Below are 443,449 nucleotides of genomic sequence, written 5' to 3'. Positions count from 1 at the left end.
CCCTCGCTCACCTCGCGTGGACGATCGGGCTGCTGGCGACCTTCGCGCTGAGCTTCGCCGGCCTGTCGCGGCTGCTGAAGGGGCAGGTGGATGCCTCGCTCGCGGTGCCGGCGTGGATCATCCCCGGCGTGGCCACGCTCGACATTCCCGTGACCGGTGCGCACATGCCGATGGCCTGGGCGGCCGAGGCCAACCTGGCTGCCAGCGCCATCGGCGTGGTGCTGGCGCTCGTTCTCTTCACCATGATCATCGGCCGGCTGGTGCATCGCGACCCGCTCGCTCCCGCGATGGAGCCGTCGCTGATGATCCTGGTGGCGCCCTTCGCGGTGGGCTTCCTGGCCTACACCAACATCGTCGGCGAGATCGATCGCTTTGCCTCGCTGCTCTTCTACTTCGGCCTCTTCATGTTCGCGGTGGTCGCGCCGAAGGTGTTCCGCCGTGGCGCCAGTTTCGCACCGGGCTGGTGGGCGATCGGCTTCCCGATGGCCGCGCTCGCCAACGCCGCGCTGAAGTACGCCGAGTCGCATCCGAGCGAGCCGCTCTGGGCGATCGCCATCGTGCTGCTGGCTGCGCTGAATGTGGCGCTGGCGGTGCTCACGGTGAAGACGGTGCGGATCGCGCTCAACGGGAAGCTCTTCGCCTGAGCTTTGCTCAGGCCAGGGCCCGGCCGGTCGCGTAGAGCCCGAGCCCGAAGACCGCGTGCGTGACCAGGCTGTGCAGCCGCGCGATGGCCGGCCGTGGCGTGCGGCTGGCGGCGATGCCGGCGCCCATGGCCGGCTGCATCACGAAGAAGGGAGCGGCCACGCTGCCGATGCCGATGAGCATTGCGGGGCCGAGCGTGGGAGCAAGCAGCCAGCCATGGCCCCAGACGGCGAGCAGCACCGCCGCGAATGCGATGCCGATCGCGTAGTGCGCCACCCAGCCGAGCAATCGTTCTCCACGCACGGGCGGCGTGGTGGCAATCGGCATGTGGAAGAAGCGCCCGCGCGGCAGCCAGGCGAGCCAGCGGCCGACCAGCGCGTAGTCGAGCGATGGAACGCCGAGCAGGCGTTTGCGGGCGACGCCCCAGAGATCGATGAGCGCGGTGGCGCCGGTGCCGATCAACACCGCGCCGGCAAGCAGCTTCGTCGTGTCAGGCATCGGCACGCCCCTTGACCAGCCAGCAGGCGGCGGTCAGCCGGACCTCGTCGCCATGCACGCAGGGCTCGAAGGCGGCGCGCACCGTGTCGATGACCCGGGCGCGCGTTTCCTCATCCGCCTGCAGCAGCGCAATGCCGACCGGACCGAGGCGGCTCAGATAGCCGATCAGATCCTTCTCGGGCATCGTGCAGTGCAGGTCGACGGGCCGGATGTCGATGCAGTGCCAGCCGCTTTCCTCGAGGACGGCCTGCACCCGCTCGCGGTCCGCGAAGGCGAACTGGCCCGGTGCGCCCGGAACCCGGGGCGGCAGGTTCGGCAGCAGCGGCGCGGCTGCGCGTTCGGCGGTCGTCATGAACGGGTTCTCGGCCGCGCTTCGCCATGCGACGAAGCTCAGCCCCGCGCCGTCCTTCGCGGCGTGCCGCAGGTTGGCGAAGGCGCGCACGGGGTCGTCGAAGAACATCACGCCAAGGCGCGAGACGATGCTGTCGAAGCCCGCGGGCTCGAATGCGTGGGTCTGCGCGTTCGCGCAGATGAAGCGCGCGGGGATTCCTTCGCGCCCGGCACGGACGCGGGCGGCGGCGATCATCGGCTGCGAGATGTCGATGCCGGTGCATTCCGCGCCGCCGCCCACTGCTCGCGCGATGGCCAGCGTGGTGCCGCCGGTGCCGCAGCCGACGTCGAGCACGCGGCTCCCGGGAGCGGCGCAGGCCGTCTCGACGAGCAGTTTCTCCAGCGGGCCGAAAAGCTGGTCCAGCGTTTGCTGCGCATCGACCCAGGCGTGGCCGGCCGGGCCGTTCCAGAGCCGGGCCTGTGCGTCGCCGGCCGCTTGCGTGGCGGGGTGCATGGTTTTCTCCATGATCGTTTCCTCTTGCTTGCCTTCACGAGGCGGAAGCCGCACTATGCAAATTCAAGCCGGCTTGAAGTCAAGAGGAGGAGGAAGCACATGGATATCGCCGAAGTGGCCAAACGCTCCGGCCTGCCCGCGTCCACGCTGCGCTACTACGACGAGAAGGGGCTGATCGCCTCCACCGGCCGGCAGGGCCTGCGGCGCACATTCGATGAAGGCGTGCTGGAGCGGCTGGCGCTGATCGCGCTGGGCCGCGCCGCCGGTTTCTTGCTCGACGAGATCGCGCGCATGTTCGGCCCCAACGGGCAGCCGCGCATCGACCGGGTGATGCTCAATGCCAAGGCGGACGAGCTCGACCGCACGATCCGCAACTTGAGCGCGATGCGCGATGGCCTGCGCCATGCGGCCGTCTGCCGCGCACCCAGCCACATGGAGTGCCCGACCTTCCGGCGCATTCTTGGCGCCGCGGCGTCGGGGGCGATCGGCGGCCGCAGAGAGAAAAAGAAGAAGCAGCAGCCTCCGCCGGCAGGCTGATCAGGCGTTCGCCAGCAGCGAGAGATCGCGCGCGGCCTGCAGCATGAGTTCTCGCGCGCGGTCCAGCGACGGAATCGCGTGCCGGTCGATGCGCCGGATGTACGGCGTGGTGAGCACCGCCAGCGCATGCCCGTGCGGCCCGAGGATGGGGCAGGAGATGTCGATCACGCCGAAGTACTGCATGCTCTCGCGCTGCCGGTAACCGGTGGCGCGCACGGCCTCGAGCATGTGCTCCAGCTCGTCGGGTGGAATCTGTACCTCGCCGTCGAGCGCGACGTGCTCCGCCAGCATCTGCCGGCGCCGCTCTTCCGACTCGCAGGCCAGCAGCACCTGGCCCGAGCCGGTGTCCAGCAGGTTCACGCGCGTGCCGGGCCGCACCGTCATGCTGCTCGCCGCGGGGCTGTTGACCTGCGCCACGATCTGCACGTTGCCCCGGTCGTACACGCCCAGGTGGCAGGACTGCTCGGCCTCCTTCACGTAGCGGTCCATCACCGGCAGCGCCTGCGTCACCAGCCGGTGGTTCGGCGGATAGCGGTGCGCCAGGTCGAACATCTTCAGGCTCAGGCTGTAGCGGTCGCCCGCCAGCGAGCGCAGCACGTACTGGCGCGCCACCAGCCGTTCGAGCATGCGGTAGATCTCGCTGGGGCCGCGGTCGAGCGCCTTCACGATCTCGCCGCGCGTCAGGCCTTCGGGCTGGTCGGCAAGCAGTTCGAGGATGTCCAGGCCCTTGTCGAGCGCGGGAGCGCGGTAGCGGTCCTGCTGCTCCTGCTCTTCGGCGGGCTTGCCGAGGATGTCCGGTTGAATCGATTTGTTCACCAATGAATTTCAACAGCAAGGATCGTCGTTTGCAAGTTTCGTTTTACGGGAAAGCACCCATGAAGCGCGCTTGACGCTGAAAGTTCGTATGTAAATACTATATTCACAAATGGACTAGAGAGGCAAGGCGTTCGGCAGCCAGGCGCTGCCCGCGACCCGAAATGATCCAGCGAATCGACTCGCATCAGCACTTCTGGCGGCCCGCGCGCGGCGACTACACGTGGCTGCGCGCCGACGTGCCCGCGCTGGCGCCGCTCCTGCGCGACTTCATGCCCGAAGACCTGCAGCCGCTGCTGCATGCCCACGGCGTGAGCCGGACCGTGCTCGTGCAGGCCGCCGATTCCCACGCCGAGACCGACTTCATGCTCGATCTCGCGGGCAGCCGCGACGAGATCGGCGGCGTGGTCGGCTGGGTCGACCTGAGCCGGCCCGACGCCGCCGCCTCGCTGGAGCGGATGGCGCGGCATCCCAAATTCAAGGGCGTGCGGCCGATGCTGCAGGATCTGCCCGACGACGACTGGATCGCGCGCCGCCCGCATCCCGATGCGGTGAACGCCATGCTGAAGCTCGGCCTGCGCTTCGACGCGCTCGCGAACCCGCGTCACCTTCCGTGGGTTCTGCAGTTCGCGAAGCGTTGGCCGCAGTTGCCGATGGTGATCGACCATGCGGCCAAGCCGCCGGTGGGCGCGCACGGCAGCGAAGAATTCGCCCGCTGGCGCGAAGACATGGCGGCCATGGCCGCGCTGCCCCAGGTCTGCTGCAAGTTCTCGGGCCTGTGGACCGAGGCGCGGCCCGCGATGCAGCGCGATGCGGATGCCTTCGCACAGGCGGTGCGCCCTGTGTGGGAGCACCTGCTCGAAGTCTTCGGCCCGGCGCGCCTGATGTGGGGCAGCGACTGGCCCGTGCTCACGCTGGCCGGCGACTACGCGGGCTGGGTCGCGGTGAGCGAAGCCTGCATCGGCGGCCTTTCTCCCAACGAGCAGGCCGAGGTGTGGCACGGCACCGCCCAGCGCTTCTACGGCCTGGCGTCGATTCAGGACCCCTCATGACGCAACCCATCGTCACCATTCGCGACCTGAGCAAGTCCTTCGCCGGCGTGCGCGCGCTCGACAGGGCGCAGTTCGAGCTGCTGCCCGGCGAGGTGCATGCGCTCATGGGCGAGAACGGCGCGGGCAAGTCCACGCTGATGAAGGTGCTGGCGGGCGTCTACCGCAAGGATTCGGGCGAGGTGCTGCTCGACGGCCGGCCCGTGGACATCGAGAGCCCGCGCGCCGCGCAGGCATTGGGCATCGGCATCATCCATCAGGAGCTCAACCTGATGAATCACCTGAGCGCCGCGCAAAACATCTTCATCGGCCGCGAGCCGCGCGGTCGCTTCGGCCTCTTCATCGACGAGGAGGCCATGTGCGGCGAGGCGCAGCGCATCTTCGAGCGCATGAACCTCAAGCTCGACCCGCGCACGCCGGTGGGCGAACTCACGGTGGCACGGCAGCAGATGGTGGAGATCGCCAAGGCGCTGTCGTTCGACTCGCGCGTGCTCATCATGGACGAGCCCACCGCCGCCTTGAACAACGAGGAGGTGGCAGACCTGTTCCGCATCATCGGGCGCCTGCGTTCGCGCGGCGTGGCCATCGTCTACATCTCGCACAAGATGGACGAGCTCAAGCGCATCGCCGACCGTGTGACCGTGATGCGCGATGGCCAGTACATCGCCACCGTGCCGATGGCGACGACGCCGATGGACGCGCTCATCGCCATGATGGTGGGCCGCCAGCTCGCCGAAGCCGGGCACGAGATGCCCGACACCTCGGGCAACGAGGTGGTGCTGGAGGCCAGGGGCATCTGCCGGGGCGCGATGGTGCGCGACGCCAGCTTCGTGCTGCGGCGCGGCGAGATACTCGGCTTCGCGGGGCTGATGGGCGCGGGCCGCACCGAGCTGGCGCGCGCCGTGTTCGGGGCCGACCGCATCGACGCGGGCGAAATCCTCGTGCAGGGGCGGAAGGTGTCGATCCGCTCCCCCGAGGATGCGGTGGCCCACGGCATCGGCTACCTGTCGGAGGACCGCAAGCACTTCGGCCTGGCCACCGGCATGGACGTGGAAACCAACATCGCGCTCGCGAGCATGAAGCGCTTCCTGTCGGCGGGCTTCCTCATCGATCAGGCGGCTGTCGAATCGGCCGGTGAGCGCTATGTGCGGCAGCTCGGCATCAAGACGCCGTCGGTGCGCCAGCAGGTGCGGCTGTTGTCGGGCGGCAACCAGCAGAAGATCGTCATCGCGAAGTGGTTGCTGCGCGACTGCAATGTGCTCTTCTTCGACGAGCCCACGCGCGGCATCGACGTGGGCGCCAAGGCGGAGATATACCGCCTGCTCAACGAGCTGGCCGCGCAGGGCAAGGCCATCGTCATCATTTCCTCGGAGCTGCCCGAGGTGCTGCGCATGAGCCACCGCGTGCTCGTGATGTGCGAGGGCCGCATCACCGGCGAGCTGGTCGCGCGCGAGGCTTCGCAGGAAAGGATCATGCAGCTCGCCACCCGGCGCGAGACCGCGCACGCCGCCCCTTGACCACGCACGACACGACTGGAGACTCCCCTTGACGACCCCCACCGTGACCACCGCAGCCACCGCAGCGGGCTTCTCGCCGAAGACGCTGAAGGACAGGCTCCTGCGCCCCGCCACGCGGCAGAAGCTGCTGGCCTTCGCCAGCCTCGTCGCGCTGATGGTGTTCTTCAGCTTCGCGTCGCCGCAGTTCCTGCAGGCCGACAACCTCGTGGGCATACTGCAGTCGACCGCGGTGAACGGCGTGCTCGCCATCGCCTGCACCTTCGTCATCATCACCTCGGGCATCGACCTCTCGGTGGGCACGCTGATGACCTTCTGCGCCGTCATGACCGGCGTGGTGCTCACCTACATGGGCATGCCGCTGTGGCTGGGCGTCTGCGCGGCCATCTTCTTCGGCGCGCTCAGCGGCTTCGTCTCGGGGCTGCTGATCGCCAAGCTGAAGATCCCGCCCTTCATCGCGACGCTGGGCATGATGATGCTGCTCAAGGGCCTGTCGCTGGTGATCTCGGGCACCAAGCCGATCTACTTCAACGACACGCCGGGTTTCACCGCCATCTCGCAGGACTCGCTGATCGGCGACATCGTGCCCTCGTTGCCCATTCCCAACGCGGTGCTGATCCTGTTCCTAGTGGCGGTGGCCGCGAGCATCGTGCTCAACAGGACCATCCTCGGGCGCTACACCTTCGCGCTCGGCAGCAACGAGGAGGCGGTGCGCCTATCGGGCGTGAACACCGACTTCTGGAAGATCGTGGTCTACACGGTGAGCGGCAGCATCTGCGGCATCGCGGGCCTGCTGATCGCATCGCGGCTGAACTCGGCGCAGCCGGCGCTCGGGCAGGGCTACGAGCTCGACGCCATCGCGGCGGTGGTCATCGGCGGCACCTCGCTCAGCGGCGGCACCGGCACCATCGTGGGCACCATCATCGGTGCCTTCATCATGAGCGTGCTCACCAACGGCCTGCGCATTCTTTCGGTGGCGCAGGAGTGGCAGACGGTGGTCACGGGCGTGATCATCATCCTGGCCGTGTACGCCGACATCCTGCGCCGCCGCAGCGGCAGCAAGGCGCGCTGAACTCCCGCCCGTTTCCGATCCCGATCCGTTCGTTCCCCACAACCACAGGAGACATCGCATGATCCAGAGAAGAACAGTCGTCGCTTGCGCGCTGGGCGCGGCCCTTGCCGGTGTGTCGGCACTCGCGCAGGCACAGCAGGCGCAGGAGATCTACATCCCGCTCGTGTCCAAGGGCTTCCAGCACCAGTTCTGGCAGGCTGTGAAGTCGGGCGCCGAGCAGGCCGCCAGGGACCTGAAGGTGAAGGTGAGCTTCGAAGGCCCCGAGACCGAGGCCATGGTCGACAAGCAGATCGACATGCTCTCGGCCGCGCTCGCCAAGAAGCCGCAGGCCATCGGCTTCGCCGCGCTCGACAGCCAGGCCGCGATTCCGCTGCTGAAGAAGGCGCAGGCCGCGAAGATCCCGGTGGTGGCCTTCGACTCGGGCGTGGACAGCGACATCCCGGTGACCACGACCACCACCGACAACAAGGCCGCCGCCGCGCTGGCCGCCGACAAGATGGCCGAGCTCATCGGCAAGAGCGGCGAGGTGGCGCTGGTAGTGCACGACCAGACCAGCCGCACCGGCGTGGACCGGCGCGACGGCTTCGTCAACCGCATCAAGTCGGCTTACCCGAACATCAAGATCGTGAGCGTGCAGTACGGCGGCGGCGACCAGCTGAAGTCGACCGAGATCACCAAGTCGATATTGCAGGCGTCGCCCAACCTCAAGGGCATCTTCGGCGCCAACGAGGGCTCGGCCATCGGCGTGGTCAACGGCGTGAAGGAGATGAAGCGCACCGGCAAGGTGGTGATCATCGGCTACGACTCCGGCAAGCAGCAGAAGAACGCGATCATGGACGGCAGCATGGCCGGGGCCATCACGCAGAACCCGGTGGGCATGGGCTACAAGACCGTCGAGATGGCGGTGAAGGCCGTCAAGGGCGAGAAGCTGCCGAAGATCGTCGACACCGGTTTCTTCTGGTACGACAAGACCAACATCGCCGATCCCAAGATCGCGGCTGTGCTGTACGACTGATCCGCAGGCGAAGAATGAACCCATAGGAACCCATGACCATCGTCCGCTCCATGCGCGTGCTCGACGTGCGCTTTCCCACTTCGCAGCATCTGGACGGCTCGGATGCGATGAACCCCGATCCGGACTACTCGGCGGCGTACGTCGTGCTCGAGACCGACCAGCCGGGGCTGGAGGGCCATGGGCTCACCTTCACCATCGGACGCGGCAACGAGATCTGCTGCGCGGCGATCGAGGCGATGCGGCATCTGGTCGTGGGGCTCGACCTTGCATGGGTGGCCGAGGACATGGGGCGCTTCTGGCGGCATGTGACTTCCGACAGCCAGCTGCGCTGGATCGGCCCCGACAAGGGCGCGATCCATCTCGCGACCGGCGCGATCGTGAATGCGATGTGGGATCTCTGGGCCAAGTCCGAAGGCAAGCCCGTGTGGCAGCTGGTGGCCGACATGTCGCCCGAGGAACTGGTGCGCTGCATCGACTTCCGCTACATCACCGACTGCATCTCGCCCGACGAGGCGCTCGCACTGCTGCGCGAAGCATCGAAGGGCAAGCAGGAACGCATCGCCACGCTGAAGGCCGAGGGCTACCCCTGCTACACGACCTCCGCCGGCTGGCTGGGCTACCCCGACGAGAAGCTGCGGCGGCTCGCGCAGGAGGCGATCGACGCGGGTTTCAGCCACATCAAGCTCAAGGTGGGGCGCGACCTGCAGGACGACATCCGTCGCCTGAAGGTGGCGCGCGAAGTGCTCGGGCCCGACAGGCATCTGATGATCGACGCCAACCAGGTGTGGGAAGTGGGGCAGGCCATCGACTGGGTGCGGCAGCTCGCCTTCGCGAAGCCGTGGTTCATCGAAGAGCCGACCAGCCCCGACGACGTGGAAGGCCACCGCAGGATCCGCGAGGGCATCGCGCCGGTGAAGGTGGCCACGGGCGAGATGTGCCAGAACCGCATCATGTTCAAGCAGTTCATCATGCGCGGCGGCATCGACGTGGTGCAGATCGACGCCTGCAGGCTGGGGGGCGTGAACGAGATCCTGGCGGTGATGCTGATGGCCGCGAAGTACAGGTTGCCCGTGTGTCCGCACGCGGGCGGCGTGGGGCTGTGCGAGTACGTGCAGCACCTGTCGATGATCGACTACCTCTGCATCTCGGGCACGCGCGAGGGCCGGGTGGCCGAGTACGTCGATCATCTGCACGAGCATTTCGTGGAGCCCTGCGAGGTTCGCAACGCGGCCTACATGCCGCCCAAGGGCGCGGGCTTCTCGATCACGATGAAGCCGCAGTCGCTGGAGCAGTACCGCTTCAAGGGATAGACAGCAAGGAAAGGCATCGACAGGCATGGACCTGCATCTGAAGGACAAGGTGGTGATCGTCACCGGCGGCGGCAGCGGCATCGGCGCGGCCATCTCGATGACGCTGGCGCAGGAAGGAGCGGTGCCGGTGATCTTCGGCAAGAACCCGCTCGATGCGCCTTTCGAGGAAGCGCTGCGCAAGCTGCAGCCTCGCACGCGCTTCTTCCAGCTCGAACTGATGGAAGAGGCCGCCTGCGTCAAGGCCATTGCCGACACGGCCGCCGAGTTCGGCCGCATCGACGGGCTGGTCAACAACGCGGGCGTGAACGACAGCGTGGGGCTCGAGGCGGGGCGCGATGCCTTCGTTTCATCGCTGGAGCGAAACCTCATTCACTGCTACGTGATGGCGCACCATTGCCTGCCGCACCTGAAGGCCAGCAAGGGCGCCATCGTCAACATCTCGTCGAAGACGGCCGTCACGGGACAGGGCAACACCAGCGGCTACACGGCGGCCAAGGGCGCGCAGCTGTCGCTCACGCGCGAATGGGCCGCTTCGTTGCTGGAAGACGGCGTGCGCGTGAACGCGGTGATCCCGGCCGAGGTGATGACGCCGCTCTACCAGCGCTGGATTTCCGCCTTCGACGAACCCGACCGCAAGCTGGCCGACATCACCGACAAAATCCCGCTGGGCCGCCGCATGACCACGCCCGAGGAGATCGCGGACAACGTCGTGTTCCTGCTCTCGGAGCGCGCCTCGCACACCACGGGGCAATGGGTGTTCGTGGATGGCGGATACACGCATCTGGACCGGGCACTGACCTGATCGTCTCGAAGCTTTTTCCTGGAGCTGTGCATGCGCCATTTCCTGGCCCTCGATTTGAAGGACGACCCGGCGCTGATCGCCGAATACGAGGCTTATCACCGCGATATCTGGCCCGAGGTGCGCGAACACCTGAAGGCGCATGGCGTGACTGCCATGGAAATCCATCGCCTCGGCACGCGCATGGTGATGCTGATGGAAACCGACGATGCGCGCCACGACCCCGAGGCGATGGCGCTTGCCACGCGCAGCGACCCGAAGATCAGGCAATGGGAAGAGCTGATGTGGAAGTTCCAGGCGCCCACGCCATGGACGCCGGAAGGCGAGAAATGGACTGCGATGACGCGGATATTCTGTTTGTAATCAAAAGATTCAAATTTGATCGGGGATCGGTATTTTTGCCATGTGTTTACATTTGCTGGGCAAAATGCCGCCATGCCAAATATTGCATCCATTCTTAAATCGGAGATTTCGCGCGTGGCCCGCAAGGAAGTTCGCGCGGAAATGGAAACCCTCAAGAAGGCATCTGTTCACCATCGCGCGGCCATTGCTGCATTGCGCCGCCAGATAAGCTCGCTGGAAAAGGAACTGCGCAATGTCGCCAAGGGCACGTCGCGCGGCGCACGCGCGAGCGAGCCCGACGAGTCCGGCGAAGACGGACCGAAGCGCAGGTTCAGCGCGGGCAGGCTGGCTTCCCACCGGGCGAAGCTGGGTATCTCCGCTGCTTCCTACGGAAAGCTGGTGGGCGTGTCGGGCCAGACGATCTACCACTGGGAACAGGGCAAGGCCCGGCCCCGGGCCGCGCAGCTCGAAAGCCTCGCCTCCGTGCGCGGACTGGGCAGGCAGCAGGTGGCGCAGCGGCTGGGCGAGGCCGAGTAGCCCGCCTCAGCCCTTCAGCCCTCTTTTCTTCCTGCGTCAGTGATCGTGATGCAGGTAGCTCGCCTGCCTCGGCAGCCTGAGGCTCACGAGGAAGGCGATGACCATCATCGCGCTCACGTACCAGAAGAAGGCCGACTCGTGTCCCAGTGACTTGAGCCCCAGCGCCACGTATTCGGCCGAGCCGCCGAAGATCGCGTTCGCGACCGCGTAGGCCAGCCCCACGCCCAGGGCGCGCACTTCGGGCGGGAACATCTCCGCCTTCACGATGCCGCTGATCGAGGTGTAGAAGCTCACGATGGCCAGCGCCGCGATGATGAGAACGAAGGCCAGCACGGGGCTGGTCGTGTGCTGCAGCGCGGTCAGGATGGGCACCGTCGTCAGCGCGCCGAGGCCGCCGAACAGCAGCATGTTGTTGCGCCGCCCGATGCGGTCGGACAGCGCGCCGAACACCGGCTGCATGCACATGTAGACGAAGAGCGCGCAGGTCATGACGTAGCTTGCCGTCTTGATCGGCAGGTGCACCGTGTTAACGAGGTACTTCTGCATGTACGTGGTGAAGGTGTAGAAGATCAGCGAGCCGCCGGCCGTATAGCCCAGCACCGTGAGGAACGCCGGCGTGTGGTGCCTGAAGAGGCCGCCGATGCTTCCGGCTTCCTTGTTCTTCCTGGCCTCGTCGGTCTGCGTCTCGTGCAGCGTGCGGCGCAGCAGCAGCGCCACCACCGCCGCGATGGCGCCGATCACGAAGGGAATGCGCCAGCCCCAGGCCTTGAGCTCGGCCTCGGTCAGCAACTGTTCGAGCACCACGATCACCAGCACCGCGAGCAGTTGCCCGCCGATCAGCGTGACGTACTGGAAAGAAGAGAAGAAGCCGCGCTGGCCGCGCAGCGCCACCTCGCTCATGTAGGTGGCGGTGGTGCCGTATTCGCCGCCCACCGAGAGCCCCTGGAACAGCCGGCATACCAGCAGCAGGAAAGGCGCCCACGCGCCGATCTGCGCATAGGTGGGCAGGCAGGCGATGACGAGCGAGCCGCCGCACATCATCGTCACCGAGATCAGCATCGAGGTCTTGCGCCCGAGCCGGTCGGCAAGGCGCCCGAAGAGCCAGCCGCCGATGGGCCGCATGAGGAAGCCGGCCGCGAACACGCCGGCGGTGTTCAGCAGCTGCGCGGTGGGATCGGACTTGGGAAAGAAGGCCGGCGCGAAGTACAGCGCCGAGAAGGCGTACACGTAGAAGTCGAACCACTCGACCAGGTTGCCGGAGGAGGCCGCCATGATCGCGAAGACGCGGTGGCGCTTTTCTTCTGCCGTGTAGTGCGGGGGAGATGAAGCAGAGGCCGCTGGGCCTCCCGAGGTAGGCGTGACTGCGCTCATGGTGCCTTCTTGTGCCGTGCAGGCAATGTTGTTGTTTCCAAAACATTCTGCGCCGGCACGAAGGGACCGCGTGTCGGCCGATGCCGCATCGGCCTACCTCCGCAGGGGCCTTCCGGTGAAGCCCTGCAGGCTCAGAAAGTGCCAGGCAGCAGGATGCTCGAATCGACCTCGTCGATGTTCGTGCGGCCGCAGAAGGCCATCGTGATGTCGAGCTCCTTCTGGATGATCTGCAGCGCGCGGGTCACGCCCTCCTGCCCGAAGGCTCCCAGGCCGTAGAGGAAGCTGCGGCCGATGAGCGTGCCGCGGGCGCCCAGCGCGCGGGCCTTGAGCACGTCCTGTCCGCTGCGGATGCCGCCGTCCATCCACACCTCGATCTCGTTGCCCACCGCGTCGACGATGGCGGGCAGCGCCGCGATGGAGGAGGGGGCGCCGTCGAGCTGGCGCCCGCCGTGGTTCGACACGATGAGCGCGTCGGCGCCGCTTGCGGCCGCGAGGCGCGCGTCCTCCACGTCCATGACGCCCTTGAGGATGAGCTTGCCGCCCCAGAGCTTCTTGATCCACTCCACGTCGGCCCAGCTCAGCGCGGGGTCGAACTGCTCGGCCGTCCATGACGACAGCGACGACAGGTCCTTCACCCCCTTGGCGTGGCCCGCGATGTTGCCGAAGGTGCGGCGCTTGGTGCCCAGCATGCCCATGCACCAGCGCGGCTTGGTGGCGAGGTTGATGAGGTTCTTGATGGTGGGCTTGGGCGGCGCGGTCAGGCCGTTCTTGATGTCCTTGTGGCGCTGGCCGAGGATCTGCAGGTCGAGCGTGAGCTGCAGCGCGGTCACGTTGGCGGCCTTGGCGCGCTCGATCAGGCGCTCGATGAAGTCGCGGTCCTTCATCACGTAGAGCTGGAACCAGAAGGGGTGGCGGCCGGTGTTCTCGGCAATGTCCTCGAGCGAGCAGATGCTCATGGTCGACAGCGTGAACGGAATGCCGAAGGCCTTGGCTGCGCGCGCGCCGAGGATCTCGCCGTCGGCGTGCTGCATGCCCGTGAGGCCGGTGGGCGCGATGGCCACGGGCATCGCGGTTTCCTGCCCGACCATGGTGGTGCGCAGCGAGCGGCCCTCCATGTTCACCGCCACGCGCTGGCGCAGCTTGATCTTCTGGAAGTCGCTCTCGTTGGCGCGGTAGGTGCCCTCCGTCCACGCGCCAGAGTCGGCGTAGTCGTAGAACATCTTCGGCACGCGCCGCTTGGCGATCACCCGCAGGTCTTCGATGTTGGTGATCTTGGAAAGGTCGGGCACGGGCGGTCTCCTGGCGGGTTCTCTTGGTGGATCGGCGGAAGCTAACCGGCCATTATCAGCAGGCGCTCCGGGGCCACATCTGAAAAATTCCGACCCTGCTGCTGAAAAAAATTCAGGCCGCCCGCTCGCGCAGCGCCTCGCGCAGCCACTCGACGAAGGTCGCGCACTCCCACCGCTCCATGGCGCCCGGCTTCCAGCACAGGAAGTAGGCGTTGGGCGAGGGCACGCTGCGCTGCGACAGCCGCACCAGCCGGCCGTTGTCGAGCCAGGCGCTGCCCAGGCGCAGGTGCATCAGCACCACGCCGAAGTCCTCGGCGGCGGCGTCGAGCGCCAGCCCGAGGTCGTTGAACTGGTGGCCCGTGGCTGGCTCGGGCAGGCCGATGCTGCAGGCCTTGAACCAGGTTCGCCACGACTCCAGCGGCGTGCGCAGCAGCTGTGCGCGAGACACCTCGGCGTCGGTCTCGAAGCCTTCGAAGGGGCCGTGGCGTTCGAGGTAGGCGGGGCTGCACACCGGCGAGACGTCGTCGGCCAGCAGCTGGACGAACTCGCGGTCATGGAAGGGGCCGGTGCCGAAGCGCAGCTCGATGTCGGCTTCTTCCACCGTGGTGTTGCGCACCGGCATGGTCACCTGCAGCATCAGCTCGATGTTCGGGTACGCATCGCGAAAACGCGCCAGCCGGGGCAGCAGCATCTGGCGCGAGAAGGTCGGCGTGACCGCCACGCGCAGCCGCCGCACCTGCGACTCGGGCTCGCGCCCCGGCACCTGCCGGAGCGCCGCGATGGCCTCGCGAACGCGCGCCAGGTAGGCCATGCCGTCGGTGGTGAGGCTGAAGTCGCTGCCCGTGAAGAACTTGAGCCCGAGCAGCAGCTCGAGCTGGCGGATGCGGTGGCTCACCGCGCTGGGTGTCACGGCGAGCTCCTCGGCCGCGAGGTTCACGCTGCGCAGCCGTGCCACGGCCTCGAAGGCCTGCAGGCCCTGTGTCGAGGGGAGACGCGGAGAAACCATCTTTTGTCGGAAGGGGTAGCGGGGTAGGATGGTAGCGAACGCTCCCGGCCCCTGCGGACGGGGCACCGGCTCAGAAGAATTTCCAACAACAAGGAGACGAGCGCATGGTCTGGCAACAGGTTTACAACCCCTTCGGCAACATGATCGTATCGACGGCGCTGGCCGCGATACCGGTGGTGGTGATGCTGGTGTGCCTGGGGTTGCTTCACGTCAAGGCGCACTACGCGGCGGGGCTGGGCCTGCTGAGCGCCGTGCTCATCGCGGTGTTCGCCTTCGGCATGCCTGCCGACATGGCGGGCAAGGCCGCCTTCCTCGGTGGCATCACCGGCCTGCTGCCCATCGGCTGGATCGTGTTGAACATCATCTTCCTGCAGCAGCTCACGCAGCAGAACGGCAGCTTCCAGATACTGCAGGACTCCATCGCGGGCATCACGGAAGACAGGCGCCTGCAGCTGCTGCTCATCGCATTCGCCTTCGGTGCGTTCTTCGAAGGCGCGGCGGGCTTCGGCACGCCGGTGGCGGTCACCGCGGCCATCCTCATCGGGCTGGGTTTCTCGCCGCTCGCGGCATCGGGGCTCTCGCTCATCGCCAACACCGCGCCGGTGGCCTTCGGCGCACTGGGCACGCCGGTCATCACGCTGGCCAAGGTGCATGGCTACGACCTGATGGCGGTCACCGCGATGATCGGGCGGCAGCTGCCGTTCTTCTCGCTGCTCGTGCCGTTCTGGCTCATCTGGGCCTTCGCGGGGCGCAAGGGAATGATGGAGGTGTGGCCGGCCATCCTGGTCACGGGCGTGTCCTTCGCGATTCCGCAGTTCCTGGTGTCGAACTACATCGGCCCGGAGCTGGTGGACATCATCGCGGCCATCGTCTCGATGGTGTGCCTGGTCGCGTTCCTGCGCGTGTGGAAGCCGAAGAAGGTCTGGACCTCGGTGTCGCTCAAGGGACACGAGGCTGACGGCGGCGAGGCGTCCGCGGCCGTCGCGCCGACGAAGCATTCGAGCGCCGCCGTCATCCGCGCCTGGACGCCGTGGCTCATCCTCACCGTGTTCGTTTTCATCTGGGGCCTGCCCTCGGTGAAGATCTGGCTCAACGGCATCTTCGCGCCGAGCTTTCCCATCGACGGGCTGCACAACATGGTCGAGAAGGTGGCGCCGGTGGTGCCCAAGCCGACGAAGGAGGGCGCGGTCTACCAGCTGCTGCTGCTCTCGGCCACGGGCACCGGCATCCTGGTGTCGGCCATCGTGGGCGGGCTGGTGATGAAGTACAACCCGATCCAGCTCGTGGCCGCCTATGGCCGCACGCTGTGGCTGGTGAAGTTCTCGCTGCTCACCATCGTGCTGATGCTCGCGCTGGGCACGCTCACGCGCTACTCGGGGCTGGACACCACGCTGGGCTTGGCCTTCGCCAACACCGGCGTGCTGTATCCCTTCTTCGGCACGCTGATGGGCTGGCTGGGCGTGGCGCTCACCGGTTCCGACACCGCATCGAACGTGCTCTTCGGCGGCATGCAGAAGGTGGCGGCCGACCAGCTCGGCCTGAGCCCCAACCTGATGGGCGCGGCCAACAGCTCGGGCGGCGTGATGGGCAAGATGATCGACGCGCAGTCGATCGTGGTGGCTTCCACCGCCACGCGCTGGTTCAACCATGAAGGCGAGATCCTGCGCTACGTGTTCTTCCACTCCATCGCGCTGGCCTGCCTCGTGGGCTTCTACGTGACGCTGCAGGCCTACGTGTGGCCGTTCACGCTGATGGTCGTGAAGTAGCGGCTGTCGAGGCGGGCAGCGTGGCCGCCAGCGCCTGAAGCAGCCGGCGCAGGTCGTCGACCGCTTCGCGCGCGAGCGCGGCACCGCCCATCTGCGCCTTGACGATGGCGCCGTCGACGCCCAGCGCGGCGGCCTGCGCAACCGCCATGCGGCGCGGGCTTTCCAGTGATTCGGGCATCAGTCCGGCGATCACCTCGACCATCTCGCGCTTGTGCTCGCGCGAGATGTCGCTCGCGCCGCTCACGCTGCCGCCCACCTCGACCACCGAGTTGATGAAGGCGCAGCCGCGGAAGGTCGGGTCGGCGAACCACTCGGCCATCGCGTCGGCCAGCACCTCCAGCGCCTGGCCGCCGCCGATGCGCTGTTGCGCGCCGAGCCGGCCGAGCGCATCGACGAACCATGCCATCCACAGGCCGTGGCGGTGATCGAGGAAGGCCCGCACCAGGTCGTCCTTCGACGGGTAGTGCCGGTAGAAGGTGACCTTGGTGACGCCCGACGCGGCGATGACGCGGTCGATGCCGGTGGCGCGGATGCCGTCGGCGTAGAAGAGGTCGTGCGCGGTGCGCAGGATGCGCTCGCGCGCCGGCAGTTCGGAGATGGAAGAGATGTCCATGGCGCGATTGTAGGCATGTAGACAGGTCTGTCTACATGTGGCACATTCCGGCGCATTCCCCTTCAACCTCCATCGAAAGAACCACCATGGAATCACGCCCGCCGCTGCCGCCCTTCACCCTCGAATCCGCCACGCAGAAGGTACAGGCCGCCGAAGACGCCTGGAACTCGCGCGACCCCGTTCGCGTGAGCCTGGCCTACACGCCCGACACCGAATGGCGCAACCGCGCCGATTTCGTCAACGGCCGCGAGCAGGTGGTGGAGTTCCTGTCGCGCAAGTGGGTGCGCGAGCTCGACTACCGCCTGAAGAAGCAACTCTGGGCCTTCATGGACAACCGCATCGCGGTGCGCTTCGAGTACGAATGGCACGACGACTCGGGCCAGTGGTATCGCAGCCATGGCAACGAGAACTGGGAGTTCGCGGAGAACGGCCTCATGCAGAGGCGCTTCGCGAGCATCAACGACCAGCCCATCAAGGAATCGGACCGCAAGTTCCACTGGGCGCGCTGACCTCGTGTCGTTCCCTCTCCCCTCGGGGAGAGGGTCAGGGTGAGGGCCGGAGCGCCAATGCCGCCGCGCTCCATCCATCGCCGACGCACCCTCACCCCAACCCTCTCCCCGAGGGGGAGAGGGGGCAAGACCCCGGCATGGCTGTTGCCTGCCTGAGCTCACTCAACAGGAGACCCCATGAACCGCAACGACGTCACCGAGAAAATCATCGCCACCAAGGTCAGCAAGGGCATCCAGTGGGCCGACGTGGCCAGGAAGGTGGGCCTCTCGAAGGAGTGGACCACCGCCGCCTGCCTGGGCCAGATGACGCTCGACGACAGGCAGGCGAAGATCGTCGGCAAGATCTTCGGCCTCACCGCCGAGGAGCAGAAGTGGCTGAAGGTGGTGCCCTACAAGGGCTCGCTGCCCACGCCGGTGCCCACCGATCCGCTCATCTACCGCTGGTACGAAGTGGTGAGCGTGTACGGCACCACCATCAAGGAGCTCATCCATGAAGAATTCGGCGACGGCATCATGAGCGCCATCGACTTCAGCATGGACATCCAGCGCGAGGCCGACCCGAAGGGCGACCGCGTCAACGTGGTGCTGTCGGGCAAGTTCCTGCCCTACAAGACCTACTGAGCCTACTGAGCGTATTCGGCCGGGCGCGGCCGCTGCTGCTGATGTTGCCTGGCGGGCGGGCGCACTGCGCCGGCGGTGATGCCGTAGCCCTCGATGGCCCCCGCGATCGAGCGCGCCACCGCATCCACCGGCACCGCGATGCGCCGGTTGGTGCGCATGCGTTCGCGCGCGTAGCTGGCCGCGATGCGCTCGGCCAGCGGATCGATGGGGCCGTGCACGTCGGGGCTCACTACCGTCACGTGCAGCCGGCCGGCATGCTCCTGCCGCAGGCCCTCGGAGATCGCGTTCACCGCGTACTGCGTGCCGTGGTACACCGCCGAGCCCGGCGACAGCCCGTGCATCGCCACCGGCGCCACGTTCACGATGTGGCCCCAGCCCTGCTCCTGCATCGTCGGCAGCACCGCCGCGATGCCCAGCAGCACGCCGCGCAGGTTCACGTCGATCATGAGTTCCCACTCCTCGATCTTGCGGTTCCACAGCGGCGACATCGGCATCACGCCCGCGGCGTTGACGAGCACGTCGATCTGCTCGTGCGTCTCGAGCGCGAATTCGGCGAACGCTTCCATGTCGGGCCGGTGCGTCACGTCGAGCCTCTGGAAGCTCGCCGTGCCGCCCGTGGCCGTGATCTCGGCCGCGAGCGAGGCGAGCCTGTCGGTGCGGCGCGCACCGAGCACCACCTTGGCGCCGCGCCGCGCAAGCAGCCTGGCGGTCGCTTCGCCGATGCCGCTGCTCGCGCCGGTGATGAGTACGACTTTTTCCTGGATCGTGGTCATGGTGAACTCCTCGTGCTGGTCTGTCTGCCGTGGGGCGCACACTGGAATGAGCGTGGGCCGGGCATGCAGAGAAGTGTGCGTTTTCGCGAGCCCGAAGCGGTAGACGAATCGAACGCGGTTTTTGCCTGATCCTGCAAAACGCGGTGCCGACCGCGGCCGCCGCTTCGCCCGCTCGGCGCCGCGTAGTGCTTTCGCGGTAGAGAAGGCTCAAGCGGAGCGTTTGGCGCTTCGTGCGAGTTTCTTGCCTGATTCCCCGAAGCAGCAGCGGCAGGGGCGGCGGGCCGATGCATCCATCGGTAATTCGCTTTGCACCATGTCGCAAGGATTGAGCAAGAGCCCGAAATCGCCGATGCTGCGCCGATGGACAACCAGCCTCCCCGGAACACGGCCCGCCCGCGCATCTACCTCGCGGGGCCGGACGTCTTTCGCCCCGACGCCAGGGAGCATTTCGTGAGGCTGTCGGCCGCGTGCGAAGCAGCGGGCCTCGCGGCCCTGCTGCCGGCCGATGGCAACGAAGAGCTGATCTCCGAGGCGCCCGAGAAGCAGATCTACGAAGCCAACATGCAGCGCCTTCGCGGCGCGGACGGCGTCGTCGCCAATCTTGCGAGCTTCAGGGGCATGGAGCCCGACTCGGGCACCGTGTTCGAGGTCGGCGCGGCGATCGCGCTGGGCATCCCGGTCGTGGCCTACGGCGTTCCCGAAGGCAGCTATGCAGACCGCGTGCGCGCCGCGCTGCCGTGCGAAGTCGACGCGAACGGCGTGCTGCGCGAAGCCGGCACCAGCATCGCGGTCGAGGACTTCGGGCAGCAGCTGAACCTGATGCTGGCGTGTTCGATTCACATCGAGGCTACGCCGGAGGCGGCGTTGAAAAAGATGTCGCACTTGCTGGCTGTCCACCGCGCGACAAAAGCAGGAAACCCCTGATCGAATCGCCGCGCGCCGGCCCCTAGGATCGGCTCCATCGATCACTGTATGGAGCACTGCATGCCGACCACCGAGACCCACTTCGAGCTCACCGCCAACGACGGCGTCACGGTGGAGGTCCATCGGTGGCTGGGCACGGCGACGGCGCCGCGCGCCATCGTGCAGCTCGCGCATGGCATGGGCGAGCATTCGCTGCGCTACCGGCATCTGGCGGAGTCGCTGGTGCGCGCGGGGTACGTGGTGTATGCGAACGAGCATCGCGGGCATGGCAAGGGTGCGCAGGCGCGCGGTGAGCTGGGCGAGTTCGGGCCGCGCGCGTTCGCCGGGCTGGTGGACGACATGGCGCTGCTGAGCCGCCATGTGCGCGGGGTGCATCCCGGGCTGCCGCTGATCCTGTTGGGCCACAGCATGGGTTCGTTCGCGCTGCAGTACTACCTCGTCGAGCACGGTTCGCTGCTCGCGGGCGCGGCGCTGTCGGGCACCTCGGCGCTCGACCTGCTGGGAACCGCGCTGCAGTCGGGCTTCAAGCTGGAAGACATGAACGCCGCGCTGCCCGACGTGCGCACGCCCTTCGACTGGCTCAGCCGCGATCCGGCGCAGGTCGATGCGTACATCGCCGATCCGCTGTGCGGCTTCACGGTCTCGCCGGAGGGGCTGGGTTCGATGTTCGCGAAGCTGGGCGACCTGACGCCCGAGGCGATGCGCAAGACTATCCGGCCCGAGCTGCCCTTGTACCTGTTCATCGGCGGCGAAGACCCGGTGAGCAACAAGGCCGAGTGGTTCTATCCGCTGGTGGAGCGCTACCGCGAGGCGGGGCTGCGCGACGTGTCGTGCCACGTGTTCGGCGGAGCTCGCCACGAGGCGCTGAACGAGACCAACCGCGACGAGGTCGAGGCGGTGCTGCTCGCGTGGATCGCGCGGGTGGTGGCGAAGGGCTGACGAGCCGGAAGACTCCGGCCGTAACAATGGATGGGGCTGGGCCGGGCGGCAGGCGCCGCCAGCTTGCCGCTACTGCTTTCTGCAATCGCCCATGGTCACGGTGCCGTCCTTGCACTCGGTGATCATGGGTTCGTCCGCGCCCTGGGCCGCAGCCGTAGCAGGAGGCGTCGGGGCAGATGCAGGGATGGATGCAGGAGCAGGAGCCGGTGCGGCCCCCGCGTCCTTCAGATAGACGACCTTCTTCGTGCCGAGCTCGCAGCTGCCTACCACCTGGCCGTTCGCCGATGCGTTCGCATCGATGACGGTGACGGTGAAGCGCGCCACGCCGCTCGCGGCGATCTTCTGTTCGATGCGGGTGCGCAGCGCCTCGCAGTCCTCGGCCGCAAGGGCTGTGCCCGCCGCGCCGGCCAGGGCCAGCACGGCAGGAAGCATCGCGAGCCTGAAGGGCTTCATGGCGACTGCCATCCGCACGATGTCGATCGGCCTTCTTAGGCCGAAGCCAGCGCCGCGTTGAGCGTGGCGCTCGGGCGCATGATGGCCGAGAACTTGACCGGGTCGGCCAGGTAGTAGCCGCCGATGTCCACCGGCTTGCCCTGCACGGCGGCGAGTTCGTCGACGATCTTCTTCTCGTTGGCCGCGAGCGTCTCGGCCAGCTTGCTGAAGGCGGCCTGCAGTTCGAGGTCTTCGGTCTGCGCGGCCAGTTCCTGCGCCCAGTACATCGCCAGGTAAAACTGGCTGCCGCGGTTGTCGAGCTGGCCGGTCTTGGGCGATGGGTTCTTGTTGTTGTCGAGCAGCTTGCCGGTGGCGGTGTCCAGCGTCTTGGCGAGGATGGTCGCCTTCTTGTTGTTCGTCTTCAGGCCCAGATCTTCCAGGCTCACGGCCAGCGCGAGGAATTCGCCCAGCGAGTCCCAGCGCAGGTGGTTCTCTTCCACCAGCTGCTGCACGTGCTTGGGGGCCGAGCCGCCCGCGCCGGTCTCGTACATGCCGCCGCCGGCCATCAGCGGAACGATAGACAGCATCTTGGCCGAGGTGCCCAGCTCCATGATGGGGAACAGGTCGGTCAGGTAGTCGCGCAGGATGTTGCCGGTGGCGCTGATGGTGTCCAGGCCGCGGACCACGCGCTCTAGCGTGTAGCGCATGGCGCGCACCTGGCTCATGATCTGGATGTCCAGGCCCGTGGTGTTGTGCTCGTGCAGGTACATCTTGACCTTGGTGATCAGCTGCGCCTCGTGCGGACGATAGGCGTCGAGCCAGAACACCACCGGCATGCCGGAGTTGCGCGCGCGGTTGACGGCCAGCTTCACCCAGTCGCGGATCGCGGCGTCCTTGACCTGGCACATGCGCCAGATGTCGCCCTGCTCCACTTCCTGGCTCATCAGCACTTCGCCGGTGTCCAGGTCGGTGATGTTGGCGACGCCGTCCTCGGCGATCTCGAAGGTCTTGTCGTGCGAGCCGTATTCCTCGGCCTTCTGCGCCATGAGGCCCACGTTGGGCACGGTGCCCATGGTCTTGGGGTCGAAGGCGCCGTGCCACTTGCAGAAGTTGATCATCTCCTGGTAGATGCGGGCGAAGGTCGATTCGGGCATCACGGCCTTCACGTCCTTCAGGCGGCCGTCGGCGCCCCACATCTTGCCGCCGTTGCGGATCATCGCGGGCATGGAGGCGTCCACGATCACGTCGTTGGGCGAGTGGAAGTTGGTGATGCCCTTGGCCGAGTCGACCATCGCGAGTTCAGGGCGGTGCTCGTGGCAGGCGTGCAGGTCGCGCTTGATCTCGTCCTGCGTGCTCTGCGGCAGCGTGGCGATCTTGTTGTAGAGGTCGACCATGCCGTTGTTGACGTTGATGCCCAGCTCGTCGAACAGCTTGCCGTGCTTCTCGAAGGCTTCCTTGTAGAAGATCTTCACGCAGTGGCCGAACACGATGGGGTGCGAGACCTTCATCATGGTGGCCTTCACGTGCAGCGAGAACATCACGCCGGTCTTGTGCGCGTCCTCGATCTCCTTTTCATAGAAGGCCAGCAGCGCCTTCTTGCTCATGAACATGGAGTCGATGATCTCGCGGTCGAGCAGGGCGACCTTGGGGTTGAGCACGATGGTCTTGCCGCTCTTGGTGATGAGCTCCATCTTGACGTTGCGCGCGCGGTCGAGCGTCATGGACTTCTCGCCGTGGTAGAAGTCGCCGCCGTGCATGTGCGAGACGTGCGAGCGCGAGGCCTGGCTCCAGTCGGCCATGCTGTGCGGGTTCTTGCGCGCGTATTCCTTCACGGCCTTGGGGGCGCGGCGGTCGGAGTTGCCTTCGCGCAGCACGGGGTTCACGGCGCTGCCGGTGCACTTGTTGTAGCGCGCGCGGATGTCCTTGTCCTCATCCGTGGTCGGGTTCTCGGGGTAGTCGGGAATCTTGTAGCCCTTGCCCTGCAGTTCCTTGATGGCCGCCTTGAGCTGGGCCACCGAGGCGCTGATGTTGGGCAGCTTGATGATGTTGGCTTCGGGCTTGAGCGTGAGCTTGCCCAGTTCGGCGAGGTTGTCGGGCACCTTCTGCTCGTCGCTCAGGTAGTCGGGAAACTCGCCCAGGATGCGGGCCGCCACGGAGATGTCGCTGGTCTCGACGTTGATGCCGGCCGGGTTCGTGAAGGCGCGGATGATCGGCAGGAACGCGTAGGTCGCCAGCAGGGGCGCCTCGTCGGTGAGGGTGTAGACGATGGTGGGTTGCTTCGAGCTCATGCGCTTCTTCCGTAGATCCTGGTTGTCGGGGTGGCTGGAACTTCCGGCTTTCCGGGGGTAGCCCGTTTTTTGCCGGAGCCCCCGATTGTCGCCCGCCGGGACCGTGTTTCGCCATGCGGGTTGCGAAGCCCCCGGCGCGAAGCGCGTCTTAACGGGGCTGCGGCTGGCCGGAAACGGACTTTTCGAGCATTTCCCGGGCCAGGTCGACGAAGGCGCGCAGCTTGGGCGCCTGGGCCGCGCGGCGCGGAAAGTACAGGAACAGCCCCGGCTCTCCGAAGGCCGAGCGCGGCAGCAGCTGGCGCAGGCGGCCTTCGCGCAGTTCGGCGCGCACCAGCGGCTCGAAGATGTAGGCGATGCCCACGTCGGCCAGCGCCAGGTCGCAGGCGTAGAGCGCGTCGGTGACCCGCACGGTGCCCGGCACTTCGACCGAGACGTGGGCGCCGGCCTGGTCGCGCAGGTCCCAGGCGTACACGCCGCCCGAGGTCACGAAGCGGAAGCCGATGCAGTTGTGCCGCTGCAGCTCCTCGATGCCGCGCGGCTCGCCCGCAGTGGCCAGGTAGCGCGGGGTGGCCACCAGGATGGCCTCGAAGGGCGGGGTGAGCCGCACCGCCACCATGTCCTGCGCGACGGTGTGGCCCAGCCGCACGCCGGCGTCGTGGCCGCTTGCGACGATGTCGGCCAGGCCGTCGTCGCAGGTGATCTCCATCACCAGGCCCGGGTGGCGGCGCGCCATTTCGGCCACCAGCGGCGTCATGGCCAGCGGCAGCGCCACATGGGGTGCGTTGATGCGCAGCACGCCGCTCACCCGCCCGAGCGACTCACCGAAGCGGTCCACCGCGTCGGCGATCTCGCCCATGGCCGGGGCCAGCATGCCGATGAAGCCGGCGCCGGCCTCGGTCAGCCGCACGCTGCGGGTGGTGCGCGCGAAGATCGGCTGGCCCAGGTGGTCCTCGACGGCGCGCACCGCGTGGCTCACGGCCGAGGCGCTCATGCCCAGCTCGGCGGCCGCGGCGGCGAACCCGCCGCGCCGGTGCACGGCCAGCACGATGGCGAGATGCGGGAGCAGGGTGCGGTCCATTCATGCACTGTATCGCACAGTGCATTCGATTTGAACCGGCTAGTCGTTGAGTGCGATTGCTGGAACAGTCACGCCATGCCTTCACGGCAACCCTCAACCCTTCAAGGAGCCAGCATCATGTCCAACATCGCCATCACCTCTTCGCAGACCCGCCAGACCTGGTTCATCACCGGCGCCGCTTCCGGCTTCGGCCACGCCTTCGCCGAGCACGCGCTGGCCCTGGGCCACAACGTGGTCGCCACCGCCCGCGACGCGAACCGCCTCGCCGACCTCGTGGCGCAGGCACCCGACCGCGTGCTGGCCACGCCGCTGGACGTGGACGCCGCCGGCGCCGCCGAAGCTGCCGTCGAGGCCGCGGTGGCCCGCTTCGGCCGCATCGACGTGCTCGTGAACAACGCCGGCTACGGCGCGGTCGGCGCCCTGGAGGAAACCTCCGACGCCGAGCTGCGCGCGCTGATGAACACCAACTTCTTCGGCGCCATGGCCGTCACCCGCGCCGCGCTGCCGGTGCTGCGCGCGCAGAAGTCGGGCGCCATCGTGAATATCTCCAGCCTCGGCGGGCAGCTGTCGTTCGCGGGTTTCAGCGCGTATTCGGCCTCGAAGTTCGCGCTGGAGGGCGCCTCGGAAGCGCTGGCGCAGGAGGTCGCGCCCTTCGGCATCAAGGTGCTGATCGTCGAGCCGGGCCAGTTCCGCACCCAGCTCGCGGGCAGCGGCATGCGCCACATGCCGGTGATCGAGGCCTACCAGCCGGTGGTGGGCGCCACCCGCGAGTTCGCGCACAGCATGCACAACACGCAGGCCGGCGATCCGCGCAAGGCGGCGGTGGCGATCGCGAAGGCGCTGGAGGCCGAGCACACGCCCCTGCGCCTGCAGCTGGGCGGCGACTCTGTCGACGCGGTGCGCGCCCATGCGCAGGCGCTGCTCAAGGACATGGAGGCCTGGGAAGCCCTGAGCCGCAGCACCGACTTCGACGCTGCAGCCTGAAGGCAGGCCTCAGCGCAGCGGCAGTTCGATGGTGGCCGCCAGCGGCACGGTGTCGATGCGCGCCGCGCTGGCCACGACGACCGCCTGCTTCGACTGCGCAGCAATCTCCGAGAGCGTGGCCCACAGGCAGCGTGTAGAGGGCATGTCCAGGCCGGCGGTCGGCTCGTCGAGCAGTACGAGCGGCCGGCCCGACGCGAGCCCGGCGGCCATCCAGACCTTGCGCTTCGAGCCGGTGGACAGCATGAACATCTTCTTGTCCAGGTGCGGCGCCAGCGAGAAGCCGTCGGCGATGGCCTGCCACTTCGCCTGGTCGAAGCCCGCATCGCCTTCGGCGAGCGAGGCCGTGCATTCGCGCGCGCTGAGCTGGTCGAAACGGTCGGTTTCGGGAGCGACGAAGAACACCTGGCGGCGATAGGCCTCGGGCGCGGCATCGAGGCTCGTCCCGGCCACGGTCAGCCGTCCGGCGGAGGCGGGCAGCGCACCGGCAATCACGTTGAGCAGCGCCGACTTGCCCGTGCCGGTATCGCCGTAGAGCAGCGTGACGCCCGGGCCGATGGATGCATTCCAGCCGGACACCAGCGCGGGTTGGTCGGGGTAGGCGAAGCGCAGCGTGTCGATCCGGAGCAGGGCGGGAGAAGAAGGATTCATGGTCGCGTGCGACTTTATCAACCAGCCGCGCCGCCGGTGGCTACCATCCGGCTCCATGACAAAGCTGCCGCTCCTGCTCGCCCTGCTGCCGTTCGCCACCGCGGTGCTCGCCGGTCCCGATCTTTCCGCGCCATCGGCGCAGGTGTTCGATGCGGTGAAGAAGCCCGATTCGCTCGACGCGCAATGGCGCACGCGCCTGTGCGCTCTGCTGCCGCAGCCCTGCGACGCGCAGCAACTGGGCCTCTATCGTCCGCGCGGCGCCGCGGCGGGCGACTATGTGGTGCTCTCCGCCGAGCCGCTGGCCATGGCGCGGGTCAGGCGGGATGCCGCAGACGCCAAGGGCTGGCAGCTCGCTCGCCTTCATGATTTCTCCGGCTACGCCCAGGCCCTGAAGAAAGACAGCGATGCCAGCCGGTCCGAGGCGCGACTCTCGCTCGCGCCGGCGCTCTACCCGGTGGCCGAGGGCAAGTGGGCCGTGGCCGTGCTGCAGACGGTGTCGGAAGGCTATTCGGGCGGCGGCGCCTCGTTCGACACCGCCGACTTCGTGCCGCTCGAAGGCGGCAAGGCGGTGCAGGAGGGCATTCCGTTCTCGTGCTCCAAGATGATCCGCGCCTGCTTCAGCGAGAAGGAATACAAGACCTCGAAGCACTGCCACGACGAGAGCTTCGGCAGCCTGCGCATCGCCTACGGCGAGACATTCAAGCCCGGCTCGCCCTACGACTGGCAATACACCTGGGTGCAGACCGAATGGCCGCAGAACGAGCCGCGCAGCGCGGCGACCACCACGCGCGTGTTGTTCACCGCCAGGACCACCGAGCGCGCGGGCTTCTGCGGCGGGCCGCAGTAGACAGCGGGCTCGCGCCTCAGTGGCGCGGCACGGTCGTCGTGCCCACGTGCATCGTGCGTCCTGCCCCCAGCCCAGCGATCACGAGCGCCACGCCCAGCCCGATGAAGAGCCACGACGAGGCGCGGAAGCTTCCCGTCCAGCCGTGCAGCAGCCCGGCCACCAGCGGCCCGAAGGCCGCCACCATGTAGCCCACGCCCTGCGCCATGCCCGAGAGGTGCGCGGCGACGTGCGAGTCGGGCGAGCGCAACACGATCATCGTGAGCGCCAGCGCGAAGGTGCCGCCCTGCGCGATGCCCAGCAGCACCGCCCAGGCCCACACGCCGAAGAAGCCGTCCAGCGGCGCGAAGAGCATCGCCAGCATCGCGCCCACCGTGAGCAGCGCCAGCACGACCGCCAGGCCGCGCTGGTTGCGCAGCTTCACCGCCAGCGCCGGCACCACGAGGCAGGTCACCACCTGCGTCATGACCGAAAGAGACACCACGTAGCCGGCCGTCTCGCTGCCCAGGCCGCGCTCGCGCAGGATCGGCGCGAGCCAGCCCATCACGATGTAGGCGAGGGCGGACTGCAGGCCCATGAAGAAGGTGACCTGCCAGGCCAGCCTGTCGCTCCAGAGCCCGCGCACGGTGAAGCCCGATTCGCTCGCCACCGGCTTCAGCGGCAGCGCCTGCGGCGCCCAGATCAGCGTGACCAGCGCGGCCGGCAGCGCCCACATCGCCAGCGCCATGGTCCAGCCGCCGCCCAGCGCGTGCTCGATCGGCACCGTGAGCCCGGCGGCGCTGGCCGCGCCGCCGCACACGGCCATGGTGTAGAGGCCCATCATCAGCGCCGCCTGCGAGGCGAAGTCGCGCTTCACCAGGCCCGACAGCAGCACGTTCGACACCGCGATGCCGCTGCCCGCGATGGCCGAGGCCAAAAAGAGCAGCGGGATGTTGCCGGTGCCGCGCAGCACCGTGCCGACCAGGATCAGCACCATGCAGCCGAGCAGCGTGCGCTCGGTGCCGAAGCGCCGGCCCAGGCCCGGCGCGAGTGGCGCGAACACGCCGAGGCAGACGATCGGCAGCGTGGTCAGCAGGCTTGCGGCGGTGGGCGAGAGGCCGGTGGCCTTGATGATTTCCGGCAGCACCACCGAAAGGCTGGCGAAGACCGGGCGCAGGTTGAAGGCGATCAGCACCACGCTGGCGCCGAGCAGGATGCGGCGCGCGAGGGTGGGGGCGGGCGTGGGGCGCGGCGCGGGCAGGCTGTCGGCCTCGGCGTCGATCAGCAGTTCGTCGCCGCAGCGGTGGGCGGAAGCGGAAGAAGAAGAGGAGGAAGAGGAGGAGGAAGAAGAGGCGCCGGCATTGCCGCGTGCGAGGGTGGCCGAGTTCATCACGACCCCAGCGCCAGTGCGTTGATCATCGGCGCCATGAAGGTGCGCACCGCCGCGGCGGCCACATCGGGGTCGCGGCTGGCGATGCCTTCGATGATGGCGCGGTGCGCGGCATCGTCGGGCTCGGGCAGGGCGCTGCCCATCGAGCTCGCGATGGTCTCCTTGATGTAGCCGGTGATGAAGCGGCAGGTTTCCGCCAGGGCGAGGTTGCCGGAGATGTCGACGATGGCGAGGTGGAAGGCCAGGTCGCGCTCGATGAAGGCCGCGCCGTTGTCGGCGGGATCGAAGCCGCCGCGCTTGTCGAGCAGCACATGCAGGCGGCGCAGGTCGCGCGCCGTGTGGCGCACGGCGGCGAGCCGGGCGGCTTCCACTTCGAGCGCGCGGCGCACCTCGAACTGGTCGCGCAGGCTCGCGAGCCGCATCTTCTGCAGGCTGGACGAAGGATCGAAGCCCGAGCGAACATAGGTGCCCGAGCCCTGGCGCACTTCGAGCAGCCCGCGCGACACCAGCGTCTTGACCGCCTCGCGCACCGTGCCCCGGCTCACGCCCAGCAGCTGGGCGAGCTGCGGTTCGATCGGGATGCGGGAGCCAACGGACCAGCGGCCGGCGGAGATCTCGGCGCGGATGCTGTCCGCGGCGGTGTCTGCAAGTGAAGTACGGGGAGCTTGGGCAAGCATCGGGAGTGAGCCTGGTCGTTCAATGATTGGATGAATTTTGCCTCCAAAAAGAAACCGGACTCCCCGCGCGGCGATTGATCCGGGTAGCACCCCGTAGAAAACCGCAACCCCTGTCCGCAGATCGCGCAAGCCGATTTCGCGGATTTGTCCTCATTAAGTGAATTTTTCCCGGCCTTGGGCAGCTGTTGCCGAAAGTGTTGTTCGTCTGGAGCGTCCTGTCAGAGAATGAAACTAAAGGTAGCTTGTGAATCGGCAAGTTGTTCTGCTCCACGGTCCGGCCCTCCCTTCCCGACCTTCCTGCGGAGCGTTCAGGGGAGCGCAAGAGAAATACGGACCGCGGCGGCGATATGAAGGACTTTTCTTTGTCGGATGTGCGGCTGTTCGCCAAGGCCGCGCAGCTCGGGGGACTGACTCCGGCCGCCGAAGTGCTCAAGGTGCCCAAGGCCTCCGCGTCGCGCCAGCTCCAGAGACTGGAAGCCACCGTCGGCCACCTGCTGCTGCATCGCGGCGCCACCCGCTTCGCGCTGACCGAGGAAGGCCGCGAGTTCCTGGTGGCGGCCCAACATGCGCTCACGATCCTCGACGACGTCATGCTCAACCTGTCCTCCGACGGCAGCGCCGTCACCGGGCGGTTGCGCATCGCCGTGCCGCACTACTATGGCCGCGAGCTGCTGATGAACCACCTGCCCGCCTTCATGACCGCCTACCCGCGGCTGGAGGTCACGGTCGAGACCGGCAAGGACCGCGCCGACCTGCGGCGAGACGCGGCCGACGTGGCCATCGGCTACGGCCGTGAGGGTGGCGACGAACTGGTCGTGCGCCACCTGAAGCAGGAGCCGCTGATGCTGTGCGCCGCGCCGGCGTATCTCGCGCGCCACGCTCCGGTGCAGGACCTGCCCGATCTGTCCGCGCACCGCTTCCTGACCACCGACGCCGAAGGGCGCAAGCGCGAGATCAGCCTCGCGGCCATCGAAAAGACGCACCGCGTGCGCGTGGAAAGCGTGTTCCAGTCGGACGACCCTGAAATGGTTTTGCGGCTCGCGCTGTCGGCGCGCGGCATCGCGCTGGTGCCGCAGTCGCTCGCGCGCCCGCAGATCGACGGCGCCACGCTGGTGCCGGTGCTGCCCTCGCTGGCCCTGAAGCCGCACGACATCCACCTGAGCTACCTGCCCGCGCGCCGCAACACGCCGAAGATCCGGACCTTCGTCGACTACTTCCTCGACGTGTTCAGGGCCCCTTGAATCAGCGCCGCGCGCCGCTGCCGTTGTTCTTCGCGACCACGCCCGCGCCGCGCACCTCGAGCCGGCGCTGGTCGACCACCTTGCCGCCGGCGTCCACCAGCTCGATCAGGTGGCGCCCCGGCCATGGAAACCATTGCACGGTGTTGCCGCGCGCCAGCGGCTTGCCGTCGATGCGCCACTGCACGCCACGGCCCTCGGAATCGAAGCGCACGCGCTGGCGCTGCGGCGGGATGTCGGGGTCCAGCGCGATGATGGTGCCGTCGGCCGGCGCGGTGATGCGCGCCGGGGCGGAAGCATCCGTCGTCATGCCGGTGTCCAGCGCGAAGAGCGGCTGCTCCGTGCCCTGCAGGAACCACTCGCTGCGCGAAGCCTCCAGCGGATTGCCGTCGGCGCCGGGGCCGAAGCTCACCTGCATCTGGACCAGGCCCGGCGGCGGCGAAGGCGCGCGGCTCGGCTCGCGCGCGTGCAGGAAGCGCATCACCTCGGCCCACACCGGCGCGGCGCCGCTGGTGCCGCTCACGTCCCACATCGACTCGCCGCTGGCGTTGCCCACCCACACGCCCACCGTGTAGCGCTGCGACCAGCCCACGGCCCAGTTGTCGCGCATGTCCTTGCTGGTGCCGGTCTTCACGGCGGTCCAGAAGCGGGTGGAAAGAATGCTGTCGAGGCCGAAGGTGCGCGTGCGCGCGTTCGGGTCGGAGAGGATGTCGCCCACGATGAAGGCCGCTCGCGCGTCGATCGGCGTCGGCGGCGAGGCCGGCGCGGTTTTCGATTTCTCCGCGGGCCGCGGCGCCAGCGTCGTCGTTCCGTAGCGTCCGCCGTTGGCCAGCATGCGGTAGGCGTTGGTGAGCGACAGCAGCGACACCTCGGCGCTGCCGAGCGCGAGGCTGTAGCCGTAGTAGTCGCCGCTCTCGCGCAGCGGCAGCCCGGCGGCGCGCAGCTCGCGCGCGAAGGCCTCGGGCGACACCATCACCAGCGTGCGCACGGCCGGCACGTTCAGCGATGCCGCCAGCGCGGTGCGCGCCGACACCGGGCCCTTGAAGCGGCGGTCGTAGTTCTGCGGAATGTAGAGGCCGCTGGCGGTGCTGATCTGCGCCGACGAGTCCTCGATCAGCGATGCCGCCGTGATGCGCTTCTCGGCGATCGCCTGGGCGTAGAGCAGCGGCTTGAGCGTGGAGCCGGGCTGGCGCAGCGCCGTGACGCCGTCGACCTCCGCCGCCTGGCTCAGAGGGCCGGAGGAGCCGACCCAGGCGAGCACCTCGCCGGTCGCGTTGTCGAGCACGACGAGGGCGCCGTCTTCGACGTGCCGCTCGCGCAGTTCGCGCAGGTGGCGCTGCAGCGTGTCGAGCGCGAAGCGCTGCAGCGGCGCGCGCAGAGTGGTGCGCACGCCGGTTTCCCTGTCCTTGCCTTTCGACGCCGCAACGGCTGCGGTTGCAACGGGCGCAGCCGCCGAGTTCGCGTCGCGGATCTCGCGCAGCACGCGCCGCGCGGCGTGCGGCGCGATCCCTTCGTTCGGCTCGAAGGCCCGGCGCTGCACGGCCGCGCTGGTGAACATGTCCAGCGCCTCGCAGTCGGTCTTCTGCTGCGGTTCCATGGTGCGCAGCACCTCGCAGGCGCGCTGCGCCACCATGGCGGGCTTGGCGTTGGGCGCGCGCACCAGTGCCGCCGCCACGCTGGCCTCGCGCGCGTCGAGCCCGCTGGGCGCCTTGCCGAAGAGCGTGCGCGACAGCGCGTCGATGCCCACGATCTCGCCGCGGAACGGCACGGTGTTGAGGTACGCCTCCAGGATCTGGTCCTTGCGCCAGTTGCGCTCCAGCTGCGCGGCCGCCACCGTCTGCCCGATCTTCTGCGTGAAGCTGCGGCCGCCCGGGCTGCGGCGGAGGTCCTCGTCGAGCAGGCCCGACAGCTGCATCGTGATGGTCGATGCGCCGCGCGTGCGCGTGTTCCAGAGATTGCCCCAGGCGGCGGCCGAGACGGCGCGCCAGTCGATGCCGCTGTGCTCGTAGAAGCGCTTGTCCTCGCTCAGCACCATGGCCGTGCGCAGCGCTGGGGACACGTCGGCCAGCGCGGTCCACTGGCCGCGGCGCACCGTGGGGTCGGTGCGCACGCGCTGCAGCAGTTCGCCGTTGCGGTCGAGCACGGCGGTGTCGGACGAGCGGAAGTCGCGCTTCACGTCCTCGAAGCTCACCACGGCCCGGGCCGGGAGCGTCCATGCCGCGGCGATCAGCAGGGCTGCGAGGGTCTTGCGGGAGAAGGCGGAGGGCGCGGGCTGCATCGGAGGAAAGGAGGCGGTATCCAGAAGCGAAAGCATGGGCGCCGCCATTCTCTCTCGCCGGTCCGCCACGGGAATCGCGCCTACTGCGCGACGGGCTGCGCGCTGCCTTGCGGCTTGCGCACCCCGGGGCAAAGTAAATGCCGGGTGCCACATCCCGTAACGAACTTCACGCGAGGGCTTCAATGCGGAAACCCGGCGCGTACCGACGTGGCCTTCAATGCACTACCGGCTCGCAGGAGGCGAACCCCGGTTTCACAAACACTCCAAGGAGAACTCGCATGACGAAGACATTGGCGATCCTTCTGGCCGCATCGGCCATCCTCGCGGGCTGCGTGGTCGCACCCTACGACCGCCCGCCGCCGCCGCGCCCGCACTACGGCGACCGTGACCGCGACGGCGTGCCCAACCGCTACGACCGTGACCGCGACGGTGACGGCGTTCCGAACCGCTACGACCGCAATCCCAACAACCCGTACCGCAACTGATCCACAGCGCTGCGACAAATGAAGAAAAGGCCGCGAAGCTCCGTGCTTCGCGGCCTTTTCTTTTGAGTTGCTTTTGCGTTCAGAAGGGCTGCCCGCTCAGCCCGGCCGGCGCGCCATCAGCGCCCAGATGCCCGCCGCGCCCAGCAGCGAGCCGCCCGCGAGGTTGAAGCGCCGCTGCGCACGCGGCGACGACAGCAGCCTGCGTGCCGATCCCGCGAACACCGCGTAGAGCGTGGCATTGGTCGCGGCCAGCACCACGAAGGTGATGGCCAGCACCCACAGCTGGCGCGTCACGTCGGCGGCCGGGTTGATGAACTGGGGCAGGAAGGCCACGAAGAACACGATGCCCTTGGGGTTCAGCGCGGTCACCAGGTAGGTGTTGGCGAACAGGCGCAGGCGCGAGGCGGGCGCGGCCGGCGTGGCGATCTCGGCGGAGGTGATGCCCGCGCGCAGCAGCCTGATGCCCAGATACAGCAGGTACAGCCCGCCCACCCACTTCACCACCGTGAACCAGAAGGCCGAGGTGGCCAGCAGCGCGCCCAGCCCGAGCAGCGACACCACCAGCGCGGTGGAATCGCCCAGCGCCACGGCCGCCACCAGCGGCAGGTTGGCGCGCCGCCCGTGCGACATCGAATAGCTGATCACCGTGAGGATGGTGGGCCCGGGAATGACCAGCATGAGGGCGGAGGCCGCGACGAAGGCGAGCCAGAGTTCGATGGACATGTGCCTGTCTCCAGTAGTGGCGGGTTGTTGTTGCGGGAAGCGATTGTCTTCGTCAGATGCCGATGGCCGCGCGCGCGGCGTGCCAGGTGCCACGGTGCCCGTCCACGTAGCTGATGGGCGAGCTGGCGAGGTCGTCGAGATCCACGTCGTCCAGGCAGGTCACGTTCACGCCGTAGGCGCTCTCGCCGGTGGCGGGCGAATGGCCCACACCGAAGGCCCGCACGCCGCAATGCCTGCAGACGATGTAGTGGCTGTTGCGGGTGTCGAGCATCTGCTCGCTGAGTTCGGATTCGCCTTCGATCAACCGGAAGGCATCGGTCGCGACGATGGCGGGCCAGAAGCGGGTTTGGGTGCAGATCGAGCAGTTGCAGCGCAGCGTGCCGAGGCCGAGGTCGATGTCGGCCTCGAATCTCACGGCGCCGCAATGGCAGCCGCCTGTGTAGGTCTTTTTCATGTGCTCGGACTTCGCATGGTGGTGCTGGCAAGCACCATATCAAAGGCCGGGCGGCGGCGCTGCGCTGTGGTCATGGGCGCGGCCCTCCCGCCACCGGCTCAGGCGCGGGCGACCCAGCCCCGGAACGTGAAGCCCGTGAAGAAGAGGCGGATGTCCTTGAACCCCGCTTCGCGCAGCACGGCCTCGTCCTGCGAGGGCGAGAGGATCGACAGTTCCTTCTGGACTTTCTCCCGCGCCGCGGCCGCCTGGCGCGGATCGGAGCCCGAGGAGACGAGGAAGGCCGCGTAGCGCGACATCCAGAGGTCGCGTTCGCCTTCGCCGTCTTCCACGCTGAGATGCGCTGCGACGAACGGGGCGCCCGGCTTCAACCGGCGATGGATCTCGCGGGCCGTCGGCAGCCGCTGGTCCGTCGGCACGAAGTGGAAGGTCAGCAGGCAGGTCGCGCCGTCGAAGGGGCCGGCGGGCGCGTCCTGCACATAGCCTTCGTGCAGCGCCACGCGCGACATCAGCGGGCCCAGCCTCTGTGATGCGAGTTCAAGCATCGGGCCACTCGGATCGACCCCGTCGAGGATCCATTCCGGGTTGGCCTGCGCAAGGTCTTCCACTTCCAGGCCGCCGCCCGCGCCGACCACGAGCACCCGGCCATCGCTGGGCACGTGTTCCTCGAGAAGGATGCGCGTCATCGGCAGGAGCCCGCTGTATCCGGGCACGTTGCGCTTCGGGCCCTCGGCGTATTTGGCGACTGCGTCCGAGGTGCTGAAGGCGCTATGGGGTGTGTTGCTCATCCGAAGATGATGGCATGCGGGCGCGCAGCCATCGGCCACAGGGGGCAAGGCACGATCAGGCGGTGGAGCCGCTGCCGAAGCGCATCGCCGAGCGGGCCCTGGCGCGTTCCGCCTCCACAGCACGGTCGCGCGGTTCGGCCGTGGTGACAAGCGAATCGATCAGCCGCGCCGCCGTGGCGGCCACTTCATCGACCGCGCGATTGAATGCCGCCTCGTTGGCCTTGGAGGGCACGTTGAAGCCACTGAGCTTGCGCACGAACTGCAGCGCGGCGGCACGGATCTCCTGCTCTGTGGCGGGCGGCTCGAAGTTGTAGAGGGTCTTGATGCTGCGGCACATGGGCGCTCTCCGTTCGATGGCGAGGTGGCGCCAGTCTAGCGGCCGGAATTCAGGGGAGCCCGCTGACGAAGCCGCCGTACCAGCTCGCGAGCTTGCTCCATGGAATCTCGATCCGGTTCTCGCTGCTGTCGCGGCCCCAGGTGACGAGGTCGAAGATGGCGCCGTTGGCCGTCACATCGACGGAATTCACCAGCATGAAGTGGCCGCCGAATACGCGCATCGTCATGTCGTCGCGCAGGCTGCGGCCCAGCGCCATGTTGGCCAGGCTGCCCGCGGCACACATCATGACGGTGTGGCCAGCGTTGCGCTTGTGGCGCATCTGGTTCAGGTGCGGGCCCACGGTGTTTTGGCCGACGCTGGTACGGTGCGCCTTGATGAGCAGGCCACGCAGGCGCCAGCTGCCCATGTGACTGTGGTCCTCCACATGCTGGTAGCCGGTGTCGCGCATCCACCGGACCATGTCGGCCGGCGAGGTCGCGCCTTCGAGCATCGTGTGAGTGAAGGGCGAGCGGTAGGCCAGGATGTTGCTGCCGTCGCGCAGGCTGGCCAGCGCGATGTAGTCGGCCTCGCAGATCCTCGGCGAGCCGGGGGCGCTGTTGATGCGCTTGCCCAGCAGCGAGGAGCCCGACTTGACCTTCACGGTCATCTGCCCGAGGGGGCCGCGGCGGTTTTCCGCCAGGCCGATCACGTAGGCCGCGTAGGCCTGAGGGGTTCGCTTCGCGATGTCGTGCATGAACGTGACCGGGCCGCACAGCGAATGGTGCTGCTGCTCGATGTACCTGTAGTCCGCGATCCGCACGATCAGTTGCAGCGCGATCCGCTCGCGCGAAAAATGCCGCCAGGGGAGCGCGGCGTTTCCGCGCAGGAAACCGCCCTGGTAGCTGTGCGGCTGGTTCTGCGGGTCGGGGCGCGCGCCGATCACGAGGTCCAGCGCGGCAGCAGCCTCGGCACTGGGAACCCAGCGCCCGTTTCTCAGCAGGCGGCGGCTGTACTGCTCGACTTCGTCCGCGGTCGGTACCGTGTCCACGTCGGCTCCGGCGCGCAGCAAGGTTTCCCGAGCGATCGTCTTGTCTTTCCACAAGGCCTGTTGCAGCACCTGATCGAGCGTCGGCATGGTCCGTCCCCTGGTGTTGAGTCATCGGCTGCCCGGCTTGGGCGGGCGGCAAGATAGCACCCGCGGTGCAGGGCCGTCGATCCCCGAGAACAGGTAGGGCGGCGCACCGTCGCCGCGCGCCGGGGAGGAGGGGGCGAGCGCGGCCTGCACGATCGAGGACATGAGCCGCGCGAAAGCCGACGAAGCCCACCGACGGCTCCGCGCCGGACTGTTCCCACACGCATCCGCACCTCCCTCCCACCAACCGCGGGTTGCGCTCGCACAACATGGGGCGGTGAACAAGCCAGGAGGCCATCCATGACTTCGAAGCAGCAACAGCCAGAAGAGAAAGAAGGGAAATCGCCGGGGAAATTCCACTTTCCCACATCCGGCAACCCTGAGCAGGGCAAGGTCGAGAAGGCTAGGCCCACCGAGCAGCCTGCCAGCGAGGAAGCGCTGGACAGCGGTGTGGAAGAGTCCTTTCCGGCCAGCGATCCGGTGTCCGTCACCGTGACCAAGGTGAAGCTGCCGTCCTCGGAAAAGAAGAAGGACGTCGAAGAGAAGGCGAAGGCCGGCAAGGGCTGAAGTCAGGCACACCGCCGTGCAAGCGCTTTCTTCCGAAGCCAGGGCGGCGGGCACAGTGCCCGGCCCGTGCAGCGTCGTCACGCTCGACGTGGACCCGCGCGGCTACTGCACCGAGCACGAGCATGCCACCCGCGCCAACTACGGGCGGCGGCTGGCGGTGCTGATCGGCTGCGCTTTCGAAGGGGAGTACGTCTCCCCGGCGCCCTCGGGATCGCGGCACTATTTCGTGCCCAGCGATACCCTTTCCGACCCGGCCCGGGTGCACGCCATGGGCATCGCCGGGGTGGACGACCTGTTCGGCGGTGTGGTGCCGCATGCCTTCGTCGCCACCAAGGTCATCAGCCACCCGCTGATCGACGAGAACAGTGCCGCGAGACCGGACGGCTGGTCGACGCGCTTCGCCCGCGAGGTCGGCGACGCAGTCCTGCCGGGCTTCTCGTGCTTCTCGGCCGGCGAGGCGCTGAGGGCAGGGCGCGCGATGCTCGATGCGGGGCCCGTGCGCCTCAAGCCGGTGACGGCTACCGGCGGACGCGGGCAGATCGTCGTCGAGCGCACCGAGGCGCTCGGCAGCTGCATCGCCGAGATGGACCAGGCCGGCCTCGCGCGAAGCGGCCTCGTTCTCGAAGCGAACCTGGAAGACCCCGTCACCTGGAGCGTCGGGCAGCTGCTGGTGGCCGGCATGATCGTCAGCTACTGCGGCGTGCAGCGCACCACCGGCGACAACGCCGGCGAGGAGGTCTACGGCGGCTCCGATCTGGTGATGGTGCGCGGCGACTTCGACGCGCTGATCGCCGGCGTCGCGTCGCCCTCGCTGCGCCGCGCCATCGAGCAGGCGCGCCGCTATCACCAGGCGGTGATCGACTGCTACCCCGGCTTCTTCGCCTCGCGCGTGAACTACGACGTGGCGCAGGGCGTCGACGGCAGAGGCGAATGGCGCTCGGGCGTGCTGGAGCAGTCGTGGCGCGTGGGCGGCGCCACCGGCGCCGAGATCGCAGGGCTCGAAGCGCTGCATGCCGACCCCGGGCGGCGCGAGGTGCGCGCCTCGTGCTTCGAGGTCTACGGCCCCTCGGTGCTCGTGCCCGCCGATGCCATCGTGGCCTACCAGGGGACGGACAGCCGCGTCGGCCCGCTCGCGAAGTACACGATCCTGCCTGGAGACCGCCATGCCGACGCGCCATAGCACCATCGACATTCCGGTCGACGGCCAGCATATCGAGGGCACGCTGTTCGCGGCCTCGACGACCGTGCCGGGGGTGCTGCTGGTGCATGGCTGGGACGGCAGCCAGGAGCAGTACGCCAGGCGCGCGCACGAACTGGCCGCACTTGGCTGCGTGTGCCTGACCTTCGACCTGCGCGGCCACGCGCGCCACGCCGCGCAACGCATGGAGGTGACGCGCGAGGACAACCTGCGCGACGTGCTCGCGGCCTACGACGCGCTGGTCGGCCACCCGGCGGTCGATCCGGCGGCCGTCGCCATCGTCGGCAGCAGCTACGGCGGCTACCTGGCGGCGCTGGTCAGCGCCATGCGGCCGGTGCGCTGGCTGGCGTTGCGCGCGCCCGCGCTCTACCGCGACGGCGAGTGGGACACCCCCAAGGGGCAGCTCAGCCGCTCCGACCTGGTCGCCTACCGCCGATCGCTGGTCGGGCCCAAGGACAACCGCGCGCTCGCGGCCTGCGCGGACTTCGCCGGCGACGTGCTCATCGTCGAATCGGAGCACGACCAGATCGTGCCGCACCCGGTGGTCGAGAACTACCTCGGCGCCTTCAAGCGCGTGAAGTCGGTGACCTACCGCGTGCTCTCCGACGCGGACCACGCGCTCTCGAAGCAGGAGTGGCGCCAGGCCTACGGTGCGCTGCTGGTGTCGTGGATCACCGAGATGACGCTCGGCGCCAAGGCGACGGCCACCCTCACGAAGCCGGTGACCACCGCAACGGCCTGAGGCCGCCGCCCACCGTTCACCGCTGCAGCGCGGCCTCGGCCGCCAGCGCCACCGCCGCCAGCCGTGCGTCGTCGCCGCGTACCGAGGCCAGCATCAGGCCCACCGGCAGATCGCCCGGCGCATGGCAGGGCAGGCTGAAAGCGCAGCCGTCGAGCAGGTTGATCGCGAAGGTGTTGCGCAGCAGCAGGCCGTTGGCCCTGAAGAAGGCGGCGTCTTCCGCCAGCGCCTCGATAGGCGGCGCGACGATGGGCACGGTCGGGCACACGAGCGCGTCGAAGCCTTCGATGGCGCGCTCGACGCGTCCGATCCAGTCGCGGCGGCGGTCCTGCATGGCGATGTAGTCGGCGGCGCGCACCTCGGTGCCCAGCGCGATGCGGGCGGCCACGCGCGCGTCGAATCCGTCGCGCTTCGCGGCGAAGCGCTCGCGGTGCACGGCGGCGGCTTCCACCGGCGAGAAGCCGCCGGGCGCGTTGACGCTGGCGATCTCGGCCAGTTCCGCCAGCGTGATGTCCACGACCTGCGCGCCCGCGGCCGAGAGCGCCTGCAGCGCGCGGTCGAAGGCGCGCGCCACGGCGGGTTCGATGTCGTCGAACACCAGCGTGCGCGGCACGGCCAGGCGCATGCCCTGCAGCGGACGGCGGCGCACCGCGAGCGGCACGTCGGCGATGGCGGCATCGGCGACAAGGCAGTCTTCCACGCTGCGCGCCATGGCGCATACCGTGTCGAGCGAGCGCGCCAGTTCGAAGGCGCCCGTGCGCGGCACGCGCGACTGCGTGCTCTTGAAGCCGACCAGCCCGCACAGCGCGGCGGGAATGCGGATGGAGCCGCCCGTGTCCGAGCCCAGCCCCGCCACCGCGAGCCCGAGCGCCACCGACACCGCCGCGCCGGACGACGAGCCGCCCGGAATGCGCGCCGTCTGCGTGTCGACCGGATTGCGCGGCGTGCCGTAGTGCGGGTTGATGCCCACGCCCGAGAAGGCGAACTCCGTCATGTTGGTCTTGCCGACGATGGCTGCGCCCTGTGCACGCAGCCGCGCCACGGCGGTCGCGTCGTGCGCCGCGGGTGCCTCGCCTTCGCAGACGGCGGAGCCCGCCATGGTGGTTTCGCCGGCCACGTCGTAGAGGTCCTTCACCGACACGGGCAGGCCGGCGAGCGGTGCCGTCTCGATGCCGGCCTTGCGCGCCGCATCGGCATGGCGCGCGGCGGCGCGGGCCGCGTCGGCGTACAGGCGGGTGAAGACATGCTGCGCGGCAGGCTGTCCGGCCGCTTCGAGCACTTCGTCGATCAGCGCCTCGTGCGAGAACTCGCCGCGCGCGATGCGCCCGCGCAGCGCCGCGATGGTGTTGCCGTTCTTCATCGTCATCGTCACGCCACCACCGGCAGTGCTTCCACCGCATAGCGATGCACGATGCGGCGCTGCAGCTTCGCATCGTGCAGCTCGATCTCCATCTGCGTCGCGGGCCGGATGCCTTCGCCCTTGGCATTGGGCAATGCGCCCAGCGTGCCGCAGGTCATGAAAAGGCCCTCGGGCGCGGAGCCTGCGCCGGGCATGCCGTCGCGCAGGCCGGCCAGCGGGCGGATCGATGCGAGCGTGCCGCGCTGGTAGTCGACCCAGCGGCCGTCCTCCAGGATGCGCGAGCGAAGCTCCAGCGTGTCCTGGTGCGCCTGCACGTCGCGCCAGCGCCATGCGGTCTCGGCCACGGGCTTGGCGCACATCTGCTTCGACACGGCCACCGAGTAGCTCTCGACCTGCCGGTCGGTGTGGTCCGAGGCCACACTCAGCCACCACTCGCCTTGCGAGAAGAACAGCACCGGCTCGGCCTCGCCGGAGCTCCGGTCGCCCAGCGCCTCGATGGCGCTCGATTGCGTCAGCAACTGGGCCGCCACGCGGTAGTACAGCGGCACGCTCGAAGGGCGCGGCACGCCGAGTTCGGCCAGTTCCTCGATGTGGTGTTCGATGGCGGCGATGTCGCGCCCGGTCCAGCCCGCCACCACCAGCGCGCGCGGCGCGACCAGGTGCAAGGAGGTGGAGCGCGTGCCGTCCTCGGCGATGCTTTCGCAGGCGAAGCGCAATCGTGAATTCATGTTGTTCGTCGTCGTCATCGATCAGCTCTCCAGCGGGCGCTTGGCGGTTTCGCGCGCAACCAGCAGGGCGATCAGCGTCACGCCCAGCGCGGCCACCACATAGAACGACACGGCCACCGTGCTGCCCCACGACTTGAACAGGCTCGCGATGATCAGCGGCGCGAAGCCGCCGCCCAGGATGCCCGCCAGCGTGTACGCCAGCGAAGCGCCGGCATAGCGCACGCGGCCGGGGAACTGCTCGGTGACGAAGGCGGCCTGCGGGCCGTACATCATCGCGTGGATCAGCAGGCCCACCACCACAGCAGCGCAGATCGCGACCGGGTGCGCGCTGTCCATCAGCACGAAGAACACGAAGGCCCAGACCATGCCCAGCAGCGCGCCGGCGATGTAGACCGGGCGGCGGCCGATGCGGTCCGACAGGCTGCCGAACCACGGCACGGCAATGGCGTTGCCGGCCGCGCCAATCATCGTGGCGGTGAGCGCCAGCGGACGCGACAGGTGCAGCACGGTGGTCACGTAGGTCAGCGTGAACACCACCACCAGCGCATACAGCACGTCGGAGCCGATGCGCGAGCCGCCGGCCACCAGCAGGCGGCGCCAGTGCTGCGTCAGCACTTCCTTGATCGGCGTCTTGGCGGTGGCCTTCTTCTCCTCCATCTCGCGGAAGACGGGCGTTTCGTCCACGCCGCGGCGCAGCCACAGGCCGAACAGCACCAGCGCCACGCTGGAGATGAAGGGAATGCGCCAGCCCCAGTTCTGGAAGTCTTCCGGGCTCAGCCAGGCCGACACGGCGGCGATGAAGCCGGTGCCGATCAGCGTGCCGCACGAGGGGCCCACCTGCGTGAACGAGGCGTTGCGGCCGCGCTCGTCGGGCTTGCCGTGCTCCATCGACAGCAGCACCGCGCCGGCCCATTCGCCGCCGAGCGCCACGCCCTGCACGAAGCGCAGTGCCACCAGCGCGACGGGTGCCCAGATGCCCCAGCTCGCGTAGGTGGGCAGCAGGCCCATCAGGCCGGTGGAGACGCCCATGATGACCAGCGTGGCCACCAGCACGAAGCGCCGGCCCAGCCGGTCGCCGAGGTGGCCGAACACCACGCCGCCCAGCGGGCGCGAAATGTAGCCGACCGCGTAGGTCGAGAACGCGAGGATGGTGCCGGTGAGCGGGTCGAACGAGGGGAAGAACACCGCGTTGAAGACCAGCGCCGCCATGATGTTGTAGACGGTGAAGTCGTACCACTCCAGCGTGGTGCCGATGGAGCTGGCCATGGCCAGCCGGCCCATCTTGGCGGAGGCAGGGGCGGCCTGCCCGGGTGCCGCGGAGCCCGCGGCGGGAAGAACATGTTCGGTCATCGGATGCCTTTGTTCGGTGAGAGATGAGGTGAGAGGGGGCGGATGGCCGCCGCGTCAGGCCAGCTCGGCCGCTGTCAGCTTCCAGCCGAGCGCGAGCAGCCAGCCGCCGGCGGGATCGGCGTCGAATGCGGCGGCGGCCGTGGCGCGCGCCGCGCGGGCGGCGGCTTCGCTGCTGGTCTCGATCACCAGCAGCGGCTGCAGCACGCGGCCTTCGGTGGATTCGCGCGGCAGCGGCGTGCTGAGCGCGGCGTCGGGCACGAGCAGGTACGACTGCACGAAGCCTGCCTGCTCCTTGCGCAGTTGCGCGCCGATGCCGGCGGCGTGCGCCACTTGCGCCTCGGCATCGGCGGCGGCCACGAGCGGAAGCACGGCCACGTGGCTGCCGCTGCCGAAGCCGGTAACGGCGCGCACCGCGCACACGCGGCGCATCGGCTGGCGCATGCGGTCGAGATTGGCGACGGACCACGGCGTCTGCTTCTCGAACGCGCCGCGGTAGCCGGGCGAGCCGAACACCGCCAGCGACTCGGTGCGGTAAAGCCCCAGGTACTTGCGGCCGCCCTCGAGCGAGAAGTAGCGCGCGCCCGAGAGAAAGCCGGGAATGCGCACACGCTCTTCCACGTGCTCCCGGTCGTACCAGCGGTTGAAGTCGGCCTCGTCGGCGGGGTCGACGCCGGAAGCGACGAACAGCAGGCCGTTCACTGCTGTTGCGGAGGAAGAGGAGTCAGGTGTGTTCATGGCGGCGGAAGAAGAGGCGGGCCTTCGAAAAATGAAGGCGCGATCTTCCGTCGCAGGGTCGGGCTGTCACAAACGAGTTTTTCTGGGCGACAGCCACAAGAATTACTGGCCCCTTTTCGGGGCCGAAATGCGCCAAACCGAGGGTTAACCCTCTGAAGCCGTGCTCCAGGTTGGTGCGACAGCCGATGTCGTGAACTGGTCGGAGGCCCGGCAGGCCAGTTCGGCCACGAGCCGGATGGCGTCGGAGTCGGCGGCTTCCAGGTGGCTCACCACGATGCGCTGCGGCGAGATGAGCGCGTCGCACTCGATGATCTTCACGTCGCCGGCCGCCACATATTCATAGCAGGGCGGCAGCGGCACCAGCGCGTTGCCGAAGCCCGCCTTCACCAGCCGCGCCAGCGCCGAGATCGAACTCACGCAATGCACCTTGCCCAGCGGAATGCCCGCCGCGCGGAACAGGTTCTTCAGCGCCTCGTGCGGCTGCGAGCCGGGGCTCATCGTGAGTACGGGTTGTCGCAGCAGCTGCTCGACCGTCTGCACGGGCTCGGCGCCGGGCGGGCCCACCCAGCCCATGGGCATCGGCAGGCAGGGCGTGCTCACGATGCCCGCGCCGGCGATGTGGTCGGTCTGCAGCGCGATGTCGAGCGCGCCCTCGCGCAGGCCGCGGTGCAGCGCCAGCGTGGTCTCGGAGGTGAGCTGCACCTCGATGCCCGGGTAGGTGGAGCGCAGGTTGGTGAGAAAGCCCAGCAGCCAGGTGTGGACCACGGTTTCGATGGCGCCGATGCGCACCAGCCCCAGGATGTCTTCGCGCGGCCGGCCGAGCGAGACGATCTCGCGGCGCAGCTCGAGCAGGCGTTCGCCGTAGTCCATCAGCCGCACGCCCACGGGCGTGAGCCGCAGCTCGCGCGCGTCGCGTTCGAACAGGCGTGCGCCGATGTCTTCTTCGAGGGAGGCGACGCGGTTGGACACCGCCGCCTGCGTGATGTGGAGCCGGTCGCTCGCCGCGCGGAAGCTGCCCAGCCGCGCGGCCCAGAGGAAGGCTTCTACAAATCTTGTGTTCATGGGGGCACCTGCGGGCATTCTGCCCGCGTCGCGCCTGCACGAGAACTTGCCGTCCGCCGGACCCGTACCGGCATTGGCGGGAGCAGCCGCTTGCTAGCCGGCGTCGTAGAAGAACTCTTCCCGCACGATCTTCCCGTCCTTGACGGTGTAGAGCGCCATTTCCTCCATGGTGAAGCGGTGGCCGTTGGCCTTCATCGTCACGTCGAAGCGGAACCCGACGATGAAGCGGTCGTCGTGCGGCCACGGGCCGGCAACCTGCATGGAGTGCACTTCATGATTGGCGGTCCACCACTCGCCCTTGGCCCTAATGGCCGCAAGGCCGACCGCCTCGCGCGCCTGGCCGGGCGGGGCGCTGGCCTCGACGCTCACGGCCTCGGGCGCATAGAGCACCTGGGCGCCTTCGAAATTTCCGTCCTTGCACAGCGCCACGAGCTTGTCGGCGATTTCCTTGGTGTTCATGGGTTTCTCCTGCGAACGTTGAGAGGGAACGAGCGAGCGAATGAATGAACGAACGAAGACCGGGGGGCGCAGTTTAGGCCTGCGGTGGCTGTCTTTCGCCGGCTTTTCTTTCTCAGGAGGAAGCGGGGCCGTTGAGCGCGCGCATGCTGTCTACTGCTTCGGGCGAGGCCCACAGCAAGGTGTTCAGGTAGGTCTCGATGCGGTCCACCAGCGCGCCGCGCGGGCCCTCGCGCCATTCCGGGGAGCCGTAGAACGCGGCCTGCCCGGCTTCGAGCGCTGCGCGGTCGGCATAGGCTCGCACCAGGTGGTAGGTCTCCTCCTCGTGGTCCGACCTGCCGTAGGCGACCACGTCCATGCCCTTGCCGCGCAGCATCGGCACGGCGCGTTCGTGCATGGCCTGGTGGAAGGCATCGAGGGTGCCGGGCTTGAGCCGGTAGGTTCGGATCTCCAGCAGCATCTGCTTCATGGCGGCGGCCTTTCTCCAGCGTCGGACCTGCCCGGCAACACCCAGCCGAGCGACAACACATAGCGGCTGCCGCCCACCACCCGCGTCACGCTGTGCTCGCAGGCATCGGGGCGGAACAGCTTGATGCGCCGCGTCGCGAAGATCGGCGTGGCGCACACGAACTCGCCACCCGAGCGCGGCGATTTCAGCACGACGTTCAGCCGGTAGTGCCGCCCGGCCTGCACCGGGTCGGTGTGCGGCGGAATCTCCGAGCCCTCGGGGTAGCGGATGAGGTAGCTGTCGAACGGCAGCGGCCAGCGCGCCGTGAGCAGCAGCATCTTGTCGTAGCCCGTGCCCTGGCGGCCGCGCTGCCAGCGGAAGGCCAGGGAGAAGTAGCTGCGCAGTGTGGTGGCAAAGCTCATGAGTGAAGTCGTGGAGCCTCCATGCCGCGCATTCTCTGGCGATTCAGCAGAAAACGATCGCCGTCCTGTGCTCGATGCTCAGCCGCGCCGATTCGTACAGCAGCAGCCAGGACACGTATTCGCGGTACAGGCCGTTGTCGTCGTCGATGAGTGCATCGATGCGTTCGGCTTCCTCGTCGGAGAGCTTGCCGTTCTCGAGGCGGATGCCCAGGGCGGGAGCGACGAACACGAGTTCCTCGAGCAGGCGCTGGGAGGAGCCGAGCATGCCGCCGGGCAGGCCGCTCAGTTCTTCGAGGTCCGCGTCGCCTTCGGCCTCGTCCGCTTCTTCCTGTGCGTCGTCTTCTTCTTCATCCTCGTCGCTGCCGTCACCGTCGAACAGCACTTCCTGGAAGTCGATGGGAACGTAGAAGCCTTCGGCATCGGAGTGGCACAGCAGATGGCTTTCCGAGCCGTCCAGCAGCGCCTGGATCTTCGGATCGGCAGTGGGATCGACGTCGTCAGCCAGCGGCGTGGCGACCCAGTCGGGCGCCAGCACGCGGTGGGCGTACGCGCGGCGCAGGTAGTGGATGAAGGAATAGGGAAAACCGTCGATCGAGGCGCGCGAGTCGAGTTCGAGGGGACCGCGCGGTTCGGTGTGCGGGGGCAGCCCCGCGGCGGCCAGCACGCGGTTGACTTCGGCCAGTTCTTCCTCGAAGCCCTCGGCGCTTTCGGGATCGTCCTCGAGCAGTTCGGCGAGCATGCCGACGCAGACAGCCAGGCCCATGGTGTTTTCCTCCAGGTTGTTGGTTCGCCGCGATGGTGACGGCGGCCGGTGAAGGAGCGATGACCGGCCGCCGCTACTCCACCGTACCTGGCGATGCTTACTTCGCCGCTTCCACCTTCACCCGCGCGTTCGGCGCCTCGCCGAACATCTCGGGCGCGTACATCGCCTCGACGCGGCTGGGCGGCAGGGCGAAGTCGCCGACGTTGTTCAGCCGCACGGTGTACTCCATCTTCACCACGCCCTTGGGCAGGTACTCGTAGTAGCTGCGGAAGGCCTCGAAGCTGCGTTCCTCGAAGGCCGGCCAGCCGGCGCCCGACTTCTTCTCGCCCTGGGTGGCGATCTGCGAATCGCGGCCCAGGCCGCCGCCGAGGATGGTGGCGCCGCCCGGAATCGGGTCGCTGATGACGACCCAGGTCATGTCGGCGCTGGCGTTCACCTCCAGCGTCACGCGCAGCACGTCGCCGCGCGTGTACTTGCCGGCGGTGGCCTGCTCGACCGGGGTGATGGTCTTCTTGATGGCGTAGCCGGCGGCGAACGGCGCCTTCAGCTGCACGGCGGCGATCGACTGCAGCGTGAGCCACGGCTTGCCGGTGCCCTGCTGCGTGACCAGCAGCGTGTCGCGCACGGGGGCTCCAGACGGCGACGATGCCCACGGCAGGAACATCGTGTTGTTCTTCAGGTTGCCCGGCGAGGCGGGTGCGCCGAAGAAGGTGCTCTGGTTGGGCGCGCCGGTCGCGTCGCTGGTCTTCACGCGCTCGACCTTGCTCCAGTCGACCTGCGCCTTCACCGCGCCGAGCGTGGCGGCGGTGACGCCGGCCACCGGCGTGCTCTCGAACACCTTGCTGAATTTCTCCAGCGCCAGTCCGCCCCACAGGTTGGCGGTGGTGGTGTGCCAGGCGCCGTTCTGCTGGCGGCCGATGAAGCCGTTGGCGAGCTTGCCGATGTCGTCCTTCCAGGCGGGGTCGTCCATCACGCTGAGCAGCAGGCGGGCGGTGTTGACGTCGCCGTTGGTCATCAGCCACCACCAGTAGTCGTCCTGCTCGGTGCTGAAGATCAGCTTGGTGCCCTGGTACGACAGGCGCGCCTTCAGCACGTTGTTGGCCTCGTCCAGGCGCTGCTGGCGCTGAGGCACGTCGTTCACGCGCTTGAGGATGTTGAGCCAGTCGATCACCGCGCTGGTGGGCCACTGGTTCGGCGCGATGGTGATGCTGCCGAGCATTGCCCCACGGGCCTTGCCGTAGCGCGAGAGCGCTTCGAGCGCGGCCAGCTTGCGCACGTCGAGGTCCTTGCGCGGGCTCCAGAAGTCGCGCGTGATGCGGCCTTCGACGAAGGCGATCAGGCCCGACTCCATCGGCGCGCGCACGTCGTCGGCGAGCGCGAAGGCGGGGTTCAGCTGGGCGGCTTCATTCGTCGCCGCGAGCAGGTACGAGGTGAGGATGTCGCTGCCGCGGTTGGCTTCGCCGTCGCGCGGCGGGAAGTAGTTGGCCAGGCCGTCGCTGTCGAGATAGGTCGGCAGCGTCGCCAGCACGCCCTGCCACATCTTCGCGTCGCGCAGGCCGACCGACTTGCTGGTCTTTTGCTCCAGGCAGATGAAGGGGTAGTTGGCGAACCAGTCGCGCACGCCCGGCAGGCCTTCGGCCAGCTTGGGTTGCAGCGAGAGCTTCAGGCCGCCGCGGCCGGGCAGGGCGTCGGCCGGCGGCGCCACGTCGAGCGTGAACGGGCCGTCGACCTGCACCAGCGTGCCTTGCTGCACCGTGAGCGGCACCGAGGGCACGATGCGCTGGCGCACCTTCAGCGCATCGCGTGCGCCGCCGAGGGTGTCTTTCGCTTCGATCTCCCACAGGATGGCTTCGGCGCGCGTCTGCCCGAGCTGCGCAGGCGCGGTCACTGTCCATGCCACCTCGCGGGCCTCGCCGGCCGGGATGTCGACCGTCTGCGGCTCCAGCGTGAGCAGGGTGGCGCGCGGCGTGGCCTCGACCTTCATCGGCTTCTGCGTGGTGTTGCGCAGGGTGATCTGGGCGCGGAACTGGTCGTCCTCGCGCACCAGCGGCGGCAGGCCGCTGATGATCTGCAAATCTTGCGTGGCCTGGATGCTGGCCTGGCCGGTGCCGAACAGGTTGGTGCCCGAATCGGCCACGGCCACGATCTTGAAGGTGGTGAGCGCGTCGTTCAGCGGCACCGTCACCACGGCCTGGCCGTTGGCGTCGAGCACCACCTTCGGGTTCCACACCAGCAGGGTGTCGAGCAGTTCGCGCGTCTGTCCCTTGCCGCCGCCGCCGCCCGCGGGCACGGCCTTGCGGCCGTAGTGGCGCCGGCCGACGATTTCCATCTGCGCGGTGGAGGTGCTCACGCCCCAGCTGCGCCGCTGCAGCATCGCGTTGAGCAGGTTCCAGCTGTCGTTGGGCATCAGCTCCAGCAGGGCCTGGTCGACCGCCGCGAGCGCCACTTCGGCGCCGGCGGCCGGCTTGCCGTCGGGCAGCTTGGCGCTGATGGTGACCTGCGCCTTGCTGCGAATCGGGTAGCTGGGCTTGTCGCTGGTGACGCTCACGTCGATCTGGTGGGCGCGCGTGCCGACGCGGATCTCAGCCATGCCGAGGCGGTAGGCGGGCTTGCTCAGGTCGACCATGGCGGTCGGCGCCACGTATTCCTTGCCTTCGTACCAGAAGGCCGTCCACCACTCGCGCGGCGACTTGAAGCCCCAGGTGAAGAAGCTGTACCAGGGCACCTCGCGCAGGCGGCCGCGCAGCGCGAGCACGCTCACGTAGGCGTTCGGGCCCCACTCGGGCTTGACCTCGAGGGTGACGGTCGGGTCCTTGCCGTCGAGCTTGACCACGTGCGTCTCGATGATGCCCTCGCGTTCCACCGCGACCAGCGCGGTCGCGAAGCGGAAGGGGCTGCGCACCTGGAACTTGGCGATCTCGCCGGGCTGGTAGCTCTTCTTCTCGGGCAGCACGTCGATCCGGTCGTTGTCCTCGCCGCCGAACCAGAGTTCGCCCTGCTTGGTCACGTAGACCGAGCTCACGGCCCGGGCGTCGCGGCCTTCGCTGTCGGTGGCGCTGGCGATGAGCTCGACCTCGCCGGCTTCCTTCAGCTCCGATTCGCACAGCAGCAGGCCGCGCGCGTCGCTCTTGCCGCTGCAGACGGTGCCGATGTCCTTGGTCTCGGTCTTGTTGTCGTAGGTGTAGAAGCCGCCCACCATGCGCTTGCGGCTGGTGGTGGTGATGCGTGCCACGGCGCGCACGTTGAGCGTGACGTTGGCCTGGGGCTTGCCCGAGAGGTCGAGCGCGAGCGCCTGGAACTTCAGCTTCTGGGCGGTGGAGACCCAGCCCTCGGTCTTGATGCCGGCGATGACGGAGGCCGGCCACAGCGTCTGCGTGCTGCGGATGGTCTGCACCTCGCCGTTCGGGTCGGCGTACGTGGCCTCCAGCAGCAACTCGCGCGCGGCCTTGACCTTCGGCACCTTGTCGATGGTGACCTTGCCGGCGCCGTCCTTGTTCAGCGTGAGCGGCAGCTTGTCGGCGATCACGCGGGTGTCGTTCACGCTGTTGAGGTCTTCCTCGCCCGAGCCGGCCTCGGCCGCGGCGGTGACCGCCGTGGCCGCCTCGCTGCCGTCGCCCTGCGAGGCGCGCGGCGGGTTGAAGCTGAAGGCGTCGTAGTCGGAGAAGCTCAGGCTCTTGCCGCGCACCATGGCCGACACGCGCACCGGCAGGTTGGCTGCGCCGCCGCCGGAGACGTAGTTGATCTGCACGTCGGCGGGCACGCTGGTGGCGGCCACCAGCGGCTTCTTGTCCGTGGGCGCGATGCGGCCCTCGAGCACGGGCAGGCGGAACTCCTCGACGCGGAAGCTGCCGGTGGAGAAGCTGCGGCCGTAGCCGTCGTCGTCCTCACCTTCGCCCTCGCCGTTGGCGTCCTTGCCCTTGCCGCTGCGCAGCATCACCTCGTACACGCCGAGCTTGGCGGCCGGCGGAATGGCGAAGCTGTTCTCCGCGCTCAGGCCGCCGGTGGCGGTCTTGCGCCAGTTCAGCGGCTGGGTGAAGCGCTGGCCGCTGCCCACGTGGGTGATGACCAGCGTGTCGGGGCGGTTCTCGGGCAGGCCGAAGCCCTTGCTGGTCTGCGTGCGGATCAGGCTCTTCATCGACACCGTCTCGCCGGCGCGCAGCAGCGTGCGGTCGAAGATGGTGTGGGCGACGCGGTCGGCCTCGGCCTGCAGGCTGGTGGGCACGTTGAAGCGCCAGGGCTCGATGCCGCGCTGCCAGTCGCTCCAGGTGAAGGCGAGGTCTTCCACGCCCTTCTCGTCCTTGGCGCGGGCGCTGACGAACCATGCGCCGCTGTCGTATTCGTTCGGGCCGTTGCACGAGGGCGCCTGCGGCGAGACGCCGCTGAGCATGACCACGCCGTTGGCGTCGGTGGTGCCGCTGGCCACGGCCTTGCCGTCGCAGCTCGAAACGCGCACCTCGGCGCCGGCCACGACCTTGCCCTTGTCCAGCGTGGTGACCCAGGCCATCGAGTTCTCGCGGCCCAGCTTGAAGTGCACCGCCAGGTTGGTGGCCAGCGCGGTGGTGCGCACGTACATCGTGCGCCCGGCGTTGTAGCGCTCGTCGAGCAGTGCCTCGCCCAGCTTCTGCGAGGCGATCTCGAGCACGTGGAAGCCCGGCGTCAGCGGGATGCCGATGACTTCGAAGGGGCGCGGATCGCCCGAGTCGGCCTTGGGCATGTCGAGCGCCTTCACGCCCGGCTGGCCGGCCAGCAGCGACAGCATGCGGGTCTGCAGCGTGGTGCGGTCGTCCTTGTCGATGACCGGGGGCAGCGGGCCCTTCACGTCCTTGCGCGCCTGTTCGCGCGAGACGGTGAAGTTGTCGTAGCGGCGCACCTTGCGGAACCACGCGATGATTTCCGCGTCGGTCTTCGGGTTCATGTCGCTCACCTTGCCGGGCGTGAGCGCGTTCACCATCAGCTTCGGCTCCACGCGGCGCACGGTGACCGGCATCATCGCCGGCGTGTCCGGCTCGGCCAGTCGCTCGACCACGCCGAAGGGCGAGGCGGCGAACTTGGCCAGCGGCGGCATCGCGCCGGTCGCCACCTTCATCGGAAAGTTGCCGGGCGTGGCCAGCGGGCGGCCCGAGGCGTCCTCGAACTTGGAGGGCAGCTCGATGCTGTATTGCGCGCTCTCGGCCAGCGGCGGCTCGAAGCTCACGCTGTTGACCACGTCGTCGTCGCTCTGCGAACCGCCTTCGTTGTCCAGCTTGGCCTTGATGGTCTTGTCGCCCTTGAGCTGGATCTGCGAGGCCAGCTTGCGCGTGACGGGCGCGTTGAACTGCAGCTGCATCGGGCGCAGCGGCAGGCAGGCGGCCTGCGCGTTCTCGCGCTCGCAGGTGAACGAAGCCGCGAAGGGCTCGCGTACCTGGAATTCGAGGCGGCGTTCCACGTTGTTGGCCACACCCGAGGGCGTGGCCACGCCCTTGCCGTAGACGACCTGCACCTTGGCGCCGGGCGTGAGCGTGCGGTTGCACTGCATCGTGATGAAGCGCAGCGGGTCTTTCTCGGCCGACTTCTCGCGGCCGAAGGCCTTGAGCAGGCCGGCACGCTGCTCGCCATCGAGCAGCTTGACGGGAATGCGCTCGCCCACGCCGTCGGCCGTGCACCAGACGTTCTGGCGCACGCTCTCCAGCGTGGCCGCGCCGTTGAGCTCCAGCATGAACATCTGCTGCTCGTCGATGCGGCTGTAGCTGCCCGGCATGTAGTTGCGCACGAAGGGGCCGCCGGTGTTGAACTGATAGCGCTCGGGGCCGGTGAGCTCGCCCGAGGCGGGCTTGAAGGTGGGAATGCGGGTGACCGTGCAGCGCACGCCGGGCGGCAAGTCGTTCTCGAAGTCGTAGACCCAGGCCTTGGCGTCGGTCCAGCGGCCGGTGCCCTTGGCGGCCTGCGCGTCGTTGCAGCTCACCGCGAGCGGGGCGGGGGCCTTGGGGTCGCCGAAGTTGACGGCCGGCTGGTCGAACTTGGCGACCACCTGCCGAACCCGCGCCACTTCGCCCTGGGGCGAGAGGCTGACGATCTGGAGGGCAAAGCCCGGGCTGGACGCGAGAACGCCGCCGGCCAGGAGCAATGTTGGAAGGAAACGGTTCACTTTTTTATATCTCCACCTGAGAGGCAGCGCGCAGCGTAGCCGATTTGCACGACGGTTCGGGAGTGCCAACAGTCATAGGCCGTCGGCCCGGTTGCGGGTGCGGCGGTCTTTACGCCGCTCTTCTTACAATCGGGGCCGTCGTGCGTGCGCCGCGCGGACCGCCACCAAGACCTCGCCGCCGACCGATGAAACGCTACTGGGAAATTGACGCCTTGCGCGGGCTGATGCTCGTGCTGATGACCGTCACCCATCTGCCCACCCGATTGACCGATCCGCTGGGCCAGCCCTTCGGTTTCGTATCGGCCGCCGAAGGCTTCGTGCTGCTGTCGGCCTTCGTCGCCGGCCTGGTGTACAGCCGCATCGGCCATGTGCGCGGCGTCGACTCGATGCGCCAGGCCTTCTGGCGGCGCGTGCTCAAGGTCTACCTGGCGCAGGCGGCGACCCTGCTGTTTTTGTTCACCGTGATCACGGCGGTGGGCCTGCACATCGACCAGCCGGCGGTGAAGAACCTGGTCTCGTACTACCTGGCGGAGCCGCGCGAGGGCTTCATCTACGGGCTGCTGCTCATCTACGAACCGGCACTGCTCGACATCCTGCCGATGTACATCTTTTTCATGCTCATGAGCCCCTGGGTGCTGGCCTTCGCCATGCGCCACGGCTGGACCTGGGTGATGGTGGCGAGCGCCACCGTGTGGGCGGCGGCGCAGTTCGGCATCAGCGAATGGGTCTACGGGCTGGCGGTGCGCTACCTGGGCGTGCCGGTGCCCTTCCACGAGATGGGCGCCTTCAATACCTATGCGTGGCAGTTCCTGTGGTTCGCGGGGCTGTGCATCGGCGCGACCCGCAATGACCCCGGTGCCCGGCCGCTGCGCTTTCCGGCGTGGCTGCTGGCGCTGGCCGCGGGCATCGCCCTCTACGGCTTCTACTGGCGCCACACAGGCATCAACGGACAGGCGCCGTTCGGCGGCGATGTGGAGCTGAACCTGCTGTTCGACAAATGGCAACTGGGCCCGCTGCGGCTGGTGAACCTGGTGGCGCTGGGCGTCCTGGCGGTGCGCTTTGGGCCCTGGCTGATGCGCCGCATTCCCCGGCTGCGCTGGCTGGAGGCGATGGGCTCGGCCTCGCTGCCGGTGTTCTGCGCGCACCTGATCGCGGTGCTGCTGGTGCTGGCCTTCTACGGCGACAGCCAGACGGCGCGGCCCTGGTGGGGCGACGGCCTGCTGCTGGCGGCGGTGTTCTCGGGGATGTACTTCGTGGCGCGCTTCACGCGCGGGGCGGACGTTCCGCCGCCGGCGGACGATGTACCGTCGGAGCCCGCGCCGGCCTGAGCGGAAGCGCCCGGCTCAGGGCAGCCCGGCCGTCGGCGCCGGCGGAGGGCTCGGCAGGTGCGGCGCGATCACCGAATGCCAGAGCCGGTAGCCCTCGTCCGTGAGGTGCAGCCTGTCGCCACGGAAGAGCTCCATGCGCGGGCGCCCGTCTGCGCCCAGCATCGGCGTGTAGATGTCGATGAATTCGCTGTTCGGCAGCAGGTTCAGGTAGGCCGAAACGACGTGGTTGGTCTCGCGGATCTGCGGCAGCAGCTGCTCGCGCGAGGGGCTGGGCTTGACCGAGATGAAGCTGATGCGGGTGTCCGGCAGTTCGGCGCGCACCGCATTGGCGAAGCGCGCGAAGCTGTCGAGCACCTGCAGCGGGGTGCGGCCCTCGGCCAAGTCGTTGTCGCCCGCGTAGACCATCACCTGGCGCGGCTTGTAGCGCACCACCAGGTCGCGCGCGAAGAGGGCGCAGTCGGCCAGCGTGGAGCCGCCGAAGCCGCGGTTGACCACCCCGCCGGGCACGCGCGCGAAATCCTGCGACAGGCGCGTCCACATGCGCACCGTGGAGCTGCCCACGAACACCACGCCGCCGGGGGCCGGAAAGCGCTCCTGGTCGGCGCGCGCGAAAGCGGCCAGTTCGTTGTGCCAGCGGTCCTTGGCGGCCAGGTAGTCGCGCGCGGCTGCAGCCTCGGCGGCGGCCGTTTCGGACTCCTGGGGGAAGAAGCTGGACTGGGCTTGCGCTCCAAGCGCGGCGGTCAGCAGGGCGACCGCGGCCAGCGCGGTTTTCATCGAAGACATTGGAAGAACGAAAAAAGAGGCGGAGGGCGGGGCAGGCGGGTTTTCTACCACGACGCCCCAGGCCGGGCGGTCGTTGACAGTCGCAGCCGCCGGCTAGATGGTTTTCTCGATGAGCGCGCCCTTGAACAGGATCGGCCCCTTCGGCCCGCTGCCCGCAGGCACGCCGCCCTTGGCCTCGAGCGAAATGGCCAGCGCCGGCACGGCCTGCACGTCGGACTCCGACGCCGTCAGCTTCAGGGCCGGCGCGTTGCCGAGCACGCCCAGCGATCGCGGCGCGCCGCCCGGCGGCAGGGCCCAGAGCTGCAGCGACTTGTCGTCGCCTTCGCGGTAGTCGCCCACGCGCTGCAGCACGAGCTGCTTCTTCTTCGGATCGAAGGTCACCAGCATCGAGGCGGCGGCCTTGTCGTCGCTGAGCACGGCCACGTACTGCACCACGGGCGCGTTCTGCAGCTGGTCGCGCAGGTTCAGCCCGACCGTCACGGCCACCACGGTGGCCAGCGCGCCGGCCACCGCGGCGCCGCGCCACAGCGCGAGGCTGCGCAGCCAGCCGCCCTGGCGGGGCTCGCCGGCGGCACTGGCCGCCGCGCGCTGGCGTTCCAGCGCGAGCGCGGACTGCTCGGCGTCGATCATGTTGCGGATGCGCGTCCACACGGCCGCGTCGGGCACGACGGGCGACTGCAGCTCGGTCATGCTCGCGAGCCGGCCCTGCCAGACCAGCGCCGCGGCGCGCACCGGCGCCTGCTCGCGCGCCATGGCCTCGAAGCGGCGGCGGGCGCCGCCGCGCAGGGTGCCCAGCGCGTGGCTCGCCGCCAGCAGCTCCAGCAATTCGGGGTGTGCGATGAGATTCATGAGGGGACAAACGCCTTTTGAAACGCCTTCTTCGTCGTCACCGCTGTCACGCGAAGCGTCCCATGCAGACGCGCAGCTTTTCGAGCCCGCGCCGTATCCAGCTCTTGACCGTGCCCAGCGGCAGCTCGAGCTGCCGGGCCAGTTCGCCGTGGCTCATGTCGCGCAGGTAGGCCAGGCTCACCACCTCGCGCTGGCGGCCCTCCAGCTGGCTCAGGCACTGGTGCAGTGCCCAGGCCTGCTCGCTGGCATCGGCGTTCTCGGCAGGGCCGGGGGTGTCGGCCTCGATCTGGTCGGCCATCTGCTCGTCGAATTCCTGCGTGAGCCGGGTCCGGTCGGCGGCGCGGCGGCGCAGCAGGTCGAGCGCCCGGCTGCGCACGATGAGCCCGAGCCAGGCCAGCGGCGGGCTGAGCGAGGCGCGGTAGTCGCCGGCCACGCGCCAGACGGTCAGGAAGCTTTCCTGGAGCACGTCTTCCGCCCATTCGCGCTGCCGCACCACGCGCATCGCCAGGCCCATCAGCCGGGGCGCGGTCCGGTCGTAGAGCTGCCGCAGGGCGGCTTCGTCGCGACGGCCGATCCGGTCGATCAGCGCCATCAGTTCGGCGTCGGGGCTGGGTGCTGGCATCCGCGGATTGTGGAGCATCGGTGCGCATGCCCGATGTACGGGTCGATCCGGCAGACGGATTCAGCGCGACGCCCAAACGAAGTCTTTTGGAAACATTTTGTGAACGTATACTGCGCCGCAAAAACCGAGGGACCGCGCACGCGCGGACGGAGAAGATGAAGCAAATTGCGATCGTGATCGCGCTCTGCGTGGGCGCGTGGTACTTCTTTATCGGCGGGCGCAAGCTCGACGAGCCGATGGTGCGCGACTACTACCAGAAGGAGGCCCACGCCATCTACTCGCGCGATGCAGAGGCGCTGTGCAAGCAGCTCAGCCGCAAGGCCCGCATCGAGAGCAGGACCACGATGATGGGCAAGACGGTCGAGCACTCCCACAACCGCGACGAGGCCTGCCAGGCGACGCGCGAAGCCTTCGAGACCTTCAGCAAGGTCGGCGAACGCATGGGCGGCATCCTCACCATCGAGTACGAGTACAACATCGACGGCATCGAGGTGGCCCCCGACCGCAAGAGCGCCACCGTCAAGGGCACCAGCGTGCTGAAGATGGGCGAGTCGCTGCTGCAGTACAAGACCAGTTTCACCCAGCGCCTGGAGCGCGAACTCGGCCAGATGCGCCTCGTTCATGCCGACGAGGCCACGGTGATGCGCATGGGCGGCGCCGGCGCCATGAGCCAGAGCGATTTCTTCCGCAAGTAAGAAGAAAAGAAAAGGAAACGAGGGAGTTGCCATGATCGTCGTCAAGGATGCGCCGCCGCCGCCACCGCCTTTCTGGCGCCGGCTCAACAGCTTCTTCGCTTTTCCGTTCCAGATGCGGCCGCTGGCCTACGGCCTGCTGCTGTCGTTCTGCAGCCTGCTGTTCGACGCGATCTTCTTCCTGCCCGATGCGCTGGCGCTCTTCGTGATCGAGGTCGGCATCATGCTGGCGGCCAGCCGCTACGGCTTCAAGGTCATCGCGCTGGGCGCGCGCGGCATCCGCGACTCGGCCGACTTCGGCCGCGAGTCGAGCGATGAGTGGACCTACCTGCCCTGGAAGCTCTTCGCCATCTCCCTGGTGCAGGCCTTCCTGATCGGCTGGCTCGCCTGGTATGCGCCCATCCTCGGCACCGTGGGCCTTTTCGTCATGTCATTCACCTTCCCGGCTGCGGTGATCGTGCTGGTGCAGTCGGGAAGCTTCTTCCAGGCGATGAACCCCGGCCACGTGATGGACGCGATGCGCACCATCGGCTGGCCGTATGCGCTGCTTTGCTTCTTCCTGTTCCTGCTGAGCACCGGCGCGCAGGTGGCGCTGGCGATGGTGCTGCCGATGTTCGACGGGCGCATCGTGCTGCCGATCGTCAATTTCGCCTTCATCTACTTCGGCTGGGTCATGGCGAGCCTGCTGGGCTACGTGATGTTCCAGCACCATGACGCTTTCGGCTTCGACGCGGTGCCCGGCAGCGAGCTGCCCGACGGCGCGCCGGCCGACCGCCGCACGCCCGCGCAGATCGAGGCGCAGCGCATCGACGCCGAGGTGGCGCAGTTCATCACCGAGGGCGACCTCGCCGCGGCACTGGGCACGGCCTACGAGGCGCAGCGCACCGCCGACTCCAACGACCTCGCGGCGCAGCGCCGCTACCACCGCGTGCTGGCGCTGATGCCCGAGAAAAAAGACACCATGCTCGACCAGGCGAAGCGCTTCATCCCGCTGCTGATGCGGCGCGACCTGGCCTCCGAGGCGCTGAAGGTGTTCAAGGCCTGCAAGGAGCGCGACAAGGCCTTCGCGCTCGACGATCCGGCCATGGTCATCGCCATGGCGCGCGCCGAATGGCGCAACGGCGACGCCCATGCCACGCTGGCGCTGCTGTCGGGCTTCGACAAGCGCTTCCGCGGCAACGAGGCCATCCCGCAGGCCTATGAGCTCGCCGCCCGCGCGCTGGTGCAGGGCCTGGGCCGTTCCGACATGGCGCAGCCCATCCTGACGACGATGGAAGCGCGCTACCCCGACAGCGAGCAGACGCAGGAAGTTCGCTGGCTGCTGCGGCCGGCGGCGCCGCCGGCGCAGACCGCATAGGCGGCGGAGGCCGCAGGCGCCTTCAGGCGTTCTGCAGCGCCCGCGTCACCATGTCGTTCGGCGCAAGGCGCAGCAGGTGCGGCAGCAGGCCGATCGCCTTGTCGCGCAGGCCCGCGTGCAGCAGGCCGTTGGCGCAGGTCGAGAGCGTGTCGGCCAGCTCGGGATGGTCGGGCGCCGTTTTCAGCAGGATGCGGCAGAGCCGGTCGGCGTCGTCGAACTGGCGGATGCGGGCGAAGCGGCGCGCGAGGCGGGCCATGTCCTCGGGCTTGAGCCGCACGCCGGGGCGGGCCTGGTCGAGGTAGGCCTGGAAGCTCGCGTGCTGCAGCGCCAGCGTGTCCTCGTCGGTGGCGGGCAGGCGGAAGATGCGACGCGCGGCCTGGTGGAAGTCGTCGCTCGCGGGCTGCAGGCGCGCGGTGTTGAACCAGGCGCGCAGCGTCTCGGCGTCGCCGGGGCGCAGGGCGGCGGCGGCGCGCCATTCGGCGCAGGCGCGGTCGAACTTCATCGCGGCGCCGTATTTGCGGGCGGCGGCCACGTGCTCGTCGAAGCGGTCGTCGTCGTTCACCATCTCCGACTTGACGGTCTCGGGCGTCTTCACGCGGCCCATCAGCATGGCACCGTACATCAGCGCGGCGCCGGTCAGCAGGCCGCCGAGGTGGGCCATGTAGGCGATGCCCTGGCCGCCCAGCCAGTGCTGCATCAGCTCGTTGGCGATCCAGGCCGGCAGCAGCAGCAGGGCCGGGGCGGTGACGTAGTTGAAATAGAAGAACAGCTGGTAGAAGAAGCGGATGCGCCGCAGGCGGTACATCACCGCGTACATGCCCATCAGCGCCGAGACCGCACCCGAGGCGCCCAGCCCGTAGGTGCCGCCCGCGTAGGCCCAGCCGGCCAGCACCGACGCGCCGACCGCGCCCAGCAGGTAGAACGCCAGGTAGGTGCCGCGCCCCAGCGCCAGCTCCACCGAGAAGCCGAAGAGGAACAGGAACAGCATGTTGCCCAGCAGGTGGCCGGTGCTGCCGTGCAGGAAGGCGTTGGTGATCCAGGTCCAGGGCCTGAATTCGGCATCCGTCGCGTAGCTCTGCGCCCACCGCTCGGTGAAGGGCGCGGGCAGCATCGACTCGTACTGCTGGCGGGCGCGCTTCCACTCGTCGTACTGCGGGTTGTCGGGCTTGATGATCTCGTCGGCGCGCAGCTTCTGCAGGAACTTGCGGTCGTTCTGCAGGCCCTCGAGAAGCTGCGGATAGGCCTCCTCGTGGCGCAGCATGCGGCGCGCGAGCTTGCCGCGCTGAGGGTCGGTCTTCTCGAGCCACTCCACGAAGGCGGGCAGCTCCAGCTGGGGCAGCGCGCTCTTCACGTAATAGGCGGCTGCGCGCTCCTGCCCTTTTTCTTCACTGCGCTGCGGCCCCCAGAACACGATCATGTTCACGAGGATCAGCAGCACCGTCATCCACGGCGGATTGCGCCAGCTCGGTTTGTTCTCGAGCGGGATGGCGTAGAACACGGCGCGGCCGCTGCTGCAGTTGCGGCCGCGCTCAGCCGAGGCGGGCGCGGTGGCGGGCCACTTGCGCCTTCACCTGCGCCGGCGCCGTGCCGCCCAGGATGTTGCGCGCGTTCAGCGAGCCGCGCAGGCTCAGCACGTCGTACACGTCCTTCTCGATGCTCGGGTTGAACTGCTGCAGCACGGCCAGCGGCAGCTCGGCCAGGTCGACCTGATGCGAGGTGGCGGCCTTCACGGCGTGGGCCACCGTTTCGTGCGCGTCGCGGAAGGGCAGGCCCTTCTTCACGAGGTAGTCGGCCAGGTCGGTGGCGGTGGCGTAGCCGCGCAGGGTGGCGGCTTCCATGGCCTCGGGCTTCACGGTGATGCCGCCGATCATCTCGGCGAAGATGCGCAGGGTGTCCTTGAGCGTGTCGACCGTGTCGAACAGCGGCTCCTTGTCTTCCTGGTTGTCCTTGTTGTAGGCCAGCGGCTGGCCCTTCATGAGCGTGATGAGCGCCATCAGGTGGCCCACCACGCGGCCGGTCTTGCCGCGCGCCAGCTCGGGCACGTCGGGGTTCTTCTTCTGCGGCATGATCGATGAGCCGGTGGTGAAGCGGTCGGCGATCTGGATGAAGCCGAAGTTCTGGCTCATCCACAGGATCAGTTCCTCGCTCATGCGGCTCACGTGCACCATGCACAGGCTGGCGGCGGAGGTGAACTCGATGGCGAAGTCGCGGTCGCTCACCGCGTCCAGGCTGTTCTGGCAGACGCCGTCCATGCCCAGCGTCCTGGCGACCAGCTCGCGGTCCAGCGGGTAGCTGGTGCCGGCCAGCGCGGCGGCGCCCAGCGGCAGCCGGTTGACGCGCCTGCGGACCTCGCTCATGCGCTCCGCGTCGCGGCTGAACATTTCCACGTAGGCAAGCATGTGGTGGCCGAAGCTCACCGGCTGCGCCACCTGCAGGTGGGTGAAGCCCGGCAGGATCACGTCGACGTTCTTCTCGGCGATGTCCACCAGCGCCTTCTGCAGCTCGACCAGCAGGTCGCCGATCAGGTCGATCTCGCCGCGCAGCCACAGGCGCACGTCGGTGGCGACCTGGTCGTTGCGGCTGCGGCCGGTGTGCAGGCGCTTGCCGGCGTCGCCGACCAGCTGGGTCAGGCGCGCCTCGATGTTCAGGTGCACGTCTTCCAGGTCGAGCTTCCACTCGAAGGCACCGGATTCGATCTCGGAACGGATCTGCGCCATCCCGCGTTCGATGGCGGCGTGGTCCTGCACGCTGATGATGCCCTGTGCCGCCAGCATGCTGGCATGTGCCAGCGAGCCCTGGATGTCGGCCTGCCACAGGCGCTTGTCGAAGAAGACGCTGGAGGTGTAGCGCTTCACGAGGTCGCTCATCGGTTCGGAGAAAAGTGCCGACCAGGCTTCGGATTTCTTGTCGAGTTGGTTTTGGGTCATGGGAGCCGTCCTGGAGGCAATAATGGGTTGGTTACCCGATGGATCAGATGTCTGCGATGCGCAACCCGGCGATTTTATCGGCCAGCTCTTCACCCACGCCCCCGCCGTCGTCGGAAAGGGCGCGCGCGGCCGCGTCGTCCGCGCGCGGCGGCCCGTCGATCTTCGACGCCTGCCAGATCGGCGTGGTGCTGCGCACGGTGGTGTTCGTCGAGGCGGTGGTGGCCATCGCAGCCCTTTTCGTGGTGTCCACGCCCGGCGAATGGCTGGTGCAGACCGCCACCATCACCGGCGGGGCGCTGCCCGCCACGCTGCTGTGGCTGGTGAGCGCCTGCGGCCTCAAGAAGCCGCTGCGGCGGCTGCCGAAGCACTGGCAGTACACGGCCGGCGCGCTGCTCGGCGCGCTGTCGGCAACCTACGGCTGCGGCCTGCTGCGCCTGACGGGCGTGCTGGCCAGCGCGCCATGGCTCGCCAGCGCGCTCGCGGGTGCCCTGTTCGCGGGGCTGGTGATGGCGGCGATGGTGCTGCGCGCCCGGGGCCAGACGCCGGCAGCCACCACGGCGCGGCTGGAGGAGCTGCAGTCGCGCATCCGCCCGCACTTTCTTTTCAACACCCTCAACAGCGCCATCGCACTGGTGCGCGAGGAGCCGGCCAAGGCCGAGACCATGCTCGAGGACCTGGCCGAGCTGTTCCGCCAGGCGCTGGCCGACCCCGGCGAATCGGGCACGCTGGCCGACGAGATCGCGCTGGCCGAGCGCTACCTCGCCATCGAGCAGGTGCGCTTCGGCGACCGCCTGCGCATCCGCTGGGACCTGGACGCCGCCGCCAGCAACGCGCGCCTGCCGCCGCTGCTGCTGCAGCCGCTGGTCGAGAACGCCATCAAGCACGGCGTGGAGCCCAGCCCGGAGGGCGCCAGGCTGCGCATCCGCACCGAGCGGCGCGGCGGCATGGTGGTGATCGAAGTGGTCAACAGCCTTCCGCCGCTGCGCTGGGCCGACGAGCCGCTGCCGCGCGGCCACGGCATCGCGCTGGCCAATGTGCGCGACCGGCTGCGGCTGTTGCACGACATGCAGATGCAGTTCAGCGCCGGGATGGACCAGAAAAGCTACAGAGTACGCATAGCCATTCCCGCCGAATCATGACCCTCAAGACACTCATCGTCGACGACGAAGCCCTGGCGCGCTCGCGCATGCGCACGCTGCTGCGCGACTGCACCTCGCCCGGCGCCGAAGTGGTGGCCGAAGCCTCGCAGGGCGGCGAGGCGCTGCAGCAGCTGGGCACGCTGGCGCTCGACCTGGTGCTGCTCGACGTGCACATGCCCGGCGTCGACGGCATCGAGGTGGCGCGCGCGCTGCGCAGCCGCTCCAACGCGCCTGCCGTGGTGTTCGTGACCGCCCATGCCGCCCATGCGGTGACGGCCTTCGACCTCGAGGCCGTCGACTACCTCACCAAGCCCGTGCGCGCCGAGCGGCTGCAGCAGGCGCTGCAGAAGGTCGAGCGCTTCCTGAAGGAGCGCCGCGCGCTGCAGCAGGCCCAGGCCGCGCCCGAGACGGTGCTGATCCAGGACCGGGGCCGTGCGGAGCGGGTGCCGCTGTCGGAGGTGCTCTACCTCAAGTCCGAATACAAGTACCTCACGGTGCGCACCGCCACGCGCAGCCACATCCTCGACGGCTCGCTCAACGAGTTCGAGGAGCGCTATCCGCAGCGCTTCCTGCGCGTGCACCGCAACGCGCTGGTCGCGCGCTCGGCGATCCGCGCGCTGGAGAAGTACGACGACGGCGAGGACGCCGAGGGCTGGGCCCTGCGGCTGGATTCCATTCCCGAGCCCGTGGCCGTGTCGCGCCGGCAGCTCGCGGCGGTGCGCGAGGTGCTGAAGGAAACGCGATGAGCGACGACAAGTCCATGGTGGCGGAAGCTCCGCCGCCGACCGAGCCGGTTGCCGAACCTCCGCAGCCGGTGGCGGCCGAGCCGGCCCCCGGGCCGGAACCTGAACCGCCTGCACCCGCCCCCGAGCCGCCCGCCCCGGCGCGCGAGCGCCTGCTGCTGCACATGCCCGTCGACGTGCGCAGCGCCTCGCTGGTGGTGCTCGCGGTACTGGCCAGCGTGTTCGCGCTGCAGTGGGGGCAGGCCGTCTTCATTCCGCTGATGCTGAGCCTGCTGCTGACCTATGCGCTGTCGCCGCTGGTCGAGCTGCTGCATCGCTGGAAGCTGCCACGCTGGATCGGTGCGGGGCTGATCCTCATGGGCCTCTTCGGCGGCCTGGGCTGGACCGGCTATTCGCTCTCGGGCAGCGCCACGCAACTGCTCGACTCGCTGCCCGTGGCCGCGCAGAAGCTGGGCCAGGCCATGCGCCGCGACCGGGGCGCCAGCGCCACGCCGCTGGACAACGTGCAGCAGGCGGCGGCGCAGCTCGAGAAGGCGGCCGAGGAGAACTCGGCCCGCGTCGCTTCGCGCAAGGGCGTGGCGCGCGTCATCATCGAGCGGCCCAGCTTCAACGTGCGCGACTACCTGCTCAGCGGCACCGTCGGACTGCTCAGCGCAATGGGGCAGTTCACGCTGGTGGCCTTCCTGACCTACTTCGCGCTGTGTTCGGGCGACACCTTCAGGCGCAAGCTCATCAAGATCACCGGCTCGAGCCTGCAGAAGAAGAAGGTGACGGTGCACGTGCTGGACGACATCACGCGCAACATCGAGCGCTACCTGCTCGTGCAGATCCTGGTGAGCGCCATCGTCGGCGTGGCCACGGGCCTCGCGTTCTGGGCCGTCGGCATGGAGAACGCGGCCGTGTGGGGAATCATCGCGGCCGTCACCAACCTCATTCCCTATATCGGCTCGGTGATCGTGCTGGCGGCCGCGGGGCTGGTGGCCTTCCTGCAGTTCAACAGCCTGCAGATGGGCATCGTGGTGGCCGGCATGTCGCTGGGCATCCACACCGTCATCGGCAACCTGCTGATGCCCTGGCTCACCAGCCGCACCAGCCGCATGAACCCGGTGGCGGTGTTCGTGGGCGTGATCTTCTGGGGCTGGCTCTGGGGCATCTGGGGCCTGCTGCTGGGCATTCCGATCACGATGGTGATCAAGTCGATCTGCGACCGGGTGGAGGACCTGCAGCCGATCGGGGAGCTGCTGGGCGAGTAGCCCGCGCGCGCCGCGCTATGAGGTCGCGCTTCGCGCCTTCGCAGCCCGGGCGGTCGCGGGAAGCTTCTTCACGAAGGTCGCGGCCGGATCGAGCGGCTTTCCATCGCGCGTTCGCAACTCGATCTTCGGCACCGGCTTGCCGCTGTCGCGCTCGACGAGCACCGAGTGCGGCTCGCCCTTCGCGTACAGGTGCGCCTCGCCCCAGTGCCGCAGGCCGACCACCACGGGGAACAGGCCCTTGCCCTTGGGCGTGAGCACGTATTCCTGGTAGGCAGTTCCGTCGGAGGCGGGCACGAGCTCGAGCACGCCTTCCTGCACCAGGTTCTTCAGCCGGTCCGACAGGATGTTCTTGGCGACGCCCAGGCTCTGCTGGAATTCGCCGAAGCGCTTCATGCCGTCGAAGGCATCGCGGATCACGAGCAGCGACCACTGGTCGCCGACGATGTCGAGCGCGCGTGCCATCGGGCATGCATCGGCCTTGAGGCTTTTTCGTTGGGCCATGAGGAGCGTTTCTTTCCGGATCGAGTCTGGCTGGGCCGGCGATTGCCGGCATCAGTTTTATTTTAAAACCCGAGGTGCAGGACGCGCGTTCAGCGCGCCGCCATGTGCGCCCGATGCAGCCGCGAGAAGCGCGCGATCATCAGCGGCCCCAGCAGCGCGCCCAGCCCGGCCGAACTCCACGCCGCCACCCACGCATGCGTGCTGCCGATGCCGAAGCTGCCTTGCCCCCAGTCCAGCGCGAGGCCGAACACCCAGGGGCTGAGCGCGCCCGCGCCGAAGCCCATCACCGAGCGCACCGAGAAGGCCACGCCCAGCCGGTGCGGCGCCACCACGTCGGCCAGCGCGGTCGAGTAGACCGACGAATCCGCGATGGCCAGCAGGTTGTAGACGGCCGCTGCCGCCGCCAGCAGCCACAGCGGCCATCTCCACATCCAGCCGAAGGCGAAGGACATGCAAAGGCTAGCGACGGTGGCGATCATCATCACCCGCGCGCGACCCAGCCTGTCGGAAGCCGCGCCGCCCGCGACGCTGCCGAACACGCTCACCAGATGGGCCAGCGCCGCCAGTGCGATGCCAGCGCCTTGCCACGACGAGGCCACGCCCGAAGAGGCGACCAGGTACGCCGGCAGCCATGCCCAGAGCGCCATCAGTTCCCAGCAGTGGAAGGCGTAGGCCCAGTTGCCGGCCATCGCGGGCTTGTCGCGCACCGTGGCTGCCAGGGCGTGCAGGGTGCCTTCGCGGATCGCACCGGGCGCGGGGGGCGAGGGCAGCCGCATGCGGCGCAGCGCCTGCGCCGTGAGCACCGCGCCAGCCAGCGTGCAGGCCGCAGCGGCCAGCAGCCCCAGCTGCCACTGATGCAGATGGCTGAACGCCGCCGCCACCGCGAGCGAGAGTGCATAGCCCATCGACGACGATCCGATGAAGAGCCCCATCGCGCGCCCGCGCACGGCGGGCTCGGTGTTGTGCGCCAGCAGCTGCAGGCCCGGCGTGTACGAGGCGCCCGCGCACAGTCCGGCCAGGCCGTAGAGCAGCATGGCCGAGATATGGTCGCGTGCGAAGAGCGCAAAGGCGAGCGCAGCCGCCGCGCTCACCGCGCTGCCCGTGAAGAAGATACGCTGCGGCCCGTAGCGGTCGGCCAGCAGGCCCACGGCGAACAGCGAGCTCATGTAGCCCACGTGCCAGGCGCTCTGGATCGAGCCGGCCTGCGCGGCCGTCATGTGCCAGTCGGCCATCGCGAAGGGCAGCACGCCGGAGTAGGCGGTGACGATCATCGACTGCAGCAGCCGGCTCGCGCACAGCAGCGCCAGCCAGCCGCGCGCGGGGCCGGCGGTGTTGCCCGACATGACGACGCAGCCTCAGCGCAGGGCGCGCTGCATCAGCACGGTGTCCACCCAGCGGCCGAACTTGAAGCCGATGTCGCGCAGCACGCCGACCTGTTCGAAGCCCAGGCTTTCATGCAGCCGCAGCGAGCCCGCGTTGGCGCTGTTGCCCACGCAGGCGACCATCTGCGTGAAGCCGGCTTCGGTGCAGCGCCGGACCACCTCGCGCAGCAGCGCCTTGCCGATGCCGTGGCCGTGCATGCCCTGCGCGACGTAGACCGAGTCTTCCACCGAATGCCGGTAGGCCGAGCGGGCGCGGTAGGCGGTGGCGTAGGCGTAGCCGGCGACCTCGCCGTCGAGCATCGCCACCAGGTAGGGCATGCCGCGCGCGATCACGTCGGCGCGGCGCTGCTGCATCTGGTCGACGCTCGGCACTTCCTCCTCGAAGGAGCACAGGTCGTGCAGCACGTAGTGGCTGTAGATGGACTGCACGGCGGCCATGTGATGTGGCATGGCGTCGAGGATTTCTACGGCGGTGGAAGCGAGGGGAGCGGTGGATGGCGATGACATGGCCCCGATCTTGACGATGCCTCATCGATAAGTGAAGCTTCGCCAGCCTATGCAAGGCATGAGAAAAACTTTGGATAAATCGCTCAACCTCGACCAGCTCCGGTCCTTCGCGCTCGTCATCGAAACCGGCAGCTTCTCGGCCGCCGCCGACAGGCTGGGGCTCTCCCAGCCGGCCGTGAGCCTGCAGATCCGCCAGCTCGAACGCCGGCTGGCGGTGCGCCTGGTGGAGCGTGTCGGCAAGCGCGCGCAGGCCACGCCGGCGGGCATGGAGCTGCTGCGCCACGCGCAGAACATCGAGACCGCGGTGGAAAACGCCATCGACGCGCTCGCCGATCACGCCAGCGGCATCGCGGGCCGCGTACGGCTGGGCACGGGCGCGACGGCCTGCCTGCATTTCCTGCCTTCTGTGCTGCGCGGGCTGCGTGAGCGCTTTCCCGACCTCGGCGTGGTGGTCAGCACCGGCAACACAGAAGACCAGGCGCGCAAGGTGGAAGAAAACAGCCTCGATCTCGCGCTGGTCACGCTGCCCGTGGCCGGGCGCTCGCTGGCGGTGATGCCGGTGCTCGACGACGAGTTCGTCGCCGTCGGCCGGCAGGACCTCGCACCGCTGAAGTCGAAGGTCGCGCCGGGCGATCTGGCCGGCCTGCCGCTGGTGCTGTTCGAGCCCGCGGCCAACACCCGCAAGCTGGTCGACCGCTGGTTCGCCGCCGAGGGCCTGCAGCCGCAGCCGGTGATGGAGCTGGGCAGCGTGGAGGCGATGAAGGAGATGGTGGCCGCGGGGCTGGGCTACGCCATCGTGCCCGGCATGGCGATGACGGGGCGCGGCGCGCACCCGGAGCTCAAGACCAGCCGGCTGAACCCCCGCATGCATCGCGGGCTGGCCATCGTGGTCCGGCGCGACAAGCCTGTCAGCAAGGCCTTGCGCGTAGTGCTGGATGCGATCATGGCGGCCGGGAAGCCCGGCCGCCACTGAACGATTGCGGAGTTGCCGCTTGTGCTTACTCGGGCACGGCGGCCAGCGAGGTACCGCCGCGCGCGCGGCCCAGCGTGCCGACGATCAGCGCCGCGATCAGCACCAGCACGCCGCTGAGCACCATCGCGCTGGAGATGCCGAAGTTGTCGACCGTCACGCCACCGATCAGCGCGCCGGAGGCGATCGCCACCTGGAAGCCGCTCACAAGCAGCGCCTGGCCGGCCTCGGGTGCGTCGGGCACGGCTTCCATCATCCAGCCGGTGAGCGCGACCGGGATCAGGCCGAAGGCCACGCCCCAGATCACGACCACCACCGCGCCAGGCACGAAGCCGGAGCCGATCACCGTCGTCAGCAGCAGGGCGGTGGCCAGCATCAGCGCCGCCAGCAGGGTGGTGCCGCGCACGCTGCGCGCCACCAGGCTGCCGCCGAGGAAGGTGCCGACGAAGCCCACCGCGCCGTACACCAGCAGCAGCGTCGACACCGAGTTCGGCGCGAGGCCGAACACCTGCTGCAGCAGCGGCTTCAGGTAGGTGTAGGCCGCGAAGTGGCCGGCGATGAAGAACAGCACCGCGAGCAGGCCGACCTGCGCCATGCGGCGCGTGAGCGGCGTGAGCAGGTCGCGCGCGCCGATGGCGCGCACCGGCGGGATCGAAGGCAGCAACCACAGCTGCACCACCAACACGGCGGCCGCGAGCGCGCCCGTCACGGCGAACGATGCACGCCAGCCGAACTGCGTGCCGAGGAAGGAGCCGGCCGGCACGCCGAGCACGGTGGCGGCCGACACGCCGGCCAGCACGATCGACATGGCACGAGCCTGCGAGGCATGCGGCACCAGCTGCGTGGCGGCGGCGGGAGCGAAAGTCCAGAAGCCGCCCACGCACAGGCCGAGCAGCAGGCGTGCCACCAGCATGGTGGCGAAGTTGGGCGCGAAGGCCGCGAGCAGGTTCGATGCGATCAGCAAGGTGGTGAGCGCGATCAGCACCGTGCGGCGGTCGAGCTTGCCCGAAGCGACGATGAGCGCCGGCCCGGCGAAGGCGGCGAGCACGCCGGGCATGGTGACCATGAGTCCGGCCGTGCCGTCGGACACGTTGAGGCCGCGCGCGATGTCGGTGAGAAGGCCGATGGGCATGAACTCCGTCGAGACCATCGCGAAGGTGCCGACGGCGATGGAGCCGACGGCGAGCCATGCGGAGCGCGAGGCCGGAACGTGTGCTGCCGCGGCCTGCACCGGTGCTCCGAGTTCGTCGATGCACGGGTTGCTGCTGGGTGAATTCATCATGATGGGGAGCTGTCCTTTGGAGCGTCGGCGGCGGCGCGCGCACCGATGCCGTTGAAGAGGCATGGAGTGTGCGAGCCGTCGCGCTTGCGACAAAGGTGCCGCGCGGCAGCAGACAGTTTCCCGGGGATGAACAATGAGCCCTTTTGATGGCTATCGCCATCCATGGGGCCTCTGCAGCGGCCTAGCTGAGCGCGGGTCGCAATTGCAGTATTTGGCCATCGGCGACGAAGGAGTCGCCGATCAGTACGCGAAAGGTTGTACCGGGCTGGAAGCGGGGCAGCGCGACGGCGGGCGAGAGGAACTCGACTTCGAGCGCGGCGGGCTTGCCGCGCTCCAGCGCATCGCCCGCCGGCACCATCCAGCGCGCCGAGAAGCCTTCCTTGTCGAGCACCAGCGCGCAGCGGTATTCGCCCGGCGCGATGGGCGTGTCCTGCGAGGGCAGGGCGGGCTTGCGGAAGGTGATCTCCGCGAGCGCACCGGGCGTGAACGCACCCAGCGCATCGAAGCCCGGCGGTGCTGCGGCAGGTGCACGGCGCGGCCACTTGCCGATCAGCCATGCGATCACGTTGCCGATGATCGGCACCCACAGCACCATCAGGAGCGTTGCGATATCGCGCGTGGTCGAGCCCGGCGCCGCGTAGTGCCGCACCACCGCGCCGCCCACCGCCACGCACAGCAGGATGGCGACGATGAGCCTGCGGCGAAAGCCGATCTTCGTGCTCATGCGTTCAGGCCTTTGCCGGCGGAGCTTCGGGGAAGGAGGGAATTGCCGTCGTGTGGTCGAGCCACGGCACCTCGTGCGAAGTCCAGATGTGCGAGGCGGGGCGCTGGCCCGGGTCGTCGTCGAGCGAGCCCAGGCGCAGGATGACCTGCGGCTTGTCAACCCACTCGGCCACGAGGTGCGTGCCGCAGCGGGTGCAGAAGTGGCGCAGCTTGCCCGGCGTCGATTCGAAGGAGCCGATGGCTTCCTCGCCCGCGGTCCAGCGGAAGTCTGCGCGGTCGACGCGGCCGGTCGTGGTGAACGCGGCGCTGTGCGCCTTGCGGCAGGTCGCGCAGTGGCAGTGGACGATGGGGCCGGCGAGGCGCGCGGCTTCGTACCGGACGGTGCCGCAGAGGCAGGAGCCTTTCATGGCGTTCTCTTTCGGTGGATAGGGCTGCGAGTCTATGCGCGCTGCAAACGACGACGGGCCCCGAAGGGCCCGTCCTGGCTCGCGCGGTGGCGTCAGCCCGTGTTGCGCAGGCCCGCCGCCACCCCGTTGATCGAGATGTGGATGCCGCGCTGCAGCCGCTCGCCGCCGTCGCCCGCGCGGTAACGCCGCATCAGCTCGACCTGCAGGTGGTGCAGCGGGTCGATGTACGGGAAGCGGTGGCGCACCGAGCGCTGCATCTCGGCGTTGCCCTCGAGCCGCTGCTTCGCGCCGGTGATGAGCGTGAGTGCATCGGAGGTGCGATGCCATTCGGCGTCGATCATCGAGAACACCTTCTGCCGCAGCTTGCGGTCGGTCACCAGCTCGGCGTAGCGCGAGGCCAGCGCGAGGTCGCTCTTGGCGAGCACCATGTCCATGTTCGACAGCAGCGTGCGGAAGAAGGGCCACTGCGCGTACATGCGCTGCAGCAGCGCCTGGCGCTCCTTGCGGCCCGCCGCGTTGCCGGCGGCGGCCAGGAACTGCTCCACGCCCGAGCCGAAGCCGAACCAGCCCGGAATGGTGAGGCGGCACTGGCCCCAGCTGAAGCTCCACGGCACCGCGCGCAGGTCGTCGATCTTGTGGCTGGGGTTGCGCGATGCGGGGCGCGAGCCGATGTTGAGCTCGGCGATCTCGCGGATCGGCGTGGAGCCGAAGAAGTAGTCGCCGAAGCCCGGGGTTTCGTACACCAGCTTGCGGTAGGCCGCCATGCTCGCCGCGGAGAGTTCGCTCGCGGCCGAGAGGAAATTGGCAGGCGCCGACTTGCCCTGCGGCAGCAGCGTGGCTTCGAGCGTGGCGGCCACCAGCGTCTCGAGGTTGCGCCGGCCGATCTCGCGGTTGGCGTACTTGGAGCCGATGACTTCGCCCTGCTCCGTCAGCCGGATCTGCCCGCGCACCGTGCCCGGCGGCTGCGCGAGGATGGCCTGGTAGCTCGGGCCGCCGCCGCGCCCCACCGTGCCGCCTCGGCCGTGGAACATGCGCAGGCGGATGGGGTTGGCCTTCTTCCTGTTGAGCTCGTCGAAGAGCGACACCAGCGCGATGCCCGCGCGGTACAGCTCCCAGTTGCTGGTGAAGATGCCGCCGTCCTTGTTGCTGTCGGAGTAGCCGAGCATCACGTCCTGCTCGGCGCCCGAGCGTTCGATGAGCGCCTGGATGTTCGGCAGCGCATAGAAGGCGCGCACGATGGGCGCGGCGTTGCGCAGGTCCTCGATGGTCTCGAACAGCGGCACCACGATCAGGTCGCAGGTGGCCTTGCCGTCCATCGCGCCGCGCAGCAGGCCCGCTTCCTTCTGCAGCAGCAGGGCTTCGAGCAGGTCGCTCACCGTTTCGGTGTGGCTGATGATGTAGTGGCGGATGGCGGCGGCACCGTAGCGCGCACGCGCGGTGCGCGCGGCCGAGAAGATGGCCAGCTCGCTCCTGGCGAGCGGCGAGTAGTCGGCATCGGGCACGCGCAGCGGCCGCGCGTCGTCGAGCAGTTTCAGCAGCAGCGTCTGCTTGGCCTCCTCGGCCAGCGAGGCATACGAGGGCTCGATGCGCGCGGTGGCCAGCAGCTCGGCGATCACGGCCTCGTGCTTGTCGGAACTCTGGCGCAGGTCGACCGTGGCCAGGTGGAAGCCGAACACCTCCACCGCGCGGATCAGCGGCAGCAGGCGCGGCGCGGCGAGCACGCTGCCGTGCTTTTCCTCCAGCGATTCGGCGATGGTGCGCAGGTCGGCCAGGAACTCCTCGGCGCTCTTGTACGGGTTCTGCGGCGCGACGGCGTGCCGCGCGGCCTCTCCGCCGGTCAGCTCGCGCAGCGTGGCCGCCAGGCGCGCGTACACGCCGGTGAGGGCGCGGCGATAGGGCTCGTCCTTGCGGTGCTCGCTGGTGTCGGGCGAGCGCTCTGCGAGTGCCTGCATTTCCACCGACACGTCGACCAGCGTGGCCGACAGCGACAGCTCGCCGCCGAGGTAGTGCACCTCGGTGAGGTAGTAGCGCAGCGCCAGCTCGCACTGGCGGCTCAGCGCGTATTCGAGCGTCTCGGCCGTGACGTTGGGGTTGCCGTCGCGGTCGCCGCCGATCCACTGGCCCATGCGCAGGAAGGGCGCCACCGACGGCGCCTGGCCGCCCTGGGCCAGCGCCTTTTCCAGGTCGGCGTACACGCGCGGGATCTCGCGCAGGAAGGTGGCTTCGTAGTAGCTCAGCGCGTTCTCGATCTCGTCGGCCACGGTGAGCTTGGAAAAACGCAGGATGCGCGTCTGCCAGATCTGCGTGACGCGGATGCGCATCTGCGTTTCGTTCTCCGCGAACTCGATGGGCGTGAGCGCGTCCTTGGCCGCCGCATAGGCGTTCTGGCGCAGCCTGATCTCGTCGCGCACCGTCAGCAGCTGCGCGATGGCGCGTTCGGCATCGAGGATGCTCTTGCGCTGCACTTCGGTGGGGTGCGCGGTAAGCACCGGCGAGACATAGCTGTGTGCCAGCGAGGCGACGATCTCGTCGGGCTTCACGCCGGCCTTGCGGATGCGCGCGAGCGCGGTCTGCAGGTCGCCCTCGACGCTCTCGCCGGCGCGCTCGGTCTCGGTGCGGCGGCGGATCTGGTGGCGGTCTTCGGCAAGATTGGCCAGGTGGCTGAAGTAGGTGAAGGCGCGGATCACGCGCACCGTTTCGGCGGCGCTCAGCCCCTTGAGCAGGTTCTTCAGCGCCCGGTCGGCCGCCTGGTCCGCATCGCGGCGGAAAGCCACGGAGAGAGTGCGGATCTTCTCGACCAGTGCATATGTCTCTTCTCCCTCCTGCTCCCGGATCACGTCGCCGAGGATCCGGCCCAACAGCCGGATGTCTTCGATCAGAGGCTGGTCTTCGGCCTGGCGGCGCTTGGGCGGAGCAGGTGTCTTGCTGGCTTTCATTCGATGTTTGTCCTGGACTTCTTGAATGGAGTGCCGTCTTCGTTGTTGCGGCGCAACATGCTAGCATTCCCGCGGTTTGGAACACGTACTTTTGAGGCCGGTCTTGAGCAATATCGTGATCGCCACGCGCGAAAGCCGCCTGGCACTGTGGCAAGCCCAACATGTGCAGGCGCTTTTGCAAGAAAGAGGCCACATCGTCAGCCTGCTGGGGCTGACCACCACCGGCGACCAGATCCTGGACCGCACGCTCAGCAAGGTGGGCGGCAAGGGGCTCTTCGTGAAGGAACTCGAACTCGCACTCGAGGAAGGGCGCGCCGACATTGCCGTCCATTCGCTGAAGGACGTGCCGATGGACCTGCCCGAAGGCTTCGTGCTGGCCTGCGTGCTCGAGCGCGAAGACCCGCGCGACGCGCTCGTCTCCCCCCGCTACGAATCGCTCGACGCGCTGCCGCAGGGCGCCGTCGTCGGCACCTCCAGCCTGCGCCGCATGGCGCTGCTGCGCGCGCTGCGGCCCGACCTGCGCATCGAACCGCTGCGCGGCAACCTCGACACCCGCCTGCGCAAGCTCGACGAAGGGCAGTACGACGCCATCGTGCTGGCCGCGGCCGGTCTCAAGCGGCTGGGGCTGGAGGGCCGCATCCGCGTGGCCTTCGACGCCGACACCATGCTGCCTGCCGCGGGGCAGGGTGCGCTCGGCATCGAAGTGCGCGCCGACCGCAAGGATCTCATCGAACTGCTGGGCCCGCTGGCCCACCAGGGCGACTGGCTCTCCACCGCCGCCGAGCGCGCCGTGAGCCGCGCGATGGGCGGCAGCTGCTCGATGCCGCTGGCTGCCCACGCTCGCTGGCAGGCCGACGGCGCGCTGCGCATCGATGCCGCCTGGGGCGACCCCGAAGGCAAGGTGCCGCTGGTGAGGGTGCACGCGCTGGCATCCGTCGGCGACTTCGCCCAGGCCGACGCGCTCGGCGAGCATGCCGCGGCGCTGCTGCGTGCCGGCGGAGCCCACTGACACCGGTGGTCGTCGTATGACCGGCCGTCCCGTCATCGTCACGCGGCCGGCGCGCGAAGCCGCGCGATGGGTCAGCGATCTGCGCGCCGCGGGTATCGACGCGGTGGCGCTGCCGCTCATCGTGATCGAACCCGCCACCGACATCGAGCCGCTGCGCGCGGCATGGCGGCAGCTCTCGGACTATGCCGCGCTGATGTTCGTGAGCGCCACGGCGGTCGAGCATTTCTTCCAATACAGAGGTGCCGCCGATTCGCTGGCAGGTTGCCGCTTCTGGGCCACGGGCCCTGGTACGAAGCGCGCCTTGCTGCGTGCGGGCGTGCCGTCCGATTCCATCGACGCGCCGCCGCCCGAGGCCACGCGCTTCGACTCCGAGGCGCTGTGGGAACGCGTCCACGCGCAGGTGTCGAATGGCGCTCGCGTGCTGATCGTGCGCGGCGGCGACGAAGCCGGACGGCCCGCGGGACGCGACTGGCTGGCCAACGAGATCGATGCGGCGGGCGGCCATCGCGACACCGTGGTGGCCTATCGCAGGCTGCCGCCATCGCTGGACGTCGTACAACACCGCCTCGCCATGGACGGCGCCGAAGGCCGGGCGATCTGGCTCTTCAGCAGCTCGGAGGCGATCGCCAATCTGCAGCGCGCGATGCCGGGCGTGCAGTGGCATGCCGCAAGCGCGGTCGCCACGCATGCGCGCATCGGCGAAGCCGCGCGTGGCGCGGGTTTCGGGGCGTTGCGTGTATGCACGCCCCTGCTGGATGCGCTGGTCGCGTCTATAGAATCCTTGGCATGAGCGCCGCGTCCCCCACAGACGATCTTTCTCCTTCTCCATCCGCTGCCACGGCGCCGGTGCCAGCCCCGCTGGCACCGCATCAGACACCTGTTGCGCAGGCCGCGGGCGCACTGCTTCTCTCCCGCATCGGCTTCGGCTTGGTGGCCCTGGTGGCGCTGGTCGCACTGCTGATGTCCATCGCGCTCTGGCAGAAGGTCGGCGGCATGAAGGAGCAGCTGGCGCGCCAGAGCGCCGACGCCATCGCGCAGTCGATGGAGGCGCGCACGCTGGCCCGCCAGGCCAGCGACACGGTGCGCGATGCCTCGGCCCGCGTGGCGCTGGTCGAGACCCGCGTGGCAGAAGTCGCGCTGCAGCGCTCGCAGCTCGAGGAACTCATCCAGAGCCTCTCGCGTTCGCGCGACGAGAACCTCGTGGTCGACATCGAGTCGGCCGTGCGCCTTGCCCTGCAGCAGGCGCAGGTCACCGGCAGCGTCGAACCGCTGCTGGCCGCGCTGAAGGCCGGCGACACACGCATCGCACGCGCCGCGCAGCCGCGGCTCACTCCGCTGCAGCGCGCCATGCAGCGCGACGCCGACCGCCTGCGCAGCAGCGCCAGCAACGACGGCGCCGAGGCGCTGCAGAAGCTCGACGAGCTGATGCGCAACGTTGACGACCTGCCCACGCTCAACGCGGTGGCCGTGCGCGGCACCGGCACCAATGCATGGCAGCCCGAGCCCATACCCGCCGATGCGCCTTGGTGGCGCCGCGTGCTGCTCACCGTGCGCGGCGAAGCCCGCTCGCTGGTGCGCGTCGGCCGCATCCAGAGCCCGGAGGCGATCCTGCTGGCGCCGGAGCAGTCGTACTTCCTGCGCGAGAACCTCAAGCTGAAGCTGCTCAATGCGCGCCTGTCGCTGCTGTCGCGGCAGATGGAAGCCACGCGCAGCGAGCTGTCGCAGGTGACCGCCTCGCTCAACCGTTACTTCGACCCCGCATCGCGCCGCACCCAGGCCGCCGCCACGCTGCTGCAGCAACTGCAGTCGCTGGTGAAGACGACCGAGCCGGTCCGCATCGACGACACGCTGGCGGCGCTCGCGACTGCCGCAGCAGGGCGCTGATCGGACATCCATGCGCGCAGCAATCTGGCTTCTTGCCCTCTTCGCCGTCGCGGCGGCAGTCGCTCTCTTCGCAGGCAACAACCAGGGCACGATCACCGTGTTCTGGCCGCCGTGGCGTGTCGATCTTTCGCTGAACCTCGTGCTCGTGATCCTGCTGGTGGCCTTCGTGCTGCTGCATGCGGCCTTGCGGGCGCTGGCGGCGCTGTTCTCGCTGCCCACGCAGGCGCGCCAGTGGCGGCTGCAGCAGAAGGAGCGCACGCTGCACGCAGCCCTGCTCGATGCGATGGTGCAACTGATCTCCGGCCGCTTCTCGCGCGCGCGAAAGGCCGCGCAGGCCGCGCTCACGCAGGAGAAAACGCTCGCCGCGCTCGGCGCCAGCCTGCCGCAGGCGCAGCAGGTTCGCGTGCTCTCGCACCTGCTCGCCGCGGAAAGCGCGCAGGCGCTGCAGGACAAGGCGGCGCGCGACGCGCATCTGCAGCAGGCCCTCAACGAAAGTGCGGATCGCACCGTGCTCGCCAGCCCCGAGACGCGCGAAGGCGTGCAGCTGCGCGCTGCGCGCTGGGCCCTCGAAGATCGCGATGCAGCGGCCGCACTGGCGCGGCTCGAAGAACTGCCGCAGGGCGCGCAGCGCCGCACGCTCGCACTGCGGCTGCGCCTGAAGGCCGCGCGTCAGGATCGCCGCACGCTCGAAGCACTCGAAACCGCGCGCCTGCTGGCCAAGCACCGCGCTTTCTCGGATGCGGCCGCACAAAGCATCGTGCGCGGCCTCGCAACCGAGCTGCTGTCGGGCGCGCATGATCCGGCCCAGCTGCTGCGTGCCTGGACCGAACTCGATGCCAGTGAGCGCGAGATGCCCGAGGTGGCGATCCACGCGGCCCAGCGCATGGTCGCGCTGCGCGGCGATCTGGCACTGGCGCGCGGCTGGCTGCTGCCGGCCTGGGAGCGCATGGTGGCCAATCCGCGCGGGCTCGGCGACGGGCTGCGCGTCAAGCTGGCGCGCGCGCTCGAAGCAGGGCTCGACTCGGTGGACGCCGAATGGCTCGCGCGCATCGAGAGCGCGCAGCGCAACAATCCGCGTGACGCGAACCTGCAGTACCTCGCGGGCATGGCCTGCATGAAGCGCCAGCTCTGGGGCAAGGCCCAGCAGCTGCTGATGCAGGCCGGTATGGGCCTGCAGGACACCGAGCTCTATCGCCGCGCCTGGCTCGCACTGGCGCAGCTGGCGGAAGACCGCGACGACGCCGAGCAGGCCGCCGAGGCCTGGAAGCGCGCGGCGCAGGTCGAGAACTCCTGAGGCTACAGGGGCTAGGGGCACGCGGGCCGCACCGATGGCTTCTTGCTGCCGCTACCGAATACCAGCCAGCTGATGCCGGCCAGCAGCCATACGCCGACGCCTCCGTAGAGCATCACCAGTCCGAAGCCGTGCGCCAGCGCGGCATGCACCGTTGCTCCGGACGGATCGAGCTGCGGCAGCGCGGGAAAGCTCTCGCCCAGCGACGCGAAGCTGCCCGCCGCGACTTTCTCCGCCAGCGCGCGCAGCTGCAGCGCATCGAGCGATGCGGACAGCGCGCCGCGCAGGTGCGCATGGACGCCCTCGAGCAGCACGAAGCCCATCAGCGCGATGTTGATGGCCAGCGTGATCAGCCGCGCGCTCATGTCCATGCCCGAAGCCATGCCCGCGCGTGCGCTGGGCACCGAGCCGGTGGTGGTGTTGGTGACGGGCGTGTTGGTCAGCCCGAGCCCGATACCCGCGAGCAGGCAGCCGGGGAGCATCGTCATCCAGCTCGCATGGGCCATGCCGCTGCCGTAGCGCATGGCCATGAAGCCGAGGCCGATGACGAAGAGGCCCGCCGGAATCACCACGCCCGGGCGGTAGCGCAGCGAGAGCCGCTCGGCCAGCGGCGGCAGCACCAGCGTGGGCAGCGTGTAGGCCAGCAGCGCGGAGCCGGCCACGACGGCGTCGTAGCCCAGCGCGCCCTGGAAGAAGATGGGCAGGTAGATCATGAACGGCCAGAAGCTGAAATTCATGCCGATGGAGCCGATGATCGAGCCCGAGAAGTCGCGGATCCTGAAGACCGAGAAGTCGAACATCGGATGCGGGTTGATCTTCTCCACCCACAGGAAGAGCGCGAAGCTCGCGGCCGTCGCGGCGGCGATGCCGATGGCCAGCGGGCTCGAGAAGCCGAGGCCGGGCCCCTGCGTGATGAAGCAGGTCAGCCCCAGCACCGCGAGCGACAGCGTGACGATGCCGGGCAGGTCGAGCCGCTGCGCGTCGGGGTCGCTCGACTCCTCCACGCTGCCGAGCACCAGGGCCAGCGCCACCGCCGCGAGCGGCGCGTGGACCAGGAACACCCATTCCCAGCTCGACAGCGCCACGATCGCGCCGCCGATGACCGGCCCGAAGCCCAGGCCCATGCCGAACACCACACCCCAGGTGGCGAAGGCCCGGCTGCGTTCCTTGCCTTGCTGGAACTGGTGCGACAGCACCGCGAGCTGGCAGATCAGCATCGCGCCGCCGCTGAGGCCCTGCAGGAAGCGCGCGGCGATCAGCACCGGCGCGTTCTGCGCGAGCCCGCAGGCCAGTGAGGTCAGGCCGAACAGCGCCACGCTGACGACGAGGATGCGCTTGCGGCCGTAGCCGTCGGCCAGCGTCCCGGCGGCCATCAGCACCGTGGTGCAGGCGATGGTGTAGGCGTTCATGATCCACTGCATGTCGCTGAAGTCGCCATGCAGCGCCTTTTCGAGCGTGGGAAGGATGACGGGCACGCTGGAGATCTCCAGGCCGAACATCAGGGCAATGAGGCAGATCGCGGCCAGTGCGACGCGGTTCTTGCCGGTGTGGGAAAGGGGCATCGGAATCTTTCGGAAGTCCTTGAAGGCGACAGGTCCGGGCGATTCTGGGTAAAGCCTCTTCATGATGGAAATGATTTAATTTCCTGAGACCCATTAAAAGCCATCATTTATTCATTGCCATGGACTTCGACCCCGCACTGCTGCGCGCCTTCGTGGCCGTCAAGGAAACCGGCGGCTTCACGCGCGCCGCCCAGCGGCTGCACCTGACGCAGTCGGCCGTGAGCCACCAGATCAGGCGGCTGGAAGAGCAGGTGGGCCGGCCGCTGTTGCATCGCACGACGCGCCGCCTCACGGTGACCGAGGACGGCGAAGACTTCCTGCGCTATGCCCAGCAGATCCTCGAGACGCTGGACGCGATGACGCGGCGCTTCCAGCCCTCGCCCATCGCTGGCGTGGTGCGCTTCGGCGCGCCGGATACCTTCATGGGCGAGCGTCTGCCTCCGTTGCTTTCGCAGTTCGCTCGCTCTTTTCCCGCCACGCGCATGGAAGTCAGCGTGAGCATGCACCTCGACTTCCGCGCCATGGTCCGCGCGGGCGAGCTCGATCTTGCGGTGGTGATGTCGCCACCCGGCTGCGAGGAGGGCACGCGCCTGCGGCGCACGCAGCTGGTGTGGGCGGCGGCCGAGACCTTCGAGGCGGCGCCCGGTGCCTCGCTGCCGCTGGCTTTCTTTCCCAAGCCCTGCGTCAACCGCGAGGTGGCGAGCGAGGCGCTGGATGCGATGGCGCTCGACTGGCATGTGGTCTTCACCTCGGCGAGCCAGCACGGCATTCGCGCGGCGGTGCTCGCGGGGCTGGCGGTGACGGTGCTCACGCGCGAGGACGTGGAGCCGGGAATGAAGATCGTCGACGGCCGCTATGGATTGCCGCAGCTGCCGAGCGTGGATTTCTCGCTGATCTGGAGCGAGAACGGCAAGACCGAATGCGCCTGCCGCTTCGGGCAGCTGATCCTGGAGATGCCCGAGCTGCCCCTGCCCGGGAAGGCGATGCAGAAGGCATGAATGAAAACGGCGCCAGTGGCGCCGTTTTCATTTGCTTCCAGCAGGCTTTACTGCTGTTGTTGCTGCTGCTGTTGTTCGAACGGCAGCGACATCGAGCCGAGGTCGCGGCGGGTTTCGACCAGCACCAGCGGGCCCTCGTCGAGCACCACCAGCGGCGGGCGCTCGCGCGGCACGTGCACCGGCTTCGGCTCGGCTTCGATCGCGGCGCGCGCCTGGGCGATGCGTTCGGCGTCCGAGTTGACCCACTGCAGGCCCGAGCTTTCGGCGATCTGCGCGAGTTCTGCCAGCGGCAGTTCGAAGGGCTGGACCTTGGGCAGCGCGCGGCCGTTGGCAGCCGCGGGTGCCTTGGCGGAAGCGCTTTCGATCACGATCTGCTCGGCTGCTGCTTCAGCAACGGCGACGACCGGCGCGGGGCGCTCGGCACGGGGCTGCTGTTGCTGCGGTGCCTCGCGGACTTCCGTTGCGACGGCAACGGTTTCCACTGCTTCGACGCGCTCGGACACCAGCGGCAGTTGCTGCTGGGGCTCCTGTTGCTGCCCCTGCTGTGAGAAGCCTTCGGCGGAAGCCACTGCGGCGCCGGCTTCGGCTTCTTCGCGCGGGCCGCGTTCGCGGCGGTCGCGGCCGTAGCGGTCGCGCGAACGGCCGCGGCGCTCTTCGCCGTCGCGTCGCGGTGCCTGCTCGCCATTGCCGTTGATGGCGGCTTCGCTGCCTTGCTCGGCGTCTGCTGCAGCGGCTTCGGCGCCGTGTGCATCCGCTTCGGCTTGCGCTGCGTCGTTGCCGCGGCGTTCACGGCGGCCGTCGTTGCGGTCGCCACGGGGGCCGCGCTGTTCATCGCGACCGTTGCGGGGCTGGCGCTGCTCGCCTTCGCCGGCCTCGGCTGCGTTGCGTTCGCGGTCGCCATTGCGTTCACCACGCTCGCCACGCTCATTGCGCTCGCCACGTTCGCGGCGCTCGCCACGGGCGCGCGGTGCGCGTTCGGCCGTGCTGCCTTCGTCGCCCGCAACGGCGCCGGCCAGTTGCTGGGCTTCGAGGTCGGTGCTCGCCAGCGCATCGGCCGGCAGCACGCTGCTGCGACCTTCGCGGCCTTCACCTTCGCGGCGCTCGCCGCGTCCGTTGCGGCGCTGTTCGCCGTCGCGCGGTGCGCGTGCCTCACGGGCTTCGCGCGGCTCGCGTTGTTCGCGCGGCTGGTTGTTGGCGCCTTCGTTGCGTTGCTCGTTGCGCTGTTCGCCGTTGCGGCCTTCGCGGCGTTCGCCGCCACGGCCACCGCGGCGCTGTTCGCCGTCGCGGCCGCCCTGGCGTCCGCCGTTCTCGCCACGGCCCTCGCTTCGCTCGCCGCGTTCACCGCGGCCTTCGCCGTTGCGGCCGCCACGGCGCTGTTCGCCGCTGCGAGCTTCGCCGTCACGGCCGGGGCGGCCGTCGCGGCGGGGCTTCGGTGCCTCGACCGGGATCGGCGCCGGCGCGGGAGCCGCGACCGGCTCGGGCTTGCCGCCGAACAGGTTCTTGATCCAGGCGAAGAAGCCGGTCTGCGCCGGAACGGGCGCGCTCACCACGGGCGGAGCGACCGGCGCCGGTGCGGCGGGTGCGCGCACGGCTTCGGGCTTGGGCGGCACAACCGGAGCCGGCGCGTCGGGCAGCACGCCCTTGATAACGGGCGTCTGCTTGTTGGTGGGCTCCTGCGAGCGGCGGGTGACCGAGGTCGGGTCCTCGATCTCGTCGGCCATCTTGTAGCTGGCCTCGATGTGGTCGAGGCGCGGGTCGTCGTGCTTCAGGCGCTCGAGCTTGTAGTTGGGCGTTTCGAGCGTCTTGTTGGGCACCATCAGCACGCTCACGCGCTGCTTGAGTTCGATCTTGGCGATCTCGGTGCGCTTCTCGTTCAGCAGGAAGGAGGCCACTTCCACCGGCACCTGCACGTGCACGGCGGCGGTGTTGTCCTTCATCGACTCTTCCTGAATGATGCGCAGGATCTGCAGCGCGCTCGACTCGGTATCGCGGATGTGGCCCGAGCCGCCACAGCGGGGGCAGGGGATCGACGAGCCTTCGGACAGCGCCGGCTTCAGGCGCTGGCGGCTCATTTCCATCAGGCCGAACTTGCTGATCGAGCCGAACTGCACGCGGGCGCGGTCTTGCCGGAGCGCGTCGCGCAGGCGGCTTTCGACTTCGCGGCGGTTCTTCGACTCGTCCATGTCGATGAAGTCGATGACGATCAGGCCACCCAGGTCGCGCAGGCGCATCTGGCGGGCCACTTCGTCGGCGGCTTCGAGGTTGGTGCGGGTGGCGGTTTCCTCGATGTCGCCGCCCTTGATGGCGCGCGCCGAGTTCACGTCGACCGAGACCAGCGCCTCGGTGTGGTCGATGACGATGGCGCCGCCCGAGGGCAGCTGCACGGTGCGGGCGTAGGCCGACTCGATCTGGTGCTCGATCTGGAAGCGGCTGAACAGCGCCGCGTCGTCGCGGTAGCGCTTCACGCGCGAGGCATGCTCGGGCATGACGTGCGCCATGAACTGCTGCGCCTGGTCGTAGATGTCGTCGGTGTCGATCAGGATGTCGCCGATGTCGTGATTGAAATAGTCACGGATGGCGCGGATGACGAGCGAGGATTCCTGGTAGATCAAGAAGGCGCCCTTGCCGCCCTTGGCGGCGCCGTCGATGGCGCTCCAGAGCTTGAGCAGGTAGTTCAGGTCCCACTGGAGTTCGGGCGCCGAGCGGCCGATGCCGGCGGTGCGCGCGATGATGCTCATGCCCTTGGGGTACTCGAGCTGGTCCATCGCCTCCTTGAGCTCGGCGCGGTCGTCGCCCTCGATGCGGCGCGAGACGCCGCCGCCGCGGGGGTTGTTCGGCATCAGCACGACATAGCGGCCGGCCAGCGAGATGAAGGTGGTGAGGGCCGCGCCCTTGTTGCCGCGCTCTTCCTTCTCGACCTGCACGACCAGTTCCTGGCCCTCGCGGATCGCGTCCTGGATGCGGGCCTGGCTGGCCGACACGCCTTCGGCGAAGTACTGCTTGGAGATTTCCTTGAACGGCAGGAAGCCGTGGCGGTCTTCGCCGTAGTCGACGAAACAGGCTTCGAGCGAGGGCTCGACGCGCGTGACGACCGCCTTGTAGATGTTGCCCTTGCGCTGTTCGCGTCCTTCGATTTCGATTTCGTAGTCGAGCAGTTTCTGCCCGTCGACGATGGCCAGGCGGCGTTCTTCGGCCTGCGTGGCATTGATCAGCATCCGCTTCATGATGCGTTGTCCTTATATGTATCGTTCTACCGGCCCTTGACGAGCCAACGATGCACGGACGACGCCCGCGAAACCAGGGAATTGCCGCTTGGGCCCCGGATGCTGCCGCTGCCGCGCAAGGCGCGGGCAGGCTTCTCGAGCGTTAGCTCAAGAAGACAGCCGGGGTGGGGGCGCGTGGATGGGCACGAGCCAGATTCGGTGTTGGGTAGCTATCTTTTTAATAGCTGGTTGCGCAATGATGGCGCGCGCTGCGGACGGCTGAATGGCCGAAGCCACCGGCGCAAGCCAGTGCAGGCACATTCGAATCAGCAGCATCAACACAACAAGGGACTCGCTTCGATCCGCCGGCAGCTTGGAAGCTGCAGGCTGGGGTATTCCGTATCGGTGTTTCGTGGGTGTCGGCTTGACTTGGGCGCCTTGTCTGCCACTTTGCGCGATTGCGCGGGGTTTGCAGCTCGGCGCCAAAGCGGCATCGACCTCCCAGCGCCGCCCTGGGTATTTGATGGCAGTGGACTAAACTTCTGTCTAATCAAGCACTTACATGACCGCGCTGGTGAAAAACATTATAGGTGCGAAGCAAGGGCCCGCGGCTGCTCGAAATCCCGCAGGCCTGCAGGCCCCGGGAGAACCCGGGGCGCCGCATTCGGCCATCAGATTCCTCACGGTCGATGCCGAATCCGCCGGGCAGCGGCTCGACAACTTCCTTTTCCGCCATCTGAAAGGCGTTCCGAAGACGCACGTCTACCGGATCATCCGGTCGGGAGAGGTGCGCATCAACAAGGGCCGGGTGCAGGCCGAGACCCGCATCGAAGCCGGCGACGTGCTGCGGCTGCCGCCGATCCGCATTTCGCAGCGCGCGGAAGAGGGCGCCGCCCCGCCTGCGCCAGCGCGCGAATTTCCCGTCCTGCTGGAAGACGACGCCGTCCTGGCCGTCGACAAGCCGGCCGGAGTGGCCGTCCACGGCGGCAGCGGCGTGAGCTTCGGCGTGATCGAGCAACTGCGCACCGCGCGGCCCGGGGCCAAGTTCCTGGAACTGGTGCACCGGCTGGACCGCGAGACCTCTGGCATCCTGCTGGTCGCCAAGAAGCGCAGCGCGCTGGTCGCGCTGCAGGACCAGTTCCGCGAACGCGAGACCGGGAAGACCTACCTGGCGTTGGTCGAAGGCGACTGGCCGGCCAACAAGAAGGTGCTCGACGCGCCTCTCGCCAGGTATCTGCTGCCCGACGGCTCGGCCGGCGCGGGCGAGCGCCGCGTCCGTGTGGTTGCCAAGGACCACCCGGACGCCATGCGCGCCGTCACGCTGGTGCGGGTGCTGGCCAGGCTCTCGCTGCCGGGCGAGTCGGCTCCGATGTCGCTGCTGGCGGTCACGATCAAGACCGGCCGCACGCACCAGATCCGCGTTCATCTCGCCTCGGCCGGCCATCCGATCGCGGGCGACGACAAGTACGGCGAAGCCGATCGCCAGCGCGCCCTTCACAAGCTGGGCCTGCGGCGCATGTTCCTGCACGCGTGGCGGCTGCAGTTCAATCACCCGGCCAGCGGCGAACGCGTTGCGCTGCAGGCCGGCCTGCCGCCCGAGCTGCTCTCGCTGATGCTCCCGGCTGCCCTCGAGGCGATGGCCCGACACCCCACCCCCACGGTTCATGACTGATTCAAAAAGACCCCCGCGCTTCGACCTGATTGCTTTCGACTGGGACGGCACGCTCTACGACTCCACCCGCCTCATCGTGCGCTGCATCCAGGCCGCAGTGATCGACGTGGGCGGCGCGAAGCCTAGCGAGAACGACGCCGCCTGGGTGATCGGCCTGGGCCTGGCCGAGGCGCTCGCGCGCGCGGCGCCCGATGTGCCGAAGGAGAAATACCCCGAACTCGGCGCGCGCTACCGCTACCACTACCTGCAGCACCAGGACGACATCGTTCTCTTCGACGGCGTGCTGCAGATGCTCGACGCGCTGCGCGAGCGCGGCCACAGGCTGGCAGTGGCCACGGGCAAGTCGCGCCGCGGCCTCAACGAGGCGCTGAGGTCGGTGGCGCTGCGCGACCGCTTCGACGCCTCGCGCACCGCCGACGAGACCTTCGGCAAGCCGCACCCGCGCATGCTGCTGGAGCTGATGGAAGAACTCGACGTGCCGCCCGAACGCACCCTGATGATCGGCGACACCACGCACGACCTGCAGCTCGCGCAGAACGCCGGCTGTGCCAGCGTGGGCGTGAGCTACGGCGCGCACGAGCCCGCGAGCTTCGACGAATTCAAGCCGCTGCACGTCGCCCATTCGGTGGCCGACCTCGAAGCCTGGCTGCTCGAAAACGCCTGAACAGAATCGATCAAGATGCCGCCATGAGCGATCAAGAACGCATTCCGCTGTGCAACGCCTGCGACCTGGCCGAAGGCGGCCTGGCGGTGCCCTTCGACGTGGTCTACGGCGGCGAGACCTGCCGCGCCTTCGCGATACGTTTCGAGGGCCGGCCGCATGCGTTCCTCAATCGCTGCACGCACGTCGCGATGGAGCTCGATTTCCAGCCCGACCGCTTCTTCGACGACACCGGCCAGTGGCTGCTGTGCGCGACGCACGGCGCGGCCTATCGGCCCGACACCGGCGAATGCGCGGGCGGCCCGTGCCGCGGCGGCCTCGTGAAGATCGCGCTGAGCGAGCATGACGGCGTGGTGCACTGGCATACTGACTGGAACCTTCACCCCCTGACTTTCTGACCGACATGACCGACCCGAACCGAACCGAACCCTCGGGGTTCGAACCATTTGAGCGGGCCCCTTCCACGAACATGGCCAAAGATCCCACGCAGCGCCCCGGTTGGGAGCGCGCAACCCTCGAGAAGCTCGCCTTCGCCTCGCTGAACGAACAGAAGGCCGCGCGCCGCTGGAAGACCTTCACGCGACTGGCCTGGCTGGCCTTCTTCGTCTTCCTGGCCTGGGCCGCGTTCTCGCGCAGCACGCCGAGCACGGCCAAGACCTCGGCGCACACGGCCGTCGTCGAGATCAAGGGCGAGATCGCCAACGGCGGCGACGCGAGCGCCGAGTTCGTGGTCGCGGCCATGAAGACGGCCTTCGAGGACGAGGGCGCCAAGGGCGTGGTCCTGCTGATCAACTCCCCTGGCGGCAGCCCGGTGCAGGCCGGCATCATCAACGACGAGATCAAGCGCCTGAAGGCCAAGTACAAGAAACCGGTCTATGCCGTGGTCGAGGAAACCTGCGCCTCGGCGGCCTACTACATCGCCGCCGCGGCGGACAAGATCTACGTCGACAAGGCCAGCATCGTCGGCAGCATCGGCGTGCTGATGGACGGCTTCGGCTTCACCGGCGTGATGGAGAAGGTGGGTGTCGAGCGCCGCCTGCTGACGGCCGGCGAGAACAAGGGCTTCCTCGACCCGTTCAGCCCGATGAGCGACGCGCAGCGCGCGCATGCGCAGACCATGCTCAACCAGATCCATACACAGTTCATCAATGTGGTGAAGGCCGGCCGCGGCGACCGCCTCAAGCTCGACACCCCGGGCCTGTTCAGCGGCCTCTTCTGGAGCGGCGAGCAGGCCGTCGAGTACGGCCTGGCCGACCAGCTCGGCAATGTCGACTACGTGGCGCGCGAAGTGATCAAGGCCGAAGAGGTGATCGACTACACCCGCCGCGACAACGTGGCCGAGAAGCTGGCCAAGAAGTTCGGCGCGGCGATGGCCGAGACCACCGTGCGCCTGATGCACGCCACGCCGGCGCTGCGCTGATCGTTTCTTACCTGGCTTCGCCGCCGGCCGTGTAGCGCGCCGATGCCGCCAGCGCCGCGGCGAAGACCACCACCACGTAGAGCGCCGCCGTCAGCGAGGTCGCGCGCGCCAGCAGGCCGATCACCGCCGGGCCTGCCATGAACCCGACATACGCCACGGCTGAGACCGACGCGATGCCACGCGCGGGCTCGATGCCGGGCACCTTCGCGGAGGCCGAGAACAGGATCGGCACCACGTTCGCGAAACCTACCCCCACGCCGGCGAAGCCGACCAGTGCCAGCCAGGGCAGATCGGTGATGAGCACCAGCGTCATTGATGCCGCCGCCAGCAGGCCGCTGCCGAGCAGCAGCGCAGCCGGCGAGAAGCGCGCGCGCAGGGCGTCGCCGCCGAAGCGCGCAGCCGCCATCGCCGCCGAGAAGCTCGCGTAGGCCAGCGCGGCCTGCTGCTGCGGGCTGCCGATTTCCTGCTGCATGTAAAGCACGCTCCAGTCGTAGATCGCGCCCTCGGCGATCAGGCCCAGCGCGGCGAGCACGCCCAGCACGGCGAGCGTGCCGCGAGGCAGCAGGAAGCCGTGGTCGACTTCGGTCGCACCGCTGGTGGCAGGGCGGGGCAGCATGCGTGTGGAGGCCAGTGCGACGAGCACCGTCATGCCGGCTGCAACCACCAGCAGGTGCGCCTGCGCGCCGAGCCCGGCCGCCAGCGCGGCGCTGCCGCTCGCGGCACCGGCCATGCCGCCGAGGCTGAACATGCCGTGCATGCCGCTCATCAGCGGCGTGCCGCCATGCAGCTCGAGCTGGGCGGCCTCCGTGTTGATCGATACGTCGAACACGCTTGTCACGAGGCCGAAGGCTGCCAGCAGCACCAGCAGCGCCGCGTAGCCCGGCATGGCGATCAGGCCTGCCAGCAGCAGCGCGTAGACGACGCCGCAGATGCCGGCCATGCGCCGCGGGCCGTTGCGGCCGATCCAGCGGCCCGCGCTGGTCAGGCCGAACATGGCTCCGGCGCCGGCCGCGAGCATGGCCAGGCCGAGCTGGGCCTCGTCGATGCCGTAGTGCGCCTTGACCGTGGGCACGTGCACGCCCCAGGTCGCGAAGATGAAGCCGGCTGCGAAGAACTGCGCGCGCGAAGCCCAGCGCGTGGCTGCGGTAATGGCCACCATCATCAGCGGCCGATCGCGAACACGGCGGGCAGGCGTTCGTCAGTGGTGGGCTGGGGCTTCGCCGCGCGCCAGGACTTGACCGTCTCGCTGCGCACGTGGGCGTTGGCGAGCGTCAGGCCGCGTGCCACGGCGAGGCGGGTGTTGTGCTGCAGCGTCTGCGTCAGTGCCTGCAGCAGTGCGGCGTTGCGATAGGGCGTCTCGATGAAGAGTTGCGTCTGCCCCGACTTGAGCGCCAGCGCCTCGAGCTCGCGGATGCGGGCCTGGCGCTCGCCGGCGTCCTGCGGCAGGTAGCCGACGAAGGCGAAGTTCTGGCCGTTGAGCCCGCTCGCGGCCAACGCAAGCAACAGGGAGACGGGGCCGGTCAGCGGCACCACGGCGAGGCCGAGGTCGTGCGCGGCGCGCGCTACCGACGAGCCCGGATCCGCCACCGCCGGCATGCCGGCTTCGCTCAGCAGGCCGACATCGTGGCCTTCGAGCGCGGCGGCGAGCAGGGGGCGGGCGTCGAATTGCCCGGCATGGTCACCCTTCTTGTGCACTTCGCGCGGCAGTTCCTGGATGTTCTGCGCCTGCAGGGGCGCGGCGAGCGGCGCGACGGCATCGATGCGCTTCAGGTAGGCGCGCGCGGACTTCGCGTTCTCGCAGATCCAGTGCGTGATGCCGGCGGCCGTCTGCAGGGTGCCAAAGGGCAGGGCATCCTGCAACGGTGCTTGAGCCTCGCAGCCGAAATCGAGCGGCGCGGGGACGAGGTAGAGCTTGCCTTTTTCCTTCTGCGTCATAGGAGGTCGACCCCCGCGGCGCGCAGCATCTGGCAGGTTCTTATCAGTGGCAGGCCGACCAGCGCGGTCGGGTCGTCGCTGTCGATGGAGTTCAGCAGCGCGATGCCCAGGCCCTCGCTTTTGGCGCTGCCGGCGCAGTCGTAGGGCTGTTCGGCCTGCAGATAGTGCTCGATGGCGGCGTCGCTGAGGTCGCGGAACACCACGCGCACGGGGGCGATGTCGCGCTGGACGAAGCCCGTGGCCTTGCAGACGACGGCCACGGCGGTCTGGAAGATCAGCGTCTGGCCGCGCATGCGGCGCAGCTGGGCGGTGGCCCTGGCGTGGTCGCCGGGCTTGCCCAGCGCTTCGCCGGCGAGATCGGCCACCTGGTCCGAGCCGATGACCACGGCTTCGGGGAAGCGGGCGGCAACGGCATTGGCCTTTTCGAGTGCGAGGCGGACGGCGAGGTCGTGCGGCGTTTCGCCGGGCAAGGGTGTTTCGTCCACTTCCGGCGAGTGCACGTCGAAAGGCAGGCGCAGGCGGGTGAGCAATTCGCGGCGATAGCGCGAGGTGGAAGCGAGGATCACGGTGCGTTGCATGTCGACGATTGTGCGTGAGGCGCCCGAAACCCTCAGGCATGCCCCATGCCGGGAGGGCGGCCGGCGCGCTAGACTGGCGTGGATGAAGAGAGAATTCGCCCCCGAACGGCTCAATGTGCCCGGTTTCGCCGCCGCTGGCGCCACGATGGAAGCCGCAGATCCGGTTCCGAAATACGCACGCCTGGTCGCCGAACTGGCTGCTCCCGCTCCCGATGCGGTGGTGAACTGGACGGCCCGCGGCGAAGACCGCCCCGGCGCGGATGGCAAGCCCGTGCCCTGGCTCCATCTGGAGGCCGAGGCCGTCGTGCCGCTGGTTTGCCAGCGCTGCCTGTCGCCGGTAGATACGTCGCTTACCGTGGACCGCTGGTTCCGCTTCGTCGCCAACGAGGAAGTCGCCGAGGCGGAAGACGAGGAATCCGAGGAGGATTTGCTCGTCGTGAGCCGGGATTTCGACCTCCATACCCTCATCGAAGACGAGCTTCTGATGGAAATCCCCGTCATGCCGGCCCATGAGGTCTGTCCCACGCCGGTGCGGCTTTCGTCCAGCGACGAGGACTTCAAGGCCGCCGAAGAGGCCAAGCCGAACCCCTTTGCCGTGCTCGGTGCGTTGCGTTCGCGCAAGCCGGAAGAGGGAAAGTAGCCCTTTGCCTCAGGCTGGGCTATAATCATGGGCTTCGCGCGCGCCGCCGTGAGCAGCGATACACGAAACGACGACAGGGGCATTCCATACATGCCGCCGGGTTTTGCGGGTTTCGTTTATTGCCACCGCTTGAGCCCGCATCCAATCACCAACCTAACAGTCCAGGAGCCATCATGGCCGTCCAGCAAAACAAGAAGTCGCCTTCCAAGCGCGGCATGCACCGTTCCCACAATGCACTGGTCGTGCCCGGCATCGCCGTGGAGCCGACCACCGGCGAAACCCACCTGCGCCACCACATCAGCCCGAACGGTTTCTACCGTGGCCGCCAGGTTCTCAAGAACAAGTCCGAAGCCTGATCTCGCATCCCAAGGCCAAGGCCCGAAGCTACTTTTGCTGTAGCGTCGGGCCTTTGTTTTGATGGCTACGCCTTCTTTTCCCGAAAACACCGCTGCGCCTTCCGCAATCACGCTCGCCGTGGATTGCATGGGAGGTGATCATGGGCCGCGCGTCACGCTCGCGGCCTGCCGCGCGTTCCTCGAGCGGCACGGCGATGCCTCGTTGCTGCTCGTCGGCGCGCCAGCCGCGCTGGCCGGGTTTGCTGACCATCCGCGTGCCCGTATCGTCGCCGCGAGCGAAGTCGTGGGCATGGACGATCCAATCGAAATCGCCCTGCGCAAGAAGAAGGATTCTTCGATGCGCGTCGCGATCCAGCAGGTCAAGGACGGCGTCGCCCAGGCGGCCGTTTCCGCCGGCAATACCGGCGCCCTCATGGCGATCGCGCGCTACCTGCTCAAGACGCTGGAAGGCATCGATCGCCCGGCCATCGCGCCGCAGCTCCCCAATGCCAAAGGCGGAGCAACGACGGTGCTCGACCTCGGCGCCAACGTCGATTGCGATGCCGAAGACCTGCTTCAGTTTGCCGTGCTCGGCTCTGCACTGGTGTCGGCGCTGACCGGCAACGAGGCGCCTTCGGTCGGCCTGCTCAATATTGGCGAGGAAGCCATCAAGGGCAGTGAAACGATCAAAAAGGCAAGCCAACTGCTGCGTACGGCCGCCAATTCCAAGGATCTGAATTTTTACGGCAACGTGGAAGGCAACGATATCTTCAAGGGCACGACCGACATCGTCGTCTGTGACGGTTTTGTCGGAAATGTGGCGCTCAAGGCCAGCGAAGGCGTCGCGTCGATGATCGGCGAGTTCATCCGGGTCGAATTCTCGCGAAGCCTTTTCACCAAAATTGCGGCAATTGTTGCTTATCCGGTCCTAAAAGCGTTTAAAAGTCGCTTGGATCATCGTCGCTACAACGGTGCCGCCTTGTTGGGCCTGCGCGGACTGGTTTTCAAGAGCCATGGCTCGGCTGACGAGGTGGCTTTCGGTCATGCGCTGGATCGCGCTTATGATGCCGCTCGCAACAACCTGCTCGATCGCGTGCGGGCCCGCATCGCCCACGCCGCGCCTTTGCTCGCGCGGCAGGAACCGGCGGCGCCGGTCGACGCGACAGCCCTTCACGTTTGATGACTCCTTATTCACGCATTACCGGCACCGGCAGCTACCTGCCTCCACGCCGCGTGACCAATGACGATCTCGCCAAGGATCTGGCTACGCGAGGCATCGAGACCTCCGACCAGTGGATCGTCGAGCGCACCGGTATTCACGCCCGGCATTTCGCCGCGCCGGATGTCACCAGCAGCGACCTCGGTCTCCAGGCGGCCCGGCACGCGCTGGAGGCGGCCGGCCGCAAGGCCAGCGACGTCGACCTGATCATCGTCGCGACTTCCACGCCGGACATGGTGTTCCCGTCGTCGGCCGCCATCCTCCAGAACAAGCTCGGCATTGCCGGCTGCCCGGCGTTCGACGTGCAGGCGGTCTGCAGTGGCTTCGTCTATGCGCTCACCGTCGCCGACGCGATGATCCGCACCGGCACCGCGCGCTGTGCGCTGGTGGTGGGCGCCGAAGTGTTCTCCCGCATCCTCGACTTCAACGACCGCACCACCTGCGTACTGTTCGGCGACGGCGCGGGCGCGGTGGTGCTCGAGGCCAGCGAGGAGCCCGGCATCCTGGCAAGCGACCTGCACGCCGACGGCAAGCACGTCGGCATTCTTTGCGTGCCGGGCCACGTTTCGGGCGGCAACGTGCTGGGCACGCCGCTGCTGCACATGGACGGCCAGGCCGTCTTCAAGCTCGCGGTCCGCGTGCTCGAAGAGGCGGCGCGTGCCACGCTGGCAAAGGCCGGCAAGGTAGACACCGACATCGACTGGCTCATCCCGCACCAGGCCAACATCCGCATCATGGAGGGCACCGCGAAGAAGCTGAGGCTTCCGCGCGAGAAGCTGATCGTCACGGTCAACGAGCACGGCAACACCTCCGCCGCCTCGATTCCGCTGGCGCTCGACGAGGCGGTGCGCTCGGGCAAGGTGAAGAAAGGCGAAACGCTCATGCTCGAGGGCGTGGGGGGCGGCTTCACCTGGGGCGCGGTGCTGTTGAATCTGTAGTTAGCTAGTGCGTTGCGGTGCCCCGGAAGGGGCCGGCAATGCGAGACGACGCGTAAACAATGAAATCCTTTGCATTTGTCTTTCCGGGGCAGGGCTCGCAGGCTGTCGGCATGCTCGACGCCTGGGGCGACCATCCGGCCGTGGCCGAAACGCTGCGTGAGGCGTCCGAGGCGCTCGGCGAAGATGTCGGCGCCCTGATCAAGAACGGCCCGAAGGAAGAGCTGGCGCTCACCACGAACACCCAGCCCGTGATGCTGGTGGCTGGTGTGGCCGCATGGCGCGCATGGCTGGCCGAGGGTGGCGCGAAGCCTTCCGTCGTGGCGGGGCATTCGCTCGGTGAGTATTCGGCGCTGGTTGCTTCGGGCGTGCTGACGCTGGCGCAGGCCGCGCCGCTGGTGCGCTTCCGTGCGCAGGCGATGCAGCAGGCCGTGCCTGTGGGCGTCGGCGCGATGGCTGCCGTGCTTGGCATGGAGTCGGGCAAGGTGGTGGCTGGGTGTGCGGAAGCCACGGCCAGTTTCGGCGCCGGCAGCGCGGAAGTCGTTGAAGCGGTGAACTTCAACGACCCGGTGCAGACGGTGATCGCCGGCAGCAAAGCTGCGGTGGACAAAGCCTGCGAGCTGCTGAAGGCAAACGGCGCCAAGCGCGCGCTGCTGCTGCCGGTTTCGGCGCCTTTCCATTCGAGCCTGATGAAGCCTGCGGCGGAAGCGCTGCGCGAGAAGCTGGCTTCGGTCACGCTGGCTGCGCCGCAGATCCCGGTGCTGAACAACATCGACGTCGCCGTCGAAACCGACGCCGACCGCATCCGCGACGCCCTGGTGCGCCAGGCCGCCGGCCCGGTGCGTTGGGTCGAGAGCGTGCAGGCCTTGAAACTGCGCGGTGTAGCCGCCATCATCGAGTGCGGTCCCGGCAAGGTGCTGGCCGGCATGGTGAAGCGCATCGCCCCCGATCTGGAAGCCGCGTCGGTGTACGACCCGGCAACGCTCGCAGACACCCGACAATCGCTCGCCGGCTGACGGCGCCAAGGCCCCCATACTTTTCTTATGAGCATTCCCAAATTCGAAGGGCAGGTTGCCCTGGTCACCGGCGCGACGCGCGGCATCGGCGCGGCGATCGCGCTGGAGCTGGCCCAGCGCGGCCTCAAGGTCGTGGGCACCGGCACCACCGATGACGGCGCGGCCAAGATCACCGCGGCGCTGAGCGCGTACGACGGCCGCGGCCGCGCGTTGAACGTCAATGACGGCGCCGCCGTCGAAGCCCTGATCGACGAGATCGTGCAGGCATACGGCGCCATCCACGTGTTGGTGAACAACGCCGGCATCACGCGCGACACGCTCGCCATGCGCATGAAGGACAGCGACTGGGATGCGGTGCTCGACACCAATCTCAAGGCCGTCTTCTCGCTCTCGCGTGCGGTGATCCGCCCGATGATGAAGCAGCGCTACGGCCGCATCATCAGCATCACCAGCGTGGTGGGCGCTTCCGGCAATGCCGGCCAGGCCAACTACGCGGCCGCCAAGGCGGGCGTGGCGGGCATGACCCGTGCGCTGGCCCGCGAACTGGGCAGCCGGAACATCACCGTCAACTGCGTCGCCCCCGGTTTCATCGAGACCGACATGACGGCCAGCCTTCCCGAAGCCCAGCAACAGGCGCTGCTCCAGCAGATCCCGCTGGGCCACCTGGGCAAGCCGGCTGACATCGCGCACGCGGTGGCGTACCTCGCATCGCCCCAGGCGTCCTACGTCACGGGGCAGGAGCTGCACGTCAACGGCGGCATGCACATGTAGCCGCAAGGCGCAAGTTTTCTCCGTCCCGGGGGCACGGCAAATGCCACAATGCGCCCGGCTAAAATCCACCGATTACCTACAACCCTCAGAGGGAACCAAATGAGCGATATCGAAGCACGTGTCAAGAAAATCATCGCCGAGCAACTCGGCGTGGAAGAGTCCCAGGTGACGAACGAAAAGGCTTTCGTGGCTGACCTCGGCGCCGACTCTCTCGACACGGTCGAACTCGTGATGGCACTCGAAGACGAATTCGGCATCGAAATTCCCGACGAAGACGCCGAGAAGATCACCACGGTGCAAAACGCCGTCGACTACGCCACCAAGAATCAAAAGGCCTGATCGGCCAGCTGACAACAACATTGCAACTGCGGCCGGCGGCTTTTTCTTGAACCGCACGCGTCGGCAGGCAACTGTTCAGCGCTTTCAGAAAGGTTTGCCGGCATGACCAAACGCCGCGTCGTCGTTACCGGACTCGGTTGCATCGCTCCTGTCGGAAACACCGTTGCCGAATCCTGGGCCAACCTGTTGGCCGGGAAGTCGGGCATTGCGAACATCACCGCGTTCGATGCAAGCGCCTTCGCCTGCAAGTTCGCAGGTGAGGTCAAGGGTTTCGACATCACCCAATACATCTCGGAGAAGGAAGCGCGTCACATGGACCGCTTCATTCATCTGGGGCTCGCCGCCGCCATCCAGGCGGTGCAGGACAGCGGACTGCCGACCGGCGAAGCGCTCTCCTATGAGCAGGCCGTGCGCATCGGCTGCAACATCGGCTCGGGCATCGGCGGCCTGCCGATGATCGAGGAAACGCACGGCGAGCTGATGAACCGCGGCCCGCGCCGGGTGTCGCCGTTCTTCGTGCCGGCTTCGATCATCAACATGATCTCGGGCCACGTCTCGATCAAGTACGGCTTCAAGGGCCCGAACATCGCGGTCGTGACCGCCTGCACCACCGGCCTGCATGCCATCGGCACCTCGGCTCGCATGATCGAGTACGGCGACGCCGACGTCATGATCGCCGGCGGCGCGGAATCGACGATCTCCCCGCTCGGCATCGGCGGCTTCACCGCGCCTCGCGCACTGAGCACCCGCAACGACGATCCGGCCACGGCCTCGCGCCCGTGGGACAAGGACCGCGACGGCTTCGTGCTGGGCGAGGGCGCCGGCGTGCTGGTGCTCGAAGAATACGAACACGCCAAGGCGCGCGGCGCCAAGATCTACGCCGAGGTCGCGGGCTTCGGCCTGACGGGCGATGCGTATCACATGACCGCGCCCGACGTCGACGGCCCCCGCCGCTCGATGGCCATGGCGCTTTCGAACGCGGGCGTCAACGCCGACCAGGTGCAATACCTGAACGCGCACGGCACTTCCACGCAGATCGGCGACGTCAACGAGACCAATGCGGTCAAGCTGGCTTTCGGCGACCACGCGAAGAAGCTGGTCGTCAATTCGACCAAGTCCATGACCGGCCACCTGCTGGGCGGCGCGGGCGGCATCGAGTCGGTGTTCACCGTGATGGCGCTGCACGAGCAGAAGAGCCCTCCGACCATCAACATCTTCAACCAGGATCCGGAGTGCGATCTCGACTACTGCGCCAACGAGGCGCGCGATCTGAAGATCGATGTCGCGGTCAAGAACAACTTCGGCTTCGGCGGCACCAACGGCACGCTGGTGTTCAAGCGCGCTTGAGCGTCGCTCTGTCATGCACAGCGCGCCGTCGGTGACCTATCCGGTGGGGCGCTCGCGTGGCGCAACCTGGATTCTTGTCGTTCTCTGGGCGCTGGGGGCTCTTTGCGCAGGTGCGTCCTGCTATCTCTTCGATAGCGTCGGATGGCGTCATCTCTTGCTGGTTCTCAGTGTCGTGTTCGCGGGCGTCGCCGCGGGTTTCGGCCTGCGGCAAGAAGGCGCGGGCGTCCTGCACTTCGACGGCCTTTACTGGTCGCTGACAGGCAATCAGGCTTCCCGTGGCGTGCACGCCGCGCGTGCCTCCGTGGCGCTCGACTTCCAGTCGCTGATGCTGCTGCGCCTGAGCGAACCGGGCCGTGCGCGGCGCTGGATCTGGATCGAGCAGCGGACCATGCCCGAGCGCTGGCGCGATCTGCGCCGCGCGGTATATTCGCGCCCCCCGGCCGCCACGCCCGCGGCCGACCCCTGGCGCGCGACAGCTCCGGCCGACGCGCCCTGAACCTTCTTCGATGACCACCTCCCCGCCCGTGCCGCCGGACTCCGGCCTGAACGACGCGCCCGCCGCGGCGGCGCGTCCGGGCGAGGTCGATTTCCAGCTGGTCCAGCGCACCGTCGCAGGCGACCAGAAGGCCTTCGAGCTGCTGGTCATCAAGTACCAGCGCCGCATCGAGCGCCTGATCGGGCGGATGGTGCGCGATGTCGACCTGATCGAGGACATCGCGCAGGAAACCTTCATTCGCGCCTACCGCGCCCTGCACCAGTTCCGCGGCGAAGCGCAGTTCTATACCTGGCTCTACCGGATCGCCGTCAACACCGCCAAGAAGGCGCTGGTGGACATGAAGCGCGATCCCACCGTCTCCGAGGCGGCTCTGAGGCCTTCTTCCGAGGATGAGGATGAAACTTACCGTCCCGGAAACGAACCAACCAGCGACGAAACCCCCGAATCGGTCATGGCGGCGAACGAAATCGCCGGCGCCGTCGAGGCAGCCATGGAAGCGCTCCCTGCCGAACTTCGGCAGGCGGTCACGCTGCGTGAGATCGAGGGCATGAGTTACGAAGAGATTGCCGAGGTCATGGATTGCCCTATCGGCACGGTGCGTTCGCGGATTTTCCGGGCGCGCGAGGCCATTTCGGCCAGGGTCAAGCCGTTGCTGGACAACCAGTCCGGCAAGCGTTGGTAGTAAGCAGGTGAATGAAATGAATCAGACGATGACGGTTCGGGAACAGGTGTCCGCACTTGCGGATGGTCATTTGCAGGGCGAGGCGTTCGCTCAGGCCATCGAGGCGATCGGCGCCGAAGGCGAGTCGCGCGCGACATGGCAGGCCTACCACGTGGTGGGCGACGTGCTGCGCTCGGGTTCGCATTCGCCGTGCAGCGACACCTCGGCCTTCCTGGCGCGCTTCCAGCAGCGGCTGGCGGCAGAGCCGGTGATGATGGCCCCGGTGGCGGAGCCCGTCGCCGTGGCCATGCCGGTCCAGCGCAGGGCGGAAGCGGCCAACGAGCCGGTGTTCCGCTGGAAGCTGGTGGCCGGCGCCGCATCGCTGATGGCCGTTGCCGCCATCAGCTGGACCCTGGTCGGCAACGGCTCGGCCGTGCCGCAGCAAGGCGGTGCTCAACTGGCTTCGGTGCAGCAGCAACAGCAGCCGGCACCGGCCGTGAACTCGGTGCTTGCCGCGGCCGCGGCCAACGGCCCCCAGGCTGTCGGCAATACGCTGACCCCGACCCGCGTGATCGTGGGCAACGGCAATCCGCAGGTCATGCTGCGCGACCCGCGCCTGGATCAACTCCTCGAAGCGCACCAGCAGGCCGGCGGCGCTTCGCAAATGCCCTCCGGCTTCCTGCGCAACGCCACTTTCGAGGGCCCGACGCGCTGATGAGCGCGAGCAGCACCCGTAGCCGCCCGTAATGACCGTTCCGATGCCGTTCTCCGCACGCGCCTTCGTGCTTGTGTTTGCTGCCTTCTGCCTCGCGCAGGCTGCCACCGCGCAGACCCGCTCGGGCACCGCGAATGCGAAGAGTGCGGCAACCGCGCAGACGGACGAGCCGCCCGCGATGAGCGTCACGGAGTGGTTGCAGCGCATGCACACCGGCGCCCGCCAGCGCAACTACGTGGGCACCTTCGTGGTGTCGGCGCCGGGCGGCGACCTTTCGAGCGCGCGCATCTGGCATGTGCGCGACGGTGAACACCAGATCGAGCGCATCGAAGCCCTGACCGGGCCGCCGCGCTCCACCTTCCGGCGCAATCGCAACGTCATGACCTTCCTGCCGGAGGCGAAGGTGGTGAAGGTCGAGAAGCGCGAGAACCTCGATCTCTTCCCGAATCTGCCGGACAAGCCCGATTCCTCGATCGGCGATTTCTACGACGTGCGCGCGATCGGCAAGGACCGCGTCGCCGGCTTCGATGCCGACGTGGTGCAGCTGGTGCCGCATGACGGATTGCGCTTCGGCTATCGCATCTGGAGCGAGCGCCGCTCGGGCCTCGTGGTGAAACTGCAGACCGTCGACAGCGACTCCCGCGTGGTGGAGCAGTCGGCTTTTTCCGAACTGCAGCTCGATGCGCTGGTGAAGGCGCAGGCGCTCGCGCAGATGATGTCCAACACTGCGGGATACCGGGTCGAGAAGCTCGAACTCGAACGCAGCAACGCGCAGGATGAAGGCTGGACCCTGCGCACGCCCGTGGCCGGATTCAAGCCCCGAAGCTTCTTCCGTCGTCCCACGACGGGTGACGACGGCGGCAAGGCAAAGCAGCAGGATGCCGCCACCGTCCAGTGGACCTTCTCCGACGGCCTGGCCTCGGTATCTCTGTTCATCGAACGCTACGACCCCGCGCGCTCGCCTCGCGACGGCGTGCTGACCATCGGCGCGACCAACGCGATCCGCCGCCGCCTGCCCGAACCGGCCAGCGACTGGTGGCTGACCGCGGTCGGCGAAGTGCCCCAGCAGACGCTCAACGCGTTCGCACAAAGCCTCGCGCGCACGCGCTGACGGGCCCGAGAAGCGCCAATTGCGCTGAACCAAGCCCGCGCAGCAGACTCATAGACCTGTTTTTCGCCGCTCTGTTCTTTTGAAAGAAAGCCGATGATCTTCAAAGTCGAGGGACACAAGTTTCGTTCTGGCCTGCTGGCATGCGCACTCGCACTGACCGCCAGCGCCACATTCCTTCCCGTCGAGCCTGTTCACGCGCAGACGCGCACGCTGCCCGACTTCACCGATCTGGTCGATCAGGTCGGTCCCTCCGTCGTCAACATCCGCACCGTCGAGAAGGTGGCGCAGCGCGGCGGCAACGGCGAGATGGACGAGGAAATGCAGGAGTTCTTCCGCCGCTTCTTCGGCCAGCCGCTGCCGGGCCAGCCGCGACAGGGGCCGCGCCAGAACCGTCCGCAGCAGCCGCAGGAAGAAGAGCGTCCGCGTGGTGTGGGCTCCGGCTTCATCCTCACGCCCGACGGCTACGTGATGACCAATGCGCACGTGGTCGAGGACGCCTCCGAGGTGTTGGTCACGTTGCCCGACAAGCGCGAGTTCAAGGCCAAGATCGTCGGCGCCGACAAGCGCACCGACGTCGCCGTCGTGAAGATCGAGGCGACCGGCCTGCCGGCGGTGAAGGTCGGCGACATCTCCAGGCTGCGCGTGGGCGAGTGGGTGATGGCCATCGGCTCGCCCTTCGGCCTCGAGAACACCGTCACCGCCGGCATCGTGAGCGCCAAGCAGCGCGACACCGGCGAATACCTGCCGTTCATCCAGACCGACGTGGCCATCAACCCGGGCAATTCGGGTGGTCCGCTCATCAACATGCGCGGCGAGGTGGTCGGCATCAACAGCCAGATCTACTCGCGCTCGGGCGGCTTCATGGGCATCTCGTTCTCGATTCCGATCGACGAGGCGATCCGCGTGAGCGACCAGCTGCGCACGTCGGGCCGCGTTTCGCGTGGCCGCATCGGCGTGCAGATCGACCAGGTCACGAAGGACGTGGCCGAGGCCATCGGCCTGGGCAAGCCGCAGGGCGCGCTGGTGCGCGGCGTCGAGGCGGGCTCGCCGGGCGAGAAGGCCGGCGTGGAGCCGGGCGACGTGATCACCAAGTTCGACGGCAAGGCCATCGAGAAGCCGAGCGACCTGCCGCGCCTGGTGGGCAACACCAAGCCGGGCACGAAGAGCACGCTCACCGTGTTCCGGCGCGGCGCCTCGCGCGACCTCAGCGTGACCATCGCCGAGATCGAGCCCGACAAGCCCAGCAAGCGTGCGAGCGATCGCGACGAGCCGGCGCAGAAGCCGCCGGCATCCGCCGCCGCCAAGTCGCTGGGGCTGGCCGTGAGCGACCTCACCGATGCGCAGAAGAAGGAGCTGAAGGTGAAGGGCGGCGTGAAGGTAGATGCAGCCAGCGACGCCGCGGCCCGTGCGGGCCTGCGCGAGGGCGACATCATCATGGCTGTCGGCAATGTCGATGTATCGAACGCGCGGGAGTTCGAATCGGCCCTTGCCAAGTCCGACAAGAGCAAGCCGCTCAGCGTGCTCTTCCGCCGCGGCGACTGGGCGCAGTACGCGCTGATCCGGCAGACACGCTGACCGGCTCTGGCGTCAAGTGGCCCCACCCGGTAGTCGGGTTTGGGGCCGTTTTTTTGAGGTGTTTACGACGTTCCGGCGCCGGCCTCCAAAAAAATCCGGCGGACTGAAAACGCTGATTTTGGTTTGCGTTCACTAACTTTCAAAAGGGCTAAGGACGGTTTTCGGTAGAATAAGGCACTCTCGGCGGCTGGTCGGCGCATAAGGAATGCCCCGACCTTCACCATGCGAGATGCCAGATGGCAGTCCACCGGTGCTCCACAGATCGCCCACAAGTTGTTCAGTAACTGCTCCACCGATCCTGTGGATAACCTGTTTGTATCTTTGATGTTGTGGACCTGCAACGACCCTTTTGGACCCCGTTCCCGGATGTACGCGCTTCCCTTTTTGCCTACAATGAAGCTCCAACTACTGCAGTTGCCATTGCTTGTTGGTTCAGGGCGCGTCTCCAGAAGACGCGCCCTTTTTTCTTGCCTGTAGCACTCTGCGTACGAGCCAATTCAAGTACTTAAGCGTTCCCGTTGATGAATCACATCAGAAATTTTTCGATCATTGCGCACATCGACCATGGCAAGTCGACGCTCGCAGACCGTTTGATCCAACGTTGCGGCGGCCTCGCGGAGCGCGAGATGGAAGCGCAGGTCCTCGACTCGATGGACATCGAAAAAGAGCGTGGGATAACCATCAAGGCGCAGACGGCTGCGCTGCAGTACAAGGCGCTCGACGGCAAGGTCTACAACCTCAATCTGATCGACACGCCGGGCCACGTCGACTTCTCGTATGAAGTGAGCCGCTCGCTGTCCGCATGCGAAGGTGCGCTGCTCGTCGTCGATGCATCGCAGGGCGTCGAAGCGCAGACGGTGGCCAACTGCTACACCGCGCTCGACCTCGGCGTCGAGGTGGTGCCGGTGCTCAACAAGATGGACCTGCCGCAGGCCGACCCCGACACGGCGAAGGCCGAGATCGAGGACGTGATCGGCATCGACGCGAGCGATGCGATCCCATGCTCGGCGAAGACCGGCATGGGCATCGACGAGATCCTCGAGGCGATCGTCGCGAAGGTGCCGGCGCCGCGCGGCAATCCCGAGGGCGCGCTGCGCGCGATGATCATCGACAGCTGGTTCGACGCCTACGTCGGCGTGGTCATGCTGGTGCGCGTGGTCGACGGCCGCCTCGCCAAGGGCGACCGCATCAAGATGATGGCGACCGGCGCGAGCTACAACGCCGACAACCTCGGCGTGTTCACGCCCGCCAACCAGCCGCGCGAAGCGCTCGAGGCAGGCGAGGTGGGCTACATCATCGCCGGCATCAAGGAGTTGCAGGCGGCCAAGGTGGGCGACACCGTCACGCTGATCAAAGGGGGCACTGGCGGCGCGGCCTTCACCGCCACCGAGCCGCTGCCGGGCTTCAAGGAAATCCAGCCGCAGGTCTTCGCCGGGCTCTACCCGACCGAGGCCAGCGAGTACGACTCGCTGCGCGACGCGCTCGAGAAGCTCAAGCTGAACGACGCCTCGCTGCACTACGAGCCCGAGGTCAGCCAGGCGCTGGGCTTCGGCTTCCGCTGCGGCTTCCTTGGCCTGCTGCACATGGAGATCGTGCAGGAGCGCCTGGAGCGCGAGTTCGACCAGGACCTGATCACGACCGCGCCGAGCGTGGTCTACCAGGTGCTCAAGAACGACGGCGAGGTCATCATGGTCGAGAACCCGTCCAAGATGCCCGACATCGGCCGCATGGCCGAAATCCGCGAGCCGATCGTCACGGTGCATCTCTACATGCCTCAGGACTACGTCGGCCCGGTGATGACGCTGGCCAACCAGAAGCGCGGCGTGCAGATCAACATGGCCTACCACGGCCGCCAGGTCATGCTGACCTACGAGATGCCGCTCGGCGAGATCGTGCTCGACTTCTTCGACAAGCTCAAATCGGTGAGCCGCGGCTACGCCTCGATGGACTATGAGTTCAAGGAGTACCGCGCCTCCGACGTGGTGAAGGTCGACATCCTGCTCAACGGCGACAAGGTCGACGCGCTGTCGATCATCGTGCACCGCAGCCAGTCGCAGTTCCGCGGCCGGGCGGTGGTCTCGAAGATGCGCGAGATCATCTCGCGCCAGATGTACGACGTCGCGATCCAGGCGGCCATCGGGGCCAACATCATTGCGCGTGAGACAATCAAGGCCCTTCGCAAGAACGTTCTGGCGAAGTGCTACGGCGGCGACATCACCCGCAAGAAGAAGCTGCTCGAGAAGCAGAAGGCGGGCAAGAAAAGAATGAAGCAGATCGGCTCCGTCGAGGTCCCGCAAGAGGCCTTCCTCGCGATCCTGCAAGTCGAAGACTGATCGAAAAATGGCATTCATCACCTCCCTGGTCCTCGCGGCCTTCGCCGCCTACGTCGGCGCCTGGTACTTCAACGTGATCGAAGGCAACTTCGCCTTGCTGCTGTTCCTGGCGACGGTGGTCACCGGCCTCTACTGGCTGGCCGAGCGCTTCTACTTCCTGCCGCGGCGCGAGCAGGCCGCCGCGAAGCTCGAAGCCTCGCTGGCCGAGCGCAACGCGCGCCTGGCGGGGCAGGGCATCAACCAGGTCGACACGGTCGACGCCAAGGCGAGCGAGCGGCTGCTGATGCAGCCCTGGTGGCTCGACTGGACCGCCGGCCTGTTCCCGGTGATCCTGGTGGTGTTCCTGCTGCGCTCGTTCCTCTACGAGCCCTTCAAGATCCCGTCGGGCTCGATGATGCCCACGCTGCTGACCGGCGACCTGATCCTGGTCAACAAGTTCACCTACGGCCTGCGCCTGCCGGTCATCAACACCAAGATCACCGAAGGCACGCCGCTGGCGCGCGGCGACGTGGTGGTGTTCCGCTACCCGCCCAAGCCGAGCATGGACTACATCAAGCGCGTGGTCGGCATTCCGGGCGACGAGGTCGCCTACCTGAACAAGAAGCTCACGATCAACGGCCAGCCGGTCTCCAAGGTGGCTGCCGCCGACTACCTCGACGGCGAATCGATGCGCCTGCTCAAGCAGTTCGACGAGAACCTGGGCGGCAAACAGCACAAGATCCTCAACGACGATGCCTCGCCGGCATTCGTGCCCGGCGCCAGCGACTTCCCGTTCCGCGAAAACTGCCGCTACTCGGTCGAAGGCGTTGTCTGCAAGGTGCCGCCTGGCAACTATTTCATGATGGGCGACAACCGCGATAATTCGGCCGACTCGCGTTTCTGGGGATTCGTGCCGGACAAGAACATCGTGGGCAGGGCCTTCTTCGTCTGGATGAATTTCGGCGACCTGGGACGCATCGGTCCGTTTCAATAAACAAGCGTTCATCGCAAGCACAGTTCGAGGGGTATGAGGGCATGAGAGCACATCGGTCCGTTCGCAGCAGCGCTGCGCAGCAACGTGGCATTTCGTTCATCGGCTTGGTGTTCGTCGCGGCCGTGCTCGGGTGCCTGGGCGTGGTCATCGCACAGGTCATTCCGACGCTGATCGAATGGCAGGCCATCGACAAGGCCGCAAACAAGGCCAAGGAGGGCACCACGGTGCCCGAGGTGCGCGCCATCTTCGATCGCGCCCAGGCCATCGACGACTTCAAGTCGGTCAGCGGCAAGGACCTCGAAATCAAGAAGGTCGGCGACAAGGTGGTGGTTTCGTACTCGTACGAGCGCGAGATCCCGCTCTTCGGCCCGGCCTACCTCACGCTCAAGTACAAGGGCGAAACCCGCTGAACACGGCACCCAAAAAGGTGGACGGCAGCCTGGCCGCGTTGCAGGCGCGCCTGCAGCACACCTTCTCCGATCCGCGGCTGCTGCAGCTCGCGCTCACGCACCGCAGCTTCTCGGCCGACCACAACGAGCGCCTCGAATTCCTCGGCGACTCGGTGCTGAACCTGGCGGTCTCGCACCTGCTCTACCAGCGCCTGTCGGCGCTGCCCGAGGGCGACCTTTCGCGCGTGCGGGCCAACCTTGTCAAACAGGACACCCTGCATCGCCTGGCCGTAGGGCTGGCACTGTCACCGCTGCTGCGGCTTGGCGAAGGCGAAGCGCGCTCGGGCGGGCCGAACCGGCCGTCGATCCTGGCCGATGCGCTGGAAGCACTGATCGGTGCCGTTTATCTCGATGCGGGCTTCGCCGCCGCCCAGGCGCTGGTGCACCGGCTCTACGAGTCGGTCGAGATCAACCCGCGCATGGAAGCCGCGGCCAAGGACCCGAAGACCGAATTGCAGGAATGGCTGCAGGGTCACAAAATGAAGCTGCCGGTGTACCGCGTGGCCGCCACACTGGGCGCGGCGCACAAGCAGACTTTCGATGTCGAGTGCGAGGTGCCCGAGCTGGGCTTTCGCGAACGCGGCATCGGCGGCTCGCGCCGCGCCGGCGAGCAGGCTGCCGCGGCGGCCATGTTGATCCGGCTCAAGGCACGCGGCGGCGCGTGAAATCCAGAATGAACGATGCTATCAATCCCGTAGCGGAACCCGCAGACGCCGAAGGCGGCGAGGGTGCCGCTGGTTCCCAAGGCCACCAAGGCCCCCAGCACTGCGGCCTCATCGCCATCGTCGGCAAGCCCAACGTGGGCAAGTCGACGCTGCTCAACGCCCTGGTCGGCCAGAAGATCAGCATCACCTCGCGCAAGGCGCAGACCACGCGCCACCGCATCACCGGCATGCGCACGCTGGGCGCCACGCAGTTCGTGTTCGTCGACACGCCGGGCTTCCAGACCCTGCACGCCAACGCGCTGAACAAGTCGCTCAACAAGACCGTGCAGGGCGCGGTCGGCGACGTGGACCTGATCCTGTTCGTGGTCGAGGCCGGCAGCTTCACCCAGGCCGACGAGCGCGTGCTCAAGCTGCTCGGCAAGGGCATTCCGACGGTGCTGCTGGCCAACAAGCTCGACAACGTGCACCGCCGCGGCGACATCGCTCCCTGGCTGAAGAGCATGCAGGAGAAGCACGAGTTCGCCGAGTACGTGCCGATGTCGGCCAAGAACCCGAAGGACGTCGAGCGCCTGTTCGGCATCTGCGAGAAATACCTGCCCGAGCAGCCCTGGTTCTACGACGAGGACGAGCTGACCGACCGCAGCGAGAAGTTCCTCGCCGGCGAACTGGTGCGCGAGAAGCTGTTCCGCCTGACCGGCGACGAACTGCCCTACACCTCCACCGTCGTCATCGACAAGTTCGACGAGGAGCCGCCCCAGAAGAAGGGCCAGAAGCGCCTGCTGCGCATCGCCGCCACCATCGTGGTCGAGCGCGACGGCCACAAGGCCATGGTGATCGGAGACAAGGGCGAGCGCATCAAGCGCATCGGCATGGAAACCCGCGTCGAGCTCGAGAAGCTGGCCGATGCCAAGGTGTTCCTCGAGCTGTGGGTGAAGGTGCGCTCCGGCTGGGCCGACGACGAAGCGCGCGTGCGTTCCTTCGGCTACGAATAAACAGGCAAACCCCCAGGCTTGCTCGCTTCGCGTAGCCGCCAACCCCCTTGCAGGGGGCAACGCCAGCGGCCCGGCAAAGCCGGTTCCGCGGCGTTTGCCGGCCTGAAGCCTCGATGCTCGACTGCTCACTGACATGGCCACCCACCGCGTTTCGCACGAGCCGGCTTACGTCCTCCATCGCTACGACTGGAGCGAGTCGAGCCTGATCCTCGAAGTCTTCACCCGGCACCACGGGCGCATCGCGCTCGTGGCCAAGGGGGCGAAGCGGCCCAGTTCCAACTTCCGCCCGGTGCTGCTGCCGCTGCAGCCGCTGCAGCTCAACTACGGCGGCGACGCCGAAATCCGCACGCTCAAGGGCGCCGAATGGATGGGCGGCCACGTGATGCCGACCGGCGAGGCGCTGCTGTCGGGCTACTACGTCAACGAGCTGCTGCTGCGCCTGCTGGCGCGCGACGACGCCCACGAGGCGCTGTTCGATGCCTACGCCGGCGTCGTGCAGGTGCTGGCGAGCGAGCACGGCGGTGCGCAGGCAGCGGCCCAGGCGGCCGCGCTGCGCGCCTTCGAGCTGCTGCTGCTGCGCGAAGTCGGCCTGCTGCCGTCGCTCGACGTCCAGACCCTGACGCTGGAGCCGCTCGCCGGCGGGCTGCGCTACAGCCTCGTGCCCGAGGCCGGCCTGCGCGAGGCCGGCGACGACGAGGCCGCGCTGACCGGCGCCGACTGGCGGGCCCTGCAGGCCGTGCTGGATGACCGCGCGCCATTTACCGCCACCTTGCGTGAAATTGCCACCATGAACGCCGGCAGCAACAGTGCCCTGCGAAACCAACTGCGCACCTTGCTCAACTACCATTGCGGCGTGTCCACGCTGCGCACGCGGCAAATGATGAGAGACCTGCAAGCACTATGAGCACTCCGGGCCAAGCCGGCGCCAGCGCCGCCACCTCGCTGTCCGTCAACCTCAACAAGGTCGCCCTGGTGCGCAACACGCGCCACCTCGGCATTCCGAGCGTGGTGAAGGCCGCCCAGGCCTGCCTGGCCGCCGGGGCCCACGGCATCACGGTGCATCCGCGGCCGGACGCACGCCACATCCGCGCGCACGACGTGAGCGATCTTTCCGCGCTGCTCGCCAAGGACTGGCCGGGCATCGAATTCAACATCGAGGGCAACCCCTTCCAGAACCTGATGGACTTCGTGCGCGCGCTCAAGCCGCACCAGGCCACCTTCGTGCCCGACAGCGAGACCCAGTCGACCAGCGACCATGGCTGGACCTTCCCCGACGACGCCGAGCGCCTGCGCCCGCTGATCGCCGAAGCCAAGGCGCTGGGCGTGCGCGTCAGCCTGTTCATGGACCCGATTCCCGAGATGATGGCCGCAGTCAAGGCCGTGGGCGCTGACCGGGTCGAGCTCTACACCGAAGGCTACGCCGCCTCGCGCGGCACCCCGAACGAGCAGACCGTGCTCGCGCGCTATGCCGAAACGGCGCGCGCGGCCATGGCGGCAGGCCTAGGCGTCAACGCCGGGCACGACCTGAGCCGCGACAACCTCACGGCCTTCCTGCGCGCCGTGCCGGGCGTGCAGGAGGTTTCCATCGGCCACGCCTTCGTCGCCGACGCGCTCGAACTCGGCTACACGGCCGCCACGCGCGACTACCTGCGTTGCATCCGTGAGGCGAGCCAGCAGCAACAGCAGCAACAACAATGAGCGCCGTCGCCGCATGATCTACGGCATTGGCACCGACATCTGCGACCTGCGTCGCATCGCCGCGACCTTCGAGCGCCAGGGCGAACGCTTTGCCCGCAAGGTGCTGAGCGATGCCGAGTTCAAGGTCTGGCAGGCCCGCAGCGCGCGTTGGCCGAAGCGCGGCCTGAGCTACCTCGCTACCCGTTTTTCCGCCAAGGAGGCCTTCAGCAAGGCGATCGGGCTGGGCATGCGCATGCCCATGAGCTGGCGCCTGTGCGAGATCGCCAACCTGCGCAGCGGCAAGCCGGTCATCGTGCTGCACGGCGCCCTGAAGGAGTGGTTCGAGGAACAGGGCCTCACAGCCCACGTGACCGTGACCGACGAAACCGAATACGCCGCGAGCTTCGTGGTGGTGGAGAAGATATAGATATGACCGCCGGGCTTGCAGAAGACCGCCCCCATGCGCCGCTGATCATCGACGTTGCCGGCACGGCGCTGACAGACGCCGACCGCCGTCGCCTCGCCGACCCGCTCGTCGGCGGCGTGATCCACTTTGCCCGCAACTGGCAGGACCGCGCGCAGATGACCGCGCTCAACGCCCAGATCAAGTCGATCCGGCCCGACCTGCTGATCTGCGTCGATCACGAGGGCGGCCGCGTGCAGCGCTTCCGCACCGACGGCTTCACCCACCTGCCGTCGATGCGCGCGCTCGGCGAACTCTGGATGCGCGACGCCATGCGCGCCACCCAGGCCGCCACGGCCGTCGGGCAGGTGCTGGCCGGCGAGCTGCGTGCCTGCGGCGTCGACTTCAGCTTCGCACCGGTGCTCGACCTGGCCTACGGCGGCAGCAGCGTCATCGGCACCCGCAGCTTCCACCGCGACCCGCGCGTGGTCGCGCTGCTGGCCAAGAGCGTGATGCACGGCATGCTGCAGATGGGCATGCGCAACTGCGGCAAGCACTTTCCGGGACACGGTTTCGTGCACGCCGACTCGCACGTCGAGATCCCGGTGGACAAGCGCGGCCTCAAGGCCATCCTGGCCGACGATGCGAAGCCGTACGACTGGCTGTCGGGCTCGCTCGCGGCTGTGATGCCGGCGCATGTGATTTATCCGAAGGTCGACAAGCGGCCGGCGGGTTTCTCCTCGAAATGGCTGGGCGAGGTCCTGCGCCAGCGCTTCGGCTTCGACGGGGCGGTGTTCAGCGACGACCTTAGCATGGAGGCCGGGCGCTACATCGACGGGCAGCTGCTCAGTTTTACCGACGCGGCGCTGGCGGCGCTGGAAGCCGGCTGCGACATGGCGCTGCTGTGCAACCAGAGCATCGGTGACGGTGCACCGCTCGACGGCTTCCTGGCGGGCTTCGCGGCCGCCGCGCGCGCGGGCCGGTGGCGGCCGGGCGCGGACAGCGAGGCGCGCCGCCTGGCGCTGCTGCCTCAGGGCGCGGCGCCCGGCTGGGAGGCGCTCATCGGCTCGCGTGTCTACCGCGACGCGAGGCGCCTGGCGGACATCTGACGACCGCCCAGCCGACCCGGAGCCTGCGATGCCCTTGTGCCTCAGCCTCTTCCACCGCATGGACGAGGCGGTGCTGCGCAACCACGCGCATTACTGCCGCCTGTTCGGCTACCCCCACCAGTGGGCCAGCAGCGAGCGGCTGATGCACTCGGCGCTGCGTGCCGGCGCCAAGTACAGCACGATCCTGCGCCACCTGCGTCCGCTGGCCGAGGGCGACTGGCTGCTCTTCCTCGACGGCGATTCGGTGGTCTTCCACCCGGTGGCCATCGATGTCCTGATGCAGGGGCGCGACCTGCTGGTGGTCGAGGGGCCCCGGCCCGAAAGCCAGCCCGGCCCGGCCATGACGAACATGATGGTGGTGCGCAACACGCAGGCCAACCGCGCGCTGCTGCACCAGCTGATCGTGGACGCGGGCCACGTGGTCGCGCTGGAGTCCGACTGGCTCGACGAGGCCGCGCGGCTGCGCCCGGCGGGCCTGCTGCTCGAGTGCAACGCGGTGCTGGCCGACGTCTACGTCAACGTGTCTTGGCGCATCGCCCAGTGGCACGAGGCGCGGGTCTTCGTGGTCAACCTGGCCTCGCCGCCGGTGCCGCTGCCGGGCGGCGGTTGGCGCGACGAGATCCTGCACGACACGAACCTGCAGGCCCTGCTGGCGCGAGAGGTCAACGCGGCCTTGATGGACGGCCGGCCGGTGCTGCAGCCGCCGCGCTACCCGGCGCTCGGCAACGAGCCGCTGAGCAGCTTCAACCCCGGCGCGCGCATCGCGTTCCTAACGCTCTACACCCACCATGTCGAGACCTATGCGAGGGTGTCCGAGCACAACGTGCGCCGCTACTGCCAGCGGCATGGCTACGCGTACCACGTCTACCGCGAGATCCCCGGGGGCATCGGGCCGGGCATCAACGGCTCCTGGGTCCGCAGCTGGCTGCTGCAGCAGCACCTCGCGGACCACGACTGGGTGATCTGGATCGATGCCGACATCCTTTTTTGCAACCAGCAGCGCCCGATCGAGCCTCTGCTGGCGGGCCGCGACCTGCTGCTGGCGAAGGACGTGGGCGCCTGGCTGTTCAATTCCGGCGTGATGGGCTTTCGCAATACCCCGCGCAACCTCGAACTGCTGGCGCGCATCTGGGCGCGCATCGGCGAGGTGGCCGACAAGTCAGGCGTCTACAGCAGCATGGGCGACCAGTACTACACCAACGAGGTGCTCAAGCAGGAAGGCCGGCTGGACGAAGACAGCGTGCTCGACAACCTGAGCATCAACACGCCGCCCCTGCTGGCCGGCGAAGACACGCTGCTCGTGCACTTCGTGAGCCTCGTCGAGCCCTACAGGTCGGTGTACATGGCGGCGATGGATGCCGCGTCGCAGCAGATCCGGTAGGGAGCGGGCAGGGCGGGCGGATGCCCTTTCCCATGCAATCACCGGGCGCAAATGCGCACAAGCTGGCAAACACGGCCGCCGGGCGGCCCGGGGGCTCCTGTAAAGTCAAAAGTCCTGAATCGAGCGGTCCCGGGGGAGAGTTTTCATGGCGCACATCGGCGAATCCTGGCTGACTTTCGACAGCCTGACGCAACACGTGATCAAGGCGATCGGTCCCAGGCGCATCCTGGACATCGGCGCCGGGGGCGGCAAGTACGGCGCCCTGCTCAGGGACATCGTGCCCGAGTGCGAGCTGACCGCCCTGGAGTGCGACGAAATGGCGTTTCCCCGGCTGCGCGAGGTCGGCTACCACCAGATCCTGCCGATCACGGCCGACAAGCTCTACGAGCGCAGCGGCGACCTCTACGACGTGGTGATCCTGGGCGACGTCATCGAGCACATGCTCCATTCGCAGGGCCGCGACTTGCTCGAGTTCCTCAACTATCGGTCGCGCTATCTCATCATTTCCACGCCGGAATGCATGCCGATGAGCCGCCCCATCTTCTTCGAGGGCCACAACTCGCTGTGGCGCCCCGACTCGTTCGGCTGGCACGACTACTGGGCCCACCAGCAGTGCGGCGTGATGCACTTCTATCTGCTGCGGGGGCACGACAACTGGGCCGGGCCCGGGCTGGCCGAGGTGGTCGACGCGGTCAACGGCGCGGGGCTCTTCAACGAGCATTCCAGCGGCAGGAAGGATCCCGTCAACCTGGCGATCCGCGATACCCGCTACAAGGAGACGTCCGACGGGCACAATTTCGTGCTGTACCGCCCCCTCTGATGGATGGAAGCTGCCCCATGGCCGAAGCCGGAACCGACGAAAAAACCTCCCTGCGCGACGTGGACATCATCGTCTCGTACAGGGAGGCGACCGAGGAGCGGCGCGAGAACCTCTATGCCGTACTGGCGCACCTGGGGCGAACCTACACCGACTACCGCCTGTGGCTGATGGAGGCGGCGCCGGCGCCGCGCTTCGACTGGCAGCGCCTGGGCGATCCCAGGATCCGGCATGTCTTCATCCATCACGAGGGGCCCTTTCCGAAGTCGATGCTCTACAACACGGGCGTGCGGCTGGCGCGCAGCCCCGTGATCTGCTTCCACGACGCTGACTCCATCGCCCAGCCCTGGACCCTGCGCGGCTGCATCGACGTCCTGCTCGACCGCGACACCAGCGACGTGCTGTGCCCTTACTGGAACGTGGTCAACGTGACGGGCGAACTCAAGCGCGAGTTCCTGGAGCGGCCCGACTACGCCCGCTTCGCGTCAATCGACGTGGAGAACCTGCCCCCCGACGCCGGCATCCTGTATGCGAATGCCAACGGCGGCATCGTGCTGTTCAAGCGCAGCGAATACATCCGCGTCGGCGGGTACAACGCACGGCTCGAAGGCTGGGGCGGCGAGGACGACGAGCTGCTGCGCCGGGCGGGCCGGCTGGGCGTGCGCTGGCACTCCATGCACGTGCCGCTCTTCCATCTGCACCACGACTCGGGTTCGCGCAATGCGCTGATCGAGGGCCTGGACGGCACGGAAAACCTGCGCGCCTCGCATGCCATCGAGAGCATGTCGCAGGAGGAGGTCGAGGCGCTGGCGCGCGAGCTGTCGTCCTTCTTCGCTTCCGACTGATCTGCCGTTCGCTGGTTGGTTCTTTCGCTCGTGCGTCAGACGCCTGCTCCAGCTGCCTGCATCCGGACACACCACGCCGGGAAATCTGCGAGCGCCGGGCCCGCGACCGGGAAGGGCGTTTCAGCGGTCCGGGCCGGCTGCGACCTCAGCTCTTGCCGAAGAGCCGTTGCCCGCCCAGGTCCAGGTGCGTCAGGTACAGCCGCAGGTCGAACTCGAGCTGCCCGTAGTCCGGCTCCATGTGCGTGCACAGCGCATAGAACGCCTTGTCGTGGTTGCGCTCCTTCATGTGCGCGAGTTCATGCACCACGATCATCCGCAGCCACGCCAGCGGCACCTCCCTGAACAGGCTCGCCACCCGGATTTCCCGCTTGGCCTTGAGCTTGCCGCCCTGCACACGCGACACGGTGGTGTGGGTGCCCAGCGCGTTGCGGATCACGTGCAGCTTGTTGTCGAACATCACCTTCGACAGCGGCTCGGCCTTGCGCATGAATTCGCCCTTGAGTTCGCTCACGTAGCCGTAGAGCGCCCGGTCGGTCTGGATGTCGTGCACGCCGTCCGGGTAGCGCTGGCCGAGGAGGGCGCCGAGCCTGTCTTCGGCGATGAGCTGGCGGACCTGCTCCAGCAAGGGTGCCGGGTAGCCCGCCAGGTATTTCATGGAATGAGCGAGCTCAGGCCCGGCGCTGCGTACTGGCCGCGCAGGCCAGCCCGGTGGCGACGCCGCCGAAGAGGTCGCCCTCGACCAGGTTCACGCCTGCGAAGCTCCTGCGCAGGGCGTTCTGGAAGGGGCGCAGCGCCGAGGAACCGCCGGTGAGGTAGATCGCGTCGAGGTCGTTGCTGCGCAGGCCCGCGCGCTTGACGCAGGCGTGGGCGCAGGCGACCACGCTTTCCAGCGGCGTGGCCAGTTGCTGGGCCATGTCGTCCGGAGTCAGAGATGCCGCCAGTCCGCGTTCGGCGCTGCCGAGGTCGATGGCGGTCGGGGCATCGCTCAGCGAGACCTCGATCTTGGCTGCTTCCACCGCGCTCGCGATGCGGTGGCCGTGCCGCTCTTCGAGCACGGTCATCAGCCGGTCGTGCAGGCGCGTGTCGCTGTAGCTGGTGCGCAGGTCCTTCGCCTGCCGCAGCGCCTTGGCGGCGTAGAGCCAGTTGATCAGGTGCCAGGACGACAGCTCGAAGAACACCTTGCTCGGCACTTCGCGCCCCTGCGGGCCGTGATGGCGGAAGCCGAACTGCGGCATCACCTGTTCGAGGTTCAGCCGCTGGTCGAAGTCGGTGCCGCCGATGTGCACGCCGCTGGTGGCCAGCACGTCGTCGCCGCGGTCCTCGCGCGCGGCGCGCTCGGGGCCGACGCGTACGACGGTGAAGTCGGAGGTGCCACCGCCGATGTCGACGATGAGCACGATCGACTCCCTGGCGACGCGCTGTTCGTAGTCGAAGGCGGCCGCGATGGGCTCGAGCTGGAACGAAATCTCCCGGAACCCAGCGGCGCGCGCCGCGAGGCGCAGGCTTTCTTCCGCACGCTCGTCGCGCTTGGGGTCATCGTCCACGAAATGCACCGGGCGCCCGATCACCACGCGCTCCGGCATCTGGCCGAGCTCCCGGCCGGCGCGCACGGCCAGTTCGCGCAGGAAGCGCGCGATGATGTCCTCGAAGCTCACGAGGCCATCGTAGATCGCCGTCTTCTCCTGCATCAGCGCGCTGCCGAGCAGGCTCTTGAGCGATCGCATCAGCCGGCCCTCGGTGCCCGAGAGGTACTGGCCGATGGCGTCGCGGCCGAAGTGCGTCGTGCGGTCTTCGGCGTTGAAGAAGATCGCGGTGGGAAGGGTGGTGGCCGAGCCCTCGATGGGCAGAAGGCGGACTTCTCCGCCTACCCGGCAAGCGACAGCGGAATTGGAGGTGCCGAAGTCGATGCCGATCGTCGGCAACGACGACGGTGCCTTCACGATCAGGATTCCCTGCGCAGCGCCGGGAACAGGATCACGTCGCGGATGCTCGGCGAATCGGTCAGCAGCATCATCAGCCGGTCGATGCCGATGCCGCAGCCGCCGGTGGGCGGCATGCCGTACTCGAGGGCGCGCACGAAGTCGTGGTCGTAGTACATGGCTTCATCGTCGCCGCTGTCCTTGGCGGCCACCTGCGCGTTGAAGCGCGCGGCCTGGTCCTCGGCGTCGTTCAGCTCGCTGAAGCCGTTGCCGAACTCGCGGCCGGTGATGTACAGCTCGAAGCGCTCCGTGACTTCGGGGCGCTCGTCGTTGGCGCGCGCCAGCGGCGAGATCTCGGTCGGATGCTCCATGATGAAGGTCGGCTGCCAGAGCTTCTCTTCCACGGTTTCCTCGAAGAACAGCACCTGCAGGCTGGCGAGGCTGCGCTGCGAGAGCTTGTCCTTCTCCTCGTTCATGCCGAGCTTGCGCAGCGCGGCGATGAGCCAGGCGCTGTCGTTGACGCCCTGCGCCACGCCTTCGGCCTCGGTGTACTTGAGGATCGCCTCGCGGATCGTCAGGCGCTCGAAGGGCTGCGTCAGGTCGACCGGCTTGCCCTGGTAGGTGAGCTGCTGCGTGCCCACGGCCTTGTCGGCGATGGTGCGGATCAGCGTCTCGGTGAAGTCCATCAGGTCGCGGTAGTTCCAGTAGGCCGCGTAGAACTCCATCATCGTGAACTCGGGGTTGTGCCGCACCGAGATGCCCTCGTTGCGGTAGCTCCGGTTGATTTCGAACACGCGCTCGAAGCCGCCGACGATCAGGCGCTTGAGGTAGAGCTCGGGCGCGATGCGCAGGAACATCTCCTGATCGAGCGCGTTGTGGTGCGTCTTGAAGGGCTTGGCGTTGGCGCCGCCCGGGATCGGGTGGAGCATGGGCGTCTCGACCTCGAGGAAGTCGTTGGACACCATGAACTCGCGCAGCGCGCTCACCGCCTTGCTGCGCGCGGTGAAGCGCTTGCGGGCGGATTCGTCGGTGATCAGGTCGACGTAGCGCTGGCGGTACTTCTGCTCCTGGTCGGCCATGCCGTGGAACTTGTCGGGCAGCGGACGCAGGCTCTTGGTGAGCAGGCGCAGCTTCGTGACCTTGACCGACAGCTCGCCCGTCTTGGTCTTCATCAGCGTGCCTTCGGCGCCGAGGATGTCGCCCAGGTCCCAGCGCTTGAAGTCCGCGTACACGTCTTCTCCGACGGCATCGCGCGTCACGTAGAGCTGGATGCGGTCGGTGGCGTCCTGCAGCGTGGCGAAGCTGGCCTTGCCCATCACGCGCTTGAGCATCATCCGGCCGGCCACGCTCACGGAAACGGCCTGCGCCTCGAGGGCCTCGCCTTCGGTGGCGGCATGTGCCTCGACGAGTGCGGCGGCACGGTGGCCCGGCTTGAAGTCGTTCGGGAACGCAACGCCCTTGCCCTCGGCCTGCGCCGAGCGCAGCTGCGTGAGCTTTTCGCGGCGTTCTGCGATGAGCTGGTTTTCGTCGGCGGGAGCGGGAGGAGGCGATGGGTTCTTTTGATCGGACATGGGAGGCGGATGACGCGCAACCGGGAGCGTGCGCGGGCCCGGCATTTTAGCCGATCGGGTTTGAATAAAACTGGCCCGGAGCGCCCGTCGATCCTGCGCTATGCGCTATGAAAAATGGAGCGACCTATTCAGTGATGCCGGTGCGTGCGAGCAGATCGCTGACCAGCTCCAGCCGCATCAGCGGGCTGTCGAGCTCCATCAGCCTCTGGCGCAGCTCCAGCTGCATCGGCACCAGTTCGCACCATCGGTTGGCCACCCAGCCGCAATCGTCGAAGCGATAGGGTTCGGCAATCGGCAGCCGCACCGCCCCGCCTTGGGCGCGCTTGCGCTCCTCGAGGGTGCCGACAAGGCGCTGCAGTGCGGTGGACGTGTGCCGCAGGTCGTCGGGAATCTCGAGCGCGACGTCGTCGTTCACCGCCTCGACCTCGGCGACCCAGAGGCCGTGCTTCTGCAGCTCGTTGCTGCGGACGCGAAAGCGCTGAGTGCCCACGCATTCGATCTGCAGCAGGCCGCTTTGAGGAGACTCGAACTCGCGGATCATGGCCAGCGTGCCGATGGCGCAGAAGCTCTCGGCATCGGCGCCGGCCTTGCGCACCTCGCTGCCGCTGGTGAGGCTCACCACGCCGAAGGGCGCGTCGGCCTTGCGGCACTTGCCGATCATGTCGAGGTAGCGCACCTCGAAGATGCGCAGTGGAAGAAGACCGCCGGGGAAGAGCACCGTACCGAGCGGAAACAATGGCAGTGAATGCAAAAGGGGTTGTGTCGTCATCGAAGAGCCTTGCGTGGCTATCATCGCATTCCCCTCACGGCCGCGCCTCATGCTCTACCAGATTCCCTCGTTCCTTCTCGACGTGATCGTCGGTTTGCTCGGCGGCGCCTGCCTGCTGCGCCTGTACATGCAGTACCACCGCGTGCCCTTCGGCAACCCGCTTGGGCGCTTCGTGTTCGCCATCACCGACTGGATCGTGCTGCCGCTGCGGCGCATCGTGCCTTCCGTGAAGCGCTGGGACCTGGCCAGCCTGATCGCGGCCTGGTTGCTGGTGATGCTGAAGTTCCTGCTGCTGTGGCTGCTGGTGGGCAACCTGGGGCGCATCGCGACCCTGCCGCTGGTGTCGCTGGTGGGGCTGATGCAGCTGGCCGTCTCGGGCCTGACGGCGCTGCTGGTGGTCTACGCGGTGCTGTCGTGGATTCCGAATGCGTCGCCGATGCTGCTCGACCTGATCTCCCGCCTGGCCGAGCCGCTGGTGCGGCCGTTCCGCCGCTTCATTCCGCTGATCGGCGGGGTCGACCTGTCGCCGCTGGCCGCGATCGTCGTGCTGCAGGTGATCGCGATCGTGCTGGGCAACCTGCTGGTGTTTGCTTACCAGCTGACCTTCTGAACGCCTGAATTCCAAAGCAAAAGGGCCCGGATGCACCGGCATCCGGGCCCTTTTGTTATTGCGTCGGCGTTTCGCTCAGCTCACCGCATCGGCCGGCTGGCGCAGCAGCATCGCCAGCGTGTTGGCGATGGTCTTGCGCAGTTCGCGGCGGTCGCTGATGAAGTCGATCGCGCCCTTGGTCTGCAGGAACTCGGCGCGCTGGAAGCCTTCGGGCAGCGTCACGCGCACGGTCGATTCGATCACGCGCGGGCCGGCGAAGCCGATCAGCGCCTTCGGCTCGGCGATCACCACGTCGCCCACGAAGGCGAAGCCGGCCGACACGCCACCCATGGTCGGGTCGGTCAGCACGCTGATGTAGGGCAGGCCCTTCTTCGCCAGGCGCGTGAGCGCGGCGTTGGTCTTGGCCATCTGCATCAGCGAGAGCAGGCCTTCCTGCATGCGCGCGCCGCCGGTGGCGGTGAAGCAGATGAAGGGCACCTTCTGCTCGATGGCGGTCTCGACGCCGCGCACGAAGCGCTCGCCGACCACGCTGCCCATGGAGCCGCCCATGAACTCGAATTCGAAGCAGGCCACGACCACGCTGATGCTGTGCACCGAGCCGCCCATGACGACCAGCGCGTCGGTCTCGCCGGTGTTCTCCAGGGCTTCCTTCAGGCGCTCGGGGTACTTGCGGCTGTCCTTGAACTTCAGCGCGTCGACCGGCAGCACTTCCTGGCCGACTTCGTAGCGGCCTTCGGCGTCGAGGAAGGCGTCGAGCCGCGCGCGGGCGCCGATGCGGTGGTGGTGGCTGCAGCTGGGGCAGACGTTCTGGTTGTGCTCGAGGTCGGTCTTGTACAGGACCGTTTCGCAGGCGGGGCACTTGATCCACAGGCCCTCGGGCACCTGGCGGCGCTCGGACGGGTCGGTTTGGGCGATCTTGGCGGGTAGCAGTTTTTCAAGCCAGCTCATGGGGGCTCCTTGTGTTGGCGGTGATTATCGACCAGCCGCGTTCTTGGCCGTCGCGGCGGGCAGCGCGTCGAGCGCCTCGCGGATGCCCGCGAGGAATTCGCGCACCGCCGGCACGACCTTGTCGCGGGGCTGGTCCTCGATGAGTTGGATGATCTTCGTGCCGATCACGACCGCGTCGGCGGCCGAGCCGATGGCCTGCGCCGTGGCGGCGTCGCGGATGCCGAAGCCCACGCCCACCGGGATGCTCACGTGCTCGCGGATGCGAGGGATCATCCGGCCGACGGCCTCGGTGTCGAGGTGGCCGGCGCCGGTCACGCCCTTGAGCGACACGTAGTAGACGTAGCCGCTCGCGATGCGCGCGACCTGGGCCATGCGCTCGTCGGTGCTGGTGGGGGCCAGCAGGAAGATCAGGTCGATGCCGGCGGACTTCAGCTCGGCGGCGAAGGCCTCGCATTCCTCGGGCGGGTAGTCAACCACCAGCAGGCCATCGACCCCCGCGGCGGCCGCGTCGCGGATGAAGGCCTTCTTGCCGTGCACCAGGTCGTAGCGCTCGACCGGGTTGGCATAGCCCATCAGCACCACGGGCGTGGTCGTGTCGGTCTTGCGGAAGGCCGCGACGATGGCGAGCACCTGCTTCATGCCCACGCCCAGCGCCAGCGCGGCCTCGCCGGCCTTCTGGATCACGGGGCCGTCGGCCATCGGGTCGGAAAATGGCACGCCCAGCTCGATCACGTCGGCGCCGGCCTCGACCATGCCGTGCATCAACTCCGGCGTGATGTCGGCGAAGGGGAAGCCCGCGGTCACATACGGAATGAGGGCGCGGCGGCCGTCTTTCTTCAGGGCCTCGAAGGTGGCTGCAATGCGGCTCATCACTTGCCTCCCTTCACGCTCAGGCCGCGCATCGAGGGGCGGTCGTAGAAATCGACGCCCGACAGGTCGGCGACGGTGCCGATGTCCTTGTCGCCGCGGCCGGAGAGGTTCACCAAAATCGACTGGTCGGGGCGCATGGTCTTGGCGAGCTTCAGCGCGTGGGCCACCGCGTGGCTGGATTCGAGCGCGGGGATGATGCCCTCCGTGCGGCACAGGTAGTGGAAGGCGTCCAGCGCCTCGGTGTCGGTGACGCCCACATACTCGGCGCGGCCGATGTCGGCCAGGTACGCATGCTCGGGGCCCACGCCGGGGTAGTCGAGGCCCGCGCTGATGCTGTGGGTCTCGGTGATCTGGCCGTCCTCGTTCTGCAGCAGGTAGGTGCGGTTGCCGTGCAGCACGCCGGGACTGCCGCGCAGGATGGAGGCCGAGTGCTTGCCGCTGTCGAGCCCTTCGCCCGCAGCCTCCACGCCGATCAGGCGCGTGCCGGTGAACGGGATGTAGGGGTGGAAGATGCCCATGGCGTTGCTGCCGCCGCCCACGCAGGCGATCACCACGTTGGGCTGCTTGCCCTCCGCTTCGCCGGTGATGCCGTCGGCCGCGAGCATGGCCGGCATCTGCTCGATGCACTCGGTGCCGATCACGCTCTGGAAGTCGCGCACCATGGTCGGGTAGGGGTGCGGGCCGGCGACGGTGCCGATGATGTAGAAGGTGTTCTCCACGTTGGTGACCCAGTCGCGCATCGCCTCGTTGAGCGCGTCCTTCAGCGTCTTGCTGCCGGATTCGACGGGCACCACGGTGGCGCCGAGCAGGTTCATGCGGTAGACGTTGGGGCTCTGGCGCTTCACGTCCTGGCTGCCCATGTAGACCACGCACTCGAGGCCGTAGCGCGCGCAGATGGTGGCGGTGGCCACGCCGTGCTGGCCGGCACCGGTCTCGGCGATGACGCGGGGCTTGCCCATGCGGCGCGCAAGCATCGCCTGGCCGATCACGTTGTTGATCTTGTGGGCGCCGGTGTGGTTGAGGTCTTCGCGCTTCAGGTAGATCTGCGCGCCGCCCATTTCGCGGCTGGTGCGCGCCGCGTGGTAGATGGGAGAGGGGCGGCCGACGAAGTGCTTGAGCTCGTAGTGGAATTCCGCGAGGAAGGCCGGATCGTTCTTGAACTTCGCGTACGCGTCGCGCAGTTCGTTGATCGCGTGGGTGAGCGTTTCGCTCGCGAAGGTGCCGCCGTAGTTGCCGAAGTGGCCGGTGGCGTCGGGTTGCTGGTAGTCCTGGAATTGACTTTGCATGGTTCTCGATCGGTGGGCCGCAGCCCGACGAACGATCGGCTGCGGCGGCTAACTGGAGAAGGACGCGTCTGCAGCCCTGACTGCTGCGACGAACTGCCGGATCTTTCCGGCGTCCTTGAGGCCCTTGTTCCCGGGACCGTCGATTTCGACGCCCGAGCTCACATCAACGGACAGCGTCTTGCAGCGCGTCCGCAGGATGCGAATGCCATCGCTCACGTTTGCAGGTGTGAGCCCACCACTCAAGACGAGGTGAGCGTCGACGGCGGGTGGAAGAAGTGACCAATCGAATGCCTTGCCGCCACCGCCATAACCTTCGACATGCGCGTCGAGCAGGATGGCCTGGGCGTGGGAGTAATCGGACGCGTATTTTACGAGGTCGAAGCCGGCCCCGGCATCCCCCAGCGGAATCCGGGCGGCGCGCATGTAGCGGAAGCGCCCGCCGCCGGCGGCTTCCTCGCATTGCTGCGGCGTTTCTTCACCGTGGAATTGCGCGATCGAGCCCTTCACCTGGGCGAGTGACGCTATGACTTTGGGAGCATCCTCGTTCACGAACAGAAGCACGGGCGTGACGAACGGCGGCAGGCGCGAGGCCAGTTCGGCTGCACGCTCGGCGGTCACCGCACGGGGGCTCTTCGGATACAGCACGAAGCCGATGGCATCGGCTCCGGCTTCGATTGCCGCGTCAACGTCGGCTTCGCGGGTGAGGCCGCAGATCTTGATGCGGGTTCGGGACAGGGCAGGCGCGCTCATGGCGGGCCATCATACGGAGCGCGGCCGGCCTGCAGCGTGGCTTCGTCCGGCAGACCCCACTTGGCGTCGTACAACGGGCCCATGAAATACAGGCCGTCGGCCGAGAAGGTGGGCGCCGCCGCATCGCGGCTGCGCGCCGCGAGCACGTGTGAGATCCACTCGGGCCGCTCGTCGCCGCGGCCGACGCGCAGGAGGCTGCCCATCAGGTTGCGGATCATGTGGTGCAGGAATGCATCGGCCTCGAACTCGAAGTGCCAGCGGCAGCGTTCTCCATTGCCGATGCGCGTGATCTCGATGCGCCGCAAGTCCTTGACCGGCGAGCGTGCCTGGCAGGCGGAGGCGCGGAACGAACTGAAGTCGTGCTGGCCGATCAGCAGTGCCGCAGCCGCACGCATCGCGTCGCCATCGAGCGGATGCATCGACCAGCCGACACGGCCTGAATCGAGGCTGGGCCGCACCGGCGATTGGGAGAGCACGTAGACGTAGCGGCGCGCCAGGGCGCTGGCGCGGCAGTGGAATTCGTCCGGCACGGGGTGCGCCCACTGCACCGCGATGTCGTCAGGCAGGAAGCGGTTGGTGCCCCGCATCCAGGAGAAGGGTTCGCGCCTGGCGGTGGTGTCGAAGTGCACCACCTGCATCAGCGCGTGGACGCCCGCGTCGGTGCGTCCGGCGCACAGCGTCCTGATGGGCTGCGCGGTGAACTTCGTGAGGGCCGCCTCGAGCTTGTCCTGCACAGTGCGACCCGAGGGCTGGCTCTGCCAGCCGTCGTACGCTTGGCCGTTGTACCGGATGCCGAGCGCCAGCCTCACGAATTCAGGGGACCGAGGAAGAGCGGGCGGCGAGGCCCGATCAGCGCAGTTCCGCGAGCAGTTGACGGGCTTGCGACTTGAGGTCGCCGGCGCTTTCGGCTTCGACTTCCTCGACCAGCGAACGGGCGCCTTCGACGTCGCCGATGGCTTGCAGCTCACGGGCCAGCGACAGCTTGACCGCGTGCGGGCTGTCGTCGCCGTCGTCGTTGTGCGCGGCGGCGGCAGGAGCCGACGCGGGCTTGGCGGTCTCGGCCGGGCGCGATGCCGGCAGGCCGGCCAGCGCGCTCATGTCGAACTCGATAAAGCCCGAGTCGGCCGGCAGCGCATTGCGCAGCATCGCGGGACGGGTGTTGTCGGCGTCGCTCAGGCTCAGCGAACCGGGCAGCGTGTCGGCCGACAGTGCGCCGGGGGCGGTGTCGAAGTCGTTCTCGAGGTCGACCGGCGTCGTCGGGGCATGGCCGTTCGACAGCGGCGGCGCTGGGCGAGCCGTCGTCGGAGCGGGGGCGTAGGCCGACTTCGGCAGGCTGGCGCCGACCGGTGCGTGCTGCTGGGCAGCCGGTGCCGGAGCGGGTGCCGGCGGGGTGGTCAGGTCGAGGTCGAAGTCCAGCGGAGCGACCGAGGGCACGAAGGCGGGCGGTGCCACGGCCACCGGCGGCGAAACCACTGGAGCGGGCGCTGCCGGCTTGGCAACTGCGGCCAGGGCGCCTGCGAAGGCGGCCGTTTCGGCGGCGCTGGCGCCACCGCTGCGCGGGGAGCCCGATTCGTACAGCGGGTTGCCCGGATCGAGGTCCTTGCCCATGTCGACGACGCGGGTCCAGTCGGAGCCCTGGCCGCCTGTCAGCTTGTGCACTTCGGTGGCGAGGCTCTCGTAGGCACGAACGTCGCGGCGCTTGGCGTGGATCTCGAGCAGCTTCAGGTGGATGGCCGTGCGGTCCGGGTTCAGGCGCAGCGCTTCGCGCAGGATTTCTTCGGCCTGCAGGTCGCGGCCGTAGGCCAGGTACACGTCGGCTTCGGCAACCGGGTCCACATCGCCTGCGTCGAGCTGGCTCGGCGAGTACGACAGCGACGAGACGGTGGAGTCGCCGCGATGCTTGGTGTCCACCGATTCGCCACCGCTGGCGCCGAAGAACGAATCCTTCGGAATGCGGCTTTCGAGGAACACGCTCTCGCTCATTTCCTCGCGGCGGCGGCCCAGCACGCGGTACAGCAGGAAGCCGACCAGCAGCGCGATCAGCGCGGCGCCCGCCAGCATCAGCGGGTTGTCCATCAGCTCTTCGAGGAAGGTGGGCTCCGGCGGCGGGGGCGGCGGAGCCGGCTTCTTCACAGCGGGCTTCGGTGCGGCGGCCACCGCGGCGCTTGCGGCTGCAGCAGCAGGGGTGGCGGTGGCATCGGCTGCCACCGGCGGCGTGACGGCCGGTGCTGCTTCAGCCGGAGCGGCAACCGGAGCAGCAGGCGCTGCGGCCTGTGCCGTGGCTTCGGGCGTAGGTGCGGGGCTCGGAGCTGCCGCTGCTGCCGGGGCGGCGGCGGGCGCCGCAGCGGGTGCCGGCGCGGGAGGTGCGACCGGAGCTGCGGCGGCCGCAGCAGGTGCGGGGCTGGCGACGGGGGGCGCGACCGTGGCGCTGGTATTGGGGGCCGGAACCGGAATGCCAGGCGTCGCCGGTGCCGGTGCGGCAGCGGCCGGCGCGGCGGCGGACGACCCCGTGCCGGTGCCCGTCGCCGCCTTGAGCTTGTTCAGCTCGTTGATGTTCTTCGACAGTTCCGCGACGCGGTTGCTGCTGTCCTGTGCCTGGCGGTTCTGCGCGACCTTCTCGTCGGCGGCGCGGCTGGCAGCGTTGCCTTGCGAGATCGTGAGCTTGTCGGGCGAGCTGGCCGCCGCGTTGCGGTCTTCGACGTTCGCCTGAACCTTGCCCGCTGCCTTGCGGCTCGCGGCGGCCACGTTCGTGGTCGGTGCGTTGTCGGCCAGACGCTGACGGTAGGCGCCGAAGTCGCGGCTTTGTGCCGTGACCGTGCGGCGGGCCTCGGCCGGCGGCACGGCGGACGCCTCGGCGGCGCTCGGCAGGTCCAGCACGGCGCCTGCGCGCATGCGGTTGACGTTGCCACCGACGAAGGCGTCGGGGTTGGCCATCAGCAGCGCAACGAGCATCTGGTCGAGCGAGACGTCCGCGGGCTTGTAGGTGGCGGCGATCTTGCCGGCGGTGTCGCCGCGCTGCACCGTGACCTGCTCGCCGCCGCCGCTACGGGCTGGTGCGGCTGCGGCCGGGGCGGGAGCTGCCGCGGCGGGTGCGGTTGCGGCAGGCGCGGGAGCGGCGGACGGCGCCGTGGTCACCACGGGCGGGCGCTCGCGGCGCGCGCGCGCCGCGGGGGCTGCGCGCTCGACGGGAGTGCTGATCTGGGGAGAGATGGATGTGGCCTGCGTGCTCGCCGCAGCCTGGCGGGTGGCCGGCGGATCGAGCAGCACGGTGTAGTCGCGCACGATGCGGCCGGATGCGCCGTTGGCTTCGAGCAGCAGGTCGATGAACGGGTCGTTCAGCGGGCGGCTGCCGCTCAGGCGCACCACGTACTGGCCGCCGGCCCGGCGCTGCAGCGTCGCCTTGACGTCGCTGAGTGCCGAGTTGTACGGCACGCCGGCGTTCTTGAATGCCTCGGCCGTGGCGATGTTGATCTTCAGGCCGTCCGCCTCGTTGGCGGCGATTTCGGTGACGTCGATCTCGGCACGCAAGGGTTCGCCGAGGGCCGACTGCACCTTCAGCTGCCCCAGCGTGAAGGCGCTGGCGTCGACGCTGGCGATGCCCATGGCCACGGCTGCCGCCGCGCCAAGAATGGAAAGGCGCCAACCGTTCGACGGCAGAGGCGGGCGAACGGCCGATGGGCTGGCCGCAGGCAACAGATGTCTTGTCATGCTGATAGGGGGCGGCTCAGGCCCGGAATTTGTAAGAGGACGTTAGCATCATCACTGGGCACTGACAAGGCAATGCGCTTGTTCTACCCAGTGCGCGCATACTTACGCACACATCTTGCGTTGCTTGAAGGCAACAATTCGTGTTTCAAAAGCCTGAGCAGCCCTCATCAGGCTTCGAGCAGGATGCGCAGCATGCGGCGCAGCGGCTCCGCGGCACCCCACAGCAGCTGGTCGCCGATGGTGAAGGCGCCCACGTACTCCGGGCCCATCGCCAGCTTGCGGATGCGGCCGACCGGGATGTTCATGGTGCCCGTCACGGCCACCGGCGTCAGGTCCCTGACCGTGGCTTCGCGCGTGTTCGGCACGACCTTGGCCCATGGGTTGTCGGCGGCGATCATCGCCTCGATGTCGGCCACCGGCACGTCCTTCTTGAGCTTGAAGGTCAGGGCCTGGCTGTGGCAGCGCATGGCGCCGATGCGCACGCAGAAACCATCGACCGGCACGGCGGCGGTACCGAAGCCCGCGCCCTGGCCGAGGATCTTGTTGGTCTCGGCGCCGCCCTTCCATTCTTCCTTGGACATGCCGTCGCCCAGGTCCTTGTCGATCCAGGGGATCAGCGAGCCGCCCAGCGGCGCGCCGAAGTTGGCCGTTTCTGCGGCGCTGAGGGTCTGCTGCTTGTGCAGCACCTTGCGGTCGATCTCGAGGATGGCCGACTTCGGATCGTCCAGCAGGGCGCGCACTTCGGCGTTGAGGGTGCCGAACTGGGTCAGCAGCTCGCGCATGTGCTGCGCGCCGCCGCCAGATGCGGCCTGGTAGGTCATGCTGGTCATCCATTCGACCAGGCCGGCCTTGTAGAGGGCGCCAACGCCCATGAGCATGCAGCTCACCGTGCAGTTGCCGCCGATCCAGTTCTTGCCGCCCTTGGCGAGCGCGTTCTCGATCACCGGCAGGTTGACGGGGTCCAGCACGATGATCGCGTCGTCCTTCATGCGCAGGGTGGACGCGGCGTCGATCCAGTGGCCGTTCCAGCCGGCGGCGCGCAGCTTGGGGAACACCTCGCTGGTGTAGTCGCCGCCCTGGCAGGTGATGACGATGTCGCACTTCTTCAGTGCCTCGATGTCGTTCGCATCCTTCAGCGCGGTTTCGTTCTTGGCCATCGCCGGGGCCTTGCCGCCGGCGTTGGAGGTCGAGAAGAAGACCGGCTCGATGAGACCGAAGTCGCTTTCGGCCTGCATGCGGTCCATCAGGACCGAGCCGACCATGCCGCGCCAGCCCACGAGGCCGACCAGAGGTTGAGATGCGTTCGCCATTTCAGTTTGCCCTTATGAAAAAAAGAAAAGTTGTCTTTTTTGCGCCCGACTCGTCGAGCCGGGGAGGGGCGTGACGAAGCGGGCTGCGGTTAGCCGGTAATCGTCTTTTTGGTGATTGCTGCAACGACCGCGTCGCCCATCTCGCGGGTGCCGACGCGCTTGGTGCCTTCCGACCAGATGTCGCCCGTGCGCAGCCCGGAGGCGAGCACCTGCTTGACCGCCGACTCGATACGGTCGGCAGCTTCTGGCTGGTTGAGGGAGAAACGGAGCATCATGGCAGCGGACAGGATTGTAGCCAAAGGATTGGCAACCCCTTTGCCAGCAATGTCGGGGGCGCTGCCGTGGCTGGGCTCGTACAGGCCCTGGTTGCTCGAATTGAGCGATGCAGAGGGCAGCATGCCGATGGAGCCGGTGAGCATCGCGGCCTCGTCCGAGAGGATGTCGCCGAACATGTTGCCGGTGACCACCACGTCGAACTTCTTGGGGGCCTTCACGAGCTGCATGGCCGCGTTGTCGACCAGCATGTGGTCGAGTTCGACGTCCGGATATTCCTTCGCGATGTCGAGCATCACGTCTTTCCACAGCTGCGAGGTTTCCAGCACGTTGTTCTTGTCGACGCTGGTCACGCGCTTGCTGCGCTTGCGGGCTGCATCGAAGGCCACGCGGGCGATGCGCTCGATCTCGGGGCGCGAATAGCGCATCGTGTCGAAGGCCTCTTCGGCGCCGGGGAAGTGCCCGTCCGTAGCGGTGCGGCGGCCGCGCGGCTGGCCGAAATAGATGTCGCCCGTGAGCTCGCGGATGATGAGGATGTCCAGGCCGGCGATCAGCTCGGGCTTCAGGCTCGAGGCGCCCACCAGCTCCTCGTAGCAGATGGCCGGGCGGAAGTTGGCGAACAGGCCCAGGTTCTTGCGCAGCCCCAGGATGGCCTGCTCGGGCCGCAGCGGCCGGTCGAGCTTGTCGTACTTCCAGTCGCCCACGGCGCCGAACAGCACCGCGTCGGCTTCCTTGGCGAGCTTGAGCGTCGATTCGGGCAGCGGGTGGCCGTGCGCCTCGTAGGCCGCGCCGCCGACCAGGGCCGACTCCGTCTCGAACTTCAGGTCGAGCACGTCGAGCACCTTGACGGCTTCCGCCACGATTTCGGTGCCGATGCCGTCACCCGGGAGAACTGCGATTTTCATTTTGTCTTCTGTTGAGGGAATGAATGGGAGCGCGCGAACAGGCTCGGGCGGCTCAGCTGTTGGCGAGCATCGTATGCGCAAGCCACGGCTTCTGCGCCAGGCGCTCGGCCTCGAAGGCCTTGATCTTGTCCTTGTGGCGCAGCGTGAGGCCGATGTCGTCCAGGCCGTTGAGCAGGCAGTACTTGCGGAAGGCCTGCACGTCGAATGCGAACTCCTGGCCGTCGGGCTTCACCACCACCTGGCGTTCCAGGTCGATGGTCAGCGTGTAGCCCGGGAAGGCGAAGGTCTCGTCGAAAAGCTGCGCCACTTGCGCTTCCGGCAGCACGATCGGCAGCAGGCCGTTCTTGAAGCTGTTGTTGAAGAAGATGTCGGCATAGCTCGGCGCGATGATCGCGCGGAAGCCGTACTGGTCGAGCGCCCATGGCGCGTGCTCGCGCGACGAGCCGCAGCCGAAGTTCTGGCGTGCCAGCAGGATCGACGCGCCGGCGTAGCGCGGCTGGTTCAGCACGAAGTCGGGGTTCGGCTTGCGGCTGGCCGGGTCCTGGCCGGGCAGGCCCGGGTCGAGGTAGCGCCACTCGTCGAACAGGTTCACGCCGAAGCCGGTCTTCTTGATCGACTTGAGGAACTGCTTGGGGATGATCGCGTCGGTGTCGACGTTCTCGCGGTCCATCGGGGCCACGAGGCCCTTGTGCACGGTGAATTGCTTCATGGGAGTCTCTTTTCTTCCTTCTTGCAGCCCGCTCAGGCGAACGTGCGGACGTCGACGAAATGGCCGTGCACCGCGGCGGCCGCGGCCATGGCCGGGCTCACGAGGTGGGTGCGCCCGCCCGCGCCCTGGCGGCCTTCGAAGTTGCGGTTGCTGGTGGAGGCGCAGCGCTCGCCGGGCTCCAGGCGATCGGCGTTCATGGCCAGGCACATCGAGCAGCCGGGCTCGCGCCATTCGAAGCCCGCGGCCTTGAAGATCTGGTCGAGCCCTTCGCGCTCGGCCTGTTCCTTCACCACGCCCGAGCCGGGCACGACCATCGCGAGCTTCACGTTCTTCGCGACCTTCTGGCCCAGCTTCTTCACCACGGCGGCGGCTTCGCGCATGTCCTCGATGCGGCTGTTGGTGCACGAGCCGATGAACACCTTGTCGATGAAGATGTCGTTCATGGCCTTGTTGGGCTCCAGGCCCATGTAGACCAGCGCGCGCTCGATGGCGCCGCGCTTGTTGGCGTCTTTCTCCTTGTCGGGATCGGGCACGCGGCCGTTGATCTCGACCACCATCTCGGGCGAGGTGCCCCAGGTCACCTGCGGCTGGATCTGCGCGGCGTCGAGCTCGACCACGGCGTCGAACTTCGCGCCCGGGTCGGACTGCAGCGTGCGCCAGTAGGTCACGGCCTGGTCCCATTCGACGCCGGTGGGCGCGAGCGGACGGCCCTTGATGTAGTTGATGGTCTTCTCGTCGACCGCCACCAGGCCGGCGCGCGCACCGGCCTCGATGGCCATGTTGCACACCGTCATGCGGCCTTCCATGCTCAGGTCGCGAATGGCCGAGCCCGCGAACTCGATGGTGTAGCCCGTGCCGCCGGCGGTGCCGATCCTGCCGATGATGGCCAGCACGATGTCCTTGGCCGTGCAGCCCAGCGGCAGCTTGCCCTCGACCTTCACGAGCATGTTCCTGGCCTTCTTGCCCAGCAGCGTCTGCGTGGCCATCACGTGCTCGACCTCGCTCGTGCCGATGCCGTGCGCCAGCGCGCCGAACGCGCCGTGCGTGGAGGTGTGCGAGTCGCCGCACACGACGGTCATGCCCGGCAGCGTCGCGCCCGACTCGGGGCCGATCACGTGCACGATGCCCTGGCGCTTGCTCAGGAAGGGGAAGAACGCGGCCGCGCCGAACTCGGCGATGTTGTGGTCCAGCGTGGTGACCTGTTCCTTGCTGGTCGGGTCGGCAATGCCTTCGTAGCCGCGCTCCCAGCCGGTGGTGGGCGTGTTGTGGTCGGCGGTGGCCACCACCGAGCTGATGCGCCACAGCTTGCGGCCGGCCTCGCGCAGGCCTTCGAATGCCTGCGGGCTGGTCACTTCATGGACCAGGTGGCGGTCGATGTAGAGGATCGCGGTGCCGTCTTCCTCGGTGTGGACGACGTGTTCGTCCCAGATCTTGTCGTAGAGCGTGCGTGCCATGTCGGTCTCTTCTGTCTTTCGTGGGGAAATGGAATTGTCTGCCGTTGCGGCCTAGGCCGCGAGCTGTTCGCCGCCGTCCGCGGCCGCGTGCAGGTGGTTGACCAGCGAGCGCGCCGCCACGGGCAGGGTGGAGAAATCTCGTGCCACCAGCCTGATCTCGCGCGCGGCCCAGGCGTCGTTGAGCGCGACGCTCGCGAGGCCGTGGCCGATGCCGTTGCGCATGAGCTCGAAGGCGCGCTGCGGCATCACGCCGATGCCCAGGCCGTTCTCGATCATGCGGCACATGGCGTCGAGACCTGTCACGTGGATGCGCAGCTTGATGCTGCGGCCGGCGTCCAGCGCCGCCTCGTGCATCGCGACGTAGATGGAACTGTTGGTGTGCAGGCCGACGTGGTCGAAGTCGAGCGAGTCGACAAAGTCGATGCTGCCCCGCGCCGCCAGCGCGTGGCCCGTGGGCACGATCAGCGCGAGCCGGTCGTGCCGGTAGGAGAGGCTCTGCAGCTCCCCCGCGCCGCCGGCCACGTGGCACACGCCGAGGTCGGCCGCGCCTTCCTGCACCGCGCGGATCACCTCGCTGCTGAGGTGCTCCTCGAGGTCGATCTTGATAGCCTCGTGAGCGCGCGTGAACACGCCCAGGTCTTCGGGCAGGAACTGCACGATCGCCGAGATGTTGGCGTGCACCCGCACGTGGCCGCGCACCCCGTCGGCGTATTCGCTGAGCTCGCCCTGCATCTTCTCGAGGCTGTAGAGCACCGAGCGCGCGTGGTGCAGCAGGCTTTCGCCGGCGGGCGTGAGGTCGACGCCTCGCGCATGGCGGTAGAGCAGGGTGGTGCCGAGCGTGGCCTCGAGGTCCGACAGCCGCTTGCTGATGGCCGAGGCCGCGATGAATTCGCGCTCCGCCGCGCGCCCGATGCTGCCGAGTTCGCATACGGCCACGAACAGCTGCAGCGACGTGAGGTCGATGCGGCGGGCGAAGTTGCGTTCGGAGGTGCTCATGGGGCTGCGGACATCGCGTTTTGCGATGAGAGGGCTATTTTCTCCCTGTTTCCAAGTGCCAGCCGTCGTGATGTGAGATGGCCTCGGTGCCGGGCGACGACGGGCAACCCGCCTGGCCGGGCATGGACGCCTCGGGGCTTGCCGTGTCAGTAATTCGGCTATCACCTGTTCCAGTGATTTTTGCGGTCGACGAAAACGATACCCTCGCTTGCTTTGGATTGTTTGGTTACATTTCGACCTTTTTGGTTGCAATTCATAACGGAGGAGGGGCATGAACACGATCTACCGCAGCGTATGGAACGCTGCACTGGGCACCTGGGTGGCTGTTTCGGAGGTGTCGCGCCGACGCGGTCGGCGCGCTTCATCGGTTACTTCAGTCGTGGGCCTGATGGCCCTGGCCAGCTTGCCGGCAGTCTCCTGGGCCCAGGCCAGCGGCGGGACTGCATACATCGCGATCGGCGGCACCGGCGGTCGCGGCGGCGCGGGCAACGGCAGCGGCGGAGTCGGTGGAAGCGTCGGCGAGTTCCCGGGCCTCGATGGAATTCCTCCGTCGGGTGGCAATGGAGGAAACGGCCGCAACGGTGCCAGCGGGCCCGGCGGAACAGGCGGCGCGGTAGGGGCAACCAGCGTGACCGGCTCGGTCACCGGGGGCTCGGGAACCAGTGGCGCTCCCGATCCGGATCCGGTCTACGGCGCGGGCGCCGGCGGTGGTGGCGGTGCCGCCGTGTACACGGCCGACACTGGCATCAACGTGGGAGGAGCCGTCATCCTGCAGGGCGGCAATGGCGGCGCCGGCGGCGTCGCGCGCCTGGCCGGCGGCGGTGGCGGTGGCGGCGCGGGCCTGCAGTCCGTGGCGGCCGGCGTCTCCCTGAACAATGCGGGCCAGACGATCGGCGGCAACGGCGGCGCAGGCGCCATCGGCCAGTGGGCCGGCGGTGGCGGCGGCGGTGGCGACGGTATCGTGGTGCAAGGCAATGGCGCGACGGTCACCAACACCGGCACGGCCATCGGCGGTAACGGCGGGATTGGCGGCGCGGCCACCATCGGCAGCATGGTGGGTGGCGGCGGCGAAGGCGGTGCCGGCCTGGCGCTGGAGTCCAGCGGCAACTCTGTGCTCAATACCGGGACACTGGCGGGAGGCGCGGGCGGCGCCGGCGGAAACAGCTTCGCCGACGGCGTCGGAGGCGCGGGCCTGCGCATCCGCGGCAATGTGAACAGCATCGTCAACACGGGGACGCTGATGGCCGGTAGGAGCGGCGACGGCACCACGCCCGGCGATGCGGTGCGGATCGCCGGCAACGACAACCAGCTCGAACTGCGCGCCGGCTCCTCGATCACCGGCCTGCTCAGGGTGACATCCGGCACCGGCAACGTGCTGAGGCTGGCCGGCGACACGACCGACGGCACCACTGCGCTCAACTCGGCCAGCTATAGCGGCTTCGCGCGCTACGAGAAGACCGGCGCCAGCACCTGGGCGCTGACCGGCATCAATACCGGCCTGACGCCATGGTTCGTGACCGGCGGGGCGCTCTCCATCGCCGACGACGGCGCGCTCGGCAACTCGAGCGGTGCGCTCACGCTCGACGGCGGCACGCTGAACGTCACCGGCGACACCACGGCCACCCGCGCTGTTTCGATCGGCGCGGGCGGCGGCACCTTCGACGTGGACCTGGTGCGCACGCTGACGCTGAATGGCGAAGTCTCCGGCGGTGGAGCGCTGCAGAAGACCGGCCGTGGCACGCTGGTGCTGGGCTCCGCCAACTCCTATACGGGCGGTACCACGGTGGCTGCCGGCAGCCTGGAGGCACTGGCGACCGGCGCGCTCGGCGCCGGGCCGGTGTCCGTGGCCGGCAACGCCTCACTGGTCTTCGGCAGCAAGGCTGATGCGGGCGGCCTGACCATCACCGCCGCCGCGCGCGGCCCCCTGCCGACGGACAACGCAGGCTTCGTGCAGTTCCGCGACAGCAGTTCCGCCGGCACCGCCCATCTCATCATGAACACGGGTGCATCGGCCGAGTTCAGGGACAACGCCTCCGCCGGCAGCGCCGTCATCGAGAACCATGGCGGCCTGACCAACATCCGGGGCAACGCGACGGCCGGAAATGCGCGCGTCACCAACTTCTCGGGCGGCCAGATCAACCTGCTGGACGACGCCAGTGCGGGCCAGGCGACCTTCGTCAACGAAAGCGGCGGCCTGATCGATATCTTCGACCGCGCGACCGCCGATCAGGCCACGGTGGTCAACAACGCGGGCGGGCGCCTGCTCATCCGCTCGCTGACCACGGCGGGAATCTCCGTCGGCTCGCTGTCCGGCGCGGGCGATGTGAACCTCGGCGCCAAGGCGCTGACCACGGGCGGGCTGAACGGCAGCACCGAAGTCTCGGGCGTGATCTCAGGCACCGGCGGCTCGCTGGTGAAGGTGGGCACGGGCACGCTCACGCTCTCGGGCGCGAACACCTACACCGGCGGCACCGCGTTGCGGCAGGGGCGCCTGAACCTCGGCAACAGCCAGGCGCTGGGCACCGGCACGCTGTCGATGGACGACGACACGACGCTCGGCTTCAGCGCCGACGGGCTGACGATCGCCAACGCGATCCAGCTCACCGGCAGCACCGATCCGGTCATCGACACCGGCGCCTTCAACGCGACCCTGAGCGGCGCGATCAGCGGCGGCGGCTTCATCACGAAGGAGGGCTCGGGCACGCTGACGCTGTCCGGCGCCAACAACTACACCGGTGCCACCAACGTCGCGCAGGGCACGCTCAGGGCGGGCGCCGCCAATACCTTCAGCGCGGCCTCCGCCCACAGCGTGGCCTCGGGCGCCACGCTGGACCTTGCGGGCTTCAGCCAGACAGTGGCCTCGCTGGCCAACAGCGGCACCGTCTCGCTCGCGGGCGCGGCCGCCGGCACCACGCTCACCGTGACGGGCGCGTACGTCGGCAACAACGGCGTGCTCAGGCTCGGCACCGTGCTCAACGGCACGGGGCCGTCCGACCGGCTGGTGCTCGACGGCGCCGCCGCCTCCGCCAGCGGCAGGACGACGTTGCAGGTCAGCAACCTCGGCGGCCTGGGCGCGCTCACCAGCGGCAACGGCATCGAGGTGGTCACCGCGAAGAACGGCGCCACCACCACGGCCCAGACCACCAAGGACGCCTTCAGCCTCGCCAGCGGCCATGTGGATGCCGGTGCCTACGAGTACCGTCTCTATGCGGCTGACGCCAACGGCGCGGGCGAGAACTGGTATTTGCGTTCGAGCACCAATGTTTCTCCCGGCGTGCCGGCACCGGTCATCACCTACCGCGCCGAGGCTTCCCTCTATTCCGCGCTCCCCGGCCAACTGCGCCAGGGCAACCTCGCGATGCTCGGCGACCTGCGCAAGCGCGTGGGCGACGACGACGTCAAGGGCGGCGCAACCACCCCGACCGGCTCCGATCGCCGCGCCTGGGCGCGCGTGCTCTCCACCGACATCGACATCCAGCAGGGCGGTGCGGTATCGCCATCGAGCAAGGGCCGCCTCACCGGCTTCCAGGCCGGCACCGACCTGCTGGCCACACCGAACTGGCGCGCGGGCCTCTACGTCGGCCAGCTCGACGGCGACGCCAGCGTGAGAGGCTTCGCCAGCGGCATCCAGAACCTGGGCGTGGGCCGCAACGACCTGCGCAGCCAGTACCTGGGCGTGTATGGCACCTACACCAGCGACAGCGGCTTCTACGCCGACGCGGTGGTGCAGTCGGGCCGACACCGCTACACCGTCGAGCCGCTGGCGAGCCAGGGCATGAGCGGCAAGGGCAACAGCCTGCTGGGCTCCATCGAGGTGGGTCAGTCCTTCGCACTGGGCGGCAGCGGCTGGCGCATCGAGCCGCAGCTGCAGCTGATCCACCAGCACATGGACCTGGGCAACTCCGCCATCGTCGGCGCCGTCGTCCAGCCGCAGGCCGACAGCGGCTGGATCGCGCGTGCTGGCGTGCGGGTGAAGGGCGAGATCGCCACCGGCGTCGGCACACTGCAGCCGTACGGCCGCTTCAACGTCTACCGGACGTCGAGCGGCGCGGACATCGCCCGCTTCGTGAACGGCGCGACCACCACCGACATCGCAGCCCCGACCGGCGGCACGAGCACCGAACTCGCGGGCGGCTTCACGCTGGCCCTCGGCGAGTCGACGAGCCTGTACGGCGAAATCGGCAAGCTCTGGGCGAGCGGTGGCAACGCCAGGGTGAAGAGTTCGATCAACGGCTCGGTGGGCGTGCGCGTGAAGTGGTGACCGGCTGCGTTCAGTCCGCGGGCACCCCGGCGCTCCAGGCTGCCCAGTTGCCGACGATGGCATCGACCAGGGGACGGCCCGCGATCAGCAGGTTGGCGGTCGAGATCGGAAACCCGCCCGACTCGGCCGACAGCGAGGCATAGGCGGTCTGCCCCGGATGGGGCCGGTCGAAGTTCGACGCGGTGCGCAGCACGGCCACGCGCTTCAAGTCCAGCAGACCTGCGCCGGCGCCCCGCTTCAAGGCCTCGTAAGTGGCGTTGTCCTCCTGCTGGGTGGTGCAGTACCTGCCCTGCCCGTCGGTCACGAGCGAGACCCAGCGCGTGGCCGTCTCGCCCAGGTACTTGCCATGCCAGTAGGTGTCACCGGCTGCGGTGTCGCATTGCAGGACCGATGGCCGCGCCCTGGCCGTCGGCTGCGGATACCTTGCGCGATAGGCGCGCGCCTTGTCGCTGTCGGCCAGCGGCGCGTTGGCCGACAGCTTCAGCGCCTTCCGCAGCAGTGCCTCGTCGAGGCGGAAGACCTCGGTGCGGTACTCGAACTTGGGCTTGGAGTCCGGATCCTTCGCGCCGATGCCGAAGTAGCCGGTGCGCCAGGTTGACGGCATCTCGCGCGCGTCGATCTCGTGGGCGATGCCGAAGTCGACCAGGTAGCGGGCCCACGTGGCCGAGCCGATGGTCGAGACGTTCGGGTCGACGCCCGCGATGCCGGCCACGAGGAAGTAGGTCTTCGAGAGATCGAACTTGCCGCTGAACACTAGCGCCGTGATCGATGCCGCCGCATTGGTGTGCCCCATGCCGGTGGTGACCTGGCACACCGAATCGGCGTTGCAGCGCACGAGCGGATCGTCGGCGGACAGGCCCGGCACCTTGATCTCCCGGTTGAGCTTCAGCGGTTCGTGCCAGACCTGCGCCTCGGGCTTGAACATGCTGATGATGAGCACCTTCACGGGTATCTGCTGTTGGCCGCCGGATGCCGCCGACGGTGCCACGGACCGGTTCGGGTCGCCCGCGCAGCCGAGGAGGGCCGCCGCGGCGAGGACAAGGCATGCGGCCCTTGAATACAAACTTGCTACGCGCCTGGAAGCTGCCATCTGCTTTCTCCTTTTTTCGTCGAACAACAGGAAGGAGACCGCAATTTACAGGCCAAAAAAAAAGCTGCCCGAAGGCAGCTTCCTTTTCATGGCCGAGCCGGAGGGCGCGGATCAGCGAGCCGAGATCGGCTTCACGTCGCGCTTCGGCGAGCCTTCGAACAGCTGGCGCGGGCGGCCGATCTTGTACTCGGGGTCGCCGATCATTTCGTTCAGCTGGGCGATCCAGCCGACCGTGCGGGCCAGCGCGAAGATCGCGGTGAACAGCGGCACCGGGATGCCGATGGCGCGCTGCACGATGCCCGAGTAGAAGTCGACGTTCGGGTACAGCTTGCGCGACACGAAGTACTCGTCTTCCAGGGCGATCTTCTCGAGCTGCTTGGCCAGCGCGAACAGCGGGTCCTTTTCCAGGCCCAGCTCGGTCAGCACTTCGTTGCAGGTTTCCTGCATCAGCTTGGCGCGCGGGTCGTAGTTCTTGTACACGCGGTGGCCGAAGCCCATCAGCTTGACGTTCGAGTTCTTGTCCTTGACCTTCTTGATGAACTCGCCGATCTTCTCCACGCCACCTTCCTTCTGGATGTCGTAGAGCATGTTCAGCGCCGCTTCGTTGGCGCCGCCGTGGGCAGGACCCCAGAGGCAGGCCACGCCGGCCGCGATGGCCGCGAAGGGGTTCGTGCCCGACGAGCCGCACAGGCGCACCGTCGAGGTCGAGGCGTTCTGCTCGTGGTCTGCGTGCAGGATGAAGATGCGGTCGAGCGCGCGCTCGAGCACCGGGTTCACCTTGTATTCCTCGCACGGCGTGGCGAACATCATGTGCAGGAAGTTGCCTGCATAGCTGAGTTCGTTCTTCGGGTACATGTACGGCTGGCCGATCGTGTACTTGTAGGCCATGGCCACGAGCGTGGGCATCTTCGCGATCAGGCGGATCGCGGCGATCTCGCGGTGCTCGGGATTGTTGATGTCCGTGCTGTCGTGATAGAAGGCCGACAGGGCGCCCACCAGGCCGGTCATGATGGCCATCGGGTGCGCGTCGCGGCGGAAGCCGCGCAGGAAGAACTGCATCTGCTCGTTGACCATCGTGTGGTTGGTCACGAGCTTCGTGAAGTTGGCCTTCTTGGCTGCGTCCGGCAGTTCACCGTACAGCAGCAGGTGGCAGGTCTCGAGGAAGTCGCAGTTGGTCGCGAGCTGCTCGATGGGGTAGCCGCGGTACAGCAGCTCGCCCTTGTCGCCATCGATGTACGTGATGGCCGACTGGCAGGCGGCGGTCGACATGAAGCCCGGGTCGTACGTGAACATGCCGGTCTGTGCATACAGCTTGCGGATATCGATCACGTCGGGGCCGACGGTGCCCTTGTAGATCGGCAGTTCGACGCTGTCGCCGCCGTTGCTGAACGACAGCGTGGCCTTGGTATCGGATGCTTTCATTTCGGTTTACTTTCAGAGGTGGATTCAGGACGAAGGAGAAATTGCAGGGCGCTGCGCGCCGTCGGTGCGCATGAGCTGCAGCAATGCGACCACCTCGGCCCCGGCCCATTCGGGCTCGGGCTCCTTTCTGCGAAGAAGGAGGTCGAGGAGGTCGTTGTCCGACAGGTCCATCAATGTCTCCATCGCTCCCGCCTGACCCACGGTCATGCGGGATTCGTGCCGCTCGAAGAAGCGGGCGATGAACAGGTCGTTCTCGAGCAGCCCGCGCCGGCAGCGCCATTTGAGCTTGCTCAGCGCGCGTTCGCTGAGCAGCTCCCGGGAGTCGGCGACGGGTTGCATGGTGACTTTCTGAAGAACTGCTGGACCGCGGGGCTCAGATGGCGCGACGCACCATCAATTCCTTGATCTTGCCGATGGCCTTGGTCGGGTTCAGGCTCTTGGGGCACACGTCCACGCAGTTCATGATCGTGTGGCAGCGGAAGAGGCGGTACGGGTCTTCCAGGTTGTCCAGGCGCTCGGCGGTGGCTTCGTCGCGGCTGTCGGCGATGAAGCGGTAGGCCTGCAGCAGGCCGGCGGGGCCGACGAACTTGTCGGGGTTCCACCAGAAGCTCGGGCAGCTCGTGGAGCAGCTCGCGCAAAGGATGCACTCGTACAGGCCGTTGAGCTCTTCACGCTCCTCGGGCGACTGCAGGCGTTCCTTCTCGGGCGGCACGCTGTCGTTCTGCAGGTAGGGCTTGATCGAGTTGTACTGCTTGAAGAACTGGGTCATGTCCACGATCAGGTCGCGGATGACGGGCAGGCCCGGCAGCGGCTTGAGCACCACGGTGCCCTTGAGCGTGTTCATGTTGGTCAGGCAGGCCAGACCGTTCTTGCCGTTGATGTTCATCGCATCGGAGCCGCAGACGCCTTCGCGGCACGAACGGCGGAACGACAGCGTCGGGTCTTGCGCCTTGAGCTTCATGAGCGCGTCGAGCAGCATGCGCTCGTGGCCGTCGAGTTCGATCTCGACCGTCTGCATGTAGGGCTTGGCGTCCTTGTCCGGGTCGTAGCGGTAAATCTGGAATGTGCGCTTCATCGTAGTGACCTTGTGAATGCTTTGTGTGAGCTGGCTGTGAGCCGCTCGCTTAGAACGTGCGGACCTTCGGCGGAACCGAGGCCACGGTGAGCGGCTGCAGCTTGACCGGCTTGTACGAGAGGCGGTTGTCGGCGCTGTACCAGAGCGTGTGCTTCATCCAGTTGGCGTCGTCGCGGCCCAGCGGTGCGACCGGATCGTCGGCCGGGCGCTCGTAGTCTTCCACGGTGTGGGCACCGCGGCATTCCTTGCGGGCAGCAGCCGAGACCATGGTGGCCTGCGCCACTTCGATCAGGTTGTCGACTTCCAGGGCTTCGATGCGGGCGGTGTTGAACACCTTCGACTTGTCCTTCAGGCCGATGGCCTTGACGCGCTCGCGCACGGCGGCGATCTTGACCACGCCTTCGTCCATCGAGGCCTGCTTGCGGAACACGGCGGCATGCTGCTGCATGACGGCGCGGATCTCGCCGGCCACGTCCTGCGCGTACTCGCCGCCGGTGGAGGCCTCGAGGCGATTCAGGCGCTCCAGCGTGCGGTCGGCTGCGTCGTTGGGCAGGGGCTTGTGTTCCTTGAGCTTGTCGGCGAACTCGACGATGTGGTTGCCGGCGGCACGGCCGAACACCAGCAGGTCGAGCAGCGAGTTGGTGCCCAGGCGGTTGGCGCCGTGCACGCTCACGCAGGAGCATTCGCCGACGGCGTACAGGCCGTTCACCACGGCGCTGTTGTCCTCGCCCTTCTGCACCACGACCTGGCCGTGGATGTTGGTAGGGATGCCGCCCATCTGGTAGTGGATGGTCGGCACGACGGGAATCGGTTCCTTCGTGATGTCGACGTTGGCGAAGTTGACGCCGATCTCGTACACCGAGGGCAGGCGTTTGTGGATGGTGTCCGCGCCAAGGTGATCGAGCTTGAGCAGCACGTAGTCCTTGTTGGGACCGCAGCCGCGGCCTTCCTTGATTTCCTGGTCCATCGAGCGCGAGACGAAGTCGCGCGGCGCCAGGTCCTTCAGCGTGGGCGCATAGCGCTCCATGAAGCGTTCGCCGTTGCTGTTCAGCAGGATCGCGCCTTCGCCTCGGCAGCCTTCGGTCAGCAGCACGCCCGCGCCGGCCACGCCGGTCGGGTGGAACTGCCAGAACTCCATGTCCTGCAGCGGGATGCCCGAGCGCGCGGCCATGCCGAGGCCGTCGCCGGTGTTGATGAAGGCGTTGGTCGAAGCCTGGAAGATGCGGCCCGCGCCGCCGGTGGCCAGCAGCACGGTCTTGGCCTGCAGGATGTGCAGGTCGCCGGTTTCCATTTCGAGCGCGGTCACGCCGACCACGTCGCCTTCCTCGTCGCGGATGAGGTCGAGCGCCATCCATTCGACGAAGAACTGGGTGCGTGCCTCGACGTTCTTCTGGTAGAGCGTGTGCAGCATCGCGTGGCCGGTGCGGTCGGCCGCGGCGCAGGCGCGCTGCACGGGCTTCTCGCCGTAGTTGGCCGTGTGGCCGCCAAACGGACGCTGGTAGATGGTGCCGTCGGGGTTGCGGTCGAAGGGCATGCCGAAGTGCTCGAGCTCGTACACGACCTTCGGTGCCTCGCGGCACATGAACTCGATCGCGTCCTGGTCACCGAGCCAGTCGGAGCCCTTGATCGTGTCGTAGAAGTGGTAGTGCCAGTTGTCCTCGCTCATGTTGCCGAGCGACGCGCCCACGCCGCCTTGCGCGGCGACGGTGTGCGAGCGGGTCGGGAACACCTTGGAGAGCACGGCCACGTTGAGGCCGGCACGGGCGAGTTGCAGCGAGGCGCGCATGCCGGAGCCGCCGGCACCGACGATCACGACGTCGAACTTGCGCTTGGTGATTTTTTCTTTTGTGTAGGTCATGGTGGGTCAGATCTTCCAAAGCACTTGAATGGCCCAACCCGCACAACCGACAAGCCAGACGATGGTGAAAACTTGCAGCACGAGACGGATGGCGACGGGCTGGACGTAGTCCATCCACACGTCGCGCATGCCGACCCATACGTGGTAGAGCAGGGCGACGATCACGGAGAAGGTCAGGACCTTCATCCACTGCGCGGCGAAGATGCCGGCCCACAGGTCGTAGCCGATGGGGCCGCGGGTGAAGATCAGCTGCGCGAGCAGGATGATCGTGAAGAGCGCCATCAGGCAACCCGTGATGCGCTGGCTGAGCCAGTCGCGCAGACCGTAGTGGGCGCCGACGACGACGCGCTTGGAGCCGTAATTCACAGACATGGTTGGCTCCTTCTCAGTACAGGCCGAACAGCTTGGCGCCGAGCGCCAGCGTGAGAATGACGCTCGCGGCCAGCGTGAAGATGGCGGAGCTGTTGCCGAACTCCTTGTTCACCGCGGAGTGGCTCACGTCCATCCAGAGGTGGCGCAGGCCGGCGATGAAGTGGTGCAGGTAGGCCCAGATGAGCGCGAGCGCCACGAGCTTGAAGAACCACCCCGGAACGAAACCAAGGCCGCTGTTGAAGGCGGCCTTGAAGCGGGCGAACGAATAGTCGGAGGACAGCGAGGTGTCGAACATCCAGATGATGAACGGCATCAGCAGGAACATCAGCACGCCGCTGACGCGGTGCAGGATCGACACGATGCCGGCCGGCGGAAGCCGGTAGGTGGTCAGGTCGGTGAAGGCGTTGATGTTGCGGAATTCGCGACGCTTGGGCCGGGGAGGAGTTGCAAGCTCTGTCATTGGGGGATGGCTTTCGTGGCTTTTGTGACTTGTTGGCTTGTTGCTTGTTCTGAGGGCGAACGCTTTTGTTTCTTATGGGAAGTGCAAACAACGCAAAATTCTATTGCAATGCACCATCGCGCTGCGGACGCATGCGAGTCACTGCACCGTTGCAGTCGGATGCTATTGACTTCGTAGCGCAATGCTCACGTTGCATGCGCGCGCTGGCGCACCTGTGTTCGGCGTTCATCTGCATCGCGGTCAGCCCAGCTGGTTCCTGTAATGGTGCGTGTCGGTGCGATAGAGGCCGCGGCGCAGCTCCATCGGCGTGTCATGGTAGGTGTGCGCCACGCGTTCCACGCTCAGCAGGGGCATCTGCGGCGGCACGTCGAGCAGCGCGGCCTGTTCGGCATCGGGCAGCACGGCGCGGATCTTTTCTTCCGCGCGCACCATGCGCACGCCGAACTCGGTTTCGAAGAGCGCGTACATCGGGCCGGGCCATGCGCGCAGCCGCTCGGCGGTGAGTCCCTTGAAGGGCGCGCCGGGCAGCCAGAGGTCTTCGAGGATGGTGGGCACGCCGCCGTAGGCAAGTACGCGGCGTACCTGCAGCACGGCGTCGGCGGTGCGCAGGCCGAGTGCGCGCGCCACGTCGGCCGATGCGCGCAGGCGCTTGCAGTCGACGATGGTGCGAACGGCCGGGCCCTCGGTGCTCGGGTCGCCCTCGTCGGGCACGAGCTTGAGGAAGCGGTATTGCACATGCTGCTCGGCATGCGTGGCGACGAAGGTGCCCTTGCCCTGGCGGCGCACCACGAGGTTCTCGGCCGCGAGCTCGTCGATGGCCTTGCGCACCGTGCCCTGGCTCACGCGGTAGCGCACCGCCAGGTCCATCTCGCTGGGGATGGGCTCGCCCGGCTTCCACTCGCCCGCCTGCAGGCTCTGCAGGATCAGGGTCTTGATCTGCTGGTAGAGCGGACTGAAGGACGGCGTCGCGGGCTCGTCGAATGGGGTGGGCGTGTTCATGGCAGCGGTGGGGTGCGCCTTGGCGGACCCCGAGAGGATATCTTATATAAGACATAAGACGGGGCTCATCGAATCGGCTTAAAATGCTGCCGGTCTCGCGCTGCGGGAAGGTATTTCATCCCGCAGAACCCCTGGCGCCCCACGAGAGCGCCGACACCGTTTCATTACCTTCTGGAGTCTTCCCATGAGCAAAAAGCCCGTCCGCGTTGCCGTCACCGGTGCCGCCGGTCAAATCGGTTACGCCCTGCTGTTCCGTATCGCTTCCGGTGAAATGCTCGGCAAAGACCAGCCGGTCATCCTGCAACTGCTCGAGATCCCCGACGAGAAGGCCCAGAAGGCGCTCAAGGGCGTGATCATGGAGCTCGAGGACTGCGCCTTCCCGCTGCTGGCCGGCGTGATTCCCACCGGCGACCCGCTGGTGGCCTTCAAGGACGCCGACTACGCCCTGCTGGTCGGTGCCCGTCCCCGCGGCCCCGGCATGGAGCGCGCCGACCTGCTGGCTGCCAACGCCCAGATCTTCACGGCACAGGGCAAGGCGCTCGACCAGGTCGCCAGCCGCGACGTCAAGGTGCTCGTGGTCGGCAACCCCGCTAACACCAACGCCTACATCGCCATGAAGAGCGCGCCCAGCCTGCCGCGCGAGAACTTCACCGCCATGCTGCGCCTGGACCACAACCGCGCCGCCAGCCAGATCGCCGCCAAGACCGGCACCGCAGTGGGCGACATCGAGAAGCTCACCGTCTGGGGCAACCACTCGCCCACGATGTACGCCGACTACCGCTTCGCCACCGTCGGCGGCAAGGGCGTCAAGGACCTGATCAACGACCAGGTCTGGAATGCCGACACCTTCCTGCCCACGGTGGGCAAGCGCGGCGCCGCCATCATCGAGGCCCGCGGCCTGTCGTCGGCAGCATCGGCCGCCAACGCAGCCATCGACCACATGCGCGACTGGGCCCTGGGCTCCAATGGCAAGTGGGTCACCATGGGCGTGCCCTCCAACGGCGAATACGGCATTCCGAAGGACGTGATCTTCGGCTTCCCGGTCACCACCGAGAACGGCAAGTACAAGATCGTCGAAGGCCTGGAGATCGACGCATTCAGCCAGGAACGCATCAACAAGACGCTGAAGGAACTGCAGGACGAGCAGGCCGGCGTCGCCCACCTGCTGTAAGCCGCTGCAGACCAGCATGCTCGACTGGAACCCCGCGCTCTACCGCCGCTACGAGGACGAGCGCACCCGTCCCGCGCAGGAACTCCTCGCGCGGGTGCCGCTGACCGAAGCGGCACGCGTGGTCGACCTCGGCTGCGGCCCGGGCAACTCCACCGAGCTGCTGGTCAACCGGTTCCCGAAGGCGCGAGTCCTCGGGACCGACAACTCCGAAGCCATGCTGGTCAGCGCGCGCGAGCGGCTGCCGCAGGCGCGCTTCGAGCTGAGCGACATCGCGACCTGGGCGCCGCGATCGAAAGAAGAAGCGCCCGACCTCATCTATGCCAACGCGTCCCTGCAATGGGTGCCCGATCACGAGAAGCTGATCCCGCGCCTGTTCGACGCGCTGGCGCCGGGTGGCGTGCTCGCCATCCAGATGCCCGACAACCGCCAGGAGCCCACGCACCGCCTGATGCGCGCGCTCGCGGCCGAGGCGCCGTGGGCCGAACCCATCGGCGACGCCGACAGGCTGCGCACGCTTCTGCTCGACCTGCGCGGCTACTACGACCTGCTGGCGCCGCTCGCGCCGCACGTCGATGTGTGGCACACCATCTACCAGCACCGCATGGCCGATGCGGCCTCCATCGTCGAATGGGTGCGCGGCACCGGCCTGAAACCCTTCGTCGACCGCCTGCCGCCCAACCTGCAGGCGAGCTATCTCGCCGAATACCAGCGGCGCGTGGACGAGGCGTACCCGGTGCGCACCGACGGCAAGCGCCTGCTGGCCTTTCCGCGCATGTTCATCGTCGCGCAGAAGAGCGGAAAGAACGACAAGGCATGACGAAGACGGCCCACCCCGCTGAAGTGCTGCTCGGCGCACAGGCCGGCGCGGTGGCGCTGCCCGTTTGCGACCACTACAGCGGCGTCGAGGTCCGCATGAAGAAGAGCCTCGCCCTCCAGGCCGAGATGGCCGAGGAGTTCGGCGCCTGCGTATTCGACGTCACCCTCGACTGCGAAGACGGCGCTCCCGTGGGCGGCGAGGCCGATCACGCAGCGCTCGTCACCGAGCTCGCGCTGGCGGCGAAGCCCGGCATGCGCGTCGGCGTGCGAGTGCATCCCGTCGACCACCCGGCCTTCGCGGGCGACGTGGTCACCATCGCCGGCCGCGCCGGCTCGCGCCTGAGCCACCTGATGGTGCCCAAGGTCGAATCGGTGGCCGATGTGCATCAGGCTGTAGCTGCCCTCGACGCGGCGGATGCCGGCGAGCTGCCGCTGCACGTGCTGATCGAATCGCCGCTGGCGGTGCACAACGCCTTCGAGATTGCCGCGCATCCGCGCGTGCAGTCGCTGAGCTTCGGGCTCATGGATTTCGTCTCGGCGCATGCCGGCGCCATCCCGGCCGACGGCATGGGCGCGGCAGGGCAGTTCAGCCATCCGCTGGTGGTGCGCGCCAAGCTGGCCATCGCCTCGGCCGCGCACGCCTACGGCAAGGTGCCGTCGCATTGCGTGGTCACCGAGTTCAACGACGCCGGCGCCATGCGTACGGCGGCCCGCAGGGCGGCCACGGAATTCGGCTACACGCGCATGTGGAGCATCCATCCGAACCAGATCCGGCCCATCCTCGAGGCCTTCGCGCCGGACGAGTCGCAGATTCAAATTGCCACAAAAATCCTTGTAAAGGCGGCCGCCGCGGATTGGGCTCCGACACAAATTGATGGCACATTGCACGACCGCGCGAGCTACCGCCATTTCTGGCAGGTACTGACGCGTGCCCACGCAACAGGGCGCGCGTTGCCCTCCGAGGCGAAAGCCTGGTTTGCATTCGCGGCCTCCTGAAACGAAACCTTCGAACCCAGCCTCAAGGAAACCCACACATGAAGAAAATTGCCCTGATCGCCGCTGTCGCCCTGGCACTGCCGCTCGCGGCCGTGGCACAGAGCACGACGCCTGCCAAGCCTGCGGCCAAGGCCGAGACGGCGAAGAAGAAGGCGCCCCCGAAGCGCCAGGTCACCCGCAAGGCGGCCAAGGCGGTGGAAGAAGTCACGCCGATCAGCGATGACACCAACATCGTCCTCAGCGACGCCGATCTCGAAGTCGCCAAGCGCGTGTCGCTCGGCAAGGCCCAGTGCGAACTCGGCGCCGACGTGACCGTCACGGCCGACGAGAAGAAGCCCGGCTTCTTCACCGTCAGCACGAAGGGCCAGAAGTACCGCATGCACCCGGTCGAAAGCCGCACCGGCGCCATCCGCCTCGAAGACCCGCGCGCCGGCGCCATGTGGCTCCAGCTCGGCAACAAGTCGATGCTGATGAACCAGAAGGCCGGCCTGCGCATCGCCGACGAATGCCAGACCGAAGCCCAGATCGCGTTTGCCGCAGAAATGAAGAAGAACCCGCCCAAGGCCCTGTTCGACGGCGCCGACGGCGAGAAGAAGTAAGCGTCCCTACCCGGTGGGGTGCGGCGCGGCTCTTGCTTGACCGCCGGAGCCGCCCCGCATGCCCGCCAGCCCAGTTTCCGGAGAAAAGAAGATGTTGCAAGCCTACGTTGACCATGTTGCCGAACGCGCCGCGCTCGGTATCCCGCCGCTGCCCCTGAGCGCGAAGCAGACCTCTGAAGCGATCGAACTCCTCAAGAGTGCGAATGCGAAGGACGGCGCCTTCCTGCTGGACCTGCTCACCCACCGCGTGCCTGCCGGCGTCGACGACGCCGCCAAGGTCAAGGCGAGCTACCTCGCGGCCGTGGCCCACGGCACCGAGAAGAGCGAGTTCATTTCGCGCGCCCGCGCCACCGAACTGCTCGGCACCATGCTCGGCGGCTACAACATCAGCCCCCTGATCGACCTGCTCGACGACGCCGAAGTCGGCGCTGTGGCGGCCGAAGGCCTGAAGAAGACCCTGCTGATGTTCGACCAGTTCCACGACGTCAAGGAAAAGGCCGACAAGGGCAATGCCCACGCCAAGGGCGTGCTGCAGAGCTGGGCCGATGCCGAGTGGTTCACCAGCCGTCCCGAAGTGCCGCAGAGCCTGACCATCACGGTCTTCAAGGTGCCCGGCGAGACCAACACCGACGACCTCTCGCCCGCGCCCGACGCCACCACGCGTCCCGACATCCCGATGCACGCGCTGGCCATGCTCAAGAACAAGCGTGAAGGCACCGCGTTCCAGCCCGAGGAAGACGGCAAGCGCGGCCCGGTCAAGTTCATCGAGTCGCTCAAGGACAAGGGCCACCAGGTCGCCTACGTCGGCGACGTGGTCGGCACCGGCTCCAGCCGCAAGTCGGCCACCAACTCGGTGCTGTGGTTCACGGGCGAAGACATCCCCTTCATTCCCAACAAGCGCTTCGGCGGCGTGTGCCTGGGCACGAAGATCGCCCCGATCTTCTACAACACCATGGAAGACGCGGGCGCGCTGCCCATCGAGCTCGACGTGAGCCAGATGGACACCGGCGACGTCGTCGAACTGCGCCCCTATGAAGGCAAGGCGCTGAAGGACGGCAAGGTCATCGCCGAATTCAAGGTCAAGAGCGACGTGCTGTTCGACGAAGTGCGCGCCGGCGGCCGCATTCCGCTGATCATCGGCCGCGGCCTGACGGCCAAGGCGCGCGAGACCCTGGGCCTGCCCGCATCGACGCTGTTCCGCCTGCCGCAAAGCCCGGTCGACACCAAGAAGGGCTTCTCGCTGGCGCAGAAGATGGTCGGCCGCGCCTGCGGCCTGCCCGAAGGCCAGGGCGTGCGCCCGGGCACGTACTGCGAACCCAAGATGACCTCGGTCGGCTCGCAGGACACCACCGGCCCGATGACGCGCGACGAGCTGAAGGACCTGGCCTGCCTGGGCTTCTCGGCCGACCTCGTGATGCAGTCGTTCTGCCACACCGCCGCCTATCCGAAGAAGGTGGACGTGAAGATGCACCACGAGCTGCCCGACTTCATCAGCACGCGCGGCGGCGTTTCGCTGCGCCCGGGCGACGGCGTGATCCACTCGTGGCTCAACCGCCTGCTGACGCCCGACACCGTGGGCACCGGCGGCGACAGCCACACCCGCTTCCCCATCGGCATCAGCTTCCCGGCCGGCTCGGGCCTCGTGGCCTTCGCAGCCGCCACCGGCGTGATGCCGCTGGACATGCCCGAATCGGTGCTCGTGCGCTTCAAGGGCAAGATGCAGCCCGGCGTCACGCTGCGCGACCTGGTCAACGCGATTCCGCTGTACGCCATCAAGTCCGGCCTGCTGACGGTCGAGAAGAAGGGCAAGAAGAACATCTTCTCGGGCCGCATCCTCGAGATCGAGGGCCTGCCCGACCTGAAGGTGGAACAGGCCTTCGAGCTGAGCGACGCCTCGGCCGAACGCTCGGCTGCCGGCTGCACGGTGCACCTGAACAAGGAACCGATCATCGAGTACATCAACAGCAACATCACGCTGATGAAGTGGATGATCGCCGAGGGCTATGCCGACGCCCGCACGCTGCAGCGCCGCATCGCCGCGCAGGAAGCCTGGCTGAAGGATCCGCAGCTGCTCAAGGGCGACGCCGACGCCGACTACGCGGCCGTCATCGAGATCGACCTGGCCGACATCCACGAGCCGATCGTGGCCTGCCCGAACGACCCCGATGACGTGAAGACGCTGTCGGACGTGGCCGGCGCCAAGATCGACGAAGTGTTCATCGGCTCGTGCATGACCAACATCGGCCACTTCCGCGCGGCGTCGAAGCTGCTCGAGGGCAAGCGCGACATCCCGGTCAAGCTGTGGATCGCGCCTCCGACCAAGATGGACGCGCAGCAGCTCACCGAGGAAGGCCACTACGGCGTGTTCGGCAATGCCGGCGCCCGCACCGAGATGCCCGGCTGCTCGCTGTGCATGGGCAACCAGGCACAGGTGCGCGAAGGCGCCACCGTGATGTCGACCAGCACCCGCAACTTCCCGAACCGCCTGGGCAAGAACACCAACGTGTACCTGGGCTCGGCGGAACTGGCTTCCATCTGCTCGAAGCTCGGCCGCATCCCGACGCGCGAGGAGTACATGGCCGACATCGGCGTGATCAACAGCAACGGCGACAAGATCTACCAGTACCTGAACTTCGACAAGATCGAGGACTACAAGGGCGTGGCGGATACGGTCGCGGCCTGATCGGGCTCTCCCGGGGTGATCTGCGGATCGCCCGATGAAACGAGCCCCGCAAGCCTCGCTTCTGCGGGGCTTTTTCTTTTTCAGGGCGAAGGCTGGTTGGGCTGCAGGTACTCCTGCCCCGTGAGCACCATCGCCGCGCCGGCCGGGCCGCCCACCGCATGGGGCAGGGCGTTCAGCAGCGAGTTCGCAAAGTCGCCGCGGTACAGCTTGGCGCCCTGGTGGGAGAGGTTGGAGTTGGCGTCGATATAGATCGACTCGCCCAGCCCCGTCCAGAGGCGGCAGAAGCCGTAGTCCTCCGACAGGTAGCGCCGCGTCTGCGGATCGACCATGACGTCGAAGAATCGGTAGTGCAGGCCCAGGTCGGCCTCGCCGATGCTGTCGGGCACGTAGCTGAGATCGGGGTAGCTCGCCATGAGCCGCTCGAACACCGATCGCCTGATCACCATGAAGCCGGTCGGCGCCTCGGTCATCTTCATGAAGCCGTCGGGCTGCACCTCCAGTTCGACCCGCGAGGTGGTCGCGGATGCCTGGGCGTTGACCGTGTAGCGGGTGAAGGTGGACTCGAACTGCTGCTGCGTCGTGCCAGCGGCCACGCCGCCTTCGGGCCAGTTCTCCCGCTTCAGCGGGTAGACCCCCGCCGCGACGTCGTAGCCCGACAGCAGCAGGCGGAAGGCCGCCTGCGCCGAGAAGCCGATGTCGGCGTCGACCCAGAAAAGGTGCGTCCACTGCGGATTGGCCAGGAACTGGGCCACGCAGTTGTTCCGCGCGCGCGTCACCAGGCTCTCGCCCTGGTGCGTGAACACCTGCAGCCGCATGCCGGCACGCTCGGCCTGCACGGCGAAGTTCAGCATCGAGTTGACGTAGTTCAGGAAGACCTTGCCGTCGTGGCTTGGCGTCACGATCACTGGGAAGAACTGCCGGAGTTCGGATGGATCGAGCATGTCGGTTCCGTTCGCTTGTCGTTGGCCGGGTGACTGCCGAGCTTATCGGGCCGCGCGCCGCATCAGGCCGAGCAGCAGGGTGTCGTAGACCTCGGTGGCCGCGGCGTTGCCGGGAAGGTAGCGGCCGATCAGGCTGCGCTGGCGCTCGCGGTACGCGCCAGCCTGCGCGTCGTGCGTGTCGATGGCCTCGACCACGCGGGTGCTGGCGCCGGACACGTCGTTGCCCTGGTAGTAGTAGCCCAGGTCCGCGCACAGGTGGGCGTTGTGCACCAGCGGGTAGCCCTGCCAGCAGGTCTCCAGGTAGAAGTAGTTCAGCGGGTTCTCCCACTGGTGCGAGACCACGATGTCGGTGTTCTGCGCGAGGAACACGGGCGTTTCGTGCCGGCCCAGGAAGACCGCCTTGTGCTGGCGCACCAGGTCGAGCTGGTTCATCAGCGTGATGAACTCCATGTTCTCCTTCGCCAGCCGCTCGGCGTTGGTGACCTGCAGCAGCGCGATGGCCCCGGGCCGCGCCCGGTAGGCCAGCTCGGCGATCAGCACCGGGTAGAGGCAGAACTTCACCACGTTGATGTTCGGCTCCATCACGCTCAATCGGCGCGGGCCGGCCTTCGGCTGGTAGACGCCGGCATCGGGCAGGCCGCGCGTGCGCTCGTCCAGGAACACCGGACTCCACACGAAGGGCACCGGGCGCGCATCGGCCCGGCGCAGCACCTCGAAGTACGGCTGGCTGATGTTGGCGACCTGCGGAACCATCCAGATGTCGTCGTAGCGCTGGTTGACGAACAGGTTCTGTCCCCAGAGCGGCTTGCTGAACAGCATCGCCTCCATGGCGTGCACGTACTCGAAGCCGCAGCAGTACGACACCAGTCGCGCGCCGCGCTGCTTGAGGTAGTCGGTCTGCGCCGCGTCGATCTGGCCTCCGAGCTCGATCAGCACGTCCACGCTGTCCTTGGCCGCCTCGAAGGTCACTGTGGGCCAGCGTGACTGGTCCCAGGGCAGGGCCTGGGTGATCGGGACGGCCGTGGTGTTAACGAGCACCACCGAGGCCACGGTCGGGCAGTGCTTCAGCGCCTCCGCCAGGAACACGGCGTTCTGCTTGATCCCGTTGTTCCACAGCGTTTCGGCCTCGTGATGGAGGCCGATGGTGATTCCGATGCGCAGCCTTGGGGCGAGAGACATTTGAATTGTTTCTTAAATGTTAATTGCCGGAGGTGGGCTCATTTGCGTGAAAAAAGTCACGAGGCTTGCTATTGGGTCGTGATCAATTTCACGATTTTAATTTCACGGCAGACCTTTGCATTCAAAGAAATCGAAAAGCGAACCGCTGTGCGGCATCACCGAGAACGCCTGGAAAAGACCGCCAGATGGGAGGTGTTCGATGCAAATGAATGGAGTTGGAGGTCTGCATGCCTTCAATTGGAACCCTGTTTCAACGTTCGACGACCGCTTCTGGCATGCAAGACAGGACGCTTTTTGAAATTTTTGTGAACTAAATCATCAGAGTCGATTTTGAAGAATGTTGCGGTGCATCGGAAATGTAAACAACTCCGTACATTCCACCATTCTTGTAATTGAGGTGCCGTATTGGGCGCCTCGGCGATGGAGCCTGAGGCAGGAAGCATCGCATTTCCGCTATCCGAATCCGTCCACACCGCGAGCCGAAAGTCACATGAACAAGTCTTACAGAAGCATATGGAATGAATCCCTTGGCGCCTGGGTGGCGGCATCGGAGATCACCTCGGCGCGCGGCAAGCGAAGCGGTTCCAGCGTGACCGCCACGGTCGCGGCAATCGGTCTGGCGATCGCCTCCATGGCCTTCGGCCCGCATGCGGGGGCCTCGGTGCTCGGGCCGTCGGGCACCTGCGTGACCGGCGGCGGCACCGGCCCCGATGGCACGACGGCGTACGGGGCGACCGTCGCCCCGGTCGATGGCTCGGGCGTGTGGTCGACGGTCGCCGGCTGCTCCTCGAACGGCGGCAACTTCCTGGGCGTGACGACGATCGGCTCCTTCACCACCGCCCAGGGCGCGGGCGCCACGGCCATCGGCATGGCGGCGGTGGCCAACAAGCTCGCCACCGCGCTGGGCCACCAGGCCCAGGCCACCGGCATCACGAGCCTGGCCGCCGGCTTCAATGCTCGCAGCGCCGGCGACAACAGCACCGCCCTCGGTTCCGCCGCCAATGCGATCGGCACCAGCAGCGTGGCCGTGGGCAACGCTGCCAGTGCGCAGGGCGTCAACGGCATCGCCATTGGACTGAATGCCAATGCCGCCAGTCTCGGTTCCAGCAACCTGGCCATCGGCTGGGGCGCCAATGCGAGCGGCACCGCGGCCTCCCTGGGCGACTCGACCGCGATCGGCACGGGCGCCAAGGCCACGGGGCAGGATTCGACCGCCGTCGGCGGACAGACCTCGGCCACCGCCACGAACACGCTGGCCATCGGCAACAACGGCACCAGCGCCACCGCGCAGGGCGCGACCGCGTTCGGCGTGGGAGCCAAGGCCTCCGGCCAGAACTCGCTCGCAGCCGGCAACGGGACCACGGCATCGAGCACCGGTTCCATCGCCATCGGCAGCAATGCCAGCGGCGTCGCCAATTCCGCGGCGACCGACGGCATCGCCATCGGCGGCCAGTCCAACGTGGCGGCGGCTGCGACTTCGGGTATCGCGGTCGGCCGCGGCGCCGTGGTGAACAGCGTTTCCGGCATTGCGCAGGGCGACGGCGCCAACGTTGCCGCGAGCTCCAATGGCGGTGTCGCCATCGGCGCCAGTTCCAAGGTTTCCGGAACGAACACCGTTGCGATCGCCAGCGGTGCCAACGCCAGCGGCGCCAGCGCGACGGCCATCGGCAACAACGCCAACGCAGCTGCCGCGAGCGCGGTGGCGGTCGGCTCCAGCGCGGCAGGCCTGGGCAACAGCTCCGTCGCGGTGGGCAACACCGCCCTGGCCAGGGCCGACGGCTCCATCGCCATCGGCAAGAACGCCGCCATCGGCTCCAACACCGACGTCAACTCGGTAGCCATCGGCACCAACGCGAACAGCTGGGGCGGCAGCATCGCGCTGGGCACCGGCGCATCCGCCGACCAGTTCGGCGTCTCGGCCCAGAACGCGGGCATCGCCATCGGCGGCAACGCCGCGACGGACGACCGCTCGACCCGCAGCATCGCGATCGGCAACGGCGCATCGGTCAAGCCGCCGAACACGACCTCGGTGGTCGATGCGACGCTCGCCCTCGGCGTCAACGCACTCGGCTCAGGCTCGAACGCAGTGGCCATCGGCACGGCCACCGCAGCCAGCGGCGCAGGCTCGACCGCCATCGGCGGCAACGCCACCGGCGGCGCAGCCGCAGCGGCCGCCGACTCCATCGCCATCGGCGGCCAGTCTTCGGTCGTTTCGACCGCCACTTCGGGCATCGCCCTCGGCCGCGGCGCCGTGGTGAACGGTGCCTTCGGCATCGCTCAGGGCGATGGCGTGACCAGCGGCGCCACGGGCCAGAACGTCGCGATCGGCTCCAGCGGCACCACCGCCAACAGCGGCTCGGCCACGGGTGGCGCAGTCGCCATCGGGCGCGGCCAGAAGGCCACGGGCAATGGCGCCGTGGCCATCGGCGACCCCAACACCGCCAACGGCACCGGCGCCGTGGTGTTGGGTGCCGACAGCACGGCCGCAGGCGACGCCGCCGGCACGACCGCCGCGAACGGCGCGGTCGCCATCGGCAACGCCAACAACGCGATCGGCCAGGGCGCCGTCGCAATGGGCAACAACACCAACGCGATCGGCGCAGGCACGGTCGCCCTCGGCGACAGCTCGCGCGCAACGGCCCTGGGCGCCGTCGCGCTCGGCAGCAGCGCGAGCGCCGTCCAGGACTCGACGGCCATCGGCCGGAACGCCAACGCTTCCGCCGTGGCATCCGTCGCAATCGGCGTGAACGGCTTCGCGGCGCAACAGTCCGTCGCGCTCGGCAACAACACCACCGCAACCGGCCAGTCGGCGGTGGCGCTGGGCGATACGGCCAACGCATCGGCCCAGCAGGCCCTGGCGATCGGTGCCGGTGCGCTCGCGTCGAACACGCGCACGGTGGCCATCGGCACGCTGGCCAATGCGGCTGGCGCCAATGCCGTGGCCATCGGCTACAAGGCCATCGCGCAGTACGCCAACGCCGTGGCCATCGGCAACGGCAGCGTGACGGGCGCGGCCGCCCCGACCGGCGCCGCCTACATGACCGGGCAGACGGCCAACGGCGGCGAAGTCTCGTTCGGCGGCGGCACGGCCGCGACCAACCGCCGCATCACCAACCTGGCCGACGGCGCCGCGCCCACCGACGCCGTGACCGTCGCGCAGCTGAGCACCACCGCATCGAGCCTTTCCACCGGCCTGAGCACCACCAACAGCAGCCTGGCCAGCCTCTCGACCTCGACCTCGACCGGCCTGAGCACCACGAACAGCTCGGTCGCAAGCCTGTCGACCTCGACCTCCACGGGCATCGTCAGCCTCTCGACCGGCCTGAGCACGACCAACAGCACCGTCAGCAGCCTGTCGACCTCGACTTCCACGGGGCTCAGCACCGCGACCAGCCGGATCAACAGCCTGTCGACCTCCACCTCGACGGGGCTGAGCACCGCCACCAGCAGCATCAGCAGCCTGTCCACGTCGGCTTCGACCGGCATCAGCAGCCTGTCGACTTCGACGTCGACGGGCCTGAGCACCACCAACAGTTCCGTTGCGAGCCTGTCAGCCTCGACCTCCACGGGCCTGAGCACCGCGACAAGCAGCATCGGCAGCCTGTCCACCTCGACTTCCACCGGCATCAGCAGCCTGTCGACCGGTCTCAGCACGACCAACAGCGCCGTCAGCAGCCTGTCGACCGGCCTGAGTAACTCGGCGAGCAGCATCGGCAGCCTCTCGACGGCCCTGAGCAGCACCAACAGCTCGGTTGCGAGCCTGTCGACCTCGACTTCCACGGGCCTGAGCACTGCGACAAGCAGCATCGGCAGCCTGTCCACGTCGGCTTCGACTGGCATCAGCAGCCTGTCGACTTCGACTTCGACGGCCCTGAGCACCACCAACAGCTCGGTCGCCAGCTTGTCGACCTCGACGTCGACCGGCCTGAGCACCACGAACAGCTCCATTACGAGCCTCTCGACCTCGACTTCCACCGGTCTGAGCACGGCAACGAGCAGCATCGGCAGCCTGTCCACGTCGGCTTCGACTGGCATCAGCAGCCTGTCGACTTCAACTTCGACGGGCCTGAGCACCACCAACAGCTCGATCGCCAGCTTGTCGACCTCGACGTCGACCGGCCTGAGCACTACGAACAGCTCCATTACGAGCCTCTCGACCTCGACTTCCACCGGTCTGAGCACAGTGACGAGCAGCATCGGCAGCCTGTCCACGTCGGCTTCGACCGGCATCAGCAGCCTCTCGACCTCGACCTCGACGGGCCTGAGCACCACGAACAGCTCCGTTGCGAGCCTGTCGACCTCGACCTCTACGGGCCTGAGCACGGCGACGAGCAGCATCGGCAGCCTGTCCACCTCAGCGTCGACCGGAATCAGCAGCCTGTCGACCTCGACCTCTACGGGCCTCAGCACGGCGACGAGCAGCATCAACAGCCTGTCCACATCGGCGTCGACCGGCATCAGCAGCCTGTCGACTTCCACGTCGACTGGCCTGAGCACCACGAACAGCTCCATCGCAAGCCTGTCGACCTCGACCTCCACGGGCCTGAGCACCGCCACCAGCGGCATCGGCAGCCTGTCGACCGGCCTGAGCACGACCAACAGCAACCTGAGCACCCTGAGTTCGTCGGTCAGTTCGATCTACAACACCGGCACGAAGTACTTCCACGCCAACAGCACCGGCGCGGACAGCCAGGCCATCGGCGCGAACAGCGTGGCCATCGGCCAGAACGCCATCGCCAACGGCGACAACAGCGTGGCGCTGGGCGCGAACTCCACGGCCAGCCGCAGCGCCGCGGCGATGACGAACTACGACGCCTTCGGCCTGACCAGCAAGCAGAACGCGTCGGGCGAACTGAACGTCGGCAATCGCGTGATCACCGGCGTGGCCCCGGGCAGCGCGGACACGGACGCCGTCAACGTCTCCCAGGTGAAGACCGTCACGGCTTCGCTCTCGAGCGGCCTGAGCACGGCGACCAGCAGCATCGACAGCCTGTCGACCTCCACCTCGACCGGCCTGAGCACCACGAACAGCGCTGTTGCAAGTCTGTCGACTTCGACTTCGACTGGCCTGAGCACTGCCACCAGCAGCATCAACAGCCTGTCCACGTCGACTTCCACCGGCATCAGCAGCTTGTCGACTTCCACGTCGACCGGCCTGAGTACAGCAAACAGCCGCATCGACAGCCTGTCCACGTCCACCTCGACGGGTCTGAGCACGGCGACGAGCAGCATCAGCAGCCTGTCGACTTCCACGTCGACCGGCCTGAGCACGGCAAACAGCCGCATCGACAGCCTGTCCACGTCCACCTCGACGGGTTTGAGCACGGCCACCAGCAGCATCGGCAGCCTGTCGACTTCGACCTCCACGGGCCTGAGCACCGCGACGAGCAGCATCAACAGCCTGTCGACCTCGACTTCGACCGGTTTGAGCACCGCGACCAGCGGCATCAGCAGCCTGTCGACCTCCACGTCGACGGGCCTGAGCACGGCCACGAGCAGCATCGACAGCCTGTCTACCTCCACGTCGACTGGCCTGAGCACGGCCACCAGCAGCATCAGCAGTCTGTCGACTTCGACCTCCACGGGCTTGAGCACGGCCACGAGCAGCATCAATAGCCTGTCGACCTCCACGTCGACGGGGTTGAGCACGGCGACGAGCAGCATCAACAGCCTGTCGACCTCCACGTCGACGGGGTTGAGCACCGCGACGAGCAGCATCAACAGCTTGTCGACTTCGACTTCGACCGGTCTGAGCACTGCAACGAGCAGCATTGACAGCCTCTCGACTTCCACGTCGACTGGCCTGAGCACCGCCACCAGCAGCATCAACAGCCTGTCGACCGGCCTGAGCACAACCAACAGCACCGTCAGCAGTCTGTCGACTTCTACGTCGACCGGTCTGAGTACGGCGACGAGCAGCATCAACAGCTTGTCGACGTCGACCTCGTCGGGTCTGAGCACCGCAACAAGCAGCATCAACAGCCTGTCGACCTCCACCTCGACCGGCCTGAGCACCGCGACCAGCAGTATCGACAGCCTCTCGACTTCGACCTCGACCGGCTTGAGCACTGCGACCAGCGGCATCAACAGCCTGTCGACCGGCCTGAGCACGACCAACAGCACTGTCAGCAGCCTCTCGACGTCCACGTCGACGGGTCTGAGCACCGCCACGAGCAGCATCGATAGCCTCTCGACTTCCACGTCGACTGGCCTGAGCACTGCGACGAGCAGTATCAGCAGCCTGTCGACGTCCACTTCTACCGGTCTGAGCACCGCGACGAGCAGCATCAACAGCCTGTCGACCTCGACTTCAACCGGCCTGAGCACTGCGACGAGCAGCATCGACAGTCTCTCGACTTCCACGTCGACTGGCTTGAGCACGGCGACGAGCAGCATCAGCAGCCTGTCGACCTCCACTTCGACCGGCCTGAGCACTGCCACGAGCAGCATCGACAGCCTGTCGACCTCCACGTTGACCGGCCTCAGCACCGCGACGAGCAGCATTGATAGCCTGTCCACCTCGACCTCGACGGGCCTGAGCACCGCCACGAGCGGCATCAACAGCCTGTCGACCGGCCTGAGCACGACGAACAGCACCGTCAGCAGCCTCTCGACCTCGACGTCGACGGGTCTGAGCACTGCAACGAGCAGCATCAACAGCCTGTCGACTTCGACCTCGACCGGCCTCAGCACTGCGACGAGCAGCATCGACAGCCTCTCGACTTCCACCTCGACGGGGTTGAGCACCGCCACCAGCAGCATCAACAGCCTGTCCACGTCGACCTCGACGGGTCTGAGCACTGCCACCAGCAGCATCAACAGCCTGTCGACTTCGACCTCGACCGGCCTCAGCACTGCGACCAGCAGCATCGACAGTCTGTCGACCTCGACTTCGACCGGCCTGAGCACTGCGACCAGCAGCATCGACAGCCTGTCCACCTCGACCTCGACGGGCCTGAGCACCGCGACGAGCAGCATCGACAGCCTGTCCACCTCGACTTCGACCGGCCTGAGCACTGCGACCAGCAGCATCAACAGCCTGTCCACGTCGACTTCGACTGGCCTGAGCACCGCCACCAGCAGCATCGACAGCCTGTCCACCTCGACCTCGACCGGCTTGAGCACCACCACGAGCAGCATCAACAGCCTGTCGACCGGCCTGAGCACGACCAACAGCACGGTCAACAGCCTGTCCACGTCGACCTCGACCGGCCTGAGCACTGCGACGAGCAGCATCAGCAGCCTCTCGACTTCCACGTCGACCGGCCTGAGCACCGCCACGAGCAGCATCAACAGCCTGTCGACGGGCCTGAGCACGACCAACAGCACGGTCGACAGCCTTTCCACCAGCCTGTCCTCGGCCGGCAGCGGCCTGGCGAGCCTGTCCACGTCGACGTCGACCGGCCTGAGCACCGCGACGAGCAGCATCGACAGCCTGTCGACCTCGACCTCCACGGGCCTGAGCACCGCTACCAGCAGCATCAGCAGCCTGTCGACCTCCACGTCGAGCGGCCTGAGCACCGCGACGAGCAGCATCAACAGCCTCTCGACCTCGACCTCGTCGGGCCTGAGCACGGCGTTCAGCGGCATCGGCAGCCTGTCGACCGGCCTGAGCACGACGAACGTCAACCTCAACAGCCTGAGCACCTCGGTCAACAACATCTACAACACCGGCACCAAGTACTTCCACGCCAACTCGACGGCGGGCGACTCGGTGGCCAGCGGGCAGGAGGCGGTGGCGATCGGCCCGCAGTCGGTGGCCAGCGGCGCCAACTCCTTCGCGGCCGGCAACGGTGCGAAGGCGACGGCCGATGGCGCGGTGGCGGTGGGCTTCGGCGCACAGGCCACGGGTGCTAACGCGATCGCCATCGGCACGGGCGCCCTGGCCACGGGCTCGCAGGCCATCGGTGCCAACGCCCGTGCGGGCGGCGGCGGCGTGGCGCTGGGCGACAACGCGGATGCGGGCGGCACGCCGCTGAGCCAGGCGCAGAACGTCTCCAAGGGCACGGCCATCGGCTTCGGCGCGATCGTCCAGCAAAGCGGCGGCGTGGCGCTGGGCTCCGGCTCGGTGGCTTCCACTGCCGCAGGCATGGCCGGCTATGTGCCGGGCGGCGCGACGGCGCAGCAGGAGGCCGCGATCAAGGCGACCACCAGCACGCAGGCAGCGGTGTCTGTGGGCGACGCGGCCAACGGCCAGTACCGCCAGATCACCGGCGTGGCGGCGGGCACGGCCGACAGCGATGCGACCAACGTGGCGCAGCTGAAGGCGGCCTCGGCGGCATCGAAGGCCAGCAGCGTTCAGTACGCGACCAACCCGGACGGCTCGGTCAACTACAACCAGATCACGCTGGGCAACGGCCAGGCGCCGGGCGGCACGCGCATCAGCAACGTGGCGGCGGGCATCCTGCCGGGCGACGCGGTCAACGTGCAGCAGCTCAACCAGGTGCAGGGCCAGGTCGGCGACGTGGCGCGCATCGCCTACTCGGGCACGGCCATGGCGTTCGCGATGTCGGGCACCTACCTGCCGACGCTCTATCCGGGCGAGAAGACGGTGGGCGTGGGCCTGGGCAGCTACAAGGGCTACAGCGCGGTGGCGCTGACCTTCAAGGCACTGTCGGACGACGGCAAGATGTCGTGGGGCGCGGGCCTGACGACCACGGGCAAGGAGTGGGGCATCAACGCCGGCATCGGCTGGAAGTGGAAATAAGGGAATAAGCCACTGAAAGGCCGCCGAACCGGCCCTCGAACGGGCGGCTCCCTCGCTTCACGGCGTGGGAGCCGTTCTTTCTGGTACACACTCCGCCTCATGCGCATAGGTATTTCAGTCCTTACCCATGCGGGGCAGAACATCTGGGAGAACGGAATGGGGCAGAACGTCCTGTTCCTGGCCCGGCTGCTGCAACGCATCGACTTCGTCGAATCCGTGACCCTCGTCGACGCGGGCGACCAGCAGGCCATGCCGCCCCAGGTCGACATGGCCGCCATGGGCCTGGGCTTCGGCCGGGCCCGCGAACTCACCGACGCGCTGGACGTGGTCATCGAGATGGCCGGCGCGCTCGACGTGCAGTGGCTCTCATACTTCCGCACATGCGGCGGCCGCGTGGTGTTCCATTGCGTGGGCCAGCCCTTCGCGGCGCTGGCCGAGCCCATCGTCTTCACCGACAAGGGCCACTTCAGCAAGCCCGACCGCTGCGACGAGGTGTGGCTGCTGCCCAAGGACGAAGTGTTTGCGCCCATGATGCGCACCATCCATCGCTGTCCGGTGCACGAGGTGCCTTACCTCTGGTCGCCGCAGTTCCTGGCCCAGCGCGTCGCAGAGGTCGAGGCCGCGGGCTATCCCTTCGGCTACAGGCCGCGCACCGCCGAACAGCCGGGCTTCCGCGTGGCGATCTTCGAGCCCAACATCTCGGTGGTGAAGACCTGCAGCGTGCCCATGCTCATCTGCGACGGCGCCTACCGCGCCGACCCGTCGGCCGTGACCTCGATGCAGGTGCTCAACAGCCTGCACCTGAAGGACCACCCGACCATGCTGTACCTGGCGAACTCGCTGGACATCGTGCGCCAGCACAAGGCGACCTTCCACGGCCGCAACGACTTCGCGGGCTTCATGGTGCAGTTCGCCGACGCGGTGGTCTCGCACCAGTGGCAGAACGACCAGAACTACGGCTATCTGGACGCGCTCTACGGCAACTACCCACTGGTGCACAACTCGCCCTGGCTGCGCGACGCGGGCTACTACTACCCCGACTTCGACATCGCCGCCGGCGCGGCGCAGCTGCGCGAGGCCGTGCGCTCCCACGACCTGCAGCTCGACGACTACCGCGCCCGAGCCCAGCGCGTGTTCCAGTCGGTCGACCCGCTCAACCCCGCGAACATCGAGGGCTACGCGCAGCGCCTGCTGCACCTCGTGGGCGGCAATGCCGCGTTCCGCGCCGATGCAGCGAGGGCCGCCGCATGACGCCGGCGAAGCTCAAGGTCGGCGTCTCCATCTTCATCCGCAAGGGCGAGCAGAGCCTGTGGGAGAACGGCGTCTACCAGAACTGTTTGTTTCTCGTGATGCTGCTGCTGCGCTCGCCGCGCGTGGAAAGCGCGGTGCTGGTGGCCGGCGGCGGCGACGGCGGCCCGGCGGATGCCACCAACTTCCTCGCCGACTCGCCCGTGCCCATCATCGACATGGCCACGGCGGGGCAGCAGCTCGACGTCATGTTCGAGATGAGCGCCCAGCTCGCCGTGCCGTGGTCGGTGGCGTTCCGCGAGCGCGGCGGCAAGATCGTCTCGATGCGCGTGGGCAACGACTACGTGATCGACATCGAGCGCATGATCTTCGACAAGCCGCACGGCCTGCTGATCTCGGGCGCGCCCTACGACGAGGTCTGGACGATCCCCGAGTACGAGGTGTCGTGCAAGCCGTATTTCGAGAGCACCTTCCGCGCGCCGGTGCGGCTCATGCCGCACCTGTGGAGCCCGATGGTGCTGGAGCGTGCCATGGCCCGCGCGCCGCAGGGGGCGCCCTTCGCCTACGAGCCCGGCCGCAGCCGCTGGCGCGTGGCCATCTTCGAGCCCAACATCTGCATGGTGAAGACCAGCTTCATCCCGATGCTCGGCTGCGAGGCCGCGCACCGCGCGCAGCCCAGGCTCATCGAGAAGATGTGGGTCTACAACAGCTTCCACCTGAAGGACAAGGCGCTCTTCATCGGCTTCGCGCAGAGCCTGGACATCGTGCAGCACGGGCTGGCCACCTTCGAGGGGCGCTTTCCGATGTTCCAGGTGATGCCCGGCAAGATCGACGCGGTGTTCGCGCACCACTGGGAAAACGCGCAGAACTATCTTTATTACGAGGCGCTGTACGGCGGCTATCCGCTGATCCACAACTCGCACCTCATCGGCGACTGCGGCTACCACTATCACGGCTTCGACTGCGAGGAGGGCGGCCTCGCGCTGCGGCGCGCCTTCGCCGAACACGACGCCGACCTGCCGGCCTACCGCGAGCGCGCGCGCCGCTTCATCGCCACCCTCGACCCCGAGGGTGAGGAGAACGTGCGCGTCTACACCGCCGCCATCGAAAACCTTTACGCATGAGGACCGGGATGAAGCCGACCCAACGATTCCCCCGTCTGTCGCTGGCGGCCCTCGCATGGGCCTTCGCCGGCAGCGCGCTCGCCCAGGGCGTTCTGGCGCCGCCCGCCCCGCCGCAGGACACGCTCACGCGCGCCGCGACCAGCGTGGGCGTCAAGCGCTGCCTGCCGGCGATCACGCGGCTTGCCACGCTCACCGTGCAGGGCAGTCGCAGCCACGACGTGCTGCTTGACTGGGACCGCAAGCGCCCCGACGGCGGGCCGATCTTCTCGCTGATCGGCATGGAGTTTCCGAACGCGGGCGTGGCCGCGTCGATCACCGCGATTCCCGACGACAGCGGCGCCTGCACCGTGTCGGCCGAGCGCATCTCGGTGGCGCCCTTCACCTGCGCGAGCGTCGGCCAGCAGGAACTGGGCAGCTACAAGATGACGCGGCTGCTGCCCAACTACGCGGTCTACACCGACGAGAAGGAGCCGACCTCGTCGGTCTCGCTGATCGATTCGCCGCCGGGTTGCCTGATCATCCGGCGCTACGTGGAATACGGCTGGCGCGACCCGGCGGCTGCACCGGCGGCGGCTCCCGCCGGTGCCGGCGCGACCCAGCCACCGAAGAAGCGCTAGGCGACAGGCGCCCGTCTCCGACAACCGGGGACGTCCTTGACCGGCCCCGCAAGCCGGCTGCAAGCCCGAAGAATGGTGACGATCCGCACGCGAATCCGCGGCGGCAGGAAGGAGACGCACCATGCCACTGGCTTCATTGATCGGCCGATGGGCCATGCAGCCTTTCTCGAAGGCGCTGCCGCCGCTGGGCGACACCGAGCGCGCCGCGCTGGAGGCCGGCACTGTCGGCTTCGAAGGGCGGCTGTTCGCGGGCCGTCCCGACTTCGACGCGCTCGCGGCCATGGGCCCGAACCGGCTCACCGAGCGCGAGCAGGCCTTTCTCGACAACGAAGTGCGCGAGCTGTGCCGCATGCTCGACGACCATGCCATCGACCAGGCGCGCGACCTGCCGGCGGAGGTGTGGCGCTACCTGCGCGAGAAGCGCTTCTTCGGAATGATCATTCCCGAGGAGTTCGGCGGCCTCGGCTTCGGCCACCATGCGCACGCCACGGTGGTTGCGCGCATCGCCACCGTCAACGTGGCCACCGCCGTCACGGTGATGGTGCCCAATTCGCTGGGCCCGGCCGAGCTGCTGCTGCGCTACGGCACCGACACGCAGAAGGCCCACTACCTGCCGCGCCTGGCGGATGGCCGCGAGCTGCCGTGCTTCGGGCTGACCTCGCCTTACGCGGGCTCGGATGCGGCCTCGATTCCCGATCGCGGCGTGCTGGTGGAGCGCGAGATCGGCGGGCGCATGCGGCGCGGCTTCCTGGTCGATTTCGACAAGCGCTACATCACGCTCGCACCGGTCGCCACCGTGGTCGGGCTGGCCTTCCACGCCATCGACGAGAGCAGGCCGGAAGGCGAGCGCGAGCTGGGCATCACCTGCGCGCTCATTCCCGTGCCGCAGGCCGGCATGGAGATCGGGCGTCGCCACCGGCCTATGGACAGCGCCTTCATGAATGGCCCGATCCACGGCCGCCAGGTGTTCGTGCCGATGGACTGGATCATCGGCGGCGAGCAGCAGGTCGGCCAGGGCTGGCGCATGCTGATGGAATGCCTGGCGGCGGGCCGCGCGATATCGCTGCCGGCGCTGGGCTCGGCGATGCAGCAGACCGCGCTGTACGTGGCCAACGGCTACGGCCGGATCCGCGAGCAGTTCGGCATGCCGGTGGGCAGGTTCCATGCTGTCGCGGGGCTGGTCGCGCAGATGTCGGCCGAGCTGTATGCGAGCGACGCGGCGCGCCGTTTCACGGCCGCCGCGCTCGACAAAGGCGAGCGGCCCAGCGTGGCGAGCGCCATCCTCAAGGTGCAGCTGACGGAAGCGGGCCGGCGCGCGGTGAACCATGGCATGGACATCCTCGGAGGCAAGGGCATCATCTCGGGCCCCTCCAACCTGCTGGGCGTGGCCTACCGGCAGGCGCCGATCGCGATCACGGTGGAGGGCGCCAACATCCTCACGCGTGCGCTGATCGTGTTCGGGCAGGGCGCGGTGCGGTGCCATCCGCACGTGCTCGACGAAATGGCCGCCGTGCAGGCGAAGGACGAGACCGCGCTCGGCAAGGCGCTGATGGCGCACGGCCGGCACGTGGCGGTGAACCTGTGGCGCAGCCTGTTCGGCGCGCCGGTGCTCGGCTCGCCGCCGGACGAACTGGTGCATGAAGCACGGCTCATCGCGCGCATGAGTGCCAAGTACGCGCTCACGGCCGATCTCGCGATGGGCATGCTCGGCGGCAAGCTCAAGCGCATGGAGCTGCTCTCGGCGCGCCTGGGCGACGTGCTCGCGCATCTCTATCTGGCGAGCGCCTGCGTGTGGCGCTACGGCGTCGAGCGGGCGCCGGAAATGCTGCCTTTCGCGAAGGCGGCGATCCGGCTGCAGATCGACGAGGCCGGCGGCATCCTGCGCGATCTCTACGCGAACCTTCCGGCGCCGGGGCGGCGCGTGATCGGTTCGCTGGTGCTGCGCCGCACCGCGCACCTGGCGCCGCTGCGCGACCTGCAGTTGCTCGAACTGGCCGACCTGCTGCGCAAGGACCCGCGCATCGTCGGGCGGCTGGCGCCCGACCTGAGCGAGCCAGCCGCGGGCGGCCTGCTCGACCTGATGCATGCGATGGAACTGGGCGCGAAGCTTGGCGACGGCACGGCCGCGCTCAACAAGGTGCTGCGCCGCACGAACTCGCTTGAAGAGGCTGCGCGCTCGGCGCCCGACCCCGAGCTGGCGCTGGCCTACCTGAAGGCGGCCGACAAGGTCATCCAGGTCGACGACTTCGAAGGCCCGCCGCGCGATGCGCAGGGCAGGGCGGACCTCAGCCCGCCTGCTGCTGTTGCTGCGCCGCCAGTGCCGTCAGCGCAGCCGCCGTCTGCTCATCCGCAGGAAAGAACGACTCCACCGCGAGTTCCTGCAGCGTGACGTCCACCGGCGTGCCGAAGATCGTGATGGTGCTGATGAAGCTCAGCACGCCGCCGGGCATCACCACCTGGAAGGGCACGGCCACCGCCGACAGCGCGGTGTCGATGACGGGCGCGTCGTGGCTCACCGCGGGCGCCGGATAGGCTTCGAGTTCGTCGTGCAATGACTGCAGCACTGCGTCGCCCGTGGCGGCGATCTGCTGCTGCAGGCGCTCCAGCAGATGCACGCGCCACTGCGCGAGGTTGGCGATGCGCGGCGCCACGCCCTCGGGGTGCAGGCTCAGGCGCAGCACGTTGATCGGCGGTTTCAGAAGTTCGGGCGAGGCGCCTTCCATCAGCAGCGGAACCAGCGCGTTGTGCGCGACCAGGTTCCAGTGGCGGTCCACGGCCAGCGCCGGAAAGGGCTCGTGGCCTTTCAGCACCAGGTCGACGGCGCGGCGCGCGGCGGCCATCGCGGGGTCGTCGAGCGAGCGCTGCCTGTACATCGGCGCGAAGCCGGCGGCCACCAGCAGTGCGTTGCGCTCGCGCAGCGGAACGTCGAGCCGCTCGGCCAGGCGCAGCACCATCTCGCGGCTGGGCGCGGCGCGGCCGGTTTCGACGTAGCTCAGGTGGCGGGTCGAGACCTCGGCCTCCTGCGCCAGGTCGAGCTGGCTCAGGCGGCGGTGGGTGCGCCAGTGCCGCAGGTGCGCGCCGAACGGGTCGCGCGCGCCGGGCTGGCCGGCCTTGGACGTGTGGGAGCGGGTGGTGTTCATGGACCCGCATTCTGGCGTGGCGATGGCGCGGCGCCATGACCTCCCAGGTCATCGACCCGATGCAGCGGGGCCGGAATCATCGACCCCAACGCGGCAGGACTGGCTTGCGGCGTAACCACCCAAGGAGAGATTCCATGTCCGCCATGTCCATCTTCGCATCCCCCCGCTTCCTGCCCAACGTGATGTGGGCCGACGCCGCCTCCTGCGCCGCCACCGGCGCGCTGCAGGTGGCCTTCACCGGCGCGCTCGCCGGGCTGACAGGGCTGCCGGCGCCGCTGCTCATGGGCACCGGCGTGTTCCTGCTGGCCTACGCGGCCATGGCCGCCTTCATGGCCAGCCGCAGCACGCCGCCGCGCACGCTGATCGGCCTTGTCGTCGTCGGCAATTTCGGCTGGGCCGTGGCCTGCATCTCGCTGCTGGTGAGCGGCATCTTCCCGGTCACCGCCGTGGGCGTGGCCTGGGTGCTGGCGCAGGCCGTGTGCGTGATCGTGCTGGCCGAGCTGCAGTGGACCGGGCTGCGCCGCAGCCGTGGCAACGCAGGCTCCGCCGCGAGCCTGACGCCGGCCGGCCGCTGGTGAGCCGGCGCATGCCCGCGGCGCCTCTGTTTCCCGCGCTTTTCGCGATGAGGAAGCAGGGGGCCGGAAGAGGCGTTTCGAGAGAAGACCGACTACAACGGTTGACATTCATCCCAGCTATCCTTGAGAGGCTTCCACGAACAAACAGGAGTCTCTCCATGGCCAAAGCCCCGGCGCATGCCTTTGCGTCCACCCTCAAGTCCTTCAAGACCCCGTCGGGCAAGTCCGGCAAATACTGGTCCCTGAAGGAGCTGGCCAAGCAATACCCGTCCGTCGACCGCCTGCCGGTTTCCATCCGCATCGTGCTCGAGTCGGTGCTGCGCAACTGCGACGGGCAGAAGGTCACGGCCAAGCACGTCGAAGAGCTGGCCCACTGGGCGCCGAATGCAGAGCGCGTCGACGAGATTCCCTTCGTCGTCACCCGCGTCGTGCTGCAGGACTTCACCGGCGTGCCGCTGCTGGCCGACCTGGCCGCCATGCGCAGCGTGGCCGGCAAGCTGGGCAAGTCGCCCAAGACCATCGAGCCGCTGGTGCCCGTCGACCTGGTGGTCGACCACTCGGTGATGGTCGACCACTACGGCACGCCGAAGGCGCTCGACCTGAACATGAAGCTGGAGTTCCAGCGCAACAACGAGCGCTACCAGTTCATGAAGTGGGGCATGCAGGCCTTCGACACCTTCCGCGTGGTGCCGCCGGGCTTCGGCATCGTGCACCAGGTCAACCTCGAGTACTTCGCGCGCGGCGTCTACAAGAGCCCGAACGACAAGGAAGACAAACCAACTTACTACCCCGACTCGCTGGTCGGCACCGACAGCCACACCACGATGATCAACGGCATCGGCGTGGTCGGCTGGGGCGTGGGCGGCATCGAGGCCGAGGCGGCCATGCTTGGCCAGCCGGTCTACATGCTCACGCCCGACGTGGTGGGCTTCGAGCTCACCGGCCAGCTTCGCGAAGGCGTCACCGCGACCGACCTGGTGCTCTACGTCACCTCGATCCTGCGCGCCGAGAAGGTGGTGGGCAAGTTCGTCGAATTCTTCGGCCCGGGCGCCGCTTCCATCGCGGTGCCCGACCGCGCGACCATCGGCAACATGGCGCCCGAGTACGGCGCGACCATGGGCTTCTTCCCGGTCGACGAGATGACGGTGGCCTACTTCGAGGGCACCGGCCGCACCAAGGAGGAGGTCGAGCGCTTCGAGGCCTACTACAAGGCACAGGGCCTGTTCGGCATGCCCAACCCCGGCGACATCGACTACACGAAGGTGGTGAGGCTCGACCTCGGCACCGTGTCGCCCAGCCTGGCCGGCCCGAAGCGGCCGCAGGACCGCATCAACCTCGGCGATCTTTCCACCAAGTTCTCGGAGCTCTACAGCAAGCCCAACGACGCCAATGGCTTCAACCAGCCGGCCGACAAGCTCAAGCTGCGCTATCCGCTGGCCGCCGCCGGCAAGAGCGGCGACGAGGAAGCCGCCCCGCCGCCGGCGGGCGCGCCGCTGGACGTGGTCGAGATGGTGGCCAACCGCTCGACCAAGGCCGCCGCGCACGTGAGCGCCAGCGCGCCCGCCGCGCCCAAGGGCGAAGTCACCATCGGCAACGGCGACGTGCTGATCGCGGCCATTACCTCGTGCACCAACACCTCCAACCCGAGCGTGATGCTGGCCGCCGGCCTGCTCGCGAAGAAGGCGGTGGAGGCGGGCCTCTCGGTCAAGCCGCACGTGAAGACCTCGCTGGCCCCTGGCTCGCGCATCGTCACCGAATACCTGGAGAAGGCCGGCCTGCTGCCGTACCTGGAGAAGCTGGGCTTCTACCTCGCGGGCTACGGCTGCACCACCTGCATCGGCAACGCGGGCGACCTGACGCCCGAGATCAACGAAGCCATCACGAAGAACGACCTGGTCGGCGCGGCCGTGCTCTCGGGCAACCGCAACTTCGAGGCGCGCATCCATCCGAACCTGAAGGCCAACTTCCTGGCCTCGCCGCCGCTGGTGGTGGCCTTCGCCATCGCCGGCAACGTGATGACCGACCTGATGACCCAGCCCGTGGGCAAGGGCAAGGGCGGCAAGGACGTGTACCTGGGCGACATCTGGCCCACGCCGAAGGAAATCGACCAGAACCTGCGCTATGCGATGAACGCCAAGTCGTTCCGCGCGAACTACGACAAGGTCAAGACCGATCCGGGCAAGTTCTGGAGCAGCATCAAGGGCACCACCGGGCAGGTGTACGACTGGCCGGAGTCGACCTACATCGCCGAGCCGCCGTTCTTCGAGGGCTTCAAGATGGAGCCGCATTCCACGGATGCGGGCTTCAAGGGCGCGCGCATCATGGCGCTGTTCGGCGACTCGATCACCACCGACCACATCTCGCCGGCCGGCTCCATCAAGGAAAGCTCTCCCGCGGGCATCTGGCTGAAGGCGCACGGCGTGTCCAAGGCCGACTTCAACAGCTACGGCTCGCGCCGCGGCAATCACGACGTGATGATGCGCGGCACCTTCGCCAACGTGCGCATCAAGAACCTGATGATTCCGCCGGATGCCAACGGCACGCAGGAAGAGGGCGGCGTCACGCTGTTCCAGCCGTCGGGCGAGAAGATGTTCATCTACGACGCGGCCATGAAGTACATCGCCCAGAACACGCCCACGGTGGTGTTCGGCGGCGAGGAGTACGGCACCGGCTCCTCGCGCGACTGGGCCGCCAAGGGCACGCAGTTGCTGGGCATCAAGGCCGTGGTGGCGCGCAGCTTCGAGCGCATCCACCGCGCCAACCTGGTCGGCATGGGCGTGCTGCCGCTGCAGTTCCGCGGCGCCGATTCATGGCAGACGCTGGGCCTCACCGGCAACGAGCAGATCGATGTGGTGATCGGCAGCGAGCTGAAGCCGCAGATGGACGTGAAGCTGGTGGTGCACCGCGCCGACGGCTCGCACCAGGAAGTGACGGTGCGCCTGCGCATCGACACGCCGATCGAGGTCGACTACTACAAGCACGGCGGCATCCTGCCCTTCGTGCTGCGGCAGCTGCTGGCCGCCTGAGCGGCCGCGGGGGCGGGCGCAGGCGCATCTTGCGTCCGCGCCGGCTCCTTCTTCTCCATGATTCGCATCGGCCTGATTTCCGACACCCACGGGCTGATGCGGCCCGAGGCGCTCGCCTTCCTGGAGGGCAGCGACTTCATCGTCCACGGCGGCGACATCGGCAACGCCGGCATCCTCGAAGCGCTGGCGCGCATCGCGCCGCTGACGGTCGTGCGGGGCAACAACGACCGCGAAGCCTGGGCCGATCGCATCGCCGAGACCGAACTGGTGACCTTCGGCGATGTGCGCCTCTACGCCATCCACGATCTCGCGCAGATCGACATCGACCCGCGCGCGGCGGGCGTGCGCGTGGTGGTTTCCGGCCATTCGCACAAGCCGAAGGTGCAGGAGCGCGACGGCGTGCTCTACGTCAATCCCGGTAGCGCGGGGCCGAGGCGGTTCAGGCTGCCGATCTCGGCGGCCGAGCTGCGCATCGACGGCGGCGCGGTCAGCGCCCACGTCGCCGAACTGGTTTCCTGACGCTGCCGCTCCGGCGGGAGCGGGTAGGGCGAGGCGGGCAGGCAATCATTACCATTCGGTAAGAAAAGCCAACAAATGAGAATGTTTCTTATTTGATGCGCTATGCTCGGACGCTCCTCCGTGGAGCCAGAAGCAAAGGCAAACGCAGACTCGCGCGCTCACCCATGCCGGCTCCGGAGGGCCTCAACCGCCTCCATTTCCGAAGCCGATGCTCATTCCATTCCTCATCATGCTGCGCGAAGGCATCGAAGCCGCGCTGATCGTCGGCATCGTTGCCAGCTACCTCAAGCAGAGCGGACGCGGCGCGCTGATGCCCGCGGTGTGGGTCGGCGTGTTGCTGGCCGCCGCGCTCTCGCTGTTCGCGGGCGCCGGCCTGCAACTGCTGGCAGCGGAGTTCCCGCAGAAGCAGCAGGAGCTGTTCGAGGGCGTGGTCGGGCTGATTGCCGTGGTCATGCTGACCTCGATGGTGTTCTGGATGCGCAAGGCCGCGCGCTCCATCAAGGGCGAACTGCAGGCCTCCATCGACAAGGCACTCGGCAAGGGCGCGGACGGGCAGGGCTGGGCGCTGATCGGCATGGTGTTCCTCGCCGTGGCGCGCGAGGGGCTGGAGTCGGTGTTCTTCCTGCTGGCCGTGTTCCAGCAGAGCAGCGGCTGGGAGGCGCCGGTTGGCGCGCTGGGCGGCATCGCGGTCTCGGTGGCGATCGGCTGGGGCCTGTATTCGGGCGGCGTGCGGCTCGACCTGCGCCGCTTCTTCCGCTTCACCGGCCTCTTCATCCTGCTGGTGGCCGCGGGCCTGCTGGCCGGCGTGCTGCGCAAGCTGCATGAAGGGGGCGTCTGGAACCACCTGCAGACGGTGGTGTTCGACATGAGCACCGCGCTGCCGATGGACAGCCCCCTGGGCGCCGTGCTCTCGGGCCTGCTGGGCTACCAGGCCGCGCCGGTGGTGGGCGAGGTCGTCGTCTACCTGGCCTTCCTGGCCGTCTCGCTGTTCTTCTTCCTGCGCCCGGCCGCCGCGCCGGCGCCTCGCGCGGCCGTGGCTCGCTGAAACCTGCAATGTCCTCTTCTTCTTCTTCTTCTTCTTCTTCCGACAACAAGCCCTCTTCGTCCAACCTGATGCGCGTGGCGGTGGCCGCCTCGGCGCTGCTGGTGGTCGCCGGCCTCGCGGCCTTCTGGTATGCCTCGAACGAGGCGCGCAAGGCGCCTGCCAAGGCGGCCGACAACGCCGTCACCGTCACCATCCAGGGCAACGCCTGCGAGCCCAACGAGATCACCGTGCCGGCGGGGCGCACCACCTTCACCATCGTCAACAAGTCGAACCGCGCGCTCGAGTGGGAGATTCTCGACGGCGTGATGGTGGTGGAGGAGCGCGAGAACATCGCGCCGGGCTTCTCGCAGACCATGACGGTCAAGCTGCAGCCGGGCGAATTCGCCATCACCTGCGGCCTGCTGAGCAACCCGCGCGGCAAGCTGCGCGTGACGCCGTCGGCCGCATCGGACGCCGAAGCGGCCCGGCCCTCGCTGGTCAACTACGTGGGCGCGCTGGCCGAGTACCAGACCTTCCTGCGGCTCGAGGCCGGCTCGCTCGACGACGCGGTGCGCGCCCTGGCCGACGCCATCAAGGCCGGCGACTTGCAGCAGGCGAGGGCGCTCTACGTGCCGGCGCACCAGGCCTACAAGCGCGTCGAGCCGATGGCGGAGCTCTTCGCCGACCTCGACACCCGCATCAACGCGCGTGCCGACTACTTCGAGAAGCGCGAGGCCGACCCGGGCTTCACCGGCTTTCACCGCATCGAGTACGGGCTGTACGGCCAGAACGACTTGAAGAGCCTCGCACCCGTCGCCGACAGGCTGATCGCCGACATCGGCGTGCTCAAGGAGCGGCTGCGCGGCCTGAACGTGCCGCCCGAGCGGCTCGCCGGTTCCGCGTCGAAGCTGCTGCGCCGCGTGGCCGACAACCTGCCGGCCGGCGGCGAGGACCACTACGGCCACGCCGAGGCCGCGAACCTGCAGGGCAGCTACGAGGGCACGAAGAAGATCGCCGACCTGCTGCAGCCGCTGCTCGTGAAGGCCGCACCCGCGCTGCAGAAGAGCGTGGACGAGCGCTTCGCTGCCTTCGACGCCGCGCTGGGGCCCTACCGCGAGGGCGAGGGCTTCAAGCCCGCGCCGCTCGACGAGGCGCAGAGAAAGGCGATGGCCGAAACCGTGCGCGCGCTGGCCGAGGAGCTCGGCAAGGTGAACGCCGCGCTCGGGCTGGAATGAGTTGAGAGACAGCACCATGGACAAATTGAACGAGCCCGTTTCCCCGCACCGCCGCCGCATGCTCGGCGCGGCAGGCGCAGCCTTCGCCGGCCTCGCTGCAACTTCTACCCGTGCTGCCGCGCCCGACAACGGCGCGCAGGTCACTGACGCGCCGCAGAGCACCCACACGCAGGACCGCGTGCCCTTCCTCGGCAGGCACCAGGCCGGCATCGTGACGCCGCGCCCGACGGCCGGCATGATCGCGTCGTTCTACGTGCTGGCCGAGAACCGCGCCGACCTGGAGCGCCTGTTCCGCACGCTCACCGAGCGCATCGCCTTCCTCACGCAGGGCGGTCCGCAGACGGACCCCGACCCCAGGCTGCCGCCGGCGGGCTCGGGCATCCTCGGGCCGGTGGTTCAGCCCGATGCGCTGACCGTGACCGTGTCGGTCGGCGCGTCGCTCTTCGACGAGCGCTACGGCCTCGCGAAGAAGAAGCCGCTGCGGCTGAGCCAAATGCAGCGCCACCCGAACGACGCGCTCGATGCCGCGCTGTGCCATGGCGACCTGTCGATCCAGTTCTGCGCCAACACGCCCGACACCAACATCCACGCGCTGCGCGACATCATCAAGAACACGCCCGACCTGCTGGTGCTGCACTGGAAGCAGGAAGGCACGGTGCCGCCGATTCCGGCCGTGCCCGGCAAGCCGGCCGAGAGCGCGCGCAACTTCCTCGGCTTCAGGGACGGCTCGGCCAACCCCGATTCGGCCGACGGCGCTCTCATGGACCGCATCGTCTGGGTGCAGCCCGGCAGCGACGAACCGGCCTGGGCCGCGGGCGGCAGCTACCAGGCGGTGCGCATCATCCGCAACTTCGTGGAGCGCTGGGACCGCACGCCGCTGCAGGAGCAGGAGGCCATCATGGGCCGCCTGAAGCCCACCGGCGCGCCGATGGACGGCGGCAAGACCGAGCACGACGTGCCCGACTACACCAAGGACCCCGAAGGCAAGGTCACGCCGATGGATGCGCACATCCGCCTGGCGAACCCGCGCACCAGGGCTTCGGACAGGAACCTGATGCTGCGCCGGCCCTTCAACTATTCGAACGGCGTCACCAAGTCGGGCCAGCTCGAGATGGGGCTGCTGTTCATCTGCTACCAGGCCAACCTCGAGAACGGCTTCATCGCCGTGCAGAAGCGCCTCGACGGCGAGCCACTCGAGGAATACATCAAGCCCATCGGCGGCGGCTTCTTCTTCACGCTGCCGGGCGTGCGGGACGAGCGCGACTGGCTCGGGCGCTCGCTGATGTCCGCCTGAAGGCCGGGCTGCCAGAGGCCCGCAAGATTTTCATCACTGCCCAGAACAAGGAGATCCATGACCGTGCAGTTCCGCCGCCACTTCCTCACCACTCTCGTCGCAGGCTTCGCCGGGCTTCATGTCGCTGGCGCGCAGGCCGCCGTGTCGCCGCTCGAACTGGTCGGCCCGATCTCCGACTACAAGATCTACGTCGCCGAGAACGTGCGCAAGCTGGCGGCGGACACGCGCGCCTTCACCGCCGCGGTGAAGGCCGGCGACGTCGAGAAGGCGAAGAAGCTCTATGCGCCCACGCGCACGAGCTACGAGCGCATCGAGCCGGTGGCGGAGCTCTTCAACGACCTCGACAAGTCCATCGACTCGCGCGCCGACGACCACGAGAAGGCCGAGAAGGACCCGGACTTCGGCGGCTTCCACCGCATCGAACACGGCCTGTGGGTGCACAAGAGCACCAAGGGGCTCAACCCCGTGGCCGACAAGCTGCTGGCCGACGTGCTCGAACTGCAGAAGCGCCTGGCCGCGCTCACCTTCCCGCCCGAGAAAGTGGTGGGCGGCGCCGCCGTGCTGATGGAGGAGGTGGCGGCCACCAAGATCTCCGGCGAGGAAAACCGCTATAGCCACACCGACCTGTGGGACTTCCAGTCGAACTTCGAGGGCGCCTACAAGATCGTCGAACTGCTGCGCCCGCTGGTCGTGAAGGAGAACAAGGCTTTCTCGGACAAGGCCGAGGCCAACTTCAAGGTGGTTTTCGACACGCTGGCCAAGTACCGCACGGCCGACGGCGGCTTCGAAACCTATTCGAAGCTCAGCGAACGCGACCGCAAGCTGCTGGCCGGGCGGGTCAACACGCTGGCCGAAGATCTCTCCAAACTGCGCGGCATGCTGGGGCTGAACTAGGCTCGCCCCCAGTCTTCGCGCACTTCGTGTCGCTTCGCCAACCCCCTTCCGGGGGCAACACCAGCGGCCCGGCAAAGCCGGTTCCGCGGTGTTTCTGGCCCTGCAGCCCGCATTTCTGAGGGGTTGGTCAGGTTTTCGCGAGTGAGAATTGCTAGCATCTGGGTTTTGCTTACAGATGCGCCCGATATTCAGGGCGCCTCCGCCCCCACCGTGCGAACCAACGATTTCGGCGCGGCGCCGACCACCGCCGTCGCCCTGCGCCTCGACCAGCTTCCCAACAACCAGTGGGCCACCGTGCTCGACGTGGCGCGCCCCGAGAGCGCCGACGACCGCGAGCTCGTCCTGCGCCTGACCGAAATCGGCTTCGTGCCGGGCGAGGCGGTGCGCATCGTCGCCAGCGGCATCCCGGGACGCGAGCCGCTGGCCGTGCGCCTGGGGCACACCACCTTCGCGCTGCGCCGCCACGAGGCCGCGCTGATCCACGTCACGCCGGGAGCCGCCAACCATGGTTGAAGCCGTCATCCAGGGGCCGGGCCGCCTCGCGCCTACCGCACAGCCGGGCCGTATCGCGCTGCTGGGCAATCCCAACTGCGGCAAGACCGCGCTGTTCAACCTGCTCACCGGCAGCCGCCAGAAGGTCGCCAACTACGCGGGCGTGACCGTCGAGCGCAAGGAGGGCACGCTGCGCACGCCCTCGGGCCGCCGCGTCTTCGTGCTCGACCTGCCGGGCGCCTACAGCCTGAACGCACTGAGCGCCGACGAAGCGGTCACCCGCGACATCGTCACCGGCCAGAGCAAGGAAGCGCTGCCCGACCTGCTGGTGTGCGTCACCGACGCCACCAACCTGCGCCTGAACCTGCGGCTGGTGCTCGAAGCCAGGCGCCTCGGCCTGCCGATGGTGGTGGCGCTCAACATGACCGACATGGCGAAGAAGCAGGGCATCGCGGTCGACACGGCCGTGCTCGCGCGCGAACTCGGCGTGCCGGTCATCGAGACCGTCGGCGTGCACACCGGCGGCGCGCAGGGCCTGCTCGAAGCCCTCGACACCCCCGTGGCCGCTGCCACGCCCCAGCCCTGGAAGGCACCGGGCCTGGACGACGTGCTGGCCACGCAGCGCGAGGTGCGCCGCATCCTCGGCCTCGCGGTGAAGGAGCCGGTCGGCAGCCTCGCCACCAGCGACCGCATCGACCGCGTGGTGCTGCACCCCGTGTGGGGCATGCTGGTGCTGGCCGTGACCATGTTCCTGATGTTCCAGGCGGTGTTCAGCTGGGCCAACGTGCCCATGGACGCCATCAAGGCCGGTACCGAAGGGCTGGGCAACCTGCTGAAGACCTACATGCCCGAGGGCATGCTGCAGAGCCTGCTGGTCGACGGCGTGATCGCGGGCGTGGGCGGCGTCATCGTCTTCCTGCCGCAGATCCTGATTCTTTTCCTGTTCATCCTCGCGCTGGAAGACTCGGGCTACCTGCCGCGCGCGGCCTTCCTGCTCGACCGCGTGATGGGCACCGTGGGGCTGTCGGGCCGCTCGTTCATTCCGCTGCTCTCGAGCTTCGCCTGCGCCATTCCGGGCGTGATGGCCACGCGCACCATCAGCAACTGGCGCGACCGCATCACGACGATCATGATCGCGCCGCTCATGACCTGCTCGGCGCGGCTGCCTGTGTATGCGCTGCTCATCGCGGCCTTCATTCCGGCGCGCACCGTGGGCGGCATCTTCAACCTGCAGGGTGTGGTGCTGTTCGCGCTGTACGTGTTCGGCATCGTCTCGGCCATGGCCGTGGCCTGGGTCATGAAGCGCTTCCGCGACAGCACGCAGCACTCGCCGCTGCTGATGGAGCTGCCGGCCTACCGCTGGCCCAACCTGCGCAACCTGGCGCTGGGCCTGTACGAGCGCGCATGGATCTTCATCCAGCGCGTGGGCACGATCATCCTGACGCTGACGATCCTGCTGTGGTTCCTCTCGACCTTCCCGTCGCCGCCCGAGGGCGCGACCGGCCCCGCCATCCAGTACAGCCTGGCCGGCATGATCGGCCGCGGCCTGGAGCACATCTTCGCGCCCATCGGCTTCAACTGGCAGATCTCGATCGCGCTGGTGCCGGGCATGGCCGCGCGTGAGGTGGCCGTGGGCGCGCTGGGCACCGTGTATGCGCTGTCGGCTACCGGTGACGATGTGGCGGGCGCGCTGGAGCCGCTCATCGCCGGCAGCTGGACGCTGGCCACCGCGCTGTCGCTGCTGGTCTGGTACGTGTTCGCGCCGCAGTGCATCTCGACGCTGGCGGCGGTGAAGCGCGAGACGGGCTCCTGGAAGTACGTCTGGATCATGGCCGGCTACCTCTTCGCGCTGGCCTACATGGCCTGCTTCATCACCTACCACGTTGCAGTGGCACTCGGGGCGGGGTAAAAAAGCACACCCCCAGGCTTGCCCACTTCGTGTGGCCGCCACCCCCTCTCCGGGGGCAATACCTGCGGCCCGGCAAAGCCGGTTCCGCGGTATTCCCCGCGGTGTAGGCTTCGGGATTGGAGTATTTGAGATATGACGCAACAACTGATCGTCGGATTGATCGTCGCGGCCGCCGCGTTCTACGCGGTCTGGCACTGGATGCCCGCAGGGTGGCGCCGTGGCGCCGCGCAGAAACTCGCGGCAGGCACGCAGCGCGCGGGCCTGATCGATGAAGAACGCGCCAAGGAGCTGGCGGCCTCGCTGGCCAAGACATCGGGCTGCGGCTCGTGCGACAGCTGCGGCAGCTGCGCTCCCAAGGCACCCCTCAAACAACCGGAAGCCGAACAGGTCGCCAGCAGCCCGTCCATGCACGGCCGCTGAGACCGATGCCCGCGCACATCCTCGTCGCCGGGGGCGGCATCGGGGGGCTGGCCACCGCGCTGGCACTCGCACAAGGTCGGCACCGGGCCGACGTCTTCGAACAGGCTCCGGCCTTCAGTGAAATCGGCGCCGGCGTGCAGCTGGGGCCCAACGCCACGCGGCGACTCCGGAAACTCGATCTCGGCACCGGGCTCGCGGCCATCGCGGCGCGGCCCGAGGCGCTGGTGGTCCACAGTGCCGAAAGCGGCTCCGAGCTGGCCCGCATGCCGCTGGGCGACACCATGCAGCAGCGCTACGGCGCCCCCTACTTCTGCGTTCATCGAGCCGACCTCCACGGCCTGCTGCTGGAGTCCGTGCGCGCGCGCGGCACCGGCGCGCTGGTGACCGGCGCGCAGATCAGGCAGGTCGAGACCAGCGACGACCTCGTCTGCCTCTCGAGCACCGACGCGCGCGCCTGGGAGGGCGAAGCCGTGGTCGGGGCAGACGGCCTCTGGAGCATGGTGCGGCGGCAACTCGACAGCCCCTCGGCGGCGCAGCCGCCGCGTGTCACCGGTCACACGGCCTGGCGCGCGCTGGTCGAGCAGTCGGCCTTGCCGGCTGAATTGCGGCGCGGCCGCGTCGATGTCTGGCTCGGCCCGCGCCTGCATGCGGTGGCGTATCCGGTGCGCGGCGGCGAATGGCTCAATGTGGTCGTGATCGCCGAATCAGCCCCGGCCGGCGACGCGCGCGACTGGGACCAGTCCACCAGCATCACCGCACTGAAGCAGGCCATGGGCCGCAGCTGCTCCAGCCTGCAATCCCTGCTCGATGCCATGCCCGGCTGGCGCGCATGGTCGCTGGGCGATCGCGCGCCGATGACGGGCCCTGCCGACATGGCGCACGAACGCGTCGCGCTGGTGGGCGACGCGGCGCACCCCATGGTGCCGTACCTCGCGCAGGGCGCAGGCATGGCCATCGAGGACGCGGTGGCGCTCGCCGATGCACTTGGCGATGGCGATGCGGCCGACGTGCCCGCCGCCTTCGCCCGCTACGCCCAGACGCGCTGGGCTCGCAACGCGCAGGTGCAGGCGCGCGCACGCCGCAACGGCGAGATCTTCCACGCCACCGGCCCGGTGCGGCTGGGCCGCGACATGGCGATGCGCCTGCTCGGCGCGAAGCTGCTCGACCAGCCCTGGCTGTACGGCGGCTGAGCAGAGGCTGGGAGCGGAGGGGCCTTCAGAGCCTGAAGGTCTGTAGATGCTCGATGCGCTCGGCCAGCCCTTCCTGTCCGAGATAGTGGCCGTACTTGCCGCCCTGCATCTTCGCGAGCGCGGTCTCCAGTTCGAGCAGCATCGCGTCGCGCTCCGCGACGAAGGCGGGCGGCACGTCGATACCCGCCTTCGCGCAGGCATCCGCGATCAGGTGCGCGCTCGCCGGCGCACCGCAGGCCGCGCACTTGACGATGGCCGCGACGTTGGGCTCGGCGCCGTTGTCCAGCAACGCGCTTGTGAGCTCGGGCGAGATCTGCCCGTCGATGTTGCGCAGCGCATCGGCTGCCACCGGAGCACCCGCGCGCACCAGCGCCGAGGCGGCGGCGAAGGCGCCCTGGCCCACGGCGACGTCGGTGGCCAGCGCGCTGCCCTGTTGCGGCCCGTCGAAGGCCACGCCCGCCGCGGCCAGTTCGGCGACCAGCCGGGCGTCGTCCGTTCCGATCGCATGGCGCAGGGCCACGCGCGCCAGCTGCGGCTTGTGGCGCAGCGTGCCTTCGGCCAGCGGCGTGCGCCAGTCGACGACGGCGCGGCAGTAGAAGGTCACCAGCTTGTCCATCAGGTCGAAGTCCAGACCGTGCTCCTCGTGCCTGTCGTCGAGATAGGCGAGCAGCGTCTGGCCCGAGAAGTAGTCGCTGGTGGGCGCGAGCGGGTCTTCGTCCAGGCGCAGCGCCGCGAAGGCACCGCGCAGTTCCGGTGCGATGGTGTTCACGCTGTCCTCGTGCAGCGCGTGCGTCCAGGCGGGCGGCAGGCCCTTCTTCCAGGCGACGATCTGCCCGTGCGCCGCGCCGGGCTCGACCACCGCGTAGATGCGGTCGGTGTACTCGAAGCCGCCGAAGGGCAGGTGCGTGAGCTTGCCGCTCCAGGGCGTGCCGCCTTCCTCGGCGGCCTCGCGGGCCAGTTCCTGCTCGTGCCCGATCCAGCCCTGCAGGTCGTCGTAGCCGTCGCTGCCGTTCCAGAAGAGCTCGCTCCAGCTGATGCCTTCGAGGTTGCCGTTCATATCGAGCGAAAGGTCGTAGTCGAGGCGCCCGCCGGCGGTCTCCCGCCAGAGCGCGACCAGCGCTTCGGGAAGAGGGCCCGAGCAAAGTGCCTGCACCGCGTCGATTTCCTCCTGCGGCATCGGCGGCTGCGCCTCGAAGATCACGCGATCGGCGAAGAGCACGATGCCGTGCTCGCGCAGGGTGGCCAGCTCGTCGGGTGTGAACCGGATGTCGTTCATGTCGGCGCCTCCATCGTTTTCAAAAATGTAGCGCTTTGAGCTCGCGGGGCAATCCGGGCCACCCCAGCTTCATGAGGGCGTTTGCGGCGGGTGAGCAGCGTGCCGGTGCTTCACCCGCCGCGCGCAGGCTACAGGTCCGTGCGCAGCTTCCAGATTTCGGGGAACAGCACCACGTCGAGCATCTTGCGCAGGTAGCTCACGCCGCCGGTGCCGCCGGTGCCGCGCTTGAAGCCGATCACGCGTTCCACCGTCGTCACGTGGCGGAAGCGCCAGAGGCGGAAGGCGTCTTCCAGGTCGGTGAGCTTCTCGCCGAGCTGGTAGAGGTCCCAGTGGTCGTGCGGGTTGCGGTAGACCGTGAGCCAGGCGGCCTCCACGCCGTCGCTGGGTTCGTAGGGCTGGGTCCAGTCGCGTTCCAGCCGGTCGGCGGGCACGGGCAGGCCGTGGCGCGCGAGCAGGCGCAGCGACTCGTCGTACAGCGACGGCGCTCGGTAGGCGGCATCGACCTGCGCCAGCAGGTCGGCGCGGTGCGCGTGCGGCTTGAGCATGGCGGCGTTCTTGTTGCCGAGCGCGAACTCGATGCAGCGGTACTGTGCGCTCTGGAAGCCGCTGGAATTGGCGAGATAGGGGCGCATCGCCGTGTACTCGGGCGGCGTCATGGTCGAGAGAACGGTCCAGGCGTTGACCAGCTGTTCCATGATGCGGCTCACGCGCGCCAGCATCTTGAAGGCGTCGGGCAGCTTCTCTTCGGAAATGCAGGCGATGGCGGCGTGCAGCTCGTGCAGCATCAGCTTCATCCAGAGTTCGCTGGTCTGGTGCTGCACGATGAACAGCAGCTCGTCGTGCGCGGGCGACAGGGGATGCTGCGCGCTGAGGATCTCGTCGAGGTGCAGGTAGTCGCCGTAGCTCATGGACTTGCTGAAGTCCAGCTGGGCCTTCTCCTCGTGGACGATGTTCTCGGGGCTGGCGGAGGTGTTCTTGTCGGCGCTCATGTCACTGCGTTCTTGCGGTTGAATTCGGGGCGTCGCCACTCGCCGGTCTCCAGCACCTGCACGAGGTGCTCGACCGAGTTCCACACGTCCTCGAAACCGATGTAAAGCGGCGTGAAGCCGAAGCGCAGGATGTCGGGCATCTGCGAGTCGCCGGCGCGGTAGTCGCCGATCACGCCGCGCGCGATCAAGGCTTGCACGATGGCGTAGGCGCCTTCCTCACGACTGAGGCACACCTGCGAGCCGCGTTGCGCGTGCTCGCGCGGCGTGACCAGCGAGAGGCCCTGGCCGGCGCAGCGCTCCTCGACCAGCCTGATGAACATGTCGGTGAGCGCGAGCGACTTGGCGCGCAGCGCGGACATCGCACCGAAGTCACCGTTGAAGGACTCGGCCGCGAGCACCGTGTCGAGGCCGCATTCGAGCCCGGCCAGCGCGATGATCGGCTGCGTGCCGCACAGATAGCGGCCCACGCCGGGAGCGGGACGGTAGTGCGGCGTGAACTCGAAGGGCGCCGCGTGGCCCCACCAGCCCGAAAGCGGCTGCTCGAACTGGCCCGCGTGCCTGGTGTGTACCCAGGCGAAGGCCGGTGCGCCGGGGCCGCCGTTGAGGTACTTGTAGCCGCAGCCGATGGCGTAGTCGGCATTGCTGTCGTTCAAGGCCACGGGCACGGCGCCCGCACTGTGCGCGAGGTCCCATACCGTGAGCGCGCCCACGGCATGCGCGGCGGCGGTGACGGCCTTCATGTCGTGCATGGCGCCGGTGCGGTAGTTGACGTGCGTGAGCATCAGCACGGCCACGTCCTCTGTCAGTACGCCGGGCAATTCGCTCGCCTCGATCAGCTTCAGCGTGAAGCCGCGTTCGCGGCACAGCGATTCGGCGATGTAGAGGTCGGTCGGGAAGTTGCTGCGCTCGCTGATCACCAGCTTGCGGCCGCTGTCCTTCTGCTGCGAGAGCGCCGCGAACAGCACCTTGTAGAGGTTGACCGAGGTGCTGTCGGTGCACACCACCTCGCCGGGCGCGGCGCCGATCAGGCGGGCCACCTTGTCGCCCAGGCGCTGCGGCAGGTCGAACCAGCTCGCGGTGTTCCACGAGCGGATGAGGCCTTCGCCCCATTCCTGGGTCACCACTTCGGCGATGCGCGCCGGCGCGGCCTTGGGCATCACGCCGAGCGAGTTGCCGTCGAGGTACAGCACGCCCTCGGGAATGGTGAATTGGTCGCGCAGGGCGCGCAGCGGGTCTTGCGCGTCTAGCGCGCGGCAATCTGCAAGAGTCGTCATGGTGGAGGTTTCAGCGAGGGAGTTCGCGCAGCACGGCGCGAACGGGGGAGGCATCGGCGCTCACCAGCTTGAGCGGCAGCGCGATGAGTTCGTAGTCGCCTTCGGGCACGTCGTCGAGCACGAGGTTCTCGAGCACGCGCAGGTCGAGGCGGCGGATGCGTTGGTGGCTTTCCAGCGTCTTGCTGTCGGCCGGGTCGATGCTGGCGGTGTCGATGCCGATGAGCTTCACGCCCATGGCGGCGAGGCGCTCGACTGTGGCGGGAGCATAGGCCGTGAGCTGCGGGTCCCAGCGGCCGACCGGCATGGTCGTGTAAGTGCGCACCAGCACGCGCGGGGGCAGGGTGCTGTCGACGGCGTGGGCAATGTGGTCCCACTCGACCAGCGGCCCCTTGTCGATCGCGTGAATCACGCGGCAGGGGCCGAGGAAGGGCGTGAGGTCGACGTCGCCGATGGTCTGGCCTTCGGGGTCGTAGTGCAGGGGCGCGTCGGCATGGGCGCCGACGTGGGGGGAGAGCTTGATCTCGCTGACGTTGACCGGGCAGCCCGGCGAGATGGTCGCGGCCCAGCGCTGCTGGTAGGGCGTGTCGCCGGGAAAGACCGGCGCGCCTTCATGCACGGGCGGCGAGATATCCCAGATCTGGAGGCGGGGTTGCTGTGAACGCATGGCGCGAAGTTAGCGCCGGGCGAGGGGTCGTGGTGTCGGTTATTTCCAACACCAGACGTGACGAGTTGAAGCCGGGGCCGCGATCAGTGCAACGCCGGAAGGCCATGCCGGGCCCGCGCGCGCTCGCAGGCATCGCTGCCGGCCTCGAGCTCGTGGCAAGGATTGGGGCGCCACTCGTAGATGCCGCAGCCCACGGACTGGCCGACCTTTCCGGTGAGTGCCGCGCATCGCGGCGAGGCATGGTCGGTGCCGCGCATGCGGCAGATGGCGTCGTTCACCTCGACGGCGAGGCCCGAGGGCACCCTGCCGCCGTTGTCGTCGAGTTCATGCACGCTGAAGTCGACGCGGTAGCTGGCGCAGCAGGCGCCGCATTGCTGGCAATCGGACATGTTGCGGCGCCTTTGCCGGATCAGAGCCTGCCGAGCAGCAGGAACTCCATCAGCGCCTTCTGGGCGTGCAGGCGGTTCTCTGCCTCGTCCCACACCACCGACTGCGGCCCGTCGATGACCTCGGCCTGTACTTCCTCGCCGCGGTGGGCGGGCAGGCAGTGCATGAAGAGGGCGTCGGACTGGGCCGCGCGCATCATTTCCTCGTCGACGCACCAGTCGGCGAAAGCCTTGCGGCGGGCCTCGTTCTCGGCCTCGTAGCCCATGCTGGTCCAGACGTCGGTGGTGACGAGGTCGGCGCCGCGGCAGGCTTCCATCGGGTCCTTGAAGACCTTGTAGCTGTCGCCCGAGCGGATGCCGGCGATCGACTGGTCGACCTCGTAGCCGCTGGGCGTGCTCACGTGCACCGTGAAGCCCAGAATTTCGGCCGCCTGCAGCCAGGTGTTGGCCATGTTGTTGCCGTCGCCAACCCACGCCACCGTCTTGCCCTTCAGGCAGGAAAGTGCGTCGCCTCCGGCACCGCGTGACCCGCGGTGTTCGATGTACGTGAAGATGTCCGCCAGGATCTGGCAGGGGTGGAACTCGTTGGTCAGGCCGTTGATGACGGGCACGCGCGAGTGCGCCGCGAAGGCGTCGATCTTGGTCTGCTCGTAGGTGCGGATCATCACCAGGTCGACCATGCGGCTGATGACCTTGGCGCTGTCCTCGATGGGCTCGGCGCGGCCGAGCTGGCTGTCGCCGGTGGTCAGGTGCACCACGCTGCCGCCCAACTGGTACATGCCGGCCTCGAAGCTCACGCGGGTGCGCGTGCTGGCCTTCTCGAAGATCATGGCCAGCGTGCGGTCGACCAGCGGCTGGTGCTTCTCGTAGGTCTTGAACTTCTTCTTGATGATCGCCATGCGATCGAAGAGGTAGGCGTATTCGTCGGCCGTGAAGTCCGAGAACTGCAGGTAGTGCCGGATGGCTGCGGGCGCGGTCGTCGTCATTGGGCTGCAGGCTCCGAGAGGAAGTTTTTGACGATGGGCGCGAGGATCGCGACGATCTCGTCGGCCTCGGCGATGCTCAGGATGAGCGGCGGCACGAGGCGGATCACCTTGTCGGCCGTCACGCTCAGCAGCAGGCCGGCGTCGCAGGCGCGGTTGAGGATCACGCCGCAGGGACGGTCGAGCTCGATGCCGATCATCAGGCCCTGGCCGCGGATTTCCTTCACGCCGGGCAGGCCGCCGAGCTCGCGCTCCAGCGCCGCCTTCAGGTGGGCGCCCACGGTGGCGGCATTCTCGAGCAGGTTCTGCTCTTCCATGATGCGGATGGTCTCGACGCCGGCGCGCATGGCCAGCGGGTTGCCGCCGAAGGTGGTGCCGTGGTTGCCCGGGCCGAAGATGTTGGCGGCCTTGGGGCCGGCCACCACGGCGCCGATCGGCACGCCCGAGCCCAGGCCCTTGGCCAGCGGCATCACGTCGGGCTTGATGCCCGCCCACTGGTGGGCGAACCACTTGCCGGTGCGGCCCATGCCGCACTGCACTTCGTCGATCATCATGAGCCAGTCGCGCTCGTCGCACAGCTGGCGCACCTGCTTCAGGTATTCCCAGCGCATCGGGTTGATGCCGCCTTCGCCCTGGATGGTTTCGAAGAACACGGCGACCACGTTCGGGTTGCCTTCGGTCGCCTTCTTCAGCGCCTCGATGTCGTTCAGCGGAACGCGGATGAAGCCCTCGACCAGCGGGCCGAAGCCAGCCTGCACCTTGGGATTGCCTGTGGCCGAGAGGGTGGCGATGCTGCGGCCGTGGAAGGCGGCTTCGTAGACGACGATCTCGGGGCGCTCGATGCCCTTGTCGTGGCCGAACTTGCGCGCCAGCTTCAGGGCGGCTTCGTTGGCTTCGAGGCCGGTACAGCAGAAAAAGGCGTTGGTGAGGCCGGAGAGCTCGGTCAGCTTGGTGGCGAGCTGTTCCTGGCCGGGCACGTGGTAGTAGTTGGAGCTGTGGATCAGCTTGGTCAACTGGTCCTGCAGGGCCGGCACCAGTTCGGGGTGGTTGTGGCCCAGCGTGTTCACCGCGATGCCGCCGAGGCCGTCGAGGTAGGCCTTGCCCGCGGTGTCCCAGACTCGGCAACCCTGACCGTGCGACAGTGCGATCGGCAGGCGACCGTAGGTGTTCATGACGTGGGGCGAGGTGGGCTGGGCGGTAGCGCTCATTCGGGTTCTCCAGATAGGGAAGGCGGATTCTAGGCGCGTGGTTTGACGGCTTCGTTGAGGATTGCGCATCACAGCAATGCCCCATGTTCAGGATGCAAAAAGGGGCGCGGATAGAATCGCTTGCTGCACCGCAGCACCTGCTCCGGTCGCTTCATTCAACGATGATTTCCCCCACAGCCAAAGAAATCTTCATCCAGGGCATCACCAAGGATGGCCGGACCTTCCGCCCGAGCGATTGGGCCGAGCGTCTGGCCGGTGTCATGTGCTCTTTTCGCCCCGGTGGCGCCTACCCGGGCAGCCACCTGAGCTATTCGCCCTGGTGCATTCCGACGACCATCAACGGCGTGAAATGCGTGGTCGTGAACCGCGCACTGCGCGACGCCGAGCCGATGGCCTGGGACTTCTGCGTGAACTTCGCAAGGGACAACGATCTCCAGGTGGCCGAAGCCTGCCTGGTGCCCGACGCACCGATCCCCCCCAAAAAGGCCTGACAAGGCCTTTTTCTTTGCCCGTAATCCGGGTTCGCCAGGAACTGCAAACCGATCGGGCATGAAAAAACCGCCCGAAGGCGGTTTTTCACTTTGCTGCAGCGCACCCCGATCAAACGGCGGACCGGAGGATTCCGGTCCGGGCTTGCCTGACAGGTGTCAGGCGGCGGCCTTTGCAGGCGCGAGGGCGAGGGCCTTGACCTTGGCCGACAGGCGGCTCTTGTCGCGGGCTGCCTTGTTCTTGTGGAAGATGCCCTTGTCGGCGATCGCGTCGACGATGCTCTGGGCCTTCGCGAACAGTTCGCTTGCCTTGGTCTTGTCGCCAGCCAGAACAGCCTTTTCGACGTTCTTGACAGCGGTACGGTACTTGGAGCGCAGCGAGGTGTTCGCTGCGTTCAGCTTGGTGTCCTGGCGGACGCGCTTACGGCCGGAGGCGAGGCGCGGGTTCTTTTTCTTGGGCTTGGCGGATGCCATGATTTATGTCCTTAGGTGTCTGAGGATGATGCAGCAAAGCCCTCCATTATAGGCCGGCCCGGCTTTTCCGGCGAATCCGGGCGTTTCGGGGCCCCCGACGGGGCCTAAACTCGGCCTCCGTGTCCCTGCTCAAATCCGCCTCCACCGTCTCCCTGCTGACCCTCGCCTCGCGGATCACGGGCCTCGTGCGCGACGTGCTCTTCGCCTCGGTTTTCGGCGTCAGCGCGCTCACCGACGCCTTCAACGTCGCGTTCCGCATCCCGAACCTGTTCCGGCGGGTCTTCGGCGAAGGCGCCTTCAGCCAGGCCTTCGTGCCGGTGCTGGCCGCCCGCAAGACCGAAGCGGGCGACGAGGGCGCCCGCCAGCTCATCGACCACGTCGCCACGCTGCTGACCTGGACGCTGGTGATCGTCTGCGTGGCCGGCGTTGCCGGCGCGCCGCTGCTGGTCTGGGCCATGGCCAGCGGGCTGCCGGGCTTCGATGCCGCCGTGGTCATGACGCGGTGGATGTTCCCGTACATCGGCTTCATGTCGCTGGTGGCGCTGGCGGGCGGCATTCTCAACACCTGGCGCAAGTTCGCGGTGCCGGCGGCGTCGCCGGTGCTGCTGAACGTGGCGCTGATCCTGTCGATCCTGGTCGGCGCGCCGCTCTTCAGGCACTGGGGCATCGAGCCGATCTACGCCCAGTGTGTGGGCGTCATGGCCGGCGGCGTGCTGCAGCTGGCCCTGCAGATTCCCGCATTGCGCAAGCTGGGGCTGTTGCCGCGCCTGGGCCTGAGCCTGCGGCCCCTGCGCACCGCCTGGACCGATCCGAACACGCGCAAGGTGCTCAAACTGATGCTGCCCGCGCTGCTGGGCGTGAGCGTGGCGCAGATTTCGCTGCTCATCAACACGCAGATCGCCTCCCATCTGGCGGTGGGCAGCGTCACCTGGATCACCAATGCCGACCGGCTGATGGAATTCCCGACCGCGATGCTCGGCGTGGCGCTGGGCGTGGTGCTGATGCCGCAGCTGGCCGGTGCCCGCGCAGCCAAGGACGACGCGCGCTATTCCTCGTTGCTCGACTGGGGCCTGCGCCTCGTGGTGCTGCTGTCGGCGCCTTGCGCCATCGCCTTGCTGCTCTTCGCCAAGCCGCTGGTGGCGGTGCTCTTCCACAACGGCGCGTATTCGGGCGAGGACGTGGGCCGGACCACCCTGGCGCTGATGGGCTACGGCGTCGGGCTCGTCGGCATCGTGGCCGTGAAGGTGCTCGCGCCGGGCTACTACGCCAAGCACGACACGCGCACGCCGATGCTCATCGCGGTGGGCGTGCTGGTGCTGACGCAGATCCTCAACGTGTTCCTGGTGCCGGTGCTGCAGCACGCGGCGCTCACGCTGACCATCGCCATCGGGGCGCTGGTGAATTCGGCCTGGCTGCTGGTCGGGCTGATCCGCCGCGGCAGCTACAAGCCCGAGCCGGGCTGGGGGCGGTTCGCGCTGCAGGTCGTCGCGGGCACGGCGGTGCTCGCGGGCCTGCTGGTCTGGGGCTCGGCGCATTTCGACTGGGTCGCCCTGCGCGAGCAGCGCCTGCTGCGCATCGGCCTGCTGGCCGCGCTGATAGCCGGCTCGGCGCTGCTGTATTTCGGCGTGCTGGCGGCGGTCGGCGTGCGGCTGCGCAGCTTCATCCGCCGCTGAGGCCCCGCCGGGCTTTCCAGGCGGGCGCAATCCGCGTGTGCCCCTTCTTGACGCTCCGGAAATGCTCCTCTACAAAGCCACATGACGTTCAGCTTTCAGGTTCCAACCGCCCTGGAGTATTTCGAGTCGCTGGTCCGCAGCGACGAACAGTTTCCGCTGCTCGAAGCCGCCGCCAGCCTGGCGCAGGACGAATACCCCGATCTCGACGTGCAGCAGGTGCTGGGCGACGTCGACCAGCTCCTGGCGCGCCTGCGCCGCCGCCTGCCCGCCGATGCCGCACCGCTGGCCCGTCTGCGGGCGCTGAACCAGTTCTTCTTCAACGACCTGAACTTCGGCGGCAACGTCAACGACTACTACGACCCCGACAACAGCTACCTGAACGCCGTGCTGCGCACCCGCCGCGGCATCCCGATCTCGCTGGCCGTGCTCTGGATGGAGCTGGCGCAGGGCCTGGGCCTGCAGGCGCGCGGCATCGGTTTTCCCGGCCACTTCATGCTCAAGGTGACGCTGCCCAAGGGGCAGGTGGTGATCGACCCGTTCACCGGCAAGTCGTTGTCGCGCGAGGAGCTCGGCGAGCGGCTTGAGCCCTACAAGCGCAGCAACGGCCTGGTCGGCGACTTCGACGTGCCGCTGGGCCTGTACCTGCAGCCCGCCAGTTCGCGCGAAATCATTGCCCGCATGCTGCGCAACCTGAAGGAAGTGCACCACGCGCAGGAAGACTGGCAGCGTGTCCTCGCCGTGCAGGACCGCCTGATCGCGCTGCTGCCCAGTGCCTGGGGCGAGTACCGCGACCGCGGCATCGCGCACGCGGAGCAGGGCAACACGGCATCGGCCGTGCGCGACCTCGAAACCTACCTGGCGAAGGCCGAGGACGCCCTGGACATCGACGCGATCGCCGAGCGCGTCGCCGCCCTGCGCCGCATGGCGAGCTGAAATGAGCATGCAGGCCGGCGTGAGCCCCGCGCCCGACCTGGGCACGCTGCACGAATTCCACGGCGTGCAGCCCGTGCTGCCGGTGTCCGACGTCACCCGCGCCGCGCGCTGGTTCCGCGACGTGCTGGGCTTCGAGCTCGACTTCATCGCCGGCGAGCCGCCCAGCTACGCGCGGGTGAAGAAGGGCGATCGCAGCTACGGCGACCCGGTCTATCTGCGCCTCTGGCAGTGCAACGCGCGCGAGGCCAAACCCTGGCGCGGCGAGATCGTGATCCACGTCGGCAAGGACATCGACGGCCTGCATGCCGCGTATGTGAAGCGCGGCGTGGTGGTCATCGAGCCACCGACCTCCCAGCCCTGGGGGCTGCGCGAATTCGCGATCCGGGAGCCGGACGGCCATGTGCTGCGCTTCTGCGGCTATCTGCCCTGAAACCTCAATTTCAGAAACACAAAATTACAAATGGATCGATGCATCCGTGTCGATCCGGCTTCCGCTCGTCCGACGTGTGAACAGGAGCAGGCAGATTCCGATGCCGCTTCACCACCATCAACCTTCAGGAGAAACGACATGCGATTCATGATTCTGGTCAAGGCCAACGCCGATTCCGAAGCCGGCGTGATGCCCAGCACCGAAATCCTCACCGCCATGGGCAAGTTCAACGAAGAACTGGTCAAGGCCGGCGTGCTGCTGGCGGGCGAGGGCCTGCACCCCAGTTCCAAGGGCGTGCGCGTGCGCTGCGAGGGCCCGACCAAGCGCACCGTCATCGACGGCCCCTTCGCCGAGACCAAGGAGCTGCTGGCCGGCTTCTGGCTGTTCCAGTGCAAGTCGAAGGAAGAGGCCATCGAGTGGATCAAGCGCAGCCCTTTCCAGGAAGGCGAGATCGAGATCCGCCAGGTGTTCGAGGCCGCCGATTTCGGCGACTCCATGACCCCCGAACTGCTCGCCCAGGAAGACCGCCTGCGCGCCGAGACCGAGGCCCGCACCAAGGCCGGTGGCTGAACCGGCCGCCCGTGCAACGCAACCGAACCCAAGGAGACGCACCATGCGATTCATGCTGCTGATGATTCCCCACGGCTACGAGACCGCCGCGCCCGGCACCATCCCCGACGACGTCGAGGCGGTGTCGGCCATGATGGCCTACAACGAGTCGCTGCAGAAGGCCGGCGTGCTGGTCAGCTGCGACGGCCTGCACCCGCCCTCCATGGGCGCTCGGGTGAGCTTCAGGAACCGCAAGCCCAAGGTCGTCGACGGCCCCTTCGCCGAGGCGAAGGAGGTGCTGGGCGGCTTCTGGATCATCGACGTGCCCTCGCGCGCCGCCGCCATCGAATGGGCCAGCCGCTGCCCCGGCGGCGACAACGAAGTCATCGAGGTGCGCCAGATCCAGGAGATGGAAGACTTTCCGGCCGACGTGCAGGCGGTGGCCGGCGAATTCACGTCGATGCAGACGGTGAAGAAGACCGGCGCATGAGCCAGGCCGGGGGCCGCGTGGACACGGCCGCCATCCACCGCACCATCGAGGCGGTGTGGCGCATCGAGTCCGCGAAGATCATCGCCACTGTCGCGCGCATGGTGCGCGACGTGGGGCTGGCCGAAGAGCTGGCCCAGGACGCGCTGGTTTCGGCCCTGGAGCAATGGAGCGAATCGGGCGTGCCCGACAACCCCGCCGCCTGGCTCACCGCCGTGGCCAAGCGCCGCGCCCTCGACCGCCTGCGCCATCTGCAGCTGGCCGAGTACAAGTCCGGCGAGATCGGCCGCGAGCTCGACGCGCGGCACGAGATGGCGCAGGACGACTTCGCCGAGGCAGTCGATGCCGCGCTCGACGACGACATCGGCGACGACCTGCTGCGGCTGGTGTTCACCGCCTGCCACCCGGTGCTCTCGACCGAGGCGCGGGTGGCGCTCACGCTGCGGGTGATGGGCGGCCTGACCACCGACGAGATCGCGCGCGCCTTCCTCGTGCCCGAGGCCACGGTGGCGCAGCGCATCGTGCGCGCCAAGCGCACCCTGGCCGAGGCGCGCGTGCCCTTCGAGGTGCCGCGCCGGCACGAACTCGAGGCGCGGCTGGCCTCGGTGCTGGAGGTGATCTACCTGGTCTTCAACGAAGGCTACTCGGCCACCGCCGGCGACGACTGGATGCGCCCCGCGCTTTGCGAAGAGGCGCTGCGCCTGGGCCGCATCGTGGCCGAGCTGGTGCCGAAGGAATCGGAAGTGCACGGGCTGGTCGCGCTGATGGAAATCCAGGCCTCGCGCACCGCCGCGCGCATGGGGCCCTCGGGCGAGCCGGTGCTGCTGCTGGAGCAGAACCGCGCGCGCTGGGACCAGATGCTGATCCGTCGCGGCCTCGCTGCGCTCGCGCGGGCCGAGTCGCTGGGCGGCGCGCTTGGCCCCTACGCGCTGCAGGCCGCCATCGCCGCCTGCCACGGCCGCGCGCGCACCGCCGGCGAAACCGACTGGGGGCGCATCGCCGCGCTCTACGATGCGCTGGCCGAACTCACGCCGTCGCCCATCGTCGAGCTCAATCGCGCGGTGGCGTTGTCGATGGCCTTCGGCCCGGCGGCCGGGCTGGAGGTGGCCGATGCGCTGCTGGACGAGCCCGCGCTCAAGGGCTACCACCTGCTGCCGACCGTGCGCGGCGACCTGCTCTTCAAGCTCGGCCGCCATGACGAGGCGCGCCGGGAGTTCGACCGCGCCGCGGCGCTCACGCGCAACACCCGCGAACGTGCGCTGCTGCTGGCGCGCGCCCGGGCTTGTACTTGACTCGCGCCCAGGCTTCGCGCGCTTCGTGTCGCTGCGCCAACTCCCTTCCGGGGGCGATGCCTGCGGCCTGGGGGAGCCGGTTCCGCGGTATCTCTGGAAGGAGAGGGCGCGCTTGAACTGAACCGCACCTGAATCTGCTGCGAGTCGCGCCGGAGGACAATGCGCGCCATGCTGCGCACCCCCTCCCTCCGCCTGCTGTGCGTTTCCGGCCTGGCCCTGCTGCCGACCGCCTCGGCCCTGGCCCAGTTCGATCCCGCCAAGGTGTGGACCGAGCCGCCGACCATCGCCGCGCGCTTTCCCGATCCGCCAGTGAGCTACGCCACGCCGGGCTTTCGCCCGGGCCGCACCGACTTCCCCCCGCATGCCGAAGTGCTGGCCTTCCTGGACGAGCTGGCGCGCCAGTCGCCCAACGTGCGCGTCGAGCGCATCGGGACGTCGCAGCAGGGCCGCGAGATGCCGCTGGTGGTGCTGGCCGAACAGGGCCGCGTCGACCCGGCCCGGCCCACGGTGATGGTGATCGGCCAGCAGCATGGCAACGAGCCGGCCGGCGGCGAGGCGGTGCTGGCGTTGGCGCAGCAGTTCGCCTCCGAGCCGGGCTCGGCGCTGCTGAAGAAGGTCAATCTGGTCCTGGTGCCGCGCGGCAACCCCGACGGCGCCGAGCGCTTCACCCGCGTCACCGCCAACGGCATCGACGTGAACCGCGACCACCTGCTGCTGCGCACGCCCGAGGCCCGCGTGATCGCGGCGGCCACCCTGCGCTACGCGCCGCAGGTGGTGCTCGACCTGCACGAGTTCACCGTCGGCGGCCGCTGGATCGACAAGTTCGGCGCCGTCATGAAGTACGACGGCCTGCTGCAGCCGGCCACCGTGGGCAACCTCGACGCCGCCATCGCCGCGAGCGCGCAGCGCGACTACGTCGACGCCATCCAGGCCGCCTTCTCGCGCGCGGGCCTGCAGGGCTTCAAGTACCACACCACTTCCGGCGGCAAGGCGGACGACCGCACCGTGTCGATGGGCGGCGTGCAGCCCGACACCGGCCGCAACGTGAGCGCGCTGCACCAGGCCGTGAGCCTGCTGCTCGAGGTGCGCGGCGTGGGGCTGGGCCGGGCGCATTTCGCGCGCCGCGTGCACACGCAGGTGCTGGCCGCCACGACGGTCATCGAGACGGCCGCGAAGCAGGGGCCGGCGCTGATGCAGCTCACCGCGCAGGCCGGCCAGCGCGCCAGGACCGACGCCTGCCGCGGCGACCTGGTGGTCGAGGCCTGGCAGACGCCGACGAAGCAGCGCCTCGAATTCCTCGATGCGAAGACCGGCGAGGACAAGGCCATCGACGTCGACTGGCGCGCCGCGGAGCCGCTGAAGATCGTCAATGCCCGCCCGCGCCCCTGCGGCTACCTGCTCGCTTCGAGCGAGACCGTGGCCGTGCAGCGCCTGCAGATGCTGGGCGTGCGCGTGGAGCGCATCGACAACGCGGCGCCATGGTCGGTGGAGCGCTACGAGATCCTCTCGCAGGCCGACGGCCAGCGGCAGGACGCGCGCGGTGCCATCGAGGACGGCGAGGCGATCCGCAGCTTCCGCGTGCGGCTGCGCCATGGCCGTGCGGTGGTGCAGCCGGGCAGCTTCTACGTGTCGCTGGCGCAGCCGCTGTCGCCGCTAGTCAGCGCCGCGCTGGAGCCCGATTCGCAGAACAGCTACGCGGCCAACCGGCTGCTGGAGATCGGCGACGACAGGCTGCTGCGCGTGCCGGGGCCGGCGCCCGCGGGCGTCTGGCACTGAGCAGGCTCAGGTGCGGGAAGACGAACCCGCTTCCGACGGCGATCCCGGCAGCCCGAACTGGTGCCATGCGCGGCGCAGCTGCGTGTCGGAGCCGAAGCCCGACTGCTCCGCCGCCCGCGTCACGCTCGCGCCCGAGGCCAGCGCCAGCTGGGCCGTCGCGAGCCGCAGCCGCCGCAGGTAGGCCAGCGGCGCCACGCCCGCATGCTCGACGAACAGCCGCGTGAGGTGCCGCGCCGAGGTATGCGCCACCTCGGCCATGCGCGGCACGTTCCAGTCGGCCTGCGGCCGCTCGCTCACGGCGTCCTGCACGCGGTGCAGCGCGGCGTGCAGGTGGTTGCGATGGGCGAGGAAGGGCGACAGCTCCGGATCGTGTGGCCCCCTGCGCAGCGGCATCACCATCGACTGCGCGACCTGCGCCGCGAGCGCCTCGCCGCACAGCTCGCCGATGCGGTGCAGGATCAGGTCGATGCCGGTGGTCACGCCCGCGCTGCTGTAGAGCGGCGGATCGATCACGAACACGCGGTTGCTCACCACCTCGCAGCGCGGCTCCACCTCGCGCAACTCGCCCAGGTGATGGTGGTGCGTGGTGGCGCGACGTCCCGCCAGCGCCCCGGCGTGCGCGGCCAGCACGGCGCCGGCGCAGACCGTCACCAGCTCCAGCCGGCCGCGCTCGAAGCGCAGCCCGCGCAGCCAGTGCAGAAGGTCCTGCGTCTCGGGGTTGTCGATGGCGATGGCGTCGCCGGGCAGGCCGACCAGCACGACCCAGCCGGGGCCGTTCCACGTCGTGGGCAGCGGCAAGAGCCCCGCGAGCGCCACGCCGACCGAGCCCATGGCCGTCGGCCGGGGGCTGGCGAATTCGATGGTGAAGCGCTCGGCCCGCCCCGCCGCGCGCAGCCGCTGGTTGGCGATGCGCAGCGCCTCCGCCGGCCCGGCCCAGTCGAGCACGAGGCTACCGGGCAGAAGGACGAAGACTACGCGGATGGGGGCGGGCTCGGGTTGCTGCGGTTCCATTCGTAGTCCATCTGGCGTGCGGTGCGCTCGGCGAGTTCGAGCCCGGCCAGCCGTTCGACGAGATGCAGGCTCATGTCGATGCCGGCGCTGATGCCCGCGGAGCTGACGATGCGGCCGTTGTCGACCCAGCGCACGCCCTCGCGCACGTCGAGCGAGGGGAAGCGCTCGCGCAGATCGGCGATGTCTTCCCAGTGGGTGGTGACGGCGTCGTTCGTCGCCACGCCGCTGGCGGCAAGCAGGAAGGCACCGGTGCAGACGGACGCGACGATCTTCGCTTCGGCGGCGGCGCGGGCGATCCAGCGCAGCGTCTCGGGGCTGGCCATCGGCACGTCGACCACGCCGCCGGGGACGATCAGCACGTCGGCTGGCGGGCTGCCGGCCAGTGCGTGGTTCGCCAGCAGCTGCAGGCCGGCGCGCGCCTGTACGGGCTGGCCAGCGGCGGCGAGCGCTACCGAGGCGACCTCGAACGGTGCCGCCGAGTCCGGCCGCATCCGCTGGCTGACCCGGCTCGCGGTGGTGAACACCTCGAAGGGGCCGGCGAAGTCCAGCGCTTCCACGCCGTCGAAGGCGAGGATCAGCACGCGCAGGCTGGCGCTGTCGCTCATGCCACTGCCCGTTCCAGCGCCTGCGCCACGGTGCAGACGGTGGCGAACCGGCCATGCAGCACGGCGGCCGTGCGGGCCTTGATGTCGGTGGCGGCCAGCGGGCTGCCGTCGGGATGCTTCATGTCGAAGGTGAGGGTGGCGTCGGTCACGTAGTCCACCTCCCAGCCCAGGTCGGAAGCGTGGCGGGTGGTGGTCTCGCAGCATTGCTCGGTGCGGATGCCGCTCACGATCAGCCGGCCGATGCCGTTCTGCGTGAGCCACACGTCCAGTCCGCTGTTCACCAGCGCGCTGTGGCGGTGCTTGGTGAAGGTGGCGGCCGCGTCGAAGGCGGCCAGCCCGCCGATGGGGCGCACATGGCCCGATTCGACCGCGAAGGGGTTGCTGGCGTCTGAGGGCTCGTCGGTGTGGAGGACCCGCACGATGGGCAGGCGCGCGGCGGCGGCGCCTTCGATCAGCGCGTTCTGCGCGGCGAAGTAGGGCGCGGCCTGGCTTTCGTTCCAGTAGGCGCGCTGGCGGAACGACTCCTGGGCGTCGATCACTATCAGACAGGTTTTCATGGCGGGGCTCGCGGGCGGGAGCGGAGTGGATGATGCCGCTCATTCTTGCGGCACGCCAGCTTCCGGTCCGCTCGGCGCCGGACCGGAATCGATCAGATCAGGACATCGGCGAGGCGCAAGCCCGTCAGACCAGCGAAGCCGCCTGCAGCTCTTTCTTCAGGTACGCGTAGTACAGCGGCGCCGCCACCAGCCCCGCGGGCCCGAAGACCGCCTCGGCCACGAACATCACCGCCAGCAGCTCCCACACGCTCATCTGCGTGCGCGCGCCCACCACCTTGGCGTTGATGACGTACTCGGCCTTGTGGATCACGATCAGGAAGATCAGGCAGGCCGCGGCCGTGACCGGCGATACCGACAGCCCCACCAGCGTGATCACCGAGTTGCAGACCAGGTTGCCCACGATCGGCACCAGTCCGGCCAGGAAGGTGAGGGTGATGAGCGCCGGCGTGTAGGGCAGGTGCGCGTCCCACAGCGGCATGACGAAGAGCAGGAAGATGGCCGTCAGCAGCGTGTTGAAGGCCGCGATCCAGAACTGGGCCGCCACGATCTGGGCGAAGGCCTCGCCGAAAGTCTGCACGCGCCGGTGCAGCTGTTCGGCCAGCGGCAGGCGCTGCAGCGGCGCGTGGGCCACGGCGGCCAGGCTGCCGATGATCAGGCCCACGTACGAGAAAAGGATGCCGTGCAGCCACGCGCGCCCGGCCACGGCCAGCGAGCCGGCCTGCGCGCGCAGGTAGTTGGCGATCACGCGCTGCACCTCGGCCGCGCCCTCGGGCAGGTAGACGGCGATCTCCACCGGCAGCTTGGAGCGCAGCTCCAGCACGGTGCGCGCGGTGTAGTCGAGCAGCTCGCGGTACTGGTCGGGCGCATCGACGATGTATTCGCGGGCCTGCGACAGCCCCAGCGTGATCAGCGCGATGGGCGCCAGCAGCACCACCGTGACGGCCACCACGCCGGCCCAGCCCTGGGCGCTGCCGGGCCGCCTGGCCAGCGCCGGGATGCGCCCCAGCCCCGAGGCGAGCAGGCGCGCGAACCAGCGCGTGACGAGAAAGCCGATGCAAACGCACAGCAGCCCCGGCAGCAGGTGCTCCCACATCACCAGCATCAGGGCGCCCAGCATCAGCAGGTAGCTGGCGATGGTCACGCCACGCGGGGCGGCGGGGCGGATGGCGGAGGACGCCGATGAGGCGATGGGCGAGGGCTGCGGCTTGTTGGCCATCCGGTGCGGGTGCGTGCTCTGTTCTTCGAAAAAAGTGGACGCAGCGGCCGGCGGTCAGCCGACGACCACGGCCGCGCCTTCGCCGCGCTCGGCGATCACGCCGATCTCGTGCACCGTCTCGCCGGCGGCGCGCAGCGTGGCGGCGCACGCGGCCGCTTCGGCGGCGTCGATGACCACCACCATGCCGATGCCGTTGTTGAAGGTGCGGTTCATCTCGATGTCGTCGATGCCGGCCACCTTCTGCAGCCACGCGAACAGCTCGGTCTGCGGCCAGCTGCCCTTCTTGAGGTGGGCGGCCGTGCCTTCGGGCAGCACGCGCGGGATGTTCTCGAGCAGGCCGCCGCCGGTGATGTGGGCCAGCGCCTTGATCGGGTGCTTGCCCAGCGCCTCGAGCACCGGCTTCACGTAGAGGTGGGTGGGCTCCATCACGGCTTCGCGGAAGGGCTTGCCGTCGAGGGTGGCGGGCAAATCAGTGCCGGCGCGTTCGATCACCTTGCGCACCAGGCTGAAGCCGTTGGAGTGCACGCCGGCCGAGGCCAGGCCCAGCACCACGTCGCCGGGCTTGACGTTCTGGCCCGTGAGGATCTTCGACTTCTCGACCGCACCGACCGCGAAGCCCGCCAGGTCGTATTCGCCGGCCGGGTACATGCCGGGCATTTCGGCCGTCTCGCCGCCGATGAGCGCGCAGCCCGAGAGCTCGCAGCCGCGGGCGATGCCGCCGACGACCGCAGCGGCCGTGTCCACGTCGAGCTTGCCGCAGGCGAAGTAGTCGAGGAAGAAGAGGGGCTCGGCGCCCTGCACCAGCACGTCGTTGACGCTCATGGCCACCAGGTCGATGCCGACCGTGTCGTGCATGTTCCATTCGAAGGCCAGCTTGAGCTTGGTGCCCACGCCGTCGGTGCCGCTCACGAGCACCGGCTCCTTGTAGCGCTTGGGCACCTCGAACAGGGCACCGAAGCCGCCGATGCCGGCCAGCACGCCTTCGCGCAGGGTTTTCTTCGCCAGCGGCTTGATGCGGTCGACCAGGGCGTCGCCTGCATCGATGTCGACGCCGGCGTCCTTGTAGCTGAGCGGGGTGGGCGTGGAGGAGGTCATGGGTGGTCGGTGTCGGGAAGGACGCGAAAGGACGTGAAGGGTGGGGCGGAAGGGGCGCCGGCAACCATGGTGGCCGGGCCGATAGAATTCCCGATGATTTTAAGGGCCCCCGCGGCCCCCTCCATGAACCTTCCCGGGATGAAACAGCTCGCGCTCGATATCGGCATTGCGACGGGCCCCAGCTTCGACGCCTTTTTCGCCGGCCCCAACGAGGCGGCTCTGCGGCACCTGCAAGTGTGGGTGGGCGGCGCCGGCAGCCCCGCGCTGCACTCGCCGGTGCCCACCTACCTGTGGGGCGACGGCGGCAGCGGCAAGACCCATCTGCTCGAATCGGTGCGTGTCGCACTGCGCGAGCAGGGCGCCAGCGTGGGCTGGCTGCACGCCGGTCTGCTGGAGCCGCCCGAGTTCGACGAGCGCTGGGGCGCCGTCCTGCTCGACGACGTGCACCTCTACACCGCCGTGCAGCAGCACGCGGCCTTCAACTGGTTCGTCAACGCCCAGACGCTGCAGCGCGGCGTGGTCGCCGCCGGCGCATTGCCGCCGGCCGACCTGCCGCTGCGCGAGGACCTGCGCACCCGCCTCGGCTGGGGCCATGTGTTCCACATGCAGGTGCTCAGCGAAAGCGAACGCCGCGCGGTGCTGCGCCAGGCCGCCGACGCGCGCGGCGTGATGCTGTCGGACGACGTGCTCGACTACATGCTCCACCGCTTCAGCCGCGACCTCGGCAGCCTGATGGAGCTGCTCACGCAGCTCGACGGCTACGCCCTGCAGACGCAACGCGCGATCACCATTCCGCTGATCCGCTCCATGCTCGAGAACGAATAGAAGAGCGAACAAGGCTTCCAACAACAAATGATCAAGAAATTCATCGACAAGCTGCTCGGCAAGGGTGCCGGCGGCACGCAGGGCAAGAGCCGCTTCGGCAAGCGCCAGGAGGTGCCGGCCGAGGTCCATGGAATCGATCCGGCCCTGGTCGACGAGCGTGCGAAGAACGTGGTGACGACGCTTCAGCAGGCAGGCTACGAAGCCTATGTGGTGGGCGGCGCGGTGCGCGACCTGCTGCTGGGCCTGCGCCCCAAGGACTTCGACGTGGCCACCAACGCCACGCCGGAGCAGGTGAAGGCGCTTTTTCGCCGCGCCTTCATCATCGGGCGGCGCTTCCGCATCGTGCACGTGGTGTACGGCCGCGGGCGCGAGCACGAGGTGATCGAGGTCTCGACCTTCCGCGCCTACATGGACAACGCCGCCGCCGAGCAGGTGGCCGGAAACGAGCGCACCAGCAAGGGCGAGCTCGCGAGCATGAAGCACGCGGTGGACGCCAGCGGCCGCGTGCTGCGCGACAACGTCTGGGGTCCGCAGGAAGAAGACGCCGCGCGCCGCGACTTCACCGTGAACGCCATGTACTACGACCCGGCCAACCAGGTGGTGGTGGACTATCACAACGGCATCAAGGACGCCCAGAAGCTCACCCTGCGCATGATCGGCGACCCGGCCACGCGCTACCGCGAAGACCCGGTGCGCATCATCCGCGCCATCCGCTTCTCGGCCAAGCTCGCGGCCCTGGGCTTCAAGCTGGAGGCCAAGACGGCCGCCCCGCTGGTCGAGTCGAGCAAGCTGCTGGCCGACGTGCCGCAGAGCCGTCTCTTCGACGAGATGCTCAAGCTGCTGCAGACGGGCCACGCCATCGCCACGGTCGAGCAGCTCAGGAAGCTCGGCCTGGCGCGCGGCATCTATCCGCTGCTCGACGTGGTGGTGGAGCGCGCCGACCAGCCCTTCGTGAAGGCCGCCCTGCAGGACACCGATCGCCGCGTGGGCGAGGGCAAGCCCGTGGCGCCCAGCTTCCTGCTGGCCTGCGTGCTCTGGGCCGACGTGCGCGACGGCTGGGCCCAGCGCCAGGAAGGCCGCAACGGCCAGCGCGCGCAGCCGCCGTTCCCGGCGCTGCAGGACGCCATCGACGACGTGTTCAATGCGCGCATCGGCGACGTGTCGGGCCGCGGCAAGCTCGCGGCGGACATGCGCGAGATCTGGATGATGCAGCCGCGCTTCGACAAGCGCACCGGCTCCACGCCCTACAGCCTGGTCGAGCAGGCGCGCTTTCGCGCCGCCTTCGACTTCATGCGCCTGCGCGCCGACGTGGGCGAGGTGAGCGAAGCCATTGCCGAGTGGTGGCAGGAATTCAGCACCGCCGACGACGTGCGCCGCACCGATCTGCTGGAGCAGGTGCGCGAGGAGCAGAAGGTGCGCCAGCGCGTGCGGGTGCGCGAGACGCCCCAGCCCCCGAAGCCGCGCGGCGAGCCGGCGGGACGCCGCGCCGCCGATGCGGGCCGGAATGACGAGGGCGACGAGGTCGAGACCGCGGCCGTGCCGCCCGATGGGGAAGCCGTGGCGCCGCGCAAGCGCCGGCGCCGGCGCAAGCCGCGCACCGGAGGTGGCGGCGGTGGTGAGGGCGGCGCAAGCGCTGCAGGCGCATGACGAACAAGCCCGACCGGCCCAGGGGCGACGGCAGGAAAGGGGGGGCGCCCCGCGCTCCCGCGGGCAAGCGCGCTGCGATGCCACCCGCGAAGCGCCCTCCGGCCCGGCCCTCTGGCGGTTCGCCTGCGCGCCGTCCGAAGGAGGACTACCCGACCGTGCAGGCCTTCATCGCCATCGGCGCCAACCTGGGCGACGCCCAGGCGGCGGTGAAGGCGGCCATGGAGGCCATCGGCGCCATCGAGCGCACCGTGGTCACGGCGCGCTCGTCGCTGTACCGCAGCGCGCCCATCGAATCCTCGGGGCCCGACTACATCAATGCCGTGGTGGCGGTGCGCACCGGCCTGACGGCCGAGGCATTCCTTTCGGAGCTGCAGCTGCTCGAAGAGCAGGCCGGCCGCGAGCGGCCCTTTCCCAACGCGCCGCGCACGCTCGACCTCGACCTGCTGATGCATGGCAATTCGGTCAAGGACACGCCCAAGCTGAGCCTGCCCCATCCCCGCATGCGGGAGCGGGCCTTCGTGCTCAAGCCGCTGGCCGAAATCGCCCCCGACAAGGTGCCGCGCGCGGCGCTGGCGCGGGTTTCGGACCAGGTCATCGAGCGCATCCGCGGCTGACCGGCGGCCGGGCGAGAGCCCGCCCGGCCGGCCCGGTACCGCCCTCCCGGTACACTTGCACGGTTTTTCATCACGCTGTCACACGCTTGTGGCAGGCAAGTCCCGAGATCCCAGGAGAGCGCCACCCATGTTCGGCAAGCTGCTGCCCCGCGAGGGGAATTTTTTTGAGATGTTCAACCAGCACGCCGAGCGCATCGTCGAGGCGGCGCGGGCGTTCGAGCAACTGGTGACCAACTACAGCGACGTGCACCTGCGCGAGCAGTACAACCGCGACGTCGACAACGCCGAGCGCGCCGCCGACCGCGTGACGCACGACGTCAACCGGCTGATCCACAAGACTTTCATCACGCCCATCGACCGCGAGCAGATCCACAAGCTCATCAACACGATGGACGACGTGGCCGACCTGATCCAGGACTCGGCCGAGACCATGGCGCTGTACGACGTGCGCCACATGACCGAGGAAATCGTGCGCCTCACCTCGCTGAGCGTGAAGTGCTGCGACCGCCTGAAGGACGCCGTGAAGTTCCTCGGCCGCATCGCCGACCCGGCGGTGGCCGAGGCCACCCTCAAGACCTGCGAGGAGATCGACCGCCTCGAGTCCGACGCCGACCGTGTGATGCGCAGCGCCATGAGCAAGCTGTTCCGCGAGGAGCCCGACGTGCGCGAGGTGATCAAGCTCAAGGCGATCTACGAGCTGCTGGAGACGATCACCGACAAGTGCGAGGACGTGGCCAACGTGATCGAGGGCATCGTCCTCGAGAATTCGTAAGCGGGCAGCGACCGATGGCAACGGTTCAGGTCGCCCTCTGGGTGGTTGTGGTGCTGGTCGCTCTGGCGATCCTGTTCGACTTCATGAACGGATTCCACGACGCCGCCAATTCGATTGCGACGGTGGTCTCCACCGGGGTGCTCCGGCCGGGGCAGGCCGTGGTCTTCGCGGCCTTCTTCAACCTGGTCGCGATCTTCATCTTTCATCTGAGCGTGGCCGCCACGGTGGGCAAGGGCATCGCCCAGCCCGGCGTGGTCGACGTGCACGTGGTGTTCGGCGCGCTCGTCGGCGCCATCAGCTGGAACCTCGTGACCTGGTACTACGGCATTCCGAGCAGCTCGTCGCATGCGCTGATCGGCGGCATCGTGGGCGCCGTGATCGCCAAGACCGGCACCAGCGGCCTCGTCGCCTCCGGCATCTGGAAGACGGTGGCGTTCATTTTTGTCTCCCCGCTGCTGGGCTTCCTGCTGGGCTCGCTGATGATGGTCGTGGTGGCCTGGGGCTTCCGCCGTGCCACTCCGTCGCGCATCGACCGCTGGTTCCGCCGGCTGCAGCTGGTCTCGGCCGGCGCCTACAGCCTGGGCCACGGCGGCAACGACGCGCAGAAGACCATCGGCATCATCTGGATGCTGCTGATCGCCACGGGCTACGCTTCCGCCGGCGAATCGGCGCCTCCGAACTGGGTCATCGTGAGCTGCTATGCCGCGATCGCGCTGGGCACCATGTTCGGCGGCTGGCGCATCGTGAAGACCATGGGCCAGAAGATCACCAAGCTCAAGCCCGTGGGCGGCTTCTGCGCCGAGACCGGCGGCGCGCTGACCCTGTTCCTGGCCACCGCGCTGGGCATTCCGGTGTCGACCACCCACACCATCACCGGCGCCATCGTCGGCGTGGGCTCCACGCAGCGCGCGAGCGCGGTGCGCTGGGGCGTGGCGGGGAACATCGTCTGGGCCTGGATCTTCACGATCCCGGCTTCGGCGTTCGTGGCGGCTATTGCTTACTGGATCAGCATGCAGCTGTTCTGACGGCGGCTACTGCGAAATCTTCCGCCCCTCTTCGATCTGGTGCTCGAAGTAGCGCTGGAAGCTGAAGACGATGCTGGCCATCAGGATCGTGCTGCCGAAGAAGAGGGCCAGCACGACGGCGCCGATGGTGAACCAGTTGGTGCGGCCGGGTTCGGCATCGGCCGGGGCGCTGGCGTTGAAGCGGGCGTTCCACTTCTCGGGCGTCATGAGGCCGTAGACGATGGCCATCAGCGCGCAGCCGGCGATGGTGAAGCCCAGCAGCGGGATCAGCGCCCAGCTCAATCCGTCGTCCACGCCGTACATGCGCACGCGCTCGATGCCGTAGACGCCCAGCGCGGTGGGAATGGGCAGCAGCCAGCCGAGCCAGTCGCCCATGCCGCGCAGGTAGAAACGGTGCAGCCCCAGGGGGCCGCCGAGGAAGGAGAGCCAGGCGGCAACGGTCTTGTTTTTCATTCGGGTCTGGTGGTGCTGCCTTCGCCGAGCACCTTTTCCATCAATACGACGTCGCGCCATTCGCCGAACTTCCAGCCACAGTCCTTCAGCACGCCGACGTGCGAGAAGCCCTGGCTGCGATGCACGCCGATGGAGCCCGCGTTGGCCGAGTCGCCGATCACCGCGATCAGCTTGCGCACGCCCGCTGCCTCGGCTGCCTGCGACAGCGCCGCCAGCAGCTTGGCGCCCAGACCCTTGCCGCGTGCTGACTCCGACACGTAGATCGAGTCTTCTGCAGAGAAACGGTATGCGGGGCGTGGCTTGAACCAGTTGCAGTAGGCAAAACCCAACACTTTTCCGTCTTCCTCGGCAACCAGGTACGGCAGGTTCCTGGAGAGCACGTCCGCGCGGCGGGCGGCCATGTCGTTGGGGGAGGGAGGCTCTGTCTCGAAGGTGCCGGTGCCGTGCAGCACGTGGTGGGCGTAGATGGCCGTGACGGCCGCGATGTCTGCTTCGGTGCAGGGGCGGATGGCGAGGGGCATGCGGGTGAAACGGATGGCGTGAGGCCGGAATTCGGATAAAAACGCGGGTCGGGCTATAATCGCGGGCTTTTCAGCGTGTCGCTGGCCGGGTGGCCAGTCGCGTGTCTCGACGCTGGAAGAACATTGTGAGCGGGCCTTTTCCAATCCACGAGGCCTGCTGACCACCCAAGGATAAATCATGGTCGTCATTCGACTCTCCCGCGGCGGCTCCAAAGGCCGTCCGTTCTTCAACATCGTCGTGTCGGACAAGCGCGTTCGCCGCGATGGCCGTTTCATCGAGCGTCTGGGCTTCTACAACCCGATCGCCAAGGAAAACGAAGAAAGCATCCGTATCGCCCAGGACCGCCTGGCGTACTGGAAGAGCGTCGGCGCACAAGCTTCGCCGACCGTTCTGCGCCTGATCAAGCAAGCTGCAGCCGCAGCTCCCAAGGCGGCGGCCTAAGCCGCCCGCACGGCGATGCTCCCCGCACTCGAAGCCGCCGAATTGCCGGCGGATGCGATCGAAGTAGGGCGCATCGCCGATGCCTGGGGCATCAAGGGCTGGTTCAAGGTCCTGCCCCACAGCGCCCAGCCCGAGGCGCTCTTCTCATCGAAGCGCTGGTTCCTGCAGGCTCCCGGAGCCTCGGCGAGCACAGCCTTCCGGCTCGCGATCCGCGAAGCCAAGGAACATTCCGACTGCATCGTCGCCACGTCCGTGGACGTGCCCGACCGCAACGCCGCCGAGGCGCTGCGCGGCGCGCGCGTGTTCGTGCCGCGCTCCAGCTTTCCGACGGCCGGCGACGACGAGTACTACTGGGTCGACCTGATCGGCCTGTCCGTGGTCAACCGCGAAGGAGTGGCGCTCGGCACGGTGCGCGAGCTGCTCGCAACCGGCCCGCAGACCACTCTGGTGCTTGCCGCCGAAGAAGGCGGCAAGGCCATCGAGCGGATGGTGCCCTTCGTCTCGGCTTTCGTCGACAAGGTCGACTTGCCCGGGCGCCTCATCTCCGTCGACTGGCAGCCGGACTACTGACCGGCGCCCCGCGCGGCATGCGCTTCGACGTTCTCACGCTCTTTCCCGAACTTTTCGCGCCCTTCATGGCCAGCGGCGTGACGCGCCGCGCCTACGAGTCGAAGCAGGTCGAAGTGGTGCTGTGGAATCCGCGCGACTTCGCGCAGGGCAACTACAAGCGCGTGGACGACCGGCCGTTCGGCGGCGGTCCCGGCATGGTCATGATGGCCGAGCCCCTGTCCGACTGCCTCGACGCGGCGCTGGCCGCGCGTGGAACCGAAGCGCCGGTCATCCTGTTTTCTCCCATCGGCGAGGTGCTGCGGCACGAGGTGGTCGAGCGCTGGTCGGCAAGCGAGGGCGCCGTGCTGGTGTGCGGCCGCTACGAGGGCATCGACCAGCGTTTCATCGATGCGCGCGTCACCCACCAGATCAGCCTTGGCGATTTCGTGCTTTCCGGTGGCGAGATCGCGGCCATGGCGCTGCTCGATGCGGTGGCGCGGCTGCAGCCGGGCGTGCTCGGGGACGAGGCCAGCCATGTGCAGGACAGCTTCAATCCGGCACTCGACGGCCTCCTCGACTGCCCGCATTACACGCGGCCCGAGCAATGGAACGGGCAGGGCGTGCCGGCGCCGTTGCTCTCGGGCCATCACGCGCAGATCGAGCGCTGGCGGCGCGACCAGCGCCTTGCCATCACGGCCGGGCGGCGCCCCGAGCTCATCGACGCGGCCCGTGCGGCGGGACGTCTTGGCAAGGCCGATGAGGCCGCGCTGAAAAAAAAGCTATAATCCAGGGTTACCCGATCCTCTGTCCGGCCGCGCCCGGTCTTCCCATGGAAGCCAAAGGCGCCTTTTGTGTAGCCCGGCACGATCGAATTTCAGGAAATCATGAACCTCATCCAGACCCTCGAGCAGGAAGAAATCGCCCGTCTCGGCAAGACCATCCCCGAATTCATGCCCGGTGACACGGTCATCGTCAGCGTGAACGTCGTCGAAGGCACCCGCAAGCGCGTGCAGGCCTACGAAGGCGTCGTGATCGCCAAGCGCAACCGTGGCCTCAACAGCGGCTTCACCGTTCGCAAGATCTCCAGCGGCGAAGGCGTGGAGCGTACCTTCCAGACCTACAGCCCGCTGATCGCCGGCATCGAGGTCAAGCGTCGTGGCGATGTGCGCCGCGCCAAGCTGTACTACCTGCGCGACCGCAGCGGCCGCTCGGCACGCATCAAGGAAAAGCTGCCGAGCAAGTCGACGGCTGCGACGGCCGCGTAAAGCAGCCTTCCTGTCGTGCAAGAAAAGCCGCCGTTCTGGCGGCTTTTTGCGTTGTTGCCCCCGCTCAGCGACAACTTTCCGTTTTTCCGCTCTACTTCCGCTCTGTTTCACTCAACCCCGACCCCGGTACCTTTCATCTCTTGACCAACTCATCCATTTCCCCGCAGGCCGCCTCCGCCGAAATCGTCAACGCCGTGGCGCCGCCCACGCTGATGCAATTCGACCCGCGCAAGGTGCCCTTCGTGGCTGGTGAGGTCGAGGGACTGCCGCCGGTGGCTGCGGAGCAGCTGACGGCACAGGCGCTGCGCACGCGTTTCGCCACCCCTCCCGTCTGGACGCCCGAGTTGCGCCGCGAGCCGCGCATGACCGATCGCGTTCCGGCCCAGGCTGCAGTGCTGGTGCCGATCGTGCAGCGTCCGGAGGGCGCGACCGTGCTGCTCACCGAGCGAACCTCGAACCTGTCGACCCACTCGGGCCAGGTCGCCTTTCCCGGCGGCCGCGTCGATCCGGAAGACGCCAACATCGCCGCCGCCGCCTTGCGCGAAGCCTGGGAAGAAGTCGGCCTCTCGGCCCGATACATCGAGGTGCTCGGCAGCCTGCCGACGTACACGACCGTGACCTCCTTTATCGTGACGCCGGTTGTCGCGCTGGTGCAGCCCGATTTCGAGCTGACCATCAACCCCTACGAGGTTGCCGATGCCTTCGAGGTGCCGCTCGCCTGGCTGATGGATCCGGCCAATCATCGTCACCACACCGTGCCAGCACCCGACGGCACCCGGCGCCAGTGGTACTCCATGCCTTACCAGGACGGCCCGGACGAGCGCTTCGTGTGGGGCGCGACCGCCGGCATGCTGCGCAATCTCTACCGTTTTCTGGCGGCTTGAGCCCAGCCTGAATGCGGCCTGAATCTTCAGGCGCTCTCGCTATCATCGAAGGATGAGCTTTTTTGCCATCCTGTGCGCGCTGCTGATCGAGCAGGTGCGGCCGCTGGGCCCGCACAACCCCGTGTACGGCGCGGTGCTTGCGTGGACGCGCTGGACCAGCCGCAACTTCGACGCGGGCAAGCCGCATCACGGATGGATCGCATGGGGGCTCGCTGTATTCGTGCCCACGATTGGCGCACTCGGCGTGCACTGGCTTCTGGTACTTACGCTCGGCCTTCCTTTCGCGGTGCTCTGGAGCATCGCGGTGCTCTACGTCACGCTGGGCTTCCGGCAGTTCAGCCACCATTTCACCGACATCCGCGACGCGCTCGACGAAGGCGACGAGCCCCTGGCGCGCTCGCTGCTGGCGCACTGGCAGGGTGTCGACGCGGCAGATCTGCCGCGCAGCGAGATCGTGCGCCACGTCATCGAGCATTCGGTGATCGCCGCGCACCGCCACGTGTTCGGCGTGCTCGCATGGTTCTCGATCATCGCGGCCGTCGGCCTCGGGCCCGCAGGCGCCGTGTTCTACCGGATGAGCGAGTTCGTCTCGCGCTACTGGGCACACAAGAACGGCGCCGCGGTCCAGCCTTCCAGTGTTTCGGTGCAAGAGGCCGCAGACCGCGCCTGGCACGCCATCGACTGGCTGCCCGCGCGCATCACTGCGCTGGGCTTCGCGGTGGTCGGCAGCTTCGAGGAAGCGATCGACTGCTGGCGCAACGACGCGCAACGCTTTCCCAACGAGAACGACGGGGTGATCCTCGCGGCCACCTCGGGAGCGGTCAATGTGCGTCTGGGCGGCGGCTCGCTGCGGCCGATCCCGGTTGCCGACCCGCTGCCGCGCGCCCAGGCCGGTGAATCGCTGGCCGATGGCCGCCGCACCGACAGCGGCAGCACGCCGGGCCGCGAACCCGAGCCAGGGCATCTGCGCAGCGTCGTGGGCCTTGTCTGGCGCTCGGTGGTGATGTGGATGGTGCTGCTGGCCCTGCTGACCCTGGCTCGCCTGCTCGGCTGAGCGAAGGCTGAAGCCATGACCCAGCAACAGCAGCAGCCGGTACCGGCCTTCTGGAGCCCCCGGATCGCCGCGCTCGAGCCCTATGTGCCCGGCGAGCAGCCGCGCATCGCGAACCTCGTCAAGCTCAACACCAACGAGAACCCGTATCCGCCATCGCCGGTTGCGGTGGAAGCCATCCGCCGCGCCGCCGAAGACGGCCTGGAGCGCTACCCGGATCCCACCTCGCTCGCGCTGCGCGAGGCCGTCGCCCGCCGGCATGGCCTGGAGCCCGGCGAGGTCTTCGCCGGCAATGGTTCCGACGAGGTGCTCGCGCACGCCTTCTTCGCGTTCTTCCAGCAGGCCGCCCCCCTGCTGATGCCGGACGTTAGCTACAGCTTCTACAAGGTCTATGCGCAGCTCTACGGCATTGCCTGCGAGCAGCAGCCCGTGGACGAGGGCCTGGGCATCGACATCGATGCACTCGCGGTTCGTGCGCGCCGGGGGTGCGCGGGCATCGTCATCGCGAATCCGAACGCGCCGACGGGCATCGGACTGCCGCTGTCGCGCATCGAGCAATTGCTCGAAGCCTGCCCCGATCGCGTGGTATTGGTCGATGAGGCGTATGTCGACTTCGGTGGCGAGAGCGCGCTGCCGCTGATCCGCAAGTACCCCAACCTGCTCGTGGTCCAAACCCTCTCGAAGTCGCGCGCATTGGCCGGCTTGCGCGTGGGCTTTGCCTGCGGGCAGGCGCACCTGATCGACGCCCTGGTCCGCGTCAAGGACAGCTTCAATTCGTACCCGCTCGACCGGCTGGCCTCGGCGGGCGCCGTCGCCGCGCTCGAGGACGAAGCCTGGTTCCGCGAGGCCTGCGGCAAGATCGTCGACACCCGCGAGGGCCTGACCCTCCAGCTCGAGGACCTGGGCTTCGAAGTGCTGCCCTCGCAGACCAACTTCGTCTTCGCGCGCCACCCGAAGCGCGATGCGGCCGAACTGGCCGCCTCGCTGCGCGAGCGCGCGGTGCTGGTGCGGCACTTCAGGCAGCCGCGCATCGCGCAGTACCTGCGCATCAGCATCGGTACGCGGGAGCAATGCAGCGTGCTCGTGCAGCGGCTGCAGGACATCCTCGACTCGACTCCATGAAAGATACCCAACCCATGCCGGTCCAGGACTCCGATCCGCGCGCCGAGGCTTGCGCCGCCTTCTGGGAGGCCGTGAGCACCCGGCTCGAAAGCCTGCGGGCCTTGCCTGCCCGTGAGCTGATGGAGGGGCTGAACCAGCTGCTGGAGCCCCATTTCCCTAGGCTGGCGGCCGAGGTGGCCGGCGATCCGCCCGTCTTCAAGCTCGTGCTGACCGCCCATGGCTCGGTGGACGACTTCGAGGACCTGATGATGCTGGTGCAGTCCAGCCCCAGGCTGCCGCGTGTGGAGGTGGAAGCCTTCCGCCAGCGCGCGAGCGATGGCTTCGGCATGCGCATGAACAACTTCGAACTGGCGAGCTCCGAGGTGCTGGTCAAGCATGAGCCCTACCGCGGGCGGGTGGCGCTGGAGATCGGCTTCGCCAAGCCGATCCCGATGGACATGCAGGACCACGCACGCCACATGAGCCTCATCATGCTCGACCACATCCTGGGCGAGTACGACTTCGCCGTGAAGGTGGGCGCGGTCGATTACGTGGAGGCTGATGCGCAGGCTGGTTTCAAGGGCGTGCCGCTCGACGATTTCGTCCCCCTGTTCGACGCCTGCTGGCGGGACGAACTGGGCCACACCGGCGTGTTCGCGCCGGGCGAGCATGCCTGGTCGGGCGTGAGCGCGACGCGCACGGCCGAGGACGGCCGCGAGATCGAGATGATCGTGATGCGCAACGACAGCGCCACCGCGCTGGTGGGCCGTGCCGACCTGTGCCATCGCCTGTCCGTGGCGGTTCCGGTCGAATCGGGCGAGGAGCTGGAAGAGGCTCGCGGCTATGAAGACCGGCTGACTGCGCGGCTGCAGGTGCACGAGGCCGGCTGCTGCACTCACGTGGTGCTGGAGGAGGGCGTGCGCACCATCCACTTCCAGGTGACCGATCCGGGCAGCGCGATCACGCAGGCTCAATCGCTGCAGGACGACATGGATCTGGCTGCGACGATGGAACTGGTCTTCGACCCGACCTGGCAGTCGTACCGGGTCTGGCTCGGCTGAAGCTGCCTCTGGTTCGCCAGATCAGTACCGCTTCTGGCTCAGCTCGGCGAAGAGCTCGCCGTAGATCCTGTAGCGGCTCGCGCTGATGGCGCCCGACGCACCGGCGGTTTCCACGTTCGCGATCACGCCGCAGCCCGGCTCGTGCAGGTGCGTGCAGTTGTAGAACTTGCAGTCGCCTGCGTGCTCGGCGATGTCGGGCATGAGGCTGGCGAGTTGCATCGGCGCGATGTGGTTCAGGCCGAATTCCTGGAAGCCCGGCGAATCGATCAGGCCGGTGGTGCGGGCCTCGTCGATCCAGTACCAGGTGGTGCTCGTGGTGGTGTGCTTGCCGGAGTTGAGCGCCTGCGAGATCTCCTGCGTCAGCACGGCCGCGCCAGGCACCAGCAGGTTGGTCAGCGTGCTCTTGCCCGAGCCGGACGGGCCCAGTACCAGGGTGGACTTGCCGGCGAGCAGTTTCATCAGCGAGGCGCGGTCCGCCTCCGCCGAAGCCTTCAGCGACAGCGGCAGCACGCCGTGGTGCATGCGTCGATAGGGCGCCAGCCTCGCCCAGGCGCGCTCGAAGGGCTCGACCAGATCGCTCTTGTTCAACGCGATGATGGGCGCGATGCGCTCGGCCTCGGCGGCGATCAGCGCGCGGGCCAGCTGGTGTTCGGAAAACTCTGGCTCGGCCGCGATCAGGATCAGCACATGGTCGAGATTGGCCGCGAATGACTTGGTGCGGATCTCGTCCTGGCGGTAGAAGAGATTGCGCCGCGGCAGCACCTGCTCGATGGTGCCTTCGTCCTCGCTGGCCTGCCAGTGGACGCGGTCGCCGACCACGGCCTGGCTCTTCTTGCCGCGCGGATGGCAGATCAGCCGTTCGCCTGCGGGTGTTTCGACGAGGCAGTGGCGCCCGTGGCTGGCGACGACGAGGCCTTCGTGGAGTGCCTTCGCAGCGGCGGCTGCGGGCGCGGCGCGGCCGGGCTTAGCCAAGAGCGCCTTCCATCAGGCGGCGGGCGCGGCGCCGACCAGCGCGTCGGCCTGGCGGGCGCAGTCGAAGTCGGTGGTCGACAGGCCGCCCACGTCGTGCGTGTTGAAGCGCACCACGCAGCGGTTGTAGTGCACCGACAGGTCGGGATGATGATCTTGCGTGTGCGCCACGAAGGCGAGGGCGTTCACGAAGGCGATGGTCTCGAAGTAGTTGGCGAAGCTGAAGGTCTTCTCGATGGCGACATCTGCGCCGTCGCCCGTGAGCCTCCAGCCGTCGAGGCGCGCCAGGCCCGAGACGATCTCGGTGGCGCTCAGCGCCTTGCGGGGAGGGAGGTTCTTCCAGTCCTTGGGCTTGAACATGCTGCTCATGATGGGCTTCTTCGAGTGAGGGGCGCGGCCGGGTCAGGCCGGGGCTGCCATGCGCGCGAGGCGCTCGGAGGCCGGGGGATGCGAATAGTAGAACTTGACGAACACGGGGTCGGGCGTGAGCGTCGAAGCGTTGTCCTGGTAGAGCTTGAGCAGGGCGGCCGACAGGTCGGCGCCGCTGGTCTGGGCCACCGCGTAGGCGTCGGCCTCGAACTCGTGCTTGCGCGACAGCAGCGCGGGCAGCGGCGCCACGAAGAAGCCGAACACCGGCACGGCGAGCATGAACAGCAGCAGCGCCAGCGCGCTGTTGGGCGCCGTCATGTTGGGCTGCACACCCAGGCCGGCATAGAACCAGACCTGCGTCGACACCCAGCCCAGCAGGGCGAAACCAGCCAGGCTCAGCGCGAACATCGCAATCAGCCGCTTGACGATGTGACGGTGCTTGAAGTGCCCCAGCTCGTGCGCGAGCACCGCCTCGACCTCGCCGGCATTCAGCTGGCGCAGCAGCGTGTCATAGAACACCACGCGCTTGCTGGCGCCGAAGCCAGTGAAGTAGGCGTTGGCATGGGCGCTGCGCGTGCTGCCGTCCATCACGAACAGGCCCTTGGCCGCGAAGCCGCAGCGCTTCATGAGGGCCGTTACGCGTTCCTTGAGCGTGGGGTCGTCCAGCGGCTGGAACTTGTTGAACAACGGCGCGATGAAGGTCGGGTAGATCAGCATCAGCAGGAGGTTGAAGCCCATCCAGGCGCCCCAGGCCCACAGCCACCACAGCTGGCCGGCTGCGCCCATGAGCCAGAGGATCAGGGCGGCGATGGGCAGTCCGATCACCGCGCCCAGGAGCGTGGACTTGAGCGTGTCCGCCAGCCAGAGCTTCCAGGTCATCTTGTTGAAGCCGAAGCGTTCTTCGAGCCTGAAGGTCTGCCAGAGCGTGAAGGGCAGCTCGAGCAGCCCGCCGATGGCCGCGAAGGCTGCCAGCAGCACCAGTTGCTGCACCATGCCGCCGCCGATCCAGCCCAGCAGGAGCTTGTTGAGCAGGTCAAGTCCGCCGAGCAGGGTCCAGCCGAGCAGCAGCGCCGCGCTCCATGCCATCTCGACCAGGCCGAATCGCGCCTTGGCGATCGTGTAGTCGGCCGCCTTCTGGTGCGCGGCGAGGGTGATGGTCTGCGCGAAGGCTGCAGGGACGGTGCCGCGGTGCTGCGCCACGTGGCGGACCTGTCGCGTGGCCAGCCAGAACTTCACGAGCAGGCCCGCGACGATCGCGGCCGCGAAAGCGATGGTGAAGATGAGCGAATAGGACATGGATCGGCGAGTTTAGCCCTCGCTATCCGGGGCCGCAGCCCTTCGACGACAATCCTGCGATGCCTGAATCCCTTGACCCGACGCCCTCCGCAGCCGCCCCGACCCTGAAGAAAAGCGACCAGAACCTGGTCTGGCTGGACTGCGAAATGAGCGGTCTGGACCCCGAGAAAGAGCGCCTGCTCGAAATCGCCGTGGTCGTCACCGGCCCCGACCTCACGCCCCGCATCGACGGCCCCGTGCTGGTCATTCACCAGAGCGACGCCGTGCTCGACGGCATGGACGCCTGGAACAAGGGCACCCATGGCCGCAGCGGGCTGATCGACAAGGTCAAGGCGTCCACGCTCGACGAAGCCGCGGCTGAACAGCAGCTGCTGGAATTCATCGCCAAGTACATTCCGCGCAGCGGTTCGCCCATGTGCGGCAACACCATCGGGCAGGACCGGCGTTTCCTCGTCAAGTTCATGCCCAAGCTGGAGGCGTATTTCCACTACCGCAATCTCGACGTGAGCACGCTGAAGGAACTGGCCAAGCGCTGGAAGCCGGCGGCCTACAACAGCTTCAAAAAGCAGCAGGCGCACACGGCGCTGGCGGATGTGCACGAGTCCATCGAGGAACTGGCGCACTATCGAGAGACCTTCCTGCGCCTGGCAGATTGAACAAGGCCAAGGATTAGGTAAAAACCCGAATCCGTGCCATAATCGCAGGCTTCGCTGGCCGGGCAGGCATTTTTAGCCCGGTGAGCGTTTCTCGCATCTCCCTATCTTGCACACCGCGCCCGATCGCATTTGCTGATCAAAAAGGGCCGCAGCCTTGGGCATCCGCCCGAAGTTGAATGTCGTTGGATGGTTGATGTTTTTAACCACCCAACGGGGCGCCGTCCACGGCGGCGCTCGCGTTTGAGATTGAAATTCATGACCGACGCTTTTGAAGCGCAGGGCGAGTTCGCGCCTGTGCAATCCGCTACCCACAACGAATTCACCGCCGCCATGGACACCGTGTCCGAGGCGCCCATCCTCGATGCGCTGGACGGCGCCGCCCCTGAGGCCGCCGCCGAAGAGCCCAGCGCTCCCAATGGCTTCATCAAGCTGGGCCTTGCGCCCGAGCTGATCGCCGCCGTGGCGGACATGGGCTTCACCCAGCCCACCGCCGTGCAGGAAAAGGTCGTTCCCATCGCCATGGGCGAGCAGAACGGCTCGGCCCCCTCGACGCGTTTCGTCGACCTGATGGTTTCGAGCCAGACCGGTTCGGGCAAGACCGCCGCCTTCCTGCTGCCCGTGCTGCACACCCTCATCAAGCGCCAGGCTGAAGCCGAGGCCGCTGCCCGGGCCGAATTCCAGCGCCTGGCCGCCGAAGCCGCCGCCCGCGGCGAAGCTCCGCCCAAGAAGGCGAAGCGTAAGGACCCGACCAACGCCCGCAACTTCAAGGCGGCCACTCCCGGCGCCCTGGTGCTGTGCCCCACGCGCGAACTCGCGCAGCAGGTCGCGCACGACGCCATCGAGCTGGTGCGCCACTGCCGCGGCCTGCGCATCGCGAACGTGGTGGGCGGCATGCCTTACCAGCTCCAGATCGCTCGTCTGCAGAACGCCGACCTCGTGGTCGCCACGCCGGGCCGCCTGCTCGACCTGCAGCGCTCGATGCAGATCAAGCTCGACCAGGTCAAATTCCTGGTGGTCGACGAAGCCGACCGCATGCTCGACCTGGGCTTTGCCGACGATCTGGCCGAGATCAACCAGCTCACCATCGAGCGCCAGCAGACCATGATGTTCAGCGCCACCTTCGCGCCGCGCATCCAGCAGCTGGCCGCCCGCGTGATGCGCGAGCCGCAGCGCGTGACCATCGACAGCCCGCAGGAAAAGCACGCCAACATCAAGCAGGTGCTGTTCTGGGCCGACAACGCCCAGCACAAGCGCAAGCTGCTCGACCACTGGCTGCGCGACACCAGCATCAACCAGGCCATCGTGTTCGCTAGCACGCAGGTCGAGTGCGACGGCCTCGCCAACGACCTGCAGCAGGACGGCTTCAGCGCCGTCGCGCTGCACGGCGCCCTGAGCCAGGGCCTGCGCAACCGCCGCCTGATGGCGCTGCGCAACGGCCAGGTGCAGATCCTGGTGGCCACCGACGTGGCTGCGCGCGGCATCGACGTGCCGACCATCACCCACGTCTTCAACTTCGGCCTGCCGATGAAGGCCGAGGACTACACCCATCGCATCGGCCGCACCGGCCGCGCGGGCCGCGACGGCATCGCCGTCACTTTCGCGGAATTCCGCGATCGCCGCCGGATCATGGACATCGAGCACTACAGCCGCCAGCAGTTCAAGGCCGAGGTGATCCCCGGCATGGAACCGCAGCAGCGCATGCCGCAGTCGCGCCCTGATTTCGGTGGCCGCGGCGGTCACTCGCGCGACCGCAAGTTCGGCGGTGGCGGCGGCTACCGTGGCGGCAATGGCGGCGGCTATGCCGGCGCCAGCGGCTTCAACGACCGCAACTCGCGCGGCCCCGGTGCATCGGGCTCGCGTGGCGGCTACCAGGGCCAGAACGCCGGTTTCGGCGGCGGCCGTGACGAAGGCGGCAACGGCGGCGGCTATGGCCGCAAGCCGGGCTGGGGCGACAGCGCTCCGCGCGGCGGCCACGGTCACGGCGGCGGCCGCGGCGACGGCGGTTTCGCGCCCCGCGGCAATGGCGCCGGCCATGGCGGCCTGGGCAAGGTGTTCGTGCCCCGCGATGCGCAGAAGCGCGCGTTCAAGCCCGGCCGCTGATCCTTCCGGGAACGCAGCCTGACGGCTGCGCCCTCCCATCCTTGCGAAAGCCCGCGTTCTCACGAGCGCGGGCTTTTTTCATTTCGGGCGCGTTCCGGGTTTCCGAGCACGCCGCCCCCGTCGAGTTTGATTGACATCTGAATCGATGAAAAGTAATGTAATGGCGCATCGCTTCCCCGGAGTCGTATCTCGACTGCCGGTTCATCGACACCTGCTTTTCGACTTTCGACATGAAAATTGCGATTCTTGGGGGTGGTCATGGCGCCTACGCGGCTGCCGCGGACCTGTCTGAAACCGGTCATGAAGTGCGCCTGTGGCGCCGCGATGCCCAAGCGCTGCAGCCGTTGCTGCGCGCCGGCGCGATCACGCTGAAGGACGCCGACGGCTCGCGCGAGGTGCCCATCGCGCTCGCCACCGCCGACATCGGCGCCGCCATGCAGGGCGCCGAGCTGATCGTCATACCGACTCCTGCCATCGCCCAGCACGACATCGCGCTCGCCATGGCGCCGCACCTGGTCGACGGCCAGGTCGTCTTCCTGCCGCCGGGCACATTCGGCAGCTACGTGATGGCGCGCACCGTGAAGGACGCCGGCAGCCGCGCCGACGTGGCCTGGGCCGAAACCGGCACCTTGCCGTACCTGGCGCGCAAGCACGGCGACCGCGAAGTCAACGTCACCATCCGCGCGATCCGGCTGCCGACCGGCGTCTACCCGGCCCGCAAGGAGGTGCAGGCCATCGAGGTGATCCGCAGGGCCTATCCGGCGGTGCATGGCTGCGGCGACGCGCTCTCGGGCGCGCTGATGAACGCGGGTCCCGTCATCCACCCGCCGCTGATGGTGATGAACGCCGCGCCGCTGCAGCACTTCGAGCGCTGGGACATCCACAACGAAGGCACGCAGCGCGCCGTGCGCGACGTGACCGACCGGCTCGACCAGGAGCGCATCGCGGTGCGCGAAGCCTTCGGGCAGGGCTCGCCGCACTATCCGCTGGCCGACCACTACAACAACGACCAGTGGATGTACGGCGATGCGCACAAGCAGCTCGTCAAGTCGGGCGACTGGCGCGAGAACATCGACCTGCACACGCACCGCTACATCACCGAGGACACCGAGCTCGGTCTCGCCTTCCTTGCCTCCGCCGCGCGCCATGCGGGCGTGGATGCACCCATCGCGCACGGCCTCCTGGCCATCGTCGGCGGCTTTCTGGGGCGCGACCTGCGGCGCGGCCCCCGCACCTTCGAGAGCCTGGGCTTCGCCGGCCTGAGCACCGCGCAGCTCAAGCAGAGGCTCCACGATGGCGAATGAAACCGCCTCGCTGCCTCGCTTCGCGGCCGTGGGCGCGGGCCGCATGGGGCGCGGCATCGCCATCGCTTTCGCGTATGCCGGCCACCGCATCTCGCTGATCGACTTGCGCCAGCGCACCGACGAAGCATGGGCGCGGCTGCGCGACGAAGCCAAGGCCGAGATCGAAGCCAGCCTCTCGGGGCTCGCGCAGCTCGGCGTGATCGACGAGTCGAAGATCGCCGACATCGCTGCGCGCGTCGATCCGGTCGATGCCGCTGCCGCCCCGCGGGCACTGGCCGCCGCCGAGCTCGTGTTCGAGGGCGTGCCCGAAACCATGGAAGCCAAGCGCGAAGCCTTCGATCAGCTCAACCGCCATTGCCGCGACGACGCGATCCTCACCTCGACAACCAGCAGCATCCTGGTGACGCAGCTCGCGTCGCTGGTGCGGCTGCCGGGGCGCTTTCTCAACATGCACTGGCTCAACCCGGCCTACGTGATTCCCGTGGTCGAGCTCAGCTGCCACCCCGGTACCGACGCCACGGTGCTCGCTCGCACGAAGGCGCTGATGGAAGAGATCGGCAAACTGCCCGTGGTCTGCGGCGCGTCGCCCGGCTACATCGTGCCCCGCCTGCAGGCGCTGGTGATGAACGAGGCCGCGCGGATGATCGAGGAGGGCGCCGCCACCGCGGAAGAAATCGACAAGGCCACGCGCTACGGCCTGGGCCTGCGTTTCGCGGCACTGGGCGTGGTGGAGTTCATCGACTTCGGCGGCTGCGACATCCTGCACCACGCGAGCCGCGAGATGTCGGCCTCGCTCGATGCGGGCCGCTACACCGCGCCGGCGATCGTCGGGAAGATGGTCGAGCAGGGCCGGCTCGGCCTCAAGAGCGGCAGCGGCTTCTACGACTACGAGGGCCGCGACGTCGCGGCCTACCGGCGCGACGTGCTCTTGCGCACGCTCGGCGAGCTGCGGCACGCGGGCCTGTGGCGTGCGCCTGCCGATCGGACCCTGTCATGACCAGCATCCGCCGCGCATTCGCCGACCTGTCGGTGGGGCAGGTGCACTACGCGGCATGTGGTGACCCGACGGCACCGGCCGTGCTGCTGCTGCACCAGTCGCCGCGCAGCTGGGCCGAATACCGCGCGGTGCTGCCGCTGATCGGCGCGCGCCGCAGGGCCATCGCGATGGATACGGTCGGCTTCGGCGACTCCGCCGACGGCGGCGTGCCGGCGAGCATCGAGCAATGGGCGCGCGTGGCGTGCGAGTTGCTCGATGCGCTCGGCATCGAGAAGGTCGATGTGGTAGGGCATCACACCGGCGGCGTCATCGCGGTCGAGCTTGCAGTGGCGTTTCCGCAGCGCGTTCGCAGCCTGGTGCTGTCGTCCACGCCGTACACCGACGAGCCCTTTCGCAAGGCGCGCGCGCAGCGTCCGCCCATCGACGAAGTCGCGCCCAGCGAAGACGGCAGCCATCTCGCCGCGCTCTGGCAGAAGCGCCAGGGCTTCTATCCGGCCGGTCGTCCCGAATTGCTCGGAGCCTTCGTGCTCGATGCGTTGAAGGTTGCGCGCGTCGAGGAAGGGCACCGTGCCGTGGCGTCGTACCGCATGGAAGAGCGCATCGGCCTGGTGGGACAGCCTGTATTGATTGTGCGCGCCACCGAAGACCCTTTTGCCGCACCTCACGCGGCGGAACTCCAGCACCACCTGCCGCAGGCGCGCATCGTCGACATCGAAGGCGGCATGGTGCCGCTGCCCGACCAGATGCCCGATGCCTTTGCTCGCACGGTGCTCGATTTTCTGGAGAAGCAGCCTTGAAAGCTGTGCGTATCCATGGATTCGATGCCGTGCCCGTGCTGGAAGAGGTCGCCGAGCCCACGGCACGGCCTGGGCGCACCATCGTGCGCATGGAGGCCGCGACGGTCGGGCACATCGACCGCACCGTGTGGCGCGGCAGCTTCCTCAGGCATCCGCCCTTGCCCTACACGCCGGGCGTGGAGGCTGCGGGCGTCGTCATCGCGAGCGGTCGCTACCAGCAGGAGCAGCGCGTCTGGCTGCGAGGAAGCGGCCTGGGCACGCTCTTCGACGGCACGTGGTGCGAGCAGATCGATGCGCCCGACGAGGCGCTGGGCCCGTTGCCCGACGACGTGCCGATGACTTTGGGCGCAGCCTTCTTCTCTCCGACGACGTCGGCGTGGGTGGCGCTGCATGAAGTCGCGAAGCTGAAGGCGGGCGAGCAGGTCCTGGTGACCGGGGCGAGCGGCGCCGTCGGCTCGCTCGTGATGCAGCTTGCGCGCGATGCCGGTTGTGCGGCTGTCGCGGTCGCTGCGGATGCGGAACCGCCTGCAGTGGCCAGCGCCGATCTGCTGATAGATACAGTCGGTGGCAGTGTGCTCGCGCGAACGCTGCCTGCAGTGCGCCCTGGCGGGCGGGCCGTTCTGGTCGGCTACACCGCGGGGCCCGTGCTCTCGCTCGACATCGCGCACTTTCTGCAGCGCGACGTGACACTCTTGCCCCTCAACATGTTCAGGCGCGAAGCTCAAGGCCGCGCAGCGGCGCCCGAGTTGCTTGCCAGGCTCGCGGATGGCCGACTGAGCCTCGACGTGCGGCCGTTCGCGCTTGCGGATGCCGCTGCCGCACTCGACTGGATCGCGCAGCGCGGCCATCGCGGCCGCGCCGTTCTCGTGCCCCGCCTCTGAGCTGCGAGGCCCGAGGGCTCAGTCTTCTTCTCGCTCGTCGGCCGGCAGTCGCATGTGCAGGTCGATCATCTGCCGCAGCGTCTGCTTGAGCTCTTCCGCGCGGCGCAGCCCGAAGGGCTCGAGCACGCGCCGCTCGTGCTCGCGCGCAAGTTCCATCAGGTGCTCGACAGCCTTGAGTCCCTTGCGCGTGATGCGCACCAGCGTGATGCGGCGATCACTCTCATGGGGCAGGCGCTCGACCTGTCCGCGTGCTTCCATGCGATCCAGCAGCCGCGTCACCGTGGGCTGCTTGGTCACGGTGACCTGCGCGAGCTGGCCGATGCTGACCGGCTCGCTGCCCGCGAGCGAGGCCATCACGCGCCACTCCGACACCGAGAAGCCCTGCTGGCGCGCCACTTCGTGGAACTCCGAAGAGATCAACTGGCTGGCCTGCGCCAGCAGCGCAGGAAGGTAGTCATCGACGAAGCGATGCGATTCGACGGGTTGATCAGCCATGAAGGCACCTCACAGTCGCCACGGGCACGCTGCTTGCATGTCTAGGGTAATTCATGATTGTGGATACATTCATTTGTCAACATTATAGAAAGCACGGTGCAACCTCCTGGTCGCATCGTCCCACGACAGACAACAAGGACCCCGATGGCAGAGCGTTCGTTCGTTGAAGAAGTCAAGAAACTGCGGCTTTCTGGTGGGGAAGTCTTCAGGGGCGAGGGCATTCTGGCTGTCACCAAGGCCCTTCTGGAGTCGGGAGTTTCCTATGTGGCCGGCTACCAGGGCGCGCCCATCTCGCATCTGATGGACGTGCTGGCCGATGCGCAGGACATCCTTGCCGAGCAGGGCATCCGCTTCGAGAACAGTGCGAGCGAAGCCACCGCGGCCGCCACGCTCGCAGCCTCCGTCAACTACCCGCTGCGCGGCGCCGTCACCTTCAAGGCTACCGTGGGTACCAACGTGGCTTCCGACGCGCTGGCCAACCTGGCATCGGGCGGCGTGACCGGCGGCGCGCTCATCATCGTGGGCGAGGACTACGGCGAAGGCTCCTCGATCATGCAGGAGCGCAGCCACGCCTTCGCGATGAAGTCGCAGATCTGGCTGCTCGATCCGCGCCCCAACCTGCCCAGCATCGTCGATGCGGTCAAGCAGGGATTCGATCTCTCCGAGGCCAGCAACACGCCCGTGATGCTGCAGCTGCGCATCCGCGCCTGCCACGTGCACGGCCACTTCGTCGCGGGCGACAACAAGCGCGCGAAGTTCACGCTGAAGGATGCGCTCGAGAATCCGCAGCGCGACGTGGGCCGCATCGTGCTGCCGCCTGCGAGCTTCGTCCATGAACAAGAGAAGGTGAAGGACCGCTGGCCCGCGGCCGTGCGCTTCATCGAGGAGCGCAAGCTCAACGAGTTCTTCTCGGAAGACGCCGACGACATCGGCATCATCGTGCAGGGCGGCAGCTACAACACGCTGGTACGCGCGCTCGAACGCCTCGGCCTCGCGGACGTCTACGGCAACACACGGGTGCCGCTGTACGTGATGAACGTTGCCTACCCCGTCATCGAAAGCGAGGTGATCCGCTTCTGCGAAGGCAAGCGCGCAGTGCTCGTGGTGGAGGAGGGACAGCCGAACTTCGTCGAGCAGAACCTCGCGACCATCCTGCGCCAGGCCGGGTCCTCCACGGTGTTGCACGGCAAGGACATGCTGCCGGTGGCCGGCGAATACACGGCCGCCGAGCTGCTCAAGGGTGCGCGCAGCTTCTGCGAGCGCTACGAACGCCTCGCGCCGTTGTCGGTGCCCGCGCCCGCGCGCAAGGTGATCCCGCTGACCGAAGTCGCTGCCGAGCCTGCGCAGCCCGTCGCGCCGCTCGGCGAGGTGGTTCATGCCCGTCCGCCGGGCTTCTGCACCGGCTGCCCCGAGCGCCCCATCTTCAGCGCGATGAAGCTGGTCGAGCGCGAACTCGGCCCGCACCATGTGAGCGCCGACATCGGCTGCCACCTGTTCTCCATCCTGCCGCCCTTCAACATCGGCAACACCACCATGGGCTACGGCCTGGGCGGCGCGGGCGCCGCGGCGCTCAACGCACCCGCCGGCAAGCGTGCGATCTCGATGATGGGCGACGGCGGCTTCTGGCACAACGGCCTGACCAGCGGCGTGGCCAACGCGGTCTTCAACAAGAGCGACAACCTCACCATCGTCGTCGACAACAACTACACCTCGGCCACCGGCGGGCAGGACATCCTCTCGTCGAACGCCGTCAACAAGACGCGCAGCACCGGCCACGAGATCGAGAGCGCCGTGCGCGGCGTCGGCGTGAAGTGGGTGAAGACGATGCGCCGTACCTACGACATCGCCGGCATGCGCGACGCGCTCAAGGAGGCGCTGACCACCAAGGAAAAAGGCCCGAAGGTGCTGATCGCCCAGTCGGAGTGCATGCTCAACAAGCAGCGCCGCGAGAAGCCGCTGGTGCGCAAGGCCATCGCCGACGGCAAGCGCATGGTGCGCGAGAAGTTCGGCGTCGATTCCGACACCTGCACCGGCGACCACTCCTGCATCCGCCTTTCGGGCTGTCCGTCGCTGTCGATCAAGCCCAACCCCGATCCGCTTCGCACCGACCCGGTCGCGGCGGTGCTCGACAGCTGCGTGGGCTGCGGTGTGTGCGGCGAGGTCTCGCACGCCGCGGTGCTGTGCCCCTCCTTCTACAAGGCGCAGATCGTGAGCAACCCCAGCCGCTGGGACCAACTGCGCGAGCGCATGCGCGCAGCCGTCATCGGCTGGATGCAGCGCGGCGAGGCTCGCCGCCGTGAAGCCTATGCCTTCTGAAGCGATGACGAACATCAGGGCCCAGCCTATCAAGATCGCTATCCTCGCCATGGGCGGGGAGGGCGGCGGCGTGCTCGCCGACTGGATCGTCGACATGGGCGAGGCCAACGGCTACGTCGCCCAGACCACCTCCGTGCCGGGCGTTGCCCAGCGTACCGGCGCGACCATCTACTACGTCGAGCTTTACCCATCGTCGCAAGCAGAGAACGACGGCGGCACGCCGGTGCTCGCGCTGATGCCGCTGCCGGGCGACGTCGACGTGGTGCTCGCATCCGAGCTGATGGAAGCCGGCCGTGCCGTGCAGCGCGGCCTGGTCACGCGCGAACGCACCACGCTGATCGCTTCCACGCACCGCGTGTTCTCCATCGCCGAGAAGAGCGCGATGGGCGACGGCCGCGTCGACAGCGGCCAGCTCCTCGCGCACACGGCCAACGCCGCCAAGCGCTTCATCCGCTTCGACATGGCCCAGGCCGCCGAGGCTTCGGGCAGCGTGATCAGCGCAGTGCTCTTCGGTGCGCTGGCGGGCTCGGGCGTGCTGCCCTTCAGCCGCGCGCAGTTCGAAGCGACCATCGAACGCGGCGGCGTGGGCGTGAAGCCCAGCCTCAAGGCCTTCGGTGCGGCGTTCGAGCGTGCACAGGGCGGCGACGATGGCGAGCCGGTGAAGGAAGCACCTATCGCCGCCCCCGCACCGCAGCCGCGCCACCCCGCCGTGCGCTCACTGGTCAAGCGCGTGCAGAACAGCTTCCCGGTCGAAGCGCAAGACCTGCTGCTCGAAGGCGTGCGCCGCCTCATCGACTACCAGGACCCGGCCTACGCCGACCTCTACCTCGACCGCATGGCTTCCATCGCGGCCTTGCCCTCGGGCGATCGTCGCCTGCTTCGCGAGACCGCGCGCCATCTCGCGCTGTGGATGTCCTACGAAGACACTGCCCGCGTCGCGGCTCTCAAGACCCGCGCCACCCGCTTCGAGCGCGTGCGCGGCGAAGCGCGCGTGCAACCGGGACAGGTACTCGCCATCAACGAGTACATGCACCCGCGTCTGCAGGAGATCTGCGAGACCCTGCCCGGCGGCATCGGCCGCTGGCTGATGAACTCGACGCTGCCGAAGAAGATCGTCGAGCGCTTCACCCAGCACGGCCGCGTCATCCAGACCAGTTCGCTGCGCGGCTATCTCATGCTGCGCATGGTGGCTGCCTGCAAGCGCTGGCGCCTCTCCACCATGCGCTACGCCGAGGAGAACCGCCGCATCGAAGAATGGCTGCAGCGCATCGCCGCCACCGCGCAGCGCAATCCGGAGCTTGCCGTCGAACTGGCCCAGTGCCAGCGCCTCGTCAAGGGCTACAGCGACACGCACGAGCGCGGCATCCGCAACTACGACACCGTCATGCGTGCCTTCGAGCGCGCCGGCGACGCACTGGCGCCGGCCACGCTGCGCGAATTGCGCGACGCCGCATTGGCCGACGAGCATGGCCACAAGCTGCGGGCCGCACTGGTGCAGCACGCATTGGCCTGAGAAGAGACTCCGAAGATGACCGCACCCTCAGCCACCCTTTCATTGCGCGTCACCGAAGCGCGGCAACTGAACCCGCTGATCCGCATGCTGCGCCTGCGCGCCGACGACGGCCGCGCGCTGCCCGGCTTCGCGGCCGGCGCCCACATCCGCGTGCAGGTGTCGCTCGCCGATGGCAAGACCGACTGGCGCCACTACTCGCTCATCAACTTCGACACGGCGCGCAACGCCACCAACGCACCGACCGAATACGTGATCGCGGTACGCAAGGAAGCCGAAGGCCGCGGCGGTTCGCGCTTCATGCACGAAGGGCTGAAAGAAGGCGACACCATCGCCATCGAGCCGCCGAAGAACGACTTCCCACTGCACACCGGCCCCGGCGGCACGGTGCTCGTGGCGGGCGGCATCGGCGTGACGCCGCTGGCCACCATGGCTGCGCGCCGCCGGGCCGAGGGCGCGGCGGTGCGCATGCACTACGCCGGCCGCAGCCGCGAGCTGATGGCCTTCCTGCCCGAGCTGCAGGCGCTGCTGGGTGACGATCTGCACGTGCACGCCGATGCCGAGGCTGGCGCGCCGCTGGCCATCGACACGCTGCTCGACAGCGTGCCCGCCGGCGACCGCCTCTACGTCTGCGGCCCCAAGGTCATGCTCGACGCGGTGCTCGAACGCACGCAGGCGCGCGGCTGGGAGCACGACCGAGTGCACTTCGAGCTCTTCACCGAGCCCGTCGCGGAAGAGGGCGACCAGCCCTTCGAGGTGGAGCTGGCCCAGTCCGGGCAGCGCTTCACCGTGCCGGCGGACCAGAGCATCCTCGACTGCCTCATCGAGCACGGCTGCGACCCCATGTTCGACTGCAAGCGCGGCGAATGCGGCGTGTGCGCAGTGCCCGTGCTGGAAGGCGAGATCGACCATCGCGACTACGTGCTCACTGCCCGCGAGAAAGCGGAAGGCACCGTCATGCAGATCTGCATCTCGCGCGCCAAGGGTGCGCGCCTGGTGCTGGACATCTGAAGCAAGGAGACATGAACGCCATGACCTCGTACAGAGACAACCCCGATGCCATCCGCGCGCTGGTGCAGAACGACCGGGTGCACCGCGACCTGTACACCAGCCAGGAACTCTTCGAGCTGGAGCAGGAGCACTTCTTCGCCAACACCTGGAACTACGTCGGCCACGAGAGCCAGCTGCCCAAGCCCGGCGACTGGATCAGCAACGAGATCGCCGGGCGCCCGCTGATCGTCGTGCGCCACTCCGACGGCAGCGTGCGCGTGATGATGAACCGCTGCGCCCACAAGGGCTCGCGCCTCGTCAACGGGCCTTGTGGCAACACCGGCAAGTTCTTCCGCTGCCCCTACCACGCCTGGACCTTCAAGACCGATGGCGCGCCCCTGGCGATTCCACTGAAGACCGGCTACGAGAACACCCAGCTGCACGAGTGCGAATCGGGCAAGGGCCTGACCACCGTGAAACACGTGCGCAGCCACCGCGGCTTCATCTTCGTGAAGATCAACGATGCCGGCCCTGATTTCGACGAGTACTTCGGCGACTCGCTGAGTTCCATCGACAACATGGCCGACCGCTCGCCCGAAGGCGAGCTGGAGATCGCCGGCGGCTGCCTGCGCTTCATGCACCAGTGCAACTGGAAGATGTTCGTCGAGAACCTCAACGACACCATGCATCCGATGGTGGCGCACGAGTCCTCGGCCGGCACCGCCAAGCGCATGTGGGCCGACAAGCCCGAGAGCGAACCCAAGCCCATGGCGGTGGAGCAGTTCGTGCCCTTCATGTCCGACTACAAGTTCTTCGAGGACATGGGCATCCGCACCTACGACAACGGCCACAGCTTCACCGGCGTGCACTTCAGCATCCACAGCAAGTACAAGGCGATCCCCGAGTACGACAACGCGATGAAGGCCCGCTACGGCGAGGAGAAGACCGCGCAGATCCTCGGCATGGCGCGCCACAACACCGTCTACTACCCGAACCTCACGATCAAGGGCGCGATCCAGGCGATCCGCGTGGTCAAGCCGATTTCGGCCGACAAGACCCTCATCGAGAGCTGGACCTTCCGCCTCAAGGGCGCGCCGCCGGAGCTGCTGCAGCGCACGGCCATGTACAACCGCCTCATCAACTCGCCGTTCTCGGTGGTGGGCCACGACGACCTGCAGGCCTATCGCGGCATGCAGGCCGGCCTGCACGCGAGCGGCAACGAGTGGGTCAGCCTCCACCGCGACTACGACCCGGCCGAGCTGAAGGGCGGCGAGATCACGACCGGCGGCACCAACGAGCTTCCGATGCGTAATCAATACCGCAGCTGGGTGCAACGCATGACGGAGACGATGTGATGGCCGGCACCGCGTCAGAAATCACCCGCCAGGACCTCATCGACTTCGTGGTGAACGAGGCGTACCTGCTCGACACCCGCCGCTACGAGGAGTGGAACGCGCTCTTCACCGACGATGCCTTCTACTGGGTGCCGCTGATTCCCGACCAGGAAGACGGCCTCAACCACACCTCGCATCTCTACGAGGACAAGCTGCTGCGCGAGTTGCGCATCGAGCGCCTGAAGAGCCCGCGTGCCTTCTCGCAGCAGCCGCCGAGCCGCTGCCACCACCTGCTGCAGGTGCCAGTGGTCGAGCAGTTCGACGCGGAAGCCAACCGCTACGTGGTGCGCACTTCGTTCCACTACACGGAGTCGCAGGGCGACGAGATCCAGTTCTACGTGGGCACCTTCTTCCACCACCTCACGGTGCAGGACGGCGCGCTGCGCATGACGCTCAAGCGCGTCAACCTTCTCAACTGCGACGCGGCCCTGCCGGCCGTGCAGCTCTTCATCTAGCCGGGACGCGAGTGATGCCCCACGCCACCGTCCACGACGTCTTCGCGGCCACCGCGGCCCGCACGCCGCAGGCTGAATTCCTTTTCACCGAATCGGTGACCGCCGCCGCCTACGGCATCGAGGCGGGCGCCATCCGCTGGGGTGAAGCCGCTGCGCAGATCGAACGCCTGCGTGCCGCTTATGCGCAAGCCGGCTACGGCCACGGCCATCGCGTCGGCCTGCTGCTGGAGAACCGGCCGGCTTTCATCTTCCACTGGCTCGCGCTGAACGCACTGGGCGTGAGCGTGGTGCCGATCAACTCGGAGATGCGCTCGGCCGAGCTGGTCTACCTGATCGGCCACAGCGAGATCGGGCTGGCCGTAACGCTGCCCGAACGCGCTGCCGACCTGCGCGCGGCGGCCGCACAGGCAGGCATCGCCTTCGAGACCATGGGCCCCGACGACGCGGTGCCGTCCGCGAAGACAGCTGCGCCGCGTGCTGGCGAGCCCGTGGGCATCGACACCGAATGCGGCCTGCTCTACACCTCGGGCACCACCGGGCGCCCCAAGGGCTGCATCCTGAGCAATGCCTATTTCCTGCGCGCAGGCGAGTGGTATGCGGCGCTAGACGGCGTGTGCAGCATCCGGCCCGACAAGGAGCGCGTGATCACGCCGCTGCCGCTCAACCACATGAACGCGATGGCCTTCTCCACCATGGTGGTGCTGGTCGCGGGCGGCTGCCTGGTGCAGCTCGACCGTTTCCATCCGAAGAGCTGGCTGGCGAGCGCGAAGGAAAGCGGCGCGACCATCGTCCACTACCTGGGCGTGATGCCCGCGATGCTGCTGTCGGCACCCGCATCGGCCGCCGACCGCGACCATGCCATCCGCTGGGGCTTCGGCGCCGGCGTGGACCGCAAGAACCACGCGCCCTTCGAGGAGCGCTTCGGCTTTCCGCTGGTGGAGGCCTGGGCCATGACGGAGACCGGCGCGGCCGCCTGCATCATGGCCAACCGGGAGCCGCGCCTGGTGGGCACCAGCTGCTTCGGCCGGCAGGAGAATTTCGTCGAGATCCGCCTCGTGGGCGACGACGGCAGTGAAGTCGGCGTCGATGCGCCGGGCGAACTGCTGGTGCGCTCGGCCGGCCCGGACCCTAGGCGCCATTTCTTCTCCGGCTACCTGAAGGACGAGGAGGCCACGCGCGAGGCCTGGGCCGACGGCTGGTTCCACACCGGCGATCTGGTGCGCCGCGATGCAGAGGGCAACTTCTTCTTCGTCGATCGCAAGAAGAACGTGATCCGCCGCAGCGGCGAGAACATCTCGGCCGTCGAAGTCGAGAGCGTGCTCAACCAGCATCCGGCGGTGAAGGCATCGGCCGTGGCCGCCACGCCCGACGAAGTGCGCGGAGACGAGGTGCTCGCCTGCATCGTGATGCGCGAAGGCGCCGATGCCTCGCAGCCCGAACAGACCGCGGCCAGTATCGTCCAGCACGCGCTGGCACAGCTCGCCTACTACAAGGCGCCCGGCTACGTGGCCTTCGTCGATGCGCTGCCGCTCACGCCCTCGCAGAAGATCCAGCGCGGGCAGCTGCGCGAGATGGCGCAGTCGCTTCCAGGCCAGGCCCATTGCATCGACACCCGCTCGATGAAGAAGAGGCAGGCATGACTGGCAAGCGGCTTTCCTACGAAGGCGTGGCGGTCGCGGTGCCCGTCACCGTGCCTTACGTGCGCTATTCCACGCGCACCGCGCATTGGTTCGTCGGCCAGGCGGTCGAGGCGCTGGTGAAGGCCAGCGGCGTGCCCAAGGAGCAGATCGACGGCCTGTGCCTCAGCAGCTTCTCGCTCGCGCCCGACACCGCGGTGGGCGTTACCCAGCATCTGGGCCTGTCGCCGCGCTGGCTCGACCATGTGCCCACGGGCGGCGCATCGGGCGTGATGTGCCTGCGCCGTGCGGCGCGCGCCGTGCAGGCGGGCGATGCCGACATCGTGGCCTGCGTGGGTGCCGACACCAACCATGTCGACTCCTTCCGCCAGACGCTGGGCAGCTTCAGCAACTTCGCGCGCGATGCGAGCTACCCCTACGGCTCGGGCGGCCCCAACTCGATCTTCGCCTTCATCACCGCCAACTACATGCGCACCTACGGCGCAAGGCGTGAAGACTTCGGCCGCATCTGCGTCGACCAGCGCACCAACGCGCTGGGCAACCCGAACGCGATGTTCAAGAAGGCTCTCACGCTCGACGAGTACATGGCCGCGCGGCCGATCTCCGACCCGATCCACCTGTTCGACTGCGTGATGCCCTGCGCCGGCGCCGACGCCTTCCTCGTGATGAGCGAGGAGCGCGCGCGCGACCTGGGCCTGGCGCACGTGGTGATCCGCGGCGCCATCGAGCGCCACAACGCCTACGCCGAAGACCCGGTGATGGTGCAGGGCGGCTGGCGCAAGGACCGCGACGACCTGTACGCGCAGGCCGGCATCCGGCCCGCGGAGCTCGACTTCGTGCAGACCTACGACGACTACCCCGTCATCGTGATGATGCAGTTCGAGGACCTGGGTTTCTGCGAGAAGGGCGAGGGCCCGGCCTTCGTGCAGGCCAACACCATGACCTTCGACGGCAGCTTTCCGAACAATACCAGCGGCGGCCAGCTCTCGGCCGGACAGGCTGGTGCGGCGGGCGGCTTCCTCGGCATGGTCGAGGCGATCCGGCAGCTGACCGACCAAGCCGGCGCGCGCGCCGTGCCGAATGCCCAGCTGGGCCTTGTCGCCGGCTTCGGCATGGTGACCTACGACCGTTGCCTGTGCACAGGCGCGGTGATCCTGGGGAGACCCGCATGACGATGCCCCTGATGCGCCCCCCGCGCAAGAACCCGGTGCTGCGCACCCGGCAGATGAACCTGCCGCCCGGCGCGCGCGGTCGCGTGGCGCTGGGTCTCACCGCTGCCGCGGCCGAAGGCCGCTTCGAACTCCAGACCTGCGACGACTGTGGCACGGTGCAGTACCCGCCGCGCGAGGTCTGCCACAGATGCCTCTCCGCCGCGCTGCGCTGGCGGCAGCAAAGCGGCGAGGGCGAGCTGCTCGGCAGCACGACGCTGCATCACAGCAACGACCTGTTCTTCCGCGAGCGGCTGCCCTGGCGGCTGGGCCTGGTGCACCTGGATGCCGGCCCCACGCTCATGGTCCACCTGCATGGCGAAGTCGGCGACGCGCCGCAGAGGGTGCGCGTAGGCGCCCGGCTCGACCGCGCAGGCCAGGCCGTTCTCATTGGTTTTCCGAACGAAGGGAGTCCCCACATGGCCGACGACAAGATGCTGCGCGAGATGACCAGCGACCCCAAGTTCCGCAAGGTGCTGGTGACCGATGGCAAGACCGAGACCGGGCAGGCGATCGTGCGCGCGCTGGTCAAGGCCGGCGCCGACATCGTCTGGGTCGGCCACGCCGAGCCCTGGAAGAAGATGGGCGACGGCCTCGACGACATCTCGGCGCTGCCGCAGGTCACGCTGGTGCCGCTGGACCTGACCAACGGCCGGCAGGTGACGGAACTCGCGGGCTCCATCGGCGGCAAGGTCGACATCGTCATCAACAACGCGGAGGTGCACCGCACCTTCGGCATCGGCGCGCGGCGTGGCACCGACGTGGCCAAGGCCGAGATGGACATCAACTACTTCGGCCTGCTGCGCCTCGCGCAGGAGTTCGGTCCCGCGCTCAAGGGCCGCTCGGCCGACGGCGTGACGGGCGCGACGGCGTGGGTCAACCTGCTGTCGATCTACGCGCTGAGCAACTTCCCGCCGCACGGCACCTTCAGCGCATCGAAGGCGGCGGCGCATTCGCTCGCGCAGTGCCTGCGCGCGGAGATGCGGCCGGCGGGCATCCGCGTGATCAACGTGTTCCCCGGCCCCATCGACGACGAATGGAACCAGCACACGCCGCCGCCCAAGCTCGCGCCCCCGGCGCTGGCCAACGCCATCGTGAAGGCGCTGCGTGATGGCGTGGAAGACGTGTACCCCGGCGACGTGGCGCAGGAGTGGCTGGAGCGCTGGCGCGACAACCCGAAAGTGCTCGAGCGCGAGCTGGCTGCAGGCGGTTGAGACAGGAGCCGAACGAATGACCACCACAACCGAACTGATGTCCGCAGCCGAGATCCTCGGCGGCCTGGTGACCGCCATGGCAAGCGGCCGTATCCGCGTGATCGACCTCACGCAGACGCTTACGCCCGAGTTCCCGCAGATCGCGCTGCCGCCCGAGATGGGCCAGTGCTGGCCCTTCCGCATCGAGGAGGTGTCGAAGTACGACGAGCGCGGCCCGGGCTGGTACTGGAACAACTTCTCCTGCGGCGAGCACACCGGCACGCACTTCGACGCGCCGATCCACTGGATCTCGGGACGCGACCTGCCGAACAACTCGGTGGACACCATTCCCGTGCAGCACTTCGTGGCGCCGGCCTGCGTGATCGACTGCTCGCCGCAGGTGAAGGACGACCCCGACTACCTGCTGACCCTGGAAGACATCGAGGCCTACGAGGCAGCGCATGGCCGCATTCCGAAGGGTGCGTGGGTGCTGATGCGCACCGACTGGTCCAAGCGCACCGACCCAGAGGCTTATCAGAACTTCGACGAGACCGGTCAGCACACGCCTGGACCGAGCACGGCGGCCGTGCGCTTCCTGGTCGAGGAGCGCGACGTGCTGGGCTTCGGCTCCGAAGCCATCGGCACCGACGCGGGGCAGGGCTATCACCTGCGCCCGCCGTACCCGTGCCATTACTACATGCACGGCGCGGGTCGCTATGGCCTGCAGTGCCTGAGCAACCTCGACCTGCTGCCGCCGTCCGGCGCGGTGCTGATCTGCCCGCCGCTGAAGATCGAGAAGGGCAGCGGCAGTCCGCTGCGCGTGCTGGCGCTGGTGGGAGCATCGGCATGAGCGGCACCGCACCCAAGGTCGCGGCGGTCACCGGCGGCAGCGCAGGCATCGGCAAGGCCATCTGCGAAGACCTGCTCGCGCAGGGCTACGAGGTGGTGTCGCTCGCTCGCCGCAAGGCGGAGATCGACCACCCGAAGCTGCACAGCATCGAAGTCGACCTGAGCGACCGCGCCGCCACCGGCGAGGCGGTGCGCGAACTGGTCGGGCGCTTCTCGCCCACCACCATCGTGCACAACGCGGGCGTGATCCGCGCCGCGCTGCTGCCCGAGGTGAAGCTCGACGACCTCGACGCGCTGGTCGACCTGCACCTGGGCTGTGCGATCCAGCTCGTGCAAGGTGCATTGCCCGCGATGCGCGCGCAGCGTTTCGGCCGCGTGGTGCTGCTGTCTTCGCGCGCCGCGCTGGGGCTGGCCACACGCACCAGCTATTCGGCCACCAAGGCCGGCATGCTGGGCATGGCGCGCACCTGGGCGCTGGAACTCGCGGCCGACGGCATCACGGTGAACGTGGTGGCGCCGGGACCCATCCGCACCGACATGTTCTACGACGTGGTCGAGGCCGGCAGCGAGAAGGAGCGCGCACTCGCCGCCTCGGTGCCCGTCAAGCGCCTGGGCGAGTCGGCCGACGTGGCACGGGCCGTGCGTTTCTTCGCGGACGCCGACAACAGTTTCGTCACCGGCCAGGTGCTGTACGTGTGCGGCGGCGCCAGCGTCGGCAGCCTGGCCCTCTGACCCGGATCCATCTTTTCGCGTTCTCGTCACCCAAAAAAACCACCTCTGGAGCACCGCCATGAAAGTACTGAACCGAATTCGCACATTCGCGGCCATCGCCGCGGGCCTCGGCGCGCTGAGCGCCGCGAGCGCGTGGGCCGCCGACCTCAAGGTCGGCTTCATCACGTCGCTGTCCGGCCCGGTGTCGTCGCTGGGCATTCCGTACGACAAGGGCATGAAGGCGGCTCAGGCCTACAAGTCGGAAGTCGGCGGCCGCAAGGTGCAGGTGATCGCGCTGGACGACGCCTCCGATCCGTCCACGGCGGCGCGCAACGCGCGCAAGCTGATCGAGGAGGACAAGGTCGACGTCATCATCGGCACGGCCGGCGCGCCGGGTTCGCTGGCCATCGCCGGCGTGGCGCGCGAGACGAAGACGCCGCTGATATCCATCGCCAACGCCGACCTGCCGGGCGAGGAGGGCGCGTGGATGGTGACGCTGCCGCAGCCCGCGCCGCTGATGATGGGGGCGATGGTCGAGAAGATGAAGCAGTCGGGCGTGAAGACGGTGGCCTACATCGGCTACTCCGACGCGTGGGGCGACCTGGTGTATGACGCGCTCATGAAGTCGGCGCCCGCCGCCGGCATCAAGGTGGTGTCTAACGAGCGCTATGCGCGTGCCGATTCGTCGGTGGCCGGCCAGGTGCTGAAGATCGTGGCGCTGCGCCCCGACGCGGTGATCACCGGCGCATCCGGCACGCCCGGCGCGCTGCCCTACCTGGCGCTGCAGGAGCGCGGCTACAAGGGAAAGATCTACGGCATGCACTCGCTGATCAACCCCGACTTCATCCGCGTCGGCGGTGCGTCGGTGGAAGGGCTGCTGGCACCCACTGGCCCGGTGGTGGTGGCCGAGCAACTGCCCGACGCCAACCCGATGAAGAAGATCGCGATGGACTTCCGCGCCGCCTTCCAGAAGGCCAACGGCGCGCCGCCCACCGACACCTTCTCGGCCTACAGCTTCGATGCGTGGCTGATCTACCTCGACGCGGCACAGCGCGCGTTGGCCGGCAAGGCCGAGCCTGGCACGCCGCAGTTCCGCCTCGCGCTGCGCGACGCCATCGTGAGCACCAAGGAGCTGGTGGGCACGCACAGCGTCTACAACTTCAAGCCGACCGACCGCTACGGCTCTGACGACCGCTCGCGCGTCGTCGTGAGGCTCGACAAGGGCCAATGGAAGCTGGTTCCCTGAAACCCCGACGTGAAATCGCTAATGAAAAAGATCGCCCGCATCCTCGCCACCACGGCCGTCGCGCTGGCCGCAGCGCAGGCCATGGCCGCCGACCTGAAGATCGGCTTCATCAGCTCGCTCTCGGGCCCGGTGGCCGCGCTGGGCGTGCCCTACGAGAAGGGCATCCGCGCCGCAATCGCCGAGCACCCCGAGATCGCCGGGCGCAAGGTGCAGCTCATCGTGCTCGACGATGCCTCCGACCCCACCACCGCAGGCCGCAACGCGCGCAAGCTGGTGACCGAGGACAAGGTCGACGTGCTGATCGGCACCTCGGGCGTGCCGGGCGCGATGGCCATCGCCTCGGTGGCGCGCGAGCTCAACACGCCGCTGATCTCGCCCACGCCGGTGACCATTCCGGGCCCCGAGGGCGCGTGGACGGTGACGGTGTCGCAGCCCTTCCCGCTGATGGTGGCGGGCGTGGTCGATCGCATGAAGAAGTCGGGCGTGAAGACGGTGGCCTTCATCGGCTTTTCCGACGCTTTGGGCGACCTGGCCTACGACTCGCTGATGAAGAGCGCCGATGCCGCCGGCATCAAGGTGGTGGCGAACGAGCGCTATGCGCGCAGCGATTCGTCGGTGGCCGGGCAGGTGCTGAAGATCGTCGCGGCGCGGCCCGACGCGGTGTTCGCGGGCAACTCGGGCACGCCCGGCGCGCTGCCCTACATCGCACTGGCCGAGCGCGGCTACAAGGGCAGGATCTACGGCACGCACGGCCTCATCAACGCCGACTTCGTGCGCGTGGGCGGCGCCTCCATCGAGAGCCTGCAGGTGCCCAGCGGCCCGGTGCTGGTGGCCGACCAGCTGCCCGACAGCAACCCGATCAAGAAGGTGTCGATGGGCTTTCGCAATGCGTACCAGAAGCTCAACGGCGCGGTGCCGACCGACGCCTTCTCGTCGTACACCTACGACGCCTACCTGCTGCTGGCCGACGCGGCCTCGCGCACCAAGGGCGAGCCCGGCACGCCGGCCTACCGCACGGCGCTGCGCGACGCGATCGTGAGCACCAGGGAGCTGGTGGGCACGCACGGCGTCTACACCTTCAAGCCTGATGACCGCTACGGTTCCGACCAGCGCGGCGTGGTCATCGTGCAGATGACCAAGGGCCAGTGGAAGCTCGTCCCCTAGCCCAGGCCGCGCCGCCGAGCACATCGCCATGACCACCTACCGCAACCGCCCCGATCTCGTCGCGGCGCTGGTTCAGGACGACCGGGTGCACCGCGACCTGTACCTGAGCGACGAGCTTTTCGCGCTGGAGCAGGAGCACCTGTTCGCCGGCACCTGGGTCTTCCTGGGCCATGCGAGCCAGGTGCCGCAGGCCGGCGACTTCGTGACGCAGGAGATCGCGGGTCGGCCATTGCTCATGGTGCGCCAGCCCGACGGCGATGTGCATGTGCTCTACAACCGCTGCGCCCACAAGGGCACGCAGCTGGTGACGGACGAATGCGGCAACACCGGCCGCTTCTTCCGCTGCCCGTACCACGCCTGGACCTACAAGCTTGACGGCGCGCCGCTCGGGCTGCCGCTGAAGAACGGCTACGAGGGCACGCAGCTAAAGGCCTGCGAGTCGGGGCAGGGGCTTTCGGTGGTGAAGAACGTGAAGGTGTACCGCGACTTCGTGTTCGTGCGCCTTTCCGACACCGGCCCTTCGTTCGACGAGTACTTCGGCGAGGTGCTGGGCGCCATCGACAACATGGTCGACCGATCGCCCGAAGGCAAGCTGGCCGTTGGCGGCGGCGTGCTGCGCAACATCGTCCACTGCAACTGGAAGATGTACCTGGAGAACATCAACGACACGGTGCATCCGCTGTCCACGCACGAATCTGCCACCAAGGCGGCCGAGGCGCTGTGGGAGGGCCACGCGCCAACGGATCCCAAGCCGATGGCGATGGAGCAGATCCTGCCTTTCGGCTCGGGCTACGAGTTCTTCGACAGGATGGGTGGGCGCGTGTTCGCCAACGGCCACAGCGTGCTGGGGGTGAACTTCAGCATCCATTCGAACTACGCGCAGCTGCCCGAGTACGAGGCCGCCATGCGCGCTGCGCACGGCGAGGAGCGCGCGGCCGAGATCCTGCAGCGCTCGCCGCAGAACTCCGTCTTCTTTCCGAGCCTGTCGGTCAAGGGCTCGCCGCTGGCCATCCGCGTGATCCGTCCGCTGGCGGCAAACCGCACGCTGATCGAGGCCTGGAGCTTCAGCGCGGCAGGCGCGCCTGCGCTGCTCTTCGAGCGCGCCATGAGCTACAACCGGCTGGTGTTCTCGCCGATGTCGGTGGTCGCGCACGACGACGTGCACCTGTTCGAGAGCATCCAGCAGGGCCTGCGCGCGGGCGGCAACGAATGGGTGAGCCTGCATCGCAACTTCGATCCGGCCGAGAAGCAGCAGGCCACGATCACCACCAACGGCACCAACGAGCTGCTGATGCGCAACCAGTTCCGCGCCTGGGCGAAGGCCATGGCGGCGGGTATGGAGGCCACGGCATGACGGACCCGCGCGATTTCGCCGCCCAGGAGGCGGCGCTGCTCGACGAGCGCCGCTTCGACGACTGGCTGGCCCTGTTCGCCGAGGACGGCCACTACTGGGTGCCGCTGCTCGGCGCGGCGCAGGCCGACCCCTTCTCGCACAACTCGCTGGCCTACGAAGACCGCCTGCTGCTGCAGCTTCGCGTGGAGCGGCTGAAGAACCCGCGCGCGCATTCGCAGCATCCCGCGAGCCACAGCCAGCATGTGCTGCAGCCCTCGCGAATCGTACGCGAGGATGGCGATGAAGCCTGGCTGCGCACGCCGTTCCTCTACGTCGAGGCGCGCGGCGAGGGGCAAATATTGCTGAGCGGCACCGCCCGCCACCACCTCGTGCGCACTCCTGAGGGCTGGCGAATCCGCGAGAAGCGCGTCGACCTGCTCAACGCCCCGCGCGCGTTGCCCGCCATCCAGTTGTTCATCTGATCCATCCGAGTTACCCGTTGTCCATTCCAACCATCCTCACCGGAGCTACGACATGAAGAGCCTGATGCAGACATTGACGCGCGGCGCCCTTGCCGCCGCGCTGACCGCCTGTTGCGTTGCCAGCGCATTCGCGGCCGACCTCAAGGTCGGACTGAGCGTGTCGCTGTCGGGGCCGAACTCCTCGCTGGGCGTGCCCTACGCCAAGGGCATGCAGGCCGCGCTGGCCTACAAGCCCGAAGTCAATGGCCGCAAGATCCAGCTGGTCGTGCTCGACGACGGCTCCGACCCGACCACGGCCGGGCGCAACGCGCGCAAGCTGATCGAGGAGGAGAAGGTGGACGTGCTCATGGGCACCTCGGGCGTGCCCGCGGCAATAGCGATGGCCCAGGTCGGCAAGGAGGCGAAGACGCCGATGATCGGCCTCACGCCCATCCTGCTCGACCCCAACGAGAACCCGTGGGTGATGACCGTGGCCCAGCCCACGCAGCTGATGATCGACGCGGTGGTCGAGCGCATGAAGCGCAACAACGTGAAGACCGTGGGCTACATCGGCTTCTCCGATGCCTGGGGCGACCTGGTGTACGAGGCGCTGATGAAGGCCGCGCCCGCCGCAGGCATCAAGGTGGTGAGCAATGAGCGCTATGCGCGCTCCGACGCCTCGGTGACCGGACAGGTGCTGAAGATCGTGGCGCTGCGCCCCGACGCGGTGATGACCGGCGGCGCCGGCACCCCGGGCGCGCTGCCCTTCCTCGCGCTGCAGGAGCGCGGCTTCAAGGGCGGCGTGTACGGCCAGCACGGCCTCATCAACCCCGATTTCGTGCGCGTGGTCGGCGCGGCCGGCCAGAACGCGCTGATGCCCACGGGCCCCGTGATCGTGGCCGAGCAGCTGCCGGCCGAGTACCCGACCAAGAAGATCGCCACCGACTTTCGCGCCGTCTTCCAGAAGGTCAACAACGCGCCGACCAGCGATGCCTTCTCGGCCTATTCCTTCGACGGCTGGCTGGTGTTCGCCGACGCCGCCTCGCGCGCGATGAAGAAGGCGGAGCCGGGCACGCCCGAGTTCCGCGTGGCGCTTCGCGACGCCATCTTCAGCACCAAGGAGGTTGTGGGCACGCACGGCGTCTATACCTTCAAGCCCGGCAGCCTCTACGGCGTGGATGAGCGCGCCCGGGTGATCGTCAAGCTCGACAACGGCCAATGGAAGCTCGCACCTTGAACCTCTTGTTCCCGACTTTCCGGAGGACCGCGCCATGACGTGGGACGTGGCCCTCATCCTCATCACCGACGGCCTTGCCAACGGTGCCATCTACCTGCTGGCCGGCCTCGGGCTGGTGCTGATCTTCTCGGTTACGCGGGTTGTGTTCGTGCCTTTCGGTGACATCGCGGCCTTCGCGGCGCTGTCGCTCGCGGCCTTCGAGACCGGCCGCGTGCCGCCGACCATCGGCATGGTCGCGGTGCTTGCGGCGCTGGCCCTGGCCACCGAAGTAGGCAGCCTCGTGCGGCGCGGCGAGACCGCGCGCATTCCGAAGGCGGTGCTGACCTGGGGCGTGCTGCCCGCCATTCCCTGCGCGCTGGCATGGCTCGCGGCACGGCCGGGCGTGCCGGTGGCGGTGCACATCGCGGTGGCGGTGCTGCTGGTGGTGCCCATCGCGCCGCTGCTCGCGCGGGTGGTGTTCCAGCCGATCGCCGACGCTTCGGTGCTGGTGCTGCTGATCGTGTCGCTGGCGCTGCACTTCCTGCTGTCGGGCCTGGGCCTGCTGTTCTTCGGGCCCGAGGGCTCGCGCACCACGCCGCTGACCAGCGCCGTGTTCACGCTGGGCGAGGGCTTCACCGTCAGCGGCCAGGTGGTGCTGATGGTGGGGGCGGCCATCGTGCTGAGCGGCCTCTTCTTCCTGGTGTTCGAGCGCACGGTGGCCGGCAAGGCGCTGCGCGCCACGGCGGTCAACCGCGTGGGCGCGCGGCTGGTCGGCATCCGGCCGGTGCGCACCGCGTTGCTGGCGTACGGGTGCGCCTCGCTGCTGGCGGGGCTGATCGGCGTGCTGATCGCGCCGGTGACGACGATGTACTACGACTCGGGCTTCATCATCGGCCTGAAGGCCTTCGTGGCCGCGATCATCGGCGGGCTCGTGAGCTACCCGATGACGGCCGTGGGCGCGCTCGCGGTCGGCGTGGTCGAGAGCTTCGCCTCGTTCTGGAGCGGCGCGCTGAAGGACGTGATCGTGTTCAGCCTGCTGATACCGGTGCTGATGCTGCGCTCCTTCATGGCCGCGCATGCCGAAGAGGAAGAAGACGAGGTGGACGAATGAACGGCAATCGCAAACGCATGGCGTGGATCGCCGGGCTCGTCGTGGTGCTGGCGCTGGTGCCGGTGTTCGCGGGCAGCTTCACCGTCTCGCTGCTCAACGACATCGGCATCGGCGCACTCGTGGCGCTGGGCCTCGTGCTGCTGACGGGCGTGGGCGGCGCCACCTCCTTCGGGCAGGCGGCCTTCGTGGGCATCGCGGCCTATGCGACCGCGTGGCTCACCACCACGCAGGGCATGTCGCCTTGGCTGGGGCTGCTGTTCGCGCTGCTGCTCACGGGGCTGTCGGCATTGGCCATCGGCATGCTGACGCTGCGGCTGGGCGGGCACTTCCTGCCGCTGAGCACCATCGCCTGGGGGCTCTCCATCGCGATGCTGTTCGGCAATGTCGACGCGCTGGGGCGGCACACGGGCCTGTCGAACATTCCGCCGCTGCAGATCGCAGGCTGGTCGCTGGCCGATCCGCGCGCGATGTATTGCCTGATCTGGACGGTGGTCGGGCTGGCCTGCCTGTTCAGCCACAACCTGCTGCAGTCGCGGCCGGGGCGCGCGATTCGCGGGCTGCGCGGCGGCGCGACGCTGCTGGCGAGCGTGGGGGCCGATGCGTACCGCGTGCGGCTTTCGCTGTTCGTCACCGCAGCCCTGCTCGCGGGGCTGGCGGGCTGGCTCTACGCGCACATGAACCGCTTCGTGAGCCCGTCGCCCTTCGACGTGCGCGCCAGCATCGAGTACCTGCTGATGGCGGTGGCCGGCGGGCTCGGCCAGCTGGGTGGCGCGCTGGTGGGCGCCGCGCTGGTGCTGGTGCTGAAGAACGGCCTGCAGGACGTGCTGCCGATGCTCACGCAGCGCGCGGGCCAGCTGGAGGCGGTGGCCTTCGCGGCGCTTTTCATCCTGCTGCTGCACTTCGCGCGCGGCGGCGTGATGGGGCTGCTGCGCCGCTGGACGCGACGCCGCGCCGGCACTCGCGGGCCTTCGCGTCACGAGGGGCCTGCCGTCGAGCCGCTGCCGCATCGCACGCTACCTGCGCGCGGATCGCCGGTGCTGTCGGTGAACGGCGCGGTCAAGCGTTTCGGCGGGCTGGTGGCGGTGAACGACGTGAGCTTCGACGTGAAGGCCGGCGAGATCGTCGGCCTGATCGGGCCCAACGGCGCGGGCAAGTCGACCATGTTCAACCTGCTGACCTGTACGCTGCCGATGAGCTCGGGCCAGGTGCGCTTCCTGGAGCACGACATCGCCGGCATGCCGCAGCGCGAGGTGGCGCGGCTGGGGCTGGCGCGCACCTTCCAGCACGTGAAGCTGCGCCCGCACATGAGCCTGCTCGACAACGTGGCGCTGGGCGCGCATTCGCGCACGCGCTCGGGCATCCTGAAGGCGGGGCTGCGGCTCGATCGCACGGAAGAGCAGCAGATCCTGCAGGAGGCGCAGCGCCAGCTGGACCGCATCGGCCTGGGCGACCGCGCGCACGAACAGGCGGGCAGCCTGCCGCTGGGCACGCAGCGCATCCTGGAAATCGCCCGCGCGCTGGCCGCCGACCCGGTGCTGCTGGTGCTCGACGAGCCCGCGGCCGGGCTGCGCCGCAAGGAGAAGATGGCGCTCGGCGACCTGCTGCGCAAGCTGCGCGAAGAGGGCGTGACCATCCTCATCGTGGAACATGACATGGACTTCGTGATGAAACTGGTGGACAGGCTGGTGGTGATGAACTTCGGCTCCAAGCTCGTGGAGGGCGTGCCGTCGGCGGTGCGCGCGGACGAGCGCGTGCAGGCGGCTTATCTGGGGAGCGTCGTATGAGCGCCGCACGGCTGCCCGAAGGCGCGGGCCCCGTTCAGGGGGTGCGCGAAGTACGCGAAGTGACGAGCCTGGGGGTGTGGGTATGACCGCGATGCTGGAGATCGGCGATCTGCACGTGTCCTACGGACAGGTCGAGGCGGTGCGCGGCGTGTCGCTCGACCTGCAGCCGGGCCAGATCATCTCGGTGATCGGCCCCAACGGCGCGGGCAAGACCACGCTGCTGGCCGCCGCCATGGGCCTGCTGCCCTGCAAGGGCACGCTGCGCTTCGAGGGCGAAGACCTGCAGGGGCTCGACGTGGAAGCGCGCGTGGAGCGGGGCCTGTGCCTGGTGCCCGAGAAGCGCGAGCTGTTCGGTGAGCTGACCGTGCTCGACAACCTGCAGCTCGGCGCCTATGCCAAGCGCCTGCGCGGCGATGCGATGAAGAAGCGGCTGCAGTCGGTGTACGACCGCTTTCCGCGGCTGGCCGAGCGCCGCTCGCAGCGCGCCGACACGCTCTCGGGCGGCGAGCGCCAGATGCTGGCCGTGGGCCGCGCGCTGATGTCGGCGCCGCGCCTGCTGATGCTCGACGAGCCCAGCCTGGGCCTGGCGCCGCTGATCGTGCGCGACATCCTGGCCATCGTGCGCAAGCTGCGGGAGGACGGCGTGTCGATCCTGCTGGTGGAGCAGAACGCGCGCGCTGCGCTCGAAAGCTCCGACCACGGCTATGTGCTGGAGACGGGCGAGATCGCGCTCTCGGGCGCCTCGGCCGAGCTGGCGAGCGACTCGCGGGTGCAGGCGACCTACCTCGGTGGAGGCACGCACGATGACGACTGAACCCCGTGCCGTGCCGCCCGCGCAGCGCACGCTGCCGGCGATGCTGCAGCGGCAGGCGGGGCTGTTCGGTTCGCGCGCGCTGCTGAAGATCGCGGGGGGCGAGTGGACGCATCGCGATGCGGCGCAGGCCGCAGCCGTGCGGGCCGGGGCGCTGGCTGCGGCCGGCGTGGTGCGTGGCGATCGCATCGCGGTGATGTGCGGCAACCGCGTCGAGTTTCTCGAAAGCTTCCTTGGAGCGGGATGGCTGGGTGCGTCGACGGTTCCGGTCAATACGGCGTCGATGGGACCGCAGATCGAATACTTCCTCGCGAACAGCGAGGCGAAGCTGCTGGTGATCGAAGCGGGCTTCGTGGAGCGGCTCGCGGCGGCGGATCTCGGGCGTACCGTGCTGCGCGAGATCTGGGTTGTCGGTGAGATCGCCTCGGGTGGCTGGCAGGCACCTGCGGGCGTGCGCGTCGTGGCGTATCCCGCGCATGGAGAACCCGTCGAGCCGGCATCCGTGCAGCCCGGCGACGCACTCGCGATCCTCTATACCTCGGGCACGACCGGGCCTGCCAAGGGCGTGGTCTGCCCGCACGCGCAGTACTTTTGGTGGGGCGTGAACAGTGCCGAAGTGCTCGGCGTGGGCGCCGACGACGTGCTGTGCACCACGCTGCCGCTCTTCCACATCAACGCGCTCAACACCTTCGCGCAGGCCGCGCTGACGGGCTCGCAAGTGGTGTTCGAGCCGCGCTTCTCGGCATCGGGCTTCTGGCCGACGATGCGTGCGAGCGGGGCGACGGTGGTCTATCTGCTGGGGGCGATGGTGCCGATCCTGCTGGCCCAGCCCGAAGGGGCCGGGGAGCGCGACCACCGCGTGCGCATCGGGCTGGGGCCCGGCGTGCCGGCTGCCGCCGGTGCCGCCTTCAAGGCGCGCACGGGCGTGTCGCTGCTGGAAGGCTATGGGTCGACCGAGACCAACTTCGCCATCGCCACGGCGCCCGATTCGCCGCGCGGCGGTGTGATGGGCTGGCTGCGCCCGGGCTTCCAGGCGCGCGTGGCCGATGAGGACGACGTGGCGCTGCCGGCCGGCGAGGCGGGCGAGTTGCTGCTTCGCGCGGACGAGCCGTATGCCTTCGCCAGCGGCTACTTCAACATGCCGGAGAAGACGGTCGAGGCCTGGCGCAATCTCTGGTTCCACACCGGCGACCGCGTGGTGCGCGATGCGGACGGGGCCTTCCGTTTTGTCGACCGCATCAAGGACGCGATCCGCCGGCGCGGGGAGAACATTTCCTCGTTCGAGGTCGAGCAGGTGCTGCTGGGCCACCCCGCCGTGGCTTCGTGCGCGGTGTATCCCGTGCGCTCCGAGCTTGCCGAGGACGAGGTGATGGCCGCGCTGGTGGCCCGCGAGGGCGCGGCCATCGACCCGGCCGAGCTCGCGCGCTTCTGCGAAGGCCGGCTGCCGTACTTCGCCGTGCCGCGCTACATCGACGTGCTGGCCGACCTTCCGCGCACCGAGAACGGCAAGGTCCAGAAATTCAAGCTGCGGGAACGCGGCGTGGGGCCCCAGACCTGGGACGGCCGGCCCGCGAAGGCCTGACGGGCATGACGAACGGTGCGCCGCAGCTTCCTCTTTCCGGGCGCGTGGCGTTCGTGACGGGGGCGGGGCAGGGCTTGGGGGCGGCCATCGCGAGAGGGCTGGCGCAGGCGGGGGCGCGGGTGGCTCTGGCCGACATCGAGCTTCCGGCGGTCGAGGCTGTGGCGAGCGAGATCGGCGGGCTCGCGCTGGGGCTGGATGTGCGCGACGAGACTGCGTTCGGCGCGTGCTTCGGCGGTGCCGTGGCGCATTTCGGCTGCGTCGACATCATGGTCAACAACGCGGCGCGCACGCCGTCTACCTCCCTCTGGGACATCACGACCGAGGAGTGGGACGACGTGCTGGCCATCAACCTGCGCGGCGCCTTCTTCGGCTGCCGCATCGCGGGGCGCCACATGCGCGAGCGGGGCGAGGGGCGCATCGTCAACCTGAGTTCGATGGCCGGGCAGCAGGCCAGCAGCGCTACTGGCGTGCACTACGCGGCGAGCAAGGCAGGGCTGCTCGCGCTGACGCGGTCGTTCGCGCAGGAGCTGGCGCCTCATGGCGTGACGGTGAATGCGCTGGCGCCGGCGGCGATCCGCAGCCCTGCGCTCGACGCCATGGCGCCTGCGCGCCAGCACGCGTTGCAGGCGGGCATTCCGCTCGGCCGCTTCGGGCTGGCCGAGGAGGTGGCTGCGGCCGTGGTTTATCTCGCTTCTCCTGCGGCGGCCTTCATGACCGGCGCGACGCTGGATCTCAACGGCGGCCGTTTCATGCGCTGACAGCCTTGCCGGGCCGCTCGGCTAAAATGGTTCAGAACTAAATCATTCAGGTATGGACTCAAATTCACTGACTGGCCGGCACGCACTCGTCACGGGCGCGGCGCGCGGCATCGGGGCGGAGATCGCCCGCACGCTGGCTGCCGAAGGCGCCACTCTGACCTTACTGGGACGTGACCGCGAGGCGCTGCAGCGGGTGGCGGATTCGCTGGCCGGCAGCGGGCACGGCGTTGTCGCCGCGGACGTGGCGAACCCTGAGGCCGTGCAGGCGGCGTTCGCCGAAGCCCGTGCCGCGCGTGGGCCCGTCACCGTGCTAGTCAACAACGCGGGGGCGGCGGAGAGTGCGCCGTTTCTCAAGACATCGTTCGAACTCTGGCAGCGGATGCTGTCGGTCAACCTCACCGGCAGCTTCCTGTGCGCGCAGGCCGCGCTGCCGGACATGCTCGATGCCGGCTGGGGGCGCATCGTCAACATCGCCAGCACGGCGGGCCAGAAGGGCTATGCCTATGTGGCGGCCTACACGGCGGCCAAGCATGGCGTAGTCGGGCTCACGCGCTCGCTGGCGCTGGAAGTGGCACGCAAGGGCGTCACCGTGAACGCTGTGTGCCCTGGCTACACCGACACCGATATCCTGCGCAACAGCGTCGCCAACGTGGTCGGCAAGACCGGGCGCAGCGAGGCCGATGCGCTTGCGGAGTTCTCCAGCGTGAATCCGCAGAAGCGCATCGTGCAGCCCGCCGAAGTGGCCGACGCCGTGCGCTGGCTGTGCGGCGAGGGCGCCGCGTCGGTCACTGGGCAGTCGATTTCGGTTTCAGGGGGAGAAGTGACATGACACGCAACGACGCGTCGCACGCAGTGCTGAGCGATGCGGAAGAACTGGGCCACGAGGCGCGCGCCGGCCACGACGACCATGCCGTGCTCAAGCTGTGGCTGCGCATGCTGGCCAGCACCACGCAGATCGAGTCCGAGATCCGTCGCCGGCTGCGCGAGCGCTTCGGCATCTCGCTGGCGCGCTTCGACTACATGGCGCAGCTCTATCGCTACAAGGACGGCCTGAAGATGCGCGTGCTGTCGCGCTACCTGATGGTGACCGGCGGCAACGTCACCGGCCTGACGGACGAACTCGAGCGCGAAGGCATGGTTGCCCGTGCGCCCAGCCCCGACGACCGCCGCGCATGGATCGTGAGCCTCACGCCCACTGGGCGCCGCACTTTCGAGACCATGGCGAGCGAGCACGAGCAGTGGATCCTGGAAATGTTCTCGGGGCTCGACATGAAGACCGTCAAGCAGCTGCACACGCAGCTCGGCCTGCTGCGCGTGCATGTGATGCGCGGCGAGCCCGCGAGCGAGGAGGGCTGAGCATGGCCGAGGACAGCGAGTTCTGCAGGCCGCGGCTGATCCGCTTCTCGGACTGCGATCCGGCGGGCATCGTCTTCTATCCGCAGTACTTCGTGATGCTCAACGGCCTCGTCGAAGACTGGGTCAACGAAGGCCTGGGCCTCAGCTACCACGGGCTGGTGGCGCAGCGCCGCATCGGCCTGCCCACGGTGAAGCTGGAGGTCGATTTCCGCGCGGTGAGCCGCATGGGCGACCAGGTGATGCTGGGGCTGGCCGTGGAGCGCCTCGGCTCCCGCTCGATGACCCTGCGGGTGCGCTGCTTCGAGCCGGTGGGCGGCGAGGTGCGCATGCAGATGCAGCAGGTGCTGGTGACTACGTCGCTGGAGACCCATCGGGCCGTTGCCATTCCGGACGACATGCGCGCTGCCATCCTGCGCAACGCGCCCGCGCTGGGCTGAGCCGTCTTCAGGGTGCGGGCTCGTTGCCGCCGGCGTCCTGCGCGCGCTTCTTCAGCCAGCCGCTGAGCTCCTTCTTTCCCTTGGCGTTGGCCGATCGCCATGCCTCGCGCGCCGCTGCGATGAAGCGCTCCTCAGCGGCATCCGGCACTTCGCTGTGCCGGTCTTCCTCGTCGAGCCAGCCCAGCTCGACGCCGCAGTGCCTTTCGATCTGCCTCGCCAGGTTGTCGCCGATGGGGCGGGAGCTCTTGATCTGGCTCCACATGCTGGGGGAAATCTCGATCTTCTTCGCGAACGCCTGGTCCAGCCCCTTGGCTGGCAAGCCTGCGGCAACGGCCTCTTCGAGAAAGCGGCGGTGCAGCGCAAGCGCATTGCGGCGGCGCGCGACGGTGATATTGGGCACTGTTCAAAAACAACAACAAGACAAAAAAAGATTGTCCCGGTTGTTGACGCCGCCGTAAACACTATTTACAGTTGCCTTCGCTCGCGGCTCCAAGCCGTACCATTTTTCCAACCCCTAACGGCCGACAGCGGCAATTTTTGACTCAGGAACCATCGTGAACACCGCACTGATCCTCACCAGCATTCGTCCCGCATCGGGCCGATCGCTCGTGCGCGTCTGGGCGTGCGGTGGTTTCGACGGCATGCCGTCGATCCGATCGAACCAGCACCAGAGCCACGTGTATTCCACGAAAGCCGCAGCCAGCCTGCGTTTTGGAAAAACCGAGGATCAGGTGCTACCGGGTGGAGGTTGCGCATAGGCGCACACCTTCCAAGCTCTCTCGTTCAGAGGCCCGGAAACCGCAAGGTTCCGGGCCTTTTTGTTTTGTCGTGCAGTTTTCTGTTTGCCATTTCGGGTGTGCCTTCACCACACCGCCAGAGCCCACCGCGTAGACGGTCTGGCGGGATGTGCAGGAATTGATCACTCCTGTGCAGCGACGTCGTACGGGACAGCGCCAGTGCGTTGTCCGTCGCGTGAGGACACAACCGAAATGGAAAGCGGACAGCCGTTCCAAGCACGACGACATCACCGAACCCGAGCGGGACAGGGCCATGCAGATGGTCCTCCCGCGGAAACCGGCCGCAAAGATTGGGCGGCGCCGGAACTCGTAACCGGACACTTTTTTCTTTTTGCCACCCGCGTTAGCTCAATGGATCAGAGCACTTGCCTACGAAGCAAGGGGTTGCACGTTCGAGTCGTGCACGTGGGGCCAGTTTCTTTGTCCTGCTGTCACACAACCGAGGAGTCACCATGCGCAAGCGCAATACCCCGATCCGGATGATCACCGTGCGCCCGGCGCAGCCGCGCGAGCGCACCACGATGCTGGCCTTGGTCCGGCGCTTCGGTTTCATCGCCGGTGCACGCGGCGCGAACCAGGAAGCGCCGGGTCGCGAGCTGCAGTCCGACGGCCTCGATCTCGACCAACGCGTTCGCGCGGTCGGCGAGTGGTGATCGGCCTCTCACCGATCGTCACTTCTTCATGGTGCGCGTAGCTCAATGGCAGAGCCGCGGGTTGTGGTCCCGCTGAAGACGGTTCGATTCCGTTCGCGCACCCCATGGCTTCGCTCCTTCATTCATCAACCACGCAACCATCGCCGCGAAAGGAGGCGATTCATGCACCCTCACGTCCTGCAACTCGACATTCAGGGCACGCCGCAAGCCTGGATTTCGCTGGAGCAGGCGGTGTTGCACTACGCGACCGGCTCGGTCGCCTGGGAAGACGGCAACCAGCCGCTGGCCACGCTGCGCGGCGGTTTCAACGTGGTGCGCGGCGTGCAGTCGCGCATCGATGTCGCGCCGATCATCGCGCTGCGCGGCGCGTCGAAGATCAACCTCTTCGAAGTGATTCCGAGCGTCACCAAGACCAAGCTGCTGCGCCGCGACCGCCACACCTGCGCCTACTGTGCGGGCGTCTTCCACGAGCGCGACCTGCAATGCGAGCACGTGCTGCCCGAATCGCGCGGAGGCCCATGGACCTGGACCAACCTCGTGAGCGCATGCGCCGCCTGCAACAACCGCAAAGCAGCGCGCACGCCGGAGGAGGCGGGCATGCCGCTGGTCTACCTGCCGTATGTGCCAAGCCGCTACGAGAACTTCCTGCTGGAAGGCCGCAACATCCGTGCGGACGTGCACGAATGGCTGGCGAAGCGTTTGCCCAAGGGTTCGCGGCTTCAGTAGGTTCGGGGCTGTGATGAGCTTCCTGTCCCGCCGCGCCCATGAAAAAAGCCCGCTGTCCTTCGGACGGCGGGCTTTGGTTCGTGGCGAAGACTGCCTTTCAGCGCCCGATACCGAAGAAGCGGTAAGCGATCACGCCTGCTGCAGCCAGACCGCCGACGATCGCCAGAATGACTTTGGTTGCACGGCCCGTGCCGCGCTTCGAACGGGGCCAGTGATCCGGCCCGATCAGGTCGATGGGGACGGTGGGTTTACCTATGTCGGACGCCTTTTCCATGGGCGGAAATATAGCTCACGCCCGAAAGCACGGTCCGGGGCGGGGCGCATTCCGTGGCTGTCGTGCGTCGCTGCGGAGGTTGCGGCGAGCCGGGCAAAAAAAATACCCGCATGAGCGGGCCGAACGAGCCGTCTGGCTTCGAAGTTGATGTCCCTGTGTCTTTCTTTGTTGTTGCGCTGCGTGACAGCAAGTGCAAGATGCCACGCCAGATGGGCGCCGTTTGCAGCTTTGGGGCAAGCTGCTTGTAGCTGATGGAGTAAATCGTGAAATATTCCCTTATGAACAAGAAAATCATCCTCGAAAGTTTGACGCGTGCGCTGGAGAGCTGGGTTCGCAATGCTTCTGCAGCACAGCTCTGGCAGGTGCATCAGGCTGGCGGCCTCGGTGCGCTGATCGAGGCAGACGACGAGGTCGTGCAGGTGCGCATTCTTCTTGGCGGCGCACGCGATGCGTTGTCGGAGCTTGGCAAGACCGATGGGCGATTGCCTGTCACCGAGGCCTTTCTGGGCACTGCTGCATGGGGAGCACCGCCGGCGCAAGGGAGCCCGGATCGTGAGCAGTGGTTCCTGTCGAGCGAACTGGCGCAGGCGCATGCCCGCCAATACCTGGCGGCGGAAGTGGGCGAGCGAAAGGATCTGCTGGAGCGCTGCGTCGACGACTGGATTGCGCGGAAGGGCGCCGCTTCCAGCTCTGGTTCGTGACCGGGCGCGAGCCAGCAAAGAAAAAGCCTCCTCAGGGAAGATCTTGAGGAGGCTTTGACGAAAAAATAGCGCGGAGACCGCGCTATTTTGGTGTTGGTGGTGGGCCCTGAGTGACTCGAACACTCGACCTACGGATTAAGAGGCCAGCGGTAAGACCGGGCGCCAAGCCGCGCCGGCTCTCGTATCCGGCGGCCGGTTGTCTCCTATTCGCCGTTGTGGCGGCTCGGCAGCTCCCTCGGAGAAAAAACCGGAAAGTACTGGATATGAGAACAGTATCTAGAGCATTGCGACCTGGTTGGGAGTGGCCGTTTCGGACCATCTGGCCTTGATGTATTTCTCGGTCGTGGCCTTGTCGGCATGGCCGCACAGCAGCTGGATCTGCTCGATGGGAACGCCGGCGCGCCACATGTCGGTGGCGCCCTTGCCCTTGAGGTCCCGGAACCCGAAACTCGGGATCGGCGGCAGCTTCTTCGCCTCCCGCTTCGCGTTGATCCTGGCCAACTGGGCGGTCAGCATCGAATGGATGCCGCCATAGGTGTAGGCCTTCCCGTCGCGGTTGTGCACGATGGGCTGATGCAGCACCGGCACCTTGCCGATGGCCTGGTCGATCAGGTGGGCCAGATCCGGGGTCAGCTTGATTTTCAGCTGCACCCCGGTCTTGTGCTGGCGGTGCTTGATCACGCGGTCGCCGTTCTCGTCGCGGGTCACGTTGGCAGCGGTCCATTTCAGGATGTCGCTCTCCGGACGCTGCAGCGTTCGGTAGGTGAGCTCCATGAGCAGCCGGATCGACTTGCCCGAGTTGGCGTGCACGATGCGATATTCCTCGTGGGTGACGTAGCGCTCGCGCTTGCTCTCGGGGTTGCTCTGGGTGCCTGAGACCTGCATGCAGGGATTCACCAGCAGGCCGGTCGGGTGAGTGCGCAGCAACCAGCTGAACATGCTCGACAGGCAGGCCTTCTCCCGGTTGGCGCGCACCGGCCGGCCGGCGCGCGCGTGTAGTTCGAGGTAGCCCTGCACGATCTTGGGTGTGACGCTCTCCGGCAGCATCGAACCGAAGTAGATCTTCAGGTTCACTGTGTTGTCGGTGTAGTCGTCGAGGGTCCGCTGCGACAGCGTCTTCGCCTTCACCCGCTTCTCGCAGTCGACTAGGAAGAGGTCGAGCCAGTACCCGACCGTGCCGTAGACGCCCGAGGGGTCGTTGTACAGCGCGGCGCGGGTCTTGGCGGTCTTGATGTCGGTGCCGACACGCTCCCAGCGGCCATCGCGGTGGCGGTAGTAGAAGGCGCCATGCTTGAAGGCCAGCCGGGTGCCGGCCAGGCCCAGCGGGTCACCGTCCTTGCGCTTTCTGCCCATTCTTTTTCCTGTTCTGAAGGTGCTCCATCATCCCGAGCACGTTGGGAGCGTTTTGCGGTGTCGCCGGCGGCGCGCCGAAGCGCTCGGCGCCGAGCACGCGCTCGAATTCGGACCGTGCGACGAGGGGCCGGCCGTTGGGCTTTTCGTGGACCTGCAGCTTCAGCACCTTCGAGAGGTAGCGGCGCTGGGCGCTCGGCAGCTTCAACGGCTCGCAGATCTCGTCGATCTCGGCCTGCGAGAGGAAGGGCAGGCTGCTCATAGGGCCTCCACGGTGGCATTGGCCTGTTCGCGGGCGCTGCCGAGGTGGGCCCGGCAGACCGACTTTTCTGAGAAGTACGGCCACTTGTCGTCGGGCCGGACCGCGGGCTTGCCGCAACGGGCGCAGCGCTCGATCAGGCGCTTCTGCCGGCGGGCATCGGCCAGCAGCATCGGCTCCAGGCCGCTGAAGTCATCGGTGGCAGCCAAGCACTCGTCGTCGAGCAGCGCGCGGAAGCCGGCGCGCACGCGCGGCGCACCGTAGTAGTCGCCTGCGGCGAGGCTGTCGACGCCGCGCTGCAGCAGCGCCACAGCTTCCCGATCGCGCGGCCGCTCGAAGGAGCCGACGAAGGCGGCGATCCGCGGCGCCCGGTCTTCGGTCCAGTGCTCGCAGAAGTCCCAAAGCCGCACGATGTCGCCGCGCTGCAACTTGATGCTGTGCACCTTGCGCGCGCCGGGCTTCGCCGAGGCCCAGGCCTGCACGGTGCTGAAGCCGTCGTTTAGCGCCACCAGGTAGACCCAGCCGGTGCAGTCGCGATGGCTGTCGACGTTGGGCGCCCAACCGTACAGCTCGCAGGCGCGTGTGTTCTCGGTGCCGACGACCTGCATCGCGGCATCGGCCTTCCTGGTCAGCAGCATGGCGTTGGCCAATGCCTCGTGTGCAAAGCGGTGCTCCAGCGCGGCCGCCGGGATCTCGATGTGGCCGATGACGGCGAGGGATGCCGGGGTCATCGGCTCTGCACCCATTGCATGGCCTCATCGCGGGCCTGGTTGAGTTCTGCCATGCGCGCGGTGTCGCCGCCGGCGCGGTCGGGGTGGTAGCGGCTCGCCAGGCGCTGGTAGGCGCTTCGGATGTCGTCTTCGGTCGGCAGCAGCAGGTCCTGCAGCTCGAGCACGACCTGCCAGTCCCGCTTCATGCCGGCGACGATGGGCGCCGGCAGGGCGGAGAAGCCGGTGAAAGCCCGCTCTAGCACCACAGCGCCGCCGTGTCGCTCGATCGCGCGCATGGCTTCGATGGTGGCCGCCAGCGCGGCGATGTTCTGCTCGACCTTCGTGTAGCGGTCGATGGCCATGCAGCGCGGTGCGCCGCGGCTGTGGCGTTCTGTCCAGTAGACGGCGGCGCCGGGGTCGGCCGGCTGGGCCTGATCGCTGCGCGGCAGCCCGTCCAGCCGCAGCTTCAGGTTCGTGCTCAGCACCAGGTCATCGCTGCAGACACCGAGGCGGCCGAGCTCCTCGCGCAGACGCTGCGTGGCCTCTGCGATGGAGATGTCCTGCACCGAGCGCCAGCTGCCGACCTTGGATTGCTTCGTGGTGCCGAAGCGGCCAAAGGTGCGCGAGTCGACGGCGGTGCGCTTCCAGCCGGGAGGCCATGCGAGAGGATGGGCGGTGATGGTCATGGTGCTGGCGTCTCCCCGATGGCCGCGTCCACCATGTGCGCGGCCGCGGCGGCAGCGCGTTCAGAGAAGCGCAGTTCGAAGACACGCTTCTGCTCATCCGTCCAGAGCTCCGGGTCTTCGGCAATGATCTCCCGGCCCAGCTTCAGCAGGTCCAGCACGCGGCGAGCGTCTGTCTTGCCCAGACCGGGCTCGATCGCTTCCGCGCCTGCCTCCTGGGCGTCGTGGTAGTTGATCAAGCACTCCAGCCCCAGCAGATCGGCGAGGACCGCGCGCTGCTCGTGCGTGTCCAGCACCTGGGCCGGCGCGGGCGTCGGCGACCATCCTGCGCCTTCGAGCGCGAAGTAGAGTCGGGAGGACACGTCCTGCAGGCGGTTGCCCAGCGGAGCGCTGTCGTTGTGGATGATGCGACGCAGGTCTTCGATTTGTGCGCGCGTGAGCGATACGGTTTCTTGTTCGGCCATTGCTCAGTTCTCCCGGTAGTCGATGGTGATGTTCTTGCCGCAGTCGGGGCAGACGTAGTAGTCCCGCTCGCCATCCGAACTGCCGCCGTTGTCGATCAGTGAGCGTTTCGTGGTGCAGCTCTCGGTGGTGATGTAGCCGCCGTTCCAGTGAACTTTGGCGGTGCATTTCTTCGGATCGGGGCGCGGCTGTTGCGCGGCCTCCACCGACGCGATCGCGCCGCCGCAGGCCAGTACTCCGTCGGTGGCATCGAGCGCTTTGGCCTCGGCCTCCAGCATGTCCGGCCAGAGGATGCGGGGCCCGGGCGTCCCGGCCAGTACCTGCCGCGCGAACGCCCATGCGAGGGGCTTGCGGCGCGCGTACTCGTCCCCGAGGTCGGCCAGCTCTTGAATGCTGCCGGCCTCGTACCCTTCAAGGCGCCCCTTCAGGTCCTTGCACTCGACCAGTTCGCGGAGAGCGACAAAGGCTGGCTCCGCCGGCGTGCTGTTCGGTGCGGCCGGCAGCGGCGAGTGCTTCGGTTTCGCCGCCTGCTTGGCGCGGATCCTGGCCACCATGTCAGGAGCGCTGATGCGCGCCAGCTCGGTCTCGCCCTCGGCGTGCATGTCGAGGCCCTGCGCCTCGCACAGCGCGGCCAGCGTGACCATGACGCCGCCGACCTCCTGCCCCTTCTCGCCGGCCGGGCGGCCGAAGGTGTAGTCGACCAGCTGGTGCGCCTCGCTCGCGGTGCAGCCGCAGGCTTGGACCAGCTCCAACGCCTCTTCGAGGAAACGGTGGTTGCGCTCCGTGCGATCGCCGGCAATGGACTCGCCGAAGCACTCCAGCAGCCATGGGCGAACTCGCTGCTGGAACGCCTCGGGGTGCTCAGCGATGGCGGCATCGAGATCGTGACGTGCTGCATTGCGGCGACCAATCAGCGTAAAGTAGTCTTCACCGTTGATGCCTTGGTGCTCTCGGTTGTCGAGTGCGTCTTGTGCTTCAAGGAACGCTTCCACAGCATCCATGACGGGCCCGGTCGTTTCGCTGGAAGCGGGTGCAGTCGCCTCCTGCGTCGGCGCCGGGGCGGTGAGTCGCGCTGCAGCCGAGGACAGCAGATCTCGCGCATGGCCGCCGAGACCGTGCGGGCGCAGCGCGCCGGCGGCATCGAGGCTCAACAGCGCTTCGATGCTGCGGATGAGGTGCGGGGTGTCGCCGCGGAAGGTGTCGTTCATGGTCAGTCGTTCCAGGTGACACAGCCCGCGGTAGAGCAGCGGCCTGTGGTGCGGCCGTCGATCGCGCTGGCGGTGTAGTTGAGGTTGCCGCCGCACTTCGTGCAGCGAATGGTTCCGCGCTCGGACTGAGCCGGGCGGAAGGTCGGAGGCTGGCAGTGCTGGGAGCGCACCGCCGCCTGCGCGCGCGCCACCGCGCTGGAGAAGGCGCCGAAGCCGGGGCGGGTCATGCGGCCACCCGAATGGCGAACACCGACACGGGCGTGGGGCCGAAGTGCGGGTGCGTGATCGTCTTGATGGTGTAGCCGCGCCACGGCAGCACGAGGCGCCGGGCGTGGTCGTTGCGTGCGGGGTAGCCCAGCGTGAGGACGATGCGGTCGTAGACGCCGAAAGGCGACGGCAGGCGCTTCGTCCAGTACTCGTTGCAGAGCCGGTACTCCTCGGTCTTGATGCCATCACGGATGGCCTCGAAGTACTCGCGCTTGAGCGAGAGGTGCAATGCGCGCTCCGGCACCACGTGGACACGCAGCGGCACAGTGCTGACCGCGTCAGGCGGCGCCATGGCGGGCCTCCTCGGGGAACTGGTCCCAGGTGCGGCCGTCCAGAAAGCGGCCGGATGTCTTCTTGCCGAAGCGTTGCAGCGGTTCGTCCAGGGAGTTCGGCGTTGCGAGCAGAGCACCGTCGACGCGCCCTCGGCCATACGGGCCCCACTCACCCCATTGCTTGAAGAAGAAAGCAACCCCAGCGGCCACGCACTGATCTCGAAGGCTGCGTGCCCAGTCGGGATGCATCGGCCGCGCGCCGTGGCCACTCTCACCGCCGACGATCACCCAGTCGATGAACCGCTGGCCGTGCTGCGACGTTCCTTCGATCGGCGCGATGAGCTGGCGATCGATCTCTATCGCCCCCAGCAGAGGCTCCAGGCTGAGGTAGCGCACCGCGGCCGGGATGCCGACGAGGTGGGGAAGCCGCTCGTCGAGCCGGCGCTGATCTTCGGCGCTCGCTCCGATCCAGACGTTCGGAAGCGGCAGGCCTGACCACGCGGCAACGGGGTTGCCGGTCCGTCGCAGATTGATCTGTCCGACCTGCTGACCGATCAAGGCCTCGCGCACCGGATGCGCGAAGTACTCTGCCGCGCGCTTCGCCTGTTTCGTCAGCACCTGGAAGGTATGGCGCCCGGCCAGCGCCATGACGGCGAAGACCTGGTCGATCCATTCATCCGGCACCGAGGGGTGGAAGAGATCGCCGTGCGCGCAGACGAAGATCATGCGCGCGCGCATCCATTGCAGCGGCTGCTCCAGCCACTCGGCATTGAACCGGGTTTCGCCCGTCCACACCGGGCCCGCGGCGCTCTCCTGCGTCAGGCCGGCGCGGCTGGGGTGGTGACGCAGGCGCGTGCCGGCCAGCTTCATTGCGTAGCAGTTCTTGCAGCCCGGGCTCTGCACGCTGCACCCCGTCACCGGGTTCCAGGTGGCGTCGGTCCACTCGATCTTGGTGTCAGCTGCCATGGCGGGCCTCCCGGATGTCGAAGGCCATGTCATAGGAGCCCATCGCCGGCGGCATGCGCGGCACGAGGGTGATCGTGACCACGAGGCCGCGCGCACGGGCAACGTCGATAAGCTGCTGGGCATGCATCTGCACGGCCTGGATCTCTTTGGCGCGCACGCGGTCGGGGGAGGTGTCGAGGAAGTCGGTGTGCATCATTCGTCTCCTGCGTGCTGCAGCGCCTTCTGCACGTCGCCCGAGAGTTGCTGGTCGGAGGCTTCGGCGAACAGGCGGCCGTAGCTCCACGAGGTATCCCGGAACACGCGGCCGTCTTCGAAGCCATCGAGGCACGACAGCACGTCGTTCGCGATGTCCTTGTCCTCGGTGGTCTCGATCTGGAAGGCGTCGAGGGCATTGCGCACGCGGTACGGGCCCTCGCTCCAGTCGCCGCGCGTGAGCTGCATGGCTGCGGCGAGATTGAGGCGCTGATCCTTGGCGCGCAGAGCGTCGAGCACGTCCGACCAGGTCGACTCGAGCGGCAGCTGGTAGCGCAGCAGCATCGCGGCCAGTTCCATGTCGGCCTTGCGCTTCTCCACCAGCGCTGCGGCCTCGCGCTCGCGCTTTGCATCCGCCTGCTTCGCTTCCTCTTCGGCGCGTGCGGCGTAGGCGTCGTATTCCTTCTTCAGGCGCTCGTAGGCGCTGGTGGCGTGCTCAAAACTGTCTGTCGTCGGGCAGTGCCGCCGCAGGTCGCCGATGTAGCCTGCAGCGTGGGTGATCGTCTTGGGATAGCGGGCCCTGGACTTCGTGTCGCGCTCGCTGTACGACTTCGGCATGCCGATCTCGGTCATGAGTGCCTCGACGCGCGCAGCCACGGCCTTGTTCGCCTCGATGGCCGGCAGGTTCTTCTCGTGCGTGGCTACGTCACGGGCGCGGGCCTCTTCGAGCTGGCGCAGCGCGTGCGCCGCCACGGCGCGCGGATTCTCTTGCTGATAGCGACCCACGTGGGAGGCGTAGCTCGAGGGGCTGGCCATGCACTTGCCGATGGCGCCGCAGGGCTCGACGGGCTGGATGGTGATAGAGGTCAAAATGCGGCTCCTAACTACTGGAGGCAGACATGGACAAGCCCGAACCGACGGAACTGCGGATCGAGATGGAGAAGGGCGCCCGCCGCGCTGTGCTGGTGCTCAAGAAGTACGCCGAAGACGCTTACACCATCGCCGCGATCGAGCGAAAGGGCTTGCCGCCGCTCTCCGACGACGACAACACCTACCAGGACGTACCGAAGGCGATCGAGGCCGGAACGAAGATCTGGTACGGCACGCTTCCGGACTGAGCGGCGATGGCCAAGCCGACCCGCACCGCCCAGCAGCTGCAGCAGATGCTGATCCAGCGCATTGAAAACCTGCCTGGCATTCGAGGGCAGCAGACGGACGTTCACCGAGGTGGTGTCATCGGCATCCCGGCGGAGGAGAGCGGCCCGAACTGGACGGTGCGCATCGTCAGCGACCGAGGCGCGCACCGAGCCGACATCGCGCAAATCATCCGCACGCTGCAGGGGCAGTTCGATCTTGAGGACTGACATCACTGCGCCCCCGGCATCGTGAGAGCCATCGCAACGTCCCTCACCCAGATCGGCTGGGCCGACAGCATGAAGGTCTCGCCGCTCATCGCCAGCAGCAGCGTGGTGCCCATCACCTCGGCAATCGCGCACGCAGCATCGCTGGGCACGGCATTGCCGATCCGCTCGCGCCAGGCCTGATCGCTCAGCCCGTCCAGCTCGAAGCGCTCCTCGGGGTCGAACAGCGACTGCAGCGCGGCCAGTTCCAGCGTCGTGAAGGGGCGATGCCATGTGCCGTCCAGCGCCTGGATGCGGCAGACGACCTTATCCCCCGGTGCCGGCATAGGGCGCGGGTCCGCCACGCTCCAGCGGCCGTTGTCGTGCGCTGCAGCCGCGCTGACGGCGCCAGCTGGGCCTTCCCACCGCGTGACGCCGTAGTGACCGGCCGTGAGGTAGTTGTCGCCCTTGGCGCGCTGCATTCCGCTTCGGGGATCGGCAACGGCAAAGGCGCCTTGACCGGTGGTGCTGCCGCTGATGACGGTACCGGCCGGCTCGTCGTATGCCGTGACCGAGTACTTCGCGAACGGCAGACCTGGCTGCCGAGGATCTGCGACGGCGGTGCCGCCAGCAGAAGGGCCTGTGCCAGCCGTGACCGTCGTGCCCGGCTTGCCCCAATGCACCACGCGGAACACGTTGTTATGGCGCACGCCGCCGGCGCGCGGGTCCGCGACCGCATAGGCCCCTTGGCCTGGGTTTTGCTGGCCGCCGATCGTGCCCATAGGGGCGTCCCAACGGCGCACGCCGTAGGCCTGGCCATCGGTCCACTTCGTCGACTGCTCGAAGCGTGGATCGGCCACAGCGAACTTTCCGTTCGAGGGCAGCGACTCGCCTGCCACTGCGCCGCTGGGCGCGTCCCACACGGTGACGCCGTAGCCGGCGGCGTAGAGCTGCTGGCGCGGGTCGGCCACCGAGAAGGAACCGTTGTGCGGCCGGCTGGCGCCGGCGACCACGCCGCTCGGCTCCGTCCACTCGCGCACGCCCAGCGCGCCGTTGTGCATGTCGGGCACGATCAGGTAGTCGCGCAGGTGGCCGTTCTCGACGGCCAGCTTGTTCAGGCTGCGCCAGTCGCTGCCGGCCTCGACGAAGGCTAGACGAACCCAGGTCTTCCACTGCAGCGCCGGGATGCGATGCATCGGGCCCGCGCGGAGGTCGCCGGGCATCAGCATCTTGCCGAGCACGTCGCCGACGGCGCGCAGCGGGCGCTTCTCGGGCTCGTAAAGAAACGGCGGCACCTTCTCGATGTGCCGCGCCACCAGCAGGAAGCGCTTGCGGCTCTGTGCCAGGCCACCGAGTTCGCCGCAATCGTGCGTCGTCTCGGCCACGGCGTAGCCGTAGCTGCGCAGCAGGTCGACGATCTGGTCGAGCAGGTGCCGGCCGCGCGTGGCGATGCGCGGCACGTTCTCGAAGACGAACAGCTCCGGCGGATCGTCCCTCCAGGCCTCCAGCATCAGCCAGACGCCGCGCAGCGTCAGGCGGTTCAGGGCCTGGTACTTGTCGGTCTTGCTCTTGCCCTCGGACAGCAGCCCGCTGAAGCCCTTGCAGGGCGCGGAGAGGAAGACGATGTGCGGCCGCTCGTGGCCGGCGGCGCGGTAGATGTCGGCCGGCATGGCCTCGGTCCAGCCTGCCGGCGGTGGCCGGCCGTGGAAGGCCTCGAACTGGCTGCGATCGAAGAGATCCAGCACCGTGCCGGTGGCGTTGGCCAGTCGGTTGAAGTCGCGGATGGCGGCGGCGTCCACGTCGATGCCACCAATGCAGCGGAACTTCGCCTGCAGGTTGCCGACGCGCGGGTTCGCCTTGTTGAAGCCGCGCGCGCCACCGCCGAGGCCGACGAAGGCATGGAAGTGCCGGATCTCTACGGTCTTCATGCCGGTGCGCCCTCGCTGATGGCCAAGGCATCACGCACGGAATCGACCGGGATGCTGAGCGACTGTGCGGCGGCGCGCATGGCCAGCTCTCGATCCGAGCTGAGCTCCAGGGCGCGCTCGAAGGCGCACTGGATCTTTTCGATGGTGAGAATCTCGAAGTCCATCGGGTATCAGGCCTTCGACTCTTCCGTGAAGACCTCTTCGGCGGTCTTCGCGGTGTTGGCCTTGCGGCGGCTTGCGGGCGCCGCGGCCGTGCTGCCGGGCGGGTCGTTCGGGAAGGGCCATGCACCTTCGCCGTCGCCTTGCGGCTGCGCGGCGGGCGCGCTGGCCGGCGGCGTCGCGGCGCCTTGGCGCTGCTCTTCCCCGTCGTCGAGCTGCTGCTGGCGGACCTCTGGCTCCAGCAGCTTCAGCGGCACCTCGCGGCTTTTGAGCATGGCGAGCTCGGCCAGCACCAGCTTCGGCACGTCGACCATCTCGATGCTCCACCAGGTCGCCACGGTGCCGCCCTGCTTGGCCTGGAAGCGCCAGTTCTCGAGCGACGCATCCGTGATCGGGAGGTTCGACTTGCCGCCGACGCCGTGATCGATCTCGCCGGTGTAGCCCGTGAGCTTCTCGGTCCACGGCACCTTCTTGATGTGGCGCGCCATGGAGGTCAGGTGCGGGAGGTCGCTGATTTCCTCGACTCCCGGCAAGGTCTGGCGCTTGTCCTTGGCGCTGCCGCCCGCAGCCTCGGTCTTCGTGAACAGGGCGGTGCGCAGCGCGGGATCGAACGCTGCGAGCGCGTAGTTCGGAAGGTCGGCCTGCACGTTGAGGCGCACGCCCGGGTTCGCGCCCGGCGGCCGGTTCTTCTGGCTCAGCAGGTGGACATCGAGCACCTTGACCTTCGTGAACTCGGGGAGAGAAAACATGGAGTAGCTCCTGTGGTTGAAGAAAAGAAAGAAGGCGCCGCTTGCGCGGGCCGGCAGGGAAAACGTGGTCTGGAGGAGGGAGGGAGCCCGGCCGGCTGGTGTCGCCCGAAAAATGGTCAGAACGGCATGTAGTCGTCGGGGTCCGGCTCCGGTCGCTTCAGCAGCGTGACGGCCTGGACCGGTGCATCCGCGGTGCGGCGCAGCTCCGTGGCCTGCAGCACGTAGAACGACTGGCCGGGATTGATCGCTGCCAGGCGCTCGGCCTCGTCAGCGGCGTCCTTTGCGCTGTGGTGCTGGTACTGGGGAGGGCGGTGACCCTCCGGATTCCAGACCAGCCAGAACTCGAGGTTGTCCATGTCAGGCCGCGGCGAGTTCGGTGTTGCGGCTGGTGGCCGCGAAATAGACCTCCTGGCAGGCCCGGACGTCGACGATGGCGCTGTGGGCGCCTTCGAGCTTCTTGCCGGTGAAGAACTCGTAGGCCTCGCCCAGGTTGGCGCTCTTGTGCTTGAAGAAGCCGGCCCGCTTCATCTTGTCCGTGGGCGGCAGCTTCAGGATCGGCGTGCTGATCAGTTGCGTGCATTCCGCGGTGCCGGCCTTCCAGTCGTCGGCCGTGGCCTCGTCCAGGAATCGCATGCAGGCGATGCGCGCGATCCGGGCATCGAAGGTCTCGTTGTGCCCGATGCGGACATCTGCGCGGCGCCACATCGCGAGCAGCATGCGCAGCGCGAGGTGCTCGGGGATGCCGACGTCCAGCGCCATCTCGCTGGTGATGCCGTGGATGGCGGCGGTGTCGGCGGGAATCGACCAGCCGTCGGGCTTCACGATGACATCGAGCGTGCTGAAAACGCGCCGCGTCTCCAGGTCGACCAGTTCGGCGCCGACCTGCACGAAGTGCGGCTGGCCGGGGTGCTCGCTCGGTTCCTTGAAGAGCGGGAGCGACTGGGTTTCGAAGTCGTAGAAGAGGGCGAGTTTCATGCTGCTTCTTTGAGCTGGCCGACGTGGCCGTTGTTGATCCACTCCGCGGCAACAGTGGCCGGCAGATCCGAGGGCAGCGCCTTCAGCGTGCCGAAGAGGAGGGCGGTTTCGATCTCGCCGTTCTGGGCGAGGACATCGAGCCAGGCCAGCAGATCGCCGCGGCCCTGGGCGTCGAGCACGTCGAAGCGGTCGAGCACCAGCAGCTTCACGCCGGACTGGAAGCTGATGGCCTCGGCCACCATTGCATCGACGCGCCAGCGCTCGGACTCGCTCAGCAGCGCGTACGGGCGCGCGCCGCCGCTGGGCGTCATGCAGGTGATCGACATGTCGGCATCGATGCCCACACGCAGCCACTCCGCATCGACTGCGCTTTGCTGCAGCCGCGTGTTGATCGGCTCCAGCGCCTCGGCCAGCATCTGGCCGGGGATGCCGTCGGGTGCGAGATCCACCGCGATGGCATCCCAGGCCGCCACCTCAGCGTGGTAGCCAGCGGCAGTGGCGGTCTTCGCGGCCGCTTCCTTGTTGGCGCGCGCGACGGCCTCCAGCTTCTCCACCGCAGTCGCGGCACCGGCGCGCGTCTGCTTCAGCGCCGCCAGGGCCTGCGAAGCCGCATCGAGGTCGGACTGCTTCGGTGCTGCGGGCTGATCGCCTTCGGTGAGAGCCTTGAGCTCCGCGTCCGCGGCGCGAGCCGCTTCGAGGTCGCGCTTGTCGTTGGCCACGGCGGAACGCAGCAGGTCGCGGGAGCGCACCATCGCGGGCAGCGCCGCGGCTGCTTCCTCGTCGCGCACGCCAGCGGGCGCTTCGTAGGCCCGCAGTTCCTTGCCGACGAGTTCCACATGGCCGCTGCAGTGCGGGCAGGTCATCGGTTGCGTCGGTGCGGCGCCGGCGGCCTTGGCCTCGGTCTCCCGCACGCGCGCTTCCCATTCGGCGAGATCCTTCTCGTCGGCGGCCAGCTTGGCGGTCACTCGCTCGAGCCGGTCGGCGGGCTCGCGCAGCGCTTCGATGCGTGCTTCCCGCGTGGTGTGCGCCCGCATGTCGGCCTGCAGCGCACCCAGCGCCTGATGGCTGCTGGCGATCTGCGAATCGATTTCGGCGAGGCGCTGCTGGGCCTTGGCCAGCGCCGTCGGGTCGGTGGCTACCTCGGGCGCCTTCCAGCTCGCGGCCTTCACCGCGCCGTAGGTTTCGCCGGTCAATGCGCGCCAGGAGCCTTTCGCTTCGGTCGCCTTCGCCTTGGCCTCGGTGCACGCCGCCTCGAAGCCGGCGCGCAGCATCGGGGCGACGCGATCGACTCGCGCCTTGTCGTGGCCCTTGTCGATCAGGCGCTGGGACACCGTGTCGGGCGTGATCCTGATGCCCATGAGGCCGAACAGGAACGTGCGCCGAGCCTTGTCGTCCATGCTGCTGAAGCGCTGGGCGTCGAGCACGTAGGGCAGCGCTGCAGGCACCGTGAAGCCCTTGGACTGCGAGGCCTTGCCGGTGGGCAACACGATGCTTGCGGTTTCCACCTCGGGGCCGCGGCCAGCGATCGAGACCTCGGCGAAGCCGACCTTCTGGCCCTCGTTGACCAGCGCGCCGTACTCCTTCTTCAGGCCGACGCGCACGGCCTCGCCCGTGAGCGCCATGCGGATGGCCTCCTGCAGGCTGCTCTTGCCGGCGTAGTTGCTGCCGCCGAAGAGGGTGATGGGCTTGTCCAGCGCGACATCGGCGCGGCGGACGCCGAGGAAGTTCTCGGCCGTGATGTGGGTGATCTTCATGGTGGTGGTGCTCAGTCGATGGAGGGGGTGGTGCCGCGGGCGCGACGGCTGGTGGGCGCGAATGCAGGAGCCGGCGGCGCGCCGGCTGGGGCTTCGAGCTCGGCGGCGCGGCGCTGGTAGACATCCGAGAGCACGGCGCGCTGCTCATCGGTGGGGTTGAGCGCACGCAGGCTGTCCATGGCGGCATCCAGGGAGTCCTGGTCCTTGCAGGCGCCCAGCTTCTCTGCGAAGGCATCGACGTCAAGGCCGCTGGCCTTCGCGTCCGCGGGTGCGGCGCTGCTGGTGGTGGCCCCTGCCTCGGTGGTATCGGCCGCTGCTGGTGTGGCAGCGGGCTCTTCCTGCTCCGGGTCGATGCCGTTCTTCTGCATGACCTCGGCGGCCGCGCTAGCGGCGACGCCGCTGCGGAGGTCCTCGGTGCTGGTGACGCGCACGGAGTCCTGGTCGAGGTCGATCACGACGGCGTCCTGCATCTCCTCGGTCGTGCGGCCCATGCCCATCACGATGTCGGGCGCGTGGATGTTCCCGAAGAAGCTGCCGGCCCGGTACTGAAGCATCAGGTGCTTCATCTCGGTCTGCCACTTCGAGCCGGCCTTGCCGTACCAGCCTTCCTCGACCGCGAGCTTCATGCTGACGGGCGCCGACTCGATCACCGGCAGCTTCAGGGCCTTCGCGTCGGCCAGCGTGCGCACGTTCGGCGGGAACGCCATGTTCCCCGGCAGCGCCCAGGCGACGCATTCGAGGTTCTCGACCTCGACCGTGATGTCCTTGAAGTCGTAGCGCCGGTTCTCGCGGTTCCAGCCCTGCTTTTCCTTGTAGGTGGCCTTGATGACACCCTTGTTGACGACATCGAAGCGCAGGGGCGTGAAGCGCTTGCTGGCGTTGATCGCTGCGATCTTGTACTGGCCCGACCACGTGAGCCGGCCCTCGATCACGTTGGCGTTCTGCATCACCGCTGTGATGCTCATGCCGACAGCGCGGGCGGTCTCGATCGCTACAAGGCAATTGCCCAAGGCGTTTGTGTTCTCCACATAGTCGATGCCGCCGCCCGGCAGCTTCTTCTCGACCCACTGTCGAAAGGCGACGGGCACGGCGTTCGACGTGGAGAACGCTTGCGCGATGCGCTGTGCCAGCGCGAAGCCGCGCGACGAAAACAGATCCACGACCTGATCGGCGGGCTCCTGAGCGGCCGCAACCTGGTGCTGGCGCAGCTGCTGGATGGTGGCGGTGTTCGCGGCCGGAGCCGCTGCGGTTGCAGTTGCAGACATGGCTTTCCTTCTGGGAGTGGTGATCAGTCGTGGTACTTGCAGTGCGCGGCGTAGGCCGGGCAGAACTTGCGCGAGCACAGGTTCGACTTCGGGTTCGGCGGGAAGACGCCGCTCTTCAGCATCCCGGCGGCGATCTCGATGAGGCCGGGGAACTTGCCGTCGCCCAGCAGCGGCGTCTTCACATCGGCGAGTTCGCCGGTGGCGCAGGGCGTGTCCTTGGTGGTCTGCAGGCCGATGATTTCAGCGGGAGCGTCCATGCGCTCGCCCGAAGCCTGCTCGGCCATCAGCGTGTAGATGCCGAGCTGGATGTGGTGGCCCTTGGTGACCGCGCGGCGGGCGCCGGACTCGGTCTTTTCAGTGGCGCGGCCGCCGGTCTTCAGGTCGGTGGCACCCTTGCGGCCGTCTTCCAACAGGCGGATGCGGTCGGTGGTGCCAGTGAGGCGGACGACGCCGTGCGCGGTCTGGATGTCGAGCGCCGTGCACTTCAGTTCGACCGCGGTGTAGGTGCGGGTCGGCGCGATGTCGAGGCAGTACTTCGTCGTCAGCTTCACCGCGAAGCTGTCGGCATCGGCGGGGGAAAGGTTCTCGTCCCAGGCAACATCGTCCTCCGGGCTCTGCAGAGACTCCCGCGCCGCGTCGACCGCCTCGCCGACGCTGATGAACTTGCCGTCGAGGATGGCCTGGTCGTAGACCGCGGTACCGGCGTGCACGGCGGTGCCAAGGTGGGCGGCGCCCCCCGACGGGCTGCGAAGGCCCATGACGTTCTGCCAGTACCACTTGTACGAGCAATCGAAAAGCGTGGGCCAGGAGCTGGCGCGGACAACGGCGAGGGGCTGGGTGGTGGATTCCATGGTCGAAGGCCTTCAGCGGAAGAAGTGGTAGACGGAGGGGACGAAGTAGGCGAGGAGGGCGGCTGCGATGCCGCAGCACGTGGCGAACACGAGCCAGGCCTTGATGAGCTGCAGCAGCTCGTCAATGGCGCAGTACGGCTGGGCGACAGGCTCCGGCGTGTCGTCGGGGAAGTAGTGCGGACGCGCCTTGCGCGTGTTGTCGACGGCTAGGCGAACAGCCATGGCGCAACCCTTTCGGCGATGAGAAGCAGGACCACGGCGACGCCGGCGCAGGTACTGGCAACCGTGACGATGAAGTCGGCGCGTGGCATGCGTGCCGGCGTGTCCATGGGCACGATCTCGGCAGTGCTGCTGCGCTGGTGGCCCTGCAGCTGCTCCAGGCAGCGCGCGGTGGGCCTACGGCTTTCGTGCGTGGCATCGACGGTGCCAACGAACTGGCGCGGTGCCGTAAGCGGGGTGTGGATGAGGTTCAAATCACACCCCCGTCTCTCAGCGTCCAGTACATCGCCGCGAAGAGAAGAAGATCGATGACCGCGACGATGGCGATGACGGTGCGCGTCTTCACGATGCGGCCCTCGCTCTCAGCATGGCGTCGGCCATCTGGTATGCGTGCATCGCGATGTAGTCCTTGCCCCCTTTGGTGGACTCGATGGGCGGCGTGAACGCGCCTTGCATCGCCTGGGCAGCGAAGTAGTCCCGCAGCGTCATGCCGATCACGGCTTCCGCGCGGGCCAGGATGTAGGCGCGCTCGCGCTCGACGGGATCCTCGATGTCGATGGAAGCGGCCATCGCAGTCGCGTGCGCGCTCTGCGCGTCGCTGATCGGGAACGCGGGCCCGCCGGTGTTGATGGCGGTGCTCATGACAGCGGCTCCAGCTGCAGATCGGAGGTATCGACGAGGTCGGAGCCGTCGTCGCGCAGCAGTTCGGCGAGAACCTCGCGCCACTCGATCATCTTCAGGTCCGCGAGGTGGCCTTCGAATGGCATGACGCAGAGCTGGTGCTCGCTAAACGCCGGCAGGTCGCTGGGCGAGTCGAAGAGGAAGTGCGGCTGCTCGAAGGCGACCGGCGTGGCCTTCTGGGCGCGGAGCACCTTGTCCAGGTGCTGGCTGCCGCTGTGGCGGCTCACGATGCGCCTCCAGTCGTCTTGGCGCGCAGCATCTCCCGCGCGATTGCGATGGGGTGGTCACCGCTGAAGTCGGTGTTCGGCGCCTGCGCCTGGGCCCAGTCGTGCAGGCGGCGCAGCGCTTCGAGCATCTGATCGCGCTCGACCCTGAATTCGATCTGATCGGCCACGTTCCAGGGCAGGCCGCCGGCCGCATTGCCTTCCAGCACTTCGACGGGCACGCCTTCGCATGCGTTCCAGCAGGCGACGAGGCGGCGAGCATTGGCCTCCTGCTCGTTGATGAACGAGTTGTGGCGAATGCCGAGGCCGCAGTGGAAGATGGCTTCGTCGCGAAACCCCGTGTTGATCGTGCCCATCAGCGCGGCGTGCTGCATGACGCCCGTGGTGTGCTGCGCGGCGCTCACAGGACACCTCGGTTCTGCTGCGAGAGCGTGTAGAGATCCGAGGGAGCGAAGTACTCGGGCGAGGCCTTCGCGGTGTTCAGGGCGCGATCGGCTGCCAGCGCCTGCTCTTCGGTGGGCTCGAACACCACCTCGGGGTAGTGCTTGGCCTCGATGCGGTCACGACGGGCATCACGCCGGCGCGACAGGTTGGATTGCGTGAAGCGGCTCATCACGCCACCTCGAGCATCTCGGCGATCACGGCGGCGTGCGCGGCGGAGGCCGAAGCCTTCGCGACCACGGCAGCAGCACGCTGCTCGGCGATGCGCTTGCCATCAGCGATCAGATCGCGGGCCTCATCGGCGTCGATCTTGTTCAGGCCGTTGTGCGGCACGAACTCGTAGAACGTGCCTTTCGCGGCGCTGGCCAGCACGTAGGCGTCGGACTTGAAGTCGCCTGGCGTCGGAATCTTGGCGATGACCGTGAGGGTCAGGAAGCCGACCTTGACGGTCGCGCCGGCGCTCCAGTCCCGCCTTCTTGCTTTGCTCTGCATGCCCATCTCCTGTTCGATGGGATTTATTGAACCACAGTTCAAATGCAAACACAACTAGGGTTCAGATTATTTTTAACCTTGGTTCAGTCGAGGGAGGAAAGAAGCCCGCTGGCTGCGGGCTGGCTGGATGGCGGAAAGCTCAGCGGAGCTGCCGCAACTGGAAGACGTAGTCGCGGCTACCGTTCTTCAAAATCATTTGCCCACGGGCGGGACACAGAACGACCTGAGGGTTGTACTCGTACAAATATAGGTACTGGTAGCTCATGTCCTGCCAGATCGATCCATCGTCGAACTGGATGATCTCTTCGGCTGTTCCTAGAAACGGGGTCGGCTTGAGGATCGTGGTGTAGTAGCAAGCAGGCGCCGCGCGTTGGGGCTGCGCGGATGCAGCGCCGCAGGCGTACTGCATCTCTTGCCATGCACGTTCAATCATTGCTCGATCTGGGCGCAAGGAACTGCGTGACACATCGTAGTTCCGCGTGGCGCGCTGGCAGTCTTGTGCCCACGAGCCAACACTAGCCAAAGTGAGCAGCAATCCAGCAGCGACTCTCAAGATCGAGTTGTTCATCGGCAATCTTCCGGAAACTGTGCGGCGAAGTCAGCCACGATCGCCAGGTTGTCTGCATTGCCAGCAGCCGCAACTTTATGGCCGGGCTGGTGATGCGCCCACAACGGCTTGAGGTCGACGAAGTAGGGCTCGCTGCGGCTTACACTGATGACAAACCCTCCTCGCGATTCTCCTTGGTGAATCACGGGAACCAGGAACCCTGTCACAGGCCCAATGCCGAACGCTCGAAGCGCCTTCAATGGGCGCGCGAAGTCCAGAAAAAACGCCCCATCGGGAACGACTGAGCCAGTCTTGGTTGCGGCGATCCGGCCTGGATACGCGTTTAGCCTAAGAAGTTGCAGTGCCATGTCCACCCGCCTCAGTCCGGCCGCCACTGGCTCGGGGACACGACAGCGCCGACTGGCTGTATGCCTTCGAGTTCGGAGAGTTCGAACGTAAGGCGCTCACCGCCGTTTACCGACATCACCTCCACTGCGCCGTGACGTTGGACGAGCAGCTCCTTCACCATCTTTCGGCCGTCCCGAAGCTTCAGCAGGACATACTCGCCCACCTGTGGCGATCCATTTGGCTTGACAAGCACGTACCAACCATCGCGAATCGCTGGAAACATGCTCTGCCCGCGCACGCGGATGCCGTATGCATTCGGGTCGTCGATCGCGATCTCGATGTGCCCGTCTCCGGCTCCGGGAATGCTGCTGATCTCGTCGTAGTAGCCGTCGTCGCCCAACTTGGCAGTCCCGACGACTGGGACCCGGCGAACGCGGAGCATTGTCCCGGCGTAGTCAGCCGACTCAGATGAAGCCCAGTTGCCCTTTCCCGGCGCAACAACGGCCAGCATCTCGCCCTCGCCGCTGCTCAACCACTCACTGGAGACACCCAGGTATTGCGCTATGGCCAGGTTGTTCTTGGCGTCCTGGCTCTTCGTCTTTCCGTCGAGCACCTTCTTGAGAGCCTGGTAGCTCAGCCCGGTCGCACGCGCCACGTCGCTGACAGAGCTGTTGGCGTGCTTGAGTGCTGCTTGGAAGCGTTCGGAAAGTTCAACCATCGTTGCGATTTTCTCGCGCCGGCGCTGAACCCTAGTTGCGTTTTGCATTGAACTGTAGTTCAATGCGGCATGCTTAAGTCAAAAGCCATTGAACTACTCGGCGGCACCACCGCCGCGGCAGCCGCAGCGATCGGAGTGACATATCAGGCCGTCGATAAATGGCCCGACGAGCTCCCTCCACGCATCGAAGACCGCGTCCTTGCCGCCTTGGCACGGCGGCATCTGCCAGCTGAACTTCGCGGCGAAGACACAACCGACGCCACCCCGAAGGCCGCCTGACATGCGCAGCACCCAGAAGAAGGGCCCGCGCACGCCGGCGCTGATCCGGGCGAAGCGCTCTGTCTGTCGCGTCGAGGCCGCACTTGCCGCGATGAGCGCGGCCCAGATCGTCAATTCGAAGTGGGCCAACGGAGTCGCGTTGCTCAACAGCAGTTTCGACGCCCACGGCGTAGCAGCGGATGCGATCGCGCGCGCCGCCGGCTTCCGGGAGCCGCCGGAGCCAGAGCCCTCGGTCCAGATCGCACCGAAGAGGCCGTTGGCGCCTGCTGGCGGTGCCGCGCGCCCTATCACGCTGACCTGGCTGGCCGGCGGTGCCGCATGCCTGGAGGTGGGACACGTAGCGCTCTCTCTGAGCAGCGACGAAGCCGCGGTGCTTCGGACTATCTGGTCGCCGAATGCTCGTCGAGGTTCCGAATGATCTTGCCGAATATCTCGTGCAGCCGTCGCATCGTCTTCTCTGACATGTGCAGGTCGCTGAAGCCCTCCGGGGAAGGCTCGCCGGCTCTCACCGTCACCTGGGCAATGACACGCGTCATCCCCGCTTCGTACGAGGCTGCACTTGCCGCTTCGATGTCGATGCTGAAGGTTTTCATGTTCGCCCCTCGCGGGGTCCGTGTTGTGGTGACCGGACTCTACCCCGCGAGGCGGCGGGCACCCCTCATCTGCGCTGCCGGCCGCCGCGTCATCGCGCAGGTCGGCCAGTTGCACCAGCAGCTGCAGCGCCAGGTCGTGAATGTGGTGCCAGCCCTCACGGCCGCTTTCGAAATGTGCGTCTTGCATGGCCTTCAGTTTTGGCCCGGCAAGCCTCTCAACACCACTCAACAGATTCGAGGAGCGTTGTGAACCAACTCGGTTTCCCCTCCGCCGTGACCGTTCAGGAGATCGCGCGGGAGAAGACATTGGGCGGAGCCATCGGGCTCTGTATCAAGGCTGCCGGCTACGAGCCGAAAGAGGTGATCGCCGAGCTGAAGATGGACAAGGCGCAGTGGTCGCGCTGGGAGTCCGGGCAGGAGGGGGTGATCTTCCCGAAGCTGTGCGCGGTGATGGACTACTGCGGCAACGACGCGCCGCTGCTCTGGATGAACATGGCGCGCGGCTACGACCTCTCCAGCCTGCGCCGGCGCGAAACCGAGCTCGAGCGTGAGCTGCGCATCGCGCGCGAGGAGAACGCCCAGCTGCGCCATGACAAGCGCGTGCTCACCGAAGCCCTGCGAGGAGTCGCGGCATGAGCGACACCCAGCTCCAGATCATGCTGCGCGCGATCCACGATCTGGCCGCGGCAAACAGCGACGGCGCCACCTACGCCGAGATCGAGGCCGCTACCGGCATCGAGACGCACCTGCTGATGGGCAAGGCCTCCCACCTGAAGGCGCGCGGGCTCATCGAGCGCGCGAACCCGACGGCCTCGCGGCGCGACATCGCGCGCTTCGTGCCCACCGCGAAGGGCAGGGCGGCGTTGTTTCCGCCCGATGACGACTTCATCCCGGCGGAGACCTCGGTGCAGCGCGCCATCCGCATGCGGCCGGCCCTGGTCACGGCATGGGCGGGGTTTTGATGGACTACGCCGACTTCCTGCGCTCGAAGATGCAGATGGCGCCGTCGCTCGGCTTCGAGATCGACGAGTCCGAGATCAACCCGCTGCTGGCGCCGTTCCAGAAGGCGATCGTGCGCTGGGCCGTTGCGGGTGGCCGGCGCGCCATCTTCGCGCGCTTCGGCCTCGGCAAGACCTTTGGGCAGATCGAGATCGTGCGCATCGTGCGCGCCCGCGCCGGCGGCATGGGGCTCATCGTGCTGCCGCTGGGCGTGCGCCAGGAGTTCATCCGCGACGCCCTGAAGCTGGCCACCGGTGACGACCCGAAGTTCTCCGACGCCCAGCGCGCCGAGCTCAAGGCCTGGCAGGCACTGGGCCCGGGCAGGGTGCCGAAGCTGAAGTTCATCCGCTCCATCGAGGAGTGCGACGACCCCGAGGGCATCTACATCACGAACTACGAGCCCGTGCGCGATGGGAAGCTTGACCCCGAGGCCTTCACCGTCGTCAGCCTGGACGAGGCCGACTGCCTGCGCGGCTTCGGCGGCAGCAAGACCTTCCGCGAGTTCATGGCGCTCTTCGCCGGTGATGACCGCCGCAGCATGAAGGTGCGTGTCCGCAGCCGGGGCGTGCCGTATCGCTTCGTGGCCACGGCGACGCCGAGCCCGAATGAGTACGTCGAGCTGCTGGCCTACTGCGCCTACCTCGGCGTCATGGACGTCGGTCAGGCGAAGACGCGCTTCTTCAAGCGCAACAGCGAGAAGGCCGACCAGCTCACCATCCACCCGCACAAGGAGCGTGAGTTCTGGCTCTGGATGGCGAGCTGGGCCCTGTTCGTGCAGCTGCCGTCGGACCTCGATCCCAGCTTCTCCGACGAGGGCTACGTGCTGCCGGATCTGGATGTCCGCTGGCACGAGATCCCGAGCGATCACACCGAGGCCGGTGCCGACTCCCGCGGCCAGAGCCTGATGTTCAAGCACCAGGCCATCGGCGTCGTCGATGCTGCCCGTGAGAAGCGCGACAGCCTTCCGCAGCGCTTGGCCAAGCTGCAGGAGATCCGCGCCGAGGACCCCACCGCGCACCGCGTGATCTGGCACGACCTGGAGGCCGAGCGGCACGCGATCGAGCGCGCCATGCCCGAGGTGGTGACCGTCTACGGCTCCCAGGAACTCGACGAGCGCGAGGCCTCGGTCATCGCCTTCGCCGACGGCCGCATCCAGGAACTCGCCGGCAAGCCGGTGATGCTGGGCTCGGGCTGCAACTTCCAGCGGCATTGCCACTGGGAGGTGTTCTTGGGCATCGGCCACAAGTTCAAGGACTTCATCCAGGCTATCCACCGCGTGCAGCGCTTTCTGCAGGAGCACACGGTGCGCGTCGACCTGATCTACACGGAAGCCGAGCGGGAGGTGCGCCGCAACCTCGAGCGGAAGTGGCAACAAGACATCGAACTGAGGCAAAAGATGAGCGAAATCATCCGCACCTACGGCCTGTCGCGCATCGCGATGGCCCAGACCCTGGCGCGCGCCATGGGCGTCCCCCGAGTCGAAGTCACCGGGCCCGGCTATACCGTCGTGAACGAGGACTGCGTGCAGGAGACCCGGCGCATGGTCAGCGACAGCGTGGGCCTGATCCTGACCTTGATCCCGTTCAGCACGCAGTACGAGTACTCGCCGAACTACGCCGACTTCGGGCACACCGACAACAACGAGCACTTCTTCCAGCAGATGGACTACCTCGTGCCGGAGCTGCTGCGCGTGCTGCAACCCGGGCGGGTGGCCGCCATCCACGTGAAGAACCGCATCGTGCCCAGCGGCATGGTGCCCGGCGTCGGCTTCCAGACCGAGTACCCCTTCGACCTCGACACTGTGGCGTGCTTCCGCAAGCACGGCTTCCACTTCATCGGCCGCAAGACCATCGTCACTGACGTGGTGCGCGAGAACTCGCAGACCTACCGCCTGGGCTGGACGGAGCAATGCAAGGATGGCTCCCGCATGGGTTTCGGCATGAACGAGTACCTGCTGCTGTTCCGCAAGGCGCCGACCGACGCCAGCCGCGGCTACGCGGATGTGCCCGTGGTGAAGGACAAGGCCAAGTACTCCCGGGCCCGGTGGCAGCTGGATGCCCACGGCTTCACGCGTTCCAGTGGCAACCGCCTGCTGCAGCCCGAGGATCTTGTGGGCCTGCCCGCGGACCAGATCTTCAAGCTCTTCAAGGCGCACTCGTTGAGCGAGGTCTTCGACTTCGAGCACGACGTCGCGCTGGGCGAGGCCCTGGCCGCGAAGGGCATGCTGCCGCCCTCGTTCATGCTCCTGCAGCCGCAGTCCTGGCACGACGAGGTCTGGACCGACGTGACGCGGATGCAGACCCTCAACAACGCGCAGTCCGCCGCCGGCCGCGAGATGCATCTCTGCCCGATGCAGTTCGACATCGCGGACCGGGCGATCGCTCAGTACTCGAATCCTGGCGACGAGGTCTATGACCCCTTCGGCGGCCTGATGACGGTGCCCTACCGCGCCATCAAGGCCGGCCGGCGCGGCCGCGGCTGCGAGCTCAGCCCCAGCTACTTCGCAGACGGCGTCATGTTCTGCGAGGCCATGGCGCGCGAGATGAGCACGCCCAGCCTGTTCGACCTGGAGGAACTCACAGCATGACCAGGCTACAAGAGCTGGTGCACCGCCAGCGTGCGCACCTCATCCAGGCCGAGGGCTTGGGCATCGAGATCTGCATGGCGCTGGGAGACCTGCCCGGCGCGCACCGCCACCGACGCGAGATGGAGGCGCTGATCGCCGCGCGCGAGGCCGCGATCCTGCAGGCCGAGGAGGAGGGCGACAACTACTTCGAGGTCGCCGGTGCCGCCGCACGCATCCAGGGCGAGGCCAGGGAGGTCGTGGGTGGCTGAGAGCTGGATCAAGATGCGCGCCAGCTTGCTGACCAACCCGAAGGTCATCAGGACGGCCAGAGCGCTGCTCGATGACCCCGCCTTCGGGGCATGGTTCGGTCTTGGGCTGCGCTGCGATGCGTCACGTAACGCGTTATGCGGCATAACGGAGCGTAACGAAAACACCGTAACGGGCGTTATGCCGAGCGTTACGACGGACATAACGTCGCGTAACGAAGAGCGGCACGCGATTGACGTTGCTATCGTTACGCGGATCGTCGTCGGAGCATCGGTACCGCTGTGGGCGCAGGCCAACGACTGCGCCGGTGAGGACGGTCTTCTTGAGGGCGCGACGCTCTTCGAGATCGACACCATGTCGGGCGTTCCAGGGCTCGGCCGCGCGATGCGGTCTGTGGGCTGGGTGGAGGTTCTTCCCAATGGAGAAGGAGTCCGATTCATCCGATTCAACGAGCACAACACCGTCGGCAAGGAGCGTGCTGCGGGTGCCAAGACGAACGCGGAAAGGCAGCGGGAATACCGCAAGCGCCTTCGCGAAAAAGAAGAGGAGGATGGTTCCAGCTCCGGCGAAAACAGCGTGACGGATGGTGACGTAACGGAGAACAAGGCGTCACGTAACGCGTTACGCAACACCGTTACCACAGAGAAGAGAAGAGTAGAGAAGAAAAGAAAAGGAGCTAAAGCTCCTATGTCGGCAGACAACCTGCCGACGTGGATGACCGGGCTGGTCGACCTCTACCACGAGGTGCTGCCCGAACTGCCGGGTGTCCGGGTCATGGACAAGGCCCGCGACCAGGCGCTGCGCGACTTCCGCGACTGGGTGCTGACCTCGAAGCGGCAGGACGGCACGCCGCGGGCGACCAACGACGCCGAGGTGCTGGACTGGGCGCGCGAGTACTTCGGGCGTGCCCGCAACAACGACTTCATCATGGGCCGGGGACCGCGCTCGCCTGACCACCAGAACTGGCGCTGCAGCATCGAGTACCTGCTTTCGAGCCGCGGCATGAAGAAGGTCATCGAAGAAACGGCGGATCAGCCATGAACGACCGCGTCGATGACACCCTACTGTCGCCGGCCGTGCTCTGGAGCCCGGAATCGGAGTCCACGCTGCTCGGCGCGCTGCTTCTCGACAACGGGATGTGGGACCGCGTCGGAGACCTGGTGGAGGAGGCCGACTTCTTCCGGCAGGAGCACCGGCTGGTGTTCCAGGCCATCAGTAGCCTGCTCAACGCCTGCAAGCCGGTTGACGTTTTCACGGTCTTCGACCAGCTGCAGCGCATCCGCAAGGACGATGTCGTCGGCCTGCCGTACCTGAACGCGCTGGCGCAGTACGTGCCCAGCGCGTCCAGCGCCCGGCAGTACGCGCTGACGGTGCGCGATTTCTCGCTGCGCCGCAAGCTGATGGGCGTCAGCACCGAGATCCATGCCTTGGCCTGCCAGCGCAGCGTCGGGTTCGAAGAGACGCTGGACCAGGCTACCGCGCTGCTGACGCCGCTGTTCGAGGTCAACAAGAGCGATGCCTGGCAGGGCATGGACACCGGCATGGTGGAGTTCCTCGACGGCATCCAGCGCCGCGCCGATGGCGAAGAGGACTTCCTCTCCACCGGGATCAAGGATCTCGACGACCGCCTCGACGGTGGCGTCCGCAAGGGCGAAGTCGTGGTGATCGCTGGCCGGCCCGGCATGGGCAAGACGGCGCTGGCGATGTCGATCGCGGACCACATCTGCGGCATGTGCCAACCCGTCGGCGTGCTCTCGATGGAGATGCCGAAGGCGCAGCTGACCACCCGTGTGGTGTCGATGCGGTCCGGCATCCCCCTGCACAAGCTGAAGCGCCCGGAGCGGCTGACCGACTACGACTGGGGCGAGATGACGCGCACCGTCGAGCACCTGCGCCAGCTGCCGATGTTCATCGACGACCAGACCGCGCTGAACATCAACCAGCTCCGCGCCAAGGCGCGCTCGTTGAAGCGCCGCCACGGTCTGCGCCTGCTGGTGGTGGACTACATCGGGCTCATGGAGGGCACCGACCGCAAGGCCAACCGGGCCACGCAGCTCGGGGAGGTCAGCCGCGGCATCAAGGCGCTGGCGAAGGAGTTGGACTGCACCGTCCTGCTGCTGGCGCAGCTCAACCGCGAGGTCGAGAAGCGTCCCAACATGCGGCCGATCATGGCCGACCTCCGAGAGTGCGGCGACATCGAACAGGACGCCGACATCATCGCTTTCGTCCATCGGCCCGCGCACGCGAAGCCCGACCTGGGCCCGGAGTGGAAGCACTACGCCGAAATCATCGTCGGCAAACAGCGTGACGGTCAGACCGGCATCGTCGACGCGCAATACACAGGAGACACCGTGAAATTCTGCAATTGGATGGGTGACCGTCCGACTTCGCTCGTGCGCACGAAAGGGGCCGAACTGTGATTGAGCTCACCCTCCCGTACCCGATCAGCGCGAACCGCTACTGGCGCACGACGGTGCGCGGCAGTTTCGTCAGCACCTACGTCAGCACCGAGGCGAAGGAGTTCAAGGAGCAGGTGGGCTGGGTATGCAAGGCCGCCGGCATCCGCGCGCCGCTGCCCGGCCGCGTGGCCATCTCGGTGCAGCTCTATCCGGAACGTCCGCGGGATTGGGCTTTGCGCCAGCGCAAGCATGGCGCCACGTGGGATGACAGCGTGCGGTGCCTCGACATCGACAACGCCAACAAGGTGCTGCTCGACGCCATCAAGGGCATCGCAATCGAGGACGACAAGTGGGTGCGTCGGCTGTCGTCTGAGCGCATGGAGCCCGACGAAAAGGGCGCGCGCGTGGTGCTGCGGATCGAGCAGATCTCGCAGCCGGCTGCGCAGGGCGACCTGCTGGGAGCCGCGGCATGAAACGGATCTACATCGCCGGCCCCATGACCGGCAAGCCGGACCTGAACTTCCCGCTGTTCCACCGCGAGGCCGCGCGCCTGCGCGCCGAGGGCCTGGATGTCGTGAACCCGGCCGAGATCAACGCCGATCTCACCGCGGGCTGGTTGCCTTGCATGCGCGCCGACATCAAGCAGCTCGTCGACTGCGACGCCATCCTGATGCTGCCGGGCTGGGAGTGGAGCAGGGGCGCATCTCTGGAGCACCACATCGCCCAGCGGCTGGAGATGCGGGTGATCTACCTCAACGCCACGGCGCCGAACGAGGGCATCCCGGCATGAAGCAGGCTTGGGATCCTGTGAAGCTGCGCGTTGCCTTCGGCGACGTGCCAAGCCCGAGCGATGTGCTCTGCATGGCCACCGGCAGGCTCTATCAGGTCCTGCGCGTCGGCGGGACCCGCACGCTGCACTGCATCGTGCTGCCCGGCCCCGAGCACATCGAGCCCGACGCGCGGATCTGGAACTGGCAATGGGCGCCCCGGCGCCGAAGGGCGGCTCGATGAAAAAGACTCTGCTCTACGCGCTCGAGTCGGATCTCTGCGCCGACTTCATCCGCTGGGTTGCAGCTGAGTCCGCTCGTGCGCGCGGCCCGCGCTGGACTGCCTACGCCGAGACGGCTGGATGGGACATCCTGCTGGTGGCCGAGGACGGCACGCAGATCGGCGTGCAGGCGAAGCTGAAGGCGAACCTGAAGGTGCTGGCGCAATGCATCCCCGAAGCGTGGGAGTGCTGGCACGACCGCGGGCCCGACTATCGCGCGGTGCTGGTGCCGGACTCTGATTCCACATACGACGGAATCTGTGCCGCGCTCGGCCTGATGGTGATCCGTCCCTTGCGCGGCGCCATTCGGACTTCGTTCACCCCTGAGCTCGGCATGGAGCACTGGAACGGGGGCTGGCACTACTGGTCGCCGCGCCAGCGCTGCGAGGTGCCGGAGTTCGTGCCCGATGTCGTCGCCGGCGCCAGCGCCCCGGTGCAGCTCACGAAGTGGAAGATCGCGGCGCTGCGCATCGTGGCCACCCTGGAGCTGCGTGGCTTCGTCACGCGCGCCGACTTCAAGGCGCAACGGATCGATCCGCGACGCTGGACCGGGCCCGGCGGCTGGCTGGTGCCGGCCGGGCAACCGGGCCAGTTCACGCGCGGGCCCGGGCTCGACTTCGACCGCCAGCATCCCGATGTCTATGCACAGGTCCTGGCCAAGGTCCGGGAGGAGAGTGCTGCCACGTTGCCGCGCCAAGCCGCGATTCCGATGGAGGCGCCGGCGCGATGACGCTTCACCTAGTTCCCACCGGTCGCGGCCGCTGGCGCACTGTCGTCCTGCAGGTCACCGGCGATCGCGCGTCACCGCTGCTGGTGCGCATTGGCGACCGCATTCCGCTCGGCGGCGTCCTCTTCCGCGTCTCGAAGGTGCTGGCATGACGAAACCGTCCTCGATCCTCATCATGAAGGCCCACCCGCTGGCCAACTGGTCCGAGCACGAGTTGTCGATCGTGCGCCGGTTCATCTTCGACGGCATCCGGGGCCTCAACGAGCAGCACAACACCCGCTGGCGGCGGTTCTGGTCTCGGATCTGGAAGGCCGAGGTCGGCCAGGTCTTCCAGTTCGACAACGTCGTCGAGCGCTCCGGGCCCTACCACCGCATGCACATGGGCATGGAACAGCGTCTCTTCGAGAGCCAGGAGCGCTGGCCCCAGCTGGAGCCCTTCCGGGACTGGCTCAAGGTCGGAGCGGCCTGGGGCGACTACCAGGTCGGACCCCGCGGCGCGCTGCGCTTCGTGCCGCGCAGCACCTCCTACGAGCTCTGCAGCGACGACGAGATGCGCGAGGTCCACGCCGCAATGCTGGCCTTCCTGCGGACACCGTACGCACAGCGCCGGCTCTGGCCACACCTGCAGCCCGCCAAGCGCGCTGAGATGCTCGAGTCGGTGCTCGCCCGCCGTGAAGATGACGGGGGCCAGCCGTGAGACGCACCCCGATGCCCCGTGGCAATGGCTTCAAGCGCCGGCTGCCTCCATCGCGCCCATCTCGGGTTGCGCTCGGCGCGCGCACGCTCACGGTGGCGATCCGCCGCGGCACCTACGCGGTACCACCGCCGGCGGCGGCCGTGCCCAAGGTCGTGCCGCTCGAGAGTGAGAAGTACCGGCGGCTCGTCGCGCTGCTGCCCTGCAAGGTCTGCGGCATCGACGGCTACAGCCAGGCCGCCCACCCCAACACCGACAAGGGCGCCGGCACGAAGACCGACGACCGGCTCTGCTTTCCGCTGTGTTGCGACCGGCCTGGTGTTCGGGGCTGTCACCTGCGGTTCGACCAGCACGCGCTGATGACCAAGGCTGCTCGACGCCTCATCGAACCCGCCTGGGGCGCCGACACCCGCCGCCAGATCGAAACCATGGGCCTGTGGCCGGCGAACCTGCCGCGCTGGGCCGAACCCGAAACAGGAGATCAGCCATGAACTGCCGTCCCGGAGACCTGGCCCACATCGTGGCGCCGTATTGGGACCTTGAGATGCGCGGCCTTCCGGTCCAAGTCGTCGATACGCACCGAGGCGGCCCAGTGCGCGCGAAGAACGGCTGCATCAGCCACGACCGTGGCCGGGACTGCTGGCTCGTCGATGGGCACGACGACAGGCTTCCCATGGTCATCGCCGATCACTGCCTGCGCCCGATCCGCGATCCCGGCGCTGATGCCGTCGACGAGATGGTGCTGCGCAAGCCGGTGCCGCTGCCCGTGATCCAACCCGAACTCATTCCCGAAAGGATGCCGGCATGACGACAAAGCTCACCGCCAGGCAGGAGGAGATCCTGGCGTTCATGGTCGAGTACGAGGCCGCGAACGACAACATGCCGACGGCGGTCGTCATCGCGCGGCATTTCCGCTATGCCAGTGCGAACTCTGCCAGCGAGCATCTGCAGGCGCTGGTGCGCACCGGACGTCTGGAACGCCTGGAAGGGCAGGTCGGCTTCCGTTTCACGAGGACCGCGCCATGCGCCGACCTGCAGGCCTGAGCCTCGTGCAGCGCGCCCTGATCGAGCGGGACTGGCGCGCGGAGGTCATCACCGCGCACATCCACGCCCTGATCGGCGAAGACAGCGACCGCCTCGTGAACGGTGCCGGCCGCGTCCTCTATGTCGTGCTCGGCGCCGCGATTGCAGAAGGCGCCGACCCGGAGCTGCCCGACCTCCGCATCGTCCGTGGGGCCGTGAACGCTGTGCACGACCAGGCCGGCGAGGCCTGGATCCTTCCGATGCGCCGTTCCTCGATCGAAAGCGGGCTGCTCGCGGCCGAGCGGCTGATTCCCGCATTCGAGCGCCGCAGCCTCATCAATGCCGCCTGCGAGCTCGAGCTGAAGCTCCGCGCGGGCCATGTCAATACCAGCGACTTCGAAGCCCTCGTGGCCAAGTTCGCCCCCACCGAATCCATCGCCGTCACCGAGAGAAGGGCCTGATGACGCAGAAGCCGCCGCAACCTGTACGCCGTGGAGTCGGCGAGCTGGTGTTCCAGACCATCCAGGACCTGCACAACGCCGGCCGCATCGCCACTCGCTCCGTCGTCAAGGAGATGACGGGCCAGAGCTACAGCGTGGTCGACGACCACGTGAAGCGGATGCTGGAGGACGGTCGTCTGCGCAGGGTATCGCCGGGCGTTTTCGAGCCCGTCGAGGAGCTGCCGGCGGCGCAGGCGATCTCGCTGACCGTGCTGCCCAGCGGCATGGCCAAGCTGGAGGTCGGCGACGCCTGCCTCGACCTGAACCCCGCCGACTGCCGCCGCATCGGCAGCTTGTTCCGCGGCAGTTCGGAGGAGATGACCAGCCTGCAGGGTGCTCGGGAGCTCACCGACGCCATCGCGGATCTCAGGCGCCAGCTCGCCCTGGCCCAGCACCGCGTCGACCAGCAGGACGAAGTCATTCGCCGCCTGCAGCGCCTGCCGAAGCAGGCCGAGATCCAGTTCTTGTAATCGGCCGAGAGGCCACAACCCCGGGCGAGAGCCCATCAACCGAGAAGTCAAGCATCATGATTCCCAGCATCGAAGAAATCCTCGCCATGCTTGCCAAGGGCGAGTGCACGCAAGACCAGGCTCTGCAGTGGATCGGCAGTCACATCGATGCCGCCACGCGCGACGCCGCGCTGCGCGACCACTTCGCCACCACGGCCGCCATCGGTCGTGACGCCAACGGCAATATCTCCACGGCCAGCGCCAAGGCCGTGATGTTCGAGGACCCGCCGGACTGGGAGGCCGGCCCGACCGCAGCCATGCAGTGGTGGTGCGATGCCGAGGCCCGCATCCGCTACGTCAAGGCCGAGTCGATGATGAAAGCTCGCATCCTGTAGCAGAGGCGCTGGCGCACCCCAGTAGGGTTGGCCCGTCCAGCGGGGCGGTCAGAAGATGCGGCCGTCCCCGTCATGGCAAGGGGCTCCCGCCGGTAGCCGCGGCATCAACCTTCGAGGACTCCCATGCACTTCTCCCGATCCCGCTTCCTCCATCTCGCTGTCGCCGCGCTGGCGGTAATGGCCAGCGGTGCCGCCGCCGTGGTCGATCGCGTCACCACGGTCTGCACTGCGGTCTACCGCTTCACCTGCGACTTCGTGGCCAGCGTGCCGGCCGCGTTCGAACAGCCGGCACTGCAGCTGGTGGCGCGACCGGTCGAACTGCTGCAGTTCTGTGCCTACGCCCTGCGCTTGGCCAAGCGGGAACGCCCCCGCATGATGCCGGGCTGGCGTATGTGCCCGTCGACCTGATTCGCCCTATGGGCTGAAGCCGCTGCCGCGAGAGCAGCGCCGGAGGCAACCGGCACATTCGGCTTGTGCCCAGAATTCTTAGGACGACGTGGCCGAAAGAGCCCAAAGATAGCTACAGAAACTCGAGCAGACCACAAGCATGAACCTGGCGTCTTCGCTGGTCACGTCGACAGAGGCTTCGGTCAGGGCGTGTCGAATGCCGCCAGCATCGTTCGTGTATCCATAGAGTTTGATCAACGCCTGCTCCAGCAGGGGATGCACTGTGCGGGTCTTCTTGAGCTGTTTCATGGCATCTCCCAGCGTTGCTGCCGGATTTCCCGCGATCGCTTTGCAGACACTCTCCACCGCCGAAATCGACTCTTTGATTGAGTTCCTATAGTCCGGCGCTTTTCTATCGGCCAGCAGTTGTAGTGCGCGTTCCAGGTGAGCCTTCGAGTCTCGTGAGCCCTTGCTGATGGCTGACTCAATCGCTTCAATCTCGGAACGTTCGGTGATTTCCACCAACTCACCGCTGACGAACCGGTAGGCTGCGCTTTCTCGAGTCAGAGCCGAGTTGAAGGCCGGGACGAGTGTTTTTTGTAGTGATGGGTGTGCCTCACGGGCAATGAAGTCGACTAGGTCGTAGACCTCGTGCCACTCGCCATTCATCACCACTTGGCGCAACCACGGGAAGGCCTTCTGCTCTCCGTATTTCGCATCTTTGAGTTTGGGCATGGCGTCGTGCGCCATCTTGTATAGCCTTAGGAAGATCCCGACCACCAGTCGCTCAACCCTGTCGGTGGCGTCCTCATATTGGTACCCGTCATACGGGCGGTACGCCGACCACGCGTAGATGTCCATGACGTTCCAAAGCGCATTTCGCAGGTCTTGGTCTATAGCCTGCAGTTGAATGGCTTTCTCTAAGGGTTTTAGACCGACTCGCTGGGAAAACGTGGCCATTGGCCCTCCTCGATAGTTTTCTCAAGTTTGCCACTTCGGCTCTGCCCAGCATGGTCGGGTAAATGCAGTTGCGTTGTCCCCCCGGTAGGGTTCGCACGAGCCGTGCGCACCCGGAATCATCCCGGTCCATGACAGACGCGCGCGAACCAGATTCCGACAAGCCGACAGCCCACTGGCCAACCATCGAGGCCGACTACCGCGCCGGCGTGAAAAGCGTGCGCCAGATCGCCCGGGAGCATGGTCTCTCCGAAGCAGCGATCCGCAAGCGCGCCAACCGCGAGAACTGGTCTCGGGACCTCTCCGCAGCCATTCAGGCCAAGGCCGACGAACTGGTACGCAATGAGGCGGTTCGCACTGAGGTGCGCAATGCGAACCGAATCCCCGACAAGGACGTCATCGACGCCAACGCGAACGCCATTTATCGCGTGCAGATTGCGCACCGCGCCGGGCTGACGAGACTGTCTGCGCTGCGAGACGCCCAGCTGGTCGAGCTGGAGAGCGCGGCGAAGCCGGTAGGGAAAGCGACGGCCGACCAGGCTGCATCCGAATCTCAGGACGCCCCGACCCAGATGGCGCTCTCTGCCCGCGTCGGGCTGCTGAAGCAACTGACCGAGATCGACGAGAAGCTGCGCAAGGGCGAGCGCGAGGCCTACGGCATCGACAAGATCGTGCCGGACGAGGGCGGCCTGGTCAGCAAGCTGACCGACGCGGAGCGTGCCAGCCGGCTGGCTGCCCTGTTCGAGATCGCACGGAAGAGGGCGGCCGATGGCGCCTGACATCGATGTCCCCGAGCTGGTGAAGCTGATGCCGTTCCTGTCGGACGGCGAGCGCGCCGAGCTCGATCTGCTGCTCACCGAGGGCCTGCCGCTGTGGATGCCGCAGGTCGGGCCGCAGATGGCGGCGCTGCAGTCCGAGGCCGACATCCTGTTCTATGGCGGCTCCGCGGGCGGCGGCAAGACCGATCTGCTGCTCGGCGCCGCGCTCACCGAGCAGGAACACAGCATCATCTTCCGGCGCGAGGCCGTTCAGCTCGTCGGCATCGAGGAGCGCATGGGCAAGATCCTCGGCACCCGCAAGGGCTACAACAGCCAGGACGGCGTCTGGCGCCTGCCCGGAAAGCGCGTGCTCGAGCTCGGCAGCGTGCGCGAGGCGGACGACTGGATGAAGTACCAGGGCCGGCCGCACGACGCCAAGCTCTTCGACGAGATCACCCACTTCCTGGAGCTGCAGTTCCGCACGCTCATCGGCTGGATGCGCACCGACAACCCGAAGGTGCGCCAGCGCGTGATCTGCGCCGGCAACCCGCCGACCAGCTCCGAGGGCGAATGGGTCATCCGGTTCTGGGCGCCGTGGCTCGACCCGAAGCACCCGAATCCCGCGAAGTCGGGCGAGTTACGGTGGTTCGTGACGGACACCAACGGCAAGGACCAGGAGGTCCCCGGGCCCGAGCCCGTGATGGTCGGCAAGGAGCTGATGAAGCCGAAGAGCCGGACCTTCATCCCTTCCAGCGTTGACGACAACCTCTACCTCAGCCTGACTGGCTATAAGGCCACGCTGCAGGCGCTACCGGAGCCGCTGCGCTCGCAGATGCTGCGCGGCGACTTCATGGCCGGGCGCACCGATCCGGTCTGGCAGCTGATCCCCACGGAGTGGATCAAGGCGGCGCAGGCGCGTTGGAAGCCGAAAGACAACAAGGGGCCGATGACGGTCGTGGGCTACGACGTCGCCCGCGGCGGCATCGACAAGTCTTCGGCGGCGCGCCGGCATGGCAGCTGGTTCGATGAGCTGGTGACGGTGCCCGGGGTCGTCACCAAGGACGGGCCCACCGGCGCTGCTTTCGTGATCCCGCTGATCCGCAACGGTGCGCCGGTCGCGATCGACGCCATCGGTGTCGGTGTCTCGGTGCTCGACTTCCTGAAGGGAATCAATGTGCTCTGCGTGCCCGTCGTCGGCTCTGAGAAGAGCGATGCCATGGACAGGACCGGCAATCTGCGGTTCCGCAACAAGCGCGCCGAGATGTACTGGCTGCTGCGCGAGGCGCTCGATCCGACCGCCGAGGATCCGATCGCTCTCCCGCCCGACGATGAACTGCTCGCGGATCTCTGTGCCATTCGCTACAAGGTCGTGCAACTCGGCCGCTTCGCCGCAGTCCTGATCCGCGACAAGGACGAGATCCGAGAAGAGCTCGGCCGTTCTCCCGACAAGGGAGACAGCGTCGCCCAAACCTTCCTTTCCGACATCCCCGAGGTCGTCGCCCTGCAGGAGACCTCGCCACGTGAGGCGCCGGACTGGCGCTATTGAGATTGAGAGCCACCATGACCGAACCGACCACCGCACTCAACGGCCCCAGCCCGAGCATGCCCGACACCGATCTCAACACCGGTGCGCTGACGCTCTCGGAGTTCACCGACTTCTTCCACGAGATCGAGGAGCAGCCGGCCTGGCGCGCCAAGGCCGACCGGGAGATGGAGTACTACGACGGCAACCAGCTCAGCTCCGAGATCCTGCAGCGCCAGCAGCAGATCGGCATGCCCCCGGCGATCGAGCCGTTGATCGGGCCCGCCATCGATGCTGTGCTCGGGCTCGAGGCAAAGACGCGGGCTGACTGGCGCGTGCTGCCCGACGGCGAGGGAGAGGGCGACAGCGGCGACCAGGTCGCGACAGCGCTCAATTACAAGCTGAATCAGGCCGAGCGTCACAGCAAGGCCGACAAGGCATGCTCCGACGCCTTCAAGACGCAGGTCGCCGCGGGCATCGGCTGGGTCGAGGTCAGCCGCAACCCTGACCCCTTCAAGTTCCCGTATCGCTGCAAGTCGATCCACCGCAACGAGATCTGGTGGGACATGCTGGCCACCGAGGACGATCTCAGCGATGCCCGTTACCTGATCGTCGCCGCTGGACGCCGACGGCGCAGGCGAAGCTGATGTTCCCGGGCCAGAAGGATCTCATCGGGCAGGTGGTCAGCGGCTGGCCGATCTACGAGGGCCTCGGCACAACCGAGGGCGGCACGTCCACCGACCTTGTCAGCGCCTGGGATCAGCAGCGCGGCTGGAGCGTGGAGGAGCAGCAGTGGCGCGACATGACGGGCAAGCGGGTCTGCCTCTTCGAGGTCTGGTACCGGCGCTGGAACCGCATGCTGGTGCTGAAGCTGCCGGACGGGCGCGTCGTCGAGTACGACCGCCAAAACCCGATGCACGTGCAGTTCGTGGCCATCGGCGCCACGGTGCCGGAGTGGGCCGTCGTGCCGAAGATGCGCATGGCGATGTGGATGGGCCCGCACCGGCTGTCGGATGAGCCCTCGCGGTACCGGCACCAGAAGTTCCCCTACGTGCCGTTCTGGGGGAAGAAGGAAGACCGCACCGGCGTGCCGTATGGTCTGGTGCGCGGCATGATGTACATGCAGGACAACGTCAACGCCACCAACAGCAAGCTGCGCTGGGGCCTCGCCGCGGTGCGCACGACCCGCACCAAGGACGCCGTGAAGGGCACCGACGAGCAGTTCCGGCGCGAGATCGGGCGCGTCGACGCCGACATCATCCTGAACCAGGAGCACATGGCGAAGCAGGGCGCCATCTTCAAAGTAGAGCGTGACTTCGAGCTGAACCAGCAGCAGTACCAGATGCTGCAGGACTCGCGCGCCGGCATCCAGCGCGTCAGCGGGATCTCGCCCAGCCTGCAGGGCGCGCAGAGCAGCGCCAACTCAGGTCTGCAAGAGGCCACGCAGCTCGAGCAGAGCACGCAGGCCCTGGCCGAGATCAACGACAACTTCGCCACCAGCCGCGCCGAAGTCGGCGACCTGCTGCTGTCCCTGATCGTCGAAGACATGATTGGCCGGGAAACCACGGTGCGCGTCAAGGGCGACCCGCTGAAGCCGGAGTTCGATGTCCGCCTCAACGTGCCCACGCAGGACGCCGACGGCTTCTCCTACCTCGACAACGACGTCGAGCGCACCAAGCTGAAGGTTGCCCTCAACGACGTGCCCAGCACGCCGAGCTACCGCAGCCAGCAGCTGTCGGCGATGTCGGAAGCCTTCAAGGCGATGCCGCCGCAGTTCCAGCAGGTCGCGATGCCGTACCTGATCGCGCTCATGGACTTGCCGAACCGGGAGGACATCATCAAGGCCGTGCGCGAGGCCGCCAAGCAGATGACGCCGGACCAGATCCAGCAGCGTATCGACGAGGCTGTGAATCAGGCCCGCATGGCCGACGCCCGCGACCTGAAGCTGCAGGAGCTGTCGATGCGGTACCCGAAGGAGAAGCTGGACGCCGAGATCGGCAAGATTCTGGCCGACTCGTTCAAGACCTATGTCGAGGGCCTCTACTCGGCCAATCAGACCGGTGCGACCATCGTCATGAATCCGGCCGTGGCACCGGTGGCGGACGCGGTTGCCGAGGCTGCCGGCTACCAGCCGCCGAGTGCTGGTGGTGTCGATCCGCAGCTGCCCGGCCCTGGCGCACTACCGCCGCCTGCTGCTGTCGACGATGTCACCGGCACGCCAGGCAGCAGGGAGAACACCAGTCCTGCGTTGCCGCCCGTGGCACCGGGACCGGGGTCGCCTATGGACGGCAGCGGCCGCGGGATCGAGACTCAGCGCACGAGCGATAACGTACCGGGGGCTACAGCGCCCGCAGCGTGAGCCAAGCGATCAATGTGAGCGTGCTTGCAACGATGCTGACGGCGATCCGCTTCGTCCAATAGAACGCTGGTTCCCCTTTACGTACGCGCAGCCATTCTCTTTTCAGGAGGCGCTGGCTCTCTTCGACGGCAGCAGCCATGGCTTTCACACGGTCGTCGGGTTTCTCCATGCTGTCGACCACTCGCTTCACCGCTTCGAACATAGCCATGTGCTCCGAGGGATTCAAGCGCAGCTCAATGCGACTTCTCAGAGTTCGAATCTTGATGAAGTTGGCGTAGCGACGTTCCGTTGCGTCCATGTCCGGACCCTGGCCCGATTGTTTGAAGGAGTCGTTCAACGACGAGATGATTGCCACCTCGGCGATCCACTCGGCGATGTCGTTCCGCAGTTCTTCGATCCAGGCCTGCCGAAAGTCGGAGACCTTTTGCTCCTTGGCTAGCACGGTGACGATGAGCGAGACCGTCGCAGCGATGGCGGCGCCCATTAGGGTTGCCGCGGCGGCAATGAGCGCGGGGGTGAGATCCATGGTGCTCCTCGGTTTTTGGGTACGCGCGATCCTACGTCCGAACTCCCCCCACTAGGGTTCGCGCGCCTGTTCCTTCCTCGACACGATCACGCCCAGCAACGCCATCCCGGCGAAGCACTACCCAAGACCTTTGGCGGCCACGGCGAGATGTGGCAAGGAACTGGAACACATGGCAAACATCGAGCAGTTTTTGGAAAAGCACGCGGATGCCGACGGCAACGTGAGCGAGGAAGCGATGGCGCGCCTTCTGACGGGCGGCCTCGAGGGCGATACCGCTGCACCTGGTGCAGGGGAATCCGGCGCGCCCGCCGCCGGCACCGAAGCACCGACCGACGCACCTGCAGCTGCTCCGGCTGCACCAGCCCCCGCGCCTGCCGCGGCCGAACCGGCTCCCGCGCCGGTGGAGGCACCGGCAGCAGCACCAGCACCAGCACCGACGCCGGCACCGGCACCCGCAGCAGCTCCGGCTGCCGAGGGCGCCGACTCGGTGATCCTGGCCAAGGATGGAAAGCACACCATCCCCTACCAGAAGCTGGTGGATGCGCGGGAGGAAGCGCGTCTGGCCAAAGCGGAGATCGAGGAACTGCGCGCAAAGCTCGCCTCGGGTGCACCGGCTCCGGCCTCTGCACCGGCGGCACAGCCTGCGTCAGCCCCGGCTCCGTCGAATGGCCTGTTCGGCGACTACTCCGACGAGGCAGTGGCAAAGGGCGTGAACGCGCTCGTCGCGGAAGCGATGGGCAAGCTCAAGTCCGAAGTCACGGCCGAGCTGGAGCCGGTCAAGCGGCAAGCCGCCGAAACGGCTGCCGAAGCGCACTTCCGGACCATCTACACGAAGCACCCCGACACGGATTCCATCGTCGACAGCGCGGAGTACCAGCAATGGCTCAACGCGCAGCCGTCGCTGGTGCGCCAGACGTACCAGACCGTGCTGGAGAAGGGGACCGCGTCGCAGGTGGTCGAGATGCTGGACACCTACAAGGCCGCTCGAGCCGCCACAGCGCCCGCGCCGGCGCCTGCCCCCGCACCCGCACCCGTCGCAGCTCCTGCGGCGGCACCGGCAGTGGACCCGCAGAAGAAGGCCGAAGAGGTCGTCGCCGCAGTGAAGCCGAAGACGCCTGCCAGCCTGTCGGATGTTCCGGCCGGCTCGCAAGCCCACCACGACGAAGCCGCAGCGATGGCCGAGATGAGCCCGCTTGACCTCATGGCGAAGTTCGAGGGCAAGACGCCCGCGCAGATCGAAGCCCTGATGCGAAAGCTGGTGTGACCCATCCCGCCATTTCGGAGTCTTGAATGTCTACGACCAACATCCCCTACGGCTCGCCACTTGCGCTCAAGGCGCAGTCGGTTGGCCTGTTCGCTGCCACGATGCAGCGTCTCACCAACCTGAACCGCCTCACCGGCCAGATGCCCACCCAGGCTGACGCCGAGAGCAAGCTGCGCGTGCAGTCCAGCACGGACATGCCCATCGTGCGATGCATGGACCTGACGAAGGTTGCCGGCGACGAAGTGACCTTCGACCTGGTCAACCCGATCGGCGGCAAGCCGATCATGGGTGGCCGCATGGCCGAAGGGCGCGGCGAACGCCTCGACCTCCAACAGGACAAGTTGCGCATCAACCAGTCCCGCAAGCCGATCTCGGCCGGCGACACGATGACGCAGCAGCGCACGCCTCACCAGCTGCGCCAGCTCGCCCGCGCCGCTGGCCAGGGCTACATGCTGCGCCTGGAAGATCAGCGCACGCTGGTACACATGGCCGGCGCGCGCGGCTTCCACAACAACATCGAGTGGGCGGTGCCGCTGGAGACCGACGCCGACTACGCCGAGATCATGGTGAACCCGGTGAAGGCCCCGACCCGCAACCGGCACTACCTCTCGACCGGGACCGGCATCGAGCGCGTCTCGGCATCCGCCGGCGAGATCGCGATCGCCACGACCGACGTCATGAACATGGACGTCGTCGACTCGATCGCGACGGTGATCGCTTCGATCCCGCTGCCGCCGCCGCCCGTGAAGTTCGAAGGCGACGCCATGGCCGACGATGCGCCGCTGCGCGTGCTGCTGGTTTCCGCCGAGCAGTACACGTCGTTCGTGAAGTCGGGCAACTTCCGCGTCCTGCAGGCATCTGCGATGGCGCGCGCGCAGCAGGCGAAGGGCAACCCGCTCTTCACCGGCGATGCCGGCCTCTGGAACAACATCTTGCTGGTCAAGATGCCGAAGCCGATCCGCTTCTACGCGGGCAGCGTGCTGCGCTGGTGCGCCAGTCTCACCGACGAGACCGAAACGGCGACCGACGTGGTGCCGGCGAGCTTCGGGACCAACTTCGCGGTGGACCGCGCCATCCTGCTCGGCGGTCAGGCGCTGGCCGAGGCCTGGGGCAAGAACAGCCGCTCCGGCAACCCGTTCTTCTGGAGCGAGAAGGAGCTCGATCACGGCGACAAGCTGGAAGTGCTCATCGGCTCCGTGGGCGGCAAGAGCAAGGTCCGCTTCGACGTGAACTACGGCGACGGCTTCCAGCCGACGGACAACGGCGTGATCGCGATCGACACCGCGGTCGCCATCGCCGGCCAGTGATCGGCAGGGCCGGCCCAGGCTGGCCCTCCTGACGCTCTCCATCAACTGAATCAGGAGCCTCATCATGGCAACCATCACCCGCAAGTTCTCGTCGCAGCAGTTCGGCGGCACGCCATACGGCAACAAGACCTCGCACCACTTCGTGCTGGAGACGAACGCCACCGGCGCCCTCGTCAACAGCGACAGCACCGCCGCGATCGGCGCCACCGACAAGGTTCGTCTCGGACTGCTGCCGCAGGGCTTCCGCCTGGACGACGCGCTGGCCATCATCTCGGATGCCTTCACGGCCACCATCACCGGTGACCTCGGCTTCGAGTACGTGGACGGCGTCGATGACGCCACCGTGCCGCAGGACGCCGACTACTTCTTCGCCGACCTCAACGCTGCAGCCACCGGCCGCACGCGGATGACGCTGGCGAACAAGCCGGTCACGCTGCCGAAGGACGCCTATCTGATCTGGACCAACCAGGTCGCGGCGCACGCATCGGTCGGCCGCGCCGACTTCTACATCGACGGCGAAGACCGCGGCCCGCTGTAACTGACTCCTCCTTGACCCCCGTTCGGGGCGGGCTCCGGCGCGCCCCTTTTTTACATCTACAGGAGAGAAATCCGATGAACCGAGAACAGATCGCGCAGGTGGCTCACGAGGTGAACCGCGCCTACTGCGCTTCGCTGGGCGACACCAGCCAGCCGGCCTGGGCCGAAGCGCCGGAATGGCAGCGAGCCAGCGCGCTGGCTGGCGTCGACATGCATCTGGCCAAGCCCGAGGCGACCCCCGAAGAGAGCCATCTCAGCTGGTACGAGCAGAAGCTCGCCGACGGCTGGGTCTACGGCGAGGTCAAGGACCCCGAGAAGAAGGAGCATCCCTGCATGCGGCCGTACGAGGAACTGCCGCCCGAGCAGCGCGCCAAGGACTACCTGTTCCGCGGCGTCGTGCACGCGCTGGCAGCACTGCCGGCCGCAGCGCAGCCTCCGGCGAATCAGCCGCTTCCGGCTGGCCTGACGGTGGCCGCCGTGGGCGTGAAGTACGTCGGTCGTCGCGACTCCCACCACGAGACGCTGTATGGCTCCGGCACGTGGGCGCAAGGCCAGGTGAAGGCGGTGGCGGCTGCGCTGAGCCGACAACTGCTGAAGCATCGCGACATGTTCGAGGAGGCACAGCTCGAATCGCCTGCTGCGCTGGAGACGATCGTGCAGCCGGTCAAGGCTGGCGAGACGCCCGACGAGCAGACGCAGGATCTGCGCGACCAGATCCAAAACATGGACAAGGCGGCGCTGAAGGAGCTCGCGATGACGCGCTACCGCGTCAAGGTCGATGGGCGCCTGTCGCTGACGGACACCCGTGCGCACCTCACCCTGCTGGTCGATCGCTTCGGCGCCGGCTGATCATCAATCCAACTTGGAGCACCCATGTCACAAGTCCTGATCCCTCCGACCGTTGGCCGCGTCGTCTGGTTCTATCCGTCGCTGCTCACTGGCGAAGCCGGATTCGCGTCCCCCAAGGGTGATACGCCCCTCGCCGCCATCATTGCGCACGTCTGGAGCGACACGCTGCTGAACCTCGCTGTGTTCGACGCCAACGGCGCCAGCCACTCGCGCACCAGCGTGCGCCTGATCCACGAGGACCTGACGGCCGATCGCCCATCGGAAGCCTTCTGCATGTGGATGCCCTTCCAGAAGGGCCAGGCCAAGGCCCAGACTGCCGCGGCCGCTCCCCCGGGCGACGCTGTGACCGAGCAGCTGATCGTCGCCAAGAGTAAGACTGCACCGCGCGTCACGCCGGCGGACCTCGCCGACAACATCGTCGACACCGAGATCATCAAGCACGTGGGGCCGAGCGGTCAGATCCTGCGCTGGGCAGTGTTGACGACTCGCTCGGGCTTCGCCGTCACTGGCCGGCCGTCCGCCGCGGTTTCGGCCGAGAACGACGATCCGGAGATCGGTGTGGCAACCGCGATCGAGAACGCTCGCAACGAGCTCTGGCCGTTGATGGGCTACGCGCTCAAGCAGCGCCTGCACGAAGAAGCGACCGGCCAAGTCTGAACCATGACGCTCGACGACCTCATCTGCTCGTTCCGCGTCGATGCCGACGATCAGCCGAACGACCGCAACGGGTCGCATGGCGATCTGCTGTGGGGCGACGAGGATCTGGCGCGCTGGTTCGGCGAGGCCGAAGAGGAGGCCGCCATCCGCAAGCGCCTCCTCTTCGACGACTACACCGTGGCGATCGTGAGGATCAACGTACAGGAGGGCGTCAGCTCCTACCCGCTCGATCCCCGCATGTTCGAAGTGACGAAGGCACGCCTGCTGGATGCTTCGACCGGGGAGTTCATCGAGGACCTCTACATCACGACGAGGGATGCTCTTGACCAGCGGTGCCCGCGGTGGAGGGATCAGCGCAGACAGCCGGGATTCTTCATCCAGGACGCCACCCGCATCGTGCTGCCGGGCATCGTCGATCGGGCCTACACGCTCCAGCTGGAAGGCTTTCGCACGCCGTTGGAGCCCATGACGGCCGACAGCGATCCGGAGAGCACGACCCCAGAGATCGCTGCCGTGCATCACCGTTTCCTCGTGCACTGGGTGCTTCATCGGGCCTACAGCAAGCCCGACAGCGAGGTCTATAACCCCCAGAAGGCAGCCACGGCGCTCGCCGCGTTCGAGCAGTACTTCGGGCTTCGCCCAGACGCTGATCTGCGCAGGGACGAGCGCGCGGATCGACCGCATCACAACTTCGCCTGGTGGTGAGCCCACGCCTGCGCGGGGCGCGATGGACCACCCACTAAGGTTCGACGCATGTGGGAGCGCCGGGAACACTCCCGGCCATGCGCTCCATCAACCTCGGCTCCTTCGCTCCCGGCGTGAACAACCGGCTGCCGCCAACGCAGCTCGGGCGCACGCTGCCGGACCGTTCGAAGGCGACGTTCCTGTCGGCCGGGCAGAACATCGACCTCAACGGGCGCGGCTACCTGCAGCGCCGCCGCGGCACCACTGTCGCGCTCTCTGGTGCGGCCGCGCACTCGGTGTGGGGCGACGAGATCGAGGGCTACTGCGCGATCGGCAATGACCTGCTGCACCTGGAGCCGACGCCCTCCGGTCTGACGCCCACCACGGTGCTGTCCGGCCTGCCCGAGATGGCGCCCATCAGCTACCAGCGCATGCCCGACGGCGACGTGGTGTGGTCCAACGGCCAGCGCATCGGGCGGCTGCGCGGCACCACCGCGCTGCCCATGACCACGCCGCGGCCCACCGTTGTGCCCACCGTGACGGCTATCGCCGGCGCTCTGCCGGCCGGGCGCTACCAGGTCGCCTTCACCGAGCTGGGCCTGCTGGGCGAATCAGGCTCAACGCCGCCGGTGGCGCTGACACTGCCGGCGAACAGCGGCATCCGCATCACAGGCCTCGGTGCCGACACCGTCGTCTACATGACCGGGCCTAACGGCGAGGTCTTCAACGCCACGTCCACGGACAGCGGCGACATCGTGGCGCTGACCAACACCGGCCCGGAGCTGCGCTCCCTGCTGTTGGCCGACATGGCGCCGGGCTCGATCGTGCGGCACTACAAGGGTTCGCTACTGGTGGCCGCCGGCACCGCGCTGCTGATCTCCGAGCCGTACTACTACGGTCTCTTCTCGCCCTCGAAGGGCTACATCCCTTTCCCGGCCCCGATCACCGTGGTGCAGCCCTGCGAAACCGGCGTCTTCGTCTGTGCCGACCGCACCTACTGGCTCGCCGGTGGCCTGCTCGACACCGCGCCCGTCGTGGTGCTGCCCTATGGCGGCTTGCAGGGCTCCGGCGGCTCGGTGCCGACGCCGGACGGGCAGGGCACGCAGCAGGCGTTCTGGCTGTCGCCGCGCGGCCTCGTGATCGGCACACCCGATGGCTCCGCCACCAACGTGCAGGAGAACGCCCTGAAGTTCGGGCCCGCGCGCGCCGGCGCCACGCTGTTCCGCGAGCAGGACGGCGCCCACCACATCCTCTGCGCACGCCAAGAGCCGGCCCGGCACATCGGCGCGGCGCAGGGGGCTTTCGCAGTCGAAACCATCGTCAAGGAAACCGACCTATGAACCACCAGAAAGCTGGCGTGCTCTACCGCGCGCTGTCGTGGAGCCCGGATGGCCGGCTGCTCGCCGAAGATCCGCCGCGCCTGAACCGCGTCCCCATGGAAGGGCTCAACTTCCTGCTGGGCCTAGCCTTCAAGAGCGTGACCCAGGTGCCGACCTGGTACATCGGCCTCTACGAAGGCGACTACACGCCCGACGGCGGCGAGACCGCGGCGACCATCGCCGGCCTCGCCACCGAATGCACGGCCTACACCGGCTCACGCAAGGAATTCGACGAGGGCGCCGTCTCCGGTGGTTCCGTCAGCAACGCCGCCAGCCTGTCGGAGTTCGTCTTCACCGCCGACAAGACGGTGATGGGCGCCTTCATGGTGTCGGCCTCGGCCAAGGGCAGCACCGCGGGCGTGCTGCTCAGCGTGGTGCGCTTCGCATCGCCCAAGGTGCAGGCCAATGGCTCGAAGCTGCAGATCTTCGCGGGCCCGACCGCAACCCCCACCCCCTGAAAGGAACCGCTGTGCTCAAACTCTCCACTGGCCTGCGCAACTACATGCTCGATTCCGGCTCGCTCAAGGCAGCGATGGCCGGCGGCGAGATCCGCATCTACTCGGGCCCGGTGCCGGCCACCGCCGACGCCGCGCTGTCCGGCAACACGCTGCTCGTGACCATCAAGAACGGTGGCGCCGGCATCAACTACGACACCACGGCAGCGGGCGGCGTGCTGGCCAAGGCACCCGGCGAGACCTGGAGCGGCACTAACGCCGCGACGGGCACTGCCACGTTCTTCCGCCACGTGCTGTCGAGCGACGATGGCACGCTGTCGACCAGCCAGCGCCGCATCCAGGGCACGCTGGGCATCGGTGGCACCGATGGCGTCCTGACCAGCGTGGCGCTGGTGAGCGGCGCGCCCCAGGCCGTCGACTTCTACACCACGGCGCTGCCGAGCGGCTGAAGCCATGGCTCTGCTCTTCGAGGATGACTTCGTTGGTGCGGCGGGCTCCATCGCGGGCCGCGTCACGACCGGCGGCGCCTGGGGAGCGAGCCTTTCACCGGCCGGCCAGTGCGAGCTCGACGGTGCCGGCGCCTGCGTGGTCTCGGCGGACGCCGCCGACGAAGGTATCCATCTGCTCACGGACATCCTGTCCACGGACGATTTCACCTTCAGCGGCTCGATCAAGAACACGGCCTCCGCGTTCTCATCGCAGAACTTCCTGCGGCTGAAGGTCTTCACGTCCAGCAGTGGTTCGTCGGGCGACTACATCGGCCTCACGCTGACACCCGGCTCCGGCTCGCAGTACTTCGTGCAGTTCCTGTGCAGCATCAGCGGCAGCATCCAGACCGTGGACTGGACGCAGCCCGGCGGTGTCGGCACGGTGTGCACCTTCGAGATGCGCGTCGACCAGGCCGCCGGCGAAGTCGAAGTCTGGACCGCTGGCGTGCTGCGCGGCACCATCCCGCAGGCGCCGACCGTCGCGAAGATGATCCCCAGCATCGACATCCAGCGCTCCAACACCGGGATCGACGGCGGTGCCGTGCTGCACATGCGCATCGACACCGCAGGCCCGCCGCCGGCAACCCCTGATTTCTGGACCAACTTCGTCAACACCCGCGAGGTCGCATGAAGCCCGTCAAGTACCGCGACGGCTTTAGCGGTCAGGGCGGGAAGGACGCCACCTTCCTCGACACCTCGTCGACGTTGCCCTACCTGAAGAAGCGCCGCTTCGATCCCGAGACCGGCGGCCAGGTCGTCGCCCACAAGCGCGGCGACTTCCTGGAAGTGACCCGCGAGGGCACGCTCGAGGACGGCTTCTACAGCATCGGCATGATCGACGGCGAGAAGCGGGTGGTGGGCTCTGCCACCGCGCGCGGGCGCTTCACCGACCGCGGCACCTTCATCGCCGACGACGGGTTGCTCGGCGTCGATCGCATCCGCTACTACGGCCGCGGGCTGGGCCTGGACACCACGTCGACGCTGCTGGGCACGGCCACCGACTTCGACGGCAAGCCCTGCAACGCCTACAAGCTGCAGACCTACCGCACCCGCGACGGCCGCCGCTTCGTGGCGTTCTACGACTTCACGGCCTTCGCGCCCTTCGAGTACGGCACCCAGTTCACCTTCATGTCCGGCGAGGTCTACGGGCCGCCCGGGGCGCGGAAATTCCAGTCCGCCTACGTCTACCAGAGCCTGGACCCCAGCGGCCAGCACTACCACGCCTTCCTGCGCGACGACGGCACCACGCGCGTGCTCGGCGACACTCTCTACATGCCGAACCAGCTGGCGACCTACGCGGCGCCAGCGCGCATCGCGCCCGGCCGGCACGTGTTCATGGGCGCCTACCTCCGGCCGCACTACAGCGGCTCCAGCGTGGATGCCGCCGCATGCCCGGGCCTGGTCTTCCAGTTCACCGACGACGCCGGCGCGACCTGGAACGAGGCCAGCAGCACCGAGCTTTTCCAGGAGTTCTTCGACACCATCCAGACGCTGCCGGTGCCGTCGTATGCCACGATGTTCAACACCGCGGTCAACGCCTGCGGCTTCTACGCGGCGCCGCTTAACGCCTCGCGCGCGCTGGCCTACGTGGTGGTGCCCTATGCGCCGAACCCGGGCGTGGACTTCGTGCTGAAGGCCAAGGTGAAGCTGGGCATCATCGACGCCAACGCCCGCACGCTGCTGAGCACGCTGACGCTGTTCGACGGCGAGGTGAATGCCGCCCTGGCGTTCTGGAGCGGCGGCTGCGTCGGTGTCGAGGGCGGCGCCGTCGTCGTCACCCGGCCACTGGCCACGGTCTACACCAACATCCAGAACGAGCCGCCGGTGCTGCTGTTCACGCCCGATGGCGTCTCCATCGCCACCATGCCACCGGCACCGCAGCCGAACTACCGAACCGGCATCGTGTCGGCGATCGCGCCCGGGATCATCGTGGCGCCGATGTACGACGGTGCCCACTCGCTCTTCGAGTCCCGCGATCGCGGCGCGACGTGGCAGAAGAGGGCGGTGCTCACCGACCGCGCTGCGGCGCCGGTGAGCGACGTCGGCAAGTTCCAGCTCGAGGACTTCGCCGCGCTGACCTTCCTGCGCCGCAACGGCCAGCCCGCGGGAGCGACACCGGGCACGCCCTGGGCATCGGATAGCCGCATCGCCCCACCGATTTGAGGCCTCGCCCATGACGAACCAACTGATCCGAAACGGCTACAGCTACACGGTGCCCGAGGTGCCGTACCAGCCGGCGCGCCCGGCGTACTGGAGCACCGAGTCCCGCACCGCCGTGCGCGTAGGGCCGCCGAACACGTCGAAGGGTGCCTGGGTCACGACGACCGACCCGGTGACGGGGCGCACCAGCACGGTCTGGGATCCGAACTATCCGGTAAACCTGTCGCCGCTGACCCCCTACACCTACACCGTGGAGGTCTTCCATCCGGCCACGGCCGAGGTGATCGGCTCGCCGGCCTTCGCGGTCGACGTGCCGCCGCAGGGCTGGACCTCCTTCGCGCACTCCATCGAGGCGGCGCGCGGCGGCGCCAGCATCACCTACGTGGTGCCGCAGGCTGTCATGGGCGCGGTGGTCGGCGTCACCCGTGAGACCAGCGCGCCGCCGGCCGGCTACGGGCACATCCTGCACGGCCTGCTCTTCAACACCGGCTCGGTGCGTTCGCTGACCGGTACCTTCCTGACCTCGTACTTGTCCAGCGACGAGTTCCAGATGGACGTCGCCGCCGGCGGCCTGGCCACGTACCGCAAGAACGGCACGCCCTTCGCGTCAGAGGCCTCGGCCGTGCCGCCGGGCGCGGACCTCTTCATGGCGGCGGCGCTCTTCAGCTCCGGCGACAGCATCGACGAGCCGTCCATCGCGGTCTACAGCTCGGGTGGCATCGTCGGCACCATGCCGGGCGCGCAGGGCCTGCTCAGCGAGGCCAGCACCACGGCCCAGTTCGTGACCGAGATGCCGGCCGCCGTGGGCTTCCTGGGCGTGGGCAACGGCATCCGCGCCACCATGCCGGCACTGACCGGCTTCCTGGCCGACGCCGACACCGCGCAGATCGCCGGCGAGATGCCGCCGCTGGAAGGCGCGATGTACGGCGGCACGCCGGTGATCGACTCCAACAACAAGATCATCGGCACCATGCCCGCCGCCGCGGGCGCCATGAACGTGCTCTCGGGGCAGGTCTTCACCAGCACGGCCGCTGCGCCGGCGCCGAGCGGCTTCCTGTCCGACCATGACGGCGGCCAGATCCTGGGCATCGCGCCGGCCGCGGTGGGCACGCTGGGCGTCGAGTCGGCGACCATGCGCTACCTGCTCGACGGCATCGTGTTCGATGTGCCGATGCTGGCCACCGCGCTCAACCAGGCCGACGCCCGCGACAGCTTCGGCTTCGACGTGCCGATGACGGGCACCAGCATCGACGTCGCCGACATGCGCGACGCCTTCGGGTTCGACATCCCGATGAGCATCGCCGGCGGGGTGGAGATCGTGGACATCCGCGACGGTTTCACCTTCGACGTGCTGCTGACCACGCCCGGTTCTGACCTGGAGGTGCACGCCGTCAACATGGCCGGCTACGGCAGCACCAGCTACGCGAACTACGGATTCAACAGCTTCGCGCGCATCGGCGACCGCTACTACGGCGCCAAGCTGGGCGGCCTTTTCCTGCTGGAAGGCGACACGGATGCCGGCGCGCCGATCCAGGCCGCGATCTGCCCCGGGAAGCTGGACTTCGGCAACTCGCAACAGAAGACGGTCGCCGAGGTCTTCATCGGGGCCTCGTCGGAGTCTCCTCTGGTGCTCAAGGTGTCCGGCCCGGCCGGCGCGTTCGAGTACCAGGCACAGGGCTACTCCGAGGAACTGCAGCAGCACCGCTTCAAGCTCGGCAAGGGCCTGAAGACGAACTACCTGATCCCTGTTTTCTACAACCAGGACGGCGCCGACTTCGAGATCGACAGCCTCGAGTTCATCGTCGCCGACCTCTCCAGAAAGACCAGAGCATGACGACCCCTATCAACCCCGGCGACCTCGTTTCCGTGCCCGATCCCAGCACCGGTGGGGCCGGCGCGCCGGTGGTCGTCTCGCAGGTCATGAACGGCAAGTGGCGCAACGCCGTGCTGCTGCTCAACGCAGCCTCGGCGCGGGCCGACGATGCCATCGAGATCACCGACCCGGCGCCCCAGGTGCCGCTGATCGACCTCGACACCAGCTACGTGACGCCGATCAAGCCCGTGCTGCCGGACAACAACCCGGCCGACGCGAAGGCGATCTTCGACGACGCCCGCGCCGAGATCCACGACGAGATCACGATGGGCTACGTCGACTACCTGCAGACCTACTTCCCGGACCGCTCGTACTTCGACAACGCGATTGCATGGATCAACCGGGCCCTGACCACCGGCGGCACCGGTGTGAATGCGGCCGTGGAGGCGCAGATCTACGAGCGCGGCCGGGCACGGCTCAACACCGAGGCGATGCGTGCCGAGAACGACGCCATGCAGGCTTTCGCCAACCGCGGCTTCCCGCTGCCGCCCGGCGCGCTCGTGCACCAGGTGCAGCTCATCCGGCAGGACCTGCGCGACAAGCTGGCCGAGCAGAGCCGGGACATCAGCATTGAGGCGTTCCGCGCCGAGCTGGAGAACGCGCGGTTCGCGGTCGGCCAGGCGCTGGACATGTGGATGAAGGCGGTGGCCAGCGCTGGTGAGTACATCCGCACGCTGCTGCAGGGCGATCAGGTCGCCGCAGGCCTCGCCACCGCGATGGTGAGCGTGCGCAGCGAGCTTGCCCGCAACCTGGTGGCGCTGTACCAGGCCGAGACTGCGGCGCTGGAGCCGCGCGTGCGCCTCGCGATCGCCGATGCCCAGATCAAGGAGGCCGGCAACGAGGCGAACCTGCGTTCGAAGAACCAGACGCTCAGCGATCGGGTGCAGGCCGCCATCGCAGCGCTGACCTCGACCACACAGGTCGCCGCGGCATCGCTGAATGGCATCAACGCCGGTGCCAGCATCAGCGGGCAGGATTCATCTTCCCTCGGCTAGTTTCCTCAGAATGATGTAATCACGCGTCGCGAGGGGCGACGCATTACAACGCAAATGATGAGGACCAAGTGAACAAGCCAGATTCAAATCTCAAGGACGAGCTGAATGCACTCGAACGCAGCATCAGTCGGGCGAACATTGTTGTGATTGTGTGGATCGTCGGCTGGGCCGCTTTCTACTTTATTTGGTTCTTCTGCATCAAACACAACGGAATTTCCGACGCACCGGCGAACTGGGGCGTCATGGGCGATTTCTTTGGAGGGGTGCTCAATCCTGTGGTGGCGTACTTCGCGTTTTACTGGCTTACCAAATCGGTGCGACTGCAAAAGGAAGAACTCGCTGAGGCTCGAGATGCGTTGGGCGCTGCGGCGGCCGCGCAAAACTTGCAAGCGCAGCTCGCGCGTACGAGCGTTCGCCTGGAAGCTCTCAGCACTTTGGCAAACACGATCATTGCAGAAGTCAGTACTCAAAGAACGCTGCTGCAGTTCTACGTAAATCAGCTATCGCCGGCAAATCGATCGCTGTATGACATCGAAGGACGGCCTATGCATTTTGACGATTTCAAGGCCAAGATCGCAGAGGTTAATGCAGCGATTTCTAAGCGCATGCTCGAGCGCTGGGAATATGAAGAAGAGATCAAGAAGCTGATCAAATTTCAGGGAGAGTTTGGCGAATGACCAGTGAATAGATATGCACCCCACTAGGGTTCGCTAGGGACGCCTTGTGCCGACACCATGTCGGCATTCAAGGAGTTCCCCATGACCATCCAGATGGGCACATCGCTGCGCAACGCGCGCAGCGCACAGATCGAAATCACCATTGGCACGACCCCGAAGGTGCAGATCCGCACCGGCGCGCAGCCCGCCAACTGCGCCGCGGCCGACAGCGGCACGCTGCTCGCCGAGTTCACCTTGGCGTCGGACTGGTCGACGCAGGCCAGCGGCGTGCTCACTTTCAGCAGCACGCCCATCGGTGCCACGGCTTCGGGCACCGGTACGGCCGCGCACTACCGCATCAAGGACAGCGCCGGCACCACGTGCCATATGCAGGGCAGCGTGACGGCTACGGGCGGCGGCGGCGACATGACGGTGGACAACACCAGCATCGCGTCGGGCCAGTCCGTGCAGATCACTGGCTGGACGATCACCGAAGGCAACCCCTGAGCCTGAGGAACCGTGGCCGATCGCAACATCCCGAGCAACAGCGACGCAGCGTATGGCAGCGTCGTCACGCATCTGCACTTCGACGGTGCAGACGGATCGACAACGTTCACGGATCAGAAGGGGAAGACTTACACCGCCAACGGAGACGCGAAGCTCAGCTCGGGCTCTCCGAAATTCGGCAGCGCCTCAATGCTGTGTGATGGGGTTGGCGACTACATCTCGACAACGAGCAATCTCACGGACTTCCAGTTTGGCACCGGCGATTTCACCGTAGAAGCATGGGTGAAGGTGTCGCCGCTTGTCACCGACCGGGTGCTGTTCGACTACTACCAGACCTCCCAGATCAATTGCTGGGAGCTGTATATGGACAGCTCCGGCAATCCGCAATGGTGGTCCACCGACGGCGGCAGCGGCGTTTTGGTTCTAGGAGCGAGTGGCGCTCCCATCAACACCGGAGATTGGGTGCATGTCGCGGTTTGCCGCGTCCTTACTGCGCTGGCGATCTATGTCAATGGCGTGCTTAAAGCCAGCGTAACCGATACCCGCGACTACACAATCTCTCTCCTCCGATTCTCAATCGGAGCCCAGGTCAATACCCGCAATCCCACGTATGACTGGAACGGGAACATTGACGAGGTGAGGATCACCAAGGGCGTCGCTCGATACGTCACGAACTTCACACCGCCAACTGCCCCGTTTGACGATACGCCTGTCGTGCTCCAGCAGGTGCTTGACGGGGTTTCGCAGATCGCGACTGGAACAGTCTCGACTGGCGCTGATCGGTCCTTCGCTGCGGCCCAGACTTTGGATGGAGTGACCTCTTCAACAACTGCCGCTGTGAAAGTGTCTGCTGCTGCTGCCCAGACCTTGGCCGTTGTTGGACAGGCTGCGAGTGCTTCCATAGCTGGCAGCGCCTCTGCGGCTCAAACTCTCTCCAGCGTCGCCCAGTCCGCTACAGGGACCACTGGTGGCGCAGATCGAACCGCTTCTGCAACTCAGACTCTTGCGAGCGTTTCTCAGGCTTCTGGCGCCACGGTCACGGCCAAAGCAAGTGCATCAAATACGCTCGCAGGCGTCACACAACTGAGTGTCGCCCATGCGGGCATCAAAGCCTCTGCTTCTCAAGCTTTGGGAGGCGTTTCTCAGGGTGCGGTGGCTCAGGCGAGAGATGCATTCGCTGCAACGCAGTTGCTGCAGGGGGTTTCCCAGACCGCCACCGGCATCGTGACCGACACGGTGCGCGCCTTCGTCGCAGCCCAGGTCCTCGCAGCAGTCTCGCAGACAGCCCGCCTACGGCACGAGTACATCTTCGAGCGCAACGAGCGCACGGTCGACGTGCGCGCCGAGTCTCGGGTGTTCGCTGCCGCCGCTGAAGACCGCAGTTTCGAGGTGGTGCCGGAAGCCCGTGCCGTGGCTGTCGTCGGCGAGATCCGCCGCATCGCCTTCACCGACTGAAAGACCAGCATGGCCACGCCCAAGCCCACCACCTACGAGATCGATCGGAACGGCGACTTCGTGATTGAGAAGGACCCCGATGCGGTGCTCGACTACCCCTTCGACTGGAGCGGTTGGCTTGCCCTGAACGGTGACGACCAGATCGCGAGCGCGGAGTTCGTTGTCGACCCCTCGCTGACCATCGTGGACCAGGCCTTCGACAGCACCACGGCCACCGTCTGGCTCTCCGGCGGCACGAAGCCGGCGACGGGCTCGAACAAGCTGCGCGTGACCTGCCGCATCACCACCAACAACACCCCGCCACGGATCGATGACCGGTCCATTTTCTTGAGGATCGTCGAACGATGACCGACTCCAACACGACGGACGGCGCGCCAGCTGACCTGCCACACCCCGAGATCGTGGCCATCCACGCGCGGCTCGATGAAGGCGACGCCCGCATGAGCCGCATCGAGGCGAATCTCAAGGCGAACACCGAGTCCACCCAGCGCGTCGAGTCCAGTGTGGGCGAGCTCATCGAGTGGTTCTCGAACGGCAAGGGCGCCTTCAAGGTGCTCGAGGCCTTGGGCAAGCTGGCGAAGCCGCTGGCCGCCATTGTGGGCCTGGGCGTTGCCATCGCGGCGGCGTACACCGCGTGGCGCACCGGAGCGACCCCGAAATGAGCGCGAAGACCAAAGTCATCAGCACCATCGTCGTCGCCGGCGCGACGCTGGTGGCCGGCAGCCCGTTCCTCATGGGCTTCCTGCAGAAGTGGGAGAGCGGCAGCGCCCGTGTACTCACCGTCTATGCGGACCGGCTGGCCGGCGGCCTTCCCACGGTCTGCAACGGCCTCACGCCCCACGTCACCAAGACGCCGATCATCGTGGGCGAGCGCTGGACCGACGAGAAGTGCGAGGCTGAGGAGCGGGCCGCTGTCGTCGCGGTGCAGCAGCGCCTGGCGACGTGCTTCAAGCGGCCGCCGTCGCAGATGGTGTTCGACATGGCGACCTCGCACGCCTGGAATCTCGGACCCACGGCGACATGCGGCAGCGGTGCAATGGCGGCCTGGAACCGCGGGCAGTGGGCCCTGGGCTGCCAGCGCATCGCGCGCGGCGACGACGGCACGCTGGTGTGGTCGTACACCTGCAAGACGGTGGCCGGCCAGCGGCAATGTACCTTCGTGCAGGGCTTGGCCAACCGCCGGGCCGATGAAGCCGCCACGTGCGGCGGAGCACTGTGATGCCGGACTTCAGATCGCTCGCGCTCTACGTCTGCGCCGTGCTGCTGGCGCTCTTGGGCGTGCAGACTGTGCGCGTGGCCGAACTGCAGCAGGCCGCCGCCGAGCGCAGCGCGGTCGACGCCGAGAGCCATCGCTTGGCCGAGCGGGCCCAGCGCGCCGAAGAACAACGCCGCACCACAGCCGTTACGAAGGAGGCGACCAATGCTCAAACTCAAACTGCGGCTCTCGATGCGAGCCTTCCCGCTGCTCGCGCTGCTGCTTACGGCGTGCGAGACGCAGCCTACGGCGCCGGCGGTCGAGCCCGCGCGAATTCCTGCCCTGCCGTCGCAAGCGCGCGCCAGCTCGGTGACGACCCCATCGGTGTGCTCGTTGACGTGCTCGGCCGGGCTGACCAGCGAGCGGGAGAACTGGCGGAATACGCTGACCGGCTCCGGATTGCAGGGGTCACCTGTGAGCGTTCCTACGATGCGCTGAGTCCTTAGAAAGGCGGCATCTTGCGTAAGTGATAGCTAGAGCTTCGGTAAGTACTAGTACCTAGTCTGTGCCGGTATGAGTTGCTTTGCGAGTCCGTTCTGATACTGAGAAAAAACTTGGGAATTGGCTCGGACAGAGCAAAAAATGCATGGAGGAGCCTTGGAGCCACACCATCTGCCCTGGCCACCTCCGGGGCCCACGCCTGCTTCGGTTTGTTGGCAGCGGGCGATCGAACGGTAGCTCATCTGTTTATCGAAGTAGTTCGTTACCTTGTCGTCTGCGTAAGTGCAGGCAGATGACCCTCTACCGCCAGCGCAAGCATCCGTTCTAGCATCAATCAAGTTGCGAAAGATATTCCGGCTGCGTTCCGCCTCTGCAGCGTCGCGTCGGGCTTGCTCTTCTCGTTTTTTGTTGGCCTCGGCTGCTTCTTTCGCGTCTTTTGTCTTTTTCTCCTGCGCAAGTTGTTCAGCTTGTTGGCGCGCTTTTGCGGCTTCTTCCGCAATTGCATTCCGCCGCGCGACTTCTGCTTCATGGGCTCGCTGAACTACCTGATCTTGCTCTGATGGGGTAACTACTCGAAACCTAGAGATCCCGTTGGCATCAGTCTCTCCAAGGAGCATATAACGTGGATAAAGCACGTTGATTTGCTTCTGATCAGCGGGCAGTTCGTTAAATAGCTCTGGTTCGCCTCGGCCGAGCATCCCAGTGAGAACTGCGTTCGAATTCTGGCCACTGATCGCATCAGAGACGTAGTAGCGATTCAGAAAGTTGCCTCGATCGGGTTTTTTTCCCAGATCGAGCGGCGCATCAGCCGAAACGATGACTGCCGCACTTCTGTTTCCGGCATTGAGCTTGTCTTTAATCTTATTTTCAGCCGCTTCTCTCGCGTTCGCCATCCGACTGGCTTCGACGTAGTAGCCCAACGTGGTATTTGTGTAGTCGGCAAGCCTTCGGATGCTGCTCAAGCCCGACCCAGCAGCACCTTTTGCCGGATCGTAGTAAGGCTGGATTGGGAGACCGACAGGAGAGCCGATGTCATAGCTAAGGGCAGAAGGCGAATTGATGACGACAAGCTGCCCGTCAACGATCTTGAATGTCTGGTCGGATCTCGCGAGCTCGCACCCTGAAAGGGCGAAAAGCAAGGAAAGTGCGCGAACAAGGATTAGCCAAGATGATTTCATCACTACCCCTCGGAGTACGTGCCACCCACGGGTAACGATGATGGCAGGTTCTAATGCGGGTGAATAGCCGAGGGCATCTGCCCCCCATAAGGTTCGACCTTTGGCGCAACCGCGCGAAGAATGCCATGGAACCTCAGAAAGGCCCCCATGGCTACTCAACTCTTGCCCGACGAAACAGGCTTTGGCGTTCGCCCGCGGCTTCCACCTCCTTCGAATGCTTCCCTTGGCGCGGTGCCGCCTTCCTTATCGGGAAGCGTGATCGGACGCCGGCCAACGATCAACATGGGCATGGCCGATGTCGTGCCGCCCGCTCAGCTCCCTCCAGCACAAGGAGGCACTGCTGTACCGGCGACGGCCCCGAATGCCTCGGTGACGAAGACGGCCCCGGCTGCACCGAGCAGCGAGATCATCGGACGCAGGCCGACCATCAACATGGGAGCCGCAGACGTGGTTCAGCCGGCGCGAGTACCGGCTGCGGCATCGCCCGCTGCCCTGCCAGCCGCTGAGGCTGCTGGTGCACGCATCCCCGTGGCCCGTGCCCTCGGTGCTGCCGGTGCCGCGCTCGGCGTCGGCCTCGAAGGAAAGCAGGTCTATGACGTCGCGATGAATCCCAACGCGACGGGGCTCGATGTCGCCGCCCAGGCTGCGCAGGGGGTCGGCCGCCTCAGTGCAGCAGGCGCTGGTGCCGGCATGGGCGCGGCTGCGGGCTCGGTACTCGGGCCGCCCGGCGCCGTGGTTGGGGGCATCGTTGGAGGCGGTCTCGGGTACTTCGGCGCGGACCGCGCTATCGCCGCCGGCCGCTCGATGACGGGCTCCGATCCTCGTTCTCCCGCTGAGCGACTCGCAGCCGAAGCGCCCGCAGTTGTCGCCGCGCCGGCGGCCCCGACGGAAAGCGGTGGTGCGGTCTTCGGCATCTACCCGCGTCCGAGCAGCTCGCGTAGCACCAACGCGAACGACGCCGCCCTGCAGCGCGGCGTGCAGGCCACCGGACCTTCGACCTTCGTGCCCGCTGCGGCCGCTGTCGCCCCACCACCAGCCACGCCGCAGAGGCTCAACAACCTGACCGATCCGCGCAGCCTCGAGTTTCAGGGCGGCGCACCCGCTGCATCGACGGGCGCACCCGCGGCACCGCCGATGGGAGAACCGCTTGTCGACGCCATGACCGGGTTTGGCGCGGTTCCGCTTGCTGCAGCTGCACCGGCTTCGAATCTGCCCTTGGGCGTGAGCCGCAACGGAAACAGTTTCTCGGGAACGAACGTCGGTTCGGCGCCTGGAGCGGGCCCGGGCGCACTTGGCGGCCTGGAAGATACCAACGCGCGACTGGCGCGCCTGCAGGCCTCGAACGCGGCCGTACCGCAAGGCGGCCTCACCGTCATCGAGAACCCTGGGCCCGCCGCAGCGCAGGCGATGTTCGATGGTGCCGCGCTGCGCACGACGCTGGCGCGCGGCGCGCCGCCTGGCCGCAACGGCGCGCAGGTCTTCGCGCAACAGGTCGAGGGCGCTCAGACGCCGATTCAACAGCGCGTTGCCGCTGCTTCGCAGGCGGCACGGGATGCTGCAGAGACGCAGCGCTCGCTGATCCAGGAGCGTGGAACCGAGGCGCGTGCACGGTTGGTGGATGCTCGGCAACAGGAGGCCAACGCCATCGACCGTGCGCGTCTCGGCATCGAGGCAATTCGCGCAGGTAATACCGGCGTGCCCACGGGCTACCGAGTCAAAGCGGATGGGACCGGCCTCGAGCCGATACCCGGTGGTCCCCAAGATCCGAACACGCCGAAGGGCAAGAACACGCTCAACGACACCCAGGCGAAGGCACTGCAGTTCGGCAGCCGTATGCTGGCCTCCGAAGACATCCTGAACCGCATGGCCGCCTCGGGCGTGAATCAGCCCGGGCTCATCAAGCGTGCTGCAGATGCCGTTGGCATGGGCGCGGCGGCGAACTGGACACAGAGCCCGGCCCAGCAGCAGGTCGAGCAGGCGCAGCGCGACTTCATCAACGCCGCGCTGCGGCGTGAGTCCGGTGCCGCGATCGCCGATTCGGAATTTGCGAACGCGCGCCAGCAGTACTTCCCTCAACCCGGCGACAGTGCGCAGGTGATCGAACAGAAGCGTCGCAATCGCGAGCTCGCCACTCGCGGTATCTTGGCCGAGGTGCCGGAGTCGGAACGCCGTCTTGCGCAGGTCAGCGCACCTGCCGCAGCCTCGGGCCCTGGCAGCCTGCCACCTGGCATGACGCGCCAGGTCGGCACGTCCGGCGGCCGGCCGGTTTACGAAGACGCGCAGGGCCAGCGCTTCATTGGAGGTTGATCCCGTGGCACAACTTCAACCCTTCACAGGCCAACTCGATCCGACGCCAGCACCCGCGGCACCAGCGCTGCAGCCCTTCACCGGCCAGCTTGATGCTGCGACCCCCGCGGCCCCTGCGGTAAATCCCGTAGCGGGCTTCGTGGCCGGGCTCGGCCGCGGCGCCAAGGACGTCATCGACACCGGTGCACAGCTGCTGGCCAGCGGTTTCGACAAGGTCGCCGGAACCAAGGAAGGCGAGCGCGTCGCCGCGATGAACAAGGTCGGCACCGACCAGTTCAAACAGGACTACGGCGGCAGCACGGCCGCGGATGTCGGTCGTGTCGGCGGGCAGGTCCTGGCGACGCTGCCGGTCGGCGGCGCCGTAGGTGCCGGTGTCCGCGCAGTGGGTGCCGCTGGTGGCGTCGCCCCAGGCGTTCTGGTGCCGCTGGGCGAAGCGATCGCGTCGGGAGGTCTCAGCGCGCAAGGGGCCGGCCTCGGTGTGCGCTCGGCAGGTGGCGCGATCTCAGGAGGTCTGACGGCAGGGCTGGCAGATCCAGAACAGGCCGGCACTGGTGCTGTGCTCGGTGCTGCGCTGCCCGGTGTAGTGCGCGGCCTCGGTGCTGCTGGCCAAGCGATCGGCAGCACGCTGCGCGGGCCCGAGGTGCCGCTCGGTGTCCGGCAGGCCGCTAAGGCCGCGCAGGACGTCGGATATGTCATCCCGCCGACCCAGGTGTCTCCGACGCTTGGCAATCGCATCATCGAAGGCCTCGCCGGCAAGATCAGCACAGCGCAGAACGCCAGCGCGCGCAATCAGGAGGTCACGACTTCTCTGGCGAAGCGTGCCCTTGGCGTCGCCGACTCCGAGCAGCTGACTCCCGAGCTTCTGCAGAGCATCCGGCAGCGCGCCGGCGCCGCATACGATGCTGTCGGCAGCACGGGCACGATCACGCCGACTGCGGCATACGATCGCGCACTCGATCGCATCACGGCGCCATACCGGCGCGCGGCTGCTGGCTTCCCGGACGCGGCGCCCAATCCGGTGATCGCCGAGATCGACTCGCTGCGATCCGGTGCATTCGATGCGCGCAGCGCGATCGACAAGATCCGCGAGTTGCGCGGCATGGCAGACGCAGCGTATCGACGCGGCGAGAAGGACATGGGCAAAGCCTTCAAGGACGGTGCCGGTGCGCTCGAGAACGTGATCGAGCAGCATCTCGCGACCAACGGTTTCCCGCTGGCGATGCTCGATGACTTCCGAAATGCTCGCCAGCTGATCGCGCGCACGTACAGCGTCGAGCGCGCATTGAATCCGACCACGGGGAGCGTGTCCGCGAAGGATCTGGCCGCGCAGATCAAGCGCGGGAAGCCGCTGGCCGATGAGCTTCGGCAAGCCGGGGAGTTCGCCACCGCATTTCCGACGGCTGCCCAGGTCACGGAGAAGGTGGGCAGCAGGCCGCAGTCTTCGCCACTCGATTGGGCACTGGCCGGCGGCCTCGGGGCGGCAACGGGCGGCAGCCCACTCTCGTTGATCGGGCTCGGTGCTCGACCGCTCGCACGTGCTGCAGCATTGTCGGGTCCGATTCAGCGCGCGCTTGCTGCGGCTCCAGCAGCTTCGACTCAGCCCGCGCTCGGCGTCACTGCTGCCCGTCTTGCGATTGGTCGCGGCGCACCGGTCGCCCTCTCAAATCGCGACCAGTGAGCCCGCAGTAGATGCCCCATACCAGCGCGGCCAAGCCGAAGACGACGAGCTTGCCGATCTGGTAGGTGGTAAAGGTCATGGGCGGAATGTATCAGGGCTGTGCACGCTTCTCTTTGCGCCATTCCCATGGCGCCATCGCACGCTTGTCGCCCCAGAGGCCGGCGCCCTTCGCTGCCGCCTCCTTCTCGGCGAACTCGTACTGCCCACGCTCCTCTGCGGTCTGCTCACGCGCGTAGTCCCGATACCACCAGGCCATGCCGATGGTGATCATGGCCAGGCCGGCATCCAAGGTCTTTGGGCCGCTGGGTGCTGAGCTCGGTGCGACGCGGACGCGGCAGACGCTGCGGCCGTAGCGGTCGGTCTTGCGGCAGTCGAGGTCGACCTCCTTCATGTAGACAAGATCGGACATCGCCTCCTTCGCGCGCTGGCCAAAGGGCTGCTTTTTCTCGGGGGCGTCGATGCCGTTGAAGCGCACCTTGACCTGCTCGTAGGCGCCGGCGGTGCCGCAGCGCGCGGTGAGGGTGTCCCCATCGCTGACGCCGACCACGAGGCAGGTGCGGACGTCGGCCGCAGCGATCAGGGGAAGGGCGAGCAGGGCGCCGAGCAGCAGTGCGCGGGCGCCCCTCATTGCAGCGCCACCTCGGCGCCGTCGGCTGCCACCATCACGCCTGGCGATGCCTCGTCGATCTCGATGGGCACGCCCATGTGCTTGGTGGCGCTCATGTCGCGGTCGCCCGGGATGGTCATGAGGTTCAGGCAGCGCACGTACTCGTCGCGCAGGGCCGGCGACAGAACGAACTTTTTCGGGTAGGCGTTGCCGTTGCCCTTCCAGTGGGCAATCAGCTTGTCGGTCATCTGCAGGTAGAGGGTGGTCATCGTCTTAAGGTAGTCATTGGTTTTCGTGTCAAGCCTTTGGCGGTTGTCAAAAGACCCCAGAGCCGTCATTTTTCACAACTTCCCTCAGAGACGCGCGTAAGGTAGTGCCGCCGCTGCGCGTGCCAATCATCAATAGGGGTGTCGCGCGTGCAAGGGCTCGGAGTTGCGCATGGACCGTGCGGCCTACGTTCCAGCAGGGAAGACCGGTGACTGGGCTTTCTCAATTTCTCACACGGCTGCGCCGGAGGGTGGCTACTCCGGTGCAGCCGACATCAGCTTTCAGGGAAGGCACCAATGTAAGCTGGTGCTGGCCAGTCCCTGTCTCTCTCGGCAAGAGGGAGATGAGATGCTGAAGAAAAAGTGCGTGGACTGGATCGAGCAGCGAGAGGGTCTTCGCGGCAACGAGAGTCGGTCGGCAGCTGAAGAGGCGTGAGATCAATCGAGGCCCGCAGCCCGTCGAATCTCTACCGGTCCGATGCCGTTGTACACCAGGCTGCCATCCTTCAGCGACGTGACCGTCCAGCGCTCGGCGCCGTACCCGGGCGTGACCTTGTAGTCGCCCGGCGCCAGCGGAAGAGGGCGTTCTTCTCGGGCCGTGCTGCTGTACCAGGCTGGCGTGTAGAGAGTGGTCGATTCGGTGGGGAAGATGTCAGCTTGGCTCATGGTCTGATTGTCCGTGGACTCACCGTGGAAGCGGCACCGCAGGGAGACCATGCTTCACGCGGATAGCGGCGTCGCTCTCTTGAATGACATCCTGCAGCTCGCACACCCATTCTTGGATCACCCAGTGGTAGTCGTCGCGTTCGTACCCGGTGAACTTCAGCTCAATGCCTCCCGCAGAAATCAGCCTTGGCTCGAAAAGCTGAAAGACTCCATCCTTGCCTTCGACGGAGAGCACGATGACTTTGCGGTAATCCGGCGCTTCCTGGACCGAGGTCCGAAACATGCCCTCGATGGGGGCCGATTGGCGGTTCCAGGGCTGAATCCGGCCTTTGGTGCGCCGAGCCCATACTTTGACTCTCACGATGGTCCGTGGCTTTCACGTCCTCAGAACGGAACCGGGCCGTACAGCCCACGGATGTGATCGCCGACGCTGCCTTCACGGGGATCACGGAAGCGATCCGCAGCACAAGCGCAGAGCGTGGCCACGCCGTAGGCGAAGTCGAGCATCTCCTTCGACAGCCGCTGGTTGTCTTTCGTGAGCCCAACCCTGGCGGCGAGCGCCTGGAACTTCTCCTCCGCGCGGATGAATTCGGTGTCATCGCCGATGCAGGCGCTGTAGTGCTGGCGGGCCACCTCTTCGGGCAGCCGATGACCGACCACGCGCTGAAGTGCGTCGCCCTCTATCGACGTGATTTCTATGTCGATTTCGCCGTGCGTGATGGCATGCGATTCCTCGATGTAGCGGGCGATCCACTCCTTCCTCCCGGATCGCTTGAGGGTAGGTGGAACAAGGGAGATTTCTGGGGCAAGTTTGGCGACGGGGAGGTGAGTCGAGGCGAGTGAGGATTCCATGATGGGCTCCGAAATAACTGTATGAAAATACAGTATCTGCCTCGGGTATCTGGCCGTCAACAGGTTCTTGAGCGCAGAATCTGGACACCATGTGCACCCGTTACATCTCTCCCGAAGCCCGCGAGATCGAGGCGGCCTGGTACATCGGCGCCCGCACTGCCGAGAAGTGGCTGCGCAGCATGAACCCCCTCTACAAGGGCCCGTTCATGCGCCGCGCGCGAGACGTCACCGAGTACGAGCGCGAGCTGGTGGTGGGGCAGTGGGGGATGATCCCGCCCTGGTCGACCTCGAACATCCCGCAGACGAAGCCGCGCAAGGGCGAGGTGAAGGGCAAGCGCCTGAGCACCGTCAATTCGCGCACCGACCGGATGGAGAAGTCGCCGACCTACGGCAACGCCTGGAAGAAGAGCCAGCGCTGCATCATCCCGGCCAGCAGCTTCGACGAGCCGAACTGGGAGTCCGGGAAGAACCAGTGGTGGCGCTTCAAGCGCGCCGACGGCAGACCTTGGGGCATCGCAGGCCTGTGGGACACCTGGACGGACATCAAGACCGGCGAGGTCTGGGACAGCTACACCATGCTGACCATCAACGCGAACCTGCACCCGCTGATGTCGCGCATGCACAAGATCGAGATCGACCGGGCGACTGGGCTGGAAATCTTCGACAAGCGCTCGGTGGTGCCGCTCGAGGAGCACGACTTCGACCGCTGGTTGACCTGCACCGTGGAAGAGGCGCGCGACATGCTGATGCTGCCGTCTGTGAGCGTGATCGATGCAGGCCCGGCGCAAGAGGTGGACGAAGGTGAAGCTGAAGTGGCTGATGAAACCTGATCAGCTCGCATCGCCATCTTCGTCAGGCGCTTGAATCGTGAGGGCTTTTTCGATTGCAACGCGCAGTGTGGAGCACGCTGGGTGATCAGAGCCTAGCTTTGCTTCAATTTGTTGGAGTGAGGATCGCGCTGCGGCGAGCAGATCCGGAGCCGCGGCGATCAATGCAGCATTTGCCGCGTCCTCTTCCTGTGTGCCGAGTACGACAGCAACGCGCCTGTCATCGCCAAGAATGACCCGACAGTTTCCGTCGTAGTCGCCGTAGTCTCCTAGGTCGCATGAAATCCACGGGCCTGGCGAATGGATGGGCAGCGTAAGGCTCATTGATCTCTCCAGTGAAACCAAAGAGAGCAATGTAACTGCCGCTCTGAGGCTCGCCTACCTGGGCCGGGCCCCGTTATTCGACCTCGGGGCCGAACCGTGCGCGCACGTAGGCCCGCATGGCGGCGATGAGCGGCGTCGGCCCCTCCATCCATGCTCCGTTGGAGTTGCTGGCACGGTTCGGCAGGCGGCCAGTGGACACTGCGCACCAGGTGCCGCCCTTGGCCGGCATCGGCGCGACCTGGATGCCCTCGCGGTCGATGATGGGGCCGCCCTGAGCCCAGTTCGTGGACGGCATGAACTTCAACTGGGTGTCGACGGTGGCCTCGACACCCTCGGCCTTGGCGACCCAGAAATCGAGCTGCGAGCCGGCGAGGTCTGAGACTTTCATGGTCGATTTCTCGTGAAGCGTGAAGCTCGTCTAAGGGTGGTGCGGGAACACTGGATATGCGACGCGTCGCATAAGCGGTCACATTGAGTACCGAAATGAAAAACGCCCGCTACCTTTTAGATAGCGGGCGGTTCAGCATTTCTGCGGGTGTTGGTGGTGGGCCCTGAGTGACTCGAACACTCGACCTACGGATTAAGAGTCCGCTGCTCTACCAACTGAGCTAAGAGCCCTTGCTTTGAAAACGTTTAGTGTTTTCTGGCAAGACCACGAGTATATCCCAGAAATCGAGCTTGTCCAAAAAATTTGTGACTTGCGGCGTTAGGATTCGTCATCGACGACGGGGCGGAGGCCCTCAACCAGGAGAACTTCGATGAGCGACGCCAGCACCACGCCACATATCTTGATCACCGGCGCCGCAGGCGCACTTGGGCGCGCGGTGGCCCAGCACTTCATCGATCAGGGCGCGCGCCTTGCGTTGGTCGACCACCACGCGGGTCGTCTGGCCGAAGTGTTCCCGGGGCTCGGCAACTCGCAGCACCTGCTCCTGTCGGGCGATGTGACTTCCACTACCGAGATGGCGGCTCTTGCGGAGCAGACGCTGAAGTCCTTCGGCCGCATCGACACGCTGGTGCACATCGCCGGCGGCTTCGAGATGGGCGAGGCGACGCATGCGCTCACGCGTGCGAGCTGGGACCGGATGATGAATCTCAACGCCTGGTCCTTCGTCGCGGTGACGCAGGCGGTGCTGCCTTCGATGATCGAGCGGCGTGCCGGCAACGTCATCGCTGTCACCGCGAAGGTCGCGGTGCGCGGCGTGCCGGCGATGGCTGCGTACATCGCATCGAAGAGCGCACTGCAGCGGCTGGTGGAAGCCATGGCGGCCGAGGCTGCGCCGCATGGCGTCAACATCAACAGCGTGGCGCCGAGCGTGCTCGACACACCCGCAAACCGGCAGGCGATGCCCGATGCGAATCCTGCCGACTGGGTGTCGACGTCGGTTGCCGCACAGACCATCGCATTCCTCGCGTCGCCGGCTGCGGCTGCGCTGCACGGGCAGCACCTGACGCTCGATACCTGAGCAAAAAAGAAAAGGCCCTGGCGGATGCCAAGGCCTTTTCCGAGTCGGTTGGTGGAGAGGAGGAGGATCGAACTCCCGACCTCCGCATTGCGAACGCGGCGCTCTCCCAGCTGAGCTACCCCCCCAACGCAGGGCGAATTTTAACCAAAACCGCCGTTTTGGCGCATGTCGCCGTGCCAAGATGCGCCCCTCGCAAAACACGGAGCAAAGACCTCATGGCCTTGTTCGATCCCGCCTGGCTGGAAGGCATGTACAACAACCTCGCGCGGGTCAAGGACCACCCCGCGTACTTCCAGCGCTGGGCCAGGGAATCCGCCGAGGCGCGCGAGATTCTGCCTGCCCGCATCGATTTGCCCTACGGCCAGGGCGTGAACGAGACGCTCGACATCTTTCCCGCGCCGGTGCCCGATGCGCCGGTGCTGGTCTTCATTCACGGCGGCTACTGGCGTGCGATGGACAAGAAAGACCATTCCTTCATTGCTCCGGCCTTCAACGACCGCGGCATCTGCGTGGTGCAGCCCAACTATGCGCTCTGCCCCGGCACATCGGAGCAGCCGGTCACGGTGCCCGGCATCATGCTGCAGATGGTGCGTGCGCTCGAATGGACGTGGCGCCACATCGCTGCCCACGGCGGCGATCCGTCGCGGATCACCGTGGCTGGCCACTCGGCTGGCGGGCATATGGCGGCAGCTCTGTTGGCCTGCGACTGGAAAACTGTCGCGGCCGACCTGCCCGCGCACCTGGTGCGCAACGCGCTAGCGATATCCGGCCTCTACGATCTGCGCCCGCTGCAGCGCACGCCGTTCCTTGAAAACACGCTGAAGCTGACCGACGCCGACGCCCTGCGTGCCAGCCCCGCCTTGTGGCCGGCGCCGAAGCGTGGCCAGCTGTACGCCCTCGCCGGCGGCGGTGAAAGCGAAGAGTTCATCCGCCACAACGCAATGATCCGCGATGCGTGGGGCCGCAACACCGTGCCGGTGTGCGAGGTGCTTCCAGGTCTCAACCACTTCGACGTGGTGGACGCGCTCGCCGATCCGGCGCATGCGCTGCACCGGCACGCGGTGCAGCTCCTGGAAGCCTGAAGCCTGACGAGGGCAGTTACATCAGCAGGTGTTCGCCGGCGTTGTCGCCGCCGAGCGTCACGTAGTTGACCTTGCGGATGTCCATCAGCGCGCGGCCGCCAGCGTAGCTGATCGAGCTCTGCACGTCCTGCTCCATCTCGACCAGCGTGTCGGCCAGCTTGCCCTTGATGGGCTCGAGGATGCGCTTGCCCTCGACGTGCTTGTACTCGCCCTTGTTGAAGTCGCTGGCCGAGCCGTAGTACTCCTTGAAGAGCTTGCCGTCGACCTCGACGGTCTTGCCCGGCGACTCCTCGTGCCCCGCGAACAGCGAGCCGATCATGACCATCGATGCGCCGAAGCGCACGCTCTTGGCGATGTCGCCGTGGTCGCGGATGCCGCCGTCGGCAATGATCGGCTTGGTCGCCACGCGGGCGCACCACTTCAGCGCCGACAGCTGCCAGCCACCCGTGCCGAAGCCGGTCTTGAGCTTGGTGATGCAGACCTTGCCCGGGCCGATGCCGACCTTGGTCGCGTCGGCGCCCCAGTTCTCGAGGTCGATCACGGCCTCGGGCGTGCCGACGTTGCCTGCGATCACGAAGGTCTTCGGCAGCTTCTGCTTGAGGTAGCCGATCATGTTCTTCACGCTGTCGGCGTGGCCGTGCGCGATGTCGATCGTGACGTACTCGGGCACGAGGCCCTGGGCCGCCAGCTGGTCGACGGTGTCGTAGTCGGCCTTCTTCACGCCCAGCGAGATGGAGGCGAATACGCCCTTGCCCTGCATGTCCTTGACGAACTTGACGTTGTCGAGGTCGAAGCGGTGCATCACGTAGAAGTAGCCGTTCTGCGCCAGCCACAGGCAGATCGACTCGTCGACCACCGTCTTCATGTTGGCGGGAACCACCGGCAGGCGGAAGCAGCGCTCGCCCAGCGTGACGCTGGTGTCGCACTCGGAACGGCTCTCCACGCGGCACTTGCGCGGGAGGAGGAGGATGTTGTCGTAATCGAAAATCTGCATGACCAGGCTCCTGAAGAGAATCGTTGAAAGAAACGAATGAGCGCTTGGTCCGGCCGGCTCCTGCAGTACGTTTCGCAAAGGAAACGCCCACAAAAAACCGGGCGCAAGAAACTTGGGCCCGGTGATTGATTTTACGCGGACTCGCGAAGCCGGGTCTTCCGCTTCTTCATATAACCCGCATACGCCGTGGTTTCTACAATTGGGGGATGTTGTTTAACGATCCCGCGGCCGACGCCAACCCCCCAGCGCTGCCGCTGCTGCAGAACCTGAACGCGGAGCAACTCGCCGCGGTCACGTTGCCCGAAGGCAACGCTCTCATCCTCGCAGGCGCCGGCTCCGGCAAGACGCGCGTGCTCACCACCCGCATCGCCTGGCTGCTGCAGACGGGCCAAGTGTCCGCAGGCGGCATCCTCGCCGTGACCTTCACCAACAAGGCCGCCAAGGAAATGATGACGCGCCTGACGGCGATGCTGCCCGTCAACGTGCGCGGCATGTGGATCGGCACCTTCCACGGCCTTTGCAACCGCCTGCTGCGCGCGCACTGGAAGCTGGCGAACCTGCCTTCCACCTTCCAGATCCTCGACACGCAGGACCAGCTCTCGGCCATCAAGCGCCTGATGAAGCAGTTCAACGTCGACGACGAGCGCTTTCCCGCCAAGCAGACCCAGTGGTTTATCGCCGGCGCCAAGGAAGACGGCCTGCGCCCCGACGCCATCGAGGTGCGCAACGACGACGACCGCAAGAAGGTCGAGCTCTACCGCCTGTACGAAGAACAGTGCCAGCGCGAGGGCGTGGTCGACTTCGGCGAACTCATGCTGCGCAGCTACGAACTGCTGCGTGACAACGAACCCGTGCGCGAGCACTACCAGCGGCGCTTCCGCCACATCCTGATCGACGAGTTCCAGGACACCAACCGCCTGCAGTACGCGTGGATCAAGATGCTCGCCGGCAACACCGTCGAGGGCCGCTTCGTTCCGGGCCAGCACAACAGCGTGATCGCCGTGGGCGACGACGACCAGAGCATCTACGCCTTTCGCGGCGCGCGCGTGGGCAACATGACCGACTTCGTGCGCGAGTTCGACGTGCGCCACCAGATCAAGCTGGAGCAGAACTACCGCAGCTACAGCAACATCCTCGATTCCGCCAACGAGCTCATCGGCCACAACAAGAAGCGACTGGGCAAGAACCTGCGCACCGACCAGGGCCCCGGCGAGCCCGTGCGCGTGTACGAGGCACCCACCGACCTCGCCGAGGCGCAGTGGATGGTCGAGGAAATGCGCCAGCTCGTGCGCGACGGCTACGAGCGCAAGGAAATGGCCGTGCTCTACCGCAGCAACGCGCAGAGCCGGGTGATCGAAACTGCGCTCTTCAATGCCTCGGTGCCGTACCGCGTGTACGGGGGGCTGCGCTTCTTCGAGCGCGCCGAAATCAAGCACGCGCTGGCCTACCTGCGCCTGCTGGAGAACAAGGACGACGACACCAGCTTCCTGCGCGTCGTCAACTTCCCGCCGCGCGGCATCGGAGCGCGCACCCTCGAAACCCTGCAGGACGCGGCGCGTGCCGCCAACCGTTCGCTGCACGACGCGGTGAGCGTGGTCGGCGGCAAGGCCGGCGCCAACCTCACCGGTTTCGTCGCCAAGATCGACGTGCTGCGCGAGCAGACCCAGGGCGCGAGCCTGCGCGAGATCATCGAACTGGTGCTCGACCACAGCGGGTTGGTGGAGCACTACAGGGCCGACCGCGAAGGCGCCGACCGCATCGAGAACCTGGACGAACTGGTGAACGCGGCCGAAAGCTTCGTCACGCAGGAAGGCTTCGGCCGCGACGCTGTGGCGCTGCCGGTCGACGAACTGCGCCAGTCGCCCGCGAGCCAGGGCCTGGACCCAAACCGTCCGGTGCTCGACGAGCCGCTCGCGCCCGACGCCGAAACCGGCGAAACGCTGAGCCCGCTGGCCGCCTTCCTCACGCACGCCGCGCTCGAGTCGGGTGACAACCAGGCGCAGGCGGGCCAAGACGCGGTGCAGCTCATGACCGTGCACGCCGCCAAGGGCCTGGAGTTCGACTGCGTGTTCATCACCGGCATGGAAGAGGGCCTGTTCCCGCACGAGAACTCGATGAGCGACTTCGAGGCGCTGGAGGAAGAGCGCCGGCTGATGTACGTGGCGATCACGCGCGCACGCAAGCGCCTGTACCTCAGCCACTCGCAGACCCGCATGCTGCATGGCCAGACTCGCTACAACGTGAAGAGCCGCTTCTTCGACGAACTGCCCGAGGGCGCCCTCAAGTGGCTCACGCCCAAGAACCAGGGTTTCGCGCCCTCGGCCTTCGGCTATGGCGGCGGCTACGGCAGTACGCGCGGCGGTTCTGGCGGATACGGTGGCGGCTACGGCGGCAGTTCAGGCGGAAGCCGCGACAAGGACACCTTCTCCAGCCCGCCCGTGCCGCCGCAGAAGGCCGCGCCGTCGCACGGCCTGCGCTCGGGCATGCAGGTGTTCCACAACAAGTTCGGCGAAGGCACGGTGACCGCGCTGGAGGGCACCGGGGACGATGCGCGCGCGCAGGTCAAGTTCGCGCGTCATGGGGTGAAGTGGCTGGCGCTGTCGGTGGCCAAGCTCACGCCGATCTGATCCGGCGCCCGCTGGGCGCCTGCCGCGTCGGCGGCGCTCAGTCGGGATAGAAGGTGTCGCGGAAGGTGAACCAGTTCGACGCCTGCGTCATCGCCGCGAGCGTCAGCACCGTGCCGAGCATCAGCAGGTTGCCGGCCGTCATCGCGCCGCTGCCGGAGCCCAGCGAGCCCACGCCGATCACGATGGTGCCGACCAGCGCCGCCGCCAGCAGGCCGAGCAGCAGCACGCCGCACCACGCCAGCCAGTACAACGCATAGGCGCCGAAGTTGCGGAACATCGCGACCAGGCTGAAGAAGATGCTCTTCACCGGCTCCACCCGGTGCCAGTGGACCAGCGCAGGCGCATGCCAGATGGCCGCGATCAGCGGCAGCGTCAGGCACATCTGCAGCAGGTTGGCCACCTGGAACCGGCTGCTCTCCATGACTTCCTTGGCTGGAGCCTCCCCGGCGAAATAGCTGCGCATGAACTGGCCGCCATCGACGACCGCGGTCACGAACACCGTCAGCAGGCAATACACAGCCGAAATCACGCCCAGCACCGCCAGCGAGCGCCATTCGGCCCGCATGGCCTGCGCCACCGACAGGAACATGAGCGCGCCGGTCGGCCTCCTTGGGCCGGCCGTGCCGTCATCCGCCGCGGCCTTGTCGTTCGCCGAGGCGTCGGCCACCGAAGCCGCGACCATGAAGCCCAGCGTGGAGAAGGGCAGCAGCACGAACGGAAGGAACCTGCCGATCACAGGCAGCTGCGAGATCGTCGAGATCAGCGCCATGAACAGCATGAACAGCGACACGAAGGCCAGTGGTTGCCGCCAGAAGTTCCGGAGTCCGAGGCGGACCCATTCCACGCCGGTTCGCGCCGGCACGAGGTTGAGTTTCATGTGTGAAGGTCAGGCAGCCAGCAGCGGCTCGAGGGCCTGCGCCATGGCGTGCGGATGTGTGGCGCGCTCGCGCAGCACGCGCTCGAAGTGCGTGGGGTCATGGGGCTTGAGCATGCTCGCCTCGCGCGGCAGATGGAAGTCCCACAGGCGCGAGATCCAGAAGCGCAGCGCCGCCGCGCGCAGCATCGCGGGCAGCAGGGCGCGCTCGGCTGCATTCAGCGCGCGCACGGACTCGTAGGCCGAGAGCAGCGCGTCAGCGCGCTCGGGGTCGTGGCGGCCGGTGGACAGGTCGATGGCCCAGTCGTTCAGGCACACGGCCAGGTCGAACAGCCAGGTGTCGGTGCCGGCGAAATAGAAGTCGAACACGCCGGTCAGGCGCGGGGCGGCGCCGGGCTCGCCGTCGGTCGCGAACATCACGTTGTCGCGGAACATGTCGGCGTGCACCGGACCGCGCGGCAGCGCCGCATAGGCCGACGACTCGGCGACGTGGTTCTGGTAGGCCAGCTCTGCGCGCAGCAGGGCGGCCTGGTGCTCCTCGATGTACGGCAGCACCACCGGCACCGTCTCGTTCCACCAGGGCAGGCCGCGCAGGTTCGGCTGGATGCGGGGGTAGTCGCGCCCCGCGAGATGCATGCGCGCCAGCATCGAGCCCAGCTCGGTGCAGTGCGCGGCGGTTGGCGCCAGCTCGCTGCGGCCCGAGAGCTTCTGCACAACGGCAGCAGGCTTTCCGGCCACGAGGTGCAGCAGGTCGCACGAATCCTCGGGGGGCACCGGCGGCTGGCCCTTGCGGGGCTTGCCGGCGACTTCGGGCTCGGGCTCGGGCTCGGGCAGTGCGACTGGCGCGGGCACCGGCAGGCCTGCGTCCGCCAGATGCTTCATCAGACAAAGGTAGTAGGGCAGTTGCTCGGCGCTCAGGCGCTCGAACAGCGTCAGCACGAACTCGCCGGACTCGGTGGTCGCGAAATAGTTGGTGTTCTCGATGCCGCCCTCGATGCCGCGCAGCTCGCGCAGCGGGCCCAGGCTCAGGCTCTGGACGAGCGCGTCGGCCTCGCCGAAGCCGACTTCGGTAAAAACTGCCATGGCGGTAGGTACTCAGCGCCGCATTGCTGCCGCGAAAACCAGAACGGAAGACCTCATTGCGGTCAGAACTTCAGCACGTTCCAGACGCGGGGGCCGTTGGCGCCTGTTTCGCTCGAACCCTGGCGACCCGTGGCGGCATCTGCCGGAAGCACTTCGTAGCCGGGCATGTTCGACTTGGGCTTGACGTTGATGCTCTGGGTGCGGCCGCCGTAGCGGACCTCGTCGACCGATGCGCCGCTGTCCTCTGTGTGGATGTTTTCCACCTTCTGGTTTCGTCGGCCCTCGGCCTTCGCCTGCTCCTGATTTGGGAGCGCCTCGGCCGGAGCCGCCGCGGGGGCGGGCGCGGCCTGTTGCGCCTGCACGGCGGCAAAGGGGGTTGCGAAGGCCAGCGCCAGCAGGATGCGGCGGGCGACCAGGAGTGTAGAGCTAGGCATGCATGCATTGTAGGCGCGCGCCTGCTTCCGGGGCGTCGGTTGGCACCTCGCGCCGTCGTGGTTCCGGGCGCCGCTGCGGGCACGGCAAAATGGCCCGATGACCGACAAGAAAACGCTGCTGCTCGTCGATGGCTCGAGCTACCTCTACCGCGCCTTCCACGCCATGCCCGACCTCCGGGCCGTGCCCGGCGACCCGAAGAGCCCGGCGACCGGCGCCATCCGCGGAATGATCAACATGATGACCGCGCTGCGCCGCGAGGTGCGCGCGGACTACGCCGCCTGCATCTTCGACGCGCCCGGCAAGACCTTCCGCGACGACTGGTACCCCGAGTACAAGGCCAACCGCTCGCCGATGCCCGACGACCTGCGCAGCCAGATCGAACCCATCCACGAGGTGGTGAAGCTGCTCGGCTGGCCCGTGCTCAGCGTGCCCGACGTGGAGGCCGACGACGTCATCGGCACGCTCGCCCGGGTCGCCTCCTCGCAGGGCGTCGAAGTCATCGTCTCCAGCGGCGACAAGGACCTGAGCCAGCTGGTCGACGAGCACATCACCATCATCGACACGATGAACGGCAAGCGGCGCGACGTGGCCGGCGTCACGGCCGAGTTCGGCGTGCCGCCCAGCCTGATGATCGACTACCAGACGCTGGTGGGCGACTCCGTCGACAACGTGCCCGGCGTTCCCAAGGTCGGCCCCAAGACGGCCGCCAAGTGGCTGCTCGAATACGGCTCGCTCGACGCGCTGATGGAGCGAGCCGCCGAAGTGAAGGGCGCCGCGGGCGAGAACCTGCGCCAGGCCATGGAACAGCTGCCGCTGAGCAGGCGCCTCGTGACCATCCGCACCGACTGCGACCTCGACGGCCACGTCGCGGGCCTGCCTTCGCTCGAAGGGCTGCCGGTGGGTGCGCCGCAGACGGCCGAGCTGAAGCCGTTCTACGAGAAGTTCGGCTTCAAGAGCCTGGTCAAGGGGCTCGAGGCGCAGGCCGTGCCGCCCGAGCTGATCGAGGAAAACCTCAAGAAGAAGGCGGCTTCCGGCAAGGCCGACACCGACCAGGGCGGCCTGTTCGACGAGCCCTCCGAAATGCAGGCGCTGGAGGCCGCCTCTCCCGCGAGCAACCTGAAGTACGAGACCATCACGACCTGGGAACAGCTCGACGCCTGGCTCGCGAAGCTCGAAGCGGCCGATCTCGCCGCCATCGACACCGAGACCACCTCGCTCGACGAGATGGTCGCGCAGATCGTGGGCATCAGCTTCAGCGTCACGCCCGGCGAGGCCGCGTACATCCCGCTGATGCACAACTACCCCGACGCGCCGCAGCAGCTGCCTTTCGACGAGGTGCTCGCGAAACTGCGGCCCTGGCTGGAGAACGGCGCGAAGAAGAAGCTCGGCCAGCACATCAAGTACGACCGGCATGTGTTCGCCAACCACGGCATCGAGGTGCAGGGCTACGCGCACGACACCATGCTGCAGAGCTACGTGCTCGAAGTGCACAAGCCGCACGGCCTTTCCAGCCTGGCCGAGCGCCACCTGGGCCGCAGCGGCATCTCCTACGAAGACCTGTGCGGCAAGGGCGCGCACCAGATCCCGTTCAGCCAGGTCGACATCGCCAAGGCCGCCGAATACTCGTGCGAGGACAGCGACCAGACGCTGGATGTGCACAACACGCTCTGGCCGCGCCTGCAGGCCGACGAGAAGCTGCTCTTCATCTACCAGCTCGAGATGGATTCGAGCGAAGCGCTCTACCGCGTCGAGCGCAACGGCGTGCTGATCGACGCGCCCACGCTGGCCACTCAGAGCCACGAGCTGGGCAAGCGCATCATGGAACTGGAGCAGGAGGCCTACGAGATCGCGGGCCAGCCCTTCAACCTCGGCTCGCCCAAGCAGATCGGCGAGATCTTCTTCACCAAGCTGGGCCTGCCCGTGGTCAAGAAGACGCCGAGCGGCGCGCCCAGCACCGACGAAGAGGTGCTGGAGAAGCTCGCCGAAGACTACCCGCTGCCGGCCAAGATCCTTGAGCACCGCAGCCTCTCGAAGCTCAAGGGCACCTACACCGACAAGCTCGGCCAGCTCGCCAACCCGCGCACCGGACGCGTGCACACGCACTACGCGCAGGCCGTGGCCGTCACCGGCCGGCTGAGCAGCAACGACCCGAACCTGCAGAACATCCCGATCCGCACGCCCGAAGGCCGGCGCGTGCGCGAGGCCTTCGTGGCGCCGGCCGGCAGCGTGATCGCCAGCGCCGACTACTCGCAGATCGAGCTGCGCATCATGGCCCACATCAGCGGCGACGAATCGCTGCTGCGCGCCTTCACCGAAGGCATCGACGTGCACCGCGCGACGGCCGCCGAGGTGTTCGGCTCCACGCCCGACCAGGTGTCGAGCGAGCAGCGCCGCTACGCCAAGGTCATCAACTTCGGCCTGATCTACGGCATGAGCAGCTTCGGCCTCGCGAAGAACCTCGGCATCGAGAACAAGGCCGCGGCCTCCTACATCGAGCGCTACTTCGCGCGCTATCCGGGCGTGAAGGCCTATATGGACGAGACCAAGGCGCTGGCCAAGGAGCAGGGCTACGTCGAGACCGTGTTCGGCCGGCGCCTGTACCTGCCCGAGATCAACTCGCCCAACGGCCCGCGCCGCGGCGGCGCCGAGCGCGCGGCCATCAACGCGCCGATGCAGGGCACGGCGGCCGACCTCATCAAGCTCAGCATGGTCAAGGTACAGAACGTGCTTGACGAGGAAAAGCGCGCGACCCGGATGATCATGCAGGTGCACGACGAACTGGTGTTCGAGGTGCCCGAGGCCGAGGTCGAGTGGGTGCGCACCGAGATCCCGCGCATCATGGCCGGCGTCGCATCGCTGAAGGTGCCGCTGCTGGCCGAGATCGGCGTCGGTCCCAACTGGGACAAGGCGCACTGAGAAAGAACATCAAGAAGAAGAGAGCAGGGAACGGACAAGGACGAGACAACCAGTCAGCCACAGAAGGAAGAAACGCAAGAACATGAACCGATTCCCTCACCGCAAATTCCTGCTTGCCGCAGTCTGCGCCGCCTTCCTCGGCAGCGCCTTCGCGGCACCCGACGCGAAGATCGCCGCGCTTGCCGCCAAGGAAAAGCCGGCCCTGCTCGACACGCTGAAGGAGCTGGTCTCCATCGAGTCCGGCAGCCGCGACCTCGAGGGCCTGGAGAAGATCTCCGATCTCATCGCCGCGAAGTTCAAGGCGCTGGGCGGCGAGGTCGAGCTGATCGACCCGAGCGCCGATGCCTACCGCATGGAGGACACGCCCGAGAAGATCGGCCGCGTGGTGCGCGCCACCTTCAAGGGCACCGGCAAGAAGAAGATCCTGCTGATCGCGCACATGGACACGGTCTACACCGTGGGCATGATCAACAGGCAGCCTTTCCGCATCGACGGCGACAAGGCCTACGGCCTGGGCATCGCCGACGACAAGCAGGGCGTGGCCGTCATCACGCACATCGTGTCGATGCTGCAGGCCATGAAGTTCAAGGAATACGGCACGCTGACCGTGCTCATCAACGGCGACGAGGAAATCAGCTCGCCCGGCGCGCGCTCCCTCATCACGCGCATGGGCGGCGAGCACGATGCGGTGCTGTCCTTCGAAGGCGCCTCCATCAAGGAAGACAAGCTCTCGCTCGCCACCGCGGGCATCGCCTCGGTCACGCTGAACGTCACGGGCAAGGCCTCGCATGCGGGCTCGGCGCCCGAACTCGGCGTGAATGCGCTGTACGAGCTCTCGCACCAGATCCTGCAGATGCGCGATCTGTCCGACCCCGCCACGGGCCTGAAGATGAACTGGACCATCTCCAAGTCGGGAACCAACCGCAACGTGATCCCGGCCAGCGCCACCGCCGCGGCGGACGTGCGCGTGCTGAAGGTGAGCGACTACGACCGCATCGAGCAGCAGGTGAACGAGCGCGTGAAGAAGCAGCTCATTCCCGAAGCCAAGGTCGAGCTGAAGTTCGAGCGCCGCCGTCCGCCGCTGGAGTCCTCCGAAGCCTCGGTCGCCATGGCCCGCCATGCACAGCAGATCTACAGGGACGAACTCGGCCTGCCGCTGGGCGCCGACGACAAGGCCGCCGGCGGCGGCACCGACGCGGCCTTCGCGGCGCTGAAGACCAAGGCGCCGGTGGTCGAGCGCTTCGGCCTGCAAGGCTTCGGCGCACATTCGGCCGATGCGGAGTACGTGCTGGTCAATTCGATCGAGCCGCGCCTGTACCTCGGCACGCGGATGGTCATGGACCTCGCGCGAGGAAAGTGAGCTCACCCCCAGGCTTCGCGCACTTCGTGTCGCTTCGCCAACCCCCTCGCCGGGGGCAACACCAGTGGCCCGGCAAAGCCGGTTCCACGGTGTTCCGCGAAGAAGGCGTGAACTGCCGCTGATCATCATGCGACTGCGCCACATCGAGGTCTTCAACGCGATCATGCTCACGGGCAGCGTGAGCGCGGCGGCGCGGCTCATCAACATCACCCAGCCGGCGGTGAGCCGCACGCTGCAGCATGCCGAGCTGCAGCTGGGCTTTCCGTTGTTCCAGCGCGCCAAGGGACGGCTCACGCCGACCACCGAGGCTCTCACGCTGTATCCGCACATCGAGCGGCTGTTCGCGCAGCTCGACGAGGTGCAGCGGCTCGCCGCCAACCTGCGCACGGCGGGCGACACCGGCGAGCTGCGCATCCTGAGCGTGCTGGCCCTGAGCTACGACATCCTGCCGCGCGCGCTGAAAGCGTTCCGCGAGAAGCATCCGGGCTACGCGATCACGGTGGAGTCGCTGCACTCGCCGCAGATCATGTCGGCGCTGCTGCTGCAGGAGGCCGACGTGGGCTTCGCCTTCAGCCCGGCGGTGCACCCATCGCTCACGCAGGAGACGCTGGCCGACAGCCGCATGGTGTGCATCGCGCCCAAGGGAATGCTGCCGCGCGCGCTGGTGCGCAACGGCTCGGTGGCACTGCACGACCTGGTCGACCGGCCGGTGATCGGCCTGGACAGCCGCGACCCCGTGGGCACCAGCCTGAGCCAGGCCTGCCGGCAGGCGGGCGTGGGCTTCCAGCAGGCGGTGGTCACGGTGCAGACCTATCACGCGGCGCTGGCGATGGCGCACCACGGCATCGGCGTGGCGCTGGTCGACGGCTGCACCGCGCGCTCGGCGGACCGCGCCAAGGTCGACGTGCTGACGCTGGAGCCGCACATCCCGGTGCCGATCCGTGCGCTGCGCTTCGCGGCGCGGCCCGATTCGGTGGCGGTGCGCGAAATCACCCGCTGCATGCAGCAGGCGATACAGGACACGATCTAGGTCCTAGGTTTTCAGGGCCTGCACCACGCGCAGCGCCGAGCCGAAGGCCAGTGTGAAGCCGAGCGCGCCGTGGCCGGTGTTGAACAGCATGTTCGAAGGCGCGCTCTCCAGCCGTCCGATGATCGGCAGCCCCTTGGGCGTGGCGGGGCGCATGCCTGTCCAGGGGTGCAGTTCCTCGAGCCGGCTCGCATGCGGGAAGAGGGCGCGCGTGGCGGCCGCCAGCGTCTCGATGCGCGTGGCCGGAATGCTCGCGTCATGCCCAACCAGCTCGGCCATGCCCGCCACGCGCAGGCGCGAGCCGATGCGCGCGAACACCACCTTGCGCGCGCTGTCGGTCACGTTCACGCGCGGCGCGGCACCGGGCGCGGGGTCGACGTCCACCGTGATGCTGTAGCCCTTGAGCGGATAGACCGACAGGTAGGCGCCGAGCGCACGCCCCAGCTTGTGCGAGGCCGAGCCCAGCGCCATCACGAAGGCATCGGCTTCCACGTCGCCGCTGCCGGTGTGCACGGCGGCGATGCGGCGTCCGCTGCGCACGAAGCCGCGCACGTCGGTGCCTGTGATGAAGCGCACGCCGCGCGCGCCAAGTGCCTTCGTCAGCTCCGTGCACACCTTGAGGCAGTCGGCCGCGCATTCGCTCGGCGTGTAGACGGCGCCCGCCATCCGGTCGCGGTAGCTGGCGAGGGCGGGCTCGATGGCGACGCATTCCTCGGGCGTCACCAGCCGCTGCTCGCTGCCCATCCTGCGCTGCAGTTCGAGCTGCGCCCGCGCGCCCTCGAGAGAGGCGGCACTGGCGTACAGCACCAGCTTGCCGGTGGCGGAGAAATCGCAGTCGGGAGAGAGCTCGGCGCGCATGGCCTCGAACTCGATGCGGCTCGACGCGGCCAGCTCCAGCAGCCTCGCGGTGGTGTCGCGCGAGGTGCGCGCGTTGCAGGCCGCGAGGAACTCCATGCCCCAGCGCCACTGCAGCGGATCGAGCTGCGGGCGCAGCTTGAGCGGCGAGGCAGACGACAGCAGCAGCTTGGGCAACTGCTTCCAGATCGAAGGATCGGCCAGCGGCTGCACGTACGAGTAGCTCAGCTGCGCGCCGTTGCCCCCGCTCGCGCCCGAGCCGGGAGCGGCGCGGTCGATCACGGTGACCTGATGGCCCTGGCGCTCGAGCTGCCAGGCGGTCGCTAGGCCCACGATGCCGGCGCCGAGCACACACACATGCATGGAGGCAGCTTTCCGGAGAGATGGATGGATTGAATGAATGTTCGGCAGAACGGTGGCTTTGACTGTAGGCGCGCGCAGCCCGTACCGGAAATGCCAAAAGCACCCCCGCCCATAACCTTTGGGCATGGATCAGCTTTCTATTGGAATTTGTGGTTTTGTTTCGCCCGTTCCTACACTGGCCGCCTGTTCAGTCCAACCGAATGAAGGCTCGAATGAAACTCTCCGTCCTCATGGCTTCCATGGCCGCCACGGTGCTCTTCACCGCCACCGGCGCTCAGGCCGCCGACACGCTCGCCAAGATCGCCGAGTCCGGCAAGATCACGCTGGCCTACCGTGAATCGTCGGTGCCCTTCAGCTACCTCGAGGGCCCCGGCAAGCCGATCGGGATGGCGGTGGATCTGTCCAATGCCGTGGTCGAGGCGGTGAAGAAGAAGCTGAACAAGCCCGACCTGCAGGTGGCGCTGATGCCCGTGACCTCGCAGAACCGCATTCCGCTGATCACCAACGGCACCATCGACCTGGAGTGCGGCTCCACCACCAACAACACCGCGCGCGGCAAGGACGTGGCCTTCGCCATCAACCACTTCTACACGGGTACGCGCCTGCTGGTGAAGAAGTCTTCCAAAATCAAGAACTACGCCGACCTCGCGAAGAAGACCGTCGCCAGCACCACCGGCACCACCAACGTGCTGGTCATGCGCAAGTACAACATCGAGAAGAACCTCGGCATGGACATCGTGCTCGGCAAGGACCACGCCGACGCCTTCCTGCTGCTCGAGAGCGACCGTGTCGCGGCCTTCGCCATGGACGACATCCTCCTCTACGGCCTGATCGCCAACGCCAAGACGCCGGGCGACTACGAGGTGGTGGGCGATTCGCTGCAGGTGGAGCCCTACGCCTGCATGCTGCCCAAGGACGACCCGGCCTTCAAGAAGCTGGTGGACGACACCTTCGCGGGCCTGATGAAGAGCGGCGAGTTCGAGAAGCTCTACAACAAGTGGTTCATGCAGCCGATCCCGCCGAAGAACGTGCCGCTGAACCTGCCGATGAGCCCGCAGCTGAAGGAAAACCTGAAGGCCCTGAGCGATAAGCCAGCGACCTGACAGCGGCGCCGAGAGAGAAAGAAAAGGAAGTTGCAGTGACGCAGGTTGTCGGCATTCTTGGAGGCATGGGTCCGGCGGCGGGCGCCGACTTCGTGCGGCTTTTCGTGCAGGCCTGCACGCAGCAGATGCGTGCGCGCGGCGAGCCGGTGCGCGACCAGTCCTTTCCCGAGCACTGGCTCGCGCAGGTCCCGGTGCCCGACCGTACCGAGGCACTGGCTTCGGCCGGTCAGGGGGCGCACCAGCCGCTGGAGCCGATGCTGCAGGCGCTGGGCCGGCTGGCGGCGCTCGGCAGCCGCACGGTGGCCATCGCATGCAACACGGCACATGCCTGGCACGCCAACCTGCAGGAGCGCTTTCCGCAGGTGGAGCTGCTGCACATGGCGCGCGAGACGGCGCGCCACCTCGCGGCACAGGGTGCGACGGGCGTGGCGCTGATGGCCACCGAAGGCACCTACCGCATCCGCCTCTACGAGCAGGCCCTGGCCCAGGAGGGGCTGGAGTGCCATGTGCCGCTGCCCGAAGAGCGCGAGACCATCACGCGCGGCATCTTCGAAGGCGTGAAGGCCGGCAACATGCCGCTCGCCGAGCAATGCTTTTCCGAAGTGGCGCTGAGGCTGGCCGAGCGCCATGGCCCCGTCACCATCATCATGGGCTGCACCGAGGTGCCGCTGGGCCTGCATGGCTCGGCCGCGGTGGCGGGGTTGGACCTGGTCGATCCGGCACAGGTGCTGGCGGCGGCGCTGGCCCGGCGGGCCTACGGAGCGCACCAACCCCAATGAAGTTCGGGGCATAGGGCCGCCGGCCGATTTCGCCTACATTGCGGCGTGCGTTTTTCCACAGCGCCACGCCCCTTGTCCGACGATTCAACCGGAGCCCAATCAATGCCTCTCGACGACAGCCGTTCCGACTTCGATTCGCTTCGCCCCGGCGACAGCACCGAGCAGGGCGCCACGCGCCGCACCGCCCTCAAGGCCGCCATCGGCGTCGGCTATGCGGCAGCGGTCATGCCGGTGATGGCGCAGTCCGCCATCAGCACCCCGGCCGACGGCCTGAAGGCAGGCCCCATCAAGTACGCCGTCGGCGACTTCGAGGTGCCCGCCTATGCGGCCGCGCCCGCCGGCAAGACCGGCCTGCCGGTGATCCTGGTGGTGCAGGAAATCTTCGGCGTGCACGAATACATCGCCGACACCTGCCGCCGCTTCGCCAAGCTGGGCTACCTGGCCATCGCGCCCGAGCTGTATGCCCGCCAGGGCGACCCGCGCGGCTACACCGACATTCCGAAGCTGCAGGCCGACATCGTCTCCAAGGTGCCCGACGCGCAGGTCATGGCCGATCTCGACGGCGCCCTGGCCTATGCCAAGGCCAACGGCGGCGACACCGGCAAGGCCGCCATCACCGGCTTTTGCTGGGGCGGCCGCATCGTGTGGCTCTATGCCGCCACCGGCAAGGTCAAGGCGGGCGTCGCCTGGTACGGCCGGCTGGTCGGCCAGGCCAGCGAGCTGACGCCGAAGCACCCCGTCGACGTCGCCGCCAGCCTGCAGGCGCCCGTGCTCGGCCTCTACGGCGGGAAAGACCAGGGCATCCCCCTTGACACGGTTGATAAGATGAAAGCAGCTCTGGCAACCGGAACCCCGGCGGCCAAGGCGTCGAGCTTCGTCGTGTATCCCGAAGCGGGTCACGCGTTCCATGCCGACTACCGCCCCAGCTATGTCAGGAGCGCGGCGGAAGACGGCTGGCAGCGTGCCACGGCCTGGTTCAAAGCCAACGGCGTAGCCTGAACGGCGCCCGTCAGCCAATCCCCGCCGAAGGCCGTCCTCGTGACGGCCTTTCTCTTTTTATGATCGGTATGCGGCCCCGGAAAAGTTCCGGCGGCCGTCTTTCTTGCGCAAGCAGCTATGAATTTGATAGTCATCATCGCGGCGACCCTGGTTGCCGGTATCGGAAGCGTGTGGGTCGCGGCCCTTCTGTTGAAAGTGGGCGTGCGCAGCGGTTCGGGCGGCGTGAACCCGCAGCACCTGCTGAGCTTGGCGGCCGGTGCGCTGCTCGCCACAGCCTTCATGCACCTGCTGCCCGAAGCCTTCGAAAGCCGCATCGAGCCCGGCTTGCTGTTCGGCGTGCTGCTGTTCGGGCTGGTGTTCTTCTTCCTGCTCGACAAGGCTGAGCTATGGCATCACGGGCACGAGCATCACCAGGGTGAAGAGAAGGGCGGAACGGACGGACACGATCACCACGGACACGACCACGCCCACGGTCATTCCCATGGCCACGCCCACGGGCCCCGCACCGGCGGCTGGGCCGTGCTCACCGGCGACAGCGTGCACTGCTTCGGCGACGGCATCCTGATCGCCTCCGCCTTCACCGCCGACATCCGGCTGGGCCTGGTGGCCGCACTGGCGGTGCTGGCGCACGAGATTCCGCACCACATCGGCGACCTCGTCGTACTGCGCCAGAGCTCGGCCAACCAGCGGGCGGCACTGGTGAAGGTGTCGCTCGCGGGCACCATGACCGCGCTGGGAGGTATCGCGGGCTGGTGGCTGGTCGACCAGCTGCATGGCCTGCTGCCGTACTTCCTGGTGCTGGCCGGCAGCAGCTTCGTCTACGTGGCGCTGGCCGACCTGATCCCGCAGCTGCAGAAGCGCCTGCCCGCGCGCCAGACGGCAGCGCAGATCCTGTGGCTGGTGGCGGGCATCGCGCTGGTCACGCTGGTCAGCCGCCTCGCGCACGGCGAGCACGGGCACGAACATGGCCATGACGACCCCGGCCACGGGGAGCATGGGCACGTGCACAAGGACTGATCTTCCTTCGGGCCGGCGCGAAACTTTCCGACACCGAAGCCTCGCGCCGGATGAACCGCAAGGGCCGAAACAGGCGCACCATAGGGGGCCTGTCAGAAACAAGCCGAGGAACAGATCATGAACGCCACCGCGCGATCCGCTTCGCCCTCCGAAGACGATGAAGACAACCTGCCCGCCGACGATTTCGAGGAGCCCGATGCCGACCTGGGTGACGATCTTTCGGAGGAAACGGGGATCGATCTTTCGGATGCAAGCGAACTCGACGCGGACAACGTGCCAGCGGACGAAGAGTTCGACCGCGTGATGAACGCGCCCGACTGAGCCCGTTCAGGCCGCCCTCACGCAGCCGTGTTGCGCCGCGTGATCACCTGCCCGTTGCGCGCCCCGCAATGAGCTCCCTGGCGCCAGGTCAGGGCTCCGTTGACGATCACCGCATCGATGCCTTCGGCAGGCTGCATCGGCGATTCGTAGTTGGCCGTGTCGCGCACCGTCGCGGCGTCGAAGATCACCACATCGGCGTGGTAGCCCGGCTTCAGCGTGCCGCGCTCGTGCAGGCCGAAGTTGCGTGCGGTGAGCCCGGTCATCTTCCACACCGCCGTCTCTAACGGGAAGAGGCCCACGTCGCGGCTGTAGTGGCCCAGAACGCGCGGGAAGGTGCCCCACAGGCGCGGATGCGGCTTGTCGCCCAGCGGGATGCCGTCGGAGCCGATCATGGTCTCGTCGAACGCGAGGATGCGCTGCACGTCGTCCTCGTCCATCATGAAGTAGATCGCGCTGCCGGGCTGCAGGCGCTTGGCCGCTTCCTCGCCCGAGACGCCCCATTCGGCCGCGATGTCCTTCAGGTCGCGGCCCGCGCATTCGGGGTGCGGCACGCTCGAGGCGATGAGCACGCGGCCTTCCATCATCCCGCGGTCGGTGCGGATCATGGTGGAGCCGGCCGTGTAGGGGTAGCAGTCGAGCCCGATGCACTGGTGCTTCATCGCCTCCTGGATGAAGGGCAGCGTCACCTTCGTCTTGCCGAAGTTGCGCGTGTTCTGCACTTTGTGGTGCGACACCACCACCGGAATGCCCAGCGCGCGGCCGATGTGGAAGGTTTCCTCCAGCGACTCCATCACCCGGTCGCTCTCGTCGCGCATGTGGGTCACGTACAGCGCCTTGCGTGAAGTCAGCGGTCGGCCGACCTCGATGATCTCCTCGGTCGTAGCCTTCACCGCGGGCGGGTAGAAGGTGCCGGTCGACAGGCCGATGGCGCCGGCCTGCATCGCTTCCTCGACCATCGCCTGCATGGCCTTGATCTCGGTATCGTTCGCGGGGCGGTCAAGGTCTGACATGGCGACTGCACGCAGCGTCGAATGGCCGACCATCGCCGCGACGTTCACCGACGACGGTGTCGCGCGCAGCGCGTCGAGGTACGCGGCGAAACTGGTGAAGCGGCCCTCGGCGGGCGAATCGAGCAGGCTCAGGGGCATGGGCAGGTCCATGTCCTCGCGCAGCGGCGCGGCGCTGATGCCGCAGTTGCCCGCGACCACGGTCGTCACGCCCTGCGACACCTTGAACGGCATCTGCGCCTGCGACAGCACCGCCTGGTCGTCGTGCGTGTGCGAATCGATGAAGCCGGGCGCCACGATGCGGCCGGTGGCGTCGATCGTCTGTTCCGCCGTGTGGCCCGCGAGCTTGCCGATGGCGACGATGCGGTCGCCGACGATGCCGACGTCGGCGTCGAAGCGCGGTGCCTTGGTGCCGTCGATCACGGTGCCGCCGCGGATCAGCAATTCGTAGTGGGGGAGCTTGTCGGACACGGGATGAATCCTTTCTTCAGCGGAAATGGCAGGCGACCAGGTGGCTTCCGTTCGCGGACGACGAAGGCCGCTCGCTCAACTCCGGCGCCTTCTCCTTGCACACGGCCTGCGCCATCGGGCAGCGGGTATGGAAGCGGCAGCCCGAGGGCGGATTTGCCGGGCTCGGCGGATCGCCCTGCAGCAGCATGCGCCGCGCCGGCGTGCGCGGATTGGGCACCGGCACGGCCGACAGGAGGATCTCGGTGTACGGATGCAGCGGTGCCGAGAACAGCGTGTCGCGGTCGGCGATCTCCACGATGTGGCCAAGGTACATCACGGCCACGCGATGGCTGATGTGCCGAACCACCGCGAGGTCGTGCGCGACGAAGAGGTACGCGATGCCGAACTCGGCCTGCAGGTCCATCAGCAGGTTGACCACCTGCGCCTGCACCGACACGTCGAGCGCCGACACCGGTTCGTCGCACACGATCAGCTTCGGGTTCAGGGCGAGCGCCCGCGCGATGCCAAGCCGCTGGCGCTGCCCGCCCGAGAACTCGTGCGGGAACTTCTTCGCTGCCTCGGGCCGCAGGCCCACGCGCGAGAACAGCCACTGCACGCGCTCGCGCCGCTCGGCCGCGGCGCCCATGCCGAAGTTCCGCAGCGGCTCCGCCACGATGTCTCCCGCCGTCAGCCGCGGATTCAGCGAGGCGTACGGGTCCTGGAAAATGATCTGCAGGTCGCGCCGGCGCATGCGCATGTCCTCGGCGGAGAGCGACAGCAGCTCCCGGCCTTCGAGCTGCACCGAGCCCGAGCTCGGCTCGACCAGCCGCATCACCGACTTGGCCGTGGTCGTCTTGCCGCAGCCCGATTCGCCGACCAGCGACAGCGTCTCGCCGCGCGCGACGTTGAAGGAGACGCCGTCCACTGCCTGGATCGCCGGCCTGGCCGGCCGCAGCCAGCGCTTGGGCGTGGTGTAGTGCTTGCGCAGGTTGCGCACCTGCAGCAAGGGCGTTGCAGCGGTTGTCGTCATGCGGCGATCTCCTCGGCACCGGCCCAGTTTTCCTCGACCGCGAAGCAGGCCACGACGTGGTCGCCGCCTTGCTGCGCCAGCCTCGGCGTTTCGGCACGGCAGCGTTCGCGCGCGTGGCTGCAGCGTGCCGCGAAGGCGCAGCCGCGGCCCAGCTCGTGCGCGGCCGGCACCAGCCCCGGTATCTCGGTGAGCCGCGTGCTCGCGGTGTTCATCGCGGGCATCGAGGCCATCAGCGCGCGGGTGTAGGGGTGCAGCGGGCGGTCGAAGAGGTCGATCACGTCGGCTTCCTCCACCTTCTTGCCGGCGTACATGACGACCACGCGGTCGCAGCTCTCGGCGACCACGCCGAGGTCGTGCGTGATCATCACCACGCCCATGCCCAGCTCCTTCTGCAGCCGCTTGATGAGGTCGAGGATCTGCGCCTGGATGGTCACGTCCAGCGCGGTCGTCGGCTCGTCGGCGATCAGCACCTCGGGGTTGCAGGCCAGGGCCAGCGCGATCATCACGCGCTGGCGCATGCCGCCCGAGAGCTGGTGCGGGTATTCGTTCACGCGGCGCTCGGGCTCGGGGATCTGCACCACGCGCAGCATCTCGACCGCGCGCTTCATCGCGTCGGCGCGGCTGGCCTTCTGGTGCAGCTGCACCGTCTCCGCGATCTGCCGGCCCACGGTGAGCACCGGGTTCAGCGAGGTCATCGGCTCCTGGAAGATCATCGAGATGCGGTTGCCGCGGATCTGGCGCATCTCGCGTTCGCTCAGCCGCATCAGGTCGGTGCCGCGCAGGCGCACGGCGCCCATGTGGCGGCCGGGCGGCGTGGGCACCAGCCGCAGGATCGACAGGGCGGTCACGCTCTTGCCGCAGCCCGACTCGCCGACCACGCCGAGCGTGCGGCCCGCGCGCACCGTGTAGGAAACGCCGTCGACCGAGCGCACCACGCCGCCGGGCGTGAGGAAGTGCGTGCGCAGGTCGTCGACTTCGAGCAGCGGCTCGCCGGGAGCCAGCGCTGCATGGGACATGGCGATGGTCATGAGGCTGCCTCGCTCAGAGTTGGCGCGCCAGGCGTGGGTCCAGCGCGTCGCGCAGGCCGTCGCCCAGCAGGTTGATGGCCAGCACCGTGGCCGCCAGCAGCAGCCCCGGGTACAGGATGATGTGGAACGCCACTGCCACGAAGTTGCGGCCCTCGGCCATCATGTTTCCCCAGCTCGGCGTCTGCGAGGGCACGCCCACACCGAGGAAGGAGAGCGCGGCTTCGGTCAGCACGGCGGCCGCGGCCACGAAGGTGGCCTGCACGATCAGCGGCGCCACGGTGTTCGGCAGCACGTGGCGCACCAGGATCACCGGAAGGCGTGTGCCCACCGCGTGCGCGGCCTCCACGAAGAGCTGCTCGCGCAGCGTGAGCGCCAGCGAGCGCACCAGCCGCACCACGCGCGGAATCTCAGGCACCGTGATGGCGATGATCACCGTCGTGAGGCTGGCGCGCGTGACCGCCATTAGCGCGATGGCCAGCAGGATGCCCGGGATGGCCATGAGCCCGTCCATCACCCGCATGATCGGTCCGTCCGCCCAGCGCACGAATCCCGCCACCAGGCCGAGCGCGACGCCGAAGAAGGTGGCCAGCAGCGCCACCGAGGCGCCCACGATCATCGACACCCGTCCACCCCACACGGCGCGGCTGAACACGTCGCGCCCCAGCGCGTCGGTGCCGAACCAGTGCTCGGCCGAGGGCAGCTGCATGCGCGCGAGCGGGTCGATGTCCTGCGGGTCGTGCGTGGCGATCCAGGGCGCGGCAATGGAAAGCGCCGCCACAGCGATCAGCAGCAGCGCGCCGACAATCAGCGTCGGGTGCTTGCGCAGCCAGCGCAGGCGCGGCGGAACGAAGGGGGCCTCGGCCGGCGGCGCGGCTGCCGGGGTGGCGGCTGTGGCAGACGTCGCGGGCACATCGATGTCGCTCATGGGAAGTACGGAGGACATGGGTGGTTCAGTACTGGATGCGCGGATCGAAGAGCCGGTAGCTCAGGTCGATCAGCAGGTTGATCAGCACGTACACGCCCGCCGACAGCAGCAGCACGCTCTGGATCACCGGGTAGTCGTGCCGCTGCACCGAGTCGATCACCAGCCGGCCCACGCCGGGAATGGCGAACACCGTCTCGGTGACCACCACGCCGCCGATCAGCAGCGCGATGCCCGCGCCCACGGTGGTGGCGATGGGAATGGCCGCGTTGCGCAGCGCATGGCCCAGCACCGGCAGCACGCCCAGGCCCTTGGCGCGGGCGGTGCGGATGTAGTCCTCGTGCAGCACTTCGAGCACAGTGGCGCGGGTCATGCGCGTCACCAGCGCGATGTAGACCAGGGCGAGGTTCACGCAGGGCAGCGCCAGCGAGCGCAGCCACTCGCCCGGGCCTTCGGCGAAGCGCACGTAGCCCTGCACCGGAAACCACGGCAGCTGGATCGCGAAGCTGTAGACCAGCAGGTAGCCCACCAGGAACACCGGCACCGAGAAGGCCAGCACCGCGAAGAGCATCACCAGCCGGTCGATCCAGCTGCCCGCGCGGTAGGCCGCGAGCGTGCCCAGCGGCACCGACACCACCAGCGTGATGAGCATGGTCACCGCGGCGATCGACACCGTGGGCTCCAGCCGCTGGCCCAGCAGCTGCGTGACGGGCATCTGCGTGAAGATCGAGGTGCCCAGGTCGCCGGTGAACAGCTTGCCGATCCACAGCCCGAACTGCTGCCACAGCGGCAGGTTCAGGCCGAGTGCGGCACGCAGCTTCTCGATGTCTTCGGTGGTGGCGAGGTCGCCCGCGATGAGCGCGGCCGGGTCGCCCGGCGAGAGATGGATCAGCAGGAACACCACCACGGCCACCACCGCCATGACGGGCAGGGTCGCGATGAAGCGTCGAACGATGTAGCCCATGGCGGTGTCCCTCCGGCCCTTACTGCCTGTCGAGCGCCCAGACCGTCGGCATGCCGGACCAGAGCTTGTCCAGGCCCTTCAGGCTGGTGCGCGCGGCGAAGGCGGCCGAGTACTGGCCGGCGTTGATGTAGGGCACGGCCTCGTAGGCGCGGGTCTGGAAGGCGTCGAGCAGCTCCTTGCGCTTGGCGGGCACCGTCTCCTTCAGCCAGGCGGTGCGCAGGTCGTCCAGTTGCTTGTCGCATGGCCAGCCGGGCAGGGTGTTGCCGCAGGCCGCGCTCAGGTAGGCGTTGCTGATGGGCGAGTTGGCATCGAATTCGCCGGCCACGGTGACGTACATGTTCCAGCCGCCCGCGTCGGGTGCGTCGCGCTTGGCGCGGCGCGCGCCGATGGAGGCCCAGTCCATGGTCTGGGCGTCGACGTTCAGGCCGATGCTCTTCATCGTCTGCGCGGCCATCAGCGCCTCTGCGTTCAGGTAGGGCACGTCGCTGGGCACCAGCAGCACCACCTTCTCGCCCTTGTAGCCGGCGTCGGCGAGCATCTTCTTCGCCTTTGCGACGTCGGCCTTGCGGTAGGGCTCGGCGCCGGCCGCGGTGTCGTTGGGGCTGCCGCAGATGAAGTAAGTGGCGCAGTAGGCCATGCGCATGTCGAGCGGGAAGCCCATGGCCGCCATGAAGCGCTCCTGGCTCACGGCCTGCAGCAGCGCCTGGCGCACCTTCGGGTTGTTGAAGGGCGGATGCAGCTGGTTCATCACCAGGAAGCCCTGGTAGGCGCCGCCGGAGCCGATCTTTACGCCCGTGTCGGTGCGTAGCGGCGCGATGTAGTCGGGCGGCAGCTGCTCGATGATGTCGACCTCGCCGCGCTTGAGGGCGGCCACTGCGCTGTTGGCATCGGGCAGGTAGAGCCACTCGACTCGGTCGAAGTTGCTCTTCTTGCTGCCGGCCAGGCCGCTCGGCGGCTCGCTGCGCGCCACGTAGTTGGGGTTGCGCACGAACACCGCCTTGTTGCCCGGCACCCATTCGTCGCGCTTGAAAACGTAGGGGCCCGAGCCCAGCACTTCGGTCAGCGGCGCGGTGGCGGGCATCTTCGCCAGCCGCTCGGGCAGCACCACCGGCGGAAAGCCCGAGGGCTTGGCCAGCGCGTCGAGCACCATGCCGAAGGGCTCGGCGAGCGTGAGCGTGAAGCTGCGCGCGTCGGTGGCCTTCCATTCGGCGCCGCTGGCCGTCATGGCGCGGCCCAGGCTGTCGCGCGCGGCCCAGCGCTGCAGCGAAGCGACCGCGTCGGCCGAGGTGACGGCGCTGCCGTCGGAGAACTTGAGGTTGGGGCGCAGCGTGAAGCTCCACTGCTTGCCGTCCTTCGAGGCGATGTACTTCTCCACCATCTGCGGCTGCGGCTTGCCGCTCGCGTCCTGCGCGAAGAGCGTGTCGTACACCATGTAGCCGAAGTTGCGCGAGATGTAGGCGGTGGTGAAGGTCGGGTCGAGGATCTTCAGGTCGGCATGCGCCACCACCTTCAGCGTCTTGGGCTGCGGCGTCTGGGCATGCGCGGGAAGGCTCGCCGCGAAGGCGGTGGAAAGGGCCAGGGCGGCGAGAGCGCCAAGCGTCCGTCGTTTCATCGTCGGTTCTCCGGTGAGGGCAGGCAGCAGAAAAAAAAAGGAAGGAAAGGCTCAGGCCGCGACGCCGATCGGCCACTTGGGCAGACGGGCCTTGCGATACGGCAGCGTGTTCAGGTCGAGCGTGACGGCGCCCGGCGCGCCCGCGTAGATGACGTGCTTCGCCACCTTGGAATACGACGCGTAGAAATGCTGGGAGGACTTCACGACGATGATCTTCTTCGCCGCCAGGTCGCATCCCAGCTGCGTGAACAGGTCGGTGCCCATCGCCTGGTTGCGCAGCGTGATCAGCACGATCTCGATGCCGTTGGCCTCGACCAGCGCGCTGTCGCCCATCAGCGTGGGCGTGCCGGCCAGGCCGGTCATCACCAGGTCGTGCTTCAGAGCCTTCACGGTGCATTCGAGGTCGAGCGGGTCGCCCGACAGCGGGCTGATCTTGCCGCCGATGCGCATCGGCAGCTTCGCGCCCACGCCCGCATCGAAGGCGATGCGCACCGCGATCGGGTCCCAGAGCGGGCCCAGCGCCGCGTTGGCAATGCCGCGCTCCACCATGCGGCGCAGGATGAAAGTGGAGTCGCTGGCCGCGCCGCCGCCGGGGTTGTCGGCGCCGTCGGAGATCACCACCGGGCCGCCGTCGAAGGCCAGGGCCTCGTCGAGCGAGGCGTCGATGCCGGGGTAGTTCACGGTGAGGCCGTCGCGCATGGCGATGACCTCGTCGGCGAGCTGGCGCGCCAGCATGTCGGCCTTCGCCTTGTCGCCGTCGGTGTAGACCAGCACCTTGGTGCCCATCTCGGGCACGTCGCCCCACGAGAAGCCGTGCGTGAGCGAGATCGAGAGCACGCCGTCCTTGCCTTCGAGCGACTGCATGCGCTCGACGAAGCCGCGCGCCGGCTGGCGCGAGGTGTGCACCGTGACGATCATGTCGCAGTCGACCACCGCGGGCACCGGCCGCACCTTGCCCTCGACCGTGGCGGCGCAGATGTCGACCAGCTCCAGGCCGCGTTCGAGCACGTCGGTGTGCGGATACTCCTTGAAGGAGATCATCACGTTCGCGTTGGAGATCATCTCCGGCGTGAGGTGGTTGTGCGGATCGAGCTCCGCGCCGATCACCACGTCGGGGCCGACGATCTGCCGCACGCGCGCCAGCAGGTCGCCCTCGCAGTCGTCGTAGCCGTCGGCCACCATCGCGCCGTGCAGGCCGAGCAGCACCATGTCGACCGGCAGCACCGCGCGCAGGTCGTTCAGCAGTTCGTCGCGCAGCGTCTCGTAGGCGTGGCGCGTGGTGGTGCCGCTGGGCTGCGCGCCGGCCACCATGCCCTCGAACAGGGTCCAGCCCTTGTCGGCGCCGCGCATGCGCGCGGCCCACAGCGGGCCCGAGAACAGCGTCATCGCCTCGGGGTGCTTGCCGGCGGGGAAGTAGCCACGATCCTTGAAGGAGGCGAGGCCCGTCGGCATCGGGCCGAAGGTGTTGGTTTCGGTGGCAAGGGAAGCACTGAAGACGCGCATGGTCGGACCTCGTGGGGTGGTTCTGTTGTGTTGTTGGAGCAGGCCGGGCTCAGCCCGCGGCCGTGCGCAGCCGCTGAGGGCCCAGCATTTCCGCCGTGAGCCCGAAGGAGGCGATGCGCTCGGGCAGCGGCAGTCCGCGCGCCAGCGCGGCGCAGGCTTCGCCCATGGCGGCCGATGTCTGGATGCCGTAGCCGCCTTGCGCCGCCACCCAGAAGAAGCCGGGCACGCCGGGCTCGAAGCCGCCGACCAGGTCGCCGTCGGCCACGAAGGAACGCAGGCCGGCCCACGTGCGCGTGGGGCGGCGGATGGAGAGCGTGGTCGCTTCCTCGATGCGGTGCATGGCGATGGCGATGTCCATCTCCTCGGGCTGCACGTCCTGCGGCTCGACCGGGTCTGCGTTGGCCGGCGAGCCCAGCAGCATGCCGGCGTCGGGCTTGATGTACCAGCCTTCGTCGGCGCCGAACACCATGGGCCAGTGCGCCACGCTCTGGCCCTCGGGCGGCGCGAAGATGAATGCCGAGCGGCGACGCGGCTCGATGCCAAGCGGCGGCACACCGGCCATTTGGGCGATGGTGTCGACCCATGCGCCGGCCGCGTTGAGCACCACGGACGCTTCGTAGATTGCGCCGCCGGCTTCCACGCGCCAGCGATCGCCCTTGCGCTCGATGGCCGTCACGCCTGCATCGCACACCAGCTTGCCGCCCGCGCGACGCATGCCGCGCAGGTAGCCCTGGTGGATGGCGTGCACGTCCATGTCGGATGCATCGGGCTCGTAGACGGCGCCCTGTACCTGCTCGGGGCGCAAGGCCGGCACCATCTCGCACGCCTCTTCGCCGCTCAGGCGCGAGGCGCCGGTGTTCATGTCGCGCAGCACCTGCCAGTGGGCTTCGAGCTCGGCCATGTGCTTGGCGCCGGCGACCATCATCGCGCCGCGCGGCGTGAGCAGCGGGTGCTCGCTGAAGCCTTCGGGCGGATGCTCGAGGAAGGCCCGGCTCGCCATGGTGAGGGCGCGCACCTGCGCGGTGCCGTAGCTCTCCATGAAGAGGGCGGCGGAGCGGCCGGTGGAGTGGTAGCCCGGCTGCGATTCGCGCTCGAGAAGGATCACGCGTGCGTGCGGGGCGAGCCAGTGGGCCACCGAGGCCCCGGCGATGCCGCCGCCGATCACGAGGAAGTCAGCCACGACGGGCTCTGCAGTGCTGGAAGTCATCGGCGAAAAGTGTAGGAAGAAATTTGCGGATACGCAAATTGATTCAGAGGTGCCAAGGGGAAACCATGATGCACCGCGCTGGTGAAATTTGCGTTCGCGCAATTTGCGTATACGCAACTTCCGGGCCCGGGTCACGCGGGTTGGCATGGATGGCGCCCCTCTCGGCTGGCAGAATCTGCGGCACCATAAGAGAAAGCCAAGCGTGAATCCACACACAGGGACCAAGACGGGAACGAAGCCCAGGGACGAGCCGCCCACGCTGGACCGCGCCACCTTCGGCAACCGCCTGCGCGCCGCGCGCAAGCGCTTCGGCTGGACGCTGGCGCAGCTGGCCGAGCGCTCGGGCGTGTCGATCACCACCATCTCGCGCGCCGAACGCGGCCAGCTCGCGCTGGGCTACGAGAACTTCACCGCGCTGGGCCGTGCGCTCGACATGGACATGAACGCCATGTTCGCGGGCGCCGGCGTCAAGCCCGCGCAGCTCGACGGGCCGGTGGTCACGCGCGCGGGCAAGGGCGTGGTCTACAAGGGGCTTTCCATCGCCTACGAGTTCCTCGGCACCACCGCGGCGGGCAAGCAGATGAGCCCCATCGTCGGCACGGTGCACGCGCGCAAGATCCACGGTCCGGAAGACTTCGTGCGGCATGGCGGCGAGGAGTTCGCCTATGTGCTGTCGGGCGAGATCGAGGTGCACTTCGACAACGGCGAGGTGGTGCGCATGGCGAAGGGCGATTCGCTCTACTTCGACAGCCGCCTGGGCCACGCGTACATCAGCGTGAGCCGGCAACTGGCGCGCATCGTCGGCATGACCATCGGTGAGAGCGGGCACATGCAGTCGGCGCGGGAGGGAGAGGGGCGCGCCATGCCGGCACCGGTCGCCCACAAGAGCGAGAGGCCCGTTGCGTCGGCGTTGCCCGTGAAGGCGTCGAGGGGGCAGTCGAAGTCCGCTCGGAAAGCCGCAGCAACAAGGGGCGCATAGCCGCCCTGGCCCGTGTCTCCGATTTGCTCGCGGCGCGAGGCCGCATGGCTATGCTGTGCGCCGTCATCCACTCCAGAGAAAAGACCATGACCTCGCGTCTGCCTTCATTCCCGCTTCGCTCCATGGCCCTGGCCTGCGGCCTCGTGCTCGGCGCCGCTGCCGCCCACGCCGCACCCGACGCGAAGCTGCTCGCCGCCGCCGAGAAGGCGCAGCCCGCGGTGATCGACAACCTCAAGGAGATGGTGTTGATCGAATCGGGCAGCCTGAATGTCGACGGCCTGCTCAAGATGGCCGATGTGGTGGAAAGGCGCCTGAAGGCGGCCGGCTTCAAGACCGAGCGCCGCAAGGCGACGGCCGGCGCGGGCGCCGACATCGTGATCGGCACGCTCAAGGGCACGGGCAAGCGCAAGATCATGCTGCAGGGCCACATGGACACGGTGTACGCGCCGGGCATCCTCGGCAGCCAGCCCTACAAGGTCGACGGCAACCGCATCTATGGTCCCGGCATCGCCGACGACAAGGGCGGCCTCGCGGTCATGCTGGCCTCGCTGAAGATCCTGGCCGATGCCGGCTGGCGCGACTACGACACGCTCACCGTGCTCATGAACCCCGACGAGGAAGTAGGCTCGCTCGGCTCCGGCGAGCTGATCGCGACCATGGCCGACCAGCACGACACGGTGCTGTCCTTCGAGCCGACGGTGGCAAAGTCGGTGGTCAAGGGCGAGTCGCTGCTGCTCGGCGCGGCCGGCATCGCCACCGCCACGCTCGAGGTGAAGGGCCGCGCGTCGCATGCAGGCGCGGCGCCCGAACTGGGCCGCAATGCGCTGTACGAGCTCTCGTACCAGATGCTGCAGACCAAGGACCTCGCCAAGGACATTCCCGGCGCCACGCTCAACTGGACCGTGGCACGCGCCACCGGCCCGCTCAACCAGATCACCGAAAAAGCGCAGGCGCAGGGCGACATCCGCATCACGCAGCCCGGCGCCGAGAAGAAGCTCGCCGAGGCGCTGCAGGCGAAGATCGCCTCGGGCAAGCTGATTCCCGACACCGAGACCACGGTGAAGGTGGAAGTGGGCCGCCCGGCCTTCATCGCCGGCGACAAGGGCCGCGCGCTGGCCGAGAAGGCGCAGGCCATCTACAAGGAAATCGACCGCGACCTCGCGCTGACGCCCATGACCGGCGGCGGCACCGACGCGGGCTACGCGGGCCGCTCGGGCAAGGCCACGGTGGTGGAGAGCTTCGGCCTCGCGGGCTTTGGCTACCACGCACGCGACGAGTACATCGAAGCCGACTCGATCGTGCCGCGCCTGTACCTCGTCACGCGCCTGCTGACCGAGATCGGCAAGAACTGAGGCTGCGGATAGGCGCCACCGCGACGGTGCAGTCGAGGCGGCGCGGGCGCGCTACTGCTGCTGTTGCCTCGGGTCGCCGGGGCGGTGCTGCTGGTGTTGCTGTTGCTGCTGGCGTGCCGCGGCAGCGGCCGCCATGCGTTGCTGCTGTTGTTGCTGGGCCTGCTGCTGTTGCTGGTGCGCCATCTGTTGAGCCTGCTGCTGGGCCCTGGCCTGTTGCTGCTGCATCTGCTGCTGGCGCTGTTGCTGCATGGCCTGCATCTGCTGTTGTTGCTGTTGCATGCGCGCGGCCTGCTGCTGGGCCTGTTGCTGCGCCTGTTGTTGCCGGCGCATCTGCTCCTGCTGCGCTGCCTGTTGTTGCTGCTGGCGAGCCTGGTTCTGTGCCTGCTGTTGCTGCACTGCCTGCTGGCGCTGGATCTGCTCCTGTTGCCGCTGCGCCTGTTGTTGCGCGCGCGCCTGTTGATCGGCCTGCTGCTGGCGGCGCATCTGCTCCTGCTGACTCTGCTGGTTGCGTGATTGTTCGAGCTGGGCCTGCTGTTGGCGCCGTTGCTCCTGCGCGGCCTGTTGCTGCTGGCGTTGCTGCGCGAGCTGTGCCTGTTGTTGGGCTTGCTGTTGCTGCTGTTGAGGCTGCATCAGGCCTCGCGCCTGGCGAGCCTGCTGGTCGCGCGCCTGCTGCTGGGCCTGTTGCTGCGCCTGTTGTTGCCGGCGCGTCTGCTCCTGCTGCTGCGCCTGCTGTTGCTGCTGGCGGGCCTGGTTCTGTGCCTGCTGTTGCTGCATGGCCTGCTGGCGCCGGACTTGCTCCTGTTGCCGCTGCTGGGCTTGCTGTTGCGCACGAGCCTGTTGTTGCTGCTGTTGGGTGAGCGCGGCCTGCTGCTGGAGGCGTTGCTGCTGCTGTTGCTGTGCCTGCTGTTGCTGCTGCTGGGCGAAGAGGGCCCGCTGCTGTTGCTGCTGCAGTTGCTGCGCGGCCCCCGGGCCCGCTGCGAAATTGGGCGGCGCTCCCGGAGGCAGCGCGCCTCGCGGTCCGGCATTGTTGTTGTAGACATTGACGTTGCGCACGTTGTTGACCACCGTGGTCGAACGCGAGACGTAGGTGCTGTTGTTGTAGACCACGGCGGGCCGCGCGAAGGCCGGCTGAGGGGCGGGGCCCCGGTCGCGCCAGCGCGGTGCGCCCCAGTTCATGTTCCACGAGTGCCAGCCCCAGTTGTGGCGCTCGAGCGCGGCACCCACGATCACGCCCGTGCCGAAGGCGAGCGCGCCGGCGGCCAGCACCTGGCCGCTGCTGTAGCCCGGTGACACCACCTGGACCGGCGGTGCATAGGCATAGCCCGGATACACCGGCTGCGGCGCACCGTAGATCACCTCCGGATCGTAGGCGGGCACGTACACCACATCAGGCTGCACGGGCTCGATGGTGATGAACTCCTGCGGCGGCTCGATCACCGCGGGGCCCGCATACACGGGCTGCACGTCGGGCGCGGGCGCATAGTTCGGCGGTGGCGCGGCTGTGACCACGCGCATCTTGTCGTTGTTCTTGAGGCGGCCGGCCTTCGCCGCGCGCTGGCGCATGACCTGGATCGCGTTCATCACGTCGGCCGGGTCGTTGTAGTAGGCCTGCCCGAGCGCCTGGGTCCAAGGGATGTTGCCGGCCATCTGGTCGATGACGGGGCGGAACGCGGTAAGCGACTTCACGCTCGGGTCCCAGGGCTGCTGGTTGGCCGCATCGGCCAGCGGCCCTGCCTTGAGGTTGCGGTTCTGCGCGAGCCAATCGTGCGCCGCTGTGATCTGGTCGGGGTAGGTGGCGCCGGCCAGGATCTGCGCGACCAGCTTGTCGGGATACAGCGCGATGGGGGCGACCATCTGGTAGAGCTGCTCGGCGCTGGGTGGCGTGTAGGCGGCCTGAACAGGAGCTGCCGCAGGTGGCTGCGTCTGCGGCACGGATGGAGCAGGAATGCCGGTCGCTGGCTCCTGTGCCGAAACAGCGGCAGCGGGCGTGCTCGGGGACTTGTCGCAGCCTGCGAGGACGAGGGCGCCGATGCACAGCGAGATCGTCAACAGCCGCGGGGCGGTGGAGAGATTTTTTGTCATCTGGAGTTCCATGAGGACGCCGGCGTCGTGCCCGGAACTTCTTCAACGGTGCCCGGCTGCAGGCGATGACAGAGCCTGCGCCGTGGATGCAACGGTCTGTGTCGGCTCCCTGCCGTCAAGCCTGTCGGCGCAGAACCACACGGCCCGGAGGCCATCGCCTCCGGTGCCCGATGGCGGCAGCAGCCGCCGGCCTTACTTGGAGCCGCCGGTGTACTTGGTGACGGTGGCCGCGCTCACGTGATAGCCGCTCACGCCCATCATCGAATCGTTGCGCAGCGTCTGCAGCTTGCCGGTGACCCACACGGTGTCCATCGCGCGGAACTTGGCACCCTTCTGCGGCACCACGTGCAGGATCTGGTTGGCCGGCGGCGGCGGCGTGTGGATGCAGGCGCCGAAGTAGGGCACCAGCAGGAACTCGGTGACTTCGCCCTTGGCTTCCTCGAGCGGCACGATGAAGCCGGGGATCTTGATCTCGGTGCCGTTCATCGCGGGGTTGGTCGGTGCGTTGTTCGACACCTCCTGCATCTTCATGAGCAGCTCGTTGGCGCGCGGGTCGCCGTCGTCGAGCGCGCTCAGGTCCATGCCCTTGAACTCCTTGGCCGGGTCCCAGTCCTTGGGCACCAGCTCTTCCCAGGTGATCTGGCGCGGCTGGCCCGGCGTGCCCTTGGCCGGCGTCGCGGACGCGGCCTTGCCGCCCAGCGGATTGGTGGCGGTGGTGTCCTTGGGGGCGGGCTCCGCGGCCCATGCGGCGGCCGCGAGGCCGGCACCGGCGATCAGCATTGAAAGCCGCATGAAAGCTTTGCTGGTGGAGGTCGCGTGTGTGAAAGGCATGGTTCAAATCCTCGGCGAGAGGCCGTCTGCAAGGGAGAGTCGATAGGCGCGGATGCCGGGCAGCAGGCTCGCCAGCCATCCGGCGACGAGCAGGCTCGCCATCAGCAGCCATTCGTTCAGTGTAGGTTCGGAAAGGCTCAGTGTCAGCCCGAACTGCGACTGCAGCCATGGCGAGAGCAGGGCGATGCCCAGCACCGCCATCACGAGGCCCAGTGCGACGCCCAGCACGGTGACCATCGCGCCTTCGAGCGCGAGCAGGGCCAGCACATGCCGCAGGCCCGCGCCCACGGCACGCAGCACCGCGAGCTCGCGGCGCCGCTCGTTGAGGCCCGCCATCACCACCGACACCAGCCCCGCGAGGCTCACCAGCGCCACCAGCGCCGACATCAGCAGCAGCGCGTTCTCGCCGATGCCGATCACACTCCACAACTCGTCGAGCGCCACGCCGGGCAGGATGGCCATCAGCGGCTCGCCGGTGTAGGTCGAGATCCAGCGCTGCACGCCGAACACGGCCGCGCGGTTCTTCAGGCCCACCAGCACGGCTGTCACGTTCTTGGGTGTGAGGTCGAACTTGCGCACCTGCTCCGGCGAGATGTGCACGCCCGGCATGGGCGCGCCGCCCACCCATTCGAGGTGGATGGCCTCCATGGCCGCGAGGCCGATGTGCACCGTGCGGTCGACCGGCGTGCCGGTGCGCGCGAGCACGCCGACCACCGTGAACGGCTTGTCCGCATGCTCGGCCACGTTGAGCTCGCCGCTGCCGTGCGCGAGCGTGATCTTCTGGCCCACGTGGTAGCCGAGCTTGTCGGCCACCTCGGCGCCCACCACCGCGTCGAACAGCTCGCTGAAGGGCTTGCCTTCGCGCAGCTTCAGCGTCTGCCTGTCGCCGTAGCGGAAGTGCGTGAAGTAGTCGGTGGACGTGGCCAGCACCGCGAAGCCGCGATGCGAATCGCCAAGCGACAGCGGCACTACCCAGTCGATGCCCGGATGCGCCGAAAGCGCCTGCACGCTCTTCCACGAGATGTTGTTGGTGGCCGCGCCGATGCGGAACACCGAGTACAGCAGCAGCTGCGTGGAGCCGGTGCGCGCGCCCACGATCAGGTCGGTGCCCGAGACGGACGATGCGAAGTTCTCGCGCAGCTCGGTGCGGATGCGTTCGACGCCCAGCAGAAGGAAGGTCGAGAGCGCGATGGAGAACACGGTGAGCGCCAGCGTGAAGCGCCGGTTCCAGGCGCTGCGCCATGCAATGGAGAAGAGCGCTTTCATGCATCCACCGCCATTGCGCTGGTCGCCGCGCGGTTGATCTCGGGCAACAGCACATGCCGCGCGAAGCGCTGCGCGATGCGCTGGTCGTGGCTCACGAACACGAGCGCGCTGTGGTGCTCGGCGCAGGCCGTGAGCAGCACGTCGAGAAAGGCTTCGCGCCGGTCCTCGTCGAGCGCGGAGGTGGGCTCGTCGGCGATCACCACTTCGGGCTGGCCGATGAGTGCGCGCGCCGCGGCCACGCGCTGCTGCTGGCCCACGGAGAGCTGCAGCGCCTGGCGGCCCCACAGGTTGCGGTCCAGGCCCATCTGGTCGAGCAGGTGCTCGGCTTCGCCACGCGAGCTGCCGTTGCGCGATGCATTGGCCTCGCGCCGCTGCGAGAAGCGGCAGGGCAGCAGCACGTTGTCGATCACGCTCAGGTAAGGCAGAAGATTGAACTGCTGGAAGATGTAGCCCACGTGCGCCACGCGGCTGCGGTCGCGCTGTGTGCCCGAGAGCCTCGACCAGTCGTGGCCCAGCAGCGTGACACGGCCTTCGTCGGCCACCAGCACGCCGGCCAGCAGCGACAGCAGCGTGCTCTTGCCGCAGCCGCTCGGCCCATGCAGGAACACCGACTCACCTGCCGTGATGCGAAAGGCCTCGATGTCGATGCACGGGGCCTTGGCCGAAGGCCATGTGAAGCGCAGCGCCTCGGCCGCAAGCACGACGCGCAGGGCCGAGGAGGCCTGCGCCGAAGGGAGGGCGCTCACGGCGTCACTTGCCCCAGCTCAGGCGTGCGGGCTGGGCCGCCTGCGCGCCGGCGGGGCGCTTGAGCTGGCGCTTGAACTGGCCCTGCGCGGTGGCGATCTGCGAGTCGATCTGGCGCAGGCCCTTGAAGGCGCCGAACAGGTTCAGGTCGATGAACTTCGCGGCGGCCGCATTGGTGCAGTTGAAGGAAAAGGTGGCGTCGAGGTCGGCATGGCCGACGGGCTCGTTGGGGTCGGGATTGCCGAGACCCAGCGCGCCGGAACGCAGGTCGACCGGGCCCAGCTTGCAGTTGGCGGCGGGGTCGACGATGAAGAGCTTGTCGGCCGCGCGCAGCTGGGCGACGGCGTCTTCGACGATCTTCTTCTCGGCATCGGTCTTGGGTGCGCGCTCGAAGCCCACGATGTTGTCGAGCGGGGATTCCATGTCGATCACCACCGTGGGGCCGTCGACGGCCACGTCGAGCTTGAGCTGGCCGTGCACGTGGGCGTGCTGCTGCTGGGCCTGGGCGGTGAGGAACGGTGCTGCCGCGAGGAGCGCGGCTGCGATTGCGAGACCGGTGGTGCGTCGGAGTCGGATGTGCTTCATGGTTCAGCGCCTTGCCGGGTCGGCAGCCCCGGCGTGTTGCTCCATTCGCTCCAGCTGCCGGCATAGAGCGCGGTCGTCCCGAATCCCGCGATCTGCATGGCGAGCAGGTTTGGCACGGCGCTCACGCCGCTGCCGCACTGGTGGACGACTGTCGCCGCATCACGTCCCGCGAGCAGCGCTTCGAACTCGGCACGCAATTGCGATGCCGGCTTGAACTTGCCGTCGGGACCGATGTTGTCGGCGAAAGGCCGGTTCAGGGCCCCGGGGATGTGACCGGCGATCGGGTCCAGAGGTTCCACCTCGCCGCGGTAACGCGCACCGGCGCGTGCGTCGATCAGGTTCTGGTCAGGCTGGCCGAGCCGGCGCAACACTGTTTCGGTGGTCACGAGCTTCGCGATGGACTCGCCCGCGACGAAGTTCGACTGGAAGCGCGCGGGTTCCTCGCGGCCGGTGACCTCGCCGCCGGCGGCCTGCCAGGCCTGCAGTCCGCCGTCGAGCACGGCCACCGCGTCGTGGCCCATCCACTTGAGCATCCACCACAGGCGGCCGCAGTAGTTGGCGCCGTTGCGGTCGTACACCACGGCCTGCATGTCGTTGGCGAAGCCGATGCCGGAGAGCCACGTCGCGAACTTTTCGCGGCTGGGCAGCGGGTGGCGTCCGCCCGATGCGGGCACGCCGTCCTCCTGCGCCACGACGACTTCGCCATGCGCGCCGGGGGCGCCGTGCTTGGCGCTGAGGTCGGTGTCGAGGTTGGCGTAGAGAGCGCCCGGAATGTGTGCAGTCGCGTACTGCTGCGCGCCGGCTTCGGGCTTCATGAGGTCGAAGCTGCAGTCGAACACCATGAAAGGCTTGCCGCTGGCCTGCAGCTGCTGCAGCTGTTCGGCGGAGATGAGGGTGTCGTACATGGCGCTTGCTCCTTGGGGAATCTGGAAATGCACGCTGCCTGCTTCAGTGTTCCTCGGCCGGGGCCTTGGGCACGGCCCGTTGTCGCAACACGGTTGCAGCAATGCCGCTCGCGATGATAAGGGCCATGCCCGCCCAGCCGGCCGCGTCGATCCGGTCATCGAACAGCACGACGCCGTAGAACGCGGCGAACACGATGCCCGAATACTGCAGGTTCGCAACCACCAGCGTGCCGGCCTGTGTCTTGGCGGTGGCGTAGGCGCGCGTCATGCACAGCTGGCCGAGCGCGGCGAGCAGGCCGATGGGCAGCAGCCACAGCGCGTGCTGCCATGTCCAGGAAGTGCCGCCCGAAAACCCGGTGAACGCGGTGGCGATGGCGCCCGCCACGGCCGAGCCGACCGCGAAGTAGAAGACCGTGCGCAGTTCGGGCTCGCCGATGCGCGACAGCGCCACCACCTGCATGTAGGCGAAGGCGGCCGTCAGCCCCGACAGCAGGCCCAGCAGGCCGGCGAAGCCTTCGTTGCCGTTGACGCTGGGCTTGAGCATGAGCACAACGCCCACGAAGCCCGCGAGCACCGTCATTGCCAGCGCGCCCTGCAGCGGCGGGCGCTCCACCCGGCCGTCGCGACCGGGCACGGGCACCCAGGCCAGCAGCGCGCCGCCGACCAGGAAGGCCGCGACCCACACGCTGCTCATGTAGTTGAGCGTGACGGCGGTGGCCAGCGGCATGTGGGCGATGGCATAGAACCACGCACCCAGCGACACCACGCCGATGGTGCTGCGCCAGGCGTGCATGCCGGGGTAGCGCGTGGCCAGCGACACGCCGCGGTTGCGGGCCAGCAGCCAGAGGAAGACGATGCCGATCAGGCCGCGCCCGAGCACCATCTCGCCGCTGTTGAACCACGCCGAGGCGACTTTCACGACCACGCTCATCGTGGCGAACAAAAAGGCCCCCAGCACCATCCACAGCGCTTGCACTATTGACTCTCCCCCAGGCTTCGCGCACTTCGTGCCGCTTCTCCTACCCCCTCACCGGGGGCAACACCAACGGCCCGGCAAAGCCGGTTCCGTGGCGTTCCTGGAACACCCGTCGATGCGGCAGCCATCGGCTCAGGCGTTCTGCATCGCGGTGCGGTACCACTCGTGGAACTGCTGCATGCCGTCTTCCATCGGGCTCTGGTAGGGGCCGGTCTCGTTGTCGCCGCGCAGCATCAGCGCGCGGCGCCCGGCATCCATGCGCTCGGCGATCTCGTCGTCTTCCACGCAGGTCTCCATGTAGGCGGCCTGCTGGGCCTCGACGAACTCGCGCTCGAAGGCGACGATTTCCTCGGGGTAGAAGAACTCGACCATGTTGAGCGTCTTCGTCGGGCTCACGGGGTGCAGGGTCGACACCGTGAGCACGTGCGGATACCACTCGACCATCACGTGCGGGTAGTAGGTCAGCCAGATGGCGCCGTACTTCGGCGGCTTGCCCTCTCGGTACTTGAGCAGCTGCTCCTGCCACTTCTGGTAGACCGGGCTGCCCGCGCGGCCCAGGCGGTTGGCCACGCCCACCGTCTGCACCGAATAGCGCGGCTTGAACTCCCAGCGCAGGTCGTCGCAGGTGACGAAGCTGCCCAGGCCGGGGTGGAAGGGGCCGACGTGGTAATCCTCGAGGTAGACCTCGATGAAGGTCTTCCAGTTGTAGTTGCACTCGTGCAGCTCGACGCGGTCGAGCGCGTAGCCCGAGAAGTCGAGGTCGGCCTGCGGGCCGAGGCCGGCCATGTCGGCCGCCACGTCGGGGCCGGAGCCGTCGGGGTTCTTCTCGAACAGCAGGCCGTTCCACTCGGTGAGCGGGTAGTTGTGCAGATTCAGGCAGGGATCCTGCTCGAAGTGGGGGGCGCCGATCAGCGTGCCGGTGGTGCGCGGGTCGCTCGCGGCGTAGGTCCAGCGGTGCAGCGGGCACACGATGTTGCCGCCGGACTGGCTCTCGAGCTGGCCCCGGCCCTTCAGGATCAGGGCCTGGCGGTGGCGGCAGACGTTCGAAATCAGTTCCACGCCCTTGGGCGTGTGGACGAGCGCACGGCCCTGGTGCTCCTGGGGCAGGGTGTGGAAGTCGCCCATCTCGGGCACGGCCAGGCGATGGCCGACATAGCGGGGCCCTCGCGAGAAAAGGTTCTGCATCTCGCGGGCGAAGAGCGCCTCGTCGAAATACGCGGAAACTGGAAGTTGGCTCGCGGCCTGCTGCAGTTGAAGACTTAAATCAGACATGGAGGACCTGACCAAGCTCCCCACAGGGAGAAAAGGAAGAAAAGAACGGAAGGCGCCGCCAGGAGGATTCGGCGGCCCGGAGCAGTGTTGAACGTCGTCAACGAGAGAAGTTCGCATTGTACCCGGGGCCATTTTTTTGGCCTCCCGGCTTCCCGCGGCATTTCGCAATGTGCGATAGGTCTCCGCAAGGGCAAGGGGCGGCCCGCCCGCCACTTGTTCCGGTCACGGTCCTAAAATGCCTCGTTTCACCCACGTTTCGCTTGCATGCCCAAGGTGCCTCCCCCTTCCTCGTCCAGCCCGGCGGCAACGCCCGCCACGGGTCCGCTGCCAGCCAGTTACGAAGCCGGGCTCCAGGAGCTGGAGCAACTGGTCGCGGAACTCGAGTCGGGCCAGTTGCCGCTGGACCAGCTGCTAGTCAGCTACCAGCGCGGCGCGGCGCTGCTGGCCTTCTGCCGCGACAAGCTGCAGGCGGTCGAAGACCAGATCAAGGTGCTCGATTCGGGCAGCCTGAAGGTCTGGACGCCTGAATGAGCGCCGCCACGCTGAATTCCGCGCCCTGGGACGCCCGCACGCTCGCCGGCTGGAGCGAACCCCACCTGGCGAATGTCGAATCCGCGCTGTCGCGCTGGGTCGGTGTCGATGCTCCGGTGCTGCTGGGCGACGCCATGCGTTACGCGGTGCTCGACGGCGGCAAGCGCCTGCGGCCGCTGCTGGTGCTGGCCGCCAGCGAGGCCGTCGGCGGCAATGCTGCCGCCGCTCTGCGCGCAGCCTGCGCCACCGAGTTGATCCACGCCTATTCGCTGGTGCACGACGACTTGCCGTGCATGGACAACGACGTGCTGCGCCGTGGCAAGCCCACGGTGCACGTCAAGTTCGGCGAAGCCGATGCCCTGCTGGCCGGCGACGCCCTGCAGGCCCTGGCCTTCGAGCTGCTCACCCCCGAGGGCGATGAAATTCCCGCCGCCACCCAGGCCCTGCTGTGCCGCCTGCTCGCGCGGGCCGCGGGCAGCCAGGGCATGGCTGGCGGCCAGGCCATCGACCTGGCCAGCGTCGGCATCGCCTTGAACGAAGCGCAGTTGCGCGAGATGCACCGCCTGAAGACCGGCGCGCTGCTGCAGGGCAGCGTCGAGATGGGCGCCGCCTGCGGCACCGTGAGCGCCGCGGCGCTGGCCGCGCTGCGCGACTACGGCGCGGCCATCGGCCTCGCGTTCCAGGTGGTCGACGACATCCTCGACGTCACGGCCGATTCGCAGACCCTGGGCAAGACCGCCGGCAAGGACGCCGCTGCCGACAAGCCCACCTACGTGTCGCTGCTCGGCCTCGACGGCGCCCGCGCCCAGGCCCGCCAGCTGCTGGCCGACGCGCTCGCCGCACTGGAGCGCAGCGGCCTGGCCGATACCGCGGCGTTGCGCGCGCTGGCCCACATGGTCGTCGACCGCGATCGCTGAGAGAAAAGAACAAACCTCCCCCATGGCTGCTCCGCTGCTTCCCACACTCCACGACCCTTCGCCCATCCGCAAATACGACCGGGCCCAGCTGCGCCAGCTGTCCGACGAGGTGCGCGCCTGCGTGCTCGACAACGTCTCCCGCACCGGCGGCCACCTGAGCTCGAACCTGGGCACGGTGGAACTGACGGTCGCGCTGCACCACGTGTTCAACACGCCGCACGACCGGCTGGTGTGGGACGTGGGCCACCAGACCTATCCGCACAAGATCCTCACGGGGCGGCGCGAGCGCATGCCCACGCTGCGGCAGATCGGCGGCATCTCGGGCTTTCCGCAGCGCACCGAGAGCGAGTACGACACCTTCGGTACCGCCCACTCGTCGACCAGCATCTCGGCCGCCCTCGGCATGGCCATGGCCGCCAAGCAGAAGGGCGAGGACCGCCACACGGTGGCCATCATCGGCGACGGCGCGCTCACGGCCGGCATGGCCTTCGAGGCGCTGAACAACGCGGGCGTGTGCGACTGCAAGCTGCTGGTGATCCTGAACGACAACGACATGTCGATCAGCCCGCCGGTGGGTGCGCTCAACCGCTACCTCGCGCAGCTGATGAGCGGCAACTTCTACGCCGCCGCCAAGAACGTCGGCAAGAGCGTGCTGCGCAATGCGCCGCCGCTGTTCGAACTGGCCAAGCGACTCGAGCAGCATGCCAAGGGCATGGTGGTGCCGGCCACGCTGTTCGAGCAGTTCGGCTTCAACTACGTGGGCCCCATCGACGGCCACGACATCGATTCGCTGGTGCCCACACTGGAGAACCTCAGGCACCTCGACGGCCCGCAGTTCCTGCACGTGGTCACGAAGAAGGGCCAGGGCTACAAGCTGGCCGAGGCCGACCCGGTGGCCTACCACGGCCCCGGCAAGTTCGATCCGCAGGTCGGGCTGGTCAAGCCGGCTTCGGCGCCCAAGCAGACCTTCACGCAGGTGTTCGGCCAGTGGCTGTGCGACACCGCCGCCGCGGACGGCCGGCTGGTGGGCATCACGCCCGCGATGCGCGAGGGCTCGGGGCTCGTGGAGTTCGAGAAGCGCTTCCCCGACCGCTACTACGACGTCGGCATCGCCGAGCAGCACGCCGTGACCTTCGCCGCTGGGCTGGCCTGCGAGGGGCTGAAGCCGGTGGTCGCGATCTACTCGACCTTCCTGCAGCGCGCCTACGATCAGCTGATCCACGACGTGGCGATCCAGAACCTGCCGGTGGTCTTCGCGCTCGACCGCGCGGGCCTCGTCGGTGCCGACGGCGCGACGCATGCGGGCGCCTATGACATCCCGTTCCTGCGCTGCATTCCGAACATGAGCATCGCCTGCCCGGCCGACGAGCGCGAAACCCGCCAGCTGCTGACGAGCGCCTACGAGCAGAACCACCCTGTGGCGGTGCGCTATCCGCGCGGCTCGGGTGCCGGCGCGGCGCCGCATCTCACGCTCGACGCGCTGCCCTTCGGCAAGGGCGAGATCCGCCGCGAGGGCAAGGGCATCGCCATCCTCGCCTTCGGCACGCTGCTGTACCCGGCGCTCACGGCGGCCGAGTCGCTCGATGCAACCGTGGTCAACATGCGCTGGGCCAAGCCGCTCGATGTCGAGCTGCTGCTGAAGGTCGCGGGCACGCACGATGCCATCGTGACGCTGGAAGAGGGCGCGATCATGGGCGGCGCGGGCAGTGCGGTGCTCGAGGCGCTGCAGGCCGCCGGCGTGCAGAAGCCGGTGCTGCAGCTGGGCCTGCCCGACCGCTTCATCGAGCATGGCGATCCGGCCAGGCTGCTTGCCTCCATCGGGTTGGACGCGATCGGCATCGAGGCGTCGATCCGCGAGCGCTTCGTATCCGGCAGCACCCACGCCGACGCAGCCAGAGTCGCAGGGTAAACCCCGGCCGAACACGTGTAAGCGCTTTTTACAATCAAGAAGACTTACCCAAAAGTCCCCAACGCGGTCACAAGCCGCGTTTCGTTTTTCTAAAAGAACCCGGAGTGAATTCAATGGATCGTCGTTCCCTCATCAAAAACGCCGGCATCGCCGGCGTTTTGGCCGCCGGCATCGCGCCCGCCGTCCACGCGCAGACCGCAGTGCGCTGGCGCCTGGCGTCGAGCTTTCCCCGTTCGCTCGACACGATTTTCGGCAGCGCCGAAATGCTGTCCAAGACCGTCAAGGCCTTGTCCGGCGGCAAGTTCGAAATCTCGGTGCACCCCGCCGGCGAACTGATGCCCGCCTTCGGCGTGGTCGACGCTCTGCAGGGCGACACGCTCGAAATGGCGCAGACCGCCGCCTACTACTTCACCGGCAAGGATCCGATCTTCGCGTTCAGCTGCGCAGTGCCCTTCGGCCTGACCGCACGCCAGACCGATTCGTGGAAGGAATACGGCAACGGCCGCAAGCTGCTCGACGCCTTCTTCGCGCAGTACAACTTCCGCACCGCCAGCGCCGGCAACACCGGCACGCAGATGGGCGGCTGGTACCGCAAGGAAATCAAGACGGTCAACGACCTCAAGGGCCTGAAGATGCGCATGGGCGGCGGCGTGTTCGGCGAGGCGATGGCCAAGCTGGGCGTGGTGTCGCAGAACATGCCGGCCGGCGACGTGTACCAGGCGCTCGAGAAGGGCACTCTGGACGCCGCCGAGTTCGTCGGTCCCTACGACGACGAGAAGCTGGGCTTCAACAAGGTGGCACCGTACTACTACTACCCCGGCTGGTGGGAAGGCGGCGCCGACCTCGAGTTCTTCATCAACAACAAGGCCTTCGCCAAGCTGTCGGACGAGAACAAGGCCATCCTCGACGCGGCCACCAAGGTCGCCGCGCGCGACATGATCGCCAAGTACGACGCCTACAACCCGGTGGCGCTCAAGCGCCTCGTGGCCGCCAAGACGCAGCTCAAGCCGTTCCCGAAGGACGTGATGGACGCAGGCTTCAAGGCCTGCATGGCCGTCTTCGCCGAGCACGAAGCCAAGTCGCCCGAGTTCAAGAAGATCCACCAGGACATGCGTGCGTTCCAGCGCGACCAGATCCTGTGGAACCGCTTCTCGGAGTACCCGTTCAACCAGTACATGAACACCGTCAAGATCTGATCCTGCCGCGGTTCACGCAAAAAAAGGCCGGCCCGTGCGAACGGGCCGGCCTTTTTGCTGTTCGCCCCGCGCGAGCGCGAGGCACGGCGTTCAGGGCTTTTGCGGCGGCTGTTGCTGCTTGAGCGCGTCCTGCATCGCCTTCATGGGGTCGTCGCTGGCGCCGCTTTCCGCCGGGGCGGGCGAAGGTGCGGCGCCTTCCGTGGCGCCGGGTGCCGCGGGTTCGGCGCCCGGTGCGGGCTCCGCCCCCGGCGTGGGCTCGGGCGTGCCGCCGTAGGGGTCGGCTGGCGTCGCATCGTTCTCGGGCTGCAGGCTTTCGCGCATCTGCGCACCGATGTCGTCGAGGTTGACCTTGACCTCCTTGTCGAGGCTGCCCGTCACGATCTGCGGAAACGCGATGAGCACGCCCACCATGGTGAGCTGGATCAGCACGAAGGGAATGGCGCCCCTGTAGATCTGCATCGTGGTCACCGGCTCCATGACCTTCTGCGTCACGCGGTCGACGTACTGCTTGTCGGGGGCCACGGAGCGCAGGAAGAAGAGGGCGAAGCCGAACGGCGGGTGCATGAAAGAGGTCTGCATGTTCACCGCGAGCAGCACGCCGAACCAGATCAGGTCGATGCCCAGCTTGTGGGCCACCGGCGCCAGCAGCGGCACGACGATGAACGAGAGCTCGAAGTAGTCGAGGAAGAAGGCCAGGAAGAACACCAGCACGTTCACCGCGATCAGGAAGCCCACAGGGCCGCCGGGCAGGGCCGACAGCAGGTGCTCGACCCAGATCGGGCCGTCGGCGGCCTGGAAGACCAGGCTGAACACCGTGGCACCGATCAGGATGAACATCACGAAGCTCGACAGCTTGGTGGTCGAGGCCAGGGCCTGCTTGAGCAGCGGCATGTTCATGCGCCGGCGGATCCAGGCCATGATCAGCGCGCCGACGGCGCCCATCGCGCCGCCTTCGGTGGGCGTCGCGACGCCCAGGAAGATGGTGCCCAGAACCAGGAAGATGAGCAGCAGCGGCGGGATGAGCACGAAGGTCACGCGCTCGGCCAGCCGGGACAGCAGGTTGAGCTTCAGGCCCTTGTTGATCAGCGCGATCACCAGCGCCACGAACACGCCGCCGCACATGGCGACCACGACCTTCTCGTCGGTGGCGACGAAGGTGACGGGCTCGCCCTGGAACCAGGTGTGCACGGCCTCCATGTTGCGCGCCAGCACGACAGCCACCACGGCAGACAGCGCCGTGATGCCGACCAGCGAGGCATAGCCGCCGCTGCCGTTGGGCTCGCGGAAGGTGCGCGCCTCGGGCGGCAGCGCGGGCACCTGCGCGGGCTTGAAGATCGCGAGGAACACGACGTACAGCACATACAGGCCCATCAGCATGAAGCCGGGCAGGAAGGCGCCCTTGTACATGTCGCCGACGCTCTTGCCGAGCTGGTCGGCCATGATGATCAGCACCAGCGAGGGCGGGATGATCTGCGCCAGCGTGCCCGAGGCGGCGATGACGCCGCTGGTGAGCCGCCGGTCGTAGCCGTAGCGCAGCATGATGGGCAGCGAGATCAGGCCCATCGAGATCACCGAGGCCGCCACCACGCCGGTGGTGGCCGCGAGCAGCGCGCCGACGAAGATCACCGCCAGGGCGAGGCCGCCGCGCATCGGGCCGAAGACCTGGCCGACCGTGTCGAGCAGGTCCTCGGCCATGCCGCTTCGCTCGAGGATGAGCCCCATGAGCGTGAAGAACGGCACGGCCAGCAGCGTGTCGTTGGCCATGATGCCGATCAACCGCTGGGGCAGCCAGGCCATCACCGAAGGCTGGAACACGCCGAGCTCGATGCCGACGAATCCGAAGAACAGGCCGCAGGCGCCGAGGCTGAAAGCGACCGGGAAGCCTAGTAGCAGGAAGCAGATCAGCCCCGCGAACATGATCGGGGCGAAGTTGGCGACGATGAATTCCATGGTGTTCCGGTGCTCGCCTGTTCAGTGCTGTGGCTTGGGCGCGGTGCCCGCTTCGGCCGCGGCTTGGGCGGCGTCCTTTTCGGCCTGCAGGCGCAGGGCCTCGATCAGCTCGGCCTCGGCCGTCTTGTCGGTCAGCCGGCCCATGGGGTCGGGGCCCTGGCCGCGCAGGAAGGCGATGCGCTTGATGAGTTCCGACCAGCCCTGCAGCAGCAGCAGCGTGAAGCCGGCCGGCAGTGCCGCCCACACGGGCCAGCGGATCAGGCCGCCCGAGTTGCCGGACATTTCGCCCGACTGATACATCTGGATGACGACCGGCACCGAAAGGTAGAGCACCGTCAGGCACAGCGGGGTCAGGAAGAACGCGAAGCCGATGATGTCGATCCAGACCTGCTTGCGCTTGGACAGACGGCTGTTGACCACGTCGATGCGCACGTGCTCCCGGTGCAGCAGCGTGAAGCCGGCGGCGATGAGGAACGACCAGGCGAACAGATACCACTGCACTTCGAGGAACGCGTTCGAACTGGTATTGAGCACCTTGCGCACGACGGCATTCAGCGCGCTGATCACCGTCGCGGCCAGGATCAGCCAGATCGCGTATTTGCCCACCTGGGCGTTGAGCCAGTCGATGGCCCGGGAAAGCTTCAGCAAGCCTTGCATCACATCTCCATTTTTGTATTGGATTGCCTCCATATACGAGCGCACCCGACGCACCGGCGTTGTGCGCCGGCGGGTCGGGTGCATGAGGCGGAGCGGATTTTATAGGTGTAATCGAAAGTGTCGTTTCGGGGCGTACCCGAGGATGGAGGCGTGGTCATAATGGCTGATGGCCCAGACACCGCGCCCACCACCGGCCCCGGCTGCGGCAACGCCCCAGTCCATCGACTCCCCCGACATGAGCAAGGCCGGCCGCGACATGCTGTCGCTGGCGCTGATCGACGCGCGCAACCACACCTTGCACCTCCTGTCCCTCTTTGAACAGGCCCTGGGCCGGGACATGCGCGTGGAGCCGATGCCCGATGTGGTGCCGCCGGTGTGGCTTGCCGGCTACATCGGCTGGTTCGCCGAATGGTGGATCGGGCGCAACACGCAACGCGCGTTCGGCGACGAGTGCCCGCTGCGCCCGACGCGGCTGGCGTCCATCGAGCCGGGCGCGGACGACTGGTGGAGCCTGCAGCGGCTGCCCCAGGCGCGGGAGCACGGCATCGCCGACCTGCCCGACCTCGCGCAGACCAAGGCCTACCTGCTGGACACCCTGGAAAGCACCCTCGAACTGCTCGACAACGCCGCCGAGACCGACGCCGGCCTCTACTTCTACCGTCTCGCGCTGTTTCACGAAGACATGCGCGGCGAGCAGTTCGTGGTGATGGCGCAGACGCTGGGTCTGCCCCTGGGCGTCGAGCAGGCGCCCATCGCCGTCACGCGCGAGCCGCTGCTGCTGCCGGCCACGCGCTGGGAGCTGGGCATGCCCGAAAGCGGCTTCGCCTTCGCGCAGGAGCGCGCGGCGCACCGGGTGGACGTGCCCGAATTCGAGATCGACGCCCAGCCCGTCACCTGGAACCAGTACGTCGAATTCGTCGAGGACGGCGGCTACGACCGCGAAGAGCTCTGGCACGGCGAAGGTTGGCGCTGGCTCTCGGCGCAGATCGAGGGACGGCGCGGGCCGCGCCACATCGAGCAGATCGGCGCGGCGCGCAACGGCACGGGCGGCTCGGTGCTGCAGCAGCGCTTTGGTGCCACCGTGCGCGCGGCCGGCCATCACAGCGCCGTGCACCTGAGCTGGTGGGAGGCCGACGCCTGGGCGCGCTGGGCCGGCCGTCGCGTGGCGACCGAGGTCGAATGGGAGATCGCCGCCCATACGGCGGCGCGCCGCGGCTTCCGCTGGGCCGACGTGCACGAGTGGACTTCGGGCACCCTGCAGCCCTGGCCCGGCTACCGGGCCGATCCGTGGAGCGCGGGCACCGAGTTCGATCCGGCCGCTGCCTTCGGCCGGGCGCGCGTGCTGCGCGGCGCTTCGTTCGCGACACGTGCCCGTTTGCGGTCGCTGCGCCGCCGCGGCTTCGCGCTGCCGGAGCGCGACGACGGCTTCTTCGGCTTCCGGACCTGCGCTCTCTGACCCGGCGTCAGGGCACTCAGCGCTCCCCGCCGGCCTCGGAGGCCAGAGGCGGCGCCACTTCCTCCAGCGGCTTGCGTTCCGCGTCGGCCGCATGGCGCAGCGCCAGCAGCCCCGCCACGATGACCAGCCCCGCGCCGATGCAGTAGCCCACCATCACCGCGCCGCGGCTGCCGGTCTCGATCAGCAGGCCGAACAGCAGCGGCGCGGCGAAGCCGCCCGCGCCCATGCCCACCGCGTAGAAGATGGCGATGGCGATCGCGCGCATCTCCAGCGGAAACACCTCGCTCACCGTGAGGTACGCCGAACTCGCCGCGGCCGACGCCAGAAAGAACACCGCCGACCAGCACAACGCCTGCCCGCGCGCGTCGAGCCAGCCCTGCATGAACGCCCAGCCCGTGAGCGCGAGGCCGATGCCCGCGAGCACATAGGTCGCCGCGATCATCCGGCGCCGGCCTACGGTGTCGAACAGCGGCCCCAGCAGCAGCGGCCCGAGCACGTTGCCCAGCGCGAACGGAAAGATGTACAGCGCCACGTTGCCTTCGGGCACGGCGTAGAAGCGGGTGAGCACGAGCGCGTAGGTGAAGAAGATCGCGTTGTAGAAGAAGGCCTGCGAAATCATCAGCGCCAGCGCGACCACGCTGCGCTGCGGGTAGCGCTGAAACAGCACCCGGGCCACTTGGCGCATCGGCGGGCTGTTCGGGCGCGCGGCCGTGTAGTTCACGACGAAGCCCTGCGGCGCGGGCAGCGGGCCGTGCTGCGCCTCGACCTCGGCTTCGATGCGATCGACGATGCGCTTCGCCTCGTCGGCCCGCCCGTGCGCCACCAGCCACCGCGGACTCTCGGGCACGTGGCGCCGCACCAGCAGGATGGCTACCGCCAGCACCGCCCCCAGCGCGAAGCCGGCGCGCCACCCCCACACCGGCCCGATCACGCGCGCGTCGAGCAGCACGAGGCTGAGCGCCGCACCCAGCGCGGCACCGATCCAGAAGCTGCCGTTGATCGCGAGATTCACGCGCCCGCGCACGCGCGCCGGAATCAGTTCGTCGATGGCCGAGTTGATGGCCGCGTACTCCCCGCCGATGCCCAGCCCGGTGATGAACCGGCACAGCGCGAAGAAGGCGAAGTTCGGCGAGAAGGCCGTCGCCAGCGTGCCGACGGTGTAGACCGCGAGCGTGATGAGAAAGAGCTTCTTGCGCCCGAGCCGGTCGGTCATCCGGCCGAAGAGCAGGGCGCCGAGCACCGCGCCCGCGACATACACCGAGCCCGACAGCCCGATCTCGCCGGCAGTGAGCCCGAGCGTGTCGGGCCGCTCCAGCACCGCGCCGATGGAGCCCACCAGCGTGACCTCCAGCCCGTCGAGCACCCAGGCCACGCCAAGCGCGATGACCACGCGCCAGTGCCAGCGCGACCACGGCAGGCGGTCGAGGCGGGCGGGGATGTCTGTTTGGAGCGTTGTCATCGGCAGCCCGGCAGATTCTGGGAATCCGCGGGCCGCCGGGGTGTAGGACCGTGCCGCTGCAGGGCCGTCGCCTGCCGGCGAGTTAACGCTAAAGGCTCAGGCTGTCTCGGCCAGCGCGTCCGCCAGCGCGTTCACCATGCGGTCGATCTCGGCCTTCTCCGCGATGAAGGGTGGGGCGAGCTGGATGGTGTCGCCGCCGTAGCGCACGTAGAAGCCCTTCTTCCAGCAGTTCATCGCGATCTCGTACGGGCGCCGCGCGGGCTCGCCCGGCAGGGCGGCGATGGTCAGGCCGGCGGCCAGGCCGTAGTTGCGGATGTCGGTCACGTGCTTGCTGCCCTTCAGGCTGTGCACTGCGTTCTCGAAGTGCGGCGCCAATGCCTGCACGCGGCCGATCATGTCTTCTTTCTTCAGCACGTCGAGCGCGGCGATGCCGGCGGCGCAGGCCACCGGGTGCGCGCTGTAGGTGTAGCCGTGCGGGAACTCGAGCATGTAGTCGGGGCCGCCCGCCGCCATGAAGGTGTCGTAGATGTCCTTGCTGGCCACCACCGCGCCCATGGGCTGCGCGCCGTTGGTGATCTGCTTGGCGATGTTCATGATGTCGGGCGTCACGCCGAAGGCCTCGGCGCCGGTGAGCGCGCCGCAGCGGCCGAAGCCGGTGATGACCTCGTCGAAGATCAAGAGGATGTTGTTGGCGGTGCAGATCTCGCGCAGGCGCTTGAGGTATCCCTTGGGCGGGATCACCACGCCGGCCGAGCCCGCGAAGGGCTCGACGATCACGGCCGCGATGTTCGATGCGTCGTGCAGCGCGATGATGTCGAGCAGGCGGTCGGCCAGTTCGACGCCGTTGTCGGCCATGCCGCGCGTGAAGGCGTTCGAGGCGAGCTGCGTGTGCGGCAGGTGGTCGGCCTCCACGCCCTGGCCGAAGAGCTTGCGGTTGGCCGCGATGCCGCCGACCGAGATGCCGCCGTAGTTGACGCCGTGGTAGCCCTTCTCGCGGCCGATCAGGCGGGTCTTGCTGGCCTGGCCCTTGGTGCGCCAGTAGGCGCGCGCCAGCTTCAGCGAAGTGTCGGCGGCTTCCGAGCCCGAGCCGGTGAAGAAGACGTAGTCGAGGCCGGCGGGCGTCATCTCCTTGATCTTGTTGGCCAGCTCGAACGAGAGCGGATGGCCGAACTGGAAGGCGGGCGAGTAGTCGAGCTTGGCGATCTGGCGGCTCACCGCCTCGGTGATCTCGGGGCGGCCGTGGCCCAGGCCGGAGCACCACAGGCCCGAGAGGCCGTCGAAGATCTTGCGGCCTTCGGAGTCGGTGAAGTAGGCGCCCTTGGCTTCCACGACGATGCGCGGATCGGCCTTGAAGTTGCGGTTGCCGGTGTAGGGCATCCAGTGCGCGTCGAGCCAGGCGGCGTCGGTGCGCACGGCCGATGCGGATTCGAGGGCAGGGGCTGCTGCGAGGGTCATGTCGATTCCCGCGCGCGGCGGGCTCCGGAGGTGAAGGGATGCGCCGATTGTTCGCAAGCCATTCAGTGTGGAGAATGGCGCAATATCAATGTTCACTTGACGTTTCATGCAAGTAAAGGCGAAAGCCCGGAATGGTGCCTCCGGCACCCGCAACCGCGCCGTGCTGGGGCAGCTCAGCGACATGGACCTGCGCCTGCTCAAGGTGTTCAGGAGCGTGGTCGACTGCGGCGGCATGGCGGCCGCCGAGCTGGAGCTGAACATCGGCACCTCCACCGTGAGCCGCCATGTGAAGGACCTGGAAACCCGCTTGGGGTTGGTGCTGTGCCGGCGGGGCAGGGCGGGCTTCGCGCTCACCGCCGAGGGGCAGCGCGTGTACGACGAGACGCTGCGCCTGCTGGCCTCGGTCGACGCCTTCCGCGGCAGCATCGACGACATCCACAACCGCATGGGCGGACAGCTCGACGTAGCGCTGTTCGACAAGACGGCGACCAACCCGCAGGCGCGCATCGGCGATGCCATCGCGCGCTTCACCGAGATCGCGCCCGAGGTGCGGCTGGCGGTGCACGTGGGCTCGATCAACGCCATCGAGCAGGGCGTGCTGGAGGGCAACTTCCAGATCGGCATCATCCCGGCGCACCGCGCATCCAAGAGCCTGGTGTATGCCGACCTGTTCGACGAGACCATGCTGCTTTACTGCGGCGCGGGGCATCCGCTCTTCGGCGTGAGCCACGACAAGCTCACCTGGGCTCGGCTGCGCGAGCACCATTTCGCGGGGCTGGGCTACCACTCGCCCAACATGGAGCTGAGCCACCGCGCGAAGCTGTCGCGCATGGCCACGGGCTTCGACCAGGAGGCGATCGCGACGCTGATCCTCTCGGGGCGCTTCCTGGGCTTCCTGCCCGACCACTACGCGCAGGTGTTCGAGGAGCGCGGGCTCATGAAGGCGGTGCTGCCGGCGCGTTTCAACTACGCGTGCCGCTTCGTGAGCCTGCTGCGGCGTTCGCCGAAGCCGTCGCGGGCGGTGCTGGCGTTCCAGGAGTGCCTGGAGCAGGCGCACCGGAAGTAGAAGAAGTCGGCGAAAGCTCAGCGCTGCCCGCTCGGCAGCAGCAGGTGCCTGGCGCCGATGTGCGCCTCCATCTCGTGCATGTGCTGCTCGGCGTCGACCATGTGCTCGGTCATCAGGCGGCGCACCTCGTCGGCGTCTTCCCTGCGGTAGGCCGCGAGAAGCTGCGTGTGATAGTCGACGTTCGCCTCGCCGAAGTGGTGATGGTCGAGCGCCTTCTTGTAGACCACGAGGTCGCGCAGCAGATCGTTGAGAAAGCGGCACATGAAGGAGAGCACCGGATTGGGGCAGCTCTCCGCCAGCATGGTGTGGAAGGCGAGTTCGGCCTCGCGCTGGATGCGCAGTTCGTCCTCGCTGGTCGGCTCGACCGTGCACAGCCTGACGTTTTCTTCCAGCTTCTCGAACTGCTCGGGCGTCAGCTTGCCCACCACGCTCACGGCCAGCTCGGGCTCCAGCGCCTTGCGCAGCTGGTAGATGTGATGGCCGTCGAGATGGTGGAAGTGCAGGAAGTTGCGCAGCGGCTCCGACGCGTGCTCCACCGACACCTGCTGCAGGTAGGCACCGCCGCCGGGCCCGGTGCGGATGGAGATCAGGCCGCGCACCTCCAGCGCCTTGAGCGCCTCGCGCACGGTGCTCTTCGAATAGCCGAAGAGCTCGATCAGTTCCTTCTCGTTCGGTAGCCGGTCGCCGGGCTGCTTGCGCTCCGCAACGATCCAGCGCTTGACGTCTTCGACGATGACGTCCGAGAGCTTCTGCCGCTTAGGACGGTTCTGCCCCACTCTCATTGAAACGCTCCATGCCCATCGGGAGATGCGCGGGATGCGCAACAGCGCGCGATCTTAAACGGCGCCGTGCGGGGGATTGGTCTGGTCTTGGGCACAGGGCTTGCTAGCGGGTTTTTACCAGCATATTAATCCAATTTATCCGCTTAAATTCGCCGGCAATCGCAGGCACCCGTTTCCCTTGGTTCCCTTTCTTTCTTCCCCACCAACGACCGGAGAACTCATGCAACGCAGACAACTTCTTCAGCTGGCCGCCCTCTCGGCTGCCCCCGCCTCGCTCCTGGGCGGCCGCGCCGCCTTCGCCCAGTCGGCCGACGCGATCCGATTCGGCTGCCCGGTCCCGATGTCGGGCGCGTTCGCGGCCAACGGCAAGTTCGCCGACCTGGGCATGAAGCTGGCCATCGAGCAGTACGGCAGCGTGCTGAAGCGTCCGCTGGCCTACACGGTGCTCGACACCGAAGGCAAGCCGGCCACTGCCGTGCGCAAGGTGCAGGAAGCCTCGCAACAGCAGGGCGCGAAGTTCTTCGCGGGCGGCATCCTGTCGTCGGAGGCGCTGGCCATGGGCAAGGAGGCCGAGAAGGCCGGCGGCCTGTTCATCACCACCGCGGGCGCCGACGAGATCACCGGCAAGGACTGCAACCCCGCCACCTTCCGCTGGTCGGTGCCCACCTTCGGCGCCATCGAGCAGACGGTGCGCCCGCTGATCGCCAGCATGCCGAAGGCCAAGCGCTGGTACACCATCACGCCGCAGTACGTGTTCGGCGACGGCCTGCTGAGCGCCGCCAAGACCATCTTCCAGGAGAAGGGCATCGAGCACGTGGGCAACAGCTACCACTCGCTCACCGAGAAGGAATTCAGCGGCTACCTCACCAACGCCATGGCCGCCAAGCCCGACGTGCTGCTGCTGCTGAACTTCGGTGCCCAGTCGTCCGCCGCGCTGCGCCAGGCGGTGAGCTTCGGCATGCACAAGAACATGACGATCCTCATGGCCTGGGCCTCGGGCCTGGAGCAGTTCGACGAACTCGGCGCCGACCTGTGCGACGGCGTCTACTTCGGCGCGCAGTACTGGCACACGGCCGACACGCCGCTCAACAAGGACCTGGTGAAGCGCACCGCCGACAAGCTCAAGATCGTGCCCAACTACAGCCTCGCCGGCTCGTACATCTGCACCAAGATCCTGATCGACGGCATCGTGAAGGCCGGCTCGGTCGACCAGAAGGCGGTGATCGCCGCGCTCGAGGGCATGAAGTTCGACGGCCTCACCGGCAGCGAGGAGATCCGCAAGGCCGACCACCAGGTCGTCAAGGACTACTACCTGCTCAAGGGCAAGGCCAAGTCGAAGATGGCGAACCCCGCGGACTACGTCGACGTGGTGAGCTCCGGCAAGTCCTTCCTCCCCGTCGACAAGACCGGCTGCAAGCTGGCCTGAGGAAGCAACAGGGACACCGACTCGCCCATGTCCGTCTACCTGCTCCAGACCATCAACGGAATCGGCATCGGCATGCTGTATTTCCTGCTGGCGGTCGGCCTGTCCATCGTGTTCGGCCTGCTGCGCTTCGTGAACTTCGCGCACGGGGCCTTCTACCTGCTGGGCGCTTACCTCTGCTTCCAGGCCATGCAATGGGGCCTGGACTTCTGGCTCGCGCTGGTGCTCGTGCCGCTCTTCGTGGGCGCGCTGGGCTGGCTGTCCGAGAAGCTGCTGTTGCGCCGCGTCTACGCCAAGGCGCACGAGTTCCACATCCTCGTCACCGTGGGCCTCGCGCTCGCTGTGCAGGAGATGGTGATCGTGTTCTGGGGCCCGCTGGGCAACAGCGTCGCCACGCCCGACCTGCTGCAGGGCGTGGTGATGTGGGGCTCGTTCGTCTATCCGAAGTACCGGCTTTTCGTGATCGGCTTCACGGCCGTGCTCGCGGTGCTGCTGTGGTGGGTGCTCGAGGGCACGCGCCTGGGCAGCGCGGTGCGCGCGGGCAGCGAGTCGACCGAGATGGTGTCGCTGCTCGGCATCAACGTGTTCCGCGTGTTCAGCCTGGTGTTCGCGCTCGGAGCGGCCACGGCGGCGCTGGCCGGCGTGCTGGCCGCGCCGATCCGCGGGGCCGAGCCCTTCATGGGTGTCGAGGCGCTGGCCGTGGCCTTCGTGGTCGTGGTGATCGGCGGGCTCGGCAGCTTCGGTGGCGCGCTCGTGGGCGGCCTGCTCATCGGCATCGTGCAGAGCCTCATGAGCACGATCTGGCCACCGGGGGCGAGCCTGATGATCTACATCGCGATGGCGGCCGTGCTGCTGTTGCGCCCGCATGGCCTGCTCGGCCGCAAAGCATGAACGGACACGCCATGCCGAGAAAAATCACTTTCCTCCTGGCGCTGATCGCGGTGCTGGGCCTGCCGCTGGCGCTGAGTTCGGGCTCGCTCGCCAGCGAGGTGCTGATCTACGCGCTGGCCGCGCTGGGCTGCAACCTGCTGCTGGGCTACACGGGGCTGCTCTCCTTCGGGCAGGGCATCTTCTTCGGGCTGGGCAGCTACACCATCGCCATCCTGCTCACGCGGCTGAGCCTGCCGATGCCGCTGGCGCTGCTCGCCGCCGTGGCGATGGGTGCGCTCGGGGCGGCGGTGGTGGGCTGGGTTGCCATCCGCCAGCGCGGCACCTACTTCGTGATGCTCACGCTGGCCTTCGCGCAGATGTTCTATTTCATCGCCTACACCGCCACCGGCCTCACCGGTGGCGACAACGGCCTGCTCGACGTGCCGCGCCCCGGCTTCATGGACACGCCCTGGAAGTACTACGCCTTCGTGGCCGTGGTGTTCCTCGTCGCCTTCGGCCTGCTGCTGCGCGTGACCGATTCGGTCTTCGGCCGCACGCTGCTGGCCATCCGCGACAACGAGGACCGTGCCGCCGCGGTGGGCTACGACCTCAAGCGCTTCAAGCTGCTGGCCTTCGTCATCTCGGGTGCCGTCACCGGCCTCGCGGGCGGGCTGCACGCGATGATGACCGGCATCGCGCCGCTGTCGAACGCCGAGTACCACACGAGCGAGATGATCCTGGTCATCACCGTGATCGGCGGCACCGGCAACCTCTTCGCCTCGGTGCTGGGCTCGGCCTTCTACGTGCTGCTGGCCGACTGGCTCTCCACGCTGTGGCCACGCTGGCTGCTGCTGCTGGGGGTGCTGCTGATCGGCGTGAGCATCGGCATGCAGCGCGGGCTCTGGGGCTTGGGCGAGAGCGCGTGGAAGCACATCTTCCGCAAGGCGCCGGCCGACCCTGTCTCGCCTGCCGCCCAAGGAGAAAAAGCATGAGCGACGTTCTCATCGAAGCCGTCGGCGTCACCAAGCACTACGGCAAGTTCGCGGCGCTCGGCGGGGTCGACCTGAAGATCCGGCGCAACACGGTGCATTCGGTGATCGGCCCCAACGGCGCGGGCAAGACCACGCTGTTCCACATGCTCACCGGCACCGGCATGACCACCGGCGGGCGCATCCTGTTCGACGGCCACGACGTGACGCGCGAGCCCGACCACAAGCGCGTGCAGCGAGGCATGGCACGTTCCTTCCAGGTCACCGCGCTGTTCCTGAGCCTTCCGGTGCGTGAGAACCTGCGCGTGGCGGCGCAGGGCGTTTCGCCGCGCCAGGCCATGAACTGCTGGCGCGCGCCGGTCGGCGAACTGGCCTGCACCCAAATCGTCGACGAAGTGCTGCAGCGCATCGGGCTGGAGCGGCTGGCGAACACGCCGGCCGCCGAGCTCTCGCACGGCCAGCAGCGCCGGCTCGAAGTGGGCATGGCGCTTGCGGCGAGGCCGAAGGCGATCTTCCTCGACGAGCCGACATCGGGCATGGGTATCGACGACCTCGACGACATGAAGCAGCTGATCCGCGGCCTGCGCGACGCGCACACCGTGGTCCTCATCGAGCACAACATGAACATCGTGATGGACATCTCCGACACCGTGACCGTGATGCAGCTGGGCCGCGTGCTGGCCGAGGGGCTTCCGGGAGACATCCGCGCCGACGCGCGCGTGCGCACCGCCTACCTGGGCAACATGATCACGGGAGGCAAGGCATGAACATCCTCGAAGTCGAGAAGCTGCATGCCCACTACGGCAAGAGCCATGTGCTGCAGGGCGTGTCGATGACCGTGGGCGAGGCCGAGCTGGTCACGCTGCTGGGGCGCAACGGCGCCGGCAAGTCGACCACGCTCAAGAGCATTGCCGGCGCGGTCACGCCCACAAGCGGACGCGTGCGCTTCCAGGGCGCCGACATCGCGGGCATGCCCGCGCACCGCATCGCCACGCGCGGCGTGTGCCTGGTGCCCGAGCACCGCGGCATCTTCAAGCTGCTGACGGTGGAAGAGAACCTGCTGCTCGGCCTGCGCCGCCAGTCGCCCTGGCAGCTGGACGACATCTACCGCATCTTCCCGCGCCTGAAGGAACGCCGGCGCAACGGCGGCGGGCAGCTCTCGGGCGGCGAGCAGCAGATGCTGGCCATCGGCCGGGCGCTGATGAACCACCCGCGCCTGCTGATCCTCGACGAGCCGGTCGAAGGCCTGGCGCCGGTGATCGTGGAAGAGATCGTCGCGCAGCTCAAGACCATCAAGGCCGCCGGCGTGGCGATCCTGCTGGTCGAGCAGAACCTGGAAGTCTGCGTGCAGCTGGCCGACCGCCACTACATCGTGGAGCAAGGCGTGATCGTGCACGAGGCCGGCAATGCCGACTTCATGGCCGACCACGAAGTGAAAGACCGCTACCTGGGCGTGGGGCTCGCCTGAGCGCTCTCCACATCAACCGTTTCGAAAGCCATGAAGAACTCTCACAACGAACTCCGCATCGACGGCCGCCGGCTCTGGAACTCGCTGATGGAACTGGCGAAGCTCGGCGCCACCGAGAAAGGCGGCGTCTGCCGCATCGCGCTGACCGACCTCGACCGCCAGGGCCGCGACCTGTTCTCGCGCTGGGCGCGCGAGGCGGGCTGCGAGGTGCGCGTGGACGCCATCGGCAACATCTTCGCGCGCCGTGCCGGGCGCAACGACGCGCTGCCGCCCGTCTCCACGGGCAGCCACATCGACACGCAGCCCACGGGCGGCAAGTTCGACGGCAACTACGGCGTGCTCGCCGGGCTGGAGGTGATCCGCACCCTGAACGACGCCGGGGTTCAGACCGAAGCGCCGCTCGAGGTGGCGGTGTGGACCAACGAGGAAGGCTCGCGCTTCGTGCCGGTGATGATGGGCTCGGGTGTGTTCGCCGGCGCCTTCACGCTGGAGCATGCGCTGGCGCAGCGCGACAACGACGGCATCAGCGTCTCCGACGCTCTGGCTGCCATCGGCTATGCGGGCAGCGCACCCGTCTCGGCGGCAGCGTCGCCGGTGGGGGCGTACTTCGAGGCGCACATCGAGCAGGGTCCGGTGCTCGAAGCCAGCGAGCGCGTCATCGGCGTGGTCGAAGGGGCGCTGGGCCAGCGCTGGTACGACGTGGTGGTGCAGGGCATGGAGGCCCATGCCGGCCCCACGCCGATGGCGCTGCGCAAGGACGCGCTGCTGGCCGCCTCCGAACTCGTGATCGAGGTCAACCGCATCGCGCTGGCCCATGCGCCGCATGCGCGCGGCACCGTCGGCTGGATCGACGCGTACCCGAACTCGCGCAACGTGATCCCGGGCCGGGTGAAGCTCAGCGTCGACCTGCGCGCGGCCGATGACACGGTGCTGTCGGCGCTGGACGCCGCGCTGAAGGAAACCGTGCAGCGCATCGCCGCGAAGGCCAGGGTCGAGATGTCGGTGGAGCAGGTCGTGTACTTCCCGCCGCAGCCCTTCACGCCCGGGCTGGTGTCGGCCGTGCGCGATGCCGCGCAGGCGCAGGGCCTGAGCTGGATGAACGTGATCAGCGGCGCGGGCCACGACGCGGTGTACCTCGCGCGCGTGTGCCCCACGGCGATGATCTTCGTGCCCTGCCGCGACGGCATCAGCCACAACGAGATCGAGGACGCGCAGCCCGATCACCTGGAGGCCGGCTGCAACGTGCTGCTGCAGGCGATGCTGCGCAGCGCGGGAGTGGCGCAATGAAGGTGCTGATCGCGCGTCTGAACCACGAGACCAATACCTTCTCGCCCGTGCCCACGCCGCTCTCGGCCTTCGGGCCCGACGGCCCGACCTTCGGCGAACAGGCCTACCGCGACAACAAGGGCATGCGCACCGCGATGTCGGCCTTCATCGACCTTGCCGAAGCGGCGGGCGCGACGGTGGTCACGCCGGTGTCGGCCTCGGCCAACCCGAGCGGGCCGGTCGACGCGCAGGCCTACACGCAGCTGACGCAATGCATCGTCGATGCGGCCCCGGGCTGCGACGCCATCCTGCTCGACCTGCACGGCGCGATGGTCGCGCACAACAGCGCCGACGGCGAAGGCGACCTGCTGGTGCGCCTTCGTGCGGCGGCGCCGGGCGTGCCCATCGGCGTGGCGCTCGACCTGCATGCCAACGTCACACCAGCGATGGTGGAGAACGCGAACGTGATCGTCGGCTTCAAGACCTACCCGCACGTCGACATGTACGAAACCGGCGAGCATGCCGGGCGGCTGCTCCTCGACATGCTCGCGGGGCGCAGCAGGCCGCACATGCGCTGGCACCGGCTGCCGCTGATGGCGCACACGCTGCGCAGCGCCTCCTTCACCGGCGCGATGAAGCAGGCCATCGAGGCGGCGCGCGAAGCCGAAAAGGCGGAGTCGCTGGCGGTGTCGATCCTCGCGGGCTTCTCGCTGTCGGACATCGAGGCACCGTGCATGAGCGTGATCGCCGTCGATGCGCATTCGCCCGAACGCGCGCAGGCCACGGCCGACCGCATCGCGGCGCAGATGTGGGCACAGCGCGAGTCCTTCGTCTACCGCAGCGAGCCGCTGGCGGAGTCGGTCGCGCGTGCGAAGCTGATTGCCGAGAGCGCGACGCGCCCGGTGCTGCTGCTCGATCATGGCGACAACTGCATGTCGGGCGGAAGCTGCGACACCATGGACGTGCTGCAGGAAGCGCTGGCGCAGGGGCTGCACGGCATCGGCGTCGGTCCGCTGTGCGACCCCGAGGCGGTGGCGCAGCTCGTCGCGGCCGGCGAGGGCGCGCAAGTGACGGTGGCGCTGGGCAACAAGGTCTCGCTCGCGGGCATCGGGCTGGAGAAAACGCCGGTGCTGCTGACGGGCACGGTGCGCATCATCTCCAACGGCGAGTACGTCATCACCGGCCCTACCTACACCGGCCAGCGCAGCAGCATGGGACGCACGGTGCTCTTCGACACGGGCGCGGCGCGCATCGTGGTGACCGAGCGCACGCAGGAGCCGTGGGACATCGGCGTCTTCGAGTGCGCGGGGCTCGATCCGCGCAAGGAGCGCTTCCTGCTGCTCAAGTCGCGCATGTACTGCCGGCCGGTGTTCGAGCCGCTCTCCGCCGCACTGGTGGAGTGCGACAGCCCCGGTGTCACCAGTTCTGACTACAGCCTGTTCCCGTTCGGCAAGGTGCACCGGCCGGTCTTTCCCCTCGACGCCATGTGATCGCGAGGAGCGGTGGGGGAGGGTGGCCTCCGGCAGCCGCATTCCATGACCCGAGAGGTCATCGACCCGGATCGCGTGCGGCGCGACCATTCCTTCACCCCGCGATGTTGCGGGCCGGAAACCACCAAAGGAATGGTCACCATGAACACCGCTGCACACGATGCCACCACCATTGCCCAACGCTACATCGCTGTCTGGAACGAGACCGACGCGGCCCGCCGCGCCGCGCTGATCGAGGCCGGCTGGACCGCCGACGCGCATTACGTCGACCCGATCGCGCAGGCCAGCGGGCACGAGCAGATCAGCGCGCTGGTCGGCGCGGTTCACCAGCGCTACCCGGGCTTCCGCTTCAACCTGCTGGGCAAGGCCGATTCGCACGGCGACCATCTGCGCTTCTCGTGGACGCTGGGACCGAGCGGTGCCGAAGACCTGATCCAGGGTACCGACTTCGCTCAGGTCGACGCAGGCAAGCTGCGTTCGGTGACGGGCTTCCTGGACAAGGTGCCGGTCGGCGCCTGAACGAAGGCTGAACGGCCGGGGCCTGCTTCAGTCCGGAGCCCCGGCAGGCCGCCCGCGCCACAGCTTACGGTAGACGGTCGCCCGGCTGATGCCCAATGTGCGCGCGGCCTCCGCCACGTTGCCGCGCGCATCGGCCACCGCCTTGCGGATCAGCGCGGTCTCCACGTCGCGCAGCCTCGGCCGGCTGTCGGTGGAAAGGGAGGTGGCGGACGGGCCTTTGCTGCCGCCGCGCCGCGGCCGCACCTGCACCCGCAGGCCGGACCACAGCGGCACCTCGAGCACGGCGTCGCCGCGGCGGGCCGCGTCGAACATCATGTGAAGTGGCAGGGCGAACAGATCGTTGAAGTTCAGGGCGTGCTCGCTGCGCGACAGCGGCTGGTGCAGCATCTGACGTGCCGCCGCGTTGGCGCCCGTCACGTTGCCCACGGCGTCGATGCACAGCAGCCCCTCGGTGGCCTCGCCGCCCGAACTGCCCGGCCAGGCCAGGTGCAGCAGCAGCTCGCAGGGCTCGCGCATCACCAGCATGTTCTCTATGTTGCGCGCCGACAGGGTCGCCAGGTGGCGCAGCTCGGGGCGCTCCACCACGTGCACTCCGGTCAGGTCGAGCATGCCGATGCAGTCGCCCCGGGGACCGAAGAGCGGGGCTCCGGCGCAGCTGTAGACGCTGGTGTCGTCGAAGAAGTGCTCGCCGCGGTGCAGCCATACCGATTCCTGCTCGGCCAGCGCCGTGCCGATGGCGCTGGTGCCGATGGCGCGCTCCGAAAGATCGACGCCGATGCGGGCGATATCGCGCGCGTAGCGGCTCGCCGCATCGGTGCCGTCGGGCAGGTTGCCCACGTCGACCACGATGCCCTGGGCATCGGTGAGAACGGCGAAATAGCGGGTGTCGGCGATAGCGCGGGAGAGCTGCTCTATCACCGGCCGGGCCGCGGCGACGAGCGCCCGGTTGCGCTCGACGATGTCGATGCTGGCCGAGCGGCTCACCGGATCGAAGTTGACGCGCTGCTGCGGCTGGCGGCCGGCCTCGATGCAGCGCTGCCAGGAGCGGGTGATCCACGAGTCGATGCAGGCGGCGCCGCGTGCGCGGGGCGCCGGCTCGCCTTCGATCAGTTCGCGGCGGGCTTGGGCAATTGCCAGGGAACGCTCAGGCGGCTGCGAAACGATTGATACAGACATCGTGGTTTTTCGCGCATGTATGCAGGCTTTTCCTGGCCCGCCGGATGGCAAGCTGTTTCATTTTGAGAATTTCGCGCGCTCTGTGCAAGTGTCAAGGGTTTTGCCTAGGATAGTGCCAAAGGTCGGCATCCAAGATGCTTTCGCTGAAACAGCCATCACCTTTTACGGAGACAGCCAAATGCAGGTCGCTTTCAAGGTCAACGGCCGCCAGGTCACGGTCGACGCTCCTCCCAACACCTTCCTCGTACACGCTCTGCGCGAGCATCTCCATCTCACCGGAACCCACGTCGGCTGCGACACCGCCCAGTGCGGCGCCTGCACCGTCCATGTGAACGGCCGGGCCGTCAAGTCGTGCAACGTGCTGGTGGCCCAGGCCGCCGGCGCCGACATCACCACCATCGAGGGCATCGCCGAGGCCGACGGCACCATGCATCCCATGCAGGCGGCCTTCAAGGAGTGCCACGGCCTGCAGTGCGGCTTCTGCACCCCGGGCATGGTCATGAGCGCCATCGACCTGTGCACCCACCACCCCAAGTCGAGCGAATCCGAGATCCGCGAACTGCTCGACGGCAACCTGTGCCGCTGCACGGGCTACCAGAACATCGTCAAGGCAGTGAAGATGGGCGGCGAGGCCATGGCCTCGGGCACTCCCGTCAAGGCAACGGCCGCGGCCTGAGGAGAGCGACATCATGGGCGCTTCCGATTTCTCGAACCTGCCGCACATCGGCGAGGCGGTCCGCCGCAAGGAGGACTACCGCTTTCTCACCGGCGCGGGCAACTACACCGACGACATCACGCTGGCCAACCAGAGCCATGCGGTCTTCGTGCGCTCGCCGCACGCGCACGCCCTCATCAAGTCGGTCGACACCGCCCAGGCGCTGAAGATGCCCGGCGTGGTCGGCATCTTCAGCGGCAAGGACATCGAGGGAAAGATGGGCGGGCTGCCCTGCGGCTGGCTCATCAACAACCCCGACGGCACCCCGATGAAGGAGCCGATGCACCCCATCCTCGCGATCAGGAAGGTGCGCTACGTCGGCGACCACGTGGCCATGGTGGTGGCCGAGACGGTCGAGCAGGCGAGGAACGCCGCCGAGGCGGTGGTGGTCGACTACGAGGTGCTGCCCGCGCTGGTGAGCGTGGCCGACGCCGCGAAGAAGTCCGGTGGCGTCACGCTGCACGACGAAGCCCCCGACAACCAGTGCTACAAGTGGGCGCTGGGCGACAAGGCGGCGGTCGACGCGGTGTTTGCCAGCGCCGCGCACGTGACGAAGCTCGACCTGGTCAACAACCGGCTGGTGCCCAACCCCATCGAGCCGCGCGTGGCCATCGGCAGCTACAACCGCGCGGGCGACGACTACACGCTGTACGTGTCCAACCAGAACCCGCACGTCGAGCGCCTGCTGATGACGGCCTTCGTGCTGGGCCTGCCCGAGCACAAGGTGCGCGTGATCGCGCCCGATGTGGGCGGCGGCTTCGGCTCCAAGATTTTCCTGTACGCCGAGGACGTGTGCCTGACCTGGGCCGCCAGGCAGCTCAACCGCAATATCAAGTGGACGGCCGACCGTTCGGAGTGTTTCCTCTCCGACGCCCATGGCCGCGACCACGTGAGCCACGCCGAGATGGCAATGGACAAGGATGGCAAGTTCCTCGCGCTGCGCGTGCATACCGATGCCAACCTCGGCGCCTACCTGTCGACCTTCTCGACGGCGGTGCCGACCATCCTCTATGCCACGCTGCTGGCTGGCCAGTACACCACGCCGCAGATCTACGTCGAGGTGGACGCCTGGTTCACCAATACCGCGCCAGTCGATGCCTACCGCGGGGCCGGGCGGCCCGAGGCGACCTACCTGCTGGAGCGGCTGGTCTCGCGCTGTGCCTGGGAGATGAACCTGGGGCAGGACGAGATCCGCAAGCGCAACTTCATCACCGCCTTCCCGTACCAGACGCCGGTGGCGCTGCAGTACGACACCGGCGACTTCCACGCCTGCATGGACAAGGCCCGCGTGCTCGCCGAGGTCGACGGCTACGCCGCGCGCAAGACGGCCAGCGAGGCCAAGGGCAAGCTGCGCGGCATCGGGTATTCGAGCTACATCGAGGCCTGCGGCATCGCTCCGTCGAACATCGCGGGCGCGCTCGGTGCGCGAGCGGGCCTGTTCGAATGCGGCGAGATCCGCGTGCACCCCACCGGCAGCGTGACGGTGTTCACCGGCTCGCACAGCCACGGCCAGGGCCACGAGACCACTTTCGCGCAGGTGGTGGCTGCGCGGCTGGGCATTCCGGTCGAGAACGTCGACGTGGTGCACGGCGACACCGGCCGCGTGCCCTTCGGCATGGGCACCTACGGCTCGCGCTCCATCTCGGTGGGCGGCGCGGCCATCATGAAGGCGCTCGACAAGATCGAGACCAAGGCCCGCAAGATCGCCGCGCACCTGATGGAGGCGAGCGACGCCGACATCGAGTTCGCCAACGGCGAGTTCACGGTCAAGGGCACCGACAAGAAGATCCCGTTCGGCCAGGTGGCGCTCACGGCCTACGTGCCGCACAACTACCCGCTCGACAAACTCGAACCCGGCCTGAACGAAACCGCCTTCTACGACCCGACCAACTTCACATTCCCCGGCGGCACCTACATCTGCGAGGTCGAGGTCGACAAGCAGACCGGCGAGGTGCGCGTGGACCGCTTCACCGCGGTGGACGACTTCGGCACCATCATCAATCCGATGATCGTCGAGGGCCAGGTGCACGGCGGGCTGGTGCAGGGCATCGGCCAGGCGCTGCTGGAGAACTGCGTCTACGACAACGAGACCGGCCAGCTGCTCACCGGCAGCTTCATGGACTACGCGATGCCGCGCGCCGGCGACTTCCCGCAGTTCAAGCTCGACACCGTGTGCACCCCGTGCACGCATAACCCGCTGGGCACCAAGGGCTGCGGCGAGGCGGGGGCCATCGGCTCACCGCCGGCCGTGATCAATGCCGTGCTCGATGCGCTGGCGCCGCTGGGCGTCAAGGATTTCGACATGCCCGCTTCCCCCGCCCGCGTGTGGGAGGCGATGCAGTCCGCAGCCGCCAACCCCTGAACCAAGAACGAATAAAGAAGGAATCACACCATGTATGCCTTCACACTCGAACGGCCCGACTCGGTGGCCGACGCGGCACGACTCGTGGCCGCCGGCGCCAAGCCGCTGGCCGGCGGACAGACCCTGCTGGCCTCGATGAAGCTGCGGCTTTCCGCACCCGAGCAGCTCGTGGACCTGAGCGGCATCAAGGAGCTCACCGGCATTACGAAGAACGGTAACGCCATCACCATCGGCGCCATGTCGCGCCACCTCGACGTGGCGAACAACGCCGACCTGAAGGCCGCCTACCCGGCGCTGGCCGACCTGGCCTCGCGCATCGGCGACCGGCAGGTGCGCGCGATGGGCACCATCGGTGGCTCGGTGGCCAACAACGACCCGGCAGCGTGCTACCCCAGCGCGGTGCTGGCCTCGGGCGCGACCATCGTCACGTCCAGGCGAGAGATCGCGGCCGACGACTTCTTCCTCGGCCTCTTCACCACGGCGCTGGAAGACGGCGAGCTGATCACCGCGATCCGTTTTCCGATTCCGAAGCGCGCCGTGTACGAGAAGCTGCGCCAGAAGGCGTCGAACTTCCCGTTGGTCGGCGTGTTCCTCGCGCAGTACGACAGCGGCGTGCGCGTGGCGGTCACCGGCGCGGGCAACGGCGTGTTCCGCCATGCCGGGCTGGAAGACGCGCTCAACAAGAGCTTCACCGCTGCCGCAGCGGCTGCCGTGAAGATCGACGCGAGCGATCTCAACAGCGACCTGCATGCCTCGGCCGCGTATCGCGCGAACCTGATCAGCGTGCTGACGCAAAGGGCCGTGACCAAGGCGCTGGGCTGACGAAATCGGATTGCCGAACGCAGAAGTCGCAAAGCTCTCGCGGAAGTCGCGAAAGAAGACCAGAAAAGATCGAATCTGGTTTCTTCTGCGACCTCTGCGTGGTTTTTGTATTCCTTCTGCGTTCAGCTGTCCGCATCCCGAATGCAGCGGCCCCTGCATTACCCTAGGCCATGATCTTCCCCAGCATCGACACCCTCTCCGCCGGACTCATGGAGGCCGGCTACTTCGCCGACCGGCGCCTGGCCACGGCCGTGTTCCTTGCGCTCAAGCTGCAGCGTCCGCTGCTGCTCGAAGGCGAGCCCGGCGTCGGCAAGACCGAGCTGGCGAAGGCGCTGTCGGTCGCGCTGGGCCGCGAACTGCTGCGCCTGCAGTGCTATGACGGCCTGGAGCAGCGCGAGGCGCTCTATGAATGGAACTACGCGGCGCAGCTGCTGCACATGCGCGCGGCCGAGGCCACTGGCGCGGCCCGTGACGTGGAAGCCGAGGTCTACCAGCCGCACTACCTGATCCGCCGCCCGCTGCTGCAGGCGCTGCAGACGCCGCTGCCCGGCGCCGTGCTGTTGATCGACGAGGTAGACCGCGCCGACGAGCCTTTCGAGGCCTTCCTGCTTGAGTATCTGGGCGAGTACCAGGTCAGCATTCCCGAGCTGGGCACCGTGCGCGCGGTGGTGCCGCCCGTCACCATCCTCACAAGCAATCGCACGCGCGAGCTCAACGACGCGGTCAAGCGCCGCTGCCTCTACCACTGGCTCGACTACCCCGAGCGCGAACGCGAACTGGCCATCGTGCGCGCGCAGGTGCCGCAAGCTGGCGAGAAGCTGTCGGCCCAGGTGGCGGCCTTCGTCGCACGGCTGCGCGAGACGCCCTTCGCCAATGCCTTCCAGCGCGCGCCGGGCATCGCCGAGAGCGTCGAATGGGCGAGGGCGCTGATCGCGCTCGACACGGTGGAGCTCGATCCCGAAGTGGTGGTCGACACCGCCGGCATCCTCTTCAAGCAGCGCGACGACGTGGCCGCGCTTACGCAGGAGCTGGCGTCGGACCTGCTCAAGCCCGAGGCGTGATCGACCGATGGCCAGCACCGGCGTCCAGCAACTCGGCGACGTCCGCAGCGGCAAGCTCGCGGGCAACATCGCCGCCTTCGGCCGGGCGCTGCGCCGGGCGGGTGTTCGCACCGACGCCATGCGCATTGCGCTGGCGGCAGAGGCCGCCACGCTGGTGGGCGTCGAAGACAAGCTCGACCTGAGCGCGGCCATGGAGGCGGTGATGGTCAGCCGCGAGCAGGACCGCATGGTGTTCCGCGAACTCTTCGACGCATGGTTCCGCGACCCGGAGCTGGCCAACAAGCTGCTCGCCCAGATGCTGCCGAGCGCCGAAGGCAAGGCCGAGCCGTCGAAGCGGCGCCCGCGCGTGCGCGAAGCCCTCAGTGCGCCGCGCGCACTCGCCAAGCCTGTGGAGCCGGCCAAGCCCGATCGCGAGATCGAATTCGATGCCGCCATGACGTCCAGCGACCGGCAGCGCCTGCAGCATGCCGACTTCAACGCGCTCGGCGCCGCCGAATACCGGCTGGTGGAGCGGCTCGCGCGTGACATCCGCCTGCCCATTCCCGAGCTGCCGTCGCGCCGCCTGCGGCCTGCCGGCGATGCGGGCCGCCAGCATGCGCGCATGCACTGGCCGGGCGTGTTGCACGAGGCGGCGCGCACGGGCGGCGAGATCCTGCGCCTGCCACGGCTGGCCCGGCGCGAGCAGCCGTTGCCGCTGCTGGTGCTGGTCGACGTCTCGGGCTCGATGGAGCGCTATGCGCGCCTGCTGCTGGCCTTTCTGCATGCCGCAACGCGGCGTGCCGGCCGCCGCGACGTGTTTGCCTTCGGCACCCGGCTGACCGACCTGACGCCGGCCTTCCGGCTGGCCGACACCGACGCGATGCTGGGCGCCGCCAGCCTCGCCATCGACGATTTCGCCGGCGGCACGCGCTTCGGCGCCTCGCTGGCCGAGCTGCGCCGCGCCCACGCCCGCCGGCTGACCGGCCGCCGCACGCTGGTGCTGGTGATCAGCGACGGCCTGGACACCGGCGAGCCCTCCGTGCTGGAGCATGAGCTGCTGTGGCTCAAGCGCCATTCGCGCCGCCTGCTGTGGCTCAACCCGCTGCTGCGCTTCGAGGGCTACGCCCCTCTGGCGCGTGGGGCCGCCGTATTGCACCGGCAAGCGGACGCGATGCTGGCGGTTCACAATCTCAGCGCACTCGAACAGCTCGCAGCGAGCCTGGCCGCCCTGATGCGGTCCGGCCGCTAGCGGCGCCGGGAAGGAAGACAAAGGAAACCCACCATGGAAATGCTCGGAAACCGACGCCTGGGCGTCACCCAACAACAGGCCTGGGACGCGCTCAACGACCCCGAAACGCTGAAGAAGTGCATCCCCGGCTGCGACAAGTTCGAGTTGGTGGGCGACAACCAGTACAGCGTCGCGCTCGCGGTCAAGATCGGCCCGGTCTCGGCCAAGTTCAACGGCAAGGTGCTGCTGTCCGACATCGTGGCGCCCGACGGCTACAAGCTCACCTTCGAGGGGCAGGGCGGCGTGGCCGGCTTCGCGAAGGGATCTTCGAGCGTCACGCTCAAGCCGCTCGCCACCGAAGCGGCGGCCTCCCCTGCGGGTGATGCCACCGCGCACGAGGCCGGTGCGGCAACTCCACCAGCCGCCGCGTCCGCAGGCTGCGAACTCGACTACACCGTGCAGGCCCAGGTCGGCGGCAAGATCGCCCAACTGGGCCAGCGCCTGATCGATGGCGCTGCCAAGTCCACAGCCGACGATTTCTTCAAGCGCTTCGAAGCCGAGATGCAGAGCCGCTACGGTCCTCCCCCGGCGGCCGCCGCTGAAGGCACCGAGGCGCCTGCCGAGAAGAGCGGGATGATGTCCGGCCTCATGAAGAAGATCGGCCTCGGCAAGAAGGACGACAAGGACGCGCCCTCCGCACCCGGCGGCGACGCGGCCTGAACCCGGGCTGCAGCGACATGGAAAACCTCGACGTCATGGTGCTTCGCACGCTGCGCGACTGGCGGCGTGCCGGCAAGCGCGCGCTGCTGGCGACGGTGGTGCGCACCTGGGGCTCGTCGCCCCGGCCCGTGGGCTCGATCATGGCCCTGGCGGAAGACGGCGCGGTGGTGGGCTCGGTCTCCGGCGGCTGCATCGAGGACGACCTCATCGCACGCTACAGCCATGCCCACGGCAAGGCCGAGGACGTGCCGCTGGGCGCGCCTCCGGCCCTGGTGAAGTACGGCATCACCGCCGACGAGGCGCACCGCTTCGGGCTGCCCTGCGGCGGCACGCTGGAGCTGCTGCTCGAATACGCTCCCGACGCCGGCTCGCTCGAGCTGCTGGTGGCGCAGCTGGAGCAGGGCAAGCTCATGCAGCGCACCGTGACGCTCGCCACCGGCGCGGTGCGCATCGCCGAGGCGACCGCGCCCGACGAGCTCGCGGTGAACGACACCGAACTGACGAACACCTTCGGCCCCGAATACCGCATGCTGCTGATCGGCGCCGGCCAGCTCGCCGAGTACCTCGCCACCATGGCCAAGTTCAGCGGCTTCGCGGTGACCTTGTGCGATCCGCGCGCCGAGTACCGCACCGCATGGTCGCTGCCTGGCGTGCACATCACGACCGAGATGCCCGACGACGCGGTGATTGCCTTCAGGCCCGACCGCCGCAGTTGCGTGGTCGCGCTCACGCACGACCCGAAGCTCGACGACCTCGCGCTGCTGGAGGCGCTGCAAAGCGAGGCCTTCTACGTCGGCGCCATCGGCTCGCGGCGCAATGCCGACGCCCGGCGCGACCGCATGATCGAGCACTTCGACCAGACCGAGGAATCGCTCGCGCGGCTGCGCGGGCCCATCGGCATCTACATCGGCAGCAAGACGCCGCCGGAGATCGCGGTGAGCGTGATGGCGGAGATCCTCGCGGTGAAGAACGCGGTGACGCTGCCGCGCGAGGTCGAGGTGGCGCGCGCCAAGGAGATGCAGCAGCTGCTGCCGACCTGAGGCGTCCGGCCCGGCCAGCCGCTCAGCCGTGGTAAGGCGGGATCGGCCCCTGGTCCGAAGGCGCGGGCGGCGGCACCTCGCCGTGCTTCTGCCGCTCGCGGAACAGCGCGGCGCGCATCAGGAAGATGGTGGTGACCGGCGTGGTGAGCGCCACGAACAGCACGATCAGCACCGCGTGCATGAAGAGGCTGTGGCCCTGCGCCGAGAAGTAGACGATGGTGGCGACCGTCATCGACCACACGCCGCCGGTGGCGCCCAGCGTGGGCGCGTGGATGCGGCGGAAGAAAGTGGGCAGGCGTACCAGCCCGAAGGAGCCGATCGCGGCGAAGGCAGCGCCCAGCACCGCGAAGACCGCGGTGACGATCTCGGCCCAAAGCGGCAGCGGACCCACGATGAAGTCGTTCATTCGATCACCTCCCCGCGCAGCAGGAACTTGGCCATCGCCGTGGAGCTGACGAAGCCGAAGAGCGCGATCAGCATCGCGGCGGCGAAGTAGACGTCGCTCGCGTAGACGATGCCCAGCACGAGCATCATCAGCATGCCGTTGATGTAGAGGCAGTCCAGCGCCATCACGCGGTCTTGCGCGGAAGGGCCGATCAGCAGGCGCGCGACGGCGCACAGCATCGCCACCGCCAGCAGGAACAGCGCGAACTTGAGCGACCAGAAAAGGATGGGCGTCATGATTCGAAGATCTCCATCAGCGGACGTTCGTAGCGGCTCTTGATCTGCGCGATGAAGGCGGCTTCGTCGTCGAGATCGAATACGTGGATCAGCAGGGTGCTGCGGTCGAAGGCCACCTCGCCCCAGGCGGTGCCGGGCGTGAGGCACATGATCATCGAGAGCACAGCGAGGCCGTTGGGGTCGCGCATGTCCAGCGGTATGCGCAGGAAGCTTGCCTGGATGTTCTCGCTGCGGCGCGTGAGCAGCGCACGCGCCACCGCGAACACCGACACCGACATGTCGTAGAGGACGACGCCGCACAGCCGCAGCGCCACCCCCGGCCGGCGCATGCGCACCGTGGCCGGCCGCAGGCCCTTGGTCAGCAGCGGCACGGCAATGGCGAGCAGCACGCCCGACAGCAGGGTGCTCGCCTCGAGCGACTGGTTGAGCAGCAGCCAGATGACGAACAGTGCGAGCGACAGCGGCGGGGAGGGGATCAGGCGTTTCATTGCGCGCCTGCCTTTCCTTCGGCATTTGCTTCGGTCTTTGCGGCGGGCGCCGGGTTCGGCACCTGCCGCGCCTCCATCACCGCTGCGCGGTAGGCCGTGGGCGTGCGCAGGCCCTCGGCGGTGGCCTGCGCGTGGCGCAGCACCGGCTCGGCCCAGACCGTGAGCGCGATGCAAGCGACGATGAGGCCGGCCACCGGCAGCACTTCGAGCGCGGGCAGCGATGGCAGGTTGCCGTGCGGCTGGGTCCAGAAATGGCGGATGCCGGTGCGGCTCAGCGCGATCAGCGCGAGGAAGCCCGAGGCGATCAGCAGCACCAGGAAGGTCCAGCCGGCGGTTCCGATGGCGCCGCTGCCACCCATGAGTCCCGAGAGCATCGCGAACTTGCCGACGAAGCCCGACAGCGGCGGCAGGCCGGTGAGCAGCAGCGTGCAGATCATGAAGCTCAGGCCGAGGAAGGCAACGCCCGCCGGTATGGCGCGGCCGTAGAGCGCCTGCGCGTCGTCGTCGAGGTTCACGTCGCTCAGCGCGCTCAGGTCTTCGGCCAGGAAAGGCGCGGTGCCCGCGACCTCGTGCGGCGCCACGCTCATGCCCGCGTTGCGCCAGCGCTCGATCATGTCGGTCAGCAGGAAGAAGGCGCTTACCGCGAGCGTGGAGCTCAGCAGGTAGAAGAGCGCGCCGGCCCACACGGCCGGCTGCCCCAGGCCCACCGCGGCGAGCAGCGTGCCGGCCGACATCAGCACGCTGAAGCCCGCGAGGTTGGACAGCCGCTGCGTGCCGAGGATGCCCAGGGCCGCCACGAAGAGCGTGGCGATGCCCGCGCCCACCAGCACCGGCTGGCCGAAGGCGGCCGAGGCGCCGGTATCGGGCGCGAAGAGCACCGTCCACAGCCGCAGCACGGTGTAGACGCCCAGCTTGGTCAGCAGCGCGAACACCGCGCCTACCGGCGACACCGCGGCGCTGTAGGCCGGCACCAGCCAGAAGTTCAGCGGCCACGCGCCCGCCTTGGCGAAGAAGGCGGTGAAGAGGATGGCCGTGGCCGCGTGCACCAGCCCGCGGTCGCCCGGCGAGAGCTCGGCGATGCGCAGCCCCAGGTCGGCCATGTTGAGCGTGCCGGTCACGCCGTAGAGGATGGCCGCGCCGATCAGGAACAGCGAAGAGGCCGCGAGGTTGATCGCGATGTAGTGCAGTCCCGCCTGCACCCGCAGCCGGCCCGAGCCGTGCAGCAGCAGGCCGTAGGAGGCCGCGAGCATCACCTCGAAGAACACGAACAGGTTGAACAGGTCGCCCGTGAGGAAGGCACCGTTCAGGCCCATGAGCTGCAGCTGCAGCAGCGGATGGAAGTGCACGCCCGCGCGGTCCCAGCGCGAGGTGGAGTAGATCGACGCGGCGAAGGCGATCACGCCGGTGAGCGCCACCATCATGGTCGAGAGCCGGTCGGCCACCAGCACGATGCCGAAGGGCGCGCGCCAGTTGCCCGGCAGGTACACGCCGATGGAGCCCGGGCCGCCGCCGGTGTCGGGCGCGTTCACCCAGCGCAGCAGCGCCAGCGCGGCCAGCAGGCCGATCAGGCCCGAGACCACACTCAGCGCCGACTTGGCGCGCCGGCGGTTCTCGCCCAGCAGCAGCATGAGCGCGGCCGTGAGCATGGGCACGAGGATCGGCACCGCCACCAGGTGCGGCATGCTGAACTCCAGCAGCTGGTCGAGCAGATGAAAGACCTCTTTCACTCCGCCTCCTGCCGTTCTTCACCGTCCACGTGGTCGGTGCCGGTGAGGCCGCGCGAGGCGAGCATCACGACGAGGAAGAGCGCCGTCATCGCGAAGCCGATCACGATGGCGGTGAGCACCAGCGCCTGCGGCATCGGGTCGGCCGTGTTGGCCAGCGTGGCGGTCAGGCCCTTGATGAGCACCGGCTCGCTGTCGACCTTGAGCCGGCCCATGCTGAAGATGAACAGGTTGACCGCGTACGAGATCAGCGTCAGGCCCATGATGACCTGGAAGGTGCGCGGGCGCAGCAGCATGTAGACGCCCGAGCCGGTGAGCACGCCGATGGCGAGTGCGAGCACGATTTCCATCAGCCGGCCCCTCCCTCGGAGGTGGCGGCGGAGGTCGCCTCGGCCTCTTTTTCTTTTTGCTCGTCGGCCCAGCGGTGGCTTCGTATCGACTGGTGGGCCAGCGCGGTCAGGATCAGCATGGTGGCGCCGAGCACCAGCGCGAACACGCCGGTGTCGAAGAAGAGGGCGCTGGGCACGTGCACTTCGCCCAGCAGCGGCAGGTGCAGGTGGGCGGTGTGCGTGGTGAGGAAGGGGTAGCCGAAGAACACCGCCCCGGCACCCGTGGCCAGCGCCAGCAGCAGGCCGATGGCGATCCAGCGGCGCGGGTAGATGCGCAGGTGCTCTTCCACCCACTCGGTGCCCGAGACGATGAACTGCAGCACCAGCGCCACCGACATCACCAGCCCCGCGACGAAGCCGCCGCCCGGCGCGTTGTGCCCGCGCATGAAGAAGTAGACCGACACCAGCACCGAGACCGGCAGCAGCAGGCGCACCAGCACGGCCGGCACCATCAGGTAGCCGACGGCGGTGTCCTTGGCGCGGCGCGGGTTCAGCAGGTCGCTGCTGCCGTCGTCGGCCTGCAGCCGCTGCTGGATCGGCAGCGCCATCGATTCGATCGCCGGGCGGAAGCGCCGCAGCAGCGCATACACCGTGAGCGCGACGATGCCCAGCACGGTGATCTCGCCGAAGGTGTCGAAGCCGCGGAAGTCGACCAGCATCACGTTGACCACGTTGGTGCCGCCGCCCTCGGTGAGCGCGCGTTCTAGGAAGAAGGGCGAGATGCTCTGCGAGAAGGTGCGCGTCATCATGGCCCAGGCCAGCGCGGCCATGCCGCTGCCGGCGATGGCCGCGATCAGCAGGTCGCGCCCGCGCCGGCCCCACGGCTTGAGCCGTGCGCGCGCGGGCTGCACCACGTCCTTGCTGCGCATCGGCAGCCAGCGCAGGCCCAGCAGGATCAGCACCGTGGTCACGGCCTCGACCACCAGCTGAGTCAGCGCGAGGTCGGGCGCCGAGAACCAGATGTAGGTGACGCACGAGACCAGCCCCGCTCCCGCGGCCAGCATCAGCGCCGCCAGCCGGTGGAACTTGGCCTGCCAGGCGGCGGCGACCGCGCAGGTGCCGCCGATGAGCCATGTCATCGCGAACATCGGCGAGAAGGGCAGCAGCTCGCGCGTGCCGGGCGCGGCGGGCGTGAGCTGCAGGGAGGCGGTCGCGCCAGCCACCGCCACGACCACCAGCAGCAGCAATTGCCACTGCATGCGCTTCGTGCCGAAGAGGCGGCGGCTGCGCCGGCCGGCCTCGCTCAGCAGCGCGATGATGTGCTCGAAGATGACCTGGCCGTCGAAGCGGTGCAGCAGCGGCGTGTGTTCGAGGCCACCGCGCGCGCGCTGGCGGCGATGCAGCAGGTACAGCGCGGCGCCGCCCGCCAGCGCCACGAAGCTCATCAAGAGCGGCAGGTTGAAGCCGTGCCATACGGCCAGGCTGTACTCGGGCAGCGTGCCGCCGACCACCGGCGCGGCCGCGGCCGCGAGCATCGGGCCGACCGACCAGGCCGGCGCAACGCCCACCACCAGGCAAAGCAGCACCAGCAGCTCGACCGGCACCCGCATCCAGTGCGGCGGCTCGTGCGGATGCCTGGGCACCTCGTCGCCGCAGGGCGGGCCGAAGAAAACGTCGAACACGAAGCGCGCCGAGTACGCCACGCTGAAGATGCCCGCCACGGTGGCGATCAGCGGCAGGCTGAAGTCGACCCAGGGCGTGGCCTGGATGAACACCGTCTCTGCGAAGAACATCTCTTTCGAGAGGAAGCCGTTGAGCAGCGGCACGCCGGCCATCGAGGCGCTGGCGATGATGGCCAGCGTGCCGGTGATGGGCATGAGCCGCATCAGGCCGCTGAGCTTGCGGATGTCGCGCGTGCCGGTCTCGTGGTCGATGATGCCGGCCGCCATGAAGAGCGACGCCTTGAAGGTGGCGTGGTTCATCACATGGAAGACCGCCGCCACGGCAGCGAGCGGGCTGTTGAGCCCCAGCAGCAGCGTGATGAGCCCGAGGTGCGAGATGGTGGAGTAGGCCAGCAGCGCCTTCAGGTCGCGCTGGAACATCGCGATGAAGCCGCCGAGCAGCAGCGTGATGGCGCCTGCGCCGCCGACCATCCAGAACCACTGCTCGGTGCCCGAGAGCACGGGCCACAGCCGCGCCATCAGGAACACGCCCAGCTTCACCATGGTCGCCGAGTGCAGGTAGGCCGACACCGGCGTGGGCGCGGCCATGGCGCGCGGCAGCCAGAAGTGGAAGGGGAACTGCGCGCTCTTGGTGAAGGCGCCCAGCAATATCAGCGTGAGCGCGACGGGGTAGAGCGAGTGCGCGCGGATGAGATCACCCGAGGCGAGCACCTTGTCGAGTTCGTAGCTGCCGGTGATGCGGCCCAGCACCAGCACGCCGGCCAGCAGGCACAGCCCGCCCGCGCCGGTGACGGTGAGCGCCATGCGCGCGCCGCGTCGCGCGTCGCGGCGGTGGTGCCAGTAGCCGATCAGCAGGAAGGAGAACAGGCTGGTGAGCTCCCAGAACAGCACCATCTGGATCAGGTTGCCCGAGAGCACCACGCCCATCATCGCGCCCATGAACGCGAGGAAGAACGAGAAGAAGCGCGGCACCGGGTCGGAGGCCGACATGTAGTAGCGCGCGTACAGCACCACCAATGCGCCGATGCCCAGCACCAGCATGCAGAACAGCCATGCGAAGCCGTCCATGCGGAACACGAGGTTCAGGCCCAGGGCCGGCAGCCATTCGATCTGCTGGCGCAGCACGCCGCCGTGCGCGATCTGCGGGAAGAACCAGGCGGCCTGGATGGCGCAGCCCAGCGCGACCAGCCCCGCGAGTGTCGACTCCCTGTTGCGCGCGTTGGAAGGCATCAACGCGGCCAGCACGCTGGCGATGAAGGGGAGGGCGACGAGAAAGACCAGGGGCATTGGGGTCGATTCTATCGGCGGGCCCTATGGAAAGCCTTATCTATAACCGCAAGACATAAGGCTGATTTAGCGCAGTTTTCATCTGGTTCAGGATGAAAGCGCCTGCACCGTGCGAAGGCCGAGCCAGGTCATGCACAGCGAGCCGCCCAGGTGCAGCGCGATCGTGCCTATCGCGAGGCCGAAGCGGCCGGTGGTCAGCATGCCCACGACTTCGGCCGAGAAGCTGGAGAAGGTGGTGAGCGTGCCGAGGAAGCCGGTGATCACCATCAGCCGCCAGGCCGGGTTGATGTCCGGAAGGGCGCTGAAGACGGCGATGGCCACGCCGATGAGGTAGCCGCCGATCAGGTTCACCGCCAGCGTGCCCCAGGGCAGGATGCCGCCGGGGCTGAGCCAGAGGGCGAAGCCCCAGCGCATGAGGGCGCCGACGCAGGCGGCGAGGCAGATGACGATGACGTTCAGCAGCATGGCAGCGATTATCCGCACGCTGCCGGCGGGGCCGGCAAGGCTACTTCTCGCGGCCCATCACGAGGTCGGGCAGGATCGTCACGATGCTCGGGAACAGCGTGATCAGCACGATGCACAGCACCAGGCAGAAGAAGAACGGGATCGCCGCCTTCGCGATCACGTTGCTGTCCTTGCCCGTCATGTTCTGCAGCACGAAGAGGTTGAAGCCCACCGGCGGCGTGACCTCGGCGATCTCGACCAGCAGCACGATGAAGATGCCGAACCAGATCAGGTCGAAGCCCGCCTTCTGGATCATCGGCAGCACCACCGCGCTGGTGAGCACGATCATCGAGATGCCGTCCAGCGCGGTACCCAGCACCAGATACACCAGCACCAGCGCGCCGATCAGCGCGTAGGGCGAAAGGTGCATGCTGTCGACCCATTCCGCCAGCTCGCGCGGGATGCCGGTGAAGGCCATCGTCTTGGTGAGGAAGGCCGCGCCGGCCAGGATGAACATGATCATGCAGCTGGTGCGCGTGGCGCCCATGATGCCGTCCTTGAAGTTCTTCCATGTGAGGCTGCGGCCCCAGGCCGCGATGGCCAGCGAGCCCAGCACGCCGAAGGCCGCGCACTCGGTGGCGGTGGCCCAGCCGGCCACCAGCACCCAGACGATGAAGACGATCAGCAGCGAGCAGGGAATGAGGTTGCCCGAGAGGCGGATCTTCTCCATGAAGGTGGTCGGCGGATCGGCTGGCGGCACCTGGCCCGGATTGCGCAGGCTCCACCAGCCGATGTAGCCCGAGAACAGCAGCATCAGCAGGAAGCCCGGCAGGAAGCCGGCCAGGAAGATGCGAATGATCGACGCGTCGGCCGCCACCGCGTACACCACCATGGTGATCGACGGCGGAATCAGGATTCCCAGCGTGCCGGCGGTCGCCAGCGAGCCGATGGCCAGCTTCTCGTTGTAGCCGCGGCGCTTGAGCTCGGGCAGCGCCACCTTGGCGATGGTCGCGCAGGTGGCGGCCGACGAGCCCGAGACAGAGCCGAACACGCCGCATCCGAGGATGGTGGTGTGCATCAGCCGGCCGGGCACGCGGTTGAGCCAGGGGCGCAGGCCCTCGAACATCTCCTCGCTGAGCTTGGTGCGAAACAGGATCTCGCCCATCCATATGAAAAGCGGCAGCGCCGCCAGCTCCCAGCTCGCGTTGCTCTCCCAGAAGGCCGAGAACAGGTTCTTGCCCGGCAGCGTGTTGGTGAAGAAGGCCTGGCCGACCCAGCCGACGATGGCCAGTGTCATCGCGATCCACACCCCGCCCGCCAGGAGCAGCAGCATGATCGCGAGCAGCAGCGCGCCCATCCAGAGGTTTTCGAACATCGGGTGTCTTTGTTGCTGTTGTCGTTCAGACGTCGGAGGAGAAGTCGCCCGCCGCGTGGCGCTCCTCGATGGCGCGCTGGTAGCTGGGCTTGTCGCCGCGCACCACGCCGACCAGTTCGTCGATCATGGCGATCAGCAGCAACCAGCAGCCGATCACGAAGGTCGACTGCGGAATCCAGATCGGAATGACCACGAGGCCGGTCGCCATCTCGGCGAACTCGTAGCTTTCGTAGGTGAAGCTGGTGGCCCAGTAGGTGAGATAGGCCACCGACACCGCGGCCACCAGCAGGCAGCTCACGTCGAGCACCCGCCGCATCTTCGGCGACACCGCTTCGAGCAGCAGCGTCACGCGCACGAAGTCGCCGTGGCGGAAGGCGTGCGCCATCGCGAAGAACGCGGCGGCGGCGCACAGCCAGGCCACCACGTCATTGAGCCCGCTCACGTGCCAGTTCATCTGCCGGCCCACGCCGGCCAGGATCATCAGCACGAAGATCAGGAACACGCAGAGCGCGCCGAGCGCGCCTGCACCGTCGTACAGGCGGTCTAGAAAGCGCCGCATGGTCTACTTTTTCTTGTAGGCATCGACGATCGCGGCGCCGTCCGCGCCAGCCACCTTCAGCCAGTCGGCCTGCATGATGCCGCCGACCTGGCGCATGTCGGCGTCGAGCTTGGGCGAAGGCTTGTGGATCTTCATGCCGCGCTCGGCGAGCAGGCGCTTGTATTCCTCGTTCTTCTCCTGCGCCACCTTCCAGCCGCGGGCTTCGGCATCGGCCGCGGCCTTGGCGACGGCGGCCTTGGTGGCGGCGTCGAGCGCGTCGTAGGCCTTGGCGTTCACCAGGATCGCGTTCTTGGGGATCCAGGCCTGCGTGTCGTAGAAGTTCTTGATGTGCTCGTAGGTCTTGGTGTCGTAGCCGGTGGAGCCCGAACTCATGTAGCTCTCGATCACGCCGGTGGCCATGGCTGCACTGAGCTCGGCCTGCTGGATCTGCACCGGCTGGGCGCCGATGAGCTCGGCGATCTTGGCAGTGGCGGGGCTGTAGGCGCGCCACTTGATGCCGCGCAGGTCGGCCACTGAGCCGATCTCCTTCTTGGTGTAGATGCCCTGCGGCGCCCACGGCACCACGAACAGCACCTTGATGCCCTGGGCCGAGAGCAGCTTCTCCATGGCGGGCTTCGATGCGTCGTAGAGCTTGCGGGCCTCGGGGTAGGTGGTGGCGAGGAAGGGCACGCCGTCGAGCGCGTAGATCGGGTTCTCGTTGGCGAAGTTGGCCAGCAGGATCTCGCCGGCCTGCGCCTGGCCGCTCTGCACCGCGCGCTTGATTTCGGGCGCCTTGAACAGCGAAGCGTTGGCATGCACCGTGATCTTCACCTTGCCGCCGGTGGCCGCGTCCACGTCCTTTGCGAACTGCGTGATGTTTTCCGTGTGGTAGTTGGTGGCCGGGTAGGCCGTGGGCAGGTCCCACTTGGTCTGAGCGAAGGCCGCGGCGCCGAGGGTGAGGCCCGCGAGGGCAATGCCGAACTTGTGATTCATTGACTCTCTCCGGAATATGTTGAAAGCAAAACGAAAGGGAGCTTACGTGCAAATTCCGGACCACTTCCTGAGGCATTTCCCTGCCATCTCCTTGCCATGGCACCCATGAAAAAGCCGCCCGTAGGCGGCTTTGCATATTGCTACCGAAGCGGAATCAGGGCTTGGCGGCCTTGGCCGGAGCCTTCGCATCCTTCGATGCGGCGGGTGCCGCATCGCCGAAGCTCTTGCCGTTGACCGTGAGACCGTCGGCCGACAGCTTGGCCGCCTTCTTCTCCTTCACGCCCTTCACACGCTGCATGAAGTCGGGCCAGTCCTTGAATTCGCCCTCCTTGCGCGCCTCGAGGATGCGCTTGGACATCGACGGGCCGACGCCCTTGATGCCGTCGAGATCGGCTTCGGTGCCCTTGTTGACATCGACGGCCGCGGACGCGGCGATCGCGAACAGCATGGCGGTGGTGGCCAGGATCTTCTTGAACATGATTTGAGAACTCCCTCTATTCGTTGATGAATGACAGCCGACGGAATCGTCGGCCCGCGCTCAACGAGGTATGTGAAGAGGGCGTTGACGCATGAAGGCTCGACGAGCCTCCATGTGACCATTGTTCAGAAACGTGATCAGAGTTCTTCGACGCGGCGCGGCGGATAGCTGTCCCATGCCTGGCAGCCGGGGCAGTGCCAGAAGTACTGGTGCGCCTCGAAGCCGCAGGCCGCGCAGCGGTAGCGCATGAGCGGCCGCGTGGCCTGGTCGAGCGCGCGCTGCACCTGTGGATGGAACTGCTCGTGCTCGAAGCGTTCGCCCGCGAGCCAGCGCGAGGCCGCCACCAGCGAGGGCTGCTGCGCGAGGTGCGCGATATAGCCGTCGCGCGGCGTAGGGTTCGGTTCTTCGGCGGTGGCGCTCGGCTTGCCGCCGAGCGCCATCAGCGCTTCGAGCACGTCGATGGAGGGCGACTCGACATAGCGACGCTGCAGCAGTTCGAGCGCGTCGGCTTCGCGGTGCGCGGCCATGGCGGCTTGCTGCAGCGTGGCGGCGTACAGCGGCAGCGCCAGCGGCGAGGTCTCGCTCAGGGCCGCGAGCGTGTCGAAGGCTGCGTTCGCCTCGCCCTTGCGCAGTTGCAGGTTGGCGGTGTCGATGGCCGGGCGCGGTGCCTGCGGTGCCAGTTCGACGGCCTGCGCCAGCAGCTTTCCGGCGCCGGGCAGGTCGCCTGCTGCCACGCGCTCGGTCGCCTGCTCGCAGAGGTGATGCGCGCGGCGCGTGCTGTAGCTGGCCTGGTCGGACTCGTCGAGCTTCTGCGCCACATCGGCTGCCTGGGCCCATTCGCGCGAGCGTTCGTAGATGGCCAGCAGCGCGAGCCGGGCCTCGTTCTCGTAGCGCGTGCCCTCGAGCTTCTGCAGCGCGGCCTCTGCGCGGTCGAGCAGGCCGGCGCGAAGGAAGTCCTGCGCGAGCGCGTGCTGCGCGCGTTCGCGGTCGCTGCGGCTCAGGTCGCCGCGGCCCAGCAGGTGCTCGTGCACGCGCACCGCGCGCTGGTACTCGCCGCGGCGGCGGAACAGGTTGCCGAGCGCGAAGTGCAGTTCCTGGGTGTCGGGGTCGTTCTGCACCGCCTCGATGAAGGCGTCGATGGCCTGGTCCTGCTGCTCGTTGAGCAGGAAGTTGAGGCCGCGGAAATAGGCCTTGGGTGCCTGGCGGTTTTCGAGCTTGAGTTGCCGGATGTCGAAGCGCGATGCGAGCCAGCCCAGCACGAAGGCGACGGGCAGGCTGATCAGCAGCCAGCTGGGATCAAAGTCCATGTTGACGTGCGGCGGGAAGGTCGGTGGTGGCGATGGCCGGAGCGGCAGACGTTGCCATGGCTGCGGTCGTTGCAACGGTGGCCGGTGTCGAGGGTGGCTGGACGGCTTCGCCTGCGGACGGCGCCTGGGCCGCTGCGACCCGGTGCTTCCACCAGCCTGGCAGCATGCCCAGCGCGCCCACCACGAGGCCGCCCGCGAAGGCCGCGAGCACGACCAGCACCAGCGGCGCGCGCCAGTAGGTACCGAAGAAGAAGTAGACGGTCGCGTCGTGCTGGTTGTTCAGCGCGAAGGCGAAGAGCGTAAAAAAAATGGCTGCCTTGAGCAGCCACAGGAGGTATTTCATAGCCGTTCCCGTTGCCGGGAGCATTCTACGTTTGCGGGCATTCCGATGGTCCGCGCGTCAGGCCTTTCGGCTCTTGGCTTCCTTGCCCGCGTCGAGTTCGGCCGTCTTTGCGTCGACGGCTTCGCGCAGCGCCTTGCCGGGCTTGAAGTGCGGCACCCGCTTCTCGGGGATCTGCACGCTCTCGCCCGAGCGCGGGTTGCGGCCGATGCGCGGCGGGCGCCGGTTGACCGAGAAGCTGCCGAAGCCGCGGATCTCGATGCGGTGGCCGCGTACCAGCGCGTCGCTCATGGCGTCGAGGATGGTCTTGACGGCGTATTCGGCGTCGCGGTGCGTGAGCTGTGCAAAGCGGGCTGCGAGTTCTTCGACGAGGTCCGAGCGTGTCATAGGCCAAACATAAACGAAAAACGTGGGCGAAAAAAAAGACAGAGCGGCCCCAGGGCCTGCTCTGTCTTCCGGCTCAGCTTACTTGCTGTCGTTGTTGTCCAGCTTGGCGCGCAGCAGGGCGCCCAGGCTGGTCGTGCCCGCGTTCTCGCGTGCCGACTGCTGGCTCAGGCTGGCCATGGCGCCTTGCTCGTCGACCATGTCCTTCTGCTTGATGGACAGCTGGATGTTGCGGGTCTTGCGGTCCACGTTCACGACGATGGCCGTGACTTCGTCGCCTTCCTTCAGCACGTTGCGGGCATCTTCGACGCGGTCGCGCGAGATTTCCGAAGCACGCAGGTAGCCGACGATGTCTTCGCCGAGGTCGATCTCAGCGCCGCGGGCGTCGACCGTCTTGACCTTGCCGGTCACGATCTGGCCCTTGTCGTTCACCGTGGTGAAGGTGGTGAACGGGTCGCTGTCGAGCTGCTTGATGCCCAGCGAGATGCGCTCGCGGTCGACGTCGACAGCCAGCACGATCGCTTCGACTTCCTGGCCCTTCTTGTAGTTGCGAACGGCGGTTTCGCCGGCTTCGTTCCACGAGAGGTCCGAGAGGTGAACCAGGCCGTCGATGCCGGCAGCCAGACCCACGAACACGCCGAAGTCGGTGATCGACTTGATCGGGCCCTTGACGCGGTCGCCGCGCTTGGTGTTCTGCGCGAATTCCTGCCACGGGTTGGCCTTGCACTGCTTCATGCCCAGGCTGATGCGGCGCTTGTCTTCGTCGATTTCCAGGACCATGACTTCGACTTCGTCGCCCAGCGAGACGATCTTGTTCGGAGCGATGTTCTTGTTGGTCCAGTCCATTTCGGAGACGTGCACCAGGCCTTCGATGCCGGGCTCGAGCTCGACGAACGCGCCGTAGTCGGCGATGTTCGTGACCTTGCCGAACAGGCGGGTGCCTTGCGGGTAGCGGCGCGAAACGCCCATCCACGGGTCGTCGCCCATCTGCTTCAGACCCAGCGACACGCGGTTCTTCTCGGTGTCGAACTTGAGGATCTTGGCGGTGATTTCCTGGCCGGCCTGAACGACTTCGCTCGGGTGGCGTACGCGACGCCATGCCATGTCGGTGATGTGCAGCAGGCCGTCGATGCCGCCGAGGTCCACGAAAGCACCGTATTCGGTGATGTTCTTGACCACGCCGCGCACCACTGCGCCTTCCTTCAGCGTTTCCATCAGCTTGGCGCGTTCTTCGCCCATGCTGGCCTCGACCACGGCACGGCGCGACAGAACGACGTTGTTGCGCTTGCGGTCCAGCTTGATGACCTTGAATTCGAGGGTCTTGTTCTCGTAGGGGGTCAGGTCCTTGATCGGACGCGTGTCGATCAGCGAGCCCGGCAGGAACGCGCGGATGCCGTTGACCAGGACGGTCAGGCCGCCCTTGACCTTGCCGCTGGTGGTGCCGGTGACGAAGTCGCCCGATTCCAGTGCCTTCTCGAGGGCCAGCCACGAAGCCAGACGCTTGGCGGTGTCGCGCGAGAGGATGGTGTCGCCGTAGCCGTTTTCAACGCTGCCGATGGCAACGGAAACGAAGTCGCCGGCCTGCACTTCGAGTTCGCCCTTGTCGTTCTTGAACTCTTCGATCGGCACGTACGCTTCGGACTTCAGGCCGGCGTTGACGACGACGTGGTTGTGTTCCACGCGAACGACTTCGGCGGTGATGACCTCGCCCGTGCGCATTTCGGAACGCTTCAGGGACTCTTCGAACAGATCGGCAAAAGATTCAGACATTTATGTTTCCTTCCGTCAGGCAGGGTTGGCAGGCGCTCTTGCGAAATTGCGTGCGGCTGCTGTGGGTCTGTAGACGGCGGTTGGGTGGGCGTGAGCCCGGTTGGTTGAACAACCAGCAGGCCGGTGCGCTGTCGCGCGGAAGGAGCCTGCTGGAGCGGTATGCGCCTACGGATATTCCGTCGGGCGCCAGCTTTTCAAGCGGACCTGAAAGGCTGTGACTTCAGGCCGATCAAGCGTGCTCGAACGGCTGAATCTGCTGCCACCAGTCCAACACCGTGTCGATCGATTGCTCGATGGACAACTGCGAGTTGTCGAGGTGGCGGGCGTCCTGCGCCGGCTTCAGGGGGGCGACGCTGCGGGACGAATCCCTGGCGTCACGGGCCTCCAAGTCGGAGCGAAGACTGTCGAGTGTAGTCGAAATTCCCTTTGAAATCAACTGCTTATGCCGCCGTTCGGCGCGCTGGGCGGCGCTGGCGGTCAGGAAGACCTTGAGCGCGGCGTCGGGGAAGATCACCGTGCCCATGTCGCGGCCGTCGGCCACCAGGCCCGGCAGCTGGCGGAAACGCTGCTGCAGGGCCAGCAGCGCCTCGCGCACGGCCGGCAGCGCGGAGACGCGGGATGCGTCCATGCCGGCGGCTTCGGTGCGGATCTCGTCGCTCACGTCCTCGCCATCCAGAAGCACCTTGCCTTCGGTGAACTGCAGGGGCAGGGCGGCGGCCAGGGCCGCAACTTCGGCCTCGTGCTCTGCGTCGGCGCTCAGGCCGGCGCGGCGCACCGCGAGGCCTGTCACCCGGTAGAGCGAGCCCGAATCGAGGTAGTGGTAGCCAAGCAGGCGCGCCACCTCGGCGGCCAGCGTGCCCTTGCCGGAGGCGGTCGGGCCGTCGATGCAGATCACCGGCACCTCGGCGGCCTCGGCCACGGAGAACAGCGTCTCGAAGTAGTCGGGAAAGGTCTTGGCGACGCAGTGCGGATCGAGGATGCGCACCGGCACGCCCGCCGGATTGAACGCCGCCAGCGAGAAGCACATGGCCACCCGGTGATCGTCGTAGGTGCGGATGCTCGCCGGGAGCCAGCCGGCCTGCGCCAGCGGATGCACCCGGATGAAATCGGGCCCCGCCTCGACCGTGGCGCCGAGCTTGCGCAGCTCGTTGGCCATGGCGTCGATGCGGTCGGTTTCCTTCACGCGCCAGCTCGCGATGTTGCGCAGCGTGGTCGGGCCGTCGGCGTAGAGCGCCATCACGGCCAGTGTCATCGCGGCGTCCGGAATGTGGTTGGCGTCGATGTCGATGGCCTTGAGCGGCCAGGCGCCGCGACGGATCTCGAGCCAGTTCGGCCCGCTGTCGACCAGCGCGCCCATCTGGCGGGCAGCGTCGATGAAGCGGATGTCGCCCTGGATGGAATCGGCGCCCACACCCTCGATGCGGATGCCTTCCTTGCCGGAAACACCCATGGCGATGGCGCCGAGCGCGATGAAGTAGCTGGCGGACGAGGCATCCGCCTCCACGTGGATCTCGCCCGGCGAGCTGTAACGGCTGCCGGCCGGGATGGTGAAGCGCTCCCAGCCGTCGCGATGGACCTGGATGCCGAAGCGCGCCAGCAGGTTCAGCGTGATCTCGATGTACGGTTTGGAGATCAGCTCGCCGACCACCTCGATCACGATGTCGTTGGCCGCGGCCAGCGGCAGTCCCAGCAGCAGGGCGGTGAGGAACTGGCTCGACACGTCGCCGCGCACGCGGATCGGAGCGTCGAGCGCCAGGTCGCCGTGCGGCACCGGATGGATGCGCAGCGGCGGATAGCCGGGGTTGCCGAGGTAGTCGATGCGGCAGCCGAGCTGCGTCAGCGCGTCGACGAGGTCGCCGATGGGGCGCTCGTGCATGCGCGGAACGCCGCTGAGTTCGAATTCGCCGCCCAGCAGCGACAGCGCGGCCGTCAGCGGGCGCATCGCCGTGCCGGCATTGCCGAGGAAAAGGGGCAGCAGCGCCTCGCTGGGCTTCAGCTGTCCGCCGAGGCCGGTGATGCGCAGCGTACTGCCGGCCGGATCGACGCCGCAGCCCAGGGCGCGCAGCGCGTCGAGCATCACGCGGGTGTCGTCGGAATCCAGCAGGTCGTGGATGGTGGTGGTGCCGCTGGCGAGTGCCGCCAGCAGCAGCACGCGGTTCGAAATGCTCTTGGAACCCGGCAGCCGGACCGTGCCGGCCGCGCCCGCGAGGGGAGGGAGGTCGAGGAAAGCCGTCGAGAACATCTCAGTTGTCCTGCTGCTGCGACGAGGTGTCGGTGGCCGGCTTCCAGGCCGCCCGGGTCTTGCTGGCGGCGGCGATCGACAGCTCCAGCCCCTGCAGATCGCTAGCGGTCATCATCGCCTCGAAGTCGTCCAGGGCCTTGCGGAAGGCGCGCGACTGTTCGAGCACATGCTCCCGGTTGGCCAGCAGCACGTCGCGCCACATGACCGGATCGCTCGCGGCGATGCGCGAGAAATCGCGGAACCCCGGCCCCGCGAGGCTCAGGAAGCGCTCGCCCTGCGGCTGCGCGGCCAGGCCGTTGATGTACGCGAAGGCCAGCAGGTGCGGCAGATGGCTCACGGCGGCGAAGGCGCCGTCGTGCTCCTCGTGCGTCATCGTGACGACGTTGGCGCCGATGCCGCTCCAGACCTGCGTGGCCCGCTGCACGTTGGAGCGAAGCGTGGTCTTCACCGGGGTCAGCACGACCTGGCGGCCGGCGAAGAGCGATGCCTCGGCATGCTCGATGCCCGAAAGCTCCTTGCCGGCGATGGGGTGCGCCGGCACGAAGCTCGCGAACTGGCGCTGCAGGCCGTTGCGCGCAGCCTCGATCACGTCGCCCTTGGTCGAGCCCACGTCCATCACCAGCGTTTCGCTCGAGATGCCATGGCGGATGGCCTTGAAGGTGGCTTCGGAAGCAGCCACCGGCACCGCCAGCAGCACGATGTCGGCACCCGACACCGCCAGCAGCGCCGAGGGCGCCGCCACGTCGATCACGCCGAGCTGGCGCGCCCGCTCGGTGGTGGAGGGCGACTTGCTGTAGCCCACCACCCGTTTCACCAGTTTCGCGCGCTTGAGTGCGAGCGCGAAGGAGCCGCCCATCAGGCCGCAGCCGATCAGTCCCAGTTGTTCGAACATGCTGTCTCTGTGTGTCCGCCTGCCGCTCAGGCCTTGACGGGGTAGGCGCCGAGCACCTTGTAGAAGGCGCAGAGGCCGCGCAGCTCGGCCAGCGCGGCAGCCACGTTGGGCTGCGAGGGGTGGCCGTCGAGGTCGATGTAGAAGTAGTACTCCCACTGGCCCGTGCGCGCGGGGCGCGACTCGAAGCGCGTCATCGAGACGTTGTTGAGCTTCAGCGGCACAAGCAGGTCGTGCACCGCGCCGGGCCGGTTCGGCACCGAGACGATCAGGCTCGTGCAGTCGCGGCCCGATGCCGGCGGCATGGCCAGCGTCTGCGGCAGGCAGATCACCGAGAAGCGGGTGCGGTTGTACGAGTCGTCCTGGATCGCGTGCGCCACGATGTGCAGGCCGAAGCGCGTGGAGGCGCGTTCGCCGGCCAGCGCGGCCCACTTGGGATTGGTGGCCGCCAGACGCGCGCCCTCGGCGTTGCTCGACACGGCGCGGCGCTCGGCGTTGGGCAGATGCTTGGACAGCCAGGTCTGGCACTGCGCCAGCGCCTGCGGATGGGCCAGCACCGCCTCCACGCCTTCGAGCGAGTTGCTGCTGCGCAGCAGGTGGTGGCGAATCAGCAGGCTGACCTCGCCGACGACGTGCGTGGGCGAATGCAGGAACAGGTCGAGCGAGCGGGTGACCACGCCCTCGGTCGAGTTCTCGACGCCGACCACGCCGTACTGGGCGCTGCCCGCGGCGGTGGCGTGGAACACCTCGTCGAAGCTGGCGCAGTAGATCAGGTCTGCGGCGCCCCCGAAGTACTCGATGGCGGCCTGTTCGCAGAAGGTGCCTTCGGGGCCGAGCACGGCCACGCGCTGCGGCGATTCGAGCGCCAGGCAGGCCGACATGATCTCGCGCCAGATGGCGGCCACGTGGATGTCCTTGAGCGGGCCGCCATTGCTCTTCTGCATCTTGTCGATGACCTGCGCCACGCGGTCGGGGCGGAAGTACGGCGTGCCCTCGCGCTTCTTGACCTCGCCGACCAGCTCGGCCACGTGGGCCCGCTCGTTGAGCAGGCTCAGCAGGCGCTGGTCGAGCGAGTCGATCTGCACGCGCAGATCGGCCAGGCTTTCGGAATTGTCGGGAGAAGAGGAGGGTGGGGTGGGTGCGGAGGCGGTCATCGGTGCGAGCGGCTGGGCATGCGCCTAGGCATGCGATCGCTCGAATTCTCGCATGTAGGCCACCAGAGCCTGCACCCCTGCCAGCGGCATGGCGTTGTAAATGCTCGCGCGCATGCCCCCGACCGATTTGTGCCCCTTCAGCTGCAGCAGCCCGGCTTCGCGCGCGCCGGCCAGGAAGGCCTCGTTGCGGCTTTCATCGGCCAGGAAGAAGGGCACGTTCATGCGCGAACGGCAGCCCGGGTCGATGCGATTGGCGTAGAAGTCGGAGCCGTCGATGAAGTCGTACAGCAGCTGCGCCTTGGCGATGTTGCGCTGCTCCATGGCGGCGACACCGGTGTACTCGCCCTCGGTCTGCTCCAGCAGCCACTTGAACGTGAGTCCCGCCATGTAGATGCCCCAGGTCGGCGGGGTGTTGTACATGGACTGGTTGTCGGCCACGGTCTTGTAGTTGAAGGCGCTCGGGCAGATCTCAAGTGCATGGCCCAGCAGGTCGTCGCGCACGACCACGATGGTCAGCCCGGCGGGCCCGAGGTTCTTCTGGGCACCGCCGAAGGCCAGCCCCACGCGGCTCCAGTCGACGCTGCGCGAGGCGACGTGCGAGGAGAAATCGATGACCAGCGGCGCGCTGCTGCCGAGCGCGGCCAGGTCGGGCAGCTGCTGGAATTCGATGCCGTTGATGGTCTCGTTCGAGCACACGTGCACGTACGAGGCATCCTTGGAGAGCTGCCAGGTCGCGGGATCGGGCAGCTTCGTGTGCTGGTTGTCGGCATTGCTGGCGGCCACGCGCGCGTCGCAGTAGCGCTGGGCCTCCTTGTGCGACTTGGTGCTCCAGCTGCCGGTGATGACGAAGTCCGCGGCCTTGCCGCGCGACAGGTTCAGCGGAACGATGGCGTTCTCGCCCAGCCCGCCGCCCTGCATGAACAGGATGTGGAAGTTCGGGGGAATCGCCAGCAGCGCGCGGAGGTCGGCTTCGGCCTGCGTACAGATCGAGCCGAATTCCTTGCCGCGATGGCTCATCTCCATCACGCTCATGCCGCTGCCCTGCCAGTCGAGCATTTCGGCGGCAGCGCGCTGCAGCACCGCCTCCGGCATGGCAGCCGGACCGGCCGAGAAGTTGTAGGGGCGCTTGCCGGCCGGCGTCTGCTGCTGGGTCACGTTTCTCTTACTTCTTGGCTGGGGCCTTGGCAGGTGCCTTGGCGGGGGCTGCGCCACCGTCGGTGGGGGCGCCGAGTGCCTTGGCGACGGCGGTGTCGAGCGCCTGCATCTTGGGCTCGACCGAAGAGCGCGTTTCGGACACGAGCTTTTCCGTCAGGGCGGTCTGCATCTTGGGGTTCAGTTCCTGGTACTTCTTGCTCAACGGCGAGTTGATCCAGGCCAGCAGCTGCTTCAGTTCGTCTTCGCTGAAGTTCTGCTCCATCAGCGGGGTCAAGGCGCCCGGTGCCAGCTGCACGGCCTTGTCGCGCACGATGGGGTAGGTCTCGTCGAAGTACTTCTTCAGCTCGGCGTCGGCTGCCTTGGCGGCTGCTTCGCGCTTGGCTTCAGGCACCTGCGTCTGCAGGTACTGCGAACCCGCCTGTGCGATCGGGGCGCTCGATTGCTCGACCAGGCCACGAGCCAGCGATTCGATGCCGGGGCGCTGGATGTCGATGAACTGCTTGATGAGCGTGGCCTTGTCCTGGGCCATGGCGGCCATCGAGCTGCTTGCCAGGGCGACCGTCAGAAGTGCGAGTTTGATTTTTTTCACTGAGGATTCTCCGTTGAAGATGAGGAAGTATCGTCTGCGTCAGGCTCGGTTTCGCCGTTCGCGTCGTTTTCGACGATACGTTGTAGCCCGCTGAGTTTGGCGCCTTCGTCGAGACCGATCAGCGTAACGCCTTGCGTCGCGCGACCCATTTCACGAATCTCGGCCACCCGGGTGCGCACCAGCACGCCCTTGTCGGTGATGAGCATGATCTCATCATCCGCATGCACGAGAGTGGCGGCAACGACCTTGCCATTGCGCTCACTCTGTTGAATCGCGATCATGCCCTTGGTTCCCCGGCCATGGCGGGTGTATTCGGTAATGCTTGTTCGCTTTCCGTAACCATTTTCGGTGGCTGTGAGCACGCTCTGCTGCTCGTCCTCGGCCACCAGCATCGCGATCACGCCCTGTCCGGCCTCGAGCGACATGCCGCGCACGCCACGGGCATTGCGGCCCAGCGGGCGGACGTCTTCCTCGTCGAAGCGCACGGCCTTGCCGCCGTCGCTGAAGAGCATCACGTCGTGCTTGCCGTCGGTGAGCGCGGCGCCGATCAGGTAGTCGCCCTCGTCGAGGTTCACGGCGATGATGCCGCCCTTGCGCGGGTTGCTGAACTCGTCGAGCGCGGTCTTCTTTACCGTGCCCATCGAGGTGGCCATGAACACGTACTGGTCGGCCGGGAAGTTGCGCTTGTCGCCGGTCAGCGCCAGGGCGACGTTGATCTTCTCGCCTTCCTGCAGCGGGAACATGTTGACGATCGGGCGCCCGCGCGAGCCGCGCGAACCCGCCGGCACTTCCCACACCTTGAGCCAGTAGAGCCGGCCGCGGTTGGAGAAGCACAGGATGTAGTCGTGCGTGTTGGCGATGAAGAGCTGGTCGATCCAGTCGTCATCCTTGGTGGTGGTGGCCTGCTTGCCGCGGCCGCCGCGCTTCTGCGCTCGGTACTCGCCCAGCGGCTGGCTCTTGATGTAGCCGCTGTGAGAGAGCGTGACCACCATGTCTGTCGGCGTGATCAGGTCTTCGGTCGAGAGGTCGTAGGCGCTGTGCTCCACCTGGCTGCGGCGCGCACCGATCTTCGACTGGCCGAACTCCTGCTTGAGGGTGCCGAGTTCATCGCCGATGATGGTCGAGACGCGCTCGGGCTTGGCCAGGATGTCGAGCAGGTCGTCGATCTCGGCCATGACTTCCTTGTACTCGGCGACGATCTTGTCCTGCTCGAGGCCGGTCAGGCGCTGCAGGCGCATCTGCAGGATTTCCTGGGCCTGCGTTTCCGACAGGCGGTAGAGGCCATCGTTGCCCATGCCGAACTCGCGCTCGAGGCCCTCGGGGCGGTAGTCGTCGGCATTGACCACGCCGCCGTCGGCGCGCGTGCGCGTGAGCATCTCGCGCACCAGCTTGCTGTCCCAGCTGCGCGTCATGAGTTCGGCCTTGGCCACGGGCGGCGTTGGCGACTCGCGGATGATGCGGATGAACTCGTCGATGTTCGCCAGCGCCACCGCCAGGCCTTCGAGCACGTGGCCGCGCTCGCGGGCCTTGCGCAGGTTGAAGACCGTGCGGCGGGTGACCACCTCGCGGCGGTGCTGCAGGAAGACCTCGATCAGGTCCTTCAGGTTGCACAGCTTCGGCTGGCCGTCGACCAGCGCGACCATGTTGATGCCGAAGGTGTCCTGCAGCTGGGTCTGCTTGTAGAGGTTGTTGAGCACCACCTCGGGCACTTCGCCTCGCTTGAGCTCGATGACCAGGCGCATGCCCGACTTGTCGGACTCGTCCTGGATGTGGCTGATGCCCTCGATCTTCTTCTCGTGCACCAGCTCGGCCATGCGCTCCTGCAGCGTCTTCTTGTTGACCTGGTAGGGGAGCTCGTCGACGATGATTGCCTGGCGCTGGCCGCGGTCGATATCCTCGAAGTGGCACTTGGCGCGCATCACGACCTTGCCGCGGCCGGTGCGGTAGCCGTCCTTCACGCCGTTGATGCCGTAGATGATGCCGGCGGTGGGGAAGTCGGGGGCGGGAACGATCTCCATCAGCTCGTCGATGCTGGCCTGCGGGTTGCGCAGCAGGTACAGGCAGGCGTCCACGACCTCGTTCAGGTTGTGCGGCGGGATATTCGTGGCCATGCCGACCGCAATACCGCCGGAGCCGTTGACCAGCAAATTCGGCAGCTGGCTCGGCAACACCTTGGGCTCTTTTTCGGAGCCGTCGTAATTGTCCTGGAAGTCGACGGTTTCCTTGTCGATATCGGCCAGCATTTCGTGCGCAATTTTGGCCAGCCGGATTTCCGTATACCGCATTGCGGCCGCGTTGTCTCCATCGACGGACCCGAAGTTGCCCTGGCCGTCGACCAGCATGTGGCGCATCGAGAAGTCCTGGGCCAGGCGCACGATGGTGTCGTAGACCGACTGGTCGCCGTGCGGGTGGTACTTACCGATCACGTCGCCGACGATACGGGCGGACTTCTTGTACGGGCGGTTCCAGTCGTTGTTGAGCTCGTGCATCGCGTAGAGCACGCGGCGGTGCACCGGCTTGAGGCCGTCACGGGCATCGGGAAGCGCTCGGCCCACGATCACGCTCATGGCGTAATCGAGATAGCTGCTGCGCATTTCCTCTTCGAGACTGATGGGCAGGGTTTCTTTTGCGAACGAGGTCATGAGCAAGGGGCTGGCGGCAGGAAGGCGAAATTTTACGCTGTGAGGGGTGTCGCACCGCCGCAACACAAGGCGCCTATTCCGCCTCCGTCCTACGCTTCCGGGCCGTCCTGCGGGCTGTTTGCCAAAGACCCTATGGCACAATCGCCTCAACGTTTTGGGTGGTGGTCACTTAAAGCGTCCTTGATTCGCAGCGCGGCTGCGGCTTTTTCCCCAAGAGGAGAACCATGAAGAAACTGAATAAAGTGGCGATGATGTTTGCAGTCGCTGCGCTCGCCACTGCCGCCGGCGCGCAGACCCGTGTCACCGCTGCGGACGGCGGTCCTACGATCGACAACTGGCAAAACGGCACCGGCGAACTGGTTTGGAAGAACGGCACGAATGAACTGTGCTGGCGCGATGCCAACTGGACGCCTGCTACGGCTGCCGCCGGTTGCGACGGTGCTCTGGTTCCTGCGGCTCCCGCTGCCGTGGCTCCCACCCCCGGCGCCCCGACCCCCCCGCCCGCTGCACAAGTCGCAGCTTCGAAGGTGACCTTCGCTGCTGACGCCTTCTTCGACTTCGACAAGTCGGTTCTGAAGCCCGAAGGCCGCGCCAAGCTGACCGACCTGGTCGAGAAGATCCGTGGCGTCAACCTGGAAGTCATCATCGCTGTCGGCCACACCGACTCGATCGGTACCGACGCCTACAACCAGCGTCTGTCGGTGCGCCGCGCCGAAGCCGTCAAGGCCTTCCTGGTCTCGAAGGGCATCGAACGCAATCGCGTCTACACCGAAGGCAAGGGCAAGAAGCAGCCTGTGGCTGACAACCGCACCAAGGAAGGCCGCGCCAAGAACCGTCGCGTGGAAATCGAAGTGGTCGGCACCCGCGCCAACTAATCGATCGATTCCCATCGACAATGAAACCCCGCTTCGGCGGGGTTTTTTTATGGCCGCCGAATTCGCGATTGATCTTCGGTAAAGGCTGACCGATGTTTAACGGACATCGCTCGTTTCATAATCGCTTCATGACAGAAAACCTGAATGCGGATCCGGCCGAACTGGCCAAGTTTTCAGAGCTCGCTCACCGCTGGTGGGATTTGGAAAGCGAATTTCGCCCGCTGCACGAAATCAATCCATTGCGCTTGGAATGGATTGACGGTATTGCTTCAATTTCGCAACGTCGCGTACTGGATATTGGTTGCGGCGGCGGCATTCTGGCCGATTCGATGGCCCGCAAGGGCGCCGAGGTCCTGGGAATCGACCTCGCAGGCAGGGCGCTCAAGGTGGCGCAGCTGCACGCCCTCGAGGCCGGCACCAAGGGCGTGAAGTACCGCGAGATCAGCGCCGAAGCACTGGCTGCGGAACAGCCCGGGAGTTTCGACGTCGTCACCTGCATGGAAATGCTCGAGCATGTGCCGCAGCCGGCCTCGGTGATCCAGGCCTGCGCCTCTCTTGTGAAACCGGGCGGATGGGTGTTCTTCTCGACGATCAACCGCAACCTGAAGGCCTTCATGCTGGCGATCGTGGGCGCGGAGTACGTGCTCGGCATGCTGCCGCGTGGTACTCATGAATATGCAAAACTGATCCGGCCCAGCGAACTGGCCGGCTACTGCCGTGCGGCCGGCCTCGATCTGCGGCACACCCGCGGGCTGGAGCACAACCCCCTGACCCGGCGCTACTGGCTCAGCGACGACACGAGCGTCAACTACATGTTCGCCACGCAGAAGCCGGGACCGCGAGGATGATGGGCGTCGACACAAAGGCCGTGCTGTTCGACCTCGACGGCACGTTGATCGACAGCGCCCCCGACCTGGGGGCCGCTGCCGACAAGATGCGCACCGATCGCGGCCTCGACTCTCTTCCGCTGGAGCGCTACCGTCCCATGGCCGGGGCGGGCGCGCGCGGCATGCTTGGTGTGGCGTTCGGCATCACGCCGGAGTCGCCGGAGTTCCCCGGGTTGCGCGAAGAGTTCTTCGTGGCCTATGAGCGCCGCATGCTGCTCAATACCCGGGTGTTCGACGGCATCCAGGCGCTGATCGAGGCACTGCGCGAGCGCGGGCTCCTGTGGGGTGTCGTCACCAACAAGTCGATGCGCTTCACCGATCCGCTGACGCGGGCCATTCCGCTCTTCGGGAGCGCGGGCGCCGTGGTGAGCGGCGACACCACGCCGTTCGCCAAGCCGCATCCCGAGCCCCTGCATGAGGCGGCGCGTCGGCTCGGGGTGCCTTCCGAATCGTGCATCTACGTGGGCGACGACGAGCGCGACATCATCGCGGGCCGTGCAGCGGGCATGCGCACGGTCGCTGCGACATACGGCTACATGGGCACCCAGGCCGATTCGACTCTCTGGGAAGCCGATGCTTCGATAACTTCACCCCTCGAGCTCTTGAAGTTGCTCGATAGCGCCTAAAATACGCTTTCCTTGGGGCTGCACTGGTTTCGACGTGGGTTCGGAGTCGCAGCGGGGCATGTCGAGCTGAATGCGCTCGTAAAACAGATTCAAACAAACTAACTGCAAACGACGAACGTTTCGCACTCGCTGCTTAATTGCCAGTGAGCCTTGCAACAGTTGGCCGATGGGCTGGGCAAGGGGGTCTGGAGCAATCCTGACCTCCCGGCTGCAAGGATAACTACATGGGCTGGCTCCGATCCGGGTACCTTGGGTCGGGGCGAGAAAATAGGGTGCTGGCGTCCGGTTTAGCGTGTGACTGCGCGACTCCGGAAGCGAGATTCAAAACAGATCACTAAACATGTAGAACTGCGCGATGAAGGCTTGCGGACGGGGGTTCAAATCCCCCCAGCTCCACCAACATGACGTCCGAGGGCGTTCACTGAAATCGGTGAACGCCCTTTTTCATTGGGAAATCGCCTGCTGGCACCCCAGTGGCACCCGGCGGAGTCCTCAGGGTATTGGTCATTCCGACCAGCGCAAACAGCCGTTGCGCACCCATGTTTCTATCTGCTTTCCCGATTGTTCCGAATCGATCCGGGATAGCTCAGTCCACGAATGGTCAGTTCACTCGGACCTGGGCTCTCGCACCGCGAGTTCGTGGCGTACAGCCTGCGCCAGGGCGAGCAGCGACGGTCCGAGGTCCTGCGCGATTGCTTCGATCGACTCCTGTGTCGAAAGGCTGATATTCAACACGTAGATGCTGCCTTCCACCTCCAGCGGTGTAGCCAGCGCAACCACCTCGGGCTGCCACGCCGCGGCGCAGAAGCCTCGCGCGCGGACGTCGGTGCACGCTTTCCTGATCTCGGACTCGATGCCTTTCCACTTGACGCGTCGTTTTGAAAGAAGCTGCATGAGCTGGGTCCGGTGCTGCGGCGTGAGTGCGGCCAGGTATGCGCGTCCCAGCGAGGTGAGCTCCATCGGCACGCGCTGGCCGGAAACCACGTGGCGAAGCGCGGCGCGCCTGGCGTAGCGAATCGACTCCAGGTAGACCATCTCGTCCCGGTCGGGTGCCGCCAGCCCCACGTTGATATGGCGCTGCCGGGCCAACTCGAGCATGCGCGGAGCCGCTGCCTGCAGCACGCGCGATGCGGTGCGCATCGCATGGGAGAGGCTCAGGACCGCGGGCGCCAGCCGATACGCACGCTCGGCCTTGTCGAGCTGCAGCATCCCGCTGCCGACCAGGGTTTGCGTGAGCCTGCTCACCGTGGCCTTGGACAGGCCCGTGCGCTCGGCCAGTTCGCCGTTGCCCAGCAGCTCCGAGCCGGGGCGGAACGCGCGAAGAATCTCCACGCCCCGCTCCAGCGAGCGGTTCGCGGGCGACCGTCCTGGCTTGTGATCGAGGAAGAAGCGGGCTTGATCAGTCATGGCACTGGATGAGAGAAGAGCCTGGATCATCGCAGGGAAATTCCAAGCAGTGGAATTGCATCCCCCGAACCGGAGTGCTTCCTCCTAAAGTCCGTGCACCCACTTGCGGCGTAGCCAAGAACGTCCGCGATCACCAGGGATTCACTACTTGGTTCTGGAGACATCAGATCATGACTGCTCATGGCTTGCGCAGGATGCGCGCGCTTTTCCTTCTCTTCCTCGGCTTCACTGCTTTCTTCGCCTTCGGCACGGCATTCGCCGCCTACCCCGACAAGCCCATCCGCTTCGTGGTGCCGTTCGCTCCCGGCGGGGGTACCGACATCATCGCCCGCACTTTGGGCGTCGAAATGTCCAAGGATCTCGGCCAGCCCGTGATCGTCGACAACAAGCCGGGCGCCGGAACGCTGATCGGCACCGACAACGTGGCCAAGAGCGCGCCGGACGGCTACAGCGTGGTGGTCGCCTCGTTCGCCCATGCCGTCAACCCGGCGCTGCAGCCCAAGCTTCCGTACGGCAGCAACAAGGCTTTCGCGCCGGTCATCCTCATCGGGCGCGGCCCCAACGTGCTGGTGGTGCGGCCCGACAGCCCCTACAAGTCGGTGGCCGACCTGGTCGCCGCAGCCAAGGCCAATCCGGCCAAGCTGACCTTCGCGTCGCAGGGCGCGGGCACCTCCGCCCACTTGGCCGGCGAGATGTTCGCCAACCTCGCGAAGGTCAAGCTCTCGCATATTCCCTACCGCGGCGCCGGTCCGGCGCTCACCGACCTGCTCGGCGGCCAGGTCGACATGATGTTCGCCACCGCCGCGGCGGTGTCCACCTTCGTCGACAGCGGCAAGCTGCGCGCGCTCGGCGTGACCACGGCGCAGCCTTCACCCGCGTTCAAGGGCGTGCCGGCCATCGCCGCCAGCGTGCCGGGCTATGTGGTGGAGAGCTGGTACGGCCTGTACGTGCCCGCCGGCACGCCGGCGGCAGTCATCGACCGGCTCAACGCCGCGGCCCGCAAGGCGGCGCGCGCGCCCGACTTCGTGCGAAAGATCGAGCACGAAGGCCTCGTCATCAATGCCGGCCCGCCGGCGGAACTCGACACCTACGTGCGGGCCGAGGAAGAACGCTGGGCGCGCGTGATCAAGGAAAACGGCATCAAGGCCGATTGAACGGCAGCCACCGGCCAGCCCCCAGGAAGAAGAACATGACCCACACCCTCATCGACTATCAGGTGACGGACGCCATCGCGACCGTGACATTCAACCGCCCGGACAAGCGCAACGCCATGAGCGACGACATGCGCACCGAGTTCATCGACGTGCTGGAGCGCGTGACCGCCGACAAGGGCATCCGGGCGATGGTGCTCACCGGAGCGGGCAAGGGCTTCTGCGCGGGCGGCGACATCAGCGGGATGCAAAAGCGCATGAACGCGCCGGCGGGGGAGGTCGGCTTCAACGGCTGGCACCGCCAGCAGCGCGTGCACCACGTGCAGGCCCTGCTGCACACCATGCCCAAGCCGGTGATCGCGGCCGTCAACGGCGCTGCCTCGGGGCTGGGCGCCGACACCGCGATGGCATGCGACTTCGTCATCGCCAGCGAGTGGGCCAGCTTCACCTGGAGCTATGTGCTGCGCGGCATCATTCCCGACGGCGGCGGCATGTACTTCCTGCCGCGCCGCGTGGGCCTGCCCAAGGCCAAGGAACTGATCTTCACCGGCCGCCAGGTCAAGGTGGACGAAGCCCTCGCGCTGGGCATCGTCGATCGCAAGGCGAGTGCCGAAACGCTCCTGGCCGACGCGCAGGCGTGGGCGCGCGAGCTGTCGTCCGCGTCTTCCACCGCGCTGGCGCTGACGAAGACCATCCTCAACCAGAGCTTCGAGCTCTCCTCGCACGACGTGTTCGCGCAGGGCAGCCAGGCCCAGGGCATCTGCTACACCAGCAGCGAGCACCGCGCGTCGGTGGAGGCCTTCCTGGCCAAGACGGCTTCGAAGGAGTGAGGCCATGAACGAAGCCATCGCCAAACTGCTCTCCCCGCGCAGCGTCGCCGTCATCGGCGCCTCGGCCGATCCGAAGAAGACCACGGGCCGGCCGGTGGCCTACCTGCAGAAGCACGGCTTCGCGGGGCGCATCATGCCGGTGAACCCGAAGGTCGAGCGCATCGGCGAGCTGCCGTGCTACCCCGACATCGCTTCGCTGCCCGAGGTGCCCGACGTCGCAGTCGTGCTGCTGGGCGCCGAGCGCGCCCACATGGCTGTGAAGGAACTCTCGCAGCGCGGCTGCGCCGCCGCCATCGTGCTGGCCAGCGGCTACACAGAGACCGGCGAGGAGGGCGCGCGTCGCCAGCAGCAGCTGGTGGAGGCTGCCGGTGCGATGCGCATCCTGGGGCCGAACACCATCGGGCTCGTCAACCTCACCGACAACATCGTGCTGTCGCCGTCGGGTGCGCTGGAGATGGACGAGTTCCAGGCCGGCGGCATCGGCGTGGTCTCGCAGAGCGGGGGCATCCTGGGCTCGCTGCTGTCGCGCGCCGCGGCGCGCGGCATCGGCCTGTCGAAGCTGATCTCCACCAGCAACGAGGTCGACCTGGAGCTGGCCGATTTCATCGATCACCTCGCCGAAGATCCGGCCACCAAGGTGATCGCGCTGTACGTCGAGACCGTGCGCGACCCGGCAAGATTCCGCGCCGCCTGCCTGAAGGCCGCGCGCATGGGCAAGCCGGTGGTGGCCTTCAAGATCGGCCGCTCCGAGGCGGGCGCGAAGGCCGCCGTGTCGCACACCGGCGCGATGGCCGGCGCCGACAGCATGTACGACGCGCTGTTCAGGCAGGTCGGCGTGATCCGCGCGCAGAGCTTCTCCGACCTGCTCGACATTCCGGCAGCGCTGTGCACCGGCCGCAAGCTGCGCGGCGCGCGCGTCGCGATCCTCACCTCCACCGGCGGCGCCGGCACGCTGGTGTCCGACGACCTGGGCGTGGCAGGCTTCGACACGCCCGCGCCCGACGCGGCCACCGCCGATGCGCTGCGCGCGCTGCAGACCGGCAGCGAAGCCGTGCTCGACCGAAACCCCATCGACGTGACGCTCGCGGGCCTGCGCCCCGACCTGCTGCGCGGTGCCATCAATGCGCTGCTGGCGAGCCCGAGCTACGACGCGCTGGTGATCATCGTCGGCTCCTCCAGCCTCGCAATGCCCGAGCTGCTGGCCGGTGCCATCCGGGAATGCCTGCCCAACTCCGACAAGCCGGTGATGGCCTATGTGAGCCCGCATGCGCCTGAAGTGGGCGCGCTGCTCACGCGCCGCGGCGTGCCGGCCTTCACCGCCGCCGAGAGCTGCACGGCTGCGCTGGCCGGGATGCTGCGCGTACAGCGCTTCGTGGCGCCTGCCCAAGACGAGGCGGCACCGCCGCTGGTCGAGGCCGGCGACCTGCCATCCGGCTCGCTCGACGAGGCGCAGGCCAAGCAGCTGTTCTCGCGTTTCGGCGTGCCCTGCGCCGCGGAACGCGTGGTCGCGTCGCCCGCCGAGGCCGAAGCCGCCGCGCGCGAGCTTGGCGGGCGAGTGGTGCTCAAGATCCTGTCGTCGCAGATCACGCACAAGAGCGACGTGGGCGGCGTCGCCGTCGGCCTGGGCGCCGACACCATCGGCGAGCGCATCGGCCGCATGGCGGCCGAGGTGAAGAGCCGCACCGGCACGGATGCGCAGCGCTTCCTGGTGCAGGAGATGGTGGCGGGCGGCACGGAGCTGATCCTGGGCATGCACCGCGACGCACTGGGCACGGCCATCCTGCTGGGCATGGGCGGCGTGACGGCCGAGCTCTTCAAGGACACCACCATGCGCCTGCTGGCGCAGGACGCACAACACGGGCAGAGCCTGAAGCCGCTGAGCCGCGCCGAGGCGCTGTCGATGGCGCAGGACCTCAAGACCTGGCCGCTGCTCGACGGCTTCCGCGGCCGGCCGAAGGCCGACGTCGAGGCGCTGGTCGACGCGATCGTCGCCTTCTCGGTCATGGCGGCGCAGTTCGGCGAGCGCCTGGTCGAGGCCGAGATCAACCCCGTCTTCGTGCTGCCGCAGGGGCAGGGCGTGCGTGCCGCCGATGGGGTGGTGGTGCTGGCCTGAGCGGCGCGCCGGCAGGGTTCGCCGCTGCTTACCTTTTTTCTTTTCTCGAACCGATCGGAAACCCATGCACGCCACCGAGACATTCGCCCGTTACGCCACCGAATTCCGCCAGGCCCGGCTCGACGACGAGGTGCTTCACCACGCCAAGCGCGCGGTGATCGACTGGCATGCCGCGCTGTTCCCGGGGCTCGACGTCGCACCGATGCCGCAGCTTCGCACGCTGCTGGCCGACGACATCGGCCGCGGCCGTGCACGCCTGCCCGACGGGCGCCCTATACCCGCCCGCGCAGCCGCGCTGCTCAACGGCACCGCGGCCCATGCGGCCGAGGTGGACGACAGCTTCCGCGACGCCATGTACCACCCGGGCGCGGCCACCGTGGCGGCGGCGCTCGCCATCGCTCAGGAGCGCGGCGCCAGCGGGCTGGACTTCCTGCGTGGCGTGGTGCTCGGCTACGAGGTCTCCACCCGCATCGGCGTGGCGATGGGGCGGGCCCACTATCGCTATTGGCACAACACCGGCACGGTGGGCACCTTCGGCGCGGCTGCATCCGCCGCCGGCCTCCTCGGGCTGCACGGCGCGCCCTTCGCCCATGCGCTCGCCACGGCCGCAACCTTCGCGGCGGGGCTGCAGCAGGCCTTCCGAATGGATTCGATGTCCAAGCCGCTGCATGCGGGCCGGGCCGCCGAAGGCGGCCTGCTCGCCGCGCAGCTGGCCGCGCAGGGCGTGACCGGTTCGCTCGACGTGCTCGACGGCGAGGCAGGCTTCGGCCGCGCCATGAGCGACGGCCCCGACTGGTCGGCGGTGGGCGACACGCTCGGGCGCGACTTCCACATCAAGCGGCTGACCTTCAAGAACCACATCGGATGCGGCCACACCTTCGCGGCCATCGACGGGGCCCTGGAGCTGGCGCGCCGGCACGGTCTGCGGGCCGCGGACATCCGCCGCGTCCACGTGGCCACCTACGGCCCGGCGCTGGACATCGCCTGCTACGAGGATCCGCGCACCGAGAACGAGGCCCGCTTCAGCATGCGCTTCGTGGTGGCGACCGCGCTCGTGCACGGCAGCGTCCGCCTTGCGGCCTACACGCCCGAGCGGCTGGCCGATGCCGACGTGCGCGCCATGATGGCGCGCATCACGGCCGTGGTCGAACCGGAGATCGACGCGGCCTTCCCGGGCCGGCGTTCGGCCCGCGTCGAGATCGAGACGAACGATGGCCAGCGCCACGCCTGGCTGCAGCCTGACCGCAAGGGCGACCCCGAGCTGCCGCTGTCGGACGCGGAGCTCGACGACAAATTCCTGGAGCTCGCTGCGCCGGTGATCGGCGCCGAGCGTGCGCAGGCCCTGCTGCGCAACATCTGGTCGCTCGACAAGGCCGATGGGCTGCAGGGGCTGACGGCCTGAGGGGCTGCCAGCGTACGACACCGCCTTCGCGCGTTCGGTATCGACGGTCCGCGCCTGCAGGCATGCAGCGCGGAGAACCGTCGCGCCTGCGCGCTCGATTTCCACGCACGAGACCCAGACGGCGGGGGCGACGCGGTGGCCCGCAGACTTTCTTCGCCATTGCACGGCTAGATAGCAGAAAAACATATCTGCTATAGGAGCCATGTGCTTACCCTTGATGTCGGCCCCTGAAAGACTCCAGGCATGGAGACGAAAGATTCAACCGCACAGGCCGCGACGCATGCCCCCGTATCGCGCAAGCTGATCACCTATCCCTCGGCGCGCGACGGTGCGCAGATCCGCATCGAGTACGCCGACGAAGGCGAGGGGCCCGCGATCTGCATCCTTCCTTCGCTCGCGCGGTCCGGGCGCGACTACGACGAGGTCGCGGCCATGCTGGCTCGCGAGGGCTTTCGAGTGCTGCGTCCGGAGCCGCGCGGCATCGGCCGCAGCCAGGGGCCGATGCAGTCGCTGGACATGCACGACTTCGCTGCCGACGTGGCGGCAGTGCTGGACCACGAGTGCACCGGCCCGCTCGTGGTGGTGGGTCACGCATGGGGCAGCCAGCCAGCACGCACGCTGGCCGCGGACCGCCCGGACCTCGTGCGCGGCGTGGTGATGGCAGCCGCATCGGCGGGAAAGCTGCCGCCCGGGTCGCAGGAGAAGCCGTACGGCCGCCTGCGCGATGCGATCGACGGCGCGGGCGACCCGAGCCTGTCCGAAGCGCAGCGCATCGACTGCCTGCGGCGCGCCTTCTTCGCCCCGGGCCATGACCCGCGCGTCTGGCTGGACGGCTGGAGTGCCGAGGCGCACGAGGCGCAAAGCCACGCCCGGCGCGTGACGCCGGTCGACGACTACTTCTCCGCGGGCCAGCACGTGCCCATCCTCGATCTGCAGGCCGAGCACGACGCGGTGGTGATTCCCGGCGTGATGAAGCCCTACCTGGGCGACCGGGTCACGGTGCAGGTGGTCCGTGGCGCGGGCCACGCGATGGCGCCGGAACAGCCTCGCGCGATGGCCGACGCGATCGCAGCGTTTGCGCAGCGCGTCTACGGCTCGCGCGCTGGCGCATAGCGCAACGAGGCGGCCGGCTCAGCCATGGCGGCGTCACTCGAATCACATCAATACACCAGGAGACAACATGGTCAAGAAATCCAGCCTTTCCGGCCTGAAGCTGGCGCTCGCCGGCGCGGCGCTGCTCGTGGGCGCCTTCGCTCATGCGCAGGGCTATCCGAACAAGCCGATAAGAATGGTCATTCCCTACACGCCGGGCGGCTCGATCGACACCGTCGGGCGCCTCGTGGCGGACCAGCTGCAGCGACAGCTCGGACAACCCATCGTGATCGACAACGCGCCGGGCGCCTCGGGCTTCGTGGGGGCGATGCATGTGAAGAAAGCCAAGCCCGACGGCTACACGCTGCTGTTCAACGCATCGAGCCAGGCCTACCTGCCGCTGGTCGTCGCGAAGAAGACCTACGACGCGCAGCGCGACTTCACCCCCGTGGGGCAGATCGGCTACGTGCCGCTGATCGTCGCCGTCAACAACGACGTGCCGGCCAAGACCATGGGCGAGTTCGTGCGGCTGGCCAAGGCCAATCCGAACAAGTACACCTGGGCGACCTCCGGGCTCGGCACCACCAGCCACCTGAGCGAGGAGATGGTCAACCGCGCACTGGGCCTGCAGATGGAGATCGTTGCCTACAAGGGCGCCGTGCCGCAGCTGACCGACGTGATCGGCGGCCACGTCTCGGCCGCGATCTCGCCGATGCCCGGCGTCGCGCCCTTCGTGCAGGGAGGACGCCTGCGTCCGCTTGCGGTGACCAGCAAGGTGCGTGTTCCGTCCATGCCGGATGTGCCGACGCTGTCCGAGGCGGGCATGCCCGGCTTCGAGCTGCTGTCGTGGTACGGCATCTGGGGCCCCGCGGACCTTCCCGCGGACATCGCGAACCGGCTCAACAGCGAGATCGCCAAGGCAGTCGATGCGCCTTCACTGAAGGCCAAGTTCGCCGAGCTCTCCTTCATACCCGTGAAGTCCAGCCCGGCGCAGTTCAGGCAGCTGATCGCGGACGACCTCGCCAAGATCGGCAAGGCGGTGAAGGATGCGGGCATCCGTATCGACTTCTGAGATTCACTCTTCGCCGGCTGGCATCGGCGCCGCCGGCCGATACGCGCGAAAGTCCAGCGCCCGCAGCAGCCTCGCGGTCTCCTGGATGAGGCGGCTGGCGGGCCGCGCGGTCGGCATTGCCAGCACCAGGCTGTTCCACATGGCCGGAGGCCCGATGGGGGCTGCCCGCACCTTCGCGCGGCGCGCGCTGAGATTGAGCGCGCTCTCGGGCAGGATGGAGCAGGCCATTCCTTCCTCGACCACCGTCAGCGCCGTGTGCACGGCACCCACTTCGGCCACGATGTTCAGGTTGATCTTGCGCGGCAGCATCACCGCGTCGACCAGGCTTCGGATGGGGTTCGGCACGGCGGGCAGGATCAGCGGGAAATCGGCAAGGGATGCCAGCGAGACGCGCTCGGGCAGCCGATAGCCTTCTGGCGTGACGAGCAGCAGCCGCTCGCGCATCAGGGGCTCGTAGCTCAGCAACGGCGTTGGCGGAGGGTCGAAGAGCACGCCGACGTCGATGCGCCCGGCCAGCAAGCCCTCGCGCAGCGAGAGGCTCAGCCCTTCCACCACCGACAGCATCGCATTGGGCAGCCGTTCGCGGAACTCCCGCACGAGCGGCACGCACAGGCCGCTGGCTACCCGGTTCGGCAGCCCTACCACCACCTTGCCGGCGGGCTCGTCGCTCATCTCCTTGATCTCGAACAGGGCCTGCGCGGCTGCGTTGAGCATGACGCGGGCATGGGCTTGCAGCGCATGGCCCGCCTGCGTCGGTGTGACGCCGCGGCCGGTGCGTTCCAGCAGGCGCTGGCCGAGCTCCTGTTCAAGCAATGCGACCTGTCGGCTGATGCTCGGTTGCGCCAGGTTCAGGGCGGCCGCGGCGCGGCTGAAGCTGCCTTTCTCGACCACGACGACGAAGTACTCGAGCTGTTTGAGATCCATAGCGCAAAGACATATCTGATATAGGCCTCATTCGATTTAACTTTGCTTGCGTTCGGCCCAGACTCAAGGTTTTCCCGGGGAAGCCGGGCTCGAGGAGCAACGATGAAGAGATTCGAATCGAAGGTCGCGATCGTGACCGGCGCGGGCTGCGTGGGCGCAGGCTGGGGCAACGGTCGCGCGATGGCCGTGCGGCTCGCGGAGGAGGGCGCCAGGGTGCTCGCGGTCGACCGCGACGCCGAGCGCCTGGCCGAGACCCTGTCGCTCGCTGGCAGCGCCGCGGCATCCATCACCACCTGCATCTGCGACGTGACCAGCTCCGCGAGCGTGCAAGCGATGGTCGAGGCCTGCATCGAGACCTATGGCGCGCCCGACATCCTGATCAACAACGTCGGCGGCTCGGCCGCGGGCGGCCCGGTGCAGCTCAGCGAGGAGGCCTGGGACACGCAGATCGACGTCAACCTCAAGAGCGTGTTCCTCACCTGCAAGCACGTGCTGCCGCACATGATCGAGCGCAAGCGCGGCGCCATCGTCAACGTGGCCTCGACCTCGGGCCTGCGCTGGACCGGCAGCGCGCAGGTGGCCTATGCGGCCAGCAAGGCCGGCGTGATCCATCTGTCGCGCGTGGTGGCGGTCCAGCATGCGGCCGACGGGGTGCGCGTCAACACGGTGGTGCCGGGACAGCTGCACACCCCGATGGTCGAGGCACGCCTGGCCAGGCAGCGCACCGGTGGCGACATCGAAGCGCTGCTGGCCTCGCGCGTCAAGCGCATCCCGCTGGGCTTCATGGGCGACGGCCGCGACACGGCGAGCGCGGCGCTCTACCTCGCGAGCGACGAAGCCCGCTTCGTGACCGGCACCGAACTGGTCGTGGACGGCGGCATGACGGCGCGCTGCGACTGAGCGGCCCGCAAGGCAAGCAAGGAGACAAGCAATGAAGAGAAGACAAGTCCTGGCCGCGGCCGCGATGCTTTCGCTGGCATCTGCCGCATTCGCGCAGGCCGGCGGGAAGCCGGTCCGCATCGTCACCTCGTTCAGCCCGGGCGGCCCGGTCGACTTCGTGGCGCGCACGCTGGCCGAGCAGCTCGGGCGCGAGCTCAAGCGCCCGGTCATCGTCGACAACAAGCCCGGCGCCAACGGCGCGCTCGGTGCATTGGAAACCGTGCGCTCCGAAGCGGACGGCAGCACGATCTGGATCACCAGCGTGGGCGCGGCCGCCATCAATCCCTCGCTGGTCGAGAAGTCGCCCTACGACACCCAGCGCGACTTCGCGCCGGTCTCGCTCGTGGCGAACAATGTGGAAGTGCTCGTGGTCGGCGCGAAGGATCCTGCAGCGGATGCCGCGGAGTTCGTGAAGACGGCCAAGGCCAGCAAGGAGTCCACGCCGATGGCCTCTTCGGGGTCCGGCAGCATTCCCCATCTGGCCCTGATTCAGCTCGAGGAAGCCACCGGCGCACGCTTCCTGCATGTGCCGTACAAGGGCATGGCACCGGCTTTCACGGACCTGATGGGCGGTCAGGTCAAGGGCGTGTTCGCCGACGTCGCGGCGATCATGCCGCACGTGCAGGGCGGCCGGCTCAAGGCGATCGGTATCGCGGCGGGAAAGCGCCATCCGTCGCTGCCGCAGGTCAAGACCTTCGACGAGCAGGGCATCAAGGCCGTGGACACGAACAACTGGTATGCGCTGTTCGTCTCGGCGAAGACGCCGCCTGCGGTGGTGCAGGAGCTCAACAAGGCCGTGCGCAGCGCGATCGCCAACCCCGATGTCAGCGCCCGGCTGCTGCGTGGTGGCGCCGAGCCGAAGACATCCACGCCGCAGGAGCTTGCAGCGCTGCTGAAGGCCGACACGGCCAAGTGGGCCGCATTGATCAAGTCACGCAACATCAAGGCCGAATGATGAGCACGAGCCACATCCGCGTTCCGCTGGTGGTGCCGGGCACGGTTCCCGAGCTCGCCGGCATCGAGGCCCGCATCCTCTCGGAGCGCGGCCGGATCTCGCTGCTCTACCAGGTGCTGCTCAACAGCCCGAGCATCGCCAGTGGCTGGGAGTCGATGCTGACGGCCGTGCGCAACCGGACATCGGTGCCGGCCGACCTGCGCGAGATGATCATCCTGCGCGTCGCCGTGCTCAACGAGGCGGCCTTCGAGTTCGAGGCGCATGTGCCGCATGCGCTGAAGGCTGGATTCGCGCAGGAGAAGATCGATGCGCTGCGCGCGCCCGATCCCGCAGGCGCCTTTGAAGGGGTCTTCACGCAGGATGAGCTTCTGCTGCTGGCGCTGACCGATCGGATGACGCGCGATGTCAAGGTGCCCACCGAACTGATGGACCGCCTGAACGCGCGCTTCGAGCCTTCGGCCGTGGTCGAAGTGGTCGCCACCGTGGCGGCCTACAACATGGTGTCGCGATTCCTCGTGGCGCTGAACATTTCGCACTAGACACCGCCATGACAGATGCAACCACCGAGGCCGGCGTTCCCGCGAGGACCTATCTGGAGCGGCCCTCGCAACCGAGCCTGCGCCTGCCACCCGGGGCCTGCGACAGCCATGTGCACGTCTTCGGGCCGACCGCGCGCTTTCCTTATGCGCCAGGCCGCCCGGCCACGCCGCTGGAAGCGCCCAAGGAGACGCTGTTCGCGCTGCATCGCGCCCTGGGCATCGAGCGCTGCGTGATCGTGCAGTCGATCACGCACGGCACCGACAACCGCGTGGTCGAGGACGCCATCGCGGCGGGGCAGGGCCGCTATCTCGGCATCGCCCTGGTCGAGGCCGACGTGCCCGATGCCGAACTCCAGCGCCTGGCGCAAGCGGGCATGCGCGGCGTGCGCTTCAACTTCATGCGGCACATCGCGACCACCGCGGGCGTCGAGGCGGTGCTCGCGCTGACGCCGCGTCTGGCGGCGGTCGGCATGCATCTGCAGGTGCACTTCGAGAGCGAGCTGGTCCACGAACTCTCCGCGCCGCTGCAGCGCAGCCAGGTTCAGGTGGTGATCGACCACATGGGGCGCGTGGATGCCACGCGCGGGCCGGATGCTTCCGACTTCCAGGCGCTGCTGAAACTGCTGGAGAACCCGCGTTTCCACGTGAAGGTCAGCGGCATCGATCGCGTCGACGCGCATGCACCGCCGGCCGAGCGCTATGCCCATGGCGAGGCGCTGGCCCGCATCCTGGTGGAGCGCTTTCCCGAGCGCTGCGTGTGGGGCACAGACTGGCCGCATCCCAACCACACCCACATTCCCGACGACGGCGTGCTCGTGGATGCGCTGGGCCGTATCGCGCCGGATGCGAGGCACCTGGAGCAGTTGCTCGTGCACAACCCCCAGGCCCTGTACCGGTTTCCAACCTGAGCCGCGGCTCCGACGCCACGCGGTTCCATCCGAGGTGCACATGTCGACAACTGGCCGGATTCCAACCGACGTCGTACTCCTGCGATGCCATGGCCCGCTCTCGGCTCCAGCTGGGTTCGGCGAGGGAGTGGCGACCTGGCCTTGCTGGAAGGGAATCGGTGGCCGCATCGTCCGGCATGTTCATTCGCAGGCGCTGCAGCTCTCGTACGTCTACCTGGGATTGCCCCACCGCACGGCGCTGTCGAGGCACTGCCTGATCGAGCTCGCCAGGGAGGCGAGCAAGGTCTGTCCCGGCACACGGGTGGCGGCCTCCCGCCTGACGCTGATGCACGACATCGCCGGTGCCAGCGCGGACTCGTCGGCGCGCTCTCACTACGTCGTCGAGATGAAACCCGAACCCGGCTGGGGCATCGAGCTGCAGCGCTGGTACGACCAGGAGCACCTGCCCGCGCTGGCCGCGGTGCCGGGCTGCATACGCGCCCAGCGCTTCTGGAACAACGACGACGAGCAGGAGTCGCTGGCGTGCTACGACCTCGTCTCGGACCGGACCACGGCCTCCGCCGAATGGCTGGCGGTCCGCGAGACGAGCTGGAGCGCTCGCGTGCGGCCCCATTTCATGAAGCCCGTGCGAACCATGTTCGCCCTGGCCGACGCCGCTCTGCCTTAGCTGATCGTCCGGCCCGCCGGCAGGAACTGCTGCGGTCGGCACGGACGGCGACCAGTTCGCGCGCCCCCCTTTGGCGCGATGCGGCGCGATACGGCGCGATGCGTCGCGCGAGGCAGCCCTGGGTCGAAGCAGCAGTCCTGCACCCTCGCTACCGCGCCGAGGCGCCGCCATCGACGGGAATGATCGCCCCGGTCATGTAGCTGGAAGAAGGCGAGGCCAGCAGCAGGGCCAGTCCCTTGATCTCGTCGGCCTGGGCCACGCGGCCGAGGGGAATGTGGGTGCGCATCCGCTCGGCGGATTCGGGAAGGCGCAGGCGCCCGCCGTTGATGTTGGTGGCGAAGGGGCCGGGCGCGATGGCGTTCACCAGCACGTTGTGCGGCGCCAGCTCCATGGCGGCCTGCCTCACCAGGTTGTTCGCCGCCGCCTTCGAGGTGACGTAGGCGTAGCCCGAGAGTGACTCGGAGCGCAGGCCCGCGATCGACGTGGTCACGACGATGCGTCCCTCCCGGCGCGGCTTCATGTGCCGCGCCGCGGCGCGCACGGTGTGCAGCACGCCGTCGAGGTTGATGCGCAGGACCTTGTCCCAGTGCGCGAGGTCGATGTTCTCCAGCTGGCCCGCCTCCACGATGAAGCCGCGTCCCGCGCTGATGCCCGCGTTCGCGAACACGCAGTCGATGGCGCCGTGGCGCGCAGCCATGCTGTCCACCAGCGCGTCAACGGCCGTGGCGTCGGCCACGTCCAGCGTCGCGCCTTCAACGAGCGGATAGCGCGATTTCAGGCGCTGCACCTCGGTGTCCAGCGCCTGCGCATCCATGTCGGTCATGAGCGTGCGTGCGCCGGCCTCCAGCATGGTCTCGGCGTATGCCAGGCCGAGGCCGCTGGCGGCGCCGGTGACCAGCACGCTGCGCCCGGTGAGGTCGAAAAGCGAAGCGATGCTCATGCGGCCTCCGCCTTCTTCTTCATTGGCAGCAGGGTCTCCCAGTGCTCCGCCGCCTCGATCATGTAGTGGACCGTGAGTACCACCTTCTTGAAGTACCACCGGCCGTCGATGCGCACGTAGGCGTCGTCGAAGCGGCCCACCACGTAGAAGCTCTTGCCGCCGTGCACCGGGCGGCCGTCGAGGTAGGACTGGCCGGTGCCCGTGTCGCCGTCGACGCTCACCTCGTGCTGGTGGATGAACTGCCGCGCGTATTGCACGGGGAAGTTCTCGAAGAAGGTGCGGATGGCCTCGCGTCCGGACACCTCGGGTCGGCCGTTGTAGATGATGCTGGCGTCCGGCGCGAACAGTTCGTACAGGCGCGGGCCCTGGTCCTCGTTGACCAGCGTGTGGTAGCGCGCACGAAGGGCGCGGATCGCCTCCACGCTCTCCAGCTGGTCGACGCGGCGCTGAAGGGCCTGAAGTTGCTGCGCGACCTGCGCGAGCGTGTTGCCGGATTCCGTGTTCATTCGAAGTCTCCTGTAGAAAGTGCTCGGCCCTGGCAGCGCAGGGCCGTCGTGTGGAAGGAAGAAAGCGCCGTCTCACCCCGCGTCGGGGTGCTCCCTGCCGAAGTCGGAAAGGATCGCGCGCATGCGCTTCTCGACGGACGCGCCCGTGTGGGCGTGCGGGATGACGTAGAAACGCCCCGCACGCACGGCCGCCAGCGTGGCCGAGGCGACGTCCGTCGCGTCGATGGGGGATGCCGCCATGCCCGCGCGCACCCGCTCGTCGTAGGCGGCCGCGGGCGCGACGGTATCGGCGAGGGTGTCGGGCCGGTTGCGCTGGGACACGTGAATGCCGGTGGGCAGCAGCGAAGGGCAGACCACGGTCACGCCGATTGGCGAGCCGGCCTGCTCCAGGTCGCGCGCGAGGCATTCCGAGAAGGCGACCACCGCGTGCTTGCTCGCGCTGTACACGGCGGAGCCCGCCAGCGTCGCGAGCCCGGAGGCCGACGCCGTGTTGATCACATGGGCCGGGCGGCCGCGTGCGCGCATGCGCGGAACGAAGCTGCGCACGCCGTTGGCGACGCCCAGCACGTTCACGCCCAGCACCCACTGCCAGTCCGCATCGGTCGCGGCCCAGGCGGGCCCGAGCACCGCGACGCCCGCATTGTTGAAGAGCCAGTCGACGCCGCCGAAGCGGTCGTCGCAGGCTTGTGCGAAAGCCTCGACGTCTGCAGCGCGACTCACGTCGCAGCGCTGCGCCAGCGTGGGCACGCCCATCGATCGAACCAGCGCCTCGGTGGCTGCGAGCGCCTCGACCTCCACGTCGGCGAGCGCCACGGCCATGCCCTCGCCCGCGCAGGCCAGGGCCAGCGCGCGGCCGATGCCGCTGCCCGCGCCGGTGACGGCGGCCACGGCGGGTGCAGCGAGGGTGCGCGGTGTGGAGGCAGCAGTCATTCCAGCGTCACTCCCGCCGTGCGAAGGACTTCCGTCCACTTGGCGGCTTCCTTGGCCACATAGACCTGGAACTCCGCATGCGGCATGTCGATGATGAAGCCGCCCGCCGATTCGAGCGTGTTCTTCACCTCCTGCGAGCGCAGGGCTTCCGAGGTCTCCACCGACAAGCGCTTGACGATGTGCTCCGGCGTCTTCGCGGGCGCGAAGAACCCGCCCCAGGTCAGCGACTCGACGCCTGGGTAGCCGGCCTCCGCCATGGTCGGCACCTCCGGCAGCATCGGCATGCGCTGTCCGCGCGTGACTGCCAGTGCGCGCAGCTTGCCGCTGCGGATGTGCGGCGCGGCGGTCTGGAGGAAGTCGAACATCGCATCGACGTTGCCCGAGACGAGGTCGACCAGTGCCGCCGAAGTCGCCTTGTAAGGCACGTGCGTGAAGCGCGCGCCGGTGCGCGTCTGCAGCAGCTCCAGGCACAGGTGCCCGCCGGTGCCGTTGCCGCCCGAGCCGAAGTTGAGCTTGCCCGGATTCTTCTTCGCGAGCTCGACCAGTTCACTCACCGAACCGACGCCGAGCCTGGGGTTCACCACCAGCACGTTCGGGTTGCCCGAGAGTCCGTGGATGGCCACGAAGTCCTTCACCGGGTCGTAGCGGATCGTCTTGTACAGCGCGCTGTTGGTGCCCTGGGTGCCTTGCGTGCCCAGCAGCAGCGTGTAGCCGTCAGGCGGTGCGCGCGAGACGAATTCCGCACCGATCGAGCCGCTCACGCCCACCTTGTTGTCGATCACGATGGGCTGGCCCAGTCGCGCGGCGAGCACGCGCGCGATCACGCGGGCCTGCAGGTCGACGACGCTGCCTGCCGAAAAGGGCACCACCAGCGTGATGGGCCGGCTGGGGTAGGTCTCCTGGGCGCGCAGCACCGGCGCGAGCGGAAGCAGGCCGGTGGCGAGCGCGAATTGGCGTCGGGTGAGGCTCATGTGTGTCTCCCGGATCAGTTCTGCCTGAGGATCTCGGCCCACGGGGCGTGGCCCGCGAGCACGTCGCTGCCTTCCAGGTCGACCTCGAAGTTCTCGAGCACGCGGCACACCAGCATGTAGTAGCCGATGGTCATCACGACCTCCATCAGCTGCTGGTGCGGCAATTGCGCGGCCAGCGCATCGAACATCTCGCTCGGCGCCTTGACCTGGCGCACCACGGCGTCGGTGAAATCGAGCACGCGGCATTCGAGTTCGCTGAACGGGGCCCTGTCGACGCTGCCTTGCGGATGGTCGAGCACCGCCTCGATCTGGCTGGACGGCACGCCGGCCTGCGCGGCCACGCGCCGGTGCTGGGTCACCTCGTAGCTGGAGCCGCACAGCGCGCCGACGCGCAGGATCACCAGTTCACGCAGCGATACCGGCAGCGAGGCGTGCCACAGGATGCTGGAGCCCAGGGCCAGGAAGCCCTGCGCGGTGGCGCCGCCGTGAGCCACCATGCGGTAGATGTTGAGAGGAGGGCGCCCGCCCAGCAGTGCGTGGAGTTCAGCGGGCGCCTGGGCGAGGTCGAAGTAGGGGATGCGAGCCATGGTCTTTTTCAGTCGAGTCGGATGGCGGCGGCGCGGATCACTTCGCGCCACCGGAGGGTTTCGCTGCGCGCGAAGTCGGCCAGCGCCTGGGGCGTGCCGCCCTGTGGCTCGATCGTCAGTTCGCGCATGCGATCGGCCACCGCCGCGGTCTGCAGCGCGCGGTTCACTTCCTGGTTGAGCCTGTCGATGACGGGCGGCGGCGTGCCGCTGGGCGCCCACAGTCCGCCCCAGGCCGCGATCTCGCAGTCGGGCAGGCCCAGTTCCTCGAAGGTCGGCACCTGTGGCAGCAGCGGCAGCCGGGCGCGCGAGGTGACGGCCAGCGGGCGGATCTTCTCGCTGCGGATGTAGGCGAGGTTGCCCGCCACGTTGTCGAAGATCGCGGGCACCTGCCCACCGAGCACGTCGGTGAGCGCCGGAGCGCTGCCCTTGTACGGGATGTGTGCGAGCTGCACCTTGGCCGCGCGGTTGAGCAGCACCAGCGAAAGATGGCCGCTGGTGGCATTGCTGGGCGTGGCGACGGCGATGCGCTCGGGCCTGGCCCTGGCCATGGCCAGAAAGCTCTTGAGGTCGCGCGCCTCGAAGGCCGGGTTGACGCACAGCACGTTGTAGACCTTGCCTTCGAGCGCGATGGGCGCGAAGTCCTTCACCGGGTCGTAGTCCAGCTTCGGATAGAGGCTGACGTTCATCGCGTGGGTCGCGTTGCTGCCGTAGAAGAGCGTGTAGCCGTCGGGCGCACTGCGCGCCGCCGCCGCGGCCGCGATGTTTCCGGAGGCCCCCGGACGGTTGTCGACGATCACCGGCTGGCCCAGCTGGCGGCCCAGTTGCTCGGCCAGGCGTCGCGAGGACTGGTCGGCCGAGCCGCCCGCCGGAAAGCCCACGATCAGGCGTATGGGGCGGCTGGGGTAGGCATCGTCGCGCGCCGCCATCGCGGCGCCCAGGTGCGGCGCCGCGACCGTGCAGGCGGCTGCCTGGAGGAATCGGCGTCTCTGAAGCGGCTGCATGGTCTTGCTCAGGCCGAGGCGCGCGGCGCGGCGATGCCGCCGGTCAGGCCGCCATCGACGACCAGCGCGTGGCCGTTCACGTAGGAGGCTTCGTGCGACATCAGGAACAGGGCCGCATAGGCCACTTCCCAGCCGGTTCCCTGGCGGCCGAAGGGCAGCGGCATCGCGAGGCGGTCGGACCTGCGGCGCGTCGCCGCGCGGCCGATGGGCGTGTCCATCAGGCCGGGCAGGATGCTGTTGCAGCGCACGCCCCTGGCCTGACCCGCCATCGCGATGGAGCGGGCGAGCGACACCTGCGCCGCCTTGGTTGTCTCGTAGGCCGGGTTGAAGCTGGAGTTGCGCAGCGCCGCGATCGACGACAGCAGCACGATGGAGCCGCCGGGCGCCATGTGCCGCAGCGCCTGCTGCCCGAACAGCATGCACGAGCGCACGTTGGTGGCGTGCTCTCGGTCCCAGGCCTCGGCGGTCTGGTTGTCCAGCGAGAGCCCGCTGGCCACGCCCACCACCATCACGAGGCCGTCGAGGCCGCCCATCTTCTGCACCGCGCGCTCCACCGTCGAAGCTGCGGCCTCGGGCTGCGAGACGTCGGCCACCTCGGCATGGGCCGTCGCGCCCGATGCGCGCACCAGCTCGCAGGTCTGCTGCAGCGAGGTGGGATTGATGTCGACGCAGGTCAGCGTTGCGCCCTCGTGCGCGAACAGCAGCGAGATCGCGCGGCCGTTGCCCACAGGCGGATCGGGGTCGTCGATGTCGCGCTGGCCCGCGCCCACCACCAGGATGCGCCGCTGCGCGAGGCGTTGCGCGGAGGGTCGGAGGTTGCCGAGCGCTTCGGCGAAAAGCTGCTGCTCGGGCTGGATGGCTTGCGAGGGCATGAACGTCTCCTTCTTCGTCTTTCAATGCGTTCATGGTTCGATTTTGGAAACGTTTCCGAAATGGTGGAAACCCTCGCCCGCTGTCACCTAAGATTCACCCTGTCCCAGTCCCCGTCTCCTTGCTCGCAAGGGAATCTCCATCGGAATGAATGCAGGAAAACAGAAGATCGATCTGCGCGACGTGGCGCGCCTGGCGGGCGTCTCGCTGGGCAGTGCATCGCGCGCGATGAACGGCGCCGGCGCCTCGGCGGCCACGCAGGAGAAGGTCAACCAGGCGGCGGCGGCGCTGGGCTACCGGCCCAACCACGCGGCGCGCGTGCTGCGCTCGCGGCTCAGCCGCACCGTCGGGTGCCTGCTGCCCGACATCTCGAACCCGCTGTATGCGCAGGTGTTCCGCGCGCTGGAAGACGAGTTCCTGCGCCACGACTACCTGCTGCTGCTGGCCAACGGCGCCAACGATGTCGATCGCGAGACGAAGGCGTTGGGAACGTTCACGCAGCGTGGCATGGACGGCGTGATCCTCGCGCCCGGCAACGAGCGCAACGCGGCGCTGGTGGAGGCGCTGCGCGTGCTGCCGATGCCGGCCGTCGTGTTCGACCGCGAGGTCAGCGGCGCCCACGACGCCGTGCTCATCGACCATGCGGGCGGCGTGCGGCGCGTGGTCGAGCACCTGCTGGGCCTGGGGCACCGCGACATCGCCCTCGTGCTCTGGAAGGGCGACACGCGGCCGGTGCGCCGCCGCGTGCAGGGCTTTCGCACCGCGTTCCAGGCCGCGGGCCTGCCCGTGCCCGACCTGCTGGTGCAGGCACGCAGCGTCACGGCCTCGGTCAAGACGGAAGTCACGGAGCTGCTTGCGCGACCCGACCGACCGACCGCGCTGATCGTGCAGGGCACGCACATGCTCAACAGCGCGCTGCGCGCCGTCGCCGCGCGCGGGCTCCAGATGCCGCGCGACATCTCGGTGGTCGCCATCGGCGACACGCCCTTCGCGGCCGAGCACGACCCCGCGGTGAGCGTGCTCGACATCGATCAGGCCGAGACCGCGCGCTGCCTGGTCGACCTGCTGCTCACGCGGATCGCCGACAACGGCTTGCCGCAGCGCAGGGCGCGCGTCGGGCTGCGCTACGTGGAGCGCGATTCGGTGGCCGCGCCGCCGCGGTATTCCTGAACGAGCGCATCCACCAGTTCGGCGACCGTCGGCACGGCGCGCACGCCCGACACCGAGTGGCCCGCGCTCCAGATGTCCGTCCAGCGCTGGCTGGGCGCCGCATTGGCGCCGCCGCCGTAGCGTCTTCTCGCTTCCTCCACCGAGATGCCTTCGTCGAGCGTCGAGATGTCGATGCCCAGCCGCCGTGCCGAGGGCGCCAGGAAACTGGCGGGCAGGCCGGTGAAGCCGCGCGTGAGGAGCACGTCGTCGATCGAGCTGTCGACCAGCATGCGCCGGTACTCGTCGCTCGCCAGGCTCTCCTGCGTGGCGATGAAGCGGGTGCCCATGATGCCGAGGTCGCAGCCCAGCTCCTTGGCGGCGCGCAGGGCCACACCGTCCGACAGCCCGCCGGCCAGCACGATGGGTCCGTCGAACACCCCGCGCACCGCGCGCACGAAGGCGAAGGGGTTCGCCCAGCCGGTGTGGCCGCCGGCGCCCGCAGTGAGCAGCACGAGGCCGTCGACACCCGACTCGACGGCGCGCACCGCATGGTGCAGCGAGGCCACGTCGGCGAACACCCGGCAGCCGCCTTCGTGCAGGCGCGGCACCACCGCGGCGGGCGAGCCCACGCTGGTGATCACGAGCTGCGCGCGGTGCCGTGCGATGAGCTCGACCTCGGCCATCACACGCGCGGGGTCGCGCCGCATGATGAGGTTGGGGCAGTAGGGCGCCGTGCGTCCAGGTGCGGCGGCGGCTTCTTCGTCCAGGCGGGTGAGCCAGGCATCGAATTCGTCGAGCGTCTGGCAGTTGGCCGTCGGAAAGGCGCCGATCACGCCTGCGGTGCAAGCGGCGGACACCAGTTCGATGCCGGAGACACGAAGCATGGGCGCGGCGATCAGCGGCAGCGCCAGTCGATCGAGGAAGGGAAGTGCTTTGGTCATTGCAGTGCGGTCGATGCGTTCAGGTGCGCCAGCGCGGCGCGCGTTTGCCGGATGAGTTCCTCGACGATCGCGGCCAGCGGCTCGGTGCGCGTGGCGAAGCCGATGGCGGGCCCGAGCGAGAGCATGCCGCCGCGCCAGTCGCCGTCGCCGTAGCAGCGGTCGCGCGCCACGCGGCTGTCGAGCAGGGTGCCGAAGGCGGCGTGTTCGGCCGCGCCGGCGCGCTCGATGGCGTCGACCTGCGCGGCGGTGTCGTTGCGCAGCACGCGCCAGGTGTTGCCCAGCGTGTGCAGCAGGCGCACGGTGCTGTGCTCGTCGCAATCCAGCAGGTGGTTCTTGTAGGCGGCGTGGGCAGACACCTCGTCGCTCACGAGGAAGCGGCTTCCCATCAGCACGCCGTCGGCGCCCAGCGCGAGCGCGGCGGCGATCTGGCTGCCATGGCCTATGCCGCCGCCAAGCACCAGCGGAACGTGGAACTGCCCGCGCGCCGTGGCCAGCGCGCCCATCAGCATGGTCGGCAGCTCGTTGGCGCCGGGGTGCCCGCCTTCCTCCATGCCGACCAGCGCGACCGCATCGGCGCCGGCCGCCTGGGCGGCGAGAGCATGCCGCACGCTCGATGCCTTGTGGATCACGATGCCACCGGCTTCGTGGATGGCCCTGATCAGCGCATCGGGCGCGTAGCCCGCGGTCTCGAAGTGCCGCACGCCATGTTCGAGCGCGGTCTCCAGCGAAGCCCGCACACCGGCGTTGGCCTGCGGGCGCGCCGACAGCGTGAGGTTGACGCCGAAAGGGCGGCCTCTGGTGATCTGGCTGCAGCGCCGCAGTTGCTCGCGCAACGCGGCTTCATCATCGAAGGAGCGCGGGGTGATGAAGCCCATGCAGCCTGCGTTGGTCAGCGCGCCCACATAGCGCGCGTCCGAGAGCCACATCAGCCCGCCGCCGAGGATCGGATAGGCCAGGCCGAAGAGCCGCGTCAGCCGCGTGGGCAGCGGTGGCTGGCTCACTGCAGCAGCTGGCGTGCGTTGTCGAGGCCGGGCGCGTCGCCCAACGCCGACGGATCGACGCCCGCGAGCGGCACCGGAAAGCGCACCAGCGACAGCGCCTCGGCGCCGTTGAGCAGGCCGCGCTGCGCGAACTGAGGAAGCGCAGCGAGATCTGCGGGCGACACCACGGGCGCGACGGGCAGGTCGTTGCGGGCCATCGTCTCGAAGACTTCGGCCGAATCGCGTGTGGCAAGCTGCTGCGCGATGCGGTCGTTGATGGCCTGTGCCTGCTTCTTGCGCGCGCCCAGCGAGCGGTAGGCATCGCCTGTGAAGTCGCCCATGTCGAGCACCTGGCAGAGCCGCGCCCAGAAATGGTCTTCGAGCGCGGCGACGCTCAGGTGCTGCCCGTCGCGGCAGCGGAAGCTGCCGTACGCGGGCTTCAGCTGCGTGGACGCGCGCTGGCGCTCGAGGCTGTCCGCGCCGTCGGCGCGGTAGGCGCCCAGGCGTGGGTTCATCCAGTGCAGCACGCAGTCGGCCAGGGCCACGTCCAGGTGCTGGCCCCGGCCCGTGCGTTCGCGCTGCAGCAGCGCCGCCAGCGTGGACGACAGCGCATACATCGAGCCGCACAGGTCTGCCACCGGCAGGCCAAAGTTCTGCGTGGGCGGGCCGCCGGGTTCGCCCGAGACCGCGAGCGCGCCCGACGCGGCGAGGTAGTTGATGTCGTGGCCCGGCAGCTGCGCCCAGGGCCCCTGCTGGCCATAGCCGCTGAGGGAGACGTACACCAGGCGCGGGAAGCGCTCGCGAAGGCTCGCGTAGTCCAGGCCCAGGCGCGCCATCACGCCGGGGCGGTACGACTCCACCAGCACGTCGGCCTGCGCCACGAGCTCGTGCACGCGGGCGCGCTGCGCCTCGTCCTTCAGGTCCGCGAGCAGGCTGAGCTTGCCCCGGTTGACCGCCTCGAAGCCGCCCGGCCCCATGCGCCGCGCGTTGTCGCCGCCGGGCGGGCGCTCGATCTTGATGACGCGCGCGCCCATCTCCGCGAGGTTCTGCGTGAAGAAGGGGCCGGGCAGAAGTTCGCTGAAGTCGAGCACGGTGACGCCCGCGAGCGGGCCGCCGGCGCTCACGCTGCCCCTCGCTCGACGATCACCGCGTCCAGCGGCAGGGCGCCTTCGCCCCGGGCGCCGACCCAGATCGGGTTGAGGTCCATCTCCTCGATGCGCTCGGCGTTCGTCGTCACGAACTCGGACACACCCAGCAGCAGCCGCTCCAGCGCGGGCACGTCGGCCACGGGGCGGCCGCGCGCGCCGTCGAGCACGGGGAAGCAGCGCATCTCGCGCACCATCGAAGCGGCATCCTCGGGGCTCAGCGGGAGCAGCCGGCGCGTGACGTCGCGCAGGATCTCCACGTAGACCCCGCCCAGGCCGAATGTCATCACATGCCCGAACACCGGATCGCGCGTGACGCCCGCCATCAGCTCCACACCGCCGCCCGGCGCCATCTTCTCGATCAGCAGGCCGTCGATGGCCGCATCGGGCTTGTGATGCCGGGCCGAGGCCATGATGTCGTCCCATGCCAGCGCCAGCTGCGCGCCGTCGGCGATGCCGACGCGCACGCCGCCGATGTCCGACTTGTGCAGGATGTCGGGGCTCGCGATCTTCGCGACCACCGGATAGCCCATGCCGTCGGCGATACGGCGCGCTTCTTCACGCGTGCGCGCCACGGCCACGGGCAGCAGCGGGATGCCGGCCTTCTCCAGCAGGGCTTTGGCCTGCAGTTCCGAGAGGTTGCGCACCTCGTTCTGCGCCGCTGGCACTGCGGCCGGAAGGCGGCGCGCCGGGCGGCCCGCCGCGCTGCGGTGCCAGCGGCCCCATTCGGTCCAGCGCCGGATCGCGGCGATCGCCTTGCCGACCGAGCGCGGCGGCGCGAAGCCGGCTTCCACCAGCATGCGGTATCCCTCGCCGAGCCGGTCGCTCATCCAGATCGGCACGATGGGGCTGCGCACGCGCTGCTGCGCGGCGATGATGGTCTGCGCCATGCGGATGGTGGTCTCGCCGTAGTCGAGTGCGATCGGCGTGACCACGCAGCCCGTGTTGGGGTCCGCCGCCACCGCGCCGAGCGTGCTCTCGACGAGGTCGGCGTCGCTGAGCACGGCGGCCGTGGTGTCGACCGGGTTGTTGATGGCCGCGTAGTCGGGCAGCTTGCTGCGAAGCAGCTCCGTGGTCTCGGGCGCGAACTCGGCCAGCGTGAGGCCGGCGGTGCCCACCGCATCGGCGGTCAGCGCGGTGGTGCCGCCCGAGGAGCAGTACACGCCGATCGCTTCGCGTTCGCCGGGCATGGCGCGCGCGAAGAGCCAGGCCGTGTCGACCAGTTCGTCGATGTCGTCGACCTCGATCACGCCGTACTGGCGGAACACCGCGCTGTTGACCTCGGCCGAGCCTGTCAGCGAAGCTGTGTGCGACTGCGCGGCGCGCTGGCCGTACTCCGACTTGCCGACCTTCAGCGCGATCACCGGCTTGCCGTTGTCCGCCGCGCACTGGAGCGCGGCCAGGAAGCGCGGGCCGTCCTTGATGCCTTCGAGCAAGGTCACGATCACCTTGATGTCCGGCGCGGTCGCCATGTAGTGGATGAAGTCGGCCACCTGCAGGTCGACCTCGTTGCCGGTGGAGGCCCACAGGCCGATGCCGATGCCGCGCTCCATGGCCTGCATCACGTTGCGTCCCAGGCCGCCGCCCTGCGTGGCCAGGCCGATCGGGCCCTTGACCAGGTCATGCGGGAACGACGGCGAGAAGGTCATGCCCAGGCGGGCATTGACGTTGGTCAGGCCCGGGCAGTTCGGGCCGTAGATGCGCATGCCGGCCTGCTCGGCGATCTCCTTGAGCCGGGCCTGGGCGCGTTGGCCCTCGGCACCGGCCTCGCCGAAGCCCGAGGTGAGGATGATCGCGAAGGGCACGCGCCGGGCCGCGCATTCCTCCATCACCGCGATGACGCCCGAAGCGGGCACGGCGATCACGGCGACGTCGGGTGTCTGCGGCAGCGAGGCGATGCTGGGCCAGCAGCGATGGCCGCGCAGTTCGCTCTTGGTGGGGTTGACCAGGTAGAGCTCGCCGTCGATCTGCGAATGGTCGAGCAGGTTGCTCAGGGTGCGCCCGCCGATGCTCTGCGGCCGCTCGGAGGCGCCGACGAGGGCGATGGCGCGCGGATTGATGAGGCGAGACAGGTCGGTGCTGAAGGCCGGATGGGTCATGCTGTGCGACTCCCGCGGCGTTCAGGCGATGGCCGAGATGCCGAGGATCTCGCGCCCGACGATCAGCGTCTGCACTTCGGTCGTGCCTTCCGGAATGGTCCCGCCGCGGGTGTCGCGGAAGATCCGCTCGATCGGGTAGTCGGTGGCGTAGCCCAGGCCGCCGTGTACCTGCAGCGCCATGCTGGCCACCTCGTGGGCGGCTTCTGTGGCGTAGAGCTTGGCGATGGACGCGGCGGTGCGTGCGTCGTGGCCCGAGTCGAGCGCGGCTGCGGCGCGCAGGCCCAGGGCGCGCGCGGCCTCCACGCGGATCGTCATGTCGACGATCAGCTTCTGCACCAGCTGGAAGCTGCCGATGGGCTTGCCGAACTGCGTGCGCGTGCGCGCGTAGTCGATGGAGAGGTCGAGCGCCGACTGCGCGGCGCCCACGGCACCCATCGCGATGTTCACGCGCGCGCTGTCCAGGCCGATCAGCATCTTCTTGAGCGCGCCGCCTTCCTCGCCCAGCAGGTTCTCGCGCGGCACCTTGACGTTGTCGAAGCCCAGCTCGGCCGTGCCGGTGCTGCGCAGCACCATCGTGTCGACGCGTCGCATCTCGTAAGGCGACACGTCGCGCTCGACGAGGAAAGTGGAGAGCTGGCCCTGGCAGTCTGGGCTGAAGGTGCGGGCCACCACGATGCCGAAGTCGCCGAAGGCGCCGTTGGTGATCCACAGCTTGCGGCCGTTGAGCACGTAGTGGTCGCCCTGCAGGTCGGCGCGAGTCTGTACCTGCGCGATGTTGGAGCCCGTGCCCGGCTCGCTGATGGCGCTGAAGCAGCGGCGCTCGTTGTTCAGCAGCGGCTTGAGGAAGCGCTCCTTCTGCGCGGGCGTGGCCTCGGCCGCGAGCTTGTTGATGGCCGCGTTGGTGATGTTGAGCATGGTGCGCAGCGAAAGCCAGGCATAGCCCGCTTCCTCCATCAGCATCGCCCAGGTGAGCTGGTCCAGGCCCATGCCGCCTTCTTCTTCCGACAGCCTTCCGCCCAGGTAGCCGAACTCCGACAGGGGCTTGAGCAGCTCGAAGGGAAAGGTCTTCTCCTGGTCGTGGCGCGCGACGATGGGGGCGACCTCGCTCTTCATGAAGCGGCGGATGCTGTCGCGCAGCATGGCTTGTTCTGCAGTCTGGGTGTACACGTTGTCTCCTGTTTGATGGTGATGAAGGTGGGCCGCGCTCAAGGCTCTGCGGGAGGCGAGGCCTTGGCGCCGCGGCGGGAAGATGAAGAGGCCGGCGAAGAAGCCGTTGAAGAAGAGGCCGCTGCCGTCGCCGGCTGCTCGCGCGTCGCGCCTTCGGCGGCCTGCTTGCGGAAGACGATGGCCTTGACCTCCTGCAATGCCTCCAGGCAGCGCTCGCGCTGGTCTCGCATGCGATGGGTGAGCCCGGCCACCGACAGCGCCAGCGTCTCGCCGCCGATCTGGCCGGCGACCGCCACTGCGGTCAGCCCTTCGCTGCCTTCGTTCTCGACCCAGATCCAGCCCTGTTCGCGCGCACGTTCCACCTGCGCTTCGAGTTCGGACAGGTCGGTGAGCGTGCCCGAGGCCAGCACGCGCAGCGGCTTCAGGCGCAGCTGGCGCGCCGCCTCCTCCGGCGTGCCGACCGCGAGGATCGCCTTGCCGAGGGCGGAAACGTGCAGCGCGAGCTTGTCGCCCACGTGCTGCATGTAGCGCAGCGCGTGGCGGCCTTCGCTCAGCGCGATGACTTTCACGACGCCGTTCTCCAGCCGGCCGCACAGGCCGGTCTCGCCGGTGCGGTCGCGCAGCAGCTCGCAGGCCTCGGCACCCACTGCGTACAGGGGGTCGCTCGCGGAGATTTCCTTGGCAACGGTGAGCAGGCGCGCGGTTGGATAGAAGCGCCGGCTGCGCGCGGTGCGCAGCAGGTAGCCCAGCTCGTGCAGCGTGTGCAGCAGGTCGGAGCAGCTGCTCTCGGGCAGGTCCATGAGACGGGCCAGGTCCGAGTTGGACAGCTCGCGTTTTTCGCGCGCAAAGACTTCGAGCAGGGTCATCGTGCGGGCAGCTGCAGGGACGATGGTTGGCATGAATCCTCCGATAGGTCGTAGAAGTTATCGATCATAGCTACGGGAGTCATGCATTTACCGGCGATCTCAGCTGAATAATTTCCTGGAAGAAGCAGAAAACACGGTTGTCAAACAACGATGGGTTGAAGTAGTCTACGTCTATTCGTAGAAAAAACGCAATCGAATAGCGTCACAAAACCCGGAGACAACCCTTGAAAACCTTCCTCAAAGCTCTCGTCGCTGCCAGCAGCGCGCTCCTCCTCGCCACTGCAGTGCATGCGGCTGGCGAAGCCGACGGCTGGCCTTCGAAGCCGCTGACCTTCGTCGTGCCGTTTCCACCCGGCGGCATCACCGACAACACTTCCCGCCTGCTTGCGCTGAAGCTGGGCGAGAAGCTCGGCCAGCAGGTGGTCGTCGACAACCGCCCCGGTGCCGGCGGCTCCATCGGCGTGGAATATGCGGTGCGCCAACCGGCGGACGGCTACACGCTGATCTACGGCACGCAGGGCACGCACGCGGCGAACCTCGCGCTCTACAAGAACGTGCGCTACGACCCGGTCAAGGACTTCACGCCCGTGCACGGCATGTCGGAATCGCCGCTGATCCTGGTCATCAACCCGAACAAGCCGTTCAAGACGGTGCCCGAGCTGGTGGCGTACGCCAAACAGAACCCCGGCAAGCTCAACTTCGGCTCGGCGGGCGCGGGCACGGCCACGCACCTGACGGCGGAGCTCTTCCAGACGACCGCGGGCATCAAGATGACGCACGTGCCCTACAAGGGCAGCAGCCCCGCGTTGACCGACCTGATCGCCGGCAACCTCGACCTGGCCTTCGATTACGCGGCCGTGGTGCTGCCCTTCGTGCAGTCGGGCAAGCTCAAGGCGCTGGCCGTGACCGGCAAGTCGCGCCTGGGCAGCGCGCCCGACCTGCCGACCGTCGCCGAACTGGGCTACCCCGGCGCCGAGTCGAGCGCATGGGGTGCCATGTTCGTCTCGTCGAAGACGCCCGCGCCCATCGTCAAGCGCCTTGCCGACGCCATGGCGGAAGTCATCGTGAATCCGGAAGTCCTGGCCGCCACCGAGAAGTTCGGCAGCGTGCCGATGCGCGGCATGCGCGGCGAGAAGCTCGACGCCTTCGTCAAGTCCGAGATGACGCGCTGGCGCGAGGTGGTGCAGAACTCCGGCGCCAGGCTGGAGTAGCACGCGCGCCGCACCCCCCAACTCCTCTTTTTTCGACAACCGGGAAATCCGTTTCTATGACCACTGACCTGCGTGGCCTGCAGCCACAGCATCCGACGCTCTACCAGCTCGCGCCCGACGGCGAGTCGCTGGAGTTCCTCTATGCGCAATGTCCGGCGTGCCGAAAGCTCGTCTTTCCCGCCAACGTGCCCGGCTGCAGCCACTGCGGCGATCCGCTGCAGGGCGCCGAGAAAGTGGCGCGTCCCGGCGGCGGCAAGCTGCTGGAGTACGTCACGCTGCACGTGCCACTGCTGCCCGGCATGGAGGTGCCGCGCATCGCCGCCGACATTCTCATCGAGGACGGGCTCGTCGAGGAGGGCGTGATCGCCGGCTCCGACGAGTCGGTCCTGCATGTCGGCATGGCGTTGCGTGCCGTCGCGGTGGCGCAGCCGGGCGGCGAGACTTTCGCCTGCCGCTTCGTTCCGGCTGAAGGAGCGGCGCGATGAGCAACTGGATCGACGACAACGAAGGCGTGTACGTGGCCGGCATCGGCATGCACGCGTACCAGTTCCCGAGCGAGACCCCCTACACGCACCTGGGCCTGACCGCGGTGCGCGCCGCGCTGGCGGACGCGGGCCTGGCCTGGCCGCAGGTGAACAGCGCCTACGTGGGCACCACCTCCATCGGCATGGCGGCCGGGCGCGTGATGCTGCGGCACCTCGGCTCCAGCGGGCTCGCGGTCACGCAGGTCGAGAACGCATCGGCATCGGGCTCGTTCGCTTTCCGGCAGGCGTGCATGGAGGTGGCGCGCGGCGTCAGCGACGTGGTGCTGGCGGTGGGCGTGGACAAGCACGGCGACGCCCGGCGCGCGGCCGACAAGGAAGGCCTCGCCCGGCTGAGCGAGACGGCCAACGTGCCTGCCGTGAAGTTCGCGATGATGGCCCGCACCTACCTGCGCGAACGCGGTGCGGACGCGGCCTCCATGGCGCAGGTCGCGGTGAAGAACCATGGCAACGCCGCCCGCAACCCCTTCGCGCAGTTCCGCAAGCCGCGCACCCTCGAACAGGTGCTTGCCTCGCCGGCCGTGGCGGGCGACCTGACCGTGCAGCAATGCTGCCCGCGCGGCGAAGGCGCCGCGGCCGTCATCGTCGTGTCGGGGCGCGCGCTGCGCCGTCTGGGCCTGGACGCTTCCCGCTGCGTGCGCGTGCGCGCCTCGACCGCGTGCAGCGAAACACCCGAGACCTCCTACGGCGCTGCGGCGGTCGACCTCGTGCGCGCCAGCGCCCGCGCGGCGCTCGAACAGGCGGCGATTCCCGCAAGCCGGCTGGACCTGCTGGAACTGCACGACGCCTTCTCGGTGGAGGAACTGCTCTACAGCGAAGCCATCGGCGTGTGCGAGCAGGGCGAGGGCGCTGCATACCTGCTGCGCGGCGACTCGCGCATCGGCGGGCGCTGCGCGATCAACGCATCGGGCGGCCTTATCGGCATGGGGCACCCGCTGGGCCCCACCGGCATCGGCCAGATCGCGGAGATCACGCGGCAGCTTCGCGGCGAGGCCGGCGACCGGCAGCATGAGGGTGCGAGCTGGGGCATGGCTCACATGATCGGGCTCGGGTCGGTGGCCATCGCGCACGTGCTCTCCCGCGCCACGGCATGACAGCGCAAGAACTCGCAAGGAAACACCATGCCTGAAGAAAAAAACCGCCCCGACCTCGTCGAACTCTCGACGCTCACTTACCGTGTCGAAGGGCACGTGGCCATCGTCACGCTCAACCGGCCCGACCGCATGAACACGCTGGGCGGCACGATGAAGCCCGACCTCGCCCACGCCTTCTTCGACCTGGCGCGTGCCGACCAGCGCGTGCGCGCGGTGGTGCTCACGGGCGCCGGCGAGCGCGCCTTCTGCGCCGGCGCCGACATCAAGGAACGCGCCGACCACCAGATCTGCGCCACCGACTTCTTCGTCGCCCAGAAGGCGACGCACGACCTGTTCCGCGGCATCGAGGAATTCGAGAAGCCCACTCTCGCGGCGATCAACGGTGTCGCGCTCGGCGGCGGCCTCGAACTGGCGCTGTGCTGCGACCTGCGGCTGGCGGCCGACCATGCACGGCTGGGCCTTCCCGAAGTGAAGCTCGGCGTGCTTCCCGCAGCGGGCGGCACGCAGCGGCTGCCGCGGCTGATCGGCGAGGCGCGCGCCAAGGCGCTGATGTTCACGGCCGCGCAGATCGATGCAGCCAAGGCCCTCGACTACGGCTTGGTCACGCAGGTGCTGCCCGGCGCCGAGCTGCTGCCGGCCGCCATCGCCCTCGCGCAGCAGATCGGCGAGATGCCGCCGCTGGCGGTGCGCTTCGTCAAGCGGGCCGTCAACCGCGGCATGCAGACCGACCTGGACAGCGGCCTTGAGTACGAGCGCTATGCCGCGGCCATGCTGGTGGACAGCGAGGACCGCAAGGAAGGCATGCGCGCCTTCGTCGAGAAGCGCAAGCCCGTGTTCCAGGGGCGCTGAATCCCGTCCGCATTCCCCATCCATTCAAAGCAAGCAAGCAATCAAGGAAACACACATATGAAACTCGGTTTGGACTCACAGGTCGCGCTGGTGACCGGCGGCGGCCAGGGCGTGGGCCGCCAGATCTGCATCGAACTCGCACGCGAAGGCGCGCGCGTCGTGGTCAACGACCTGTTCCCCGAGCGGGCGCAGGCCGTGGCGCGCGAAATCGAGGCGCAGGGCGGCAAGGCGCTGGCAGCGCCCGCCGACATCACGCAGGCCGAGCAGGTGCAGGCCATGATCGATGCCGCCGCGCGGCACTTCGACGCGCCGGTGCAGATCCTCGTGAACAACGCCGGCATCATTCCCGAGCGCCGCGAGAAGGGCGGTCGCACGCCGGCCTTCGTCGACATGCCGGTGCCCGACTGGGCCAAGATCGTCAACCTCAACGTGTATGGCACCTTCCACTGCTGCCACGCGGTGCTGCCCGGCATGGTTGCGGCCAAGCGTGGGCGCATCGTGAACATCATCTCGGAGGCCGGCCGGATCGGCGAGGCCAACATGGCCGTGTACTCCGGCGCGAAGGCCGCCATCGCGGGCTTCGCCAAGGCTTTGGCGCGCGAGCACGGCCGCCACGCGGTCACGGTCAATTCGATCGCCCTCGGCGCGGTCTCGCACGAAGGCATCAAGGACGGTCCGCTGCATCCCGACGCAACAGTGCAGAACAACGAACTGCTCGCAAAGATGGTGAACCTCTATCCGATCTCAAAGGGCGTCGGACGGCTGTCCAGGCCGGACGACGTCTCCGGCCTGGTCGCGTTCCTGGCATCCGATCGCGCGTTGTTCGTCACTGGCCAGACGATCGGGGCATCGGGCGGTTTCGCGATGATTTGAAGTGGTTGCCGCAAACAGCGCTCATTCCTATGCGGTCCTCTATCTGGATGGCTTCCAGGCCGAGACCGCCTGCAGGAAGGCGCGCGTTTCGGCATAGGGCTCGTCGCGGCCCGGCGGCATGTAGCTGAGCTTCACGACCACCGTGCGGGTGGCCGGGTCGACGTACGTGTACTGGCCTTGCAGCCCAAGGGCGTAGTACGCGCCGGTGCTCGGAAAGGTCCACCACTGGTAGCCGTATCCGCCGTTCGGCGAGTCGCTGCCGGGCACCGAGGCCGTCGCCGCCTTGACCCACTTCTCGGGAATGATCTGCTTTCCGTTCGCCCGGCCGTTGTTCAGGAAAAGCAGTCCCAGGCGCGCCCAGTCCCTCGCGGTTGCATTGAATCCCGCCCCGGTGAACTCGCGGCCGACGCCCGGGCCGCCGTCCATGATGAAGAAGCCGTTGCTCTCCGCGCCCAGAGGCTCCCACAGTTTCTCGCTCATGTAGCCCGCAAAGGTGGCGCCGCTGACGCGTTCGACCAGCCAGCCGAGCACGGCCGTGTCGATCGTCTTGTAGGCGAAGTGGCTGCCCGGCGGATGCGCACGCCCGATGGTCGTGGTGACATCCGCGAAGCGCGAGGTGTTTCGCACGAGCGACGACATGTGGTTGCTCGCCGCGATGCCGGGATTCTGGAAGTCGTACCGCTCCTCGTAGTCCACCCCGGACCGCATCTCCAGCACCTGCCGGATCGACACGTCCCTGTAGGCGCCGCGCGCGAGCTCGGGGAGGTACTTGACGATCGGATCCTCGATCGAGGCGATGCGTTTCTCCTCCAGCGCGATGCCGACCAGGGTGGAGACGATGGATTTCGTCATGGACCAGCCCATGAACCGCGTGCTGTCGTCGCAAAGGTTGCGGTAGTTCTCGTAGACGATGGCGCCGTCCTTGATGACCACAAGGGCGTTGGTGTAGGTGCGGTCGAGGAAGTCCTCCGGGGTGCGGGCGGCGCCTGCGAACTCGTAGCGGAAGTTCAGCGGCGCGTCGTTGCGCGGAATGGCCCATGTCGCGCGCCGGTGGGTGACTTCCCGGGTGTCGAAGATCCGGTCCATCGAGCGGAAGGTCAGCGCGTTGATGCCCGGGTTCAGCATCTGCCAGCGCACTTCCTGGAGCGCGACGGGAACAGAAGAAGCCGGCGCGCCCGCGGGCGGGGGCGGCATCGGTTGCGAATGGGCGGCGCAGGCAAGCAGTGCCAGGCCGCATGCGGTTGCGAGTCCGCGCGCTCGCAGGCTGGCGGCCATGGTTTGGAAGCCGAGTCTCATTGGCGAATTCCTTGGGTGTAGTGCCCGCTCTCGCAGGCTGAGCTTTGGAGCCGGCAGCGTAGCGAGCGGCCTTCGCGGTCAGGCCTCTGCAAATGAGGAGGGGCGGGAAACTACGGGGCCTCGCGCGTGCCAGGGCCCAGGGCGGACAGAAGCTCGATCTTGTTGCGCACGCCCAGGGCGGCGTACACGTTGCGCAGGTAGGTGCGCACTGTCGCGGGGCTCAGATCGAGCCGCTCGGCAATCTCCTTGTAGGAGCGGCCCTCGGCGTACAGGGTGGCGGCCCGGCGTTCGCGCGGGGCGAGTGGATCGCCGGGGCTTCGGTCTTCGAGCACCAGCGCGAGCAGGCGACCGCAGGGCGCGATCGACACGCGATCCGAGCGGCCCATCGCGACGGAGCACGGCGCCTGGCGGGCCAGGTCCGCGATGTTGGGAGGCAGCATCGTTCCCTGCCAGTCCGGATGGGCCCGATGGAGGACCTGGCCCAGCCTTGCGCCCAGGTAGAGCAGGCGGCCTGCGCCATCGGCGAACGCATACGCGCTCCACGCGCGGCCCGGCACGGCGCCTTGCAGGCCGTCGAGCACATCGCGCCAGTGCTGCACGAGGTGGCGCGTGAACTCGCCGAAGATGACGGCCTCTTCATCGCGGAAAGCCGAGTCGGCACCGCGGCGGTAGATCGATACGAAGAACAGCAGCCCGCTCGCCGGCAACTCCAGCGTGATCGCCATGGCGTGATGGAGGCCGTGCCGCTTGCAGAACGCGTCGACCGTGCTCCCCGGCGCATGCCTGCCGTCGCCCGAGCCGCCGCGCAGCACCACGCCGCAGTGTGCAATGGACGCACTGGCGAACTCGTCCGCGTCGGCGAGCGCATTCCACTCCTGCGCGAAGCTGGCGCTCAGCCCGATGCTGCCGTGCAGCCAGTTCCTGGGCGGGCTGCCGTCAGAGCCGGGCGAGACTTCTCCCCACCATGCCGAGTCGAAGGGAACCAGGCTTTTCAGCACCAGAAGGGCCTCGCGGTGCATGTCCTGCGCATTGCCGGAACGAGCGAGGGTGACCAGGGCCAGAAGGCACATCCCGAAATCCCTCAGGGTGGCCAGGCCGGACTCCGCCGGTATGCTCTCCAGCGTGCGCATGGTGGATGGTGCTTGCGCGGTCATGCGGGCGAAACCGGGTGTTGGTCGGAAAAAGTGTATCTGCCAAGACTGCGGGGCTTCTTGCCGGATACGTCGAGCGCGCGGTCAGTCGGCGGCCTCGGCCGGTCAGGGCGCGAACACCTCCGGATGGGTATGGCGCCAGGCACCGATGCAGCCGATCAGGCAGACGGTGTGGCTGATCATCGTGCGCTCGCGCCCCTGGCCGGCGAACGTGATCGCGATGTTCAGGTGTTCTTTGCGCCAGGCCAGCACCCTGCCGGAGAACCCGGGCCGCTCATGCTCCTCGTCCAGGTCGGGTGGGCCGTGCGCGTCGATGCAATCCTGCGGCGTCGAGCCGATGGCGAGGCCCATAGGAAGAGGGCCGGAAAACGGCGCCTTGATCCTGTCGTCCGATCCGGGCGCGAGAAGCTCCACGGAGCCGACGATCCATGCTTCGTCCTCGGGGTGGTTCGATCCCGTCAGTCCGTTCAGTTTTTGCGCCTGGTAGATGTCGATGCGCACGGACGCCCTGGGTATCCAGATGATCTCCTCGCTCGAGGAGAAGGCACCCGGACCGGAAACCCTCTTGACGCCCAAGGAGCCCAGTACCTCGCGAACCTTCTTACTGTCGAAAGGCTGGCCGATCATTGCGATCAGCCGTTCTGATATTTCTTTCACTCGAGAGACCTCTGCTTCGTACGTTGCGATGGGCCGATGCCCAAGAGACGGCGCGGCATGATATGTGATCGAGCCATGCGGGAGCTTCGGGGTCGGGCGCAAAGCCATGACAAGATGGCCGCCGCCCGGCCGACATCGGCGGATCCAGTCTTTTCCAAAGGTCGAGGCAGGCGCGCAGCCCCGGCCAAGGTTCCGCGGAACGTGGCGATGGCTGCGCAAGAATCGGGCGTGACCGAGTCCGCCCTTCTTTCTTCGAACCCCCATGTCTCACCCTCCCGCGGCTTCCACCGAACTCAAGGGATTCATCCTCACCCGCCACTGGCGTGACGCACCCGCCGGCACCGAGATCGAGTACTGGCTGGCCACGGATGCAGGACCGGTGAAGGTGCTCCTGACCTCCCAGGCCTGCGTCGCGTTCGTCGCCGCCCGGCACCGCGCGGCAGTGGAGGCGCAGCTTGCCGCCATGCCAGGGATGGAGATTCGCGAGCTCGACCTGAAGACCTTCGGGCAGGAACCCGTCGTCGGTGTCTATGCGAGGCACTTCCGGCAGCTGGGCCGGTTGGCGCGTGCGCTGCAGCCGCAAGGCGTTCCTGTGCTCGAAGCGGACGTGCGTCCGCACGACCGCCATCTCATGGAGCGCTTCATTACCGCCGGCGTGCTCGTGGAAGGAGAGCGGGCAGGCCGCGCCACCATCGTAGACGGCAAGCTCAGGCCCGCGCCAGAGTTCCGCCCGGCGCTGAAGGTGGTGTCGCTGGACATCGAAACCAGCCAGCACGAAGCGCTCTATTCCATTGCGCTGGACGGCCTTCCGCAGCGCGTGGTCTTCATGCTGGGCGAGCCGCCATCCGGGCGGGATGAGCCTGCGGACTTCTCTCTCGTCTATTGCCCGACCCGCAAGGCCATGATCGAGAAGCTCAACGAGTGGTTCGAGAGGAACGATCCGGACGTCATCGTCGGCTGGAGCGTCATCCAGTTCGACCTGCGGGTGCTGCAGAAGACGGCCAACGACTGCGGGACGCAACTGCTTCCCGGACGGGAGCGAGGCGCCATCGACTGGCGCACCCATCCGGGCAAGCAGGGCTATCTGTTCGCGTCAGTGGCCGGGCGGGTGATCGTCGATGGCATCGAGGCACTGCGGGCCGCGATGTGGAGCTTTCCTTCCTTCAGCCTGGAGAGCGTCTCGCAGGCGCTGCTCGGCGAAGGCAAGGCCATCGGCGACGAGTACGACAAGATGGCCGAGATCGAGCGGCGCTACCAGGAGGACAAGCCCGCGCTCGCGCACTACAACATCCGTGATTGCGAGCTCGTCCTGCGCATCTTCGAGAAGGCGAAACTGCTGCAGTTCGTGCTGGAACGAGCGCAGACCACCGGCCTGCAGATCGACCACTTCGGCGGCTCCATCGCGGCGTTCAGCCACCACTACCTGCCTCGCATGCATCGCCTGGGCTACGTGGCGCCGAACGTGGGCGAGATCCCGAGCAAGGCCTTTCCCGGGGGCTACGTGATGGACTCGAAGCCGGGGTTCTACGACTCCGTCGTGGTGCTGGACTACAAGAGCCTCTATCCCTCGATCATCCGCACCTTCCTCGTCGATCCCGTGGGCCTGGTGGAAGGCTCCGGTGCCGGCGCCGCCGACCC

446 protein-coding genes, 4 tRNA genes and 1 other RNA gene (2 of these 451 only partly in view) are annotated in these 443,449 nt (G+C 67.8%); 246 read left to right on the top strand and 205 right to left on the bottom strand.

Features of this window, described 5'->3' with window-relative positions; genetic code table 11:
• Positions 1 to 644, top strand: partial view of an SLAC1 anion channel family protein gene (locus tag ACAM57_RS24820; RefSeq protein WP_369659323.1) — the 3' portion only. Its footprint begins 370 nt before the window's first position; only the last 644 of its 1,014 coding nucleotides appear in the window; its start codon lies beyond the left edge, outside the window; its stop codon occupies positions 642 to 644.
• A gap of 7 nt (positions 645 to 651) precedes the next feature.
• On the opposite strand, the gene ACAM57_RS24815 is transcribed toward ACAM57_RS24820, so the two are convergent.
• Positions 652 to 1,140: a DUF2938 domain-containing protein gene (locus tag ACAM57_RS24815; protein ID WP_369659322.1), complete on the bottom strand. Its 489-nt coding sequence runs from the start codon at positions 1,138 to 1,140 to the stop codon at positions 652 to 654.
• Positions 1,133 to 1,996 (bottom strand): class I SAM-dependent methyltransferase, encoded by an 864-nt coding sequence (locus tag ACAM57_RS24810; protein WP_369659321.1) that lies wholly within the window; start codon positions 1,994 to 1,996, stop codon positions 1,133 to 1,135. The genes ACAM57_RS24815 and ACAM57_RS24810 overlap by 8 nt, the downstream gene beginning before the upstream one ends.
• Positions 1,997 to 2,083: 87 nt before the next feature.
• On the opposite strand from ACAM57_RS24810, the gene ACAM57_RS24805 reads away from it, so the two are divergent.
• Complete coding sequence (locus ACAM57_RS24805; RefSeq protein WP_369659320.1) at positions 2,084 to 2,521, top strand: helix-turn-helix domain-containing protein; 438 nt, start codon at positions 2,084 to 2,086, stop codon at positions 2,519 to 2,521.
• Here ACAM57_RS24805 and ACAM57_RS24800 read toward each other — a convergent pair whose 3' ends face one another.
• Positions 2,522 to 3,337 (bottom strand): IclR family transcriptional regulator, encoded by an 816-nt coding sequence (locus ACAM57_RS24800; RefSeq protein ID WP_311736981.1) that lies wholly within the window; start codon positions 3,335 to 3,337, stop codon positions 2,522 to 2,524.
• A 161-nt stretch (positions 3,338 to 3,498) separates the two neighbouring features.
• On the opposite strand from ACAM57_RS24800, the gene ACAM57_RS24795 reads away from it, so the two are divergent.
• The 8 genes from ACAM57_RS24795 (at position 3,499) to ACAM57_RS24760 (ending at position 10,972) form a co-directional block, all read left to right on the top strand.
• On the top strand, positions 3,499 to 4,386 hold the full coding sequence (locus ACAM57_RS24795; RefSeq protein WP_369659319.1) for an amidohydrolase: 888 nt from the start codon (positions 3,499 to 3,501) through the stop codon (positions 4,384 to 4,386).
• Positions 4,383 to 5,900 carry a sugar ABC transporter ATP-binding protein gene (locus ACAM57_RS24790; protein WP_369659318.1) on the top strand — a complete coding sequence of 506 codons (1,518 nt, stop codon included), beginning with the start codon at positions 4,383 to 4,385 and terminating at the stop codon, positions 5,898 to 5,900. The genes ACAM57_RS24795 and ACAM57_RS24790 overlap by 4 nt, the downstream gene beginning before the upstream one ends.
• 28 nt (positions 5,901 to 5,928) lie before the next feature.
• Positions 5,929 to 6,969, top strand: coding sequence for an ABC transporter permease (locus ACAM57_RS24785; protein ID WP_369659317.1), 1,041 nt, complete (start codon positions 5,929 to 5,931; stop codon positions 6,967 to 6,969).
• 58 nt (positions 6,970 to 7,027) lie between these two features.
• Positions 7,028 to 7,984, top strand: a complete 957-nt coding sequence (locus ACAM57_RS24780) for an ABC transporter substrate-binding protein (protein ID WP_369659316.1) — start codon at positions 7,028 to 7,030, stop codon at positions 7,982 to 7,984.
• A 32-nt stretch (positions 7,985 to 8,016) separates the two neighbouring features.
• Complete coding sequence (locus ACAM57_RS24775) at positions 8,017 to 9,294, top strand: L-fuconate dehydratase (protein WP_369659315.1); 1,278 nt, start codon at positions 8,017 to 8,019, stop codon at positions 9,292 to 9,294.
• Between the two features lie 25 nt (positions 9,295 to 9,319).
• Complete coding sequence (locus tag ACAM57_RS24770; protein WP_369659314.1) at positions 9,320 to 10,096, top strand: SDR family oxidoreductase; 777 nt, start codon at positions 9,320 to 9,322, stop codon at positions 10,094 to 10,096.
• A gap of 30 nt (positions 10,097 to 10,126) precedes the next feature.
• A complete protein-coding gene (locus ACAM57_RS24765) occupies positions 10,127 to 10,456 on the top strand; it encodes an L-rhamnose mutarotase (protein ID WP_369659313.1) in 330 nt (109 codons plus the stop codon).
• Between the two features lie 72 nt (positions 10,457 to 10,528).
• Positions 10,529 to 10,972: a DNA-binding transcriptional regulator gene (locus ACAM57_RS24760; RefSeq protein ID WP_126022565.1), complete on the top strand. Its 444-nt coding sequence runs from the start codon at positions 10,529 to 10,531 to the stop codon at positions 10,970 to 10,972.
• Between the two features lie 36 nt (positions 10,973 to 11,008).
• Here the strand turns inward: ACAM57_RS24760 and ACAM57_RS24755 are convergent, their stop codons facing one another.
• From ACAM57_RS24755 to ACAM57_RS24745, 3 genes are all read right to left on the bottom strand, one after another.
• On the bottom strand, positions 11,009 to 12,343 hold the full coding sequence (locus tag ACAM57_RS24755) for an MFS family transporter (RefSeq protein WP_369659312.1): 1,335 nt from the start codon (positions 12,341 to 12,343) through the stop codon (positions 11,009 to 11,011).
• A gap of 131 nt (positions 12,344 to 12,474) precedes the next feature.
• Positions 12,475 to 13,632 carry an L-lactate dehydrogenase gene (locus tag ACAM57_RS24750; RefSeq protein WP_369659311.1) on the bottom strand — a complete coding sequence of 386 codons (1,158 nt, stop codon included), beginning with the start codon at positions 13,630 to 13,632 and terminating at the stop codon, positions 12,475 to 12,477.
• A 112-nt stretch (positions 13,633 to 13,744) separates the two neighbouring features.
• Positions 13,745 to 14,638, bottom strand: a complete 894-nt coding sequence (locus ACAM57_RS24745) for a LysR substrate-binding domain-containing protein (RefSeq protein ID WP_369659310.1) — start codon at positions 14,636 to 14,638, stop codon at positions 13,745 to 13,747.
• 104 nt (positions 14,639 to 14,742) lie between these two features.
• Between ACAM57_RS24745 and ACAM57_RS24740 the strand changes: the two genes are divergently transcribed.
• Positions 14,743 to 16,404, top strand: a complete 1,662-nt coding sequence (locus ACAM57_RS24740) for an L-lactate permease (RefSeq protein ID WP_369659309.1) — start codon at positions 14,743 to 14,745, stop codon at positions 16,402 to 16,404.
• Here ACAM57_RS24740 and ACAM57_RS24735 read toward each other — a convergent pair.
• Positions 16,382 to 17,017, bottom strand: coding sequence for a TetR/AcrR family transcriptional regulator (locus ACAM57_RS24735; RefSeq protein WP_369659308.1), 636 nt, complete (start codon positions 17,015 to 17,017; stop codon positions 16,382 to 16,384). The two genes, ACAM57_RS24740 and ACAM57_RS24735, sit on opposite strands and share 23 nt — an antisense overlap.
• An 86-nt stretch (positions 17,018 to 17,103) precedes the next feature.
• On the opposite strand from ACAM57_RS24735, the gene ACAM57_RS24730 reads away from it, so the two are divergent.
• On the top strand, positions 17,104 to 17,526 hold the full coding sequence (locus ACAM57_RS24730) for a nuclear transport factor 2 family protein (RefSeq protein WP_184635402.1): 423 nt from the start codon (positions 17,104 to 17,106) through the stop codon (positions 17,524 to 17,526).
• Positions 17,527 to 17,703: 177 nt separating this feature from the next.
• Positions 17,704 to 18,147, top strand: a complete 444-nt coding sequence (gene cynS, locus ACAM57_RS24725) for a cyanase (protein WP_369659307.1) — start codon at positions 17,704 to 17,706, stop codon at positions 18,145 to 18,147.
• A 2-nt stretch (positions 18,148 to 18,149) separates the two neighbouring features.
• Here the strand turns inward: cynS and ACAM57_RS24720 are convergent, their stop codons facing one another.
• A complete protein-coding gene (locus ACAM57_RS24720) occupies positions 18,150 to 18,920 on the bottom strand; it encodes an SDR family oxidoreductase (protein ID WP_369659306.1) in 771 nt (256 codons plus the stop codon).
• Positions 18,921 to 19,280: 360 nt separating this feature from the next.
• On the opposite strand from ACAM57_RS24720, the gene ACAM57_RS24715 reads away from it, so the two are divergent.
• Together ACAM57_RS24715 and ACAM57_RS24710 are read left to right on the top strand one after the other, a co-directional pair.
• Positions 19,281 to 19,844, top strand: coding sequence for a nucleoside 2-deoxyribosyltransferase (locus tag ACAM57_RS24715; RefSeq protein ID WP_369659305.1), 564 nt, complete (start codon positions 19,281 to 19,283; stop codon positions 19,842 to 19,844).
• Between the two features lie 60 nt (positions 19,845 to 19,904).
• A complete protein-coding gene (locus ACAM57_RS24710; protein ID WP_369659304.1) occupies positions 19,905 to 20,783 on the top strand; it encodes an alpha/beta fold hydrolase in 879 nt (292 codons plus the stop codon).
• A 69-nt stretch (positions 20,784 to 20,852) separates the two neighbouring features.
• On the opposite strand, the gene ACAM57_RS24705 is transcribed toward ACAM57_RS24710, so the two are convergent.
• From ACAM57_RS24705 to ACAM57_RS24695, 3 genes are all read right to left on the bottom strand, one after another.
• Positions 20,853 to 21,248 (bottom strand): DUF1161 domain-containing protein, encoded by a 396-nt coding sequence (locus tag ACAM57_RS24705; protein ID WP_369659303.1) that lies wholly within the window; start codon positions 21,246 to 21,248, stop codon positions 20,853 to 20,855.
• A gap of 23 nt (positions 21,249 to 21,271) precedes the next feature.
• Complete coding sequence (locus tag ACAM57_RS24700; protein ID WP_369659302.1) at positions 21,272 to 23,503, bottom strand: NADP-dependent isocitrate dehydrogenase; 2,232 nt, start codon at positions 23,501 to 23,503, stop codon at positions 21,272 to 21,274.
• A gap of 148 nt (positions 23,504 to 23,651) precedes the next feature.
• On the bottom strand, positions 23,652 to 24,581 hold the full coding sequence (locus tag ACAM57_RS24695) for a LysR family transcriptional regulator (RefSeq protein ID WP_369659301.1): 930 nt from the start codon (positions 24,579 to 24,581) through the stop codon (positions 23,652 to 23,654).
• Between the two features lie 117 nt (positions 24,582 to 24,698).
• Between ACAM57_RS24695 and ACAM57_RS24690 the strand changes: the two genes are divergently transcribed.
• A complete protein-coding gene (locus ACAM57_RS24690) occupies positions 24,699 to 25,565 on the top strand; it encodes an oxidoreductase (RefSeq protein ID WP_369659300.1) in 867 nt (288 codons plus the stop codon).
• Between the two features lie 9 nt (positions 25,566 to 25,574).
• Here ACAM57_RS24690 and ACAM57_RS24685 read toward each other — a convergent pair whose 3' ends face one another.
• Positions 25,575 to 26,213, bottom strand: coding sequence for an ATP-binding cassette domain-containing protein (locus ACAM57_RS24685; protein ID WP_369659299.1), 639 nt, complete (start codon positions 26,211 to 26,213; stop codon positions 25,575 to 25,577).
• A gap of 55 nt (positions 26,214 to 26,268) precedes the next feature.
• Here ACAM57_RS24685 and ACAM57_RS24680 point away from each other — a divergent pair, with 55 nt between their 5' ends.
• Positions 26,269 to 27,060 (top strand): hypothetical protein, encoded by a 792-nt coding sequence (locus ACAM57_RS24680; protein WP_369659298.1) that lies wholly within the window; start codon positions 26,269 to 26,271, stop codon positions 27,058 to 27,060.
• Between the two features lie 16 nt (positions 27,061 to 27,076).
• On the opposite strand, the gene ACAM57_RS24675 is transcribed toward ACAM57_RS24680, so the two are convergent.
• Positions 27,077 to 28,426 (bottom strand): CynX/NimT family MFS transporter, encoded by a 1,350-nt coding sequence (locus tag ACAM57_RS24675; protein WP_369659297.1) that lies wholly within the window; start codon positions 28,424 to 28,426, stop codon positions 27,077 to 27,079.
• Positions 28,426 to 29,103 (bottom strand): FadR/GntR family transcriptional regulator, encoded by a 678-nt coding sequence (locus ACAM57_RS24670; protein ID WP_126022587.1) that lies wholly within the window; start codon positions 29,101 to 29,103, stop codon positions 28,426 to 28,428. Before ACAM57_RS24670 ends, ACAM57_RS24675 begins: the two co-directional genes overlap by 1 nt.
• A gap of 347 nt (positions 29,104 to 29,450) precedes the next feature.
• On the opposite strand from ACAM57_RS24670, the gene ACAM57_RS24665 reads away from it, so the two are divergent.
• The gene (locus tag ACAM57_RS24665) at positions 29,451 to 30,344 is read left to right on the top strand and encodes a LysR family transcriptional regulator (RefSeq protein WP_369659296.1); all 894 of its coding nucleotides are present in this window, start codon (positions 29,451 to 29,453) and stop codon (positions 30,342 to 30,344) included.
• A 1-nt stretch (position 30,345) separates the two neighbouring features.
• Here ACAM57_RS24665 and pbpC read toward each other — a convergent pair whose 3' ends face one another.
• Entirely contained in the window at positions 30,346 to 32,619 is a 2,274-nt protein-coding gene (gene pbpC / locus ACAM57_RS24660) for a penicillin-binding protein 1C (protein WP_369659295.1), read from the bottom strand.
• Between the two features lie 278 nt (positions 32,620 to 32,897).
• Here pbpC and ACAM57_RS24655 point away from each other — a divergent pair, with 278 nt between their 5' ends.
• Positions 32,898 to 33,104, top strand: a complete 207-nt coding sequence (locus ACAM57_RS24655; protein ID WP_019654179.1) for a hypothetical protein — start codon at positions 32,898 to 32,900, stop codon at positions 33,102 to 33,104.
• 96 nt (positions 33,105 to 33,200) lie between these two features.
• Here the strand turns inward: ACAM57_RS24655 and ACAM57_RS24650 are convergent, their stop codons facing one another.
• From ACAM57_RS24650 to ACAM57_RS24630, 5 genes are all read right to left on the bottom strand, one after another.
• Positions 33,201 to 33,827, bottom strand: a complete 627-nt coding sequence (locus tag ACAM57_RS24650; protein ID WP_126022591.1) for a LysE family translocator — start codon at positions 33,825 to 33,827, stop codon at positions 33,201 to 33,203.
• 52 nt (positions 33,828 to 33,879) lie between these two features.
• Positions 33,880 to 34,281: a GFA family protein gene (locus ACAM57_RS24645; protein ID WP_126022592.1), complete on the bottom strand. Its 402-nt coding sequence runs from the start codon at positions 34,279 to 34,281 to the stop codon at positions 33,880 to 33,882.
• A gap of 98 nt (positions 34,282 to 34,379) precedes the next feature.
• A complete protein-coding gene (locus ACAM57_RS24640; RefSeq protein WP_369659294.1) occupies positions 34,380 to 35,066 on the bottom strand; it encodes a class I SAM-dependent methyltransferase in 687 nt (228 codons plus the stop codon).
• A 55-nt stretch (positions 35,067 to 35,121) separates the two neighbouring features.
• On the bottom strand, positions 35,122 to 35,403 hold the full coding sequence (locus ACAM57_RS24635; RefSeq protein WP_126022594.1) for a DUF2277 domain-containing protein: 282 nt from the start codon (positions 35,401 to 35,403) through the stop codon (positions 35,122 to 35,124).
• A gap of 49 nt (positions 35,404 to 35,452) precedes the next feature.
• Positions 35,453 to 36,517 (bottom strand): hypothetical protein, encoded by a 1,065-nt coding sequence (locus tag ACAM57_RS24630; protein ID WP_126022595.1) that lies wholly within the window; start codon positions 36,515 to 36,517, stop codon positions 35,453 to 35,455.
• A gap of 297 nt (positions 36,518 to 36,814) precedes the next feature.
• On the opposite strand from ACAM57_RS24630, the gene ACAM57_RS24625 reads away from it, so the two are divergent.
• The 3 genes from ACAM57_RS24625 to ACAM57_RS24615 are packed head-to-tail and all read left to right on the top strand — an operon-like array spanning position 36,815 to position 39,021.
• Positions 36,815 to 37,081 carry a hypothetical protein gene (locus ACAM57_RS24625; RefSeq protein ID WP_369659293.1) on the top strand — a complete coding sequence of 89 codons (267 nt, stop codon included), beginning with the start codon at positions 36,815 to 36,817 and terminating at the stop codon, positions 37,079 to 37,081.
• 16 nt (positions 37,082 to 37,097) lie between these two features.
• Positions 37,098 to 38,261 carry a DUF3182 family protein gene (locus tag ACAM57_RS24620; RefSeq protein WP_369659292.1) on the top strand — a complete coding sequence of 388 codons (1,164 nt, stop codon included), beginning with the start codon at positions 37,098 to 37,100 and terminating at the stop codon, positions 38,259 to 38,261.
• On the top strand, positions 38,245 to 39,021 hold the full coding sequence (locus tag ACAM57_RS24615) for a S9 family peptidase (protein ID WP_126022598.1): 777 nt from the start codon (positions 38,245 to 38,247) through the stop codon (positions 39,019 to 39,021). The genes ACAM57_RS24620 and ACAM57_RS24615 overlap by 17 nt, the downstream gene beginning before the upstream one ends.
• A 16-nt stretch (positions 39,022 to 39,037) precedes the next feature.
• Here ACAM57_RS24615 and ACAM57_RS24610 read toward each other — a convergent pair whose 3' ends face one another.
• From ACAM57_RS24610 to ACAM57_RS24565, 10 genes are all read right to left on the bottom strand, one after another.
• On the bottom strand, positions 39,038 to 40,384 hold the full coding sequence (locus ACAM57_RS24610) for an amidase (protein WP_369659291.1): 1,347 nt from the start codon (positions 40,382 to 40,384) through the stop codon (positions 39,038 to 39,040).
• Between the two features lie 2 nt (positions 40,385 to 40,386).
• On the bottom strand, positions 40,387 to 41,124 hold the full coding sequence (locus ACAM57_RS24605; protein WP_369659290.1) for a DUF2848 domain-containing protein: 738 nt from the start codon (positions 41,122 to 41,124) through the stop codon (positions 40,387 to 40,389).
• Between the two features lie 3 nt (positions 41,125 to 41,127).
• Complete coding sequence (locus ACAM57_RS24600; protein ID WP_369659289.1) at positions 41,128 to 42,456, bottom strand: MFS transporter; 1,329 nt, start codon at positions 42,454 to 42,456, stop codon at positions 41,128 to 41,130.
• Between the two features lie 54 nt (positions 42,457 to 42,510).
• Positions 42,511 to 43,191 (bottom strand): hypothetical protein, encoded by a 681-nt coding sequence (locus ACAM57_RS24595; RefSeq protein WP_369659288.1) that lies wholly within the window; start codon positions 43,189 to 43,191, stop codon positions 42,511 to 42,513.
• 144 nt (positions 43,192 to 43,335) lie between these two features.
• Positions 43,336 to 44,253, bottom strand: coding sequence for a LysR family transcriptional regulator (locus ACAM57_RS24590; RefSeq protein WP_369659287.1), 918 nt, complete (start codon positions 44,251 to 44,253; stop codon positions 43,336 to 43,338).
• A 93-nt stretch (positions 44,254 to 44,346) separates the two neighbouring features.
• Positions 44,347 to 44,712, bottom strand: coding sequence for a nuclear transport factor 2 family protein (locus ACAM57_RS24585; RefSeq protein WP_126022603.1), 366 nt, complete (start codon positions 44,710 to 44,712; stop codon positions 44,347 to 44,349).
• A 112-nt stretch (positions 44,713 to 44,824) separates the two neighbouring features.
• Positions 44,825 to 45,178, bottom strand: coding sequence for an NIPSNAP family protein (locus tag ACAM57_RS24580; protein WP_126022604.1), 354 nt, complete (start codon positions 45,176 to 45,178; stop codon positions 44,825 to 44,827).
• Complete coding sequence (locus ACAM57_RS24575; RefSeq protein ID WP_369659286.1) at positions 45,175 to 45,579, bottom strand: 2OG-Fe(II) oxygenase; 405 nt, start codon at positions 45,577 to 45,579, stop codon at positions 45,175 to 45,177. Before ACAM57_RS24575 ends, ACAM57_RS24580 begins: the two co-directional genes overlap by 4 nt.
• Positions 45,580 to 45,622: 43 nt before the next feature.
• The gene (locus tag ACAM57_RS24570) at positions 45,623 to 46,342 is read right to left on the bottom strand and encodes a hypothetical protein (protein WP_184635453.1); all 720 of its coding nucleotides are present in this window, start codon (positions 46,340 to 46,342) and stop codon (positions 45,623 to 45,625) included.
• Positions 46,343 to 46,439: 97 nt separating this feature from the next.
• Positions 46,440 to 52,466, bottom strand: coding sequence for an alpha-2-macroglobulin (locus ACAM57_RS24565; protein ID WP_369659285.1), 6,027 nt, complete (start codon positions 52,464 to 52,466; stop codon positions 46,440 to 46,442).
• A 185-nt stretch (positions 52,467 to 52,651) separates the two neighbouring features.
• On the opposite strand from ACAM57_RS24565, the gene opgC reads away from it, so the two are divergent.
• Entirely contained in the window at positions 52,652 to 53,794 is a 1,143-nt protein-coding gene (opgC, locus tag ACAM57_RS24560) for an OpgC domain-containing protein (protein WP_126022608.1), read from the top strand.
• A 15-nt stretch (positions 53,795 to 53,809) separates the two neighbouring features.
• Here the strand turns inward: opgC and ACAM57_RS24555 are convergent, their stop codons facing one another.
• The 3 genes from ACAM57_RS24555 to ACAM57_RS24545 form a co-directional block, all read right to left on the bottom strand.
• The gene (locus ACAM57_RS24555) at positions 53,810 to 54,568 is read right to left on the bottom strand and encodes an SGNH/GDSL hydrolase family protein (protein WP_126022927.1); all 759 of its coding nucleotides are present in this window, start codon (positions 54,566 to 54,568) and stop codon (positions 53,810 to 53,812) included.
• A gap of 102 nt (positions 54,569 to 54,670) precedes the next feature.
• Positions 54,671 to 55,426, bottom strand: coding sequence for an anti-sigma factor (locus ACAM57_RS24550; RefSeq protein WP_369659284.1), 756 nt, complete (start codon positions 55,424 to 55,426; stop codon positions 54,671 to 54,673).
• Between the two features lie 46 nt (positions 55,427 to 55,472).
• Entirely contained in the window at positions 55,473 to 56,066 is a 594-nt protein-coding gene (locus tag ACAM57_RS24545) for an RNA polymerase sigma factor (protein ID WP_369659283.1), read from the bottom strand.
• Positions 56,067 to 56,203: 137 nt separating this feature from the next.
• Between ACAM57_RS24545 and ACAM57_RS24540 the strand changes: the two genes are divergently transcribed.
• Together ACAM57_RS24540 and ACAM57_RS24535 are read left to right on the top strand one after the other, a co-directional pair.
• Positions 56,204 to 56,743 (top strand): hypothetical protein, encoded by a 540-nt coding sequence (locus ACAM57_RS24540; RefSeq protein ID WP_126022611.1) that lies wholly within the window; start codon positions 56,204 to 56,206, stop codon positions 56,741 to 56,743.
• A 31-nt stretch (positions 56,744 to 56,774) separates the two neighbouring features.
• The gene (locus tag ACAM57_RS24535; RefSeq protein ID WP_369659282.1) at positions 56,775 to 58,097 is read left to right on the top strand and encodes a hypothetical protein; all 1,323 of its coding nucleotides are present in this window, start codon (positions 56,775 to 56,777) and stop codon (positions 58,095 to 58,097) included.
• 22 nt (positions 58,098 to 58,119) lie between these two features.
• Here ACAM57_RS24535 and ACAM57_RS24530 read toward each other — a convergent pair whose 3' ends face one another.
• The 3 genes from ACAM57_RS24530 to ACAM57_RS24520 are packed head-to-tail and all read right to left on the bottom strand — an operon-like array spanning position 58,120 to position 61,250.
• A complete protein-coding gene (locus ACAM57_RS24530) occupies positions 58,120 to 59,595 on the bottom strand; it encodes a rhomboid family intramembrane serine protease (protein WP_369659281.1) in 1,476 nt (491 codons plus the stop codon).
• A 31-nt stretch (positions 59,596 to 59,626) separates the two neighbouring features.
• Positions 59,627 to 61,024: an argininosuccinate lyase gene (gene argH / locus ACAM57_RS24525; protein ID WP_369659280.1), complete on the bottom strand. Its 1,398-nt coding sequence runs from the start codon at positions 61,022 to 61,024 to the stop codon at positions 59,627 to 59,629.
• A 43-nt stretch (positions 61,025 to 61,067) separates the two neighbouring features.
• Positions 61,068 to 61,250, bottom strand: coding sequence for a hypothetical protein (locus tag ACAM57_RS24520; protein WP_260319190.1), 183 nt, complete (start codon positions 61,248 to 61,250; stop codon positions 61,068 to 61,070).
• Between ACAM57_RS24520 and ACAM57_RS24515 the strand changes: the two genes are divergently transcribed.
• The 3 genes from ACAM57_RS24515 to ACAM57_RS24505 are packed head-to-tail and all read left to right on the top strand — an operon-like array spanning position 61,243 to position 64,159.
• Entirely contained in the window at positions 61,243 to 62,163 is a 921-nt protein-coding gene (locus ACAM57_RS24515) for a sensor histidine kinase (protein WP_369659279.1), read from the top strand. The two genes, ACAM57_RS24520 and ACAM57_RS24515, sit on opposite strands and share 8 nt — an antisense overlap.
• Entirely contained in the window at positions 62,160 to 62,909 is a 750-nt protein-coding gene (locus tag ACAM57_RS24510; protein ID WP_184635464.1) for a LytTR family DNA-binding domain-containing protein, read from the top strand. The genes ACAM57_RS24515 and ACAM57_RS24510 overlap by 4 nt, the downstream gene beginning before the upstream one ends.
• Complete coding sequence (locus ACAM57_RS24505) at positions 62,906 to 64,159, top strand: AI-2E family transporter (RefSeq protein ID WP_369659278.1); 1,254 nt, start codon at positions 62,906 to 62,908, stop codon at positions 64,157 to 64,159. Before ACAM57_RS24510 ends, ACAM57_RS24505 begins: the two co-directional genes overlap by 4 nt.
• A gap of 15 nt (positions 64,160 to 64,174) precedes the next feature.
• On the opposite strand, the gene ACAM57_RS24500 is transcribed toward ACAM57_RS24505, so the two are convergent.
• The 3 genes from ACAM57_RS24500 to ACAM57_RS24490 all read right to left on the bottom strand — a co-directional run bounded on the left by ACAM57_RS24500 (position 64,175) and on the right by ACAM57_RS24490 (position 66,549).
• Positions 64,175 to 64,660 (bottom strand): winged helix-turn-helix transcriptional regulator, encoded by a 486-nt coding sequence (locus tag ACAM57_RS24500; protein WP_369659277.1) that lies wholly within the window; start codon positions 64,658 to 64,660, stop codon positions 64,175 to 64,177.
• 89 nt (positions 64,661 to 64,749) lie between these two features.
• Positions 64,750 to 66,003, bottom strand: coding sequence for an MFS transporter (locus ACAM57_RS24495; RefSeq protein ID WP_369659276.1), 1,254 nt, complete (start codon positions 66,001 to 66,003; stop codon positions 64,750 to 64,752).
• A gap of 12 nt (positions 66,004 to 66,015) precedes the next feature.
• The gene (locus tag ACAM57_RS24490; RefSeq protein WP_369659275.1) at positions 66,016 to 66,549 is read right to left on the bottom strand and encodes an N-acetyltransferase family protein; all 534 of its coding nucleotides are present in this window, start codon (positions 66,547 to 66,549) and stop codon (positions 66,016 to 66,018) included.
• Between the two features lie 49 nt (positions 66,550 to 66,598).
• Here ACAM57_RS24490 and ACAM57_RS24485 point away from each other — a divergent pair, with 49 nt between their 5' ends.
• Positions 66,599 to 67,522, top strand: a complete 924-nt coding sequence (locus tag ACAM57_RS24485) for a LysR family transcriptional regulator (protein ID WP_369659274.1) — start codon at positions 66,599 to 66,601, stop codon at positions 67,520 to 67,522.
• Between the two features lie 25 nt (positions 67,523 to 67,547).
• Here the strand turns inward: ACAM57_RS24485 and ACAM57_RS24480 are convergent, their stop codons facing one another.
• The 4 genes from ACAM57_RS24480 to ppc all read right to left on the bottom strand — a co-directional run bounded on the left by ACAM57_RS24480 (position 67,548) and on the right by ppc (position 72,867).
• The gene (locus ACAM57_RS24480) at positions 67,548 to 68,801 is read right to left on the bottom strand and encodes an MFS transporter (RefSeq protein ID WP_369659273.1); all 1,254 of its coding nucleotides are present in this window, start codon (positions 68,799 to 68,801) and stop codon (positions 67,548 to 67,550) included.
• Between the two features lie 181 nt (positions 68,802 to 68,982).
• The gene (locus tag ACAM57_RS24475) at positions 68,983 to 69,525 is read right to left on the bottom strand and encodes a hypothetical protein (RefSeq protein WP_369659272.1); all 543 of its coding nucleotides are present in this window, start codon (positions 69,523 to 69,525) and stop codon (positions 68,983 to 68,985) included.
• 4 nt (positions 69,526 to 69,529) lie between these two features.
• On the bottom strand, positions 69,530 to 69,931 hold the full coding sequence (locus ACAM57_RS24470) for a GFA family protein (protein ID WP_126022623.1): 402 nt from the start codon (positions 69,929 to 69,931) through the stop codon (positions 69,530 to 69,532).
• Between the two features lie 92 nt (positions 69,932 to 70,023).
• Positions 70,024 to 72,867 (bottom strand): phosphoenolpyruvate carboxylase, encoded by a 2,844-nt coding sequence (gene ppc / locus ACAM57_RS24465; RefSeq protein ID WP_369659271.1) that lies wholly within the window; start codon positions 72,865 to 72,867, stop codon positions 70,024 to 70,026.
• A 103-nt stretch (positions 72,868 to 72,970) separates the two neighbouring features.
• Between ppc and hemC the strand changes: the two genes are divergently transcribed.
• The 4 genes from hemC to ACAM57_RS24445 are packed head-to-tail and all read left to right on the top strand — an operon-like array spanning position 72,971 to position 77,054.
• Positions 72,971 to 73,876, top strand: a complete 906-nt coding sequence (gene hemC, locus ACAM57_RS24460; protein WP_369659270.1) for a hydroxymethylbilane synthase — start codon at positions 72,971 to 72,973, stop codon at positions 73,874 to 73,876.
• Between the two features lie 16 nt (positions 73,877 to 73,892).
• A complete protein-coding gene (locus tag ACAM57_RS24455) occupies positions 73,893 to 74,666 on the top strand; it encodes a uroporphyrinogen-III synthase (RefSeq protein WP_369659269.1) in 774 nt (257 codons plus the stop codon).
• Positions 74,663 to 75,760, top strand: coding sequence for a uroporphyrinogen-III C-methyltransferase (locus ACAM57_RS24450; RefSeq protein WP_369659268.1), 1,098 nt, complete (start codon positions 74,663 to 74,665; stop codon positions 75,758 to 75,760). The genes ACAM57_RS24455 and ACAM57_RS24450 overlap by 4 nt, the downstream gene beginning before the upstream one ends.
• A gap of 10 nt (positions 75,761 to 75,770) precedes the next feature.
• The gene (locus ACAM57_RS24445) at positions 75,771 to 77,054 is read left to right on the top strand and encodes a heme biosynthesis protein HemY (RefSeq protein WP_126022628.1); all 1,284 of its coding nucleotides are present in this window, start codon (positions 75,771 to 75,773) and stop codon (positions 77,052 to 77,054) included.
• Between the two features lie 11 nt (positions 77,055 to 77,065).
• On the opposite strand, the gene ACAM57_RS24440 is transcribed toward ACAM57_RS24445, so the two are convergent.
• Complete coding sequence (locus tag ACAM57_RS24440) at positions 77,066 to 78,613, bottom strand: MFS transporter (RefSeq protein WP_369659267.1); 1,548 nt, start codon at positions 78,611 to 78,613, stop codon at positions 77,066 to 77,068.
• A gap of 119 nt (positions 78,614 to 78,732) precedes the next feature.
• Here ACAM57_RS24440 and ACAM57_RS24435 point away from each other — a divergent pair, with 119 nt between their 5' ends.
• A complete protein-coding gene (locus ACAM57_RS24435; protein WP_126022630.1) occupies positions 78,733 to 79,611 on the top strand; it encodes a LysR family transcriptional regulator in 879 nt (292 codons plus the stop codon).
• Between the two features lie 47 nt (positions 79,612 to 79,658).
• Here the strand turns inward: ACAM57_RS24435 and ACAM57_RS24430 are convergent, their stop codons facing one another.
• Entirely contained in the window at positions 79,659 to 82,835 is a 3,177-nt protein-coding gene (locus ACAM57_RS24430; protein WP_369659266.1) for an Rne/Rng family ribonuclease, read from the bottom strand.
• Positions 82,836 to 83,388: 553 nt separating this feature from the next.
• On the opposite strand from ACAM57_RS24430, the gene ACAM57_RS24425 reads away from it, so the two are divergent.
• The 4 genes from ACAM57_RS24425 to ACAM57_RS24410 are packed head-to-tail and all read left to right on the top strand — an operon-like array spanning position 83,389 to position 86,567.
• Entirely contained in the window at positions 83,389 to 84,486 is a 1,098-nt protein-coding gene (locus ACAM57_RS24425) for an RluA family pseudouridine synthase (RefSeq protein WP_369659265.1), read from the top strand.
• A complete protein-coding gene (locus ACAM57_RS24420; protein ID WP_369659264.1) occupies positions 84,479 to 85,150 on the top strand; it encodes an HAD family hydrolase in 672 nt (223 codons plus the stop codon). Before ACAM57_RS24425 ends, ACAM57_RS24420 begins: the two co-directional genes overlap by 8 nt.
• 23 nt (positions 85,151 to 85,173) lie before the next feature.
• Entirely contained in the window at positions 85,174 to 85,545 is a 372-nt protein-coding gene (locus tag ACAM57_RS24415; RefSeq protein ID WP_126022634.1) for a Rieske 2Fe-2S domain-containing protein, read from the top strand.
• Positions 85,546 to 85,550: 5 nt separating this feature from the next.
• Positions 85,551 to 86,567 (top strand): S49 family peptidase, encoded by a 1,017-nt coding sequence (locus tag ACAM57_RS24410; RefSeq protein WP_126022635.1) that lies wholly within the window; start codon positions 85,551 to 85,553, stop codon positions 86,565 to 86,567.
• A 7-nt stretch (positions 86,568 to 86,574) separates the two neighbouring features.
• Here the strand turns inward: ACAM57_RS24410 and ACAM57_RS24405 are convergent, their stop codons facing one another.
• Genes ACAM57_RS24405 through ACAM57_RS24395 form a run of 3 tightly spaced genes read right to left on the bottom strand, consistent with a single transcriptional unit; the run spans position 86,575 to position 89,080 of the window.
• Positions 86,575 to 87,726 carry an MFS transporter gene (locus ACAM57_RS24405; RefSeq protein ID WP_369662472.1) on the bottom strand — a complete coding sequence of 384 codons (1,152 nt, stop codon included), beginning with the start codon at positions 87,724 to 87,726 and terminating at the stop codon, positions 86,575 to 86,577.
• Positions 87,727 to 87,728: 2 nt separating this feature from the next.
• The gene (locus ACAM57_RS24400; protein WP_184635496.1) at positions 87,729 to 88,502 is read right to left on the bottom strand and encodes an SAM-dependent methyltransferase; all 774 of its coding nucleotides are present in this window, start codon (positions 88,500 to 88,502) and stop codon (positions 87,729 to 87,731) included.
• Entirely contained in the window at positions 88,499 to 89,080 is a 582-nt protein-coding gene (locus ACAM57_RS24395) for a nucleoside triphosphate pyrophosphatase (RefSeq protein WP_184635498.1), read from the bottom strand. Before ACAM57_RS24395 ends, ACAM57_RS24400 begins: the two co-directional genes overlap by 4 nt.
• A gap of 82 nt (positions 89,081 to 89,162) precedes the next feature.
• Between ACAM57_RS24395 and ACAM57_RS24390 the strand changes: the two genes are divergently transcribed.
• The 25 genes from ACAM57_RS24390 to ACAM57_RS24270 all read left to right on the top strand — a co-directional run bounded on the left by ACAM57_RS24390 (position 89,163) and on the right by ACAM57_RS24270 (position 111,884).
• Positions 89,163 to 89,720 carry a DUF177 domain-containing protein gene (locus ACAM57_RS24390; RefSeq protein WP_369659263.1) on the top strand — a complete coding sequence of 186 codons (558 nt, stop codon included), beginning with the start codon at positions 89,163 to 89,165 and terminating at the stop codon, positions 89,718 to 89,720.
• 173 nt (positions 89,721 to 89,893) lie between these two features.
• On the top strand, positions 89,894 to 90,076 hold the full coding sequence (gene rpmF / locus ACAM57_RS24385) for a 50S ribosomal protein L32 (RefSeq protein ID WP_007830466.1): 183 nt from the start codon (positions 89,894 to 89,896) through the stop codon (positions 90,074 to 90,076).
• Between the two features lie 61 nt (positions 90,077 to 90,137).
• Positions 90,138 to 91,235 carry a phosphate acyltransferase PlsX gene (plsX, locus tag ACAM57_RS24380; RefSeq protein WP_369659262.1) on the top strand — a complete coding sequence of 366 codons (1,098 nt, stop codon included), beginning with the start codon at positions 90,138 to 90,140 and terminating at the stop codon, positions 91,233 to 91,235.
• Positions 91,235 to 92,212, top strand: coding sequence for a beta-ketoacyl-ACP synthase III (locus ACAM57_RS24375; RefSeq protein ID WP_126022640.1), 978 nt, complete (start codon positions 91,235 to 91,237; stop codon positions 92,210 to 92,212). Before plsX ends, ACAM57_RS24375 begins: the two co-directional genes overlap by 1 nt.
• Positions 92,213 to 92,271: 59 nt before the next feature.
• Positions 92,272 to 93,225, top strand: a complete 954-nt coding sequence (gene fabD / locus ACAM57_RS24370; protein WP_126022641.1) for an ACP S-malonyltransferase — start codon at positions 92,272 to 92,274, stop codon at positions 93,223 to 93,225.
• 27 nt (positions 93,226 to 93,252) lie between these two features.
• Positions 93,253 to 93,996, top strand: coding sequence for a 3-oxoacyl-ACP reductase FabG (fabG, locus tag ACAM57_RS24365; RefSeq protein WP_126022642.1), 744 nt, complete (start codon positions 93,253 to 93,255; stop codon positions 93,994 to 93,996).
• Positions 93,997 to 94,095: 99 nt separating this feature from the next.
• On the top strand, positions 94,096 to 94,335 hold the full coding sequence (gene acpP / locus ACAM57_RS24360) for an acyl carrier protein (protein ID WP_007830471.1): 240 nt from the start codon (positions 94,096 to 94,098) through the stop codon (positions 94,333 to 94,335).
• Positions 94,336 to 94,437: 102 nt separating this feature from the next.
• Positions 94,438 to 95,682 carry a beta-ketoacyl-ACP synthase II gene (gene fabF, locus ACAM57_RS24355; protein WP_019654120.1) on the top strand — a complete coding sequence of 415 codons (1,245 nt, stop codon included), beginning with the start codon at positions 94,438 to 94,440 and terminating at the stop codon, positions 95,680 to 95,682.
• A gap of 154 nt (positions 95,683 to 95,836) precedes the next feature.
• Positions 95,837 to 96,178, top strand: a complete 342-nt coding sequence (locus ACAM57_RS24350) for a hypothetical protein (protein WP_369659261.1) — start codon at positions 95,837 to 95,839, stop codon at positions 96,176 to 96,178.
• Positions 96,179 to 96,188: 10 nt separating this feature from the next.
• A complete protein-coding gene (gene rpoE, locus ACAM57_RS24345) occupies positions 96,189 to 96,860 on the top strand; it encodes an RNA polymerase sigma factor RpoE (RefSeq protein ID WP_126022645.1) in 672 nt (223 codons plus the stop codon).
• 16 nt (positions 96,861 to 96,876) lie between these two features.
• Positions 96,877 to 97,554, top strand: coding sequence for a sigma-E factor negative regulatory protein (locus ACAM57_RS24340; RefSeq protein ID WP_184635506.1), 678 nt, complete (start codon positions 96,877 to 96,879; stop codon positions 97,552 to 97,554).
• Between the two features lie 31 nt (positions 97,555 to 97,585).
• Entirely contained in the window at positions 97,586 to 98,665 is a 1,080-nt protein-coding gene (locus tag ACAM57_RS24335) for a MucB/RseB C-terminal domain-containing protein (RefSeq protein WP_369659260.1), read from the top strand.
• A gap of 93 nt (positions 98,666 to 98,758) precedes the next feature.
• A complete protein-coding gene (locus tag ACAM57_RS24330; protein ID WP_369659259.1) occupies positions 98,759 to 100,240 on the top strand; it encodes a DegQ family serine endoprotease in 1,482 nt (493 codons plus the stop codon).
• A 521-nt stretch (positions 100,241 to 100,761) separates the two neighbouring features.
• The gene (gene lepA / locus ACAM57_RS24325; RefSeq protein WP_126022649.1) at positions 100,762 to 102,573 is read left to right on the top strand and encodes a translation elongation factor 4; all 1,812 of its coding nucleotides are present in this window, start codon (positions 100,762 to 100,764) and stop codon (positions 102,571 to 102,573) included.
• Positions 102,574 to 102,580: 7 nt separating this feature from the next.
• Positions 102,581 to 103,546, top strand: a complete 966-nt coding sequence (gene lepB / locus ACAM57_RS24320) for a signal peptidase I (protein ID WP_126022650.1) — start codon at positions 102,581 to 102,583, stop codon at positions 103,544 to 103,546.
• Between the two features lie 41 nt (positions 103,547 to 103,587).
• On the top strand, positions 103,588 to 103,956 hold the full coding sequence (locus tag ACAM57_RS24315) for a DUF4845 domain-containing protein (RefSeq protein ID WP_126022651.1): 369 nt from the start codon (positions 103,588 to 103,590) through the stop codon (positions 103,954 to 103,956).
• A gap of 17 nt (positions 103,957 to 103,973) precedes the next feature.
• Positions 103,974 to 104,660, top strand: coding sequence for a ribonuclease III (rnc, locus tag ACAM57_RS24310; protein WP_126022652.1), 687 nt, complete (start codon positions 103,974 to 103,976; stop codon positions 104,658 to 104,660).
• Between the two features lie 8 nt (positions 104,661 to 104,668).
• On the top strand, positions 104,669 to 105,652 hold the full coding sequence (gene era, locus ACAM57_RS24305; RefSeq protein WP_369659258.1) for a GTPase Era: 984 nt from the start codon (positions 104,669 to 104,671) through the stop codon (positions 105,650 to 105,652).
• A gap of 133 nt (positions 105,653 to 105,785) precedes the next feature.
• Positions 105,786 to 106,556 (top strand): DNA repair protein RecO, encoded by a 771-nt coding sequence (recO, locus tag ACAM57_RS24300; RefSeq protein WP_369659257.1) that lies wholly within the window; start codon positions 105,786 to 105,788, stop codon positions 106,554 to 106,556.
• Positions 106,553 to 107,350 (top strand): pyridoxine 5'-phosphate synthase, encoded by a 798-nt coding sequence (locus tag ACAM57_RS24295; protein WP_369659256.1) that lies wholly within the window; start codon positions 106,553 to 106,555, stop codon positions 107,348 to 107,350. Before recO ends, ACAM57_RS24295 begins: the two co-directional genes overlap by 4 nt.
• Positions 107,351 to 107,363: 13 nt before the next feature.
• A complete protein-coding gene (acpS, locus tag ACAM57_RS24290; RefSeq protein WP_369659255.1) occupies positions 107,364 to 107,756 on the top strand; it encodes a holo-ACP synthase in 393 nt (130 codons plus the stop codon).
• 2 nt (positions 107,757 to 107,758) lie between these two features.
• Entirely contained in the window at positions 107,759 to 108,841 is a 1,083-nt protein-coding gene (gene nagZ / locus ACAM57_RS24285; RefSeq protein ID WP_369659254.1) for a beta-N-acetylhexosaminidase, read from the top strand.
• Between the two features lie 28 nt (positions 108,842 to 108,869).
• Positions 108,870 to 110,222 (top strand): galactosyl transferase GMA12/MNN10 family protein, encoded by a 1,353-nt coding sequence (locus tag ACAM57_RS24280; protein ID WP_369659253.1) that lies wholly within the window; start codon positions 108,870 to 108,872, stop codon positions 110,220 to 110,222.
• 145 nt (positions 110,223 to 110,367) lie between these two features.
• On the top strand, positions 110,368 to 111,042 hold the full coding sequence (locus ACAM57_RS24275; protein ID WP_369659252.1) for a class I SAM-dependent methyltransferase: 675 nt from the start codon (positions 110,368 to 110,370) through the stop codon (positions 111,040 to 111,042).
• 17 nt (positions 111,043 to 111,059) lie between these two features.
• Positions 111,060 to 111,884 carry a galactosyltransferase-related protein gene (locus tag ACAM57_RS24270; protein ID WP_369659251.1) on the top strand — a complete coding sequence of 275 codons (825 nt, stop codon included), beginning with the start codon at positions 111,060 to 111,062 and terminating at the stop codon, positions 111,882 to 111,884.
• A gap of 145 nt (positions 111,885 to 112,029) precedes the next feature.
• Here ACAM57_RS24270 and ACAM57_RS24265 read toward each other — a convergent pair whose 3' ends face one another.
• From ACAM57_RS24265 to ACAM57_RS24250, 4 genes are all read right to left on the bottom strand, one after another.
• Positions 112,030 to 112,539 carry a M48 family metallopeptidase gene (locus ACAM57_RS24265; RefSeq protein WP_369659250.1) on the bottom strand — a complete coding sequence of 170 codons (510 nt, stop codon included), beginning with the start codon at positions 112,537 to 112,539 and terminating at the stop codon, positions 112,030 to 112,032.
• A gap of 13 nt (positions 112,540 to 112,552) precedes the next feature.
• A complete protein-coding gene (locus tag ACAM57_RS24260; protein ID WP_369659249.1) occupies positions 112,553 to 113,824 on the bottom strand; it encodes an Hsp70 family protein in 1,272 nt (423 codons plus the stop codon).
• Between the two features lie 2 nt (positions 113,825 to 113,826).
• On the bottom strand, positions 113,827 to 115,374 hold the full coding sequence (lysS, locus tag ACAM57_RS24255) for a lysine--tRNA ligase (protein ID WP_369659248.1): 1,548 nt from the start codon (positions 115,372 to 115,374) through the stop codon (positions 113,827 to 113,829).
• A 124-nt stretch (positions 115,375 to 115,498) separates the two neighbouring features.
• Complete coding sequence (locus ACAM57_RS24250; protein ID WP_369659247.1) at positions 115,499 to 116,143, bottom strand: LON peptidase substrate-binding domain-containing protein; 645 nt, start codon at positions 116,141 to 116,143, stop codon at positions 115,499 to 115,501.
• Positions 116,144 to 116,192: 49 nt separating this feature from the next.
• Between ACAM57_RS24250 and ACAM57_RS24245 the strand changes: the two genes are divergently transcribed.
• Positions 116,193 to 116,753, top strand: coding sequence for a YggT family protein (locus ACAM57_RS24245; protein WP_126022930.1), 561 nt, complete (start codon positions 116,193 to 116,195; stop codon positions 116,751 to 116,753).
• A gap of 75 nt (positions 116,754 to 116,828) precedes the next feature.
• Here ACAM57_RS24245 and accD read toward each other — a convergent pair whose 3' ends face one another.
• The 11 genes from accD to ACAM57_RS24190 all read right to left on the bottom strand — a co-directional run bounded on the left by accD (position 116,829) and on the right by ACAM57_RS24190 (position 129,962).
• Entirely contained in the window at positions 116,829 to 117,701 is an 873-nt protein-coding gene (gene accD / locus ACAM57_RS24240) for an acetyl-CoA carboxylase, carboxyltransferase subunit beta (protein ID WP_019654097.1), read from the bottom strand.
• A 24-nt stretch (positions 117,702 to 117,725) separates the two neighbouring features.
• The gene (gene trpA, locus ACAM57_RS24235; RefSeq protein WP_126022665.1) at positions 117,726 to 118,571 is read right to left on the bottom strand and encodes a tryptophan synthase subunit alpha; all 846 of its coding nucleotides are present in this window, start codon (positions 118,569 to 118,571) and stop codon (positions 117,726 to 117,728) included.
• Positions 118,571 to 119,857: a tryptophan synthase subunit beta gene (trpB, locus tag ACAM57_RS24230; RefSeq protein ID WP_369659246.1), complete on the bottom strand. Its 1,287-nt coding sequence runs from the start codon at positions 119,855 to 119,857 to the stop codon at positions 118,571 to 118,573. The genes trpA and trpB overlap by 1 nt, the downstream gene beginning before the upstream one ends.
• A gap of 48 nt (positions 119,858 to 119,905) precedes the next feature.
• A complete protein-coding gene (locus tag ACAM57_RS24225) occupies positions 119,906 to 120,607 on the bottom strand; it encodes a phosphoribosylanthranilate isomerase (protein ID WP_369659245.1) in 702 nt (233 codons plus the stop codon).
• Positions 120,604 to 121,416 carry a tRNA pseudouridine(38-40) synthase TruA gene (truA, locus tag ACAM57_RS24220; RefSeq protein WP_369659244.1) on the bottom strand — a complete coding sequence of 271 codons (813 nt, stop codon included), beginning with the start codon at positions 121,414 to 121,416 and terminating at the stop codon, positions 120,604 to 120,606. The genes ACAM57_RS24225 and truA overlap by 4 nt, the downstream gene beginning before the upstream one ends.
• A gap of 40 nt (positions 121,417 to 121,456) precedes the next feature.
• A complete protein-coding gene (locus ACAM57_RS24215; RefSeq protein ID WP_369659243.1) occupies positions 121,457 to 124,315 on the bottom strand; it encodes a FimV/HubP family polar landmark protein in 2,859 nt (952 codons plus the stop codon).
• A gap of 167 nt (positions 124,316 to 124,482) precedes the next feature.
• Entirely contained in the window at positions 124,483 to 125,625 is a 1,143-nt protein-coding gene (asd, locus tag ACAM57_RS24210) for an aspartate-semialdehyde dehydrogenase (protein WP_369659242.1), read from the bottom strand.
• A gap of 89 nt (positions 125,626 to 125,714) precedes the next feature.
• On the bottom strand, positions 125,715 to 126,803 hold the full coding sequence (gene leuB, locus ACAM57_RS24205; protein WP_126022671.1) for a 3-isopropylmalate dehydrogenase: 1,089 nt from the start codon (positions 126,801 to 126,803) through the stop codon (positions 125,715 to 125,717).
• A gap of 52 nt (positions 126,804 to 126,855) precedes the next feature.
• Positions 126,856 to 127,512 carry a 3-isopropylmalate dehydratase small subunit gene (leuD, locus tag ACAM57_RS24200; RefSeq protein ID WP_184635540.1) on the bottom strand — a complete coding sequence of 219 codons (657 nt, stop codon included), beginning with the start codon at positions 127,510 to 127,512 and terminating at the stop codon, positions 126,856 to 126,858.
• Positions 127,513 to 127,544: 32 nt separating this feature from the next.
• Positions 127,545 to 128,966, bottom strand: coding sequence for a 3-isopropylmalate dehydratase large subunit (gene leuC, locus ACAM57_RS24195; protein WP_369659241.1), 1,422 nt, complete (start codon positions 128,964 to 128,966; stop codon positions 127,545 to 127,547).
• Between the two features lie 51 nt (positions 128,967 to 129,017).
• Entirely contained in the window at positions 129,018 to 129,962 is a 945-nt protein-coding gene (locus ACAM57_RS24190; RefSeq protein WP_369659240.1) for a LysR substrate-binding domain-containing protein, read from the bottom strand.
• A gap of 271 nt (positions 129,963 to 130,233) precedes the next feature.
• Between ACAM57_RS24190 and ACAM57_RS24185 the strand changes: the two genes are divergently transcribed.
• Positions 130,234 to 134,223, top strand: coding sequence for an autotransporter outer membrane beta-barrel domain-containing protein (locus ACAM57_RS24185; RefSeq protein ID WP_369659239.1), 3,990 nt, complete (start codon positions 130,234 to 130,236; stop codon positions 134,221 to 134,223).
• Positions 134,224 to 134,233: 10 nt separating this feature from the next.
• On the opposite strand, the gene ACAM57_RS24180 is transcribed toward ACAM57_RS24185, so the two are convergent.
• The 8 genes from ACAM57_RS24180 to ACAM57_RS24145 form a co-directional block, all read right to left on the bottom strand.
• Positions 134,234 to 135,169 (bottom strand): purine nucleoside permease, encoded by a 936-nt coding sequence (locus ACAM57_RS24180; RefSeq protein ID WP_369659238.1) that lies wholly within the window; start codon positions 135,167 to 135,169, stop codon positions 134,234 to 134,236.
• Between the two features lie 255 nt (positions 135,170 to 135,424).
• Positions 135,425 to 136,735, bottom strand: a complete 1,311-nt coding sequence (locus tag ACAM57_RS24175) for a citrate synthase (protein ID WP_126022676.1) — start codon at positions 136,733 to 136,735, stop codon at positions 135,425 to 135,427.
• A gap of 24 nt (positions 136,736 to 136,759) precedes the next feature.
• Positions 136,760 to 137,074, bottom strand: a complete 315-nt coding sequence (locus ACAM57_RS24170; RefSeq protein ID WP_126022677.1) for a succinate dehydrogenase assembly factor 2 — start codon at positions 137,072 to 137,074, stop codon at positions 136,760 to 136,762.
• A 34-nt stretch (positions 137,075 to 137,108) separates the two neighbouring features.
• The gene (locus ACAM57_RS24165; protein WP_081270662.1) at positions 137,109 to 137,810 is read right to left on the bottom strand and encodes a succinate dehydrogenase iron-sulfur subunit; all 702 of its coding nucleotides are present in this window, start codon (positions 137,808 to 137,810) and stop codon (positions 137,109 to 137,111) included.
• Between the two features lie 49 nt (positions 137,811 to 137,859).
• On the bottom strand, positions 137,860 to 139,668 hold the full coding sequence (gene sdhA, locus ACAM57_RS24160) for a succinate dehydrogenase flavoprotein subunit (protein ID WP_126022678.1): 1,809 nt from the start codon (positions 139,666 to 139,668) through the stop codon (positions 137,860 to 137,862).
• 6 nt (positions 139,669 to 139,674) lie between these two features.
• Positions 139,675 to 140,040: a succinate dehydrogenase, hydrophobic membrane anchor protein gene (sdhD, locus tag ACAM57_RS24155; protein WP_125947845.1), complete on the bottom strand. Its 366-nt coding sequence runs from the start codon at positions 140,038 to 140,040 to the stop codon at positions 139,675 to 139,677.
• Between the two features lie 13 nt (positions 140,041 to 140,053).
• On the bottom strand, positions 140,054 to 140,500 hold the full coding sequence (gene sdhC, locus ACAM57_RS24150) for a succinate dehydrogenase, cytochrome b556 subunit (protein ID WP_126022679.1): 447 nt from the start codon (positions 140,498 to 140,500) through the stop codon (positions 140,054 to 140,056).
• Between the two features lie 240 nt (positions 140,501 to 140,740).
• Positions 140,741 to 141,499 (bottom strand): GntR family transcriptional regulator, encoded by a 759-nt coding sequence (locus ACAM57_RS24145; protein ID WP_019654078.1) that lies wholly within the window; start codon positions 141,497 to 141,499, stop codon positions 140,741 to 140,743.
• A gap of 184 nt (positions 141,500 to 141,683) precedes the next feature.
• Here ACAM57_RS24145 and ACAM57_RS24140 point away from each other — a divergent pair, with 184 nt between their 5' ends.
• From ACAM57_RS24140 to ACAM57_RS24120, 5 genes are all read left to right on the top strand, one after another.
• Positions 141,684 to 142,670 (top strand): malate dehydrogenase, encoded by a 987-nt coding sequence (locus tag ACAM57_RS24140; protein ID WP_126022681.1) that lies wholly within the window; start codon positions 141,684 to 141,686, stop codon positions 142,668 to 142,670.
• A 16-nt stretch (positions 142,671 to 142,686) separates the two neighbouring features.
• Positions 142,687 to 143,487, top strand: a complete 801-nt coding sequence (gene tam, locus ACAM57_RS24135; protein WP_369659237.1) for a trans-aconitate 2-methyltransferase — start codon at positions 142,687 to 142,689, stop codon at positions 143,485 to 143,487.
• Complete coding sequence (locus tag ACAM57_RS24130) at positions 143,484 to 144,482, top strand: CoA ester lyase (RefSeq protein ID WP_369659236.1); 999 nt, start codon at positions 143,484 to 143,486, stop codon at positions 144,480 to 144,482. The genes tam and ACAM57_RS24130 overlap by 4 nt, the downstream gene beginning before the upstream one ends.
• 38 nt (positions 144,483 to 144,520) lie before the next feature.
• The gene (locus tag ACAM57_RS24125) at positions 144,521 to 145,081 is read left to right on the top strand and encodes a hypothetical protein (RefSeq protein ID WP_126022684.1); all 561 of its coding nucleotides are present in this window, start codon (positions 144,521 to 144,523) and stop codon (positions 145,079 to 145,081) included.
• Between the two features lie 91 nt (positions 145,082 to 145,172).
• A complete protein-coding gene (locus ACAM57_RS24120; RefSeq protein ID WP_369659235.1) occupies positions 145,173 to 147,764 on the top strand; it encodes a bifunctional aconitate hydratase 2/2-methylisocitrate dehydratase in 2,592 nt (863 codons plus the stop codon).
• Positions 147,765 to 147,844: 80 nt separating this feature from the next.
• Here the strand turns inward: ACAM57_RS24120 and ACAM57_RS24115 are convergent, their stop codons facing one another.
• Positions 147,845 to 148,705, bottom strand: a complete 861-nt coding sequence (locus ACAM57_RS24115; RefSeq protein WP_184635563.1) for a hypothetical protein — start codon at positions 148,703 to 148,705, stop codon at positions 147,845 to 147,847.
• Between the two features lie 42 nt (positions 148,706 to 148,747).
• Positions 148,748 to 149,884, bottom strand: a complete 1,137-nt coding sequence (locus ACAM57_RS24110) for a DUF2827 domain-containing protein (RefSeq protein ID WP_369659234.1) — start codon at positions 149,882 to 149,884, stop codon at positions 148,748 to 148,750.
• Positions 149,885 to 150,374: 490 nt separating this feature from the next.
• Between ACAM57_RS24110 and ACAM57_RS24105 the strand changes: the two genes are divergently transcribed.
• The 5 genes from ACAM57_RS24105 (at position 150,375) to ACAM57_RS24085 (ending at position 163,969) form a co-directional block, all read left to right on the top strand.
• Positions 150,375 to 158,591, top strand: a complete 8,217-nt coding sequence (locus tag ACAM57_RS24105) for an ESPR-type extended signal peptide-containing protein (protein ID WP_369659233.1) — start codon at positions 150,375 to 150,377, stop codon at positions 158,589 to 158,591.
• A gap of 99 nt (positions 158,592 to 158,690) precedes the next feature.
• Entirely contained in the window at positions 158,691 to 159,842 is a 1,152-nt protein-coding gene (locus ACAM57_RS24100) for a DUF2827 domain-containing protein (RefSeq protein ID WP_369659232.1), read from the top strand.
• On the top strand, positions 159,839 to 160,963 hold the full coding sequence (locus ACAM57_RS24095; RefSeq protein ID WP_369659231.1) for a DUF2827 domain-containing protein: 1,125 nt from the start codon (positions 159,839 to 159,841) through the stop codon (positions 160,961 to 160,963). Before ACAM57_RS24100 ends, ACAM57_RS24095 begins: the two co-directional genes overlap by 4 nt.
• Before the next feature lie 8 nt (positions 160,964 to 160,971).
• Positions 160,972 to 161,580, top strand: a complete 609-nt coding sequence (locus ACAM57_RS24090) for a hypothetical protein (RefSeq protein ID WP_369659230.1) — start codon at positions 160,972 to 160,974, stop codon at positions 161,578 to 161,580.
• Between the two features lie 121 nt (positions 161,581 to 161,701).
• Positions 161,702 to 163,969, top strand: coding sequence for an acyl-CoA dehydrogenase (locus tag ACAM57_RS24085; RefSeq protein ID WP_369659229.1), 2,268 nt, complete (start codon positions 161,702 to 161,704; stop codon positions 163,967 to 163,969).
• Here the strand turns inward: ACAM57_RS24085 and ACAM57_RS24080 are convergent.
• On the bottom strand, positions 163,866 to 164,720 hold the full coding sequence (locus ACAM57_RS24080) for a helix-turn-helix domain-containing protein (RefSeq protein ID WP_369659228.1): 855 nt from the start codon (positions 164,718 to 164,720) through the stop codon (positions 163,866 to 163,868). The genes ACAM57_RS24085 and ACAM57_RS24080 overlap by 104 nt on opposite strands.
• A 143-nt stretch (positions 164,721 to 164,863) precedes the next feature.
• Between ACAM57_RS24080 and ACAM57_RS24075 the strand changes: the two genes are divergently transcribed.
• The 11 genes from ACAM57_RS24075 to ACAM57_RS24025 all read left to right on the top strand — a co-directional run bounded on the left by ACAM57_RS24075 (position 164,864) and on the right by ACAM57_RS24025 (position 177,298).
• Positions 164,864 to 165,298 (top strand): hypothetical protein, encoded by a 435-nt coding sequence (locus tag ACAM57_RS24075; RefSeq protein ID WP_126022932.1) that lies wholly within the window; start codon positions 164,864 to 164,866, stop codon positions 165,296 to 165,298.
• A gap of 155 nt (positions 165,299 to 165,453) precedes the next feature.
• Positions 165,454 to 168,321 carry an aconitate hydratase gene (locus ACAM57_RS24070; protein WP_184635580.1) on the top strand — a complete coding sequence of 956 codons (2,868 nt, stop codon included), beginning with the start codon at positions 165,454 to 165,456 and terminating at the stop codon, positions 168,319 to 168,321.
• 57 nt (positions 168,322 to 168,378) lie between these two features.
• Positions 168,379 to 168,840 (top strand): metallophosphoesterase family protein, encoded by a 462-nt coding sequence (locus ACAM57_RS24065; protein ID WP_126022695.1) that lies wholly within the window; start codon positions 168,379 to 168,381, stop codon positions 168,838 to 168,840.
• Positions 168,841 to 169,048: 208 nt separating this feature from the next.
• The gene (gene efeU, locus ACAM57_RS24060) at positions 169,049 to 169,885 is read left to right on the top strand and encodes an iron uptake transporter permease EfeU (protein ID WP_126022696.1); all 837 of its coding nucleotides are present in this window, start codon (positions 169,049 to 169,051) and stop codon (positions 169,883 to 169,885) included.
• Positions 169,886 to 169,893: 8 nt separating this feature from the next.
• Positions 169,894 to 171,099, top strand: coding sequence for an iron uptake system protein EfeO (gene efeO, locus ACAM57_RS24055; RefSeq protein ID WP_369659227.1), 1,206 nt, complete (start codon positions 169,894 to 169,896; stop codon positions 171,097 to 171,099).
• A gap of 16 nt (positions 171,100 to 171,115) precedes the next feature.
• Positions 171,116 to 172,393 (top strand): iron uptake transporter deferrochelatase/peroxidase subunit, encoded by a 1,278-nt coding sequence (gene efeB / locus ACAM57_RS24050; RefSeq protein ID WP_369659226.1) that lies wholly within the window; start codon positions 171,116 to 171,118, stop codon positions 172,391 to 172,393.
• Positions 172,394 to 172,450: 57 nt separating this feature from the next.
• A complete protein-coding gene (gene efeO / locus ACAM57_RS24045) occupies positions 172,451 to 173,287 on the top strand; it encodes an iron uptake system protein EfeO (protein ID WP_369659225.1) in 837 nt (278 codons plus the stop codon).
• A gap of 210 nt (positions 173,288 to 173,497) precedes the next feature.
• Positions 173,498 to 173,800: a FeoA family protein gene (locus ACAM57_RS24040; protein WP_126022700.1), complete on the top strand. Its 303-nt coding sequence runs from the start codon at positions 173,498 to 173,500 to the stop codon at positions 173,798 to 173,800.
• On the top strand, positions 173,793 to 175,688 hold the full coding sequence (locus ACAM57_RS24035) for a ferrous iron transporter B (protein WP_126022701.1): 1,896 nt from the start codon (positions 173,793 to 173,795) through the stop codon (positions 175,686 to 175,688). Before ACAM57_RS24040 ends, ACAM57_RS24035 begins: the two co-directional genes overlap by 8 nt.
• A gap of 132 nt (positions 175,689 to 175,820) precedes the next feature.
• On the top strand, positions 175,821 to 176,108 hold the full coding sequence (locus ACAM57_RS24030; protein ID WP_369659224.1) for a DUF6587 family protein: 288 nt from the start codon (positions 175,821 to 175,823) through the stop codon (positions 176,106 to 176,108).
• Positions 176,109 to 176,113: 5 nt separating this feature from the next.
• Positions 176,114 to 177,298, top strand: a complete 1,185-nt coding sequence (locus tag ACAM57_RS24025; RefSeq protein ID WP_369659223.1) for an FAD-dependent monooxygenase — start codon at positions 176,114 to 176,116, stop codon at positions 177,296 to 177,298.
• 25 nt (positions 177,299 to 177,323) lie between these two features.
• Here ACAM57_RS24025 and ACAM57_RS24020 read toward each other — a convergent pair whose 3' ends face one another.
• The 7 genes from ACAM57_RS24020 to ACAM57_RS23990 form a co-directional block, all read right to left on the bottom strand.
• Positions 177,324 to 178,574, bottom strand: a complete 1,251-nt coding sequence (locus ACAM57_RS24020) for an SMI1/KNR4 family protein (RefSeq protein WP_369659222.1) — start codon at positions 178,572 to 178,574, stop codon at positions 177,324 to 177,326.
• Between the two features lie 128 nt (positions 178,575 to 178,702).
• Entirely contained in the window at positions 178,703 to 179,563 is an 861-nt protein-coding gene (gene kynA, locus ACAM57_RS24015) for a tryptophan 2,3-dioxygenase (RefSeq protein WP_369659221.1), read from the bottom strand.
• Positions 179,560 to 180,837 (bottom strand): kynureninase, encoded by a 1,278-nt coding sequence (gene kynU, locus ACAM57_RS24010; RefSeq protein ID WP_369659220.1) that lies wholly within the window; start codon positions 180,835 to 180,837, stop codon positions 179,560 to 179,562. The genes kynA and kynU overlap by 4 nt, the downstream gene beginning before the upstream one ends.
• 10 nt (positions 180,838 to 180,847) lie before the next feature.
• Positions 180,848 to 181,501, bottom strand: coding sequence for an arylformamidase (gene kynB / locus ACAM57_RS24005; RefSeq protein ID WP_369659219.1), 654 nt, complete (start codon positions 181,499 to 181,501; stop codon positions 180,848 to 180,850).
• Between the two features lie 83 nt (positions 181,502 to 181,584).
• Entirely contained in the window at positions 181,585 to 181,890 is a 306-nt protein-coding gene (locus ACAM57_RS24000) for a YkgJ family cysteine cluster protein (RefSeq protein WP_369659218.1), read from the bottom strand.
• 20 nt (positions 181,891 to 181,910) lie between these two features.
• The gene (gene argF, locus ACAM57_RS23995) at positions 181,911 to 182,873 is read right to left on the bottom strand and encodes an ornithine carbamoyltransferase (protein ID WP_369659217.1); all 963 of its coding nucleotides are present in this window, start codon (positions 182,871 to 182,873) and stop codon (positions 181,911 to 181,913) included.
• Positions 182,870 to 184,078 carry an aspartate aminotransferase family protein gene (locus tag ACAM57_RS23990; protein WP_369659216.1) on the bottom strand — a complete coding sequence of 403 codons (1,209 nt, stop codon included), beginning with the start codon at positions 184,076 to 184,078 and terminating at the stop codon, positions 182,870 to 182,872. The genes argF and ACAM57_RS23990 overlap by 4 nt, the downstream gene beginning before the upstream one ends.
• A 161-nt stretch (positions 184,079 to 184,239) precedes the next feature.
• Between ACAM57_RS23990 and ACAM57_RS23985 the strand changes: the two genes are divergently transcribed.
• The gene (locus ACAM57_RS23985; protein WP_093124243.1) at positions 184,240 to 184,569 is read left to right on the top strand and encodes a DUF3579 domain-containing protein; all 330 of its coding nucleotides are present in this window, start codon (positions 184,240 to 184,242) and stop codon (positions 184,567 to 184,569) included.
• Positions 184,570 to 184,725: 156 nt separating this feature from the next.
• Here ACAM57_RS23985 and rpsT read toward each other — a convergent pair whose 3' ends face one another.
• Positions 184,726 to 185,040: a 30S ribosomal protein S20 gene (gene rpsT / locus ACAM57_RS23980; RefSeq protein WP_019654625.1), complete on the bottom strand. Its 315-nt coding sequence runs from the start codon at positions 185,038 to 185,040 to the stop codon at positions 184,726 to 184,728.
• A gap of 119 nt (positions 185,041 to 185,159) precedes the next feature.
• On the opposite strand from rpsT, the gene murJ reads away from it, so the two are divergent.
• From murJ to ACAM57_RS23945, 7 genes are all read left to right on the top strand, one after another.
• Complete coding sequence (gene murJ / locus ACAM57_RS23975; protein WP_369659215.1) at positions 185,160 to 186,713, top strand: murein biosynthesis integral membrane protein MurJ; 1,554 nt, start codon at positions 185,160 to 185,162, stop codon at positions 186,711 to 186,713.
• 81 nt (positions 186,714 to 186,794) lie between these two features.
• The gene (locus tag ACAM57_RS23970; RefSeq protein WP_369659214.1) at positions 186,795 to 187,646 is read left to right on the top strand and encodes a SirB1 family protein; all 852 of its coding nucleotides are present in this window, start codon (positions 186,795 to 186,797) and stop codon (positions 187,644 to 187,646) included.
• A 1-nt stretch (position 187,647) separates the two neighbouring features.
• Positions 187,648 to 188,076 carry a bleomycin resistance protein gene (locus ACAM57_RS23965; RefSeq protein ID WP_369659213.1) on the top strand — a complete coding sequence of 143 codons (429 nt, stop codon included), beginning with the start codon at positions 187,648 to 187,650 and terminating at the stop codon, positions 188,074 to 188,076.
• A gap of 138 nt (positions 188,077 to 188,214) precedes the next feature.
• Positions 188,215 to 188,646, top strand: a complete 432-nt coding sequence (locus ACAM57_RS23960) for a YciI family protein (protein WP_019654629.1) — start codon at positions 188,215 to 188,217, stop codon at positions 188,644 to 188,646.
• Between the two features lie 43 nt (positions 188,647 to 188,689).
• Positions 188,690 to 189,115, top strand: a complete 426-nt coding sequence (locus ACAM57_RS23955) for a YciI family protein (protein ID WP_369659212.1) — start codon at positions 188,690 to 188,692, stop codon at positions 189,113 to 189,115.
• Positions 189,112 to 190,404, top strand: a complete 1,293-nt coding sequence (locus ACAM57_RS23950) for an RNA polymerase sigma factor (RefSeq protein WP_369659211.1) — start codon at positions 189,112 to 189,114, stop codon at positions 190,402 to 190,404. Before ACAM57_RS23955 ends, ACAM57_RS23950 begins: the two co-directional genes overlap by 4 nt.
• 168 nt (positions 190,405 to 190,572) lie before the next feature.
• Positions 190,573 to 192,180 (top strand): M14 family metallocarboxypeptidase, encoded by a 1,608-nt coding sequence (locus tag ACAM57_RS23945; RefSeq protein WP_369659210.1) that lies wholly within the window; start codon positions 190,573 to 190,575, stop codon positions 192,178 to 192,180.
• 6 nt (positions 192,181 to 192,186) lie between these two features.
• Here ACAM57_RS23945 and ACAM57_RS23940 read toward each other — a convergent pair whose 3' ends face one another.
• The 5 genes from ACAM57_RS23940 to purM form a co-directional block, all read right to left on the bottom strand.
• On the bottom strand, positions 192,187 to 193,191 hold the full coding sequence (locus ACAM57_RS23940) for a GlxA family transcriptional regulator (protein ID WP_369659209.1): 1,005 nt from the start codon (positions 193,189 to 193,191) through the stop codon (positions 192,187 to 192,189).
• On the bottom strand, positions 193,152 to 193,796 hold the full coding sequence (locus tag ACAM57_RS23935) for a DJ-1/PfpI family protein (protein WP_369659208.1): 645 nt from the start codon (positions 193,794 to 193,796) through the stop codon (positions 193,152 to 193,154). Before ACAM57_RS23935 ends, ACAM57_RS23940 begins: the two co-directional genes overlap by 40 nt.
• Positions 193,793 to 194,353 (bottom strand): cysteine hydrolase family protein, encoded by a 561-nt coding sequence (locus tag ACAM57_RS23930; protein WP_369659207.1) that lies wholly within the window; start codon positions 194,351 to 194,353, stop codon positions 193,793 to 193,795. The genes ACAM57_RS23935 and ACAM57_RS23930 overlap by 4 nt, the downstream gene beginning before the upstream one ends.
• Positions 194,354 to 194,477: 124 nt before the next feature.
• The gene (locus tag ACAM57_RS23925) at positions 194,478 to 195,569 is read right to left on the bottom strand and encodes an AI-2E family transporter (protein ID WP_369659206.1); all 1,092 of its coding nucleotides are present in this window, start codon (positions 195,567 to 195,569) and stop codon (positions 194,478 to 194,480) included.
• 54 nt (positions 195,570 to 195,623) lie between these two features.
• Positions 195,624 to 196,664, bottom strand: coding sequence for a phosphoribosylformylglycinamidine cyclo-ligase (gene purM, locus ACAM57_RS23920; RefSeq protein WP_176664526.1), 1,041 nt, complete (start codon positions 196,662 to 196,664; stop codon positions 195,624 to 195,626).
• Positions 196,665 to 196,802: 138 nt separating this feature from the next.
• Here purM and hda point away from each other — a divergent pair, with 138 nt between their 5' ends.
• The 5 genes from hda (at position 196,803) to ACAM57_RS23895 (ending at position 201,547) form a co-directional block, all read left to right on the top strand.
• Complete coding sequence (gene hda, locus ACAM57_RS23915) at positions 196,803 to 197,489, top strand: DnaA regulatory inactivator Hda (RefSeq protein WP_301506698.1); 687 nt, start codon at positions 196,803 to 196,805, stop codon at positions 197,487 to 197,489.
• Positions 197,490 to 197,516: 27 nt separating this feature from the next.
• Positions 197,517 to 199,136: a polynucleotide adenylyltransferase PcnB gene (pcnB, locus tag ACAM57_RS23910; RefSeq protein WP_184635626.1), complete on the top strand. Its 1,620-nt coding sequence runs from the start codon at positions 197,517 to 197,519 to the stop codon at positions 199,134 to 199,136.
• A complete protein-coding gene (gene folK, locus ACAM57_RS23905; protein ID WP_221297380.1) occupies positions 199,133 to 199,750 on the top strand; it encodes a 2-amino-4-hydroxy-6-hydroxymethyldihydropteridine diphosphokinase in 618 nt (205 codons plus the stop codon). The genes pcnB and folK overlap by 4 nt, the downstream gene beginning before the upstream one ends.
• 127 nt (positions 199,751 to 199,877) lie before the next feature.
• A complete protein-coding gene (locus ACAM57_RS23900) occupies positions 199,878 to 200,522 on the top strand; it encodes a DUF47 domain-containing protein (protein WP_126022731.1) in 645 nt (214 codons plus the stop codon).
• Positions 200,523 to 200,536: 14 nt separating this feature from the next.
• Positions 200,537 to 201,547 carry an inorganic phosphate transporter gene (locus tag ACAM57_RS23895; protein WP_126022732.1) on the top strand — a complete coding sequence of 337 codons (1,011 nt, stop codon included), beginning with the start codon at positions 200,537 to 200,539 and terminating at the stop codon, positions 201,545 to 201,547.
• A 6-nt stretch (positions 201,548 to 201,553) separates the two neighbouring features.
• Here ACAM57_RS23895 and ACAM57_RS23890 read toward each other — a convergent pair whose 3' ends face one another.
• Together ACAM57_RS23890 and ACAM57_RS23885 are read right to left on the bottom strand one after the other, a co-directional pair.
• Complete coding sequence (locus ACAM57_RS23890; RefSeq protein WP_184635628.1) at positions 201,554 to 202,000, bottom strand: TM2 domain-containing protein; 447 nt, start codon at positions 201,998 to 202,000, stop codon at positions 201,554 to 201,556.
• Complete coding sequence (locus ACAM57_RS23885; RefSeq protein ID WP_369659205.1) at positions 201,997 to 202,521, bottom strand: N-acetyltransferase family protein; 525 nt, start codon at positions 202,519 to 202,521, stop codon at positions 201,997 to 201,999. Before ACAM57_RS23885 ends, ACAM57_RS23890 begins: the two co-directional genes overlap by 4 nt.
• Positions 202,522 to 202,699: 178 nt before the next feature.
• On the opposite strand from ACAM57_RS23885, the gene rpsP reads away from it, so the two are divergent.
• The 8 genes from rpsP to ACAM57_RS23845 all read left to right on the top strand — a co-directional run bounded on the left by rpsP (position 202,700) and on the right by ACAM57_RS23845 (position 208,874).
• Positions 202,700 to 202,963 carry a 30S ribosomal protein S16 gene (gene rpsP, locus ACAM57_RS23880; RefSeq protein ID WP_028259818.1) on the top strand — a complete coding sequence of 88 codons (264 nt, stop codon included), beginning with the start codon at positions 202,700 to 202,702 and terminating at the stop codon, positions 202,961 to 202,963.
• Positions 202,964 to 202,978: 15 nt separating this feature from the next.
• The gene (rimM, locus tag ACAM57_RS23875) at positions 202,979 to 203,533 is read left to right on the top strand and encodes a ribosome maturation factor RimM (protein WP_184635632.1); all 555 of its coding nucleotides are present in this window, start codon (positions 202,979 to 202,981) and stop codon (positions 203,531 to 203,533) included.
• A gap of 17 nt (positions 203,534 to 203,550) precedes the next feature.
• A complete protein-coding gene (gene trmD / locus ACAM57_RS23870) occupies positions 203,551 to 204,297 on the top strand; it encodes a tRNA (guanosine(37)-N1)-methyltransferase TrmD (RefSeq protein WP_184635634.1) in 747 nt (248 codons plus the stop codon).
• A 99-nt stretch (positions 204,298 to 204,396) separates the two neighbouring features.
• Complete coding sequence (gene rplS, locus ACAM57_RS23865; RefSeq protein ID WP_026346370.1) at positions 204,397 to 204,777, top strand: 50S ribosomal protein L19; 381 nt, start codon at positions 204,397 to 204,399, stop codon at positions 204,775 to 204,777.
• 140 nt (positions 204,778 to 204,917) lie between these two features.
• Entirely contained in the window at positions 204,918 to 205,661 is a 744-nt protein-coding gene (locus ACAM57_RS23860; RefSeq protein WP_184635635.1) for a CoA pyrophosphatase, read from the top strand.
• A 52-nt stretch (positions 205,662 to 205,713) separates the two neighbouring features.
• The gene (locus ACAM57_RS23855; RefSeq protein WP_126022740.1) at positions 205,714 to 206,715 is read left to right on the top strand and encodes a CobD/CbiB family protein; all 1,002 of its coding nucleotides are present in this window, start codon (positions 205,714 to 205,716) and stop codon (positions 206,713 to 206,715) included.
• Between the two features lie 15 nt (positions 206,716 to 206,730).
• Positions 206,731 to 207,834: a histidinol-phosphate transaminase gene (gene hisC / locus ACAM57_RS23850; protein ID WP_369659204.1), complete on the top strand. Its 1,104-nt coding sequence runs from the start codon at positions 206,731 to 206,733 to the stop codon at positions 207,832 to 207,834.
• Entirely contained in the window at positions 207,831 to 208,874 is a 1,044-nt protein-coding gene (locus tag ACAM57_RS23845) for a hypothetical protein (RefSeq protein ID WP_369659203.1), read from the top strand. Before hisC ends, ACAM57_RS23845 begins: the two co-directional genes overlap by 4 nt.
• Positions 208,875 to 208,895: 21 nt before the next feature.
• On the opposite strand, the gene rsgA is transcribed toward ACAM57_RS23845, so the two are convergent.
• From rsgA to ACAM57_RS23830, 3 genes are read right to left on the bottom strand one after another with little or no spacing between them, the layout of a single operon-like run.
• The gene (gene rsgA, locus ACAM57_RS23840) at positions 208,896 to 209,846 is read right to left on the bottom strand and encodes a ribosome small subunit-dependent GTPase A (protein WP_369659202.1); all 951 of its coding nucleotides are present in this window, start codon (positions 209,844 to 209,846) and stop codon (positions 208,896 to 208,898) included.
• A 12-nt stretch (positions 209,847 to 209,858) separates the two neighbouring features.
• Positions 209,859 to 210,212 (bottom strand): 4a-hydroxytetrahydrobiopterin dehydratase, encoded by a 354-nt coding sequence (locus tag ACAM57_RS23835; protein ID WP_369659201.1) that lies wholly within the window; start codon positions 210,210 to 210,212, stop codon positions 209,859 to 209,861.
• Between the two features lie 33 nt (positions 210,213 to 210,245).
• Entirely contained in the window at positions 210,246 to 211,508 is a 1,263-nt protein-coding gene (locus tag ACAM57_RS23830) for a M48 family metallopeptidase (RefSeq protein ID WP_126022746.1), read from the bottom strand.
• Positions 211,509 to 211,567: 59 nt separating this feature from the next.
• On the opposite strand from ACAM57_RS23830, the gene orn reads away from it, so the two are divergent.
• Positions 211,568 to 212,164 carry an oligoribonuclease gene (orn, locus tag ACAM57_RS23825; protein WP_369659200.1) on the top strand — a complete coding sequence of 199 codons (597 nt, stop codon included), beginning with the start codon at positions 211,568 to 211,570 and terminating at the stop codon, positions 212,162 to 212,164.
• A 255-nt stretch (positions 212,165 to 212,419) separates the two neighbouring features.
• Positions 212,420 to 214,264: a DEAD/DEAH box helicase gene (locus tag ACAM57_RS23820; protein ID WP_369659199.1), complete on the top strand. Its 1,845-nt coding sequence runs from the start codon at positions 212,420 to 212,422 to the stop codon at positions 214,262 to 214,264.
• A 59-nt stretch (positions 214,265 to 214,323) separates the two neighbouring features.
• Here ACAM57_RS23820 and ACAM57_RS23815 read toward each other — a convergent pair whose 3' ends face one another.
• Positions 214,324 to 214,524 carry a hypothetical protein gene (locus ACAM57_RS23815; protein ID WP_369659198.1) on the bottom strand — a complete coding sequence of 67 codons (201 nt, stop codon included), beginning with the start codon at positions 214,522 to 214,524 and terminating at the stop codon, positions 214,324 to 214,326.
• Here ACAM57_RS23815 and ACAM57_RS23810 point away from each other — a divergent pair.
• The 4 genes from ACAM57_RS23810 to ACAM57_RS23795 are packed head-to-tail and all read left to right on the top strand — an operon-like array spanning position 214,495 to position 218,243.
• Entirely contained in the window at positions 214,495 to 215,568 is a 1,074-nt protein-coding gene (locus ACAM57_RS23810; protein ID WP_369659197.1) for an NAD/NADP octopine/nopaline dehydrogenase family protein, read from the top strand. The genes ACAM57_RS23815 and ACAM57_RS23810 overlap by 30 nt on opposite strands.
• Positions 215,558 to 216,565 (top strand): 3-hydroxybutyryl-CoA dehydrogenase, encoded by a 1,008-nt coding sequence (locus ACAM57_RS23805; protein WP_369659196.1) that lies wholly within the window; start codon positions 215,558 to 215,560, stop codon positions 216,563 to 216,565. Before ACAM57_RS23810 ends, ACAM57_RS23805 begins: the two co-directional genes overlap by 11 nt.
• The gene (locus tag ACAM57_RS23800; RefSeq protein ID WP_369659195.1) at positions 216,562 to 217,362 is read left to right on the top strand and encodes an alpha/beta fold hydrolase; all 801 of its coding nucleotides are present in this window, start codon (positions 216,562 to 216,564) and stop codon (positions 217,360 to 217,362) included. Before ACAM57_RS23805 ends, ACAM57_RS23800 begins: the two co-directional genes overlap by 4 nt.
• 5 nt (positions 217,363 to 217,367) lie before the next feature.
• Positions 217,368 to 218,243 carry a zinc-binding alcohol dehydrogenase family protein gene (locus tag ACAM57_RS23795; protein ID WP_369662471.1) on the top strand — a complete coding sequence of 292 codons (876 nt, stop codon included), beginning with the start codon at positions 217,368 to 217,370 and terminating at the stop codon, positions 218,241 to 218,243.
• 18 nt (positions 218,244 to 218,261) lie between these two features.
• Here the strand turns inward: ACAM57_RS23795 and ACAM57_RS23790 are convergent, their stop codons facing one another.
• Entirely contained in the window at positions 218,262 to 218,738 is a 477-nt protein-coding gene (locus tag ACAM57_RS23790) for a MarR family winged helix-turn-helix transcriptional regulator (RefSeq protein ID WP_176664552.1), read from the bottom strand.
• A 144-nt stretch (positions 218,739 to 218,882) separates the two neighbouring features.
• On the opposite strand from ACAM57_RS23790, the gene ACAM57_RS23785 reads away from it, so the two are divergent.
• The 23 genes from ACAM57_RS23785 to ACAM57_RS23675 all read left to right on the top strand — a co-directional run bounded on the left by ACAM57_RS23785 (position 218,883) and on the right by ACAM57_RS23675 (position 244,260).
• Positions 218,883 to 221,054, top strand: a complete 2,172-nt coding sequence (locus ACAM57_RS23785; protein WP_369659194.1) for a thiamine pyrophosphate-dependent enzyme — start codon at positions 218,883 to 218,885, stop codon at positions 221,052 to 221,054.
• Between the two features lie 4 nt (positions 221,055 to 221,058).
• Positions 221,059 to 222,567 (top strand): indolepyruvate oxidoreductase subunit beta family protein, encoded by a 1,509-nt coding sequence (locus ACAM57_RS23780; protein WP_369659193.1) that lies wholly within the window; start codon positions 221,059 to 221,061, stop codon positions 222,565 to 222,567.
• 15 nt (positions 222,568 to 222,582) lie between these two features.
• Complete coding sequence (locus ACAM57_RS23775; RefSeq protein ID WP_369659192.1) at positions 222,583 to 223,575, top strand: 2Fe-2S iron-sulfur cluster-binding protein; 993 nt, start codon at positions 222,583 to 222,585, stop codon at positions 223,573 to 223,575.
• A gap of 20 nt (positions 223,576 to 223,595) precedes the next feature.
• The gene (locus ACAM57_RS23770; RefSeq protein ID WP_184635659.1) at positions 223,596 to 224,909 is read left to right on the top strand and encodes an aromatic ring-hydroxylating dioxygenase subunit alpha; all 1,314 of its coding nucleotides are present in this window, start codon (positions 223,596 to 223,598) and stop codon (positions 224,907 to 224,909) included.
• Positions 224,909 to 225,403 carry an aromatic-ring-hydroxylating dioxygenase subunit beta gene (locus tag ACAM57_RS23765; protein ID WP_184635661.1) on the top strand — a complete coding sequence of 165 codons (495 nt, stop codon included), beginning with the start codon at positions 224,909 to 224,911 and terminating at the stop codon, positions 225,401 to 225,403. Before ACAM57_RS23770 ends, ACAM57_RS23765 begins: the two co-directional genes overlap by 1 nt.
• A gap of 14 nt (positions 225,404 to 225,417) precedes the next feature.
• On the top strand, positions 225,418 to 227,043 hold the full coding sequence (locus tag ACAM57_RS23760) for an AMP-binding protein (RefSeq protein WP_369659191.1): 1,626 nt from the start codon (positions 225,418 to 225,420) through the stop codon (positions 227,041 to 227,043).
• On the top strand, positions 227,040 to 228,212 hold the full coding sequence (locus ACAM57_RS23755; protein WP_369659190.1) for a thiolase family protein: 1,173 nt from the start codon (positions 227,040 to 227,042) through the stop codon (positions 228,210 to 228,212). The genes ACAM57_RS23760 and ACAM57_RS23755 overlap by 4 nt, the downstream gene beginning before the upstream one ends.
• On the top strand, positions 228,209 to 229,462 hold the full coding sequence (locus ACAM57_RS23750) for an SDR family NAD(P)-dependent oxidoreductase (protein WP_126022766.1): 1,254 nt from the start codon (positions 228,209 to 228,211) through the stop codon (positions 229,460 to 229,462). Before ACAM57_RS23755 ends, ACAM57_RS23750 begins: the two co-directional genes overlap by 4 nt.
• Positions 229,463 to 229,478: 16 nt before the next feature.
• Positions 229,479 to 230,291 (top strand): cyclase family protein, encoded by an 813-nt coding sequence (locus tag ACAM57_RS23745; RefSeq protein WP_369659189.1) that lies wholly within the window; start codon positions 229,479 to 229,481, stop codon positions 230,289 to 230,291.
• A complete protein-coding gene (locus tag ACAM57_RS23740; protein ID WP_369659188.1) occupies positions 230,288 to 231,022 on the top strand; it encodes an SDR family oxidoreductase in 735 nt (244 codons plus the stop codon). The genes ACAM57_RS23745 and ACAM57_RS23740 overlap by 4 nt, the downstream gene beginning before the upstream one ends.
• Before the next feature lie 58 nt (positions 231,023 to 231,080).
• Positions 231,081 to 232,247 (top strand): ABC transporter substrate-binding protein, encoded by a 1,167-nt coding sequence (locus tag ACAM57_RS23735; RefSeq protein ID WP_126022769.1) that lies wholly within the window; start codon positions 231,081 to 231,083, stop codon positions 232,245 to 232,247.
• A gap of 21 nt (positions 232,248 to 232,268) precedes the next feature.
• A complete protein-coding gene (locus tag ACAM57_RS23730) occupies positions 232,269 to 233,411 on the top strand; it encodes an ABC transporter substrate-binding protein (protein ID WP_369659187.1) in 1,143 nt (380 codons plus the stop codon).
• 28 nt (positions 233,412 to 233,439) lie between these two features.
• Positions 233,440 to 234,765 (top strand): aromatic ring-hydroxylating dioxygenase subunit alpha, encoded by a 1,326-nt coding sequence (locus tag ACAM57_RS23725; protein ID WP_369659186.1) that lies wholly within the window; start codon positions 233,440 to 233,442, stop codon positions 234,763 to 234,765.
• On the top strand, positions 234,762 to 235,226 hold the full coding sequence (locus ACAM57_RS23720) for an aromatic-ring-hydroxylating dioxygenase subunit beta (protein ID WP_369659185.1): 465 nt from the start codon (positions 234,762 to 234,764) through the stop codon (positions 235,224 to 235,226). Before ACAM57_RS23725 ends, ACAM57_RS23720 begins: the two co-directional genes overlap by 4 nt.
• 52 nt (positions 235,227 to 235,278) lie before the next feature.
• Positions 235,279 to 236,442, top strand: coding sequence for an ABC transporter substrate-binding protein (locus tag ACAM57_RS23715; protein WP_369659184.1), 1,164 nt, complete (start codon positions 235,279 to 235,281; stop codon positions 236,440 to 236,442).
• Between the two features lie 34 nt (positions 236,443 to 236,476).
• Entirely contained in the window at positions 236,477 to 237,532 is a 1,056-nt protein-coding gene (locus ACAM57_RS23710) for a branched-chain amino acid ABC transporter permease (RefSeq protein ID WP_369659183.1), read from the top strand.
• Complete coding sequence (locus ACAM57_RS23705) at positions 237,529 to 239,316, top strand: ATP-binding cassette domain-containing protein (protein WP_369659182.1); 1,788 nt, start codon at positions 237,529 to 237,531, stop codon at positions 239,314 to 239,316. Before ACAM57_RS23710 ends, ACAM57_RS23705 begins: the two co-directional genes overlap by 4 nt.
• Before the next feature lie 82 nt (positions 239,317 to 239,398).
• Positions 239,399 to 240,130, top strand: a complete 732-nt coding sequence (locus ACAM57_RS23700; RefSeq protein WP_126022780.1) for an ABC transporter ATP-binding protein — start codon at positions 239,399 to 239,401, stop codon at positions 240,128 to 240,130.
• Positions 240,120 to 241,709: an ATP-dependent acyl-CoA ligase gene (locus ACAM57_RS23695; RefSeq protein WP_369659181.1), complete on the top strand. Its 1,590-nt coding sequence runs from the start codon at positions 240,120 to 240,122 to the stop codon at positions 241,707 to 241,709. Before ACAM57_RS23700 ends, ACAM57_RS23695 begins: the two co-directional genes overlap by 11 nt.
• 5 nt (positions 241,710 to 241,714) lie before the next feature.
• On the top strand, positions 241,715 to 242,467 hold the full coding sequence (locus ACAM57_RS23690; protein WP_369659180.1) for an SDR family NAD(P)-dependent oxidoreductase: 753 nt from the start codon (positions 241,715 to 241,717) through the stop codon (positions 242,465 to 242,467).
• A gap of 52 nt (positions 242,468 to 242,519) precedes the next feature.
• Positions 242,520 to 243,296 (top strand): SDR family NAD(P)-dependent oxidoreductase, encoded by a 777-nt coding sequence (locus ACAM57_RS23685; RefSeq protein WP_369659179.1) that lies wholly within the window; start codon positions 242,520 to 242,522, stop codon positions 243,294 to 243,296.
• Positions 243,293 to 243,823 carry a MarR family winged helix-turn-helix transcriptional regulator gene (locus ACAM57_RS23680; protein WP_126022784.1) on the top strand — a complete coding sequence of 177 codons (531 nt, stop codon included), beginning with the start codon at positions 243,293 to 243,295 and terminating at the stop codon, positions 243,821 to 243,823. Before ACAM57_RS23685 ends, ACAM57_RS23680 begins: the two co-directional genes overlap by 4 nt.
• A 2-nt stretch (positions 243,824 to 243,825) precedes the next feature.
• A complete protein-coding gene (locus ACAM57_RS23675; RefSeq protein ID WP_184635692.1) occupies positions 243,826 to 244,260 on the top strand; it encodes a thioesterase family protein in 435 nt (144 codons plus the stop codon).
• A 7-nt stretch (positions 244,261 to 244,267) separates the two neighbouring features.
• Here ACAM57_RS23675 and ACAM57_RS23670 read toward each other — a convergent pair whose 3' ends face one another.
• The gene (locus tag ACAM57_RS23670) at positions 244,268 to 244,660 is read right to left on the bottom strand and encodes a hypothetical protein (protein ID WP_369659178.1); all 393 of its coding nucleotides are present in this window, start codon (positions 244,658 to 244,660) and stop codon (positions 244,268 to 244,270) included.
• A gap of 154 nt (positions 244,661 to 244,814) precedes the next feature.
• Between ACAM57_RS23670 and ACAM57_RS23665 the strand changes: the two genes are divergently transcribed.
• From ACAM57_RS23665 to ACAM57_RS23645, 5 genes are all read left to right on the top strand, one after another.
• Positions 244,815 to 245,018 carry a hypothetical protein gene (locus ACAM57_RS23665; protein WP_184635694.1) on the top strand — a complete coding sequence of 68 codons (204 nt, stop codon included), beginning with the start codon at positions 244,815 to 244,817 and terminating at the stop codon, positions 245,016 to 245,018.
• 376 nt (positions 245,019 to 245,394) lie between these two features.
• Positions 245,395 to 245,471: transfer RNA gene (locus tag ACAM57_RS23660), tRNA-Arg, on the top strand.
• Positions 245,472 to 245,509: 38 nt separating this feature from the next.
• Positions 245,510 to 245,710, top strand: a complete 201-nt coding sequence (locus ACAM57_RS23655) for a short-chain dehydrogenase (RefSeq protein ID WP_126022788.1) — start codon at positions 245,510 to 245,512, stop codon at positions 245,708 to 245,710.
• A 31-nt stretch (positions 245,711 to 245,741) separates the two neighbouring features.
• Positions 245,742 to 245,815 (top strand) — tRNA-His (locus tag ACAM57_RS23650).
• Between the two features lie 57 nt (positions 245,816 to 245,872).
• Positions 245,873 to 246,436, top strand: a complete 564-nt coding sequence (locus tag ACAM57_RS23645) for an HNH endonuclease (RefSeq protein WP_369659177.1) — start codon at positions 245,873 to 245,875, stop codon at positions 246,434 to 246,436.
• Positions 246,437 to 246,533: 97 nt separating this feature from the next.
• Here ACAM57_RS23645 and ACAM57_RS23640 read toward each other — a convergent pair whose 3' ends face one another.
• Positions 246,534 to 246,710 carry a hypothetical protein gene (locus ACAM57_RS23640; RefSeq protein WP_165909637.1) on the bottom strand — a complete coding sequence of 59 codons (177 nt, stop codon included), beginning with the start codon at positions 246,708 to 246,710 and terminating at the stop codon, positions 246,534 to 246,536.
• Between the two features lie 263 nt (positions 246,711 to 246,973).
• Between ACAM57_RS23640 and ACAM57_RS23635 the strand changes: the two genes are divergently transcribed.
• The gene (locus tag ACAM57_RS23635; RefSeq protein WP_369659176.1) at positions 246,974 to 247,411 is read left to right on the top strand and encodes a hypothetical protein; all 438 of its coding nucleotides are present in this window, start codon (positions 246,974 to 246,976) and stop codon (positions 247,409 to 247,411) included.
• A gap of 276 nt (positions 247,412 to 247,687) precedes the next feature.
• Here the strand turns inward: ACAM57_RS23635 and ACAM57_RS23630 are convergent, their stop codons facing one another.
• The 11 genes from ACAM57_RS23630 to ACAM57_RS23580 are packed head-to-tail and all read right to left on the bottom strand — an operon-like array spanning position 247,688 to position 254,650.
• Complete coding sequence (locus tag ACAM57_RS23630; protein WP_369659175.1) at positions 247,688 to 248,764, bottom strand: tyrosine-type recombinase/integrase; 1,077 nt, start codon at positions 248,762 to 248,764, stop codon at positions 247,688 to 247,690.
• Entirely contained in the window at positions 248,739 to 249,023 is a 285-nt protein-coding gene (locus ACAM57_RS23625) for a hypothetical protein (protein WP_369659174.1), read from the bottom strand. The genes ACAM57_RS23630 and ACAM57_RS23625 overlap by 26 nt, the downstream gene beginning before the upstream one ends.
• Positions 249,020 to 249,751 (bottom strand): hypothetical protein, encoded by a 732-nt coding sequence (locus ACAM57_RS23620; protein ID WP_369659173.1) that lies wholly within the window; start codon positions 249,749 to 249,751, stop codon positions 249,020 to 249,022. The genes ACAM57_RS23625 and ACAM57_RS23620 overlap by 4 nt, the downstream gene beginning before the upstream one ends.
• Complete coding sequence (locus ACAM57_RS23615) at positions 249,748 to 250,416, bottom strand: J domain-containing protein (RefSeq protein WP_369659172.1); 669 nt, start codon at positions 250,414 to 250,416, stop codon at positions 249,748 to 249,750. Before ACAM57_RS23615 ends, ACAM57_RS23620 begins: the two co-directional genes overlap by 4 nt.
• Complete coding sequence (locus ACAM57_RS23610; protein ID WP_369659171.1) at positions 250,413 to 250,877, bottom strand: hypothetical protein; 465 nt, start codon at positions 250,875 to 250,877, stop codon at positions 250,413 to 250,415. Before ACAM57_RS23610 ends, ACAM57_RS23615 begins: the two co-directional genes overlap by 4 nt.
• Before the next feature lie 3 nt (positions 250,878 to 250,880).
• The gene (locus ACAM57_RS23605; protein WP_369659170.1) at positions 250,881 to 252,083 is read right to left on the bottom strand and encodes a hypothetical protein; all 1,203 of its coding nucleotides are present in this window, start codon (positions 252,081 to 252,083) and stop codon (positions 250,881 to 250,883) included.
• A 2-nt stretch (positions 252,084 to 252,085) separates the two neighbouring features.
• Positions 252,086 to 252,310: a hypothetical protein gene (locus ACAM57_RS23600; RefSeq protein WP_369659169.1), complete on the bottom strand. Its 225-nt coding sequence runs from the start codon at positions 252,308 to 252,310 to the stop codon at positions 252,086 to 252,088.
• On the bottom strand, positions 252,307 to 252,642 hold the full coding sequence (locus ACAM57_RS23595; RefSeq protein WP_369659168.1) for an ASCH domain-containing protein: 336 nt from the start codon (positions 252,640 to 252,642) through the stop codon (positions 252,307 to 252,309). Before ACAM57_RS23595 ends, ACAM57_RS23600 begins: the two co-directional genes overlap by 4 nt.
• Positions 252,629 to 253,588, bottom strand: a complete 960-nt coding sequence (locus tag ACAM57_RS23590; protein WP_369659167.1) for a phage Gp37/Gp68 family protein — start codon at positions 253,586 to 253,588, stop codon at positions 252,629 to 252,631. The genes ACAM57_RS23595 and ACAM57_RS23590 overlap by 14 nt, the downstream gene beginning before the upstream one ends.
• On the bottom strand, positions 253,578 to 253,784 hold the full coding sequence (locus ACAM57_RS23585; protein WP_369659166.1) for a hypothetical protein: 207 nt from the start codon (positions 253,782 to 253,784) through the stop codon (positions 253,578 to 253,580). Before ACAM57_RS23585 ends, ACAM57_RS23590 begins: the two co-directional genes overlap by 11 nt.
• Entirely contained in the window at positions 253,781 to 254,650 is an 870-nt protein-coding gene (locus ACAM57_RS23580; protein WP_369659165.1) for a hypothetical protein, read from the bottom strand. Before ACAM57_RS23580 ends, ACAM57_RS23585 begins: the two co-directional genes overlap by 4 nt.
• Positions 254,651 to 254,679: 29 nt before the next feature.
• On the opposite strand from ACAM57_RS23580, the gene ACAM57_RS23575 reads away from it, so the two are divergent.
• A complete protein-coding gene (locus ACAM57_RS23575; protein WP_369659164.1) occupies positions 254,680 to 254,898 on the top strand; it encodes a hypothetical protein in 219 nt (72 codons plus the stop codon).
• Between the two features lie 6 nt (positions 254,899 to 254,904).
• Positions 254,905 to 255,144 carry a hypothetical protein gene (locus tag ACAM57_RS23570; RefSeq protein WP_369659163.1) on the top strand — a complete coding sequence of 80 codons (240 nt, stop codon included), beginning with the start codon at positions 254,905 to 254,907 and terminating at the stop codon, positions 255,142 to 255,144.
• A gap of 2 nt (positions 255,145 to 255,146) precedes the next feature.
• On the opposite strand, the gene ACAM57_RS23565 is transcribed toward ACAM57_RS23570, so the two are convergent.
• The 20 genes from ACAM57_RS23565 to ACAM57_RS23470 form a co-directional block, all read right to left on the bottom strand.
• Positions 255,147 to 257,048 (bottom strand): DNA cytosine methyltransferase, encoded by a 1,902-nt coding sequence (locus ACAM57_RS23565; RefSeq protein WP_369659162.1) that lies wholly within the window; start codon positions 257,046 to 257,048, stop codon positions 255,147 to 255,149.
• Positions 257,045 to 257,212 (bottom strand): hypothetical protein, encoded by a 168-nt coding sequence (locus ACAM57_RS23560; RefSeq protein ID WP_369659161.1) that lies wholly within the window; start codon positions 257,210 to 257,212, stop codon positions 257,045 to 257,047. The genes ACAM57_RS23565 and ACAM57_RS23560 overlap by 4 nt, the downstream gene beginning before the upstream one ends.
• Positions 257,213 to 257,218: 6 nt before the next feature.
• The gene (locus ACAM57_RS23555) at positions 257,219 to 257,956 is read right to left on the bottom strand and encodes a hypothetical protein (RefSeq protein WP_369659160.1); all 738 of its coding nucleotides are present in this window, start codon (positions 257,954 to 257,956) and stop codon (positions 257,219 to 257,221) included.
• Positions 257,957 to 258,072: 116 nt separating this feature from the next.
• A complete protein-coding gene (locus ACAM57_RS23550) occupies positions 258,073 to 258,312 on the bottom strand; it encodes a hypothetical protein (RefSeq protein WP_369659159.1) in 240 nt (79 codons plus the stop codon).
• A 1-nt stretch (position 258,313) separates the two neighbouring features.
• Complete coding sequence (locus tag ACAM57_RS23545; protein WP_369659158.1) at positions 258,314 to 258,931, bottom strand: exonuclease domain-containing protein; 618 nt, start codon at positions 258,929 to 258,931, stop codon at positions 258,314 to 258,316.
• The gene (locus ACAM57_RS23540) at positions 258,928 to 260,685 is read right to left on the bottom strand and encodes an AAA family ATPase (RefSeq protein ID WP_369659157.1); all 1,758 of its coding nucleotides are present in this window, start codon (positions 260,683 to 260,685) and stop codon (positions 258,928 to 258,930) included. Before ACAM57_RS23540 ends, ACAM57_RS23545 begins: the two co-directional genes overlap by 4 nt.
• An 11-nt stretch (positions 260,686 to 260,696) precedes the next feature.
• Positions 260,697 to 261,950 carry a hypothetical protein gene (locus ACAM57_RS23535; RefSeq protein WP_369659156.1) on the bottom strand — a complete coding sequence of 418 codons (1,254 nt, stop codon included), beginning with the start codon at positions 261,948 to 261,950 and terminating at the stop codon, positions 260,697 to 260,699.
• Positions 261,951 to 261,973: 23 nt separating this feature from the next.
• Positions 261,974 to 262,801 carry a RecB family exonuclease gene (locus tag ACAM57_RS23530; protein WP_369659155.1) on the bottom strand — a complete coding sequence of 276 codons (828 nt, stop codon included), beginning with the start codon at positions 262,799 to 262,801 and terminating at the stop codon, positions 261,974 to 261,976.
• A gap of 12 nt (positions 262,802 to 262,813) precedes the next feature.
• Complete coding sequence (locus ACAM57_RS23525) at positions 262,814 to 263,023, bottom strand: hypothetical protein (RefSeq protein WP_369659154.1); 210 nt, start codon at positions 263,021 to 263,023, stop codon at positions 262,814 to 262,816.
• Positions 263,008 to 263,274 carry a hypothetical protein gene (locus ACAM57_RS23520; RefSeq protein ID WP_369659153.1) on the bottom strand — a complete coding sequence of 89 codons (267 nt, stop codon included), beginning with the start codon at positions 263,272 to 263,274 and terminating at the stop codon, positions 263,008 to 263,010. Before ACAM57_RS23520 ends, ACAM57_RS23525 begins: the two co-directional genes overlap by 16 nt.
• Positions 263,275 to 263,362: 88 nt before the next feature.
• The gene (locus ACAM57_RS23515) at positions 263,363 to 263,662 is read right to left on the bottom strand and encodes a hypothetical protein (RefSeq protein ID WP_369659152.1); all 300 of its coding nucleotides are present in this window, start codon (positions 263,660 to 263,662) and stop codon (positions 263,363 to 263,365) included.
• Entirely contained in the window at positions 263,659 to 263,928 is a 270-nt protein-coding gene (locus tag ACAM57_RS23510) for a hypothetical protein (RefSeq protein WP_369659151.1), read from the bottom strand. The genes ACAM57_RS23515 and ACAM57_RS23510 overlap by 4 nt, the downstream gene beginning before the upstream one ends.
• Entirely contained in the window at positions 263,925 to 264,329 is a 405-nt protein-coding gene (locus ACAM57_RS23505) for a hypothetical protein (protein ID WP_369659150.1), read from the bottom strand. The genes ACAM57_RS23510 and ACAM57_RS23505 overlap by 4 nt, the downstream gene beginning before the upstream one ends.
• Complete coding sequence (locus tag ACAM57_RS23500; protein WP_369659149.1) at positions 264,326 to 264,538, bottom strand: hypothetical protein; 213 nt, start codon at positions 264,536 to 264,538, stop codon at positions 264,326 to 264,328. The genes ACAM57_RS23505 and ACAM57_RS23500 overlap by 4 nt, the downstream gene beginning before the upstream one ends.
• Positions 264,538 to 264,858 carry a hypothetical protein gene (locus tag ACAM57_RS23495; RefSeq protein ID WP_369659148.1) on the bottom strand — a complete coding sequence of 107 codons (321 nt, stop codon included), beginning with the start codon at positions 264,856 to 264,858 and terminating at the stop codon, positions 264,538 to 264,540. Before ACAM57_RS23495 ends, ACAM57_RS23500 begins: the two co-directional genes overlap by 1 nt.
• Before the next feature lie 139 nt (positions 264,859 to 264,997).
• The gene (locus tag ACAM57_RS23490; protein WP_369659147.1) at positions 264,998 to 265,426 is read right to left on the bottom strand and encodes a hypothetical protein; all 429 of its coding nucleotides are present in this window, start codon (positions 265,424 to 265,426) and stop codon (positions 264,998 to 265,000) included.
• Positions 265,423 to 265,773 (bottom strand): hypothetical protein, encoded by a 351-nt coding sequence (locus ACAM57_RS23485; protein WP_369659146.1) that lies wholly within the window; start codon positions 265,771 to 265,773, stop codon positions 265,423 to 265,425. The genes ACAM57_RS23490 and ACAM57_RS23485 overlap by 4 nt, the downstream gene beginning before the upstream one ends.
• 11 nt (positions 265,774 to 265,784) lie before the next feature.
• Positions 265,785 to 266,471, bottom strand: coding sequence for a S24 family peptidase (locus ACAM57_RS23480; RefSeq protein WP_369659145.1), 687 nt, complete (start codon positions 266,469 to 266,471; stop codon positions 265,785 to 265,787).
• A 93-nt stretch (positions 266,472 to 266,564) separates the two neighbouring features.
• Positions 266,565 to 266,879 carry a hypothetical protein gene (locus tag ACAM57_RS23475; protein WP_369659144.1) on the bottom strand — a complete coding sequence of 105 codons (315 nt, stop codon included), beginning with the start codon at positions 266,877 to 266,879 and terminating at the stop codon, positions 266,565 to 266,567.
• A 251-nt stretch (positions 266,880 to 267,130) separates the two neighbouring features.
• Complete coding sequence (locus ACAM57_RS23470) at positions 267,131 to 267,343, bottom strand: hypothetical protein (protein WP_369659143.1); 213 nt, start codon at positions 267,341 to 267,343, stop codon at positions 267,131 to 267,133.
• 273 nt (positions 267,344 to 267,616) lie between these two features.
• Between ACAM57_RS23470 and ACAM57_RS23465 the strand changes: the two genes are divergently transcribed.
• The 19 genes from ACAM57_RS23465 (at position 267,617) to ACAM57_RS23375 (ending at position 278,818) form a co-directional block, all read left to right on the top strand.
• Positions 267,617 to 267,979 carry a hypothetical protein gene (locus ACAM57_RS23465; RefSeq protein ID WP_369659142.1) on the top strand — a complete coding sequence of 121 codons (363 nt, stop codon included), beginning with the start codon at positions 267,617 to 267,619 and terminating at the stop codon, positions 267,977 to 267,979.
• Entirely contained in the window at positions 267,976 to 268,305 is a 330-nt protein-coding gene (locus ACAM57_RS23460) for a MarR family transcriptional regulator (protein WP_369659141.1), read from the top strand. The genes ACAM57_RS23465 and ACAM57_RS23460 overlap by 4 nt, the downstream gene beginning before the upstream one ends.
• A complete protein-coding gene (locus ACAM57_RS23455) occupies positions 268,305 to 270,929 on the top strand; it encodes a DNA methyltransferase (protein WP_369659140.1) in 2,625 nt (874 codons plus the stop codon). Before ACAM57_RS23460 ends, ACAM57_RS23455 begins: the two co-directional genes overlap by 1 nt.
• Positions 270,926 to 271,177 carry a hypothetical protein gene (locus tag ACAM57_RS23450; protein WP_369659139.1) on the top strand — a complete coding sequence of 84 codons (252 nt, stop codon included), beginning with the start codon at positions 270,926 to 270,928 and terminating at the stop codon, positions 271,175 to 271,177. Before ACAM57_RS23455 ends, ACAM57_RS23450 begins: the two co-directional genes overlap by 4 nt.
• Positions 271,170 to 272,216 carry a hypothetical protein gene (locus ACAM57_RS23445; protein ID WP_369659138.1) on the top strand — a complete coding sequence of 349 codons (1,047 nt, stop codon included), beginning with the start codon at positions 271,170 to 271,172 and terminating at the stop codon, positions 272,214 to 272,216. Before ACAM57_RS23450 ends, ACAM57_RS23445 begins: the two co-directional genes overlap by 8 nt.
• The gene (gene dnaB / locus ACAM57_RS23440; protein ID WP_369659137.1) at positions 272,213 to 273,595 is read left to right on the top strand and encodes a replicative DNA helicase; all 1,383 of its coding nucleotides are present in this window, start codon (positions 272,213 to 272,215) and stop codon (positions 273,593 to 273,595) included. Before ACAM57_RS23445 ends, dnaB begins: the two co-directional genes overlap by 4 nt.
• Entirely contained in the window at positions 273,592 to 274,047 is a 456-nt protein-coding gene (locus ACAM57_RS23435) for a RusA family crossover junction endodeoxyribonuclease (protein WP_369659136.1), read from the top strand. The genes dnaB and ACAM57_RS23435 overlap by 4 nt, the downstream gene beginning before the upstream one ends.
• Complete coding sequence (locus ACAM57_RS23430) at positions 274,044 to 274,364, top strand: DUF4406 domain-containing protein (RefSeq protein ID WP_369659135.1); 321 nt, start codon at positions 274,044 to 274,046, stop codon at positions 274,362 to 274,364. The genes ACAM57_RS23435 and ACAM57_RS23430 overlap by 4 nt, the downstream gene beginning before the upstream one ends.
• A complete protein-coding gene (locus ACAM57_RS23425) occupies positions 274,361 to 274,585 on the top strand; it encodes a hypothetical protein (protein WP_369659134.1) in 225 nt (74 codons plus the stop codon). Before ACAM57_RS23430 ends, ACAM57_RS23425 begins: the two co-directional genes overlap by 4 nt.
• The gene (locus ACAM57_RS23420) at positions 274,582 to 275,352 is read left to right on the top strand and encodes a hypothetical protein (protein WP_369659133.1); all 771 of its coding nucleotides are present in this window, start codon (positions 274,582 to 274,584) and stop codon (positions 275,350 to 275,352) included. The genes ACAM57_RS23425 and ACAM57_RS23420 overlap by 4 nt, the downstream gene beginning before the upstream one ends.
• Positions 275,349 to 275,501, top strand: a complete 153-nt coding sequence (locus ACAM57_RS23415) for a hypothetical protein (protein WP_369659132.1) — start codon at positions 275,349 to 275,351, stop codon at positions 275,499 to 275,501. The genes ACAM57_RS23420 and ACAM57_RS23415 overlap by 4 nt, the downstream gene beginning before the upstream one ends.
• Positions 275,498 to 276,046 (top strand): hypothetical protein, encoded by a 549-nt coding sequence (locus ACAM57_RS23410; protein WP_369659131.1) that lies wholly within the window; start codon positions 275,498 to 275,500, stop codon positions 276,044 to 276,046. Before ACAM57_RS23415 ends, ACAM57_RS23410 begins: the two co-directional genes overlap by 4 nt.
• An 11-nt stretch (positions 276,047 to 276,057) precedes the next feature.
• Positions 276,058 to 276,534, top strand: a complete 477-nt coding sequence (locus ACAM57_RS23405) for a hypothetical protein (protein ID WP_369659130.1) — start codon at positions 276,058 to 276,060, stop codon at positions 276,532 to 276,534.
• Entirely contained in the window at positions 276,531 to 276,851 is a 321-nt protein-coding gene (locus ACAM57_RS23400; protein ID WP_369659129.1) for a hypothetical protein, read from the top strand. Before ACAM57_RS23405 ends, ACAM57_RS23400 begins: the two co-directional genes overlap by 4 nt.
• A complete protein-coding gene (locus ACAM57_RS23395) occupies positions 276,848 to 277,087 on the top strand; it encodes a hypothetical protein (RefSeq protein WP_369659128.1) in 240 nt (79 codons plus the stop codon). Before ACAM57_RS23400 ends, ACAM57_RS23395 begins: the two co-directional genes overlap by 4 nt.
• Positions 277,066 to 277,527 carry a hypothetical protein gene (locus ACAM57_RS23390; protein ID WP_369659127.1) on the top strand — a complete coding sequence of 154 codons (462 nt, stop codon included), beginning with the start codon at positions 277,066 to 277,068 and terminating at the stop codon, positions 277,525 to 277,527. Before ACAM57_RS23395 ends, ACAM57_RS23390 begins: the two co-directional genes overlap by 22 nt.
• Complete coding sequence (locus tag ACAM57_RS23385) at positions 277,527 to 278,036, top strand: hypothetical protein (protein WP_369659126.1); 510 nt, start codon at positions 277,527 to 277,529, stop codon at positions 278,034 to 278,036. The genes ACAM57_RS23390 and ACAM57_RS23385 overlap by 1 nt, the downstream gene beginning before the upstream one ends.
• A gap of 56 nt (positions 278,037 to 278,092) precedes the next feature.
• Entirely contained in the window at positions 278,093 to 278,410 is a 318-nt protein-coding gene (locus tag ACAM57_RS23380) for a hypothetical protein (RefSeq protein ID WP_369659125.1), read from the top strand.
• A 123-nt stretch (positions 278,411 to 278,533) separates the two neighbouring features.
• Positions 278,534 to 278,818 carry a hypothetical protein gene (locus tag ACAM57_RS23375; protein ID WP_369659124.1) on the top strand — a complete coding sequence of 95 codons (285 nt, stop codon included), beginning with the start codon at positions 278,534 to 278,536 and terminating at the stop codon, positions 278,816 to 278,818.
• 78 nt (positions 278,819 to 278,896) lie between these two features.
• On the opposite strand, the gene ACAM57_RS23370 is transcribed toward ACAM57_RS23375, so the two are convergent.
• Entirely contained in the window at positions 278,897 to 279,757 is an 861-nt protein-coding gene (locus tag ACAM57_RS23370; protein WP_369659123.1) for an AbiJ-NTD4 domain-containing protein, read from the bottom strand.
• A gap of 128 nt (positions 279,758 to 279,885) precedes the next feature.
• Between ACAM57_RS23370 and ACAM57_RS23365 the strand changes: the two genes are divergently transcribed.
• Genes ACAM57_RS23365 through ACAM57_RS23350 form a run of 4 tightly spaced genes read left to right on the top strand, consistent with a single transcriptional unit; the run spans position 279,886 to position 284,393 of the window.
• Positions 279,886 to 280,533, top strand: coding sequence for a hypothetical protein (locus ACAM57_RS23365; protein WP_369659122.1), 648 nt, complete (start codon positions 279,886 to 279,888; stop codon positions 280,531 to 280,533).
• On the top strand, positions 280,523 to 282,058 hold the full coding sequence (locus ACAM57_RS23360) for a terminase (protein ID WP_369659121.1): 1,536 nt from the start codon (positions 280,523 to 280,525) through the stop codon (positions 282,056 to 282,058). The genes ACAM57_RS23365 and ACAM57_RS23360 overlap by 11 nt, the downstream gene beginning before the upstream one ends.
• A gap of 14 nt (positions 282,059 to 282,072) precedes the next feature.
• Entirely contained in the window at positions 282,073 to 282,681 is a 609-nt protein-coding gene (locus ACAM57_RS23355; RefSeq protein WP_369659120.1) for a hypothetical protein, read from the top strand.
• Positions 282,681 to 284,393, top strand: a complete 1,713-nt coding sequence (locus ACAM57_RS23350; RefSeq protein WP_369659119.1) for a hypothetical protein — start codon at positions 282,681 to 282,683, stop codon at positions 284,391 to 284,393. The genes ACAM57_RS23355 and ACAM57_RS23350 overlap by 1 nt, the downstream gene beginning before the upstream one ends.
• On the opposite strand, the gene ACAM57_RS23345 is transcribed toward ACAM57_RS23350, so the two are convergent.
• A complete protein-coding gene (locus ACAM57_RS23345; RefSeq protein WP_369659118.1) occupies positions 284,374 to 284,919 on the bottom strand; it encodes a hypothetical protein in 546 nt (181 codons plus the stop codon). The genes ACAM57_RS23350 and ACAM57_RS23345 overlap by 20 nt on opposite strands.
• A 169-nt stretch (positions 284,920 to 285,088) precedes the next feature.
• On the opposite strand from ACAM57_RS23345, the gene ACAM57_RS23340 reads away from it, so the two are divergent.
• The 20 genes from ACAM57_RS23340 (at position 285,089) to ACAM57_RS23245 (ending at position 301,886) form a co-directional block, all read left to right on the top strand.
• Entirely contained in the window at positions 285,089 to 286,183 is a 1,095-nt protein-coding gene (locus tag ACAM57_RS23340; protein ID WP_369659117.1) for a hypothetical protein, read from the top strand.
• A gap of 26 nt (positions 286,184 to 286,209) precedes the next feature.
• Positions 286,210 to 287,490, top strand: coding sequence for a N4-gp56 family major capsid protein (locus tag ACAM57_RS23335; protein ID WP_301508536.1), 1,281 nt, complete (start codon positions 286,210 to 286,212; stop codon positions 287,488 to 287,490).
• 64 nt (positions 287,491 to 287,554) lie between these two features.
• Entirely contained in the window at positions 287,555 to 288,028 is a 474-nt protein-coding gene (locus ACAM57_RS23330; RefSeq protein ID WP_369659116.1) for a hypothetical protein, read from the top strand.
• 74 nt (positions 288,029 to 288,102) lie between these two features.
• Positions 288,103 to 288,876, top strand: coding sequence for a RyR domain-containing protein (locus ACAM57_RS23325; protein WP_369659115.1), 774 nt, complete (start codon positions 288,103 to 288,105; stop codon positions 288,874 to 288,876).
• 24 nt (positions 288,877 to 288,900) lie between these two features.
• Positions 288,901 to 289,533, top strand: coding sequence for a Gp49 family protein (locus tag ACAM57_RS23320; protein ID WP_369659114.1), 633 nt, complete (start codon positions 288,901 to 288,903; stop codon positions 289,531 to 289,533).
• 3 nt (positions 289,534 to 289,536) lie between these two features.
• Positions 289,537 to 290,238 carry a DUF6682 family protein gene (locus tag ACAM57_RS23315; RefSeq protein WP_369659113.1) on the top strand — a complete coding sequence of 234 codons (702 nt, stop codon included), beginning with the start codon at positions 289,537 to 289,539 and terminating at the stop codon, positions 290,236 to 290,238.
• A 77-nt stretch (positions 290,239 to 290,315) separates the two neighbouring features.
• Complete coding sequence (locus ACAM57_RS23310; protein ID WP_369659112.1) at positions 290,316 to 291,557, top strand: hypothetical protein; 1,242 nt, start codon at positions 290,316 to 290,318, stop codon at positions 291,555 to 291,557.
• Entirely contained in the window at positions 291,554 to 292,054 is a 501-nt protein-coding gene (locus ACAM57_RS23305; protein ID WP_369659111.1) for a hypothetical protein, read from the top strand. Before ACAM57_RS23310 ends, ACAM57_RS23305 begins: the two co-directional genes overlap by 4 nt.
• 11 nt (positions 292,055 to 292,065) lie before the next feature.
• Positions 292,066 to 292,500, top strand: coding sequence for a hypothetical protein (locus ACAM57_RS23300; RefSeq protein WP_369659110.1), 435 nt, complete (start codon positions 292,066 to 292,068; stop codon positions 292,498 to 292,500).
• 4 nt (positions 292,501 to 292,504) lie between these two features.
• The gene (locus ACAM57_RS23295; protein WP_369659109.1) at positions 292,505 to 293,170 is read left to right on the top strand and encodes a hypothetical protein; all 666 of its coding nucleotides are present in this window, start codon (positions 292,505 to 292,507) and stop codon (positions 293,168 to 293,170) included.
• On the top strand, positions 293,167 to 294,702 hold the full coding sequence (locus ACAM57_RS23290; protein WP_369659108.1) for a hypothetical protein: 1,536 nt from the start codon (positions 293,167 to 293,169) through the stop codon (positions 294,700 to 294,702). The genes ACAM57_RS23295 and ACAM57_RS23290 overlap by 4 nt, the downstream gene beginning before the upstream one ends.
• A gap of 10 nt (positions 294,703 to 294,712) precedes the next feature.
• A complete protein-coding gene (locus ACAM57_RS23285; RefSeq protein WP_369659107.1) occupies positions 294,713 to 296,533 on the top strand; it encodes a hypothetical protein in 1,821 nt (606 codons plus the stop codon).
• Positions 296,530 to 297,567, top strand: a complete 1,038-nt coding sequence (locus tag ACAM57_RS23280; RefSeq protein ID WP_369659106.1) for a hypothetical protein — start codon at positions 296,530 to 296,532, stop codon at positions 297,565 to 297,567. Before ACAM57_RS23285 ends, ACAM57_RS23280 begins: the two co-directional genes overlap by 4 nt.
• 68 nt (positions 297,568 to 297,635) lie before the next feature.
• Positions 297,636 to 298,244, top strand: coding sequence for a hypothetical protein (locus tag ACAM57_RS23275; protein ID WP_369659105.1), 609 nt, complete (start codon positions 297,636 to 297,638; stop codon positions 298,242 to 298,244).
• An 81-nt stretch (positions 298,245 to 298,325) separates the two neighbouring features.
• Positions 298,326 to 298,730, top strand: a complete 405-nt coding sequence (locus tag ACAM57_RS23270) for a hypothetical protein (RefSeq protein ID WP_369659104.1) — start codon at positions 298,326 to 298,328, stop codon at positions 298,728 to 298,730.
• A gap of 12 nt (positions 298,731 to 298,742) precedes the next feature.
• Entirely contained in the window at positions 298,743 to 300,185 is a 1,443-nt protein-coding gene (locus ACAM57_RS23265) for a LamG domain-containing protein (protein WP_369659103.1), read from the top strand.
• A gap of 9 nt (positions 300,186 to 300,194) precedes the next feature.
• A complete protein-coding gene (locus ACAM57_RS23260; protein ID WP_369659102.1) occupies positions 300,195 to 300,533 on the top strand; it encodes a hypothetical protein in 339 nt (112 codons plus the stop codon).
• Complete coding sequence (locus ACAM57_RS23255; protein ID WP_369659101.1) at positions 300,530 to 300,847, top strand: hypothetical protein; 318 nt, start codon at positions 300,530 to 300,532, stop codon at positions 300,845 to 300,847. The genes ACAM57_RS23260 and ACAM57_RS23255 overlap by 4 nt, the downstream gene beginning before the upstream one ends.
• Complete coding sequence (locus tag ACAM57_RS23250; RefSeq protein ID WP_369659100.1) at positions 300,844 to 301,404, top strand: lysozyme; 561 nt, start codon at positions 300,844 to 300,846, stop codon at positions 301,402 to 301,404. The genes ACAM57_RS23255 and ACAM57_RS23250 overlap by 4 nt, the downstream gene beginning before the upstream one ends.
• Entirely contained in the window at positions 301,404 to 301,886 is a 483-nt protein-coding gene (locus tag ACAM57_RS23245; protein ID WP_369659099.1) for a DUF2514 family protein, read from the top strand. The genes ACAM57_RS23250 and ACAM57_RS23245 overlap by 1 nt, the downstream gene beginning before the upstream one ends.
• Before the next feature lie 45 nt (positions 301,887 to 301,931).
• Here the strand turns inward: ACAM57_RS23245 and ACAM57_RS23240 are convergent, their stop codons facing one another.
• Positions 301,932 to 303,059, bottom strand: a complete 1,128-nt coding sequence (locus ACAM57_RS23240; protein ID WP_369659098.1) for a cell envelope integrity protein TolA — start codon at positions 303,057 to 303,059, stop codon at positions 301,932 to 301,934.
• 147 nt (positions 303,060 to 303,206) lie between these two features.
• Between ACAM57_RS23240 and ACAM57_RS23235 the strand changes: the two genes are divergently transcribed.
• Positions 303,207 to 305,366 carry a hypothetical protein gene (locus ACAM57_RS23235; protein WP_369659097.1) on the top strand — a complete coding sequence of 720 codons (2,160 nt, stop codon included), beginning with the start codon at positions 303,207 to 303,209 and terminating at the stop codon, positions 305,364 to 305,366.
• 4 nt (positions 305,367 to 305,370) lie between these two features.
• A complete protein-coding gene (locus tag ACAM57_RS23230) occupies positions 305,371 to 307,044 on the top strand; it encodes a hypothetical protein (RefSeq protein ID WP_369659096.1) in 1,674 nt (557 codons plus the stop codon).
• A 91-nt stretch (positions 307,045 to 307,135) separates the two neighbouring features.
• Here ACAM57_RS23230 and ACAM57_RS23225 read toward each other — a convergent pair whose 3' ends face one another.
• The 5 genes from ACAM57_RS23225 to ACAM57_RS23205 all read right to left on the bottom strand — a co-directional run bounded on the left by ACAM57_RS23225 (position 307,136) and on the right by ACAM57_RS23205 (position 309,435).
• Positions 307,136 to 307,672, bottom strand: a complete 537-nt coding sequence (locus ACAM57_RS23225) for a thermonuclease family protein (protein ID WP_369659095.1) — start codon at positions 307,670 to 307,672, stop codon at positions 307,136 to 307,138.
• Entirely contained in the window at positions 307,669 to 307,920 is a 252-nt protein-coding gene (locus ACAM57_RS23220) for a hypothetical protein (RefSeq protein WP_369659094.1), read from the bottom strand. The genes ACAM57_RS23225 and ACAM57_RS23220 overlap by 4 nt, the downstream gene beginning before the upstream one ends.
• 435 nt (positions 307,921 to 308,355) lie before the next feature.
• Complete coding sequence (locus ACAM57_RS23215; RefSeq protein ID WP_369659093.1) at positions 308,356 to 308,583, bottom strand: hypothetical protein; 228 nt, start codon at positions 308,581 to 308,583, stop codon at positions 308,356 to 308,358.
• A 19-nt stretch (positions 308,584 to 308,602) separates the two neighbouring features.
• Positions 308,603 to 308,944 (bottom strand): hypothetical protein, encoded by a 342-nt coding sequence (locus ACAM57_RS23210; protein ID WP_369659092.1) that lies wholly within the window; start codon positions 308,942 to 308,944, stop codon positions 308,603 to 308,605.
• A 23-nt stretch (positions 308,945 to 308,967) separates the two neighbouring features.
• Complete coding sequence (locus tag ACAM57_RS23205) at positions 308,968 to 309,435, bottom strand: hypothetical protein (protein WP_369659091.1); 468 nt, start codon at positions 309,433 to 309,435, stop codon at positions 308,968 to 308,970.
• A gap of 89 nt (positions 309,436 to 309,524) precedes the next feature.
• Here ACAM57_RS23205 and ACAM57_RS23200 point away from each other — a divergent pair, with 89 nt between their 5' ends.
• A complete protein-coding gene (locus ACAM57_RS23200; protein WP_369659090.1) occupies positions 309,525 to 310,265 on the top strand; it encodes an SOS response-associated peptidase in 741 nt (246 codons plus the stop codon).
• Here ACAM57_RS23200 and ACAM57_RS23195 read toward each other — a convergent pair whose 3' ends face one another.
• From ACAM57_RS23195 to ACAM57_RS23185, 3 genes are all read right to left on the bottom strand, one after another.
• The gene (locus tag ACAM57_RS23195; protein WP_369659089.1) at positions 310,266 to 310,586 is read right to left on the bottom strand and encodes a hypothetical protein; all 321 of its coding nucleotides are present in this window, start codon (positions 310,584 to 310,586) and stop codon (positions 310,266 to 310,268) included.
• A gap of 73 nt (positions 310,587 to 310,659) precedes the next feature.
• Entirely contained in the window at positions 310,660 to 310,974 is a 315-nt protein-coding gene (locus ACAM57_RS23190) for a phage protein NinX family protein (protein WP_369659088.1), read from the bottom strand.
• A gap of 154 nt (positions 310,975 to 311,128) precedes the next feature.
• A tRNA-Lys gene (locus ACAM57_RS23185) sits at positions 311,129 to 311,204 on the bottom strand.
• A 140-nt stretch (positions 311,205 to 311,344) separates the two neighbouring features.
• Between ACAM57_RS23185 and ACAM57_RS23180 the strand changes: the two genes are divergently transcribed.
• On the top strand, positions 311,345 to 312,052 hold the full coding sequence (locus ACAM57_RS23180) for an SDR family NAD(P)-dependent oxidoreductase (RefSeq protein ID WP_126022834.1): 708 nt from the start codon (positions 311,345 to 311,347) through the stop codon (positions 312,050 to 312,052).
• Positions 312,053 to 312,101: 49 nt separating this feature from the next.
• Here ACAM57_RS23180 and ACAM57_RS23175 read toward each other — a convergent pair.
• Positions 312,102 to 312,177 (bottom strand) — tRNA-Ala (locus ACAM57_RS23175).
• 90 nt (positions 312,178 to 312,267) lie between these two features.
• Between ACAM57_RS23175 and ACAM57_RS23170 the strand changes: the two genes are divergently transcribed.
• Entirely contained in the window at positions 312,268 to 313,134 is an 867-nt protein-coding gene (locus ACAM57_RS23170) for an alpha/beta hydrolase (RefSeq protein WP_369659087.1), read from the top strand.
• A 16-nt stretch (positions 313,135 to 313,150) separates the two neighbouring features.
• On the opposite strand, the gene ACAM57_RS23165 is transcribed toward ACAM57_RS23170, so the two are convergent.
• Positions 313,151 to 314,128 (bottom strand): GMP reductase, encoded by a 978-nt coding sequence (locus ACAM57_RS23165; protein ID WP_369659086.1) that lies wholly within the window; start codon positions 314,126 to 314,128, stop codon positions 313,151 to 313,153.
• Between the two features lie 206 nt (positions 314,129 to 314,334).
• Between ACAM57_RS23165 and ACAM57_RS23160 the strand changes: the two genes are divergently transcribed.
• Positions 314,335 to 316,755, top strand: coding sequence for a UvrD-helicase domain-containing protein (locus tag ACAM57_RS23160; RefSeq protein WP_369659085.1), 2,421 nt, complete (start codon positions 314,335 to 314,337; stop codon positions 316,753 to 316,755).
• Positions 316,756 to 316,792: 37 nt separating this feature from the next.
• Here the strand turns inward: ACAM57_RS23160 and ACAM57_RS23155 are convergent, their stop codons facing one another.
• From ACAM57_RS23155 to ACAM57_RS23145, 3 genes are all read right to left on the bottom strand, one after another.
• On the bottom strand, positions 316,793 to 317,632 hold the full coding sequence (locus ACAM57_RS23155; RefSeq protein ID WP_126022838.1) for a BPSS1780 family membrane protein: 840 nt from the start codon (positions 317,630 to 317,632) through the stop codon (positions 316,793 to 316,795).
• Between the two features lie 9 nt (positions 317,633 to 317,641).
• Positions 317,642 to 318,712: a homoserine kinase gene (locus ACAM57_RS23150; RefSeq protein ID WP_369659084.1), complete on the bottom strand. Its 1,071-nt coding sequence runs from the start codon at positions 318,710 to 318,712 to the stop codon at positions 317,642 to 317,644.
• Positions 318,713 to 318,774: 62 nt separating this feature from the next.
• Positions 318,775 to 319,146: a hypothetical protein gene (locus tag ACAM57_RS23145; RefSeq protein ID WP_126022840.1), complete on the bottom strand. Its 372-nt coding sequence runs from the start codon at positions 319,144 to 319,146 to the stop codon at positions 318,775 to 318,777.
• A gap of 97 nt (positions 319,147 to 319,243) precedes the next feature.
• Between ACAM57_RS23145 and polA the strand changes: the two genes are divergently transcribed.
• The 3 genes from polA (at position 319,244) to ACAM57_RS23130 (ending at position 324,453) form a co-directional block, all read left to right on the top strand.
• Positions 319,244 to 322,063 carry a DNA polymerase I gene (polA, locus tag ACAM57_RS23140; protein WP_126022841.1) on the top strand — a complete coding sequence of 940 codons (2,820 nt, stop codon included), beginning with the start codon at positions 319,244 to 319,246 and terminating at the stop codon, positions 322,061 to 322,063.
• An 82-nt stretch (positions 322,064 to 322,145) separates the two neighbouring features.
• On the top strand, positions 322,146 to 323,423 hold the full coding sequence (locus tag ACAM57_RS23135) for a M20/M25/M40 family metallo-hydrolase (protein ID WP_369659083.1): 1,278 nt from the start codon (positions 322,146 to 322,148) through the stop codon (positions 323,421 to 323,423).
• 127 nt (positions 323,424 to 323,550) lie between these two features.
• On the top strand, positions 323,551 to 324,453 hold the full coding sequence (locus ACAM57_RS23130) for a LysR family transcriptional regulator (protein WP_126022843.1): 903 nt from the start codon (positions 323,551 to 323,553) through the stop codon (positions 324,451 to 324,453).
• A gap of 3 nt (positions 324,454 to 324,456) precedes the next feature.
• Here ACAM57_RS23130 and ACAM57_RS23125 read toward each other — a convergent pair whose 3' ends face one another.
• Positions 324,457 to 325,668 (bottom strand): D-amino acid dehydrogenase, encoded by a 1,212-nt coding sequence (locus ACAM57_RS23125; protein WP_369659082.1) that lies wholly within the window; start codon positions 325,666 to 325,668, stop codon positions 324,457 to 324,459.
• A gap of 212 nt (positions 325,669 to 325,880) precedes the next feature.
• On the opposite strand from ACAM57_RS23125, the gene ACAM57_RS23120 reads away from it, so the two are divergent.
• The 5 genes from ACAM57_RS23120 (at position 325,881) to ACAM57_RS23100 (ending at position 329,887) form a co-directional block, all read left to right on the top strand.
• Positions 325,881 to 326,771: a transporter substrate-binding domain-containing protein gene (locus tag ACAM57_RS23120; RefSeq protein ID WP_369659081.1), complete on the top strand. Its 891-nt coding sequence runs from the start codon at positions 325,881 to 325,883 to the stop codon at positions 326,769 to 326,771.
• Positions 326,772 to 326,806: 35 nt separating this feature from the next.
• On the top strand, positions 326,807 to 327,550 hold the full coding sequence (locus ACAM57_RS23115; protein ID WP_276312258.1) for an aspartate/glutamate racemase family protein: 744 nt from the start codon (positions 326,807 to 326,809) through the stop codon (positions 327,548 to 327,550).
• A gap of 102 nt (positions 327,551 to 327,652) precedes the next feature.
• Positions 327,653 to 328,549 (top strand): dienelactone hydrolase family protein, encoded by an 897-nt coding sequence (locus ACAM57_RS23110; protein ID WP_369659080.1) that lies wholly within the window; start codon positions 327,653 to 327,655, stop codon positions 328,547 to 328,549.
• A gap of 117 nt (positions 328,550 to 328,666) precedes the next feature.
• On the top strand, positions 328,667 to 329,566 hold the full coding sequence (locus ACAM57_RS23105) for a ZIP family metal transporter (RefSeq protein ID WP_126022847.1): 900 nt from the start codon (positions 328,667 to 328,669) through the stop codon (positions 329,564 to 329,566).
• Positions 329,567 to 329,683: 117 nt separating this feature from the next.
• Positions 329,684 to 329,887 carry a hypothetical protein gene (locus ACAM57_RS23100; RefSeq protein ID WP_126022848.1) on the top strand — a complete coding sequence of 68 codons (204 nt, stop codon included), beginning with the start codon at positions 329,684 to 329,686 and terminating at the stop codon, positions 329,885 to 329,887.
• A 17-nt stretch (positions 329,888 to 329,904) separates the two neighbouring features.
• On the opposite strand, the gene ACAM57_RS23095 is transcribed toward ACAM57_RS23100, so the two are convergent.
• Genes ACAM57_RS23095 through ACAM57_RS23060 form a run of 8 tightly spaced genes read right to left on the bottom strand, consistent with a single transcriptional unit; the run spans position 329,905 to position 339,610 of the window.
• Positions 329,905 to 331,365: an amidohydrolase family protein gene (locus ACAM57_RS23095; protein WP_369659079.1), complete on the bottom strand. Its 1,461-nt coding sequence runs from the start codon at positions 331,363 to 331,365 to the stop codon at positions 329,905 to 329,907.
• Between the two features lie 16 nt (positions 331,366 to 331,381).
• Positions 331,382 to 332,374, bottom strand: coding sequence for an ABC transporter ATP-binding protein (locus tag ACAM57_RS23090; RefSeq protein WP_369659078.1), 993 nt, complete (start codon positions 332,372 to 332,374; stop codon positions 331,382 to 331,384).
• Positions 332,371 to 333,402, bottom strand: a complete 1,032-nt coding sequence (locus ACAM57_RS23085) for an ABC transporter ATP-binding protein (protein ID WP_369659077.1) — start codon at positions 333,400 to 333,402, stop codon at positions 332,371 to 332,373. Before ACAM57_RS23085 ends, ACAM57_RS23090 begins: the two co-directional genes overlap by 4 nt.
• A 13-nt stretch (positions 333,403 to 333,415) precedes the next feature.
• Positions 333,416 to 334,327 (bottom strand): ABC transporter permease, encoded by a 912-nt coding sequence (locus tag ACAM57_RS23080; protein ID WP_369662470.1) that lies wholly within the window; start codon positions 334,325 to 334,327, stop codon positions 333,416 to 333,418.
• A 25-nt stretch (positions 334,328 to 334,352) separates the two neighbouring features.
• Positions 334,353 to 335,288, bottom strand: a complete 936-nt coding sequence (locus tag ACAM57_RS23075) for an ABC transporter permease (RefSeq protein WP_369659076.1) — start codon at positions 335,286 to 335,288, stop codon at positions 334,353 to 334,355.
• A 19-nt stretch (positions 335,289 to 335,307) separates the two neighbouring features.
• Positions 335,308 to 336,900 carry an ABC transporter substrate-binding protein gene (locus tag ACAM57_RS23070; protein WP_369659075.1) on the bottom strand — a complete coding sequence of 531 codons (1,593 nt, stop codon included), beginning with the start codon at positions 336,898 to 336,900 and terminating at the stop codon, positions 335,308 to 335,310.
• A gap of 51 nt (positions 336,901 to 336,951) precedes the next feature.
• Positions 336,952 to 338,403 carry a M81 family metallopeptidase gene (locus tag ACAM57_RS23065; protein ID WP_369659074.1) on the bottom strand — a complete coding sequence of 484 codons (1,452 nt, stop codon included), beginning with the start codon at positions 338,401 to 338,403 and terminating at the stop codon, positions 336,952 to 336,954.
• Between the two features lie 49 nt (positions 338,404 to 338,452).
• Entirely contained in the window at positions 338,453 to 339,610 is a 1,158-nt protein-coding gene (locus ACAM57_RS23060; protein WP_369659073.1) for an NAD(P)/FAD-dependent oxidoreductase, read from the bottom strand.
• A gap of 202 nt (positions 339,611 to 339,812) precedes the next feature.
• Between ACAM57_RS23060 and ACAM57_RS23055 the strand changes: the two genes are divergently transcribed.
• On the top strand, positions 339,813 to 340,589 hold the full coding sequence (locus ACAM57_RS23055; RefSeq protein ID WP_369659072.1) for a helix-turn-helix domain-containing protein: 777 nt from the start codon (positions 339,813 to 339,815) through the stop codon (positions 340,587 to 340,589).
• A gap of 86 nt (positions 340,590 to 340,675) precedes the next feature.
• Complete coding sequence (locus tag ACAM57_RS23050; protein ID WP_369659071.1) at positions 340,676 to 341,941, top strand: glutamate carboxypeptidase; 1,266 nt, start codon at positions 340,676 to 340,678, stop codon at positions 341,939 to 341,941.
• Positions 341,942 to 341,992: 51 nt separating this feature from the next.
• On the opposite strand, the gene ACAM57_RS23045 is transcribed toward ACAM57_RS23050, so the two are convergent.
• The 8 genes from ACAM57_RS23045 to ACAM57_RS23010 form a co-directional block, all read right to left on the bottom strand.
• A complete protein-coding gene (locus ACAM57_RS23045; protein WP_369659070.1) occupies positions 341,993 to 344,023 on the bottom strand; it encodes a DUF3300 domain-containing protein in 2,031 nt (676 codons plus the stop codon).
• A gap of 192 nt (positions 344,024 to 344,215) precedes the next feature.
• Entirely contained in the window at positions 344,216 to 344,854 is a 639-nt protein-coding gene (locus ACAM57_RS23040; RefSeq protein WP_369659069.1) for a DUF3299 domain-containing protein, read from the bottom strand.
• A 3-nt stretch (positions 344,855 to 344,857) separates the two neighbouring features.
• Positions 344,858 to 346,120 carry an ABC transporter permease gene (locus ACAM57_RS23035; protein WP_369659068.1) on the bottom strand — a complete coding sequence of 421 codons (1,263 nt, stop codon included), beginning with the start codon at positions 346,118 to 346,120 and terminating at the stop codon, positions 344,858 to 344,860.
• Complete coding sequence (locus ACAM57_RS23030) at positions 346,117 to 346,866, bottom strand: ABC transporter ATP-binding protein (protein ID WP_369659067.1); 750 nt, start codon at positions 346,864 to 346,866, stop codon at positions 346,117 to 346,119. The genes ACAM57_RS23035 and ACAM57_RS23030 overlap by 4 nt, the downstream gene beginning before the upstream one ends.
• A gap of 4 nt (positions 346,867 to 346,870) precedes the next feature.
• On the bottom strand, positions 346,871 to 347,449 hold the full coding sequence (locus ACAM57_RS23025) for a DUF2796 domain-containing protein (RefSeq protein WP_126022863.1): 579 nt from the start codon (positions 347,447 to 347,449) through the stop codon (positions 346,871 to 346,873).
• Positions 347,446 to 348,354 (bottom strand): sulfurtransferase, encoded by a 909-nt coding sequence (locus tag ACAM57_RS23020; protein ID WP_369659066.1) that lies wholly within the window; start codon positions 348,352 to 348,354, stop codon positions 347,446 to 347,448. The genes ACAM57_RS23025 and ACAM57_RS23020 overlap by 4 nt, the downstream gene beginning before the upstream one ends.
• A gap of 43 nt (positions 348,355 to 348,397) precedes the next feature.
• Positions 348,398 to 349,315 (bottom strand): DMT family transporter, encoded by a 918-nt coding sequence (locus ACAM57_RS23015; RefSeq protein WP_369662469.1) that lies wholly within the window; start codon positions 349,313 to 349,315, stop codon positions 348,398 to 348,400.
• A 147-nt stretch (positions 349,316 to 349,462) separates the two neighbouring features.
• A complete protein-coding gene (locus ACAM57_RS23010) occupies positions 349,463 to 350,602 on the bottom strand; it encodes an aromatic ring-hydroxylating dioxygenase subunit alpha (protein WP_369659065.1) in 1,140 nt (379 codons plus the stop codon).
• 264 nt (positions 350,603 to 350,866) lie between these two features.
• Between ACAM57_RS23010 and xseB the strand changes: the two genes are divergently transcribed.
• The 4 genes from xseB (at position 350,867) to ACAM57_RS22990 (ending at position 355,155) form a co-directional block, all read left to right on the top strand.
• Positions 350,867 to 351,133 carry an exodeoxyribonuclease VII small subunit gene (gene xseB / locus ACAM57_RS23005; protein WP_369659064.1) on the top strand — a complete coding sequence of 89 codons (267 nt, stop codon included), beginning with the start codon at positions 350,867 to 350,869 and terminating at the stop codon, positions 351,131 to 351,133.
• The gene (locus ACAM57_RS23000) at positions 351,130 to 352,050 is read left to right on the top strand and encodes a polyprenyl synthetase family protein (protein WP_369659063.1); all 921 of its coding nucleotides are present in this window, start codon (positions 351,130 to 351,132) and stop codon (positions 352,048 to 352,050) included. Before xseB ends, ACAM57_RS23000 begins: the two co-directional genes overlap by 4 nt.
• 22 nt (positions 352,051 to 352,072) lie before the next feature.
• The gene (dxs, locus tag ACAM57_RS22995; protein WP_369659062.1) at positions 352,073 to 353,959 is read left to right on the top strand and encodes a 1-deoxy-D-xylulose-5-phosphate synthase; all 1,887 of its coding nucleotides are present in this window, start codon (positions 352,073 to 352,075) and stop codon (positions 353,957 to 353,959) included.
• 113 nt (positions 353,960 to 354,072) lie between these two features.
• Positions 354,073 to 355,155, top strand: coding sequence for a TRAP transporter substrate-binding protein (locus tag ACAM57_RS22990; RefSeq protein ID WP_369659061.1), 1,083 nt, complete (start codon positions 354,073 to 354,075; stop codon positions 355,153 to 355,155).
• A gap of 90 nt (positions 355,156 to 355,245) precedes the next feature.
• Here the strand turns inward: ACAM57_RS22990 and ACAM57_RS22985 are convergent, their stop codons facing one another.
• Together ACAM57_RS22985 and ACAM57_RS22980 are read right to left on the bottom strand one after the other, a co-directional pair.
• Positions 355,246 to 357,105 (bottom strand): TRAP transporter large permease subunit, encoded by a 1,860-nt coding sequence (locus ACAM57_RS22985; protein WP_369659060.1) that lies wholly within the window; start codon positions 357,103 to 357,105, stop codon positions 355,246 to 355,248.
• 21 nt (positions 357,106 to 357,126) lie between these two features.
• Positions 357,127 to 357,762: a TRAP transporter small permease subunit gene (locus ACAM57_RS22980; RefSeq protein ID WP_126022871.1), complete on the bottom strand. Its 636-nt coding sequence runs from the start codon at positions 357,760 to 357,762 to the stop codon at positions 357,127 to 357,129.
• A gap of 235 nt (positions 357,763 to 357,997) precedes the next feature.
• Between ACAM57_RS22980 and ACAM57_RS22975 the strand changes: the two genes are divergently transcribed.
• Complete coding sequence (locus tag ACAM57_RS22975) at positions 357,998 to 359,218, top strand: SUMF1/EgtB/PvdO family nonheme iron enzyme (RefSeq protein WP_240650684.1); 1,221 nt, start codon at positions 357,998 to 358,000, stop codon at positions 359,216 to 359,218.
• A 16-nt stretch (positions 359,219 to 359,234) separates the two neighbouring features.
• Here ACAM57_RS22975 and ACAM57_RS22970 read toward each other — a convergent pair whose 3' ends face one another.
• A complete protein-coding gene (locus tag ACAM57_RS22970; RefSeq protein ID WP_369659059.1) occupies positions 359,235 to 360,677 on the bottom strand; it encodes an MFS transporter in 1,443 nt (480 codons plus the stop codon).
• A gap of 96 nt (positions 360,678 to 360,773) precedes the next feature.
• The gene (locus ACAM57_RS22965) at positions 360,774 to 362,132 is read right to left on the bottom strand and encodes an aspartate aminotransferase family protein (RefSeq protein WP_369659058.1); all 1,359 of its coding nucleotides are present in this window, start codon (positions 362,130 to 362,132) and stop codon (positions 360,774 to 360,776) included.
• A gap of 106 nt (positions 362,133 to 362,238) precedes the next feature.
• Between ACAM57_RS22965 and ACAM57_RS22960 the strand changes: the two genes are divergently transcribed.
• On the top strand, positions 362,239 to 363,198 hold the full coding sequence (locus tag ACAM57_RS22960) for a LysR family transcriptional regulator (RefSeq protein WP_126022886.1): 960 nt from the start codon (positions 362,239 to 362,241) through the stop codon (positions 363,196 to 363,198).
• A gap of 17 nt (positions 363,199 to 363,215) precedes the next feature.
• On the opposite strand, the gene ACAM57_RS22955 is transcribed toward ACAM57_RS22960, so the two are convergent.
• Positions 363,216 to 363,980, bottom strand: a complete 765-nt coding sequence (locus ACAM57_RS22955; RefSeq protein WP_126022887.1) for a FadR/GntR family transcriptional regulator — start codon at positions 363,978 to 363,980, stop codon at positions 363,216 to 363,218.
• 220 nt (positions 363,981 to 364,200) lie between these two features.
• On the opposite strand from ACAM57_RS22955, the gene ACAM57_RS22950 reads away from it, so the two are divergent.
• The 8 genes from ACAM57_RS22950 to ACAM57_RS22915 all read left to right on the top strand — a co-directional run bounded on the left by ACAM57_RS22950 (position 364,201) and on the right by ACAM57_RS22915 (position 372,005).
• Positions 364,201 to 365,406 (top strand): ABC transporter substrate-binding protein, encoded by a 1,206-nt coding sequence (locus tag ACAM57_RS22950; protein WP_184635761.1) that lies wholly within the window; start codon positions 364,201 to 364,203, stop codon positions 365,404 to 365,406.
• Between the two features lie 27 nt (positions 365,407 to 365,433).
• Positions 365,434 to 366,294, top strand: a complete 861-nt coding sequence (locus ACAM57_RS22945; protein WP_369659057.1) for a branched-chain amino acid ABC transporter permease — start codon at positions 365,434 to 365,436, stop codon at positions 366,292 to 366,294.
• Positions 366,295 to 366,305: 11 nt separating this feature from the next.
• Positions 366,306 to 367,265, top strand: coding sequence for a branched-chain amino acid ABC transporter permease (locus ACAM57_RS22940; protein WP_369659056.1), 960 nt, complete (start codon positions 366,306 to 366,308; stop codon positions 367,263 to 367,265).
• A complete protein-coding gene (locus ACAM57_RS22935) occupies positions 367,262 to 368,029 on the top strand; it encodes an ABC transporter ATP-binding protein (RefSeq protein ID WP_369659055.1) in 768 nt (255 codons plus the stop codon). The genes ACAM57_RS22940 and ACAM57_RS22935 overlap by 4 nt, the downstream gene beginning before the upstream one ends.
• Positions 368,026 to 368,730, top strand: coding sequence for an ABC transporter ATP-binding protein (locus tag ACAM57_RS22930; RefSeq protein WP_126022892.1), 705 nt, complete (start codon positions 368,026 to 368,028; stop codon positions 368,728 to 368,730). The genes ACAM57_RS22935 and ACAM57_RS22930 overlap by 4 nt, the downstream gene beginning before the upstream one ends.
• Before the next feature lie 30 nt (positions 368,731 to 368,760).
• Positions 368,761 to 370,017, top strand: coding sequence for a Zn-dependent hydrolase (locus tag ACAM57_RS22925; RefSeq protein ID WP_369659054.1), 1,257 nt, complete (start codon positions 368,761 to 368,763; stop codon positions 370,015 to 370,017).
• Positions 370,014 to 371,486, top strand: coding sequence for a M81 family metallopeptidase (locus ACAM57_RS22920; protein WP_369659053.1), 1,473 nt, complete (start codon positions 370,014 to 370,016; stop codon positions 371,484 to 371,486). The genes ACAM57_RS22925 and ACAM57_RS22920 overlap by 4 nt, the downstream gene beginning before the upstream one ends.
• A 141-nt stretch (positions 371,487 to 371,627) precedes the next feature.
• Positions 371,628 to 372,005, top strand: a complete 378-nt coding sequence (locus tag ACAM57_RS22915; RefSeq protein WP_126022895.1) for a nuclear transport factor 2 family protein — start codon at positions 371,628 to 371,630, stop codon at positions 372,003 to 372,005.
• A gap of 27 nt (positions 372,006 to 372,032) precedes the next feature.
• Here the strand turns inward: ACAM57_RS22915 and ACAM57_RS22910 are convergent, their stop codons facing one another.
• Complete coding sequence (locus tag ACAM57_RS22910; protein WP_126022896.1) at positions 372,033 to 373,181, bottom strand: helix-turn-helix domain-containing protein; 1,149 nt, start codon at positions 373,179 to 373,181, stop codon at positions 372,033 to 372,035.
• 178 nt (positions 373,182 to 373,359) lie between these two features.
• On the opposite strand from ACAM57_RS22910, the gene ACAM57_RS22905 reads away from it, so the two are divergent.
• The 7 genes from ACAM57_RS22905 to ACAM57_RS22875 all read left to right on the top strand — a co-directional run bounded on the left by ACAM57_RS22905 (position 373,360) and on the right by ACAM57_RS22875 (position 381,108).
• On the top strand, positions 373,360 to 373,857 hold the full coding sequence (locus tag ACAM57_RS22905; protein ID WP_126022897.1) for a (2Fe-2S)-binding protein: 498 nt from the start codon (positions 373,360 to 373,362) through the stop codon (positions 373,855 to 373,857).
• 13 nt (positions 373,858 to 373,870) lie between these two features.
• Entirely contained in the window at positions 373,871 to 376,258 is a 2,388-nt protein-coding gene (locus ACAM57_RS22900; RefSeq protein WP_369659052.1) for a xanthine dehydrogenase family protein molybdopterin-binding subunit, read from the top strand.
• A 30-nt stretch (positions 376,259 to 376,288) separates the two neighbouring features.
• On the top strand, positions 376,289 to 377,080 hold the full coding sequence (locus ACAM57_RS22895; RefSeq protein WP_369659051.1) for a xanthine dehydrogenase family protein subunit M: 792 nt from the start codon (positions 376,289 to 376,291) through the stop codon (positions 377,078 to 377,080).
• A gap of 170 nt (positions 377,081 to 377,250) precedes the next feature.
• The gene (locus tag ACAM57_RS22890; RefSeq protein ID WP_126022900.1) at positions 377,251 to 378,141 is read left to right on the top strand and encodes a MoxR family ATPase; all 891 of its coding nucleotides are present in this window, start codon (positions 377,251 to 377,253) and stop codon (positions 378,139 to 378,141) included.
• A gap of 7 nt (positions 378,142 to 378,148) precedes the next feature.
• Positions 378,149 to 379,369: a VWA domain-containing protein gene (locus ACAM57_RS22885; protein WP_369659050.1), complete on the top strand. Its 1,221-nt coding sequence runs from the start codon at positions 378,149 to 378,151 to the stop codon at positions 379,367 to 379,369.
• Positions 379,370 to 379,402: 33 nt separating this feature from the next.
• Positions 379,403 to 380,068, top strand: a complete 666-nt coding sequence (locus ACAM57_RS22880) for a CoxG family protein (protein ID WP_369659049.1) — start codon at positions 379,403 to 379,405, stop codon at positions 380,066 to 380,068.
• A 17-nt stretch (positions 380,069 to 380,085) separates the two neighbouring features.
• Positions 380,086 to 381,108, top strand: coding sequence for an XdhC family protein (locus ACAM57_RS22875; RefSeq protein ID WP_126022903.1), 1,023 nt, complete (start codon positions 380,086 to 380,088; stop codon positions 381,106 to 381,108).
• Positions 381,109 to 381,130: 22 nt separating this feature from the next.
• Here the strand turns inward: ACAM57_RS22875 and mnhG are convergent, their stop codons facing one another.
• The 21 genes from mnhG to gyrA form a co-directional block, all read right to left on the bottom strand.
• Positions 381,131 to 381,514 carry a monovalent cation/H(+) antiporter subunit G gene (mnhG, locus tag ACAM57_RS22870; protein ID WP_369659048.1) on the bottom strand — a complete coding sequence of 128 codons (384 nt, stop codon included), beginning with the start codon at positions 381,512 to 381,514 and terminating at the stop codon, positions 381,131 to 381,133.
• Positions 381,511 to 381,789, bottom strand: a complete 279-nt coding sequence (locus ACAM57_RS22865; protein WP_019654754.1) for a K+/H+ antiporter subunit F — start codon at positions 381,787 to 381,789, stop codon at positions 381,511 to 381,513. The genes mnhG and ACAM57_RS22865 overlap by 4 nt, the downstream gene beginning before the upstream one ends.
• Positions 381,786 to 382,277, bottom strand: a complete 492-nt coding sequence (locus ACAM57_RS22860) for a Na+/H+ antiporter subunit E (RefSeq protein ID WP_184635779.1) — start codon at positions 382,275 to 382,277, stop codon at positions 381,786 to 381,788. The genes ACAM57_RS22865 and ACAM57_RS22860 overlap by 4 nt, the downstream gene beginning before the upstream one ends.
• The gene (locus ACAM57_RS22855; RefSeq protein WP_369662468.1) at positions 382,274 to 383,959 is read right to left on the bottom strand and encodes a monovalent cation/H+ antiporter subunit D; all 1,686 of its coding nucleotides are present in this window, start codon (positions 383,957 to 383,959) and stop codon (positions 382,274 to 382,276) included. The genes ACAM57_RS22860 and ACAM57_RS22855 overlap by 4 nt, the downstream gene beginning before the upstream one ends.
• 41 nt (positions 383,960 to 384,000) lie before the next feature.
• A complete protein-coding gene (locus ACAM57_RS22850; RefSeq protein ID WP_093236787.1) occupies positions 384,001 to 384,351 on the bottom strand; it encodes a Na+/H+ antiporter subunit C in 351 nt (116 codons plus the stop codon).
• Positions 384,351 to 387,299: a monovalent cation/H+ antiporter subunit A gene (locus ACAM57_RS22845; protein WP_369659047.1), complete on the bottom strand. Its 2,949-nt coding sequence runs from the start codon at positions 387,297 to 387,299 to the stop codon at positions 384,351 to 384,353. Before ACAM57_RS22845 ends, ACAM57_RS22850 begins: the two co-directional genes overlap by 1 nt.
• 87 nt (positions 387,300 to 387,386) lie before the next feature.
• Positions 387,387 to 387,764 carry a fluoride efflux transporter CrcB gene (gene crcB, locus ACAM57_RS22840; protein WP_369659046.1) on the bottom strand — a complete coding sequence of 126 codons (378 nt, stop codon included), beginning with the start codon at positions 387,762 to 387,764 and terminating at the stop codon, positions 387,387 to 387,389.
• 40 nt (positions 387,765 to 387,804) lie between these two features.
• On the bottom strand, positions 387,805 to 389,118 hold the full coding sequence (locus ACAM57_RS22835) for a TRAP transporter large permease (RefSeq protein WP_369659045.1): 1,314 nt from the start codon (positions 389,116 to 389,118) through the stop codon (positions 387,805 to 387,807).
• A gap of 25 nt (positions 389,119 to 389,143) precedes the next feature.
• Positions 389,144 to 389,677 carry a TRAP transporter small permease gene (locus tag ACAM57_RS22830; RefSeq protein ID WP_369659044.1) on the bottom strand — a complete coding sequence of 178 codons (534 nt, stop codon included), beginning with the start codon at positions 389,675 to 389,677 and terminating at the stop codon, positions 389,144 to 389,146.
• 3 nt (positions 389,678 to 389,680) lie between these two features.
• A complete protein-coding gene (locus ACAM57_RS22825) occupies positions 389,681 to 390,649 on the bottom strand; it encodes a TRAP transporter substrate-binding protein (RefSeq protein WP_184635791.1) in 969 nt (322 codons plus the stop codon).
• 154 nt (positions 390,650 to 390,803) lie between these two features.
• Positions 390,804 to 391,127 (bottom strand): helix-hairpin-helix domain-containing protein, encoded by a 324-nt coding sequence (locus ACAM57_RS22820; protein WP_126022912.1) that lies wholly within the window; start codon positions 391,125 to 391,127, stop codon positions 390,804 to 390,806.
• 137 nt (positions 391,128 to 391,264) lie between these two features.
• Complete coding sequence (gene lapB, locus ACAM57_RS22815; RefSeq protein WP_126022913.1) at positions 391,265 to 392,434, bottom strand: lipopolysaccharide assembly protein LapB; 1,170 nt, start codon at positions 392,432 to 392,434, stop codon at positions 391,265 to 391,267.
• Positions 392,424 to 392,777 (bottom strand): lipopolysaccharide assembly LapA domain-containing protein, encoded by a 354-nt coding sequence (locus ACAM57_RS22810; RefSeq protein ID WP_369659043.1) that lies wholly within the window; start codon positions 392,775 to 392,777, stop codon positions 392,424 to 392,426. Before ACAM57_RS22810 ends, lapB begins: the two co-directional genes overlap by 11 nt.
• Before the next feature lie 57 nt (positions 392,778 to 392,834).
• Positions 392,835 to 393,161 carry an integration host factor subunit beta gene (locus tag ACAM57_RS22805; RefSeq protein ID WP_126022915.1) on the bottom strand — a complete coding sequence of 109 codons (327 nt, stop codon included), beginning with the start codon at positions 393,159 to 393,161 and terminating at the stop codon, positions 392,835 to 392,837.
• A 78-nt stretch (positions 393,162 to 393,239) separates the two neighbouring features.
• Entirely contained in the window at positions 393,240 to 394,928 is a 1,689-nt protein-coding gene (gene rpsA, locus ACAM57_RS22800) for a 30S ribosomal protein S1 (RefSeq protein WP_019654767.1), read from the bottom strand.
• A 229-nt stretch (positions 394,929 to 395,157) separates the two neighbouring features.
• Positions 395,158 to 397,170 carry a bifunctional 3-phosphoshikimate 1-carboxyvinyltransferase/cytidylate kinase gene (locus ACAM57_RS22795; RefSeq protein ID WP_369659042.1) on the bottom strand — a complete coding sequence of 671 codons (2,013 nt, stop codon included), beginning with the start codon at positions 397,168 to 397,170 and terminating at the stop codon, positions 395,158 to 395,160.
• A gap of 1 nt (position 397,171) precedes the next feature.
• Entirely contained in the window at positions 397,172 to 398,062 is an 891-nt protein-coding gene (locus ACAM57_RS22790; protein WP_126022917.1) for a prephenate dehydrogenase/arogenate dehydrogenase family protein, read from the bottom strand.
• Positions 398,063 to 398,088: 26 nt separating this feature from the next.
• A complete protein-coding gene (pheA, locus tag ACAM57_RS22785) occupies positions 398,089 to 399,213 on the bottom strand; it encodes a prephenate dehydratase (RefSeq protein ID WP_126022918.1) in 1,125 nt (374 codons plus the stop codon).
• 24 nt (positions 399,214 to 399,237) lie between these two features.
• Positions 399,238 to 400,305 carry a 3-phosphoserine/phosphohydroxythreonine transaminase gene (gene serC / locus ACAM57_RS22780; RefSeq protein WP_369662467.1) on the bottom strand — a complete coding sequence of 356 codons (1,068 nt, stop codon included), beginning with the start codon at positions 400,303 to 400,305 and terminating at the stop codon, positions 399,238 to 399,240.
• 70 nt (positions 400,306 to 400,375) lie between these two features.
• Complete coding sequence (locus tag ACAM57_RS22775) at positions 400,376 to 400,957, bottom strand: DUF2059 domain-containing protein (protein ID WP_126022920.1); 582 nt, start codon at positions 400,955 to 400,957, stop codon at positions 400,376 to 400,378.
• On the bottom strand, positions 400,954 to 403,599 hold the full coding sequence (gyrA, locus tag ACAM57_RS22770; protein ID WP_184635797.1) for a DNA gyrase subunit A: 2,646 nt from the start codon (positions 403,597 to 403,599) through the stop codon (positions 400,954 to 400,956). The genes ACAM57_RS22775 and gyrA overlap by 4 nt, the downstream gene beginning before the upstream one ends.
• A gap of 224 nt (positions 403,600 to 403,823) precedes the next feature.
• On the opposite strand from gyrA, the gene ompA reads away from it, so the two are divergent.
• From ompA to ssrA, 4 genes are all read left to right on the top strand, one after another.
• Positions 403,824 to 404,474 carry an outer membrane protein OmpA gene (gene ompA / locus ACAM57_RS22765; RefSeq protein WP_126022922.1) on the top strand — a complete coding sequence of 217 codons (651 nt, stop codon included), beginning with the start codon at positions 403,824 to 403,826 and terminating at the stop codon, positions 404,472 to 404,474.
• Between the two features lie 128 nt (positions 404,475 to 404,602).
• The gene (gene ubiG / locus ACAM57_RS22760; RefSeq protein WP_369659041.1) at positions 404,603 to 405,322 is read left to right on the top strand and encodes a bifunctional 2-polyprenyl-6-hydroxyphenol methylase/3-demethylubiquinol 3-O-methyltransferase UbiG; all 720 of its coding nucleotides are present in this window, start codon (positions 404,603 to 404,605) and stop codon (positions 405,320 to 405,322) included.
• On the top strand, positions 405,322 to 405,987 hold the full coding sequence (locus ACAM57_RS22755; RefSeq protein ID WP_369662466.1) for an HAD family hydrolase: 666 nt from the start codon (positions 405,322 to 405,324) through the stop codon (positions 405,985 to 405,987). Before ubiG ends, ACAM57_RS22755 begins: the two co-directional genes overlap by 1 nt.
• Positions 405,988 to 406,001: 14 nt before the next feature.
• Positions 406,002 to 406,386: a transfer-messenger RNA gene (gene ssrA / locus ACAM57_RS22750) on the top strand.
• A 207-nt stretch (positions 406,387 to 406,593) separates the two neighbouring features.
• Here the strand turns inward: ssrA and ACAM57_RS22745 are convergent.
• Positions 406,594 to 407,394, bottom strand: coding sequence for an IclR family transcriptional regulator (locus ACAM57_RS22745; RefSeq protein WP_369659040.1), 801 nt, complete (start codon positions 407,392 to 407,394; stop codon positions 406,594 to 406,596).
• A gap of 194 nt (positions 407,395 to 407,588) precedes the next feature.
• Between ACAM57_RS22745 and ACAM57_RS22740 the strand changes: the two genes are divergently transcribed.
• The 6 genes from ACAM57_RS22740 to ACAM57_RS22715 all read left to right on the top strand — a co-directional run bounded on the left by ACAM57_RS22740 (position 407,589) and on the right by ACAM57_RS22715 (position 415,054).
• Complete coding sequence (locus ACAM57_RS22740; RefSeq protein WP_126024641.1) at positions 407,589 to 408,548, top strand: tripartite tricarboxylate transporter substrate binding protein; 960 nt, start codon at positions 407,589 to 407,591, stop codon at positions 408,546 to 408,548.
• A gap of 35 nt (positions 408,549 to 408,583) precedes the next feature.
• Positions 408,584 to 409,375, top strand: coding sequence for an enoyl-CoA hydratase/isomerase family protein (locus ACAM57_RS22735; RefSeq protein ID WP_369659039.1), 792 nt, complete (start codon positions 408,584 to 408,586; stop codon positions 409,373 to 409,375).
• A 4-nt stretch (positions 409,376 to 409,379) separates the two neighbouring features.
• Complete coding sequence (locus tag ACAM57_RS22730; protein WP_369659038.1) at positions 409,380 to 411,488, top strand: acetate--CoA ligase family protein; 2,109 nt, start codon at positions 409,380 to 409,382, stop codon at positions 411,486 to 411,488.
• Positions 411,489 to 411,552: 64 nt separating this feature from the next.
• Positions 411,553 to 412,890, top strand: coding sequence for an MmgE/PrpD family protein (locus tag ACAM57_RS22725; protein ID WP_369659037.1), 1,338 nt, complete (start codon positions 411,553 to 411,555; stop codon positions 412,888 to 412,890).
• 243 nt (positions 412,891 to 413,133) lie between these two features.
• Positions 413,134 to 414,003, top strand: coding sequence for an alpha/beta fold hydrolase (locus ACAM57_RS22720; protein ID WP_369659036.1), 870 nt, complete (start codon positions 413,134 to 413,136; stop codon positions 414,001 to 414,003).
• Positions 414,004 to 414,070: 67 nt separating this feature from the next.
• A complete protein-coding gene (locus ACAM57_RS22715; RefSeq protein WP_369659035.1) occupies positions 414,071 to 415,054 on the top strand; it encodes a Bug family tripartite tricarboxylate transporter substrate binding protein in 984 nt (327 codons plus the stop codon).
• A 3-nt stretch (positions 415,055 to 415,057) separates the two neighbouring features.
• Here ACAM57_RS22715 and ACAM57_RS22710 read toward each other — a convergent pair whose 3' ends face one another.
• Positions 415,058 to 415,978 (bottom strand): LysR substrate-binding domain-containing protein, encoded by a 921-nt coding sequence (locus ACAM57_RS22710; protein ID WP_369659034.1) that lies wholly within the window; start codon positions 415,976 to 415,978, stop codon positions 415,058 to 415,060.
• Positions 415,979 to 416,080: 102 nt separating this feature from the next.
• On the opposite strand from ACAM57_RS22710, the gene ACAM57_RS22705 reads away from it, so the two are divergent.
• From ACAM57_RS22705 to ACAM57_RS22685, 5 genes are all read left to right on the top strand, one after another.
• Complete coding sequence (locus ACAM57_RS22705; protein ID WP_369659033.1) at positions 416,081 to 416,878, top strand: SDR family NAD(P)-dependent oxidoreductase; 798 nt, start codon at positions 416,081 to 416,083, stop codon at positions 416,876 to 416,878.
• A gap of 31 nt (positions 416,879 to 416,909) precedes the next feature.
• Positions 416,910 to 417,872 (top strand): Bug family tripartite tricarboxylate transporter substrate binding protein, encoded by a 963-nt coding sequence (locus ACAM57_RS22700; protein WP_369659032.1) that lies wholly within the window; start codon positions 416,910 to 416,912, stop codon positions 417,870 to 417,872.
• Positions 417,872 to 418,411, top strand: coding sequence for a carboxymuconolactone decarboxylase family protein (locus ACAM57_RS22695; RefSeq protein ID WP_184635819.1), 540 nt, complete (start codon positions 417,872 to 417,874; stop codon positions 418,409 to 418,411). The genes ACAM57_RS22700 and ACAM57_RS22695 overlap by 1 nt, the downstream gene beginning before the upstream one ends.
• An 8-nt stretch (positions 418,412 to 418,419) precedes the next feature.
• Positions 418,420 to 419,319 (top strand): amidohydrolase, encoded by a 900-nt coding sequence (locus tag ACAM57_RS22690; protein ID WP_369659031.1) that lies wholly within the window; start codon positions 418,420 to 418,422, stop codon positions 419,317 to 419,319.
• A 127-nt stretch (positions 419,320 to 419,446) separates the two neighbouring features.
• The gene (locus tag ACAM57_RS22685; protein ID WP_369659030.1) at positions 419,447 to 419,986 is read left to right on the top strand and encodes a hypothetical protein; all 540 of its coding nucleotides are present in this window, start codon (positions 419,447 to 419,449) and stop codon (positions 419,984 to 419,986) included.
• A 148-nt stretch (positions 419,987 to 420,134) separates the two neighbouring features.
• Here ACAM57_RS22685 and ACAM57_RS22680 read toward each other — a convergent pair whose 3' ends face one another.
• The 7 genes from ACAM57_RS22680 to ACAM57_RS22650 form a co-directional block, all read right to left on the bottom strand.
• Positions 420,135 to 420,926, bottom strand: a complete 792-nt coding sequence (locus tag ACAM57_RS22680; protein WP_369659029.1) for an SDR family NAD(P)-dependent oxidoreductase — start codon at positions 420,924 to 420,926, stop codon at positions 420,135 to 420,137.
• Entirely contained in the window at positions 420,923 to 421,432 is a 510-nt protein-coding gene (locus ACAM57_RS22675) for a nuclear transport factor 2 family protein (protein WP_369659028.1), read from the bottom strand. Before ACAM57_RS22675 ends, ACAM57_RS22680 begins: the two co-directional genes overlap by 4 nt.
• A gap of 72 nt (positions 421,433 to 421,504) precedes the next feature.
• Positions 421,505 to 422,362, bottom strand: a complete 858-nt coding sequence (locus tag ACAM57_RS22670) for an SDR family NAD(P)-dependent oxidoreductase (RefSeq protein ID WP_369659027.1) — start codon at positions 422,360 to 422,362, stop codon at positions 421,505 to 421,507.
• A complete protein-coding gene (locus tag ACAM57_RS22665; RefSeq protein WP_369659026.1) occupies positions 422,359 to 423,333 on the bottom strand; it encodes a Bug family tripartite tricarboxylate transporter substrate binding protein in 975 nt (324 codons plus the stop codon). Before ACAM57_RS22665 ends, ACAM57_RS22670 begins: the two co-directional genes overlap by 4 nt.
• 14 nt (positions 423,334 to 423,347) lie before the next feature.
• A complete protein-coding gene (locus ACAM57_RS22660) occupies positions 423,348 to 423,920 on the bottom strand; it encodes a carboxymuconolactone decarboxylase family protein (protein WP_369659025.1) in 573 nt (190 codons plus the stop codon).
• 8 nt (positions 423,921 to 423,928) lie between these two features.
• Positions 423,929 to 424,921, bottom strand: a complete 993-nt coding sequence (locus ACAM57_RS22655) for a Bug family tripartite tricarboxylate transporter substrate binding protein (RefSeq protein ID WP_369659024.1) — start codon at positions 424,919 to 424,921, stop codon at positions 423,929 to 423,931.
• An 8-nt stretch (positions 424,922 to 424,929) separates the two neighbouring features.
• Positions 424,930 to 425,793: an SDR family NAD(P)-dependent oxidoreductase gene (locus ACAM57_RS22650; RefSeq protein ID WP_369659023.1), complete on the bottom strand. Its 864-nt coding sequence runs from the start codon at positions 425,791 to 425,793 to the stop codon at positions 424,930 to 424,932.
• Positions 425,794 to 425,938: 145 nt separating this feature from the next.
• On the opposite strand from ACAM57_RS22650, the gene ACAM57_RS22645 reads away from it, so the two are divergent.
• Complete coding sequence (locus ACAM57_RS22645) at positions 425,939 to 426,961, top strand: substrate-binding domain-containing protein (protein ID WP_369659022.1); 1,023 nt, start codon at positions 425,939 to 425,941, stop codon at positions 426,959 to 426,961.
• Here the strand turns inward: ACAM57_RS22645 and ACAM57_RS22640 are convergent.
• Genes ACAM57_RS22640 through ACAM57_RS22615 form a run of 6 tightly spaced genes read right to left on the bottom strand, consistent with a single transcriptional unit; the run spans position 426,916 to position 434,171 of the window.
• Positions 426,916 to 427,881, bottom strand: a complete 966-nt coding sequence (locus ACAM57_RS22640) for an NAD(P)H-dependent flavin oxidoreductase (RefSeq protein WP_369659021.1) — start codon at positions 427,879 to 427,881, stop codon at positions 426,916 to 426,918. The genes ACAM57_RS22645 and ACAM57_RS22640 overlap by 46 nt on opposite strands.
• Positions 427,878 to 428,882: an NAD(P)H-dependent flavin oxidoreductase gene (locus ACAM57_RS22635; protein WP_369659020.1), complete on the bottom strand. Its 1,005-nt coding sequence runs from the start codon at positions 428,880 to 428,882 to the stop codon at positions 427,878 to 427,880. Before ACAM57_RS22635 ends, ACAM57_RS22640 begins: the two co-directional genes overlap by 4 nt.
• A complete protein-coding gene (locus tag ACAM57_RS22630) occupies positions 428,879 to 429,985 on the bottom strand; it encodes a CaiB/BaiF CoA transferase family protein (protein WP_369659019.1) in 1,107 nt (368 codons plus the stop codon). Before ACAM57_RS22630 ends, ACAM57_RS22635 begins: the two co-directional genes overlap by 4 nt.
• Positions 429,982 to 432,105 carry an acetate--CoA ligase family protein gene (locus ACAM57_RS22625; RefSeq protein WP_369659018.1) on the bottom strand — a complete coding sequence of 708 codons (2,124 nt, stop codon included), beginning with the start codon at positions 432,103 to 432,105 and terminating at the stop codon, positions 429,982 to 429,984. The genes ACAM57_RS22630 and ACAM57_RS22625 overlap by 4 nt, the downstream gene beginning before the upstream one ends.
• A gap of 21 nt (positions 432,106 to 432,126) precedes the next feature.
• On the bottom strand, positions 432,127 to 433,272 hold the full coding sequence (locus tag ACAM57_RS22620) for an acyl-CoA dehydrogenase family protein (protein ID WP_276312265.1): 1,146 nt from the start codon (positions 433,270 to 433,272) through the stop codon (positions 432,127 to 432,129).
• Between the two features lie 38 nt (positions 433,273 to 433,310).
• Positions 433,311 to 434,171, bottom strand: a complete 861-nt coding sequence (locus ACAM57_RS22615; protein ID WP_126024515.1) for an IclR family transcriptional regulator — start codon at positions 434,169 to 434,171, stop codon at positions 433,311 to 433,313.
• 191 nt (positions 434,172 to 434,362) lie between these two features.
• Here ACAM57_RS22615 and ACAM57_RS22610 point away from each other — a divergent pair, with 191 nt between their 5' ends.
• The 5 genes from ACAM57_RS22610 to ACAM57_RS22590 are packed head-to-tail and all read left to right on the top strand — an operon-like array spanning position 434,363 to position 438,707.
• On the top strand, positions 434,363 to 435,349 hold the full coding sequence (locus ACAM57_RS22610) for a tripartite tricarboxylate transporter substrate binding protein (RefSeq protein WP_184635847.1): 987 nt from the start codon (positions 434,363 to 434,365) through the stop codon (positions 435,347 to 435,349).
• Positions 435,350 to 435,405: 56 nt separating this feature from the next.
• A complete protein-coding gene (locus tag ACAM57_RS22605; protein WP_369659017.1) occupies positions 435,406 to 435,834 on the top strand; it encodes a Zn-ribbon domain-containing OB-fold protein in 429 nt (142 codons plus the stop codon).
• On the top strand, positions 435,831 to 436,985 hold the full coding sequence (locus tag ACAM57_RS22600) for a thiolase family protein (RefSeq protein ID WP_369659016.1): 1,155 nt from the start codon (positions 435,831 to 435,833) through the stop codon (positions 436,983 to 436,985). The genes ACAM57_RS22605 and ACAM57_RS22600 overlap by 4 nt, the downstream gene beginning before the upstream one ends.
• Before the next feature lie 27 nt (positions 436,986 to 437,012).
• A complete protein-coding gene (locus tag ACAM57_RS22595; protein ID WP_369659015.1) occupies positions 437,013 to 437,834 on the top strand; it encodes an enoyl-CoA hydratase/isomerase family protein in 822 nt (273 codons plus the stop codon).
• 57 nt (positions 437,835 to 437,891) lie between these two features.
• Positions 437,892 to 438,707, top strand: coding sequence for an SDR family NAD(P)-dependent oxidoreductase (locus tag ACAM57_RS22590; protein WP_369659014.1), 816 nt, complete (start codon positions 437,892 to 437,894; stop codon positions 438,705 to 438,707).
• Positions 438,708 to 438,746: 39 nt separating this feature from the next.
• Here ACAM57_RS22590 and ACAM57_RS22585 read toward each other — a convergent pair whose 3' ends face one another.
• The 3 genes from ACAM57_RS22585 to ACAM57_RS22575 form a co-directional block, all read right to left on the bottom strand.
• The gene (locus tag ACAM57_RS22585) at positions 438,747 to 440,003 is read right to left on the bottom strand and encodes a serine hydrolase domain-containing protein (RefSeq protein ID WP_369659013.1); all 1,257 of its coding nucleotides are present in this window, start codon (positions 440,001 to 440,003) and stop codon (positions 438,747 to 438,749) included.
• A 110-nt stretch (positions 440,004 to 440,113) separates the two neighbouring features.
• Positions 440,114 to 441,133, bottom strand: a complete 1,020-nt coding sequence (locus tag ACAM57_RS22580) for a LuxR C-terminal-related transcriptional regulator (protein ID WP_369659012.1) — start codon at positions 441,131 to 441,133, stop codon at positions 440,114 to 440,116.
• A gap of 126 nt (positions 441,134 to 441,259) precedes the next feature.
• Entirely contained in the window at positions 441,260 to 441,781 is a 522-nt protein-coding gene (locus tag ACAM57_RS22575) for a hypothetical protein (RefSeq protein ID WP_369659011.1), read from the bottom strand.
• Between the two features lie 292 nt (positions 441,782 to 442,073).
• Here ACAM57_RS22575 and ACAM57_RS22570 point away from each other — a divergent pair, with 292 nt between their 5' ends.
• A protein-coding gene (locus ACAM57_RS22570; RefSeq protein ID WP_369659010.1) for a DNA polymerase II crosses the window boundary here: on the top strand, positions 442,074 to 443,449 show its 5' portion. It continues 1,018 nt past the right edge of the window; only the first 1,376 of its 2,394 coding nucleotides appear in the window; it begins with the start codon at positions 442,074 to 442,076; its stop codon lies beyond the right edge, outside the window.

This window comes from Variovorax sp. V15 (assembly GCF_041154425.1).
GTDB lineage: Bacteria > Pseudomonadota > Gammaproteobacteria > Burkholderiales > Burkholderiaceae_C > Variovorax > Variovorax guangxiensis.
This window is presented reverse-complemented; position numbering and strand designations above follow the sequence as displayed.

Coding starts and splice junctions, on each gene's coding strand:
- ACAM57_RS23290 (WP_369659108.1), top strand. CDS start 293,167: ATGAAGCCCGTCAAGTACCGCGACGGCTTTAGCGGTCAGGGCGGGAAG.
- hisC (WP_369659204.1), top strand. CDS start 206,731: ATGACCCAGCAACAGCAGCAGCCGGTACCGGCCTTCTGGAGCCCCCGG.
- ACAM57_RS23945 (WP_369659210.1), top strand. CDS start 190,573: ATGCTGCGCACCCCCTCCCTCCGCCTGCTGTGCGTTTCCGGCCTGGCC.
- ACAM57_RS22920 (WP_369659053.1), top strand. CDS start 370,014: ATGAAGGTGCTGATCGCGCGTCTGAACCACGAGACCAATACCTTCTCG.
- ACAM57_RS22680 (WP_369659029.1), bottom strand. CDS start 420,926: ATGAGCATCGCTTCGCTTTTCGACCTCACCGGGCGCAGCGTGCTGGTC.
- ACAM57_RS23720 (WP_369659185.1), top strand. CDS start 234,762: ATGACGGACCCGCGCGATTTCGCCGCCCAGGAGGCGGCGCTGCTCGAC.
- ACAM57_RS24695 (WP_369659301.1), bottom strand. CDS start 24,581: ATGGACCGCACCCTGCTCCCGCATCTCGCCATCGTGCTGGCCGTGCAC.
- ACAM57_RS23675 (WP_184635692.1), top strand. CDS start 243,826: ATGGCCGAGGACAGCGAGTTCTGCAGGCCGCGGCTGATCCGCTTCTCG.
- ACAM57_RS24760 (WP_126022565.1), top strand. CDS start 10,529: ATGCCAAATATTGCATCCATTCTTAAATCGGAGATTTCGCGCGTGGCC.
- ACAM57_RS24480 (WP_369659273.1), bottom strand. CDS start 68,801: ATGATGAATTCACCCAGCAGCAACCCGTGCATCGACGAACTCGGAGCA.
- ACAM57_RS23015 (WP_369662469.1), bottom strand. CDS start 349,315: ATGGTGCTGGGGGCCTTTTTGTTCGCCACGATGAGCGTGGTCGTGAAA.
- ACAM57_RS23390 (WP_369659127.1), top strand. CDS start 277,066: ATGCGCCGACCTGCAGGCCTGAGCCTCGTGCAGCGCGCCCTGATCGAG.
- ACAM57_RS23350 (WP_369659119.1), top strand. CDS start 282,681: ATGTTCCCGGGCCAGAAGGATCTCATCGGGCAGGTGGTCAGCGGCTGG.
- kynA (WP_369659221.1), bottom strand. CDS start 179,563: ATGAGCGCCGACAAGAACACCTCCGCCAGCCCCGAGAACATCGTCCAC.
- ACAM57_RS23705 (WP_369659182.1), top strand. CDS start 237,529: ATGAACGGCAATCGCAAACGCATGGCGTGGATCGCCGGGCTCGTCGTG.
- ACAM57_RS24185 (WP_369659239.1), top strand. CDS start 130,234: ATGAACACGATCTACCGCAGCGTATGGAACGCTGCACTGGGCACCTGG.
- ACAM57_RS23575 (WP_369659164.1), top strand. CDS start 254,680: ATGGACAAGCCCGAACCGACGGAACTGCGGATCGAGATGGAGAAGGGC.
- ACAM57_RS24520 (WP_260319190.1), bottom strand. CDS start 61,250: ATGGCCACCACCGCCTCGACGAACACCACCGTGCGCAGCACCACGCCG.
- ACAM57_RS23105 (WP_126022847.1), top strand. CDS start 328,667: ATGAATTTGATAGTCATCATCGCGGCGACCCTGGTTGCCGGTATCGGA.
- ACAM57_RS22925 (WP_369659054.1), top strand. CDS start 368,761: ATGAAGAACTCTCACAACGAACTCCGCATCGACGGCCGCCGGCTCTGG.
- ACAM57_RS22595 (WP_369659015.1), top strand. CDS start 437,013: ATGCCTGAAGAAAAAAACCGCCCCGACCTCGTCGAACTCTCGACGCTC.
- ACAM57_RS22855 (WP_369662468.1), bottom strand. CDS start 383,959: ATGCCGCACCTGGTGGCGGTGCCGATCCTCGTGCCCATGCTCACGGCC.
- ACAM57_RS23600 (WP_369659169.1), bottom strand. CDS start 252,310: ATGACCCGCCCCGGCTTCGGCGCCTTCTCCAGCGCGGTGGCGCGCGCG.
- ACAM57_RS24720 (WP_369659306.1), bottom strand. CDS start 18,920: ATGACCACGATCCAGGAAAAAGTCGTACTCATCACCGGCGCGAGCAGC.
- ACAM57_RS22850 (WP_093236787.1), bottom strand. CDS start 384,351: ATGGAAATCGTGCTCGCACTCGCCATCGGCGTGCTCACCGGCTCGGGC.
- ACAM57_RS24610 (WP_369659291.1), bottom strand. CDS start 40,384: ATGACGATGAAGAACGGCAACACCATCGCGGCGCTGCGCGGGCGCATC.
- ACAM57_RS23495 (WP_369659148.1), bottom strand. CDS start 264,858: ATGCAGAGCAAAGCAAGAAGGCGGGACTGGAGCGCCGGCGCGACCGTC.
- ACAM57_RS23940 (WP_369659209.1), bottom strand. CDS start 193,191: ATGGAACCGCAGCAACCCGAGCCCGCCCCCATCCGCGTAGTCTTCGTC.
- ACAM57_RS22890 (WP_126022900.1), top strand. CDS start 377,251: ATGATCTTCCCCAGCATCGACACCCTCTCCGCCGGACTCATGGAGGCC.
- ACAM57_RS23330 (WP_369659116.1), top strand. CDS start 287,555: ATGGCAACCATCACCCGCAAGTTCTCGTCGCAGCAGTTCGGCGGCACG.
- ACAM57_RS23360 (WP_369659121.1), top strand. CDS start 280,523: ATGGCGCCTGACATCGATGTCCCCGAGCTGGTGAAGCTGATGCCGTTC.
- ACAM57_RS22960 (WP_126022886.1), top strand. CDS start 362,239: ATGCAAGTAAAGGCGAAAGCCCGGAATGGTGCCTCCGGCACCCGCAAC.
- ACAM57_RS23170 (WP_369659087.1), top strand. CDS start 312,268: ATGGCCTTGTTCGATCCCGCCTGGCTGGAAGGCATGTACAACAACCTC.
- ACAM57_RS23965 (WP_369659213.1), top strand. CDS start 187,648: ATGAGCATGCAGGCCGGCGTGAGCCCCGCGCCCGACCTGGGCACGCTG.
- asd (WP_369659242.1), bottom strand. CDS start 125,625: ATGGCGAACGCATCTCAACCTCTGGTCGGCCTCGTGGGCTGGCGCGGC.
- ACAM57_RS23255 (WP_369659101.1), top strand. CDS start 300,530: ATGACCGACTCCAACACGACGGACGGCGCGCCAGCTGACCTGCCACAC.
- ACAM57_RS23415 (WP_369659132.1), top strand. CDS start 275,349: ATGACGCTTCACCTAGTTCCCACCGGTCGCGGCCGCTGGCGCACTGTC.
- ACAM57_RS24535 (WP_369659282.1), top strand. CDS start 56,775: ATGATCGTCGTCAAGGATGCGCCGCCGCCGCCACCGCCTTTCTGGCGC.
- sdhA (WP_126022678.1), bottom strand. CDS start 139,668: ATGACCTACACAAAAGAAAAAATCACCAAGCGCAAGTTCGACGTCGTG.
- ACAM57_RS22965 (WP_369659058.1), bottom strand. CDS start 362,132: ATGACCCTCGCAGCAGCCCCTGCCCTCGAATCCGCATCGGCCGTGCGC.
- ACAM57_RS24595 (WP_369659288.1), bottom strand. CDS start 43,191: ATGAACACACCTGACTCCTCTTCCTCCGCAACAGCAGTGAACGGCCTG.
- ACAM57_RS24445 (WP_126022628.1), top strand. CDS start 75,771: ATGCGCGCAGCAATCTGGCTTCTTGCCCTCTTCGCCGTCGCGGCGGCA.
- ACAM57_RS22835 (WP_369659045.1), bottom strand. CDS start 389,118: ATGTTCGAAAACCTCTGGATGGGCGCGCTGCTGCTCGCGATCATGCTG.
- ACAM57_RS24000 (WP_369659218.1), bottom strand. CDS start 181,890: ATGTCCGATTGCCAGCAATGCGGCGCCTGCTGCGCCAGCTACCGCGTC.
- fabF (WP_019654120.1), top strand. CDS start 94,438: ATGACCAAACGCCGCGTCGTCGTTACCGGACTCGGTTGCATCGCTCCT.
- ACAM57_RS23485 (WP_369659146.1), bottom strand. CDS start 265,773: ATGGCACTGCAACTTCTTAGGCTAAACGCGTATCCAGGCCGGATCGCC.
- ACAM57_RS23715 (WP_369659184.1), top strand. CDS start 235,279: ATGAAGAGCCTGATGCAGACATTGACGCGCGGCGCCCTTGCCGCCGCG.
- ACAM57_RS23045 (WP_369659070.1), bottom strand. CDS start 344,023: ATGACAAAAAATCTCTCCACCGCCCCGCGGCTGTTGACGATCTCGCTG.
- ACAM57_RS23885 (WP_369659205.1), bottom strand. CDS start 202,521: ATGCCCCTCGCCATCCGCCCCTGCACCGAAGCAGACATCGCGGCCGTC.
- ACAM57_RS23890 (WP_184635628.1), bottom strand. CDS start 202,000: ATGAAAAACAAGACCGTTGCCGCCTGGCTCTCCTTCCTCGGCGGCCCC.
- ACAM57_RS23550 (WP_369659159.1), bottom strand. CDS start 258,312: ATGGACAACCTCGAGTTCTGGCTGGTCTGGAATCCGGAGGGTCACCGC.
- ACAM57_RS24275 (WP_369659252.1), top strand. CDS start 110,368: ATGGCGCACATCGGCGAATCCTGGCTGACTTTCGACAGCCTGACGCAA.
- ACAM57_RS24645 (WP_126022592.1), bottom strand. CDS start 34,281: ATGAAAAAGACCTACACAGGCGGCTGCCATTGCGGCGCCGTGAGATTC.
- ACAM57_RS23820 (WP_369659199.1), top strand. CDS start 212,420: ATGACCGACGCTTTTGAAGCGCAGGGCGAGTTCGCGCCTGTGCAATCC.
- ACAM57_RS24510 (WP_184635464.1), top strand. CDS start 62,160: ATGACCCTCAAGACACTCATCGTCGACGACGAAGCCCTGGCGCGCTCG.
- ACAM57_RS22910 (WP_126022896.1), bottom strand. CDS start 373,181: ATGTCTGTATCAATCGTTTCGCAGCCGCCTGAGCGTTCCCTGGCAATT.
- ACAM57_RS23070 (WP_369659075.1), bottom strand. CDS start 336,900: ATGAAACGACGGACGCTTGGCGCTCTCGCCGCCCTGGCCCTTTCCACC.
- ACAM57_RS24025 (WP_369659223.1), top strand. CDS start 176,114: ATGCCCGCGCACATCCTCGTCGCCGGGGGCGGCATCGGGGGGCTGGCC.
- ACAM57_RS23335 (WP_301508536.1), top strand. CDS start 286,210: ATGTCTACGACCAACATCCCCTACGGCTCGCCACTTGCGCTCAAGGCG.
- ACAM57_RS22740 (WP_126024641.1), top strand. CDS start 407,589: ATGCGCGCGCTTTTCCTTCTCTTCCTCGGCTTCACTGCTTTCTTCGCC.
- ACAM57_RS23425 (WP_369659134.1), top strand. CDS start 274,361: ATGAAGCAGGCTTGGGATCCTGTGAAGCTGCGCGTTGCCTTCGGCGAC.
- mnhG (WP_369659048.1), bottom strand. CDS start 381,514: ATGAACGACTTCATCGTGGGTCCGCTGCCGCTTTGGGCCGAGATCGTC.
- ppc (WP_369659271.1), bottom strand. CDS start 72,867: ATGAAAGCCAGCAAGACACCTGCTCCGCCCAAGCGCCGCCAGGCCGAA.
- ACAM57_RS23365 (WP_369659122.1), top strand. CDS start 279,886: ATGACAGACGCGCGCGAACCAGATTCCGACAAGCCGACAGCCCACTGG.
- ACAM57_RS23745 (WP_369659189.1), top strand. CDS start 229,479: ATGACCACCACAACCGAACTGATGTCCGCAGCCGAGATCCTCGGCGGC.
- ACAM57_RS22705 (WP_369659033.1), top strand. CDS start 416,081: ATGAAGAGATTCGAATCGAAGGTCGCGATCGTGACCGGCGCGGGCTGC.
- ACAM57_RS24125 (WP_126022684.1), top strand. CDS start 144,521: ATGAAGAAAATTGCCCTGATCGCCGCTGTCGCCCTGGCACTGCCGCTC.
- ACAM57_RS24745 (WP_369659310.1), bottom strand. CDS start 14,638: ATGGTTTCTCCGCGTCTCCCCTCGACACAGGGCCTGCAGGCCTTCGAG.
- ACAM57_RS24475 (WP_369659272.1), bottom strand. CDS start 69,525: ATGAGCACGAAGATCGGCTTTCGCCGCAGGCTCATCGTCGCCATCCTG.
- ACAM57_RS23830 (WP_126022746.1), bottom strand. CDS start 211,508: ATGTCCTATTCGCTCATCTTCACCATCGCTTTCGCGGCCGCGATCGTC.
- ACAM57_RS23985 (WP_093124243.1), top strand. CDS start 184,240: ATGATTTCCCCCACAGCCAAAGAAATCTTCATCCAGGGCATCACCAAG.
- ACAM57_RS22940 (WP_369659056.1), top strand. CDS start 366,306: ATGCCGAGAAAAATCACTTTCCTCCTGGCGCTGATCGCGGTGCTGGGC.
- pheA (WP_126022918.1), bottom strand. CDS start 399,213: ATGACCGCCTCCGCACCCACCCCACCCTCCTCTTCTCCCGACAATTCC.
- ACAM57_RS24455 (WP_369659269.1), top strand. CDS start 73,893: ATGACCGGCCGTCCCGTCATCGTCACGCGGCCGGCGCGCGAAGCCGCG.
- sdhD (WP_125947845.1), bottom strand. CDS start 140,040: ATGTCTGTGAATTACGGCTCCAAGCGCGTCGTCGTCGGCGCCCACTAC.
- ACAM57_RS24705 (WP_369659303.1), bottom strand. CDS start 21,248: ATGGCAGTCGCCATGAAGCCCTTCAGGCTCGCGATGCTTCCTGCCGTG.
- fabG (WP_126022642.1), top strand. CDS start 93,253: ATGAGCATTCCCAAATTCGAAGGGCAGGTTGCCCTGGTCACCGGCGCG.
- ACAM57_RS24405 (WP_369662472.1), bottom strand. CDS start 87,726: ATGGTGGCCATTACCGCAGCCACGCGCTGGGCTTCGCGCGCGCAGTTC.
- ACAM57_RS24225 (WP_369659245.1), bottom strand. CDS start 120,607: ATGAGCGCGCCTGCCCTGTCCCGAACCCGCATCAAGATCTGCGGCCTC.
- ACAM57_RS23110 (WP_369659080.1), top strand. CDS start 327,653: ATGCCTCTCGACGACAGCCGTTCCGACTTCGATTCGCTTCGCCCCGGC.
- polA (WP_126022841.1), top strand. CDS start 319,244: ATGACCGACAAGAAAACGCTGCTGCTCGTCGATGGCTCGAGCTACCTC.
- ACAM57_RS24540 (WP_126022611.1), top strand. CDS start 56,204: ATGAAGCAAATTGCGATCGTGATCGCGCTCTGCGTGGGCGCGTGGTAC.
- ACAM57_RS23640 (WP_165909637.1), bottom strand. CDS start 246,710: ATGGAAAAGGCGTCCGACATAGGTAAACCCACCGTCCCCATCGACCTG.
- ACAM57_RS22655 (WP_369659024.1), bottom strand. CDS start 424,921: ATGCAGCCGCTTCAGAGACGCCGATTCCTCCAGGCAGCCGCCTGCACG.
- cynS (WP_369659307.1), top strand. CDS start 17,704: ATGAACCGCAACGACGTCACCGAGAAAATCATCGCCACCAAGGTCAGC.
- ACAM57_RS23755 (WP_369659190.1), top strand. CDS start 227,040: ATGACTGGCAAGCGGCTTTCCTACGAAGGCGTGGCGGTCGCGGTGCCC.
- ACAM57_RS23215 (WP_369659093.1), bottom strand. CDS start 308,583: ATGAGCCAAGCTGACATCTTCCCCACCGAATCGACCACTCTCTACACG.
- ACAM57_RS23295 (WP_369659109.1), top strand. CDS start 292,505: ATGGCTCTGCTCTTCGAGGATGACTTCGTTGGTGCGGCGGGCTCCATC.
- ACAM57_RS23325 (WP_369659115.1), top strand. CDS start 288,103: ATGAACCGAGAACAGATCGCGCAGGTGGCTCACGAGGTGAACCGCGCC.
- ACAM57_RS22935 (WP_369659055.1), top strand. CDS start 367,262: ATGAGCGACGTTCTCATCGAAGCCGTCGGCGTCACCAAGCACTACGGC.
- ACAM57_RS24605 (WP_369659290.1), bottom strand. CDS start 41,124: ATGACGACGACGAACAACATGAATTCACGATTGCGCTTCGCCTGCGAA.
- ACAM57_RS23450 (WP_369659139.1), top strand. CDS start 270,926: ATGACCAGGCTACAAGAGCTGGTGCACCGCCAGCGTGCGCACCTCATC.
- ACAM57_RS23900 (WP_126022731.1), top strand. CDS start 199,878: ATGTTCGGCAAGCTGCTGCCCCGCGAGGGGAATTTTTTTGAGATGTTC.
- ACAM57_RS24140 (WP_126022681.1), top strand. CDS start 141,684: ATGAGCAAAAAGCCCGTCCGCGTTGCCGTCACCGGTGCCGCCGGTCAA.
- ACAM57_RS23620 (WP_369659173.1), bottom strand. CDS start 249,751: ATGACCCCGGCATCCCTCGCCGTCATCGGCCACATCGAGATCCCGGCG.
- ACAM57_RS24710 (WP_369659304.1), top strand. CDS start 19,905: ATGCCGACCACCGAGACCCACTTCGAGCTCACCGCCAACGACGGCGTC.
- dnaB (WP_369659137.1), top strand. CDS start 272,213: ATGAACGACCGCGTCGATGACACCCTACTGTCGCCGGCCGTGCTCTGG.
- ACAM57_RS24665 (WP_369659296.1), top strand. CDS start 29,451: ATGAAGGACTTTTCTTTGTCGGATGTGCGGCTGTTCGCCAAGGCCGCG.
- ACAM57_RS24315 (WP_126022651.1), top strand. CDS start 103,588: ATGAGAGCACATCGGTCCGTTCGCAGCAGCGCTGCGCAGCAACGTGGC.
- recO (WP_369659257.1), top strand. CDS start 105,786: ATGGCCACCCACCGCGTTTCGCACGAGCCGGCTTACGTCCTCCATCGC.
- ACAM57_RS24070 (WP_184635580.1), top strand. CDS start 165,454: ATGGCCAAAGCCCCGGCGCATGCCTTTGCGTCCACCCTCAAGTCCTTC.
- dxs (WP_369659062.1), top strand. CDS start 352,073: ATGGCTGCTCCGCTGCTTCCCACACTCCACGACCCTTCGCCCATCCGC.
- ACAM57_RS23225 (WP_369659095.1), bottom strand. CDS start 307,672: ATGAGGGGCGCCCGCGCACTGCTGCTCGGCGCCCTGCTCGCCCTTCCC.
- ACAM57_RS23700 (WP_126022780.1), top strand. CDS start 239,399: ATGACCGCGATGCTGGAGATCGGCGATCTGCACGTGTCCTACGGACAG.
- ACAM57_RS22690 (WP_369659031.1), top strand. CDS start 418,420: ATGACAGATGCAACCACCGAGGCCGGCGTTCCCGCGAGGACCTATCTG.
- ACAM57_RS22830 (WP_369659044.1), bottom strand. CDS start 389,677: ATGCGGCGCTTTCTAGACCGCCTGTACGACGGTGCAGGCGCGCTCGGC.
- ACAM57_RS23645 (WP_369659177.1), top strand. CDS start 245,873: ATGCACCCTCACGTCCTGCAACTCGACATTCAGGGCACGCCGCAAGCC.
- ACAM57_RS24680 (WP_369659298.1), top strand. CDS start 26,269: ATGACAAAGCTGCCGCTCCTGCTCGCCCTGCTGCCGTTCGCCACCGCG.
- ACAM57_RS24655 (WP_019654179.1), top strand. CDS start 32,898: ATGACGAAGACATTGGCGATCCTTCTGGCCGCATCGGCCATCCTCGCG.
- leuB (WP_126022671.1), bottom strand. CDS start 126,803: ATGAAAATCGCAGTTCTCCCGGGTGACGGCATCGGCACCGAAATCGTG.
- plsX (WP_369659262.1), top strand. CDS start 90,138: ATGGCTACGCCTTCTTTTCCCGAAAACACCGCTGCGCCTTCCGCAATC.
- ACAM57_RS24065 (WP_126022695.1), top strand. CDS start 168,379: ATGATTCGCATCGGCCTGATTTCCGACACCCACGGGCTGATGCGGCCC.
- rpsP (WP_028259818.1), top strand. CDS start 202,700: ATGGTCGTCATTCGACTCTCCCGCGGCGGCTCCAAAGGCCGTCCGTTC.
- ACAM57_RS24775 (WP_369659315.1), top strand. CDS start 8,017: ATGACCATCGTCCGCTCCATGCGCGTGCTCGACGTGCGCTTTCCCACT.
- argH (WP_369659280.1), bottom strand. CDS start 61,024: ATGACCCAAAACCAACTCGACAAGAAATCCGAAGCCTGGTCGGCACTT.
- ACAM57_RS23250 (WP_369659100.1), top strand. CDS start 300,844: ATGAGCGCGAAGACCAAAGTCATCAGCACCATCGTCGTCGCCGGCGCG.
- ACAM57_RS22990 (WP_369659061.1), top strand. CDS start 354,073: ATGGATCGTCGTTCCCTCATCAAAAACGCCGGCATCGCCGGCGTTTTG.
- ACAM57_RS23310 (WP_369659112.1), top strand. CDS start 290,316: ATGCGCTCCATCAACCTCGGCTCCTTCGCTCCCGGCGTGAACAACCGG.
- ACAM57_RS23735 (WP_126022769.1), top strand. CDS start 231,081: ATGAAAGTACTGAACCGAATTCGCACATTCGCGGCCATCGCCGCGGGC.
- ACAM57_RS23150 (WP_369659084.1), bottom strand. CDS start 318,712: ATGGCAGTTTTTACCGAAGTCGGCTTCGGCGAGGCCGACGCGCTCGTC.
- ACAM57_RS23770 (WP_184635659.1), top strand. CDS start 223,596: ATGACCTCGTACAGAGACAACCCCGATGCCATCCGCGCGCTGGTGCAG.
- argF (WP_369659217.1), bottom strand. CDS start 182,873: ATGACGACGACCGCGCCCGCAGCCATCCGGCACTACCTGCAGTTCTCG.
- ACAM57_RS23845 (WP_369659203.1), top strand. CDS start 207,831: ATGAAAGATACCCAACCCATGCCGGTCCAGGACTCCGATCCGCGCGCC.
- ACAM57_RS22625 (WP_369659018.1), bottom strand. CDS start 432,105: ATGACCCATCCGGCCTTCAGCACCGACCTGTCTCGCCTCATCAATCCG.
- ACAM57_RS22950 (WP_184635761.1), top strand. CDS start 364,201: ATGCAACGCAGACAACTTCTTCAGCTGGCCGCCCTCTCGGCTGCCCCC.
- ACAM57_RS24085 (WP_369659229.1), top strand. CDS start 161,702: ATGCCACTGGCTTCATTGATCGGCCGATGGGCCATGCAGCCTTTCTCG.
- efeB (WP_369659226.1), top strand. CDS start 171,116: ATGGACAAATTGAACGAGCCCGTTTCCCCGCACCGCCGCCGCATGCTC.
- ACAM57_RS23180 (WP_126022834.1), top strand. CDS start 311,345: ATGAGCGACGCCAGCACCACGCCACATATCTTGATCACCGGCGCCGCA.
- ACAM57_RS23240 (WP_369659098.1), bottom strand. CDS start 303,059: ATGAAATCATCTTGGCTAATCCTTGTTCGCGCACTTTCCTTGCTTTTC.
- xseB (WP_369659064.1), top strand. CDS start 350,867: ATGCCCAAGGTGCCTCCCCCTTCCTCGTCCAGCCCGGCGGCAACGCCC.
- ACAM57_RS23205 (WP_369659091.1), bottom strand. CDS start 309,435: ATGGAATCCTCACTCGCCTCGACTCACCTCCCCGTCGCCAAACTTGCC.
- ACAM57_RS24105 (WP_369659233.1), top strand. CDS start 150,375: ATGAACAAGTCTTACAGAAGCATATGGAATGAATCCCTTGGCGCCTGG.
- ACAM57_RS23855 (WP_126022740.1), top strand. CDS start 205,714: ATGAGCTTTTTTGCCATCCTGTGCGCGCTGCTGATCGAGCAGGTGCGG.
- ACAM57_RS24765 (WP_369659313.1), top strand. CDS start 10,127: ATGCGCCATTTCCTGGCCCTCGATTTGAAGGACGACCCGGCGCTGATC.
- ACAM57_RS24115 (WP_184635563.1), bottom strand. CDS start 148,705: ATGCTCGATCCATCCGAACTCCGGCAGTTCTTCCCAGTGATCGTGACG.
- ACAM57_RS24390 (WP_369659263.1), top strand. CDS start 89,163: ATGAAGAGAGAATTCGCCCCCGAACGGCTCAATGTGCCCGGTTTCGCC.
- ACAM57_RS22675 (WP_369659028.1), bottom strand. CDS start 421,432: ATGAACACGGAATCCGGCAACACGCTCGCGCAGGTCGCGCAGCAACTT.
- ACAM57_RS23690 (WP_369659180.1), top strand. CDS start 241,715: ATGACGAACGGTGCGCCGCAGCTTCCTCTTTCCGGGCGCGTGGCGTTC.
- ACAM57_RS24555 (WP_126022927.1), bottom strand. CDS start 54,568: ATGAAAACCGCGCTGGCCGCGGTCGCCCTGCTGACCGCCGCGCTTGGA.
- ACAM57_RS24690 (WP_369659300.1), top strand. CDS start 24,699: ATGTCCAACATCGCCATCACCTCTTCGCAGACCCGCCAGACCTGGTTC.
- purM (WP_176664526.1), bottom strand. CDS start 196,664: ATGACCTCCTCCACGCCCACCCCGCTCAGCTACAAGGACGCCGGCGTC.
- ACAM57_RS24740 (WP_369659309.1), top strand. CDS start 14,743: ATGGTCTGGCAACAGGTTTACAACCCCTTCGGCAACATGATCGTATCG.
- ACAM57_RS23020 (WP_369659066.1), bottom strand. CDS start 348,354: ATGTACGACACCCTCATCTCCGCCGAACAGCTGCAGCAGCTGCAGGCC.
- ompA (WP_126022922.1), top strand. CDS start 403,824: ATGAAGAAACTGAATAAAGTGGCGATGATGTTTGCAGTCGCTGCGCTC.
- ACAM57_RS23010 (WP_369659065.1), bottom strand. CDS start 350,602: ATGTCTGATTTAAGTCTTCAACTGCAGCAGGCCGCGAGCCAACTTCCA.
- ACAM57_RS24440 (WP_369659267.1), bottom strand. CDS start 78,613: ATGCCCCTTTCCCACACCGGCAAGAACCGCGTCGCACTGGCCGCGATC.
- ACAM57_RS24625 (WP_369659293.1), top strand. CDS start 36,815: ATGACTTCGAAGCAGCAACAGCCAGAAGAGAAAGAAGGGAAATCGCCG.
- ACAM57_RS22735 (WP_369659039.1), top strand. CDS start 408,584: ATGACCCACACCCTCATCGACTATCAGGTGACGGACGCCATCGCGACC.
- ACAM57_RS22845 (WP_369659047.1), bottom strand. CDS start 387,299: ATGCCCCTGGTCTTTCTCGTCGCCCTCCCCTTCATCGCCAGCGTGCTG.
- ACAM57_RS22645 (WP_369659022.1), top strand. CDS start 425,939: ATGAATGCAGGAAAACAGAAGATCGATCTGCGCGACGTGGCGCGCCTG.
- ACAM57_RS23530 (WP_369659155.1), bottom strand. CDS start 262,801: ATGGAATCCACCACCCAGCCCCTCGCCGTTGTCCGCGCCAGCTCCTGG.
- rpoE (WP_126022645.1), top strand. CDS start 96,189: ATGACCACCTCCCCGCCCGTGCCGCCGGACTCCGGCCTGAACGACGCG.
- ACAM57_RS23540 (WP_369659157.1), bottom strand. CDS start 260,685: ATGAAGATCACCCACATCACGGCCGAGAACTTCCTCGGCGTCCGCCGC.
- ACAM57_RS22915 (WP_126022895.1), top strand. CDS start 371,628: ATGAACACCGCTGCACACGATGCCACCACCATTGCCCAACGCTACATC.
- ACAM57_RS22790 (WP_126022917.1), bottom strand. CDS start 398,062: ATGTTCGAACAACTGGGACTGATCGGCTGCGGCCTGATGGGCGGCTCC.
- ACAM57_RS23810 (WP_369659197.1), top strand. CDS start 214,495: ATGAAAATTGCGATTCTTGGGGGTGGTCATGGCGCCTACGCGGCTGCC.
- ACAM57_RS22900 (WP_369659052.1), top strand. CDS start 373,871: ATGGGCGCTTCCGATTTCTCGAACCTGCCGCACATCGGCGAGGCGGTC.
- ACAM57_RS23100 (WP_126022848.1), top strand. CDS start 329,684: ATGAACGCCACCGCGCGATCCGCTTCGCCCTCCGAAGACGATGAAGAC.
- ACAM57_RS24550 (WP_369659284.1), bottom strand. CDS start 55,426: ATGAATCTCATCGCACACCCCGAATTGCTGGAGCTGCTGGCGGCGAGC.
- kynU (WP_369659220.1), bottom strand. CDS start 180,837: ATGACGACTCTTGCAGATTGCCGCGCGCTAGACGCGCAAGACCCGCTG.
- ACAM57_RS24500 (WP_369659277.1), bottom strand. CDS start 64,660: ATGGCCCAACGAAAAAGCCTCAAGGCCGATGCATGCCCGATGGCACGC.
- ACAM57_RS23120 (WP_369659081.1), top strand. CDS start 325,881: ATGAAACTCTCCGTCCTCATGGCTTCCATGGCCGCCACGGTGCTCTTC.
- serC (WP_369662467.1), bottom strand. CDS start 400,305: ATGCCGGAGGCGGTGCTGCAGCGCGCTGCCGCCGAAATGCTCGACTGG.
- ACAM57_RS23800 (WP_369659195.1), top strand. CDS start 216,562: ATGACCAGCATCCGCCGCGCATTCGCCGACCTGTCGGTGGGGCAGGTG.
- ACAM57_RS22695 (WP_184635819.1), top strand. CDS start 417,872: ATGAGCACGAGCCACATCCGCGTTCCGCTGGTGGTGCCGGGCACGGTT.
- ACAM57_RS23765 (WP_184635661.1), top strand. CDS start 224,909: ATGGCCGGCACCGCGTCAGAAATCACCCGCCAGGACCTCATCGACTTC.
- ACAM57_RS23395 (WP_369659128.1), top strand. CDS start 276,848: ATGACGACAAAGCTCACCGCCAGGCAGGAGGAGATCCTGGCGTTCATG.
- ACAM57_RS24030 (WP_369659224.1), top strand. CDS start 175,821: ATGACGCAACAACTGATCGTCGGATTGATCGTCGCGGCCGCCGCGTTC.
- ACAM57_RS23955 (WP_369659212.1), top strand. CDS start 188,690: ATGCGATTCATGCTGCTGATGATTCCCCACGGCTACGAGACCGCCGCG.
- ACAM57_RS24685 (WP_369659299.1), bottom strand. CDS start 26,213: ATGAATCCTTCTTCTCCCGCCCTGCTCCGGATCGACACGCTGCGCTTC.
- ACAM57_RS23080 (WP_369662470.1), bottom strand. CDS start 334,327: ATGAGCGACATCGATGTGCCCGCGACGTCTGCCACAGCCGCCACCCCG.
- ACAM57_RS24470 (WP_126022623.1), bottom strand. CDS start 69,931: ATGAAAGGCTCCTGCCTCTGCGGCACCGTCCGGTACGAAGCCGCGCGC.
- lapB (WP_126022913.1), bottom strand. CDS start 392,434: ATGGACTTTGATCCCAGCTGGCTGCTGATCAGCCTGCCCGTCGCCTTC.
- ACAM57_RS24580 (WP_126022604.1), bottom strand. CDS start 45,178: ATGAAGCAGATGCTGCTGGAGATCCGAACCTACCGGCTCAAGCCCGGC.
- trmD (WP_184635634.1), top strand. CDS start 203,551: ATGCGCTTCGACGTTCTCACGCTCTTTCCCGAACTTTTCGCGCCCTTC.
- ACAM57_RS24435 (WP_126022630.1), top strand. CDS start 78,733: ATGGACTTCGACCCCGCACTGCTGCGCGCCTTCGTGGCCGTCAAGGAA.
- ACAM57_RS24265 (WP_369659250.1), bottom strand. CDS start 112,539: ATGAAATACCTGGCGGGCTACCCGGCACCCTTGCTGGAGCAGGTCCGC.
- efeO (WP_369659225.1), top strand. CDS start 172,451: ATGACCGTGCAGTTCCGCCGCCACTTCCTCACCACTCTCGTCGCAGGC.
- ACAM57_RS23270 (WP_369659104.1), top strand. CDS start 298,326: ATGACCATCCAGATGGGCACATCGCTGCGCAACGCGCGCAGCGCACAG.
- ACAM57_RS24400 (WP_184635496.1), bottom strand. CDS start 88,502: ATGACGCAGAAGGAAAAAGGCAAGCTCTACCTCGTCCCCGCGCCGCTC.
- ACAM57_RS23160 (WP_369659085.1), top strand. CDS start 314,335: ATGTTGTTTAACGATCCCGCGGCCGACGCCAACCCCCCAGCGCTGCCG.
- ACAM57_RS23535 (WP_369659156.1), bottom strand. CDS start 261,950: ATGTCTGCAACTGCAACCGCAGCGGCTCCGGCCGCGAACACCGCCACC.
- ACAM57_RS24100 (WP_369659232.1), top strand. CDS start 158,691: ATGCGCATAGGTATTTCAGTCCTTACCCATGCGGGGCAGAACATCTGG.
- ACAM57_RS24245 (WP_126022930.1), top strand. CDS start 116,193: ATGCTCTACCAGATTCCCTCGTTCCTTCTCGACGTGATCGTCGGTTTG.
- ACAM57_RS23950 (WP_369659211.1), top strand. CDS start 189,112: ATGAGCCAGGCCGGGGGCCGCGTGGACACGGCCGCCATCCACCGCACC.
- fabD (WP_126022641.1), top strand. CDS start 92,272: ATGAAATCCTTTGCATTTGTCTTTCCGGGGCAGGGCTCGCAGGCTGTC.
- ACAM57_RS23050 (WP_369659071.1), top strand. CDS start 340,676: ATGACCTCGCGTCTGCCTTCATTCCCGCTTCGCTCCATGGCCCTGGCC.
- ACAM57_RS23555 (WP_369659160.1), bottom strand. CDS start 257,956: ATGTTTTCTCTCCCCGAGTTCACGAAGGTCAAGGTGCTCGATGTCCAC.
- ACAM57_RS23785 (WP_369659194.1), top strand. CDS start 218,883: ATGGCAGAGCGTTCGTTCGTTGAAGAAGTCAAGAAACTGCGGCTTTCT.
- ACAM57_RS24795 (WP_369659319.1), top strand. CDS start 3,499: ATGATCCAGCGAATCGACTCGCATCAGCACTTCTGGCGGCCCGCGCGC.
- ACAM57_RS22585 (WP_369659013.1), bottom strand. CDS start 440,003: ATGAGACTCGGCTTCCAAACCATGGCCGCCAGCCTGCGAGCGCGCGGA.
- ACAM57_RS24700 (WP_369659302.1), bottom strand. CDS start 23,503: ATGAGCTCGAAGCAACCCACCATCGTCTACACCCTCACCGACGAGGCG.
- rpmF (WP_007830466.1), top strand. CDS start 89,894: ATGGCCGTCCAGCAAAACAAGAAGTCGCCTTCCAAGCGCGGCATGCAC.
- ACAM57_RS22885 (WP_369659050.1), top strand. CDS start 378,149: ATGGCCAGCACCGGCGTCCAGCAACTCGGCGACGTCCGCAGCGGCAAG.
- efeO (WP_369659227.1), top strand. CDS start 169,894: ATGTCCTCTTCTTCTTCTTCTTCTTCTTCTTCCGACAACAAGCCCTCT.
- ACAM57_RS23260 (WP_369659102.1), top strand. CDS start 300,195: ATGGCCACGCCCAAGCCCACCACCTACGAGATCGATCGGAACGGCGAC.
- tam (WP_369659237.1), top strand. CDS start 142,687: ATGCTCGACTGGAACCCCGCGCTCTACCGCCGCTACGAGGACGAGCGC.
- ACAM57_RS22640 (WP_369659021.1), bottom strand. CDS start 427,881: ATGACCAAAGCACTTCCCTTCCTCGATCGACTGGCGCTGCCGCTGATC.
- ACAM57_RS23320 (WP_369659114.1), top strand. CDS start 288,901: ATGTCACAAGTCCTGATCCCTCCGACCGTTGGCCGCGTCGTCTGGTTC.
- ACAM57_RS24165 (WP_081270662.1), bottom strand. CDS start 137,810: ATGAAGCGCACATTCCAGATTTACCGCTACGACCCGGACAAGGACGCC.
- ACAM57_RS24270 (WP_369659251.1), top strand. CDS start 111,060: ATGGCCGAAGCCGGAACCGACGAAAAAACCTCCCTGCGCGACGTGGAC.
- ACAM57_RS24175 (WP_126022676.1), bottom strand. CDS start 136,735: ATGAAAGCATCCGATACCAAGGCCACGCTGTCGTTCAGCAACGGCGGC.
- ACAM57_RS23990 (WP_369659216.1), bottom strand. CDS start 184,078: ATGAGCGCTACCGCCCAGCCCACCTCGCCCCACGTCATGAACACCTAC.
- ACAM57_RS24635 (WP_126022594.1), bottom strand. CDS start 35,403: ATGTGCCGCAGCATCAAGACCCTCTACAACTTCGAGCCGCCCGCCACA.
- ACAM57_RS23375 (WP_369659124.1), top strand. CDS start 278,534: ATGCACTTCTCCCGATCCCGCTTCCTCCATCTCGCTGTCGCCGCGCTG.
- ACAM57_RS23500 (WP_369659149.1), bottom strand. CDS start 264,538: ATGAGCCGCTTCACGCAATCCAACCTGTCGCGCCGGCGTGATGCCCGT.
- ACAM57_RS23165 (WP_369659086.1), bottom strand. CDS start 314,128: ATGCAGATTTTCGATTACGACAACATCCTCCTCCTCCCGCGCAAGTGC.
- lepA (WP_126022649.1), top strand. CDS start 100,762: ATGAATCACATCAGAAATTTTTCGATCATTGCGCACATCGACCATGGC.
- ACAM57_RS23815 (WP_369659198.1), bottom strand. CDS start 214,524: ATGACCACCCCCAAGAATCGCAATTTTCATGTCGAAAGTCGAAAAGCA.
- ACAM57_RS23455 (WP_369659140.1), top strand. CDS start 268,305: ATGGACTACGCCGACTTCCTGCGCTCGAAGATGCAGATGGCGCCGTCG.
- rplS (WP_026346370.1), top strand. CDS start 204,397: ATGAACCTCATCCAGACCCTCGAGCAGGAAGAAATCGCCCGTCTCGGC.
- ACAM57_RS23590 (WP_369659167.1), bottom strand. CDS start 253,588: ATGGCAGCTGACACCAAGATCGAGTGGACCGACGCCACCTGGAACCCG.
- ACAM57_RS22985 (WP_369659060.1), bottom strand. CDS start 357,105: ATGGAATTCATCGTCGCCAACTTCGCCCCGATCATGTTCGCGGGGCTG.
- ACAM57_RS24590 (WP_369659287.1), bottom strand. CDS start 44,253: ATGAACACAAGATTTGTAGAAGCCTTCCTCTGGGCCGCGCGGCTGGGC.
- era (WP_369659258.1), top strand. CDS start 104,669: ATGAACGATGCTATCAATCCCGTAGCGGAACCCGCAGACGCCGAAGGC.
- ACAM57_RS24650 (WP_126022591.1), bottom strand. CDS start 33,827: ATGTCCATCGAACTCTGGCTCGCCTTCGTCGCGGCCTCCGCCCTCATG.
- ACAM57_RS23615 (WP_369659172.1), bottom strand. CDS start 250,416: ATGACCATCACCGCCCATCCTCTCGCATGGCCTCCCGGCTGGAAGCGC.
- ACAM57_RS22755 (WP_369662466.1), top strand. CDS start 405,322: ATGGGCGTCGACACAAAGGCCGTGCTGTTCGACCTCGACGGCACGTTG.
- ACAM57_RS23340 (WP_369659117.1), top strand. CDS start 285,089: ATGGCAAACATCGAGCAGTTTTTGGAAAAGCACGCGGATGCCGACGGC.
- ACAM57_RS24545 (WP_369659283.1), bottom strand. CDS start 56,066: ATGCTCCACAATCCGCGGATGCCAGCACCCAGCCCCGACGCCGAACTG.
- ACAM57_RS23125 (WP_369659082.1), bottom strand. CDS start 325,668: ATGCATGTGTGTGTGCTCGGCGCCGGCATCGTGGGCCTAGCGACCGCC.
- ACAM57_RS23405 (WP_369659130.1), top strand. CDS start 276,058: ATGCCCCGTGGCAATGGCTTCAAGCGCCGGCTGCCTCCATCGCGCCCA.
- ACAM57_RS24295 (WP_369659256.1), top strand. CDS start 106,553: ATGAGCACTCCGGGCCAAGCCGGCGCCAGCGCCGCCACCTCGCTGTCC.
- ACAM57_RS23740 (WP_369659188.1), top strand. CDS start 230,288: ATGAGCGGCACCGCACCCAAGGTCGCGGCGGTCACCGGCGGCAGCGCA.
- ACAM57_RS23610 (WP_369659171.1), bottom strand. CDS start 250,877: ATGGCCGAACAAGAAACCGTATCGCTCACGCGCGCACAAATCGAAGAC.
- ACAM57_RS23680 (WP_126022784.1), top strand. CDS start 243,293: ATGACACGCAACGACGCGTCGCACGCAGTGCTGAGCGATGCGGAAGAA.
- ACAM57_RS22820 (WP_126022912.1), bottom strand. CDS start 391,127: ATGTTCAAGAAGATCCTGGCCACCACCGCCATGCTGTTCGCGATCGCC.
- ACAM57_RS23695 (WP_369659181.1), top strand. CDS start 240,120: ATGACGACTGAACCCCGTGCCGTGCCGCCCGCGCAGCGCACGCTGCCG.
- ACAM57_RS24730 (WP_184635402.1), top strand. CDS start 17,104: ATGGAATCACGCCCGCCGCTGCCGCCCTTCACCCTCGAATCCGCCACG.
- ACAM57_RS23760 (WP_369659191.1), top strand. CDS start 225,418: ATGCCCCACGCCACCGTCCACGACGTCTTCGCGGCCACCGCGGCCCGC.
- ACAM57_RS24130 (WP_369659236.1), top strand. CDS start 143,484: ATGACGAAGACGGCCCACCCCGCTGAAGTGCTGCTCGGCGCACAGGCC.
- ACAM57_RS24110 (WP_369659234.1), bottom strand. CDS start 149,884: ATGTCTCTCGCCCCAAGGCTGCGCATCGGAATCACCATCGGCCTCCAT.
- ACAM57_RS22670 (WP_369659027.1), bottom strand. CDS start 422,362: ATGACTGCTGCCTCCACACCGCGCACCCTCGCTGCACCCGCCGTGGCC.
- ACAM57_RS23490 (WP_369659147.1), bottom strand. CDS start 265,426: ATGAACAACTCGATCTTGAGAGTCGCTGCTGGATTGCTGCTCACTTTG.
- ACAM57_RS23515 (WP_369659152.1), bottom strand. CDS start 263,662: ATGAGCACCGCCATCAACACCGGCGGGCCCGCGTTCCCGATCAGCGAC.
- ACAM57_RS23525 (WP_369659154.1), bottom strand. CDS start 263,023: ATGGCTGTTCGCCTAGCCGTCGACAACACGCGCAAGGCGCGTCCGCAC.
- ACAM57_RS23430 (WP_369659135.1), top strand. CDS start 274,044: ATGAAACGGATCTACATCGCCGGCCCCATGACCGGCAAGCCGGACCTG.
- ACAM57_RS23895 (WP_126022732.1), top strand. CDS start 200,537: ATGGCAACGGTTCAGGTCGCCCTCTGGGTGGTTGTGGTGCTGGTCGCT.
- ACAM57_RS22795 (WP_369659042.1), bottom strand. CDS start 397,170: ATGTTCTCGACGGCTTTCCTCGACCTCCCTCCCCTCGCGGGCGCGGCC.
- ACAM57_RS23470 (WP_369659143.1), bottom strand. CDS start 267,343: ATGAAAACCTTCAGCATCGACATCGAAGCGGCAAGTGCAGCCTCGTAC.
- ACAM57_RS24120 (WP_369659235.1), top strand. CDS start 145,173: ATGTTGCAAGCCTACGTTGACCATGTTGCCGAACGCGCCGCGCTCGGT.
- ACAM57_RS22860 (WP_184635779.1), bottom strand. CDS start 382,277: ATGAAACGCCTGATCCCCTCCCCGCCGCTGTCGCTCGCACTGTTCGTC.
- ACAM57_RS23655 (WP_126022788.1), top strand. CDS start 245,510: ATGCGCAAGCGCAATACCCCGATCCGGATGATCACCGTGCGCCCGGCG.
- ACAM57_RS23220 (WP_369659094.1), bottom strand. CDS start 307,920: ATGACCACCCTCTACCTGCAGATGACCGACAAGCTGATTGCCCACTGG.
- ACAM57_RS24250 (WP_369659247.1), bottom strand. CDS start 116,143: ATGACGACACAACCCCTTTTGCATTCACTGCCATTGTTTCCGCTCGGT.
- ACAM57_RS24770 (WP_369659314.1), top strand. CDS start 9,320: ATGGACCTGCATCTGAAGGACAAGGTGGTGATCGTCACCGGCGGCGGC.
- ACAM57_RS22955 (WP_126022887.1), bottom strand. CDS start 363,980: ATGAGAGTGGGGCAGAACCGTCCTAAGCGGCAGAAGCTCTCGGACGTC.
- accD (WP_019654097.1), bottom strand. CDS start 117,701: ATGAGCTGGCTTGAAAAACTGCTACCCGCCAAGATCGCCCAAACCGAC.
- ACAM57_RS23710 (WP_369659183.1), top strand. CDS start 236,477: ATGACGTGGGACGTGGCCCTCATCCTCATCACCGACGGCCTTGCCAAC.
- ACAM57_RS24410 (WP_126022635.1), top strand. CDS start 85,551: ATGACCGACCCGAACCGAACCGAACCCTCGGGGTTCGAACCATTTGAG.
- ACAM57_RS22745 (WP_369659040.1), bottom strand. CDS start 407,394: ATGACTGATCAAGCCCGCTTCTTCCTCGATCACAAGCCAGGACGGTCG.
- ACAM57_RS22590 (WP_369659014.1), top strand. CDS start 437,892: ATGAAACTCGGTTTGGACTCACAGGTCGCGCTGGTGACCGGCGGCGGC.
- ACAM57_RS23305 (WP_369659111.1), top strand. CDS start 291,554: ATGAACCACCAGAAAGCTGGCGTGCTCTACCGCGCGCTGTCGTGGAGC.
- rimM (WP_184635632.1), top strand. CDS start 202,979: ATGCTCCCCGCACTCGAAGCCGCCGAATTGCCGGCGGATGCGATCGAA.
- ACAM57_RS23065 (WP_369659074.1), bottom strand. CDS start 338,403: ATGCGCGTCTTCAGTGCTTCCCTTGCCACCGAAACCAACACCTTCGGC.
- ACAM57_RS24570 (WP_184635453.1), bottom strand. CDS start 46,342: ATGGGCCTGGCTGTCTGCGTCGGCATGCTCGCCGAACTGCTCGAGGAC.
- ACAM57_RS23345 (WP_369659118.1), bottom strand. CDS start 284,919: ATGGATCTCACCCCCGCGCTCATTGCCGCCGCGGCAACCCTAATGGGC.
- ACAM57_RS23925 (WP_369659206.1), bottom strand. CDS start 195,569: ATGGCCAACAAGCCGCAGCCCTCGCCCATCGCCTCATCGGCGTCCTCC.
- ACAM57_RS23565 (WP_369659162.1), bottom strand. CDS start 257,048: ATGAAGACCGTAGAGATCCGGCACTTCCATGCCTTCGTCGGCCTCGGC.
- ACAM57_RS24505 (WP_369659278.1), top strand. CDS start 62,906: ATGAGCGACGACAAGTCCATGGTGGCGGAAGCTCCGCCGCCGACCGAG.
- ACAM57_RS23380 (WP_369659125.1), top strand. CDS start 278,093: ATGATTCCCAGCATCGAAGAAATCCTCGCCATGCTTGCCAAGGGCGAG.
- lysS (WP_369659248.1), bottom strand. CDS start 115,374: ATGTCCGATCAAAAGAACCCATCGCCTCCTCCCGCTCCCGCCGACGAA.
- ACAM57_RS23190 (WP_369659088.1), bottom strand. CDS start 310,974: ATGAAAGTCTCAGACCTCGCCGGCTCGCAGCTCGATTTCTGGGTCGCC.
- ACAM57_RS22710 (WP_369659034.1), bottom strand. CDS start 415,978: ATGGATCTCAAACAGCTCGAGTACTTCGTCGTCGTGGTCGAGAAAGGC.
- ACAM57_RS24020 (WP_369659222.1), bottom strand. CDS start 178,574: ATGAACGACATCCGGTTCACACCCGACGAGCTGGCCACCCTGCGCGAG.
- nagZ (WP_369659254.1), top strand. CDS start 107,759: ATGACCGCCGGGCTTGCAGAAGACCGCCCCCATGCGCCGCTGATCATC.
- ACAM57_RS24495 (WP_369659276.1), bottom strand. CDS start 66,003: ATGTCGGGCAACACCGCCGGCCCCGCGCGCGGCTGGCTGGCGCTGCTG.
- acpP (WP_007830471.1), top strand. CDS start 94,096: ATGAGCGATATCGAAGCACGTGTCAAGAAAATCATCGCCGAGCAACTC.
- ACAM57_RS22660 (WP_369659025.1), bottom strand. CDS start 423,920: ATGGCTCGCATCCCCTACTTCGACCTCGCCCAGGCGCCCGCTGAACTC.
- ACAM57_RS22930 (WP_126022892.1), top strand. CDS start 368,026: ATGAACATCCTCGAAGTCGAGAAGCTGCATGCCCACTACGGCAAGAGC.
- ACAM57_RS22805 (WP_126022915.1), bottom strand. CDS start 393,161: ATGACACGCTCGGACCTCGTCGAAGAACTCGCAGCCCGCTTTGCACAG.
- ACAM57_RS24330 (WP_369659259.1), top strand. CDS start 98,759: ATGATCTTCAAAGTCGAGGGACACAAGTTTCGTTCTGGCCTGCTGGCA.
- ACAM57_RS24430 (WP_369659266.1), bottom strand. CDS start 82,835: ATGAAGCGGATGCTGATCAATGCCACGCAGGCCGAAGAACGCCGCCTG.
- trpB (WP_369659246.1), bottom strand. CDS start 119,857: ATGCAAAGTCAATTCCAGGACTACCAGCAACCCGACGCCACCGGCCAC.
- sdhC (WP_126022679.1), bottom strand. CDS start 140,500: ATGACAGAGCTTGCAACTCCTCCCCGGCCCAAGCGTCGCGAATTCCGC.
- ACAM57_RS23930 (WP_369659207.1), bottom strand. CDS start 194,353: ATGAAAACCTGTCTGATAGTGATCGACGCCCAGGAGTCGTTCCGCCAG.
- lepB (WP_126022650.1), top strand. CDS start 102,581: ATGGCATTCATCACCTCCCTGGTCCTCGCGGCCTTCGCCGCCTACGTC.
- ACAM57_RS24815 (WP_369659322.1), bottom strand. CDS start 1,140: ATGCCTGACACGACGAAGCTGCTTGCCGGCGCGGTGTTGATCGGCACC.
- orn (WP_369659200.1), top strand. CDS start 211,568: ATGCCTGAATCCCTTGACCCGACGCCCTCCGCAGCCGCCCCGACCCTG.
- ACAM57_RS23280 (WP_369659106.1), top strand. CDS start 296,530: ATGACGACCCCTATCAACCCCGGCGACCTCGTTTCCGTGCCCGATCCC.
- ACAM57_RS24420 (WP_369659264.1), top strand. CDS start 84,479: ATGACTGATTCAAAAAGACCCCCGCGCTTCGACCTGATTGCTTTCGAC.
- hda (WP_301506698.1), top strand. CDS start 196,803: ATGAAACAGCTCGCGCTCGATATCGGCATTGCGACGGGCCCCAGCTTC.
- ACAM57_RS23000 (WP_369659063.1), top strand. CDS start 351,130: ATGAGCGCCGCCACGCTGAATTCCGCGCCCTGGGACGCCCGCACGCTC.
- ACAM57_RS23420 (WP_369659133.1), top strand. CDS start 274,582: ATGAAAAAGACTCTGCTCTACGCGCTCGAGTCGGATCTCTGCGCCGAC.
- opgC (WP_126022608.1), top strand. CDS start 52,652: ATGAAACGCTACTGGGAAATTGACGCCTTGCGCGGGCTGATGCTCGTG.
- ACAM57_RS23750 (WP_126022766.1), top strand. CDS start 228,209: ATGACGATGCCCCTGATGCGCCCCCCGCGCAAGAACCCGGTGCTGCGC.
- ACAM57_RS23775 (WP_369659192.1), top strand. CDS start 222,583: ATGACCGCACCCTCAGCCACCCTTTCATTGCGCGTCACCGAAGCGCGG.
- ACAM57_RS24735 (WP_369659308.1), bottom strand. CDS start 17,017: ATGGACATCTCTTCCATCTCCGAACTGCCGGCGCGCGAGCGCATCCTG.
- ACAM57_RS23370 (WP_369659123.1), bottom strand. CDS start 279,757: ATGGCCACGTTTTCCCAGCGAGTCGGTCTAAAACCCTTAGAGAAAGCC.
- ACAM57_RS23200 (WP_369659090.1), top strand. CDS start 309,525: ATGTGCACCCGTTACATCTCTCCCGAAGCCCGCGAGATCGAGGCGGCC.
- ACAM57_RS23385 (WP_369659126.1), top strand. CDS start 277,527: ATGACGCAGAAGCCGCCGCAACCTGTACGCCGTGGAGTCGGCGAGCTG.
- ACAM57_RS22825 (WP_184635791.1), bottom strand. CDS start 390,649: ATGAATCACAAGTTCGGCATTGCCCTCGCGGGCCTCACCCTCGGCGCC.
- ACAM57_RS23155 (WP_126022838.1), bottom strand. CDS start 317,632: ATGAAACTCAACCTCGTGCCGGCGCGAACCGGCGTGGAATGGGTCCGC.
- ACAM57_RS23235 (WP_369659097.1), top strand. CDS start 303,207: ATGGCTACTCAACTCTTGCCCGACGAAACAGGCTTTGGCGTTCGCCCG.
- ACAM57_RS23625 (WP_369659174.1), bottom strand. CDS start 249,023: ATGAGCAGCCTGCCCTTCCTCTCGCAGGCCGAGATCGACGAGATCTGC.
- ACAM57_RS23285 (WP_369659107.1), top strand. CDS start 294,713: ATGACGAACCAACTGATCCGAAACGGCTACAGCTACACGGTGCCCGAG.
- ACAM57_RS24395 (WP_184635498.1), bottom strand. CDS start 89,080: ATGCAACGCACCGTGATCCTCGCTTCCACCTCGCGCTATCGCCGCGAA.
- pbpC (WP_369659295.1), bottom strand. CDS start 32,619: ATGCAGCCCGCGCCCTCCGCCTTCTCCCGCAAGACCCTCGCAGCCCTG.
- ACAM57_RS24035 (WP_126022701.1), top strand. CDS start 173,793: ATGGTTGAAGCCGTCATCCAGGGGCCGGGCCGCCTCGCGCCTACCGCA.
- ACAM57_RS22730 (WP_369659038.1), top strand. CDS start 409,380: ATGAACGAAGCCATCGCCAAACTGCTCTCCCCGCGCAGCGTCGCCGTC.
- ACAM57_RS24095 (WP_369659231.1), top strand. CDS start 159,839: ATGACGCCGGCGAAGCTCAAGGTCGGCGTCTCCATCTTCATCCGCAAG.
- ACAM57_RS23060 (WP_369659073.1), bottom strand. CDS start 339,610: ATGACTTCCAGCACTGCAGAGCCCGTCGTGGCTGACTTCCTCGTGATC.
- ACAM57_RS23135 (WP_369659083.1), top strand. CDS start 322,146: ATGAACCGATTCCCTCACCGCAAATTCCTGCTTGCCGCAGTCTGCGCC.
- ACAM57_RS23835 (WP_369659201.1), bottom strand. CDS start 210,212: ATGAGCAGCATGTTCAAGCCCAAGGACTGGAAGAACCTCCCTCCCCGC.
- ACAM57_RS24675 (WP_369659297.1), bottom strand. CDS start 28,426: ATGAACTCGGCCACCCTCGCACGCGGCAATGCCGGCGCCTCTTCTTCC.
- ACAM57_RS24490 (WP_369659275.1), bottom strand. CDS start 66,549: ATGTCATCGCCATCCACCGCTCCCCTCGCTTCCACCGCCGTAGAAATC.
- ACAM57_RS24615 (WP_126022598.1), top strand. CDS start 38,245: ATGCCGACGCGCCATAGCACCATCGACATTCCGGTCGACGGCCAGCAT.
- ACAM57_RS22975 (WP_240650684.1), top strand. CDS start 357,998: ATGAGCAAGGCCGGCCGCGACATGCTGTCGCTGGCGCTGATCGACGCG.
- kynB (WP_369659219.1), bottom strand. CDS start 181,501: ATGCGTTCACAGCAACCCCGCCTCCAGATCTGGGATATCTCGCCGCCC.
- ACAM57_RS22865 (WP_019654754.1), bottom strand. CDS start 381,789: ATGACGCCCATCCTTTTCTGGTCGCTCAAGTTCGCGCTGTTCCTGCTG.
- gyrA (WP_184635797.1), bottom strand. CDS start 403,599: ATGACCTCGTTCGCAAAAGAAACCCTGCCCATCAGTCTCGAAGAGGAA.
- ACAM57_RS22880 (WP_369659049.1), top strand. CDS start 379,403: ATGGAAATGCTCGGAAACCGACGCCTGGGCGTCACCCAACAACAGGCC.
- ACAM57_RS23560 (WP_369659161.1), bottom strand. CDS start 257,212: ATGGACTTCGAGATTCTCACCATCGAAAAGATCCAGTGCGCCTTCGAG.
- ACAM57_RS24450 (WP_369659268.1), top strand. CDS start 74,663: ATGAGCGCCGCGTCCCCCACAGACGATCTTTCTCCTTCTCCATCCGCT.
- ACAM57_RS23410 (WP_369659131.1), top strand. CDS start 275,498: ATGACGAAACCGTCCTCGATCCTCATCATGAAGGCCCACCCGCTGGCC.
- ACAM57_RS23025 (WP_126022863.1), bottom strand. CDS start 347,449: ATGAAGCACATCCGACTCCGACGCACCACCGGTCTCGCAATCGCAGCC.
- ACAM57_RS23960 (WP_019654629.1), top strand. CDS start 188,215: ATGCGATTCATGATTCTGGTCAAGGCCAACGCCGATTCCGAAGCCGGC.
- ACAM57_RS24805 (WP_369659320.1), top strand. CDS start 2,084: ATGGATATCGCCGAAGTGGCCAAACGCTCCGGCCTGCCCGCGTCCACG.
- trpA (WP_126022665.1), bottom strand. CDS start 118,571: ATGAGCCGCATTGCAGCCACCTTCGAGGCCCTGAAGAAAGACGGCCGC.
- ACAM57_RS23780 (WP_369659193.1), top strand. CDS start 221,059: ATGACGAACATCAGGGCCCAGCCTATCAAGATCGCTATCCTCGCCATG.
- ACAM57_RS22970 (WP_369659059.1), bottom strand. CDS start 360,677: ATGACAACGCTCCAAACAGACATCCCCGCCCGCCTCGACCGCCTGCCG.
- ACAM57_RS23725 (WP_369659186.1), top strand. CDS start 233,440: ATGACCACCTACCGCAACCGCCCCGATCTCGTCGCGGCGCTGGTTCAG.
- ACAM57_RS23315 (WP_369659113.1), top strand. CDS start 289,537: ATGACGCTCGACGACCTCATCTGCTCGTTCCGCGTCGATGCCGACGAT.
- ACAM57_RS22725 (WP_369659037.1), top strand. CDS start 411,553: ATGCACGCCACCGAGACATTCGCCCGTTACGCCACCGAATTCCGCCAG.
- pcnB (WP_184635626.1), top strand. CDS start 197,517: ATGATCAAGAAATTCATCGACAAGCTGCTCGGCAAGGGTGCCGGCGGC.
- rpsT (WP_019654625.1), bottom strand. CDS start 185,040: ATGGCATCCGCCAAGCCCAAGAAAAAGAACCCGCGCCTCGCCTCCGGC.
- ACAM57_RS24485 (WP_369659274.1), top strand. CDS start 66,599: ATGCAAGGCATGAGAAAAACTTTGGATAAATCGCTCAACCTCGACCAG.
- ACAM57_RS22895 (WP_369659051.1), top strand. CDS start 376,289: ATGTATGCCTTCACACTCGAACGGCCCGACTCGGTGGCCGACGCGGCA.
- ACAM57_RS24145 (WP_019654078.1), bottom strand. CDS start 141,499: ATGAACACGCCCACCCCATTCGACGAGCCCGCGACGCCGTCCTTCAGT.
- ACAM57_RS22715 (WP_369659035.1), top strand. CDS start 414,071: ATGGTCAAGAAATCCAGCCTTTCCGGCCTGAAGCTGGCGCTCGCCGGC.
- ACAM57_RS22600 (WP_369659016.1), top strand. CDS start 435,831: ATGAGCAACTGGATCGACGACAACGAAGGCGTGTACGTGGCCGGCATC.
- ACAM57_RS23685 (WP_369659179.1), top strand. CDS start 242,520: ATGGACTCAAATTCACTGACTGGCCGGCACGCACTCGTCACGGGCGCG.
- folK (WP_221297380.1), top strand. CDS start 199,133: ATGACGAACAAGCCCGACCGGCCCAGGGGCGACGGCAGGAAAGGGGGG.
- crcB (WP_369659046.1), bottom strand. CDS start 387,764: ATGCTGCTGAACGTCATCGTCATCTGCCTCGCCGCCTGCGTCGGCGCC.
- ACAM57_RS22720 (WP_369659036.1), top strand. CDS start 413,134: ATGGAGACGAAAGATTCAACCGCACAGGCCGCGACGCATGCCCCCGTA.
- ACAM57_RS24215 (WP_369659243.1), bottom strand. CDS start 124,315: ATGACAAGACATCTGTTGCCTGCGGCCAGCCCATCGGCCGTTCGCCCG.
- ACAM57_RS24190 (WP_369659240.1), bottom strand. CDS start 129,962: ATGAGCACCTCCGAACGCAACTTCGCCCGCCGCATCGACCTCACGTCG.
- ACAM57_RS23805 (WP_369659196.1), top strand. CDS start 215,558: ATGGCGAATGAAACCGCCTCGCTGCCTCGCTTCGCGGCCGTGGGCGCG.
- ACAM57_RS23195 (WP_369659089.1), bottom strand. CDS start 310,586: ATGAGCCTTACGCTGCCCATCCATTCGCCAGGCCCGTGGATTTCATGC.
- ACAM57_RS24075 (WP_126022932.1), top strand. CDS start 164,864: ATGTCCATCTTCGCATCCCCCCGCTTCCTGCCCAACGTGATGTGGGCC.
- ACAM57_RS23075 (WP_369659076.1), bottom strand. CDS start 335,288: ATGGGCTACATCGTTCGACGCTTCATCGCGACCCTGCCCGTCATGGCG.
- ACAM57_RS23245 (WP_369659099.1), top strand. CDS start 301,404: ATGCCGGACTTCAGATCGCTCGCGCTCTACGTCTGCGCCGTGCTGCTG.
- ACAM57_RS23480 (WP_369659145.1), bottom strand. CDS start 266,471: ATGGTTGAACTTTCCGAACGCTTCCAAGCAGCACTCAAGCACGCCAAC.
- ACAM57_RS24585 (WP_126022603.1), bottom strand. CDS start 44,712: ATGAACACCAAGGAAATCGCCGACAAGCTCGTGGCGCTGTGCAAGGAC.
- ACAM57_RS24575 (WP_369659286.1), bottom strand. CDS start 45,579: ATGAGCTTTGCCACCACACTGCGCAGCTACTTCTCCCTGGCCTTCCGC.
- ACAM57_RS24670 (WP_126022587.1), bottom strand. CDS start 29,103: ATGCTTGCCCAAGCTCCCCGTACTTCACTTGCAGACACCGCCGCGGAC.
- ACAM57_RS22580 (WP_369659012.1), bottom strand. CDS start 441,133: ATGCGCACGCTGGAGAGCATACCGGCGGAGTCCGGCCTGGCCACCCTG.
- ACAM57_RS24715 (WP_369659305.1), top strand. CDS start 19,281: ATGGACAACCAGCCTCCCCGGAACACGGCCCGCCCGCGCATCTACCTC.
- ACAM57_RS23090 (WP_369659078.1), bottom strand. CDS start 332,374: ATGACGACAACCGCTGCAACGCCCTTGCTGCAGGTGCGCAACCTGCGC.
- ACAM57_RS23145 (WP_126022840.1), bottom strand. CDS start 319,146: ATGCCTAGCTCTACACTCCTGGTCGCCCGCCGCATCCTGCTGGCGCTG.
- ACAM57_RS22700 (WP_369659032.1), top strand. CDS start 416,910: ATGAAGAGAAGACAAGTCCTGGCCGCGGCCGCGATGCTTTCGCTGGCA.
- ACAM57_RS23545 (WP_369659158.1), bottom strand. CDS start 258,931: ATGAAACTCGCCCTCTTCTACGACTTCGAAACCCAGTCGCTCCCGCTC.
- ACAM57_RS23935 (WP_369659208.1), bottom strand. CDS start 193,796: ATGAGCGACAGCGCCAGCCTGCGCGTGCTGATCCTCGCCTTCGACGGC.
- ACAM57_RS23085 (WP_369659077.1), bottom strand. CDS start 333,402: ATGACCATCGCCATGTCCCATGCAGCGCTGGCTCCCGGCGAGCCGCTG.
- ACAM57_RS23130 (WP_126022843.1), top strand. CDS start 323,551: ATGCGACTGCGCCACATCGAGGTCTTCAACGCGATCATGCTCACGGGC.
- leuD (WP_184635540.1), bottom strand. CDS start 127,512: ATGAAGCAATTCACCGTGCACAAGGGCCTCGTGGCCCCGATGGACCGC.
- ACAM57_RS23730 (WP_369659187.1), top strand. CDS start 232,269: ATGAAAAAGATCGCCCGCATCCTCGCCACCACGGCCGTCGCGCTGGCC.
- ACAM57_RS23585 (WP_369659166.1), bottom strand. CDS start 253,784: ATGATGCACACCGACTTCCTCGACACCTCCCCCGACCGCGTGCGCGCC.
- ACAM57_RS24340 (WP_184635506.1), top strand. CDS start 96,877: ATGAATCAGACGATGACGGTTCGGGAACAGGTGTCCGCACTTGCGGAT.
- ACAM57_RS24090 (WP_369659230.1), top strand. CDS start 160,972: ATGAAGCCGACCCAACGATTCCCCCGTCTGTCGCTGGCGGCCCTCGCA.
- ACAM57_RS23595 (WP_369659168.1), bottom strand. CDS start 252,642: ATGGCGCCGCCTGACGCGGTCAGCACTGTGCCGCTGCGTGTCCACGTG.
- ACAM57_RS22615 (WP_126024515.1), bottom strand. CDS start 434,171: ATGCCAACCATCGTCCCTGCAGCTGCCCGCACGATGACCCTGCTCGAA.
- ubiG (WP_369659041.1), top strand. CDS start 404,603: ATGACAGAAAACCTGAATGCGGATCCGGCCGAACTGGCCAAGTTTTCA.
- ACAM57_RS24080 (WP_369659228.1), bottom strand. CDS start 164,720: ATGAACACCACCCGCTCCCACACGTCCAAGGCCGGCCAGCCCGGCGCG.
- ACAM57_RS24170 (WP_126022677.1), bottom strand. CDS start 137,074: ATGCAACCCGTCGCCGACTCCCGGGAGCTGCTCAGCGAACGCGCGCTG.
- ACAM57_RS24630 (WP_126022595.1), bottom strand. CDS start 36,517: ATGCCGACGCTCGATCAGGTGCTGCAACAGGCCTTGTGGAAAGACAAG.
- acpS (WP_369659255.1), top strand. CDS start 107,364: ATGATCTACGGCATTGGCACCGACATCTGCGACCTGCGTCGCATCGCC.
- ACAM57_RS24415 (WP_126022634.1), top strand. CDS start 85,174: ATGAGCGATCAAGAACGCATTCCGCTGTGCAACGCCTGCGACCTGGCC.
- ACAM57_RS23460 (WP_369659141.1), top strand. CDS start 267,976: ATGAGCGACACCCAGCTCCAGATCATGCTGCGCGCGATCCACGATCTG.
- ACAM57_RS22945 (WP_369659057.1), top strand. CDS start 365,434: ATGTCCGTCTACCTGCTCCAGACCATCAACGGAATCGGCATCGGCATG.
- ACAM57_RS22575 (WP_369659011.1), bottom strand. CDS start 441,781: ATGATCGGCCAGCCTTTCGACAGTAAGAAGGTTCGCGAGGTACTGGGC.
- ACAM57_RS24335 (WP_369659260.1), top strand. CDS start 97,586: ATGACCGTTCCGATGCCGTTCTCCGCACGCGCCTTCGTGCTTGTGTTT.
- ACAM57_RS24780 (WP_369659316.1), top strand. CDS start 7,028: ATGATCCAGAGAAGAACAGTCGTCGCTTGCGCGCTGGGCGCGGCCCTT.
- ACAM57_RS23970 (WP_369659214.1), top strand. CDS start 186,795: ATGACGTTCAGCTTTCAGGTTCCAACCGCCCTGGAGTATTTCGAGTCG.
- rpsA (WP_019654767.1), bottom strand. CDS start 394,928: ATGTCTGAATCTTTTGCCGATCTGTTCGAAGAGTCCCTGAAGCGTTCC.
- ACAM57_RS22605 (WP_369659017.1), top strand. CDS start 435,406: ATGACCACTGACCTGCGTGGCCTGCAGCCACAGCATCCGACGCTCTAC.
- ACAM57_RS24810 (WP_369659321.1), bottom strand. CDS start 1,996: ATGGAGAAAACCATGCACCCCGCCACGCAAGCGGCCGGCGACGCACAG.
- ACAM57_RS22980 (WP_126022871.1), bottom strand. CDS start 357,762: ATGCAAGGCTTGCTGAAGCTTTCCCGGGCCATCGACTGGCTCAACGCC.
- ACAM57_RS24600 (WP_369659289.1), bottom strand. CDS start 42,456: ATGACCGAACATGTTCTTCCCGCCGCGGGCTCCGCGGCACCCGGGCAG.
- ACAM57_RS23630 (WP_369659175.1), bottom strand. CDS start 248,764: ATGGGCAGAAAGCGCAAGGACGGTGACCCGCTGGGCCTGGCCGGCACC.
- ACAM57_RS22650 (WP_369659023.1), bottom strand. CDS start 425,793: ATGCCCTCGCAAGCCATCCAGCCCGAGCAGCAGCTTTTCGCCGAAGCG.
- ACAM57_RS24755 (WP_369659312.1), bottom strand. CDS start 12,343: ATGAGCGCAGTCACGCCTACCTCGGGAGGCCCAGCGGCCTCTGCTTCA.
- ACAM57_RS24280 (WP_369659253.1), top strand. CDS start 108,870: ATGCCCTTGTGCCTCAGCCTCTTCCACCGCATGGACGAGGCGGTGCTG.
- ACAM57_RS22875 (WP_126022903.1), top strand. CDS start 380,086: ATGGAAAACCTCGACGTCATGGTGCTTCGCACGCTGCGCGACTGGCGG.
- ACAM57_RS23040 (WP_369659069.1), bottom strand. CDS start 344,854: ATGCCTTTCACACACGCGACCTCCACCAGCAAAGCTTTCATGCGGCTT.
- ACAM57_RS23355 (WP_369659120.1), top strand. CDS start 282,073: ATGACCGAACCGACCACCGCACTCAACGGCCCCAGCCCGAGCATGCCC.
- ACAM57_RS23790 (WP_176664552.1), bottom strand. CDS start 218,738: ATGGCTGATCAACCCGTCGAATCGCATCGCTTCGTCGATGACTACCTT.
- ACAM57_RS22905 (WP_126022897.1), top strand. CDS start 373,360: ATGCAGGTCGCTTTCAAGGTCAACGGCCGCCAGGTCACGGTCGACGCT.
- leuC (WP_369659241.1), bottom strand. CDS start 128,966: ATGGCACGCACGCTCTACGACAAGATCTGGGACGAACACGTCGTCCAC.
- ACAM57_RS23035 (WP_369659068.1), bottom strand. CDS start 346,120: ATGAAAGCGCTCTTCTCCATTGCATGGCGCAGCGCCTGGAACCGGCGC.
- ACAM57_RS22665 (WP_369659026.1), bottom strand. CDS start 423,333: ATGAGCCTCACCCGACGCCAATTCGCGCTCGCCACCGGCCTGCTTCCG.
- ACAM57_RS24640 (WP_369659294.1), bottom strand. CDS start 35,066: ATGAGCAACACACCCCATAGCGCCTTCAGCACCTCGGACGCAGTCGCC.
- ACAM57_RS23570 (WP_369659163.1), top strand. CDS start 254,905: ATGGCCAAGCCGACCCGCACCGCCCAGCAGCTGCAGCAGATGCTGATC.
- ACAM57_RS23400 (WP_369659129.1), top strand. CDS start 276,531: ATGAACTGCCGTCCCGGAGACCTGGCCCACATCGTGGCGCCGTATTGG.
- ACAM57_RS24790 (WP_369659318.1), top strand. CDS start 4,383: ATGACGCAACCCATCGTCACCATTCGCGACCTGAGCAAGTCCTTCGCC.
- ACAM57_RS23605 (WP_369659170.1), bottom strand. CDS start 252,083: ATGAACGACACCTTCCGCGGCGACACCCCGCACCTCATCCGCAGCATC.
- ACAM57_RS24375 (WP_126022640.1), top strand. CDS start 91,235: ATGACTCCTTATTCACGCATTACCGGCACCGGCAGCTACCTGCCTCCA.
- efeU (WP_126022696.1), top strand. CDS start 169,049: ATGCTCATTCCATTCCTCATCATGCTGCGCGAAGGCATCGAAGCCGCG.
- ACAM57_RS22810 (WP_369659043.1), bottom strand. CDS start 392,777: ATGAAATACCTCCTGTGGCTGCTCAAGGCAGCCATTTTTTTTACGCTC.